We start from the raw sequence: 454,756 nt of genomic DNA, 5'->3' as shown, positions 1-454,756 counted from the left end.
TATTGCCATGGCACGTGAGGGTGGTTTGGGTTTTATTCATAAAAACATGCCCATAGAAGCACAAGCCGAGCAGGTGCGCAAGGTGAAGCGTTCGGAAAGCGGCATGATCATCGATCCCGTAACCTTGCCTGCCGATGCCACCTTGGCAGATGCGCAGCGTATCATGAGCGAATTCAAAATCGGAGGCATTCCGGTGGTAGATAAAGAGGGGCGCTTGATGGGTATCATCACCAACCGGGATTTACGCTTCCAAAAGAAGCTTTCGCGCCCTGTGAGCGAGGTAATGACCAAAGAAAACCTGATTACGGCTTCGGAAGGCATCACGCTTGAGCAGGCCGAAGAAGTGTTGCAAGAGCATAAAATAGAGAAACTGCCCATTGTCAACAAGGAGGGCATATTGGTAGGGCTGATTACTTACAAAGACATTATGCGCCGCCGCAACTATCCGAATGCCTGCAAAGACCATTTGGGGCGCTTGCGTGTGGGGGCTGCCGTGGGGGTTACGCACGACATCCTGGACCGCGTGGCTTTGCTGGTGAAGGCAGGCGTGGATGTCATCAGCATAGATACCGCACACGGGCACTCGCGTGGGGTGCTCGATGCCGTGAAGAAAGTGAAGCAGGCATATCCCGATTTGCCGCTGGTTGCGGGCAATGTGGCTACCGGTGCGGCAGCTAAAGCTTTGGCAGAAGCCGGTGCCGATGCCGTAAAAGTAGGGGTCGGACCGGGCAGCATTTGCACCACGCGCGTGGTGGCAGGCGTTGGGGTACCACAGCTGAGTGCCGTAATGGAAGCGGCTGCCGCCTTGAAAGGTACCGGCATTCCGGTGATTGCCGACGGCGGCATTCGTTATTCGGGCGATGTGGTGAAAGCCCTGGCGGCAGGTGCAAGCACTGTGATGATTGGTTCGCTGCTGGCAGGTACCGAAGAGTCGCCCGGCGATGTCATCATTTTCGAGGGGCGCCGCTTCAAGACCTACCGTGGCATGGGCTCGCTCGAAGCCATGGAGGCCGGGTCCAAAGACCGTTATTTCCAAGATGTGGAAGACGACATCAAAAAGCTGGTGCCTGAAGGTATTGTGGGGCGCGTGCCTTACAAAGGCACTGTGGGCGAAGTGGTTTATCAGCTGGTAGGTGGTTTGCGTGCCGGCATGGGCTATTGTGGTGCCAAAGACATAGCCGCCCTGCAAGAAGCCAAATTTGTGCGTATTACCAATGCCGGCGTGCGCGAAAGCCATCCGCACGACATCATCATTACGCGCGAAGCGCCTAACTATAGCACACGCTAAGTACGTTTCACCTATGTGAGTTTGTCAAAGCCATGGCAGCTTGTATGTCATGGCTTTCTTTCTACAGCACTGCCCTTATAAAAAAGCCGCCCCTTTTAGCGGGGCAGCGGGGGTTTTTTGTATGCTTTTTATTTATAGCTTCATGCAGTATACAGGAATAAATTCTACGCGATAAATCACCGCTTTGTCTTGCAGTTTTTCGACTACGAAGAGGGGCCTGTTGTTTTCTTGGCATTTGAGAAAGAAAGAACACATATGGTCTTGTAATATTTCATCTCCGTTATAATCGCTCAATATTAATTGAGCCAGTTCAGCCGGGGACATCACGGGCAGGTTATCGAGTTCAGAAAGTGGCACCTCCCGGTGCATATTGGGTTTTTTCCCGCGCAGGCGGGCATCAAATGCGGTGGCAAATACTGCATCGCTACTACCGGGATAGCTTGGGATTCGAAAAGCAAAAGAGTAGAGGATTTTCAACGAATCCCCAAAAGGACCGGGTTCATTGAGAAGTAGCGGGCGTCTGGGGATATTGACCAGCTTGGCACCTTGTCCGGGTGTGTCTTCCAAGAGCATGTATAGCGGGGCGTTGTCTTGGGCGTGTGCGTATTGAGCGAGGATATACAGGAGGCATAACAGTAATAGTTTATTGAAGGTTTTCATAGGGCTATTCTGTTTTTATGAATTTAGCAAAAACGGACGAAGCATTAAACATTCATTTAATAAATGAAAAAAGCCGCCCGGTGAGGGGCGGCAGGATGAAGGGGGCGTATATCTTTTTCTATTTATAGCTTTATGCAGAATACAGAAATAAATTCTACGCGATAAATCACCGCTTTGTCTTGCATTTTTTCGACTACGAAGAGGGGGCTGTTGTTTTTTTGGCATTTGAAAAAGAAAGCACACATATGTTTTTGTAACATCCTGTCTCCGTTATAATCGCTCAATATTAATTGAGCCAGCTCAGCCGGGGACATGACCGGCAGGTTATCGAGTTCGGAAAGTGGTACTTCCCGGTGCATATTGAGTTTTTTCCCGCGCAGGCGGGCATCAAATGCGGTAGTAAATACTGCATCGGTACTTCCTAAACCTGTTTTGCCGGGATAGCTTTTGATTTGAAACGTAAAAGAATGGAGGATTCTCAACGAATCCCCAAAAGGACCGGGTTCATTGAGTGCTAAGTAGAGAGTATTGTTCTTATACAGCCTGGCAGGCTGTCCGGGTATGTCTTCCAAGAGTATGTATAGCGGGGCGTTGTCTTGGGCATGTGCGTATTGAGCGAGGATATACAGGAGGCAGAACAGTAATAGTTTATTGAAGGTTTTCATAGGGCTATTCTGTTTTTATGAATTTAGCAAAAACGGACGAAGCATCAAACATTCATTTAATAAATGAAAAAAGCCGCCCGGTGAGGGGCGGCAGGATGAAGGGGGCGTATATCTTTTTCTATTTATAGCTTTATGCAGAATACAGAAATAAATTCTACGCGATAAATCACCGCTTTGTCTTGCATTTTTTCGACTACGAAGAGGGGCCTGTTGTTTTTTTGGCATTTGAAAAAGAAAGCACACATATGGTCTTGTAGTATTCTGTCTCCGTTATAATCGCTCAATATTAATTGAGCCAGCTCAGCCGGGGACATGACCGGCAGGTTATCGAGTTCGGAAAGTGGTACTTCCCGGTGCATATTGAGTTTTTTCCCGCGCAGGCGGGCATCAAATGCGGTAGTAAATACTGCATCGGTACTTCCTAAACCTGTTTTGCCGGGATAGCTTTTGATTTGAAACGTAAAAGAATGGAGGATTCTCAACGAATCCCCAAAAGGACCGGGTTCATTGAGTGCTAAGTAGAGAGTATTGTTCTTATACAGCCTGGCAGGCTGTCCGGGTATGTCTTCCAAGAGCATGTATAGCGGGGCGTTGTCTTGGGCATGTGCCATGCTCATCTTGCATAACACAAGTAAAATAAATAACAAGCGTTTCATGACTTATTCGATTTTTTTTAAAGTTTGACATTAGAATAGTATAAGATAAATTGAATAGCACCTTGATACCAATCATAAGTGTCTTGCGATTGTTTTACTTCCATCATAAACAGGGCGGTATGGTGCAGCCCCGCCCAAGCGGCTAAAAGGTAGTCTTGCATAGTAAGTGGATTAGGATAGTTGGGCGATCTTTGCCCGTTATCTTCATCTATTACCCACATGACCTGTGCCATTAAATCGCGGTATTGCAGCGCAATCAAGCAATGGTGTACATGGCTGCGTGTATTAGACTCAATATCCTCATACTCGGAAAAATTACTTGGGTCGTATGTTTGATAGGCATTTTTTAAATAGTGGTTGTCAGGCAGCAGGGAAGGATCATCCGCTGATTGTCCGTTGGTAGCTTCAATAAAATCTTTGAATATTTTTGCATGGGCTGCTTCGTGAACAATAGAATGTGCCACCAAGGCTTTTGTGGGTTGAGGGGTAAACAGTTCAGGGGTAAGGGCTACGGTTATTTCCCATTTTCCATTTTTAAAGCTAACCTGTGTAAATCCCCCCAATTTTTCACCATTTTGTGGTTGTTCAGGATGAGAGGCAATGTCTAACTTATAAGTGATGTAATCGCTTTCCAAATCGTGAATCAACGCTTGAAACTCCGGCACTTCCATCATTTGCTGCCATAGTTCCTGCAAGCCCGGTTTGCTCAGAAAAGCCTCTGTGGGAGTGAAAGGTCCGAAGTCAATGGGGTTGCCCGGCAGTGGGTTGTCCGGGTTTTTGATAGGCGGAAGCTTCGGATGGGTGTCACCGGGGTCCATAGGTGGCAGCTCAATGCCATCTTGCCAGCCGGGATTACCACTGCCGGAACCCCCGCCAATGAAGATGCCGCCCCAATTACCGCCATAGTAGCCGCCGGAACCACCACCGGTGCTCCCCCCGGCGCTCCCGCTTGCACCACCGCCACCGTTGTTGTTGCAAGGATCTGAATCAGGAGAAGCTATCTCGACCACTCCTTTTGAGCTTATCCATGTACCGGATTCACTTATTTTACACCAAGTGGTTCCATTACATGTAACTGTAGCAATGCATCCGGGATCATCTGCCGTGATATTTCTCGCTATTTGATACGCCTTTTCTTCGCTAAACTTGCCATGAGGTTTTCCCTCAAGTTTCTGCAAGAGGTGGTAGTTCATGTCGTACAGAAATAAGCTGCCGCTAAAGTCGCCGGTGTAACTGCTTGCTTCGATGAGCAAACGACTGCCTTGACTGGTTAAGGTTTCCTTGTCGGTTGCCAGCTCCACAATGTGGGCGTTGACTACTTGTTTGTGCCGGTCAAACTCCACACGTAAGCGCCGGCGGAAGGCTGTGAAGTAAAACACACTCAGAGGTCTGTGCAAGGGTACCAGCAGTACAGCATTTCCTGCTTGATTGTAGTAAAGCTCTGCCTGCTGCCATTGAGGATAAAAGTAACTTTCCAATTTTTCCTTTTCCTCTGCCGGCAACAGGGAGTGGTAAAGAGGTACTCCGTCGGGTAGTGGATTGTGCGCCCAAGGGTCTGGTGGCAAGGCTTCTTGCGCCAGCTTTACGTAATAAGCCACTTGGTTTTGCGGCAGCAGTTCAGGCGTCTGCCGGAGACCACAACCATAGAGAAGGAGGATATAAATTACCCCCCCCATTTTCCATAGATGGTGGAATTTGTGTTTCATTTTGTATTTTGATTTTTGGTTTGATAATGCAAGTGTAATAAAAAATCATTTTTTACAATTTTTCACTTTGTTATTTTTTTGTAAAAAAATCATTTGAAAACCTATTTGCCTCATCTCCCTGTTACACATCTTTTTTGTACCTTGTCTTGTCAGCGAAACAAACACCCTTTTAACCGGTCTGTCGTATGCGTTACCTCCCTCCTGCCTTAGCAATAGGCGTCGCTGCCGTGGTGTCGGCGCTTATTTTGTCTTATACTTACCTGAATCGCTATGCCTACCAAGATACCATAGAGGTGATTGGCTTGGGCAGCAAGGATTTCAAGTCCGATTTAATCGTGTGGCGGGCGTCGTTTTCGCGTAAAGCGCCTACTATCAAAGAGGCTTATGCCTTGCTGGATGAAGACCGGGCATTGGTGATGGCTTTTTTACAAGAGCAAGCCGTAAAAAAGGAAGAGTTCGTTTTTTCGCCTATAGCCATCAGCAAAGATTTCGTTTACAGCTATGATGACCGTGGCAGGCAGTATTCTACCTTTAATGGCTATGTGTTGTCGCAGACACTTACCATTGAGTCGAAACGGGTAGATGCGGTAGAAGACATCATGCGCAATATTACGGGCTTGATACAACGTGGGCTGGAGGTCGTATCTTACGAGCCGGAGTATTACTATACGAAGTTATCGGAACTGAAAATTCAGATGATAGCCGAAGCTACGAAAGACGCCCGCCTGCGTGCCGAAAAAATAGCGCAGGAAGCAGGTGCTTCTTTGGGCAAGTTGAAAGGTGCCCGTATGGGAGTGTTTCAAATTACGGCACAAAACAGCAATGAAGACTATTCGTGGGGTGGGGCTTTCAATACTTCGTCTAAAATGAAGACGGCCAGCATTACCATGCGCTTGACTTTTGAAGTGGACTAAGCGGCTTGTGATGGAAAGCCAAAAGGACTGCCGGCATGACAGCCCTTCCGGCTTAAAAGCAAGCAATGGCAATCAATAACTTTCCGATTCGTTGGGAAAATCGACCGCTTTCACATCCTTGATGTATTGCCCTACTGCTTCGGTGATGATGGTGTGCAGGTCGGCATAGCGGCGCAAAAAGCGCGGGTTGAAGTCTTTGTTGATGCCCAGCATGTCGTGCAGCACCAGCACCTGCCCATCTACATCGGGACCGGCACCAATGCCAATAACCGGGATATGCAGTTGTTTGGCTACACGTGCAGCCAGTTGGCGGGGCACCTTTTCCAGCACGATGGCAAAACAGCCGCACTCCTGAAGCATGAGTGCATCTTCTATGAGTTTTTGTGCTTCGGCTTCTTCTTTGGCGCGCACGCTGTAAGTGCCAAATTTATAAATCGATTGGGGGGTAAGCCCCAAATGCCCCATCACAGGAATGCCGGCACTCAGAATGCGCACGACCGATTCTTTGATTTCCGAACCACCTTCCATCTTGATGGCATGCCCACCGGACTCTTTCATGATGCGGATGGCAGAGCGCAAGGCTTCGGAGGAGTTCCCTTGGTAAGAGCCAAAAGGCATATCGACCACCACCAATGCACGCTTGGCGGCACGCACCACCGACGATGCGTGGTAAATCATTTGGTCAAGCGTGATGGGGAGGGTGGTTTCGTGCCCTGCCATCACATTGGAGGCAGAGTCGCCCACCAGAATGACATCGATACCGGCGGCATCTACCAGCTTTGCCAAGGAGTAATCGTAGGCAGTAAGCATGCTTATTTTTTCCCCGTTTTGCTTCATGGCTTGAAGCGTGTGGGTGGTGACGCGTTTCACTTGTGAATGTACAGACATAAGCTTGCAGTTTTAAGTTAGAGCAATCGATGAAAGTTATTTTTTAGCCAGCCACTCTTCGGGATTGAGCGGCGTTTGGTTTTTATAAACGTAGAACTGAATGGTCGTAACGCCGTCGTGGTCAGTGAGGGCTGTGCCCAGTTTTTGCCCTGTTTGCACCTCTTGCCCGTCTTTTACCAACACTTGCGACAAATTGCTGTAGCTGGTAAAGTAGTTTCCATGGCTTATCATCACGGCATAGCCGTGCCCGGGTACGGTGAACACTTTTTCCACTTTGCCGCCAAAAACGGCATACACACTTTCGCCCCTTTGTGTTTGAATTTTTACGCCATAGTTGTTGACGTATATTTTTTCCAATACGGGGTGTTCACTAATGCCGAATGGTTGGGCAACGAAGCCTACTTTCACAGGCCATGGCAGCTTGCCCCGGTTGGCTTCAAACGATTTGGCTACGGCAGCGCCTTCCGGCGTCAATACCATCTTTTTGCCTTCGCTGTCGCCGCTTTTTTTGATTTCTTCTTTTACTGCAGCTACAATCATCTCTTCGAGCTGTGCCAGTGCCCTCTGTTCTTCTTGTAGCTTGGCACGGAGTTCCCGCTCGCGCTTGTTCAATGCTTCGATGGCTTTGTCTTTCTCTTCTCTGAGTTTATTGAGCTTTTCCGTTTCTTGTTCCAGGAGGCGTAGCGCTTGCTCTTTTTCTTTGCGTTGTTGGGTAACCCGCCGGTTTTCTGCCTCCAGCATTTGTTTGGTTTTGGCTATTTCTTCAAACTGAATGGCGCGTATGTTGGAATACTGACGCAGATAATTCAAGCGCCGGAAGAACTGATTGAAGGAGTCGGAAGAGAAGAGAAAGGTCAGTTTATTGTAAGACGAGTGAATTTTGGATGCCTGATAAATCAGGTGGGCGTATTCTTTCTTCATGTCGGCGAGGTCACGCTCCAGCGCCGATATGATCATTTCGGTTTCGCTAATATTGCGGTTCAGGTATTGTATTTCTTTGCGGGTGTTGCGAATCAGCTCTTCGCGGTTGCGTATGGCTGCGTTGATGGCGTTCAGCCGGCCCAAGCTGATGCCTTTCTCCTGGCTGGTTTCCCGTAGGATGCGGTTGGCTTCTTCTATTCGCTTGAGTTGCTCGAGACGCCGCCGCTCCAGCTCTTGCTTGCTTTGGGCAAGCAAGCAAGAGGCCTGCAGGAACAACAGCAAAGACAATATGGTGCCAAGACACTTAGTCACGGTCAAACAGGAGTCTTTCACCGGTGATGGATTCGTCGAATTGCCCGTTGGCATAGGCCAGGTGTCCCGAAACAATGGTGTGTGTGATGGTAGCCGGGAAGGTAAAGCCTTCCAGTGGCGACCAGCCACATTTATAATGTATGTTTTCTTTTTCGATGGTAAAAGGCGCGTTCATGTCGAAGAGTACAAGGTCTGCCCAGTAGCCTTCACGCAAGAAGCCCCGCTCGCTAATATTGAAGCAAGTGGCAGGGGCATGGCACATCTTTTCCACTATCTTGGGCAGTGTAATCCAGTCTTGGCGGGCAAAGTGCAGCATAATCAGCAGGGAGTGTTGCACCAAAGGCAAGCCGGAGGGGGCTTCCCAGTAAGAGCGCTGCTTTTCTTCCCATGTGTGTGGGGCATGGTCAGTGGCTATCACATCGAAGTAGTCTTCGTGGAGGGCAGTCCACAATGCCTCCCGGTGTTTGGCTTCTTTAATAGCCGGGTTGCACTTGATGAGATTGCCCATCGGCTCATAGTCGTCTTTTGAAAACCACAGATGATGCACACAGACCTCTGCGGTGATGCGCTTTTCATGCAGTGGCGTTTGGTTATCAAAAAGGAAGACCTCGTCGCCGGTAGATATATGTAAAATATGAAGACGGGTATTGTATTTCTTTGCCAGCTCTATTGCCATGCGCGAAGACTTAAGGCAGGCTTCCACATTGCGAATTTCGGGGTGGATGGAAGCCGGTGGGTTTTCGCCGTACTTCTCACGGTAAGCAGCCATGTTGGCACGTATGGTGGCTTCGTCTTCACAGTGGGTAGCAATCAATAGGGGCGCTTCTTTAAACAGGTTTTCCAATGTGTGGTAATCATCTACCAGCATGTTGCCCGTGGAGCTGCCCATAAATACTTTAATGCCGCATACACGCTTGGGGTCGGTGCGCAGTACCTCGTCGAGGTTATCGTTCGAAGCCCCCATGTAAAAGGAATAGTTGGCCAGCGAACGGCGTGCCGCTATTTGGTATTTTTCTTCGAGCAGCTCTTGGGTAAGAGTAGGCGGCTTGGTATTGGGCATTTCCATGAAGGTGGTTACGCCGCCGGCAACGGCCGCTTTGGCTTCGGTATATATTTCGGCTTTATGAGTGAGCCCGGGTTCACGAAAATGCACTTGGTCGTCAATAACGCCCGGCATGAGAAACTTGCCGGCGGCATCAATGACTATATCGGCTTGTAAGTGGCTGAGGTTGTCGTCGATGCGTTCGATGCGTCCGTTCTTTACGAAAACATCTGTTTCAAAAATACTACCTTCATTGATAGCCCGGCAGTTGAGTAAAAGAATGCTTTTGCGACTCATATGTTAAGAATGTAATTGTTTCCAAATAATGTCTTTGAGTAGTTGCAGGTTTTTGCCTGTTATCGAAGATATGAAAATAGACGGAATATCGGTAGGGAGTGTTTGGCGTATTTCTTCTTCCAGCTCGTCGTCCAGCATGTCGGATTTAGAAATTGCCAATATGCGTCGCTTGTCCAACAACTCAGGATTGTATTTTTCCAATTCTTTGAGCAAAGTATGGTACTCGGCTACTATGTCTTGGGCATCGGCAGGCACCAAGAAAAGCAAAAGCGAGTTGCGTTCAATGTGGCGCAAGAAGCGAATACCCAAGCCCTTGCCTTCGGCAGCGCCCTCAATAATGCCCGGAATGTCGGCCATGACAAACGACTGGTAGTCGCGGTAAGGCACTACGCCCAGGTTGGGGGTGAGGGTGGTAAACGGATAGTCTGCAATTTCGGGTTTGGCCGCCGAGACAGCCGAAAGCAGGGTAGATTTGCCCGCATTCGGGAAGCCCACCAAGCCCACATCAGCCAGCAGTTTCAGCTCCAGGATAATCCATTTTTCAATGCCCGGCTCACCGGGTTGGGCGTAGCGTGGTGTTTGGCGTGTCGATGATTTGAAGTGTTGGTTGCCCAAGCCACCACGCCCGCCGGGCAACAGTATTTTTTCTTCGCCGTCTTCGGTGATTTCAAGCAGTATTTCGCCGGTTTCCGCATCGCGTGCGATGGTGCCCAAAGGTACTTCTATGATTTCGTCTTTACCACTGGCCCCTGTTTTGTTGTTTCCCGCACCGGGCTGTCCGTTTTCGGCACGTATATGTTTGCGGTATTTCAAATGCAGAAGCGTCCACAGTTGCGCGTTGCCACGCAAGATGATATGTCCACCGCGTCCACCGTCGCCTCCATCAGGACCGCCCTTATTGATGAACTTTTCGCGATGGAAATGCACGGCTCCTGCCCCGCCTTTACCGGAGCGGAAGCATATCTTAACGTAATCGATGAAGTTAGGTGAACTCACAGCCTTTTGTATTTTATGTACAAAGGTAAGCAAAAGTTGAGTGAGAGTAAGAAAAAGGCTTATGTTTCAGATGAAAGGCAAAAAAAAGCTGCCTTTCATCTTTGAAAGACAGCCTTGAAAAAGCACGCAGCGGTGGCGGCATCAACTAAGCACCGCCGCCGCTGCTTTTTCCAGTGCCTGTATGGCCGTTTGTAAAATGCCGAAGGCTACTTCTGCCATGCGGTTGCCTTTGTCATCCAAGGTGGGGTTGATTTCCACCATTTCCCAGCAAACTACTTTTTCATTTTCGCACAACAAACGGTTGATTTCTTGGGCTTCTTCTGCGGTCAGTCCGTTGGCTACGGGGGTGCCGGTGCCCTTTGAAATGGCGCTGTCCATACTATCCACATCAAAAGATACGTAAACAATATCGCAGTTTTCCAGGTATTGAAGTGCCTGGTTCACGGTGTGTGCTGCCCCATGACGGCGCACGTCTTCTACCGATATGTGTGGAATATGATTCCTTTCAATAAGGAAGGCTTCTTCCGGCTCGAAGCTGCGCAGCCCGATAAATACAATGTCTTCGGGCAGTATGTGTTTGCCGCCGGCCAAGTCTTTTAATTTGTTCCAGCATTCAATGGTTTCTGCTTGCGGGTCATTGCGCTTGCAGGCCAGGTTGTCTTCGCCCAGTGCCAATGCCAGGGGCATGCCGTGCATGTTTCCGGAAGGGGTCGTATAAGGCGAATGCAGGTCGGCATGGGCATCGATCCACACTACGCCCAGGCGCTTGCCGGGATAGGCGCGCATCAAAGCAAAGATGGTGGCGGCAGCCGTAGAGTGGTCGCCTGCCAACACTACATTGCGGGTATAGGTGCGCAACGATTTCTCTATTTCACGGCTGATACCATGGGCAATGCGTGTATAGGCGTCGATATAATGTGCATGACGATAAGGGCTTTCGTCATAGAGCACATCGTTTTCATGGGGAACGTATTGGATAGGATAATGTTTAAACAAAGGATTGTGTTGAGTCCAGCCCACGACCTTCAATGCCTCTATGCCCAAGCTGGCACCCCGTGTGCCTGCCCCTATTTCCGAAGGTACACCTACTATATTTACTTTGCGTTCCATAACTATGTTGTTTTTTTATGAGCTTGCTACATATCTGAAAAGAAAAAATAAGGTACTACTCAAATGAAATGAGTATTTACAGAAACAAAAGCGTTTTACTTTTCAGAATTTAGCTAAATTCGTGTCTCTGAATGAGTGGCAAATAACTAATAACGTGCAATGAAAACATACCGTGAACTGATTGAACAGACCTTTTACTTTCCCACCCAAGAGTTTCGGGTTGAAGACGATGAACTGCTGTTTAACGAAGTGCCTTTAATGGAGCTGGTAAGCACCTATGGCACGCCTACCAAGCTGACTTATTTGCCGAAAATTAGTGAAAAGATTCAAGAAAGTAAAAGGTTATTTAATAATGCCATTAAAAAGTATAAATATTCCGGGAATTACACCTACTGTTACTGCACGAAGTCGTCGCACTTCTCTTTTGTGATAGAAGAAGCTTTAAAGAACGATATACATCTTGAAACGTCTTCTGCCTACGATATTCCTATCATTTGGAGCGTTCACCGCAAAGGACTTTTCGGCAAAGACCGTTACATTGTATGCAACGGCTACAAACGGCCGCTATACACACAGTATATCCGCGAGTTGTTGGAAGCCGGTTTCGAAAACTGCATTCCGGTATTGGATAATTTGAAGGAAATAGATGCTTATGAAGATGTGGATGTAAAAGAAGTGAAGTTGGGCATCCGCATTGCTGCCGACGAAGAGCCGAATTTTGAGTTTTACACTTCCCGTTTGGGCGTGCGTTATAGCGACATTGACCGCCTCTATCGTGAGCGCATTGCGCACCACCCGAAGTTTAAACTCAAGATGCTACACTTTTTCATTAACACGGGCATTAAAGATACCGCGTATTACTGGAGTGAGCTGAGCCGCTTTATGTATAAATACTGCGAGCTGAAAAAGGTATGCCCCGACCTGGACACCGTGGATATAGGTGGTGGTTTTCCCATTAAGAACTCTCTGCAGTTTGAATATGATTACGAGTACATGATTGAACAAATTGTATCCAACATTAAATGGATATGCGAGAAAAATCATGTGCCCGTGCCCAACATATTTACCGAGTTTGGCTCTTTTACCGTAGGTGAAAGCGGTGCTGTTTTGTACAAAATCATTGACCAAAAGTTGCAAAACGACAAAGAGCTGTGGTATATGATTGACGGCTCTTTCATTACGCACCTGCCCGATGTATGGGGCATCAACCAAAAATTTATTTTGTTGCCCCTGAACCATTGGGACAAGCCTTTCCATAAAGTAAACCTTGGCGGCCTGACCTGCGACAGCCTGGACTACTACAACTCCGAAGCGCACAGCTCCGAAGTGTTCTTGCCGGTTATCGAAAATGAGGATGAACCTTTGTATATAGGCTTTTTCCATACCGGTGCTTATCAAGAGTCGTTGGGCGGCTATGGGGGCATTCAGCATTGCCTGGTGCCGGCGCCCCAGCATGTCATTGTTGACAGAGACGAGCAGGGAAAAGTGCGCTCCCGTCTGTTTGCGCCTGAGCAAAGCAGTGAATCTATGCTGCGTTTGTTGGGATATACTTCCTAATTAGGCGCGATTTTTGTAACTTAATACCTCGTATTCCGTTTGTGTAAAAAAATCAGAAAGTGTTATGAAGAAGTTCGTTGCTTTTTTGCTTCTTGCCGGGCTGTTGGGGCTTTCCTCCTGTGCAAAACGCTATACTTGCCCTACTTACATTAAAGATACGAAGACCGCCAAGCAGGAGGTGCGCTCTTAAAGTGAAGCGCCTTTTAATCTCTTCTTTCCGGTACGCTCAATATGATTTCGCTTGCCTCTGCCAGTGAATGAGCAACATAGTCTGCTGATTCGCAGGCAGATTCTTTTTTGCCTTTAATGAAAATGGTGCGCAAGCCTACTTTTTGAGCGGCTTCTATATCCCGGATGCTGTCGCCCACCATCCAAGACCGTGCAGCACATATACGATGCAAGGCAATGGCTCTTTCCAGCATCAGGCTGTGCGGCTTGAATGCAAGCGAGCGGCTGACAGAAGGATGTATGGGCGCAAAAAACAAATCGTCGAGCATAATGCCACATTGCTGCATAAGATAATGATGGCAGCGCAAGACATCTGCGGTGTCGTAAAGCCCTTTGCTAATGCCCCCTTGGTTGGTCACTACGATAAGCCGGAAGCCCGCGCCTTGTAGTTTGTGTAAACTTTCACAAACGCCGGGCAAGATGTCGAAATCTTCAGGACGATAGGTGTACTCACCCCGTTCGCGGTTCAGGACCCCGTCTCGATCAAGAAAAACAGCTCTATGTAGTAACATGCAATTACTTTTTTATTTCTTTTTTACAAAGTTGGTCTTTTTTTGAAAAAATTTTGGCAAACAAACCTTTCCGTTCTTTGAGAGTTTTCAACATTTTTCTAATATTGAACAGCTCAAACCCCCATTAGAAAACTGATGACCCATGGCAAAGCTGAAGAATATAATTAAACAACTTTCAAAGGAGGATTTTGAAAATATTTACAATTCTCTGATGGAAAGCAGTGCGGAGAAGTCTGCCTATCTGCTTAAATTTTTATACCAAAACAAGCTCCCCGATTCCAAAATCATGGAGGAGTTGGACGTGAACTCCAATGCGTACTATACATTGCGCTCACGTCTGAATCAAAAGATTGAAGAATACCTGCTTGAGCAGATTGAAAGCCCGCGCACGGACTTGTTAAAAAAGGTGGCAAACATTACCGAAGTGGTATTCACCAAAAAGCGTCCTATCATCATTGCCACCCTCAAAAAGCTTGAAAAAGAGCTGAAGGACTTCGACTTGTCAAATGAGCTGACGATTGTATATAAAACCCTCAAACGCTTACATGTTCACCAGCCCGAGCAATACTACAACTATTCGCAGCTTTACAACCGTCACGTGGCTTACATGCTTTCGGTAGATAAAGCCGAGATGCTCATTACCGAGTATTTCAAAAAATATGGCGATTACTTCTTTACCCAAGATGAAACCGACAAGCTGGAGCTGACGCTCATGCGCAAAGAGCTGCTGAGCACCGCCAAGCTCTATGAGTCACACCGGCTTTACGTGTACAAGGCTTGTGTGGATATCTTCCATCGCTTGTTTGTGGAGGCGGAAGAAAGCATGGACGACGAGCCCATAGAAGACATGCTGCGACGTGCTTCGGAAGTCTTCTCCATGTACAACGTGGACCCCATTTACTATCACCTGCAGATAGTATTCGAATTCCTGCGTTTGGAATACTATAACCATTATAAAGTGTATCGCAAGGTAGAAGATTACTTCGATGAAGTAAACGATTCCTTGTCCAGCCTGTTAACGAACTATCCGCTTTATACTTTCCCGGCACGCTTTCTTTATACCAAAATAGAGCGCCACTTGCGCATGGGCTCGGAGCAAGATATTTATCCGGAAAACGAAGCGCTCTTTTACGACTTCGAACCCGATAAGAACGACTTGCCCACTTATGTAAGCTACGTTTGCTACCGGGCTTTGAGCTGTTATTATGTGAAAGAGTTCAAAGAAGCAGCCAAGTGGTTGAATGACCTGCTCAACGATGTGTCTTTGAAGAAATATCCTTTCGTGCATATGAATGTGAAGCTGCTGTTGGCGCTGCAATATTGCATGTTACACGATATCGAGCTGTTCAATCAGTTGGCAAGCAGCATTCAACGGCAAATACGCTTGCACGGCAAAGAGAACTGCCCCTATGAAGTGGGCTTCTTGAAGATATTGAAAACCCTGACCAGCCCGAATAAACGCAACAAACCGGAAAAGGTGCGCGCTTTAGCCAACAAGCTGAGTCAAGTAACCCCGCGTCTCTTCTGTCCTGTGCAGTATGTGAAAATAGACGAGGAATTTATAAATTGGGCACTGAATTAAGAGATAGTCGTTGAGTGCTTGAAATGCCGCTTTTTTAAATTCAGTATTGGTTTAACAAAAAACACAAATAAACAGACATACTTATGCAAGAATTGACACCCATTACCGTCGCCTATGGGGATGGCATCGGTCCTGAAATCATGGATGCCACACTGCGTATTATTACGGCAGCAGGTGCACGTATTAAGCCGGAAGTGATTGAAATTGGCGAAAAAGTATATCTCAAAGGCAATCCTGCAGGAATAGAAGATAGTGCATGGGATTCTTTGCGCCGTACCCGGGTATTTTTGAAAGCCCCCATTACTACACCGCAAGGCGGCGGCTTCAAAAGCCTTAATGTGACCGTTCGTAAGGTGTTGGGCCTTTTTGCCAATGTGCGTCCTTGTGCTTCTTATGCCCCCTTCATCGATACGAAGCACCCCAATATGGATGTGGTGATTATCAGAGAAAACGAAGAGGATTTGTACGCAGGAATTGAACACCAACAAACCCCTGAGGTAGTACAATGTTTGAAGCTGATTAGCCGCCCGGGCACGGAAAAAATTATTCGTTATGCTTTTGAATATGCCCGGCAGTATGGGCGTAAGAAGGTAACTTGTTTTACAAAAGACAATATCATGAAGCAAACCGATGGTTTGTTTCATAAGGTCTTTGAAGAAATAGGGGAAGAATACCCCGAAATTGAAAAAGAACATTGGATAGTGGATATTGGTGCCGCTAAGCTGGCCGATACCCCCGAAATGTTCGATGTGGTAGTATTACCCAATCTTTATGGCGATATTTTGTCGGATGTGGCAGCACAAATTGCCGGCTCGGTAGGCTTGGCCGGTTCTGCCAACATAGGCGATGGTTTTGCCATGTTTGAAGCTATTCATGGTTCTGCGCCGCGCCGTGCGGGGCAAAATATGGCAAACCCCTCGGGCTTACTGATGGGCGCTATTCAAATGCTGGTGCATATCGGACAAGGTGATGTGGCTGAAAAAGTGCACAATGCTTGGCTCAAAACCATCGAAGACGGTATTCACACCTACGATATTTATCGCGAAGGCGTGAGCAAGCAAAAAGTAGGCACCAAAGAGTTTGCCGATGCCGTCATTGATCGCTTAGGTGAGAAGCCGCAGCAGCTCAAGCCCGTAAGCTATTCCAATGCTAAAAAAACCATAGAAATAAAACTTAAACCTGCCGAGCCGGTTACCATGGAAACGGTAGGTGTGGATATTTTCTTGTATCATGAAGACAGAGACCCCAACAAGTTGGGCAAAGCGCTGGAGCAAATTACAGTGGGCGAACTACGCTTGAATATGATTACCAACCGCGGCACCCGTGTATATCCGCATGGACACCCCGAAACCTTCTGCACAGACCACTGGCGTTGTCGTTTCAAAGCCAATGGACAGGCGATTAGCTACCGCGACATTATTCAGTTGCAACAAAAGGTGACAGAAGCAGGTTTCCAGATCATTAAAACCGAGAATCTATGCCGTATTAATGGCAAAGATGTGTTCTCTGCCGGACAAGGTGCCGGTTGATAAGAAAAATAGAATATTATTTTGTCTGCCAAATTGTGTTTGGTGAAAAATTTTGATAAGCGGCTATATAGCCGCTTATTTTTTTGCACTTTTTTTGCTTGTATTACACTGTGAGAAAGTAGGCTTTTATGGTGTGGCATGGCAAGCCGGAATCCTTTATTTTTAGGTAGCATATGAAAATCAGATGGCTATGGCAAAACTACTTCTGTGCTTTTCGTTCATTCAGTTGTTTTCATGGACCTATAGCGGCAGGTCGCTGATAGAGTTCGAACCGGTGCGGGGATATGTATTTGTCGGACCCGATACGGACTTGACCATGCTTTTCTATACCATCAAAAGCGAAGCGGAGTGGGCAAGTGTTTTTGAGCCCTATCCGGGGCATTACCCCAAGAAGGTAACACGTGTCGATTTTAATCGATACGATGCCATTGCACTCATTAAAAACGGTTATGATTACTGGTTCTTACGTCCACAGAAAGTGGAAGTAGAAAACGGGGAGGTGAACCTCTTTTATGAAGCATACATTACAGAAAAAAATATCCCGTGGAAAGCTGCCATTCCTTTAATCGTGCTCATTCCAAAGGGGAAATACAAGGCAGTGCGTTTTATTGAAAACGGGCGTATTGTGAAGCGCTTGGAACACTACTAAAAGCCGGAAGCAAGAAAAAAATAAAAGGGAGCCCGAAAGCTCCCTTTTTATATTCAAACACAAGCCTGCTTGAATGCTCTTTATTAGAGAGGAATGTTGCCATGCTTTTTCTTGGGCAGGCTCTCTACCTTGTTTTCCAACATTTCAAAAGCACGAATCAACTTCTGACGGGTTTGCGAAGGCATAATGACCTCGTCTATGTAACCACGGTGTGCTGCCCGGTAAGGATTGGCAAACTTGTCTTCATATTCTTGAATTTTTTCTTGCAACTTGGCTTCCGGGTCCTCGGCGGCGGCTATTTCCTTGCGGAAAATGATTTCGGCCGCGCCTTTGGCGCCCATCACGGCAATTTCAGCAGTGGGCCAAGCATAGTTCATATCTGCCCCTATGTGCTTGGAGTTCATCACGTCGTAGGCACCGCCATAGGCTTTGCGTGTGATGACAGTAATGCGGGGCACAGTGGCTTCGCAAAAAGCATAAAGCAATTTGGCGCCGTGGGTGATGATGCCGTTCCACTCTTGGTCGGTACCGGGCAAAAAGCCGGGCACGTCTTCAAACACCAGCAACGGAATATTGAAAGCATCGCAGAAGCGCACAAAGCGGGCTGCTTTCACGCTGGCGTTGATGTCAAGCACACCTGCCAATACCGCCGGTTGGTTGGCAACAATGCCTATGCTGCGCCCTGCCAAACGGGCAAAACCTACCACGATATTTTCGGCATAGTTTTGATGTACTTCAAAGAAGCTGCCGGCATCGACCACCTCCTCAATCACTTCGCGCATGTCGTAAGGCTGATTGGGGTTGTCGGGCACTATGTCATCCAGTTTGGGGCGCAATTCGTCTTGTGGAGTATAGGGCAGACGCGGCGGGTCTTCTTCGCAGTTCTGCGGAATATAGCTCAATAGCTTTTTGATATGCTCGATGCACTCTACTTCATTGCGGCAGGCAAAGTGAGCCACCCCACTTTTACTGGTGTGTGTGTGTGCACCGCCCAACTCTTCTGCCGTCACGTCTTCATGAGTCACTGTTTTTACCACGTTGGGACCGGTCACGAACATATAGGAGGTTTTTTCGACCATCAAAATAAAGTCGGTAATGGCCGGCGAGTAAACTGCACCGCCTGCGCAAGGTCCCATGATGGCCGAAATTTGGGGAATCACCCCCGAGGCACGTGTGTTACGGTAAAAGATATCGGCATAGCCGGCAAGCGACACCACACCTTCTTGAATGCGGGCGCCACCCGAGTCGTTCAAGCCAATGACCGGTATGCCGTTTTTCATGGCTAAATCCATAATACGGCATATTTTTTCGGCATAGGCTTCGGAAAGCGAGCCACCGAAAACAGTAAAATCTTGAGAGAAGACGTAAACCGGGCGCCCATTGATGGTACCATAGCCGGTCACTACCCCGTCGCCCAAGTAATACTCTTTATCCAAGCCAAAATCTTTGCAGCGGTGCATTACAAAGCGTCCTATCTCTTCGAACGAGCCCTCGTCAAGCAGCAGATCCAGGCGTTCGCGCGCCGTGAGCTTCCCTTTTTTATGCTGGCTTTCTATTTTTTTTATGCCCCCGCCCAAAAGGGCTTCTTCGTTTTTCTTTTTTAACAACTCGTATTTCTCTGCTTTGGTGCGGGCAGAGAGTTTTCCCTTATGTTGTTCCATATCTTGACAAGTTCAATTGAATTGATACATAGGTAACAAATGCCCTCCCAAGATAAGCCTAAAATCAAGGATTGTCAAACCATTGGGCAAAGGGAGTCCGTTTGAATTGTGTAACTTTGCACCGGGTGGTAGTTACTTCATGCATCGAGTGGTAGCTACTCATGAGCTTGTGCCTTGCGAAAGGCACCCGATTTTAACCGTAGAACACAATGAGACCGGCAACTGTCAATAACTTTAACTTTGACTTTCAAAAGCACCTGAGCGAGCAACCTATCTTCCGCTACGTACAACAAGCAGCCGACGAGCTGGGCGTGGAAACCTATGTGGTAGGCGGTTATGTGAGAGACTGCCTGTTGGGGCGCCCTACCAAAGATGTGGATTTTGTATGTGTGGGCAGCGGCATTGAATTGGCAAAAAAGACGGCCGCGCTCATTAGCCCCCAATTGAAAGTAAACGTATATAAAAACTTCGGCACTGCCATGTTTCATTTCGATGGCTGGCAGGTAGAGTTTGTAGGCGCGCGTAAGGAGTCTTACCGTGCCGACTCACGCAAGCCCATCGTAGAGAACGGCACACTCGAAGACGACCAAAAGAGACGCGATTTTACCATCAATGCTTTGGCGGTGTGTGTGAACCAAGCCCGTTGGGGCGAGCTCATTGACCCCTTCGACGGACTCAAAGACATGAAGCGTAGGATCATACGCACCCCCCTTGACCCGGACATCACTTTTTCCGATGACCCTTTGCGCATGCTGCGCGCCATACGCTTCGCTTCTCAGTTGCAGTTCGATATAGAACCCGACACATTCGAAGCCATTATACGCAACAAGGAGCGCATCAAGATATTATCGCAAGAGCGTATTACCGAAGAATTGAATAAAATCATCTTGTCACCGCTGCCTTCTTATGGTTTTAAGCTGCTTTTCACAGCAGGCTTGCTTGAGTATATCTTGCCCGAATTGGTGGCATTGCATGGTGTGGAAGTGATCGACGGCAAAGGGCACAAAGATAACTTTTACCATACCTTGAAGGTCTTGGACAATGTAGCTAAAGTAAGCGATGACCTTTGGTTGCGTTGGGCTGCCCTGCTGCACGACATAGGCAAGGCGCCTACCAAGGCTTTCGACCCCAAAGTAGGATGGACCTTCCATGGGCATGAAGTTGTAGGGGCCAAAATGACACGGCAAATATTCAAGCGCCTGCGCTTGCCCAATAAGGAGCCCTTAAAGAAAGTAGAAACCTTGGTGCGTCTGCATTTGCGCCCTATTGCTTTGGTTAAAGAGACCGTAACCGACTCTGCCATCCGCCGCTTGCTTTTCGATGCCGGCGAATATCTCGAAGACTTGATGCTGCTTTGCCGTGCCGACATCACCTCGAAAGATAAAAACAAAGTAGCGCGCTTTTTGAAGAACTTCGATAAGGTAGAACAAAAAATCATGGAAGTGGAAGAGCGCGACCGCATTCGCAACTTTCAGCCCGTCATTAGCGGCGAGTGCATCATGTTTACCTTCGACTTGAAACCGGGGCGCATCATCGGGGAACTCAAAGAGCAGATTAAAGATGCCGTATTGGACGGAAAAATAAAAAACGATTTCGAGCAGGCTTTTGATTTGCTGTTGACACTGGCAAAAGAAAAGGGCTTGGAACCGAAAAAATCGAAAGAGGAGGTGCGCCGGTGGTGGCAAGAGCAGCAATTGAAAAAGCAAGAAGAGGCAGCAAAACGGAACTAACTATTTTTGCAAAACGTAGAAAAATTTAAATTAGACCACCTTTTTTTAAAACAGAGATATTTACAAACGAAACCAACCTATGGAAAGTGAAAGTAGTATTTTATGGCTTATCCTGTTGACTGCCCTTTACGCTTTGGCTACTTTGCTGCGTGTGGCAGTCGTGAAATACCATAATTTGCATGCTGCCTTAGAAAAAAACGAAAGACTCAGCCCCGAACGCACCAACTTCTTAATTACGCGCCATGACCTGGTGCTCTCATCGCTTTATTTGTTTAAAGTACTGATGGCGCTGCTCATCGGTTGGCTGGCAGCGCAGGCATGGATGAGCCTGGCTATCCGTGAAGCTTACGGACGATGGAGCCTGGCCATCGGCGGCTTGCTGCTTTGTGCCGTCCTGTTGGCTTTGCTGGGCGATTTTTGGATGCGTTCTATCGCCATCAAGTCACCGGTTAAGGTTTTGAAGCAACTCTTTTTCCCCTTACGTCTCATTTATTCGTTTCTATATCCTTTTGCGTGGTTGGTGCTGATTGTGGCCAAGAAGCTGGAAAAAGACACCGACAGCCTGCGCACCGAAGCCACGCTTTACGACGAAGAAGAAATTTTGGCAATGATTGAGCACCAGCCCCAAGACGAAGGGCAGCCGGACACCGAACAAGCCTTGATTGTAAATGTCTTGCAGTTCAATGAAAAGGTGGCCGGGCAAATCATGGTGCCGCGCCCCAAGGTGGCGGCGGTCTCTATCGACAGCCCGCTGCAGCAGATTGTAGATAAGGTAAACGAAGAAGGCTATTCACGCTTGCCGGTCTATGAAGAGACCATAGACAAAATAGTGGGCATTCTTTATGCCAAAGACCTGCTCTCTTTGGTGGTAAGAAAAGAAAAGTCGGATATTGCGCAGCTCAGACGCATCTTGCGCAAACCCCTATTCGTGCCTGAAGACATGCCTTTGGACCGCCTGCTACGCACCCTGCAGCACCATCGCGTGCACATGGCCATTGTGGTGGATAAGTACGGGGGCACGGCCGGGCTGCTTACGCTGGAAGATGTGCTGGAAGAAATAGTAGGCGACATACAGGATGAATACGACAACGAGCAGCCCATTGTGCAGCGCCTGGACGACAACCACTATTTGCTGGATGGATTGACCTCGCTCACCGATGTGAATCGTTACTTGCCTTTCGACATCCCCGAGGGCGACGAATACGATACTGTGGCCGGCTTGCTCAACTACACGCTCGGAAAAATACCGGAGATAGGCGAGGTGGCTATTGTAGAAAACCTTAAGTTTGTAGTGAAAGAAAAAGAGGGCAATGCCATCACCAAGGTAGAGCTTGAAGTATTGCCCGAGCAACCTATTTCCAACATAGACTAAGCATGCTCAGAAGAGCCTTGGCATATGGTCTCACGCTTTGGATAGCCGCAAGTGCTTGCTTCCCTTTTCAAGATGCCGAAGAGGTAAGCAAGTTGCCTTTGTTGTGGCATCACTACATGGAGCATCATGCCGGCTCTTCTTTTTTTAGTTTTTTGATAGAGCATTATGTGCGCCTGAATCATCAGCACCGGGACGAAGGGGCAAGTGAGCATCAAAAGCTGCCCATGAAGGTGCACCAGCACGAAGGGCTGCAGTTGTTTTTCTTTATACTCACAAGCAGAGAACTGCCCCCGCTTGTCAAGCTCCAAACAGTGGTGAAAGGGATAGTGGGGCACCGGGCCGGCACGCCCCGCTCTGCCATTGATTTTGTTTTTCATCCCCCCCGCCGGGCATAGCATTCAACCTTTCTTTTACCAAACGAACACAAAAGCAGCCTTGCTGCCGCTATGCGGCATGTGCTGTGGTTTATGTGTTTGCTCTTTCATTCATTAAAAAAAAGAAATGCTATGCTCAATAGAATCATTCATTTTTCCATCCATCATAGGGCAATCATAGGTTTGGCTATGTTGGCATGGTTGGCGTGGGGGATTTATTCTTTACGCCAATTGCCCGTTGATGCCGTGCCCGACATCACCAATAACCAAGTACAAATTATCACCACGGCGCCTGCTCTGTCGGCTTCCGACGTAGAGCGCTTGGTTACCTTCCCCGTGGAGCAAGCCATGCTCAATATTCCGGAGCTGAAAGAAGTACGTTCCATTTCTCGCTTTGGCTTGTCGGTTGTAACAGTGGTTTTCGATGATGCCACCGATATATACTGGGCAAGACAACAGGTGCAAGAACGCCTGGCGGGTGTGGAAGTGCCCCCGTCTATAGGAAAGCCGGCCATGGCACCTTTGTCCACCGGTTTGGGGGAGGTGTATCAATATGTGTTGCGTCCCAAGAAAGGTTATGAGCAACAATACGACGCCATGCAGTTGCGTACCTTACAGGATTGGGTGGTGCGGCGTCAGTTGCTGGGCACGCCCGGCGTGGCCGACGTCAGTGGCTTTGGCGGTTATCTGAAACAATACGAAATAGCGCTCAATCCGCAAAAACTACGCTCTTTTGGGCTCACCATTGCCGATATTGCCCGTGCCGTGGAAATGAACAACCAAAACGCAGGCTCTGCCTACATTGAAAAAGGTGAGCGGGCTTATTTTATCCGAAGCGAAGGCTTGTTGCAGTCTCTCGACGAGCTCAAACAAATTTGTGTAGGTTATACCGCACAAGGATTGCCCATTCTGCTCAAAGAGGTAGCCGAGGTGCGTTGGGGGCATGCCGTCCGTTATGGAGCACTGACCTACAACGACCGGGGCGAAGCCGTAGGCGGCATTGTGATGATGTTGAAAGGCGAAAATGCCGCCAAAGTCATTGAACGTGTGAAAGAGCGTTTGCAGCAAATACAACGAAGCTTGCCCGAGGGCGTGGTCATTGAGCCGTATTTGGACCGCACGCAGTTGGTCAATCGCACCATTCGCACCGTAGTAAAAAACCTGACCGAAGGGGCGCTGATTGTCATTGCCGTCATCATGCTGCTGTTGGGTAGCTTGCGTGCCGGCTTGGTGGTGGCTTCGGTCATTCCTTTGTCCATGCTTTTTGCCATTGGCATGATGAACATATTTGGCATTTCCGGCAACCTGATGAGCTTGGGCGCCATTGATTTTGGCATTATTGTCGATGGCTCTATTATCATTGTAGAGGCCGGCTTGCATTACTTGCATACTCACTTTTTGAATAAACGCCTGCCGCAACAAGAGATGAACGAGGCGGTTTTTCGTTCGGCTGTGAAAGTGCGCAATGCCGCCGCTTTTGGCGAAATCATCATCATGATAGTGTATTTGCCGGTGTTGGCATTGAGTGGCGTGGAAGGGCGCATGTTCAAGCCTATGGCTGCCACCGTGATTTTTGCCATTTTGGGCGCTTTTATTTTGTCTTTAACTTATGTGCCCATGATGAGCGCATGGCTGCTCAATAAAAAAATAAAACCTACTTGGGCAGTCTCGGCGCGTATTGTGCACGCCATGCAGGCATTGTACCGTCCGGTGCTGTGGGGCGCCTTGCGCCGCCGTTTGCTGGTGGTGGCCATGGCCGTATTGTTGTTTGCCCTGAGCCTGTGGCGCTTTCTGCAAATGGGCGCAGAGCTGGTGCCTACCCTGCAAGAGGGCGACATAGCCATACGAGTGACCCTTTTACAGGGCAGTAGTCTACAAGAAAGCGTGCGGCAAGTAAGCCGTATATCTCATATTTTATTGACTGAATTTCCGGAAGTGCGGGCTACGGTGGGCAAAATAGGCACTGCCGAAATACCTACCGACCCCATGCCCATTGAAGAAACCGACTTGATGGTGTTGCTGCACGACCGTGACACCTGGACGCGCTTCGATACGCAGCAGGAGCTGGTAGCTGCCATTCAAGAAAGGCTCACACAAATTCCCGGCTTGCAGCTGAGTTTTCAACAGCCCATTCAGTTGCGTTTCAATGAACTGATTACCGGCATACGGCAAGATGTAGCAGTGAAGCTATATGGTGAAAACTTCGATACTTTGATGGTTTATGGCGAAAAGATTGCGCAGGTGGTGCAGCAAGTGCAAGGGGCAAAAGACTTGTATGTGCAGCGCTTGGGCGGCATGCCGCAAATTGTGGTCTCTTTTGACCGGCAGGCATTGGCACGCTATGGTATTGACATAGAAACCGCCAACCAAAGCCTGCAGGCTGCCTTTGCCGGATGGCAGGTAGGGCAGATATACGAAGAAGAGCGGCGCTTCGACCTGGTATTGCGCTACGAGCAGGCATTCCGCGAGCGCAAAGAGCACGTGCAGGAAATTTATTTGAGAAGCAAAGACGGACAAATGGTGCCCATTTCAAAAGTGGCGCACATAGAGCAAAAAGAAAGCTTGAACGAAATCCGGCGCGACAACGCCCGCCGTTTCCTGAGTGTGGCTTTCAACGTGCGGGGGCGCGACATCGCTTCGGTTGTAGAAGAGGTGGAAAAAAAGGTATATGAACAAGTGAAGCTGCCCCCCGGTTACGTCATCACTTTTGGCGGGCAGTTCGAAACCCTGCAGGAAGCACAAAACCGTTTGATGATAGCCGTTCCTTTGGCTTTGGCACTCATCTTCATGCTGTTGTATTTTACTTTTCGTTCCTTTTCAGATGCCTTGCTTATCTTTTCGGCAGTGCCACTGGCTGCCATTGGTGGTGTGTGGGGGCTGAGCCTGCGCGGCATGCCTTTCAGCATTTCGGCAGGTGTGGGCTTCATTGCGCTGTTTGGCATTGCAGTATTGAATGGCATTGTCTTGATTGCAGAATTCCGCCACTTGAAAACTCAAAGCCGCAACCTGTGGCGTGTCGTCATGACAGGCAGCCTCACCCGTCTGCGCCCCGTTATGACGACGGCACTGGTGGCTTCGGTGGGCTTTCTTGCCCATGGCCTTGTCACAGTCCGATGGGGCAGAGGTACAGCGCCCCTTGGCTACGGTCGTTATCTTTGGTTTGATGACCGCTACCGTGCTTACTTTGGTGCTCTTACCCTGCCTTTACACGCTCAAAGAACAGGGCTTCCGCCGGCGTGGTAGTACCTTGCGCTTTTGGTTCATCGGCACGGCAGGGCTTGTGCTGCTGGCTTTGCCTTCGCAAGCACAGACCTTGCGCCGCGAAAGCCTGCCCGCTTTGCTGCAAGAACAAAAGGCTATGCAAGCGGCAGAGCAGCAAACGCAAGCCCATGCATGGCAAGCAAAAAACTGGGCGCAACTGCCCCGCCTGCAACTGGAGTGGATGGGCGGGCAATACAATTCCATTTTTTGGGACAACTACTTTGCCATCCGGCAAGAGTTGCCTCTGTTCTGGCAATTCAAAGCGCGTAAAGAAGCAAGCAATGCTACCTATAGCCTGTACCAAAGCCGGCAAGAAGTGCTGGCAGCAGAACTGCTATACAATGCACTGCTGGTGTATGAAGAGGTGTTGTACGAGCAAAAAATGCAGGCGCTGTATCATGAAGCAGCCCTTATGGCTGACTCACTGCTGGCAATGGCAAAGCGTTCGAACCAAGCCGGTAACTTGAGCAGTTTGGAAAGCAACCAAATACAGTTGAAAAGTTATCAATATGGCCGCCTGGAGCGTATGCACCGGGCAGCACTGCAAAAAGCTTTGCAAAGGCTCAAGCTTTACACCGGCACAGACACGCAGCCATCAGATGAGCTTCTCGCATGGGATATGCCCATGAAAAGTGCCGGTGCATCGCATCCGTTAGAGAAACTCTGGCAGGCAGAATATGAGCAGCAGAAAGCTACCCGCCGCTTTCAACGGGCTGAAAGCATGCCCACGCTTTCAATAGGTTACTTCAACCAGTCTTTGCAGGGCTGGCAGGGGGCGCCGGGCGAAGAGCGCTACTACGATGCCGGCAAGCGCTTTCAGGGAATCATGCTCACCCTGAATCTGCCTTTGTTCAACAGCGGCTTACATAAATTGCAGCAAGCCAACCGCATTGCCGAAGAAGCGTTGCGCTATGACATGGAATGGAAGCAACAGCAGTGGCAGGTGAACAAAGATAACAACCGCGCCGAGCTGCAGCGCTTGGCAGTAGAACTGGAGGAGCTGCAGCAGCTTTACCGCTTGGTGGAAAAACAACTGCAACAGGCACAACAAGCACTGGCGCGTGGTGAGTTCGACCGCATGACTTTCCTGAACTATTACCTGCAAACCATCGACTGGACAGCCGATTATTACACTCGTCTTTATGAATATAACCGGGCTGTGATTACATGGCATTATCATGAAAACACACTCGAAGAAGCAATCAGTCAGTTTTAAAACACTTACAAAACCGGAAACAACCATGAAACGCATTTTATATATTTTCGCTTTGCTTGCCGTATCGACAGCATGCACCAACCAACAGGCCGAGGAAGCCGCACAAGCAGAAGCACCTGCAGCAGAGCACCAAGCCCTGCAAGCCATCAGTTTGAGCCCGCAGCAAGTGCAGGAATTGGGCATAGAGTTTACCCAAGCACGCCAACAAGAGGTAGCAGAATGGATAGAAGTAAGTGGACAGGTGATGCCTCCCCCTGAAAGCATCATACAGGTGAGTGCACGTATTCCCGGCTATGTGCGTAAGCTTCAACTCATCGAAGGGCAGCACGTGCGGCAAGGACAAACGCTCTGTTTCATTGAAAGTTTGGATTTTATAGACATGCAAAAGCGCTACTTGACCGTCCTGGCCGATGTGGAGCAGCTCGAAAGTGCTTACAAGCGGGAGCAGTCGTTGTTGGAGCTGGACATCAATGCGCGCAAAACTTTTGAACAAACCAATGCGGCTTACCGCAAATCTTTGGCAGAAAAGCGGGCTTTGGAAGCGCAGTTTGAGGTGTTGGGCGTCAGCGCAAGACAAATAGCACAGGGCAAGCTGCACAAGTGGCTGCCGGTGCGCGCGGAGCGCCCGGCCGTCGTTACCAAAATATTGCTTACCGAAGGCGCCTATGTGCAGCCACAACAAGCCATTCTTGAACTGCTGGACGAGCGCCATGTGCATATCGAGCTGACGGTTTTCGAAAAAGACCTGCCCAAGGTGCAGCGTGGGCAGCAGGTGCGCTTGGTGCTGGCTGCCGCCCCCCAAGACACACTGCACGCCAAGGTGTTTGAAGTAAACGCCAAGCTGAATGCAGACCGCAGCACCAATGTGCACGCACATTTCGACCAAGTGCCACAACACCCCGTGGCCGGCAGTTATGTGCAAGCATGGATTGCCGTTGCCCCCCGCCGGGCGTGGGTTGTGCCCGAAGAATCGGTCGTTTATGACAACGGGCAAGCATATGTTTGGCGGAAGAGAGGCAACCGCATGGAGCCGGTAGCTGTGCAGCTCACGCCGGCAGGCGGTGGTCTGCTGGCAATACAAGAGCCTTTGCCTTTTGCACCTGCCGATTCGCTGGTAGCTACCGGTGCTTTTCGTCTGTTGGCAATCCTGAGAAATGAAGCGGAAGAAGAGTAAAACTTGGCGATGTAAGCAAAAAAGGCTGTCCGCCGGGACAGCCTTTTTTGTTTCAGGTTTCTATTTCAATACCTTTTTTGTTTTTGAATTTATATTCATTGATAGCCAAAGAGGTATCAGGAATCACGCGCACCCAAGTGCCATATTTAAAAAACCACTTCATTTGCTTAGACCACAGTCCTTTGGTGAAGTAGGCATGTAAATAGGGGTGCACAATAAGACTTAGACCGCGCTCTTTTTGATGATGCACGATGTAGTCCAAAGCATTTTCAATGGCATCTGCAATCAATATGCTGGCAGAAATGCTGCCGGTGCCATTGCAGGCGGGACAAACCTCACGGGTTTTAATGTTTAATTCGGGACGGACACGCTCGCGGGTGATTTGCATCAAACCGAAGCGGGTAATGGGCAAAATGGTATGGCGGGCACGATCGCTCTTCATGAATTCTTTCATGGCTTCGTACACCGCTTTTTTGTGGGCGGGGTTCTTCATGTCTATGAAGTCTATGACGATAATCCCCCCCATGTCTCTTACACGCAATTGACGGGCTATTTCTTTGGCTGCTTCTAAGTTCACTTTCAGCGCCGTTTCTTCTTGGTTGCCCGTGTTGGCAGCTTGGTTGCCGCTGTTCACGTCTATGACGTGCAAGGCTTCGGTATGCTCAATGATGAGATAGCCTCCACCGGGAAGCGACACGCTTTTTCCGAATATCTGCTTGAGCTGCTTTTCGATGCCGTAGTGCTCAAAAATGCCCACTTTGCCGTTGTATAGCTTCACTATTTTTTCGCGGTCGGGGGCAATGCGCCGTATGTAAGAACGTATTTCTTCATACATGCCGGGGTCATCGACCACCACTGCATCGAAGTTTTCGTCGAGCATGTCGCGCAAAATGGCCGATACGCGGCTCAATTCGCCAATGATTTTAGCCGGTGGGCGTGCTTCGCGCAAAATACGATAACCGGCTTCCCAACGCGCCATCAGCTCGCGCAGGTCGGCGTCGAGTTCAGCTACTTCTTTGCCTTCGGCGGCGGTGCGCACAATCACACCAAAATTCTTGGGTTTGATAGAGTTGATAAGGCGTAATAGCCTGTTGCGCTCTTCTTTTTTGATAATTTTTTTCGATACATTGACTGTATCGGCAAATGGAATGAGCACCAAATAGCGCCCTGCAATGGTCAGCTGGCAGGACAAGCGGGGACCTTTGTTGGAAATAGGTTCTTTTTCTATTTGCACCAAAATGGGCATGTTGCGTTTGAGCACCTGCCCTATTTTTCCCCCCTTTTCTATGGGCTCTTCAAACTGAATATTGTCTAATTTGTGCGTTTTTTGCCGCTTGGCAATAGTGTCTTTGGTATAGCGCAACAGCGTTCGCACGTTCGGCCCCAAGTCGGTGTAGTGCAGAAAAGCATCTTTTTCGTAGCCTACATCGATAAAAGCCGCGTTGTGTCCTGAGACTACCTTCTTTACCGTCCCAAAGTAAATATCTCCTACATTAAATGGATTGTCCCCCTCTACTACATGATACTCGATGATGTCCTTGTCGTTGAGCAGCGCAATGCGTACGCTGTTCTTCGCGACATTGACAATTAGTTCATGACTCACGGTCTCATGATTTTACTATCCATGTAAAAAAGAGGGAAAAGGCTTCCGACTGAAGCCTTTCAAGTGAGTGCATACAAGATGCACTAACGGTTTTTCTTCTTATGACGGTTTTTTCTTAGTCTTTTTTTGCGTTTGTGTGTCGCAATCTTGTGTCTTTTACGTTTTCTTCCACAAGGCATAGTCTTGTTATTTTTTGGTGAAACATTAATTTAATTCCTTGATAGCTTGCTCAATTTGTGCTTTTGCTGCGGGGTCTTTCAGTTGCTCGAGGGCGCGCTGCAAGGCTGCCTTGGCTTCTGCGGTTTTGCCGAGGTTCAAATAACTCTCGGCAAGCAACAAATAAGCCTCGGCATGCTGCGGGTTCACCTCAAGCAAATGCTCGAAGCGGTGCACCGCCTTATCATAAGCACCCCGTTGCATGGACAGCAGCCCCAAGTTGTAAAGTGCCAACTCGTGGTCGGGATTTGTTTGCAATATACTCAAAAGCATTTGGATGCCACGCATCGGCTCGGAAGTGGTGATGTAGGTCATCGCCATCTTTGCCTTGGCATCCAACAAAGAGCTGTCTTGTTGCAACACCTCCCGGTAAAGAGCTCTTGCCTGCTCGCCAAAACGGTTGGCACGCTCGGCATCCATGGCAAAGCGAAAAGCCTCATAATAGGCATCGGCAGCGCGCAGTTTGTCCTCTATGCTTTGGCTGCGTTCGGCTTTCCATGCCATATAGTAGGCGGCGCTGTCGAAACGGCCGGCCTGGTAGAAAGCCATGGCCAAAGAGTCAGCCCACATGGGCTTCGCTTTGGGGGCGGCTTGCTGCCAAGCATCGCGCAAGCGCTTGATTTGAGCAAGAGAAGCCTCAGATAATTGCATGTTGGCATGTGGCTCTTGATGGGCAGGCGCTGCTTCCTGCTCAGGAGCTGCCTCATTGGCAGGCACCGCCGGTTTTTTCACCACCTGGCGGGGCAAAGCATACAAGCCACCCATCAGAACGACTCCGCCAATGCTTACAATTATCTGAGACTTGTTCATAAATGAAAGTTATTTAAATTACTTTAAACAGCTGCTTCTTCGCGGCTCTCTTCTACTTTCAGGTTGTTTTTCACAGCTTCTGCAAAGGTTTTTGCAGGCTTGAATGAAGGCACATAGTGCGGCTCGATGATGATAGCCACGTTTTTAGCAATATTGCGGGCGGTTTTGCGAGCACGTTTTTTGTTAACGAAGCTGCCAAAGCCGCGGAAATAAATGTTTTCGCCTTTGGTCATGTTGTCCTTCACTACCTCAAAAAAGGTCTCTACTACTTTTTGAACATCAGCTTTGTCGATACCTGTCTTCTCAACAATCTGTGCGATAACTTCTGCCTTTGTCACGGTTCTTACAATTTTTAAGTTAAACCTTGATCCTACTAAAAAATATAACAAGTTAAAAACCACTGTTTTAGTGGAACACAAAGGTATAGTTTGTTTATCGATTTTAAAAATACTTATCAAAAAATTTAATATTACCCGCAAAAAGGGAAAAACATAAAATCTTGACATTCAGACTTAAAACAGCAGCTTTATGAAAATGATTCCCCATTTTGCCGGGCGCCTGCTCGAGTGGTATCGCTTGCATCAGCGGGATTTGCCCTGGCGTAAGACGCGTGACCCTTACCGCATTTGGCTTTCTGAAGTCATTCTTCAGCAAACGCGCGTAGCGCAAGGGCTCGCTTATTATGAGCGTTTTGTAGAGCACTACCCCACCGTGCATCATTTGGCAAAAGCGCCCATAGAAGAAGTGTTGCGTTTATGGCAAGGGCTGGGCTATTATAGCCGGGCGCGCAACTTGCATGCTGCCGCCCGCACCATCAGCATACAGTGGGCGGGGCGTTTCCCCGCTTCTTATGACGAGCTGCGCCGGTTGAAAGGCGTAGGCGACTACACGGCCGCTGCCATTGCGTCTTTTGCTTTCGATGAACCCGTGGCCGTGGTCGATGGCAACGTGTTTCGTGTGTTGGCGCGCCTCTACGGCTTGTACGACGACATTTCCCGTACAAAGACCAAACACAAGTTCAAAGCACTAAGCGAAGCACATATGCCACCGCAGGAAGCAGCTGCCTACAATCAAGCCATGATGGAGTTTGGTGCCGTGCAGTGTACGCCGCAAAAGCCTTTGTGCATGACCTGTCCTTTTCGTGATGACTGCTATGCCGCACAATATGGCAAACAGCAGGAGCTACCGGTAAAGAGCAAGAAAACTACCAAGCGCAAGCGTTATTTATCTTATCGTTTCTTTTACCGTAACGGTAAGTTATGGATGCAAGAGCGCAAACAAAAGGACATATGGAAGGGGCTGTACGAACCGGCCCGCATCGAAGCAGCTACGGCGCGCGAGATGGAACAGCTGTTGCAAAACGAAGCACCGGCAGCGCTTTGGCAACAAGCACAAGCCATTGAGCAAATACGCCATTTGCTCACACATCAGGAGCTGTTTATTGACATAGGCATGCTGCGCCTGCCACCGGATGCAGCCTTGCCGCCCTTCCTGAAGGATGGCGGCGATTGGTTTACACCGGAAGAATGCGACGCCCTGCCCAAGCCCATTGTGATTGCGCAGTACTTCGAACGCCACAAGCATCTTCTGCATGAATAAAAGCATCCATTTTTCGAAAAAAAGCAAAAATGTAACTGCCTGACCATCCTTTTTTTAACCAAAATTCTTTATATTCATGCATATTTGCACACTAAAACAAGCGTAAATTATGGCAAGAGGACTCAACAAAGTAATGCTTATCGGCAACTTAGGTGCCGACCCCGAAGTGCGTACCCTGGAGAGCGGTTCGGTAGTGGCTACTTTCAATTTGGCAACTACCGAAACCTACATGGACAAGCAGGGCAACCGCCAATCGATCACCGAATGGCACCGGATAGAAATGTGGGACAGCTTGGCTAAAATTGCAGAGCAATATTTGCGCAAGGGAAGTCAGGTATATATAGAAGGAAAAATCAGAACAGACAACTGGGAAGACAAAGACGGCAACAAACGCTCTATGGTGAAAATACGTGCCCAGTCGATGATATTGCTGGGCGGGCGCCCGGACGAGCAGTCCACCACCTCTTCTTATGGTTCGTCCAATGTGGCATCGCATACACCACCGGCAGAAAAAAGCACTTCTTCATCAGTAGATGATGTGCCGCCCTTCCTGGCTGATGACGATGACGACGATTTACCGTTTTAAGCCCTTCCTGCTTTGGGCATACAAGCACACAGCGGTCCCCTGTCCGTGGAAAAAGCAGCGCTGCGGTGTGCTTGTATCTTTTTTAAAATGAAAACTGTGCCACCATCCATTGCGCCCGGCTTTCCAATTCTGCTTTTAGCTCACGAATGCGTGCGGAAGAATAGAGCAAATCGGCTTCATGGATATAGCGGCGGGCTACTTCCCATTGACCTCGATTGAAGGCATGCGCTGCCTGGTTGTAATAATAGAGGGCTATCAGTTGCACAAAACTGATGCCGGTAAATTGTCCGCCTTCGGCGTAAAAACGGGCGTGTTCGGCTATGTCTTGCTCAAATTCCAAAAAGCCGTTTTCATCGGTTGACTCAAGCACAATTTCTTCATTTCCAAGGTGCACTTTTACGAATACATGATGGGGGGCTTCCATGATTTCATAAGGAACGCCTATTTTACCCAAAAGATAAGCATACACCATGCTGCCCGTTACGCAGTCGAAAGCACCATTTTCCGGCAAGTCGCTCCATCGGCTGTAAGCTTGATATTCTTTCAGCAGGTTTTTTTTTGTATGCCGGAAGAGTTTGTATAGTAAGTTTTTATTGACAGGCCGTTTGCTTGCCTGTGCTTCCCAATAGAGGCGTTCACCTTCGATGGCTTGCCGGAAAGCATGAAACTCACGCAAAATGGCGTGCCGCGTGTGCTGCTCTGTATCCGAAAAAGCAGGCTGTACGCCGCTCTCGGACGGTTGTGCAAAGCCCCGGAAGCTGAATATCAGAAGGAACATCCCTGCCAAGCTGTATAAATAGCGCCTCATGGTCTTCTGTTTTTAAAATGTGTTAACTCTAAGTTAACAATTTATTAACATTGAAACAAACAAAAAGGCGCCCATATACGGCAAACAGGTGTAAGAAATTGGCTTATGAGGGCAAAACCCATTCAATTATTTGGGCATCGTTGATTCTGATATAGCCTTCCCGGCTTAAATCTTCGAGGGCTTGCTCAATGAGTTTTAAGTCCAATTGTTTGATGTGTTTGCGCAGGTCTTCCAGAGGCAGGGGGGCTTGGCGGCACAGCGCTTTGATATGCTCTTTTACATTTTGAAGGCGCTCTGCCGCTTTTTTCTTTTTCTTTTCACCAATACAGTAGTCACAGAAGCCGCAACTTTGCTCGTTTTTTTCACCGAAGTAATGCGCAATGAACAAGCTGCGGCAGTGCTGTCCGCGGCAGTATTGCTCCATGGCTTCTACCTTCGCCAGATGGTTCTCTTTAAGCTCTTGCAAAAGGTGGTAGCGCAGCGGAAGCCGTTGAGCTTGATGGCGGGGCAGCAAAAAGGTAATCTGACTGCCCTCGCCGGCAGCTTGGTAGTCCATGACGCCTGCTTTGCGCAATTGTAAAAGAGCGTGGTGCAGCTCTTGGGGCTTCATGCTTAGCTTCTTTGCCCATTCATTGAGCGAAAAGGCATGGTATTCAGTAAACAGCTTGCCACCACCCAAGCGCAGACACCCTTTGATGACGCCTTCAAGATGGGGGCTTCGCAGGATAAAATCGTAAAGGTCTTTTTGATTGAGCAGCACATGCAACTGAGCCGGGCGGTAGAAGTCTTCGGTAAACTCGATAATGCCCAGTTGCTCGAGTGCTTTGAGCGAAAAATAAGCTTCTTGGGCAGAGAGGCCGCTGCGCGTCTGCCATTGCTCGAAATGAAAATCGAAACTTTGACCTTCGCCACTGCCTACAGCCAATTGAAAATAGTTGCTGAGCGACTCATAAGCCCGCCGTAAAACGGCTTCGGGGGGATAGCTGCGTTCGATTTGTGCTTTGAGCTTTTGAAAGTCGGAAGCATGGTAAAGCAGTACGGCATAGGCGGGCTGTTCGTCACGCCCGGCACGCCCGGCTTCTTGGTAATAGGCTTCCGGCGAGGCGGGTGGGGCTATATGCAACACCAGACGGACGTCGGGCTTGTCGATGCCCATGCCGAAAGCATTGGTTGCTACCATCAGCCGAAGGCGGTTGTGTATCCATTCGTTTTGCTTGTGGTTGCGTTCTTGGGCGCTCAGCCCCGCATGGTAGTAGCCGGCAGAAAAACCCTTCTTGCGTAGCCAAAGTGCCAGCTGCTCACATCGCTTGCGTGTATCGGCATACAGAATGGCGCTGCCTTTTACTTTTTGCAAGATATACAGCAGTCTTTCTGCTTTGTTTTCTTCTTCAAAGACCGAATAAGACAGGTTGGGGCGCAAAAAGCTTTTTTGAAAAAAACGATAATCGGAGCTGAACTCCAGCTTCTCGCGAATGTCTTGTTGCACTTGTGGCGTGGCCGATGCCGTGACGGCAAGAGTAGTAGGGCGCTGTGGAAGCTGCGCCCGGAAACGGGTTATTTGCAGGTACGCCGGACGGAATTCGTAGCCCCATTGTGAAATGCAGTGCGCTTCGTCTACAGCCAGCAGTTGAATGTTCATTTTCTTTGCCCGCTCAATGAAAAGGCTTGTTTGCAGGCGCTCGGGCGATACATATAAAAAGCGCACATTGCCATAGATACAACGATCCAGGGCGAAATCGATTTGCCGGTGGCTCATGCCGGAGGTGATGAGCTCGGCGGCAATGCCCCTGCGTTTTAGCTGTTCCACTTGGTCTTTCATGAGCGCAATCAGGGGCGACACCACCAAGCATAGACCCGGACGCAACAAAGCCGGTACTTGGTAGCAGATGGATTTGCCCCCACCGGTGGGCAACAGAGCCAAGGTATCGCGCCCTTCCAATACCGAGCGGATGATGTCCCACTGCATGGGCCGGAAGGACGTGTAGCCCCAGTATTGTTTTAAAACACGGAGCGCTTCAGCTTCGGAAGGCAGTTGTGTGTGTTCGTAACTCATGAAAATCAGGGATATAGTAACCTTTCCTTTGAATTTAAGATTTTTTTGTGTTTGTATTGCCTGATTTTTGCTAATGAACTAAAACGGTTTTTTGTTTGAACAAAACACAAGTTGTATGAAAAAGATTTTACTTTGGGGCTTGCTGACAGCCTTTGCTGCAGCACCCGCTTGGGCTCAGCAAGACGGGCAAGATACTTATCAGGACCCATCCATGACCATGGGGCTGTCTGCTATGGACAGCATGAGTGTGTTTAAGCTGCCTTTCGTGTACACCAAAATTGGCGAGCAGCAGTATGTAGGTTTTCGCATTCAGCCCGAAATTGCCATTTGGAAAATAGGCGTGGGCTTCGACGTGCCTTTGTTGTGGAATGTGGAAACAGGCGAGCTGCGTAAAGACGAGTTTCAGAACGGCGTGGGGGCGCTGCGTATGATGCGCTATCTGCGCTATGGCTTCAAAAAGCGCGACAAGGTATATGTGAAGATAGGTGACATGACGGGCGAGTACATAGGTTTTGGTGGTTTGGTCAACCAATACACCAACTCACCCTCGTTTGAAAAACGTGCCGTAGGTATCAGTGCTGACATCCGCCCCGTTCCGTACTTTGGTATTGAAGGGCTTTATGGCAACCTGAGCACTTCGGGCTTGTTGGCGGTGCGCCCTTATGTGCGTCCTTTGGCAACTACCGAAATACCCGTAGCCAAAACGGTAGAAATAGGCTTTACCTATCTGCAAGACCGCGACAATACCGATTACACAAAAGTATTTCAAGATGACGAAGCAGTCAATGATCCCTCCAATCTGCCTTCTACCTATTATGTACGCGATGGGCTAAGTGCCTGGGGCGTGGATATGGGCGTTACGGTTGTGAACAACTCCATGCTGCGCCTGACGGCTTACACCCAGTACAACAAACTGAACAAAATAGACTCGGACAGCCTGCGAGCACGCCAGTTGGAGCTGGCTATTGCCAACCCTGAGCAGGCTGACCTTATCAACGGTTACAAAGCCGGTACCGGTTTTAGCTTTGGGGTGCATGCGGGCATCAACTTCGTTGCCAATATCTTTAACTTAGATGTGCGCTTGGAGCGTTTGTGGTTTAGCGACTACTATCAGCCACAGTTTTTCAATGCCATTTATGAGCTGAACAAAGATGCCAAAATTGAAAGCCTGTTGACCACTACTTCCTTGACCGGTACTTTTGGTGCCTTGACCGGTACCATCATCAACAAGGTGCGTTTGGGGGGCGGCTTGCTCTTGCCCGACAATGTATCGGAGCAAAACCCTGCATACATCTATCTTACTTTGGATGCCAATGAGTTGATTGACGGGTGGATCATTCAAGGTTCTTATATCAAAGGACAATTGGCTGACTTGAGCGACGCCTTTACCTTGGACCAGCGCTCTTTGGCACAGGGACGCTTGGCTTACCGCTTTGCCAAGTTTTTGGCTTTGGGCGTAGATGCCAAGTGGACTTTTGCCCGCACGGTGGAAGATGGGGTAGAGAAGTTCAAAGTACAGCAGTTTATCATGCCTTACTTCGGTTTACACGTGCCGTTTAACCTGAACAAATAAACCATAGAGCTTATTCTCCAATAAAATAAAGGGCAACCTCCGGTAAGCAGGTTGCCCTTTGGTTTGTCAGAGTATCCTTTTATTGAGTGTTTAAGTCATAAAACGCTCTTCAATGAAATGCGCGAGGTGGGGCACCGGCAGTTCGGGCAGATAGGGCCGGCTGTAGCCTTTGCCTATCTTATCCAGGTTGCGCAGGGCCGAAGAGCTGATGTGTTCGTATTCCACATCGCAGTGGAAAAATACGGTTTTAAGATTGTGCTTCATGTCGCGCATAAACTGCAGCTGGTTCATCTCATAAGCCAAATCATCGCCATTGCGTAGCCCCCGGATAAGCGTTACGTCGGCATACGCTTCTTTGCTTGTCAGATAATCGGTAAGCAGGCCTTCGAAGCCTTCGGTTTGGCGGTAATACAGTATGGGGCTGATGGCGTCGCGGGTCAGTGCATCGGTTTTTTCCGGATTGATGCCCCGCGCTATGATGACCTTGTCAAACACTTGCTCGGCTTTCACCAAAATATTATAGTGCCCTTTATGAAAAGGATTGAACGAGCCGGGATAAACACCAATTTTGGGCTTATAGTGCAGTAGGTAATCGTAAAGGCTTTGCAAGTTGTTTTGATTTTCGGGATAGCGCTCTATCCAGTGCTGAAGCAACTTCAGGCGCGCTTCGCGGTAAATACGGTAATCAAAGCACTGATATTCCTTAAAAATGGCAGCCTCCCACTGCAGCAACTCCACAAATGAGCCGTGGCGCAATAGGTGGGTATCGAAGCGGCAGAATAGGACCGAAAGCGGGTGGGTAGCTTCGTGGGTGCGGGTGTCCAGGATAATCTGCTTTACCAGTGCAGCGGCTTCGCTTTGTTGCGGGCAGTCGGCTTCGAACAAAGCAGCCGATAGTTCTTCATTATCTGTGCGCCAAGGCAGATATACCGCATCATGGTAAAAGGCAGATGCTATCAAAATATGCCTTTCGCTGTCTTTCACCTCGCTTTGCTCTATACAGCCCAGCAGCTCTTTGAGGTGGGCAAGGTTATGATAAAAACGATGCGGCTCTTGCCACCTTGTCAGGAGGTGTTCGTAAGACTTGATGCCGAAAAAAGCAAAGGTGTCGTGGTATTGTTTGAGCCACGACACCTCCGGGGTTTGATTATGCATGCTCACAACGGTTTGCTTCTTGTTTGTAAGCCGGACGGGGTTTTAGTTGTAATATTTGGAAAAGCTTTTGGTCTTCCACGTAATCGGGGTTGGGGGTGGTGAGCAGTTTGTCGCCGGCAAAGATAGAGTTGGCACCTGCCAGGAAACACAAGGCCTGCTCTTCCACGTTCATACGCACGCGTCCTGCCGATAGGCGCACCATTGCCTTGGGCATCAGAATACGGGCGGTGGCTATCATGCGCACCATTTCCCACACAGACACACGCGGCTGCTCTGCCAGCGGGGTGCCCGGCACCGGAACCAACGCATTGATGGGCACCGATTCGGGGTGCGTACTCATGGTAGCCAGCGTATGCAGCATGGCTATGCGGTCTTCTTCTTTTTCGCCCAAACCTATGATACCACCTGAACAAACTGAAATGCCGCTTTTGTTGACAGCCTCGATGGTCTTCAAACGGTCTGCGTAGGTGCGCGTCGATATGATGTCGTCGTAATAGTCTTCACTTGTATCCAAGTTGTGGTTGTAGGCATAGAGCCCCGCTTCCTTTAATTTTTGTGCCTGCTCTTCGGTGAGCATGCCCAGGGTACAACATACCTCCAAGCCCAAATTGGCTACGCCTTTCACCATCTCAAGCACTTTGTCGAAGTCGCGGTTATTGCGCACTTCACGCCAAGCGGCGCCCATACAGAAGCGGGTGCTGCCTGCTTCTTTGGCTTCCAGTGCTTTTTTGAGCACGGTTTCCACATCCAGTAGTTTGTGCACTTCCACGCCGGTATTATAGCGGGCTGCCTGCGGGCAGTAGGCACAATCTTCCGGACAGCCGCCGGTTTTAATGGAAAGCAGGGTACACACCTGCACTTCGTTGGGGTCATGATATTGACGATGCACCGTAGCGGCGCGGTAAATCAAATCCATGATAGGGGTTTGGTAAATGTCACGCACTTCTTCAAGTGTCCAGTCGTTTCGTATCATAGCCGTATGATTTTCTTTTGTGTATTCAATTATAGAGAAGAAATTTGCACTTTGCAATTTGAAGCAAAAATATTGAATAAAATTGAGAGTAGGCATTGCGCCTTTTAAATCTGCATTTTTATGGATAGCATCTCTTTTGAAAAATACCAGGGCGCCGGCAACGATTTTATCATTATCGACAACCGCGCAGGGCACTTCCCCAAGGATGAAGCCGGGCTGATTGCGCGTATGTGTCAACGCCGTTTCGGCATTGGAGCCGACGGGCTTATTTTGATAGAACACGCGCCGCAAGCCCACTTCAAGATGATTTACTTCAATGCCGATGGCTACGAAGGGTCTTTGTGCGGAAATGGTGCGCGCTGCGCGGTGGCTTTTGCCCATAAACATGGCATCTGCCCGCAGTCAGTAGTTTTTGAAGCCTACGACGGCATGCACGAAGCAGAAGTACTGAGTAACGAAATTAAATTGAAGATGCAGGACGTGACGGAAGTCAATGCCATGTCGCCGGAAGCCTGCTTTCTGGACACCGGCTCGCCTCATTATGTGCAATGGGTGAAAGAACTGGCCGCTTTTCCGGTGCTGCAGGAAGGAAGGCGCATCCGCTATGCCGATCCCTTCGGACCAAAAGGCACCAACGTGAATTTCATTGAACATAAAAGCCCCGGAACCATTGCCATCCGCACTTATGAGCGTGGCGTGGAAGACGAGACCTATGCCTGTGGCACCGGCGCTACGGCTGCCGCTTTGGCCGCTGCTTTGCGTGGCATGCCTTCGCCGGTAAAAGTGGAAGCTTTGGGCGGCACTTTGACGGTATATTTCCGCATGCTAAGCCCCGGACATTTCACCGACATTTACCTGCAGGGACCGGCCGTCTTTGTTTTCCGTGGTGAATATCCCTTGTACTGACACTATGGCAGTCTTCCTCAAAAAGTTTTGCAAAATGTATTACTTTTGTAGTAAAACTCATACACTTATATTTTGTGTTTTCATAGTAAACGAACGAACTTCAAAATTTGAATAAGCAATGTCGAATATTGTTGAAAAAGCGCTAAGCGCCATTTTTGGCTCGAAAAAAGAGCGAGACCTGAAAAAATTGCTTCCTTACGTTGAAAAAATCAACGCCGAGTATAATAAGCTTTCTTCCTTGAGCAACGACGAGCTGCGTGAAAAAACACGTTCCATTCAGGAACGCATCCGCCAAGAGTTGGCGCCCTATGAGCAGCAAATACAAAAGCTGCGCGACGAGGCAGCCGCCCTGCCGGAGCAAAGCTTGTCTCAAAAAGAGGCACTGTTCCGTCAGATAGACGAAATAGAAAAACAAAGCCTGCAGCATCTGGAAAAAGTTCTGGACGAATGCCTGCCTTTGGGCTTTGCTATTGTGAAAGAAACAGCCCGGCGTTTCAAGGAGAACGAAGAGTTGGAGGTGACTGCCACCGACTTTGACCGTGAGTTGGCTGCCGTCAAAGATTACGTGCGCATCGAAGGCGATAAAGCCTATTGGAAAAACTCATGGGAGGCCGCCGGCAACCGCATCACCTGGGACATGGTGCACTATGATGTGCAGCTGATCGGGGGGGTTGTCTTGCATCAAGGCAAGATTGCCGAGATGGCAACCGGTGAGGGTAAAACGCTGGTAGCCACCTTGCCGGTGTTCCTGAACGCCTTAGCCGGCAAAGGGGTGCACCTGGTAACGGTCAACGACTACCTTGCCCGTCGTGATGCCGAATGGATGGGACCGCTTTATGAGTTCCACGGTCTGCGCGTGGATTGTATTGACAAACATCCGCCACATTCCCCCATGCGTCGCCGGGCTTATGAGGCTGACATTACCTACGGTACCAACAACGAGTTTGGTTTCGACTACCTGCGCGATAACATGGTGCGCCAGCCCGAAGAAATGGTGCAGCGTGGGCATCACTATGCCATTGTCGATGAGGTGGACTCCGTCTTGATTGATGAAGCCCGTACACCACTTATCATTTCCGGACCTATTCCCAAAGGCGACCAGTCGGAACTCTACCGCACCTATAAGCCGCGTGTGGAGGCATTGGTGAACGAGCAGCGCCGTTTGGTCACGCAGCTGCTGAACGAAGCCAAGAAGAAAATAGAAGCCGGCGACACCAAAGAAGGTGGATTGGCGCTGTTCCGTGCTTATCGTGGCTTGCCCAAGTACCGCCCCTTGATTAAGTATTTGAGTGAACCGGGCATTAAGAAGATACTGCAAAAAACAGAAGCCATTTATTTAGCGGAAAACGCTAAGCTGATGCCCGAGGCAGATGCACCGCTTTTCTTCACTATTGACGAGAAAAACAACCTGGTGCAACTGACCGAAAAAGGGTTGGAAGCCATCACCAAAGCAGGTGAAGACCCCGATTTCTTCGTGTTGCCCGACATAGGCACCGAAATAGCCAAGATTGAAAACGACCCGGCGCTTTCCTCGCAAGAAAAAGTAGAAAAGAAAGAAGCCCTCATTGAAGACTATAAAACCAAGGCGGAGCGTATCCATGCCGTCAATCAGTTGTTGAAAGCCTACTGTCTTTTTGAAAAAGACGTCGATTATATCATCGACGAGGGCAAAGTGAAAATTGTAGATGAGCAGACCGGGCGTGTCATGGAAGGGCGTCGCTATTCCGACGGCTTGCATCAAGCGCTGGAAGCCAAGGAGAACGTAAAAATAGAAGACGCCACACAGACCTACGCTACCATTACCCTGCAGAATTACTTCCGCATGTATCACAAACTTGCAGGTATGACCGGTACGGCAGAAACCGAAGCCGACGAGTTTCGCGAAATCTACGGTCTGGATGTGGTGGTGATTCCTACCAACAAACCGGTAATTCGCGATGACCGCCCCGATAAAGTGTATAAAACCATGCGCGCCAAGCTCAATGCCGTCATTGCCGAAATTGAGGAGATGCGCGCCAAAGGGCGTCCTGTGCTGGTAGGTACCACCTCCGTGGAGATGTCCGAAATCATCAGCCGCATGCTGCAGCTGCGCAAAATACCGCATCAGGTATTGAACGCCAAGCACCACCAGCGGGAGGCTGAAATCGTTGCCAACGCCGGGCAAGCAGGTGCCGTCACCATTGCTACCAACATGGCGGGGCGTGGTACCGACATCAAATTGTCGCCCGAGGCCAAAGCCGCCGGTGGTTTGGCTATCATCGGTACCGAGCGCCACGAGTCGCGGCGGGTAGACCGCCAGCTGCGTGGACGTGCCGGCCGCCAAGGCGACCCCGGTTCTTCGCAGTTCTTCGTCAGCTTGGAAGACAACCTCATGCGCTTGTTTGGCTCGGACCGCATCGCCAAAGTCATGGACCGCATGGGCATGAACGAAAACGAGGTGATTCAAAGCAGCATGGTGAGCAAGTCCATCGAGCGAGCTCAAAAGAAGGTAGAAGAAAACAACTTCGCCATTCGTAAACGCCTGCTTGAGTATGATGATGTCATGAACGTGCAGCGTGAACACATTTACAAACGCCGCCGCCATGCTTTGTTTGGCGATCGCCTCGACGTGGATATCAATCAAATGTTTGCCGGTCTGTGCCAAGAGATAGTAGAATCCCTGAAAGCCCAAGACGCTTATGAGGACTTTAAGCTGGAAGTAATTGCTACTTTTGGCTTTGAACCCGCCATCACAGCCGAAGAGTTTGCACGCGAAGAGGTAGCTGCTTTGGTACGAAAGCTTTATGCACAGGCCCGTGCTCATTATGATGAAAAAAATCAGCGCCTGCTGCAACAAATTATGCCTTTCCTGAAAGAAAAATACAAGGAAATAGGCGACACCGTGCGCAACATAGAGATTGTCTTTACCGACCATAAAAAACTGATTCGCATAGCAGCGGACTTTCAAAAGGTCGTGGAGTCGGAGGGCAAGGAGCTGATACGTGCTTTGGAACGCACCACCGTGCTTGCCCTGATTGACCAAGAATGGAAAGAGCACCTGCGCGAGATGGACGACCTGCGCCAGTCGGTGCAAATGGCGGTGCACGAGCAGAAAGACCCACTCATCATCTACAAGTTTGAAGCTTTTGAGTTGTTTAAAGATTTGCTCGCACGCATCAATCGCGACGTAACCGGCTTTTTGATGAAAGCCACCTTGCCGCAGGCGCCTGCCGAAGTGCGTGAAGCACGCCCGCCACGCGAGCAAGCGCCCAAGCTCAAAGAGCAAAAACCCACTGCTTTGGATGAACAGCCCAAAGCCCATGACCCGGCGCCGGTGCAGAAAACCGCACCTATTCAATCAACCAAAACCATTGGACGAAACGATAAGGTTACTGTGCGCTACCACGACGGGCGGGTGGTCAAAGATGTGAAGTATAAAAAAGTGGAGCAGGATATCTTAAACAATCGTTGCGTGATTATTCAAGAATAGAAGCTTGGAAAGCAGCCGGCAACTGCCGGTTGCTTCTTTTTTTATAGATTAGTGTCTGATTATCAAACGCCATATTTATGCGCTACCTGCTGCTTATTGCTTTCGCAACGCTTCTTTTGGGGTGTGCCCCTCATGGCAGAACACAGAAAAACGAAGCGAAGAAGGACCTTGCCGTAGATACTTTGTTGGCTAAGGTGCGCCCCGTTTATGATTACAACCCCGTTCTTTTTTCTGATTCCGGGCAAAGTGTACGCATTTCCGGCAATAATGTCTTTTTACACCAAGACACCGAAACCATTTTCAGAGCATTGTCTGCTTATAAGCGCATTTTAGTGCGTAAGGAAATGCCCGGTTACCGGGTGCAGGTTTTTGTGTCGCCCGACAGAAGCGAGGCAGTAAATGCAAAAAATAAATGCTACAGCCTTTTTCACCCGGATTATGAAGTGTATTTTGAATACAGCCGTCCAAATTATAGAGTGAAGGTGGGCGACTTTGCCAGCCGGGAAGAAGCCTACGAGCTTTACAAAGAAGCTAAGCGGTATTTCCCGACGGCCATTGTGGTGCCCGACCGGGTGGTGATTATCACCGAGGCAACCGAAGATGATTTGATGCTCATCAGAAAACGGCGGGAGGCTGAAAAAGAAAATCGTTGACAGATAAACTTTACTTTCTGGCTGTTTCCGGAATTAAAGAATAGAGCAAAGAACTGGGCAACAAGCATCATCCGGAATGATACAGATAAACAGACTACTTTTTTTTATATGTTTGAGCATGCCGGCAGCCTTTGGCGGGGGGCTTGATGTGGTGCAAACATTCCCTGCTCACGGAACGGACGATGCGCACCCCAATGCCATTTATTGGGTAGAATTCAATGACTCTATTCAAAAAGGGAGTGGAACAATAACATTTTATGCCTATCCGTCGAACGGCGTACTGCAGGAAATAAGCATAGCCGATGACGAGGTGTGGATAGAAGGCAAGCGTTTGTTGATAAACTTGCCCGACATGTTGCCGCCGGATACGGAAGTATGGGTGAAAATCTCACCGGGAGCAGTCATAGGGCAGCAAGGTCAGGTCTTTCAAGGCATTGTCAGCAACAATCGTTGGCGCTTTCGCACCCGTCGAAACTTGTTGTTTTATACGGCGAAAAGCCCCTATGGCGATTGCGTGCCCTTGGAAACTGTTTTGGAAATAGAGTTTCCGCAATCGGTTGGTACAGGTGGCGGTTCGCTTTTTTTGCTGAAAGACAAAGATACCGTACATATCTGGGCTGCCGGCGAAGGCATGCGTGTTGATAGCAATAAGGTTCGTTATGAACTTCCCTTTGCCTTGGAGCCTCTGCAGCCTTATTATGTTTTGGTCGATACGGCCGCTTTCTATGCTGCCGGTGCTCTTGCTTTTGTAGGCATCAACGATCGCAACCAATGGCACTTTTCAACCGGTGTGCCTTCGCCTGAAACCATCAATGGAGCAGCTTGTGCCGGGGAGCCGTGTGTTGTTCAGGCTGCGCCCCCTCTTGACTTGCCTGCCGGCGAAGGTTCTTTTTTGTGGTATGACAGCCCCGTAGCAACTGCCCCCCTGACAAACCCACAAGGTGAGCCTTACCGGGAAGCTACTTTTCTGATAGAGCAGCTCAATGAAAACACAACGCTTTTTGTCAGTTGGGTATGGCAGGGATGCGAGAGTGCCCGCAAACCTGTGCAGGCAAGACTATTGCCTGCGCCCAAAGTGAAAATCAAAAAGCCGGCCTCTTCGGTTTTTGAAGGAGACACCATCACACTAAACGCAACGGGGGCAGAATTTTACTATTGGACACCCGCCTCGATTATTGTGGGAGATACGATCGGAAGCCAAGTGCAAGTCAAAGCTACTGCCGGTGTCCCTATAGTAGTGGTTGGCGAAAATAATTACGGCTGTCGTGCAGCCGATACCTTGTATTTAGAAGTACAGCCCCGGCCCGAAGGCAAATTGTTTTTACCTTCCCTTTTTTCGCCCAATGGCGACGGACGCAACGACGTGTTTCGTTTATTAGGCGATGGCGTTGCTACCGTCCATTTGCGCATCTACAATAAGCAGGGCGTCCTTGTGTTTGAAACGGCCGACGTAACGGTTGCCATGCAGCAAGGCTGGGACGGCACCTACAGAGGTGTGCCGCAACCGCCGGATGTTTATTTTTGGGAAATAAAAGGAACCTTTCGGAGTGGGGCACCCTTGCATGTAGAAGGGAAAACCCATGGTATGCTAACCTTGATTCGCTAATGCTACGATACCTCTGTATTGGAGCACTCTTTGGATGCATGCTGCTAAGTCAAGAGGCAGGTGCTCAAGCCGAGTTGTTCACACAGCAAGAAGCGGTTTCCTCTTGGCTTAACCCGGCATCGGTGGGGAGTGAGCTGCGGGGGAGTGCCCGGCTGCTGTATCGCCGGCAATATATAGGCGATGGATATAGTTTGCGCCTACCCTCATTTCAGTTTCAATACCCAATGTTTAACAAAGACCAAACCCATCATTGGGGGGGCGTAGGGCTTGCTTTTATGCAAGAGCAATTGGGCAGAACATCTGTATATAAAAACACCGGCATAGCGCTTTCTTTAGCCTATGCCATGCCTCTGAACGAAGAAACCAAGTTAAGCTTCGGCATGCAGGCAGCCTATTTTTTGCGCCGCATAGAAGAAGGCAATATCTCCACTGAATATCAATACTTGAATGGTGTCCTGGGCGAACCCGCTTTAAGTGGTGAGGACTTCAGCCGTTTACAAGTGGGCTATCCTGCCATTCAGTCGGGCATGATTATTCGCAGGCAGCGCCCGGCAGAAAACACCCCGCTTTTTGAATTGGGCGTGAGTGGCGCTGCGCTCAATCAGCCCAATGTGTCTTTTTACCGGCAGGCAGTTTTATTGCCCCCACGCCTGTTTGCCTTTTTAAAGCTGAGGGCTTGGCACAGCAGAGAAAGTGCCGTATTCCCTTCCCTTCGTTGGACTTACCAAGCGGGAGGTCAGCAGTGGCGTGTGGGGGCTGAATATTATCGTGCATTCCCTGCTTTGAGCCCGGTCTTTAAAGAAGGCGCCATCGGTATGGCAGCATGGTGGCAGGGGAGCTATCTGATGGGAAGTCTTCGCCTACGGCAGGCACAGTATCAAATTTCATTCAGCTATGATGTAAACATAGGCAAAGAAGGCTACCCTACTGCTTTTGAGCTTGGGATAGCATGGATCAAACCTTTTGAGTTGAAGAAAAAATCACGCCGTCGCCGGCTGTCAGCGGCACGCAACCAAACCCAACCGCAAGAAGCCCCCAAAGTGATAGTGTTTACCCGTGAGCCGGTGGAGGTGAAGCCGCCCAAGGCAAATATAGCGTTGACCGGGGCGGAAAAAGAACTATTACAGAGCAGCATTTACTTCGAACAAGGAAGCAGCCTTTTGTCCGATTCTGCCCAAAAGAAACTCAAACAAGTTGCAGAAGTTCTTTTGAAACACCCCGAAATATTTTTAAAGATAGAAGGGCACACTTGCTCTTTTAGAGAAGAAATGGGCAACGAAAAACTATCGATGGAGCGCGCGTATGCCGTGCGCACTTTTTTGAAAGCGCAGGGCATAGAAGAAAAACGCATGATAGTGGATGCCATGGCAGACCGCAAGCCTGTGGCTACGAATGAGACCGAAGCCGGGCGGCGCTTGAACCGCAGAGTGACCTTGGTGCCCCTCTTGTAAATTGACTACTCTTCCGAAATGGTGATGCTGTCGATAAGGTAGCGTTGACGGTATTCTTTTAGTTTGATGAATACGCGAAATCTCTTTTGCGAAGACTGATAGCGCAGAATACTATATACCAGTGATTGTTGATAACTGCCTTGATGAAACACTTCTACCCCTTCGCTCTTGGGCGGATAGTTCTTGAAAAAATCACGCATGATAAACTCTGCCTGACTCTTGCTGTAGGTAGCACGCGTATCGTTGATAGAAAGCTCTACTACTTCATTGAAGTAGCGCGAGAGCTCACGGGCACTGCCTATGCGGAAGGTGCGTTCTATCTCTTCCAGCACGGTATCTTGCCGGGAGTAGTCCGGCGAGGCAGTATGAAAAAAGAAAAAGCCGAATAACAGAATAATAATTTTAGGCATTGCCATCGCTTCGTGCCGATTTTGATAATGATAACTTCACCAAATACAAACACCAAAACCGTACCAACATAAAAAATATCACCGATTTACGAAAAAAAACTTTTAGGATGGATGCCGTATATTTGTATAAATTTCAATAATCAAATGAATATAGCTTCATGAAAAAGGTAATACTTATTATTCTTGACGGTTGGGGATTGGGCGATAACCCGCAGGTGTCGGCCATTGCGCAAGCCCATACACCTTTTTTTGACCATATTATGCAGCACTACCCGAACAGTAAATTACAAGCATCCGGTTTGGCTGTGGGCTTACCTGAAGGGCAGATGGGCAATTCCGAGGTGGGGCATATGAATATCGGTGCCGGGCGCATTGTGTATCAAGACCTTGTGCGCATCAACAAAGCCATTGAAGAAGGCAGCTTGGCAAGCCGTCCGGCAGTACAGGACATGATTCGCTATTGTAAAGAGCACAACAAACCGGCCCACCTTATTGGATTGGTTTCGGATGGTGGTGTGCATGCTCACATAGAGCACTTAAAAGCACTCATAAGCATCTTACGTAAAGAAGGCATCTCCGTGTTGGTGCATGCTTTCACCGATGGGCGCGACACAGACCCCAAAAGTGGCGTGCATTTTATAGAGGACTTGTTGAATCATTGTCGCGAAACCGGCGCCCGCTTGGCTTCCATTGTCGGGCGCTACTATGCCATGGACCGCGACAAGCGTTGGGAAAGAGTGAAAAAAGCTTATGACCTTTTGGTACATGGTATTGGCTTGCCCACACGTGACCCGTTGGCTGCCATACGCGCTTCCTATGAAGAAGGCATCACCGATGAATTTCTTGAGCCCATTGTTTGCGTGGACGAAGAAAACCATCCTGTGGGCTGCATCCAACCGGAAGATGCTGTGTGTTGTTTCAACTTCCGCACAGACCGCGGACGCCAAATTACCATGGCACTGACACAGCAAGACTTCCCCGATTATGAGATGTACAAAATGCCCCTGTTCTATGTGACCATGACCCCCTATGACGATACTTTTGAGGGCGTGCATGTGATTTTTGAAAAAGACAACATACAGAATTCGTTGGGCGAAGTCATTGCCAAGGCAGGGCTGAGGCAGATACGCATTGCCGAAACCGAAAAGTATCCCCATGTTACTTTCTTCTTTTCCGGTGGGCGCGAAGAGCCCTTTGAAGGCGAAAAGCGCATCTTGTGCCCTTCGCCCAAGGTGCCTACCTATGACCTGAAGCCTGAAATGAGTGCTTACCAGGTGCGCGACGCCATCATTGAAGAGTTAAAGAAAGAAGAAGCTCATTTTGTTTGTCTGAACTTTGCCAACCCTGATATGGTGGGGCATACCGGTGTATTCGAAGCCGCAGTGAAAGCCTGTGAAGTGGTGGACGAGTGCGCCAAGGCAGTAGTAGAAACGGCACTTGCGCACGGCTACACGCCTTTGATCATTGCCGACCATGGCAACGCCGAATACATGATTAATGAAGATGGAAGCCCCAATACGGCACACACTACCAACTTGGTGCCTTGTGTGTTGATAGACGAAACCTTTAAGGGCACGCTGAAAGATGGCATTTTAGGCAATGTGGCGCCTACTATTTTGGAATTGATGGGATTGGAAGCGCCGGCTGAAATGACCGAACATTCGTTGCTGGAACATGTGCCGGTAGAGTAGTGCACGGCAATAGTCCGTTGCTTTGTGAGAGCGGGACAAAAAGCCCGCTCTTTTTTTTTTGAAACTTTAATACACAAAGCCGGGCAATAAGAAAACCTTAGCCATAAACGAACCGTAAGATGTTCATTATAAAATATTTGTTGTTATGACCTATGTTGTCACAGGGCTATGCAAGCGCACCGGCGAATGCCAAGAGGTATGTCCGGTAGAGTGTATTGTAGTGCCGCCATCGCACACACCATGGCGGCGGGCTTTCATCGACCCCTATACCTGCATCGATTGTCACGAGTGTGCAGAAGTGTGTCCGGAAGGTGCCATCTTTCCGTCGGATAAGGTGCCTGTAAGTTACTCTTTAGGTGCAGACGCTGTGTACACCCCTATGGAAGGGGCACCGGTGCAAGGCGAAGGCAAACAAGTGAACCTGCAAGAAGCCATTCCGGAAACCTATCGCTTCTTTGACGAAGGACCCGGCTATGCCGTGGACGGATGATGATTGTCCTCGGACTTCTGCCGGCGGCGCATGATTTCTTTTACTGTAAGGCTGCTTCCGTCGTGGCTCCAGCCCGGCGGATAAAAAATGTATTTGAGTTTGTCTTTCCAAGTGGGCGCCCGCCTGACATCTTCCCACAACGCCTTGAATTCGGCAACAGCTATTTTTACCGGATTCTTTGTGTCGATATTTTTGGTGAGCCCGTACACCACCGCTTCGTCTTCCGGTTCAAAGGTGCCAAACAAGCGGTCCCAAATGATGAAAATGCCCGCGTGGTTCTTGTCTAAATATTGCAGATTGACCCCATGGTGTACGCGATGATGCGAAGGTGTATTGAAAATAAACTCTACCCATGCCGGCAATTTCTTAACCACCTGAGTGTGCAAAAAGAATTGATAAATCAGGCTGATGGACACCATGCTGAATACCATCAGCGGATGAAAACCCAGCACAGGCAACCAAGCATAAAACAAAAACTTATAAAATCCTTCTGTCCAGCTTTGGCGCAGGGCTACGGCAAAGTTATAGTCTTGCGAAGAGTGATGATTGGAATGGGCTGCCCACAATAAACGCACTTCGTGGCTTAAACGGTGATGCCAGTAAAATGAAAAATCATCGGCAAAAAGCAATAGCACCCAACCCATGACGGTGAAGCTCAATTGCTCTTTGAAAAAGCCCGTATGCTCGTATATTTTCCAGAAAACGTAAAAATAAAAAGCCTTGACAAAGAGGTTGATAACCAAAGAACCCAAGCCCATTGCCAGACAGGCCGCAGCTTCTTTGAATTCATACAGCTGCAATTTCTCTTTGAGGTCAATCCATATCTCAATGACCATGAGCAGAATGAACACCGGAATGGCATAAGTAACCGGATCGTTGGTTCCGCTGATTTGTGCCATGATTGAAAGCCAGTCCATCGCCTTAAAACTTTTTAAGCATCTAAATTTGTTGTTTAATATACAAAAAAAGCAACAGTAGAACTTTACGAGCATGATGAAAGAAACCAAACTCAGCGTAAATATCAACAAGATTGCTACGCTCCGGAATGCACGCGGCGGCAATGTGCCGGACGTCATCCGGGCGGCTGTTGACATAGAGTCCTTTGGTGCCGACGGCATTACGGTACACCCCCGCCCCGATGAGCGGCATATCCGCTATGCCGATGTGTATGCTTTGAAAGAGGTGCTTACTACCGAGTTCAACATAGAGGGCAACCCCATTGAGCGTTTTATGGATTTGGTTTTGGAGGTGAAGCCCACACAGGTAACCTTGGTGCCCGACCCGCCCGATGCGCTTACATCCAATGCAGGATGGGACACCGTTGCCCATGCCGGTTTTTTGAAAAAAGTGGTAGCCCGGCTCAAAGAGGCGGGCATCCGCGTATCTATTTTCGTGGACCCCGACGAACGTATGGTAGAAGGGGCTGCAAAAGTAGGCGCCGACCGCGTGGAACTTTATACCGAGCCTTATGCCCGTTTGTATGAGCAAGACCGGGAAGCAGCCATTGCCCCTTATTTGAAAGCCGCCGCCGCCGCCCGTGATTTGGGCTTGGGGCTCAATGCCGGACACGATTTGAACTTGGACAACCTGGCATATTTGAAAGAGCAGATTCCTTTTTTAGATGAAGTATCCATTGGCCACGCCCTGATTAGCGATGCACTTTATTTTGGCTTAGAAAACACCGTGCAGCTTTATTTACGCCGTTTGGGGCGCCAAGCTTGATTTTTTATACAACCTTCACAATACTTTTTACTCATGAAAAATGCAGTCATTCAACCGCCAGTGCTTGACCAAGCCTTTACATACGAAGGCTATGTGCGCTTTATGGACGAGCTGCTGGCACAAGGAAAAACCACCGGCGACAACCAAAGCGAAGAAATGGTGCACTATACGCGCATGAACCGCCGTCGTATGGAGCGCATCCATAAAATCGGAAAAATAGATGAAGACTTGCGGCGCCTGTTGCAGTCGGTGCATGATGAATGCTACTGGGTGGTGCTTACCGAGCCATGGTGTGGCGATGCCGCACAAAACGTGCCTTTTCTTTACTTAATGGCGAAAGAAAATCCCAAGATTGATTTGCGTCTGCTGCTGCGCGACGAGCATCCCGGCATCATGGATCACTACCTGACCAATGGCGGAAGAGCCATCCCCAAACTTATTTGCATTCGCAAGAGTGATTGGGAAGAGTTGGGCACATGGGGGCCCCGTCCCCGCCCGGCGCAAGAAATGGTGATGGCTTACAAAGCCAATCCGACGGAAGACTTTTGGCAGTTTGCCGAAAAGCTGCATAAATGGTATGCCGATGATAAGGGAGCACACCTTCAGGCTGAAATGAAGCAGCTCATAGCAGCATGGGCAGAAGGCACTGCCGCTTCCTTGTAAGCAGGCAGATTTTGCTAACTTGCGCATTCCAAACACAAATACTATGAGTGAAGAATTGGAGTTAATCTACGGCTTTCATGCCGTGCTTGAAGCCATAGAAGCGGGGCAAAGCATCGATAAAATATGGGTGCAGCAAGAGGGCGGCAAGTCGGCACAGCTGCAGGAGCTGTGGCAGGCGGCGCGTGAGCACCGTATTCCGGTAGTGCGTGTGCCGCGCTCGAAAATACAAAAGCTGGTGCCCAAAGGGAGCCACCAAGGTGTGCTGGCTTTTATTGCCCCCATTGCTTTTGCCAACCTGGACCACATCTTAGACGCTGCTTTTGGCAACGGTGAAGTGCCCCTTCTGCTGATGCTCGACAAGGTCAACGATGTGCGCAATTTTGGTGCGATTGCGCGCACAGCCGAGGCGGTGGGGGTGCATGCCATCGTGATAGGTGAAAAAGGGGCTGCGCGCATCAATCAAGACGCAGTAAAGACCTCCGCCGGTGCTTTGATGCATGTGCCTGTGTGCCGTGTGCAAAGCCTGGTGAAAACAGCCCGCTTTTTAAAAGACAGCGGCTTGCAGCTCGTGGCGTGCACCGAAAAAGAAGATAGTCCACATTATGCGGTGGACTATCGTTTGCCTTCGGTTATTGTGTTGGGGTCAGAAGAAAAGGGCATATCGCGTGAGCTGTTGCAACTGGCCGACGCCTTCGCCCAAATTCCCATGCGAGGGAAAGTATCTTCGCTGAATGTGTCAGTCTCAGCCGGCGTGGTGCTGTATGAAGCTTTGCGCCAGCGCGAAACACAGCATTTTAGTCAGTGAATGCCTTTTCCATGATTTGCGTGAGCGAATATTCTTCCATTTCTTCCAGGGTCACCGTATCTACAATGTCGTGAGCGGCACCGGCCTTCACCAAATCGTCATCTAATGCTTTCAGGAAAGCCGTGGCGGCCGGGTCCGTGCCTACTTGTATGAAGGAGATGGCTACATCCATTTGGCTTTTTACTTTCTGCGAGAAATGAATGATGGTATTGACCACAGCCTGGTGGTCGTCGGGTTCGCCGTCGGTTACGACCAATATCAGCTCTTGCTCGGTGCTGCCGTTTTTCCAACGGTTTTCCACCTGTTGTAGTGCGTCTTGCAATACGGCTGCCAGATCGGTGCCGCCGCCCGGTTCATTTTCTTCATACACTTCGCTCACTCGTGCCGCCGTTACGTTGTCGTAGCGCTTGAAGCGCCCGGAGAAGGTGTAGAGTGTCATGCCGTTGGGGTCTTTTTCTTCGCATTTATATGCCAAGGCAATGGTAGCTTCTTTGCAGGCTTCCCAACGCGAGCGCCCGCCCTTTTGGTCCCTGATAATCATGGAGCCGCTTTTGTCTAATATAAGGGTGCATTTCATTTTTAATCTGTATTTTGGTTTGTTGTTGCTGTTTACTGAAAAAATACAAAAATACATTGGAATTCCCCATGCGGACGTCTTATTTTTTGAGTTTTCTTTTGCTTGTGTTATGTGTGTGTGCGTGCAGTCCCCATCCACGCCGGTGGCAAGGGCAGTGGCAGCCGGAGCGGGTGCAAAACAGGCACTTGCAGCGGGTAGGCGATGCCTTGTTTATATTGCGTTTGTTGGGTATGGAAGAAGCTGTGGTGGGGGAGCTCGCGCAACAGGTGGGGCGCCAATTGAGCATCGAACTTCAGTCCGGCGGGGGCTTTGAATGCCGCCTGCCGGGCGGCGTGCGCCTGCTGCGTGGACGGTGGCGCCGGCGTGTGTTGCCGCGCCGTCTGGAACTGCAATTTTCTTTGCCTGTTGTCCGTAAAGAGAAGCGCCTGCAGCTGCCCGTTCGTTTTTCTGAAAGTCATATGTATTGGCACAACTTTGACCGCAACGGCAGCGTTATCATCTTGAAACGTAAACAATAAATGCATTTATGTTGCAATGGATGGCAGCTTCTTGGTTGTGGGCATTGGGTGCCGTAGGGGTGCCGGTGGCTATCCATTGGCTGAGCAAACGACAAGCCAAAGAGGTATGGGTGGGCTCTTTGCGTTTTTTTGAGGATGAAGAGAGCCGGCGTTTTCAAAGTTTTCAGTTGCAAGACAAAATACGCTTATTGCTGCGCATGCTTTTTACGGCATGCATAGTTTTGGCACTGGCACAGCCGGTGTGGTATTACCGCGCCGGGCATCAAAATCAAGCATCTTGGATACTGGTAAGCAATGATCTGCTGCCTGTGTCGTATTACAATTATGCTCGTTTACACCATCTGCTCGACTCGCTCAAGCAGGGTAAAGAGGCGGAAATACGCCGTTTGAGCGATGGTTTCCCCTTGTTGAACTTACCGTTGAAAGAAAAACACGATGCCGGCGCCACCGATTATGTGTTTTTTCTTCCGCTGTTGGATAGCCTGGCAGCGCAGCGCCCGGTGCATGCAATTGCCGGACTTGAAAGCAGCCGGTGGGCAGATATGTTGCCGGCTTACCGGAACAAGGTGCATTGGCACTTCCTGCTGCCCGACTACAGCGATACCGTCTTTTATTTTGACAAAGCCCGCTACTTTCAAAAGACGCCCTATCCTTTGCTTTCATTCGAAAGAGTGGAGGCAGCAGAAGAGCAGAGCTTGCATCTTTCGTGGGTAGTCGTTTATGATGACGACACGGCCGGCGACACTTTGCAATGGCACCGCTTTTTTGAAGAGGCGTTCAAACCATACCATGTGACGGTAACCTTTTATCCGGTAGAAGAAAGCGGACAGTTGCCTGTTGTTGATGTGTGGTGGAGCGAGCAAGCCCCACCGGCCGCTTGTAGTGCCGGCATAAGAAAGCAAGCAGCCGATGCTTCTTTGTGGTGCTTTGCGCAGCAAACAGGCTATTGGCAATTGCGGTGTTTGCCCGGTGGATTGCCTGCCGATGAGTATGAGCTGCTGAAAAAGGAACTGTGGCAAGTGGCCGTTCGGCGCCGGCAGACCTTGCCCGAAACGGTTATCACGCCCCCTGCTGTGTTGCAAAGCATACAAGAGAGCAAGGCACAGGTACGGCTGCCTGTCCGTTTGGCACCTTGTCTGCTTTGGCTTGCCATTGTTTTATGTATCATTGATGTAGGCTGGTTTGCTTATGAGCAGAGAGGTACAGAATAAGCTGCGCCATTTACACAGAAAGCGCGTGATGCATTATTGCCTGCATATGATTGCTTGGAGTGGGGGCATCACGGGGCTGTCGGCTGCTTTCATGCATCTGTTGACCATACATGACATGGAGGGGCTTGTGTGGGTTGCCATCGTGTCAGTGCTTCTTTTTGGGGCTTTGCATCTGCCACATAACTACCTTTCTTACAGGGCACTTATCGATTGCTTGCACAAAAGCCATCCGGAGTTGGAGCATAGCCTGCATTTTTTAAGGGTGCCCAACAGTACGGTCTTTTACCGCTTGCTCTATGAACGCATAGAACCGCGTTTGGCAGCCATTGACACGGTGCCGTATCCATATGCCCGGCGCTCTTGGATGTGGTGGAGCGGGCTTTGTCTGTTGTCGTGCTTGTTTATATGGGCAGTACATGGCAGGCCTTCCGTGAAGGCAACCACAAAAGAAGCACAAGAGCCGGTTGTGGCGGCTTTGGATACCGGGCGTTTATCCGTTGCCGCGGAGTGGACGGTTTTCCCGCCTGCTTATACAGGGAAAACGGCCGCACGTGAAACCAAAGAGCACTTTCAGCTCATAGAGGGCAGCAGCCTGCATGTAAAAGTAAGTGCATCCGATAGCCTGCAAAAAGCCTACTTGCTGTTCAATTTCACGGACACTTTGTTTTTGCGTAGAAATACGCCCTGCCACTATAGCCTGCACTGGCAGCCGGAAAAAAGCGGCTTGTATCAATTGCAATTACTTTATCAAGACAGCCTTTTCATTGCCGATGCCCGCCAGATGACACTGCTACCCGATAGCCTGCCGCGTGGATATTGGCTGTCGCTTACGCAAACTGATATATTTGTGCCTTACCGGCCCGGTAAAGAACCGGCTTATCAATGGATTCTGGAAGCTACCGACGATTTTGGTATTGAGTCGATCCAAGCCACTCTGACCATTGCACGTGGTACGGGCGAGCAGGTGAGTTTTTATGAAAAGGCGCTACCACTGTCCATAACTGTCTTGAACAAACGCCATCAGCGGGCATCGCTACATCTGGCACCACTTGAGTGGGGGGCTGCCTGGGGCGATGAGGTGTTTGTAAGTGTATGGGTGCGCGACAACAAAAAACCCGTATCTCAAGTAACGCAGCTGCCTGTGCTTCGTTTGACGATGGAAGACACCAGTGCACAAGTGCTTGCGGCAGAAGGCTTTGGAGTAGGGGTGAACCGTTTACCTGAGTATTTCAGAAGCCAACGGCAAATTATCATAGATACGGAGGAGCTGCTGCGCGTGCATAAGCAACTGCCGGAAGCAGCCTTCCGCCAACGTTCGCAAAACATAGCCTTTGACCAAAAAGCATTGCGCATGCGTTATGGTAAGTTTTTGGGAGAAGAAGACTACCTGGCTGCTTCGCCCACAACCAAACACGAAGAAACCACAGAAGAAGCGGACGATGAACACCACGGGCATGAGCATGAAGAGCATCATCATGAGGGGCACGAGCATGCAGAAGGCGAGCAAGCCGACCTTTTGGCGGCCTACCGGCATGTCCATGATTTGAGCGAAATCAATACTTTCCTCGATCCGGCCACGCGCGATACCTTAAAAAAAGCATTGGCTGCCATGTGGGAGTCGGAGAAGTATTTGCGTTTGGCAAAACCACAACAGGCGCTGCCCTATCAATACGAAGCACTGAAATACCTGAAGATGGTGCAGCAGAAATCGCGGGTTTATGTCAGAAAAAGCGGTATAGATTTACCACCGTTGAGCGAAGAATACCGCCTTTCTAAGGCCGGTGAAGTACCACAAGCCCCCCGGCGCCGGCTGCTGCCCTTGCCGGCAACCATACCGTCGTATGCCCGGCTTGCAGAATGGTGGCAAGTGCTTTGGTTAAGCCACCTGACAGGCAAACCCTTGTCTGCCCTTCAACTGCAGCAGTTGTCGCAAACAATAATGACCCTGCCCGCTTCCGAGGAGCAAAAGATGGAGCTCATACGGCAGGTAGGGGCTTTGCAAAGACGCCCTGCCTGCGTAGAATGCCGGCAACATCTGTTAAAAACGCTATTTCAGTTGTTGCAGCAGCCCGCTTTGCCGCAGCGCCCTTTGTCGCGTACTTTACAAATCCCCTAATTGCGGACGCAGCAATATCTCTTCTACCACACTGCGCCCGGACAACGCAAAAGCAGCCCATACGGCCCGGGCCACATCTTCGGGAGGCATCAAGCGGTGCTCGTCGATGTCTGCCCCGGCCCAGCTGTTGGTATAGGTAGCGCCCGGCATCACAGCAGTAACGCGCAAGCCTGCTGTTTTCAACTCTTCGCGCAGTGCTCGCGCCATGCCCAAAAGGGCATGTTTGGCAGTTACATAAGCGCCACAGTTGTCGAAGCCGCGCAGACTGGCTACCGATGCGATGAAAAAAAGGTGCCCCTGCCGCTGCGCTATCATGAGGGGCAGCAAACGCCGGTTGATGATATGCGCACTCACTACATTGGTTTGAAGCATCTGCTGCAAAGCATCGTGCGATTCTTCCATCAGGGGCTTCACACGGAAAACCGCTGCATTGTGCACCACGGCAGCCGGTGCAGTGTCGAGCCGGGCTGCAAAATCGGCAAAAGCCAAACAGTCTTCTGTTTGAGACAGGTCTGCCTGCTGTACGTGGCAAGCAACGGAGTATTTATTTTCTATGGTTTCTTTTAACTGCAAGAGTTCACTTTGGTTGCGGCTGCAAGTAGCTATATCGTAGCCTTCGGCAGCAAAACGCTCTACCAAAGCACGCCCGATGCCTTTGGTGCCGCCCGTGATGACTATCAAGCTTTTGGACGATATGTTATGATACATAATTCTTTTTTTTGTAAACTTACACAATACAAAACAAATGATGCCTAATACTTTTCATGAAACACCATAAGCCAACCACTATGCGCTTGACACTTGTTTTTTCTCTGTTGCTTTTTGGACTCTTATCTTCATTGCAGGCACAGCAGGCAGCAGAGTTGAATTACCGGGAAAAAGTAAAAAAAGCCCTTCAAGAAGGGGCAGACTCTACTACTCTTGCCCTGATAGAACAGTGGAGGGCGCAGCTTTTCAACCAAGAAGCTACTGCAAGCCTGGCAGAAACCTACCTTTACGAGGGCGAGTACCATTTGAACCACGAAGAGTATGGCGAGGCACTGGAAGCCTTCAGAAAAGCGGAGGAGCTTTGGAAAAAAGCACCGCCTGTCGACAGCATACCTTTGGGGGTGCTGTATTTGGATCTCGGGCGTGTGTACTTTCTGCGCTACGACTACGCCAAGGCGGCCGACCTGTATATAAAAGCACTGCGCATCTTTGAAGCCAATCGCCAAGACGCCTATGCCTGTGAAACACTCTCGCAATTGGGCGAAACCTATATCACCATGAAGAACTTGCCCAAGGGCATAGAATACCTTGAACAAGGGATAGAAGTGTGCAGCCGTTTGGAAGACATTTCCAACTTGGCTTCCATGGAAAACACCTTGGCAGTGGCTTATTCCGATAATGGACAGCACGAAGAAGCCATTGAACATTACCGCAAGGCTTATGAGCTTTGTGAACAAATGAACTATGCCCCCGGCATGTATTACACGCTGTCCAATATGGGCTATGAATACTACCTGCTCAAGCAATACCAAGAGGCTTTGGCACACTTCAACCGGGCGCTTGAAATAGTAGAGCAAAACGATCTGCATGGCATGGAAGCCAGTGCTTTAGTCAACATGAGCTATGTGTATTTCGACAAAGGCAACTATGCCGAAGCGCTTGAGTTGCAGAAAAAAAGTTTGGCATTGGCACAAGAAACAGACAGAAAGTTCATAGAACAAGAATGCTACGAAGCCATCAGCCGTACTTATGAAAAAATGGGGCAAGCGGCCCTTGCTCTTGAATATTACAAAAAAGCGGTGGCTTTGAAAGACGAGCTTCAGCTGGCAGAGCAGCAGGAAACAGCCAACCAAATTGCTGCCCGTTATGAACTGGAAAAAGCAGAGATAGAAAAACAGCGCGCACAGCAAGAGCTTGCCATCAAAGAGCTGCGCGTGCAGCGGCAACGCTATGCCGTATTGCTCTTTGCCGCTATGGCACTCTTGGCTTTGGTGATGGCATTCTTTATTTGGCGACAAGCAGAGCAGCGCCGCAAAGTAAATGAGGAGTTAACCAAACTGAACAGCATACTCAAAGAACAGAAGGAAGAAATAGAGGTGCAAAACGAACAGCTGGCAACCACACACAACAAAATCCTCGAGAGCATACGTTATGCCCAGCGTATTCAAGCAGCCCTTTTCCCTTCCCTGCATCAATTCAAAACTCTTTTCCCCGAATCCGCCATCTTTTGGCGTCCAAAAGACATCGTAAGTGGCGATTTTTACTGGTGTGCGCAAAAAGATGGACTCACTTACTTGGCTGTTAGCGACTGCACCGGCCATGGTGTGCCCGGTGGCTTCATGACCGTAATGGGCATCAACTTCTTAAACCAGATATTGCATGAAGATAATGTGATGGACCCTGCCGAAATCCTGACGCAGCTTGACCGTCGTATTACCACCACCTTGCAGCAGCATGACCCCGAGGTAAAAGACGGTATGGATATCGCCCTGCTGATGATAAACCCGGCGGAAGGGACCCTTACCGCCAGCTTGGCAAAACAACGGATGCATATACTTAGTGACGATGGCTATGAAGAATTGCCCGCTTCAAAATACTCAATCGGTGCCGGAGGGCTATACGGAGAAAAAGAGTTTACGAACCGGGTAGTGCAACTGCGACCCGGGCAGATTTTTTACCTGCACACCGACGGCTACATAGACCAATTCGATAAAGGTAATCGTAAGAAGTTTAAAATCAAGCAGTTTAGAGAGCTTATCCGGCAAATCTATACACTTCCCTTTGAAGAGCAGGAGCGTATTTTGGCAGAGCGCTTCGATGAATGGCGGGGCGGGCAAGCCCAAACCGATGATGTTTTGGTAGTGGCTTTTCGCTGTAGTTGATTGTTTATGAGTTGAATAGAAGCGGCTGATTACCAGTAGGGCTGTTTTTTTATTTCGTGAAATTGCCTTAAATTTGGGCGCTACACATTTAAAAATCAGGAAGAAGTTATGACCGGAATCATCTTTTTTGCCGTTCTACTCACCGTTTCGATGCTCGTAGGGCTTTGGCTCGAAAAAGCTGAAAAACAGCGCTTGCAAGGCAATAATCAATAAGCAGGCGTCCCGGAGAAGTTTTTCTCGCCTTCTTTTTATGTTTCACAATCAAAAAAACAGTTCAGCTGTGGATTTATTCAAAAAAATCGAAATCGATAAAGGTCCTTTGGGGCAACACTCCGACCGTGCCCATGGCTATTTTACTTTCCCCAAATTGGAAGGTGAAATTGCCCCGCGCATGCAATTCAACGGTAAGACCGTTCTTACCTGGAGCCTGAACAACTATTTGGGCTTGGCAAACCATCCCGAAGTGCGCAAAGCCGACGCCGAAGCCGCTGCCAAATGGGGCTTGGCTTATCCCATGGGCTCGCGTATGATGACCGGCAACACGGCGCTGCATGAGGAGTTGGAGCAGCGTTTGGCAAAATTTGTCGGTAAAGAGGATGCATTCCTACTAAACTATGGCTATCAGGGCATCATGTCTGCCATTGATGCCATCTTGGACCGTCGCGATGTGGTCGTATATGACTCGCTGTCGCATGCCTGCATCATCGATGGCGTGCGCTTGCATATGGGCAAACGTTTTGTTTTCCCGCACAACGACATAGAAGCGCTGGAGAAGCAGCTGCAGCGCGCCATGAAGATTGTAGAAAAGACCGGCGGCGGCATCCTGGTGATTACCGAAGGTGTCTTTGGCATGGAAGGCACCCAAGGAAAGCTGAAAGAGATTGTAGCACTGAAAGAGAAATATCCCTTCCGCCTGATGGTGGACGATGCCCACGGTTTTGGTGCCATGGGCGCTACCGGTGCCGGAACCGGTGAAGAACAAGGTTGTCAGGATGGTATAGACCTGTATTTTGCCACTTTTGCCAAGTCGATGGCTGCCATTGGTGCCTTTGTGGCTGCCGATGCCCATGTGATTGAGTATTTGAAATACAATATGCGCTCGCAAATCTTTGCCAAAGCGCTGCCCATGCCTTTGGTAGAAGGCGCTTTGAAACGCCTGGAGCTGCTGCAAACCAAGCCCGAACTGCGTGAAAAGCTTTGGACCATCGTGCGTGCGCTTCAATCGGGCTTAAAAGAGCGTGGCTTCAATATTGGCAACACGCAGTCGCCGGTAACACCTGTTTTCTTGCAGGGCGGAAAAGATGAAGCTACCCGCATGGCGCTGGATTTGCGTGAAAACTATGGCATCTTCTGCTCTATAGTTGCTTATCCGGTGGTGCCTAAAGGCGTGATTATGTTCCGCCTGATACCTACGGCTACCCACACCCTCGAAGACGTAGAGGAAACCCTGCGTGCTTTCGAAGAGGTAGGCAAGAAGCTGAAAGCGGGCGCTTACAAAGGTGCTCATGAAAATGACTTGCCCGAAGTGCCGGCACTTTATAATACTTAACAGGAAAAAGGCAGAAAAAATATAAACCAACTTTATCGAAAAACGTAATAAATTTCAGTTTTCATTAGGAAAAATGAAATTTATATGTAGATTTGGACGATTTTCGATTGTAAAACTTAAAAGAACAAGCGTATGAAAAAGTTTGAAGAACTCAAAAACATCGTTTTGGCTGCTGAAGAAGATGCCAAAAAATTCTATGAAAAAGACAACCAAGCTGCCGGCACCCGTTTGCGTAAAGCCATGCAGCAATTGAAAGAGTTGGCTCACGACATCCGTAAGGAAGTACAAGAAATTAAGAACTCTAAAAAAGGAGCTTAATTATCGAAAAAGAGCTACTCTGTATTAGGAGGAAGGTTGTATTCCACAGCCTTCCTTTCTTTATTTTCCTGTTGAAAAGAACAAAAAAAGAGCCTTCCTTAAAAAGAAAGGCTCTTCCACACAGAAAGTTAAACTACTTCTTGCACGCTTTTGAATGCTTGTTATGTGTTGATACATTGAATGCTGAAAAGGTAACCGCCCAAAGAAAAAAAATGGACCGTTGACTACAAGCTTTGCGCTTTTCGGCAACAAGCCATAGCTTGCGGTCGTTATCATTTCATCCATAATCAAAAGTTATCAGCTATGAAAATCATTCCTGCTATTGACCTTATCGGAGGCAAGTGTGTGCGCCTTCGTTTTGGCGACTACAATCAAAAAACCGAATATTACGAAGACCCTTTGGAGGCTGCCCGTCAGTTTGAGGCGGCAGGCATCACGCATTTGCATCTTGTAGATTTGGACGGTGCCAAGCAAGGGCAGCCCGTCAATATAGAGGTGCTGGAGCGCATTGCCGCGCATACCCACCTGCAAATAGACTTTGGCGGTGGCATCCGGAAAAAAGAAGACATAGAGCGAGTGCTTGCTGCCGGCGCCGTACAAGTAACGGTTGGTTCTTTGGCGGTGAAGCAGCCCGAAACAGTCGTAGAGTGGTTGCATGATTTCGGACCGGAAAAGTTGATTATCGGTGCCGATATAAAAGATGGAAAAATTGCCGTGAATGCGTGGCAAGACCTAAGCAAGCATACAGCCGAAGACTTTTTGCAGTTCTATGCCCGCCAGGGGGCTCGCTATGTAGTGTGCACGGACATTAGCCGCGACGGCAGTTTGCAAGGCACAAACGTTGAGTTTTACCGCCATTTGCAGCAGCAGTGCCCTGAATTGCACTTCATTGCCAGTGGTGGAGTGGCTTCCATCAGCGACTTGCTGCAGTTGCAGGCAGCCGGGCTGTATGGTGTCATTGTAGGCAAAGCCATTTATGAAGGATATATTCAACTCACAGACCTTGCTAAACTGATAAAAAACAATGCTTACTAAACGTATTATTCCCTGCTTGGACATTAAAGACGGGCGCACGGTGAAGGGCGTCAACTTTGTGGACTTACGCGACGCCGGCGACCCCGTGCAGTTAGCCAAGGCTTACGCCGAACAAGGTGCCGATGAGCTGGTTTTTCTTGATATAACCGCTACGGTAGAAAAGCGCAAAACATTGGTAGAGTTGGTGCGGCGTGTGGCTGCGCAAATCAATATTCCCTTTACCGTAGGCGGCGGCATTGGCAGCATAGAAGACGTGTCAGCCCTTTTGCATGCCGGTGCCGACAAAGTATCCATCAATTCGGCAGCCGTAAAAAATCCCCGGTTGATACGCGACTTGGCCAATGAGTTTGGCGCTCAATGTGTGGTGGTGGCCATCGATACCCGCTGTGTGGAAGGCAAAGACATAGTGCATACTCATGGGGGACGAAAAGCAACCGGGCGCTTCACCCTTGATTGGGCAAAGCAGGTAGAAGACTTAGGCGCCGGCGAAATCCTGCTGACATCTATGGATGCCGACGGAACAAAAGCCGGTTTTGACCTGCGAGTGACCAAGCTCATTGCCGAAGCCGTAAAAATCCCTGTAATTGCTTCAGGTGGGGCAGGCACACAGGAGCACTTCCTGGAGGTATTCCGGGAAGGCAAAGCAGATGCCGCTTTGGCAGCCAGTGTCTTTCACTTTGGGGAAATTAAGATTCCGGCACTTAAACACTACCTGCATCAGGCAGGAATACCCATGCGTATCAATACCAACTCTTTCAAGCCATGAATATAGAACGTATTCTTTTTGCCACTGACTTCTCAGCCCACTCGGTGCAAGCTTTGCGCTTTGCACTGAAGCTTTTCGAACACTCGCTGCAAGAAATTGCCATCTTGCATGTGTTTGAGCCGCCCTACGACTTTTCGTTGCGCTTGGCAGAACGCTTTCAGGCAGAAGAAGAGAAAGGGCACAAAGCCATTGAGCAACTGTGCCACGAGGTAGGTGTGCCCGCTTCTCTCAAAGTGCGGGCTTTGGTAGTACCCGGTAAAGTAGTAGATACAGTTCTGGAAGTAGCCGGAGCAGTGCAGGCACAATGCATTGTAAGTGGCACGCAGGGTAACCGTAGCATTGAAAACCGGGTGTTGGGCAGCACCGCAGCCGAATTGATGGAACTGGCAGAGTGCCCCTTTTTGGCTATTCCCGAAGGGGCGGTTGTCGAGCGCCCGGAGCATATTTTCTATGCCACGGCCTATAGACCCAAAGATGTGGACATAGTGTGCGACTTAGCCCAAATAGCGCAAGTGCATCAAGCACAGCTGCATGTTCTTCACGTAGATGAAGAAGACAGTTTTGAAAAACGCTTGCTTTTCCGTGGCTTTCAAAGTGTGATTAAAGAACAATTACCCGGTGTGCCGCTCATTTTTGAGCACATTTGCCGCGAGGAGGTGGCACCTGCCTTGCTCGACTACATGAAGCCGTACAACCATGCCTTGTTGGCACTCTCTTATTACCGGCGCTCTTTCTGGAAAACGCTTTTCTATCACAGCAAAATAGAAGACCTCATTTATATGGCACAGCTGCCTTTGTGGGTGTTGAAAGCCTGATTTAGTTTTTACAAGTTGCGGCTGGCATCCCACAGCTTTTGTTTTTCTTCAGGAGTGAGGCTGTCGTAGCCTTGCTCACTGATTTTGTCTAAGATACGATCAATTTCATCTTGCAAGCTGCTGCTTGTGCCTTGGGCTTCGTTACCGGCACGACGGGCAGTGTTGTGTGCACGCACCTTTTCCAAAGGCGGACGATGCACTTTCAAGCGAGGCTTGCGGCTGAACAAGCGGCTTATCTTATCCAAAAGGAAGCTTATCCATGCGCCCGCGTCGGTGCCTTTTTGCAGTCCTTTGATGTACAGATAGCCCATGAGGCTACCTCCCAAGTGGGCAAAATTGCCGCCTGTATTGGCGCTGCCGATTTCTGTAAACGACAGCAAAACAAAGAAAACGGCAATCCAGCGTATCTGCACAGGACCAAACAACAAAAGATGCACTGTGTAAGTAGGGCGCAAGGTAGCAGCCCCTACCACAATGGCATATACACTTGCCGACGCGCCCAGCAACACGGTTACCGGGCGTATTGCTTGAAGTGGCGGCAATACATTGTAAAGCAAGAAATACAAAACACCACCAGCCAAACCGCCCAATATATACAAAGCTACCAAGCGACGATTGCCCAGAAACTCTTGTAAAATACGCCCAAACCAGTACAAAAACAGCATGTTGAACAAAATATGCCAGAAGCCTTCATGCGTAAAGAAGTAGGTTATCAAGGTGTAGGGGCGCCGCAGTAGCAGGCTGCCCTCGGCCGGCATGGCAAGATGAAACACCAACCACTGATAGATATGCGTGCTCTGTGCAGCCCACAGAAACACATAGGCTATTTTCAACAGCAGAAATACCCCTACATTGATAAGTATCAATCTTATCAGGGCGTCGGAGGTGTTGAACGAAGTGCCTGTATTGCGAAACATAGCCGGTAGTTATTTAATGTAAGAACAAAAAGCAAGCAAAAAAGTGCCTAATGATACTGTGGCACACGCCAGTACTTAATAAGTAGGTAAGCAAAAATCATCCCACTTAAGTGTGCAAAATGAGCTATATTGTCATTAGGGTTGCTTTGAATGAGTGAGTACAACTCAAAACCTGCATACAGCAGTGCCAAATACTTGGCTTTGATAGGGATGGGTGGGATGAGCAACATCATTCGCAAGTTGGGAAACAGCAGCGCAAAAGCCATAATGATGCCGAAAATAGCTCCCGAAGCCCCAACCGTCGGCACTTCGCTCTGCTGCTGTGCAATACTGCGTGCATACTGCTTGGCCGTGGCTATATAGCTGCTGTTCTCAGGATTGCGCTCATAGGCATGCATGAACTCAACAAAGGCCGGGTTGAGTTCTTCTTCCTTGCCTACGTGCTCTTCTATGTAAGCCCGGAATTGGGCAGGTGTCGGTTCGCTCAAAAAAGCAATTTTATCGTTTTGCAAGTCTTTGTATTCCCAATAACGCACCCCGTTTTGCGCTACGCCGGCGCCTATGCCGCAGACCAGGTAAAGAATCAGGTAGCGCTTGTCGCCCAATACCTGCTCGAGCAAAGCCCCGAACACATACAAGCCGAACATATTGCCGAACAAATGCCAAAAGTTGGCATGCAAGAACATATAGCTGAACAACTGATGAGGACGGAACAAAGAAGACTGAAAAGGATATAACTCCAGCAGCTGCGCATTGCCCAAAGGCGTGTAGTGATACACGAAGTACATCAGTAAGTTGCTTGCCAGCAGTGCCAGCGTAATGGGCGGAACTCGGTTTAGCATAACTATCAATAAGGTTGGTTGGATACTCAAGCCAAAAATAACATTTTTATGCTGAACCTTCCGGTTGTGAAAGCGGACATTTATATGCGATTTCGTTGCCCTTTTAAAGGGCAGAATTGTAAGTTTTTTGTACTTTTGCTATCATTCATTTGTTTAAAAATTGATTTAAAAACGACAGAACCATGAATACGGTAGCAACTCTTTCCCGGGAGATGGAGAGCATATTGAAGCAGTTGGGCATCCGGCAACAAAACCCCGCCTACAGTACCGGGCAGCAATGGGGAAGCATCCAGGAAGGAAAGAAAGAAATAAAAGTACATACGCCTATCAATGGAGAGTATATTGCCAGTGTGCAGGTAGCTACGCGCGAAGATTATGAAGCCGTGATTCGTAAGGCGCAGGAAGCCTTCAAAGTGTGGCGCAAGGTGCCGGCACCGAAGCGTGGCGAGATTGTCCGTCAAATAGGCGACCGCCTGCGTTTTTACAAGGACGCACTGGGCAAGCTCGTAACTTTCGAAATGGGAAAAATCTACCAGGAAGGTTTGGGCGAAGTGCAGGAAATGATTGATATCTGCGACTTTGCCACCGGCTTGTCGCGTCAGCTGTATGGCTTCACCATGCACTCAGAACGCCCCGAACACCGCATGTATGAGCAATATCATCCGTTGGGCTTGGTAGGCATCATTTCGGCATTCAACTTTCCGGTGGCCGTATGGTCTTGGAATGCCATGATTGCCGCCGTTTGTGGCGATGTTTGCATTTGGAAGCCTTCCGAAAAGACTCCCTTAACCGCCATTGCCTGCCAGCATATTGTGGCAGAAGTGCTGAAAGAAAACGACTTGCCGGAAGGTATTTTCAGCCTTGTGATTGGCGATGCCGAAGTGGGCAAATGGATGGCAGAAGATACGCGCATTCCCCTGATTTCGGCAACCGGCTCTACCCGCATGGGCAAGCAGGTGGCACAAGTAGTAGCCGCCCGCTTGGGCAAATCCTTGCTTGAATTAGGCGGCAACAACGCCATCATCATCACCCCCAATGCCAACATAGAGATGGCGGTGCGCGCTACGGTCTTCGGCGCAGTGGGCACCTGCGGGCAGCGCTGCACAACCACCCGCCGTTTGATTGTGCATGAGTCGGTATATGATGAAGTAAAAAAACGCCTGATTGAAATTTATGAGCGCTTGCCTATAGGCAACCCCTTGGATCCTTCCGTTTTGGTGGGTCCCCTAATTGACCAACAGGCGGTGGATGCCTTCGTAAAAGCGCTTGAAAACGTGCAAAAAGAAGGCGGAAAGCTGATTTATGGCGGTGAAGTACTCAAAGGCGATGCCTACGGCAACGGGCACTATGTGAAGCCTGCCATTGTAGAGGCAGAGAACCATTTCGCCACGGTACAAGAAGAAACCTTTGCCCCCATTCTGTATCTGATTCGCTACCAAGGCGATGTAGAAGAAGCCATTGAAATACAAAACGATGTAAAACAGGGGCTTTCGTCTGCCATCTTCACTCAGAACCTGCGCGAGGCAGAGCTGTTCCTGTCGGCGGCCGGCTCTGACTGCGGCATTGCCAACGTCAATATTGGCACTTCCGGTGCTGAAATTGGTGGTGCTTTTGGTGGGGAAAAAGAAACCGGCGGCGGCCGCGAATCCGGATCCGACGCCTGGAAGTTCTACATGCGTCGTCAGACCAACACCATCAACTACGGAACGGCACTGCCATTGGCACAAGGCATTAAATTTGACGTATAACAATGAAAAATGCACATAAAAATAACGTAAAGTTTTTTTAGTGATTCATATTTTTTAAATTGTCCCTTGAACGTTCAATACAGAAAGCAATAAACTATGGCAGAAGTTGTAGAAAAGAAATATAAAACCGTCATGCTTATCGATGATAATGAGATAGATAATCTCATTAATCAAAAAATCATAGAGTCGGCCGGCATCTGCGAGCGTATTTTTACGCATACCGGTGGAAAAAGTGCCATTGAGTTTTTGCGTAATATGGAAAAGATTGCCGATGTGGCCGGCGACGCAGTTCTGCCTGAGCTTATCTTCTTGGACATAGACATGCCCTTGATGGATGGCTTTCAGTTTTTGGATGAGTTCGAGGGACTTTCCGAAAAAACCAAAGAGCACTGCAAAATCGTAATGCTTACTTCTTCCATCAACCCACAAGACGTAAGCCGCTCGAAGCGTTACAAATCGGTAAAAAAATACTTGAACAAGCCTTTAACGCCGGAAAGCTTGAAAAAGCTGGATGTGTAACAGGCAACTCAAAAAGCAGTTCAATAGAGCAGGGCTATCCGCAACAGGTAGCCCTGCTTTTTTATGCGCCTTGTGCTGCATTTTTGCGAAACAAGATTTCTTCAAATATTCCGGCATAACGGCCGGCTTCATGGCGGGCAGTGAAGGCTGCTTGCAGGCCTTCAAAAGCGGCTTTGCCCATGGCTTCACGCTCATTGGCAGGTAGTTCCAACGCCGTTTGCAAGACTTCCAACAAACTGTGTCTGTTGGCGGCTTCAAAAAGGAAGCCGTTGCGCCCGTGCTCGATGAAATCGGCTATGCCGGCTACTTGGCTGCCTATGGCAGGGCGTTGTAAAGCGGCTGCTTCGAGCAGCACATTGGGCATGCCGTCGTAAAAAGAAGGAATAGCCATCCAGTCGCATGCCAAATAATAGGGAATCAACTGCATGCGTTCTACAAAAGGGATGTGTGTATAATGCAGTTGTCCGGCACCGGTGAGCCGCCGGCGCATTTCTTCTTCCAAATCACCTATTAACAACAGGTGCACTTCATCGGAGTATGCACTTTGTTGTAAGCTATCCACAAAAAAGTCCAACCCTTTTTTTTCTTTCAATTGCCCAAACAATCCAACGACCGTGCGCCCTTCGCTATGCATTTTTCGCCAGTCGGCAGCCAGTCGGTAGTCATGTTCATAGGCTTTCCACTCTGCTGTGTCAATGCCGTTGGGAGTATAATACACTGCGGGCTTGTGCGGAAGCAGGGCACGTATCTTTTGCACTTTGTCGCTGCTTACACAGCAGACAGCGGCGGCCTGCTCTATGGCTGTCAGTAGAAGGTCGCGGCGCTTGGGTTGAAACAAGCCCGCATCGAAGTCGTTCCCCCTGAGAAGCAGTACATAAGGAAGTCCCAAAAGTGCGGCAAAGGTGGGCACGGCAAAGACAGGCGCATAACCCCCAAAGGCAACAAGCGCCTCATAGGGCTGCTTTTGGTGTTGTTTAGACAGCCATAAGTACACACAATTGAGCGTGTGGGCAATATCGCGATGCGCATGAAACACATAGCAGTTGCCGCCGGCTTCTTCCATCACATGGGCCGGCCGGTAGGGTGGTTTGCTTTGTGTAGCCCTGCAAAGGTGCAGCACGTCTATGTGAAAAAAATCGCGCAGGTGGTAAACAATGCGGTCACAGGCATTGGCCATTCCCCCGATGGTCGGCGGATAATGTTCGGTAATCCAAAGCAGTCTTTGCATGTCTTTACAGAAGCCCTTGATTAACTGTCAAAAAAGCCCCCTGTGGTGTCATCGGTGTCGTAGTCTTCTTGCCCGGCGCTGCTGTCGTAGTCATGGTAGTGTCCCGAATGATAATACACAATCGGTCCATAATGACTATCATAGTAGCGTCTGTAGTACACCTCTTTTTCTACGGGCGAGTCACCCGGCTGTTGTTGCTCTTGTGGGGCTTTGGCGGCGCACTCAAGGCAAAAAATGGCGTTGCCGTCGATGGTTTGATTATTGGGCTTGTTCAAATCTATTTTTTGCTCAAGTACCAGTTCGGCATATTGCGAGGTGTGTTCTTTGCAAATAAAGCGTTGGCAAGAGTAGCAGATGGCTACTGCAGGCTTGCTGCATGCGCGACGAATGAGAATGCCGCGTTCTACCTGACATTTTTTCATGAAGCAGAGGGTTACAACTGTTCTTTTGAAAGTAATTTAAAAAAGATTTTCTATTGCCTCAAAAAAACAGCAGGCACGAACGACAAAATTTTCTGTCTGTTGAAAAGTGCGTAAATTTAAATGTTGATAACTTCAATTGTATGAATACGCTTTGTAAATATTGGCTTTTGTTTTTTTTAAGTGCCTGCATTGGTTTGTCTGCGCAGGCTCAGTTTCAAGATGATTTCTCGGATGGTGACTTTACAGCCAATCCTGCTTGGTCGGGCGATGTATCTTTATTTGTTGTGGACAATGGACAGCTGCGCAGCAACGGAACTGCCAGCAGTGATATTCTACACCTAAGCACACCCTCTGCTATCATGGATAAGGCGGTGTGGTCTTTCTTGGTGGATTTGAAATTTGCCCCTTCCTCGGCAAACTTTGTGCGTATTTACCTGGCAAGCGACCAAGCCAATTTGGAAGGCGCCTTGAATGGTTATTTCATTCAGCTGGGACAGTCCGGAGACGATTATATTAAGCTGTACCGCCAAGACGGGGCGGTTGACACCGAAATACTGAGTGGCATTACCGCTTTCAGCAGCAACATCAAAGTGCGTATTAAAGTAACACGCGACAATACCGGCAAATGGACGGTTTTTGCTGACCCCACCGGCGGCTTCAATTATCAGAAAGAAGGCGAAGTAGTGGACAACACACACACCACCACCACTTTTTTTGGGGTGTATTGTAAATATGGTACCGCAAGTCGCGCCACTTTGTATTACTTCGATGACTTTCAAGTGTATATAGACAATCAGCCGCCGCAGGTGGTGCAAACTACAGCCGTGGGTGCCAATACTTTGGAAGTACTCTTTGACGAACCATTGGAACAGACTTCGGCAGAAGATGTAACCAACTACAGTGTGAACAATGGTATTGGCACCCCCGCAACGGCTACGCTCGATGCCACCACCCTCAACAAGGTAACTCTTACTTTTGCCAACAGCTTCCAAGATGGGCAGCAATATCAACTCACCGTATCGAATGTAAAAGATATTCTCAGCAACGCAGTAAGCACGTCGCCGGCACCGCCTTTCGAGTATGTGGAACTAAGTGCGGCTGCTCCCGGCGATATTGTTATCAACGAAATCATGGCGGACCCTACACCGGTGGTAGGCTTACCAAATGCCGAATACGTGGAGCTCTACAACCGGAGCAATAAAAATATTGATTTGCAGAATTTTACACTGAATGGCAAGGTAATTACTACTTCATCTTATATCTTGAAGAAGGGCCAATATGTGCTGCTGACGGCTGCTGCCGATGCGGCTGCTTTCGGGGTGTCGAATGTAATTGGCATGACCTCTTTCGATGCGCTTACCAATGGGGGCGAAACCGTGAGTCTGCAAGATGCCGGCAGCGCACTCATTGACGCCGTCAATTATACGGATGAGTGGTATCAAGACCCTGCCAAATCTGATGGCGGATGGTCTTTGGAACAGGTCAACCCTCATCTGCCTTGTGGAGCAGGTCCTCATAATTGGCGGGCTTCGGTGGCAGCCATCGGCGGCACGCCCGGTGCGCAGAATTCTGTTTATGACCCTTCGCCCGATACCACGCCGCCCACACTGACTGCCCTGCAACCCTCAGGAAGTGTGGCATTGTTGCTTTCTTTTTCGGAGCCTATGGAAACCTCTTCCTTGGCTAATGCAGCAAACTATGCATTGAGTAATGGGATTGGAATCAGTAGTGTTCAACTAAACGGCGATGCCGAAGTGTTGCTTAATCTGGATGCCCCTTTGGTGGCAGGGCAACTCTATACACTGACCATTCAAAACATAGCCGATTGTAGTGGCAATGCCCTTTCCCCCACGAGCTATACAGTTGGCTTGGGAAAAGAGCCCAATGCTTTCGATTTGTTGATTACTGAAATCATGGCAGACCCTACGCCCGTAGTGGGCTTGCCTGAGTATGAATATTTGGAAGTGTATAACCCTACCGCCGCTGTCATTAGTCTAAGCGGCTGTGTTTTGAAAGATGCCACTTCGGCAACGAACTTGCCCCCCGTCAATATTTATCCGGGCGAATATGTGATTTTATGCTCTTCGTCAGCAGCCGCTGAGCTGTCGGCTTACGGACGTGCCGTTGCAGTTACTTCTTTCCCTTCGTTGAACAATGGTGGTGAGTTGCTTCAAATCCAAAACGCCTCGGGGGAAATTGTCTTTGCCGTTGAGTATAGCGACAACTGGTATCAAGATCCGGACAAAAAAGAAGGGGGATGGTCGCTGGAAATGATAGATGTGCAAAACCCTTGTGGTGAGGCCAACAACTGGCGCGCCTCAGAAGATGAAAGAGGCGGCACGCCTGCTGCGCCTAATTCAGTAAGTGAGAGCCGCCCGGACAATACCCCGCCTTCTATCGCACAGGTTTATGCTCTCTATGCAGATACGCTGGAAGTGTTATTTTCCGAACCCATGGATGAGGCATCGCTGTTGAATGCTTCCGTTATATTGGAGCCTCCGGTGGCGGTGGCCTCTCTTCAGCCTTTGTCCCCGTTGAATAAACGCATGAAAATAGTTTTAGGCGGGCTTTTAGAAGCCGGACAAGCCTACACCGTTCGCATAAGTGGTGCTACGGACTGTGCCGGCAATTTAATTAGCAGCGAGCCTTATGGTTTTGGTTTGGTGGAAGCGGCCGACTCCGGTGATGTCATTCTGAATGAAGTGCTTTTCAACCCACGCACAGGCGGAAGTGATTTTGTTGAGCTCTATAACCGTTCTGCCAAGTACATCAACTTGCAGGGGTGGCAAATAGCCCGTTTATATAACGGCGCCATAGACAGAGCCACCCCCATTGCTACAAGCCCGCTGGTACTGCCGCCCGGTGAGTATATAGCCATAACGGATAATGCGGAAAACATACGGCAAAACTACCCTTCTTCTGTGGGTAAACGCTTTGCAGAAGTAAGCTCCATGCCGGGCTATAACGACGATGAAGGCACCGTATTACTTTTAAATCCTGCCGGGAAGTTATGGGAACAATTCGATTATTCGGAAGATTACCATTTTGCACTTTTGGACGACAAAGAAGGGGTTTCGTTGGAGCGCATTCGCGTGGATGCGCCCACCAACGAGCCTTCCAACTGGTTCTCGGCTGCTTCTACGGCGGGCTATGCTACGCCGGCGCAACCGAACTCGCAGCGTCTTGAGGCAGAGGGCATCACCGGCGGCATTCGTTTGAGCAGTCCCATGCTTACCCCCGATGAAGACGGTATCCAAGATTTTTTGGAGATTCGCTATGCTTTTGCTCAAAATGGCTATGTGGCAAATGTGATGATTTATGACGCGCAAGGGCGTTTGGTACGCCGTTTGGTGTCGAACCAGCTGTTGAGTACCGAAGGCAGTTTCGTGTGGCAAGGCGAAAACGACGAGCGTCAGGCCGTAAGAAGCGGTTATTACATTATTGTGTTCGAAGTGTTTGACCTGTCCGGTCAACAAAAACGATATAAAGAGATGGTGGTTGTCAATCGGCGTTAGCAGAGAGGCGAAAAAGTAGCATCTTTTGCTTTGATTAGATTGGATTACGTGAAGCGCAAGCGAGGCATGTTTTTGTAGATGAAGCAGGAGGGGCTTGTATGCCGGGAATAAAACAAAAAGACTGCTTTTGGGGCAAGTCTATAGAAGGCATGCTCAAAAGCAGGTTATTTCTGTTAAAAAAGCGGTAAGCAAAGCAGTGGCCCAAAGGCACAACGGGTGATTTAGCCCCTTGCACTACATAAGCAGTTTCCAAAGGGTCAGTATCAGCCAAAAGAACAAAGAGGTAAGCACGGTGAAAGCACGTGCCGAAATAGTGGGTGGATACACAGGCACCGGCTTTTCCGGTTTGGTTTGTTGCGAAGGCGATGTTTTGTCTTTGTTGGCAGGTATGGAGTTCGACGGCGTAAACTGCTGCCCTGCGCTTTTAGGTGTTTTTTGGTAGTTGCTCCCGCTTTTGGGACTTATCCGCACCCGCGTGCTGTCTTGTGGAAAACTCAGCTCGTCTTGCATTAGAACTTCATTGCCTGTCAGTATCAACGACTGCCCCTCAGTGACAACAGGAGACAGCCAAAAAAGGCATGCTAAAAGCCATATGTAGTGTTTGTATTGACGCATGTATGTGTAATGACAAACTCACTGCGATTGTATCAAAGTTAAGTATTTCCTTTTGAAAATGAAATACTTAACAAATAAAAGTCACTTATTACATTGCTTAGTATTGCTGAATACCCAAAAGTTAGCGCTAAATATCCAAATATCGCAAAAGAAGTTCAAGACGGGAACGGTCTATTTGCGCCAGCTCGGCAGAGTGGAACGTAGCTACCACATGATAATTGAAGCGCTCGAGCGTAGCTACTATGCGACTCACGTCGGGCTTGTCTATTTTGATGGTTACCAGCAGCTGCTGCGGGTCTTTTTCATCTACGCCCACATTGACACTGATAATCTTGGCGTTGTTTTCCTCTACCAGGCGGCTGATATGAGACAGGGAGTAGTCGCGTGCCGGCATGGAAAGCAAGATGATGGCGCCTTTTTCCTGCATGGCATAGGAGCTTATAAACTGTTTAATGGCATCCTGAACACGCACCAGCCCTACCAGTTTTTGCTCTTCATCCACTACTGCTATCCATTGCAGGTCATAGTTGTTGGCTTGGCGCAGTACGTTGTAAAAATGTTGAGAGCTATACACGGAAGTATCTTGTGGCGGCAAGAGGGGCAAGTCTTCAATAGTGGTGCTTGCGCCGGCCTCTTCAACGGCTTTGCGGGTAAGCATGCCTACATACTGCCCTTCGGCATCTACTACAGGCAATTGCTCCATTTTCAGCTCATCCATTAATTGGCGAGCTGCTTGGGGGCTGTCCTGCTGTTTCACATGCGGTGTGGCAATATGTAAAAGGCTTTCGACTATCATGTAACCGCTGTTTCTTTACTCTTTTGCAAAAACTGTTCTAAAATACGATTAAACTTCTCGGGGCGCTCCATCATAGGTGCATGACAACACTTGTCAATGAACCTGAGCTCTGCATTTGGTAAAAGACGTGCAAAATCATGCGCCACATGGGGTGGTGTGATGGTATCGTTTAGCCCCCAAATCAAGAGGGTCGGCACTTTTATCTTGGGCAGGTCTTTAGCCATGTTGTGGCGCTGTGCCGATTTGGCAATGGCTACAATGTTCATGCATTTGGGGATGCTTCGGGTCACGTTAAATACTTCTTCCACCAGTTCGGGGGTGGCAGTAGCCGGTTCATAGAAAGTGTATTCCACACGCTCTTTGATGTAGTCATAAGAGCCTCGCTTGGGATAAGAGCCGCCCATGGTGTTTTCAAAGAGCCCGGAACTGCCCGTTAAGACCAGCCGCTTTACTCTTTCCGGATGGTGCAACGTATAGTTAAGCGCGATGTGTCCTCCCAGCGAATTCCCCAGCAGGGTCAACTCATGCAAATCGAAGTCTTCGATAAATTGGGCTATGAATTTGGTCAGCGAGTCAATACCGGCTTTGCGTGGCGACAGCTCATAGATGGGCATCATGGGGATGACCACGCGATAGCGGTCAGAGAAAGCGTTGACCACGTCTTTCCAGTTGCTGAGTGCCCCAAACAGACCGTGCAGCAACAACATGACTTCGCCCTGCCCCTCATCTATGTATGTGTATTTGCCTTGTTTCTTTACTTGAAGTTCCATGACTGTTTGTTTCTTTTTAATATATGCACTCCGGCTTAAAAATAGTAACTATCCTATAATATAAACACGAATTGGCAATAAATTTCTACTTGAGTTAGTAAGCTTTTGTGATGCCTGTATGTTTTAACCAATTATTCAATAGTTTTAATCCACCTTGACTGAGGGCTGCTTCGGGGTGAAATTGTACACCAAAGACAGGCAGTTTTTGGTGTTGAAATGCCATTAACTCCTGGTGGGTATCCAGTGTGTAAGCTGTGGGCAGTAGCTCGGCCGGCAGGCTTTGAACCACCCACGAATGATAGCGTACAACCGCAAGAGGGTTGGGCAGTGCCTCAAACAGACCACAGCCCCGGTGTGTGATTTGGCTCACTTTGCCGTGCATGGGGTGGTGGGCGTGTGTGAGTGTGGCACCAAAAAACTCGCCCAGGGCTTGGTGTCCCAGGCAGATGCCCAAAAGAGGGAACCGCCGGTAAAACCGCTCGATGGCATGCATCAAATAGCCGGCTTGGCGGGGGGTACCCGGTCCCGGTGATAACACAATGCCTTGAAAAGGCAGCGATGCGTAGGTGTCTGGAGGTTGGTCATTACGCACTACATGGCAGCGCACGCCCAAGCGGGCAAAGTAATCGACCAGGTTGTATGTAAAAGAGTCGTAATTGTCAATTAGCAGTATCACTCTGACTGTTTTCCTTTTTTTCTTTCGCCTCTTGAACAATCTCTTTCGATGCCTCAATGATGCCCTTGCCCTTACTTATCCATTCGGAGCTGTGTTCTACCACATAAGGCGCAAGCGGCGACACCACCGGATAAAAAAGGCTTTCTTCGAGTGTGTTGTCTTGAAATGTTTTGAATGTACCAAAGAGCCAGAGAAAAGCGCTTACAAAAAGAGCATATTTCAAGCCGCCCAGCGCGGCGCCCAACAAGCTGTCGAAACTGCCCAGTAGTGTGTTGTCTATGGTGCTTTTTAAACGCTTGCCTATCCACATGATGGCATAGAGCATCAAGCCGAAAGTAATGAAAAAGGCGATATAAGGCATGGTGCTGTCTGACACATTCACAAAGTTGGCAAGCACCTGCAAGGTCACATGAAAGAATTTAAAAGAAAGCAGCAGGGCAACAAAGAATGCCAAGAAGGTAATGAGTGACAACAAAAACCCTTTTTGATACCCTTTGTGCGCACCCCAGAGAATGGGGAGCGCAATAAACAAATCAAGTAAATTCATAAGGCTCTATTTTTGGTCAGAAAGCAAACGCTTGACGGTGTCGGCTATCAGGCGGTTGTCTTGTCCGGCCAATTCTTTAGTGGCAACGCCCATCACTTTGCCCATGTCTTTGATGCTTTGTGCACCGGTGCGGGCAATAATATCCTTTATTTTGGCTTCTATTTCTGCGGCCGACATTTGAGCAGGCAAGTAGCGCTTGAGCACTTCTATGATGGCGGCTTCCTCTTGTGCCTGTTCTTCGCGCCCGTTTTGTTTGAACATTTCATAAGTTTCCTGGTGCTGCTTCAGCGCTTTGTTGATAATGGCCATTTCTTCGGCTTCGGTCAGGCTTTCTTTATTGCCTTCTTTGGTTTTTTCCAAAGTAATGAACGACTTCAACTCGCGGATGGCTTTTAAAGCAATAGCGTCTTTGGCTTTCATTGCCTCTTTCAGGTCCTGCTGTATTTTGCTTTCCAGACTCATGTTTCTTGTCAATTTGGGTTCAACAACAATCTTATTGGCAACGAAATTACTAAATTGCACGCAAAAACTATATGGGGCGCAAAAAGAAAGTACAGACCGTATTGGAGGGGCTGCTGATTGAAAAAGCCGTGGCAGAAGGCAAATGCATGGCACATCATGGCGAACGCGTGGTTTTTGTGGAAGGAATGGTGGCACCCGGCGACAAAGCCGACGTGCGCATCATAAAGAAAAAATCGGCTTATTGGATAGGCCAAGCCATACACATAGAGCCAAGTTCACCTTTGCGCCAAGCGCCTTTTTGCAAACACTTTGGCACTTGTGGAGGCTGCAAATGGCAGCATATGCGTTACGAAGCACAGACGGAACTAAAAGAGCAGCAGGTAAAAGATGCCTTTGAGCGCATAGCCAAAGTGCCTGTGAAGCAATGGGAGCCCATCCTGGCAGCCGAACAAACAACCTATTATCGCAACAAACTGGACTTTGCGTTCAGCAACCGGCGCTGGCTTACCGGCGAAGAGGTGGCTTCCGGCGACGACCTGGACCGCCACGCTTTAGGCTTTCATGTGCCCAAGCGCTACGACCGTGTGGTAGATATTGAACACTGCTACCTTCAGCCCGAGCCTTCTAATGCCATCCGCTTGGCAGTAAAGGCATTTGCTTTGGAAGCAGGCATTCCCTTCTATGACACCGTTCTGCATGAAGGCATTCTGCGCAGTCTTATCATACGCACAGCCAATACCGGCGAAGTGATGGTGGTGATTGTATATGCCGGAGGCACAGAAGGGAAAACAGCTGCAAGCCGTGTGGCTGCATTCATACAAGAACGCTTCCCCGCGGTCACTTCTCTTTACCTGATGCACAACCCCAAACAAAACGACAACTACTACGACCTCGAGGCCGAACTGTATGCCGGCAAGGCATATATCACGGAGCAAATGGAAGACTTGCGTTTTCGCATCGGTCCCAAGTCCTTCTTTCAGACCAATTCGGCACAAGCCTACCGTCTGTACAGCATCGCACGCCATTGGGCGGCGCTCACCGGCAACGAGCTGGTGTATGACCTTTACACCGGTACCGGTTCTATTGCCAACTTTGTAGCCCGGAAAGCAAAAAAGGTGGTAGGCATAGAGTATGTAAAAGAAGCCATTGACGACGCCTGGCAAAACGCACGGGACAACGGCATCGACAACGTGTATTTTGAAGCCGGCGACATGAAAGACGTGCTGACCGATGACTTCATAGAGCGCCACGGCAGGCCGGAGGTCATCATTACGGACCCGCCACGTGCCGGCATGCACCCCGACGTGGTGCAGCTGATTGCCCGTGTGGCGCCCCGCCGCATTGTGTATGTCAGCTGTAACCCCGCCACACAAGCCCGTGATATTGCGCTTTTGGCACCTTTTTATGAAGTGGAGCGGGTGCAGCCGGTCGATATGTTCCCGCATACGCATCATGTGGAAAGCGTGGCGCTCTTGCATCGCAAGTAGAATTCTTGTATTTTGAATGACGGCCTTCAAGGGCTTTGTTCCATCGCTACAACCCTTTGTGTTATGTTAGCCAAGACCTACGCTGCCGCTGTTTATGGTGTACAGGCGCTCACCATTACCATAGAAGTAAATGTTACACAGGGCACCCATCTGTTTATGGTGGGTTTGCCCGACAGCGCCGTGAAAGAGAGTGCGCAGCGGGTCGAATCAGCCATTAAATATTTGGGCTATCAGTTCCCACGCCAAAAAACGGTTATCAACTTAGCGCCTGCCGATTTACGCAAAGAAGGCGCCAACTACGATTTGCCCATTGCCATCGGTATTTTGTCTGCTTCGGGGCAAATAGAGGTGCCGCATCTGGAGCAGTATTTAATCATGGGCGAGCTGTCATTGGACGGCATCCTGCGTCCGGTAAAGGGCGTGTTGCCTATCGCCATTATGGCACGCAAGAAGGGCTTTAAGGGATTTATTCTGCCAAAAGAAAACGCTTCGGAAGCGGCCATTGTCAACAATCTGGAGGTAATTGGTGTGGAAACACTCGAAGAAGCCGTTGCTTTTCTGCAAGGGGAAAAACACATAGAGCCGCTTGTCAAGGATACGCGTGCGCTCTTTGCCGCTTCTGCCGATCATTACCCCTTGGATTTTGCCGACGTGCAAGGACAAGAAAATGTGAAGCGTGCCATGGAAGTAGCCGCTGCCGGCGGCCACAACATCATTATGATAGGACCGCCCGGCGCAGGCAAAACCATGCTTGCCAAGTGCTTGCCATCGATTTTGCCCCCGCTTACCTTGCAGGAAGCACTTGAGACTACCAAAATACATTCAGTAGCAGGGCGCCTGGGCAAAGATGCATCGCTCATTACCACACGCCCTTTTCGTGCCCCTCATCACACGGTGAGTGATGTGGCTTTGGTAGGGGGCGGGGCAGTGCCCCAACCCGGCGAAATATCTTTGGCACATAACGGCGTTTTGTTTCTGGATGAGTTGCCCGAGTTCAAGCGTTCTGTTTTGGAAGTCCTGCGCCAACCGCTCGAAGAGCGCCGTGTGACCATCTCGCGTGCTAAAATGACTTTGGATTTCCCCGCCAACTTTATGTTGGTGGCAAGCATGAATCCCTGCCCTTGCGGATATTACAACCATCCGGAAAAGGAATGTATTTGTGCCCCGCAAAGTGTGCAGCGTTATTTAAGCAAAATCAGTGGTCCTTTGCTCGACCGCATAGACTTGCACATAGAGGTGGTGCCGGTTTCGTTTAGCGAAATGACTTCGCGAAAGAAGCAGGAGCGTAGTGCCGACATACGCGCACGTGTAGCACAGGCACGCGAGCGGCAAACCAAACGTTTCGAGCACATGCCGGGCATTTACACCAATGCCATGATGCCTTCGCCCCTGGTGAAGGAGTATTGCCGTATAGACAAAGCCGGTGAAACCTTGCTCAAAGCAGCCATGGAGCGCCTGGGGCTATCGGCGCGTGCCTATGATCGCATATTGAAAGTAGCGCGCACCATTGCCGACCTGGCCGGCAGCGATGATATCAAAGTAGAGCACCTTGCCGAAGCCATTCAATACCGCAGCTTGGACCGCAGCAATTGGGGCGCTACCGTTTGATTTCTCTTTTTTTGTGTTTTTTAAGGGAACTTTTTATCTTAATCAACTTGTTTTAATTGGCTTAACCTTTTTGCCGCTCGTAAGTTTGTTTTACCCTCGAGAAGGGAAGAAGATGTTGAACTAAATTGTGGAGTTTATGGCAGAAGAATTGAAAAACCTATCACCCAACAACCAAAAGCTGGATAGCGAAGAGGAAATCAAAATCCGCAGAGCTTTTGAAAACCGTAATTGGAGCGAAATAAAAAGCGCTGACTCTTGGGCTATTTTTAAAATCATGTCGGAGTTTGTACAGGGCTTTGAAAAGCTGGCTAAAATAGGACCCTGTGTGTCCATCTTTGGTTCGGCGCGTACCAAGCCCGATAACCCCTACTACAAAATGGCAGAGGAAATAGCCGCCGAACTGGTGCGTTGCGGCTATGGTGTCATTACCGGCGGTGGTCCCGGCATCATGGAAGCCGGTAACAAAGGGGCATTTGAAGCAGGCGGTAAGTCCGTAGGTCTAAATATCATCTTGCCTTTCGAGCAGCAGGGAAATATCTACATTGACCCCGACAAGCTCATTACCTTCGATTACTTCTTTGTACGCAAGGTTATGTTTGTGAAATATGCTCAAGGCTTCATTGTACTGCCCGGCGGCTTTGGCACCCTGGATGAGCTTTTCGAAGCGCTCACGCTCATTCAAACCAAAAAAATAGGACGTTTCCCCATTGTATTGGTAGGCAGCAGTTACTGGCAAGGTCTTATCGACTGGCTGCGCAATACCATGTTGGAAAAAGAGCACAACATCAGCCCCGAAGACTTGAACCTGTTCAAGGTGGTAGATACGGCACAAGATGCTGTAAAAGTCATCAATGACTTTTATGCCAAGTATCTTTTGCAACCCAACTTTTAAATATGAGAAACCTACAGCTGCTGGTCTTACTCGGAGTCATTCTGCTGCTGGTCTTTTATTCCATTTACGAGCGGCTACAAGACCCCGTGCGGTCTGACTACGAGCAAGACTATGCTTATCAATTATATTTAGCCAACAAAGAAGTACCCCAACAGATTTATTTCTTGGATGAAGAAGTGCCCCTGTACGATGCACAAGTGCGGGAGCGCTTCGCCTATGAAATTTATATTCTGACCAAGTGGCGCAGCTACACCATAGAGCTGTTGTCAAAAGCCAAGTATTGGCTACCTATTTTTGAAAAAATTTTGCGCTCTTATGAGCTGCCTGCCGACTTTAAATATTTGGTGGTGATTGAAAGCGGCATGCGCAATGTGGTGTCACCGGCAGGCGCTGCCGGCTTTTGGCAGCTATTGCCCGAAACTGCCCGTATGATGGGTTTGCGTGTGGACCACGAAGTGGATGAGCGCTATCACCCGGTAAAAGCAGCCCATGCAGCAGCACGATACTTGCGCCTTGCCTATAAGGAAATAGGCAGCTGGACCTATGTAGCGGCTTCCTACAACGCAGGCATTGGGGCAATGCGCTATGCCGTTGCCACACAGCAAGCCCCTTCTTATTATCATATGGTGCTCAACCCCGAGACCAACCGCTATGTGATGAAGGCGGCGGCCTTTAAAGAAGTGTATGAGCATCCATTAAAATATGGCTTTGATTTGCCAATCCGGGCTTGGCAGCCGCCGGCTTACCGTACCATCCAGGTGCGCACAAGTATCCCTTCTTTGAAAAAGTTTGCCGAAATGCAAGGTGCCTCTTTGAAGACCTTGCGCGCATTGAACCCTTGGCTGGTGGGCGAATCACTCACTTTGCCCGAGGGCAAAACCTACGAAATCCGCTTGCCTGTTCAGGCAGACTATGAAGCAACGCTCGAAGACGAAGAAAAGACAACGCCGCCTCCGGTAGATAGCATTGGAGTGCCTGCCGATAGCCTCACCGTGCAAGATAGAGTAAATCATATAGCTGCCGACAGGGAGTAAGTTCCTTTATCTTTTTTTTCACTTTTTTAAAAAGGAATTCACCATAGAAATGCCCGGCGGGCTAATAAAAAATCTTTATCTTTGAACCTCATCAAAAACCACCCCCTATCTATGAGATATGGCGCATGGCTGTTGCTATTAATGATTGTTTTTCAGGCTTGTAACGATATTGAACAACCACAAGAAGATATTATGATGGGAAAAGACATTCATTCTTTTTCGGAACCCGGCAAAGCGGTAGCCAAACACTTGTCTTTGCAGTTACAGGTGGACTTCGACACCAAACAACTGAGTGGCATTGCTACGTGGGACATTGACACCGCACCGGATGCAGAAGAAATTATCTTCGACACAAAAGGGCTAATCATCGATTCGGTCTTTCTGAATGACGACACCACGGCGGTGCCCTTTTCTTTGGGCAAAGAAGACCCGGTCTTGGGGCAGGCGTTACGCGTGCCTTTGAAAGCCGGTGCCAAGCGTGTGCGCATTGTTTACCGCACCTCGCCCGGTGCAGCCGCACTTCAATGGTTGGAAGCACATCAAACTGCCGGCGGGCGGCATCCTTTCCTGTTCAGTCAATCGCAGTGCATTTTGGCCCGCAGTTGGGTGCCTTGCCAAGATAGCCCCGGCATTCGCTTTACCTATGATGCCGAAGTAAAGGTACCACAAGGCATGTTGGCATTGATGAGCGCCGAAAATCCACAGCAAAAAAGTGCCGATGGTGTGTATCGTTTCCGTATGCGCCAGCCCATCCCTTCTTATTTGTTGGCTATAGCCGCAGGCGATTTGGTGTTTAAGCCCATCAGTGCGCGTGCCGGCGTGTATGCAGAACCGGAAACCATAGAGGCGGCAGTACACGAGTTCGAAGACCTGGAAGAAATGATTCAGGCAGCAGAGCAGCTGTATGGCGATTATGTGTGGGAACGGTATGACCTGCTGGTATTGCCCCCCAGCTTTCCTTTTGGTGGCATGGAAAACCCCCGCCTTACCTTTGCAACCCCCACCATCATTGCCGGCGACAAGTCTCTGACCAGCTTGGTAGCCCATGAATTGGCACATTCGTGGTCGGGTAACCTTGTTACCAACCGCACATGGAACGACTTCTGGTTGAATGAAGGCTTTACCGTCTATTTCGAGCGCCGCATTATGGAAGCCATGTATGGGCGCGACTATGCCGAAATGCTGGCCGAATTAGGCTATCAGGACTTGCGTCAGACTATTGCCCGCATGGGCGAAAACAATAAGGACACCCGCCTGAAGCTGGACCTGCAACGCCGCGACCCCGACGAAGCCGTTACCGATATCGCTTATGAAAAAGGCTACTTTTTCCTGCGTCTGGTAGAAGAGACCATCGGGCGCGACAAATTCGATGCTTTTGTGAAAACATATTTTCAGCGTTTTGCTTTCCGCTCGATGGATACCGAAAGCTTTGTTGAATATTTCCAAAAAGAAGTATTGGACAAAAACCCCGGGGCTGCCAAAGCCATCCGCATGCAAGAATGGATTTACGGCACGGGCTTGCCTGACAATTGCCCCAAGGTAAATGCCGTGCGTTTTCGCCGTGTGGAACAAGCACTGCAAGACTGGCTGAATGGAACGCCTGCGGATTCATTGCCTACAGCCTCTTGGAGCAGTCATGAATGGTTGCATTTTGTGCGCCACTTGCCTGCCGGCCTCTCGGTAGAGCAAATGAAAGCATTAGACGAGGCGTTTGGCTTCACCCAATCGAACAATGCCGAAATTCAGGCGGAGTGGTACACACAGGCGGCTTTACACGGATACAGCGATGCTTATCCGGCCATGGAGGCTTTTCTATTGAAAGTAGGGCGGCGGAAATTCCTGGTGCCTATTTATCGGGCCTTGCTGCAAACCGAAGAAGGTAAGGCACTTGCCTATGATATTTATGCGAAAGCACGGAAAAACTATCACTATGTATCGGTTTCTACCTTAGACGAAATGCTGCAGTGGAACGAAAAAGTGCATAAAACACCTTGACTTTTGCACGAACTTTGCAACAAAAATGACAGCCGGCTTGTATAAAATTGGAATTATTTGTAAAATTGGTAAGAAAGTGCACTGCATATATTCACTTTTGTAGTGCAAAACATAAAAAAAATGATTACATTTCGCTTATATCCAAAATAGAAGGGACATGGCAGTTTTACCAAAAGCAGAAAAACCAAAAAACTTCATCTACGATAGAGCCAAGCATCACTTTTTGGGCAATTTCCCCAGTGTGTTGCCCATAGAGCAAGCCTATGTGCATATAGGCATGTACTTGGGATGGATCTGTGAAAATGACCTTTACAGCGACTTTTTCGAAGAAGAAGCGGCTTTGCAAATCTTGCGTTTCCGTAAACGTCAAATCAGCTGCTCCATTCTGAGTGCCGTATGGGATGGCTATTTGGGCTCGGACCTCTTCAACGAAGAAGGAAACGAGTTTACACAGTACTATTATTTAAGCGGCAAATACAAAAAAGACTACGAAAAAACACTGGCTGCCAACTTGCCATCTATTTACCATGTAGAAGACAACTGGGAAAACTACGAGAAGATGGCAAAGAAAATCACGCAGCGTTACAAACAGTGGAAGAAAAAGCGTGAAGGCGAGCAGGCCGAAGCCCAAAGCCACGACGAAGAAGAGTAGGATGCCGGGGGGCTTATCCCCGCATGCGCTGCCTTTTAGCTTCTGCTAAGGCAGAAAGCAGGCGAACCGACAAAGTAGCAAATACCAACTTGTTGTTTACATTCCGCTCAAGGTAGTAAAGGCTTTGTGTAAAATCTTTTAAAAGCCCTTCTATTGCCCGTTGCGATAAAACAGAAGCCAAGCCTTGCACAAACTCTAAATGTTCGGAGCGGAATTTGTTGAGCGCACCTTCGGTGTGCTGCCACATCAGACACTCACGCAAGGTAGCTATGCCGTACTCCAATACTTTCCTTTGCGTTACTTTACTTTCGTTCGACAAACGCTCTACCACAGGCGCAATGGCGCACCAATCGGCACGCCAGCAATGACGCAGCCACTCCCGGAACAATAGATGGCTGTCTTCTTCGCTGTTTTGCATCAAAGCGTCCAGCAACAACATATTGCCTTCGCACAACACAGCCCACTCATTGGCTTGCTTGGGCGGAATGCCGCGTGTTTTAACAAGCCATTGCTCTATGCTCTCGGCTGTGTAAGGCGGCACTTGTATGCTTTGAACACGCGAGCGAATGGTAAGGATAATGGCATCCGGGTCTTCGCTTACCAATAGGAAGAAAGTACGGGCAGGGGGCTCTTCTATGAGTTTAAGCAAAGCATTGGCTGCTGCCGTATTCATGTATTCCGGCAACCACATCAAAACCAGCTTGTAACCACCTTCAAAAGCGCTCAAACTGAGCTTTTGGGTCAGCTGGCGGCTTTCTTCCACGCTGATATTGGCTTGTTTGTTATCGATGCCGGCAAGCTCAAGCCACCGGTCCAAAGAGAAAAAGGGGCTTTGGGCATTCAGGCGGCGCCACTCGTCAATGAAAGCAGCGGAGGTGTTTTTGCCGGTGCCCTGATTCCCTACGGGAAAAACGAAGTGAACATCCGGGTGTGTCAGTTGTGCCATCTTGCGGCAGTTGCTACATTGGCCGCAACTGTCTTGGGCATGCGCTTTTTGGGGGTTTTCACACAAGAGCAGGCTTGCAAAAGCCAGCGCAACAGCCCATTGTCCGCCCCCACTTTTGCCCACGAACATCAGTGCGTGAGGTACCTGTTCCCGGGCAATCTGCTGCACGAGTTTTTCTTGTAAGGCAGGAATGGGAGGAAGTTGTGAAAACTGCATGCTTGTTTTTTTTAAAAGGAATTAAGGGTTAGGGCATATGCCGGCACAAGGCGATTGCAATGAGCGCTGCTCCGCAGGAATGGATTGCCATTCCCGGCATGCGCCGGCAGTGTCGCCATGAATCAGACGGATACCGGCACGCAGCTCATGTGCTTCATATAACTGACCGTTATAGTAAAGTGCCATGTTGTAATCGTTGATGGCGCCTGAGTAGTCTTTCAGCGCTTCTTTGGCTTTGCCACGCCATAAATAAGCTTCGGCCAGCCGGGGATTGAGCAGTAGGGCTTCGTTCAGCTCGTCAACCGCTTTTTTGAAAAAACCTTGCCGGTAATAATGTTGCCCTCTGCCCAGCCGGTCGGTGGCCGTCGGTGGGGTGCGGTACCAAATATCTGCCTTCGATTCAAAATGAGAGTTGCCTTTGCCCTCATTTTGCGCCTGACAGGCTACCGTACATAGGAATAAAGCTATAAATTGTATAAATTTGTGCATAAGTTTTTTAGCTTGACCGCTTTCAGGTGGTATCTTTGACAAAATTACGCAAAAGAAAAAGATGATACTTTACAATGTGACCGTCAGTGTGGACAAAGAAGTGCACGACGATTGGCTCGACTGGATGCGTCGCGTGCACATTCCCGATGTGCTGGCTACAGGCTTGTTTGTAGAGCACAAAATGCTGCGCTTAATGCATGAGCCTGAAAATGACGGTTTCACCTACGCCATTCAGTATTTCTTGAAAAGCATGGAAGACTTCGAGACTTACCAAAAAGAGCATGCCCCTCGCTTGCAGGCCGAACATCAGGCACGTTATGGTGAGCATTGCCATGCTTTTCGCACTTTGTTGGAAGTGATAGAATAAAAACAAACGATAACTAAACCAGACAGAATCATGGCAGGGCATAGTAAATGGGCTAATATCAAGCACAGAAAAGGCGCACAAGACGCCAAACGAGGCAAGCTGTTTACCAAGCTGACCCGTGAAATCATGATTGCTGCCCGCTTGGGTGGTGGCGACCCCGCATCCAACCCCCGTTTGCGCATAGCCATTCAAAACGCCAAAGGGGCAAATATGCCCAAAGATAAAATTGAGAAGGCTATAGCCAAGGCCACAGGCGCCGGGGGCGAGGATTATATCGAGGTGACCTACGAAGGCTATGTCAATGGGGTAGCTCTTTACATAGAGTGCACCACCGACAACACCAACCGTACGGTAGCCAATGTGCGGGCAATTCTTAGCAAGGGCGGTGGCAGCCTCACCACCAATGGTTCGTTGGACTTCATCTTCGACAGAAAAGGCGTATTTACCATTTCACTGGAAGACTACAAGCTCGATGAAGAAGAGTTTACTTTGGAAATGGCAGATGCCGGCGCTGATGAAGTGGAGTTTGACCACGAAAACGGCTTTGTAACCGTCTATTGTCCTATGGAAGAGTTCGGCAGCATTCAGAAGAAACTCGAAGAAATGAATATCGAAGCAAAAGAAGCCGGACTGCAGCGCATTCCGAAAACCTACGTGAAGCTGGACAACGAAACTTTCCAGAAGACCATGAAGGTCATTGAAGCGCTCGAAGATGACGACGATGTGCAAAAAGTATATCACAACATCGAAATTACCGATGAGCAAATGGAGATGGCATGATGCAGCAAACATGCAAAAGATAGCAAAAAAGGCGAGCTTCTTTCCGAGCCTCGCCTTTTTTTGTACTTGTGTTGAGTATTTTGAAAGAACAAGCAATAAAAAAGCCCGTCTTTTCGACGGGCTGGTGATCCCGCTGGGGCTCGAACCCAGGACCCCCTCCTTAAAAGGGAGGTGCTCTACCAACTGAGCTACGGAATCGTGTGTTGTTTTATCGTTGAATTGCAATGCAAAGGTAGGAGGTTTTTTAAAACTGTGCAAGCGTATGGCAAAAAAAATTTTAATTTTATTCTTCCTGTTTTTGGGAATATGTGGGCAAAATATTGTGGGACAGGCTATTGCGCCGGATAGTGAATATCTAAAAAAAGCAATGACCGCAGAGCAGCAAGGCGACTATGCCCGGGCAGCTGCTTTGCTTTGCAAGCATTATTATACGCACTTCGACAATTTTAGCCGCCACCGCTTGCAGTTATTGAGTGCGCATTATGGTTTGCGGGGCTACGATTTTTTAAACCCGCCGTGGTGGCATATTCCGGCACGCTATTTCAACTTGCTCGCGCTGCTTGCCTGTCTGCTTTTTTTAGTGTTGTTGAGTTTGTTGGTGCGGCAAAAAAAGCTTCGTTACTTGCTGCTTTGCTGGCTTCTGACAGGCGGTGCCGCTTGGTTTTTTTATACACTTCCACCCAAGCGGCTGGCGATAGTCAAAGCAGAAGCGCTGCTGGGGTATCAACACCCCACCGTGGCTGCCCCTCTGCTGGCAACATTACCCCGGGGCACCTGTTTGCGTGTCATCGACGAGCAGCCTTTCTGGTGGAAAGTGTACACACCACAAGGGCAAACGGTTTACGTGCAGAAATCCATGGTGTATTTAATAGAAGCAGAAAACAAACCTTAGCGGCGCCCTTTGCCGCTACTCTTTTTGCCGCCTTTGTGTTTTTTATGCTTGTGTTGCGTGCGTGTAGTTTTGCGCTTTTTCTCATGAAATGCGCCCTGAAAGGTGGGGTCTTCTTTTTTTCGCTGTTTGTCTATTTCCCGCGCCATCTCTTGCTTTTCTTCAAAAGGCGTTTCTGCTACCTCTACCGCATCGGGCAAAGGCAGGCGCGGAATTTTCATTTTGATAAGCGCTTCTATCTTTTTAATGTGGTACTCTTCGGCCGGGTTCACAAAAGTAATAGCCGTGCCATGCCGGAATGCCCGTCCTGTACGCCCGATGCGGTGTACATACTCTTCGTATAAAACAGGCACTTCGAAATTGATAACGTGTGTAACTTCTGAAACATCGATACCACGGGCTGCCACATCGGTAGCTACCAGCACCCGTAGCTCGCCTTTGCGGAAGGCATCCAAGGCATTGGTGCGTGCGTTTTGGTCTTTATTGGCGTGAATGACACGCACGCTGTCCTCGCCCAGCTTCCGGTGTAAATACTTATATACTGCCGTGGCAATACGTCTTCTGCGGGTAAATACCAGCACCTTCTTAAGCGACTCTTGCTCGAGCAGGTGCATGAGCAGGTTGATTTTGGTTTTGATATTGGGCACTTCGTACAAATACTGCTCTACTGTTTCGGCGGGGGTCGCCTGCGGGGTGATTTCTATTTTTACCGGGTACTCTATAAACTCTTCGCACAGACGCTCTACTTTTTCGGAAAAGGTAGCCGAAAACAGCAGGTTTTGCCGTTTGCGTGGAAGCACTTCCAAAATACGGCGTATTTGAGGCATAAAGCCCAAGTCCAGCATGCGGTCGGCTTCGTCTATGACGAACGTCTTGACGTGTTTAAGCTGCAAACCACCGGCAAGATAAACATCCATCAGGCGCCCCGGGGTAGCTACCACAATATCGACTCCTTCTGCCAGCTGCTCTATTTGTTTTTTGATGCCCTTGCCCCCAAAAATAGGAACACAACGCAGGTCGGTATAGCACGCCAGCCGGGCAATGGCTTCACTTACCTGCTTGGTAAGTTCATGGGTGGGCACCAGCACCAAGCCGCGAGGATGCTTGCCTTGGGCATATTTCAGTTTCATGAGCATAGGCAAAGCATAAGCAGCTGTTTTGCCGGTGCCGGTTTGGGCTATGCCTATGATGTCGTGTCCGGCGAGTGCCGGCGGAATGGCTTTTTCCTGAATTGGTGTAGGGCTTTGATAGCCTGCCTCTTCTATCGCATTCAGAAACTGGCGGGTTAGTTTTAACTCTTCGAAGGTCATCGTCCCTGCAAATGGTTTGGTTTTGAGAAACACAAAGATAAGCAAGCCGGTGGTATTCAAAGCGTGTGATGTGCCATTTGATATAGGATGATGAAAATCAGCGGATATATGACGAAGGTCATTGGTGCAGAAATGAAAAAAGGATAAGATTGTCTATAAATAAAACCAAAAGACCTATGAAAAGACACTTCATTTTGACTATCGCGGCAATGACCCTCGGTCTGTTGATGTTTGCCTGCGGCGGGTAGGAGGAAAACACTGCTCAGAACAACGAACCACCTCAAAGCATGTTGGCTGACGAAGAGCCGGCAGAAAATGAAGCGCCGGACCCCATGACCGTGAAAGGGGTAGGACCGGTGCAAAGCATTGAGTTGGGAGAAATAGACCCTGCTATGGCAGAGGAAGGGAAAATGCTGTTTGAATCCAAGTGTTCTGCGTGTCATAAGATAGGCGAAGAATAGATTGACCTGAAAGAAGCATATGAAGTGCAATAACCACAGATGGATACTTTTTATATGGACGATTGTATGCTTGGCAGCTCCTGCAAAAGCAGAGTTGATTGTCGTTTGCAAGAGTTGTGAGCTAAGCTCTATAAAGGAAGCGGTGGCAGCCGCGCAACCTTGTGATACCGTACTGATTAAAAAAGGCACCTACTACGAACATGGTATTGTTGTAGATAAATCTTTGTACGTGTTGGGCGAAAAAGGGAGTGTAGTTGATGCGCAACAGCGTGGTGAAATTATTTTAGTTACGGCCGATAATGTTTGGGTGGAAGGGCTCACTCTTCAAAATGTGGGCGTTAGCTACTTACAGGATTGGGCAGCTATCCGGATATTGGAAGCCGCCGCCTGCGTAGTGAAAAACAATCATATTATTAACCCTTTCTTCGGGATATATCTGCAACAAGCACGCTACTGTACAGTTGAGAACAACCGGCTGCAATCCTCCGCAGCGAGAGAGATGTCTTCCGGCAATGCCATTCACTCTTGGTACTCAGAGCACCTGCGTATCATACATAACGAGGTCAGCCACTTCCGCGATGGCATCTATCTTGAATACACAACCGACAGCGAAATCACTCATAACCATGCGTATCAAAACCTGCGTTATGGGCTTCATTTCATGTTTTCGGATAACAACCGTTATCAGTATAACCGTTTCAGTGAGAACGGTGCCGGTGTGGCGGTAATGTTTTCTCGTAATGTGGTGATGGAATACAACGAATTTATACACAATTGGGGGGCAGCAAGCTACGGTCTGTTGTTAAAAGAAATTTACGATGCCCGCATAGAACACAACATGTTTCAGGAAAACACAACCGCCGTACATGGAGAGAGCGCTACACGCATTCTTTTCCGCTACAATCAGTTAAACAACAACGGCAAGGGCTTTATGCTCATGGGCAGCTGCATGGATAATGTTTTTGAATATAACATTATGGAAGGCAATACTTTTGATGTGGTGGCAAGCAGCGAGCTGCAGAGCAATGAGTTTAGATATAACTATTGGGCGAACTACTCCGGCTATGACCTTGACCATGATGGCATTGGTGATGTACCTTACCGTCCTGTCTCTTTGTATTCCTACATTGTGAATCAATCGCCCACTACCATACTGCTGTTAAGAAGTTTTTTTGTGGATGTACTCAATTACACAGAGTATTTGATGCCTTTTTTCACACCTGATAATGTAAAAGACAACTATCCTCTTATGACACCGCCTTTAAACACATAATTTATGATAGAGCTACTGGATATATCGAAGCGCTTCGGTAAGACGCAGGTATTGAAAAACATATCCATATCTTGGCAAGAGCCGGGCATTATGGTGTTGGTAGGTCCTAACGGTTCCGGCAAGACCACCCTCTTGAAGATGTTATTGGGGATGGTGTTGCCTTCTTCCGGTAAGATTCTTTTCGATGGGCAGGACATACGCAAATCCGGGGCCGCTTATAAAAGCAATATTAGCTATTTGCCACAGCTGGCTCATTATCCTGAAAACCTAAGTGGCAGAGAGCTGATTCAAATGGTAAAAGAGTTGCGGGGCAATATCAATCAAGAATTATTGAACCGCATGTTGAAAGGGTTTCAGCTTGAAAGTCACCTGGACAAGAAGGTGAAACACCTGTCCGGTGGTACTTTGCAAAAGTTAGGTATTGTATTGGCTTTTATGAATGAAGCAGCTGTGTATGTATTGGATGAACCAACCAATGGCTTGGATCCCCTTTCGCTTTTTTATTTGAAAAAGTTGATACTCGAAAAACGGGAAGAAGGGAAATACATACTCATTAGTACGCATATTATTCCTTTTGTGGAAGAAATTGCGGACCGCTTGCTTTTTATATTGGAAGGTAGCGCTTTCTTTGACGGCACCCTTGCCCATCTGCGCAATACTTACGGCGAAGCACCCCTGGAAGAAATTGTGGCTAAAGTAATGGAATCTCAAATCGGCATGACTCATGTGGAAAGTATTTAAATATACCGTTTATGATTTGCTGCGTAGCAAGTGGACTTTCGCTTACGCCTTGTTCTATTTTGCACTCACTGTCTTTTTGTTTGCTTTCAGCAGCAGCGTAACCAAGGTAGTAGTAGGTTTAATGAATACTATTTTGCTGCTTGCGCCGTTGGTAAGTACTTTTTTTACCGTCAGCTATTATTACAACTCGAAAGATTTTGTTCTTTTTCTTTTGGCACAACCGCTGAAAAGAACGGATATTATCCGCGGTATGCTGTTGGGGCTGACGGCTTCTTTAGGTATTGCCGTGTTGGTGGGGATTGGAATGCCCTTCGCCTACATGTCTTTGACACAAGGAAGTTCTATAGCAAGTTATGCTTTCTTGTTGGTAATAGGGGTGATACTCTCTTCCGTGTTTTCTTTTATTGTGTATTGGATAGCCCTGCGTTTCGACGATAAACTAAAAGGCATTGGGATTAGCTTACTTGTATGGTTATTTTTTGCCGTTATTTATGATGCCATTTTCCTTTTGCTGTTAATTTACCTTCGCGACTATCCCATAGAAAAGCTGGCAATAGCTCTGACATTACTCAACCCCATAGATCTGTCGAGGGTGTTTATTTTGCTTCAGCTCGATATATCCGCTCTGTTTGGTCTTACAGGGGCGTCTGTAAAAGCTTTTTTGGGCAGCACCACCGGCAGCATAGCAACATTTGTCGCTTTGTTGTTATGGATGCTCCTTTCTTATATCAGCATTACTGTCATGGCTAAAAAGAAAGATTTTTAAATTCCGGCAACCGTTGCCATGCATTGCATAAATCACTATCTTCCTTGCATAAACATGTAACAAGGAAGACATATGCAAAGCATTCAACGCCTGTCGCACAGCATTCAGACTGCCGGCAGCAAGCCTGTCACCTTCGACTTGCACTATATGGAAGGGCAGAAAGCGCAACCGGTGCTCATCTTTATTCATGGATTCAAAGGTTTTAAAGACTGGGGGCACTGGCACCTTATGGCTGATGCATGGGCTGCCGCAGGCATAGCGGCGGTGCGTATGAACCTGTCTTATAACGGTACCACACCGGAACACCCCACTGATTTTGCCGATACGGATGCTTTTGGGCGCGAAACCTTTTCGCGCGACGTGGAAGATGTAAGCCAATTGGTGGCTTTCTTGAAAGCCTCCGGCTGGGCCAACAAAGAAGGAATCATTGACCCGGACCGCTTGGCACTGGCAGGACACAGCCGGGGCGGCGCCGTAGCGGTGTTGGCAGCGGCTGCTTTGCGTGAAGCCGTGAAGGCTGTCATTACCATGGCATCTATCGACAATACCGGTTTCCTTTGGACAGAAGAGCGGCGCCGGCAAATACTGGATCAAGGTGTGACCCATATATTGAATGCCCGTACGGGGCAGCAACTGCCTGTTTACAGAGAAGTGTATGACGACTGGCTGGCTAAAAAAGACACAGATTATAACTTAGAAAACAAAGCCAAGTCACTCGATATCCCGGCATTGGTGATTCATGGCACTGCCGATGAGGCGGTGCCTCTGTCAGCTGCACAAAACCTTGCTGCTTGGATTCCCAACGCCACCTTGCATATAGTGGAGGGAGCAGGGCACACTTTCGGGGGAATGCATCCTTATGAAAGCAACGAATTGCCCGGGCACGCACAAGAAGTTATTCATGTATCCGTTGATTTCCTAAAAAAACACTTATGAGCGACTCTCTCTCTTTTATCTTGAACGAGCTGGGCGAAGAGCACCCACATGGAAGTGTGGCAACCCCTCTCTACCAAACCTCAATGTTTGCCTTCGAGTCGGTAGAGCAGATGCGCCGTGCCCTGGCAGAAGAAACCCAATCTTATTTTTACACACGTGGCAACAACCCCACCTTCACCGCTCTGGAACGCAAGCTCGCAGCCTTGGAAGGCACCGAAGCCGCTTTACTCTTTGCAAGTGGCAGCGCCGCCGTTGCCGCTGCCGTGATGGCAAACGTAGAGCAGGGAAGCCACGTAGTGTGTGTGCAGAAGCCTTACAGCTGGACCAACAAGCTGCTTACCAAGCTGCTGGCACGTTTTGGTGTGGAAGTAAGCATGGTTGATGGCACACGGCCGGAAAATTTCGCACAAGCCATTCGCCCCAATACACGACTGCTTTATCTCGAATCGCCCAACTCTTTTACTTTCGAACTGCAAGACATTGCCGCTTGTGTAGCGGTGGCGCGCCAACACGGTTTGCTTACCATTATAGACAACAGCTATGCCACACCGCTGAATCAGCGCCCTGCCGACATGGGCGTGGATATTGTCGTGCATTCGGCTTCTAAATATATTGGCGGGCACAGCGATGTGGTTGCCGGCATTTTGTGCTGCTCGCAAGCCATGCGCGAAAAGATTTTTTCTTCCGAATACATGACCTTGGGCGGTGTGATGGCACCTTTCAATGCATGGCTATTGCTGCGCGGGCTGCGCACCTTGGCGCTGCGTGTGGAACGCGTGGCACAGACCACCCCCAAGGTGGTTGATTTTTTAGCCCGGCACCCCAAAGTAGAAGCCGTATTGTATCCGTTTCACCCTTCACACCCGCAATATGAACTGGCAAAAAAACAGATGAAGCGCCCCGGAGGAATGTTTTCTTTCCGTCTCAGAGCCAATGAAATGGCAGAAGTCGAGCGCTTTTGCAACCGTTTGCAACGTTTCTTGTTGGCTTGCTCATGGGGCGGCTACGAGTCGCTGATTTTCCCTGCCTGCACACTCTATGGCTCGGCCAACTATCAAAACCCTTGGCTCGATTGGCGCTTGGTGCGCGTATATATAGGACTTGAAGACGCCGACGAACTCATAGCCGATTTGCGCCAAGCGCTGGAGTGTTTGTAGAAACCAAAGACTTGGACAGCAGAAAAATTCATTGCTTGATTTACTTGGTTTTTTGTATTAACTTGCCCTAAATGCTTGGGCTATACTTGCAATTCTTATGTTAAATGCAGAAACATTTTTGGCTCTTTTAGCAGGGCAGGCGCTCACCGAAGAGCAGTATGAAGAAGTAGAAGCACTGATAGATAAGGTGCCCTATGCCGGCTTGTTGCATCTGTTGGCGGCCCGCTACCAATCGAAGCAGGGCTCACATTTGGCACCTCAGAAAATACGGCGGGCTGCCTTGCATATGTACAGCCGCAAGCGCCTGGCCGAAGCATTGAATGCACCGGTTTTTGAGCAAAACGATTTTCAGCTTTCCGGCGCTTCCGGTTCTTTGAAAGAAGAGCTGTCGAAGGCACGCAATGTATTGGACGACATTCAGAAAGAAGTAAGCGCTTTTGATGAAAAGCTGGCAAGCGCCTCAGAAGAAGAGCTGGATCAAGAGCTTGAAAAAATTACTACTTCTTATACCCAACCGAAAGACTACTTCTCTTCCTTAGAGGAGGAAGACACTGCCGCCGGCGAGCAGATTGCTTCCAAGCCTCTTGAACAAAAAGAAGAAAACAAAACTGCAAGCCCCGCCCCGGAAATACCCCCACCGGACGAGCTGAGCGAATCATATGCCATTACTTTGTATTCGGCCGGAAAAGTACGCGAAGCCGTGGCGGTGTATGAAGCCTTAAAGAAAAAATACCCTGAGCGGGAAGCCTACTATCAAAGCCAAATAGACATACTGAAAGAAGACCTGGGCGACAATGACGTAGTGACACCGGATGTGGAAAACACAACACCACCTGCCGGAGAAGACACGACACAAGAAACACAGCCACCCACTACGCCTAAGCCTAAGTCTTTGGTAGATGCTTTACAAGAAGCACCTCAAACATTTTATACGGAGTTGGATGCCATACGCTTGCGCGATGAAGGCAAAGACGAAGAAGCAATAAAAATTTACGAGCGCCTGATTTTGCAACATCCGGAAAAAAAGGCGTATTTTGAAAAGCAAATTCAAATCATAAAAGGATTATAGTTAAAACGATACGATTATGTTGTATGTAGTGATGGGGCTTATCATCCTGATAGCCATCTTATTGGTATTAGTTATCTTACTGCAAGAACCCAAAGGCGGTCTGTCGCGTCAATTTGGTGGCAGTGGTGCCGCTCAAACAACTACCGGTGTACGCAGCACAACCGATATGCTTGAGCGCATTACCTGGGGATTGGCCGCCGCCATGTTGGTGCTTATTCTTGGTTTAAGCAAAATGACCGGCAACACAGCGCCCGAGTCACCCGCTCTCGAAGATATTGAAGCAGCGCCCGTAGAACAACCCGTGGCGCCTCAAGAGTAAGCATCCGTTGTGGCATTGCCGGAAGGCTTGGAAGTGTACGCACTTCCAAGCCTTTTTTTGTAACCTGTAGTCTGCTTCCTTTCTTGAATAAAAAGAGTCAACCCTGTCGCCTTATTTGTCATATCGAGCGGAACATAGTGAAGCAAGACATCTCATTAGGCCTTCTTTTCATGCCGAACGCAGTGAGGCCGCTCGCTTATGCCTGAAAGGACAAGGACACCTGAAGTGTCACCGGACAAAAGAAAGCCTTAAAAGTACCAATGTGTAGAAAACTGCCATTGCATGTAACGATGCTTTCGCTCTACGGTAGGCGAAAAATACTGCTGTGACACATAAGGCTGATAGAGGCTCGAGTAATGCGCCCATATGCCCCCCACACTCAGCTGAAACCCTTGCAAGCGATAGCCTATCCCTGCCGTGAAAGCCATGGCATCGTAGTAGTCCTGCCCGCTTCGTAAAGGCGATGGCGTATAGCATACGCCCGAACGCACATACCAGCTGCCCAGGCGCGCTTCAGCACCGACCCTTGCCTGTATCGTATTACGAAAAGTCTCTTGAATGGCGCGCCGTTCGCCGCTTTCATCAAAATTATCGTCGCTGCCGCTTACCCCCATCTGACGGTAGGGAATCCATTCCACATCGGCGGTAACAAAGCCGTATTTTTTGATTTGCCAAAACAGGCTTCCGGTAGCCCGCCAGGGGCTTCTGTAGCGGAAATCATATTCATAAGGCAGCATGGAGGCAGATACCTTGCTGAACCCCACCGACTCGCTTTCTATGGAGGCTCTGCTGGTTTCATACAGGGAAAAACCGGTGGGCGTTTGCACCGAGATCCCCAGGCGCAGCGTCTCAACCGGGCGTACAATAACGCCCAAACCCAAATAAAGCCCGCCACCCGTAGCCGTGTAGCGTTGCCGGAGCGTGAATGCCTGCAGTTCGCCATCGGCAGCCGTGCGGCTCAAGCGCTCCTTATAAACATTTTCCCTTTGATAATTAATGACTTCCACCCCGACGGTGGCCCCCCAATACACTTTCTCTTGCACTTGCCCGCCAACGGTAATATTGAAAACCGAGCGGTTTCCGCTTTCTTTCACCCGCTCTTCTTGCAAGATAGGAGCTACCAATTGATTATTGACATCGCGAAATTCGGTATAGTAAGCAGTGCTGTCATCGGCATAAGGATTGATAACAAAGGTGGCATAGGCCAAGGAAGCCAAATCATAAATTTCATTGTTGGCAGCTTCTGCTTCAAACACACCGGCATGAATGCCGGCAGCCTCTTCGGTCCACACATCTGCCAAGCTGCTGTAAGGATTGCTCGCTTGATAGTAAGTGTCTTGACGGAAATCATGCGAACGCACATACGAAATGCCAAATTGAAGGCTCTGTCCGGAAAGACTTTGTGGCGTGGCAAAGATGGCGGCAGCATGTGAAAGTCCTATTTTATCTCTGGTGGCAGTGTTTGTGTTTTCCAGGTAGTTGCTTTGAAGCAGGCTGTTGCCATAGTCTATACCCACGGCTACCTCTGCCCGCCGGAACAGCCCAATACCGGCCGGATTGACCAATAAAGCAGTGGCATCACCACCCAGTGCCCCCTGAGCACCCCCCAAAGACAGTGCACGCGCACTGCCCGTGGGCAGGGGGCGATAGGTATAACGAAAAGCATCGGTATAATACACCTGTGCTTGTGCATAAAAAGCCGATAAGCCCATGAAAACCAAAAATAAAAAAAGGCGCTTTATCATATTTTCTCGGAAAGAATACATGTTTTGCAAAAATATATGGAATTGCCCGCATACAAGCATCAGCGCGGACGGCTGCGGCCACCGCCACTTCTTGAAGGCGAAGAACCGCGGTTATATGAGGGCGTACTTCGCGGACTGGTAGTGCTTCTGTAGCGGGGCGTGCTTTGGCGTTGTTGGGTATTGCTGTTTCTGTACCGGGGCGTATAAGTCGGCGTCTTGTTAGGTGTGGTTGAATAACGCGTACGCCCTTGGCGGCTTGGGTTTTGCTGTACCGGCTGCGTACTGATGGTACTTCTTGTATTCTGCTGTTGGAAGGTGGTGCCACGCGGCGTTAAATGCCTGCGTGGTGCGTAGTAGCTACGCGGGCGCTCGCTGCCGCCGGTTACATAAATTTGGTTGCCGTACCAGCAGTTCCAACAGTTGCCATACCAGGGCGAGTACCAAGGCGAGTAGCGCCAACCATTGCCCCAACCAAAAGACAAGCCCCAGCTGCTGCGCCATCCCCAGGCCGGGTTGTAGTAAAAGTTGCTCCATGTGTTATAAGGCGAATTCCAACCGTAGGGCGAATACCAAGGGTTGCCCATAAAAGGCGAGCCCCAGCCACTCATTTGCCAATAGGCATCTTGATAGCCATTGCGGTAACCTTCCCGGTAAGCTTCGAAATCGTCATAATAAGGATTGTTTTCCGGTGCCAAGCGGCTTCCCGGGCTTTGATAGTATTCCGTGCTGCCACCCGCGTCGCTATTGGGTTGATAGTCCGGATTGGCAATGCCGCCATTCATGCTGCCCCTTTCGGCAGGCACTGCCTGCGGTTCCCGGCTATAGCTTGTAGAGACTGCCGGCTCGGCGTCGGCGGTGGGCAGGTAATAAACATCATCTACTTCGCGGCTTGCCGGCTGATATAATTTGGGACTACATCCGCTGAAAAAGATAATAAGGGCGAGTATCGGAAGGGCAGGAAGGGCTCGTTTCATAACAACTTTTCTTTATCTATACAACTGAATTTAAACAAAAAGCATTTCATTCCATAGCATTCTTTTTATCTTTGCTGCAAAAGACAAGCCAAATGCAAGCCTTGGCGCTTGCCCTTTGCAAAAGCATACATCTGTAAACACAATACTATGAGTAAAGGACTTCCTAAACGTTCAGAAGACTACGCTGCTTGGTATCAAGAGTTGGTGAAGCAAGCCGACCTGGCAGAACATGCACCGGTGAAAGGCTGCATGATTATCAAACCCTATGGCTTCGGCATCTGGGAAAAGATGCAGCGTACCTTAGACGATATGTTCAAAGAAACGGGGCATGTCAATGCCTACTTCCCTTTGTTTATTCCTAAATCGTATTTAAGCAAAGAAGCGGCACACGTAGAAGGCTTTGCCAAAGAGTGCGCCGTGGTTACCCACTATCGCTTGAAAAACAGCCCCGACGGCAAAGGGGTAATTGTTGACCCCGAAGCACGTTTGGAGGAAGAACTGATTGTGCGTCCTACCTCCGAAACCATCATATGGAGTGCTTACCGCAATTGGATTCAGTCGTACCGCGACTTGCCCCTGCTTATCAACCAATGGGCAAACGTGGTGCGCTGGGAGATGCGCACCCGCCTCTTCTTGCGCACCGCTGAATTCTTGTGGCAGGAAGGCCACACCGCCCATGCTACCAAAGAAGAGGCCATAGAAGAGACCCGCCGCATGCTGGACGTGTATGCACGTTTTGCCGAAGAATACATGGCCATGCCGGTCATCAAGGGCGTAAAAAGCGAAAACGAGCGCTTTGCCGGCGCAGTAGATACCTATTGCATTGAAGCCCTCATGCAAGATGGCAAAGCATTGCAAGCCGGCACTTCGCACTTTTTGGGGCAAAATTTCGCCAAAGCTTTCGATGTGAAGTTTGCCAACAAAGAAGGCGAGCTGGACTACGTATGGGGGACTTCCTGGGGCGTAAGTACCCGTTTGATGGGCGCTTTGATTATGACCCACTCTGACGACAAAGGCTTGGTATTGCCCCCCCGTTTGGCGCCTATTCAAGTGGTGATTGTGCCCATCTATCGTGGAGATGACGAGCTCGAAGCAATTCAAACATATGTCCAAGGGATTATAGAGAAGCTGAAACGTGTAGGCATCAAGGTGCACTTTGATGCGCGTGATACCCACCGTCCGGGCTTTAAGTTTGCCGAATGGGAATTGAAGGGCGTCCCCGTGCGCTTGGCTATTGGTAAGCGTGATATGGAGAACAATCAGGTGGAAGTAGCACGCCGCGATACCGGCGAAAAGCACACCGCCCCGGTAGATGGCCTTACCGAACATATACTTGACCTGCTGGATGATGTGCAACAGTCCCTCTTCAAACGTGCTTTGGCCTTCCGCGAAGCCAACACACGCAAAGCCGACTCTTACAAAGAGTTTAAGGAAATATTGGAAAAGCACGGTGGCTTCATCTTGGCTCACTGGGACGGCACCACCGAAACCGAGTTGCGTATCAAAGAAGAAACCAAAGCTACCATTCGCTGTATCCCGCTGGATGCCGAAGAGGAAGAAGGCAAGTGCATAGTGACCGGTAAGCCATCGAAACGCAGAGTTTTATTTGCCAAAGCCTATTAACAACAAGCATAAGAACCATAGCTATGAACTTAGACGTACTGTTAGGATTACAATGGGGCGATGAGGGGAAAGGCAAAATAGTGGACTTCCTGGCGCCCAAATATCAACTGGTAGCGCGCTTTCAAGGCGGACCGAACGCCGGCCATACCTTGGAGTTCGACGGCATCAAGCATGTGCTGCATCAAATTCCTTCGGGCATTTTTCATGAAGGCATTCAGAATGTCATAGGCAATGGGGTAGTGATTGACCCCGTGGTCTTTATGAAAGAAATAGAAGCTCTTAAGCCTTATGGCGTGCCTTACCACAAAAATCTTTTTATTTCCAAAAAAGCCCATTTGATTTTGCCTACCCACCGCCTGTTGGATGCCGCCTCGGAGGCTGCCAAAGGCAAAGAAAAAATAGGCTCTACTTTGCGCGGCATCGGACCTGCCTACATGGATAAAACCGGACGCAACGGCCTCCGCATAGGCGATATCCTAAGCCCCGACTTCAAGAAGCGTTATCAAAAGCTTGTAGATAAACACAAAGGCTTGCTGGAGTTTTATCGCTATGAATACGATTTGAATGAAAGCGAACCGGCTTTCTTTGAGGCCATTGAGCAGCTCAAAGAACTCCGCCTTGCCGATACCGAATACATGCTGAGCGAAGCTTTGCAGCAAGGCAAGCGGGTATTGGCAGAAGGGGCACAAGGCACTTTGCTCGATATTGAATTCGGTTCTTATCCTTATGTAACCAGCTCGCACACGACCACCGCCGGTGCCTGCATTGGCTTGGGGGTGGCGCCCAAAGCCGTACACGAGGTGTTGGGCATCTTCAAGGCTTACTGCACGCGTGTGGGAAGTGGTCCTTTCCCCACAGAGCTGAACGATGAAACCGGCGAAGCCATTCGCCGGGCAGGGCATGAGTTCGGTTCTACCACCGGGCGCTCGCGCCGCTGTGGATGGCTCGACTTGCCCGCGCTGCGCTATGCCTGTATGCTCAATGGCGTGACCCAGCTATTCATGATGAAAGCTGACGTCCTGAGCGGTTTCGATGAAATCAAAGTTTGTACGCATTACAAGCTTTCCGATGGTACCATTACCCGGCAAATGCCCTACTGTCTGTTGAATGAGCCGGTAGAGCCTGTATATGAAACGCTGCCCGGTTGGTCCGGAAACATAGAAGCGAGCACCGCCTACGAAGACCTGCCGCGCAATTTGCGTCATTATGTAAATTTCATTGAAGAATACCTGCACCTGCCCATCGCGCTGGTGTCCATCGGGCCCGACCGGGCACAAACCATCTTGCGCAAGAATGTGTTTTCTATGTAAGTGATAAAAAATGCCCAATACCATGCAACACGGAGCACTCTCATCCTTTTCCATGATTCTATTGTTCATCATCGGGAGTGCTCTGTTTTTGTTGGGCGGCCTGTTTGCTGCCTACCTGTTGGCACCCCGCAAGCCCAATCACGAAAAACTATCGACCTACGAGTGTGGCGAGCAGCCCGTAGGGCATGCATGGGGGCAGTTCAACTTTCGCTTCTATACCCTCGCGCTTATTTTCATTCTTTTTGAAATAGAAACCGTGCTTCTTTTTCCTTGGGCTATAGTTTTCGGGCAAAAAGAACTTATAGAAGCCACCCAAGGACGGTGGGCATGGTTTGCTTTCATAGAAGCCCTCGTTTTTATTGGTTTGCTGCTTGCCGGTCTTTTGTATGCCTGGCGGCGTGGTTTTCTTGATTGGGCGAGGCCCCGTCCCAAGGTGCCGTCGGTTCATTCGCCCGTGCCTCATGCCCTGTATGAAAATGTGAACCGGCGCTATAGCCCGTCATCCAAACAGAAAGCATAACTTATGGAAATGGAAAGAAACAACCAGGGAAGTGTGCTCTTGCTCAAAGCCGAAGACCTGCTGAACTGGGCACGCTTGTCTTCGCTTTTTCCCATGGGCTTTGGTTTGGCTTGTTGTGCCATTGAAATGATGGCCGCCTATGCTTCGGCTTATGACATGGACCGCTTTGGCATCATTCCACGGAATTCGCCCCGCCAATCCGATGTGATGATAGTAGCCGGCACCGTCACTTTTAAAATGGCAGACCGCATCCGGCGGCTCTATGAGCAAATGCCCGAGCCCCGCTATGTGATTTCGATGGGCTCTTGTGCCAACTGCGGCGGTCCTTATTGGCAGCACGGCTATCATGTGGTGAAAGGCGTCGATAAAATCATACCGGTTGATTTTTATGTGCCCGGTTGCCCCCCACGCCCCGAAGCCCTCATTGGGGCATTCATGAAACTGCAGCAAAAAATTAAGGCGGAAGCCTTCCTAAGCAAAGACGTGGCAGGTATCCGGCAAATTTTGGAGAAAAAACGGCAGAGCAATAAAAAAACATAAAGGCGGAGTCCCAAAGCCCCGCCTTTGTTTTGTACAGTGTCCGGCTGCTTACTTCATTTCTTCAACGGCTTTTTCGGACTCTTCTTTTACTTCTTCAGCCCCTTCTTTTACTTCTTCGGCTGCCTTTTCAGTTTCTTCCTTTACTTCCTCAGCAGCTTCTTTTGCTTCTTCTTTTACCTCTTTGGCGCTTTCTTTTACTTGCTCGGTGGCTTCTTCCATTGACTTTTCAGCGTTTTCTTGCTGACCTTCGCCGCAAGAAACCAATACAAAAGTACCGACAGCCAATAACATCAAAAATAACTTCTTCATAGTTCTACTGTTTTTTTAGTTGTGTCACAAGTGTATGTGCACTTTTTAATTCCCGGTTTGCCGAAAGGTAACCCACTGTATTTTTCTTTTTATGCATAAAAGAAAGTGAGCCGTTCGTTGGAACGGGCTCGCTTGGTTGATAAATGCTGTTTCGTATGAAATTACTCAGCAGGAGCTTCTTTAGGCTGAGCTTCGCCTTCAGCAGGAGCTTCTTCGGTAGCTTCAGGCTGAGCTTCTTCAGTAGTTTCAGGCTGAGCTTCTTCCACAGCAGGCTGCTCTTCGGCAGGTTGTACGTCTTCAGCAGCAGGTTGCTCCTGGGTTTCAGCGTTTTCTTGCTGACCTTCGCCGCAAGAAACCAATGCAAAAGTACCGGCAGCCAACAACATCAAAAATAACTTTTTCATAGTAATTAGAATTTTGAGGTTTAACAATGAACCTAAATGCACCCCTTTATTCCCTTGATTGAAAAAGGTAACCCAAGGCAATAGAAAATTTTTTTTTTCGTAAAAAGGATACTGTCCAAGACAAAAGGCGGTTAGTGGGGGCTTCAATAAAAAAAGCGCTTGTCTTTGGAGTGACAAGCGCCTTTGATAAACAGGTCCGTAAAGGTTCTTTTACATTTCGCGCCACTTGATGGTACAGCCTATGGCTTTGGCTTGTTTTACCTCTACCTCTTTGCCATTGAGCAGGGCATCTACGGCTTGCTCTACATATTTTTTGCTGGCTTTGCTCGCGTCGCGTGGGCTGTCGTCAATAGCACCAATATAGCTTACTATCAGGTCTTTACCTTCTTTTTTCAATACAAACACATGCGGGGTGTTGGTGGCGCCGTAGGTGCGTGCCACCTCTTGGGTTTCGTCGAACAGATAGGGGAAAGTAAAGCCTTTTTCCTTGGCTCTTTCTATCATTTTGTCGAAGCTGTCCTCGGGTTGCTTCTTCGGGTCGTTGGGGTTAATGGCTATGACCGGATAGCCCAATGGCTTGTACTTCTTGTCTAAGGCAATGATGCGGTCTTCGTACATCTTGGAGAAAGGGCAGTGGTTGCAGGTAAATACCACAATGAAGCCCTTGGCTTCCGGGTAGTCGGCAAGCGACACATGGCGCCCATCGATGTTTTTCAGTTTGAAATCGATGGCTTTGTCGCCGGGCTTATAGCCTTGTGCCCATGTGAGGGCAGCCGGCAACAGCAGCAGAAGGGTAAACAGATACTTTTTCATGACTCTATGGTTTTAGTTGCTCTTGAATACGTGTGACCAACGATGCGTAGCTGACAGGACCGGGAATGAAAGCCACCTTTTGCCCGTTGCGGTAAATCAGGGTCATGGGAATGGCACCTTGCCAGCGCGGCTCAATGCGGTCTATCCATGCGTTATAGTCGGTTTCATCGAGCAGGAAAGTGGGCAGCGCAATGCCTTTCTTTTTCAGCAGCGCGAGCGCTTTGGGCTGCTCGTCGGCAAAGTCCAGGCTCACCAAAAGTAGCTGCACGCCCCGTGCCTGAAAGTCTTGATAAACACGGTAAAGGTCGGGCAGCTCTTTTACACAAGGTGCACACCAGGTTGCCCAAAAATTGACCACCACCACCCCCTCGCGCCGGGCTATTTCTTTTTCCAAGCGGTCTATCTTAATGACCTCAACACTTTGGGCTTGTGTGTGCAGCCCCAAGCCAATTGCCAGCAGGCAGAGCCATAACCACCGTTTCATTGTACCGATTGTTGTTTGCATAATTAACGACGCACGGGTTTAAAATGTTGTTTTAGAAGAAAAAAAAACAGGTAGCCGGTGCCCGGGCTTGCCACGATTAGCCGGATAAAGCTGCGCTGTTCTCGCTGTGCACTTATTTCGTCCGCGAGAAGACAGGCGGAAGTGTGAAGAAGATAGTGGTGGAGTAGGGGGGTTGTGCATCCCCGGTGTAAAAAGAGCAGGGTTATTCCTGCTCTTTTTTTGCATGGCTATGGAGCGGTTAGTTTTTGCCCGGAAAAAAGAAAAGCCACCCGATGAGAAACTCATGGGCGGCTTGGCTATATGTTCAACCCTAAACACTAAAATGCATACTCATTCTTTTCGATGAGATAATCGGCAATGCGACGGCGGGCAGCCTTCACATTGAAGGGCTCTAATTTAGTAAAGCGTTTCAAACCAAGCAACATTACACGCAACTCGTCACCTTCGGCAAAGGCGGTGATGGCTTCACGCGCAGCTTTTTGAATCACATCTACGGCATCGTAAAGGTACACACGAGCCAAGTCTTGGTAAAGGGCAGTAGCTTCTTCACCTTGTTTTTGAGCCATCTTCAACACACGCAACAGCACCGACTCTGTTACATAAGTTTCTATGAGCATGTCGGCTACATTCATGATGATTTCCTGTTCTTCGCCCAAGCCTTTGCCCAGTTTTTGAGCTGCCGCACCGGCTACCATCAAGATGGCTTTCTTGAAGTTTTTCACGGCTTTCAGCTCGGCGGCAAAAAGGCTGGTATCTGCTTCGGCACCGAAATCAGGAATAGCCATCAGTTCTTTGGCAACAGCCATGGCAGGACCCATCACGTCGAGCTCGCCCTTCATGGCGCGGCGCAGAATCATATCAACGGTCAACAGACGGTTGATTTCGTTGGTACCTTCGAAAATACGGTTGATGCGGGCGTCGCGGTAGGCACGCTCTACGGGCGACTCGGCAGAATAGCCCATGCCACCGTAAATCTGAACAGCTTCATCTACCACATAGTCGAGCACTTCCGAGCCGTGTACTTTCATCATGGCGCACTCAATGGCAAACTGCTTCAAGCTTTCAAGTTTGGCTTCGGAGTCGCTCATGCCGGCTTCTTTATACATCTTGATGGCATCTTCAATGTTTTGACCGGCACGGTAGGTGGCAGCCTCAGAGGCAAAGATTTTTACAGCCGATTCGGCAATTTTATGCTTGATGGCACCAAACGAGCTGATGGGGCGACCGAACTGCTTACGCTCGTTGGCGTAGCGGATGGCATGGCTCAGGGCAGCTTTGGAAGCACCAATAGCGGCAGCAGCCAGCTTGATACGCCCGATATTCAGGATGTTAACGGCTATTTTAAAGCCATTTTCACGCTCCGACAACAGGTTTTCTACGGGCACCTTGCAGTCGTTGAAGAAGATTTGGCGGGTGTCCGAACCTTTGATACCCATTTTCTTTTCCGGGGGGTTCATGGTGATGCCGCCAAAGTCTTTCTCTACGATGAAGGCGCTCAGGTTTTTGTCGTCATCAATTTTGGCAAATACAATATACACATCGGCAAAGCCACCGTTGGTTATCCACATCTTTTGCCCGTTGATGATATAATACTTGCCGTCTTCGCTCAAAGTGGCTTTGGTTTTGCCCGAGTTGGCGTCAGAACCGGAGTCGGGCTCGGTGAGGCAGTAAGCTGCTTTCCACTCGCCCGAAGCCAGCTTGGGCAAATACTTTTTCTTTTGCTCTTCGTTGCCATAGTACTGGATAGGCAGCGTGCCGATACCGGTATGCGCCGAGAAAGCTACGGCAAAAGAGTGTCCGGCACCCAGATATTCGGTAATAAGCATGGTAGAGTTGAAGTCCATGCCCATGCCGCCGTACTCTTCGGGCACGCCTGCGCCCAGCAAGCCCAATTCACCGGCTTTGTCGAGCAAGCTCACCATCAGAGAAGTGTCTTTGGCTTCGTCCAGCTCTTCCACCTTAGGATATACTTCCTTTTCCAAAAAGTCTTTACATGCCTGAATCAGCATGCGCTGCTCTTCGGTGAACTCTTCAGGAGTGAAAATTTCTTCGGGGGTAACGTCCTTAATCAGGAACTCACCACCTTTGATCAGGTTTTTGTTTGCTACGGTTTCCATAGTTTATAACGGTTTTCGTATTGACGAAAGAAGGAATCATTCTTATCGACAAATGTAATAAAAAATTATTATGCATGCAGAATAATTGTAAGATTTTTATAAAACTTATTGTGATACAAAAATTTAGGGAAGTCCGTAGGGCTTCCCTTTTATAAGGCGTTGTGGCGTGTTTTTGTTCGTGCGGAGGGCTTAATCTCTTTGTAATTTTTCCTTTAGCTGCTTTCGTGCAATATGAATGCGGTTTTTCACCGTGCCAATAGGGATGCCCAAGCGGTCGGCAATTTCCTGATATTTGAACCCACGGTAATACATCAGGAAGGGGAGGCGGTAGTGTTCGGCAAGGGCATCTATGGCATGCATGATTTCCTCGGTCATCAAGTGGCTGAGTGCCGCGTTGTGTGCAGTGCGCTCGCCCGAGTTGATAAAGTGCTGGTTGTCGGTAGTATCTACGAAGGTTTGCCGGCGGCTGGCCTTTTGGTAGCGTGTAATAAAAGTGTTTTTCATGATGGTGTAAAGCCATGCCTTCAGGTTGGTACCTATGGAAAACTTGTCTTTGTTTTTGAGCGCTTTATATAAAGTTTCCTGAATGAGATCATCGGCAGCGTCTTGGTCTTTGACCATACGCAGGGCAAAGGGGCGCAACGAGGCGCCGGCTTCATGCAGTTTGTATCCGAAATCTTCGCGTGGGTTCATAGCTGTGGGGCTTTGGTTTCTATGTTTTTCAAATATAGGAAGTTTGCAGATGGTATCCAAATTTTGTTTAACTTTTTATTGTTTAATATTAAACAAAATCAACATTTAAACATTTTTTGTTTTCCTTTTGGTTCTCAATATTTAAACAAAAAAGCTTGCCATAAAAAAATATTATCTTCAGGCAACCCTTTTGCAAGGAGTGGCATCTATATAAGTGAAGGCTTTCATAAAAGCAGATGATACGACTACGAAAGAGAAGTATAACAGATGAAGCGTCGCTGATAGCAGCCATACGCAAGGGAAGCGAAAAGGCAATGTCGGCATTATATGAGCGCTATGCGGCCAAAATGATGGGCGTGTGTCGCCGTTATTTGCCCATGCCGGAGGCCGAAGACGCTTTTATTGAAGGGTTTCAGCGCGTATTTCAACACATAGAGCAGTACAAAGGCGAGGGCAGCTTTGAAGGCTGGATGCGGCGCATCTTTGTCAATCACTGCCTGCAGTATTTGCGAAGCAAAAGCCGCTTGCTGAGTGTGGAGACAGAAGAAACAGAGGCGGTGGCCGACGAGCTGCATGTAGCCGGCGACGTGCTCGCACAGCTGCAAGAAGAGTATTTGATGGAGCTACTGGAGCGATTGCCCAAAGGTTACCGAACGGTCTTTAACCTTTATGCCATAGAAGGATTTACACATGCCGAAATAGCCGGTATGTTGAATATCAGCGAAGGAACGAGTAAAAGTCAGTTGGCGAAAGCCAGAAAGATGTTACAAACATGGATAACCGAAGAAGCACAATGCAGCCGGACAAACATCCTATAGATGAAGTGTTTCGCAAAAAGCTGAAACACTATCAAGCACCGCCACCGGCCGGTGCTTGGGAGCGCATACGGAAGGGGGCAGCCGGCGGCAAGCAGCCGTTTATGGGCGGTAAAAAACACTGGATATGGGCGCTGCTGCTCATGGGCAGCTTGATGCTGGGCGGATACTACGCCTTCAAAGGCGAGCATGCAACCGCTTTGCCCACCGACAGCATGGCTATGGGAACAGAGCAAGAGAGTTTATTGAATACAAGCGGAAAATCTTCTGCTGCCGGTAACGAAGTCAAAGCAGCTGAAGAATCGAAAGTAAGCGGGCTTGTGCCTTTGGCAGAAGAAAACACCGGGCAGATCAAGAGAGCAGCAGAGACCAAACAGCAGGCCGAAGCGACACCAAAAGCCAACCCCATACGGAAAGAAGTGCCTCAGCAGCCCCAACAAGCCCTGCCGGAGACAGACAAGGAAGCCGGCAATTCGCCGGAGGAGCCTATGCAGCAGACTACTGCCGCTCCTGACCGTTACGAGCGGCCGCCCGCACGGGTGCGGGTACAAGTAAGCATTTCGCCCGAGCGGGAACAACAAGCCACTTCCAATGCCAAACCGGAAGGGCACAAAAAGATGGGAACCCGCATCATTTGGAATAAGCAAAAGGTAGAGAAAGTGCTCAACCAAGTATTGTATTTGAAAAAAGACATTGGTCAGTAGTTTGAAATAAAAATCTCACTTTAAAAACAGGAAGAACGATGAAACGACTCAGCAAAATGATCTTGCTGTGCACCACCGCTTTGTGTCTGTGGGTGCCGGCACATGCCCAAGATACCATCCGGGTAGAGGTGGAAGACCATACTACCGTGATAGTAGCCACCAAAGACAAGCAGGCGTTGAAACAACTGAAGTATATCGACTTCAACAACCTGATTGAACAAGTAATAAAGGAAGTAGGTGCGGACTTGCCCCCTGACACCGCCGTTACTTACAACTATGAACTGGTCAATGCCGGCGACAAGAGTGTGCTGGTGCGCGTAGATGATGAACAAGAGCAACAAGAAAAAGAGTATGTGCAGCTTACGATTCGCAATAACAAGCGTGGCAAAACCATTTTGAACCTGCGTATTCCGGCCGACAGCGAAGACCTGAAAGATTGGGAGGAAGTGGAAGCAGACGTAGAAGAACTCGAAGCCATTCTGGGCGATAAGTTTTCCATCCGTATAGAACACAGTCAGGCTGACATGGATGACATGGCAGAGGAAGAAGACGATGATGAAGGAGAGGTAGAGGTGGATGCATGGTTGGGCGGCGAAGGTATTACTTTTTACCAAACACCTTGGAACACGATCGCTTATTTCGATTTTGGGATAAACAACTACCTGCAAGATGGCAACTTCCCGAACGACCAAAACGCACCTTATGCCGTGCGTCCTTTGAACTCTACTTATGTAGGCATAGGCATTACGGCACGCCGCCACTTGGTGACCGGCAAAAACGGTAGCTACCTGGCTGTTGATTTCGGGCTTTTGTGGGATTGGTACAATTTCAAATACAAGCCGTCCTATTATTTGCGTGCCACCGATACCGGCGTAAGCTGGGGTGACTATAAGGCAGATTTTGGAGAAGACCTGAAGAAAAACAAACTGGTGGTTTCTTATCTGAACGTGCCGGTGCGTTTGGTATATCGTGGCATGAATGCCAAGGGCAACCGTACGCTCAATTTGGGTATTGGCGGCTATGTGGGATACCGGGTCAATGCCTGGACGAAAGTGCAGCCTGTGGGCGGTTCCAAAACCAAAGAAAAAGGCGACTTTTATTTGAACAGCCTGCGCTACGGCGTGGAAGGACAGATAGGCTTCGGCAGTCTTCTGCTCTTTGTAAAATATGATCTGAATACACTTTTCGACGAATCGCAAAACATCAACCTGCAGCCTATCTCTTTTGGTATCCGGCTCTAAGCCGCACCTACGGTTTCTCTATACAACCAAAGACTTGTGTACCGCTACAAGGAAGTGCCCTTCGGTGGAGGGCAGCTTCCTTTTTTCTATAGCCGGCAAAGCAAGCAAAGCATGCAATAAGTCCGGCAGGGGCGCGTTGCTTTCAAAGCAATGTCCGGACTACATCTTTTTTTTAACTTTATGTGCTAACATTGCAGCGCTTCTTTTTACTAAATACCTGAAATCGAAATGGCTATTAGTGACCGGCAACTATTGGAGGCAGTCAAAACAGGGAACCAACAAGTGGTGGAACGCTACTACTTAGACGTACATGCTGAATTTATTCATTGGTGTTACAAACAATTTGCTCTGGACCGGGAACAAGCGCTGGATGCATTTCAGGATGCATTCGTGATTTTCTATGAGAAGCTATGCCGCGGCACCATGCCGGACATCAAAAGCTCGCTGAAAACTTATCTGTTTGCCATTGGTAAGCATTTAATATACAGAAGGTTTCAAAAAGCAGACATCCGGCAGCGCAACCAGGAGCAAATGGCTTATTTGAGCGAAGACCGTTTTGCACCGGCTTTTCTCGAAGAGGAAGAGCAGGCGCAAATGGAGCAAATAGCGCTGGAAGCTGCCCGGAATATGAAAGAGCCCTGCCGGAGTATCTTGCAGTGGTTTTATTTCGACAGACTGTCTTTGACAGTGATTGCCCAAAAGCTGGGCTACAAAAATGATAATGTGATGAAAAACAAAAAGGCACGTTGTTTGCAAAAACTTAGAAAAACCGTAGAAAAGCGTTTGAAAAACTATTCTGTGGATTAAAGAGGCGAAAAGGTTGGTATGATGAATACAGCATTTGAAACACTGATAGAAAAGATGCACCGGGGCGAAGCAAGCCCCGAGGAGCAAATAGAGTTGGAAATGACCTTGCAAAAAGAGCCGGCTTTGCGGCGCGAGGCAGTTTTGCTATGGGGCGTGATGGAAGGGGCACGGCATGCAGGAAGAGCCGGCATGAAGCAACGCCTAAAAATGTTGCATCTGCGTGAGCAACGCCGCAGCCGTTTGCAAAAACGCATGCGCTGGGGACTGGCCGTAGTGGTGGCTTTGTTTGTTTTTGCTTTGGGCTTTCAGTATTACTACACCCCCCATCGTTTATTTGAAGCACACTACAAACCACTACCCACCCAAGGGCTGGCAGCACATGAAGTGCCTTTGTCGCCCGAACTGGAAGAAGCCTTAGAGGCTTATGAGCAAAAGGCATATGCCAAGGCAGTGAAAGAGTTCAAAGAGGCACGTGCGGCAGGTGCTTCGGCAGAGGCAACGCAGCTTTACGAAGCCATCAGCTACATAGAAATGGGCAAGCCCAAAGAAGCGAAAGAGATATTGCTTGCTTTCCGTTCGGAAAACAGCTACTACGCCGAAACAGCACGCTGGTACTTGGCTTTGGTTTTTTTGCGGGAGTACCGTCCACAAGCTGCCCGCCGTATCTTGGAAGAGCTTGCCAAGGGGCAATATTATGCACCGGTAGCCAAAGAGCTGTTGGAGACACTGTCGGAGTAAGGCAGAAGAGGCACACCCCTTCAACTCTTTTTTACTTTGGGGTCGGTATGTAAAACACTTTTATTGCGGCGGCGTGCCTTTTCCCATCCGTTATAGCCGTAATGTTTTTCGAAAGTGTCTGTAATGACTTGAAGAACATCCAACAACTTATTTACTTCGGTTTCATAATCACCGGGCTTGAAGACGCGTTGACCGTGTACAAGCTGATTCCTTTTTTCACCGGCTTCATTAATGGTTTTGACTGCCTCGTTCCCGAGTATGTCTTTTAATTTCCGGTGTTGAGGGTCATATATTTCCCATGCTTCTTGAATGCCATTGAGCCCACTTGCTCGTCTTATAAGCTTATCGGCAATTTTGCTCTTAAAGCCGGCTGAAATGATGAGTTGCCGGAGGGTTCTGCGTAAAAGCCTTTCTATAAGAAATATAGAGGCAATAAAAGCTTCTGCATGAAAATCGTTTTCCATGAGTCTGCGTATGCGCCGGGCGGTTTTTTCCGGTCCGAAATGTATTGGGTACATAGTTGCTGATTTTAAGGCTACTAACTTACTTAATAACCAATAAATTACTTTTTTTTTAGGTTCGTGTCAACAAGAGTTGACACAAAGGGCTACCATTTGGACAGAATGATACTTTTTACCTATCTTTCTTTTGCATGCAACGACAAACAAGCTATATGATAACAAGCCACATCAACTTACAGAGAGCAGCTTTAGTCCTCATTGTACTTCTGGCAAGCGGTTACTTGCTGCATATTGCCGCTTCCTTCTTTATAGATTTGGCCACTTCGTTTTTGCTTGCCCTTTTGCTGAATCCTTTGGTGGGGTGGCTGCAAAAGAAGACGCGTATGCCTGCCATGCTTGCTATTTTTCTGGCTTTGTTGCTGGTAGGGGGCATCCTGTTGTCATTGTTGTTTGTCATTGCATTGCAGTTGAAAGACTTTTCCACCAATTGGCAGGAGGTAAGTGCCCGCTTTACATCATGGATAGCACATCTTCGCGACTATATAGAGGCGCGTTGGGGTATTGGGCAGGCAGAACAAGAGCGCTATTTGCAGGTGTTGGTAAATAACCCCGAGAAAAACCTGTCTATTTTAAACCGGCTGGCCAGCAGTGGCGGGCAGTTCTTTGGAGGCTTGCTTGCTTCGCTTTCCCTGATACCTATTTACACTTTTTTTATGCTTTACTACAAAGAGCGCCTGCGCCGCTTTTTGTTCACCGTGACGGCGCCCGCTTTCCGTGGCAATTTGAAGCGCATATTGCGCAAGCTGCAGCATGTGATTTTTCGCTACATACTGGGAATGCTGCTTGTGTTCTTGGTAGTGACAGCCTTAGATACGGGGGTCTTACTGGTTTTTAGTATGGAGAATGCCTTGCTGTTGGGCGTACTGGCCGGCCTGCTCAACTTCATACCCTATATCGGTACTGCTCTGGGCGGCTTGATTCCCATGATAATTGCACTCATTACCAAAGATAGTCTTTGGTATCCGCTGGGCATAGGGCTTTGTTTTTGGGGAGTGCAGCTGCTGGAAAACAACGTGATAACCCCCTTGGTAGTAGGTGATCAGGTCAGCTTGAATGCCTTCACCATCATTTTGGTATTGGTCATTGGCGGCATGTTATGGGGCGCAGCCGGTATGGTATTGGCTATTCCTTACGCTGCCATCGTGAAGTGCATACTGGAGGAAATGCCCTCGGGACGCCCCGTGGCGTTGCTCATTGGCGATGAGCCTTTGAGCGCTTTTGATAAATAGCTACCAACGGATAGTGGTCGGAGTAGGGCACATGACGTAATACATGGCACCCCAACACTTGCCAAAAGGTATCGTCAAAGAATTGGTGGTCTATGCGCAACAGCAAAGGCGGGTTGGAGTAGGTAAATCCAAAGCCGGTGCCTGCTTCTTCAAAGGCATTGGACAAATGCTTTTTGAATGTGTGGTAGGTGTAAGAGTGAGGAACGGCGTTGAAGTCCCCACATACGATGACCGGATAAGGGGAGCGCTTGATATGCTCGAGCAGGCGCGCCTGCTCATGGGTGCGTCGTATAAACCCTTCTTTAAGCTTGCGTAATACATTCACCCAGTGGGCAGCTTTGGAAGAAGACGGCGTATGCCCGTTGATATCTATGCTCATAGAAGCCAAATGCACATTGTAAATGCGCACAGTGTCTTTTTCATGTACGATGTCAATAAAAATTGCCCGGTTGGAACGGCGGTGCCCCAATTCTAAATAGCCGCTGTGCACTATAGGGTAAACAGAAAAAATGCCCATGCCGAAGTAGCCTACTTTATAAGGATTGTTGGAGGGCAGTGGTGCCAAGTAGTAGTTATACTTGCCTTTTTGTGCTATTTTGGCTACCGTGTTGAATACCTTCGAACTGTCTTCATTATAAATTTCTTGCAAACACTTGATTTGTGCGGGGTGCTCACTTACCCACTGTATCATTTGGCGCGAAATCAGGCTGTCTTCTGCTTGCAGGTGCTCATACACATTGAATACACGCACGTTGTAGCTCATGATGCTGAGCATGTTGCCGGTTGTTTTGCCCTGTGAAGGGGCATAGCTGTTCCAGTTGAGCTGAAAGACGCCATCGAGTGTGGGTGTGGCTGCCAGCATCCATAAAACCGATAACCATGCATATAAGCGCCGGCGGGGCATCCAGAACAACAGCCACAGCAAAAACGAAAGCGTTACAAGCGGAATGGATAAACTCAAAAAGCCTGCCCACCACCATCCTTCGCCGGGCGGAATCCACAGCGAAGCATAGCACAGCAGCGCAAAGCATCCATAAAGCAGGAAAATCCAAGAGACAAAGCTATAACGGGCTTGTTTCATACCATAAACTTAATCAATGAAGCGAAGTAACAGCCGTCCATGCATTTCTATGATGCGTGGCGGGCTATCCGGGTAATACTCTACATACAAACTTTGCAACAGAAGCTTCGCTTGGTAGTGTGCCCCTTCTTGAATCAGCGAAAACTCGGTAGGTGCGAGTTCCAGGGAGGTGGTCCATGTGGCATCTTGGCCTTTAGCCCTTGACTCTACGGAAGCCAGCAGGGGGGTTAGGTCTATGATAATAGCCTCCCGGGTAGCATCGCTGCTTTGAAGGATGAGCCTGTTGTGTGGAGCTTGTGGAAAATTAAGATAAAAAAGCGGGCGACCCGGTAGTGCAACAGTTTGTGCCGGGGCACTGGGGCAGTCACTACAAACTACCAACAGCAGGAAATCGTAGCCCTGCACCGGAATCACCGCTTCGGAAGGGCAGTAAACCTCTACCCGCCGGGCTTGGCTGAGGTGAATCGGAATATCTTGTTTGATTTGCAGTGCATTGAGCAGTACATTAGCCCGGTAGCTTTCGCTTTTGTCGGCAGTAAAGAGCGTGTCCATGGCACGAGGCAACAAGGGCATGAGGTAGTCCAGCTTTTGGCGCTTTTCGTAAAAACGAATAATAGAGATAACACGCTCTTGGGTTTCAGGTTGCCATTGAAAGTCGATATTGAAGCGAATGAGTCCGTCGGCCCCCAATACATTGTGCTGCTTGAGCAGGCGAATGAGTTCATTTTGCTGACTTTTGAGAGAAACAGAAAAGAGGTTCCACGGACTGACCAAAGCAAACAGAAACAGAACAAACAGGGTAAAAGGCAGAAAGGAAAGCAGTTTTTTCTTGCTAAACACAAAGTAAAGACTCATCAACCATAACCATGCATTCAAAATGACGATAAAATAACGTGCTTCGGTCCAGCCATATTCATCAATACGTACTGCGATGCCCACGGCATTTAAAGCCAGGAGGGGCAGCAGGAGTGGAAAGAAAAAGCGGATAAGGAAGTACATCCACCGGTTGGTAAGGCGTTGCTGAATGGGATAAGTCATCAGCAGGGCGGTAATTCCCAAAGCCGCATAGCTGAGCACCAAGTAGGAAAGCCACCCCTTGGGCAGTGACCACACCACCAATATTTTTACAAGGTAGGCGTAAAGAATAAGCGTATAGAGCAGCAATAAGGGGAATAAAACAAAGGCTACCAACTGCAAAAATTGCTGCGGGTAGTGGATGTCTTGCTCCAGGTCTTCTATATTTTCCGGCACGCCCGCCATGAAATAGGTGTTGGCAATGAGTCCATAAATTAAAATGGCTGCAATGGCATAGGTGCGTTCTGAAACGTAGAGGTTGAACAGTTCTTTAAGTGAAAAGAAAGCCAAGAAGGTGCCTGCAAGCAAGATGCCGGCATAAATGCCGCTCCATAGAGCCCGCTCAATCAAACGCCGGTTGAATTGCCAGAAAGCCGTATCGGTGTAGCGCGAGATGAAATTGACGAAACTAAGCAGCAGCACAGCCGCCCCGAGGCTAAGGGCAAATAGCCAGGCGTCCTGTATGTTCATATGGCCGGGCGAAAAGGTCAGATACAAAACAGACAGCACCAAAATACCTGCTCCGTCGGCAAGCAAGCGCTGTTTGGTATTGTATTGGCGCCGCTCTTTGAGCAAAGCCAGGCTCAAAAACAAGGGGAAGCCCACCAAGCAGCAGAGGACCAACTTGGTTAGGTGCCACTCATCGGGCGGCGGTAGTGGTGCCGTAAGGCGTATGGCGGCATAAACACCCACCACATTGTTCAACAGCACCATGGGAAAGCGAAAAATGGCACTTTCGAAAGCCCGGTAAAAGCTGACAAGCAGCTGCCAGCTGCTTATATATTGCCATAAACTGCGCAGTTTATTCATTTTCATCGTTTTGCTCGTTTCGGTAGGTTACATGGGCTTCCAGTAATGCCGCATTGACTTCAAAGCCCAAAAGCAGCGTAAAAGCCAAGAGATACACCCACAACATCAGCACAATGAGTGTGCCTATAGAGCCATACAATTTGTTGTAAGTGTTAAAATATTCAAGATAGACGGAAAAGCCAACCGTAACCAAGATGATACCCACGGCTGCCACCAAGCTGCCTACCGAGAAAAAGCGCCATTTCTCGCTGCTTGCCGGGGCAATGTAGTAAATAACCGAGGTGAACAGCCACAGCACAAAAAAGCTAAGTATGTATTTAGCCATATGCAGCAGGCTTGTGAGCCACCCTTGTTTTAGGATGCCCCATTCCACGAGCAGGTGCAGTGCAAAGCGCCCTACAATCAGTAGGGCGGTAGCCAGAAAAATCATAAAAGCCGTGAGAAAAGTAAGCTGTAAAGCTACCCATTTGCGGCGCAAAAACGAGCGTTTTTCTGCCAGCCGGAATGAGCGGTTGAAGGCAGTCACCAGGGCATCCATGCCTTTTGAGGCAGCATAAACGGCAAAAAAGATACTCAATGAAAGCAGGTCGCCGCGTTGGCTTTGCAACAGGTCTTCCACGGTAGAGTAAATGAAGGTATAAATTTCTGTGGGCAGCGTTTCGCGCAGGAACTCAAACACGGCGTCCCGGTCAATGGGCAAGTAGGGCAGGAGTGTAAGGCAAAAGAGAATGAAGGGAAAGAGTGCAAGCAATAAGTCAAAAGCCACAGCCGAGGCACGTGTGGCAATTTGGTCTTTGCGTAGCTTATGGCTCAGCCGCTTGATGACCAACAAGAGGGGGGCTGTGCGCTTGCGCCCGCCTACGTACAAGTGGCGGGTTTTCATGCGCGCCCAGCGGTAGTATAATTGCCTTTCAAGCCAGTGCCTTATTTCTTGATATAACTTCGATTTTGCCATATGCTCATATTCCCAGTTTGCGTGCCAGTATCAACAAGCCTGCCACACTAATGGCATCGGTGATGCGCCCGCTCATGGCCCACTCGATCGCTTCGGATAAGGGCAGTCGTTTGATTTTCAGCACTTCGGTATCTTCAAAGTTGGTTTTGCCTTGCCGAAGCCCGGTGGCAAGGAAAACAAAACCTTCTTCGTCGGTAACGGAGTTGGAAGTATGCAGCCGCCCCAGCAGTTCCCATTTGGTGGCTGTCAAGCCTGTTTCTTCTTGCAACTCCCGCTTGGCGGTACTTAGAATATCTTCTTTACCTATGGGGCTGCCCCCCATGGGAATCTCCCAAGAGTACTCGTCCAAGGTATAGCGATACTGCCCCACCAGCCAGGTGTCGCCTTCTTCACTCAAAGGAATGATGCCGATGGCTTTGTTTTTAAAAGAAACCACACCGTAAATGCCGGGCTCGCCGTTGGGCTTCAATACCTTGTCTTCCCGCACGGCAATCCATGGGTTGTCGTAAACGGGGGTGCTGCCCAGGCGGGTCCAAGGATTCTTTTCTTTCGTGTTGTCTTTCATGTTCGCTTGCCTTCACTAAGTGTGAATATAACCGAAAAATGCAAGATAATGCTTAATTTGCAACTATAGAGCAACAAAAGCCATTTGGGCTTATCGCCTTAGAACCATTCAGGGGCAATGCATGTTTTGTTCAAACAAGTATCACCTATCTTAAAAAGCGCATGAAAATAGGCATAGTGTGTTATCCGACCTTTGGTGGCAGTGGTGTTGTGGCCACCGAGTTGGGCAAAGCCTTGGCACAAAGAGAGCACGACGTGCATTTTATTACTTATACACAACCGGCAAGGCTCGACTTTTTCAATGAGCATTTGTTTTATCATGAAGTGCATGTGCCCAATTACCCGCTCTTTCAATACCCGCCTTATGAGATAGCCTTGGCAAGCCAGATGGTCGATATAGCCGAGCGCTTCGATTTGGACTTGCTGCACGTACACTATGCCATTCCCCATGCGTCGGCAGCTTACATGGCGCGCCAAATTTTGCTTGACAAGGGCGTTTATGTGCCTTTCATCACTACACTACATGGTACCGACATTACCCTTGTAGGCAAAGAGCCATCCTATGCTCCGGTGGTGGCTTTCAGCATCAACCAGTCCGATGGGGTTACGGCCGTGTCGAAGCATCTGCGCGACGAAACCATGTCTTTTTTCGACATACGGCGCGAAATAGAAGTCATTCCCAACTTCATTGACCTGCAGCGCTTCAGGCGTCAGCAAAAAGAGCATTTCCGGAAAGCCATCTGCCCACAGGGTGAAAAATTACTGGTGCACACTTCCAACTTTCGTAAGGTGAAACGTGTGCATGATGTCATTGAAGTGTTTTACCGGGTGCGTCAAGAAATACCCGTTAAGTTGTTGCTGATAGGCGATGGTCCCGAACGGAGCCATGCCGAAAAGCGTTGCCGCGAGTTGAAGATATGCAACGATGTGCGCTTTTTGGGCAAATTGGAGGCTGTGGAAGAGGTGTTGTCGGTTGCCGATGTGTTTTTGATGCCTTCCGAGAAAGAGAGCTTCGGCTTGGCTGCTCTGGAGGCCATGGCTTGCGAAGTGCCGGTGGTTTCATCCAATGCAGGCGGGCTGCCCGAATTGAATGAGCATGGCAAAACCGGCTTTGTAAGCCCGGTGGGTGATGTGGAAAGCATGACGCGCCATACCTTGCAGCTGTTGCGCGATGACGAGCTGCTTGCACGCTTCCGGCGTCAGGCAAGACAGCGCGCCGAAATATTTAGCCTGGAGCGCATTGTGCCGCTTTATGAGCAGTACTACGCCAAGGTGCTGGAACAGCACAAAAGCGCAGTTTAGGCACTTTTTTTGGGGCGCTCTTCTGCCGGCACCCACCCCCATTTGACCTGCGCCCAAGCACGCTCGTGCAGGTAATAAAGAAAGATTTTGGTGATGAGTTCCACGGCACCTATGCTGAAGGCATAGGTGGCTTTGCCGGTGATGAGGTAAGACACAAAGATGGTGTCCATGGTGCCGGCAATACGCCAGCTGATGCCTTTCACCAAGCTGCGCAAGTGCGATTCTTTCATTGATTGATTCATAGCGTTATACATTCATAGCTGACTCAGGAAGGCAGTTCTATAACTTGCCGATCATGGCGGCTCTAAGCTTGATTTCGGTCAGTTTTTGCTTGCTTTCAAGCGGGAAATCGGCATCCATGAACCAAGAGTAATAGCCGGGGTCCTTTTTAAGTACTTCCAGGATGCTTTGCCCTTTGTATTTGCCAAAGTTAAACACTTCTTCGCCCTTGTCGTTGTAAACGAAGCGCCCGGCAAGATCGACCCGCCGCATGTTCGACAGCTCGTGCAGGCTTTTCACATCATTTTTTACGGGAATAAACTCTTTGCCATTTTTATCCTTCATCTTCTTGCCCTCGTAGCGGCGCACTTGGGCATCGAGCACGGCCAAGGTGGCACGCGCATCGGCTTCGGCAGAGTGGGCATCTTCAAGCTCTTCACCACAATAGAAGCGGTAAGCCGCCGAGAGGGTGCGCGGTTCCATGAGGTGGAAAATGCGTTGCGCATCGACTATGTGCCGGTTGTTCAGCGAGAAATCCACACCTGCCCGCAAAAACTCTTCCACCAGAATGGGAATATCGAAGCGGGCAATATTGAAACCTGCCAGGTCGCAGCCTTCGAGAAATTGCGCCAGGGTTTTGGCTATTTGCTTGAAGGTAGGTTGTCCGGCTACGTCTTCGTCGTAGATGCCATGCACCATGCTGGATTCTATGGGAATGGGCGTTTCCGGATTGAGCCGCCCGCTCATGCTCTCTTCTTTGCCGTTGGGGTGTACTTTCACAAAGGCATATTCTATGATGCGGTCGCGTACGATATCCAAGCCCGTAGTTTCCAGATCGAAGAAGACAAGCGGTTTTTTCAGTTTAAGGTGCAACATGGCAGCGGTTGTTTTTTTAAGAGTTGATGCAGAGTTTTTGCCCGACGGCCTGTAAATCCAGGTTGTCGAAATTGCCCGAGCTCATCAGCAGCACGTTCATGCCGGGTTCCACATGCTTTTCAATGAATGCCTGCATGGCTTGGCTATCGTCGAACACATGCAAGTCGGGGTCATTGAAAGCACGCCGTATGGTGTCTGCCTGCAAGTCGGGCAGCCCTTTTTGTTTGAGTTTTTTGGGGTTGAAATACACCACACGCACTTCGGCTGCTTTCATACTGTCGGCATATTGCGGCAGAAAGGCTTGGTTCAAGCTGCTGTATGAGTGCAGTTCAAGACAGGCAAGCAGGCGTCTGTCGGGGTTGCGCTCTTTGACGGCAGCAATGCTTGCCCGCACTTTCGAAGGGGCATGGGCAAAGTCACTGAATACCGACACAGAGCCGTTTTCACTGATAAGCTGCAGGCGGCGTTGGGCACCTTTGAAGCTGCGGATGGCTTCGTAAAACATATCTTCCGTGATGCCAATACGCAAACACACCGCCTTGGCAGCAGCTATGTTTGCCATATTGTGCTTGCCGAACACTTCCACGGGCAGATAGCACTTATCGGGCAGTTTGAGTTCATAGCGCCCGTTCTGCACGCGGTAGGGGTGCGTTTCATAGGCAATCAGGCTCACGTCGGGGCGCTCTTTGCCCTCTACTATGCGGCTCAGACGTGCGTCTTCTTTGTTGTAAACAATGCTGCCGGCTTTTACGCTGCCCAGATCGGCAAGCTTTTCGAATTGCTGCACATATACCGCTTCTTCGGGATACACGTTGGCGTGGTCCCATGCAATGCCGCTTATAACGGTAATATGGGGGTGATAATAACAGAACTTAGGTTCGGGGCTGAAAACAGCGGCCGGGTATTCGTCGCCTTCGATGACAATCACCGGGGCTTCTTCCGACAGCCGCAGGTTGTTTTCGAAGCCTTCCACCTTGGCACCTACCACATAATCGAAGCTGCGCCCATAGTGATGGAGCACATGCATAATCATGGAGGTGATGGTGGTTTTGCCATGGCTGCCGGCAACGACAATGCGCTGTTTGTCTTCGGCAAAACGGTAAATGAATTCAGGGAAAGAGTACACGGGGATACCCAGTGTCTGCGCTTTCTGCAATTCGGGGTTGTCGGCTTTGGCATGCATGCCTACGATGACGGCATCCAGTCCGTTATGCACACGCTCGGGAAACCAGCCTTCTTTTTCGGGGAGCAGCTCATGAGCTGCCAAGCGGCTGCGTGAAGGCTCGAATATATCATCATCTGAACCGCTGACCTCCCAACCTTGTCGTTTCAGTTCAATGGCTAAGCTGTGCATAATGCTGCCGCCAATAGCAATAAAATGAATTTTCTGGTGCCGGACCATAAGTTTCCGTTTGCTGAAACATGCTGTTACAATTAGCAAATATAAGTAGTTTTGCGTATTCAGGAAATCTTTTAACTCAGCGCACTGCTATGCATACGTCCGAAAAAAGCCCGTTACCTGCCGGATTTGAAGAGTTGTTGGAGAGCGCCTTGCCTTTGCAAACGGAGCGCAGGGCGCTGCTGCAAGCCTTGGATGGCAAGCCGCCGACGTCGGTGCGTTTGCACCCGGTGAAAGGGAAGGGGCTGTTTGATGAGCTGCCGGCGGTGCCCTGGTGTGCATGGGGGCGTTATTTGTCTGCCCGCCCCTTCTTTGCCCATGACCCTTACTTTTGGGCAGGGGCTTATTACGTGCAGGAAGCTGCTTCTATGTTTGTGGGGTATGCAGCAGGGCGTATTTTGGACTTTTTGCGCCGCCAAGAGGCACGTCCGCTGACACTGGTTGATTTGTGTGCCGCGCCGGGGGGGAAAAGCACGCATTTGGCTTCTTTGCTGCATGCAGGCGACAAGCTCATAAGCAACGAAATCATGTCCAACCGCATCGGCATATTGGTTGAAAACATGAACCGTTGGGGCAGCGAGCAGTGTATCATTACGCACGACGAAGCCGCTTCGTTTGGCAAGATAACCGAGTGGATAGATGTGCTGGCGGCCGATGTGCCTTGTTCCGGCGAGGGCATGTTTCGCAAAGACATGGAAGCGCGTGAGCGATGGAGTCCCAAACTGCCCTTGCAGTGCGCTGCGCTGCAAAAAGAAATTGTGGAAGATATTTTACCTGCCTTGCGGCAGGGAGGCTTTTTGATATACAGTACCTGTACTTTCAACCGGGAAGAAAACGAGCACAACCTGCACTACTTTTTAGATGAGCTGGACATGGTGAGCGTGCCTTTGCAGCTGCCCGAAGGAAGCGGCATTGTGGCGGTGGAAGAAAAAACGCCGGGCGGCAGACCTTTGTATGCCTACCGCTTCTTTCCACACCAAACAGAAGGGGAGGGGTTCTTTCTTTCGGTGCTGCAGAAAAGGAGCAAACGCATTTCTTCTTACAAGAAAGCCAAACAGAAGGTATGGACCAAGGCAGGCAAGTCCCATGCATCGCTCTTGCAGGAATGGACGGCCACACCGGAGCGTTGGCAGTTGTGGCATATGCCTGACATCAAAGACACGCTGACGCTTACGCCCGTAGAGTGGGAGGCAGCCGAGCTGGATTTATTGAGTCAACACCTGAATATAAAACAGGTGGGCGTGCCTTTTGGACAGCTGCTCAAAGGCACCTTCAATCCGCATCCTTATTTAGCCTATTCGCCTGCCTTGAGCGCGCGGGTGCCGGCCATAGAGGTGGGCTTCGACGACGCCCTGCAGTTCTTGCGTAAGCAGCCCATGCAGAATTTTGTTCTTCCCAAAAAGAACGGTTGGTATGCCATTCGCTATGAAGGACGTAATTTGGGCTGGGTGAAATCGTTGGGGCATCGTTACAACAACTACTACCCTAATGCTTGGCAGCTGCGTTCTTAGTTTGGGAAAATAACCACTGCCACAGTTCAGGGGTGGCATATGCCCGTTTCCAGCTGTCGTGATATACATCGGGGTATTCGCTATAGCGCACCTGTCCGTTGCCTGCTTTTTGAAGTGCCCGGTACATATCGCGTGAGCGGCTGACCGGCACCACCCTGTCGAGTGCCCCGTGAAAAATCCAGATGGGAAGGTGCCGCAGAGAAGCGGCGCGGGTGGTGTCGCCCCCGCCGCAGACAGGCACGGCTGCCGCAAAGCGTCCGGGTTGGCGCTGAATCCAGTCCCAGGTGCCGTATCCCCCCATAGACAAACCGGTAATGTAAAGCCGGGCAGTGTCTATGGGCAAGACACGTACGAGGGAATCGAGCAAGTGCATGCTCATAGCTAAGGGGTGGGAAGGCTCGCCGGGCATTTGATGAGACGGCAGACTCCAGTCAACTTCCACCCATCGTTTGTCTTTGGGGCATTGGGGCGCCAAAATCACACAAGGGTAATGTTTTTGAATGTATTCGGCAGCTTGTCGGAAGTGTGTGAGGTGACGTTCATTGTCTTTACCACGGGAGCCGGCACCATGCAAAAATATCAGGAGTGGCAGGGGGGCATCGGGCAGTGTGCCGGGCACATAGATGCGGTAGGGCAAGGTGTCGTTGCCCATGATGTAGGAGGCGTGGCGAAACGGTATTTGGGCACGGCTGTTGCCCGTCAACAAGCAGAAACAAAGCACTGCCGGTAAGAACTTTTTGGCATTGAGCATTTTGGAAAGGTTTTTGTTATCTTAGGGTTGAACCATCAACAATATAACGAAATGAAACGATTAAAATTGGTATTATGGCTGCTATCAGGTATTGTAATGGGCAATTTGAATGCCACTTATGCACAAGAGGTATATACCATAGTAGATGAGCAGCCGGAGCCCGTCGGTGGTTTGAAAGCTTTTTACGATTACATAGAAAAAAACTTGCGCTACCCCGAAGAGGCAAAGCAAAAGAATATCACCGGGCGTGTGGTGGTGAAGTTTATAGTGGATGAGAACGGGAAGCTCACCAACCCCCAGATAGTCCGTGGTTTGTGTGAAAGCTGCGATGCGGAAGCGTTGCGCCTGATTCGGGAAGCACCGGCTTGGAAGCCCGGCAAAAAAGACGGCAAACCGGTAAAGGTGGAAGTAACCCGCCCCATTACGTTTAGTCCGAAATAAACAGATAAATACACGTTTCCTCTCTTAAAAAAGAGAAGACAGGTTCATAGCCTGTCTTTTTTTATTAAGGTTGTTTAAAGTTAAAAAATAAAAAAGAGCGAATACTTATAACTTTCTTTTTGTAAAGAAGAAAGAAATAAATAGTATTCGCTCAAAAAAGCATGGTATTGAACAAAGATATAATAAAAAAGAGATTTGCCCGCATTGAACGTTCGGCAGGAAGAATAATGCAAAAGTTCAAGCTTGGCAAATTGTCAGTGCGATACCATATCGTTTAAAGACGGGCTGTCAATGGCGGGAATTGCCGGTAAAACAGTTTTTCAGGGTGAAATACAGTTGGCAAAGCGTGTATTACCATTATCGTAAATGGAGCATGGACGGCAGCCGGCAAAAAGTATGGAATAAGCCGGTAGGCAAGCATGCGGGCAGCTTGGATTTATCTTGTATACAAATAGACGGCACCCGTACACCGGCTAAAAGAGGAGGCGAATCGGTAGGCTATCAAGGGCGTAAAAAAAGCAAAACAACCAACATGTTATTGCTCACCGACAGTCAAGGTATTCCATTGGCTGTCAGTCGGCCAATGGCAGGAAACCATCATGATGCATACAAGTTAAATGAGCATTTCAACAGTATGCTACAAATGTCAGCAAAATCGTCCGTTCCGGTACAAGGGCTGTTTCTGAATGCGGATGCAGGTTTTGACACACGGAAATTTCGCAAGCTTTGCAGTAGTCGTGAAATCATCGCCAATATTGCAGAGAATGGCAGAAAATCAAAAAATAAACAAGGAAAGTATGTCTTTGCCCCCTTGCTTTACAAATATAGATTTGTTATTGAAAGAACCAATGCTTGGTTAGACGCTTTCAAGGCGATTTTGATTCGTTTTGAAACCAAAAATGAAACTTGGAAGTCCTTGTGGTTATTGGCTTTTACCGTAATTTTACTCAGGAAACTTTAAACAACTTCATTTACAAAGAGTAAAATAAAGGGAGGGCACAAGGGTAAGATGTGTAAGAATTGCAGAAGTTTTTTAACAAAAAAATTGTTTTTAGCTTGTCTTTTTATATATTTGCAACTGGTAAACTAAAATAAGTAAAAATATGAAAATCAATCTCTACTCTACTTTTTTTATTAACTAGTAGCTGCAAAGAAGTAGACAAAATAGAAGTTCTACCAAGTAGGGCACCTGTTGTCAGTGAAATTTTTGTAGCTCCCGATGATGTAAAAAGAAAGATTGCATTTAATTTGGCAATTTCTATGGGGGAGCCTGAAGTCAGGGTATATATTCATTCACTTGTTAATAAACAGGAGGGAGGTGACTTTGAGTTTTTAATTGCTAAGCATCTTAAAGACCGCTTATATTCCCATTCTTCAGGAAAAGGAACGAAACTACTGACATTGGGCGAAATTTTGTCTGGCAAACATGCTAAACGGTTAGCAAAGTTGTATGCTACCAATAATGAGATTGATATTGATAATTATAATTGCTAATTATCCCCTTTTACAAATATCAGTGCCGGAAGTCAATGAAGCAGTTAATGCAAAAAGTTGGGATAGCAGCAACCAGCCACTTGTTGTTGCTTATATGCCTTCTGATAGGAATAGAAATACAATTCCCGCTTTTGATTACAAAGGAAACTACTACGAATTGGAGAGAGAAGATGTAGAAGAGCAACCTATTGTGTTAGTTTCTGAAAGTGAGTGGGTTATAGCTGTAAGAAAAGAGGGTTTTCAAAGTAGCAACAGCCGTATTGCACCTTGTGAGGAAATGCTTCGTAGTGTGGCTATTCATGAAGATGCATCTTACTTGTATGTATCTAGAGATGCTTATTATGATGTAAGCTTTACTTGTGGTGGTGGAGGCAGCACCCCGGGTGGAGGCAGCACCCCGGGTGGAGGCAGCACACCTTATCCTCCTGTGTCGAATCCAAGCTGTCCAAGAGATGGACGTAGTAATGTGACTCCAGATTATATAGGAAATGTCAAGTTCAAAAGTATGGAGGCTCTGCGAAAGGTAGCAGGAATAGAGCCTGATAATTGGGATTTCTTTGAAGGTAAGCTTGAGTTTGAGATACTTATTGCTTACGTAAAACCTGGTAGTACTAAGGTTGAGTATCGTGTAGTAGCTAAGCGTATTCCCCAAAAATACTTTAAGGAATGTCGCTTCTTGGGGTTTGCTGACTGTTCGGTGAAATGGTATAATGCGGGAATTCAGACTTTGTATTGGAACTGGAATGCCTATGGTCCGGCTGTTTATTACGAGTGGTTTGAAATTGATGGTGGTGAAGAATCGGAATATAATGTGTGGCCTGGATACATAGATCTTACGTTACAACCTGCTACTTATATTACTCATGCTTACGATGATTACATAGGAGGAGCTATTGTGGAATATTGTGATGATATTCGCTCTCAAGGCACTAAGTATTCTACCGATCTTTTAGAGTTCTATATTTATCAGCCACAATAACTTAATTATTTACAGTCATGAGAACATCATATGGAGTTTTGATTGCTGCACTATTAGTGGTTTTTGGTACATGCCAAGTAAAGGGGCAGGAAAATACCGGAAAATGGCGTGTAGGTGTGCATACAAGTCTCAACTTTGGCGATTTATTGAGACTGAACCGCTACGGGCTATCCATGAATAGCGGAGAACAGCCGTGGTTTAAGAGTATCTCCCCTTATGGAACGTCCATAATTGGAGGTATGGTAGAATACGAGCTGAATGAAAATGTCTTTTTGCAGGCAAGGGGCTACCTTAGAGGAAGCAGTGCAAAGCTTTTTGCAAGCGATAGCGCAAATTTTACCATACAATATCGTGGCAGTATCTATTCATTTTCTTATGGTATGGATGCATTTGTAGGTAGAAATTTTTCTTTTTCCAGTGCCGGCAGCCTGCAGCTGTATGGGGGTATGTCGCTGGTTGCTCACAATTGGCGCACATTCGAAAATACCGAGCTGTCCGGTGCCTTGAAGCGGGCTGCTTTACCTGCAAACTATTTCCTTACCGGAGGTATTGCTTATCGCAGGGGGTATATGGGAATTCACTGGGAATATACTTATGGCTTAAACCCGTGGCTGGGAACCATTGACTTTAGAGGCAAGCAGCAGAATCTTGACGCGCGTTTGCGTGGGTGGCAGTTCGTGCTAAGCTTCAGTTTGCCTTTGAAAAAGAAATGATGGTTGAATATGCTATGCCACCATATGCTATAGCTTCAAAACTGACGGATGTGTGAGTAGAAAAGCAGTCTTGTTATTATTGTTGATAAGCTTGGGCTGCAAAGCCCAACGTCTGGTATGGGGTATAGAGTTTGGGCAGAATATTCTACAAACACCCCGGCAAGCGGTGGCAATCGATCGCCGGGGTGTCTTTGTGCTGTCTGAGGGAGATGGGGGCAGTTATGGTGCTTTGGGAGTTTACGGGCATTATAACCACCCTCATAGCAGCTGGGGGGTAATGTTTTCCTTTTACAGGGGGCATTTTTTTTCCTTGCCATTGTCAATAGCGAGCTATTACGATGCGGCAAGGGGGATTCACCCCAGTTTTCAGTGGCAAGTGGACCCTTCGTTGTACGGCGGAATCATACCTGAGCCTTATGATTATTACCACTATCTGCCCGGACAAATCAAGCTGCAACCACCTTGGTTTACAGGAATTCTTAGGGCGCAGAGTAGCAGATATGAACTCATTCCTACTTGGCGACTCCCCGCTTTGCATAAGAATATAGAGGTAAGGATTTTGGGAGGCATTTCTTTCAGTAAAACCAAAATCATTGACTTGCGAAAAAACAGCTATTTTGGTGGGGGACGCATGGCAGTGGATGAGCTTTTTCGCGGTGTGGTGAAAGCATCGCCTTTCAAAAGTGTTCAATGGCTGTGGGGAGTACAAATACGGTATGCGGGCGTGAACATAATGTATCGTGTTTATACACCTACCCACCTGAGCACTTCCGTAGATTGGGGCGGACAGTCCACCTCTTTTTCGTTGAACCGTTATGGTTCGCTAATTAGTGTGCAGCTGCCTGTTTTTCGTATTTGGGATTAGATGAAAAAGTATTAGAAATAAAAAAATCGCCCCCCGGCGGTTTTTTACCACATCAGAGGGGCGATTTGTAGATAAAGAACAGGGCTTTATTCCTTATAGTAAATCGTCATTTTCACGCGGCGGTTGCGCTGGCGTCCTTCGGGTGTGTCGTTGGTGTCTATGGGTTGCGATTCGCCATAACCCACACTCTCGATGCGGAAAGGCTCCACACCCTGGTTGATAAGATACTCGCGCACGGCTGCCGCACGGTTTTCCGACAGGATTTGGTTGTCTTCTTCCGAGCCTATGGCATCGGTATGCCCTTCAATGAGCAGGTAGGCATCCGGGTATTTGAACATGATTTTGGCCACTTCATTCAAAACGGGATACCATTTGGGCAGGATGGTCCACTTGCCATATTCGAACTCTACTTTGCTGGCTTTTTCGAGCAGCTCTCTTTCTTCTTTGGTGACCACTTCGGGGCAGCCTTGGTTTTCGATGACGCCCGGGGTGTCGGGGCAACGGTCTTGTGGGTCAATGACGCCGTCATTGTCGCGGTCCGGGGGCGGGCAACCATAGTATTGCTTGATGCCCGGCACGTCGGGGCAGCGGTCGAGGTTATCGGTGATGCCGTCGCCGTCTTTGTCGCCCCATGGGCATCCTTTGTTTTCGGCGGGTCCGGGCACCGTTACGCATTCGTCTTCATAGTCGAAAACACCGTCGCCGTCGGTGTCAGGGGGGCAACCAAATTGGTTGACTTCAACGCCCAAAGGGGTGCCCGGGCACTGATCCCTTACGTCCGGCACTTGGTCTTGGTCTGTATCCACTTTATAGATAGCCGGAACCGTAATGTGCGTTTTCTTTTGTCTTTTTTGTGCAAAAGCGGGGTGCAAACTGCCCGGAAGCAGGCAAACGATGAATACAAGAAGTTTAAAATGAGCAGGATAATTCATTGCTAATGAGGATGTTTTTATGATGATTTAATAAGCCAAAACTAAGCCATTCAGTATAAAAATACGCTTCTTTTAGAGAAAAAGGCAGACCCGTGCAATAAAATTGTGTTTTTTTGTCATTATATTCCCTGAAAAAAGCGCCCTTGGCAAAAGGGACATGGGAGTTTTAACTTTACAAAACAGGATATATGAAATTTTACAACTTACTATTCATAGCTTTGCTTGGCTGTTTAGGATGCAATAGCGCCACCGATGAGCGCAAGGCGGAAGAAGGCGCCCAAGAAGCAGCCGCCCGGATGACCGCACCTGAGCTGCCCGTTTTTGAGCCTTCGGCAGCAGGTAAGAGATACCACGATTTTGCCGCCCTGCTGGCAGCCATGCCGCAGCGCGTGCAAAACGATTCGGCACGTGCCATTGCCGGCCTGCCTTGTGTGCAAACTGCCATTGAAACGATGGATGCCCGTTGGCAGCAGCTGAACACCACATATCTGATGCCCTTGCAACAGTGGGCAAAGCAGCAGGTGGCGGACTTGCACCGTCATGAAGGTACTTTATTTTATCCGTTTAGTGGTCCTGATATATTGAACGCACAGGTGTTGTTTCCTGCCTGCCGCACTTATGTACTGGTGGGCTTGGAGCGCCCCGGCTACTTACCCGATGACTACATGGGACGCTCCGAAACCTTCTATTGCCGCTATTTTCAAGATGTAGAGCGGGCACTGGAAGACCTGTTTGTGCGTAACTATTTTATCACCAGTTATATGAGCTCGGATCTCTACCGTTCGGCGCAGGGTGTGTTGCCTTTGCTTGTGCTTTTCTTGGTGCGGCAAGGCAATGATATTCTGCATGTGGAAGATGTTTATTTGGAAAATGACAGCCTGCGCACGGTGCCGCACCGGGAACGCCCGGACGACCGCCGCCCCTTGGGTGTGAAAGTGTCTTTTAAGCATCCGGAAAGAGCCTATGCCCAAACCGTCTATTACTTTGGCGTGGATTTGTCGGATAAAAGCTTACAGAAGAAGCCGGCGTGGGTGGCTTTCGTAAAACAGCAGCCCAATAAAATTGCCTACATGAAAGCGGCTTCTTATGTCTTGTTCAATCCGGGGTTTGAAACGGTAAAAAGCCTTTTGCTGGATGAATGTAGCGCCATTGTACAAGACGATACGGGCTTACGCTGGGCAGAGTGGAGCAAGCGAAAAGACTGGAAAATTTCGTTGTACGGAAAATACGCCCGCCCCATCCGCGACTTTGGCAAGTACACCTATCAAACCGACTTGGAAGCTTTGTATGATTCACTTCAGCCGCCTGCCCTGGGCTTCCCTTATGGCTATCATTGGCGCGACGGCAACAGCAGTCTTTTGGTAGGGCGCCGGCAGCGGCATTAAAAAAACATAGAGCCATGAAGCATGCATTATTCACAGTGAGTAAATACTTCCGTTTGTACTTGTCAGGCTTGCTGGCGCTAATACCATGGGTTTGCCCTGCGCAAGGCGACATTCCCGTGGGCACTTGGCGCTTTCATTTCCCTTTGCGTGAAGGGGTAACTGTGGCTGCAGGCGCAGGACAGGTGCTCTATGCCGCCCGGGCAGGTATTTATTTTATGGATGAAACCGGTGAAGGCATGGTGCTTTCTACCTTGGACGGACTTTCAGGCAACCGGGCTGCAGCTATGGTTTATCATGCCACTTCCGGCAGTTTTTTTATTGCCTATACCAACGGGCGTCTCGACAGGCTGCAAATAGACAAGGGGCACATAGAGGTAAAAACAATCAAGCTGCCGTTGGAACAGACGCTTCATTTTCAGCGCCTGACCATTACGGACACCAAGCTGTATGCCACTGCTCAAGAAGGTGTGTGGGTGATTGACCCGGCTACCGCTTTGCTGAATGAATCGTGGGAGAACTTAGGCAGCTCGGGCAACCGGGTAGCTGTATATGATTTGTTGTTTGCCCGCGACAGTGCGTGGATAGCCACAGACGAGGGCATAGCCCGTGCCCCCCTGCAAGCCAATCTTCAGGATTTCAATCAGTGGACCTATTTCACGCTTGCCGATGGATTGCCTGCCACAAAAGCGCTGCGTTTGCTTGCTTTTCAAGGAAAACTGTTTGCCCTGATGGAAGGGCAGGGCGTGTATGTTTATGATGGAGCCACCTGGACACAGTTAAGTGGCTTGCCTACTGTACTGAACGACATGGCTGCAACCAATACCACATTGTGGGTGGCTTCTTCCAACAAACTGTATGCGCTGGATGCCGCAGGCAATGTGCAGCAAACACTTAGTGAAGAACTGTTTATACAAATCAAAGCCTTGGCTGCCGGTACGCAAGGGCAGCTGTATGCAGCCGATGGGCGTACCGGGCTGTTAAGTAACCGCGAAGGGGTATGGCAGGCTTATGCTTCTGCAGGACCGTTGCAGCTCAACACGCAAGGTGCCTGTTATGCACAAAACAGCTTGCTGCTGACTGCCGGCGGGTATGACAACAACCGCCAGCCACGGCTTTTGCCGGCAGCTTTTTATGAATTCAGCCAAGGGAAGTGGAAAAATTCCTCTGCTGACCATCCACAAGCCGAAAGCATCCCTTTTCTTTACGACCTTGTAGATGTTGCCTATAATCCTTTCACACAGGAATATTGGTTTGCTTCTTTCGGCAATGGCATTTTGGTTCGGGCAGCCGATGGCACCTTCCGTGTAATTGATGAAATGACACCTTCGACGCCTTTTTTTGGCGACCAAAATCTCTTTGTCAGTGATATTTATGCCGACACACAGGGCAACATGTGGGTGGCGCAGTACAATCCGCCTTCAGGAGAACCTTCCCTGCATGTGTGGGTGCGCGAAACAGGGCAGTGGCAATCTTTCTCGTTCAATAGCGCCGCACGCTTTCCTTTGGAAATAGTCGAAGACTTCAACGGTTACTTGTGGGTGCGCTTAGACCCCACCCTTGCCGGCGGGCTGTGGGTGCTGGACCCTGCCGCCGGGCAGCAAAAGCATCTGACGGCTTCGAACGCCAAGCTGACCAATTCGCAAATACTTTCGCTGGCAGTGGATTACGCAGGCATCGTGTGGATAGGGTCTGCCGATGGGGTAATGACTGTTTTCAATACGTTGGAAGTATTTAGTCCTTCTTTCGAAGTTTCTTTCCCTATTTTCGAAAACTTTCAGTTGCTCAACGACCAGCGGGTGCTTGATATTATGATAGACCCCGCCAACCGGAAATGGATGAGTACCGAACAGGGGGTTTTTGTATTCGATGAAAACATTGACCGTTTGATTTATCGCTTTCAAAGCAGCAACAGCCCCTTACTTGATGATGAGGTGCGCCGCATGGTTTTGTTTGAAAGCACGGGCGAAGTATTTTTCTTGACCGCTGCCGGTCTTTGCTCTTTTCGTGAGGGGGTAACCGCTGCCGGGAATCGCTTCGAGGCGTTGCGTGTGTTTCCCAATCCCGTGCGTCCGGGCTTCGGAGGGCAGGTAGCTGTGCAAGGCTTAGCCCGCAATGCATGGGTGAAAATAGTCAATGTGCGGGGGGCGCTCATCTATGAAGGGCGAGCAGCCGGTGGCACTTTCGTTTGGGATACCCGCAGCTTGAACGGAGAGCCGGCACCAACCGGCGTTTATCTGATTTTTGCCTCGGACGATGCCGGTACCATACAAGCCATGGGAAGGTTGGCTATTGTGCGCTGAACGGGCAGCCCGTTGATTCTTACTATATTTGCAGACGGAATGCCCCGGGCATTTCCCCGTGAATATATTTTTGACAACTTATGCTCAATATTCAAAACCTTAGTTACTACATTGGCGACCGTGTGCTTTTCGACAAAGTGTCGTTGCATGTGGGCGAGCGCGATCGCATTGGCTTGATTGGTGTGAATGGTGCGGGAAAATCCACACTTTTGCGTCTGATAGCCGGTGAGTACATGCCGGCCGAAGGCAGCATTACCAAGCCGGCCGATTATACCATTGGGTTTTTGAATCAAGACATGCTTTCGCTTGAAAGCCATAAGCCCATACGCGAGGTGGCTTTGGAGGCTTTTGCCGAAGTGTGGCAAATAGAAGCGCGCATCAAACAACTGACGCAAGAGCTTGCCGATTCATACAGCGAAGCGAAGGTGCATGAGCTCACACAGCTGCAGGCCCGTTTCGAAGCCATGGACGGCTACCGCTTGCCGGCACAGGCAGAAGCCATTTTGGAAGGCTTGGGCTTTAAAACCGAAGACTTGCAGCGCCCTCTGTCTGTTTTTTCGGGCGGGTGGCGCATGCGTGTGATGCTTGCCAAGCTGCTTTTACAAAAACCTTCCCTTTTGATGCTCGATGAGCCTACCAACCACTTGGACTTACCTTCCATTCAATGGCTGGAGCAATATCTGTTGCAATATCCGGGGGCTATTCTGGTAGTATCGCACGACCGTTATTTTTTGAATCGTTTGGTAAGCCGCATCGTAGAAGTGCGCCAAGGGGCACTGGAAGTTTATGAGGGCAACTACGATTTTTACGAAAAAGAAAAAGAAACGCGGCGCGCTTTGCAGATAGCGGCTTATGAAAACCAACAGGAAAAAATAAAACAGACCGAGCGTTTCATCGAACGCTTCCGGGCAAAAGCCACCAAGGCGCGGCAAGTGCAATCGAAAATCAAGATGCTGGAGCGCATGGAGCGCATCGAGCTGCCCGAAAGTGAGCAGGAAACCATGCGTCTGAAATTCCCTATAGCCCGCATGCCCGGCAAAGAGTTGGTACGGCTTAAACAAGTGAGCAAGCGTTTTGGTGACCTACGGTTGCTCGAAAACACCGATGCTACCGTATATCGTGGCGACCGCATTGCTTTGATTGGTGCCAACGGTAAGGGCAAATCCACCCTGCTGCGCATCTTGGCAGGCACCGAGCCGCACGAAGGCATACGGGAGGTGGGGCATCAGGTCGATATTGCCTACTATGCACAGCATCAGATTGAAGCTTTGAACCTGAACAACGATATTCTGGGCGAGATGGTGAGCAGTTGCCCCCAAAAGACAGAGAGCTATTTGCGCAGCCTGATGGGCGGTTTTCTCTTTCATGGCGACGATGTGTTCAAGAAAATATCGGTGCTGTCGGGCGGAGAGCGCGCACGCGTGGCATTAGCCAAGGTGTTGTCGTCGGAAGCCAACCTGCTGTTGCTCGACGAACCCACCAACCACTTGGATATTCCGTCCGTCAATGTGTTGATAGATGCCCTGCAAGACTATGAAGGCTCTTATGTGGCAGTATCACACGACCGTCATTTCTTGCAAGCCATTGCCAACAAAGTGTGGTATATAGACAACGGTAAAATCAAAGAGTTCTTGGGCACTTACCAAGAATTTGAAGAGTGGTATGCCGAAGAGTGGCAGCGTGCACTGGTGAGTGCTCAAGAGGCAGCCGCAGCACAGAAGAAAGAGGCGTCCTTGTCGTCTAATCAAGAGCGGCGCCAACGGCTCAAAGAGCTGCAGCGTGAGTGGCGTCGCTGCCAGAAGGCCATAGAACAGTTGGAAGCCCGCTTGATAGCTCTTGAAGAAGAGCAGCAGCAAATGGAGCAACAGATGGCACAAGCCGGTTTCTATGACGAGCCCGGGCAAGTGGTGGCTGTGCAGCAGCGCTACGCCCAACTCAAAGACGAAATTGCAGCCGTTACCGTGCAATGGGAACAGCAAATACAGGAAGCGGAGCAGCTCGAAAACGAGATTCGAGCCATTAAAGGAGAGTGATTCAAACAGAAAGCATGAAAATCATGCAGATATCGTTTTGAATACAAAAAAATTTTTTTAAATTTGCCGTCCAATTCACAATATATCAAAAGATAGAAGACAATGGCTAAAAAGGCAAAAGGAAACCGCGTACAGGTGATATTAGAATGTACAGAGCACAAAGCATCGGGCATGCCCGGTACTTCGCGTTATATTACGACCAAAAACCGTCGTAACACGCCCAACCGTTTGGAACTGCGCAAGTACAACCCCATTCTCAAGCGTTACACCCTGCACCGCGAGGTTAAGTAGTGCTTATTTCTGTTTACAAAAGAATCTTAAAAAATAGACAATCATGGCAAAGAAGGTAGTTGCAACCCTTAGAAAAAAAGACGCCGAGGCCGGTTACGCCAAGGTGGTAAAGGCTGTGAAGTCTCCCAAAACAGGAGCTTACACCTTTAAAGAAGAAATTGTTCCCGTAGTGATGGTAAAAGAGGTTATCAACAAAAAATAAGCCGTCATCACATAGGCATGTTCAAGAAAAGAAAGCCCTTTAAGCGGGCTTTTTTTGTTATATTAGAGCCAACTAAACACTGAAAGCCGTGAAAAAACTCTTCGGATTTTTCTCGAAAGAAAAAAAAGAAGCCCTCGACAAAGGCTTGGAAAAAACCAAGCAGAATTTCTTTTCCCGTCTGGGGCGGGCCATTGTGGGCAAATCGAAAGTAGATGACGAAGTACTCGACGAACTGGAAAATATTTTGATTGCCGCCGATGTGGGCGTTGATACTACGCTTAAAATCATCCGCCGTATAGAGGAGCGTGTGCAGCGCGATAAGTATGTGAACACTGCCGAGCTGAACCGCATTCTGCGGGAAGAAATAGCCGCTCTTCTGGCCGAAAACCAAACCGAAGAACTCAACGACTTTGAGCTGCCCCCCCGCGATACGCCCTATGTGATGCTGGTGGTGGGCGTCAATGGAGTAGGCAAAACCACCACGATTGGCAAGCTGGCAGCACAGTTCAAGCAAAAGGGCAAAAAGGTGATGCTGGGCGCAGCCGATACTTTCCGGGCGGCTGCCGTCGATCAGCTCAAAATGTGGGGCGAGCGTGCCGGTGTGCCGGTGGTGGACCTGGGCATGGGCAAAGATCCCGCCTCGGTAGCTTACGAAGCCACCAAACGCGCTATTGAAGAAAAAGCCGACCTGTTGATTATAGACACAGCCGGACGCCTGCACAACAAAACCAACCTGATGAATGAGCTGGGCAAAATCAAACGCACCATTCAAAAGCTCATTCCGGATGGACCACATGAAGTGCTGCTCGTTCTGGACGGAAGTACCGGGCAGAATGCAGTCATTCAGGCACGCGAATTTACCAAAGTAACCGATGTCAATGCCATAGCCATTACCAAACTTGACGGCACCGCAAAAGGCGGCGTGGTTATCGGCATTTCCGATGAGTTTAAAATCCCTATTAAATACATTGGAGTAGGAGAAAAAATAGAAGACCTTCAAATATTTAACCGCCATGAATTTGTTGATTCTCTTTTCAAAGAAAGCACTTCGGCTTAAGTCTTTGAGCCTTTGCCTGCTGTTGAGCCTTTGGGCATGCCAGGCACAGAAGAATACCACACAAGCAGAAAACGAAGAAAGTATGGGTTGCCGTTTTAGTATCAAAGAAGGCATTGCCGGGCAGGTGCTCTGGCGCGAAGGCAACTGGATGCCGGCGCCCAATGCTCCCGAGCGTAAAGCACAAGGCATTGAACGTGAGGTGTATGTGTATGAGTTGACTACCGACGCACAAACCGAAAAAAATGGTTCTTTTTACACAGCTATTCACAGCAAACCGGTAGCCAAAACGCGCAGCGATGCCAACGGCTGCTTTGAGATAGCCTTGCCCCCCGGGCGTTATTCACTCTTTGTAAAAGAAAAAGAGGGCTGGTTTGCCAACCGCTTCGACGGGGAAGGGCATATTCAGCCGGTAGAAGTAAAAGCCGGTGAGTTGAGCCGGGTGGATTTGGTCGTGGACTATAAGGCTGCTTATTGACAGCAAGCGAAAGAAAACACAGGGAGAAGGAATATTTGATTTTATGAAAACCAAAGGAAACCGAAAGTACAAAGTCAATATTATCACGCTGGGGTGCTCGAAGAACTGGGTCGATTCCGAAGAGATTTTCACACAGTTGAAAGCCAACCGTTTCGATGTGAGCCACGAAGAAGAGCGCGAAGCCGAAGTGGTCATTATCAATACCTGTGGCTTTATTGACAACGCCAAGCAAGAATCCATCAACACCATTTTGTACTATGCCGATGCCAAGGCGCAAGGCTTGGTAGAAAAAGTGTATGTAACGGGCTGTTTGTCGCAGCGTTACCGTGAAGACTTGGAAAAAGAAATTCCGGAAGTAGATGCCTTCTTTGGCACCAATGAACTGCCACGTTTGCTGAAAACACTGAAGGCAGACTATAAACACGAGCTGGTGGGTGAACGGCTGGTAACCAATCCGCTGCACTATGCCTACTTGAAGATAGCCGAGGGCTGCGATCGCCCCTGCTCTTTCTGTGCCATCCCTTTGATGCGGGGCAAGCATCAGTCGCGCCCCATGGAAGTGCTCGTAGAGCAGGCGCAAAATTTCGCTAAAAAAGGAGTGAAAGAGCTTATCCTTATAGCCCAAGACCTGACTTACTACGGCATAGACCTGTATGGCAAGCGCACCTTGGCAGAGCTGCTGCGGCGCCTGTCCGATGTGGAAGGCATCGAGTGGATTCGCCTGCAATATGCCTATCCGGCGGGCTTCCCTATGGATGTGCTCGAAGTGATGAATGAGCGCAGCAATATTTGCAAATACTTGGATATGCCGCTGCAGCATGGTTCTACGGCAGTGTTACAACGCATGCGCCGCGGTATTACGCGCGAACGCACCGAGCGCCTGATTCATGAAATACGCGACAAGGTGCCCGGTATTGCCCTGCGTACTACCATGATTGTAGGCTATCCGCAAGAAACAGAAGAAGAGTTTGAAGAGCTCATGCGCTTTGTGGAGGATATGCGCTTTGAGCGTTTGGGTGTCTTTACTTATTCCCATGAAGAAGACACGCACGCTTTCCATACCTATGAAGACGACGTGCCCGACGAGGTGAAGAAAGAGCGGGCAGCCGACCTGATGGCGCTGCAGCAGGATATTTCCTATGAGCTGAATCAAGCCCGTATCGGACAACAATACAAAGTGCTGATTGACCGTAAAGAAGGGGAATATTTCATTGGACGCACCGAGTACGACTCGCCCGAGGTGGACAACGAAGTATTGATTCCTGCTTCGGGCATTTACTTGCGTCGTGGCGATTTTGTGCAGGTTGAAATCACCGATGCGGCGGAGTTTGACTTGTTTGCCCGTCCGTTGACTGAGCACAAGCACTGAATTCAAACCAGTCGTAAGAAAAATGCTGGGCGTGCCTGATGAATGCATTGGGTACGCCGTCTATTTTTATTTTTTGCAACTCTTTGTTTTTACTCAATTCGTGCGGCAGCCGGCGTATGCCGGTAAATGACAGGTCGAGGTATTGCAGCTGCTTAAGTTTGAGCGCTGCTTGGGGGAGTTGTTTCAAGCCGGAGTTGTGGGCAAGAGACAGGTGCCGCAGGCGTGGCAGGTGGGTCAGCAGTTCGAAAAGCCTATCCCAATCGGTATTTTCGGGCAGCTGTTCAAGACGCAAGCTTTCTATAAAGCGCAAACGCGCCAACCGCCGGGGTATCTCCTGCCATTGCACGCCATTCAGCGAAAGACAGCGCAGGTGCGCAATGTCATAGATGTCCAATAAAAGCGTTTCCCAATTGGGACAGCTGCAGCCGTCTAAATAAAGGCTATGCAATTGGTTGCACTCATCTAAATGAGGCAGGGCTTCCAGTTGGCACTCTTTCAGTGAAAGCACTTCCAAGGCAGGCAAAGCAGGCAACTGTTGCAGGCCGCCGGCATCGAGCCATGCTTGGTTGCCGTCCATGGCAAGGTATTGAAGCGAGGGCCAATGCGGGATTTGTTGCAGAAGCGTATGACCTGCATGCAGCTGTTGAAGTTTGGGCATTTGGTTGCTATCGAGCCGGTGTATGGGTGTGTGGGCGCAATTGAGGGTGAGCAAAGCCGGAAAGGCAAGGTCTATGCCGTCAAGCGAATTATGAGCCACGGACAGAACTTGTAAGCGCGCTGCCAGAGGCTGCAGGGCGTCCGGTGACAGCAAGGAGGTGTTTTCCAGGTGCAACACTTTGAGCCGACCGAAAGCACCTTGACGGGCAGCGGCAAAGGTCTCTTCAACGGGCAAGCGGGGATTGTCGCTCAAATCAATGCTTTCGAGCTGTTGCAGCTCTTGCAGGTTGCGTAAAGGGGCGTTTAAGTTGTTTTTGCGGAGTTTGATTTCTTTTAATTGCGGGCAATTTTTTAAATACTCAAAAGATTGGAAGAAATTCAAATTAGGGTTTTGGCTCAAGTCAAGGTATTCCAAGTTTTCCATCCATTGCATGGTGTAGCTCAGCACGCGCATTTTGTTGTCTTTCAAACACAGCTTGCGCAGCTGCTGAAGTTCGCCTATTTCGGGCGGAAGCACATGCAAATGGTTATGTGCCAAATGAAGACTTTGAAGCCGCTTCATATATTTAATGCTGTCGGGCAAGCTTTGCAGCTCGTTTTCAGAGGCATCAATGACGCGCAGTTGTTGCAACAGCCCAATACTTTGAGGCAGTTGTTTGATTTTGTTTTTCTGTATAAGCAAGCATTGTAAGTTCGATAAATTGCCCAACTCGTCGGGAAGTGTCTCTATGGGGGTGTGGTAGAGGTAGAATATATCGCCCAGGCAATACTCTTGCAGCACTTCTTCGGCTTGCAGCATGCGTGTACGGATATAAAAGTTGAAATCGCCCCCCCAGAGGTGCAGTGCAGCTTTTCCCAAGGTGTGATTGTCTATCATGGGATGGGCTGTGAGGTGGCGCAAATAGCGCTCGCGCATCTCGGTATTTGTGATAAACTCTTCCCGCCAAGGCACGGTACGCAAAAAGTCCTGCAGCTCGCGGGGGGCTATCTTCTGGAACAGGCGGGCTGCTTTTTCGCGCACTTCCCGGTAAGCCTCGCCCGTATAAAAACTTTGAAGCACAATAAGGTGCGTGAGGAAAGCAGAGGGATAGGCTGTTTTTTCGATGGATTCGAGTGCCTGCAGCAGCTCACCGGGCGAATGGCTTTGCAACAGCTCTCGAAGCAGGGCTTGTGCTGAGTTAGACATGTTTCATAGATTAAGTGTTAATAAGCTGATACACAAAAGGTGAATCAATTTAAAATAATTTTTATTTTTTTTTCAAAAAATTAAAAAATGATTTTAACAAACGGGATGAACGAGTCTGCGTTTTTTTGTGCTGCCATTGAGCAGGTTACAGGCAAGAAGGCACGCCTTAAGGCGGTGGAAAGGCTACATGGCGGCTGCATCAATGAGGCGGCATTGCTGCGTTGCGAAAATGAAATTTTTTTTATCAAGTGGAATAGCCGGCATCCGGTTTCTTTTTTTGAGGCGGAAGCGCAAAACCTGCATTTATTACAAGGCAAGGTGTGTGTGCCGCAGGTATATGGCCAGGGAGAATGCGCGGGGCATGCTTTTTTGCTGCTCGAAGGCATAGAGCAAGGTGCAAAACAAGGACAACGATTTTGGGAAAATGTAGCCGAACAACTTGTTTTGTTGCACCGCAGCCGCGGAGATGCTTTTGGACTTGATTACAATAACTACATAGGAGCGCTTCCGCAAGATAACACGCCCTGCCAGGATGGAGCAGCCTTCTTTTTTGAGCGGCGCTTGCTTCCTTTGATTGAAAAAGCAAGCGCCATGGGACGCCTACAGCGCCGGCACGAGCAGGCAGCTTTTCGCTTAGCCAAGCGGCTGCCTGACCTGCTGCCCGACGAACCACCGGTTTTGCTGCATGGCGATTTGTGGAGTGGCAATGTGATGGCAGACCGGCAGGGGCGGGCTGTTTTCATTGATCCTGCTACTTATTATGGCTGCCGGGAAATAGACCTGGCTATGATGCAGCTTTTTGGTGGGTTCGATGCTGTCTTTTGGGAAGCTTACCGGCAAATGTATCCCTGGCAAGCAGGCTTCGAAGAGCGTGTGGCTGTCTGGAATCTTTATCCCCTGCTTGTTCATCTAATATTGTTTGGCGATGCTTATCGTCCTGCCATAGAACGCACTTTACAGCGTTTCGGTGCTTAGGGTGGCTTTCAGCGGGCGCACCTCAACGGTAGCTTCCCGCGGCAGCTCTTTCTTCATTACTTTTTCGGCTTTGCCGCCGGGTGCTATGCTTTCAAACACTATACGTTCGGAGGTTATCAGCTCGCCGGTGTTGTCGAGGTAGCGCACTTCTATTTCTACGTCTTGCAGCGCTTGGAGGGTATTCAGGTTTACTGCTTTCACTTTATGCTCCAGCAAACCACCTTGTGAAGAAAGATAGAGGTTGTCCACCAATAGTTGTTCCTGCAGTTGCGTGCCCGTTAGTAGAGTAGTGGAAACCGCCGGCTCTTCGTTTGCTTCGTTGGTTTCTTCTATTTCTTCATTAGGTCCCTCCGCGCGGGGTTGGGTATTTACTTCTGCTTGTGTGTTTTCTGAAATAGCTTGGTTTTCTGTGCTTGCTTCTTGTTGCTCCTGTGCAGCGGCCTCTTCCAACGGGCGGCTGCTGTCACCTGCAAATAGTTCTTGCACAATGATCCATATAGAGGCGGCTACCGCTAAGGCTACGAGCGTCCAGAAGCCGGCGAGTAAACTACGGCTGCGGCTTCCCTCATCCTTGTTTTGGGTGCGTAGCCACACGTTCCACTCCCTTACAAGCTCGTCTTCCAGCTCTTCTACACCTGCATAGCGCAAAGCCGGGTTTTCTGCCATACACTTCTGCAGAATGGAATCAAAGAAAGCTGGCACACGGGCCGATACCGAAGAGGGGGCAGGAAGGTTTTGCCGTATTTTTAAAATATCAAGGTTCTTTTCATCTATGGGGGCTTTGCCCGTAAGCAAATGGTACAAGATGGCACCTATTGAATAAATATCGCTACGTTTGTCGGCAATGCCATGCTGCACAAGCTCCGGTGCCACATAGGCATAGGTGTCGGGATGCCGGGCTTCGCCGGCTTTAAGCAGCCGGGCTATGTAACCGAAGTGCAGTATTTTGAGGCTGCCCCTTGCATCGAGAAAAATATATTCCGGCGATAAAGCCCCATGAGCCAAGCCCAGCTGGTGGGCATGTGCCAAGGCATGCAATAACTGCAGCAGTATGGTTTGTATTTCCTGCAGTTTGAATTCTTTTGCTTTTAACAGCGCCGAAAGGGGTTGCCCTTCCACATCCCGGTAAATGAAATAGAGAATATTGCCCACCTCCACGAAGTCGAGCAGGGTAGCTACATAGGGATGCTGTAGTTTGAAGAGCTGTGCCGCCAAGGTTTTTAATTGGGTGCTCACCTCTTTGTTGGGGGATTGCACCACCACCACCTGCACTTTGCGTTCCAAGTGACGATGGCGCGCGCGGTAAATGCTCCAGGTGCGCTCTTCTTCCAGTATCTCGGTAACTGTATAGTTCAAAAATTCTATTTGCGTATCCATAGTTGCTATCGGCTAATGGGAATGATGAGTTCTCTTCCGGGATAAAATACTTTTTCCAGTGCTTTCCTGTCGTTGGTATCGATTCCGGAAAGCCCATTGGCTTTCAACAGTTCTGCCATACTGAGGTTGTATTTCTTGGCGATGGATTGTGGGCTTTCGTTCAAATTGATTTTATGGATGGCACGAACTTTTACCTTCAATCCTACGCCGGACTGTATGTTGTCGCCCGATGCAAGGTTATTGATACGCAAGAGGTGCTCGGTGGTCATGTTATAACGCTCGGCAATATCGGTCAGTGTTTCGCCCCGGCTGACCTTGTGCAGGTAATCACGTGTGATGTCTGTTCCTTCTTCTTGTGGCAGAAGGAACAGACTGTCGGTAGCTGCTTTTTGCTCTTTTATAAACTGTTGCCGCTCTTTGAACTCTTTCCACGCGAGGGTGTCTTGTGGATAATAAGCCACCCGGGTTGCACTGTGAAGGTCGCGCCGGCTGCCTCGCCACAGTGCCAAGCCTGTCAGCAGGGTGATGAATATGAGTAAAATCAGGGGGGCATTGAGTTCTACGAAGCTGTACTCTTCGGGTGTCATGGCTTGTATGCGGGCAGAAAGAATAGCCTGTTGCAACTCTTGCAAGTCCTTGTAACGCTTGGCGGGGTTGGGATGAATGGCTTTTGCCAAGCAGTTTTCGATGTGGTCGAACACACCGGGATAAAACTTACCGGCAGGGGGTAAGCTGCCTTTTAGTATATGCTCTTCGCCTAAGCGAAGCGGGTGTTTGCCGGTAATCAGATGATACCACACCAAGCCTACCGCCTGCACGTAATCTTGTGGAGCATGCAGCTGCTCCCGGCTGGGGTGGTAGGGCGTGCCCTTGGGCGTGGACTCGTCAATAATACCGCGCAGTTTGATGCGCTCGTCGGAAGTAATCCATATCATTTCTGTATCTAAGCGTGGGGGCGCTTCGCCTTTTTGTATAAGAAAATCTAACACACTGATAAGCGAAAGCACCAACCGTTGCGCTTTTCGCTCCGAGAGGGCTTGCTTCTGCTGCTGCATGTAGTGCTCTATGTTTTGCCCGTCGAGGTATTCCCAAATGAGAAAGGCATTGTCTTCGGTAATCAAGCAATCATAGAGCAGGGGCAAGACGGGATGCTGCAGCTCATTGACCGTCCCGGCATATTGCCGGATGCGCTCTATCACGGCGCTTTTGCCCTGATAGGCGGGTGCTATGCTCTGAATCATGGCCAAGCGCCCACTGCTGTGGCGTGCCAGGTGATATACGAAGTAGTCGTCTTCTTTCAGAAGACTTTCGACTTTGTACTGTGGGAAGAACTGCTCAATTGCCTGTATCATAGCATAAGTGAAAGTTAAATAAGCACTCCGTCACGGGTGATGGCTACCGGAAGGCTTGCCTGTGGGTTTACTTGTAACATATCATAAATATTCTGTTTGATAACATTGGACAGGTGGCGCAGAGGCAAATCGTTGGCATCCGTGCCAAAAGGCTGCTCTATCTCTTCTGAAATCACTTCCACGCCTGCCAATGCATAGCTGATAAGAAACACCGCCGGCAGGGTGTACCACCCGAATTTATCAACCAAGCCAATGGGCAAGAAGAAAGCATAAAAGATAATAAATGTTTTGATAAAAGAGGTATGAGAGAAAGGAATAGGTGTGTTTTTTATGCGTTCGCAGGCGCCCAGTACGTCAATAAGCCCCTGTATCTGCTGTTTAAGGTTGATTTTGTCTGCCTCGCACAGCTGCCCTGCCCGGAACAGTGCTTCCATTTTTGCAAAAAGTTGCCCGGCAATAAAATAGGGCAGATGTTCGGTACGCTGCATGGCTTCTTTTTCCTCTTGACAAGGGTATTCGAACACCTCCCAATGTATTTGTGCACGCAGGTGTCCTTTCAAAGCATAAGGAAAGTTGGCAATATGGGCAGCTATGTAGCGCCGGTTTTCGTGGTCGTGCAGGGGCAATACCGCATGAAAGTTGGCAGCTAAGGTGCGGCAGTGGTTTACCAAGGCGCCCCATTGTTTGCGCCCTTCCCACCATCGCTCATAAGAAGAGTTCACTCGAAACACCAAGGAAAGCCCCAAAATGACCCCTACCAAAGATAAAAAAGTAGGATCCAACCGTATGGCGAGCTGCTCCGGCGGATAGTGATAGTGCCGCAGGTACACCACCGCAAAGCAATAAACTAAAATAAAAGCCTGTGTTTTGAACAAATACTTTGCGTTATAGGCATTGCCAAAGCCGAAGGCACTCAAAAATATCTTTACCCAGTCTTTGGTATTGTAAATAATCATAAGCAGGATGGTTTCAAACAAAGATAAAAAAACTGATTCGGCAGGGAAATTTTTTTAATTTTAGAGCCTTCAAAATGAGTGTTATGATGTACGCCGCACAAAGACTCTTATTGCTTATATGCCTGTTATGTTTTGCCATGCAGGGCATAGCACAATACAAAGACCCTACTGAACAGCCTTCACAACCACCGCAGGAAGTGCCGCAGTCGCCCCCTGCTACCGGGCAGGAAGACGCCCCACAAAAGCCCGCTGCCGTGAAGCAGAAAAACAAGAAGGAAGGAAGGCGTTGGGCTGTGGGGGGAAGTCTTGGGTTGGCTTTTGGCACCATTACCAACATAGAAGTGGCGCCCAGTGTCATGTATTTGGCTTCCGAACGGCTGCGCCCCGGCTTGGGTGCACAGTATTCTTATTATAGCAGGAAATATAGCAATACTACCTTCAGCACCAGCATTTATGGGGGGCGTTCATTCTTGCAATATGTCGTGCATCCCAACGTGTTTGCATGGGGGGAAGTAGAGGCTTTGAATGCCGAGCTGTACGACATAAATACAGGTGAAAGCGTGCGCGACTGGCTGGTGAGCCCGTTGCTTGGCGGCGGCTACCGGCAGGCTATGGGCGAAGCCGGCAGCTTCAACTTGATGTTGCTTTACAACATGAATTATGACAGCAATCGCACGATTTATGCCAGCCCTTTAGTTATCCGCTTTGGGGTGTGGTTTTAAGCGGTTGCGCCATGGGGCGGCGATAGCTTTTAAACAAACTTTCGATTTTGAGTTTGATGACCCCCCAAAAGGCTTCTTTGAAAATACGAAAACTCATTTTGGATTGCCCCCGTGTGCGCTCCGTGAATACGATGGGCACCTCTTTGAGCTTGAATCCATATTTCCATGCTTGAAACTTAACGGCTATCTGAAAGGCATAGCCCACGAAAGCGATGCTGTCCAAATCGATGGTTTCGAGCACTTCGCGACGGTAGCATTTAAAGCCCGCGGTGGCGTCTTTCACAGGCATGCCGGTAATAAACTGCACATATTGACTGGCAAAATAAGAGAGCAGGACGCGTTTCATGGGCCAATTGACAACATTCACGCCGGTAATATAGCGTGAGCCTATAGCCACGTCATAGCCTTCTTCGGCACAGGCTGCATATAATCGCAGCAAATCGTGTGGATTATGCGAAAAGTCTGCATCCATTTCAAATACATAATCATAGCCGTGTGCCAGCGCATAGCGGAAGCCGGTAATATAGGCGGTGCCCAGCCCTTGTTTGCCCGGGCGCTCTATGAGATGAAGGCGCCCGGGATACTCTTGCTGTAACGCACGCACACGCGCGGCAGTGCCATCGGGCGAGCCGTCATCGATGACGAGCAAGTCGAAAGGCACAGCCAAGCCCATCACTGTGCGAATGAGTGGTTCTATGTTTTCTATTTCATTGTAGGTGGGTACTACTACGATACCTTTCACAGCGGGTGTATCGCTCATGATGTTTTATTTACAAAACGGAATAATAAGCATTTTGGTGTGATTTTTCCTTGTCTTTTTAAGATGTTTTTACTGTTTGGGCAAGCGTTTCGGCCAAGCGCTTGCCTTTCTTGATGCAGTCGGGAATAGAAACGCCCCCTATCCAGTTGGCACTTACGTAAATACCTTCGCTTTGTAGTTGCCGGGCATGTGCTTCCACGGCATCCATATAATCGTGGTATTGTGGAATGGCCTTTTCCCAGCGGGTAATGCGCTGCAATACCGGTACGCCTTGTATATGAAGCAACTGCTTGAGTTCTAAATTGACTTCATGCATAATGCGCCGGTCTTCGTATTGTGCTTTGTTGGGTTGAAGAGCACCGCCAACAAAAGTGGTGATGAGCACTTCATTGTCTTTGCAGCGCTCAGGGAAAAGGCTGCTGCTCCATATGCTTCCCAAGCTAAAACTGTTTTCTACTATAGGATGCAAGGCGCCAAAGCCCTCCGGCACTTGTTTAAACTGATGTTTGTAATAAGCGCTGTGCACCACTGCCAAAGGTGGATAGTAAACCTGTTGCCATACTTCCTTCGCTGCCGTGTAGTACTCCGGTAGCAAGCGGGCGGCTTGATGGGCGCCTACTGTCAGCACCACATGCGAAGCACGGATGATTTCGCCCCCGTTGACGTGCACCAACCACTCGCTGCCCTGTTTTTCTATGCGCTCGACTGTGGTTTGCAGCAACAAATGCTCCTTGACAGCTTGTGTGAGCCGTTCGGGCAAGGTTTGCATGCCATTCCGGAATGAAAGGCTGCGCCGCCGGGCGCCTCCTTTGTTCTTTATAAAGCCCTTGAGTACCGACCCATACGTTTTCTCGTAGTCGGGCATTTGCGGAAACACTTTGTCAAGGCGCAGGCGGTACGGATCGCCGGCATAAATGCCGGAAACGAAAGGCGTAACCGCATAATCGACTACTTCTTTTCCAAAACGCCGTTCGAAGAAATCTGCCACATGTTCTCCTTCTTGAGGTGCCGGAGGACGCGACATCTCACGGAAAATGTCGAGCTTGGCTTTCCATGAAAAGAAACCATTGAACAGCAAAGCGGGCGGCGAAGACGGAAGGGCGCGATATTGCCCCTTGCGTAAAATATAACGCTTCTTGCTGGCAGGGTTCGCCTCCACGATTTCTTCCGTCAGGTTCAACTCGTCGAGCAGCGCCTGTATTTCGGCATCTACCAACAAAGAGTTGGGACCTTCTTCAAATAAGTACTCTTTTTGGCGAATGGAACGTATATATCCTCCGGTTCGCTTGTTTTGTTCTATCAGCTTAAAAGCAACTCCTTGCTTTTGTAGGTAGTAGGCAAGGCTTAAACCACTAATGCCACCTCCAACAATTACTATCATAGCTTATGATTCAGTTTATGAGCATGCAAATTTACAAAAACTTAGACTGCATGCAGTGCCTTTTATCTGCCAATTTGAAAGTGTTTTATGACAAAGTGTCTTTTGTTTGTTAAGTTTTTGTAAAAAATAATGACAAAATGTCTGTTTTTGGGCGCTGGCACAAGAGTTGAATAAAAGAAGGGTGAACAACAAAAAACAAATGTTAAACCCTAAAAAAGGAGGATGAGACTATGGCACTGGTAAAAAGAAACGAAAACACCGGATTGTTCCCCAGCCTGACCAACATGCTGGAAAACTTCTTCAACGACGACTGGTTCTTTGGCCGTGATGTAATGCCGATGCGCAGCTTCACTGTGCCGGCTGTGAACGTAAAAGAAACCGAGGACAGCTTCGAGCTGGAAGTAGCTGCTCCCGGTATGGACAAAAAAGACTTCAAAATTGAAGTAGAAGACGGCGTATTGACCATCTCTTCGGAAAAAGAAGTGAAAAACGAAGAGAAAGACGAAAAAGGCAACTACGTACGCCGCGAGTTCAGCTATCAATCGTTCAAACGCTCGTTTGTGCTGCCTGATACCGTAAATACCGAAAAAATCGAAGCCAAGTACAAAGACGGTATCTTGCATGTGAGCGTGCCTAAACGCGAAGAAGCCAAGAAGAAAGCTACCCGCTTGATTGAAGTGAAGTAAGGTAGCTTCCGGAAGATACCCCAAGGGCGCGAGGAAGTCTTATCCTCCGCCCTTTTTTGTGTTTGAGTTGCTTGTGCTTTTTCTGTTTTCGCATACACCGGGAAAACCTTATTTTTGATTAACTTTTCCACACAACTAAAAAATCATTGTTTTATGGACAGCAAAAGCCGCGCGTTTTTAGAAAAATACTTAAACAACGCATCGCCTACGGGCTTTGAAGCCGAAGGGCAAAAAATATGGCTCGACTACATCAAGCCTTATATCGACGATTACCGCGTAGATAATTACGGTTCGGTGGTGGGCATCGTGAACCCCGAAGCCGATTACAAAGTGGTTATAGAAGCCCATGCCGACGAAATATCCTGGTTTGTGAACTACATCGATGACAACGGTTACATTTATGTAATCCGGAACGGAGGCTCCGACCCGGTGATTGCCCCCTCTAAGCGCGTGAATATTCACACGCCCAAAGGCATCGTGAAGGGCGTGTTCGGCTGGCCGGCCATTCATGTGCGCCATGGCGACAAAGAGCGTGACCCCAAACCTGAAATCAAAAATATTTACATAGACGTGGGGGCAGAGTCGAAACAAGAAGTCTTGGAGATGGGCGTAGATGTGGGCTGCGTGGTGACTTTTGCCGATGAGCTCATGGAGTTGAACGACCGTTACTGGGTAGGGCGTGCCCTCGACAACCGCATTGGCGGCTTTATGATTGCAGAAGTGGTGCGCCGCTTGCATGAAAATGGTAAAAAACCGGATTTTGGCTTATATGTGGTCAATAGCGTACAGGAAGAAATAGGCTTGCGCGGTGCCCAAATGATGGCCGACAGCATTAAGCCCAATGTGGCTATTGTAACAGATGTATGCCATGACACACAAGCGCCGCTTTACAACAAAATACAAGATGGCGATTTCAAGGCAGGCAAGGGACCGGTATTGACCTTTGGACCGGCCGTGCAAAACAACCTGCTTCGTTTTATTATGGAAGTAGCCGAAAAAGAGGGTATTCCTTATCAGCGGGCGGCGGTGTCGCGCTCTACAGGCACCGACACCGACTCTTTTGCCTATTCAAACGGTGGTGTGCCTTCAGCCCTGATTTCCTTGCCGCTGAAATACATGCATACAACCGTGGAGATGGTGCATAAAGAAGATGTGGAGCGTATCATTCAGCTTATGTACCATACTATCTTGCATTTAAAAGCAGGGCAGGATTTTCGCTACTTCTCATAATTGAAAATGAAGGCGAAAACTCATACCGTCATAGACCAAATGGGAAGGTGCGTCGAGGTGCCCGTGTCGCCTCGGCGCATCATTTCTTTGGTGCCTTCGCAAACGGAACTACTGGCATCGCTTGGGCTGGAAGAAGAAGTAGTGGGCATTACGAAGTTTTGCGTGCATCCCCGGCGGTGGTATCACAGTAAAACCAAGATAGGGGGCACCAAACAGCTGCGCATGGAAGTAGTGGAGCGCTTGCAACCCGACTTGATTATAGGCAACAAAGAAGAAAACGAAAAGGCACAGATTGAAGCACTGGAAAAGCGCTATCCTGTTTGGATGAGCGACATAGAAACCATTGCCGATGCCCTGGAGATGATAGAAGGGGTGGGGGCTTTGGTAGGCAGGCATTCAGAAAGCAGGCAGCTGCGCGAAGAAATAGCGGCTGCTTGGCAGAAGGTGCATCGCAGGGCAGCGGTTCTTCCGCATAGGCGCGTGCTTTATCTTATTTGGCGGAAGCCCTACATGGCAGCGGGCAGCAGTACTTTCATAAATGAGGTACTGCACTTTCTGGGCTTTGAAAATGTGTGCAGGCAGGCGCGTTATCCGGCAGTAGAGCTACCCATGCAAGCAGAACCGGACTGGGTGCTTTTATCTTCCGAACCTTATCCTTTTAAAGAAAAACATATGGATGAAGTCCGGCGGCTTTGTCCGAAGGCAAAAGTGGTGCTGGTCGATGGCGAAATGTTTTCATGGTATGGCAGCCGCATGCGTGAAGCGCCTGCGTATTTTGAGCAGCTGGTGGGGCACATGCTTGCTTTGTCTGCTGCCGCCCGTTAGTCTTGCACAAGTGCAAATAGGCATTGAGCTTGCCGTTACGACGGCTTGGCAACGGGTGGCCGTAACCGCTGCCTTTGCCCAAAAGGGGGCTTGTTGGCAATGGCATACCGCCGCACGCCTTGCATATTATCCCTTGCATTGGAGTGAAAAGCAAGGGGTGGTAGAAGGTTTATTTTTGATAGGAGGGCGTGCCGGATGGGGGAAAAAAGTCATGGCGGACTCAACGGCTTGGTATTTGCCCCCTGTGTTTGGGCAGAATCTTACGCAGCGAGCCAATATAGCGGGTTATGACTGGTATTTTTTCATAGACAACGCACACACCGGGCAAGTAGCAGGGGCAGTAGCACTGCAAAGCGGCAAATGGCTATGTTATTTTTTCAATGATTTGTTGGGGGCACCGGCACAAGACCGCTATCGAACGGCTGCCGTTTGGGTGGAATACCACCGGGGGCAAGAGCGCTGGCAGCTGCAGCACCTGCTGTGGACGGGCGACACGCGCCGGGCAAGCGGAGTGCGTTCGGCTACTTATCCGGCACAGGTGGGTTTTTTAGATATGCGCATGGCACCTTATGGGCTTAGCTCGCATGGCATCCTTGCTTTAACTTATGTGCGGTATGGCCCACAGGCACCGCCGGTGAGCCTGTCTATAGGGCTTGATGCCGAACAAATTCGGCACTGGACACAAAACCGCTTGATGCACGATATGATTTTTTTGCCTAAACCTTGGCGCACTGACAACTATCATGTGCCCATGATTGCCGACGACGGTACACTGTTTTTATTCGAGGAGAATCAGCGTGTTCGCCCGGCGCGTCTTTTTCTTGGCATGGGTGTGGGCTCGTTTTTCCGGTATTGAAGCAGGAAAAGCACTTGCTTGTCTTTTTCGTGAACCAACTTACTTTGTTGCGTTTGATGCAGTTTCCTTGTGCGCATGCTCGGTTTAAACCGGTAGGCACAGCTTTTATGCACTAAAGTAGCAAGCTCTATGAGTTGCTTGCGGGAATTAAAAAAAGCGGGACTTGCAAGCCCCGCTTTGCTTTATGCCGTTTACTTGTGTTTTAGTCTAAGGTGCGTTTTACTTCGCGGCGTTCGAATGCTTCTATGATATCGCCTACTTGTATATCGTTGAAGCTTTTTACTGCCAGACCACATTCAAAGCCGGCTTTTACTTCCGATACATCGTCTTTGAAACGCTTCAAGCTTGCCAGCTCGCCGGTGTGAATCACAGTACCATCACGCACAACGCGAATAGGGAGGTTACGTTTAATATACCCGTCGGTTACATAGCAACCGGCTACTGTGCCCACTTTCGATATGTGGAATACTTCGCGCACTTCGGCATTGCCCACAATTACTTCTTCTACTGTGGGCGCCAGCATGCCTTCCATGGCATCTTTTACGTCGTTGATTACGTCGTAGATGACAGAATAGAGACGTATTTCCACATGCTCTTGCTCGGCAAGCTTTTTGGCATTTGCCGATGGGCGCACTTGGAAACCAATGATGATGGCATCCGATACAGCCGCAAGGTTAACGTCTGACTCGGTGATTTGACCTACACCGCGGTGCACAATGCGCACTTCTATTTCATCGGGCTTGGATAGCTTGAGCAGTGCGTCACTTAGCGCTTCTACCGAACCGTCCACATCGCCTTTCACAATCAGGTTCAGCTGCTTGTAATCGCCCAGCGCACGACGGCGGCTCAGGGTTTCGAGTGAGATGCGTTCGGTAGCACGGATTCGCTGCTCGCGCAAGATTTGCTCGCGTTTGTTGGCAATTTCGCGTGCTTCCTTGTCGCTATCCATCACGTTGAACTTGTCACCGGCCTGTGGGGCACCATTCAAGCCCAAGATTTGCACCGGTGTGGAAGGACCGGCCTCTTTGATTCTCTTGCCGGTGTGGTCGGTCATAGCTTTCACACGACCGTAATGGGTTCCGGCCAGTACAATGTCACCTACATGCAGGGTGCCGTTTTGCACCAGCAGGGTGGCTACGTAGCCTTTCCCTTTATCGAGAGCGGCTTCGATGACCGTACCGGAAGCTTTGCGTTTGGGGTTGGCCTTCAGCTCCAGCAATTCGGCTTCCAGCAATACTTTTTCTAACAGCTCATCAATGCCTTCGCCGGTTTTGGCAGACACATGCTGGCATTGATAAGGACCGCCCCAGTCTTCAACCAGAATATTGATTTTTGCCAACTGCTCTTTTACCCGGTCGGGGTTGGCAGTGGGTTTGTCTATTTTGTTGATAGCAATGACAATAGGCACGCCGGCAGCCTGTGCGTGGTTGATGGCTTCCACGGTTTGAGGCATCACGCTGTCGTCGGCAGCTACTACGATAATGGCAACGTCGGTTACTTTGGCACCGCGGGCACGCATGGCGGTAAAGGCTTCGTGTCCCGGGGTGTCAAGGAAAGTAACTTTTTTGCCGTCGGCGGTTGTGACGCTATAGGCACCGATGTGCTGGGTAATGCCACCGGCTTCTTTGGCCGTTACGTTGGTGTTCCGTATGTAGTCGAGCAGGGAAGTTTTCCCGTGGTCCACGTGCCCCATGACGGTTACTACCGGCGGGCGTGGCACCAAGTCTTCCGGATTGTCTTCTTCTTCCTCTATATCTACCGTAATTTCTTCTTCCGCACTGATGAACTCCACGTCATAACCATATTCGGAGGCTATAAGCTCGATAATGTCGGCTTCAAGGCGTTGGTTAATAGATACGAAAATGCCGGATTGAATGCATTTGGTGATTACTTCGTTGACCGGCACGTCCATCAAGCTGGCCAGCTCGGCTGTAGAGATAAACTCTGTTACCTGCAATACATTCTTTTCTACCTCTTGCCCTTCTATCTCTACTTTTTCTTTGCGCTTGCGGCTTACCTTTTTCTTTCCGGCACCGCTTATCTTGGCCAAGGTGGCTTTGAGTTGTTCTTTTACCTCCTTACTGCTGATTTCTTTTTTCTCAACAGCTTTTTTCTTGCTCTTGGTACGATGAGAGCGATTGTCTTGGTTGCGGTTGTCCTTGGACTGACGGTTGTCTGTTTTGTTGTCGCCGTCTTTTTTGTTTTTCTTTATGCGTACCCGGCTGCGCTTCCGTTCGTCGGAAGAAGCAATGGGCTTGGCTTTTTTCTTCTTTTTGTCGGGGAGCTCTATTTTGCCAAGTACTTTTAAGCCTTCCAGCTTTTCAGCTTTCCCGCGAATAACATCTTCTTCCTCTTCTTCGCCTTCAACCTCTTTTGCGTTATCCGGCTCGACAGCTGCTTCTTCTTTTTTGACTTCGGCAGGCTTTTCTTCTTGCACTTGCTCTACGGCAGGCTGTTTCTCTTCTATGGCTTCTTTTTTCTCTTCTTGGGATACCTCCACTACTTCTTCTTTTTCTTCTTTAGCAGGCGGCACTTCTTTTGTCTCTTGCTTTTGGGTTTGAGGCGCAGGTGTTTCTTTGTTTTCTGCAACAGGGCTGCTTTCTTTTTTGCTTTGAGCTACTTCCTGCTTAGAAGTTGCTTTCTTTTTGCTTTTTTGCTTCTTGGCAGGTTTCTTCTCTATGGCGTCCAGATCTATTTTACCCAGGATTTTTAAACCCACTTTAGGACGCTCAATTGCATCATCCCCGGTGTTTTCTTCATCTGTCCGGGGCTGCTCACTTGTCTTTTCTTCGTGTGGCTGCGCTTTGTCCTCTTTTTTGGTGCTCGATTCGATGGTTTTGGACTCCCTGCTTTTTACAAGTACTTCCTCCTCCTCCTCGTCTTCGTTTTCAGTATCTTTATTGGTCCGGTCTTCGGACTTAATGACCACCGTTTTGTCGATATGGCGGATGGTTTTGGTTGAGGCTTCCTGTTTTTCAAGCGCAGCGTCTTGAAATTCTTTTACCAACAACTGAAATTGCTCATCGGTAATTTTTGCATTGGGATTATTCTCCACTTCGTGGCCTTTCTCTTTGAGAAATTCCACGATGGTAGTAGTTGCGGTGTTTAGTTTTCTTGCAGCCTGACTAAGCCTCATATACTGTTCCTTAATAATTTAAATTTAGAGTGACCCTGTTGCAGGAGTCAACGCAAATTTACACAATTTAATTTGGTATTAAAAACGCCGGACCCCTTCGGCTTGAAAAGTATTTGGGCGTACGAAGAGGTCCTTGGTGAATTTTATTCGAACTCTTTACGAAGGATTTCCAGCACGTAGTCGATGGTTTCTTCTTCGAGGTCGGTGCGGCGCACCAGGTCTTCTTTGGGCACTGCCAACACACTTTTGGCGGTATCGAGCCCCACTTTGCGAAATTCTTCTATAATCCACTCGTCTATTTCGTCGCGGAATTCTCTCAAATCCACATCCTCCTCATCCTCTTCGTCTATTTCACGGAACACGTCTATCTCTTTGCCGATAAGCTTGCCGGCCAGTTTGATGTTCAATCCGTTCTTACCTATGGCCAGGGGCACTTGGTCCAGTTTCAGGTACACGGACACACGCCCGTTTTCCTCCAGCTTGACTGCCGAAAGCTTGGCCGGAGCCAAAGCGCGGGCAATAAGCAGCTCGAGGTTGTCGGTGTAGTTGATGACGTCTATGTTTTCGTTGTTCAGCTCGCGCACGATGGCATGGATGCGGGAACCGCGCATCCCTACACAAGCCCCTACCGGGTCTATGCGGTCATCGAATGACTCCACGGCTACTTTGGCGCGCTCACCGGGTTCACGCACTACCTTGCGGATGGCTATGATACCGTCGGCCACTTCGGGCACTTCTTGTTCAAAGAGGCGTTCAAGAAAGACAGGGGAGGTGCGTGACAAAATGACTCTTGGCGAACCATGAATGAGCTCTACCTTGTCCACCACCGCACGTATGCTGTCGCCCTTGCGGTAACGGTCTTTGGGGATTTGTTGGTTTCGTGGCAGCAACAACTCATTGTCTTCGTTGTCGAGTACAATAATGTCGCGGTTGCGCAAGATTTGATACACCTCACCGGTTACGATGGTGCCTACCAGGTCCTTGTATTTCAAGAACATGCGTTCTTTTTCCCAGTCCTTTATTTTTTGGATGAGGGTTTGGCGTCCGGTCATGATAACACGCCGCCCAAAGCTTTGCGGGTCGATGGGCTCGGCAATCTCCTCGCCTACCTCAAAGTCGGCTTCTATTTTCCGGGCTTCCGAAAGGCTTATTTTGGTATTGTCATCGGCCAGTTCGGGGGAGTCGTCGGGCACGATCTCGCGATAGCGGAATATCTCGAGGTCGCCGTCGGAGTTGATGATGACATCAAAATTAGAATCATCGCCATATTGCTTACGTATCATAGTGCGGAATACGTCTTCTATGATACGAATCATGGTAGGGCGGTCAATGCCTTTGGCACGCGCCAACTCCATGAACGATTCGGTCAATTCTCTGTTATCAATCATATCTTTTCTTCCTTTTATTCAACAACAACATACACATTTTGTATATCTTCAAGCTTGACTTCCATAGGGGTTTCCTTCCATTTACCTTTGGCAGTAGGGTGGGGGTCAAGCTTCGTGAGCTGCAAGGCGGTTCCGGTGTAGGCATCGAGGCGGGCAAGCATCTGCTTGCCATCGGACAGGTGCACAGTTACGTGGCGCCCTATGTTTTTTCGAAATTGGCGCTCACTGTTGAGTGGACGGTCCAAACCGGGCGACGATACTTCCAAAGTGTATCCTTCGTCCAACTCTGCCACTTCATCTAATAAATCGCCTATTTGGCGGCTCAGTTCCGCACATTCATCTATTTGAATGCCGGCGTCGGTATCTACGAAGATGGCTACCCGCGTTTTACGGCGGAAAGGCTTCACTTCTATGTCTATCAAATAATAAGGCTCTTGAATGAGGGGCATAATAAGCTCCCGTATGCGCTCTTTTAGTTCCTGTACCTCCATACCTTAGACTTGTGTTTTACGGATGCCATAAGCAAAAGAGGGGTATTGCTACCCCTCTTGCAATAGTAACCGTTCTTACAGCAAAGGTACAAAAAGCTGTTTATGTAGTCAATAAATGATTTAACTTTTTGAATAAAACACCTTCTTTTAGAGCATATAGCGACACTTTCATATAGGGGAGGGCCGCTTGTTGCATCACATAGTGCAACAGAATGGAGGCAACCACTATCATATCGACCCGCATTTCGGACATGCCGGGGATGCGCAGACGCTCTTGCCGGTTTTTCTTGAGTAGTTGCCAATGGATTTTTTCGAATTGCGAAAAGGTGATTTCAGTGCAATGCATGCCTGCTTGTGCCTCTTCTATGTCTTTGAGGGTGTCGAAGGTGCCGGAAGAGCCGATAAGATAAGCAGGTGCATATTGGCGGCAGGCAGCCTGCAGTTCCTCAAGCTCTTGTGCCAAATAGTGACGCAGACGGGCTATATCGCGTGGATGAATGGGGTCGTACTGCATGAACAAGTCAAACAGACGCTGTGCCCCAATCTCGAAACTTTTTTTCCATAATATTCCTTGGTCGGTGCCGATGATAAACTCCACACTGCCACCGCCTATGTCCATGATGAGGGCAGGAGTGTTGCCTATGGGCATGTAGGCTTTGACGCCATAATAAATCAGTTCGGCTTCTTCTTCGCCATTGATGATTTGTATGTTTATCCCAAACTCTTCTTTTATTTTCTGTGCCAATAAAGCGCCATTGCTTGCGCTCCGCAGGGCGCTGGTGGCCATGGCTTCTACTTCGCCGGGTGGTATGTTGTACTCGGCTAAGCTGAGACGGAAGTAGCGCAATGCTTCGAACATGCGCGCTTGGGCCTGTTCGTTGATGATACCCCGGCTGATGCCGCCCTGTCCTATCTTGACGGCCACTTTCTCTTTGTGAATCACCTCGAAGGGCTGATAGTCGGGAAGTGGTTTTTTGAGCTTGGCAATAAGCAAATGAAAGGTGTTGGTCCCTAAGTCCATCACACTTAGGGGCTGTTCATAAAGCTTTTGAAGCTTGCTTTCGCAATATTTATACTGTGTCTTCATTGTCTGTGTATGAGATGCAAGCAAAATGCACGCCAAAAATAGTAATTTGACTGTTATTAGTCAGTGAATTAATGTTATTTTATTGTAAAGAATATAGTGGGTTAGGTATTCTTTTTGAAGTGAGATTTTAGACGCTTTTTTAAATTTATTTAAGAGAAGTGTCCGGTGGTGGCTTTTCTTAATAAAAAACATCTGTCGAATTTGCATAGTTTTGCCGGGTATTGAAGTTTAGAATGTACCGGCTATGATTCAGATAGAAACACCCCGCTGGCAAGACTATGAGCTTATAGATAGTGGCAATCGTTATAAGCTTGAACGTTTCGGAAAATATGTGCTATCGCGTCCGGAACCTCAGGCGGTATGGGACCCCGCTTTGCCCGAAGAGGAGTGGAACCGCTTGGCAGACGTGCACTTTGCATTGACGGGCAAAGGAGGACGCGAAGAGCGGGGCGAGTGGCGCCACCGGCGCCCGGTGCAAGAGCCTTGGTTTGTGCACTACAAGAGCAAGCAACTGAGGCTCCGTTTTCGATTGGCACTCACTGCCTTTAAGCATGTAGGTTTGTTTCCTGAACAGGCCGCCAACTGGGAATACATCGCTTCGGTGTGTGGGCAGCTGCAACAGCCAAAAGTCTTGAATTTGTTTGCTTACACGGGCGGGGCTTCATTGGCTGCCCGGCAGGCCGGCGCCGAGGTGGTGCATGTGGATGCAGTGCGGCAGGTAGTGAATTGGGCAAGCCAGAACCAAGAAGCATCCAAGCTGGATGGCATCCGGTGGGTAGTAGAGGATGCCATGAAGTTTGTACGCCGGGAAGTGAAGCGCGGACGTAAATACCAAGGCATTTTATTGGACCCGCCGGCTTACGGAAGAGGTCCCAACGGGGAAAAGTGGGTGCTGGAGGAGCATATCAACGAGCTTGTGCATTTGTGTGCGGAATTGCTCGATGAGCGCCGGCATTTCTTCCTTCTGAATCTTTATTCAGTGGGCTTTTCGGCTTTGGTGGCCGAGAGTTTGGTGAAGACAGTGTTCCGGCATTTACCGGCCGCCCGGCAGCCGGAGGTGGGCGAACTTTATGTGGCAGACCACGCCCGGCGCAAACTTCCTTTAGGAACCTATTTGCGCTTTAAAAGCATGGTGTAGGTGGTTTTCTTTACCAAAGATGCTTTGCTCAATTTGCTTTTTTAAAACCTTCATTTGATTACCTGCGTATCATCAAACAGCAAAGAGATAAAATGGAAGTGGCTATTATACAAGAAGGCGACATATGGGTATTGTGTCCGAAGGGCGAGTTGGATGCAGCTTCTTCTATTGTTTTCGATGAGGCGATAGAAAAAGCGGAAGCCCAAGGTGCTCAAAAGATACTCATAGACTTTGAAGAGTTGGAGTATATCTCTTCTGCCGGCTTGGGGGTGATTTTGTCGCATTTGGATGAATTTGAAGAGAAGCATATCAAGCTGGCGATTTGCTCGATGAAGCCCAAAGTTGCCAATGTATTTGAAATTTTAGGCGTGGATCGTTTGCTCAATATTTACCATAACCGAAGTGAAGCTAATGCTTATTTAAATGAGGCTTAACCTGCACATACCTTACGATAGTCGTTATTTGTCTGACTTGCGCCGTTTCGTTTGGCGTGCGCTTCGTCCGTTGGAGTTATCTGAAATTACATTGAATCAGCTGGTGTTGGCTGTTGATGAGGTATGCAGTAATTTGATTGTTCATGTGCCGGCAGCTGCTACCGACCGCATTGCCATAGAGATTATTGTTCAAGACGAGTGGCTTACTATTGAAATAGTCGATACTTCGGGGCGCTCCACTTTTGACATGAAAGAATATGTGCCTCCCCGCATTCAAGCTTTGATTCGAAGCCGCCGTAAAGGGGGCTTGGGGCTGCGTTTGGTGCGCTCTATCATGGATAAAGTAGATGTTTTTGAAAGAGAAGGTTGCCGCGTGTGGCGTCTGCAGAAAGCGCTGGTATCTGAAAAAGCCTCTTAGTTCCTTTCGTGGAAAATTCGTAAAATTGCAGATGCCATTTCTCTCAAAGGCAAACAGTAAAGCTATATGAATCTTTTCAGAGTCTATTACTTGATAGGAGGTTTACTCCTTTTTTTAGTATCGTGCAAGCCGGCAGCACATACCGCCAAACAACAAGCCCGCCTTGAAGAACAAGACCCTATCATTGCTTATGTAGGCAATGAGCCCATTCGCCGCTCAGAGTTTTTATTTGTTTATGAGAAGAACCTTGCCCAAGACGAGGCGGCTTACAGCGAGCAAAGCTTGCGCGAATATTTGGACTTGTATGTGAAGTTTAAGCTGAAGGTGTTGTATGCGCGTGAGCAAGGTATTGATACAACCGGGCAGTTTTTGCAGGAGTTTGAAACCTACAAAGAGCAGCTTGCCAAGCCTTATTTAAAAGATACCCGCACCATTGACTCTTTGGCAAAGCAGGCTTACGAACGCATGAAAACAGAAGTCAGTGCTTCACACATATTGATAGCCGTGCCCGAAGATGCTGCACCGGCCGATACCCTGCGTGCCTATGAACGTATAGAGCAAATACGCCGGGAGGCAGTCAGCGGGGCGGATTTTGGTGTGCTGGCAAGCCGCCATTCCGACGACCCTTCGGCCAAAACCAACCGGGGGTATTTGGGCTATTTTACTGCACTGCAGATGGTGTATCCCTTCGAAAACATGGCATACCAAACACCTGTGGGGGAGGTTTCGCCCGTTTTCCGTACCAAGTACGGCTATCATATCTTGAAAGTACACGACAAGCGTCCCAACAGTGGCAAGGTGCAGGTAGCCCACATCATGTTGCGTGTGCCCAAAGGCATTTCCGAAAAAGACTCCATTGCACTGCGCAATAAAGTTTGGGATATTTATCGCCGCTTGCAGCAAGGCGAATCTTGGGATGAGCTATGTAAAAAGTATTCTGAAGACCAAAACACCAAAAGCAGAGGCGGGGAGCTACCGCCCTTTACCGTAGGGACTACCTTGCCGGAGTTTGAAGCAGTGGCTTTTTCCTTGCAAAAGCCCGGCGATATTTCCGAGCCTTTTTTGACCCCCTATGGATGGCATATTGTCAAGCTCATCAAGCGGCAAGAGCTGGAGCCCTACGAGGAGGTGGAAGAGCTCATCAAACGGCGTGTGGCGCGTGATAGCCGTTCGAAAGTGAGCGAACAAGCCCTGGTGCGCCGCCTGAAGCGGGAAAATAATTTAAAAGTCAATGAAAAAGCATATAAGCAACTCCGGGCTTATGCCGACTCATCGCTTCTGCAGGCTCATTGGGCGCCTGCTTTACCCGAAAAACTATTGAACGAGCTTTTGATTTCTTTTGAGCATCCGCAAGTACAAGAAAAGTTAGAACTGACAGTAAAAGAGTTTGTGGACTATGTGAAGCGGGTGCAGGTTCCGCAAGCGCACATGTCGCCACAAATGTATTTAGATGCGCTTTTCGAGCGCTACACAAATGAGCAAGCTTTGGCTTTTGAAAAAGCCCATTTAAGCGAAAAATATTCTGAATATCGTCACTTGCTGCGTGAATACTATGAGGGGATGTTGCTTTTCCAAGTGATGACTGACAAAGTGTGGACACGTGCCATTGAGGACACGGCCGGGGCACGCCGTTTCTTTGAACAGCATCGCGAGCGTTACAAATATCCGGAACGGGTAGAGGCTCTGGTGATGGCAAGTCAAGACAAAAAAGCACTTCAACACGCAATAGACCTGCTAAAAGCCGCTAATGGGCGCTACCGTATAGCCGACCCCTATGTGATTACTTATGCTAAAGGTGAGGCGACTTTTGCCCGTGCACATCTTACCAAAATAGACCAATTGGTGAGTCTTCTGCTCGACGACGAGAGCATGAAGATTGAAGTGGCAGGCTATCAAGAAAAGCAAGAACCGGCGGGGCTTTCGAAGCGCCGTATCGAAGCCGTCGTGCAATACTTGAAGCAGCGGGGAGTTACTTCCACACAGATTGTACAAAAAGACTATATGCATTATCGCAATAGCCGGAAAGTAGAGTTACAGGTATTTTCCACCGACCCCCAAAACCTTGCCGGCTTGGTCGATGACGTAGAGGTGCGCTCCGGCGCGTTTGAAGTAGGCAAAGAGCCTGTTTTGGACAATGTCGAACTAAAGCCCGGCGACTATACTTTTTCCAAGGAGGGCAAGCACTATTTTGTGCGTATCATAAAAGTGGAACCTGCTCGTTTAAAAGACTATAAGGAAGCACGGGGCGAAGTAATCAATGACTATCAGAAGTTTCTTGAAGAAGAATGGGTGAAGGAATTACAGGCGCGTTATCCTGTGCGTATTATAGAAGAAAACCTGTTGGCATTAGTAAAAAAATAAAATGAAAAATTATTTGTTGGTTTGGGGTGCCGCTTTGTTGCTGGTGGCATGCCAGGTGGAGAGCGGTACCAATAAGCATATAGTAGCGCGTGTCAAAGACAAGGTGCTGTATGAAGACGATTTGCAGGCAGTAGTGCCCAAAGGCGCTACACCACAGGACAGCGCTTTGCTGGTCAAGCGCTATATTGACCTCTGGGTGCGTAAACAACTGCTCATACAAAAAGCTTTACAAGAAACAAAAATTGATGAAAAAGCACTGGAGCGAAAAGTAGAAGATTATCGCAATTCACTGATTTTATTTGAATTTGAAGAACAGTACCTTGAGCAGCATTTAGATACCCTCATTACGCAGGCCGAGCTCGATTCTTTTTATACAAAGCATCAGGAAGAATTCAAGCTGCAAGAGCCATTGGTACAAGTGCGCCTGGTGGAGCTTCCCGCGGAAAGCAAGCAGCTGGAAGACATCAAACGCAAGATAAAAAGCAATAAACCGGAAGATGTAAGCCAATTGAAAGCGTTTTGTTTGCAGTATGCACTTAATTGTTCTTTGAACGATACCAACTGGGTATCTTTGCGTCAAGTGCTTGTGGCTACGCCTTTTGCCGAAGAAGAGAACCCCGGCCGTTTGCTACAGAAAGGGCAGGTTTGGGAAAAAGCCACCGAAGCCGGCGTGGCTTTGCTTTATGTCAAGGATTTTTTGCCGGCAGGGGCTACCGCACCACTCGAGTATGTAGAAGACCGCATCAAAGAGATGATTTACAACCGGCGACGCATACAAGCCATTCAGCGCTTGGAAGAAGATGTGTACAAAGAAGCAGAACAGAAAAAATTATTTGAGATTTATGAAAAAAACAACTAAAGTTTATTTATCCCTTATCTTTTCATTGGTGTTGTTTGGCACCAATCATTTCATGGTTCAGGCTCAGCAACAAGTGCTCGATAAGATTATCGCCCGGGTCGATGACTATGTTATTTTGCAGTCGGATTTGGAGTTGTATTTCGAAGAACTGGTCAACGATGGGCGCTTGCCGCGCACCCAACAGGCCAAGTGTCAGCTTTTACAAAGCATGCTGATAAATAAGATGCTGCTTGCCAAGGCAGAAATTGACTCCGTGACCGTGAATGACCAACTGATTGAGGTTGAAACGGAGCAGCGTATCGATGCCCTTTTGCAAGGCCGCTCGCCCAAAGTACTGGAAGAGCTCTATGGAAAATCGTTCGAAGACCTCAAGCGGGAACTACAGCAATCGCTCAAAGAAGAGCGCATTACGCAAACCATGCGTTCAAAAATAACCGAAGGCATTGAGGTGACACCTGCCGAAGTAAAGCGCTATTTTAAACGCTTGCCCAAGGACAGCATCCCCATCATTTCTACCGAATTTGAGGTGGCGCAAATCGTGCGTGTCTTGCCTTTGAAGGAAGAAGAGCGGCAGCGGGTAAAAGAACAGCTCGAATCCATCAGAAAGCGTATTGTGGAAGACGGTGAACCTTTTGAAAAACTTGCGAAGCTCTACGGGCAAGACGGCACCCGGGATTTTGGAGGTGATTTGGGCTGGCAGCGTCGTGGCAACTTGGTGCCTGAGTTCGAGGCGGTTGTTTTCCGGCTGAAGCCCGGCGAAGTGTCCCGTGTGTTTGAGACCCCCTTCGGGTTTCATATTGTAAAGCTGGAAGAGCGCCGTGGCGACGAATTCCGCTGCCGGCACATTCTTATTATCCCCGATTGGTCGAAGGTTGAAAAGGAGCAAGAGTATAAGTTTTTGGACAGCCTGCGGCAGGTTATCATGGCAGACAGCATCACCTTTGAAAAAGCAGCCATTGAGTTTTCGCAAGACAAAGGCATGCAATCGCTCAATACGGCTGCCAACGGGGGCTATTTTATGAGCCGTAAAGGAAGCTACCGTGTGCCTGACAAAGAGTTGGACGCTTACCTTTACCGTGTGCTCGACACCATGAAAGTAGGCACTATTTCGGAGCCTATGGAATATCGTATGCCTGATGGCAAGCGTGCCCTGCGCATTATTTATTTCAAGGCAAAATATCCGGCTCATTTTGCTTCTTTGGAAACAGATTTTGACCGCATTGCCGAAATGGCTTTGGAGGAAAAGAAAAACAAAGCACTCAATGAATGGTTTTTAAAAGCCAAAGATGAATTGTATATTCAAGTAGCGCCGGAGTACCGCACATGCAAAATCTTTGGAATAGACTAACCCGCGACAACCTATGGAAAACCATCAAGCAGATAACCACACAGCCAAGGCTTTTGCCACCGCCTATCACAAGCTGAAGGAAGAAATACACAAAGTGATTGTGGGGCAAGATGAAGTGATAGACCAATTGTTGATAGCTTTGTTTTCAAAAGGCCATTGTGTGTTGGTAGGCGTGCCCGGTTTGGCAAAAACCTTGCTCATACAAACCATAGCCCAATGTTTCGACCTTTCTTTTCACCGGATACAGTTCACCCCCGACCTTATGCCGGCAGATATTACCGGCTCGGAAACGCTGGATAAAGAGCGCAACTTTAAGTTTGTCAAAGGACCTATCTTTGCACATATTATCCTGGCAGACGAAATCAACCGTACGCCCCCGAAAACGCAGGCTGCCCTGCTTGAAGCCATGCAGGAGCGGGCAGTAACCATAGGAGGGCAGCGTTATCCTTTGCCCAACCCTTTCTTTGTGCTGGCAACCCAAAACCCCATTGAGCAGGAGGGGACTTACCCCTTGCCCGAAGCGCAGCTTGACCGTTTTATGTTCGAAATTCAGCTTACCTATCCTTCTTTTGAGGAAGAAGTGGAGGTAATCAAACGCACAACCGGGGCTTACACTGCGGAGGTCAATAAGGTATTGGAGGAAAGGGAGCTGCTGCTTTTCCAGGATTTGGTGCGCAAGGTGCCGGTTGCCGACAACGTCATAGAATATGCCGTTCGTTTGGTTCAGAAAACGCGCCCTACCGACGAAAAAAACACAGTAGCAAGAGAATACTTAGAGTGGGGGGCAGGACCACGCGCTTCGCAATATCTGATATTGGGCGCCAAATGTCATGCTTTGCTGCATGGTAAGCTATCGCCCGATATAGAAGATGTGCAGGCAGTTGCTTTGCCTGTGTTGCGCCACCGTATTGTGCGGAACTTCAAGGCGGAAGCAGAGGGTATTGGTCTTGATACAATTATTGGGCAACTTTTATAAAGCAGAAGGCAAAAGAAAAACATATGCCCTAAGCTGCCGGCGGTTGGGAAGAGGCCTTCTGATGCTTGGTTTTTTGTTGTGATGCTGCCGACTGCTGCCGAATAAGCAGGCGGTGCCGTTTCTCCAAAGAGGCAAGCAATAGGTGCAGTACAATGCCCCAAAAAATGAGTGCATAAAGGTGAATATGCATGGCATTGTCGGGCAAGAAAGACACGCTGCTTAATACCAACAGCTGAAATACAAGCAAGAAGCCGCTTGCCTGCAGGTGGCTGAAGCCCGCATTGAGCAAAGAGTGATGCAGATGGTTCCTGTCACCGGAAAACGGCGAACGCTTGTTCATAACCCGTATAATAAACACCCTGACTGTGTCAATCAGCGGCACTGCCAACACAGCCATGGCCATGGCGGGGGCAACGCCCGGCGAATAGACCTGCTGTTGATGAGCATGCTCAATGAATCCAATACACAAGACTGCCAATAAAAAGCCTAAGACCAGGGAGCCGGTATCGCCCATGAATACTTGGGCCTGAGTGCGAAAGTTGAAGTAAAGAAAAGCAAGCACACTGCCGGATACCGCAAAACTTATGACCGCAAGATACTGTACATCATGGAGGGTAAACCAAAAGCCCAAGTACAGGGTGCCTATAAAAACCAAGCTGCCGGCCAACCCATTGATGCCATCTATCAAATTTACTGCATTGATGATGACCACATATACAAAAAAAGTGAGTGTGTAAGCGAGCACGGGCGGCAAAGCGTCAATCCCCCACAAACCATATAAACCGTGCAGCCATACATTCCCTTTGAATGTTGCCAAACAGATGGCAAAGAGCTGAGCAAGCAGCTTCTTGAGTGGCGGCAAGGGCACTAAATCGTCTTTTGTGCCTGTAAAGAAGAGAAATATGACCGCCGCTATAATTCCCAAGAGTTGGTGACCGTTGGTATCGTAGGTGCTAAATATGGTAAAGCTAAGGATGAAACCAATGAAAATACCCACACCACCTAAGGTGGGGGTTTGAATGAAGTGCGTTTTGCGGACATCCGGGTAATCCAGCAAGCCCTTTTCCCGGGCAAGCCTGATAACTGCCGGTATACTGACCCACGCCCCCAGTGCCGCACATACAAATACTAAAGCCAATTGGTAATACATACACCTATCTCATCCTTGTCCATCCTTTAAAGATACATATTTTTTAGACTTTTAAAAAGCATATTTGTCTCCAAAAACTACTTTGAGTGCGGTATAAACAACTATTTTTAAATCAAGCCAGAAACTCCAGTTCTGAATGTAGTACAAGTCATATTTGATGCGACTTTTATATAACTGAAGATCAAACCCCCGGTTTCCGTTGATTTGAGCCAATCCGGTGATGCCCGGCTTTACTAAGTATCTCAAATTGTAATTCTCTATTATTTGAGAGAACTTCTCATCTTCCTCCACAGCATGGGGGCGTGGACCTACTACCGACATGTCACCCAGCAGCACGTTGAAGAACTGAGGTAGCTCGTCTAAGCTTGTTTTGCGTAACCATGCACCTATGCGGGTAACCCTGCAATCATTTTTTTGTGTTGGCTGATATTTTTTATGCTGTGGAGTATAACGCATCGTGCGAAGCTTTATGCAGCGGAATGTTTTACCGTCTTTGCCGCCGCGCTCCTGAATGAAAAAGACCGGTCCTTTGGAATCCAGCTTAATAAGCAGGGCAAGAATGGGTATCACCCAGCTTAAAATCAATAGAATAACCAAAAGAGAAAATACAATATCGAACACTCTTTTGAGCAAAGCATTGCTACGCCGGCTTAAAGGGGTAGCAATGCTTTGCAAAGATTCGATGGTCAGATGAGGCTGTTTATTGAGTGTTGTGATTGTGGACGTTGATTGTGACATCTTTAACTACTTTTAGTATGGCAAGTGGAAATGATAGGGTAGCTGTTGTAGGTGCCTCAATTTTTTTGCCACACTGAATATGGATGCGAGCAAAAATGGGCACAAAACTTTTTTTGATTGAAAAAACACCACTCAGGGGGTTTCCACCTCTGTTTCGTCAACTACTTTCACCTCTACTTCTTCTGCATTTGAGGTGCTGCTGCTGTCTATCTCTGCCTCACCGGCTTTTTCTTGCATTTCAGATGAAGACACCTCGGGGGCGGCTGTTGTAGCAGAGAGGCTGTCGGCTGTGCTGTTTTCTTCCCTTTTTTCGCCGGAGCAAGCCATAAAAGTGCCTGCAACAACAATTAAAAATAGATAAAGAAGCTTTTTCATGATGTTGAATTTTGTTAAAAAGGTTTCGGTTTTATTCCCATCAAAAATAATGCCTATTTTTCACGGAAGTAGAGGCGTATGGGAACCCCTTCGAAGTCGAAATGCTTGCGCAACTGATTTTCCAAATACCGGCGGTAGGTTTCCGGGACATATTTCGGGTGGTTGCAAAAGAAAGCAAAAGAAGGAACGCGGGTAGGCAATTGGGTCACATACTTGATTTTGATATGGTGGCCTCTGTATGCCGGCGGCGGATAATGTGCCATCACCTGTTGCATTACTTCGTTGAGTTTGGAGGTAGGCACCCGCTTTTGCTTGTTTTCATACACACGTATGGCTGTTTCTATGGTTTGAAATACCCTTTGTTTGTTAAGCACGGAAGTGAACAGCACAGGAATGTAGTCCATGGGACTAAGTTTTTCGCGGATGGCATCCAGATAGCGCTTATAGGTCATGTGGTCTTTTTCTATCAGGTCCCATTTATTGACCATCAGCACCATACCCTTGCCATCTTTTTCGGCAAGACGCAAGATGGAAATATCTTGGGCGGTGACCCCTTCCTGGGCGTCTATCATCATAATGCAGATGTCGCTTTGCTCCACGGCGCGCAGGGTGCGCATCACCGAGTAGAACTCTATGCTGTCTTTGATGCGGTTTTTACGGCGCAAGCCGGCGGTGTCTGTTAAAATAAACTCCTTGCCGAAGGCTTTGTAATGCGTGTCTATGGCATCGCGCGTGGTACCCGCAATGTCGGTTACTATATTGCGGTCTTCGCCCAACAAGAGGTTTACAAACGATGACTTTCCGACGTTCGGCTTGCCTATGATGGCAATGCGAGGAATGCCTTCGTAGGGGTTGGTGTCCGGCTCAGGAGTTAAGTGCTTGACCACTTCGTCGAGCAGATCGCCCGTGCCACTGCCCGTTTGTGCGGATATAGGAAACACCTTATCGAAGCCGAGTGCATAAAACTCGGCCGCCTGCTGTGTGCGATCCGGTGTTTCGGCTTTATTGGCAACCAAGAGTACGGGCTTTTCGTAGCGACGCAGCACCTTGGCAAACTCTTCATCGAGGGGGTGCAGGCCGGCTTGCGTATCCACCATGAACAGCACGACATCGGCCTCTTGGATGGCCACTTCTACTTGGCGGCGAATGGCGGCTTCAAAAACATCTTCCGAACCTACAACGTAACCGCCTGTGTCCACCACGGTAAAAGGCACGCCCGTCCATTCGGTTTTTCCGTAGTGGCGGTCGCGCGTCACGCCGCTTTCGTCATCCATGATGGCTTTGCGTTCGCCAATAAGACGGTTAAAAAACGTAGATTTCCCCACATTGGGGCGCCCTACGATTGCTACTATATTTCCCATAAGTATTTTTCTGTTTTCAGTATTCTTTGATATGACGAAAAGAAAAGAGGGAGATTACGGCTTTTTATAGCCGAACCGCTCGAGCCAGCGCTCTTGCCGGCGCCAGTTTTTGATGACCTTCACGTGTAACTCCAAATAAACTTTTTTGCCAAGAAAAGCTTCCAAGTCTTTGCGGGCTGCAATACCTACCTGCTTCAAGGCACTGCCGCCCTTGCCAATCAGTATTTTTCTTTGGCTTTCCCGCTCTACAATAATATCTGCCTGTATGTGAATGATATGCTCTTTTTCTTTAAAAGAAAAAATCTGCACGTCGCAGCTGTAAGGGATTTCTTCGCGGTAAAGCAGAAATATTTTTTCCCGGATGATTTCAGCTGCAAAAAAGCGCTCGCTTTGATCGCTGATTTGTTCCTTATCGAAATAAGGGGGGTGTTCGGGCAGGTAAGAGAGCAAGGCACTCAGCAGCGTATCCAAATTAAAGTTGTAAAGCGCAGATACCGGAATGACAGCTTTGGCATTGGGCAGGCGGCTTTCCCAGTATGCTACTGCCTGTGCCAATTGTCCTTGTTCGGTGGTGTCGGCTTTGTTGATGGCCACAATAATAGGTTGGGCAGTGTGGGTGAGGTAGTCAAGCAAGGCAGAATCTTCCCACTGCTCTTGTGGTTCCACCACGATTAATAGCACATCGGCGTCTTCGAGGGCTTGCTGCACATAGTTCATCATGCGCTTGTGCAGCTCATACTTGGGTTCCAGAATACCGGGCGTATCCTGATAAACAATCTGATAGTCTTCACCGTTGAGAATGCCTGTGACACGGTGGCGGGTTGTTTGTGCTTTGGGGGTGGCAATGGACAACTTCTCGCCAACCAAGGCATTCATCAAGGTGGATTTCCCCACGTTGGGCTTGCCAATGATGCTAATAAATCCTGCCTTGTGTTTTGCTTCGTTTTGCATTGAAAATGAATTGTGTACTGTGTAAAAGGTTTAAGTAACTTAAATTTTTTTGCAAAGATACTTGTTTTGTTTTAAACAATCGCATATATTTGCAATCGCAAATGAGACAACATCGCGGGGTGGAGCAGTTGGTAGCTCGTCGGGCTCATAACCCGAAGGTCGCAGGTTCGAGTCCTGTCCCCGCTACTAAGGCAAACGACCGGCAATCGCCGGTCGTTTTTGTTTTTAGCTACCGTACCGGCTTTCGAGCCCCATGCCAAAAAGGGCAAAATCGTAGCGTACGGGGTCGTTCGGGTCGAGCAAACGCAGCTGCGCGGTAAGTGAGACAGCCGCCCGCCAATTGACTTGCTCTTTTTGAAGCAAGCCCAAACGCAGGGAGGTGCGCACCACATGCACGTCGCATGGGCAGATGAGTTGAGCCGGCTTGATTTTTTGCCATAAGCCAAAATCCACACCTTGTTGGTCGCGGCGCACCATCCAGCGTAAATACATAGCCAGGCGTTTGCATGCCGACTGCCGGGCAGGCGTAGGTATATGTTTGCGTGTACGCCGGGGGGCATAAGGAAGACTGAAAAAGTAGCGATGAAAAGAGTCAAGATGGGGACCTACGTCTTGACTTTGCAGGGCAGCAGGGTCATCCGGAAGGAAGGCTTGCTCCAGGCTGTCGTGTTGTTGGTAGTGGTGATGCAGAAAAGCCACAAAATAAAGCAAGTCTGTTTCTTGGAAAGTACGGTGTTTGAAGCCCAGCAACTGTTTTAAGTCACTTTCTTGGTGGTGCTTAATAAATTCGTACGGGCTGTTGTCCATGCGTTGCATCAACTCGCGGCACTTGTTGATGATGGTTTTTCGATTGCCCCACGCCAGGACCGCCGCAAACAAACCGGCAATCTCTTTGTCTTGCTTTTTGGCAAAAGCATGTGGGATGCTGATAGGGTCTGTTTCTATAAAATCAGGGTGGTTGTACCAGGCTGCTTTTTTATCAAGCAGTTCTTTGAGTTGCAGAATAGCGCTCATGGTCTTTTTGAAAAATGTAAAAAATGGTGCAAGACACAAAGTTATGGATAGTATGCTGTTTTAAGGCAAGACAATGTGCCCGCTGCCCGTGATTTTACTTTTGAACACAGGAGGCATGTTATATAAAAACACATCGCCGCTGTTTTCTATCCATATATCGGCACTTTGCAGTGGCGCTACCAAAATATCACCTTCGCCGTTGTGCCTTGTATAAAAATGATTGATATGGGCAGGCCGGAGGTCAATGCGCCCGAAGCCCTGTGTGAAAACAGTAAGTGTTTCGACACGCCCTTTTATGCAAAAGTCGGTGCCCAAATTGCTGTAAATATACAATCCTGGCGCATAGAGGATAAGCTCAACATGTGCATTGACATTGAGGCTGTAAATATCCAAATGCCGGTTCAGGTGAAGCGTATCCTCGCTCAACAGGTCGCCATATCCTTCTTGAGTGATTTGCTTTACCCCGTCCACACCCACATACACCTTTATGGGGGCATCATATTCTTTTGCTTTTAGACAACGGTTTTCATTGCCAATGCGCAAGACAGAGTCGCTTCCTACCTTGGTGTAGATATGAGGCAACCAATCATGTGGCGCTTCCACACGCACCTCATGCCCTTCGGTTAATATGAGGTGGACGTTGTCGAAAACCTTTACTTCTTTGAAGCTGCCCGGCAAAATGCGCACTTCTTGCCGGAGGTTGTTTTGGCGGCATTCCCATGGCGCTTGGCAAGCGCTCAGCAAAAACAACACCATGATATACCACTGCTTTGATATGATGTTCATGACTTTTTCCATTTGAAACGGTAACCGATGCCCCACTCTGCTACTTCGGCAGTGAAAGCGTGGGTTTTGAGGTTTATGTTGAAGAAGTAGTTAGGGGTTATCCAATACTTGATGCCATAGCGCTGAAAATGAACTTGATCGGTTTTTCCTTCAAACTGTTTGTAAATATAAAGCCCCGCTTGGGTAAGCAGACACAGGCGCCCAAAGGTAAACTCGTGTCCCAACAGTAGCCCCACACGCCTGTAGTCGGGATGCTGTGTGCTGTCGGCATAAACACGCCGGATTTGCCGCAGAATGCCCCGGTTCCATGATGCGTCGAAACCGAGGTGCCAGCGGCTGGCGCTGCCCATGTCCCTGCCTATGTAAACAAGCACATTATTATAGAAGTCTTTGTTTTTTTGTTTCACATAAGTTTGCAGCCATCCCACCTGTGCCGAAGCTTGCAGATGCCAGTAGGATTCGTATGGTAGGGCAGCCGTTTGCCGGGGCAGCAGCCTGGTATTGTGAAACGCATAGCCTAAACCAAGGGTGGCAGTTACCATGTTCAGTCCATTGTTGGGCTGAACAAAGGCGGCACAAGAGTAATGCGTGAGGCGCCCGCCTGCAAATAAAAGCCAGTGCGTATTGGTGTGGTAGCGTATTTGCGCATCGACTTGCATGGCATAGCTGATGGGGCTACTGATGCCTACATTTTTAGGGTTGTCGTTCAGGTCAAAAGGGCGGTTGCCGGTAGCCAAGCCGCTGCCTATACCAAGCCACAATTGCATTTTTCTGTGATGGGGGCGCAGGGCAAAGCGAGCATGCCCGCTGACAGCCAGTGTCTTGCCGATGGCCGGGTGGCGATAGTCAAAATAAGTAGCCATCAGGCTGAATTCGGGGTAGTTGAGTCGTTGTTGCCATAGTTCATTGCCTGTGCTTTGCCAATGTGCTTGCAGGCTCAAGGCATAAGGGGGAGCCACAATAAGGTGGCCTACTTTGGGGGTATGCCGCAAAATGAATCCGTAATCATATTGGGTGCTTATAAAGTGAAAAGAAAAGTTTTTGTCTTGGGAGCGGCTCTGTAAAGAGTAACAATGCAAGAACAGCAAAAGAAAAAGGGTGTGCGGTGATAATGTCTTTCTTATGGAGCGAGGCATGATAACGGAATGGTTGAAAACTCGTTGTAAGCGCTTCCGTATAAATCAAAAATTGTGCCCTTGCGGGAAAAAGAAGCGGTTTGTACTTAATAAAGCTACTTCTTATTTAAGAATAGCGCCCCGCGTAAAATACGGCTTACCTTGCGAATTATGGTTGCCTTCTGCACGCTTCGATACACCAAAAAACGTTGAGATACCGTATATTAATTTTTGGGTTGAAAGTTATTCTAATGAAGCAATTAAAACGTATCCGGTTGATTTTTTTGTGGACCTGCCTTGCGACAGGCGCATGGGCACAAGAGGTGCCGGTAATATCAAAGCTGATTGAAGCACAGCATTTTGAAGAGGCACTCAGCCGGCTGCGAAGCAACTGTGCACAGCTGCCCCCAGACAGCTGCGCCTATTACTATGGTTTGGCATTTTATGGAACAGGGCAATATGCACGTGCCGACAGTGCTTTTCAACGGGCAGTGGCTGTGCGCCCCGCTTGGGCAGCGGCTTGGTATGCCTGGGGCGTAAGTCTTTATTACCAAAACCGGGAGAGCGAAGCCAAAGAAAAGCTTAGCCGTTGTTTGACAGTGGATAAGCAACATACAGGTGCCTGGACCGCCCTGGCTGCGCTTGCCTTGCAGGAAGGCAGGGCCCGCCGGGCATTGCGCTTTGCCCGCCGGGCTATAGCTACCGATTCCACCTATAGCCCCGCTTACTACAATTTGGGGTTAGCCTATCTTTACACAGGTAAAGACTCGCTGGCAGCCGCTGCTTTCAAACAGGCAGTGTTTTTGCGCCCGGATTGGGAAGCCCCTTATTTCAGCCTGGCAGAGTTGTATGCGGCAGGCAACATGGACACAACGGCACTTTATTGGTTGAACCGCCTCTTGACGCTCTCACCTTTTCATGTCGAGGGGCTACTGCTAAGGGCAGCGCTGCACCGAAAACAGGGCAATCAAGAAGGGGCTTGCGCTGACTGGCAAAAAGCCATGCAAGCGGGCAGCGATGAGGCACAGTCGCTTTTTGAGCGTTTCTGCCCGTAGTCTCTTTTGGCTTTTTGGGAAATTCGGCTTATTTTTGATTGGATTCGATGAATCCTAACTTTCATGCTAAGTATATGAAAATCACACCTATTGAAATACGGCAAAAGACCTTCGAGAAAAATTTTCGCGGATACGACAAAGAGGAAGTGCAGGCTTTCCTGTTGATGCTTTCGCAAGAGTGGGAGGATATGATAGAGGAGCTGCGGCGCTATAAGCTCAAGCTCGAAAATGCGGAGAAAGAACTGCAGCGTATTCGTGAAGTGGAAGATTCGTTGTTTAAGACACTCAAAACAGCCGAAGACACCGGCAGCACGCTTATTGAGCAAGCCAAAAAAACAGCCGACCTGAAAATAAAAGAGGCGCAAATTGAAGCAGAAAAAATATTGAACGATGCGCGCGCACAAGCACGCAGCATTGTAGGACGGGCCGAAGAGCGTGCCCGGCAGCTGATGCAGGAAACCCTGGCCGAACTCAAGCAGATGGAAGCCGAGTACCGCGCCCTCGAAAACTACCGCGACAACTTGATATTGGAAATGAAAACCCTGCTCAACAGCATGCAGGAGAAAGTGTTGCGTGCCGAAGAAAAGAAAAGCACAGCCAAAGAGCGCATTGCCGCCCGCCTGAGCGAAATGGAAAATAGCATAGAGGAGCAGCAGCAGCGCTTGGAAAGCAAAGTAAAAGCTTATGATACGGATTTGAGTGACTCATCTATACCGCCTGTAGAAAATTCACCGGAAAGCGAAAGCCCCAAACAAGACAATAAAAAAACGCCGCCCGCTTCTTTCTTCGATGAAATCTGAGTCACATGGGAGAAATCAGCCTTGAAAACATGGAGTTTTTTGCCTACCATGGTTTTTATGACGAAGAGCAAAAAATAGGCAATAAATACAGTGTGGATTTGCGCGTGTGGGTCGATTTTCACCGGGCAGCCCTTGAAGACCAATTGCGCTATACGGTCAATTATGAAAAACTTTACCGCCTGGTGGCGGAAGTCATGGCAACCCCTACGCGCCTTTTGGAGCATCTCGCACAGCGTATTGCCCAAGAGGTGCTGCAGCACTTCCAAATGGTGGAAAAGGTGGAAGTGTCGGTAGCCAAACACAACCCCCCCATTGGGGGCGTGTGTGCCAAAGCGCGGGTGCGTTTGAGCATAAGTCGCGACCGGCGCCAACAATGAGCTCAATCAGTTGATTTTATTGTAACTTTGCCGAGCTTGCGGAATGTAAGCATCGCGAATTTTTTAAGCTGACTTTCATGCATACAACACTTCAGCACATACAGTCGCCCATTGCAGAAGAGATGAAGCGCTTCGAAGAGCGTTTTGGCGCTTACATGAAAAGCTCTAATTTTTTCCTGAACCGCATCACCAATTACTTGGTCAAACGAAAAGGCAAGCAGGTGCGGCCTATGTTTGTGTTTTTGGTGGCCGGTGCTTGTGGGGGCATTACCGAAGCTACACACCGTGGGGCGGCACTTATTGAGCTATTGCATACAGCCACGCTTGTGCATGACGATGTAGTGGACGAGTCGCTCTACCGGCGTGGTTTTTTTTCTATCAATGCTTTGTGGAAAAACAAGGTAGCGGTTTTGGTGGGCGATTACCTGCTGTCGCGTGGTTTATTGCTGGCAGTGGAAAATGGCGATTTCCGCCTGCTGGAAATTGTGTCGCGGGCAGTCAAAGAAATGAGCGAGGGCGAACTGTTGCAGATAGCCAAAGCCCGCAAGCTGGATATTACCGAAGAGGTTTATTTTGAAATCATACGTCAAAAAACGGCTTCTCTTATAGCTTCTTGTTGTGCGGTGGGAGCTGCCTCGTCGGTGCATCCCGATGAAGCCACCATCGAGGCCATGTATCGCTTAGGCGAAACGGTGGGCATTGCTTTTCAGATGAAAGACGATTTGTTTGACTACGGCACCGAAGATGTGGGCAAGCCCTTGGGTATAGACATCAAAGAAAGAAAAATGACCTTGCCGCTCATTTATGCTTTATCGAAAGCACCGGACAGCGAGCGCAACCGCATTCGACGTATCATTAAAAACGAAAGCCATAAAAAAGAAAAGGTGCAAGAGGTGATTGACTTTGTGCATCGCATGGGAGGCATAGAGTATGCCCGCCACCGCATGAATGAATTTTATGAAGAAGCACTGCGCAGGCTGGACCCCTTGCCCGATACACCTTACAAGGAAGCCCTTGCCGGCTTGATTTATTTTGTCATCAAACGTAAGAAGTAGTTACCGGCTTTCCTGAAGGGTGTCGCCTTGTGTGGCGCTGCTGTCTGCCGGCTTCCATACGGGAATCATCAAGCTGTAGCCCACCGGAATAGTGCCCTTGAGCGAGTCGTGTTCGGTGCTGTTGAGCCGCCGGATGCTTTCTACCGTGATACCATAGCGTTCCCAGCGTTTGAAATACTTTTCTTGCATTTCTTCTAAGGTCATGGCTTCGGGCAGGGTAAAAAGCATTTTTATTTTTACACGCAAACGAAATCCCGGTGTAAGCCTGTCTATAGGTACAAAATCATTCCATTCTCGCAGTGAGTCCAACGTGGTATTGTATTTTTCTGCAATGGCAGAAGCCGTTTCACCGGCCTTTACCTTGTGAATAATGATGCTGTCGGGCTGTTGGTCTATGCGCCGCAGACTGTCGGCTTCTCTTTTGGCTTGCAAGAAAGCCCGCTGCCGTTCTTCTATTTCTTTTGCTTCTTTCCGCTGATGTTGATAACTATAAACCAAATGGACGATCCAGGCAGAGGCAAAAAGTACTGCCAGAATGATGAAAAAAGTAAATACGCCTTTTTTGGTGCTTTGAGGGCTTTCAACGAGGGTGGCTTCTTCGAAATCGAGGAAGCAGGCCACCACATCCCTGCCGAAGCGCCCTTGTTGCAGGGCTTGCTCAATACGTTGGCAGGCTTGCCGGGCTGTGGTTGCTTCTGTAAAGTGCGCTTTCAGTACTTCGTCTTGCAACAAAGGATAGGTGCTGACAACAGCCATATGACGGGGACCGGGCAAGAAGCGCCGCGTAGGAGTATCGGCATAAAAACTTAAAATATGCTTGCCTTTTTTCAGATAAAGAGCGGCATTGCCCTGCAAATACCAAAAAAGTTGGTGATTCGACCACACCACAACTGCCAGGCTGATATCCTGAAGGGGCAGAGGAAATAATTGCGCAGTAGAAGGCGCTTTTAAGACACCCTGTACTTCATCTATCAATTCCTGCACATCTTGATACACATGGCTTTCTATGTGCCCCTGCAACAGGTCCGTAAGTTGGCGGCTCAACTGTGAGGCATATTGTCCTGCGGTTTCGGCATCGCAAAGAATGTAAACATTACCGTTGGCATGATGAAACTCGGCAAGAAAACAACTACTTTCGTCATAGGGCGACGGGCGGTATGCCAGTAGCCGGGACCTGTGATGTGTAAGTGTAGGCATAAGCATCAATCAAATTATGGGGGTGCACGTTTCTATGAAGTGATGGGCGAAAATGACAGTCTTGCTGCCTTCGACTCGAAAAATTTAACTAACTTTCCATAGATAAACAACGGCAAGCATGAAATTACTGCCATTAGTTTCCACCGAGCAGATAAGAGCATGGGATCATGCGACCATTCACGGGCAAGGTGTGCCTTCCTTGCAATTGATGGAGCATGCCGCCTTGGCTTTTGTGCATGCGTTTCAAAAGAGAGTAAAAGCAAAGCAGGCAGAAGTGTGGATTTTTGCCGGCATGGGCAACAATGGAGGGGATGGCTTGGCCATTGCCCGTTTGTTAAGACAACGAGGGTATGATGTGCGAGTGTGGGTGCTCAAAACCAAAGAGCGGGGAAGTGCCGATTTTGAAACCAACCTTGCCCGCTGGCGGCGGATGCAGGCGGTCAATTTCATTCATTCGGAAGCCGACTTCCCGGCCATTCCGTCCGGGGTGGTGGTGATCGATGCCCTGTTTGGTACAGGACTGAGCCGCCCCTTGGAAGGGCTGCCGGCTGCCTTGGTGCGTCATCTCAATGCTCATGCCCCGCAGATAGTGGCGGTAGATATGCCTTCGGGCTTATTGGCTCAGCAGCTGCCCCAAAGCGACAGCGTGGTGCGGGCGCAGCTGACCATTACTTTTCAAGTGCCCAAGTTGTGTTTTGTTTTGCAAGACTTTGCCCCTTACCTGGGGGCATGGGAAGTGGTGGATATAGGTTTGACTGCTGCTTATTATCCGCTTCTCTTGGCTGATACGCATGAATATCTGTTGACAGAAGACTGGGCAAAACAAACATACAGACCAAGAAGCCGCTTTGCCCATAAAGGAACTTATGGACATGCCTTGCTTTGGTGCGGCTCAAAAGGCAAGATAGGCGCTGCCATCTTAAGCGCAAAGGCTTGTTTGCGTGCGGGGGCAGGCTTGCTTACCGTGCATACGCCGGCATGTGGCTACGTACCTTTGCAAACCGCTGTGCCCGAAGCCATGACTTCGATAGATGAGCAAAACGATTATTTGACTTCGTTTCCGGCGATGAAGCCTTATAGTGCCATAGGGGCAGGACCGGGTATCGGACAGCACGAAGAAACGCGGCATGCCTTGCAAGAGCTGCTGGTGCGCGCTTCTTGCCCGTTGGTTTTAGATGCCGACGCTTTGAATTTGATTGCGGCACATCCGGAATTGAAAAAATGCATTCCCAAAAACAGTATCCTGACACCGCATCCGAAGGAGTTCGAACGCTTGCTGGGATATAAATGGCAAAACGATTTCGACTTGTTGGACGCCTTACGCACCTTTGCCCGGCAATATGAAGTGTATGTGGTATTGAAAAGAGCCTATTCCGTGATAGCCTGCCCCGATGGTCAATTATTTTTCAACACAGCCGGTAATGCAGGCTTGGCTAAGGGAGGAAGTGGCGATGTGTTGACAGGTGTAATTACCGCTTTGCTGGCACAAGGCTATGAGCCCAAAGCAGCGGCCTGCCTTGGAGTGTATTGGCATGCTGCTGCTGCCGATGTGGCTGCCATGCAACGGGCGCGTACGTCTCTGCTGCCTACCGATGTTGTGGAAGCGATAGGAAGTGTGTTTAAGACAATAGATTAAAAATGAACATGTGTAACCTTTGTCTATCAGTAAAAATATGAACACATCTGTGGCTATTTCAAGGGTGAAAAGAAAATGCTGCTTTTTTTTCATGCTTTTGCTTTGGGCAGCAAGTAGCTTTCGTTTACACGCACAGCTGCCGGCCCTGCAGTTGAAAGGGCAAGTCATTTATACAGCCGGGATAGAAGGCAAGCCGGAGGCTTATCTTTGGATTCGCATAGCAGGCGACACCTTGGGACAAGAACGACTAACCGCCATGAAAGGGCGCTATCAGCTCATACAAGCTGCCAGTGTCATACATGAAGTAGCAGTGGAAGACTTCAAACTGAATGAGCTCTTTGCCGGTTACCGCGACGACGGCTTGGTTGTGAAGTGGCAGCTGCCTGTTTTTGAAACGCCTGCCACCTTGTTTGTGGCAATAAAAGATGAAAAGACCGGATTGCAGACAGCCGTCACCGTGCCGGTGCAGTATGGGCGTCTGCGTTTTCGTGACCTTGCTTTTGTTGCCGATGCCAAGGGGCTGCCTTTGATGCGCGAGTTCGTGCGGGTGGGTGAGCCTTTCCAAATCAAAGGCACCAATGATATCCTGTGGGTTCGTTACTTCAAGCATCATTTCACACAGGCGGCGCCCCCCATGGATTTAAAAGGAGAGAAGGCAAGCCCCACTTTACAAGCAGATTCAACGTTTCAAATCCGGGGCGATGTTTCGTTGAGCTGGCAGCAAGAAGGCTTGTATTTAATACAAAAAGATACTACCGACATTTACGGCGGCATCGGCTTACGTGTGGAAGCACAGCCTTTTCCGCAGGTAGCACGCCGCAAGGAAGAAGCCATTGCCCCCCTGGTGTATATCTCTACTTCGAAAGAGATGGAAAGTCTGCAGGCATCAGAGGAGTTGAAACCTGCTTTGGACCGTTATTGGCTGAAGCTGTTCAACGGCGACACCAAAAAAGCAGCGCAAGTTATTCGCTTGTATTACAGGCAACTGAAAGAAGTAAACATGATGTTTACTACCTATAAGGAAGGATGGAAGACAGACCGGGGCATGATATACCTAATCTTCGGACCACCTCAACAAATCAGTGCAGGCCAAGACATAGAGCAGTGGGTTTATACCAATAAAAACAGCTTCTCAAAGATTACCTTTACTTTCAAGCGGCAAGTCAATGCTTTCACCGACCGGCATTATACGTTGGTGCGCTATCTGGAGTATGAGCCCATATGGTACACAGCCATAGAGCAATGGCGCTATGGCTATGTACTCAAAGAATTACAATAAGGGGGCTACTTCTTTGGCAAAGTAGGTGAGTATGATTTTGGCACCTGCCCGTTTGATGCTCAACAGACTTTCCAACATTACTTTTTCGCCGTCAAGCCAGCCTTGTTGAGCGGCTGCTTTTATCATGGCATACTCGCCACTCACATTATAAGCGGCAATGGGCAAGGGGTAGTGCTCTGCCAGCAGGCGTATGACGTCGAGGTAGGGAAGCGCCGGTTTGACCATCAAGAAATCAGCCCCCTCGGCAAAATCAAGCTCGGCTTCGATGAGAGCTTCCTTTGCATTGGCCGGGTTCATTTGATAAGTTTTTTTATCGCCGAATTTAGGCGCAGAGTCCAGGGCGTCCCGGAAAGGTCCATAAAAAGCACTGGCATATTTGGCAGTGTATGCCATGATAGACACCTCGGTAAAGCCCTCGGCATCGAGTGCCTGACGTAGGTAGCCTACGCGCCCGTCCATCATGTCGGAAGGGGCTACGATATCCACGCCGGCACGGGCTTGCGCTACTGTCATTTTTGCCAAAATTTCAAGCGTTTCATCATTGAGTATTTTGCCGTTTTCTACCAAACCATCGTGGCCGTCGCTGCTATAGGGGTCCATGGCCACGTCGCTGATAATACAGGCTTCGGGCAGCTGACGCTTGATTTCGCGTATGGCTTTCAGGTAAATGCCCTCTTCGTTATAGCTTTCCGTGGCAAAGCGGTCTTTTTTCGATTCGGGCAATGCCGGAAACAAAGCAAATGCACGAATGCCCAAATCCATGCACCGGGCAATTTCTTCGAGCAGCAAGTCAAGCGAAAGGCGGGCAATGCCCGGCATCGAGGCGATGGGCTCTTGTTTGTTTTCCCCTTCAATCAGAAACAGAGGGTAAATCAGGTCTTCTTTGTGCAGAAAGGTCTCTTGAGCAAGTGCACGGATGGCTTCACTCTTGCGATTACGTCGTGGGCGTCTGCTTAAATCTATCATGTGATTGACCGTTTTTATATTTTACTTCTTATCTTAGCATTGAAACAAAGTTACTGAATCCAACCAATTATTTTTTGCTTTATGTCATCGCCTACAAATGCAGCCTATCGTTTTCGAATTTATTATGATTCACCGGCTACACAGTTTTTGCAGATAGAAGCCAAAATACCGGCGCCGGGTGACAGCTTGTTGCTGCGCCTGCCGGTGTGGCGTCCGGGGCGGTATGAGTTGGCCAACTATGCCAAATATGTGCGGGACTTCCGGGTAACCGACACAGAAGGTAATCTTCTGAATGCAAAGAAGTACATTAAAGACGGCTGGTGCATCGATACTTCCTCGGTAGATGCGGTGCATGTCAAATATGATTTTTATGCCAATCAGTTGAATGCCGGGGGCTGCTGGCTCGATGACGAACAGCTTTATGTGAATTTTGTAAACTGCATACTCTTTTCCGAAGATGCCCTGCAAGCACCTTATGAGATAACCGTTGAAGTGCCCGATGAGTATGAAATTGCGTGTGCATTGCCCCGGAAGGGCAAAACCTTGTATGCGCGTGATTACTATCACTTGATAGACAGCCCCATGATTGCATCGGCTACGCTGAAGCGCAATTTTTACCAAGTGGGACAATATACTTTCTATGTGTGGATACAGGGCAATTGGACACCGGACTGGAATGAGTTGTTGCGTGACTTCGAAGGCTTTACCAAGGCACAGCTCGATATGATGGGGGAGTTCCCTTTCGAAGAATATCACTTTTTGATACAAGTGGTGCCTTACCGGTTTTATCATGGTGTAGAGCATACCGAAAGCACGGTGGTGGTATTGGGACCTTCCGAAGCCATGGATACAAACGAAATGTATGACGAGCTGCTGGGCGTTTGTTCGCATGAGTTGTTTCATGTATGGAACGTGTGCCGGATTCGTCCCAAAGAACTTTTTCCATATGACCTGACACGGGAGTGCTATTTCCCCACGGGGTTTGTGGTAGAGGGCATCACGAGCTATTACGGCGATTTGTTTTTGATACGTTCGGGCGTGTGGAAATACAATCAGTACTTGCGTGAGCTGAACAAATACATCAAACGTCATTTTGAAAATTACGGGCGTCATCACCGCTCGTTGGTGGAGGCTTCCGTGGACTTGTGGCTCGACGGGTATACCGAAGTGACCCCCGGCCGCAAGGTGTCTATTTATGCCAAGGGGGCTTTGGTGGCACTCATTCTCGATTTTCTGATTCGTAAGCACAGCAACGGCAAAGCCTCGTTGGATGATGTGATGCGTAAGATGTGGCACCGATTTGGAAAACCGTTTAAGAAAGGCTATTCCTTGCGGGATTTTAAAAACATAGTGGCAGAGGTGGTAGGCAATCCCTTGCATTCCTTTTTTGCCGATTGCATAGAAGGCATCACGCCACTTGAAAAATATCTGGAGCCTTTGATGGAAGAGGTGGGCATCAGTTTTATTACCAACTATTTGAATAAGGGAACGGAATTGTTCAACTTTCAGCTGCAGGAAAAAGAAGGACGTTTGTTGGTCAGTGCCATTGTGCCCGACTCGAACGCTTCGCAGCAGTTGCGCCTCAATGATGAGCTGATTGCCGTGAACGGCAAACGTGCCGAAACCATAGAGCAGGTGCAGCGCCTCATAGGTGTTCAGACGGTGGCCCGCTTGACCGTATCGCGCCAAGCGTATCTTAAAGAAATAGAGCTGGAGGCTGACCCCGTAATTTCGTTCAAAGAATATTTCTTGCAGTTGAAAAGCAATCTTTCACAAGAACAGCAAAAGCGTTTATTGGCATGGCTTCACCAATCGAACAATTGATAATACAAGAGTTGAATACGGCAGCCCGGGTGCTTCAGCGCTTTATGAGCGAGGCAGCCAACATACAGGCTATTGCCGCTGCAGCAGAGCTGATGGCACAAGCTATGCGCCAACAGCGGAAAGTATTGGCTTGTGGCAATGGGGGGTCTTATTGCGATGCCCTGCATTTTGTGGAAGAGCTCACAGGGCGCTACCGCCAAGACCGCCCCGCCTTGCCTGCTGTTTTGCTGGGCGATGCGGCTCACTTGACCTGCGTAGGCAATGACTACGGTTTTGAATATGTTTTTGCACGTGCAGTAGAAGCATTGGGGCAGCCCGGCGATGTGTTGGTGGCCATCTCGACCAGCGGCAAGTCGGCAAATGTGTTGAAAGCAGCAGAAGCAGCCCGGAAAAAAAACATAAGTGTGATTGCCTTGACCGGAAAAGATGGCGGGCAACTGGCACAGATGGCCGATATTGCTTTAATCGTGCCCCATGGGGGCTATGCTGACCGCATCCAGGAGGTGCACATCAAAGTGATTCACCTATGGATTGCGCTGATAGAACAGCATTTGGGCTATGCCTCATTGCAGCAGTAATTCGATGAACTCATCGAAATGCCGGGCTTGGCTGTACTGCCTGCCGGAGTAAATGCTGGCTACCACTTTGCAGTAGGCGGGCAAATCGTCCATTTTAATAAGCTCTAAGGTAACGTTGCCAAACTCTTGTTGATAGACGCCGTCGCCTTCACCCCAATTTACCCGGGGCTTGAGATGGTATTGCTCAATGGTTTCCACGTATTCGCCGCGGTCATACATTTTGTAACTGGCATCAGCCAAGCGGTAGTTTAGACTCAATACCCTGTCTTTGAGATACTCAAACAAAAAAATGAAATCTTTTTGCCCCAGTTCATGCGCGGGAAATGTCAGGGCAAAACCATTGGCATAGGGCATTTGCAAGAGGTGGATTTCCCACGACATGGCTACGTTTTGCCGTTTGAGCCAGTAAGCCTCATACACACGACGCAAAGGCTCTGCAAACTTGCCTTCATTTGCCCACTGAAAGTATTCTTGTTTGAAAGAGGGGCTGCGCCGGAGTACTTCGTGCACCAAGGCTTCTCTCTTTTCGGGAAGCTCAAAGCCCTCATCTGCTTTCGATTCGCCCAGCAAGCGTTTTAAAAACTTATCCCAGAAAGGCATAATCTTGCTTTTTATATTACAAAGGTGACAGAAACGCTCTGTTGAATGTCAATATTTTACAAAAATAGTTTTATTTTGTTTAAAGCTTTCTTTTCAACAAGGGAATTTGCTCTTAAAACACTTTACTCTATGCGTATATTGTCTTCTCAAAAATCCAAAAGGCGTTTGCTTTTGGAGCATAGCTACGAATACCAAATGCTCAAGCATGCCGAACGCATTGTGCGCACCTTGATTCGCCACAATATGACGAATCCCGAACAAGTGCTCGACCTCTTTGACAGAATGGTTGACTTCCCGCTCAAATACCATTCACACCAGCCGAGACCTTTTCACCGTTTGCCCGGAAAAGGGCGCCGTCCGCTTGAATAGTGTTTTTTGTGCGAGAAAGAGAATATTTGTAAATTCACTACATCACTAAAAATGATAAAAAGCCATGAGACCTAAAGTAGCTGTACTCTTATCCGGATGTGGTGTGTATGATGGTGCCGAAATACACGAGGCCGTGTGCACTTTGCTGAGCCTGCAGCAACTGGGTGCTGAGCCTGTGTGTGTGGCCCCCGACATCCCGCAATACCATGTCATCAACCATTTGACCGGCGAGGAAATGCCCGAAAGCCGCAATGTGTTGATTGAAGCAGCGCGTATTGCCCGGGGCAATATTTTAGACATAGAAAAAGCAGCAGTGGAAAGCTTCGACGCTTTGGCTATGCCCGGTGGCTTTGGTGTAGCCAAGAACTTTACCACTTGGGCATTTAAAGGACCCGATGGCGACATAATAGACAGCGTCAAGCGGTTTATTCAGGCTTTTTACAAAGCACAAAAGCCCATTGCGGCAGTTTGCATGTCGCCTACTACGGTAGCCAAGGCTTTGGAGGGCACAGGCGCCCATTTGAAACTGACCATTGGTTCTACAGCTGCCGCTTCGCCTTACGACATAGCAGGCATACAAGAAGGCTTGCGCAAGGTGGGGGCTGAACCTGTCAACAAAACAGTGAACGAAATCATGATAGATGAAGAAAACCGCCTGGTTACCTCGCCTTGCTATATGATGGAAGCCTCTATTGTGGAAATTTATGAAGGAGTGAAAAAAACCATGGAGGCACTGCTTGCCATGGTCAAGGAGCAAACCCCCGCATAAAAACCTTCTTTAGTAAAGAAAACAGAAAATGCCCCTTTGTGGGCATTTTTCTTTTTGCACAGGAACATGTTTGTGGAAGTGCTTTGTTCTGAACACGAAACAATTAAACAGAACTGCTATGATGAAGTACAAACTATTTGGAAGAACAGGCTTGCGCGTGTCGGAGTTATGCTTGGGCACCATGACCTTCGGGGAAGAGTGGGGAACAGGCGCCAACAAAGAAGAAAGTAGAAAAATGTTTGAGGCTTTCGTAGAGCAAGGCGGTAACTTTTTCGATACGGCCAACCGCTACACCGAAGGCACCAGCGAGAAATGGTTGGGCGAGTTTGTAAAGCCACATCGCGACCGTTATGTGATTGCCACCAAATACACGCTTTACGACGACCGCACCGACCCCAATGCCATGGGCAATCATCGTAAAAACATGATGCGTTCGGTGGAAGGTAGTTTGCGCAGGCTCGATACCGACTACATCGACATTTTATGGGTGCACATGTGGGATTTCACCACACCTGTCGAAGAAGTAATGCGCGGACTCGATGACTTGGTATCTTCGGGCAAAGTGCATTATATAGGCATTTCCGACACCCCCGCCTGGATTGTGGCGAAAGCCAATACGCTTGCCGAATGGCGGGGATGGACTCCCTTCGCCGGTCTGCAGATTGAATACAGCCTTATTCAGCGCACTCCTGAAGCGGACCTGCTGCCTATGGCTCACCATTTCGATATGTGTATTACGCCCTGGTCGCCATTGGGGGCAGGACTACTTACCGGCAAATACAACGATGGTAAGATTCAAGGCAAAGGGCGTTTGTCGCCACAAAGCCGTAAAGTAACGGAACGCAATTTGAATATTGCCAAAAAAGTAAGCGAAATAGCCCAAGCATTGGGCGTGCCTGCTTCACAGGTGGCTCTTAACTGGCTGCGTCAGCAACACCCTCAGATTATCCCTATTGTAGGTGCGCGCCGTGTAGAACAGCTGCGCGAGTCTATGGGGTGCCTTCATTGGCAGTTATCCGAAGAACACTTGCAGCAACTCGATGAAATCAGCCGGGTCGATTTGGGCTTCCCTCATGAGTTTTTACGCTACGATACCGTGCAAGATGTGATTTTTGGCGATCATAAACACGATATTGTGAATCATAGAAAACAATAGAGATAAAGAAGATTATCACGGCGGGTATTCCCAAGCGCGAATGCCCGCTTTTTTATTGACACTTCTCGACAATGGCGGCTACTATGCGTGCAGCAGCAGGGCATACTTGTGCATTTTGAAGGTGCAAGGCAGGGTGCTTGCAGAAGTCCCGCATGTCTGTATGCGGGTATTCGGCGCATGCTTTGGGGCGTACCTCGTATATCGCGCAATAGTTGTATTCATCTAAAAAAGGGCATGGGGTGGTGTTCATCACCTGATCACCGTCTTCGTCTATCCGCAGATAGGTGCTTTCGAAAACACTTTCTTTCATGCCCAAGTACTTTGCAATGCGTCGTGCATCTTGCCCCGTAACAATGGGTGGAATGCTGCGGCAACAATTGGCACAGGCAAGGCAATCTGTATCGGCAAATACCTCTTGGTGGAGGCTTACGGCTGTCTGCTCTATTTGACGCTGCTTCCCTTTTTGTTTTAAAAGTTTTTTAAAAGCTTTTTTTACTTCTGCCTTGAGTGCCGGAGGCTTCATAGTATGTTAAGCGTTGTGGAAAAATGCCTATGCCCTGCAAAGGTACAACTTTTCCTATCTTTGAAGACAAACCTTTGCGAATGCCTGTTTTATGAAAGTGCTTTATATCTCGCCCGACGGCATGACCGACCCACTGGGGCAGTCCCAAGTCATTCCTTATTTAAATGGTCTGGCAGAAAAGGGCGCTTCTATTACCTTGCTTAGTTTGGAAAAGCCGGAACGATGGCAGCAGGGCGCCACGCGCATTGCCCGTAGCTTGCATCCGTCCATCGACTGGCAGCCGGTGCGGTATTATCGCCGTCCCCCTTTGCTGGCTCAATGGGCAAACACTTACCGGCTTTACCGGAGAGCAGCGCAGTTGCATAGACAAAAAGCATTTGACTTTGCACATGCCCGCAGCTATATAGGGGCATGGGTGGCACTACGCTTGAAGCATCGTCATGGGGTGCCGTTTCTGTTTGATATGCGGGGGTTCTGGGCAGACGAACGTTCCGACGGAAATATATGGAAGCGCAACCACCCTTTACATCGCTTGATATACAACTATTTTAAAAAGAAAGAGCAGCAGTTTTTGAAAGAAGCAAAGCGCATAGTATCGTTGACACATGCTGCCCGCCGGTGGATGGCCTCTCATTGGCAGGTACCTGCCGCAAAAATGGAAGTCATTCCTTGTTGTGTGGATTTGCAGCACTTCAGCAAGCTGCGTACTGCCCGTATTTGTACTCCCCAAACCCCTTTACGCCTTATTTATTTGGGCTCATTGGGCACGTGGTACCTGCTCGATGAAATGTTGCGCTTTTTTCATTACCTGCGTATGCAGTATCCGCTTGCTTCCTTCCTGATAGTTACACGCGAGCCCCAAACCCTTGTAGAAGCAGCTTGCGCACGCCTGCAAATACCAATCGATGGGATAGAGGTGCGTCCGGCGGAACGTCATGAAGTGCCTGAGCTGTTGGCTGGGGCTGACATAGGGCTTTTCTTCATTAAGCCGGCCTTTTCTAAGATGGCTTCTTCGGCAACCAAAATGGGCGAGATGCTGGCTTGTGGCTTGCCCGTGATTGCCAATGAGCAGGTAGGCGACCACGACTTTTTGTTTTCTACTTACTCTTGTGGTGCCTTGCTTCGCTCAAAGCCCGGAAAGAAACCTTGGACCTATTGTTATGAAGAGCATGCGTTCGAAGAGGTGGTCCGGCAGATACCTTCTTTGATAAGCACCCCACCGGAGGTTTTTCGTACCGTAGCACAACAATATTTTAGCCTGGAAGAAGGGATAGAGCGTTACTGGAAAGTTTATCAAAGCATGATGTAGTCATGAAAAAACGTATTTTGTTTTTAGCCCCTTACCCTGAAGGTGAGGCGCCATCGCAGCGTTTTCGTTTTGAGCAGTATTATTCATGCCTGCGCGAGGCCGGTTTTGAAGTACATTTTCAAAGTTTTTGGGATCAACGGGCTTGGCAGGTGCTCTACCGCCCGGGGGCCTGGGGCGCCAAACTTTTGGGAATGCTGCGGGGATTCGTGAGGCGCTTGACTCTGCTGTGGCGGGCACGCCGCTATGATTTCGTGTTCGTGCATAGAGAAGTGGCACCCATAGGACCACCTTTTTTTGAGTGGTGGATAAGTAAAATATTGAACAAACGCTTGGTTTATGATTTTGATGATGCCATTTGGCTGCCCAATACTTCACAACAAAACCGTATAGCTGCCTTTTTAAAGTGGCATTCCAAAGTGAAGCACATTTGCCGTTATGCTTACAAAATAAGTGTGGGCAATGATTATTTGGCAGCGTTCGCACGCCAATGGAATACAAACGTAGTGGTGATTCCTACCACCATTGATACCGGCTATCATCGCCCGGACGGCCAAAAAAAGCCGGACAGCAGCAAGCCCGTCGTACTTGGATGGACCGGCACGCACTCTACCTTGCCCTATTTGCAAACCATAGCGCCTGTTTTGTGGAAGCTGGCAGAAGCACATCCAATAAAGGTAAGGGTGATATGCAATGTTGCCCCCGACTTTGAACTGCCTTCCTTGGAATTTGTACCATGGAGTAAAGAGCGGGAAATAGAAGACCTGCAAACCATAGACATTGGCTTAATGCCCCTGATAGAAGATGCATGGGCAAAAGGAAAATGTGGGTTTAAGGCTTTGCAATATATGGCGTTGGAAATACCGCCGGTAGTATCGCCCGTGGGCGTGAACACCCGCATAGTAGCTCATGGGCAGCGGGGCTTTTGGGCACACTCTTCCGCAGAATGGCTGCATTACTTGGAGCTGCTTGTAAAAGACGCCGCACTGCGCGCCCGCTTTGGTGCAGAAGGGCGCCGTTTTGTAGAGCAGCACTATTCCGTGCACGCACATCAAATGAGTGTGGTACGCTTGTTTGCATGATAGCGCAGAATATACAGCCCTGCCACGTAGAAGGGCATCATGGGAATTTTATAGCGCACCAGTGTGCCAAAGTTGTAACTGTTTACACCTACGCCAAACGAAAAACTAATGGCAAATACAAAACACATGAAGATAAGCGGCTCTTTGAGAAAATAACCACCCAAGGTTATCAGCTTTCTGCGCATTTGCCACAACAGGCGGAAGGTGAGAAAAAAGAATGCCGTGGCTTCTAATGAAGCCAACAACATGACCGGGTTGCGCACTTCCCATAAGTAGGGGCGAAAGAGAGACACCCACACCGCCGCCGGAAATTTACTTATCACACTTTGCCATGTGCCGTCAAACTCCCCCAGACTGTAGGCAGAACCGCTTTCCACCGTGCTTACATAATAAAGCCATTCGGCTGTGATCTGTGTGGTGCTTGCCAATGAATCGATAGAGTAGCGGGTGCCCTCGGTCAGCTCATTCACCACCACATAGGCAATGGGAAGTGCCATGATGAAGAGCAGAGGGGCTATTAAAGCGCGCAGTAAGCCCGGGCGCAGGCGGTTGCGGAACCTTAAAAAAGCCCATAAAATCAAAGCAGGCAGAAAGCAAAGCAATATATAAATCTTGATGCGGTAGATAAACCAAACGGCAATTAAAAAGATGGTAATATGCCGCCATATCTTTTTTTGACGAATGATGCCCCAATAAAAGCTATAAAAAGCCCAACCGAGTGCCCCCAAGGTGATGGTGTCTTTCATGTAGCCCGAGCCCCAAAAAAACACCGAAGGCAGAAAAAAGCAAGCCACTGCCAGTGGGCGGTGCAGCATGGGATACATGACAAAAAAGGTGCGGTACATCGCCCACACGCCTGTGAAGCTTACAAAAGCAAAGCACAGGGCAATGGCAGAGTAGTGATGCAAGGTGAAAATACCAAAGAGCGCCCCCAATCTGATGACGAAAAAGGTATTGGGGTCAATAGCAAAGTAAGTATTACGCAAATACAGGTAAGTGTCTGCATCCTCAAAATCAGGATCGGAGAAGATAATGGAAAGCCCCTTCATGGGGTTGTCTATGAAGGCTTTCCAGATAAAATAGCTATCGTGAAAGAAGTTGAAAGTATCGCCGCCACCATAGTAAAACTGATAAATAAGCCCCAAAGCAATAGCCCCCAGCAGCTTTACACCCAAAGCCGGAAAATAATAACGCCGGCTGATAGGATTGGTAACTGCCGGTTTGAGCAGGAAAGCAAGCAGCAATATCAGCAACAGGAAGAAGGGAAAGAAAACGATATCTTCAATAGTCATTCGAAACATAGCTACTCATTTCAAGGCACATTTACTATCTTGCCGACAAAACAGGCATCTGACCATGGCAAATACACAAGCTACACGCATTCTGACAGATAAGCAAATCAGGCAAAAGATAGAGCGTATTGCTTTCGAAATTTATGAAGAAAATCACGCTTATGAAGAAATTGCATTTGTGGGCGTGGCGCCAACCGGCTACCATTTGGCAGAAGCGCTGTCCGGCGAGTATAAAAAAATAAGCCGGCAGGCTGTGGGCTTATATGAAATAGAAGTGGACAAGCAGGCGCCTGTGTGTGGCGATGTGCAATTAAAAGCTGCACCGGAGCTTTTAAGCAACCGGCCGGTGGTGTTGGTAGATGATGTGTTGAACACCGGCCGCACCTTGATTTATGCCCTCCGGCCCTTTTACCGTATTGCCATTCCCAAACTGCAGATAGCCGTTTTGGTGTACCGGGACCATAAACTCTTTCCCGTAGTGCCTGATTTTGTGGGCTTGTCGCTTTCTACCACCTTGCAGAATCATGTAGAGGTAAAAAAAGAAGGTAGCCTTTGGGCATGCTACCTTTATTAGCGATAGTAAAGACAAGAGCAAGGCTTGCTTATTACTTGTTGAGCAGTCCAAACACTTTTTGAAGCAAGTCAGTTACCCGCTCATTCAGATTGTAGCGTATGTCTTTCTCTTTGTCTTCAACCTTTGTAAACAAGCCGTCCAGGGCTTTATTGGTAACGTATTCCGACAGATCGTCCGGAATAGGTTGGGCACCTGCCAACTGGCCGGGCAAGCTATTGGCAAACTGATTGTAGGGAGTGGCAATTTGATTCCAAAGTGTGGGAAGCCCTACTTCAGCCAAAGAAGCTTGCACCTTGGGACTGTAGGCTGCAAACAACTGACTGCGGGTTTGGGTTTCCAAGTAAACAGTTGCAGCGCTGTCGCTACCAAAAAGTATATCGCGGGCGTCTTGAATGCTCATGCCCGTAATCGCGTCTTTAAAAATAGGGGCGGCCTCAGCAGCTGCATCTTCAGCAGCACGATTCATCTTTAAAACCACTTCATTGAGCAACAAATTGGCACCCGGCACGGTGGTTTCAATGAGCTGCTGCACTTGCTGTACTTCGGGCGGAAGGAATATTTTTACTGCTTCGTCTTTGAAATAACCATCTGTTCTGTTAAGCAATGCCACGCTGCTATCGGTACCTACACGCAGTGCTTCTTTCAGCCCGCGGGCTACCTCTTCATCGGAAATACCTGTGGACGGCTCTTGCAGAAGATCACAACCGGCAAACAAGCCGGGCAAAAGCAATAAAATCAAAAAATATCGTTTCATCTTCAAAAAAGGTTTAAGAAAGGGACAATCAAAGGTACTATCTGCAAAAACCAAACCATGCAAGCGTAAAATACACTATCTTTGTTCACATTTGTTCATAATCATAAAAGCAAAGCTATGGAACTTATTAACCGGCAATACTGCCTTCAGGGAATTCCACTCACCGGGCTGTGTGAGCAATTTGGCACCCCCTTGTATGTATATGACGCATCGAAAATAGAAGCACAGGTCAAACACATGCAGCAGGCTTTTCGCCAAATGCCGGTACAAATAAAGTATGCCTTGAAAGCGCTGAATAATCAAGCCATCTTGCAACTGATGAAGCGTTTGGGCGTGGGCTTGGATGCGGTGTCCATACAAGAAGTAGAATTGGGCTTAAAGGCCGGATTTGAACCGCATGAGATTTTGTTTACTCCCAATAGTGTGGACTTTGAAGAAATTAAGCGCGCGGTAGATTATGGCGTGGTGGTAAATATAGACAACATTTCTATTCTCGAGCAATTTGGACATGCCTACGGGGGCGAGGTGCCTTGCTGTATCCGTCTGAATCCGCACATTATGGCAGGCGGCCATCACAAAATCTCGACCGGGCATATCGACTCTAAGTTCGGTATTTCCATCCTGCAAATGCGCCACTTGCAACGGGTAATTCAAACCTATGGTATCCGGGTCAATGGCTTGCATATGCACACAGGCTCCGACATCTTGGATGCGGAGGTCTTCTTGCAGGGCGCGCGCATCTTGTTCGACATTGCCCGGGAGTTTCCCAACCTCGATTTCATCGACTTTGGCAGTGGCTTTAAAGTAGCCTATAAGGAAGGCGACGTGGTGACGGACCTCGAAACGCTTGCCAAGCGGTTGCAGTCAGAATACAAGTCTTTTAGCAAGGAATATGGCAAAGAAGTAGAAATATGGTTTGAGCCGGGCAAGTACTTGGTCAGTGAAGCCGGCTATCTGTTGGTCAAAGCCAATGTCGTAAAAACAACACCTGCCACTGTGTTCGTGGGCGTTAACTCCGGCCTGAACCATCTTATCCGCCCCATGATGTATGATGCCTATCACGAAATTGTGAATATATCCAACACCGAAGGGGCAAAACGTATCTATACGGTGGTAGGGTATATTTGCGAGACCGACACCTTCGGATGGGACCGCCGGTTGCATGAAGTGCGCGAGGGCGATATTTTGGCAATATGCAATGCCGGCGCCTATGGCTTTACCATGAGTTCCAACTATAATGCGCGCCTGCGCCCGGCAGAAGTATTGCTATACAAAGGAAAACCCTATTTGATTCGCAAGGCTGAAACACTCGACGACCTGTTGAGAAACCAAGTGCCGATGCCTTGGGATGAAGCAGAACGCACGGCAAAGCAGGAAGCATTAAATGAAGGAAAAATCAAGGAATAAATAAAAGAAGGGCTACGCAGCCCTTCTTTTATTTCTGGGGAAGTGCCATTACGGAGTACTGTCAGAAGGTACCGCTTGCCCTTGCAGCTCGCGGTCTATCTCCTCCATGGAAGGCGGGGTGCCGCCGGCTTCTTTTATCATCTCTGTCAGACGTTGCAGTTGCTCTTCGTAGTGTTTGAGCATCTCATCATGCCTTTTAAGCAAGTCTTGATGCTGCTTTTTAAACTTCTCTTCTTTCTTTTGCGCATACGCATCATCTACTTCTTTTTTCTTGTGACGAAGCACCGTTTCGCCATGGGCATCGAGACGCACGACATGGTCGGACAAGACCCGCGCATGCTCTTCGATGGTTTTTTGCAGCGCCCGGCTCAGCGAGTCGAAAGAAGCTGCCGGTGGGTTGGCTGTTTCCAAATAGGTATTACGCAAGCGCTGAAATAGCTCTTCATACTTACGATGCTCTTCTACCCAACGGCTGTGTTCCCGGAGCCATTGCTGGTGGCTTTCCTCGAGCCGTCGACTCATCTCCGGCGTATGCTTGAACTCTTTTTCTTCTTCTTTTTTTTCTTGTGAGCAGGCAAAGGTCATTCCTAATAACAAGATAATCAGGAGATAATAAGTTTTCATTGTTTTCTTCTTTTTCTTATGAAGATAAGAAGAGTGAAAAGATGTTCCAAGAATAAGCTTCTTTATTTCCCCTGATATTTTGGTTTTCGCTTCTCGAAGAAAGCCTGTACCCCTTCGAGGAAATCTTTGGTTAGGAAGTTTTTGCCTTGATTTTCGGCTTCCAGGTTCAGCGTTTCTTCCAAGGTGCTTTCCATGCCTTTGCGCAGGTTGGCTTTGGTATGTTTGATGGCAATGAAGGGACCTTCAGCCAGCTGCTGCGCCAAGGCGCGGGTAGCTTCCTGTAGCTCGCCGGGGGTCTCGTACAAGCGGTTGAGCATGCCGTAGTGGTGGGCTTCTTCGGCAGGCACCATGCTTGCCAGCGCCATCCATTCGAAGGCTTTTTGATAACCCACCATCCGGGGCAAGAAATAAGAACCACCCCCATCGGCAGAGAGGGCTATATTGGTGAATATTTGACTAAAACGCGCATCCTTTGATGCCAGCAACATATCGCAAGCCAATGCCAGATTGCAGCCCAAGCCCACGCATACACCACTGATAGAAGCTATCACGGGAATATCGGTATTGCGTATGGCTAAAATGGTAGGGTTGACGGCCGTTTTGAGGTAGGTGGTGACGTCGGCGCGCAATTCGTCGCCTGCCATGAGGTTGGCACCGCTGCTGAAATTCCCTTCGGCGCCTTGCAACACAATTACCCGCGTATCGTCCTGTTCGGCTTGTTGAATGGCAGCCAGCAGGCCGGTCATCATGTCTTTGGTAAGCGCATTCTTGCGGCGGGGGTTGTTCAAGGTGATGTATTTGACGTGCCCCTCTTGTTGAATAAGCAGTTGTTCACTCATAGTAATACTTGTTTAAAGCAGAATGAATTATTGGTTGTTTAATTGTAAAAGGTAGAGCCATGCTTTTTCTACTTCGTTGTTTCGCAGGTGCTGCTTGGCAAGGTCGTATATTGTTTCTTCGTCAGGCTTGCCGGCCAGTTGTTTGCGGTATTCTTCGCTTTGAGCAAAAGCTTTGACCTGTTCAGCAGGCGGCAAGGCTTCGTGCCGTGCCAGTTTGGCCAATTCGTTGGCAGTTAAGCGATTGGTTTCCAATAAAAAAGCCGGAAGTCCGTCGAATCCTATATTTTGTGTGCCACTGGGGTTGGGTACTTCAAACAGGGCATCGCCCGAAGCGCGCACATACCATAAGCCGCCCAAGCGCCCCACCAAATCAATTTTGTGCTGGTCTATTTTGCCGCCCTCATCCAAAATGTCTTCTTTGATGTGTACCATGACTACCTCACAAATGATAAGGTTGCCGGCGCCCCCTTCTTCGCCGGTAGCGATAATCTGTTTCACCTTGCACTCAAAAGCTACAGGCGACTCCCCTACACGGGGAGGCTTCACTTTCAGGGAAGGTACTTGTGTGAATCCGGCTTTAATAAATTCGTTGACGCCCTTGGGATACTCGGTGCTTGCCAGGGAGATTTGTTCTACCATGGCATAATTGACTACGTTGATTACCACTTCGCCCACTTCTTGAACATTTTCAAGGGTGTGTTTGGTGGTATTGTCACGCACCCGGCGTGCGGGCGAAAATATCAGGGTAGGCGGGTTGGAACCAAAAACATTGAAAAAGCTAAAAGGGCTTAGGTTTACATTGCCCCGGCTGTCGATGGTGCTGGCAAAGGCAATAGGACGCGGCGCCACTGCTCCCAGCAAATAGCCGTGCAGCTCCCGTGTGCTGATGTCTTTCGGGTCTATGGTTTTATACATAGAAAACAAAGGTTTGTTTGATAAAATACTTATTTATCTTTGTCAAAGATAAAAGAAATCACAGAACTATGGGATTTGCACCAATCATCATCTGGTCGATAGCTTTGGTGTTTTTCGTAGCTATGGTTGGGTATTATAGCTTGAAAAGGGCACAGGGCGAATATCAGCAGGCGATGGATACCTGGAAGCAGCTGAAAGCAAAAAGCCGTCATCAGACCTTGGCAAAAGTGCTCGATGCGACACATTCCATTGAGCAAATGCAAGAGTCGGTAAAGCGCTTTTTTGATGAATCCGGCACAAGCGCTTTGGATGAAGAAATCAAGGCTTTGATTCTTGCCCGTAAGCAACTGCTTATAGCCGAGCGACGTTATCATTATTACCGGACCCACCACCCGTCAAAAGCCATTGCCAAGCTGTTAGGCGTGTAAACGGCCAACTATGTGCTCAATGATTTGTGCGTGGGAGCGCCCTTCCATGTCTATCCATTCGAACGCCGGATGCTGATGGCGGAACCACGTAAGCTGTCGTTTGGCATAGCGCCGGGTATTCCGCTTGATAAGCTCCACGGCAGTAGAGCGATCATATTTTCCTTCCATGGCTTCAAATAATTCTTGGTAGCCCACGGTTTGCAAGGCAGTCAAATGGCGAAAAGGAAACAAAGCCTGTGCTTCTTCCCACAGCCCTTCTTGCATCATCATATCTACCCTTTGGTTGATGCGCTTGTAAAGGATGGGGCGGGGACGATGAAGCACAAAACCCACTATGCGGAAAGGACGCTTTGCAGCTGCCCGGCGTTTGAAGTAGGCGTAGGGGCGACCGGATGCCCGGCATACTTCCAGTGCACGTAATACACGCCTTGGGTTCTGCAGGTCTATTTCTGCGTAGCTTTCGGGGTCAAGAGCCAACAGCTCTTTCTGCAATGATTCTAAACCTTTTTGTTCAAGCTCTTGTTGCAATTGTTGCCGTATGCTCGGGGGAATTTCAGGGAAGTTGTCCAGTCCACTGCATACAGCTTTGATATACAAGCCGGAGCCGCCGGTAAGCAGCAGTGTGTCGTAACGCTCGAATAAAGAAGACAGCAGCCGAAGTGCATCGGCTTCGTACTTGCCGGCGCTGTAGTTGTCATGGATGGAGTGCGAAGCTATGAAATGATGCACAACGCCGCCCATTTCCTCTTGTGTAGGGCGGGCAGTGCCTATGCGCATCTCGCGGTAGATTTGCCGGGCATCTGCCGATACAATTTCTGTTTGCAGCGCTTGGGCCAACTCCACGCACAGCGCCGTTTTTCCTACCGCCGTAGGACCGGTAACTACCACCAAGGTTTTAGACTTCAAGGAAAATTTGTTTTAATTTATCAAGCAAAAATAAACAATTACAGCTATGGCAGAACAATTGACCATTCCTTCAACCGGCACAAAAAAAGACATTTATGCTGCAGTGGTGCCACAAATTGAAGCCTTGATTGCTTCGGAATCTGATTTGGTTGCCAACTTGGCAAATATTGCAGCTGTTTTGAAGCAAGCGTTTGATTTCTTTTGGGTGGGCTTTTACCTGGTAAAAGACGGGCAGTTGGTGTTAGGACCTTTCCAAGGTCCCTTGGCATGCACCCGCATTCCCTTCGACAAAGGCGTGTGCGGTGCCTGCTATCGCGAAAAACAAACACTCATAGTGCCCGACGTAGAAGCCTTCCCCGGCCACATTGCCTGCAGCTCGGAATCCCGTTCGGAAATAGTGGTGCCGGTGCTGCTCAATGGTGAGGTGCGCATGGTGATTGATGTGGACAGCAAGGCCCTCAATGACTTTGACGAGCAAGACAAAGAGGGACTCGAGCAAGTGGCGGCAGCCATTAGTCGTTGGCTGGCAAAATACGGTGACTAATGCCGTCTGATAAAGCAGACACGACAAAACTTATCGTACCATGAGTAAAAGCAATTTATTTTATCTGTTCTGTTTGTTTTTTCTTAGCGGCTACATCACTGCCATTGCCCAAAACGACAGCTTGCCCATTCCTAAGGTCCGGTGGGAAGTTTACGGCGACACCTATTTCGCCTATGATGCCAATGACCCGCCACAACAAAATGTAGTGCATACATTGACGCACCCGGCTTATCACAACCAATTCTCCGTAAGTCTTGCTTACCTCAAGGCAAGCATAGCAGAAGAAATCTGGCGTGCCACACTCGCCTTGGCTACCGGCACCTATATGGCTACCAATTACGCTTCTGAGCCCGATTGGGCACGCTATGTGCTTGAGGCCAATGCCGGCGTGCGTTTAGCCGGGCGCTGGTGGCTCGATGCCGGCGTTTTCTCTTCTTTTTTGGGCTTTGAGTCGCCTGTGTCCGCAGACAATGCCGTGTATAGCCGTTCCTTTATTGCCGAAGCCACCCCTTATTATGAGGCAGGGGTGCGCCTGACCTTCCTGCCTGCCGAACGCTGGCAAATCATTGCTTCTTTCCTGAATGGATGGCAGCGCATTGCCGATAACAACCGGGACAAGGCACTGAGTGCTCAAATACAATATTATCCTGCACAAGGGCTTACGCTGAGCTATGCTACTTTTTATGGTAACGAAGGCGTGAACGCTACTTCTCTTTGGTGGGTGCACAACCCCTTTGTGTACTATGAAAAGGACAGCTGGAGCCTGCTCGTAGAAGGGCTATTGGCGACCGCCCGCAGCAGTCAACAAAAAAACGAGGCATGGGCTGTAAATATCACGGGAAATTATTACCTTACAGAAAAGTGGAGTATCAATGCCCGTATCGAGCATTTTCAGGATGAAAATGAGATTTTTTATACTACGGCCACGCCCAACGGTTTTGTGAATACTTCATGGACTTTGGGAGCAGCCTATAGTCCCGTGAAACAGGTCAAGTGCCGTTTGGAGTGCCGTCCGTTTTATTCAAAAGATGAAATTTACTTGAAATCGAATACTACCACTTCTAACCAAAGCGTTTTAATATCAAGTGGAATTTCGTGGCGGTTTTGAAGAATAAAAAGTGGCTGACAGTTGGACTATTGGGCGGAACCTCTTTACTCGCCCTTTTCTATGTGTTGCATCTGCCCATGCAGGCGCATGAAGCCGGCAGTAAGCGCTTGGTTATTTTTACCTTATGTAGCGAGCAGCTTTCAGATGAGGCGCTTCCCGAAGGGGATTATTACCGTTTGTATGAGCCCTTGCAGCCGGAAGAGGCTTCGCAAGACGAAAGGCTGCTGAAAACACCCGGGCAATTGCGCCGGCTGGCACAGCATTACGAAGAACTCTATGTCTTGGGATCCGGCTTGCCGCCTGCTTTCTTGGCAGTGCTCGACAGCTTGCCCGTAAAAGTGCAATGGTTGCCGGCGCTTTGCGAGGGCGTACAGGCTGTGGAAGTGACGCCCAAGTACATGCTCGATAGCCTGCAGGTGTCTGTTACCTGGACAGGCAAGCCCGAGTTGAGTATTTTATTGCCCAATGGTAGCCAAACATCTATAAAAACCGCTGCTACTGCACAGCCCTTCAAAGAGCGCTTTTCCGTGGCTTTTTCGCCTTTGGCCTGGATGCCCATAGGCATTGTATATGAAAGTGATACGCTGTGGTGCAATCAACCGCAGTTGACACGGGGCAATGTTCGTACGCTCATTATTGAAGGTGCGCCACGGGCAGAAAGCAAGTTTCTGAAGTCATGGATAAAAAAGCAAGGCGGTGAGTATGCCTTGCGTTCCCATATGAGTGAGGGAGTTTATGCCGAAGAGTGGCATGCGAGTGAACCAATGTCTTTACAAAAAATTACGCCCGGGGTGCTGGCGCATTTTGACTGGCTTCTTATAGATGAAGCCGGTTGGCAGAGCCTGAGCAGTCAAGAGCAAGCTTGGGTGCTGTCAGAAGTGAAAAATAAGGGTTTGGGGGTGCTGTGGATATTTAGTGAAGGCAATACACGTTACCCGTCTTACCGGATGTTGCCTGCGCGTGTAAAGGAAGTGCGCGGTACGGTTCGCCTGGAAAACCACACTTTAGGGGAGTTGCCTCTTGGCGGGTGGCGCATTCGCACTGCGCAAGGGGTGCTCGTGCTTGCTGCCGACGAAAAAGGACAGGCATTGACCGTTTGCGAAAACTATGGGCGTGGTAAGCTGGCTATGACCACCATCGACAACACCTACAGTTGGTTTTTGGGTGGAAATATAGAGTCTTACCAACGCTATTGGTTGTTTGTAGCCGGTGCGCTGGCACGTCCTTATGCCCCCGAGGCTTTGTGGAAGCTCCCGGCGGTAGCCTTTGCCCGCCACCGGCTCGATTTCCGCCTTTACAGCAAGCAATCTGTGCGGGAAGCCTATGTTTTGGAAGAAAATACCCGGCGCTACCCCTTGAACCTTACCCGGCAACTATCTGATATGACGGTTTGGCAGGGCGCGTGGTATCCGCCTTACGAAGGGTTCTATCAATGGGTAGCCATTGCAGACAAAAGCACGAAGGTAGCTCAAAGAGGTATGTGGATAAGTCGAATGCCCGCCTCTTGGATGGCTGCCGGGCGTTATGCTTATATGGAGCAGTGGTACCAACGGCAAGCCGGCCATCCGGCAAAAACAAAAGGAGCAGTAAAGAAAGCAGAAAATAAAAAAATACCCGCTTGGGTATGGGCATTCATTGCTTTGGGAGCTATGTCCGCTTTTTGGTTATGGGAGCGGCTTAGGACATGAAAAACTAAGCCGGTGATTTCGTTCGTTGCTTGACGGGCGTCGAGTACCACCGATCTACCAGCAAATCCTCTGTTCTTCCACCCGGCGGCAGGTCTATGATAGGAAACCCCCCATTGCCGGGCAACCCTCCATCATCATCGCCATCAGAGGGGAAGTTGGGCTTGCCGATAGAGCGCACCATCACCCACGCTATCACAGAGAAGCAACACACGCACACAAGGAAATAAAGGGCAGCCATGTCATTAGCATCTAAATGTTACCTATGATAAAGGTACAAAATAAATTGTAAATAGTCAATAGCTGCGACAGAATTTATTTTTGACTGTTTGCTTCTGCTTCGAAGAATATTAAACGCTTGATCTTGTATTGCTTATCCAGAAACTTGCGGACTTTTTTCTGTAGCTTTTTTCGTTCGTCTTCTTCTTGCATATGGGCAAGCTTGCGAAGCAAGAGGTACTCAGGGCTTAGTAGAATGCTTGCTTCTTCTTTTTCTATTTCGGTCAGTGTCTGATTCATAACCGTAAGGTCATGCCAATGCCCCAGTTGGCGTGCCAGCCTTTTTAAGTAGGAATAAAATTCCGGAAGAGGCTCACAAGTAGTCTCTACAATGTACATGCTTTCTTTGAGGTACTTACGCACCTTGTGCATGCTCTCCTCATCGTTATTCTTGAGCTTTTTGTAAGTCTTCTGTTTCAGTTGCTTGAGATGCATGCGCAGCAAGCGGGCAGTTTGTGCGTCGTCGCTGTAATACAGCAGCAGCTTGACACGCTTTTTGGTCTCTGTCAGTGGCCTCAGGTCAAATTCATGCAGGCTGTCTTGTAGTTGGATGCGCGCTTTTTCCCGCTTCTCCTTCAGGTAATGATGATAAAACTCGAACCGGCTTTTCAGGTAATAAAACGACTTGATAAGCTCTTCTTGCACTTGTGTATCTCTGATAATACCTAAGACAGGGTACACCGGCCGGAAGAGCCCCTTTATTGATTGCTTATCTATCTTGTCGGGGCGGATAAAATGTGCCAGATGCAACAGGGCACGAAAGCGTTTCATGCCCACACGCACATCGTGAATGGCAGTGGTTTCAAGCTGCAGGGCAGCCTCCCAATGACTCACAATTTCATGATGGGCTTCATCTAAACAGGTACTTATTTTTGGATAAAAATACCGGCTACTCATGGCGTATATTGGGGGTTTGTCTTACTTTTTGTTGAAAAGTAAGCTCATCTAAAAACATAATCAGGCGGGTATAGTCACGTATAGACAGCCATGAAATATTATAAGGCATGCTTTTTAGCAGTTGAAAACCACGCTTGCGGTGTATTACCAACAGACGTTGCCAGCCGCCCTTTTGAAAACTGATTTCAAAACCGTTGAACTCTTCAAGGGGAATCGTGTTTTTCGTAAGCAGGCGCCGGCGCATCAACACCCACATCCACAGCATATTATAGCGAAAGGGCATATCTGTAATGCTTATGTTATTGCCTTCCACATGTAACTGAAAAAATGAAGGCTTGATATAAATTTCCAACAAGCGGAACAGAACGGTAGCCAGCAATACGCCGGTGAAAACATGTGGATAAAGAACCGGCGTAAAGAAATAGTGGACAATTAAGGCAATGCCGGCAGCGTAGCGACTCAATGATACCAAATCGCTGAATAGCAAATAACCGACGTAGCGCTTCCTGTTGTGTACGATAAACATAGCTTTTTCCGAACCACCATCCAAGTTAGCAAAAATATGGCAATCATTCTTTGCGCTTGAGGGTCAGCAGCAACAAAATGGTGGACAAGATGCCGGCAATGATCCAGCTGATAAGCGTCACGTAAGAAATGCCCCATAATTGGGGAATGTGTTGTCCGTAATCTACACGCAGGCTAAGACCGGAGAAGATAAGCAGGGCAGCAATAAGGATCGTCAATGACAAGCGGCGGATAAGCGATTCCATTTCACTGAGCAGCTCCTCGTATCCGGTGACTTGCATATTGAAGTGCAGCTTTCCTTGGCGCAGCTTGCCTAAGATGGTACGTACATCATCCGGCATTTGAGCAACCAGGTAACCGATTTGCAGGAATGTGTTGGCAAATTCGGCACGCATGTTTTCCCAAGAAAACTGTTCTGCCAGTAGTTTGGCACCATAGGGCTTGACAGCCTCGAGTGTGTCAAATGCCGGGTATATTTGCAGCCCAATGCCTTCAAGAATAGCCAGGGCACGCAGTATGAGGAATATATTGCCCGGTATTTGCAAGCTGTGCTTGTAGGCAATGCGTTGCAGACGCTCGGTGAAAAGCGTCATGCCTGCTTCCCCCGTATCGAGTATGACCAAGTCTTCGATAAGCTCTTCGAGGTCCTGCTCCAGCTCTTTGATATCTTCTATTTCGTGTTCTATTGCCAGTTGCTGCAGATTAAGCGCCATGCGTCGGGGGTCGCGCTGTGCCATGCCTATGAATACACCGGCAAAAGCAAAACGTTGAGCACGGCTTAGCTTACCTACCATACCGTAGTCAAGCAGGATAATATCCCCGTTGGGGCGCACCAATACGTTGCCGGGGTGGGGGTCTGCATGGAAGAAGCCATATTCAAAAATCTGCATGAGGTAAAGCTGAAGCCCACGTTGTGCCAGTATTTCGGGCGAGAGCCCCCAGGCGCGCAGCTGCTTGGTGTCGGTGATTTTGCAGCCGCTGACAAACTCCATCGTAAGCACCCGTTTGCTCGACAGCTCGCGGTAGGGCTTGGGAATATAGAGGCGGGGAACATGCTTGTATAGCTTCCGGAACTGCTCTATGTGACGAAGCTCATGTTGGTAGTCCAACTCACGCAGCAGGCTTTTTTCAAAAGCCTCTACTATCTCGTTGGGGTTCAGTATGCCAAGGTTTTTGAAGTAGTTTTCTGTGAGTTTCACCAGCTCTTTAATGAGCTGCAGGTCGGTGTGTATTTTGGTTTCTATGTCGGGGCGCTGCACCTTCACCACCACATCTTCACCGCTATGCAGGCGTGCGCGATGCACTTGCCCGATGGAAGCCGAGCCCAAAGGGATTTTATCAAAGAAAGCGAATAACTCATCCACAGGGCGCTGTAGTTCCTCTTCTATAATGCGCAGGGCTTCTTCATAAGGGAAAGGGGGCACATTGCTTTGCAGCTTTTCCAGCTCTTTGATAAGCGGGTCGGGCAGCAAGTCCGGGCGGTTGCTTGCTACTTGTGCCAGCTTTACAAAAGTGGGTCCCAGCTCTTCTACAACCATGCGTATGCGCTCCCAGGTAGTATAGGAAAACACGGGGCGTTCGCCTCGAAACCAGTCAGACTGCTGGCGTGCAGGAATCAATTTGCGCAGTGGCGTAGTAGTGACAAATTCCTCAAAGCCGTACTTCAGCAAGATGTTGATTACTTGCCGCAGCCTGTTGATATTGCGTATGGTTTGGAAGACGGTTGCCATGCTGTTGTTCAGTGTGGTTTTTTAAAAATAAGCATTTTTAAAAAAGAAGACCGATTGAATACCTTCAACCGGCCTTGCTTTCTATATGAAAGTCAAACCTTTACTTTTTGATTAAGCTTTGGCTTCTTCTGATTTTTTAGCCTTGCCGGCTTTGCTGCCTTCTTGAGCGGCCGTTTGCTCTGCCAAAGCTTTTTCCAGCTTTTCTACACGTTTGAGCACTTCGTTCAAGTCGTCTTCTGTTACGAACTTAAGCTTTTTGCTCACTTTTTCTACCAAGCTTTGCAGCTGAGTTTCAAACTCTTCGCGCTTGGTTTCAGTGTTCTTCAAGAACTCGTCTACGATTTTTTTACCTTCGTCGGTAGAAAGCTTGCTTTCTTCTACCAGCTTATCTACCGTTTGCTTCAGCGTTTCGGCAGTGATGGAAACCAAACCTACGCTGGTGTAGATGAATTTTTTTACAACTTCTTGCATATCCATAATTATACTTTTTTAAGTGAAACTTTTATACAATACAAATATAACCATTGTTTTAATTCATTGCAAATGAAAATGTTAATTTTTTTATATCAAAATATGAATACTATCTGTTTTATTGTACTTTTTTTATATTCTCTTGAACTTTAAACTTGGGGTTTACTTTTGCAGGCTATTTTTGAAGCCGCTTTGCACTTCAGAGGGGGCAGAGAAGCTCTGTGCCAACCCGCCCAGGTAGCTGCAGTTTTTTAGTGACTCCATGCCTTGAAATGCCACCTTTTGTTTTTTATATCCGAAGGCATCTTCCAATGTTTGACGGGTTTTGATATCGCCCATGCCCACTTCTATGTCTTCCATGGTCATTTGGCAGGGGTGTTCATAGCCGCAAGCGTGGGTAAGCTCCAAGAGCTCCTTCCGGAATACATTCATATAGTTTGCCAGACGATATGATTTGTCGGTAGGGTCCAAGCCTGACACCAACCACTTATTTTGTGTGGCAACTCCCACGGGGCAGTGGTTGTTATGACACTTTTGTGCCTGAATACAACCGATGGCCATCATGGCTTCGCGGGCTACATTGATGATATCTACCCCCATGGCAAAAGCCATCATGGCACGTGCCGGAAGCCCCAGCTTGCCCGAGCCTATAAATACCACCCGGTCGGTAAGACCGCGCTCAAGAAAAATTTGATAAACGGCCGTAAAGGCAAAAATGAATGGCAGCGATACATGGTCGGCAAAGTGGGGGGGAGCAGCCCCGGTACCCCCTTCGCCGCCATCAATGGTGATGAAGTCGGGTCCGGTACCGCGCGCCATCATTAGGTCGGCAAGCTCTTCCCAGTATTCCAGTTTACCTACTGCCGCTTTGATGCCCACCGGCAGCCCTGTGTTCTCTGCAATGGACTCCACAAAGTCCAGCAGCTCGGGTACATTGCGGAAGGCGGTGTGTGCCGAAGGTGAAAGTGCCGGTGTGTAGGGCTCAATGCCCCGTATTCGTGCAATTTCGGGCGTCACCTTCTTGGCAGGCAAGATGCCGCCCTTGCCCGGCTTGGCACCTTGCGATAGCTTGATTTCTATGGCACGAACAAAGGGATGTTGCTGCACCAAGTCCACCAGCTTGCTCATCGAAAAACGTCCTTGGGCATCTCTTACGCCAAAGTAACCGGTTCCAAAATGAAAAATCACGTCGGCGCCGTGGCAGTGATAAGGCGAGAGCCCGCCTTCGCCTGTATTGTGCCAGCAACCACACATCTTGGCGCCTTTATTCAAGGCTGTTACTGCATTCTTTGATAAAGAACCATAGCTCATTGCCGATATATTGATGATAGAGTAAGGACGCCAGGGGCGCTTTCGTCCATTGGCCAGCCCCATCACCTTGGCAGAGGGCAGAAAGTAGGGGTCGGTCGTATTGGGGTGCCCTTCCGGTGGCACATAAGGAAACAAGGATGGGTTTATGAACACATGACCTTGTGCATACACATCGGCATCGGTGCCGAATCCTTGGTAGTTGTTTTGTTTTTTGGCAGAGGCATAAATCCAGGAACGTTCGGCACGGTTAAAAGGGCGTTCTTCGCGGTTGTGTGCCACAATATATTGCCGTAGTTCCGGACCAATGGACTCAAGCAGATAACGTAGCCTGCCCACTACCGGAAAGTTGTGCTTGATGGTGTGCTTTTTATTGAAAAAGACGTCTTTGACTGCCATATAAAGCAGGACAATGGGCACCAAGAACCACAAAAAGTGCAGGCTGAGTTCTTCCCAGCGTATAATGCTTTCCACAAATGATTGAATATTTTTCCACATAGTATCCCTTTTTAGAGCTTAGTTACGATAGAAAGGAATTTACTAAATTTCAGGAGATAGACAGGGGCATTTAAAGAAAAAGGTATGGAAAAAATTCACTGGAAAGAAGAAAACAATGCTTTGCACGCCGAGTTGCAGTTCGCTGATTTCAAACAGGCATTCGCTTTTATGGTGCAGGTAGCCTTGCTTGCCGAGCAGCTGAATCACCACCCCGATTGGCGCAATGTGTATAACCGTCTGGAAATAAAACTAAGCACACACGATGCCGGCAATGTAATTACCGAACAAGACCGCCGGATGGCAGAGGCCATTAGTCATTTATATGCTCAATGGGGCAAAAAATAAAGGGCAGGGGCATGCCGTTGCATGCGCTTGGCAAAGGTGAGGGCTTCTTCATAACTGTGTCCTTGAAATTCGGCACTTTCCAAATGCAAAAGCGGAAAGCCCAAGAAAGGATGCGGAAGTACCCATATTGCCTGCTTGCGCAGTTTTTGAAGTTGGGCTTCCGGATAAAAAAGCAGGGCTGCATCGCTTACTAAAAGGGGGCGGTATGCAAGCGCTTGGTGAAAGTGCACATGCAGGCGAACATCAGGGGGCAGGTACAAAGCCGTAGCCAAAGCAAGCGCACTGTGTATTTCGCCCTTGCCTTTGGTGTAGCTTACAAGCCGTTGAGCCGCTTCTTTGTAAGGTGCATGGAAGGTAGCATAAGGTAACAAACGTTGTGTGGAAACCCAGCAAGCCCATCCCACGCCCAAGCCCATCAACAGGCTTCGCAGGAGCACACGGGAGGCAAGCATGTGTGTCATCAATTGCACCAAAGCCACATAAGCAATGAACACACTCAATAAAATGCCGCGGGGAGCCTTGGGCAAAAAGCTCATCAGCAGCAAAAGCCATAAGGCAAGAAAGTAAAGTATTGACTCTTGTCTTTGAGAGGGTATGTCTTTCAGGCGTAGCCACCAAAACAAAAGCAGCAGCACCCCTGCCAACGCCAATGGCTCATATTGCAAAAGATATTTGAAGTGAAAAAGTATGTCCAAAGAGCTTGCCTGCCGGAGATAATCTTTTCGGAAAAACAATGCCACCCAAGCAGCCGGATAACGCCACCAGGGAATCCCTTGCAAAGCACCTGTAAACATTAGCAAGAAAGGCACCCACAGCATGTGAACGCCTTGGCGCAGATAGCATATCAGATGACCGTGATGGCGGCCGGTCATAAGCCGGTAACCGTCGTGTAGCCATAAGCCGGTAAGCCAAAAGATGGACTTATACTCGAGCGTCAGGCAGATGCCCCACCAAAGCGCTTCGGCAAGCGTAGGCAACAGCCGGTTTGAGCGATTCTTATAAAGCCGCCACCACACAGTAAATCCCAGCAGAAAGAAGGCGGTTGTTTGTATGCCCCCATTGTGATAAAACAGCAGTGGGGTAAATTGCAATAAGACAAACAAGCTGAGGCGCTGCCACCGGCTACAAGCTACTTGAAAGCACCAATAAACGCTAATGAGCGCATAGAGCCCGGCTGTGAGTACTATCCACGCTTCTATGGATGCAAACAAGCGCCAAACAGCAGCCAAAATCAGCTGATACAGAGGGGCTAAGTGATGGAACAGCTCGTTAAAGTGCCCTGTTGCCAGCTGCTGGGCATTCCACGCATAGCGATGGGCGTCGTAGTCGGGCAGGTGAAAGCCGGGTGCGTAGTAAAGGTGCAGTATGACCATGCCGGCTACTGCCAGGCAGCTCATGCCGGCATTCATCAGGCTTGTTTTAAGATTGTTCATAATGTTGCACCAATTGTTGCAAAGCTTTCAAGCGTGCCTGATGACGCTGCTTTTCTTCCAGTACTACTGCAGGTGCCGCACGTTCCTTGCAATCGGGAGCGCTGCAACGTTCGCAGGTTTCACCCACTTTCCGGCCGCTCAGCTGTGCATTTTCAAGAAAGCGAAGCTTTTGTTTTGTGTTATCGTTAAGCAAAATGCCTATGGACACACTGCTTAAAGTAGCCGGTGTAGGGTACATGGAGCGCGCCATGGTGAGCACCCAATAGCGGTTGGGGCTGTCTATGTATTCCGATATTTGGGCATCGCAAAGGTAGCCCTCGTGCCGTTGGTTTTGCATGGACTGCAGCACCTGCAGCGATACCCAGCGCCGGCAGTAATGTTCATGCAAGGCAGTAGCATGAGGGTTGTGCAATTGCCCCAAGTGCATTTCTTTGGTTAAGCGCACTTTTTGGGAGGCGGTGTCCATACTAAAACGCAAGAAAAACAGCTCTTGCAGCCCCAAAAAATGAGGCAAAAGATTGGTGAAACGATGCAGCAATGTTTCGGGTGTTACCACATAGCGCTCGAGCAGTGCCAGCCAAGCCGAGGGTTGCCATCCGGGCATGTTCAGGAGCGACTCTATTTGAGGAAGCAAACTTGCCACAGGCAGCAGCAAAGCACCGGCAAAATAAGAGGCTTTGAAGTTGTTTAAAACTTCTTCAAAAGAGCTGATGGTAACCCATGAAAAAGTATAGGGGCGTGGCGAAAGAGACAAGTGGGCAAAGCCCAGCTCACGTGCCAATACGAAGCGTCTTTGGGCTTCAGACAAACGACGGTTTATTACCAACAGGCGTTTCTTAGGAATAAAAACAGAACGCAAGGCATACAACGCTTCTTGTTGGAAATTTTCATAAATGACCTGAATCCCCATGTGTTCGCGCAAAACGCCGGCAAGGGTATGACTGTCCGTCTCTTGCGAGGGCAGGTATTGTTGGCGAAAGTGGGTCGCTGCTTCTTCCAGGTCTTCAAAGTAGTTGTTGTGCATTTCTTGGTAGGAACGCAGCACAGAAAAGAAAAACTGCTCTACCTGCATGTCATAGTTCCGGCTGATTTCGATCAGGGTGCTTACAAAAGCGCTGAGCTTGGCCGGTGCATCGGCCAGCAGCTCAATAAGTTTGGCTTTGTCTATGCCCAATACTTCTAAAGGAAGCTCCTGCAACAAATTGGACTGCAGAAGCTCGGTCAGTGGGGCCAACTTGGGGTGCAGCTGAAGCGACACCAGCCAGTCGTAGCTTACTTCGAGGGCTTCTGCCAGGGCAGCAATTTTATCGGCTTTGGGGTATTTTTTACCTTTTTCTATTTCGTTCAAATAAGACACCGAAATGCCGGTGCGTTGCGAAAGTGTCTGCAACGACAAGCCTTTTTCCTGGCGCAATTGTCGAAGCTTAAGACCAAAGGTTAACCGGATGTTTTGTTCGTGCAGTGCCATGTCTGTGTTTTATTCGGCTTTTGTGCTGTTTTACCGCTTTTTATTGCGAAGGCAGCGGCATGCCCGCTTGCCTTTTACATAGGTTTGATTGCACAAAATAAAGAAGTTTTTGCGAAAAAATAAATTTAGCGAAAATTCGCTTGTTTTTTATTTTTCGCTTTTTTACATTTGAATCATACAACACAAACTATCAATTAAAAACATTGAGCCATGTCCACACCTGTTACCACCGAAGGCATTCGTATCACAGCCCCCTTGCATGAACGCTATGAAGAGATATTGAGTCCGGAAGCCCTGCGCTTTGTGGCTCACCTGCACCGCACCTTCAATGCCAAGCGCAAAGCACTTCTGGCAGAGCGGGAGGCGCGTTTCCAAGCCATCAGTGAAGGGCAGCCCCTTACTTTTCCAAAAGAAACAGAAGAAATAAGGGGCGGCGATTGGCAGGTAGCGCCCATACCGCAGGACCTGCAGGACCGCCGGGTAGAGATTACCGGTCCGGTTGACCGCAAGATGATTATCAATGCGCTCAACTCAGGCGCCAAGGTGTTTATGGCGGATTTTGAAGATGCCAATTCGCCCACGTGGACCAACTGCGTCGAGGGGCAAATCAATCTGTATGATGCCATCCGGCGCCAAATAGACTTTACTGCCCCCAATGGCAAACAATACAGCCTTAAAGAAAAAGTGGCGGTGTTGAAAGTGCGCCCCCGCGGCTGGCATCTGCCCGAAAAGCATGTACTCATTGACGGCGAGCCTGTCTCGGCTTCCTTATTTGATTTTGGCTTGTATTTCTTCCATAATGCCAAAGAGCTGTTGGCTCGCGGTTCCGGTCCCTATTTCTATCTGCCCAAATTGGAAAGCTATCAAGAAGCTGCCCTGTGGAACGAGGTTTTTGTGGAGGCACAACAATACCTTGACATTCCCGTGGGCACCATCAAAGCCACCGTGCTGATAGAGACCATCACGGCGGCTTTTGAAATGGAAGAAATCATTTATGCCCTGCGCGACCACATGGCAGGCTTGAATGCCGGACGTTGGGACTACATCTTCAGTGCCATCAAGAAATTCAGAAACCGGCCGGAGGTGCTCTTCCCCGACCGCGCTCAAGTAACCATGACCGTGCCTTTTATGCGCGCCTATGCCATGCGTGTGGTGCAGGCTTGCCATTTGCATGGTGCCCATGCCATTGGCGGCATGTCGGCTTTTATTCCCAGCCGCAAAGATGAGGAAGTGAATCGCCGCGCCTTCGATAAAGTGTATCAAGACAAGGCGTTGGAAGCACATACCGGCTACGATGGCACTTGGGTAGCGCATCCCGACTTGGTGCCTGTGGCATTACAGGCTTTCAAAGAGGTGCTTGGCGACAGCGTGCATCAAAAAGACGAAAAGCGTTCGGCGGCTTATGTCATTACCCCCAACGACCTGACCAACTTCCATGTAGAAGGTGGAAAAATTACCGAACAGGGCGTGCGCACCAATATCAATGTGGGGATTCTCTACATTGAGTCCTGGTTGCAAGGCGTGGGGGCGGCTGCACTTTATAATTTAATGGAAGATGCGGCGACTGCCGAAATATCGCGCGCCCAGCTGTGGCAATGGTTGCACAATCCGCGTGCCATATGGGACGACGGGCGCCGCCTCACCCCCGAGCTTTACGGGCGTCTGAAAGCCGAAGAAGTAGAAAAGATAAAACAGCTGCTGGGCGCCGACCGTGTGGCAACAGGCAAGTTGCAACAGGCAATAGAGCTTTTCGACCGTTTGGTGCTGGAAAAAGACTTTATCGACTTTCTGACCCTGCCGGCTTATGAACTTTTGGACTAAGTCCTTGAATCTGAACCCCTAAGAAACCCCTTATAAAAACCTTAAAAACACGAACCCCTATGAACAAGCAAGAAAGAATCGCTCAATTGGTCAACGAATGGAACACCAATCCGCGTTGGAAAGGCATTGAACGCCCTTATACTGCCGAAAAGGTGGTGTCTTTGAGTGGCAGTGTGCAAATAGAGTACACCTTGGCAAAGCGTGGTGCCGAAAAGTTGTGGAAACTGCTGCACACCGAGCCTTTTGTGGCCGGTTTGGGGGCGCTGACCGGCAACCAGGCGGTGCAGGAAGCACAAGCCGGCTTGAATGCCATTTACGTGAGTGGGTGGCAGGTGGCTGCCGATGCCAACCTGGCCGGTGAAATGTATCCGGACCAAAGCCTGTATCCTGTCAACAGTGTGCCCATGTTGGTAAAACGCATCAACAATGCTTTTATGCGGGCAGACCAACTGCAGACACTTTCGGGCGAAGGTAATATTGATTACTTCTTGCCCATTGTGGCAGATGCAGAAGCAGGCTTTGGTGGCAACCTGAATGCCTTTGAGCTGATGAAAATGATGATTGAGGCAGGCGCGGCCGGTGTGCATTTCGAAGACCAACTGTCGTCGGCAAAAAAATGCGGTCATTTGGGCGGCAAAGTGTTGGTGCCTACCCAAGAAGCCATACAAAAGTTGGTGGCGGCACGTTTGGCTGCCGACATCTGCGGGGTGCCCACTGTCTTGATTGCACGCACCGATGCCGATGCCGCCAATTTGATTACCAGCGACATTGACCCGCGCGACCGGCCTTTCATTACCGGCAAACGCAGTGCAGAAGGCTTCTATTATGTGAAAAACGGAATAGAACAAGCCATTGCCCGCGGTTTGGCATATGCCCCCTATGCCGATTTGTTGTGGATGGAGACTTCGCATCCGGACTTGGGCGAAGCTCGTGAATTTGCACAAGCCATCCATGAAAAATATCCGGGCAAGCTCTTGGCTTACAACTGCTCGCCTTCGTTCAATTGGGCAGCGAAGTTGTCTGAGTCGGAGATGGCTACTTTCCGTGAAAAGTTAGCCGAGATGGGCTATAAGTTCCAGTTCATCACTTTGGCAGGTTTCCATGCTTTGAATACGGCCATGTTTGAATTGGCAATGGCTTACAAGCAGCACGGCATGTTGGGCTACTCACAGCTGCAGCAACGCGAATTTGCTTTGCAGGAAAAAGGCTTCAAGGCAGTGAAACACCAAAGCTTTGTGGGAGTGCCTTATTTCGATGCCGTTCAAGAAACAGTGACCGGGGGCCTGGCTTCCACACTCGCCTTCAAAGGCTCTACCGAAGAAGAGCAGTTTTAAGCTTTGTTTTCAACAGTTTTTAAAATCCATATAACGAAAGATAGGTTTTAAAAAGGCAGTCCTTACTGAGGGCTGTCTTTTTGCTTGTTTTGAGGGCAATTGTTTGGGAAAAGCCATGTTTACGGATGATTTCGAAAATCTCATGGGGCATGCACGATAAGAAAAGCCCTACTTTTGTGTTTAAATTGGTAGCGCTTACAAAGGAAAAAACTATGCAGCGGGACGGACTGAAAGAGCGGCATACTGCCATCGTCAAGCAGATAGCCGCAGACTTGGGCTTTGACTTTTGCGGCATATCGGAGGCTACTTTTTTGGAAGAAGAAGCCCCCCGCCTGGAAGCATGGCTCAAAAAGGGCTATCATGGGCAAATGCGCTACATGGAAAATCATTTCGACAAGCGCCTTGATCCGCGCAAGTTGGTAGAAGGCGCGCGTTCGGTGGTTTCTTTGCTTTACAACTACTATCCGCCCGAAACCTTGCCCGAAGAAGACAATTTTAAGATTTCGAAATATGCCTACGGCAGAGATTACCACAAGGTGATTAAAAAGAAACTGAAGCATTTTATGCAACGTCTGCAAGCCGAAGTGGGGGAGGTGCACGGGCGTGCTTTCGTAGATTCAGCCCCGGTGATGGATAAAGTGTGGGCAAAACGTAGCGGCTTGGGTTGGATAGGCAAGCATTCCAACCTCATCAACCGTAAGATGGGCAGCTTTTTCTTTATTGCAGAGCTGATTATTGACCTTGAATTGGTGCCCGATGGTCCCATAAAGGACTACTGCGGCACTTGTACACGCTGCATGGAGGCATGCCCTACCGGTGCCATCGTGGCGCCCTATGTGGTGGATGGCAGCCGTTGCATTTCGTATTTGACCATTGAGCTGAAAGAGCAGCTGCCGGCTGCCTTCAAGGATAAAATGGAGGGATGGGTGTTCGGTTGTGATGTGTGTCAAGATGTATGTCCGTGGAACCGTTTTGCGCGCCCACACCACGAACCGGACTTTTTGCCTTCGGAACAGCTCAAACAGATGCGCCGCGGCGATTGGATGGAACTGACCGAAGAAGTATTTGAGACACTGTTCCGGGGTAGCGCGGTGAAGCGTACTGCCTATGAGGGCTTGAAACGCAACATCCGGTTTGTAGCAGGTGAAAAAAAAGAGCCGCCACCGGCAGGTGAAGGCTCTTGAAACCGCTGTGCTACTTTTTAGTTTTGGGGCTCTTGACGGAAGGAGAAGGCAAAGCCTAAAATATCGTCGTTTTCGTCGATGATGGGTTCTACATTCACAATTACATCCACGTGTTTACGCCCGAGTGTTATTTTCCTGAAAATGCTCCTTCGTTCTTTCATGACTTCGTCCAGTATGCCTTCAACAGTCTTCCGGTCGGCTTCTATGGGTATGGCATTGAGTAAGGAGGTCCGCTTTTCAATGCCCACAGCATAAATGCTTTCTATCTCTTGGCGGAAGCCCTTGTTGAAGTTGAGCAGGCGCGCATCCAGGTCCAAAGTAGCAATGGGCAGGGTGCGTTGTTCGATGAGCTGCTCGGTAAGACGCAACACAGCCCGCATGGCTTTTTCTATTTGCTGACGCTCGATTTCTTCCATGCGCAGGCTTAGCAAGTCCATCATAGAAGTTACAAAGCTTTGCTCTTCAATATGCCACTCGCGCGGGGTACGCACGTGTTCACAGGCAATCATGCCTTTCAGACGGTTACCTATGCGTATGGGGTAGCACAAGAGCGAAGTAATGCTGGCTGCTGCCAAATACTCCATGGTGAGTTCTTTGGTGCGTGGGTCCACTTGGGCATATTCTGCCACTATGACGGGCTCTTCTTTGAGCGTTTTGAAGAATTTGGGTGCTTTGTCTTCCAACAATATCTTTCCGGAAGTATGCCTGTCGACGGTCTTGTCGTAGAGGTCCACGCACTTGAGCTGTCCGTCTTGATATTCCCATACGCTTACGCGCGCCACATTGACCGTATGTGCTACGGCTTTAGTTACTTCTTGCGCAAAAGGACGCAGCCCCTCTTCATCGACACGCTGCGCGCCCAAGGTAGTCAGTATTTCTATTTGCTGACGCAGGCGCTCTTTGCTTTCAATAATAGCCTCTTCATTCTCTTTCTGCTCGGTGATGTCCTGGTAAGTGCCGATGATTCCAATGATATTGCCTTCGCTGTCGGTAAATGGTATTTTGCTTACGCGCAGCCATACCTGTTTGCCGTCGGCCTGCACAATAGACTGCAGCACATCGATTTCAGGGATGCCCGTTTCCATTACTTTTTGGTCAGAAGCAATGTAAAATTCTGCTTCGTGTTCATCCCAGAGGTCATAGTCAGTTTTGCCAATGATGTCATCTATACTTTTAGCGCCGATGATTTGTAAGAAACGCTGATTGCAACCTAAGTAGATGGAGTTGCGGTCTTTCCAGAAGACACTGTGCGGCAGGGTGTCGATGATTTTCTGCAGCGTGTCTTTTGACTTGCGCAGCTCTTCTTGCACCTCTTTTTGGCTGGATATATCGCGTACCGAGAATATGCGGATGCGTTGTCCGGCATATTCATGCACTTTGTTGTGTATTTCTATGGGGATGCCTTCGCCGGCTTTGTTTATCAGTATAGCCTCAAAGGGTTTGGCATAGCCTAACTGCATGTTGATGATGGCCAGCGCTTTGCTTTCAGGGTCTAAGTAGTCAAAGAAATACTGTCCGATAAGCTCTTTTTCTGAATAGCCGATAATGCGGCAGAAAGCACTGTTTACATCCTTAATAAAGCCTTTGTCGTGAATGATAATACCTTCTGTGGTGGCCTCGGAAATGGCTTTGAGCCGTTGCTCGCTCTTTTGGATGGCTGTTTCTGCCAGTTTTTGCTCTGTAATGTCTTTGGTAAAGCAAACGATGCCGGTTAGTTGGCCGGACTTATCGTACATCGGGTTGTAGAAGCGAAGATAATAATGCTCGTGCTCGATAATTTCGGTTTGTTTTTTCTTTTTACTGAGCCCGACTTCTTTTGTTTCTTTGTAGGTATCTATTTTAGAAAAGGCACCTTTTTCAAGCGCACGTTTAAAGTCCTCTTCGAGTTGGGCTTTCAATTCAGAGCGCTTGTATTCGAAATCATTGAATATATGTTGCCCTATGGCAGGCATGCTTCCTGTTTCCCGTTTCATGAATTCCGCCCAGCGGGTATTGAAAGAAATAATGCGGAATTGCTCGTCGACAGCCACTATTTCATCTTCGGTGCTCTCCAGGATGGCACGCATACGGGCACTTTCCAGCTCGCGCTCTTTCTCTATTTTTTGCTTTTCGGTAATGTCGCGCAGGATAAGCGCCAAAGCTACTATTTCGTTGCGGGCATCCCGTACGGCTATCACATTACCGATGCAATACACCGGCAAGAAGGTGCGCTGGCTGATAATTTCCAGCTCGCCTTCCCAAAAACCTTTTTCCAGCGCTTGCGGAATGGCCTGTTGAGTAAAGCGTTTCCACTCTGCTTTTTCGAAGAGGTCCTGCAGGCGGGCGCCTTTGCTTGGGGCAATACCATATTGTTTTTCACTGATTTTGTTGGAATAAGTAATGTGGTATTGCAGGTCGGTCATTAAGATGAGGTCGGTGGTGTTGTCGATGATGGCAACAAACTTTTCTTGTTCGGCCTTTTGGCGCTCCAGCTCTTCGTTTTGTTGGCGAATACGGTCCTCTATGCGTTTTTGGCGCGTAATGTCTTGAATGGTACCGTACAGGAAACGCACTTTGCCCCGGTTGACATCCATTTCTTTCTTGATGGACAGCGTAACGTAACGCATTTCGCCATCGCTTTGGCGGATTCGGAACTCTGCGAAGCCTTCATAATTTACGTCTTGCGTTTTGATGGCTTCGGCTAAGGTATCGGAGACCAGCTTGCGGTCTTCTTCTACCACGAACTTGTTGAGGAAGCGGGTAGTGGGCAATTGATAGCCGTTCTCTACTTCACGGTTGGTTTTTAGCAGGTTGTAAAGGTGTTCGTTGGCAATTATCATTTCTTGCTCTATGTCGAGCTTCCAAGGTGCCAAGTTGGCCAGTCGCAAGGCTTCTGACAGCTGCGCTTCTTTTTCTTGCAGTTCCATTGTGCGCTGCCGCACTTGCCGCTCGAGGTTTTCTTTCATGCGCTCCAGCTCTTGCTTGTTGCGCTCCATCTCTTCTTGCGTTTGCGCCAGCTTTTCCAAGCTTTTACGCATCACTTGCTCCTGTTTGCGCATTTGTTCGGTGGCTTCTCGCGATTCTTCCAGAAGCTTGTTCATGCGCGCCGTACGCTTGATGGTGGCAATGGTCGAAGCCACGTTCTCCGCCACCTTTTGCACAAACTCTACTTCATGCTCTTCGAGCTTTTTGAAAGAGGCTATCTCTATGGCACCGTAAGTTTCTTCATGGTCAATGAGGGGTACAATCAGCAAATTTTGCGGTGTGGCTTCGCCCAAGCCGGACGATATTTCGAGATAGTCTTCGGGCAGTTTGTCTAAGTGCAAAGTGTCTTTTTCAAGTACAGCTTGCCCCACGAGGCTTTGCCCCAACTCCAAGCGTTTTTGAAGGTATTTACGTTGGTTATAGGCAAAACCGGCCTTTAATTCAAGATAGCGGTTTCCTTCTTCGTCTTCTTCCAGCACAAACAGGCCACCTTGGTCGGCGCCCAAGTATTTCACCAAAGAGGCAATGACCTGATAGGCAAGTTCTTCGCTGTCGTTGGTATATTCGCGCAAAATGCCAATAAGCTGTGCAAAGCCTTCGTTTGCCCATTGGCGGCGCTTTTCTTCTTCGGCCAGCTGACGTAACTGCTCGCGCAGCTCCACCAGCGATTTTCCGAGAGCATCTTTGGGGCTTCGGGGTGAAAAGTCAAAATTGAAGTTTCTTTTTCGCAGCTGCTCGGTAAAGCGGGTGGTCTCACGCAGACTGTTGGTGAGGGCATTCAGGTGTTCTGCCAGCTTGCCCAGCTCGTCGGGGGCTTCATACAACACTTTTTTCTCCACGTTGCCTTGTGCCAGCTCGGCGGCCGTCCGGCTGAATGCTTCAACAGGCTTGATGAAGGCGCGGGTAAAGTAAATATAGCCTATGACACAAAGCGCCAGCAGCCCCAACGCCCCCAGTACCATTGCCAGGCGAATGAGAAACTGACGCTTGATATAGTCTTGCACGAGTAACTCGGTGAGTTGGTGGTGGCTTTCTTGCAGTCCGGGATATTGTTCAATAATATTTTGAAAGGCGCGCTCCACTTCCGGGTTGAGCTTTTTCTGCACCTTGGGCGCCACCGTTTCCAATACGATGGTTTGTACTTCCTCGAAGTCTTCAAATACTTCATTGGGCATCTTCATCTGCTGCTCATTCACAACGGTATCCAACACCACTTGTTTTTCAAGCAGCACATTCAGCTCATCGCGATAGCGCTCCCACTGTCTTTTGATTTTATCTAAGATTACCCGTTCGGCGCCTTCAAGAGGAATAATCCGGATACGCTCTGTTTGTATTTGCACCACCCCGCCTTTGTCCAAGTAGTTGAGGTTATGGCTGTACTGCTCTATATTCTTTCGTAGTTCTCTTTTGGCTTCCAGCTCTTCGTTCAAAATAAGCGTGGCATAAAAAGTGGTTTCGCGCAGAAGCCGCTCATTGCTACGCGACAGTTCAATAGCGCCGGCATCTTTGCGCAATTCCATGCTCTGCCAAAAAACAATCGAGTAGCTGCACAACACAACCAAAAGCATGGCACCAAAAAGCACTGCCAGCTTTTGTTTTAGACTCAGTTGCTTTATTTTTTGTATCATATTCTACACTCGAGTTAGCTTTCGCATTTATTTTACATCTAAACCCTAAGATAAGGAAAAAATAAAGATTTTATGCCGTGGAGCACGCTGTTTCCTGCAGCAAAGAACCGGAGCACCAAGCGGGAGTTCCGTTGTGTTTGAAAAAAAGAAAGCCATGTTTTGAATGTTTTTTCTCAAAAATCTATTGTATATTTACTACGGGATGTCCTGTGGCATTGTTCTTGGTTGTATGCTTTAAATAAGAAAGAAAAAACAAAAGTTATTATGAAAAGGGAATGGATCTACAAATTGGTATTGGGTTTGTGCTTGCTTATAGGAGTGGAAACCCACGCACAGCATAGCACAGCAGGTATTGTCTTTTTTGAGGGCTCTTGGCAGGAGTTACTTGCCGAGGCAAAGAAAACGGGGAAACCTTTCTTTGTGGATTTCTATACCGACTGGTGCGGACCTTGTAAAATGCTTGAAAAAAATACCTTCCGGAATAAAGAAGTAGGTGATTTTGCCAATAAAAATTATATTGCCTACAGGATAAATGCCGAAAAAGGCGAGGGCATAGAACTGGCCGATAAGTATCGCATACGTGCCTATCCGAGCATTTACTTCTTTGATTCAGAAGGGCGACTGGTTGAAAAAGTGATAGGCTATCACACACCCGATCGCTTCCTATACGTGATGGAGCAAATCTTAGCAAAGATCAAATAAAGGCTTGCAGGGGCAAGCATAAAACAAAAACGGCGGAAAGCTCTCATGGCCTTCCGCCGTTTACTTTTAATTACGGGTTGGTTTTTTATTGCCACATGATGCTGATTTTTTCGGGGCTTATTTCCTTGAATTCGATGACCCACTGCTCGTCACCCACCCGGACGCGCACTTTGCGCTCATCTATCTTTTCCCAACTGCCTTTGACCATCTCATGCGCATCGTTGGGGGCAAGGGTCAGCCAATGAAAGGTGCCGTCTTCATCGAACTTCATGCGTTCGCGAAAGCGGGCCGGCGGCAACGACGTGCCTTCCTTGACATAGACTTCCATGCCATTTTGGTCTTGCTCACGCGCGTGCACCCAAGTCGATTGAAAAATGATACTTTCGTATTGCTTATTTTGCCCGTTGCTGCTGCTTTGTTGGCTTTTTTTACTACATTGATGAGCGGAGGCCACTACCCAAAGGCAGCCGAGCATCGTCAAGATAAACATTTTACAGGATGGTGTTTGCATAGGAAACTTATATTAAATCGTACTTTACAAGCAAGATAATGAATCAAATAGATATGGACAACCGGGCTATAGCACGCCAATTGGAATTATATGCACAATTGCTTGACCTGCACGGAGTGGAACAGAAAGCGCGTGTGTATCATGCTGCTGCTTTCCGGATAGAAAAGCAAGAGGTACCCGTAGCCGGACTGGCCGTGTCTGACTTGACAAAGCTGCCGGGTATCGGAAAAAGTATTGCCGAAAAAATCAAAGAAATTGTTGAAACAGGCAGTTTCAAAGAGTTGAACGAGCTGTTGGAGCGCACACCCCAAGGATTGCTTGACCTGTTTCAGGTCAAGGGGTTGGGTGTGAAAAAAATCAGGCGGTTGTGGGAAGAGTTGGGCATTGATTCTTTGGAAAGCCTTGAAAAGGCCTGTTTGGAGGGAAAGGTGGCTGCATTGCCCGGTATGGGTGAAAAGACCCAGCAGGCCATCATGGAAAGCGTTGCTTTTTTGAAGCAGACACAGGGCAAGTGCTTGTGGGTACAGGCAGCAGCACGTGCAACCGGCCTGCAAGAGGAAATACAAAACCAATTGAAAACCGAAGTGCAATGTGTAGGGCAGCTGGCACGCAAAGAACCGGTGGTGTCTGCCATTGAACTGATGGTATTGACTGAGTCGCCGGCTGCCCTGCATGCCTGCTTGCGTAAGATTGACCACCTGAAAGAGACACCTGAAAGCAGTGGGCTTTTCTGTTGGCGGGGCATAGATGAAGGGTCGCAGTTGCCGGTCGAGGTGCATACCGTCACGCCGGAACACCGTGCTTCCATGCACTTGATACTGACGGCTACAGAGGCGCATTTGGGGTATCATCTGAACGGCCAAACCTTGCTTCAAACAGCGCTCAGCATGCCGGCTGCCCCATCGGAACAGGCCATTTATGCGCGCTTGGGGGTGCCTTACATCATTCCCGAAATGAGAGAAGGAAAGCACGAATGGGAGTGGGCAAAAAAATACACACCGGAGCAGCTTGTGGAGCGGGAAGACCTGCGGGGGGTGGTACACGCCCACACAACCTACAGCGACGGCAAAAATACCCTTACCGAAATGGCAGAAGAGGCACGGCGCTTGGGCTACGAATACTTGGGCATCACAGACCACTCGCAGTCGGCTTTTTATGCCAACGGGTTGAGCGAGGAGCGCGTGCGCAAACAGTGGCAAGAAATCGAGCAAATCAACAGCCGGCTACAGGACTTTCAGTTGTTGAAGGGCATTGAGGTGGATATCTTGGCAGATGGCAGCTTGGACTACCCCGATGACTTTCTGGCGCAGTTCGATTTTGTGATTGCTTCTGTCCATTCGGCGCTTTCCATGAGCCGTGAAAAGGCAACTCAACGCTTATTGAAGGCCATTGAAAATCCGCATGTTGATATTTTGGGACACTTGACCGGGCGTATTTTGCTTGCGCGCGAAGGCTATCCGCTCGATATGGAGCAAGTCATACGGGCGTGTGCCGAACATCAGGTGGCTATTGAGGTGAATGCCAGCCCTTCGCGCTCGGACCTGGATTGGGAGTGGATTTTTTATGCCATGGAGCAGGGCGTGAAACTACTGATTACGCCTGACGCACACAGCTGCGAAGAACTGCAGTATATGGATTGGGGCTTGCAATTGGCACGAAAAGGCGGCATGACCAAAGAGGTGTGCCTGAACTGCTTAAGCAGCACGGCTTTTTTGAGTTTTTGCGCAAAAAAAGGCTGAGCGGTTATGTGTGGGGTTGCCGTTATATGGGACAAGCATGCCCGCCTCAACGACCACCCTATGCGGCAAATGCTCAAGCAGCTGAGCAAGCGTGGTCCCGATGATGAACATTTCCTGCAACTACCTCTTACTCATGGACAGTTGTTTATGGGGCACACTTTGCTTCGCTTCTATGAGCATGCGCCCCGCCAACCGGTGCGCAACCCGGCGTATCCGCTTTATCTGGTTTACAACGGGCAGATTTACAACACCACAAAGCTAAGCAGGCGCTTCTCTTTGTCTCATGTACCTTCCGATACGGAGCTGCTTTGGTACTACCTTTATGCACAGACCAATGGAGAGAGCGTACCGGCATTGGAAGGCATGTATGCATGGGTAGCTTACGACCACCTAAATAACCGTTTGCTGTTGGGACGCGATGAACAACTCATCAAGCCCTTATATTACTATGAAGATGAAAACTACTTGATTATTGCATCGGAAATCAAGGCGATTCAGGCAAGTGGTTTGTGTCGCCTTACGCTCTGTGCCCGGCAAATACAGCACTATTGGCGGTTCCGGGCACCGGAAACGGGCAACACTTTCTTCCGGGAAATCAAAGCTTTGCCGGCCGGCATGTGGCAGTTCCCGCTTCAGCCACAAAGGCAACTCACACACCACAAGAAGCGGCTGGGCGAGGTAAACCCTTTGCTCTTTACCTATACGCACCTGTCCGAAACACAAATAGTAGAAAGTGCCTATGGTTGGTTATTGGAGGCGGTAGCCATGCAAAGCCGGGTGGGTAGTCCGGCAGTGTGGTTAAGTGGGGGCGTTGATTCTTCTTTGCTGTTGGCTCTATTGCATGAAGGAGGAGAAAAAGCAGTGCCGGCACTGACCATCGTGCCCGGGCAAGAGGGAAAAAGACCGCGCACTGCCACGAAAGATGTTTATTACGCGCAGAAAGTAGCACGTTATTTTCAAGCCGAGTGGCATCCGGTGGAGGTGCGAAGGGATGAATTCCTTGAACAACTGCCCGGCTTTTGGCAGCTTGCAGACCAACCTATTGCCGACCCGGCTACTGCCTTGGTGCACCTATTGGCAGCGCAAACCGCCCCCATAAGCCGCTGTGTGTTGGCGGGCACCGGGGCAGATGAATGGTGGGCCGGTTATGAACGGCACCGGGCATGGGCTTATTATTTGAACCATACCGCCTGGTGGCACCGGCTTGCACGCCTCGCCAAACCATGGGTAAAGCGACTGCCTTTGATGCATGACCGGGTGCGTCAACTGAAAAAATGGCTCTTCCCTCTGACCGGCACGCCGCCCGAATATTTGTACTACGAATGGGCTTCTTTGCGCTTGCCTGCTGCTTTGCCCAAGTACCTGCCACCTTTGCACACAACGGCAGACGCCCTGCAGTTTGACCGCAATTTTTATTTGCCTCAGGTGCTACTGTCTGCCCAAGATTACTATGCCGGCCGGCATGCCGTGGAAGTACGAGTGCCCTATTTGATGCCTTTTATTTTACGCTTACTGCAACGCTTGCCTGCCGATATGCTTTTAACCAAGGGCAAGAAGTGGGTATTGAAAACACTCTTGCAGCGCTTAGCCCCCGGCTTGGCACCGGTAGCCAAGCGCAGAAAAGAAGGCTTTGGGGTGCCTCTGGGCGACTGGATGCGCCAAACGGCTGACGCCTCTTTGTGGGCTGTGTTTCGAAATGCCCAAGCCCCTGTTTATGAGCATATTGACTTTGAAGATGTGCAGGCATTATGGAAACAACATCTTCACCACCACGATGACTTTACGCATGAACTATGGGCGGTGCTGCAGATGAATGCGTTTTTGCAGGCTCAATAGCGAGGTGTTTTTTAGCACCCCGCTTGTATGTTTTTTGACAAAAAAGCCCTTCCGGCGCGTTGTTTTTCATGCCAAAATTCCTTAGCTTATCTAAACATTTAGATTTTATTTTTAAACCATCTAAACACAAGGCTTATGGCAGCAGAACTGTTGAAAATACACCCGCAAAATCCGGAAGAGCGCAAAATACGGAAGGTAGTGGAATGCCTGAAGGAAGGGGGCGTGATTATTTACCCTACCGACACGGTTTATGGCATTGGTTGCGATATCCATAAGAAGCAGGCTGTGGAACGTTTGTGCAGAATCAAAGGCGTGGACCCCAAAAAAGCGCGGCTTTCTTTTATTTGTCATGACCTGAGCCATATTGCCGAGTATGCCAAGGTGGAAACGCCTATTTTTAAAATCATGAAGAAAGCACTGCCCGGACCTTTTACCTTTATTTTGCCTGCCAACAGCAAAGCCCCCGACGGCGTGCTTTATAAGCGCAACACGGTAGGTATTCGTGTGCCCGACCACCCCATTCCGCGCATGATAGTAGAGCAGCTTGGAAATCCCATCATCACTTCGTCGATTCATGATGAAGACGAAATCATAGAATACACCACAGACCCACAAGAAATTTACGAGCGCTTTAAGCATTTGGTGGATATTGTCATTGATGGCGGACCGGGCAACAACGTGCCTTCTACTATTGTGGATTGCTCAAATGGAGAGGTAGAGGTAATACGCGAGGGTGCAGGCGACATTTCCATGTATGTATAGGCAGAGAAAGCAATGCAGTTTGTAGTAAAGGTAATATCCATAGAACAAGGAAAAACCCTTTTTATTCATCGTTTTCAGCGTTTCGAGCAAGCATATGAATTTTATTGGATGCTCAATGGAACGATTTTTTTCGAAAAAGTATGTGTAAAACTGTTGACTGCCGACTACGAGTTGATTAGTTCGTTTGAGAGCCGTGCGCCCGACCAAATCAACAATCGTTAGGCTGTCAGCAGCAGCAGAAATGGATACAGAAAGGCGCTATCGCTCACGATGCGGTAGCGTTCTTTTTCAGAAAAAAAAGAAGGATAGCGAACCACTGCCCACAAGGTAGTTGCCATTGCCCAAAGCACAAGCATCAAAGCCGGGTGTTGCCACAAAGCGGCAGCCAGCAAGGCAGCCCAGATGATGAGCGTAACAATCAAACGGTGCATGTGCCGGTCAGGCAACCATTGAGCCAACGAGCGTTGTCCGTCTTTTTGGTCGGAATGCCGCTCATACATGGCAATGATGAGCAAATTGGCCCATGCCAGCAGCAGCAGACTGCCCCCCAGCAAGTAAGTGTCGCCTGTAAGGCAACGCAGCCGGCAAGCTGCCCAGTGCCACAAGCCGGCGCCGGCTATATAAATGGCAGCCACGCGCAGCTCTTTACTAACATCGACCCAGCAATAAGGCAGCAGTTCCAAAGCAAAGTGTATGGCTGAAAACAGCCCTAAGCCCAAGCCGGCATAAATAACCGGAGCAGGTGCCCACCGCCATAAAAGCCACACATCGACCACCAACAACAGTCCGCCCACCGCAGTTAGAGGCTTAAAAAAACGTTGGTGAACACGATGACGAAAGGTATGTGCACGATGACGGATGCGCAGGGCATCCCATAAGTGGTCAGCCGTGTAAATAAGCCACACCGAAATACCCAGTATCAAATAGGGGGGCAGCTGTGTGAGTGCTTGTTGCGACAAGTAGCTGAAAGCATACAAAACCGCACAGGCACTCAAACAAACATCGATGCTTAGGGCACGCAGCCATTTCCATAAGGTGCACATGTTCACAGGCTTTTTACAAAAATAGTGCATTGAAATTTCTACCTTTCATCAAAAGCCTGTACATTTGTTGAAACGACTTATCCAGAAAGACCGAGGCAATGGGGCCGTTGACGTCTTAGCAACCATGCACGCCCGTGCATAAGGTGCTAATTCCCACCCTCTCGCTGTGTGGAGGGAAAGATAAGTCAGCTTCGAGCCGTCGCTGATTTTTCTGTGCATAAGTCCACCGGTGGCATCACCTTTTTTCTGCTTGCCAAACAGAAAGAAGTTTGTTTTTACTTTTTAATTAAACCAACAGCTATGAGTGTACATCCTATTGAAGAGGCATTGAAGCAGCGCATCTTGGTATTAGACGGTGCCATGGGCACCATGATTCAGCGCTACAAGCTCACTGAAGCCGACTATCGCGGTGAGCGCTTCCGCGATTTCCCCCACGAGCTTAAGGGAAACAATGACCTCTTATCTTTGACACAGCCGCATATCATTCAGGAAATTCATGAGCAGTATTTGAAGGCCGGTGCCGACATCATCGAAACCAACACCTTCAACAGTACCGCCATCTCACAAGCCGACTACCATTTGCAAGAGGTGGTATATGAGCTGAATTACGCTTCGGCGCGTTTGGCGAAAGAGGTAGCCCGCCGCTTTACGGACAAGCCCCGCTGGGTGGCCGGTTCCATAGGTCCCACCAACCGGACCGCTTCCCTTTCGCCCGACGTGAACCGGCCGGCTTATCGTGCCATCACCTTCGACGAGCTTGTGGAGGCCTACTACGAGCAGGTGCGCGGACTGGTAGAGGGGGGCGTCGATTTACTGCTGGTTGAAACCGTCTTCGACACACTGAACGCCAAAGCAGCTCTTTTTGCCATTGAAAAGTACTTCGAAGACAGCGGCAAAGCCCCTTTGCCGGTGATGCTTTCGGGCACCATTACCGATGCCAGCGGGCGCACCTTGTCGGGGCAAACCGTTGAAGCTTTTTTGGTGTCTTTGTCGCACTTCCCCTTGCTAAGCATTGGACTGAACTGTGCCTTGGGGGCAGACCTGATGCGCCCCTATGTGGAGACCTTGGCCAAACAAGCCCCTTTTTTCACTTCGGCACATCCCAACGCGGGTTTGCCCAATGCCTTCGGACAATATGACCACACGCCCGAAATCATGGGGCAAATGATAGAGGAGTTTTTGCGCGAAGGCTGGTTGAATATCGTAGGGGGGTGTTGTGGCACCACGCCGGAACATATCCGCCTGATTGCCGGGCTGGCACAACGTTATGCTCCGCGGCAGCGCCCTGCCAAGCGCCATGTGACAGCGCTGAGCGGCTTGGAGCCCTTGTATGTAAACGAGGTCACGGGCTTTGTCAACATAGGCGAGCGCACCAACGTATCGGGCTCTCGCAAGTTTGCCCGCTTGATTCGGGAAGGGAACTACGAAGAAGCCCTGTCGGTAGCACGCCAGCAGGTGGAAAACGGTGCGCAGATGATCGACGTCAATATGGACGAAGGCATGCTTGATGCCGAGGCTGCCATGACCCACTTCCTGAATCTGATTGCTTCGGAGCCGGACATTGCCCGTGTGCCGGTGATGATTGACTCTTCGAAGTGGAGTGTATTGGAGGCAGGCTTGAAATGTGTGCAGGGCAAGGCAGTGGTTAATTCTTTGTCTTTGAAAGATGGCGAGGAAGAGTTTTTACGGCGTGCGCGCTTGGCACGTCGCTATGGGGCTGCCGTGGTGGTGATGGCTTTCGATGAGCGGGGGCAAGCCGACACCTTCGAACGGCGCATTGAAATTTGTGAGCGTGCTTACCGCTTGCTCACCGGGCGCCTGAATTTCCCCCCGGAGGATATCATCTTCGACCCCAATGTGTTGACCGTGGGCACCGGCATTGCCGAGCACGCCAACTATGCCCTTGACTTTGTGCGGGCTGTGGCATGGATAAAGCAAAACTTGCCCCATGCCAAAACCAGTGGTGGCATCAGTAACGTATCTTTTTCTTTTCGTGGCAACGACCGCGTGCGCGAAGCCATGCACTCGGCTTTCTTATACGAAGCCATCCGCGCCGGCTTGGATATGGGCATTGTGAATGCCGGCATGATAGAAGTGTATGAAGAAATTCCCAAAGACCTGCTCGAACACGTCGAAGATGTGTTGTGGAACCGCCGCCCCGATGCCACCGAACGGCTCATTGCTTTTGCCGAAACGCTCAAGAGCGATGGGGCGCAAGTCGAAAAGCAAGCCGAAGCCTGGCGGGAAGGCAGTGTCGAGGAGCGCCTTAAACACGCTTTGGTCAAAGGCATCACGGACTACATAGAAGCCGACACCGAAGAAGCGCGCCGCAAGTACGGTTCCCCTTTAAAAGTCATAGAAGGTCCACTGATGGACGGCATGCGGGTTGTGGGCGATTTGTTTGGCGCCGGTAAAATGTTTTTGCCACAAGTGGTAAAAAGTGCCCGGGTCATGAAAAAATCCGTGGCTTACCTGATTCCTTTTCTTGAAGCAGAAAAACAGCAAAACCCACACAACAGTGCCGCCGGCAAAATACTATTGGCTACCGTGAAAGGCGATGTGCACGACATAGGAAAAAACATCGTAGGCGTAGTGCTGGCTTGCAATAACTACGAAATCATCGATTTGGGCGTGATGGTGCCTGCCAATAAAATCATCGAGGAAGCCAAAAAACAAAAGGTAGATATCATCGGGTTGAGTGGCTTGATTACCCCCAGTCTTGACGAAATGGTGCATGTAGCAAAAGAAATGGAGCGCGAAGGCATGAAAGTGCCTTTACTGATTGGAGGGGCTACCACTTCACGGGCGCACACAGCCGTGAAAATAGCGCCGCACTATAGCGCGCCGGTGGTGCACGTACTGGATGCCGGGCGTAGTGTGCCGGTGGTGAGCGCCCTGTTGGGCGAAGAAAAAGCTTCTTTTGTGGATAGCATATCGAAGGAATACGAAGCCTTGCGGAAGCAATATGAGCGTAAGCAGCACACCAAAGACCTGTTGCCCATAGAAGAGGTACGTGCCAACCGCCCGGCAATAGATTGGCAGCTTTCGCCTATCTATGAGCCACGGCAGCCCGGCATTCACTATCTGATGGACTACCCCATAGAAGAAATTGCCGCCTACATAGATTGGACGCCTTTCTTCTGGGCATGGGAGTTGAAAGGCAAATACCCCGCCATTTTGGAAGATGAAACCTATGGGCAGGAAGCCCGCAAGCTTTTGTCCGATGCCCGGCAGATGCTCCGGGAAATCATTCAGAAGAAGCGCCTGAAAGCCCATGCCGCTTTTGCCCTGCTGCCTGCCAATGCCGTGGGCGATGATATTGTGGTATATGACACACAAACCGACGCCCAAGGTCCTGCCGTTTATGCGGGCATTTCCTTGCCTTTGCCTGTGAAAACAGTTTTTCACATGCTGCGCGAGCAAAAACGAAAGGCGCAAGGCTTGCCCAATCTGTCATTAGCTGATTTTGTGGCGCCCGTTACTTCCGGCCGTGTAGATTATATCGGTTGTTTTGCCGTGACTACCGGCATCGGCTTGGATGCGTGGGTACAGCAATTGGAAGCAGAGCACGACGATTATCGCGCCATCATGGCTAAAGCACTGGCAGACCGCCTGGCAGAAGCCTTTGCTGAGCTGTTGCATGCGCGCGTGCGGCGTGAGTTCTGGGGATATGCTGCCCAAGAAAAGCTATCGATGGAAGAGATTATTGCCGAGCAGTATCAAGGAATTCGTCCGGCGGCCGGCTACCCCGCTTGCCCCGATCACACGGAAAAACGCTTGATTTTCGACTTGCTCCGGGCAGAAGAAAAGCTGGGCATCGCCTTAACCGAAAGCTATGCTATGTATCCTACCGCTTCGGTGAGTGGCTGGTATTTTGCCCATCCCGAATCGCGCTATTTTGGTATAGGTAAGATTGGCTCCGATCAGTTGCAAGACTATGCAAAGCGTAAGGGCTTGGAATTGAGAGAAATGGAAAAATGGCTCCGCCCTTATTTAAATGAATAGAAACGTGGGAAGTGTGTAAGTTTAAGGCATGGATTTTGCTGTTTTTATCTTGTTCAACCCTAAATTCTCAAAATCATGAAAAGGTTTTTGTATCCTTTATTTTCTTTGACTCTGATGATATTGTTGCTGACTGCCTGCAAAGGCGACAAAGGCGACCCGGGTATTCCGGGACCTGCCGGTGCGCAGAATGACAGCACTGCACTATTGTTTGATGTGGGTGAAGTACAAGTTGTGTTGCGTGATGCTTATTACGCCGACAGCACACCGGTGGGGGGAACGCCCGACCCCGATACGCTGCTTGTGAAGTATCATTTCGGGAAGCCTTTCCTTGAGCTTAAACCTTCCGAACCGGGCTATCCATTAGGAATAGATATAGATTTGATAGATTCAACCTTGCTTAACAATGTGAGAATGTACATGGAGTTTTTACAAGGGGCTTCTCTTGAGAGCATCACTGAAGAAGAAGTACAAAGCCTAAATATTGAAGTAACCCACGACATAAAAACGCAGGGTAAAGTTAAGCGCTGGCAGGGCAATGTTTATTTTTTCCCAGGAGGGCAAAATTTGACTATCAATAAGCTTGCATATGATGCTGCCACGGAAATGCTTTCTTTTGAAATTACATTGACCTTTGACCAGGTAGCATCGGACCCCCAAGGGCTCAACTCCAAGAACACAAGTGCTGTCGTTTCCGGTAAGGTGCACGTGTTGGAAGTTGTTTACAGACCCTGATTTTATAAACGCTTCAAAACGTGAATGCCCTCGAAACCTTTCTTGGTTTTGAGGGTTTTTTGTATGTTTACTATCAAAAATACCTTTCGTGTACAGCAATATGTATATCATCAAAGTAAAGGGCAAAGCAAAAATTCCGGATTATATTCAAATCCGCGACGATAACTTTGTATTGGTTGCTTATTTCCGCGCCGATCGCCCGCTGAAAGATAAAGATTTGGAAAAGCTGAATCTTGTAGGTAAAGAGGCCGCACTCAGACAGTTGATAGAGCAAATTCCCTATGGGAAGCTGCAAAAATTAGACTTGTGAATATGATGGACAACCACCCGGATATAGTTGTGAGCGTCAAAGGGGCTACTATTTATCAAAATGGTATGCCGGTGCTCAGCGATGTGTATTTCGACGTGCACAAAGGCGAGTTTGTGTATATCGTAGGGCGTACGGGCAGCGGTAAAAGCTCGTTGCTGAAAACCCTGTATGCCGATTTGCCACTTTACAAAGGCGACGCACAAGTGGCCGGCATTCAATTGTTCAATATCAAGCGAAAAGAAATACCGAAACTGCGCCGGCGTATTGGTATTGTCTTTCAGGACTTTCAGCTATTGATGGATCGCAGTGTGGCAGAAAACCTCTTTTTCGTGATGCGGGCAACCGGCTGGCGCAGTACAGCCAAAATGAAACAACGCATGAATGAGGTATTGCTACGGGTGGGGTTAAGCGGGGCAGCTGCCAAGATGCCCCATCAGCTGTCAGGTGGTGAGCAGCAGCGGGTGGTTATTGCCCGTGCTTTATTGAATGAGCCGGCTATCCTCATTGCCGACGAGCCTACCGGCAATTTGGATCCGGCAGTGGGGGAAGAAATTATGGATTTGTTTATGAAGATTAACCGTAGTGGCACGGCTGTCTTGATGGCAACCCACAATTATCACTTCATAGAACAATTCCCGGCACGTGTGCTGAAATGTGAGCATGGCACCTTGCTTGATTCCAACCTGCAGGATTTCGACTTGAAAACCTTATTATAGCTTAATCATCGGCGGGTGTTTTGCAAAATAAAAACAGGTAAGAACCCGGTTCCTACCTGTTTCTTTATGATTGTTTGGCAACAGTGTTTCATTGCATACCGCGCAGCTCATCTACCGGGCGACGCTCACCGTCTTTGTACCCTTGCACATAAGCATCTTTGATGCCCAGCTTGCGCACGGCATCGCGGAAAGCGATGGCATCTTCATAGCTTTGAAAGATTCCCAGCGTATAGTAGCGGTTGACGGTATTGCCCGAGGCATCTTCATCGGTAAAAGAGAGCTGCACTTTAAAGAAGATACCTTTCTCTTCGTTTTTGCGCTGTTCATTCTCTTCTATTTGGCGCTTCAGCTGCTGGTTGCGATTTTCCAAGGCGCTGATTTGATTGTCTTTGGTTGCCAGCTGGTCGCGTAGCTCTTGAAGCTCTGCTTCTAAGGTGCGCAATTCTTGGTTGAGCTGGTCTTTTTCCTCGTGCATGGCTTTAAAATCCTCTAAGGAAGTGGATTTGAGTTTCTTTTTCCACTCCTTATAGATTTTCTTTTCTTCTTTGCTCATGCGCTGTGCTTGCAGGTGGCCACCTACAAGAACAAAGCTTATTATCAGTAAAATAAATCTCATGATTTTATGGCGTTTAAATTCTTTTTATTCGATTCAACATAAAGCTTTTTTATAGAATGCCTTCCAAGGCTTCCTTGATATCCACGCGCACACCATCGCGATAGGCCACAATCCAGGCATCTTTGATTCCCATGCTTTGTAAATATTTTTTGAATTTGTCGGCCTCCCAATAATCGTTGAAATATCCGATAGTGTATTTTTTTATCCCCCCTTCATCTTCCACCTTCATATCGGCCTCTTGTGTAATGCGGCTGCTTAGGTCAATACGCTCATAAGCCCCTACCTGTACCCGGAAGTACACACCGCGCTCGTCCGGTCCCTGGCGGCTGGTGGCATCTACTTCTTGGCGCTGTTGCTCCAGCTGTTGGTTCTCTTCACGCAGCTGAGCAAGGCGGCTATCTTTCTCACTTAGCTGTGAGCGTAGCATTTCCAACTCTTGTCTGGTTTGATTGATTTTTTCCTTGATTTCTTCTTGTTCTTCCACCATTTGCTTAAAAGCCAGTGGGTTCATGGCTTTCTTTTTCTTTTTCCACGCTTTTTTTTCTGCTTTGCTCATTTGAGCAAAAGCCGGCGAGGAGGGATTCAGGCATAAAAAACCCCCCAGTAGAAGCATGAGTAAGCTTGTTTTAAATACTTTCATAGGTCAGTAGATTCTAAAAAACAGACAGAACATTTGAAAATTACGGTTAAAGTACGAAAAAGTTGTCATTTATGTGGTAGTAATTACATTATCTTTTGCTGCAGTCTTCTACCTCGCCGCCCAAAATAATGGCAAGTGCATCTTTCATATCCATAGGGATACCATTGCAAAAAGCAATGATTTCGGGATTGGGAATGCCCAGCTGCAGCAGATGTTTCCGGAAGTTTTCAGCCAGCCAATAATCTTTGAAGTAACCCACTACATAAAAGGTTTCATTGTCATATTGATAGGCATGCATATCTGTATTTTTTAATATTCTGTCAGGGATTTCCACGCCCTTGACCACGCCCTGAAAGCGTATGCGCATATAAACCCCCTGACGCACACTCGGAAGCGGGCGCGAGGCGTTAATTTCACGCACTTCTTCTTCCAGCAACCGGTTCTCGTTACGAAGCCGCATAAGTAGCTGCTCCTTTTCTATAATAGCGGTACGGAGTGCCTGTACTTCTTTTTGTTTGTTTGCTTTTATGCGTCGTAGTGAGTCGTTGCCTTCTACAAGTGCCTTGAATTCAAGAGGTGATGTTTTTTTGTAAATATTGTACCAATGCTTGGCTTCTTCGCGTGACATCTGTGCAATTGCACCGGGGGCGTTTGCCAAAAAGAAGTATATAGTAAGAGAGAAAAACAAAAGCTTCATAAAGGGCATTTTTTTAGTCCTAAACACCTACGCCAACAAAAAATAAAAAGTTGCTTGGTGCCAAGCAACTTTTTATTGGAAAATATGATGTTTTTTGAGCTATTCTAAACTTCCAATCATTTTCTTGGGATCAACCCATTCGTCGAACTGTTCGGCTGTGAGCAAGCCCAGCTCAATAGCCGCTTCTTTTAAGGTTTTTCCTTCTGCATGTGCCTTTTTGGCTATTTTAGCTGCGTTTTCATACCCAATATAGGGGTTAAGAGCGGTTACCAGCATCAAAGAGTTATTGAGGTGATGTTGAATGCGCTCATAGTTGGGCTCAATGCCTACGGCACACTTATCGTTGAATGACTCGCAAGCATCGCCCAACAGGCGGGCAGAAGTAAGCAGGTTGAATATCATCATAGGACGGAACACGTTCAGTTCAAAGTGCCCGTTCATGCCACCAATATTGATGGCGGTATCGTTGCCAATCACCTGAGCACATACCATGGTCATGGCTTCCGACTGCGTGGGGTTCACTTTGCCGGGCATGATGGAAGAGCCGGGTTCGTTGGCCGGGATATTGATTTCACCAATGCCACAGCGGGGGCCCGAAGCCAACATGCGTATGTCATTGGCTATTTTCATCAGGCTGACGGCTAATTGTTTCAGTGCACCCGAGGCTTCCACGATGCCGTCGCTGGCAGCCAAGGCTTCAAATTTGTTGGGCGCAGTGACAAATGGCAAGCCGGTGAATTCGGCAATGCGGGCAGCTACTTTTTCGGCATATCCTTTGGGTGTGTTCAAGCCCGTACCTACGGCAGTGCCGCCCAGCGCCAATTCGCGCAGGTGTTCGAGGCTGTTGCGCAGGGCACGCAATCCGTGGTTTAGTTGGGCTACATAGCCGGAGAACTCATTGCCCAGTGTCAGAGGGGTGGCATCCATGAAGTGGGTGCGCCCAATCTTGATTACATCTTTGAAAGCCTCGGCTTTTTGCTGTAAAGTATCGCGCAGTTTTTCGATATGGGGAATGGTGTGTTCTACAATCATCTTGTAGGCGGCAATGTGCATGGCAGTGGGGAAGGTGTCATTCGATGACTGCGACTTGTTTACATCATCATTGGGGTGCAAAAACTTCTTTTTGTCGGTCAGTTGTCCGCCTTTAAGCACATGTCCGCGGTTGGCAATCACTTCGTTTACGTTCATGTTGGTTTGGGTGCCCGAGCCCGTTTGCCACACGACCAGAGGAAACTGATCGTCAAGCTTGCCTTCGAGTATCTCGTCACACACTTTGGCAATCAAATCGGCTTTTTCTTGCGAAAGCACCCCCAATTCGGCATTGGTAAGGGCAGCTGCCTTTTTTAATATGGCATAGGCACGGATTACCTCTATGGGCATGCGGTGCCCGCCGATTTTAAAGTTTTCCTTTGAGCGTTGGGTTTGCGCACCCCAATACTTATCAGCAGGCACTTTTACTTCGCCCATGGTGTCGTGTTCAATGCGATATTCCATAGTTTTACTTTGTTTTAATTGTTGAAAAAATGAAAGTGTTTTATTCAGAGCAAAGATAATAGCTATGGCAAATATGTGGGAATGACATATCTCAAAAGCACAACAAAAAACGAATTTGAAAGAAAAGCTTTGAAAAAGAAGGGAATAAATTTGCCGGATTGCGGGGCAGGGGATATCTTTATGAAAATCAAAGAGATGGCAAAATATAAAAACTTCCGAACAGCAAAGCCGCCCGGAAGTCCCAACCTAACTTTATGAAAACTACAAATGAAAAAGCAATTTTGTTGTCTATGGTGAATATAACGATAGTCTGAAAAAAAGGTTACACTTTTTTAGAATTTTTTACCGGTGCCGCGCTTTGGCTTTTAATGAACAAACTGCCAATGAAACTCAACCCGCCCAAGATAACGACTGTCAAGGTTTGAATAGTATGCATGAAGGTAGCAAAAGACAGGGAAAAGTCCTTGGGTAATCCATACATCATGAAGGCGTTCATAACAAGGAAATGATAAGCCCCAATGCCTCCCTGAACAGGGGCTGCAATGCCCAAGCCACCCAATACCAAAATACTGAGCCCGGCAAGTATGCCCAGTTGTGCCGTTTGCGGATGACAGAAGAAGAGCACATAAGCCATCAGATAGTACATCAGCCAAATAAGAACAGTAAAAAAGAAAAAGGCAGGCTTGTTTTTTACTTTGCGTACGCTGAGCACACCGGCCCATAACCCTTCGAGCAAGCGCAGCGCCTTTTGTATAAAGGCAAGGTGGCGGTAACGCTTGGCAATAAAAAACAGCAAGACAAAGCAGCCCACTGCACCGGCCGTCAACACTACCCATGCCCATACGTTATTTTGCAGGCTTGTGAGCCACTGATTGGCTTTTTCACCAAATAAGTTTAAGATAAATTGCCCGATACGCGCCGACTCCATGATAAGGGTAAGCATGACCAAGCCCAGCAGGATGAACAAATCAATGATGCGCTCGGTAATCACCGTGCCAAACGACACATTGGCCGGCACCCTGTCGGTTTTTTGCAGCAAGGCACAGCGGGTAACCTCACCCATGCGGGGCAGCAGCAAGTTGGCAAAATAGCCGGTCATGACCGCCATAAATGAATGGCTTATTTTTACCCTGTAACCCAGCGGATCAAGCAGATAAAGCCAGCGATAGGCGCGTGCCCAATGCGATACAAAAGCAAAAAAGAAGGAAAGAAGTATCCAACCAATGGGTGCCTGCTGAAAGAGGCTTTTTACCTGGCTCAGGTCTTGATCGCGAAAGGTATAAATAAGAAGTCCTATGCCGGCAACTAAAGGCAGGGCATAGGACAGCAAATAACGCACTACTTTTTTCATTAAGGTAAGCGGTTATTTTCGTCGGGAAAAATAACGGTGGGTTTGAAGTTCTTGGCTTCTTCCACGCTCATGAATGCATAGGATATGATAATGACCACATCGCCCACTTGCACTTTGCGCGCCGCCGGACCATTGAGGCAAATCATACCGCTGTTGCGTTCCCCTTTGATAACGTAGGTCTCCAGCCGCTCGCCATTATTGATATTGACCACTTGCACGCGTTCGCCCTCAATCAGGTTGGCTGCTTCCATCAGAGCTTCGTCGATGGTAATGCTTCCCACATAATGCAGCTCGGCTTGTGTTACCTTTACTCGGTGAATTTTAGATTTAAATACTTGAATCATCATGACTCTTTGGGGTTTGAGGCAGCAAAGTTAAGAAAACAACAACACATTGTCTATCAATCGTACTTCGCCCACATAGGCAGCAATACACAAAACTACTTCCTTATGACGGTGTATGTCTTTTACTGCGCTAAGAGTATAACCATCTGCCACCTCAAAATATTCCAAACGGATGTCTTTTTTTTGCAAAGGTGCGAAGACCGACGCCACCCACTTTTTGACTTCTTCTACTGAAACACCATTGAGAAGACGCTGCTTGGCTTCTTGCAGTGTTTGATAGAGGATGACAGCCTCGCGGCGTTGCGCCGGCGTCAGGCGCCGGTTCCGTGACGACATGGCCAAGCCGTCGGCTTCACGCACAATGGGGCAGGGCACCACTTCTACCGGAAACGACAGGTCCGCTACCAGTTGACGAATGATAAGGTATTGTTGATAATCCTTTTGCCCGAAATAAGCCTTATTGGGCTGAACAATATGAAATAGCTTGGACACCACCAAGGCTACGCCATTGAAGTGCCCCGGGCGGTGCGCTCCTTCCATCACTTGCTCTAAGTGCCCAAATGAAAAACGAAGCACCGGCGGGGCAGGATACATTTCTTGTTCTTGGGGGGCAAACAGCAAGTCGCAGCCTACAGACTCCAGCAGCCGGCGGTCTGCTTCCAACGTACGCGGGTATTTGGCCAGATCGGTAGGGTCGTTGAACTGAGTAGGGTTCACAAAGATGCTGCACACCACCACGTCATTTTCTTCCTTGGCGCGGCGCACCAAGGACAAATGCCCCTCGTGCAAAGCCCCCATGGTAGGTATAAAGCCGATGCTTTTCCCTTCTTTTTTAAAAGTCAGGCATTGTAAATGAGCCTCTTGCGGGTTTTTCAAAAAGAGCATAGATTAGGCATTATAGCATGAATCGAGCGCAATAATAAGGCTTTTTTGAAAAAAACAATTGAAAAGACAAATTTTTTTAGTAAATTTGCATGAGTTTAAGCGACTTAGCACACTTCTGCTTCAAGTGTTTGCCAAGTTGTATCCGTCCATCAAAACGATTACCGAGATGTCAAAGCTTAAGATCCTTTACGCAGCGAGCGAAATCAACCCTTTCCTTCAAACCTCCAAGGTAGCTGACTTTGTGCGCCGCTTGCCCCAGGCAATGCAAGAGCGCGGGATGGAAATTCGTATTCTGGTGCCCCGCTTTGGGATTATCAACGAGAGAAAAAACCGCTTACATGAAGTAGTTCGCTTGTCAGGGATTAATATATCGGTGGGCGACGAGGAGAAACCCTTGATTATCAAGGTGGCTTCGGTGCCCAATGCCAAAATGCAGGTTTATTTTGTCGATAATGACGATTACTTCCAACGAAAGTCTGTTTTTGTAGATAAAAACAATCAATTCTTCGAAGATAACGACGAGCGGGCAGTTTTTTTCTGCAAAGGGGTGCTCGAAACGGTGAAGCGCCTCGGTTGGGCTCCCGACATTGTGCATTGCAACGATTGGATTACCAGCCTTATCCCCATGTACATTAAAACCGTGTACAAAAAAGATCCCCTCTTCCAGCATACAAAAACGGTCTTCACTGTGTACAATAATTTTTATTCTTATAAATTTGGGGATGATTTAATTGAGAAAGTGAAAATGAACGACATGGACGATGCCAGCCTGGAAGTATTGAAAGGGGCTGATATGAGTGCCCTCATCAAGGCAGGCATGGCATATGCCGATGTGGTTCTTCGCACAAATGAAGATTATGATGAAAAACTTCAGAAGCTATTCGAAGAGCTGGAAGCACAAAACAAACCTATTGGGCAAATCACTGACGAAGAAAACATGCCCGACTACCATTACAACTTGTATAATGAGTTGGCAGGCGAAAAGTAAGCTGCCGTTATTCTTTGCACTTCTTTTTAGCCATCTTCTTTTTTCTTGTCAAGACAACATAGAAGTAGGACAACCGCCCCGCAATATGGCGGTTGTCTTTACTGATACCGTGACGGTAAAGACCAGCACCGTACTTATCGACTCTGTGCAAAGCAGCAATGGGGCTTACCTTTTAGTGGGGCAGTACAACGACCCCTACTTTGGCAAAATAACCGCCAAGTCTTTCTTTGCCCTGTCGCCACGGCCGGTTGCACATGACTTTGGCAGCAATCCGCAGTTTCAAAAGCTGACCATGGTGTTGTATAAGCAGTATGCTTATGGTGATACCACCCGCTCGCAAACGGTCTATGTGCACAAAGTGGCAGAACCTATCGTAAAAGACGGGCGCTATTATTCGTTTGAGTCCAAAGCCATAGACCCCACGCCTTTGGGAAGCAAGACTTTTGCCGCTAAAGATATTTTTGGCAGAGTAGTGGAAATAGACCTGTCTGACAGCTTTCGCGACGAGATTGTAAGCCTGTTGCAAAGCACCGACTCTTTGACCCAAGAGCAGCTGGACGGCGTGCTCAACGGTTTGGCGCTTGTGCCCGATGCCGGCGACGATGCCGCTATCTTGGGTTTTTCTGCCTCATCGGCATTGCTTTCTTTTTTACGCCTCGAATACCTCGACGATAATGGTGACACACAGTATTATTACATAGGCGTGCGTCCGGCAAGCATCACCACCGGTGAGACTGCCCCAAAAGCCGTGCGATTCAACCAAGTGACAGCAGACCGCAGCGGCACCGCCTTGGCCGGTGTGGGGCTTTATGAGCCTGTGCCTGAAACATCTTTGGGCAATGCCGCTTATATACAGGGGCTTCTGGGCGTGGGCACAAAAATAGAGTTTCCCTACTTGGCAGAGTTTCACAAGTTGGGTTTGATTGCCATCAATCAAGCTTATCTGCTTTTTTCGCCCATCGTAGATGTGGAAAATCCTTTTTATTCCCTGCCCGCCACTTTCCATTTCATAGAGCTTGATGCCGAAGGTAAGCCGGTGAAAATACCTGTTACACGCAGTGTTTCCGGCTCCACCATCGTATGGGAAGATACTACTTACCGCAAGGTGCAAACCGAAGGCTTCGATCCTTTGGGTGTTAGTCAAGATATGCTTGTGTACTACGACCCTCTGACGCGCTCCTATAACGCCAATATCACGAGTTATACGCAGTATGTGATGAATGGACTGAGCGCACGCTATCAGGGCAATGCCAAAAAAGACAATTACGGATTGCTGATTGCACCCTCTACACTCAATAATGAAGTAAATCGCATCATTATTGGTGGACATTTGCACCCGCAAAAACGTTTACATTTAAGACTCTTTTATTCAATCATTCAAACCGAGTAGTTTATGTGTGGAATTGTTGCTTATATCGGTCATAGAGAGGCTTATCCTGTCATTATCAAAGGGCTTAAGCGCCTTGAGTACCGGGGCTATGACAGTGCGGGAGTAGCGCTGCTCAATGGTGGCTTGAAAGTCTATAAAAAGAAGGGAAAGGTAGAAGAGCTGGAAAAGCTGCTTGCAAAAGTAGATGACTTGCACAGCCATATAGGTATTGGACATACCCGCTGGGCAACCCACGGCGAGCCCAATGATAGCAACGCACACCCTCATGTGTCGGGCGATGGCAAGATGGCCATTATTCACAATGGTATCATAGAAAACTATGCTACCCTGCGTCAAGAACTTGAAAACAAAGGGCATGTTTTCACTTCCGACACCGACACAGAGGTATTGATTCATTTCATAGAAGAAATAAAAAAGCAGGAAAACTGCTCATTGGAAGAGGCAGTGCGCTTGGCACTGAATAAGGTAATAGGCGCATTTGCTATTGTGGTGCTTTCGCAAGACGACGAGCGTAAGCTGATAGCCGCACGCCGCAGTAGCCCAATGGTGATAGGAGTAGGCGATGGCGAGTACTTTGTGGCTTCCGACGCAGCCCCCATCATCGAATATACAAACAAAGTCATCTTTTTAAATGATGACGAGTATGCTGTTATTACCGACCATAGCTTGGATATCCGCACCCTGCAGGATGTGCCTACCACCCCCTACATCGAGCAGTTGGACATTGAGCTGGAAGCCATCGAGAAAGGGGGCTATCCGCATTTTATGCTGAAGGAAATTTTCGAGCAACCGCGCTCTATCTATGACAGCATGCGCGGCCGCTTGGATGCTTCTACCGGACGGCTTACTTTGGGGGGGCTCATTGAATATCAAAACCGCTTGGCCAATGCCGACCGCATCATTATGGTGGCTTGTGGCACTTCATGGCATGCCGGCTTGGTGGCAGAGTATATTTTTGAAGAGCTGGCACGTATTCCCGTAGAGGTTGAATACGCTTCAGAGTTTCGTTATCGCAACCCCATTATTCGCGAAAATGATATAGTTATTGCTATCTCTCAGTCCGGCGAAACTGCCGACACCATTGCGGCTATTCAGATAGCCAAAGCAAAAGGCGCTCTTATTTTAGGGGTTTGTAATGTGGTGGGCTCTACTATTGCCCGCATGACCCATGCCGGTGCCTATACCCATGCCGGTCCGGAAATTGGGGTTGCCAGCACCAAAGCCTTTACGGCACAGCTTACTGTCTTGACCATGATGGCGCTGTTTACAGCCCATAAAAAGGGAACCATTTCAGAAGCCCGCTTCCGTCAGCTATTGGTGGGCTTGGAAACGCTGCCGAAGAAAGTAGAAGAAACGCTCGAGCGGGTGCATGAGCCTATTAAACAAATTGCCGCCTTGTTCAAAGATGCCCGCAACTTCCTTTATCTGGGGCGTGGATGTAATTTCCCCGTGGCTTTGGAAGGGGCTCTTAAGTTGAAAGAGATTTCCTACATTCATGCCGAAGGGTATCCGGCAGCCGAAATGAAGCATGGGCCCATTGCTTTGATTGACAAAGAAATGCCCGTGGTTTTCATTGCCCTGCAAGACAGCTCCTATGAAAAGGTGATTTCCAATATTCAAGAAGTGAAAGCGCGCAATGGACGTGTGATTGCTATTGTGAACGAAGGCGATGAGGTGGTAAAAAATATGGCGGAATTTGTGATTGAAATCCCCAAAACCGAAGAGATTTTATCACCTATTCTTTCTGTGCTTCCTTTGCAGCTGCTGGCATACCATATTGCCGTGTTACGTGGCTGCGATGTGGACCAACCCCGCAACTTGGCTAAATCGGTAACTGTTGAATAAGTATGAAAAAAGCAATCGAAAGCAAACAAGCCCCTGCCCCCATAGGCCCTTACAGCCAAGCTGTATTGGCGGGCAATACACTCTACGTATCCGGGCAGATAGCCATAGACCCGGAAACCGGTGACTTGCTTACTTCCAACTTGGAAGAAGAAGCCACGCGGGTCATGGAGAACATAAGGGCTATTTTGGCAGCAGCAGACATGGACTTTTCTCATGTGGTGAAGTGTACCATCTTTCTTAATAACATGCAGGATTTTCAGCGTATCAACCAAGTATATGGGCGCTACTTCGAAGGCATGGTGCCTCCCGCACGCGAAACCGTGGAAGTCAGCTGCCTGCCCAAAAATGTAAATGTGGAAATATCGTGTATTGCAGTGAAGGCTTAGTAAAAGCGCTTTACTGCTTTTTTTGAAACCAACCGGCTATGCAAACTGCTCAAATTCTTTTTCAGGCAGAAAACATTCAATTTGACAAATATCCCGACGGCCTGGTGCCGGCAATAGTGCAAGATGTTCGCACGCGCAAAGTGTTGATGCTCGGCTATATGAGCCGTGAGGCATGGCAAAAGACGATAGAAACTGCCAAAGTCACTTTTTTCAGCCGCAGCAAACAACGTTTGTGGACTAAAGGCGAGACATCCGGGCATTACTTGCACCTGCGTGAAGCACGCTTAGATTGCGATGCAGATGCCCTGTTGTTGTTGGTAGAGCCGGCAGGTCCGGTGTGCCATACCGGCGAAGATACTTGCTTCTTCGAAAACAATGTTCCCGGTGGCTTTCTTTTTCTTCATGAGTTGGCGCAGTTGATTCATGAGCGTAAAGTGGCCCCCAAAGAAGGCGCTTATACAAGCCGTCTGTTTGAAAAGGGCATTCCCAAAATTGCTCAAAAAGTAGGCGAAGAAGCTGTGGAAACGGTCATCGAGGCAATGAAGCAAGACTTGCCCCGCCTGCATGAAGAAGCGGCCGACCTGATGTATCACTTGTTGGTTTTGCTCGAGGCTTGTGACACTTCTTTTGATGCTGTGGCTGAGGTGTTGCGGCAGCGCCATCTGGCTAAGGGTAAGTAAAAGCATACAACAACAGGTTGGCGCCCATGCGTAATGCCTGTTGGCGCAGCTCCTCGGGGTCATTGTAAATGCTTTGGTCTTCCCAGCCGTTGCCCAAGTCCGATTCATACGAAAAAAAGCATACGACTCTGCCTTCATAAATGAGTGCAAAGCCTTGAGGTGGTTTGCCGTCGTGCTCATGTATTTTGGGCAAGCCTTTGGGGAAGTCGTACTTCATGTGGTAAATAGGGTGACTGAAAGGGAGCTCGACAAAATCGAGCTCGGGGAAGACCTTTTTCATTTCCCGGATGGCGTGCTCATACAAGCCGTAGTTGTCGTCTATATGCAGAAAACCGCCGGCAATTAAGTAATTGCGCAGATTTTGGGCTTCTTGCGCCGTAAAGGACACATGACCATGCCCCGTCATGTACACAAAGGGGTATTGAAAAATATCGGGGCTGCCCACTTCCACAATGTCTTCTTCGTCGGCCAGTGGCAGTGCTAAGTGCTCTTTGCAGAAAGCAATCAGGTTGGGTAAAGCCGTTTTGTTGGCATACCAATCACCACCACCGTTGTATTTCAACTTGGCAATACGTATGGTAGGCTCTTGGGCTTGCACTGAAAAAGACGTAAATAACAGCCCTACGGTAAAGCAAAGAATACGGCAAAACAGCATCTCTTATTTTCAGATGGTCCAATGTTCTTTTAAAGGTACAAAATGAATTCGATGCCGCAAACACGACTCAAACCACTGAAGAGGCTGCTGAATTTTATCACCGGTGCGGGTATCGCATTTAAAAAAGAGATAGAACAGCTGCAGCGCTTCGCCCAGTGCTTCTGCGAGGGCATGTAGCTCTCTTTCGGCTGTTTGCCAGTCACCGCTCTGCTTGCCTTTGCGCCAGATGTGATAGGCATTGTCGTGCCATTCAATAATGTTGAGCAGCTGTATGTCGTCGGTAAAACGGGCAGCAAATTGCCTTGCCAGGTAGGCATGATGGCGCTGAGGGGGAATCGTTTGCCCCGTTCTGTATAGTGCTTCGTATTTAAAATTGTCATGTATCAAAGCAATGAAACGAAGCTTGTCGTGTGTTTCATCGTTGATGAAAGGGTCGATAAGTGAAATATTGTAAAGCACTTCTTGCACATGATACAACACCATGCCTTCGGGGTGTCCGCTGCGGGGGCGCCCAAAATACAAGCCTTTTTGCCACTCGGGCCGATTCATCAAAGCTTCTTCTACTCTGTTGTGTGGGTGGAGCGTATGTTCACCTAAAAAAGGTAGAAAAAGAACCTGTGAGATGCTCATAGTTGTTGGGCGATTTGAATAATGAGACAGGCAGCAATGCCGGCTGTTTCAGTTCTTAATCTACTTTCCCCCAAAGATACTGCCAAACTATGGTTTTCAAGGGCTTCTTTTATTTCTTCTTTCGAAAAATCGCCTTCAGGACCTATAAACACTTCATAGCTTTGCCCTTTGCGTATGCTATGCAAGAGCAAGGGGGTATGTTCATCTTGCAGGTGAGCAATGAAGCGTTGGCCCATAGGCGGGCGCCGGACAGCTTCGGTAAAGTCGATAGGTTCATGAATGACCGGCTTATAAAACTTAAGTGATTGTTTCATGGCTTGAACAGCCAAACGTTCCAGGCGGTCGGTGCGTACTTTGCTGCGTTCCGAATAATGACAAAGCAAAGGGGTGATGCTGCTGACACCTATTTCCGTGGCTTTTTCGACCAACCATTCCATGCGGTCGTGGTTTTTGGTGGGCGCCACCAGCAGATGAATGGTATAAGAAGGCGCCGGCACTTGCTCTTCATGAACGATGCGGTAGCTGCCTTCCCCTTTTTTATCTATGTGAAGCAGTTCGGCGCGGGCTTTATAGCCTTGGCCGTCGGTCAAGTAAAAAAAATCACCGGGGCGAAGACGCACCGCACGCAGGTGCTGCCACTCGTCCCGGCTGAGTTGTCCTTCTTCCAAATAAAACAGATGCATAACCGTTGCCCGTTAACAAAGGCAAAGTTACAAACTAAAAAAGTGCTTCAAAAAGCCACTCGAGAATGGCGTGTACTATCGCCAGCAATATGCTGTAAAGAACGGCATTCCAGAAGCCGCCTATCTGAAAGCCATCGAGCAGGGCAGATACCATCAGCAAAATGACGGCATTGATAACGATGAGGAACAAGCCTAAGGTGAGGACGGTAACCGGTAAGGTAAGGAAGGTAAGAATAGGCTTGATGGTGACAGAGGCAATAGCCAGTAAAATGGCGGCAATAATGGCAGTGCCGTAGCCATCTACCTGCACTTTGGGATAAATTTTAGCTGAAAGTACAATAGCTAAACCATAAATAAGCAGTTTGCCGATTAGTTTCATGAGCTTGTCGGTTTAAAAGTGAAACATCTTGAATGCTTGTTCATAAATGTATGAAAAAAAACAATATGGTGTTTTAGGTTCATCAAAGCATTTTTAAAGCTTTAAGAAGGTGCGATGCTTAGGAGGTGCCATCCACTGCATGATCCCTACATAAACGGCAGCAATCAGCGCTGCGGCAATGCCTGCGTACCATATTGGCGTAATCCGGAAGCCGGAAAACAGCTTTTGAACAATCCACAGCCATACGAAATGTGCGGCGGCAATCCACAGCCATAGACCGGCAATGGGCAGGAAGCCGCGGGCACCTTTGATATTGATATACAGCAGTGGCAGGCTGATTGGAAACAGCAGCAGAAACATGAGCGAGCGGGTCGAATGATAGCCCGCCACCACGAGCAAAGCCGAGAGTAGGGCAGTAGATAGCGTATCGAACGTAAAGCCCGGAAAGAAAGCCCAGCATATAGCCACCAACAGCAGTTGAATAAGCATCATTTTCATACTGAATCTTTTTTTTTGAGTTTGACGTTTTAAATGATATACGAAAAAACAAAAGAAACGATGGCAGAAGGAAGCCGCATATGGTATTTTGAAGAAACCAACCTTTTCAATTTATTTTGCCCGCATAAGTCCAAGCATCTGGGAGAGCGGCATGTCTTTTTGGAGTATCAAAAAGACGAATTCATTTATTTTGAAGAGGATCCTTCTGACAAGATTTATTTGATAGCTTCGGGCAGGGTGAAGATTTTTTCCTACAACGAGCAAGGCGAAGAGTTTGTAAAGGCTATTTTGGGTAAAGGCGAAATCTTTGGCGAGCAGTCTATTTTGGGCGAAGGGCAGCGCACGGATTTCGCACAGGCCATTGAGCCCACGACTATTTGCCGCATGCACCTGGAAGACCTTCAGGAAATGATGCGCGACAATCAAGCCCTGAGCCTTTATATTCACAAGCTTATCAACTTGCGATTCAAGCGCTTAGAACGCAGACTGGAGCTGCTTTTGTTCAAAGATGTCAAAACACGCCTGTATGAATTCTTGTGCGACCTTGCACAAGAAGAAGGGGTAGTAAAGGGAAATGAGGTGCATGTCAACAGCCGTCTGACACACAAAGACATAGCCAAGCTTATCGGCAGTTCAAGGCAAACCGTGACCACCTTGCTCAATGAGCTTCAGGATGAGGGTAAGCTGAAAGCAGAGCGGCGCCGCTATATATTGCCCTTGGAAGCACTGCGCTCTGCATCAGTCTGAGCGCCCTAAAATGAAACTGTATTTTTGCTCATCGCGCAGTAGCTCGATGGCTTTTTGTATTTCCCGGTCGGTATCGAAGGAAGCCAGCGCTTCGGCTTTTTCAAAATACACGTGCTTATAAAGCTCGTCTTCTATTAGCTCCAACACGCACGTTTTATGTTGGCGAATAAGCTGCCGGTGGTCTGTTTTTAGCTTCTTTTTCAGCCGGCTGAGGTCTTCTGCCACCGAGGCATAGAGGTCGGGGGTTTCTTTTAGTTGTTGCTCCAGCACCGAAACATACTCTTCATGCGAGGTGGCATAATGAAAATTCTGCTTATCGAGCCATTGAATAAAGTCTTCCAACACTTCGGGTGGAAGTGTTATTTCTTTTCCGAGTGTATGGCGGGCAGCGTAATCTACGCCATAATTGAAGATATAATAGTTTTGAAGAAGATAGTTGCATATTTCAGGCAGGCTGTCTGCCGGAACGACGATGTCGGGCTCTAAGCCGGCACCGTCGAAAACCATGCGTCCTGCACGGGTCTTGAAGCTGCGGCGCAGCGAATCGGGAATGCGGTAAAGGCTGCCGTCTGCGTTGTGCACTGAATAGTCGATGGCTTGAATGCAGCGCCCGCTTGGAATATAGTATTTGGCAATGGTTACTTTGAGCTGTGCGTTGTAGGAGAGTGGACGGGTCACTTGCACAAGCCCTTTTCCGAAGGTGCGTTGCCCTATCAAAATGGCGCGGTCGTAGTCTTGCAAAGCGCCGGCTACAATCTCAGAAGCCGAAGCACTGCGGTTGTTGACCAACACCACCAAGGGGCTTTCAAGGTCATAAGGGGCATTGAGGGTGTAGTACTCTTTATTCCACTCACTGATTTTTCCTTTGGTGGAAACAACGAGCTCATTTTTTGGAACAAACAAATTGACGATGTTGATGGCTTCGCTCAACAAGCCCCCGGGGTTATTGCGCAGGTCAATAATGAAAGCTTGGGCGCCGGCTCTCTTGAGGGAGTCCATGGCAGCGCGCACTTCTTCGGAGGCGCCCATGGTGAAGTCCGACAGCTGAATATAGCCTACCTGCTCATTGAGCATGCCAAAATAAGGCACATTGCTGATGTGTATTTCTTCTCTTTTGATAGAAAAGGTTTTTCTTTCGCCGGTAGTAGGGCGCAGTATTTCTATTTCTACGGGTGTGCCGCTTTGCCCTTTGAGCAAAGTCGATATTTCATCGCTGCTTTTTCCGGCAGTGCTCACGCCGTTGATGCTTGTAATTTGGTCACCTATTTTAAGGCCGGCTCTTTGCGCCGGAGAGCCTTCATAAGGAAGGACTATCACGCACTTGCCTTCTTGGGTGCGTATGGTGGCACCAATGCCCGCATAGCGCCCTGTGGTCATGGTACGATAGTCTTCAATGCGGTCTTCCGATATGTAGTTGGTGTAAGGGTCCAGATCGCTCAACATGGCATCGATGGCCTTCTGCATGAGGCGGTTGGCGTTTATGTCATCTACATAGTAGGTGTTTAACTCTTTGAATAAGGTGGCAAAAATGTCTAAGTTCTTGGCTATCTCGAAAGCGTTGTCTTTTTGTTGGGCTGTGGCAGTGCCGTGTAGAGCCAAAAGCCACGAAAGCAAGCACAACAGGCCTGCATGCATGGTAGAACGCATAAAGTTCATAGGGCATTTTCTTTTTATCGGGAGCAAGCAAGTGCTCTATCTTTTGAATTTACAGACTCTGTTTGAATCTTGCAAATGCCTTGCAGAGGGCTTCTTCTATTTGGTGAAAATCCATGAGGGTTTTGCCTACATACACAATGGCCAAGGCATGCCATGGGGGCAGCAAATCATGGAAGAAGTCGTATTTATGCAAGCGATAGGCTTCCTTCATGCGTCGCCGTAGATAGTGGCGGTCGTGGGCACGCCGGAAGCGTTTTTTGGGGACAATAAAAAGCACCTGTGGATAATGAGGCAGCATGTTGCCTTCATCCACAAGAAAAAAAAACTTAAACGGATAAAAGAAAAAAGAGGAACTATTGCTATCGAATAGTTCCTGAATGATTTTTCGGTTGGATAGTCGTTCGGACTTGGGTAGTTTTTGGCTTTTGTCAAGCACTGCCCGCTTGCTCATTAAGCGTTTACACGCAGCTTATGACGGTATTCGTCCGATACGGTCAGTTTTTTTCTACCCTTGGCACGACGACGAGCCAACACTTTGCGCCCATTTTTGGTTTTCATACGTGCACGGAACCCGTGTGTGTTGCGGCGCTTTCTGCGAGATGGTTGATATGTACGCTTCATTGGAATTTATCGTTTTCAATTCTTAGCTTTGAGCCTGCAAATTTAAGAGTTTTTTTGTGAATGCCAAACTTTTGTGAGAAATTGAAAGACAACCCCTTTGACCCTGTTGCGTTAAAAGACCATATGAGCGTTTCTTCCGGACAAACTTCTGACTTGCGTTTTACCTTTATCATCCCGCCGGGGGAAGGGGATGCCGAGGCGTGTATGCAGAGCATCGCCCGGCAGCAATATCCCCATGTGGAAGTCATTAGCAGCGAAAAGCCCAAACACATGGCGCCTTCCTTGAAGGTAAAGGTCATTGGCACCACTGCCCCGGTGCATTACTTGAACCTGGCTCTGGAGCAAACAGCCGGTGAGGTGATTGGTTTTTTGCCCAAGGGGGCGGAATTGGCGCCTTATAGTCTTTACAAAATATCGAATCAGCTGCAAAAAGGCACCATGCTGTGTGCCATTGGTAAAACCAAGACAGCAAGGGGGGAGCTGCACCGTACTTATTTTGATGTGAATGACATAACAGACTCCATTGCCCGTGCCTATATGGCAGTGGGTGAGTGCTTTTTTCGAAGAGAAACGCTTGACTGGGTGGGGTATATCGACGAGCGCCTGCCACTATGGGGGCTGCAGGAGTGGTGGGTACGTTTGTTGTGTGTAACCGAAGGCAAAGCCATTGCCAAGCTGACAGATGTGGTGTTGGAAACCAAAGAACCGGACGCAGCAAGTGAGTACCGGCAAGAACAGATAGAGCGCGATACCTTTTTCCATACACTCGCCAGCATGTTCCGTTACTACGAAGCGGCCTATTTTATCCGTGAATTTGGGTGTGTAGCTCCGGACTTCTCTTTGCCACATTACAGGGACCTATCACCTGATTTTGTAGTGAAAATCTTAAAGAATTTTTGCGCGCAGCTCGCCCGGGAAGCTATGGGCAGAGGGGTACGAAGAAGTTACGTAAAAAAACGATTGGCAGCCTTGTAGCATTTTTTTAACGAATATTACACAAGCATTTTTAAAGCATAATATTTGCTGTTATAACACTGAATGCCTGTTATATTTGTTGAAGGCTTTATGTTATAACAGCAGCTTTATGAAAACATTTCATTCTTCTTTACGTTGTGTGGTTTTGTCCACACAGCGCACCTATGCCGACTTATTGAAGGCTTTGGGATGGCAGGTTTCTTTTATTGCCCTGCAACATGACGAATCTCAATGGGCATGGGGTGACCTTACCCGCGACGGACTGCTTCGCAAGGCAGACGTAGTGGTGTGGGATATTTCTACCATAGCCCTTGAACCGGGTGCCAAAAGCCAAGAACTATATCTTTATTATCGTTCCGTAGGCGAGTATCTCGAAGACTTGCTTAATGAAAAAGAGGCACGCCCTTCTTCATGGATATTGTTGAACAGTGCAGCCTTGTATGAGCGTTCGTCTTTGCCGGTGAGTGAAGATAGCCCGGCCGGCGAGCATGCCATTTCGCAAGTCCTGCTTCAGATAGAGCGCTTGTTTCATAAAGCTTATGTGCCTAAGGTTCGTAAAGTGGCTTTGCGCTTGGGCTTGTTGCTGCATGAGCAGGCCCGTTGGTGGCGTTGGGTGCCGTCGGCTTGTAAACAGCTGCATGAACGCCCCCCGATGGCTACTTTGCTGCCCCATGATTATTGCAAAGCCATGCAGTTTGTGGTAGAGCGCACAGACATCAGTGGCATTTTTAATGTAGCAAGTCCTTCTTTGGATACTTGGGATGCCATTCACGCCTATTGGAAACAGCACAGCACCGGCAGCATTGGTTTTCTTGAGCAGCTGAGCCTATGGTGGCACAAAGAAGAAGTGCTTCGTTTTCGCCGTTGGGCATTTTTATCAATAGACAGAATACGTAAGAAAGGGTGTGCGTTGTCGGAGGATGATTCTTGGGCACAATCGGCCTGACACCGTCGCCGGCATCAAGACCACACTTTCAGCCCTTCGCTGCAGTTGCGGCAAATGTCAATATTTTTCCGGGCGTGTAACAGCTGTTGTCTGAATTGCCGGTAAGGCGGCGATTGCCAAATGGCGGCGATGCTTTGTTGTGGAAATTGTCCCATTTGGTGCTGTGCATCTTTATCGAAGCAGCAGGGGACCAGGCGCCCGTCCCAAGTCATCACAAAGCCATTCCACATGCGCCAACACTGATTTTTTAAAGAGTTTTTTATGGCATATTTTCCATTGGGCAGTTGGCGGTACCGGCTGTAGCGCTCAATGGTAGGAATGAGAGGGGAGCCATCTTCGAAGTCATAGATTTGAGCAGTTTTTAATACCAGGCGGTCAGCCCCCAGCTCTTTTGCCAGCTGGCGAATGGCCGGTATTTCATGCTCATTGGGCCGCACGACCAAAAACTGTAAAACGACCTCGGGCGTGAGGCTGCGAAGCTTCTTTTTCCAAGCCACTATTTCCCGTATGCCTTCGATCACTTTTTGAAGTTGCCCTTCTTTGCGGTAAGCCGCATAGCTTTGTTGTGTCACACCATCAATAGAGACAATGAGGCGGTCCAAGCCGGATTCCACGGTGTGGCGTGCCCGGTCAGCATCCAGAAAATGCCCATTGGTAGAGGTGATGGTGAAGAGCCCCTTCCGGTGGGCATAATTGACCAACTCAAAGAATTGAGGATGCAAATAAGGCTCGCCCTGGAAATAAAGGGTAAGGTATAGAGCCTTTGGAGCCACCTCGTCTATCATGCGACGATAAAGCTCGAAGGAGAGCTTGCCGGTAGGGCGGCTGAAGCGGCGCAAGCCACTGGGGCATTCGGGGCAGCGCAAATTGCAGGCCGTGGTGGGCTCTACGGCTATGGCAGCGGGTGCGCCCCATACCAGCGGGCGCCGGAGCGCTTTCGACAGATGAAAGCTTAACCACAGTTGAAAAAAATTCAGCAGCCGCCGGGCGGTAAGTTTGCGCATGCAGTGCACATACCAAGCCAGCCGTTTACGCATGTGCTTGTTCGTTCTCTTTGGTTGCCAACTGGCCGCAGGCTGCATCTATGTCTTTGCCGCGGCTACGCCGTACTTTGACCACTACGCCTTGCGCTTCGAGGAAGTGGGCAAAAGCGTCGAGGCGTTCGGGTGTGGTATTTTGAAACTGCGCTTTGTCTATGGGGTTGTACTCGATGATGTTGACTTTGGAAGGCACTTTGCGTACTATCTTCAGCAGCTTACGGGCATCGGCGAGTGAGTCGTTAAAGTCACGGAAAACAATATACTCGAAGGTTACGATTTGTTTGGTTTGATGGTAGTAATACTGCAGGGCTTCGATGAGGGCTTCCAGGGAGTTCTGCTCGTTGATGGGCATGATTTGGCTTCGCTTGGGGTCGTCTGCGGCATGAAGCGACAGCGCCAAATTGAATTTGCGTTGCTCATCGCCCAGGCGTTTTATCATTTTGGCAATGCCGGCCGTGGAAACGGTGATGCGCTTGGCAGAGAAGTTCCAGCCATCGGGAGCGCTGATAAGCTCTGTAGAACGCATCACTTCGGCATAGTTGAGCAGCGGCTCGCCCATGCCCATATACACGATATTGGTCAGTGGCTTGCCATAATGCTCTATGGCTAAGCGGTTGACTTCGATGACCTGATCGTATATTTCGGCGGCAGTGAGGTTGCGCTCGCGCTTCATGTAGCCTGTAGCGCAAAATTTGCAGGTAAGAGAGCAACCTACCTGCGATGACACGCAAGCCGTCATGCGTGTGTCGGTAGGAATAAGCACACTTTCGATGAGGTGCCCGTCATGTAAGCGGAAAGTGCACTTAATGGTGCCATCGGCACTTTTTTGGGCACGGCTTAGCTGTATGGGACGTATGTCGAAGTGTTGGGCGAGGGTTTCGCGTAAGGCTTTGGGCAGGTTGGTCATGTCTTCAAAACGGCGGCATTCTTTTTGCCATAACCATTGCCCTATTTGCTTGGCGCGAAAGGCAGGCTGTCCTGCTTCTTTCAGCCATCTTTCCAACTCTTCTTGCTTGATGGTGCGTATATCTTTCTTACTTGCTTGCATGCGTCTTCCCTTCTGTAATTCTTATTGTAAACCAATTGGTTACAAAAGTAGTTCTTTTTCAAGTAAAGCGTTTGTCTATCTTTTTGGCTTCTGCCACGAACTCTTTCACACGTTGCTCTTGGTCTTGCCGGCAAATGAGCAGCACACCTTCGTGTTCGGCTACGATGAAGCCTTCCAGCCCTTGAATCACTACCAGCTGCTCTTTGGGCGTCTTTACAATGCATTTTTGGCTGTCATAGGCAAGCACAGTGCCTTGTATGACATTTTGGTTATCGTCTTTGGGTGCCAGCTCATAGAGCGATTTCCAGGTGCCTAAGTCAGACCATCCGCAGTCAACAGGAATGACATACACGTTGTCGGCTTTTTCCATGATGGCATAATCAATGGATATTTTTTTGCAAAGCGGATAAGCCTGGTGAATGACTTCGGCTTCTGTTTCGGTAAAAAACTGCTCTTCTATTTCTTCAAACACTTCCGCCATTTCGGGCGCGTAGCGCTGAAATGCTTTTTTGATGGTTTCCACATGCCAGATAAAAATGCCGGCATTCCATACAAAGTCACCACTTTCTATGAACTTCTTTGCCAGTTCGAGATTGGGCTTTTCGGTAAAGGTTTTGACAGGTAGCAGAGGGTAAGGCTTGAACTTTTGAAAAAGCTTGCTGCCTTGCCGGTATTGAATATATCCGTAGCCGGTATCCGGGCGGTTGGGCTTGATGCCCAGGGTAACCAAGATTTCTTTTTTGTGTGCATGCTTGACTGCCGTGCGTATGGCTTTTCTGAAACGCTCTACGTCCTGAATGACATGGTCGGCCGGCGTAATGACGGTCACGGCATCCGGGTCTTTTTGTGCTATCTTGTAGCAAGCATAGGCAATGCAGGGGGCTGTATTGCGACGGCTGGGCTCTGCCAATATCTGTTCATCGGAAAGGAAGGGCAAGTGTTCCTTGACTTTACCTACATATTTTTTGTGGGTAACTACATAAATATTTTCCGGTGGGCAGATGCCTTCGAAGCGCTCTACGGTCTCTTGAATCATGCTTTTGCCCCTGCCTAAAATATCATGAAATTGTTTGGGAGAGTGCTCGCGGCTGATGGGCCAAAAGCGGGAACCTACGCCGCCGGCCATGATGATGGTATAAAAAGAGTTATCGCTCATAAGTTGGGGTCATTGCTGGGAAACAAAGATACTGACTTCTTTAAAATAAGTGATTTTGGCAAGAGGCTTTCCTTTGGCGGCAAAGTGATTTTTGAAATTTTTCTTTTCTTTGCTTAGAAGCAATATACTTGAATGAACATAAGCTGCAATGATGATGAGCGTTTCGAATCGAAAAATCCGTAAAATATTGGTTGCCAACCGTGGCGAGATAGCTTTGCGCATCATGCGCTCGGCAAAAGAAATGGGCATCCGCACGGTGGCCATTTACAGCGAAGCCGACCGCGAAGCTTTGCACGTGCGCTATGCCGATGAGGCGGTATGCGTGGGTCCGCCGCCATCGTCGGAGTCCTATTTGCGTATTGACCGCATCTTGGAGGCCTGCCGCCAAACCGGTGCCGATGCAGTGCATCCGGGCTATGGTTTCTTGTCGGAAAATGCCCGCTTTGCGCGTGCCGTAGAAGAGGCCGGCCTTATTTTCATTGGACCATCGCCCGAAAGCATCGAGCTGATGGGCAGCAAGCTGGCAGCTAAAGAGGCTGCGCAAAAGCATGGTGTGCCATTGGTGCCCGGTACGTCCGAAGCCCTTACCGACGTAGAGCAGGGCAAACGCATTGCCCGTGAGATTGGATATCCCGTGCTTATCAAGGCAAGCGCCGGCGGTGGAGGCAAAGGAATGCGTGTGGTGGAAAAAGAGGAGGACTTTGCCGAGCAAATGGAGCGGGCAGTCAGCGAGGCGGTCTCTGCTTTTGGCGATGGTGCGGTATTCATTGAAAAATACATTGGCTCGCCCAAACACATTGAAATACAGGTTTTAGGTGACCGCCATGGCAACATGGTGTATTTGTTTGAGCGGGAATGTTCGGTGCAGCGTCGCCATCAGAAGGTGATAGAAGAGGCACCTTCGGCAGTGGTGGATGAAGCCATGCGGCGTGCCATGGGTGAGGCCGCCGTGCGTGTTGCCAAAGCCTGTGGTTATTACAATGCCGGCACGGTGGAGTTTATTGTAGATGAGCAGCGTAATTTTTATTTCCTGGAAATGAACACACGCCTGCAGGTAGAACACCCGGTTACTGAAATGATTACAGGCGTGGATTTGGTGAAAGAGCAAATCAGAATTGCAGAAGGGCATCCTTTGAGTTTTACACAAGACGAGCTGGCAATCAATGGGCATGCCATTGAGGTGCGCGTGTATGCCGAAGACCCACGCAATAACTTTTTGCCCAACGTAGGTAAGCTGTTGAGTTATGAGCGCCCGCAGGGTCCCGGCGTGCGTGTAGATGACGCCTTTGAAGCAGGCATGCAAATTCCTATTTATTACGACCCCATGATTGCAAAGCTGATAGTGCATGCCAAAAACAGAGAAGAAGCCATTGCGCGTATGTTACGTGCCATCAGTGAATATACAATTACGGGCATTGCCACCACGCTCGACTTTTGCGCCTTTGCTTTGCGGCATCCGTCTTTTGTGGATGGTAGCTTCGATACCAACTTCGTGAAAAAATATTTCACGCCGGAGGTGCTCAATCCTGCCTTGTCGGAAGAAGAATTGCAAACAGCTGCCGCTTTTGCAGCACAGCTGTGGGCTGAACAAAAGCAGCAAAGCCAAGTGCCGGCAGGCAATATATCGCCCAATGGAGGTGTCAAGCGCAGTTGGAAAATAGCCCGGCGGAATGCATAGCAAAGAGTTTACACCATTCTTATAACTAACCATTTGAAAAATGAGTGACCGTTTTTTTGACCCGGAATTAGATGATTGGTTTTTTGAAGCAGACCAGCTGCTGAAAGATAACCGCATAGGCAGTGGGGTGGAGTTGTTGAATCAAATCGTTGCCCGCGAGCCGTCTTATGGGCGTGCCTATAACCACTTGGCGTGGGTATATGAAGTGAAATACCAAGACCTGGAGAAGGCTTGGGAGCTGTACAGCTTGGCATTGAAATATGCGCCTGATTATTTGCCCGTGTATTTGAATGCTATTGTGTGCCTGTCGAAACTGGAGCGTTTCGATGAGTTGAAGAGCTTGCTTGAAAAAGCACGGCAGGTGCCGGGCATTAGCCGCTCGCGCCTGTTGGGAGAGGAAGCCATCATGTATGAAATGCAGCAAGATTATGCCAAGGCAATTGAAACGTACAAGCAAGCCATTGCTTTTGCCTTGTCCGATGACGATATAAATTATTACAAGCAGTGCATAGAGCGCTGCCGGCGTAAGATGGACATCTTAAACGACTATGACCGATGAAAGCCACACGCTTTCTTTTCTTAGATGCTTTGGCAGTGTTTTTTTTAGGTTATACACTCTTGTGGTTGGCTTTCGACGGCACTTTGAGCGCATGGAGTTGGGCGATGCTGCTGCTGTTTACGGTGCCGGCAGCTTGGCGCATTTGCCGTGTGCGTGTGTTGATGGCACGTGAGTTTGTAGCCGAAACAGCCAAGCAATACAAAAAAGTGCAGTTTTGGGCTTCCGTGCCTATGTATGTGGTGCTTTTGCTGGTGCTGATGTTGTTTAGCGTGTTGTTTTATGCTGCTTATTTGGTGAAGCAAGTGGATAGCCAAGCCCTGCAAAACCTGGTGTATGAACTTTTAGACAGGGACGGCTTGCTGCGGCGCCTGGTCGATATTTACGGGCGTAAGCCTACCACTTTGCTGGTCTCTCTTTTGGCTATTGCAGGAATAGCCCGGTTGGGCGGATGGGCAATTTTTATCAAGCGTTTAAAGTGAGCTTTTATGCAGTTTGTATAACTGCATGAGGGCACTGTAAAGCAAATTGGCTTGCAATTCGTAGCCCGGTTGTAGTAGATGCACCAGGTCGGGGTTGGCCAGGCCCGCTTGTTTCCAGGCATATATGCTGCCTTTGCCCCCCATGACGGCAAACCAGTCCCAAAGCAGCAAGTCTTCTTCCTGTGCCAATTCCTTGAGACGTTGCACAGCGGTGGCTATGTGAGGGTTGGGGTGCCGGCGCTGAAAGTAGCAATCACCGGGAGTGGTCAACAAAATGCTGCAGCGAGGAACTGCCCGGCGGATTTGCCGGATAAGCTCGCGGTATTGTTCTTTAAACCGGCGGTCGTCGAAATACTGCCGGTAAGCATCGTTTGTTCCAAGCGACACAATCACCAGGTCGGGCTGAAGGGCTGCGATTTGCACTGCGAGTTGCGAGCAGCGCAAATAAGAACTTACCGTGGCGCCGTTTAAGCCGGCCGAATGATAGAGAATACCGGCCGCATCGTTTTCGATGACTATGCCCTGCAAGCGGAAGTAACGTTGGGCAAGGCGCAAACGTTGAAAGCCGAGGGTGTAGGGCGCCGGAGCATCTACGACAAACTCGGCGTAGCCCCGGCGATGGATACGTCGGGGCATGTGCCAGCGCATGCCTGCCCATAACAAAGGATAAAAAGTGCTGTCGCTTTGGGTGTCATAATAGACCTTGATGCGCCGGCAGCCGGCATAAGCTGAATCAAGTGCAAAGGTGTAGCCGGCCATGGCTTGAAAGGTAAGTGCGTTCATGCCGGCAATGCCACATTGGCAACTGTCTTTGCTGATGATGCTACGGCAACCATGCCATGTGCCAAAATAATACTGCCCGGGGATATTAAGCGGGTCCGCACCGGCGCCTGCCAAGCGTGCAGGGAAGAAATAGCCCCGGCCGGCATTGCCCAACAGCGGATTTTGCTGTAGCTGCTGCCTGAGCCGGTGGGGAAAAAAGTCTGCTTGTATGTGCGAATCGCCGAAGTGTAGAATACGAACGGGGCGGTTCCGGTATTGAATCAGGCTGTCGAGTGCTTGAATGAAATGGACATAGGCAGCACTTGTGTCGAAAAGAATGAAGTTGGCGCTGCTGTCAACAGGCACAGCCATGCGCCGGGGCGTTAAGTGCGCCGGTTGCCGGTGCTGGCAGTTCAACAGCCATGAAACAAAAAGCAAACTAAGGGCGAGGCTTTTGTGCCATTTTGTAAAGTTCATATTCATACATCAAGGCTTCATAAAGCATTTCCGATACCAGGCGGGCGCCCCGCAGCGAGAAGTGCGTATAGTCCTTATTGGCAAGCTTTTCTTCTACCCATGCAGGCATGGAGTGGAGCCCGCCCATGGCTTGAAACAAATCCCAGAAGGCACATCCTGCCCGGAAGGCCGCCCGGCGTTGGGCATCTCTCAATTTATCAATGTTTTTCAAAGAAACATAATGCGTACCTTCTTTTTTTGAGCGGTCTGAGGTACTGATAACTAAAATGGGAACATCGGGAGCCACTTCACGGAAATACTTCAATTGCTTGTAAAACAATTCTTCATAGAAGCCGTAATCTTCGGCTTCACCTACATTTACGCCAAACTGAAAAATCAACAGGCGCACGTTGAGTGCGCGGAGTTGTGCGCGCAGGTGGGCGGGCGGTATTTTGGTAAACTCCAGTCCGGAGCTTCCGCGCATGGGCACATTGTCCACCACCACACCGGAGCGGCACTCTAAGCTGCTGCCGTACACTTCTAATGCGCCGCTGCCTTCAAACTGAATGCTGATGTTTTGAAATTCACTATCTATGTCACAAACCAGCATTTGCAACGAAGGGGCGGCTTGGAAAGACTCTTGGCATGCTACTTGCCCGTTGTGCAGTACCTTCACGCGCAGGGAGCTTTCGGGACTTCGAAAAAGCACCTTCACTCTTTGCACTTCGCGATCCTTGGCATGGGCTTGTTTGGAACGGTGATATACCGTGCCTATTTGAAAATGCATATTTTGTTTGGACAGCTTTGCTGCTTGCCGGGCAATGCCGGATGTGGTATCGGGCAGAGCAGGCGAGGCAAGACTATCGCTCATGTCTTTTTCTGCATCAAGAGGTGCCGGGCTTGAAGGAGCGAATGCATACATATTGCCCAACAAACCAAAATATCTAGAGGGCGCTTGTTGGGAGCGCTTGCCGAAGAGCGGATACCACTGCCAGCGTTTGTCGTTGGTTTGATAAACCGATATTTTGGCATTCAAATGATTGCTGATGCCTTGTAGCCCGGGACCGCAGCCCCCGAAGCGGCTTTGTAAGCGATGGCGCAGCTCTGCGGTAATGCGGTCGCCTTCCAGCTGTGAGTCGCCGAAGTGTACAATATGAATGCTCTGCCGGAGCTGCCCGTCTTTGAGGGCATCCAAGGTGCGAAAAAAAGGATAAAGCAAGGTGTCTTGTCCGGGTGCATACTCGAAACGCCCGGCTTGTGGCGGTGGGGGCGTTTGCTGTGCCATGCTGTCTTGGGCTGTTGGCTTCAAAGAGTCGGCCGCCTGTGCTTCAGCTGCTTCGGTCTCTTCCAGGCGCTTGGTGATGGCTTTTATATCGGCATATTGAGGTTTTTCTTTCAGCACTGTATTGTGCCAGGTGGGGAACCGTATTTCCCAAGCGGCGATGCTTACTTGTTCGGGCATAAAGGTCATCAGCAGGGCAAGAATGGCGCCGGTAATCAACAACAAAAGAAAAGGGCGAATGGGCTGAATCATCTTTGGCAAGATTAATGCAATTGCTTAATGAGTATGAAATTATTACTTTCGTTGGACAAAGCTATAAGAATTTACGTACACCAAGAAACTTCGTTGAAGAATTCACCGTTGTGCTCATTCACTGAAGAATTGGCTTGAAGATATGCGTTTTCGAAAATCATTGATTGCTTTTTTACTTGCCTTCATGGCTTGGGGCGAAGGACAGCTGCTCATGGCTTATCCTGTTGATTCTTTGGCAACCGAAAGGGAAGGCAGCCTGCAGAAGTATATTCGCTACACACATACGTATTCTTTCATAGAATATGAAAAGAACCATTGGCAGTGGTTCGACATGCCTGCCATGAGGCAGTTCTTTGAGCGTTTTTCACAGGCTAAGAGCCGCAAAGTGCGTGTGTTGCATCTTGGTGACTCGCACGTGCACTATGATTTGCAAACGAAGGTTATCCGGGAGCGCCTGTCTGCCATTTGGGGCAATGGCGGCATAGGCTGGATTGTCCCTTATTCTATTGCCCACACCCATGGCACGGTGGACTACCGTTCGTCGCACCGGGGCGTATGGCAATCGGCTTTAATCACCAAATACAAGCCGGCTTTTCCTTTGGGAAGCAGCGGCGTAACTGTTTATACCGAAGATCCGCAGGCTTCCTTTACCATCCGTATGAACAAAGGCAGTTATGAGCCGGTACACCGTAAATTGCGCATCTTTTGCCGCGCCGATAGCAGCAGCTTCGATATATTGGTAAAAACATCGCCTACGGCAGAGCCTATTCGCCTGCATGCTGTCCCCGGCAAACCTTATGTTGAGACTGTTTTGCCTTCTTTTGATGGATACATAGAGGTGTTGGTCAACAAAAGCAGGGAAGAGCAACGCTTCTTTGAGTGCTATGGGCTGTGGCTGGAGTCGGTAGAAGACAAGGGGGTGGTATATAGCTCGGCCGGTGTCAATGGGGCGGGGGTTGGTTCATGGGCAAAAGAGTCTTTGCTGGCAGAGGAAATGGCTGTGCTTCAGCCCGATTTGGTGGTGCTGGATGTGGGCATCAACGATTTCTATCTGAACAACCATTTTGATAAAAACGCCTTGCGGCATCAACTGGTTACTTTGATAGAAAGCATCCGTGCGCAAAATCCCGAAACCGTGATTTTATTGGTTTCGCCACAAGATGCTTATCGCTACCGCCGGAACATATCGGCATGTAAAGACTATGCGGCATTGCTCAAAGAACTGGCAAGGGCGTACCATTGTGCTTTCTACGACTACTATCATATCAGTGGCGGACAATATTCCATGATGCGTTGGCTGCAAACAGGGCTTGCCAAAAGAGACCGTATTCACCTGACCAATAACGGATACACGGTCAAAGGGGAATTGTATGCCAATGCTTTTCTGAACAGCATGGTGATGGCATTGAGTGTAGAGCAGCTGGCTACGCTCGATTGGCAGCATGCAGACAGCGCGGAAAAAGAGAAAATGGTGATGCCGGAAACAGAGAACAAGGCTTTTCAGCAGGTATCGTATAGCCCCGGCGAAAATGCCACAAAACAGGTTTACACCGTACGCAGAGGAGATTCGTTGGGCAAAATTGCGCAGCTGTACGGCGTAAGTATTGCCGAACTTCAGCGCTGGAATGGTTTGCCCGACTACTTTATTTATCCCGGGCAAAAATTGGTAGTGTATTCGAACCGCCGGCCACAGACAACAACGCCCGCCCGGCACTATGTGCAGCGGGGCGACACTTTGTGGGGGATTGCCCGCCGCTATGGTGTGTCGGTAGAGTATCTGAAAAAAATCAACGGATTGAGCAGCGACGCCCTGCGGGCAGGCACTTACCTTAAGCTTCGTCCATAGGCACCAAAAAACGAATATGTTTCCGGGTAGCCTGTTGCAACAGCACCGGACGATTGCCCCTTACTTTTTCATATAAAGCCGGCTCGTAGTTCAAAATGGTTATGAGCAGCAGCTTGGTGTTGTAGGTGATACTGAAGTCATCTTGCAACAGCTGACGCAGCTCTTCCACATATTCGGGGCGGTAATCGAAGCATACAGACAACGAAAGCGCCGAATTTTGAATTAAGTTGAGTTTTAAATGCAGGCGGTGGCAGGCATCCAGCACATAGCTGATGCGCTCTTCGGTAATAAAAGCCAAGTCTTTAACCGAAAAGCTCATCAAGCATTGGTTTTCTTTGCGTATTACACAAGCTTGTTCCAGGGCTGTCTCTTGGGCATCAATACGGGTGCCCGTCTTTTCGGGCATCATGAAAGAGCGCACCAATAGAGGAATGTTCTTGTTTGCCAGGGGGCGAATGGTGTTGGGGTGAATGACACTGGCACCGTAAAAGGTCATTTCAGCTGCCTGCCTGTATGATAAATGTTCAAATAAAGAAGCAAAGGCATAGTGTTTTGGGTCGGCATTCAACACACCGGGCACATCTTTCCATATGGTGAGGTCTTCGGCATTGAGTGCCGCTGCAAAGAGGGCAGCCGAATAGTCAGAGCCTTCGCGCCCCAAGGTGGTAGTGCGCCCGCCCGGTGCGCCCCCAATGAATCCTTGAGTAAGGAGCAATTGGGTTTCCAGCAATGGACGCAGCCCGGTTTGAATGAGGTGTTCGCTCCATGCCCAATCTACCTGTGCCTTGCGCCAGGTGGTATCTGTTTTGATGTAATCCCGGGCATCGATCCACCGGTGTTGTATGCCGCTTGCATGCAAAAAATGGCTGATGAGTGTGGTCGATAGCAGCTCGCCGAAAGCTACTACCTGGTCGTAGGACTCATGATAATTTTCGGGACGGGTATGGTGCAGCAGTGTGTAGCGAAGCCGGACAAACAAGCGTTCCATGGCTTCAAATGCCGGATGCCCTTCGGGGAACAATGCCCGTGCGGTGTTTATGTGGTAATCATAAATTTCCCGGAAACGCTTTTCATAGTCCTTTTTTGCAAAGTAATCGTCCAATAAGTTTTCCAGTGCATTGGTGGTTTTGCCCATAGCCGAAACCACCACAAGCAGTTCCCGGCTTGTGCCTTGCGTTTGTAAAATATGTGCCACATTGCGAATGGCTTCCGCATCTTTTACGGAAGCACCACCAAATTTGAATACTTTCATAAACAGGAAACAGGGCGTTTAAAGACCGTTTAAAAATGACCAAAAAGCAAAAACAAAGCGAAAGTTACAAAACCGGCGGGGTGGGCTTGTTGCTACCTTTGGGAGGAATCATGAAACCGAACAGGGCGCCTGCACCGCCCCCCATAATGTGTGCAAACTGTGAAATATTATCGTCGGAAAACGCCTGCACGACCTCCTGCCCTATGTAAAGTATCAATACCAACAGGAAGGTGAGAGGCAGGGTGCCCCTGCGCACGTTTACGAAAGAGGCCAATACCATCATCATGAACACAATGCCACTGGCACCGATAAGCCCCGTATCGAAAAAGGTGGCATTAAGCACGCCCCCAAGCAAGGCGGTAATCAGTATCATATACAGCAAGCGCTTGGAGCCGTACTTTTCTTCCAAGATGGGACCTATCAACAGCATAAGAGAGAAGTTGCCGAAGTAGTGTTCCCAGCTGCCATGCCCCAGCATATGGGTAACGAATGCCAGGTATTGGGTCCACGACACATTGAAGACAGGGGGGGCAATGAAATAGTTGATGAGCCCCGGCATCCAGTCACAAAGCAGGCGGATGCCGGCAGCCATGAAGGTAAAAGTTAAAATAACCGGGGCGTTGTAACTGATGCGCATAGTTTTTTATAAAGGATCTGCGGTTACTTGAAAGGTCATATCGGCACGGAAATCTATTTCATATAAAGGCGCTTCGCGCATGATTACTTCTGCTTCCACTTCAAACTCATCTTGTTTTACGTAGTTGTCCAAGTTGTCGGGGGTAGGAGTGAGCGTGAGGGTTTTGCCGGCAGAAGTAGAGATTTCGCCGCTCTCAGCCAGCAGCTTTTTCGGCTGCCCCGAAGCCGATATATAAAGCTTGATGCTTTTAAACATGCTGAAGTTGGCCTGCGAAGGACTGGTGATGGTCAAGGTGAGTTTTTTCAGAATGATGTTTTTGACCTTATCCTTGCTGGTGCCGTTGTTTTGAAACTTTTGCGAGGCATTGGTCTGTACGGGGGGCGTAGGCACGTTGAATGGTGTATTGACGCCTATGGCAGAAGGCACGGTGAAGCTGCTGCTGTAATCGATGTTAAATGTAAGCAGGTCTTCTATTACTTTTTTGCAGGCAGAAAAATGGAAGGCTATTGCCAGCATTACAATAATACCAACTATTTTTTTCATGGCTGTTACTTTTTCACTCTTTGAATTACTGTTTATCTATAATGTGAATTTGGCGAGGATGGTAAATGTGAATTTCCGGGTTGTTTTTATAAATACGCATTTTTCCGGTAACACACACTTCTTTTCCTTCCAAGGCAGTCCATTTGTATTTTTTGTAAGACTTTGGCAGCTGTTCGCGCCATACAACCAAGGTCATGTCTTGGTAAGGATATGGGCGCCCCATGTTCAGGAATACAGGACGCCCCGGTGTGTCTTTGGCCGGTATTACCACCTGTGCAATGACGCCTTTCACAACCACTTCTTCGCCCACATGCAGTACCGCTTCATGCGAAGAAATGGTATCTGACGGTACGACACGCTGAGCGTGTGCATCCGGCAAGCAAAGGAAAAGACAAAACAAAAAAGCAGCCAAGCAACTGCCAAGCCTTGTTGTGTTTTTATTTTTTAAGTGCTTCTTGAAGCTCCTTGATTTCGAAGCTGTAATCTTCCATGATAACATTCGCTAATAGTTTTTGGCAAGCCGTATCGACAATTTCACGCGCTTGCTCGGGGGTTTCCGCTTCAAAAGTCAATACAATATGCTTGCCTATTCTCACATCTTTCACACCTTCAATGTGTAAATGTTTCAAGCCCAATTTAACGGCTTTCCCTTGTGGGTCAAGCAATTCTTTTTTGGGCATCACGTTTACTTCTGCTACAAATTTCATACTAAACTATTGTTTTGGAGAGAAAAATAACCAAGATAAAAGCACATAAAGAACGATAAGGAGAGATAGTCCGCTCCATTGCAAGAGTAGGAGGCAAAGGATACTCAAAACTACAAAAATGTATCGAATGCGGTTATCGTGCCAAGATAAATTTTTGAATTTGAGAGAAAGCAAAGCCCAAGGTGCCAACAGCCAGTAACTGCTTAAAACCACCAGTAGCAGTAAGACAGCGACAGTAGCATGATGCGACGGCGTGAATTGTCGTAAGAGAAAGGGAAGGCCAATCCAAAAGAGGGTATTGGCGGGGGTGGGCACGCCGATGAAGTGGTTGGTTTGGCGTTCGTCTAAATTGAAGCGTGCCAGGCGCAGTGCCGAAGCTGCTGCAATAAGAAAAGCCAGCGATGCCCATGCAAAACCGGCATTTTGAAGCATGCGAAAAGCAACAGAGGCAGGCACTACACCAAACGTTACCATATCGGCCAGTGAGTCCAGCTCTTTGCCGAGCGGCGAACTCACTTTGAGCGCTCGAGCAACGGCACCGTCCAAAAAATCACAGAGGGCACCGAGGGCAATCCACCAAGCAGCAGATTCATAAGGGGCGCCCTGATAAAGAGCTGCTAAGGCCAAGCAGCCAAAAAAGGCATTGCTTAGCGTAAGCATATTAGGTATATGAAGAATGATATTGCGCATGGTAAGGGTTTTTAGGGTTTGAATAAAACAAAAGCAGGTCCCCATCTATTTCTTGGCAGTCTAACAGACGTGCGCCCGGCGGCAGGGTGGGGGCTGCAAGTCCGTGTTGCAGCAAGCAGGGCGCAATGAAAAGACGCAGTTCGTCCCAACAGCCCATCTTTAAAAATGTTTCCAAGGTCTGTTTGCCCCCTTCCACAAAAATGGATTGAATGCCGCGCCGGTAACACTCCTCGAGCACGAAAGCCAAAAGGGTCGTATGGCTTTGGGCTTCGGCAGCAGGAATGGTGCAGTGTTCAATATGCCCGGGAAGAGGGCGTGCGGCGCCCTGTTGAGGACCGAAGTAAAGCGTGGGGGCTTGCCGGTCAAACACCTTGAGAGAGGGCGGCAACTGCCCTTGGCGGTCTATGACTATGCGCAGAGGTTGTTTCCCATGCCAAAGGCGGGCCGTCAATTGTGGATTATCGGTAAGCAAGGTGTTTTTACCTGCCAGAATAGCACTTTCTTCCGTACGCCAGCGGTGCACCAGCTGTTTGCTTCGTTTGCCGGTCATCCATAAAGGCGCAGGGGGCAAAGGGGCTAAATAGCCGTCACTGCTTTGCGCCCACTTTAAAACGATATACGGGCGCCGTTGAGTCATGAAAGTAAAAAAACGGCGGTTGAGCCAATAGCCGGCTTCTTGGCAAACGCCCGTTGTTACTTCTATGCCTGCCGCCCGCAGCATCTCGATGCCTTTGCCTGCCACCAATGGGTTGGGGTCCAAGTTGGACACCACCACACGGCGCACTTGCTTTTCCACCAGCAGGCGGGCGCAAGGGGGCGTTTTCCCGAAATGAGCACATGGCTCTAAGTTGACATATACCGTGCTTTCTCTTAAGAGCGCTTCGTTGCTCACTTGTCGCAGGGCATTTACTTCGGCATGTGCTTCACCATATCGCTGATGCCATCCTTCGCCAAGGATACGCCCTTGATGAACCACTACACTGCCTACCAATGGGTTAGGGGCTACTTGCCCTTTGCCATAAGTAGCCAGTTGCAGGGCACGTTGCATCCATACTCTATCTTCGTGTTGACTCATAAGCCAATATCCAATCTATATTGCAACTCCTAAGACAATCAGCGCCAGCGCAACGATGGCTATCCAAGCGTATTCTTGTAAAATACCGCTTTGCAGGCGGCTACCTATGTAGGCAGCCAAGCGTGCCATGCCTGCTATGGCTTTTACCATGCCATCGACGATTTGGCGGTCTGTCCAGGCAATCACATGGGCAGCTACCACCGTGATTTTGCCCAAACCATTGATGAGCCGGTCAATGCCTTTACTGTCGAATTGGTGGGCTGCCCTGCATAGTTTCAGTCCCCATGCTGTAAGGCGGTCTTGCAGCCATACGCTCTCCGTTTGCTCGTTTGGCTTTGCTACATCCATCAAGTAACGAATGACACGGTCTTGTAAGCAGCAAAAACGGTAGAGCAAACGGGCAAGGGGTTGTAAATAGGGCTCGTTGTGTGCCGTTCTTCCTTTGGGGGAAAATCCATAAAGCCATGCGCCCAGAGCAAACATAAACAAAGCACCTGCGCTTGTAAGGTAGCCTATAGCATGTGGCAGGGAAGCTTCAGGGGCTTTCAGGCGTTGCCAAATGGCGCCGGCTTCCAATGACATGGGGTTGGGGCTCCACCAAAACCATAAACTCCCGATTGATAACAAGGCAAGTGGAATGCTAAAGGTAGCATGGGGCTGAGCCGGAAAGCCGGCCGCTTGTTCAGGTGGCGCCGGTCGCAACCAAATCAGGCCGGTTTGGCGCCCCATGTAAAAAGCCGTGAGTAAAGCGCCCAAGATGGCACCACTGCCCAAATAATAAGCAACCTGACCAAAGCGTACATGGGACGCCCACACGCTCATGATGATGTTTTCTTTGCTCAGGGCGCCGGCAGTCAGTGGAAAGCCGGCAAGGGCGGCAGCCAATATGCCATAGGGTATTGCCAACCAAAGGGCGCGGTGTGCCCATCCACCGGTTAAAAACATATTCTGTGCATCGAAGTGTAGCCCCTTCTTTTCTTGCCAGTGATGCAGGTAGTAAATAACCGCCCCTACCGACAAAAACAAGCCGGCTTTAAAAAACGCATGAGTGAGCAGGTGTGCAAAACCACCGGCCGGGTTGTGCAGCGCAATTGCCAGAATCATATAGCCCAGTTGAGATACCGTAGAGTAGGCAAGCACGCGCTTCATGTCTTTTTGAACACAAGCCAGCAGGGCACTCCACAGTATGGTTATCAGAGCCAAGCCGGCAATGACGAGCAAGGTGCTGTCAGGGAAAAGGGGGTGCAGGCGAAACAGCAAGTACACGCCGGCCGCCACCATGGTTGCCGCATGTATGAGCGCCGAAGCGGGGGTAGGTCCTGCCATGGCGTCGGGAAGCCAGAAGTGCAGTGGAAACTGCGCCGACTTGCCCATGGTGCCCCCAAACAGACACAATGCCGCCCACCAAGGCAAAGTTTGTTGCATTTGAAGCAGGTCGGTGCTGCCGGTCAGCAGCAGGCAAGCCCCAATGCCTACTACGAAAGCCGCATCGCCCAGGCGGTTGGTAACAAAAGCCTGCAAGGCTGCTCTGCGTGCTTCGCTTCTTTCGTGCCAAAAGCCGATGAGCAGGTAAGAACAGAGCCCCACCAGCTCCCAACCTACGTAAATGAGCAGCAAATCGCGCACAAGCACGATGCCCAGCATGGCGAACACAAAAAGCGATAAGTAGGCAAAATAGCGGCTCCGGTGGGTTTCTTCTTGCATATAGCGACAAGAGTAAAGCGCTACGCAGCTCCCCACCAAGCCCACGATAAAGACCATCCAGGCGGTGGGGTAGTCAATATAAATGCCGCTGTTGACGGAATAGTTTTTGAGCAACTGCCAGTGAACGGGCAGCTCAATGACCGTGCCGGGCACTTGGCCGGTGCTTCGTAAGAGCAACCAGCCTGCCGTGCTCAGACCGCCATAGAGCACCACCGACACCACGCCATCGACGCGCGCCCGGGCAAAAGGCTGCACCAGCAACAAGATGCCCCATGCCAAAGGCATCAAAAGCAAAAGCCATAAGCTGTGGATAAGCTCCATCAGTGCTTGAGTTCGTTCAGTTGATCTATATTCGTGTGTTTGTGTTGTTTGTATAACATCAACAGCAGTGCCAAGATGATGCAGGCTTCTGCAACGGCAATCACCATAACAAAAAGAGCAAAGAGCTGATTGGTGGGGTCATACAGTTTAGAGAACACCACCAGGTTGATATTCGCGGCATTGAGCATGAGTTCTATGCCCACCAGCCACATGACTGCCTGCCGCTTGGTGAGCACAATGCCCAAGCCAATACAAAAGAGAATAGCGCCAATGCCCAGAAAGAACTGCATGTTCCGTTATTTGCTTTTTAATTTAATGAACGTGGCACCATATCCGAACTTTTCCTTGTGCGCGTCCTGAAAGTACTCTACCTGTGGGTGCCCGCTTGCTCTTTTCTGAATGGCGTCGCGCAACTTGCCGTTGCCTACTCCATGAATAAAGATGATTTCCGTCATGCCGGAAGCAATGGCCGCATCGAGCTTTCTTTCGAACACATCCAATTGATAGGCGAAGATGGCTTCGGGGCTCATGCCTTTGTGCTCGGGCAGCAGCTTTTCTATGTGTAAATCCACTTCATATTCGGGCGTTTCTACCGTCACATGGCTTTGCCCGGCTTGGTCTTGCTTCAAAAGGTTGTGAGTAATCTGCTGGGCATCGATGGCACGGCTGACTTCCCACTCGGTAGCCTTCCATTGAAAATCTTTGTCCAGCTGAAAAACATAGCCTTGTTTATCAAGCACCGGTGCTATTTGCGATGCCTTGAAGAAGGTCGAAGCCCGGAACTGTAACTTGCGCAGCAAAGGCTGCGGCAAAGGATAGTAGCCTTGGCGGAAGAGCAACACTTGAAAATAGTAGATGCCCCACTTATCGAACTGTTCAATGTTTACCTCATCGATACGGGCATATTGCCGTGCTCCCAATACACCGCCTGCCACGCCCATATGATTGCCATTTTGCTCTTTGCTTACGGCATAAGGCGTAGTCCAGTCGGTATTGTTGATGAAGTACAGCTGATATAAACGGTCATTGGTGGGAATAAAAGCCAGATACAACCCTTTATAGCTGTAAAGCGGTGATTCGGTGCCGCCGCTTTGCTGCTTGCTCCCTTCTTGTGAAGCCCTTTTTTCGCTTGCCGGGCGGCTGCTTTTGGCAGGTGCCGGCTTGTCGAAATATTCATTTTCTTCGCCTGCAATGAGTACCAGCTCATTGGCTGCCACAGGAATAATGAAACCATCTTCAATTTCTACTTCGGCAATGTTGCCCTGTATTTTCACTACGACGCCTTCCATGTTGTCGTGCAGCAGGCGTACGCGGTCTCCTATGTTCATGGCAGTTGTTTTAAATTACATTGAAACATTTGAATTGAATTTCAGCCGGGCAGAATGCCCGTACTTCAAAGCAAAAGTAACATTAATTTCCTAAAGCCTGCAGTAGCTTTTGTATGAAATCCATCTCATATCCCTTTTGTTGGGCATAACGGATGAGTTTAGCCTTCCGTTTCCGGCCGTCGGTCTCTGTTTTTTCGAGTTGTGCTGCTTTTTGTTGAAGCAGTTGATGCAAACAGCGCTCGTACTGCTCCGGCTCTATGCCGTCAAGTGCTTCGGCAATCAGCGTTTCATCGATGCCTTTTTGCCTTAGATGGAAGGCTATTTTTTGTTTGCCCCATTGTTTTTGTCTGAATTTGCTTTGTGCATAAAGGCATGCGAAACGCCGTTCATCGAGAAAGCCGTCGTCCATAAGCATCTCTATACATTGGCGCCGCTCTTGCTCGGAAAGGGTGAATTTGTCTTTGAGAAACTGCTCCACTTCGCGCGGGGCGCGCTCTTGATAGGCGCAATAGCGGCAAGCCTTGGCATATACTTCGTCGAAGGGGATGGTACGTGGGGGACGCCGGCGGTAGTTTCTCATCGTAAAAATTGATTATCTTCTTTTTCTCAAAATTACAAAGCTTGTGAAGAACATAAAGAAATGGCTGCTGCGTAGTCTGTGGTTGCTTGTGGGGCTGTCAGGCATGGTGTTGCTGTATTATGCCCCTTTATTGCCCTATGGTTGGCGCCAGTTGAAAGGGCAGCTGCGTATCTTATGGCATACGGTCCCCCTTGAAGAAGTGTGGAAAAGCGACACGCTGCCGCCGGTGGTGCGCTATCGTTTGCATCTGATAGGAGAAATCAAACGCTTTGCGGAAACACAACTGGGGCTGATGCCCACAGACAACTACCGTACTTTTTATGATACGCAGGGAAAAGCGGTCTTGTGGGTGGTAACTGCGGCACCGCCCTATGCTTTGGATTACTACTACTGGCACTTTCCTGTGCTGGGCCGGGTTTCGTACAAAGGACACTTTGAGCGCCGCTATGCCGAGCAAGACTCTGCCCGCTTGGCTGCCGAAGGCTACGAAGTGTCTATTGGCGAAGTAGCTGCGTGGTCCACCTTGGGCATATTGAGTGATCCGGTGTTGTCTTCCATGACGGCACGCGAAGAAGGCGAATTGGCGGAGCTCATCATTCACGAGCTCACGCATGCAAGCGTTTACTTAGCCGATAGTGTGGAATTCAACGAAAACCTCGCTTCCTTTGTAGGGCAAGAAGGGGCTAAACGCTTCCTGGCACAGCACTACGGCAAGCACAGTTTTGTTTATCAAGACTATGTGCGCCGTTTGCACGACCGGGCGCTTTATACCGCTTGCCTTTTACAACAAGCGCAGACTTTGGATAGTCTGTATCGCAGCGAAGGCTTTCGTGCCCTCAGCAATGAAGAGAAGCAGAAAACCAAGACATTGTTTTATGCACAATTGCAAAAGGCATTGCTTGCATTGCCTTTGAGCCCATCCATACTGGAGCGTATGCGGGCGCATCCACCGGTTTTTAACAATGTGGAATTATGTGATTTGCTTCGTTATTACAGGTATCAAGATACACTGCAGCAGCTTTTTCGCGAAAAGTTTCACCGGGACATTGCTGCTATGATACAACATTTTAAAAACTAAAAATTTAGAAATGCCGGCTTGGTACAATCTTTGAAAATGAATAAATTAGAACAAAGTAAAATGCTATGAAAAAGTTAATATCCTTGGGGCTTTTGTGGGTGCTGCTGGCAGCGGCAAGCTGGAAAGAAAGTTACCGTGTAGTACAGCACGACGCCTTTCAAGCCGGAGAAGAAATCGATTATTTGGTGCACTATATGTTTGTGAATGCCGGTACGGCGCACATTGAAATGAGCAAAAAGTTATATTCTGTCAATGGGCGCCCCTGTTACCGGGTCGATGTATATGGTAAGAGCATCGGAGGGCTGGAAATGGTTACTCGAATACGCGACTTTTGGCGCTCTTATATCGATACGGCAGCCATTGCCCCGCATCGCTTTTACCGGAACATACAAGAGGGCAACTATAAAAAAGAAGAAACCACGCAGTTTTACCCTTTGAAACGTCTGGCAAAAGTAAAAGATGAAAACGGTGTATCGGTGGTGAAAACGCCCCCTTATGTGCAAGACCTGGTGAGCGGTTTTTATTATGTGCGTACACTGGATTTCAGCCAATATCAAAAAGGGGATACTTTGCGCATTCCGGGCATCTTGGAAGACGATATCTACGACTTGGCAGTCATTTACTTGGGCACGGAAGAGGTAGAAACCAAATTTGGATGGATAGACTGCCATGTGCTCTCGCCCGTCATGCCGCCCAATGAACTCTTCAAAGGTACCCACCCCGTGAAAATGTGGATTTCGTCAGACAAGAACCAAATCCCTGTGAAAATTGCTGCCGAACTGCTGATTGGTGCCGTGGAGGTGGATATTGAGCAGTATAAAAACCTGAAACATCCTATGCCATTCAGGAAAAAACAATAATATGAACATTTTTGTATTTTTTTGATATTTAACTGCTTTTAAGGTCTCATTATGAGACCTTAATTTGTTTTATTCTTGTATATTTGCAATCTACAAAACCGCACGGGCTATGAATGAATTAATGAAAAAAGCAGAAGCTTGCCTGCATGAACAAGACATCGTGGCCACCTTACGAGAACTAAGTGAGGCTTTTAAGGAGCGCGTGGCTTTTTCTACCAGCCTGAGCCTGGAAGACCAAATCATTACGCACCTCATCTTCAGCCACGACCTGCCTATCCGGGTGTTTACACTCGACACGGGGCGTTTGTTTCCTCAAACTTATGAAACGCTGGAGCGCACCCGCAAGAAGTATGGTAAGACCATAGAAGTGTATTTCCCACCGCAGGAAGAAGTGGAGCGCATGGTCAATGAAAAAGGCATGTTTAGTTTTTATGAGTCGGTGGAAAACAGAAAAGAGTGCTGCTTTATTCGTAAGGTATTGCCGCTCAACCGGGCGTTGAAGGGCGTAGCTTGCTGGATTACCGGCATCAGAGCCGAGCATTCGCCGCTGCGCAGCAATATGCGCTTGATAGAATGGGACGAAAGCCGCCAAATGGTAAAATATCAGCCCTTATTGCACTGGACAACCCCACAAGTAGAGGCTTTTGTAAAAGAGCACAATATCCCTTACAACCCACTCTTCGACCAAGGATTTTTAAGCATTGGCTGTCAGCCGTGTACGCGCGCCGTTGCCCCCGGTGAGGACATTCGCGCCGGACGCTGGTGGTGGGAGCAAAGCCACAAAGAGTGCGGCTTACACGCTCGTTAGTCTTATTTTTTTGACCTTTTTAACTGCTCAATGCCATGAAATACTTCGATTATTTAGACTACCTGGAGGCTGAAGCCATCCACATATTACGTGAAACAGCCGGGCAATTCGAACGCCCCGCCTTGCTTTTTTCCGGTGGTAAAGACTCTATTACCTTGGTGCATCTTGCTTTAAAGGCTTTTCGTCCGGGCAAATTGCCTTTCCCTTTGGTGCATATAGATACCGGCCACAACTTCCCCGAAGCCATTGCTTTTCGCGATGCGCTGGTGGAAAAAATTGGCGCCGACCTGGTGGTGGGCTATGTGCAAGACTCTATAGACCAGGGCAAGGTGGTAGAGCCCACAGGCAAATATGCCAGCCGGAATGCTTTGCAAAGTGTGACATTGCTCGATACCATCCAAGCCCACGGTTTTGATGCCTGTATAGGCGGGGCACGCCGCGACGAAGAGAAAGCACGTGCCAAAGAGCGCATCTTTTCGCATCGCGATGAGTTTGGGCAGTGGCAGCCCAAAAAGCAACGTCCCGAATTATGGAATATCTACAACGGCAGCATACGCAAAGGAGAGCACATGCGTGTATTTCCTATCAGCAACTGGACGGAGCTGGATGTATGGCATTATATCTTGCGCGAAGGTATAGAGTTGCCTTCCTTGTATTTTGCACACCGGCGCGAGTGCATCTTGCGTGACGGACAGCTTCTGGCAAACTCTGACTTCATCTATAAAGATGAACAAGACGTAATTGTAGAAAAGAAAGTACGCTTCCGCACCGTAGGCGATATGACTTGCACGGCTGCCGTTGAGTCAGAGGCAGAAACCGTAGAACAGGTGATAGAAGAAATCAAAGCGGCAAAAACCACCGAGCGCGGCACTCGCGTAGATGACCAAGTATCGGAAGCGGCCATGGAAGACCGCAAAAAACAGGGCTATTTTTAATTAAAAACCTTCTGAACCGGATTACAACTATGGATATACTTCGTTTTTTGACAGCCGGCAACGTAGATGACGGAAAAAGTACACTCATCGGGCGCATGCTCTACGACAGCCACGCATTGCTCGAAGACCAAATGCAAGCCATCGCCCGTGCCAGTAAAAATAAAGGACTTTCCGGTGATGAGCTCGACCTGTCTTTAATTACCGACGGGCTACGCGATGAGCGCCAACAAGGAATTACCATCGATGTAGCTTACAAATACTTCAACACACCCAAACGTAAGTTTATCATTGCCGACACACCGGGACACGTGCAGTACACCCGCAATATGGTAACCGGTGCTTCGAACTGCCAACTGGCAATTATTTTGGTAGATGCCCGCCATGGCGTGACCGAGCAGACCCGCCGCCATAGCTATATTTCGGCACTGTTGGGCATCCCTCACTTTGTGGTTTGTGTGAACAAAATGGACTTGGTGGACTATTCACAAGCGCGTTTTGAAGAAATAGTAGAAGACTACCGGGCAATGGCGCAGTCCATGCCTGTACAAGAGGTGACCTTTATTCCTGTGAGCGCTTTAAAAGGGGACAATGTAGTGAAGCCATCGGGGCGCATGCCTTGGTATGAAGGCAAGCCTTTGTTGCAGCATCTCGAAGAGGTGCCCGTAACCGATGATATCAACTACCGGCTGACCCGCTTTCAGGTGCAATATGTTATTCGTCCCAAAGATGACCGTTTCCATGATTATCGTGGATATGCAGGCAGGATGATGAGCGGCGAGTTGAAAGCAGGCGATACGGTAATGGTATATCCTGCCGGTATGATAACGACCGTCACCGGCATAGAGCTGGGCAACCGGCCACTCAACGAAACACAAGCGCCCATGTCTGCTACCCTGCTTCTGGCAGACGATATCGATATTTCACGGGGCGATTACATCTTCAAACCGGAGCAAATGCCTGCCATAGTGAATGAAGTAGAAGCTGACATCTGTTGGCTCGACCAAAAGCCTTTGATGCAAGGTGGAAAATATTGGTTGCAGCACCATAGCAAAAAAATACAATGCAAAGTAGAGCACATCGTTTATAAAACGGATATTCATAGCTTGCAGCCCGTGGAAGGGCAGCCCCTTCTGGCTATGAACGATATTGGACGTGTGCGCTTGCGCCTGGCGGAAGAATTATGTATTGATGATTACCGTATCAATCGTGCTACCGGCAGTGCCATACTCATTGACCCGAATACGTACAACACGGTAGCCGCCGTGATGATGCGTGTGGATGAATGATTCGACGAACGTTAATCGAGTGAAACTATATTTTTATCGTATAAAAGTATGCATTCGTCGAGAAGTGCTTGCGCGCCCGGAATAATCCTTTTATCATTGTAGTAACATTAAATCAGAAATAAGATTTCCGCTTGTCGGATTATATATGTAGTGGTAGCTGAATCTCCCGGATGCCTTTGGCGCTTGGGAGATTGTTTTTTATTAGTGCAATAATGTCATTCTTCCCGGATACCCTGCAGCTTATTTGTGGCAAGCAGTTGCTTGATGTCGTTTTTGTAACATTTACCGATAGGAATCAAGCGGCCACCAGTAAGCAACAGCTTGTTTTTTTGAACATGCACGATGGCTTGGCTATTGACAATAAAAGAACGATGCACACGCCAAAAATAAGCGGGCAGGAGCTGTTGCACTTCTTTTAGTGTTTTGGCAAAGCAAAAGCATTGCTTGTCTTGCATTTGTATGTGCACATAATTGCTGACAGCCCGGACAAACAAAATTCCGGCAGCAGGAATACGATATTGTTTTTTCCGGTCGGCAAGCACAATGTAGTCGTCTTCTTCGGTGCCGGTTATTATCTTGAGCAAGCGGCAGCATTCTTTTAAGGATTCTTCTTGTGTGAGCAGGTGGGCAAGCTTTGCCTTTATTTTCTCTATACCGATGTTTTCCTTCGTGAGTGATAGTTGTAATGTTACTTTAAAGTTGTGATTCATAATTGTAGTTTTTAGTGTGGCTGTTTATACCATATACTTTGCATTGGTAAACGCTTATTGATTTTTAATATCTTGATTTTTAGAAGATGGACGTTTACTCAGTATCGCTGTGCTTTCACTCAATACCTTTTATTTTTGGCATTTGGCTTGTGTATGGTTTAGGTATGTTTTACCTAAAAATGTTAAAACTATGAAACGTTCATTCAAACACTCGTTGCGCACCTTGATGTTGGCGTTACTGTCAGGTGCTTTAGTGTTGGGGGCTTGCAAAGGACCCAAAGGCGACAAAGGCGATCCCGGACCGCAAGGTCCGCAAGGCGAACAAGGACCACAAGGTCCACAAGGGCCTGCCGGTCAGGATGGTGATCCCGGCTACTTCGTTTGGGATCCCGGAGTAACCGTTACGCTGATAGGAGCCACTTTAAGTGATGGCACTACTGATTTCGGTGGCGATCCTGATGATGATGTCTTTGAACTGGTGCGTGCATCTGCACCTTCAGCAAGTTATGAAAATAATAATGCACCATTTAATGACCAATTGAATATTCAGTTGAATACATCAAATGGAGAAAGTTATCTCTTTATAAGCTTTAACTTCCCTTCCACAGATGATTTAGGTAGTGCAGATCCCGCAAATGCTGTGAGTGTCTATGTAGGCATGGGGCTAAGTAAACCAGTAGGCAATAATACGGTTCACTATAAAACTCTTAATGTAAATGACTCTAACCTTGGTAACCCTGACAACATAGTTGTCGATAGCTGGAGCTATGATGCTGCTACCGGTGAGCTTACTTTCAAAATCACGCTTCAAGATGAGGATCCGGGCGATAGTGATTCTGATGGTAATACTTTAGCCGGTGCTAATGTTGGCAGTGTGGTGATTGAAGGTACCATACCGGTGGTAGAGGTACTTCAGCGCCCCAACTAAGGGAAACTCAACCCCTGCTTTTCAGGAGTCGCCTCAGGGCGGCTCCTTTTTTCATTTGAGTGGCTTCATGCCGCAGGCTTTTTTATTGCTGCTTTTATGAGATTTGTTGCTGCAGCCACAGGCAAAGCGCTTCGAAGTCGGCAGGAGAGAGCTGCTCGGCGCGCCGGCTCAGGAAATCATGGCTCTTGCCGGCGGGCAAAAAGGCCTTCAAAGCATTTCGCAAGGTTTTGCGGCGTTGGTTGAAGGCTGCTTTCACGATGGTGAAGTAAAGCTTCTCATCACAGCGTAAGGGCTGCAGTGTGTCCGCTGCCTGCATGCGAATAACAGCCGACTGCACTTTGGGCGGCGGCAGAAACACATGGGGAGGCACGGTGAAGCAATATTCTATCTTGTAAAAACGCTGCAGCAACACACTCAAAATGCCGTAAGACTTATTGCCGGGCGGGGCAGCCAAACGCTCGGCAACTTCTTTTTGAATCATACATACTACTTCGGGAATATGCCGACGGTGTTGCAGCACTTTGAAAAAGATTTGGGAGGAGATATTATACGGAAAATTACCGGCAATGGCCACGGGTTCCTGTATGAAAGGACTTAAATCCATCGTAAGGAAATCATCGAAAAGAATGCGCCCTTGGGCATGCAGCCCGGGGTAGTGCTCTTGCAGGTAGGCAATGGATTCCCGGTCTATGTCGAGCAGATAAACGGTATAGGGCAATTCTAAAAGAAAGCGACTGAGCACGCCCGTACCGGCACCTATTTCTATCACCTGCCGGTAGTTGCCATGTCCTGTTAACTGCTTGGCTATTTTGCGGGCAATGTTGTCGTCTTTCAGGAAGTGCTGCCCTAAATGTTTTTTAGGCTTGACCATGCGTTTCTTTGCTTTCGTTTTGAGCGTCGTTCGCTTCTATCAGCCGGGCAAGTTGCAGACACAGGCGGCTGCCTATCATCAACACCTTGTCGTAGGCTATGGGCTTGGTAGAAGAGAAAAGAACCAGCGTAATGGCTTGTTGATAAATAACCAAGGTGCTGAATAAGTCCCGGAGTGTGGGGTATTGCTGCATGAGCGGGTTCAGGTAGTCTTTGGCTATGATTTGAGCAAGTGAGGCATGCCCTACATATGCCCAACCGGCATCCGGAAGCAGCGAGAAGCTTTCTTTTTCCTTCTCTTTCAAACCATGGTAGTGCGTTTCCGGAATAAGCTGCACGTGCACCCCTTGTGGGTTGCCGGTATGCAAGTTAATGACAAAGAAGTTGAATTTATCGCGTAGTGTGCGCTCAATGAGGAGGGCACGCCCTTCCATGTCGGTTTTGAGCAAGGGATAAACTTCATTGCTTTGTGTGCTTAGTTGTAGCTCTGCTTTTTCAAACTGTTTTTTGAGCGCTTCAAACTGCCGGACAAGCCTTTCGTTATAACGGCGGCTTTGACGGCGCGCATACACCCACAAAAAGGTAAAGCCTGCCACAACCACAAATAAAAGTGCTGACCAAAAATACATGGCTTTCCGGAATTATTTTATTGTCCCCCAAAGTTAGGGCTTTTGCAAATATATTCCTTTGTCTTGCTGATAAACATGGTGGCCTTGCATGGAAATTGTGATATATTGACTTTCATCAAATTATTCAAAACTATGAAATTGATAAGCAAAAGTCTGTATCTGACGGGTTTGTTTGTATGTATGGCTTCCTTAGCCCAAGCCCAGGTATATACCGGGGGCAATGTAAGTGTTGGCTTCGACAACAACACCACTTATGCCGATATCGCACCTGTTTTAGGGTATCAAATGGGAAAGGCAAGAGTAGGGGTGTCACCTGTGTTCAATTACAGTAAAACCACCAATCAGGATGCGCAATATAGCTTTGGTGCACGCCTTTTTGGGCAGTACACCGTCTTTCAAGGATTTTTTCTTCATGCTGAATTCGAAAGCCTGAATGTGGAAGATCGCGCCAATGATGCCGACGGGCTGCCGCCTTATGATCGCACATGGGTGGTAGGATTGCCGGTAGGTGCCGGTTACAACCAACAGCTGACCGACCGTATCAATGCCCAATTCATGGTATTATGGAATGTGATTGAAAACGAGAATACACCTACTACCAACCCCATCATACGTGGCGGCATCAATTACAGCTTTTAGCAGAGTGGCTTAAAGTTGTGTCTGCCCAATGAACGCCATTTGACGCTCTTAAGTTAAGGTAAGCTCACCTTTTCGCTATGTCAAGCACAATGTAGTGGAGCGAGATACTTCATCAAACCAAGCCAGCCTTTTGTCATGTCAAACGAAATGCAGCGGAGCATGTCATTTCGAACCTCACGCAGTGAGGTGAGAAATCTCAATCTCAAATCCGCCAAGCACTAAGTAAGAATTGCAAGAGATTTCCCGCTAACACTCGAAATGACAGGAGGAAGCTCGAAAGGGCAAGGGGAAGCTCAAAAAGACAATGTACGCCTGTGTTATTGCATATGCTTTTATTGCTTGAAAGGAAGCTGCTTTGTTTTTTGGTGAGGGCGTGCATAGGCGAAGCGCCGCAAAGGGGCAGGTAAATAATAAGCATCCAGCCCCAGAGCACTGACGCCTTGGACTTCATGCAGTGCAAGAAAACCGTCGTTTTGCAGGAGGTCGTCGTGTTCAAGAATCACTTCCATCACTTCGCCTACTATAAGCCACACATCGTTGCTTGCAATGTGGTGCTTTTCTGCAAAACGGAGCCCTATCTTTACCGGCGCTTCTTTGACATAAGGTGCCGGGAACGACTCGCTGAAGCACGGTCGTAGTCCCGTGGCTTCGAATTCAGACTCATCTTGCGCATATTTGGCAGAACATTGATGGGCTTTGTCCACAAAACCGGCCGTAATCAAGTTGAGTGTGTAATGTCCCGTGTTGGCTATATTGCTGTAAGTATGCCGTGGCACGGTCAGCGGGCGCATAATAAAACCTATATGTGGTGGGTTGGCCCCTATGTGTACAATTGAGTTGAAGGTGCCCAGGTTGTGTGTGCCTTGTCCGTTGGTGGTACCAATCAGAAAAGCCGGCTTGAAGCCGCTCAATGTGTTCATAAAAGTACGGCGATAGAGTACATCCATCGCCAATATATCATTTTGAGAAAAGTATTTCCGGCTCATGTGCTTTGTGTTTTTTGTAAAAAACTACCTTGAGCCGGAAATGTTTGACTTACCAGTTGGCAACCGTGCGTTGAAAAATGTCAAAAATGATTTTGTCCAAAATCTCTTGCACTTTGCTGCTTTCTACATCGGAAAGGCTGAGCCCTTGGTCGAAGTCGGCATATTGGGTGATGGTTTCTTCAAAGTTTTCTTCTTCGTTCAAGGTGTTCACAAAGCGGATACGCACCGAGATGGAAAGACGTGTTTGGGCTGCCTGATCGTTGCCGGTGGGGGCAATGGGGGCTATTGAATAGCCGGTGATTTCACCTTCTACATACAAATCGCCTCCATCGTTGACTACTGCCAGGCGGCTGTTGCGCTGATAATAATCGCGCAATTGAATGGTGAGGTTTTGTGCCAAATCGGCCGGACCGGCGCCCGCGTTATTAAAAAAGGTAGCAACGGTGATGCTTTGTGCGTTGGTGCTTACGCCGGAAAAGCTATAATGTCCACAGCCATAAAGACCGGGCAACAACAAAAGACTCAATATGAGTGCCGGATTGATTTTACAGATTCTCCAAACCATACTTTTTTATTTTTCGATAAAGCGTGCGTTCCGAAATGCCTAACTCTTCGGCAGCAGCCCGGCGCCGGTGGTTATGCTTTTTCAGCGCCTTGATTATCATTTCTTTTTCTTTGTCTTCGAGCGAAAGGCTCTCTTCTGCTTCTATTTCAATGACCGAGTCACTGTCGGGCAGTTCGATGGTCGGCGGTGTGCTTTCTGCTTCTTTTGAGCTTGAGCGTGTGCCGATCAGGCGCATTTCACGCCGCAACTCTTGGGTGTCAATATCCTGAAACAGCTCTTTGTGTTCTTCGATGATACGCTCACCTGCTTGGCTGCCCGACAGTTCTATGAGCTGAAAAACCAGCTTTTTCAACTCGGTAATGTCGCGCCGCATGTCAAAGAGCACCTTGTAAAGAATTTCCCGCTCGTTTAGGTCCTGCGCACCGTTGTTTTGTGATGTATGAAGCGGCATCGGCACCATGCTACGCTCTTCCTTCGGCAAAAAACGGCTGAGTATTTCAGCATTGATTTTGCGTTGAGGCGTTGTCAGCGATATTTGATAGACGAGGTTGCGCAGTTGCCGTATGTTGCCCGGAAAGCGGTAGGCACGCAGCAGCTCCATGGCGTCTTCGGTGAGCTCTATGGGGGGCACGCGGTAGCGCTCGGCAAAGTCAATGGCAAATTTCTGAAAGAGGAGAAAGATATCATTGCCACGCTCGCGCAAAGGCGGCACATAGATAGTCATGGTGCTCAGACGGTAGTAGAGGTCTTCGCGGAATTTGCCTTCCCTTACTGCCTGCTCAAGGTTTACGTTGGTAGCAGCAATGATACGCACATCTGTTTTTTGCACCTTGGACGAACCGACGCGGATAAACTCGCCGTATTCCAATACGCGCAATAAACGGGCTTGGGTGCCCAGTGGCATTTCGCCTATTTCGTCGAGGAAGAGGGTGCCTTTATCGGCTACTTCAAAAAAGCCTTTGCGCGCTTCGGTTGCACCGGTGAAAGCCCCTTTTTCATGCCCAAACAACTCCGAATCGATGGTGCCTTCCGGAATAGCTCCGCAGTTGATGGCTAAAAAGGTGTTGTGGCGCCGCGGGCTTAGCTCATGAATGATTTTGGCAAAAGACTCTTTGCCCACACCGCTCTCGCCCAGAATCAGCACACTGAGGTCAGTGGGAGCTACCAATACAGCGCGTTCAATGGCTTGGTTGAGTAGTGGTGAGTTGCCAATGATACCAAACCGCTGTTTGATGGACTGTATATCAAAATCTTTGTTTCTTCTCAGCATTCGACCGTCTTATACTGTTGGTGAAAAAATGTCAGCTTTATGCAAAGATAAGACAAATTGTCTTTTTGCGTAGCTTCATTGCATGCCGCTATCATGGGGTATAGTTGAAGCTCTATAGTCTTCTGCCGGGCTTCTTTCGTATATGAAAACATACTAAAAACGCATGTTATATAGTTGAACAAACAAAAACCAATGAGCTTCATCGACGAATGGAAGGGAATACATCTGCCGGCGAACCGTTTACGCTTGCTCTTGCGCCATCGTGTAGAAGGCTTGTTTGCCGGTGAGCACCTGTCCGGCCGCTTGCATGAGGGCATGGAATTCGAGCAGTTCAAGGCTTATCAGCCGGGCGATGATGTAACCAAAATAGATTGGCGGGCTTTTTTGCGCAGCCGGAAGCTGTGGGTCAGGCAGTCGCCTTTTTTATCAAATACTGTAGTGCATTGCGTCTTGGATGTGTCTGCTTCCATGTTGTATGAAGAAGCCGGACGCTCCAAGTGGGCTTATGCGCAATTGCTGGCGGCAGCGCTCGGCTATCTTGCTTTGCAGCAGGGCGAAGGGCTGAGAGTATGGGGCAGCATGGAGGCGCAGCTCAAAGGGGGCGTTGTCTTATACCATCTGCATGCTTTGTTGCATCAATTAAGCCGGATGCGCGCAGGTGAAAAGCTGCCCGACTTGGCGGAACCCAAAATCCCGGCAACCAAGGGACAGCACTTGTGGATGTTCTTTACTGATTTATACGATACGCCTGCCTCATGGGTAGCTTTGTGGAAGCGGCTGCGTGCTTTGGGGCATGAAGTGCATTGTTGGCATATTTTGGGTGAGCAGGAAATCAATGCTTCGTGGAAAGGGACATTGGTGTTCAAGGACCTGGAAAGCAAACGGATAAAAAAGGTGCATATCGACAGCTACCGGAAGCTGTATTTGGCCAAGATGGAGGCTTTTCTCGAAGAAGCCCGCCAAAGCTGTTTGCAGACAGGCGTACACTACCACCGCCTTCGTTTACAGGAGCCTATACATCGTGTTCTGTGGCAGGCGTTGGGGTGAATTCATCTAATCAAAAAGAAAAAAGGCAGTGCATCAACACACTGCCTTTAATAATTATGTGCATAAGCAACATGATAAGCCCTTATTTTATCTTTTGGCTCACCTGCTCTACTTTGGCTTTCTTTGCTTGCTTTTCAGCTTGTTGTGTAGCTTTGGCGTTGTCCATGGCAATATAAGGAGCAATTACCAGAGCCACCACTGACATAAGTTTCAGCAAGATATTCAACGAAGGTCCGGAAGTATCTTTGAAGGGGTCGCCTACGGTGTCGCCTACTACAGCCGCTTTGTGAGGATCAGAACCTTTGTAGAAGATTTCTTTTTTGCCGTTTACTTCAATTTCCACACCTTTTTCAAACATTTTCTTGGCGTTGTCCCAGGCACCGCCGGCATTCGATTGGAAGATGGCCATCAATACGCCCGACACGGTAACGCCTGCCAACAAGCCGCCCAGCATTTCGGCACCACCAAAGAAACCGACCAGTACGGGGGAGACTACTGCAATGATACCGGGCAGTACCATTTCACGCAAAGCAGCTTTGGTAGAAATTTCCACGCAGCGTCCGTATTCAGCTTTGCCGTCGGCAGCTTCAAAAGTCTTGCGGTCTGCATCGGACCACTGCTTCATGTCTTTGCCTTCGTTTTTGCGCATGACGTTCAAGGCGGCTTTCAGCGCAGGAATTTCATTGAACTGACGGCGCACTTCCTGAATCATCGACTGGGCGGCACGTCCTACGGCATCCATAGCCATAGATGAGAAGAGGAAAGGCAGCATGCCACCAATAAACAAACCGGCCATTACTACGGGCGACGATACGTCGATGGCGCTGATGCCTGCCGTTACTTTGAAGGCACTGAACAGAGCCAGGGCAGTCAAGGCAGCCGAACCAATAGCAAAACCTTTACCGATGGCAGCCGTGGTGTTTCCTACGGCATCCAGCTTGTCGGTGCGCTCGCGCACTTCTTTGGGCAGCTCGCTCATTTCGGCAATACCACCGGCGTTGTCCGAAATAGGACCATAAGCATCCACAGCCAGCTGAATGCCGGTGTTGGCAAGCATACCCACGGCAGCAATGGCGATGCCATACAGCCCGGCAAGCTGATAAGCGCCAATGACAGCAGCCGAGATGATAATCAAGGGCAGGGCAGTAGACTGCATGCCCACACCCAGGCCGGCAATGATGTTGGTGGCTACACCCGAAGCCGATTGCTTCACAATGCGACGTACCGGCGGCGTATCGGTACCGGTGTAAAATTCAGTAATCAAACCGATAAGCAAGCCGGCTACCAAACCAATAATGGTTGCCCAGAATACCCCCAGAGAAGTGTATGTTTTGTTTTCGAAAGTCCACTCGGCAGGCAGCAAGAAATCAATGATGAAATAAGAAGCTGCCAGCATGATAATAGCAGAAATGAACTCACCGGTATTTAAAGCTTTTTGGGGGTTGCCGTCTTCTTTTACACGTACCAGATAAGAGCCAATGATAGAAGCGATGATGCCAAAGCCGGCAAGCACCAAAGGCAACAACACAGCAGACAGGCCACCGAAGTCGTCAGCCAAGCCGTGTTGCATGAATGCTACACCCAGCACCATGGTGCCGATAATGGAGCCAATGTAAGACTCGAAGAGGTCGGCACCCATGCCGGCTACGTCGCCCACGTTGTCACCCACGTTGTCGGCAATGGTGGCAGGGTTCAGCGGGTGGTCTTCCGGAATGCCGGCTTCTACTTTACCTACCAAGTCGGCACCTACGTCGGCAGCTTTGGTATAGATACCGCCACCTACACGGGCAAAGAGTGCAATAGAAGAAGCACCAAACGAAAAGCCTGTCAATACGTTGATGACTTTTTGAACAGAAGCAGGGTCGTTCACACCCCACATTTTGCTATATACCACAAACAGAACGCCCAAACCGAACAAGCCCAAGCCTACCACGCCCAAGCCCATAACGGTACCACCGGTGAAGGCTACTTTCAGCGCACGGCTCAAGCTGTTACGGGCGGCATTGGTAGTGCGCACGTTGGCTTGAGTAGCCACACGCATGCCTATGAAACCGGCCAGGGCAGAGCAGATGGCACCCGTAATGAATGAGAGGGCAATTAAGCTTGAAGAGCTTGCCTCTTTGGCACCACTCAAGCCCAATATGACGGCCACCAGCAAAACAAACAGAATCAAAATGCGGTACTCGGCTTTCAAAAAGGCCATGGCACCTTCTGCAATTTTCTTGGCGATGCCTTGCATACGCTCGTCGCCGGGGTCGGCTTTCTTTACTTCAACGGCTTTTAGCCAGGTGAAGAACAAAGCCACTGCGCCTAAGGCAGGGACTAAGTAAATTAGTAAGTCAATACTCATAACGCTTTCGTTTTTATGTTGTTTTTTAGGTTACTTACTTCATGCAAATGCCTGCAAATATAGTAATTTTGACTAAACGAATCCTTGTATTTTTCCAATAACCTTTGGCGAAGGTTATAAAGAAAAAGACTTTCAAGCTTAAAAAAACAAATGTATGGCAAAAGCATTTGCATTTCAGGTAGCCGAGCAAATACACATCAAACAATTGCGGCAAGGCTTTGCTGCCGCGCCCGAAGTAGCCACCAATGCCGAATTGTTGTATATTCTGCAGGATAAAAAATTTCTGCACGTCTTCGACTACGGTGTGGTTGCCTTTTATGGTTTCGATGAGGTAGAAATGAGCGACCATATTGCTTTCATAAAAAAGCACGCAGAAGCAGCACTCGAACAGCCTCTTTCCGACTTCATAGAAGTAGAAATAAACGATCGTTTGGCTAAGCCGCGCGTCCAAGACGATGTGGTGATGATTCCAGGCTTATCGCTCGATTACATTCGCATCATCACCCTGAATTTGGCGCAGTCTGTAGCACTCGATTTCTATGAAGAGCTGGCACTGCAGCTGCTGAAAGCCAACAAAGCCTATGTGGATGAGTTGGAAGAAAACGGGCGTTTAAAAATATCGAAGCGCAACCTGCTGCGCTTCATCGGGCGTTGCCGCAATGTAAAAAACAGCATTGTGGATAATCTCTACATTCTCGATGAACCTTTGATTACGTGGGAAGACCCCGATTTGAGTCGTTTGAACAACCGTCTCAAAGAGTCTTTTGATATTTACAACCGCTTTCGCGACATGGACTATAAGCTGCGCATCATAGAAGAAAACCTTACGCTCTTTACTGACCTTATCCACCATCGCGAAAGCAGTCGTCTGGAATGGATCATCATCATTTTGATTTTGGTAGAGGTCGTTAACCTCTTGTTGGAAAAACTACTCTGAATCCGGCTCTTCGGGCTGATCCTCCTCGGGAAGATCTTCTATGGGAATGTCATCTATGGGCACATCTTCTATGGGCACGTCATCGATAGGTACGGCTTCGATATCCGGCTGCTCCTCGGGAAGTTCTGCCTCTTCGCCTTCGGCACGGAAGGCTTCCGGACCCGGCATTTCTTTTACAAGGCGCAGCTGCACGCGCCGGTTACGTATGCGTCCCGATTCCGTAGCATTGTCGGCTACAGGGTTGAGGTCGCCCCAGCCCCGTAGCAAGAGGCGGTCGGGGGATATGCCCGCCTGCACGAAGTAGCTCCATACAGCCAACGCGCGTGCTTCCGATACTTTCACATTGGTGCGGCGGTCGCCGGTATTACAGGTATAGCCGGCAATTTCCAGCTTTAAGTCAGGGTTGGCACTCAGGATAGTGGTTAAGCGATCCAAGAACAAGCGGCTGCCGGGGCTTAGCTCTGTTTCGCCAAAGTGAAATAAGATACTGCGCAACAATAAATTATATTCGGCTTCTGCCAGCTCCACATCTTCACGCTTGGCATAAACCAGTTCCGCATCCAGGCGCAAGAAGCGCGGCGCCAAATCTTTTAAGCTGTCGGGCAGGTTTTGTTCTACCAAGAGGGTATCGGGTTGAGGCACTATGCGCTTGATGGGGCGCTTCTTGTATCCGAAATCACGCCGGATGCCTATTTGCACCTCCAAAGCATTTTGCGGCACACTGAGGGCTTCGGCCGAAGGCATATTGAAGTCATAGCTGAAGCTAAAAGCATAACGCTGGTGCTCGAGCTGAATACCGGCAGTCACTACGCCATCGGGGTTGTACCATACATTGACGCCCAGCGTGGCTTCACGGTAAAGCAAGGAGTCGGGGTCCCATTCTTTGTTGAAATGATAAAATACGCCTACACCTGCATTGAGCTGTGAAGGACCGTTGAAAGCCATAATGTAACGGGCATTCGGATGCAAAGACACCGAGTATTTTTCAATGGCTTTGAACGAAGCATTGGCAACCAAGGTCATGGGCAGCTTGTCGTCACCGCCAATAAAAGAAGTATTGGGTTGATTGATTTGCATAAGTGCCACACCGGCAGAAGCTATGGGGCGGCGTATGCTGTCGTCCCAACGCCATTGAAGTCCCACATCACCGGTAGGAAAAAACACGGCTGCATTTTCTATGTTTTCGCCATTGGGCAGGGTAGGGTCAAAACCGCCACCGCTCCATTGGCTGCCTGTGGTGAGGCTGTTCAGGTTCAGTGCTCTTTGAAAGAAGCCGGCTTGCCCCCCAATGCTTATGTAATGATGGCTGCTGTCGGAGAGCTTCCATAGGTAGGAAAAACCTATTTTCAGCCCGGAAGTACGCAGCAATCCATTGGCACCGGCTTGGTCGCTCAGTACGGTGGCACCTATGCCTGCCCAGCGGTAGCCCAAGGTGTCTTCGAAACGCTTATACAGAGGGTAGGTGAGACTTAAGAGAGGCGTGGCAAAGGTAGTGCCACCACCCACCGATTCGCGCCTATAGAGCAGACTTGCCGACATGACGTCAGAGGTGGCAGGTAAAGCCGGGTTGGTCAACAAAGGGGATTGTTGATACTGTGTGAAAAACACATTTTGAGCTTTCAGGGCATGAAAGCTCCCCAGCATGCAAATCAAATACAAACTCAAAAAGCGTATAGTTGCCGGCATAAAAATGCATTTTTACCTACCCTATCTTACAATGATAGCAAAAATTGTGAAAGCCTTAGGCTTCTTACGAAGAAAATGTTGCAAATGTTTATCTTGAAGGTTGTCCCAATATAAAAATAGCCGGCTTCTTGTGTAAGTCGGGCAGGTTTTGCTTCCAGCTTTTGACAGGCTGCGTAAATATCCACTCATCCGGGGAAGTTAAACTTACCCCAATACACAGGTGCAAGTCGGGCTGTACTTGCTTGACCACGGCTTCCAGCAAAGCATTGTTCCGGTAAGGCGTTTCCATAAATATTTGAGCAGCGCCTTGCCGGGCAGCCTGCTCTATTTCTTTCAGCTTCCGGGCACGTGCGCCCTTGTCTATGGGCAGATAACCATGAAAGCAAAAAGCCTGTCCATTCAGTCCCGAGCCCATAAGTGTTAAAAAAATGGAAGAAGCGCCTGTCAACGGACGCACGACTACCCCATGGCGATGGGCCCATGCCACAATTTGAGCACCGGGGTCGGCTACTGCCGGCAAGCCGGCTTCTGATATCACGCCGAAATCGGTGCCTGCCAGCAGCTTTTTTAGCGGGGCATCCAAGCTATGAAAGTCGCTTTTTTTATGCCACTCGTAAAACTCCAGAGCGCCTATGTCAACGCCTATTTTCAAAGCACTGATAAAACGGCGGGCAGAACGCACATTTTCCACAAAAAAATAACGCACGTGGCGCAGCACTTCAATGACCTGCGGCGTGGTGACTGCCTGCTCGCTGCCGCTTGCCAGTGCCGATGGAATCAAAAAAAGTGTGCCGGATGTATTGGTGCCCATATGGTTGCCGGTTTAGTTTTGACTTATTGACGAACGGCAGAGCGCAGTGCTGCCGGGAAGGTGTTGGGATCATACTGATGCAAACGAAGGTGTGCCTGTTCGTAAAAAGGGCGGCGCTTTTCATAAAGCTCGAGTACAAAGCGCCGGAGATGCTCTTCCGTATCGCACTCCTTTAAAAGCGGACGTTGCGCCCGCCCATGCCACAGACGCTGTATGATGCTTTCAAGCGGGCAATCCAGGAATACCACCAAGCCGGTTTCTTTCATGAATGCCATGTTGTCGAAAAAACAGGGCGTACCGCCGCCGGTAGCTATGATACGGTTCGCTCCTTGACTAATCTGATGAAGCACCCGGCGCTCTATTTCCCTGAATTGCGCTTCGCCCGATGCTTCAAACAGCGCCGGGATGCTCTGCCCGTGCAGTGCTTCAATGAACACGTCCATATCATAGAACTTGTACCCCATGGAGCGTGCCCATGCCATGCCACAAGTGGTTTTGCCTGCACCGGGCATTCCTATCAAGTAAACGACCATTTGATTCTCTGCTCTAAGCTTTTTATTTTTCCCAAAAATAAACAAAAAGCTGTGCAATCACTGAAAGACCAAATCAAGCAAAGAGCCGAAGCACTAACCGGTGAGCTGGTAGCCATTCGCCGGCATTTGCATCAACATCCTGAACTCTCTTTTCAAGAACACGAAACGGCACGTTATGTAGCCGGCCATCTTAGCGATATAGGCATTCCCTTTGAGGCAGGCATTGCCGGCACGGGCATTGTGGCGAAGATAGAAGGCAAAAATCCGGAGAAAAAGACCGTAGCCCTGCGTGCCGATATGGATGCCCTGCCCATTGAAGAAGCCAATGATGTACCTTACCGCTCGCAGAACCCGGGGGTTATGCATGCCTGCGGGCATGATGTGCATACCACTTGCCTGCTGGGCGCCGCCCGTTTGCTGTATGAATGCAGAGACCACTGGGAGGGCACTGTCAAGCTTCTTTTTCAGCCCGGCGAAGAGCGCATTCCCGGAGGGGCTTCTTTGATGATAAAAGAGGGGGCTTTGGAAAACCCGCGCCCTTCGGCGGTGATAGGCCAGCACGTCATGCCCTTGATTCCGGTAGGCAAGGTTGGCTTTCGAGAAGGCATGTACATGGCAAGCACCGATGAGTTGTATTTGCGCGTCATAGGGAAGGGCGGGCACGGTGCCATGCCCGAGCTGTGCATTGACCCCGTAGCCATTGCCGCACAAATCATCGTGGCCTTGCAGCAAGTCGTCAGCCGCCGCAGCAGCCCCAAAATGCCTACGGTGCTCACTTTTGGAAAAGTGGTAGCCAATGGAGCTACCAACGTCATTCCCAATGAGGTGTACCTCGAAGGCACTTTCCGCACTTTCGATGAACAGTGGCGTGCTCAAGCCCACGACATCATTAGACAAATGGCCACCGGCATAGCCGAAAGCATGGGCGCCCGCTGTGAGGTGGAAATACGCAAAGGCTACCCTTTCCTTTACAATGCGCCCGAATTGACGCGCAGAGCCAAGCAAGCCGCCATTGAGTATTTGGGTGAAGAAAACGTGGTAGATTTGGACTTATGGCTGGCAGCCGAGGACTTTGCCTACTACAGCCAAGTAGCCGATGCTTGTTTTTACCGCTTGGGTACACGCAATGAAGCGCGTGGCATTGTGTCATCGGTGCACACGCCCACTTTCGATATAGACGAAGCAGCGCTGCCCATAGGGGCCGGCCTGATGGCATGGCTGGCACTTACCGAACTCCGGCAATGATTCTATAACCGTATTGCCCGGGTCATTTCCCGTTTGCCGGGTGGTCCGGGCAGTGCTTCCACGGCAAAGCCATGGCTTTTTAAGAGGCGTTTAAATGCACCTTGAGCACAGTAAGTGACTACTACGCTGCCCGGGTGAGTCAAGGCATGCAGCTTCTGCACGCTTGCCGTGTCCCATAGCTCTGCCTGCGCCGAAGGTGCAAAGGCATCGTAGTAAATAAGGTCGAAAGTATGCTCACTTTGAAACGCCTGCCATGTGATGTGGTGTTTCATTACCTGCATGCGCGCCCCCCAAGGGAAAGCGTGTGCCCATGGTTTTCCATGCAGTTCGATGAAAGCGGGATGCCAAGCCCTAAGGGCCGGAGGCAGCGGATAGGCGCGTATGGTTTCAAGAGCCAGTGGGTAGGCTTCTATGCCTTCATAAGCGAGGCAGTGTGAGGGAAGCCGCTCTTCTAAGATGATGCGGCTCAACAGGGCATTCAAGCCGGAGCCAAAGCCCATCTCTAAAATTTTTATCTTGCTTTGGCGTTCTGCAACAAACAAAAGCCCTTGTTCGATGAACACATGCATGGACTCTTGCAGTGCGCCGTGTGTGGAGTGGTAGGTAGCGCCCAGCAAAGGATGGCGCAGTGTGAACGAACCGTCTTGTGTTTCAAGCAGAGGAGCGTTGATGGGGGCTTCTTGCATTTTGGGAAAACACTTATTTAGAAATTTTTAAAATAACTACTTTTGTATAAAATCAAAGATACGTCGAAAATAGCAAACTATGCTTTTATCTGAAAGGCTTGTGCGCCGGGTGGCTTTTCACCTGCGCGAAAAAATGGCTGAATTTCCCGAGTCAGAGCTGGAACGCATTCAAAACGAGCGTACCGAAGGGGACCTGAGCCCCGATGGGTGGATTCGTGCCATCATCGATCGAGGCGAGGACCTGCACCTTGCCATTGTCGTGCATGGATACAGTAATGATGAGCTCTTGGCTTACTTTTACGAGACAGATTCCCCCATTATTTTGTTCCGCTACTTGCCCAATGGTGAGATTGTGCCCGTCATCTTAAAAAAGAAAGGGTCAAAGACTGTTGTAGAAGAGTATTTCGACGAAACAAGCGGAGCATGGAAAGAGCGTGAGGTGACAGACCTGAACATTTATATACGCTTCGAAGACCCGGTAGATGTGTCGCTCAATGACAAAATCATAGCTTTGACGGCTTTCCCCATGCCCTATGCTCTTAAGGAGTATGAGGAAAAAAAGCCTTTGACTCCCTTTCAGCGCCTGCTTCTTTTGCTTAAAAGTGAGCGGCATATTCTACTTTACATTTATGTGTATGCTATCATTTCCGGTCTAATAGCCCTTTCGCTGCCGTTGGGTGTGCAAGCTACTTTCCGGCTGATTTCCAGTGGAAAAATACTGACTTCGGTGATTGTTGTCATAGCCTTGGTGATTGTGGGCTTGGGGGCATCGGGTGGCTTGCAGCTGATGCAGCTTTGGCTGGTGGAAATTCTTCAGCAGCGGGTTTTTGCCAAGGCAGCGTTTGAGTTTGCCTATCGCATCCCCAAAATTTTGCCTTCGGTTTTGAAAAAATACTATCCGCCGGAGCTCATGAACCGCTTTTTCGATGTGGTCATTCTGCAAAAAGAGCTTCCCAAACTGCTGGTTGACTTGTCGGCAGCCGCCTTGCAAGTGGTTTTCGGGCTGTTGTTGCTTTCGCTTTACCACCCCTTTTTCTTGGGATTGATATTCTTTACCTTCTTGTTTATTGGCATCTTGCTTTACTATACCTTCGACCGTGGCTTGTACACTTCCATCAAGGAGTCAACCTATAAATACAAAATTGCCCATTGGCTGGAAGAGATAGCCCGCACCGTGCGCTCTTTTCGTTTATCTACAAGCAGCCGGCTGCCCCTCTCTAAGATGGACGAGCTGGTAAACTACTATTTGTATTATCGCAAAGAGCACTTCAAAGTGCTGGTGAATCAATACTTGTTTGTGTTGGTGTTCAAAATCATCATTGTTGGGGGCTTGTTGATACTGGGCAGCACCCTCGTGGTGGAGCGGCAAATCAGCTTAGGGCAGCTGGTTGCTTCCGAAGTGATGATTATTTTGGTGGTCAATGCCATTGAAAAGCTGGTGTTGGGCCTGCCCACCGTTTACGATGCGCTGACGGCAGTGGAAAAAATAGCGCAGGTAACCGATTTGCCCCTGGAAAAGCGCCACGGTGTGCTGGTCGATTTTCATCGTTATCCCGAAGGCTTGGAAATACACATGGAAGACGTGCGTGCTTCCTACAATTCCAATAAGCGTATTTTAAAAGGAATTACCCTCACTGCCTTGCCGGGAGAAACCATATGCATTGCAGGCCCCGAAGGTGCGGGCAAGCATACACTCATGCGGGTGCTTACCGGCTTTGTGGAATACGAAGGCTATATTTCCGTCAATGGCTTTTCACTCAAGGATATTGATGTGGACATGTGGCGCGCAGTAGTGGAAAACAACTTTTCCGAAGATGAAGTCTTTGCAGGCACCATCCTGGAAAATATTGTCATGGGCAAGCCCAATGTAAAGATGAAAGACGTGTATGAAGCCATAGAAGTTATGGGACTGGCCGACGTCATAGGCCGCCTGCCTAAAGGCATTCATACCGAGCTTTTGGCAGATGGGCGCCCGCTCTCTATCAGCGAGCGTCATAAGCTCATTTTGGCACGCTGCATCGTGTCGAAGCCTAAACTGCTGATTATTATAGACCACTTCCAAGAAATGCAAAACTCTGAGAAGAAGCGCATCTTGCAGTGGCTTACCCAGGAAAGGCACCCATGGACTCTGTTTATGTTGTCGAATGACCCTGTCTTCTTGTCTTTGGCAAAACGGGTGATAGTATTGGAAAAAGGACAGGTTGTAGCCGAAGGAACCTACGAAGAGTTAATGAATGAGCGTCACTTCCGTGCATTTATGACCGAAAACGTATGATGTTATGTTGAAGATATCGAAAGAAAGCATTGAAAATGAATATATTGAACGGCGGGTGTATGCCTTCCGCCTGTTGCAGACCCCGCGCTCGGCGCGCAATTTTGCCAAAGTATTGGTGGGGCTGTTTGCTTTTGGTCTCTTAACCCTTTTCTTACCATGGACGCAGAACATACCCGCCGGCGGAAAGGTAACTGCCTTTTTCCCGAAAGACCGCCCACAAGAAGTGCCGGCAGTGATTGGGGGGCGTATTCAACAATGGTATGTGCAGGAGGGGCAGTTCGTGAACCGGGGCGATACTTTGCTGCGCATCGGGGAAATCAAGCCGGAGTATTTCGACCCCGACCTCTTGGAGCGCTTGCGCGAACAAGTGGTAGCCAAAGAAGCGGCCATTGAAGCCACCAAAGCCAATATCGAAGCTTTGAAGCAGCGCTTGCCCGTATTGCGGCAGGCGGCAAACTTGAGCCTTCAGAAGGCGGAAAACAAAGTGAAGCAGTATCGCCTGAAGGTAAGCAGCGACAGCTCGAACTACCAGGCACAACTTATTGATTTTCAGTTGGCAGAAAACCAATTGCGCCGCTATGATACGCTCTATCAAAAAGGACTTATTTCATTGACCGATTACCAAAAACGCCAATTAAAATATCAAGAATCGCAGGCAAAGTTGATAAAAGCCGAAAACGACTACTTAGGCTCGCAACAAGAATATCTGAACGCTTTGATTGAGCTTAGCTCTATCCGGGCAGAGTACCGGGAAAAAATATTGAAAGCCGAAGCAGAGCTGCGCAGTTACGAATCCTACCTTGCCAATGCGCAGCTGGAATTGGCTGCCTACAGAAACAAATATGCCAGCACGGTCATACGGAATGAAAATTACTACATCTTAGCTCCGCAGTCCGGCTATGTGGTCAAGGCAATGAGCCAAGGGATTGGCGAAATCGTAAAGGAGGGCGAGCCCGTGGTGCAAATCCAACCGGCACGCCCGCAAAAAGCAGTGGAGTTGTATGTGAAAGCCATGGACGTGCCTTTGATTACCCCCGGGCGTGAGGTGCGTATCGAATTTGCCGGATGGCCTGCTTTCCAATTTTCGGGATGGCCCAGTGTGAGTGTAGGTACCTTTGCCGGCAGGGTGAAGGTCATCGACTATGTAAGCCAGCCTGATGGTACTTATCGTATCTTGGCTTTGCCCGATGCTACCAACGACCCCGAATGGCCCGAGCAACTGCGCATCGGCTCGGCTGTGCGGGCATTCATCCTGCTCGATGATGTGCCCGTGTGGTATGAAATCTGGCGACAGCTGAACGGTTTCCCGCCCAGCTTAAAAGAAGCGCCCGATGAAAAAGGTGATAAAGACAAAGGTGCAAAAAAGAAATAAGCCGGTGATTCGAAAACAACAATTTCTCTTTTGGATATTAAAGTTTTTGGCAGTTACTGCCTATGCGCAAGAAGACACCACCAAACGCCTGAGCTTGCAGGAGGTGTTGCAGTGGGTGGCTGCCTACCACCCTGTGATGAAACAGGCCGACCTCTACTTGGAGCAGGGGCGCTTTGCCTTGCGCCAGGCACGTGGCAACTTCGATCCCCAACTGAAAGGTACATGGGACGAGAAAAATTTTAAAACCAAACAATACTATCAGTATATCAATACGTATGTGTCGGTGCCTTTATGGATTGGCGAGCTGAAAGCCGGCTATGAGCGTAACCAAGGTTTGTATATCAACCCGGATCGCACAGTGCCCGAAGAAGGGCTATGGTATGCCGGCATAAAGGTGCCTTTGGGCTATGGTTTGTTTATCGATGAACGGCGCAATGCCCTGCGCCAAGCACAGCTGATGCAAGAAATGGCCGCTGCCGAGCGGCTGAAGACCATCAACAAGCTGTATTATCAAGTCGTGAAAGACTACTGGAACTGGTACTTTGCCTACCGCAAAAAGGAGGCGCTTCAGCGTGCCTATGACTTGGTAAATGCCCGTTATGAGTTTACCCTCGAAAAAGTGAAGATGGGCGAAGAGGCGCCTATAGATTCCCTGGAGGCCGGCATCAACCGTCAGGACCGCCAGATTATGTTGTTGGAAGCCGAGGCCGAGCTTACACAAGCACGCTTGGCGTTGTCGGCGCACCTGTGGACCGAAGACGGCACGCCCGTAGAGCTAAATCCGGAAGTGGCACCCGACGAACCCAAGCAGGCTACCGAGCAGCCTTTTCAAGAACGCTATCCACTCGAAACGCTCAAACAGCAGTTGGAAGCACAACATCCCGAATTGCAAAAGTTACGCTTGAAATACCAAAGCTTAGAGTTTGAGCGCCGCCTGTATGCCGAAAAGATGAAACCCAAGCTCAACTTAAACTATAATTTTCTTTCGGCACAACCGGTAAAGAGCGGCGAGTGGAACGGCACTTATTTGCAAAACAACTACAAATTTGGCATTGAATTGGCTTTTCCGCTCTTCATGCGTGAGGCCGGTGGCAAGCGCCAGCAGGTAAAAGTGAAACAGTTGCAAAACGAGCAAGAACAGCTCTACTTATTGCGCACGCTGTATAATGATCTGGAGGCCGCTTACCGTACACTCTTGCTTACGGAGCAAAACTTGCGCAATCTTTTAAGCATGGTGCAGAACTACCGCGCTTTGCGTGATGGTGAATATGCCAAGTTTATAGCCGGTGAGAGTTACGTTTTTTTGGTAAACAAACGTGAGGAGAAGCTGCTTGATGCAGAAATCAAGCTGGCGAAGACACAAGCAGCCTACGAAAAGCTCAAGGTAGAAGTGCTTTGGCTGAGTGGATTGCCCCTGTGGAGCTTGCCCTAAGCTTACGTAGCGCCCGGGCTTGTATGGCTGCATACTAAGCACATGTGCTTATGCGTTATCTTTTTAGCCAAAGAATTCAAATAAAAACTATGCAATTAAGAAAGAAGGTCTTGGGAGCGCTGCTGTTTATTGTGGGGATAGGCGTTTTCTGTCAGCTTAGTGCGCAATCCTTGCCGCGTCGTCCCTTTATAGGTTTGGATTTACGCTGGAATACCGAGGAAGAGGTGCTTGAAGTAGCAAGAGTACATGCCGGAAGTGCTGCCGAAAAAGCCGGTATTTTGCCCGGCGACCGTCTGTTGCATCTCGATGACACCCCTTTGAAAAGCTATACCCAGCTACTTGAATTGGTAAGGCGTAATTACAAAGTGGGCGACAAGGTTACATTAAGCATCCGGCGTGGCGGGCAGTTGTTAAGCTACCGCCTGCGGCTGGGGAAATATCCCACCGAGCAAGCCCCCGATTTTGCCATAGACTATCGCGAAATAAAAACCCCGCAAGGACGCTTGCGTTGCATCGTTACGCGCCCCCCAAATAGCCAAGCGGTGCCGGCCGTACTTTTCATACAAGGCATTGCCTGCCAAAGTATCGATACCCCTTTCGACACGCAGCGCCCCTATACACAACTGCTTTATGAACTGACACGCCAAGGCGTGGCCACCATACGTGTAGAAAAATTTGGTATTGGCGACAGCGAAGGCCCCGACTGCATAGAAGTAGATTTTGAAACCGAACGCCAGGCTTTTTTGCAAGCCCTGCGGGCAGTCAAGCAATACGACTTCGTGGACAGCACACAGGTTTTTTTGCTGGGGCATAGTGTGGGTGGCATTCTGGCAGTACAAATAGCCAACCATGAACCGGTCAAAGGCATCATTGTGTATGGAACGGTAGGGCGTCGCTGGACAGACTACCTGCTGGAATCGCGCCGCCGTCTGTTTATGATGAAAGGCAAGCCTGAAGCCGAAATCGACGATTACCTGAATGGTATCAACCGTTGCAATGTGGAGTACTTCGTGCTGCATCGCCCTAAGAGCGAAGTGGCCAATGCCAATCCCGCTTATGAGCGTTATTTAAGGCTGTTCGACATACGCAGCGACCAATATTGGTTTCAGCTGCAGGAGGTCAATGTACCGGCAGAGTGGAGCCGTTACGATGGCTTTGTGCTTAGCTTGTGGGGCGAGTTCGATGTGGCTTCGCTTGAAGAAGACCACCAAATGATAGCCCATATCGTGAATAAACGGCAGCCCGAACGGGCAGTGTATGTGCGTGTGCCCCAAGCCGACCACGGCATGCGCTGGACTACTTCATACCGCGAGGTGGTGGCGCCCTATAATCCTGTTATTGGGCATATTGTGAATCAGTGGATACAAGCCGTCTGTCAAGCACCATGATTTTAGTGTAGGCAGGCACTGGTATTGTTTTGCCGTTTCGGGCTTCTTGCCTCGTTAATTCGAGCTTCCCTGCTGCCATTTCGAGCGCAAGCGGGAAATCTCTTGCCTTGGTTTGACGAGAAGTCTCACTTCGTTCGACATGACAAAAACCTTCAGTGGGGCTTCTTACTGCATTTGCACTTCGTTTGAAGGGACAAGCCACGTTGCTTTTTGCCCGGCACGGCAGGTTTTGTTTTCAACTTCAGGGAAGGGGACAGGCGAGCAACTTTATGCCGCCTGCTCTCAGAAGAACCGGTGAGACACGATGTAAAACAACAAAAGCGGTTGTATCCTGACAACCGCTTTGCTTAGTTATGAAAACAGAGACCTGCTCTTAGAGCGCAATCACGCCTTTTTTCAAGTTAAGAGTGCCTTTCTTTTTGGCTTTGCGCAAGGCTTCTTCTATGCCAATGCGGTTGATGATGCGCAGGGCGTGGGTAGAAACCTTCATTTCAATCCAACGGTCTTCCGAAGGCAGGTAAAAGCGCTTCTTTTGCAAGTTGGGATAGAAACGGCGCTTTGTTTTATTGTTAGCGTGCGATACGTGGTTTCCCACACGCGGACGCTTCCCGGTTAATTGACAAACCTTTGCCATGATAAACTATCTTTTATTAAAACGGTGACACATATACTCATTTAGGACGGCAAATATAAGACCTTTTCCGATGCTACGCAAATATGCCACGGAAATTCAGGCAGTTGCTGCCGCTTTCTTTATGAAAAAAGGCTCCGTTATGGAGCCTTTCAGTGTGCCGAAGGCGGGACTCGAACCCGCACGGTGTTGCCACCACACGCCCCTGAAACGTGCGCGTCTACCAATTCCGCCACTTCGGCGCAGCGTCTTTGCAGACGCAAATATAAAAAGCTTTTAAAAATTATTCAGCTTTTTTTTCAGATTTTTTTTCTTCGGCGGGCTTATCTGTTTGTTTGCTTTGGTTTTTATACTCTTCGTTGAGTCTTTTCACCACTTCGTCGGTGATGTCCAAAGCAGGATCGCCATACCATACGGTTACGCCCGGTTTATAGCCGAGAATGAGCTTATAGCCTTTTTCCTTGGCATAGCGCTGCATGAAGTCTTCCAAATTCTTGTTCAGCTTTTCAGCCATCTTGAACTCTTCTTCCAAGTATTGATTTTCGAGCGTTTGCTTATACTGTGCCAAGTTCTGTTGGCGCTCAATGAGCGACTGCTCGGTGGCTTTGGCTTGCTGCAGAGTCATGCTGTTGGCTTTCTGCTGGAAGTTGGCAATGTCGCGCTCCAGGCTGCTGACACGACGGTTCAGGTCTTGCTCAAACGATTGACGCTTCTTTTCCAACTCTTTTTGGGCGTCTTTGTAAAAATCATATTTGGCAAGCAGGCTGTCAGAGTTGATGTAAACAATGCCTGCCGCTTCGTCTTTTTCTTGAGTGTTTGTTTCGGTTGCGGTCTGATTGCCTTGCTCGTCGGTCTTTTGTTCGTTGTTTTGGCATGCCCCAAATAAAAATAGGGAAATAGCCAGAGGTAGTAAATGTTTTTTCATCTTTTTCGAATTTTGAAAAATGGATTCTTTTGTTCCTGACAACAACTGCAAATATACGCAAACTTTATTGGCAGGCAAGCCTCGCTATCTTCTTGTTGAATGCGGGAATATTTCTATTTTTGGCAGCAAAAAATTGATGAACAATGAGTTTTATAGATCACGTACACGCCCGTCAGATATTGGACTCCCGTGGCAATCCCACGGTTGAGGTAGATGTCATCACCGAAGATGGCTTCATAGGCCGTGCAGCAGTGCCGTCAGGGGCTTCTACCGGCAAGTATGAAGCAGTAGAATTGCGCGATGGCGACAACACACGCTATTTAGGCAAAGGCGTGCTTAAGGCTGTGGAGAATGTCAACGAAATCATTGCGCCCGAGTTGATTGGGGTGTCGGTGTATGAGCAAAAGATGATAGACCACTTGCTTCTGGAGCTGGATGGTACACCCAATAAGTCGAAGCTGGGCGCCAACGCCATTTTGGGCGTTTCGCTGGCAGTAGCCAAAGCGGCAGCAGCGGCCCTTCAACTTCCGCTTTACCGTTACGTAGGTGGCGTGCACGCGGCTACCTTGCCGGTGCCCATGATGAATATTCTGAACGGAGGGGCGCATGCCGACAACGGCATCGACTTTCAGGAGTTTATGATTATGCCGGTGAATGCGTCTTCGTTTAGCGAGGCTTTGCGTATGGGCACAGAGGTGTTCCACCACTTGAAAAAGGTGCTGAAAGACAAAGGGCTTTCTACCAACGTGGGGGATGAAGGCGGCTTTGCGCCCAACCTGAAGTCAAATGTAGAAGCTATTGAAGTGGTATTGCAAGCCATAGAAAAAGCCGGCTATCGTCCCGGTGAAGATATTTTCATTGCGCTGGATGCCGCCAGCTCCGAGCTGTTCGACGAAGAGAAGCAGGTTTATCGTTTGAAAAAATCGACCGGCGACGAACTGACTTCTGCCGATATGGTGAATTTCTGGCAAGAGTGGGTGAAGAAGTACCCGATTCTTTCGATTGAAGACGGTATGGCTGAAGACGATTGGGATGGCTGGCAAAGCCTGACAGCAGCCATCGGCGACAAAGTGCAGTTGGTGGGCGATGATTTGTTTGTGACCAATGTGGAGCGTGTGCGTGAGGGTATAGACAAGCAGGTAGCCAATGCCGTATTGATTAAAGTGAATCAAATAGGCACACTTACTGAAACCATCGATACCATTGAATTGGCAAAGCGCCATCGTTATAAAAACGTGATGTCGCATCGTTCGGGAGAAACCGAAGACAGTACCATTGCAGATTTGGCTGTAGCTTTAAATACCGGGCAAATCAAGACAGGCTCGGCATCGCGTTCGGACCGCATGGCTAAGTACAACCAATTGTTACGCATTGAAGAAGAACTCGGCGAGGCTGCTTACTATCCCGGCTTGAACTTCTAATGTAAAAGCTGTTTTTGCCCAAGCAAAAGCAGCTTTCTTGATATGTAAGTGCTTTTTCTTTTAAACAGCCTGCGGGTGCCCGCAGGCTGTTTGGTTCTTATCTTCTTTTCTTCTTGTTGCGCTTGAGCATGCGGCTGAGGCGCCCACCGCCGCCGCTTTCCATCTGGTTCATCTTCTTTATCATTTTTTGCATTTGCTCGAACTGCTTGAGCAAATTATTGACTTCCTGTATGCTGCGCCCGCTACCTTTGGCAATCCGTTGTTTACGGCTGGCAGCGGTGCGGTGTGTCAGCAGAAGGGCAGGATTTTCTCGCTCTTGCGGGGTCATAGACTGTATGATGGCTTCTATAGGCACGAAAGCATCGTCGTCTATGTCGAGGTCTTTGACCATTTTTCCTACGCCCGGCAACATGCCCAGCAAATCTTTGACGTTGCCCATCTTTTTGATTTGCTGTATTTGAGAGTAGAAATCCTGAAAGTCGAATTGGTTCTGACGCAGCTTTTTGTTGATGCGCTCGGCTTCTTTTTCATCGAAAATCTGCTGGGCACGCTCTACCAACGACACCACATCGCCCATGCCCAGGATGCGGCTTGCCATACGGTCCGGGTGGAATACATCCAGGTCATTGACTTTCTCGCCCGTACCTATGAACTTAATGGGGCGGTCCACGACGGCACGAATCGAGAGGGCAGCCCCACCGCGCGCATCCCCGTCGAGTTTGGTGAGCACCACGCCGTCATATTGAATGCGATCATAGAACGCCTTGGCTGTATTGACGGCATCCTGACCGGTCATGGCGTCCACCACGAAGAGTGTTTCGGAAGGCTGCAGCGTTTCTTTCAGGCGGCTGATTTCGTCCATCATCTCTTCATCGACTGCCAAGCGGCCGGCCGTATCGACAATCACCACCTGATATTTGTTTTGCTTGGCATATTCTACGGCATGTTGGGCTATCTCTACCGGGTTTTTGTTTTCCGGCTCGCTGTACACCTCAATGCCCAATTGTTCGCCCAGTGTCTTGAGCTGTTCTATGGCAGCCGGGCGGTACACGTCGCAGGCAACCAACAAAATGCGTTTGTTCTGTTTCTTTAAGTAGTTGGCAAGCTTGGCAGAGAAGGTTGTTTTCCCTGAACCTTGCAAGCCGGCCATCAGCACGATGGCAGGGTTACCATCCAGTTTGATGTCCTGCTTGGTGCCCCCCATGAGCTGTGTCAGCTCGTCATATACGATTTTGACGAGCATCTGACCGGGCTCTACGGCAATTTGTATTTTTTGCCCTAAGGCTTTCTCTTTGATTTTATCGGTAACTTCCTTGGCTACCTTGTAGTTTACGTCGGCATCCAAAAGGGCGCGGCGTATCTCTTTAATTGTATTGGCTACGTTTACTTCCGTAATGCGATTGGAGCCCTTGAGCGTGCGTATGGCACCTTCTAACTTCTCACTTAAATTTTCAAACATAGAGTTTTCCGGTTTACAAACTATCCTTTGATGGTTCTTTTTCTACTTTAATACAATGCCTACCTTTTTAAGTGCCGCTTTAATGCCGTTTTTGAGGCGCTCTTTGATGGGGGTTACCACCTTCTTTACGGTGCTATCTTCCGGGCGCGCCTTGAAGATGGTGTCGTGATAGGGGGCGGCGTCTTCGCGCTCGGTGGTGTAGAAGTAGGCATACACCGATTTGCGCGACATGCCCTCGGGCACTTGTATGCGGGAGTAACCGTGATACGAGATTTCGCTGGTTTCAAATATGACGGCACGGTTAAAAGCCGGCGGTACTTTCTTTACACACTCGGTCACGTCGGCGTTCCACAGCTCCAAATCGCCTCCATAATGAGGTTCCCAATGCCGGTTCATGTAAATGAGCAGGTTCAGACGACGATGTACGTCTTTTTCCGGGTGTATGTTGAAATCTATGTGTACGTCCAAGAAGCTTCCGTTATCTCCTTCGTGCAAGCCCACGCCCAAGTGGTCATTGGTGATGAATACATCTTGAATGCCGGTGACACGGCTGACCCAAGCATAGAACTCCGGCGACATAAGGGCATCGCGCAGGCGGCTGAAGTCCGGGTGAAAGTCTTCGAAATTGGCGCCTTCGGCTTTGCGTTCATTGATGCCGTCATAATGCTTGCGCAGCACCTTCGTAGGCGGAAAGTGTTCGTATAGCTTTTCTGCAAAGTCGGTTTGCAGAAAGTTATCTATAACAACATGGCGGTAAGGCCGTGCTGTGTTGAACTCATTTTGGAGTTGTGCAATGGTAGCTTCTTCAAACAGACGAGGGTTGAAAAGCGAAATACCGGCTTGTGGATTCATATTTATGTCTTATTTTTCAATAGCTTTGGTGCAAAAATACGTTTTTCTATTAACAGTTGAAATACAAAACACTGAGCCATGAAGCAAAAGCAAAACCGTCTTTTCTTTTTTGGGGTGCTGCTTATTCTGATAGCCATTCTTGCCTATTCGCTCATAGACCGGCGTAAAGAAGAGGACGTAATGCAAAAGATAGAGAAGTTTCGTCGTGAAAAAGACGAAGCCTTCAAATACCGCGACGACTCGCCCATAGAAAACAGAGAAGCTTTTTCTCACTTGAATTATTTTCCACCCAATGTGCAGTACCGTATCAAAGCCCGTTGGGTTCCCGTAGATGAAAACGAAGCCGATTTTTTGGTGCAGATGACCGATAGCACCTTCGACCGCTTGCGCTCGGTAGCCTATGCTTTTTTTGAGTATGAAGGCAAAGAGTATCAGCTTTTATTATTTGAAAAAGAAGACAATGCCGGCTATTGGTTTTTGCCTTTTAAAGATGCTTCGAATGGCAAAGAAACCTATGAAGGCGGGCGTTATCTGGACGTGGAAAAGCCCAAAGGCAACACTTTGATATTGGATTTCAACTTTGCTTACAATCCCTATTGTGCCTATAGTCCCGATTATAGTTGTCCCATTCCTCCGAAGCAGAACCATCTGGATTTTGCTATCTTGGCAGGCGAAAAGAAATTCGTAACAGCTGACAGCAGCAGTACTTCAAAGCCCTGAGGATATGTTATTTCGCGATATAGTTGCTTTGATTCGCCATTTGTTGGGCGATGACTATCTGGAAGAAGTCAACGAAGAGGCAATACAGCCCTACATAAAAGTGGCACCGGTGCGCCTGCCTACGGTTGCCCGCTTGCTCTATGAGCACAAAGACCTGTATTTCGATTATTTGGCTTGCATCACGGGCATCGACAACGGACCGGCAGCCGGCAGCATGGAAGTGCTTTATCATCTTTTTTCCATTCCCTATGAACACGCTTTGGTGGTAAAGGTAGAAGTAGCACGCAACCGCGAGGGCGAGCCACTACCGGAGATGCCCACGGTCAGCGATATATGGCGCACAGCCGACTGGCACGAACGTGAAATTTACGACCTGTTGGGCATTCGCTTTACGGGGCATCCCGACTTGCGTCGCATCTTGTTGCCTGCCGACTGGCAAGGGCATCCGCTGCGCAAAGACTATCAAGCGCAAGAAACTTATCATGGCATTACGGTGAAGGCAGAAAACCCGCCGGAAGACCCATTTCAAGCTTGATTTTTTACCGAAGACCATCAAAAATTTGTACTTTGTTCTTTTCAAACCAAATACCTGTCTGTTATGAGATACGAACGCATTGACAACCGGCTGTTCATAGAGAACCGCCGTCGTTTGGCGGATCGCCTGCTTCCCAATTCCATAGCTGTTTTCAACTCCAACGATATTATGCCTACCAGTGCCGACGGCACCATGCCCTTCAAGCAGAATACAGACTTGTTCTATCTGACCGGTGTGGATCAAGAAGAGACCGTTTTGTTGTTATATCCGGATGCCAAGGAAGAAAAATACCGTGAAATTTTGTTTGTGCGTGAAACCAACGAGCATATAGCCATTTGGGAAGGGCATAAGCTCACCAAAGAAGAGGCTACCGAAGTTTCCGGTATCCGCACGGTCATGTGGACTTCGGAGTTCGAAAAGGTGTTCAACACCCTGATGGGCGATGCCGAGCATTTGTATTTGAATACCAACGAACATCCGCGGGCAGAAGTAGTAGTGGAAACCCGTGATGCCCGTTTCATTAAATGGTGCAAAGAACGCTATCCCTTGCATAGCTATCGCCGCTTGGCGCCTATCATGCGTGACTTGCGGGCTATTAAATCCGATATTGAAATTGCCCTGATACAGAAGGCTTGCAAAATTACGGAAGCCGGTTTCCGGCGCGTGCTTCAGTTCGTGAAGCCGGGCGTAAAGGAATATGAAATCGAAGCCGAATATGCGCATGAGTTTCTGCGCCGCGGCTCGCGTGGCTTTGCTTATACGCCCATTATTGCTTCGGGGGCCAATGCCTGCGTGTTGCACTACATAGACAACGACCAAGTGTGCCAAGATGGCGACCTGTTGCTGATGGACGTGGGGGCAGAGTATGCCAACTATGCCTCCGATATGACCCGCACTATTCCGGTGAATGGACGCTTTACGCCCCGCCAACGTCAAGTATATGACGCAGTATTGCGCGTGATGCGCGGGGCTATGGATATGCTGCGCCCCGGCAACACCTTGGATGAGTACCATGCCGCCGTGGGCGAATTGATGACCAAAGAGCTCGTGGATTTGGGCTTGTTGACCATGGACGAAGTGAAAAACCAAAACCCCGATTGGCCTGCTTACAAAAAGTACTTCATGCATGGTACCTCGCACCACCTGGGCTTGGACGTGCACGATGTGGGCGACAAATACCGCAAGTTTGAAGCGGGTATGGTATTTACCTGTGAACCGGGCATCTATATCCGTGAAGAAGGGCTTGGCATTCGTTTGGAAAACGATGTGGTCATTACCGGAAACGGCTTACTTGACCTGATGGCTGACATCCCTATAGAAGCCGAGGAAATAGAAGAATTGATGAACGCTTCGGTGAAGGCATAAAACCTGATAAACACCGGAGGAAAGCGGCACAATCCAAAAGTGCCGCTTTTTTTGTTCTTGAAAAGAAAATCTAAGCTAAAAGTAGATGAGGTTTTACACTTCCGGACTCTTTTGCTCGTTCGAGATGACAAGCTGCGTGAGGTTCGGAATGATAACCGGTGTTTTTCCCGGCATCTCTCATTGAGTAGTACTACCAAGCAAGTATATTGTTTTCTACAACAAAAAAAGCTGCCTCATTGGAGGCAGCTTTCGTATAGTCAGGTCTTAATTTCCTGAGGGATTATTGACCCAAAGGAATAGCATAACCTACGGTGATGGCAATGTTGCGGTTCTTATTGAAGTTGTCGCTGTCGCCACCGGGCAGTGTGTTAGACAAGCCCAAGCCATAGCGGGCGTCCAGCACTAACTTGCCTGAACCTACTTCGAAGCCGTAACCCAAGCCGAAATACAAACCGAAATCAGTGGGTTTTACGTCATCTTCTGCTTCGTCTGTACCAATGTTCAGGTCTGCTTCGATTGAGGCGCTGCCGTCATCAATTTTTGCTTTGCCACCCAAAGCAATACCCAAGTAAGGACCGGCACCTACATAGAAGCCGCCGAAATGAGCACGTGCCATCACAGGGATTTCCAAGTAGTTGATGGTGGCAGAGGTTGTGAGTCCATTGTTCTTTTCTTCACCACCTTTCTGGATGTAAAGCAACTCGGGTTGTACGGAAAACTGCTCAGATACACTGATAGGAGCAGCTACACCAAAGGCAAAGCCGGTTTTCATGTCAGAAGTGCTTGACTCACCGGCAGACTTACTTGCAACGCTAGCCAATGAAACGCCGGCTTTGGGCATGATAGAGATTTGTGCTTGTGCGCCAAAGAACAAGGCTCCGGCTGCGAGTGTCAACAATAACTTTTTCATAGTTCTGATGAGTTTTAAGTGAAACATTAAAACTGACGCTCATTAACGAACGCATGTAGTATCATTACAAAGTGTGTGCCAAACTGCAAGGGCTGAGGAAGGCTTTTGAGTGTGGATTTTACTGCGCAGTAGAGTCGTTTGTACTACCTTTATTTTGCGAAATTAAATTTTAAAAAAACGGCTTATAGGCTTAGCTCCCGGCTTGGGTCCCAAAAAAACATGTCGAAATTTTGCACGCGGTCGTTTTCTACTTGAATGCCTTCTTGGCGCAATAGTTCTGCCATACGGTCAGGGCTGCCAAAATAGCGCTTTCCGGTGAGCTCCCCACGGCGGTTGACTACCCGGTGGGCAGGTATGTCCGGCAGAGCTGCGGCGTGGTTGAGTGCCCAGCCTACCATGCGCGCTCCCGAACGCAGTCCCAAATAGTGGGCAATGGCGCCGTAGGTACTTACACGGCCACGTGGGATGCACCGGACCACCGCATACACATCGTTGAAAAATGAATGTTTTTCGTGCTGTTTCATTGTGCAGTGTAGTTTAAAACTCCACGCGCCCGAGCAGGCTGCGTGCCAAGGTGAGTTCATCGGTAAATTCCAGTTCGCTGCCTATGGGCACGCCACGTGCCAAGGCCGTTACTTTTACCTGCAGTTCTTTGAGACGCTTGGTCAGATAAAAAGCGGTAGTGTCTCCTTCCATGGTAGAGCTGAGTGCCAGTATGACTTCTTTTACCTTATGCTTCTGTACACGCTGTAGCAGGCTTTCTATGTGAATATCTTGTGGACCGACGCCATCAATAGGCGAAATCAAGCCGCCCAACACATGATACAAGCCTTGATAATGGCCGGTGCGCTCGATGGCGGCAATGTCTTTGAAATGCTCCACTACGCAGATGGTTTCGCGGTGGCGCCGCGGGTCGCTGCACAGGCTGCATATTGCTTCGTCGGCAATGTTATGGCACTCTTTACAATATTGAATATGGTCGCGCAGTTGAAGCAGCGCTTCTGCCAGCTGATGGGTTTGCCGGGGTTCTTGTTTGAGCAAATGCAAAACGATGCGCAAGGCCGATTTTTTTCCTATGCCCGGCAGCTTGGCTATTTCCTCCACTGCACGTTCTATAAGCTTCGAAGAGTAATGCATAAGGCAATGTCTTTGGCATACAAAAATATAAAAGCTTGGTTGAACGGAAGGGTTCAGCCAAGCTTTTGCAGAATAAAACCGGCAGCGGCGTGGTTATACCACTTCGGCTTGAATGCCCCGGTCGCAAATGGCTTGCCGCATGGGCACCAGTTCGTCCCAACTGCCTTTCTTTACCGAGCATTTGCCTTTGAAGTGAATAATCCACGTACACTGTTCTGCTTGCTCGGGTGTGTGTTTACACACCTCAATGAGGGTCTGAATAACATGGTCAAAAGTGTTTACATCATCATTGAAAACGACCAAATCGTGCACCTCTTCTTCTACAATAACTGTGTCCAGCTCTTCAAATACGGCGGGTGTTTCTTTGGTTAAGCTACTCATATTCAATGTGTTTTTGTTAGTCAAATGTAAAAAAAGCCGGCCATATATGCAAGCTTTTTATATGGAAACACAAAAGTGCGTATTTTTATTAGTTTAGTCCCTGCAAAAACAAGCTTTTTATGAGTGCACACTGGATTTTACTGGTTTTACTACTGTATTTTGGTGTTTTGATGCTTATTGGTTATCTGACAGGCAAGCAAGCCGACAGCTACGATTTTTTTGTGGCACGCCGGCAGTCGCCTTGGTATGTGGTGGCTTTTGGCATGATAGGGGCTTCGCTGTCAGGCGTTACTTTTGTGTCGGTGCCCGGCTGGGTGGGTACTTCGGCATTCTCCTACTTTCAAATGGTGCTGGGCTATTTGCTGGGCTATGCCGTGATTGCTTTTGTGCTTTTGCCGCTGTATTACCGCCTCAATTTGGTGTCTATTTACAGTTACCTGCAGGAGCGTATCGGAGAGCGGGCTTATAAAACAGGGGCGGCTTTCTTCCTTTTATCACGTACTATAGGCGCGGCATTCCGCCTCTACTTGGTTGCCTTGGTTTTGCATGTAGGCATTTTCCGGCAGTGGGGGCTTTCGTTTGGCTTGACCACGCTGGTAAGCTTGCTTCTCATTTGGCTTTACACGGCACGGGGCGGCATCAAAACCATCGTGTGGACTGACACCCTGCAGACTACCTTCATGCTTCTGGCAGTGGTATTTACCATTTGGTTTATTAAGGAAGACTTGGGATGGAGTTGGACAGAGCTAAGTGAACGCTTGTCGAAAGATGCGCGCAGTCAGGTCTTTTTTTGGGATGATTGGAAAGACGGCAAATTTTTCTGGAAGCAGTTCATTGCCGGGGCTTTCATAGCCATTGTCATGACCGGTTTGGACCAAGACATGATGCAGAAAAACTTGAGTTGCCGCACATTGCGTGACGCGCAAAAAAACATGATTACTTTTAGCTGGATACTGTTGCCGGTCAATTGGCTTTTTTTGACATTGGGCTTGCTGCTGTATGTGTATGCCGAAACGCACGGGTTGCCTATGCCTGCCAAGTCAGACATGTTGTATCCGACTTTAGCGTTTAATCATTTTCATTGGACGGCAGCCCTCTTTTTTTTGTTGGGTATTACGGCAGCGGCTTATTCAAGTGCCGATTCGGCTTTGACTGCCCTCACTACTTCTTTTTGTATAGACATACTCGATTTTGAAAAAATAAAAGACAAGGACAAACAGGAGCGTCTGCGCCGTCGTGTACACATAGGCATTACGGCTTTGCTTTGGTTGGTGATTATGGTTTTCCACCGCCTGAACGACGAAAGTGTAATAAGCGCTATATTCAAAGCGGCCGGCTACACCTATGGACCACTCTTGGGAATGTATGCTTTCGGTTTGCTTACCCGCCGCCGTACCAACGACAAGCTGGTGCCGTGGATTGCCATTGCCGCGCCTTTTATCACTTGGGGCATTGCCGAAAACGGCGAACGCTGGTTCAACGGATACCAGTTTGGCTATGAGTTGTTGTTGCTTAATGGTCTGCTTTGTTTTGTGGGTCTGTGGATGGCGAGTCGTCGAGCAGCTGTCTGAGTATTTTGCCGGAAGGGCTCCGTGGAATATATGCTTGATAAAGCACGGCTTTGGGCGCTTTGTAGTGCTCCATGCGCTGCCGCAGGGCTTGTAGCAATTGTTCTTCGGCAGCTTTGGGCAAGCTTTTTTCCGGGAACACCAGTACAAGTTTTTGACCTAAGAGCGGGTCGGGAATGCCCGTCGCGAAGAAAGGGCACCGGATACTCATCTCTTCCAGCAGGCGGGCGGTGGCTTCTTCTACCTGTTCTATTTGTATTTTGATGCCCCCGCTGTTGATGACATTGTCGATGCGCCCGAGCCACTCGAAGTGGGTAGCATCGTGTAGGCGGACGCGGTCATTGGTAACCAAAGGGGGGAGGTGCGGCGTATGCACCACCAGGCATTGCCGTTTGTCGCAGCTGAAATGCACCCCGGGCATGGCTTCGTACAGAGGCTTTCCCAAAGGACGCAAAGCCACGTGCGAGGCTGTTTCAGTCATGCCATACGTTTGAACCATGCGGGCTTGTAGAGGCAATAGCTGCTTTTCCAAATGCTTCGAAAGCGGTGCACCGCCAATCAATATGCCTTTGGCTTGTTTTAAAGAGGCAAGCAGCCGGGGGGCTTCGTGCAACATGCTTTGCAGCTGCATGGGCACAAAAGCGTAAAAGTCGAACTGCTTGCCGGGAATTTCACTCAAGGGCAAGCGCGAAGGGGCTTGCACATAGGCATGCAGCTGCCCTTCCATGGCGCGCACCAGCATCATGGCACCGCCCACAAATGCAATATTCATATTGACCAGGAGGCTATCGCCTTTTTGTAGTCCGAAATATTGAAGTGTATTGCGGGCACTCCATGCCATGAGCCGGCGGGAGAGCTTTATGCGCTTGGGGGTGCCCGTAGAGCCCGAAGTGTGAAAAGTAAAATGGGCGGTGCCCTTCAGCCAGTGATGGCAAAAATGGATGGCTTGTCGTTCGTAATCATCCAGATCGCCGGGAAGGGAAGACAGGTGCCGGCAAGCCGCGAACGGAATAAAATGATGACGGATATGTAAGCCTCCTTCCGTAGTCATGGGGTTAGTTGGGATTGGCTATGGCGTAAATATAAAACCTGCTGGCATTGAATACCTCATCTTCGGCAAGAGGAATTTCCAACAGGCGGTACCCTACTACTTGCCCATTGACCTCCAGTACTTTCACTACGGTGTACAGCTGATTGGGGGTTACACCGAATTCTTCCAGGTTGCGCAAGTCATGCATGCGCACGGTGAAAGGAACGGGGGGAAGTTCAGCAAGCTTTTTCATGATTCTCAAAAGTTATAGCAGTTTTCATCTTTTTGTTCCTCTAAATAACAAAAGGTTAGGGCTCTGTGTACCCTGTCCGCCCGGCGGGCAATGTAAGATTGACAGGCATAGACATTCGCCAAAAACGCAGGAACAAATGTGGGTAGTAGCAGCATAAGCCGCCCTGCCGATGGACCAAATTTTTTAAGGGACGAACGGAAGCAGACAAACGACCAACGGCAGGGCGCAAAAAATGTGCAAAAAGACTTTACACTTGTAACATTGGTTTCACTATTTCTCTGGTGCGAACACCCACCGGCTGCCGTCTTCATGGCTGATAACCAGTTGGGAAGGCGTAAGTGCCACTACCCGGTAGCGGTATGTTTTTCCGTCGAGCTCCATAAAGAGGGTGCGTCCATCGCCGCTGAGGCGCCACCGTCCGTCACGTTCTATATCGCCTTGGTTGCGGTAGCGAAGTTTGCCGGAGTGTTTAAACTGCAATGTGGCAAAATCGAAATGCTCTACATGCTTTTGGCTTAACTCACTTTCAAGCTGCAGTTCGGTATCCGATTTGTCGAGTGCTTCTTTTTCCAAGAGCGAAGCAGGGGCTTGCGATAAAGAAGGCTCGTAGATCCATCGTTGGCAAAGCCATTTCTCTTGTACCTTCCGGGACTGTGCATGAGCACCTGCCCATAAGACAAGGAGCAAGGTGACGGTGAACAATAAAAACAACTTGGTATTCATAATTTTGCTTTTTGGTGTACCGGATTTTCAAAGGGCAAAAAATAGACCAAGTTTAAAACAAAGCACGGAACACTTCATCCAATTGAGCCACGCCACGGATTTCTATATTGAATTTTTTCAAATCGAGCCCCTTGAGGTTGTACTTGGAAGTAACGATGGTGCGAAAGCCCAGTTTTTCGGCTTCTGCAATACGCTGCTCTATTTTGGCTACCGCACGCACTTCGCCCCCCAGGCCCACTTCGCCGGCAAAACAAATGGTGGGGGGCAATACAATTTCTTCGTAAGAAGAAGCTATGGAGCAACATACTGCCAAATCAATGGCGGGGTCTTCTACGCGCAGGCCGCCGGCTATGTTCAAAAACACATCTTGGTCGCCCAGACGAAAACCGGCCCGTTTTTCAAGCACTGCCAACAACATGTTCATACGTTTGGCATCGAAGCCGGTGCTGCTGCGTTGGGGGGTGCCATAGGTGGCGTGACTCACCAGCGATTGCACTTCTACCAACAAGGGGCGGTTCCCTTCTATGGTGGAGCCGATGGCTACGCCGCTCAGCTCTTCTTCGCGCTGTGAGAGCAGTATTTCGGAGGGGTTGCTTACTTCGCGCAAGCCGTCGGCACGCATCTCATAAATGCCCAGTTCGGAGGTGGAGCCAAAGCGGTTTTTGATGGTGCGCAGAATGCGGTAGGTCATGTGGCGGTCGCCTTCGAACTGAAGCACCGTATCGACCATGTGCTCCAGCACCTTAGGACCCGCCAGGCTGCCTTCTTTGGTGATATGCCCCACCAAGAACACAGGCGTATTGCTTTCCTTGGCAAACTTCATTACTTCGGCGGTGCATTGGCGCACTTGTGACACGCTGCCTGCTGCCGAATCGAGCAATGCCGAATGCAGGGTTTGTATGGAGTCAATAATGACCAAATCGGGCTCTATGGCTTCTATTTGCTTGAATATGTTTTGAGTAGATGTTTCTGCCAAAATAAAACACCGATCACTATGTACAGCCAAGCGTTCTGCCCGCATTTTTATCTGCTGTTCGCTTTCTTCGCCCGAAACGTACAGTACTTTGAGCTGCGCAAGCGAAAGCGCCAATTGCAGCATGAGCGTTGACTTGCCTATGCCCGGTTCGCCGCCTATAAGCACCAATGAGCCCGGAACGATGCCGCCGCCCAGTACCCGGCTCAGTTCCCGGTCGGCCACTTCTATGCGCCGGCGGGATTCATAGCTTATTTCTTGCAGCTTGCGAGCCTTGTTGGCTATTTGCTTGCTGCTGCTTTGGCGCCATTCGTTTTTTTCTTGAGTGGTTGTGGTAATCTCTTCCACAAAAGTGTTCCATTCGCCACATGAAGGGCAACGCCCCATCCACTTAGGTGAGGCATGTCCGCAGTTCTGACAGAAGTATTGGGTTTTGGGTTTTGCCACGATGCTCTACAAGGCTTAGGTTTGCACATGATACATGAAACGAAGATAAGCAAAATTATTAGGCAGGCATTGAAAAAAGCCCTTTGCCAAAAGCAAAGGGCACACAAGTGCAGGGCATGCACAAAGCTTTATTGAGGGCTGTAATATTTTTTTACTACTTCTTCCAGCTCTTGTGCCCGCTCTAAGGAGATTTGCAGGCGTTCGCGCCGGCGGTCCAGCACTTTTCGAATATCTGCCGATATTTCGCCGTCTTGATAGGCGTGTTGCAGCATTTCAAAGTAGAATTTTTCTTCCTGTGTCAGGCTCTGAATAAAATTGCCGGGGTGTGTCTGCGTTTCTTCTGTTGGTTGGGCGTTGTTGTTCTTATTATTGGAGCCTGCTGCGTCTTTTTTGTCGCCGTTTTCTTTTGCTTTTGCCTTTTTTTGAGCGAGCACATCTTCCACTTCGGGGCGGTCGCGACGAATGGGCGGCGGCACAAGGGGTTCTTCTGCTTTCTCTTCTACCGTTTTTACCGGGGGGGCGGGAGCACTCTCATTGTCTTCTTTGGGCACAATGGGCTCAACACGGGTGTCTTTGCCGGAGACAGGCGTGGGAGAAGCCGTCTCTTTTCTTTCTTCTTTGAAAGAGGTGGTCACATCGGGGGGCGTGAGTTGCCCTTGGCGCAACAGCTGCACATCGATGGTGGGTATCTCTTCCATTTTTATGTCGGCGGTGAGGGCATCGAGTGGGCTAAAGTGTACGCGGATGCGATATTGCAGGGCAGGACGATGTATTTCGGCTTTGGGTATGGACGCCTTACTGCTTCGCTTGCCTTTTTTGCGTTTGCTTGCATGTTCTTGTTCTTGCATGAGCATTGCGAGGTCTTTGTCTATTGCATCCAGTTCTTCGTCGCTCAAAGTGGGAAGAGTTTCTATGCTGCACACAAACTCGGCAGAGAAAATCGCCCCCTGCATTCGTTGTTTGACCATACGTTGCCATTCTGTTTCGTAGGGGTACCACACCACGTCAGAAGGAATGTGTGGGCGCTGGGTGGGATGCAGTTCATACAAGAAGTCGGCCGGGCGGTCGCTGTCGGCAGCCGGGTCGGGGGGCAGGGTTTCATGGAAGATTTCAATTTTTTGAGCGCCCAAATGTTGCAGGATACGCACCAGCTCATTGACTTTGTCTTCAAGCAAGGCACCGTAAGCATGCTTGAACGGATAGGCAACGTGGCGGCGATAGGGGTGCAACAAGTAAAGATTCCCTTTTTGCGGGGCTTCGTGCAGAAAGCGAAAGATGCCGGTAGCGCCTTCTATAAGAGGTAAAACGATTTCCGGTTCTTCAAGCGGAAGGTCATCGGTAAGGAAAGCGGCTTTTTTGTCATTCAAGCGGAGGGCACCGTTTACAAAGCGCCGGTATAGCTCATCTCTTTTTTCCCGCATTTCGAAACGAAGCTCCGGCTCTTCGGCCAGGTGATAAGCTTCGTTGTAAAGCCACATATTTTCATAAATGGCTTCGGCCTGCAAGCTGGCTTTGAGGCGTATGATTTGCATGTACAGTTCTTTGACTTCCTTGCGCCAATGCGCGGCTTGGGTAGCGTCGCCATAGGCTTCTTTGAAGGTCTCGAAGGTGATGTGCAGAAGCTTTTGCGCTTCGTGGCGCCTGCCCATCTGCAAGTACACCGACGCCTTTTTGAAATAAATGAAAGGGTTTACTTCGGGGTGTAAGCCTTTCAGTTCGTCGCATACTTGTAAAATGGCTTCGAGTACTTCGGTTGAGGGGGCTTTTGCAACGTTGTTTTTATCCATGCTTGAAGTGTTTTCATTGGTTGGCAATGGGTTGGCAGAAGGGACCGGCTTTTTTGGGTAGCCTTGGAGCAAACGCAGGCTTTCCTGCGCCTGTGCTTGTGTTGCATAATCGATGGCGGTGCGCCCTTCTTGGTCTATGAGTGCCGGGTTGGCACCGTATTCCAGCAGAAGGGCAACCAGCTCCGGCGTATCGCCTTGCATGCAGGCGAGCATCAAAGCCGTGCGTCCGAGGTTGTCGCGTGTGTTGGGCGGAACGCCTGCCTTCAGCAGGGCTTCGGCCTCGGCAACTTGCCCATTCAGGCAGTAGTCCAAAAAAAGTTGTTGTTGAGCAGTCAGGTTTGCCATAGAAAAAGTAAGCCATCGTTCTTTTTAAATTTAAAAAAACGATGGCATTTGTGAAAGGGAAACGGCTAAAAAACAGAGAACTTCTGCCGGTTTAGCGACGAATAGCAAACTCTTGATAGCCGGGGGGCGGTTCCAAGGGTTCTATTTCCACACGTTCTACTTTTGCCAAAGGCGATCCTTCGTGGCACCACTCAATGAATGCTTGTAAGGCTTGCTCTTCGCCTTCGGCTTCTATGTACACACTACCGTCTGCTTCGTTGCGTACGAACCCTTTGATACCCAGTTCTTCGGCTTTGCGTTGGGTGTAGGCCCGGAACCACACCCCCTGCACCCGGCCATAGACTCTTATTTTACAGGCTTTTTGCATGCTGTTTATTGTTCTTTTGGTCCCATGTCTTTATACACGATATGTGGAGTTTCAAACCAAATACGCCCTTTCACTTTTTTCCCATTTTGATAAAGGCTGTCGCGCAGGGTATAGGCAGTACCTTCGAAGGTAGCCTGTAAGCGCCCTTTGCCCAGCTCTTTTACATGAATGCTTCCTTCTTGCAAGGCTAAGTTGTCAAGAAAAGAGTAGTAGCCGGTGCCATGAAAGATAAAGACTAAAAAGCTTTGCGGCTTGAGCGTATCCATGAATTGCTCTTTGCGTAAATGGAATACGGTGTCGGTCAGGTAACGGGTCGTGTCTTTTACAAAAAAGTTGGCAATAATGCGATGGTAAGGAGCCAGCGAGTCCACAATGATGGCCGTTACGAGCGGAAACTTGCCATTGTACGGATACTGAAAGCGGCTGTCGGAGTGCAGCAAGCTGTCCTTGTAAACAGTATCGCCCAGTGCCACTTCGTAATAGCCTTGTTGCTTGACCGGCACGGGCGGCATTTCTTGCTTTTTGCTTTCCTTGCATTGCCATAGTATGAGGCCTGCTACCAGGCTTGCTAAAAGCGGATACAATTTTTTCATAACACGATTGCTTTTTTGGTTAGTTATTTTCTACCCAATCTGCAATAAACAAATTGGTGTCGCGGGTGCCTTGATTGTTGCGATTAGAGCTGAAAATCAGTTTTTTGCCGTCGGGCGAAAACATAGGGAAGGCATCAAACACACTGTCGTAGGTGATTTGTTCCAATCCGCTGCCGTCAAGGTTGATCATGTAGAGGTTGAAACGGAAGCTTTGCGGGTAGGCATGATTGGAGCTGAATATGATTTTTTTGCCCGAAGGATGAAAGAAAGGCGCCCAGTTGGCTTTGCCCAAATGCGTAACCTGCTGCAGGTTGCTGCCATCGGCATCGCAAACAAATATTTCCATTTCAGTAGGTTGCACCAGCCCTTGTGCCAACAGCTCTTTGTATTCTTTCATTTCGGCCTCTGTCTTGGGGCGCGAAGCCCGGAACACAATCTTGCTGCCGTCGGGCGAGAAGAAGGCGCCCCCGTCATAGCCCGGCTCGTGGGTGATTTGCTTGGGGTTACTGCCGTCGATATCCATGACCCACAGTTCCAAGTCGCCCGAACGCATGGAAGTAAACACAATTTTATCGCCACGGGGCGAAACGGTGGCTTCTGCATCATAGCCGGGTGTATTGGTGAGTTTCTTCACTATGTTGCCTTGCAGGTCGGCAACGTAAATATCGTAGCTGTCATAAACGGGCCATACATATTTACCTTTGAGGCGTGGCGGGGGCGGAGGACAGGCACTGTCGGCCTCAAAAGTGGAGGCAAAAACAATGAGGCTGTCGCCGGGCAGGAAATAGGAGCAGGTCGTGCGCCCGAGGTTATTGCTGATGCGCCGGGGCATGTGAGCTTTCATATTGCCCTGCTGCAGGTCGAAATAAAAGATTTGGTCGCAGTTGACGCCCCAGGCTGCATAGTCGGACTGAAAAACTATCTTTTGCCCGTCGAAGCTGAAATAGGCTTCTGCATTGTTACCACCAAAGGTGAGTTGCCGGACATTGCAAAGGTGGTGTTCTTGTGGATAACGCAAGCTGTCATGCGATGCTGTTGAGCGGCTCTCTTGCTGCTGCGTGGTGTTCTGTGTATGGTGGCGGCTATCACCGCAGCTGCACAGACACACTGCCAGTAAGGCGGAAAAAACGGCATATGTTTTCATTCTTCGATAGGTTTAGGCTGCTTGTATGCAATAAAAAAGGGGCTGCTTACAGCCCCTAAATTTAGAAATTTATAGAAAAAAACTATGGACCTTAGCCAACCAAGCCTAAAATAAGGAATACCAAGCCTACAATCAAAAGAATAATGCCTATGATGCCTACTACCGGCAAGAGTGCCAGAATCAAGCCCACAGCCATCAGTATGATGCCGATGAGCACATAGTTGTTCATGTATGCTTTCTTGGCTTTGTCAGCTTTCTTGTTGACCTTCTTTTCCAGTTTCTTTTGAATGCGCTCAAAACGCTTTTGTTGTTTTTCTGTCAACTGCACGGATTCGGGGGCTTTCACTGCCGGTGCTTCTTTTTGAATATGGGCGGGTGCCGTACGCACATCTGCCACCGGAGCCGTTGTTTGCTCTTCTACCAAAGCGCTGCTCAGCGGTGAAGGGTCTTCGTAGCTTTGGGCTTTTTGCTGTGCACAAACGGCAAAAACGTTTAGAAAGACCAGCAAGAAGGCAAGGGTAAATACATTTTTCATATGGGTGCTGTTTTAAAGGTGGGTGATTCCTTCCAAAAATAACTTTTCCCTTTAAAAAAGCAAAGGAAAAAGCCTGTTTTGTTGTGTTTAGCTTACGAACAGGCGTGGAATTATGTTGCTTATCCGGGCAAGAAAAAAAGCGGAAAAAAACTGCCGCCGTGTAAGGGGTTATTTACGCCGTGTGCGGGCAAATTGGGTAACATCGAGAAAGGCACCGTCGCTGCTGCCCATGACGATGGGCAATTCGCCGTTCCATTTTTCAAGAAAACGCAGCGTAAGCACCTTATCGTCAATAGACTGCTGCAGTAAGCGTTGAGCTTCGGCTTGGGCACGGGCACGTTCTATTTCCTGTTGCGCCTGCATTTTGACACGCTCCAGGCGGTTTTTCTCTGCCAATGCTTCTTGTTCGGCGATTTGCTTTTGCTCAATGGCACGCGTAAAATCGGGCGAGAAGGCAAAGTCGATGATAGAAAAGTCGGTAACAATGATATGGTTTTTGCCCAGACGCTCGCGCACATAGTCAAAGGCTACCTGCTTTATCTCCGGGCGCTTGGTGATAAGTTCTTCGGCGGTATAGCGCGAAGTAGCCGATTTCATGGACTCTTGAATGGTAGGGTCGATAATGGTGCTTAAATAACCCAGCCCCAACTCTCGGTAAATGGTTGATGCCGCTTCTTTGTCTATGTAAAAGTTTACTGCCACGCGGGCGGTTATGGGTTGCAAGTCTTTGGAAGAAGCCGTGGCGTCCACCTCATATTTTTGCACTCTTGCATCCATGATGACCACATCGGTAATAAAGGGATTGACAAAGTGAAGTCCCTCTTGAAGGACTTCTTCTTGCACGGCACCCAGTTTTTTGACTACCCCTACGGTGCCTGATTCGATTTGCACAAAGGTGTTGGAAATCATGCCCAAAATCACAAGGCCTATAACGACACCTACAAAAATGGTAATGACGGTTTTCGATTTCATACTTTTCTATTGTTTGGTTTTACAAATGAGTATTTTTGTTTTTGTGCATGATGCCTGTTGGAAGTTAGTAAATTTTTGGGTTTTTCCCTTGCCCTGTCTGTTCATTTACATGTGTTTTTGGGAAAAATATGCTTTTAGCAGCTGTTGATGTTGGCAGTGAGGCTTGTACGAATCAAAAGCATAAACTGCGCAGGCAAAAAATAGCGATGCTCAAACCTCTGTCAGGCGAAAAATACATGCCTTTTTTGCAACTTTACGGACTGCCGTTCAATGTCAATAGTATTGTATGAAAGAATATACTCGTGCACAGCTTGCCCTGCGCAACGGACAAGACAAAGCCGAAATATGGGTAGCCTATCGTGGTGTGATTTACGACGTATCGGCTTCGCGTTTGTGGCGCAATGGCAAACATTATGAACATTGGGCAGGGCAAGACCTGACAGAAGAGCTGGACCACGATGCCCCCCATACGGCAGGCGTATTTGAAAAATTTCCGGTAGTAGGTAAACTCAAACAGTCATGAATAAAGAAGCTGCCAAAAAGCGCATACAAGAGCTTGTTGAGCGCATCAATTACTATAACAAACGCTATTATGTGGACAGTGTGTCGGAAATTTCCGACTACGAGTTCGACCAACTGATGGACGAACTGCGCCGCCTGGAGGAAGCCTTTCCCGACTTGGCATTGCCCGACTCGCCCACCCGCCGCGTAGGATCAGACCTTACTAAAGAATTTCCTACGGTGCGCCACCGTTATCCCATGCTTTCGCTCGATAACACTTACTCGGAGGGCGAACTGCGGGAGTTCGAGCAGCGCATCCGCCGTTTCTTGGGATTGACTGCCTCCGAGCCTATAGAATATGTATGCGAGCTGAAGATAGACGGGGTATCTATCAGCTTGATTTATGATAGTACCGGTATTTTGCAGCGGGGTGTTACCCGGGGCAATGGTGTGGAAGGAGAAGACGTAACGCCCAATATCAAAACCATTGCTTCCATTCCCTTGCGTATCGAGAGCCGGGAACCCTTGCCCGCTTATGTGGAAGTGCGCGGCGAAGTGGTGTTGACCAAAGCGCAGTTTCAAAAGCTAAACGAGCAGCGGGCTATGGATGGGGAACCTCTGTTTGCCAACCCGCGCAACACGGCTGCCGGCACTTTGAAATTACAAGACCCCAAAGAAGTAGCCCGCCGGCGCTTGAGTTGCTATACCTATTTTCTGCTGACAGAGCCAAGAATAGTGTCCAGTCATTGGGAAGCACTGCAACAGCTCGAACGCTGGCAGTTGCCGGTGTCGCCCCACGCCCGCCTGTGCAATAATATAGAAGAAGTGTTGGCCTATGTGCAAGAGTGGGAGGCAAAACGCCATGACTTGCCCTTTGAAATCGATGGCATCGTAATAAAAGTAAACCGCTATGACTGGCAGGAGCAGCTGGGCACCACCGCCAAAAGTCCACGCTGGGCTATTGCCTATAAGTACAAGCCGGAAGAGGCATTGACCGTATTGGAAGATGTGGTGTTTCAAGTGGGACGTACGGGAGCCGTTACGCCCGTGGCTGTCTTGCGTCCGGTGCAGCTGTCGGGCACTACGGTGCAGCGGGCTTCGCTACACAATGAAGACTACATTAAAAAGCTGGATTTGCACTATGGCGACTGGGTGCGTGTGGAAAAAAGCGGAGAAATCATTCCGCAAATTACCGGTGTGGATGCAAGCAGGCGCCCGGCAGGGGCACGCCCGGTGCATTTCCCCAAAAACTGTCCTGAATGTGGCACGCCTTTGAAGCGTGAGCCGCAAGAAGCTGCTTATGTTTGCCCGAATACTTGGGGGTGCCCCCCGCAAATTAAAGGGCGCATTGAGCACTTTGCCTATCGGCGTGCAATGAACATCGAAGGGCTGGGCGAGCGCATCATTGCTTTGCTCTACGAAAAAGGCCTGGTGCGGGATATCGCCGATCTATACGATTTGAAAGCAGAGCAAATCCTGCAGTTGGAGGGCTTCAAAGAGCGTTCTACTCAAAACCTGCTCAATGCCATTGAAAAGTCCAAGCAGGTGCCCTATCCGCGCGTATTGTATGCTTTGGGCATCCGGCATGTGGGCGAAACGGTCGCCAAAGTGCTGGCAAAACATTTTCCTTCTATCGACGATTTGCGGCGTGCCGGCAAAGAAGAGCTGATGCAGGTGCCGGAAATAGGCGAGGTCATTGCCGACAGCATCTGTGCCTTTTTTGAAGACGAAAAAAACATGCAGTTGATAGAGCGCCTGCGACGGGCCGGGGTGCAGCTTGAAATGCCGAAAGAAGAGCGGGCACAAAGCCATGTTTTGAACGGTGCTTCTTTTGTTGTGTCCGGCACATTTCGCCATTTTTCCCGCGATGAGATAAAAGATTTTATTGAACGGCATGGCGGGGTGGTGAAGTCTTCGGTGTCTTCCAAAACCGACTTTTTGGTAGTGGGGGAGGCGCCCGGAGCTTCCAAGCTGGAAAAAGCAGAAAAGCTGGGCATTAAAGTCATTACGGAAGACGAGCTGTTGGCAATGTGTCAAGCCTGACCCTGTTCATGCTATACCGCCTGTTTGACGGGACAGCAAAAAGAAGAGCAGCAGCACTTAAAAAAGTCTGCTGCTTTTTGCTTGATGAGAAAAAACGGGTGGTCTTAGTGTGTCAATTATGTAATTTTTTATCGACTTAAGCCCCAAAAAAGATGCTTTTTTTATTGTTTTTAATTACTTTTTGATTGATAGTTAATGCGTTATGTATGAGGTGGATTTTAAGAGAAGACAAACTAAGATACTGCCTTGTTTGAGGTAAAAAGAAAGATATGGAGCTGTTCTTCAATTTTTATAACTTCTTTTTTGGCAATGAGCAGAGCTTGGCCAAACAACTTTCCGTGTAAGCGCTTGCTTTCAAAGGAGGGAGTAATAAAAAAACTAAAAAATATGAACAACTCTGCTATTGTTAATAATGTCTTAACATTGAACTGCTTTGATAATGATAACTTTGCGCCAAACAAAATGGAGTTTTTATCATGAAAAACTGGTATCTATCAATTTTGGTATTCCTGCTGGGAGGGATGCTCACTGCAGCCGCCCAGGGGGTAACTACTGCCTCTATGAACGGGCAGGTAGTCGATGAAAACAAACAGCCCCTTCCGGGCGCCGTGGTATTGGCTATTCACGAGCCTACCGGTACTGAGTATGGTGCCGTGACCAATGAAAACGGTATTTTCAACATCCGCAACATGAACGTGGGTGGTCCCTATAAAGTGGAAATCTCTTTTGTAGGCTACAAAACCTTTACCTTGGAGAATATCTACTTGCAGCTGGGGCAAACCTTCCGTATCGATGCCCGCCTGCAAACCGAAGAGTACGAGCTGGCTGCCGTTGAGGTGACTGCCAAAAAAGATGACCTCTTCGACGGCAACCGCACCGGCGCGAAAACCGTGGTAGATGAAACCATCATCAACTATGTGGCACCTACAGCCTCGCGTAACCTGACCGACTATTTGCGCTTTACGCCTCAATCCTCTGTACTGGAAACTAACGACGGTCCTGCCATTTCCTTTGCCGGTCAAAACAACCGTTTCAACTCTATCTTTATAGATGGTGCCGTAAACAACGACGTCTTTGGCTTGTCGGGTAGTGGTACCAACGGTGGGCAAACCGGTATCCAGCCCATCAGCCCGGACGCTATTGAGCAGTTGAGCGTGTCGCTCTCGCCCTATGATGTGACCATTGGTGGTTTCACCGGTGGTGGTATCAACGCCGTAACCCGTAGCGGTACCAACAACGTAGAAGGTTCGGCTTACTACTTCTTCCGCAACCAAGAGCTTGCCGGCTTGACACCCACCGACGATCCCGATGCCGAGCGCACCAAATTGAATGACTTTACCTCACAAACTTACGGTTTCCGTGTAGGCGGTCCTATTGTGAAAAACAAACTCTTTTTCTTCATCAACGGCGAAATTCAGCGCGACCGCATTCCGCAACCTTTCGACCAAAACTATCAGGGGAACGCTACCCAGCAAGACTTAGACAACCTGCGTCAATACCTCATTACCCAGTATGGTTATGACCCCGGTGACTACCGCGACAACACTCGTGAGCAAAACGGCAATAAGTTGTTCGTGAAGTTGAACTGGAATATCAACAAAAAGCATCAGTTGTCGCTGCGTCACAGCTACTCTTATGCCGAAGAGTTGGAAGCCAACCGCAGTACTTCGCAAGCAATTAACTTCTTCAATACTGCCGAATTCTTCCCCAGCACTACCAATTCTACTGCTCTGGAGTGGTCCTATAATGGCAACAACACTGCCAATAAGATGATCCTCGGTTATACCGCAGTACGCGACGACCGTGGCTATACGGGCAATCCCTTCCCCTTCGTGACCATCATTGACGGCAATGGCGAAATCAACTTCGGTTCAGAGCAGTTCTCAATAGGCAACGAACTGAATCAGGATATACTCACCTTCACCAACAACTTCTCTATTTACAAAGGCCGCCATACCATCACTTTGGGAACTCACAACGAATATTACAATATCTATAACTTGTTTATTCGCCAGAACTTTGGTGCCTACACCTACAACAGCTTAAATGACTTCTTGAACGATGCCGGTCCTTCGTTCTATACCCGTACCTATGTGCTGAAGCCCGGTATCGATGCGGCGCAAGGCGATGCTGCCAAAGATGTAGCTGCCCAGTTCCGCGTATTGCAAACCGGCTGGTATGCACAAGACGAATTCCAAGTAAACAACCGCTTGAAAATCACCGGTGGCTTGCGTATCGACATTCCTTTCTTCTTGGATAAGCCCGAAGCCAACGAAAACTTCAACCAAAATACCTTACCTTTGCTCGAAGCCGAGTGGGGCGACCTGAAGGGTGCCAAGAGCGGCAACATGCCTTCCGGTGTGGTGATGTTCTCGCCCAAAGTAGGTTTCAACTACGACGTGAAAGGCGATCAAACCCTGCAAATCCGTGGTGGAGCAGGTATCTTTACCGGTCGTATTCCTTTCGTATGGCCCGGTGGTGCTTACACCAACAACGGTGTATATCTGGCAACCATCAATGCTTCGAACCCTGTTTTGGCATCGAATGGACAGCCCTTGCCTTTCAACCCCAATCCCAAAAATTACGTAGGCAGTGACATTGCCGGTGCAGGTTCTTCACCCAGCCAGATAGACCTGTTTACCAATGACTTTAAATTCCCGCAGGTGTTCCGCACCAGCTTGGCAGTGGATTACAAACTGCCGATGGGCTGGGTAGCCACCGTAGAGGGTATCTATACCAAAAATATCAACTACGTGTATTACCGCAACCTGAACATTCAGAAGCCTACCCGCTTCTTGAATACACCTTATGGTGACAACCGCCCCATCTACAACGGCCAGAAAGTGGACCCCGCTTATGACCGTGTGATTTGGGCAGACAACACCAACGAAGGTTACACCTACAACTTGACCGCTTCGTTGAGCCGTCCTTTCTCAAACAACTGGACTGCCGGCCTGTCTTATACCTTTGGGCGCGCCATGTCTTTGCATGACGGCTTGTCTTCGCAAAACTCTTCGAACTGGCGCCGTGTGGAATCGACCGACAAGAACAACCTTGACCTTGGTTTCTCTGATTTCGACCTCGGTTCGCGTATTAACGCCTACGTAGCCTATCGCTTCGAATACAGCAAGTATGCCTCTACAATGATTTCGCTCTTCTACAACGGGCAATCGGGCGACCGCTTCTCTTACACCTACAACGGTGCCATTGGTGGCAACGACCAATCAGGTGGTACAGAGCGTAGCCAATATCACTTGATTTACGTGCCGCGCGATGCCAGCGAAATCAACTTGGTTGACTACGTAGATGGCAATGGCAACACCATCACGGCTGCACAGCAGTGGGAAGCTCTCAACAAGTTCATTGAAGATGATCCTTACTTGCGCAAATACCGTGGTGAGATTGCACCTCGCAATGCCGGCCGCACGCCTTTCACTCACATTGTGGACCTGAAGTTGATGCAGGAGTTCAAATTGAAGTTGAACAACGGCAAAGAAAACCGCCTGCAAATCACCTTCGATGTGTTCAACTTTACCAACTTGTTGAACAAAAACTGGGGTAGAAGATACTTCATCTCACGCTACCGTGTTATCAACTTCGCAGGCTATGAGTCTGACGGCGTGACCCCGCAGTTTACTTTCGATGTGAACACCAAGAAAGTAAAAGATTTTGCTACCATTGATGATAGCGGTATTAACAGCTCACGTTGGCAAGCCCAACTGGGTATCCGTTATATCTTCCAATAAAAAAACCGTCTCAATAGACAGAAAAGAAAAAAGCCTACCCCAAAGGGGTAGGTTTTTTCGGTAACAATTAAACAACATAAACAAACAGAAACTACGGCTATCTTATTGTATATCAACTTCTATGCCACAAGTGCCCGTTAAGTCGTCTTGGCTTTTCGGGCTTTTTCTTTTTATATTGTTCAGACCAAAAACAATGTGTAAACAAATAAAGTTCTGAAAATGAATAGATTAACTGTTTTCCTGACTGCCCTTTTGTGTTTGGGCGCTTCGTTTATATATGCGCAGGAGCGTCAGAAGGTAAGCGTCGAAGATGTATGGCGCTATTATCGTTTTTATCCCAAATCGATTGGGAGTATCAACTGGATGAAAGACGGCAAGTATTACACCGCCTTGGTGGATGGCAAAATTTTGCAGTATGACATCACCACGGGGCAGGTAGTGAAAACATTTGCCGGTGACCAACCTTTGGTGCCCGAAGGCGAAAGCCGTGCCATAGAAATAGAAGACTACGAGCTGAACGCCACCGAAGATAAAATATTGATTAAAACGGACATAGAGCCTATTTACCGGCGTTCCTACAAGGCTGAATATTTTATTTATGACCTGAAAGACGGCTCTTTGAAGCGCCTTTCGAAAAACGGAAAACAATCGTATGCTACCATCTCGCCCGATGGTAAGAAAGTGGCTTTTGTGCGCGACAACAACCTGTTTGTAGTGGACCTGGCAAGCATGCAAGAGCAAGCCATTACCACCGACGGCCGTTTCAATCATATCATCAACGGGGCAGCCGACTGGGTATATGAAGAAGAGTTTTCTTTTGCCAAAGCCTTTTACTGGGCACCCGATAGCAAGAAAATTGCGTTTTACCGCTTCGACGAAAGCGAAGTGCCCGAGTACAATATGCAAATGTGGGGCGACTTGTATCCCAAAGACTACCGCTTCAAATATCCCAAAGCAGGCGAAAAGAATTCAGTAGTCAGCATTCGCGTCTATCATCTCGACACCAAAGAGACCAAGACCATCGACTTGGGCGCCGAGACAGACATCTACGTGCCCCGTGTAAAGTGGACCAAGCATCCCGACCTGCTGTCGATTCGCAAGCTGAACCGCCTGCAAAACCGTCTTGAGTTGATTCATGCCAATGTGGCGACCGGAAAACAACAAGTGGTGCTTACCGAAACCGCCGATACTTATGTAGATATTGACTTCAACGACGATTTGACTTATTTAGACAACGGAAAAGAGTTTTTATATAGCAGTGAGCGTTCCGGCTACAAGCATCTCTACTTGTATGACATGAGCGGAAAGCTCAAAAAGCAAATTACTTCGGGCAACTGGGAAGTGGATGAAGTGGTGGGTATTCACGAAAAAAGCAGCAAAGTGTACTTCACTGCCACCAAAGTGTCTTCTATTGAGCGTCATCTGTTTGTGGTGGACTGGAGAAAAGGAAAGCTGACACAGCTCACACAAGCCGCCGGCGTGCACCGCATCGACATGAGCCCCGATTGCAGCTACTATATCGACAATTACAGCAGTGCCCAAACGCCGCCCCGTTATAGCCTGCACACCGGCAACGGTAAAGAAATTGCCGTATTGGAAGACAACGCACAGCTCGCCAAAACAGTGAGCCGCTATGCCATCAGTCCCAAGGAGTTCTTTACCATCAAAAACAGTGAAGGAATAGAGCTCAACGCTTGGCGCATCAAGCCCTTGAATTTCGACGAAACAAAAAAATATCCCGTATTGATGTTTGTGTATGGTGGACCGGGTTCGCAGCAGGTCATGAATCAATGGGACAGCTTCAATTTCTTTTGGTACCAACACTTGGCAGCCGAAGGCTATATGGTCGTGTGTGTGGATAACCGGGGCACCGGTGGGCGTGGGCGCGATTTTAAACATGCCACCTACAAACAACTGGGCAAGCTGGAAGTAGCCGACCAAATCGATGCGGCAAAATATTTGGCAACACTACCTTATGTAGATGCCAACCGCATCGGCATTTGGGGGTGGAGCTATGGCGGCTACATGTCTTCGCTTTGTATTCTTCTGGGCAACGATGTGTTCAAAGCAGCCATTGCCGTGGCACCGGTTACTTCTTGGCGCTATTACGATACCATTTACACAGAGCGTTATTTGCAGCGTCCGCAAGACAATCCCGGAGGTTATGATGAGTATTCACCGCTCACGCATGCAGCGCGCCTGAAGGGTAACTATTTATTGATTCATGGCACCGGCGACGACAACGTGCATTTCCAAAATGCCGTGATGATGGTGGATGCCCTCATTAAAGCAAACAAGCAGTTCGAAGTCTTTTTCTATCCGAACCGCAACCATGGTATCTACGGCGGCAATACGCGCCTGCATCTTTACAACTTGATGACAGATTTTATCAAAAGGAAATTGTAACATAACAGAAAAGCCCCGGGCCCGGGGCTTTTCTGTTATGTTTATTCCACTGTGTTATCCTTTTATTTTTTTGGCAATAGAGAGCAAGCGCTTTACTTGATGTTGTACCGTTTGTTTGACGGCATCTTTGTTCAAGATGTTGCCGTTTTTGTCAATAGTGGCAGATGTACCTAAGGGGTTACCACCACTGGCAAAAACGATGTTGTCGGTATAGCCCTGAGGCACGATGATGGCCCCCCAGTGTGCCATGATTTTGTACAGTGCCATGAGGGTGCTTTCTTGCCCCCCTTGCGGGTTCATGGAACTGGTGATACCACTCACTAGCTTGTTTACCAAAGCACCTTTCGCCCACAAAGGACCGGTTGTGTCTATATATGCTTGCATCTGCGAAGGAAGGTTGCCATAGCGCGTGGGCATGCAAAATAAGATGGCATCTGCCCACGATAAGTCATCCAATGTAGCTACTGTTTCATGGTCAGCTACTTCTTCACGAAATTTTTTCCATGCCGGATTGGCATTGATGGCTTCTTGGGGTGCAGTCTCTGCTACTATGCGGCGGCGAACCTCAGCGCCATTCTCTTGTGCTGCTTCGTCCGCCCATAGACTTAGCTGATGATTGGTTCCGGTGGCGCTATAGTAAATGATACTTAACTTAACTGTACTCATAGTATTCGACTATTTGGTTAATAAAAAATACAAATTTTAGTGTACTAACATTGAAATTACTGAAAAAGTTTTTGATATTTTGTTCTATTTAAATAAAAACAAAAAACCGTGATAGAGACTTTCTATCACGGCTTGGAGTTTTATCGTAAAACGGCAGTGCTTTAAGCTACTTTCAAGTTGGCAAGCTTCGACTTTTCGAACTTCTCTTTGGCGTATGCCAAATCAACGACCAATTCTTTGACCGGTGAAGAAGGAAGCTCAAACATGGCGTCGGTAACGATGGCTTCGCAGATAGAGCGTAAGCCCCGGGCGCCCAAATTGAGATTGATGGCTTGCTCTGCCATGTAATCAATGGCTTCGTCGGTAAAGGTGAGTTGTATGCCTTCCATTTCAAACAGCTTTTGGTACTGCTTGATGAGGGCATTTTTGGGCTCTTTTAAAATGCGCACCAAAGCGGCTTTGTCGAGCGGGTCCAGATGGGCAATGACCGGCAAACGCCCAATAAGTTCGGGTATCAGACCGAAGGTCTTGAGGTCTTGTGCCGACACATAGCGCAGCAAGGACTGGCGGTCGTCCACCAAGTCTTGCTTTTGTGGGTGGAAACCAATGGGGTTGGTATTCAGGCGACTGGCTATGATTTTCTCGATGCCGTCGAAGGCGCCTCCGCAGATAAACAAAATATTTTCCGTGTTGACGGGTATCATCTTTTGCTCGGGGTGTTTGCGCCCGCCTTGTGGGGGCACATTCACAATAGAGCCTTCCAGCAGTTTCAGCAGTGCCTGCTGCACACCTTCACCGCTCACATCTCGTGTGATGGAGGGGTTATCGCCTTTGCGGGCGATTTTGTCGATTTCGTCGATATACACAATGCCACGCTCGGCAGCTTCCACATCGTAATCGGCAGCTTGCAGCAGGCGTGTCAAAATGCTTTCCACATCTTCGCCCACATAGCCGGCTTCGGTCAATACGGTGGCATCGGCAATACAAAAAGGTACATCCAACAGGCGTGCGAGTGTGCGCGCCAAGTAGGTTTTGCCGGTGCCGGTTTGCCCTACAAGGATGATATTTGACTTTTCAATAACTACATCGTCTTGCCGTGGAGGCTGCATGATGCGCTTGTAGTGGTTATATACGGCCACTGAAAGCACTTTCTTGGCTTCGTCTTGTCCGATGACATACTGGTCCAGGTGTTTCTTTATCTCAATGGGCTTAATCAGATTGATTTTAGGACGCTTTTTATTTTGAAGGTGCTTGAGTTCTTCTTGTACAATCTGATAGGCTTGCGTGGCGCACTGCTCGCAGATATGCGCTTTGATGCCACTGATTAATACCGCCCCGTCTTTCTTACTTCTTCCGCAGAACGAGCAGCTCAAATTGTGATGGTTAGACATATTTCTTTGCCGGTTTTTTTAGGTAATAACAATAACACAAGTAGCCACTTTGTTCCGGTGGCTACTTGATGCGTTGCAAAGTTACAAAATTAAGTGTAAAACAGAAGGAAAAGCCTTGTTTATTAACTACTTAGTTAGCTTCGCTTTCCCAATACTTCATCGATAATGCCGTATTCTACGGCCTGCTCGGCTTTCATCCAGAAGTCGCGGTCAGAGTCCTGCTCTATCTGCTCGATGCTTTTGCCGGTGTGTTCTGCCAGGATACGGTGCAGCTCTTCTTTGAGTTCAAGTATGTGACGGGCAGTAATTTCTATGTCCGAGGCTTGTCCGCCGGCACCACCCATCGGTTGGTGAATCATGATGCGGGCATGCTGCAAGGCAGCGCGTTTGCCTTGGGCGCCACCGGCTAAAAGCACGGCGCCCATCGAGGCGGCTAATCCTGTACAGATAGTAGCTACGTCGGGCTTCACGAGCTGCATGGTGTCATAGATGCCCAAGCCGGCATATACCGAACCGCCGGGACTGTTGATGTAAAGCAGAATGTCTTTTTTGGAATCGACCGACTCCAGGAAAAGCAACTGAGCTATGACTACATTCGACACATAATCATCGATGGGCACGCCCAGGAAAATGATGCGGTCCATCATCAAACGGGAGAAAACATCCATGGCTACGGCGTTCATACGACGCTCTTCGATGATATTGGGAGTCAGGTTGGTGACGGTCTCTACATATTTGTCAAAAGCAAGGCTGCTAATGCCTTGGTGTTTTACGGCAAAGTCACGGAATTCTTTACTGAACTTTTCGTTACTTGACATAGGTATGTTGTTTTTTAATTGTTGATTGCTTTATTGATTACTTGGCAACCAATATAACCAAATTTGCCGGCAGTAGCGTTCCTTTTCTTCAAAATGTTGGGCTATTACCATCTGATTTGTGTGTCCTTGGGATATTTCACTTTGAAGCGTACTACCTTTTTGATTTCTTGTCCGGGGGCAAGGGTTAGCTGCCAGCGAACAATGCCGTTGGATGCATCGAGCTGCCCGCCGCTTAGTTCGGTGGCTTCTACCTGAATGCGATTTTGTTTTGAAACAGGTATTTGGTCTTCTATTGTCAAGGTGATGCTTTCCTTCCGGTTGTTTCGCACACTGATTTCGTAGGCGCGCTCTTCTTCTATGTCGTTTTTCAAAAAACGCTTGCTGGTAAAGTCCTTGATTTCTTTCCGCTTGCATACAATGCGTGCGTCACGCCCCAAAGAAAAAGTGAGGGTATCGCCGGTGACTCCCGGGTCAAGCGAGGTGGTGCCTACGTAATTGCCGGCAAAATATACGTTGGCTTCGCCGGATAATAAGTTGAGCGCTGCCCAATCATAAATTTTTGCCATCAGGAAGGCTTCCGGGGCGGCTTTGGGTACGGCCGCATAAGTATAAACGGCGTCCACTTCGTGTTTTTGTATGTCCACAAGCTGCTCTTTGCCGTCGCCGGGGATACTGACCGGTATGCCTATTTCGAACAGGACCTGCAAGCCGCTTTCGTTCACTTTTGTGAAGTCGGCAACCGTGGTGGGCTCGAGTTCTGCCATGGGGGGCGGGGCAACTCCTACGGCTACGGCGTCCACTTCTTCGTAGTTTCGTCTGCTCTTTTTGTCATAATGCTTTTGGTAAGCGTAGGTATTGATGAAATCAACAAACCAGGGACTAAGCTCAGGCTTGGTTCCGCTTATCGAAGGGTTGCCGGTGGAAAGCGTGAGGCTTATGTTGTCCCAGTCGGTGCCTGTGTTTTGCATCACCATGGCTTTGTAGCTCAGCTCCACAGGGGCGTTGGCATCGGCCACGCGCAAGTCATACACCGGATACCATGCAGCCCCCCGTACCAAATAACGCAGTGAGAGTTGCAGGGTAGCCGGTGCCGTGCAACGTACGATGGCTTTCACCTCGCCGGTAGGCTTGTGTCGTGCCCGTGCGTGTAGTTGGGCTTTCAACCGCTGGTGCTCTTCTTGAGCTTCTTTTAGCGCGCGCTCGGTATCAAAAAGGCGGTTCTTCAAAGAGAGCAGCCGCTGTCCGTAAAAGTCTGCCATTTGGCGTAGTTGCTCGGCAGTGAGTCCGGTATTGGCGCCCCCAATTTGTTTGTTCGATAACAGTAAGTTCTGCTCTTCTTCTATACTTTCTTTACTTGCCTGCAGGCGCGCCACCTTGGTTTCGGCTGCAAGCATCTGTTGGCGCAAGGCTTCTATTTCGGCTTTCTGGACATTGTTTTGCAAGAAGTTTACCTCATATTTCACACTGAGCAGGGTGGCATTGCCTTGCATTTGAAGCTGTACGCTGTTTTCAAAGACTTCCAAAGGCAATTGTTCGAATACGAGTACATGTGTGCCGGCAGTCAGGCGCGCCTTCCCTTCATGTATTAGCTCGGCATTTTTCAAGTAAACAGTTGCTTTCTTGAGTGTGTGGCTAACGGCTATAGTGTCCTGGGCATAAGCAGGCAGCATGCCCGCCCACAATAGTAAAACAAATAAAGTACGCATAGAATTGGCTACATTTTAGGTTTTAGAAGAGTCTTTTTTAAGGTTTTAAGAGTGCAAATATCTTTCCAAAAGGTATAGTCAGCAGCTTGTTGTTGGTGTTTTGTTCCTTAAGCTACTAAAAAAGACGTATTCGCAAACTTTCTTTTTTTAGAATAGTTCTAAACTTGTAACTTTGCATAAACAGAAGAAACACCAACAGCTATGTCTTCACTTACAAGTTCATCGATTGATGTGCGCGCCCTTCGCGAAGAATTTCCCGTATTGCATCAGCAGATCAACGGAAAACCTTTGATTTATTTCGACAATGCGGCTACCTCTCAAAAGCCGCGTGTGGTCATCGAGGCGCTCAAACAATACTACGAACAATACAATTCAAACATACACCGCGGGGCACACTATCTGGCAGCCAAAGCAACGGAAGCCTATGAGCAAAGCCGCGAGGCAGCCCGCCGCTTTTTGAATGCTTCTTCTATAGAGGAGGTCCTGTTTGTACGTGGGGTTACCGAAGCCGTGAATCTGGTGGCAGACTGCTTGTCGCGGGCCTGGCTTCAGGCAGGCGATGAAGTGGTGATTTCTACCATGGAGCACCATTCGAACATAGTGCCCTGGCAGATGGCTTGTGAGCGTACGGGTGCAGTCTTGAAGGTCATTCCCTTGAATGACTTGGGCGAGCTGGATATGGCACAGGCAGAGGCACTGATAACGCCCCGTACAAAGGTGCTGTCGGTTGTGCATATATCCAATGCCTTAGGCACCATCAATCCCGTGAAGGAACTGGTTCGCAAAGCAAAAGCCGTAGGGGCTCTTACTTTCATCGATGGGGCGCAGGGGGCCGTGCATTTACCGGTGGACGTGCAAGGCTTGGATTGTGACTTTTATGCTTTTTCCGGACATAAGGTGTATGCGCCCACAGGCATCGGTGTATTGTATGGCAGGCGTTCGGTGTTGGAAAAGCTGCCGCCCTACCATGGTGGGGGTGAAATGATTAAAGAGGTTACCTTCGAAAAAACCACCTACAACGACTTGCCTTTTAAGTATGAAGCCGGCACGCCCAACATTGCCGATGCCATTGCGCTGCGTTACGCCCTTGAGTTTGTGGAACAGATAGGCAAAGAGGCTATGTTGCGCCATGAACAGGCGCTGCTTACGTACGCTACCGACCTGGTCAGCCGCATCGATGGCTTGCAGGTGATAGGGCAGGCAAAAGAAAAAGCCGGCATCCTTTCGTTTGTGATAGAAGGGGTGCACCATCACGATGTTGGCGTATTGCTCGACAACATGGGCATAGCCATTCGCACGGGGCACCACTGCACGCAACCATTGATGCGTTATTTGGGCTTGGAAGGAACAAGCCGCGCTTCTTTTGCTGTTTACAATACACCGGAAGAAGTAGAACGCTTTGCCGAAGCCCTGCAAAAGGCCGTCAACATGCTTCGTTAGTGAATCACACTTATTTTATACCTGTTTGACAATGACCATTGAAGAAATACAACAAGAAATAGCCGAAGACTTTGCCCTGTTCGATAACTGGGAAGACAAATACGCCTATTTGATAGAGCTGGGCAAGCAGTTGTCGCCCATGCCCGAAGAACTGAAAACCGACGATAAGCTCGTGAAGGGCTGCCAGTCGAAAGTATGGCTGCATGCCTACATGAAAGATGGGAAACTCTACTTCCTGGCAGACAGTGACGCGCTTATTGTCAAAGGCATTGTCAGCTTGCTGATTAAAGTGCTTTCAGGGCATAAGCCCGAAGAAATAGCACAAGCCAATTTACATGTGATTGAAGACATAGGCTTGAAACAACACCTGTCTATGACACGTGCCAACGGCTTGGTGTCCATGATTAAACATATGAAAGCCTACGCCGAAGCTGTCAGCAGTCAATCATAAAAAAGCCATTGTTATGAGCGAAGAAAATAAAAGCAAACATTTGGAGAACATCCCTGACTTGAAAGAGCGGGTTATTGAAGCCATTAAGACAGTGTATGACCCCGAAATACCGGTAGATATTTATGAATTGGGCCTGATATACGATATCAAAATTTACCCGGTCAATAATGTGTATATCTTGATGACGCTTACCTCGCCCAACTGTCCTTCGGCGGAGTTTATCCCCGACGAGGTGAAACAAAAAGTAGCTGCCGTAGAAGGCGTAAACGAGGTGGAAGTGGAGCTTACCTTCGACCCGCCTTATTCTATGGATATGATGTCGGAAGCTGCGCGCCTTGAATTGGGACTGCTTTAATTTTGTTTAGCTTTTAAAAAAAGAGAACAATATGTATCCGGAAGAATTAGTGGCACCCATGCGTGCCGACCTCACCGAAGTAGGATTCCAAGAATGTAAAACGCCCGAAGAGGTAGTTGATTTGTTGGAAAACAACAACCAAGGCACCATTCTGATGGTGGTCAACTCTGTGTGTGGCTGTGCTGCCGGGGCTGCGCGTCCGGCCATCAAGCTGGCGCTTTCGATGAGCCAAAAACGCCCCGACAAGCTGGCAACTGTCTTTGCCGGCGTGGACAAAGAGGCAACAGCCAAAGCACGTGAGTATATGTTGCCTTACCCACCCTCTTCACCTTCTATTGCTTTGTTTAAAGACGGCGAGCTGGTGCATTTCATTGAGCGCCATCATATTGAAGGCCGCACGGCACAAATGTTGGCTGACCATCTGGTAGCAGTATTTGAGGAATTTTGCTGATTCCTTTTGTCATATCTCAGCAGAAAAGGCACCGCCCGGTGCCTTTTTTGTTTGTTGAAAAAGGGAATATGCAGGAAGTTAAAAAACAAGCTTGCTTGAACTGTAGATTTTTATTTTTTGTTTCATAAAGAATATCTAAACTTAAAGCGGCGATGAGCAGCGAACTACAATCCCGGGAACCCCAAGCTTTGATGGAAACAACCGAGCGTCTGTTTCATCGTGATTTCGATGTGCCGGCCATTCGCTCGCACGACTGGGACGCCTTGCGTCAGGCGGTATTCGAAGTGGTGGATTACTATCTGAAGCGTGCCCCCGAGCGTTTCTTTCAAATTATGTACCGCCTGGATGTAGATGAGAACAAGGTGCGGGCCTGCTTAAACAAAGGCGACTTGATGGCTTTGGCAGAAATCATTATCGAACGGGAGAAAGAAAAGGCACAGTGGCGCCTGCGTTATGCGTCCCGTTCCATATGGGACGATGAAGAAGACCACGGCAATTGAAAAAGCCTTATGCCCGTTTTTTTGGAATCAAGGCTTTTGCAAAAGATAGTTGCGTAAACGTTCCGTTTCTTCTTTAATCTGCAAGATACTCTCTTCGGGCATACGGAAACTCATAATGTCATTTTGTTTTACAACCAACACATTGCCCTGTATTTCAGTAGTAGGGTGTTGGTAGTCGTAGGTGATGGTGATGGGCTCAAAACCTTGCATGAGCTTTTCAAACTCTTTTTGAAGTTGTTGCAGCTGCTTGTCCCGGTCAAAGAAAGACAAATACATCATCAGGTTGCCGAGATAAATTTTTTGTTCTGCCAAAAGCTTTTTGGTAGAGGGCTTTGGATGGGCTTCGAAAACCAAACAGCTAAGGTACAGCTGCTCCAGCCACATGGACAGCACATAGCGGCTTGCCGGGTAGGCCGAACGATAATGATTGAGCAAAAATTGCTGCGCTGTTTCGAGGCTCAGTGAGCGGCGGCTCAATATGAGCAGTGAGTCAATGGAGGTGCTTTCTATGGAAGCACCGGCAATAGGACGCAGAAAGTCAAGCTGCATGCTTTCCACATGGCTTTGCAATGCTTTTTGGTACACCAGCGCTTGCGACTTGTTTTGTTGTGCCAAGGCAAAATGCAAACGGCAGGCAAGGGCAGCAGCACGCGACAGGCGCGCGTTTTCCGGAACAGATACTTTTTGAAGCAGCTCGTCGGCATCCTGCAGTTGGGTAGGGTACTCGATAAGCTGCTCTATCAATAAACTGACTTCGGGAATAAATTCACTAATCAATGGTTGAAAATGGTCGTTGTCATCGCCGGCTGCTGTTTGCTCTTCTTCTGAAGAAGACACATCTTGTCTGTTGGCAGACAGCTCTTGCCCCTCTTGCTGTGTAGTGCCTTGACAGGCAGTCAACAGCAACAAAACAGCCATGGCATACAGGTAGGTAAGTTTCATGATTGTGATGTTTTTTGACCGGAGTCTTCGGTATGTGAAACGCCAAATTGAAGCTCAATGATTCGGCACAGCTCGTCATACCATCGTTTGCCATACTTCCTTATCAAAGGTTCTTTCAAAAAGCGGTAGAGCGGCACACGCAGGGCACTGCCATGTGCACACGCCGGTTTGCATATTTCCCAACGATGGTAATTGACCGCATCAAATTCATCGTAACGAGTAATCCGGATAGGATACAGATGGCAGGAAACCGGCTTTTTGAAGTCGCTCTTTCCTTCATAATAAGCTTGTTCGAAAGCGCACTTCAACTGCCCTTTTTCATCACGGAAGGCATACACACATTCGCCCGTGGGCAGGATAGGAGTTGACAGGTCGCCTTCTTGGTCAATGGTATGGGTACCCTGCGCTTCTATTACTTCAAGCGCCTCTTGCGAAAGGTAAGGGCGCACCGTGGGCAACAATTGGGCTATGGTTTCACACTCAGCCTCTTCCAAAGGGGCACCGGCGTCGCCTTCCACACAGCAAGCCCCTTTGCAGGCAGAAAGTTCACATACAAAATATTGCTCTGCAATATCGTCTGACAGATATACATTCCCTACAATAATCATAATCCACAAAAAGCCAATGGAAGTCTAAAAGGTGTTACTCAAAAGTACGACGAAAACCGCCAATATCAAACTAATATCTTGCAAAATTTCTTACATTTGAACGTGTATAAATGCTATTTTTTCAATAAAAAATTCAAAAAATTATGAACAAGCCGGACCTTCATCCCGAAAGTTTAATGATGTCTTACGGCTATCGCCCCGAGTGGTCGGAGGGGGCGGTCAAATGTCCTATCTTCCAGACTTCTACTTTTGTGTTTAAAACAGCCGAAGAGGGCAAAGCACATTTTGAACTGGCGTATGGCCTACGTCAGCCGAAAGAAGGCGAACAGGTAGGCTTGATTTATAGCCGTATCAACAACCCCGATTTGGAAATTCTTGAAGACCGTTTGGGACTGTGGGATGAAGCTGACGATTGCGCCGTATTTGAAAGCGGCATGTCGGCTATTACGACGGTGCTGCTCGAGTTTTTGCAGCCCGGTGACGTGGTCCTGCATACCAATCCGCTGTATGGTGGTACAGACCACTTCATTTCCGAGATATTGCCCAAATATGGCATAGAATCGGTGGAGTGGAACAGCTGCGACAGCTACGAGGCGCTGCAGCAGCGGCTTGAAGCCAAGCACTGCAGGGCAAGCGCTTGGGCGTGGTATATATAGAAACGCCCGCCAACCCTACCAATACGCTTTATGATATTGAGTGGGGCAAGCGCCTGGCAGAGCATTTCAGCAGCGACGCGCACAAGCCGGTGGTAGTGGTCGATAACACCTATCTGGGACCCTTGTGGCAGCACCCGCTCACAGCATGGCGCCGACCTGGTCGCTGTATTCGGCCACCAAATACATTGGCGGGCACAGCGACGTGATTGCAGGTGCTGTTTCGGGTAAAGCCGAGTACATGCAGCGGGTAAAGGTATTGCGTACTTTCTTGGGTAACATGGCTGGCCCTTGGACCGGCTGGTTGCTGTTGCGCAGCTTGGAGACCCTGCAGCTGCGTATGGAACGGCAGGCTAAAAATGCCCGGCTGGTAGCGGAGTTCTTGCGTGAGCATCCCAAGGTAGAGAAGGTGCACTATTTGGGCTTTCTGAGCGAAGCGCATGAGCCGCAGCAATATGCCATTTTCCGTAAGCAATGCGGCAGTGCGGGAGCCATGCTCTCTTTCGATGTGAAAGGGGGTGAAGCGGCTGCCTTCCGGATGCTCAACAGCCTGAAGCTGGTAAAGCTGGCGGTGAGCTTGGGCAGCACCGAGTCTTTGGCGCAGCACCCTGCCAGCTATGACCCACGCCGGTGTGCCGCCACAGCGAAAAGCCGAAATGGGCATTACCGATAAGATGGTGCGTTTGTCGGTGGGAGTAGAACACCCCGATGACCTCATTTGGGACCTGAAGCAAGCACTCGAGCAGGCATGAGTACAATACGTTTTTGCTTGCAGTGAGAAAATGACGGGGCAAGCTGCATTGTCCCGCTGTTTTTGTATTTGTAATCTAAAAAAATACAATGTAAGTATTGACTTATATTATTATTATTATTATTATTATTGCTCTTGCAGCTCCCTTAAGTGCACCCGGGAGCTTGAGGGGAGTCGCCGTAGCGCTACGAAAGGTATCGAATGTTTCACAATTAAAAATGTAGCAAAAGATGGAAAGGATATAAAAAAGACTCTTCGCATGTTTGTCTGATGCTGCTTGTTTGCAGCCAATGCATTTATGCAAGCAATATTGATGAGCCGCAGTCTTTAATAGATTCATCAGTTAAAGAGCAAAAAGAAGTTTATCAAGATATTGATTTACAAATACTTAGCTCAATACCACCAGAAGATGATGTAATAACAATAGCAACATCCTGCTGCGTGTAACCGTATGGGTGTCCGCAGAGTGCTTTTGAAGATACCGGACAGGTAATACGGTTTGCACTAGTTGTGGATGCATTCTTCTGTGGGCTAGTAATTGAAAAATAGAAGACAGCTTACAAGAGTTTGTAAGCTGTCTTCTTTATTATTTTATGTTTAAGCTTGATTAAATAAATACGTAGTATGAAGAAGTTGTATTTACTTGTTATTGCACTTTTTTCTTGTGCGTGTTGTTTCGGCGCAAACCGCCTGTCGATACGGCCCGGTGGCATGTAGACTATGCCTTTGAGCATAAGGCAGACTCTGCCGAAGCCACTATTTTCGCGGTATGAGGTCATGCGCCTGGAGGTAGGCAGGCGGGTATCTAAGTTTTACAGCTTGGACTATGAAGCCTGTGTGGAAAAGAAAGCGCGCGGCTACCCCGGCCATGATACTGGCCAATCCGGGGGAATACCGGTGCACGGCATCGCCTTGGATGCTTTTTACGAACTATCCGCAAGCCGGCTAGCTATACATGGCAAAACGAGGTGATGACCAATGCCATAGGGTACAGCGAAGCCATGGAAGTGCCACAGTGGCAACATAACAAATGAAAAGAAAGACAATTGGCAACAGGCGACAGCAGCCGTCTGTTGCCATGCCAAAAAGCAACGACTTTTTACCGGGGGCGCCATTGGGAGGCTTGGTTTACCACGGCCTTACCCTTACCCGAAGGACCATGGAAGCTCAAAGGGCTTGCCGGGGCTGGTGGTGGAAGCCGGCGACAGCAAGCATAACTTCCGCTTTTCACTTGCTGAAGGTGGCAGCCCTGTCAAAGACAAAGCAGGAGGCAATCACTTACTCTGAAGCTCACTCCCTTAGAAAGAAAACCCTACCGCATGATGCCCTATGAAGAGTATGCAGAACAAGAACAGCGCATAAGCACCGACGTGGAGTATGCTCTGAACAGTAGCAGGATAGGTATCACATCTGACCAAATTCAAATAGGCACACCGGAAGGCGAAAGACTCAGCTTAAAAGAATACGTGAAAAAGTACCATAAAGCAAGCTTCCTATAATCCATTAGAACTGCCAAATACTCATGCTGCAATAGAAGAAGCAAAAGAACAGGTAAGTGATAGCCGTTGGGGGCTGCTCTGTTGGGAATGTGCCTGTTGGGCGGTTCGTGGCTTGTGGGCACAGAGCCTTGAACGGGCAAGTGCTGGATCGACGATAGCAGCTTCAGCACCTCTTGCCAAGTCTGTTGCTGTCTTGCTGCTCGACTCTACGGGCACAGTACGGTCGCTGCCTACGCCATCAGCTGATGCAGAGGGGCGGTTTGTGCTATGACCCTGCCGGACGGACTTGCCTGCCGGCAGCACGCCTGCAGGCAAGCCTCATGGGCTATGAGCCCCTGGAAGTTGCCTGTAAGCAAGCTGCCTTCGCCTTTGGTTCTGCGCTTGCGCCCAGCTGCCTTTGCACACTCGAAGAGGTGGTCATACGCGATGCCGCCGGTAGCAACGCCGGGGCGATACGCTGGTGTATGACGTAGAGTCGTCCTTCGCCAAAGCGCAAGACCGCACTTTGGCCGACGTGCTGCGCCGCATGCCCGGCATAGAGGTGAGTGACGACGGACGCATATCTATACCAGGGCGAAGCCATACGGAAGTTTTACATCGAAGGTGACGACTTTTTGGGAGGGCGCTACGGCATTGCTACAAAAGCGTTGCAAAGCAAAGGATGTGGACAAGAGTAGAGATATATGAAAAGCATCAGCCCTTGCGCATGCTGCAGGGGGTAGTCCGAAGGGGAAGGGGCAGCACTGAACGTGAAGCTGAAGGAAGAAGCCAAAATGCGAGCTGAGAGGGTACTGCCAAAGCTAGAGGCAGGCATGCCGGCAAAAGCCTACAGAGGGGAGATGGCAAACAGCCTGTCGGTCAATCAAGAAGTGGAAGTTGATGGGCAGTGCGCTACTACAACACTTTGGGTGAGTCAGCTGTGCGCAATATCTGATAGACCATACCGCTGATGTATTGACGCAGGTAGAAAGACAACTTGAACAACAAGGCTACTCTCAACAAGCTGTCTTTGCGTTTTCCTACACCTTCGGCAAATATTTTACCGAAGGCTTACTATCCGCTCAACGAAAGCGCTTTGCTTTCTTTAAACCTTTCGACGTGCTGTGAAGCAAGCAGGCTACTTGGCGGGGCAATGTGTATGCATGGCGCCACACCGACCGGCAGCAATTACAGGGCAGACCTATAGCTACTTTTTGCCGACCGATACGCTGCGGCAGCAGGAGTGGCAGCAGCTCGGGCAAGGACCAGAACCGCCTGCTTGCTTCTGTGGGCTATCAAGACAATGCCCACCGACCATTTTCTTATCCAATCACTTGGAGCTGGAATATGCGGGCAGACAGCAGGCGCCGGACACCTGCAGGCCGAAGTGCCGGTACAGCAGCAACAAGAGTATTCACGGGAAAAGCTGCACGCTGAATAACACCTTGCGCGGGAAGCAAGCTTGCTAAATGGGGGGGTTTGGGAGTTGCAGCACCGCTTGCAGTTCCGCATGGCTGCAGCGAGCAATTGCAAGTGCGTGCCCGGAATATATGCCGCACTTGCTCAATCGGGGGGAGGCGTTCGAACAACTTACTCGACAGCACTGGCGGAGTGACCTATGCCCAAAGCGACTTGGAATTTGAAACGGGAGTGGCAAGCCGGAAAGCATGGCAGCTGGCTTCACAGGCAAGCCCACCGAAGCTGGAGTATGCCGGCAGCTCATTCGGACATGTACGCAGAGGCACGCCGCATAGATAGCGCAGCCTTCCGCAATGCCTTTACTTTCTTCAAGCAACAAGGCGGAGCTCGCACTGAAGTCGACAAAGACAGCTATGGACGATGGCGCTTCCAAAGCGACCTTCCCGTTGAGTTACATGCCGGCGGTTGGTACCGCATACCACCGGCTGCATCGACGCACAAGCTGTGGAACAGCTGGCTTTTTGGTTGTTCAATGCCCCAAGCTGCGCCTAGCCTATGAGGTGGGGCGAATTGGAGCGGTTTATGCTGTCATGGCAGCCGGGAGCAGGAAATGACCGGACTGTGGCAGCTGCCAAAGAGCGTATGTACTCACCGATTACCGCACCTTAACCGCCAATAACGGAAGGAAGTACAGCTGCTGGAAAGGCGGAACACCAGCTTTGCGCCTTGACTACAAAGTGGTTGTCCGAAGGTTTGTTTTTTCATTGAGTGCGGGCAACATACGAGCGGCAGCATAGCCCTTTCTCTGACAAAAGTCGTTTTTGAGAATGGACTTCTGCGCAGCCGAACAACAAGCCTTTCGACAACCAAAGCGAGCACTACATGCTCAACGGTGGCTTGGACAAACGCTGGAGCCTCTGGGATTTGCTGCTTGGTGTGGACCTGAACTACAGTCACATACGCCCGAGGCTGGATATGGCAGCAAAGTGCGCCGCAAGCCGTGTATCAGCCGGCAGAGATGGCAGTACGGAATCGCACGCTTGCAGCTGTCGCCACTTAAAGCTTGGCTGGATATGGATGCCACCGCTACAATACACACAGAAACGAGTGTGTATGATGCGAGCTCGGGCGCAACGCTTTGGGCACGCCCAGTCAACGTAGCGTAAGCATGGCAAGCGAAAGCTAAGCAGGACAAGGCGGGGAAGTGGGCTTTGCAGCTGACCAACACGCTATTACTATCTGCAAACGGGGCAGAGCATATGAGTTCCTGCAGACCGATGGGCGACTTGCAATACAGCCTTGCAAAGTGGCGATTTGTTTTTTAATTGCTTGAACCTATGGAATGAAACGCAGTGGGTAGAGCAGAGCGATCGAGCAGAACCGTCTGCTTGCAAGCCGTTTACATACTTACGTCCACGCACCCTGACAGTGGGGCGCATATTTCAACTTCTGACAGATAGAGCGTACTGCTCAAAAAACAGGCGCCGTATCGAAAAGAATGCCGCCGGTGGCAGCGCAATACAAGTCCAAGCTGTTACGGTAAACACCAAACGGAGAGAGCGATTGCCTTCAGCCGCTTATGCAGCATGGAGTTGATGAACCAAGCCCGCCACTTCTCGAGTCCTGGAAACCTGTCAGTTCTGGGCCCCATGTAGCGAAGTGAGAGAAATCGCAAGCCCATACTTTCAAACTAAAAAGCAGTCGGCGGTTTCCTGCTTGTGCCCGACAAGGCAAAGAAAAAAAGGCGTGGCTGTTTTTAAAAATATTCATCGCAATATTGCGATATTAGAAACAAGTAACTACCTTTGTAAAAAACGGAGAAAGCAGTGGGGATCACCAAGAGCAACCTGTTTAGCGAAGAGCAGAACCAGCTGAGCAGCGCTGTTGAAGGTGCTTGGCGCATCCGGCGCGCATTGCCATCTTGCAGCATTTGGCAAGCACACCCGGTTGCATCAACGCCGATTTGGTGCAGGAGCTGGGCTTGGCACAAGCAACTAGTTTCGCAGCATTTGCGAGCCCTGAAAGAAGCGGGCATCATTCAGGGAAGCATCGAGGGGAACTGCCTGTGCTATTGCATTGATGCACGGAAGCGGTGGCAGGAAGCTGAAGCAGCAAATCAGTGACTTTTTATCGAAGCTGAAACTGAGGGCTCTGAAAGAGCAAGAAAAGCGGCCTATTGAAACAGCAAGAAGTGATTGTATTTAATCATCGCAATATTGCAATAACCTAAAAATCAAAAACCATGAATCAGCTAACCGTATCACCCAAAGTACACATCAGCCTCTACACACGAGATATTGAAGCAATGACCGACTTTTACAGCCGCGTTTTTGGGTCAGCCAGCCCGACAAAAGACGGGAAGACTATGCCAAATACGACTTGGACGTTCCGCCGTGGGTGTTGTCGTTTGTGTTGAAACCGGAAATGGCAGCTGCCGTACCCGGACACTTGGGCATAAGGGTGAGCTCCCCACAAGAGGTCGAAGCTTGGAAAAAGCATTGCTTGGCACAGAACATAGCCGTGCGTGAAGAAAAGGGGGTGAACTGCTGTTATGCCATTCAAGATAAGTTTTGGGTGCAGGACCCGGAGGGAAATTGGTTGGAAATTTACTATTTTCATCAAGATGCCGAGTGGTCGGCACCGGAGCAAACAGAAGGCGAGGGCGAGGCGATTACTGCGGCAAGCAGCTGTTGTAAATCGTAGAGCAGGGGCAGCGGGGGCGGGCGGCTGTCCCTGTATATGCCTTTTGCTTTGCTCGAAATAGTTCTGCTTACTGAGGTGTTCAATGTTTTAATATTCGAGGCATGAAAATTTTAGTCATAGGCGCCACGGGCATTATTGGTAGCGCTCTGGTGCATGCATGGAAAGACAAGAACGAAGTGCCGGAAGCTTCTTATGCACGCAGCTCATTGAAGGTTGATTTGTGCTCCCGTGATTCCATTGAGCAGTTGTTTGCACAGACCGGTGCGCTCGATGCGGTAGTATGCACGGCAGGGGAAGCGCGTTGGGCGCCTTTTGAAGAAATGAGCGAAGAAGATTTTCGGATAGGGCTGGAGTCCAAATTGATGGGGCAGGTGCGAGTGGTGCAGATAGGCGCCCGCTATGTAAAAGCCGGAGGTTCCATTACGCTTACTACAGGTATTTTAGCCGATGATCCGGTTTATCAGACCACTTCGGCGGCGATGGTCAATGGTGCGTTGCACAGCTTTGTGAAGGCAGCATCTTTGGAAATGCCTTATGGGGTGCGTTTGAACGTGGTATCACCCGGTTTGGTGGAGCCGGCAGCCGAACGCTATGCCTCTTATTTTCCCGGACATGTGCCCGTATCTATGGAGCGGGTGATAAAGGCTTATACCAAGAGTGTAGAAGGACGCATACATGGGCAAATTGTGCAGGTGTATTAAAAAAACATGGGTAGTGGATTGCCACTACCCATGAAGTGTAAACGCTTTTTTTTGCTTAGGCAGGGATTTTTTCCCGCATGAGCTTCAAAAATTCGCGAATGAAAGCCGGATGAGCAGGCCATGCAGGCGCTGTTACCAGATTGCCATCTACCACGGCCTGGTCGGCAGGCACTTCTTTGAAAGTACCACCGGCAAGCGTTACTTCCGGACCCACTGCCGGATAGGCGGTCAAGGTGCGCCCTTTTACCACGCCCGCAGCCGTAAGGATTTGTATGCCATGGCAAATGGCGGCTACCGGCTTGTCGGCTTCGAAGAAGTGGCGCACGATGTCGAGCACGCGTTTATTGAGGCGCAGGTATTCGGGCGCCCGTCCACCGGCAATGACCAGGCCGTCGTATTGTTCGGGCTGCACCTCATCGAAAGAATAGGACAGGGTAAACCAGTGTCCCGGCTTTTCGCTGTAGGTTTGCTCGCCTTCGAAGTCGTGAATGGCCGTACGCACTTTTTCCCCTTTCTTTTTACCGGGGCAAACGGCATGCACTTCGTAGCCTACCATCAGTAGCATTTGGTAGGGTACCATGGTTTCGTAGTCTTCGGCGTAGTCGCCGGTAAGCAGCAGTACTTTTTTCATGATTGTAAAGATTTAGTTGAACATGTCATGACATTAGTTTTTTTGTCTTTGAAAATCAAGTAATTGATGTTGTTTTTCCGTGAATTTTTTGTGTTTTTAGTATGAAGGTCAGGGGGCTTGAGGCGCGGCGTCGGCTTCATCCCAAAACTCGGCACCGTGCAAGCCCACATAGCCGATTTTTCCATTGAACAGCTTCACTTCAGCCATTTCTTTCGATACCAGGTAAGCTTCTGCATATTTCAAAGGGAGAATGGCTTGTCCCTTCCGGTTGATGAACCCATACTTGCCGTTTTGTGCAACCCATGTGTATTCCGGAAACTGAAAATGCCATACATCATCAAAAACAGGGGGAATCACCATCTCGCCTTGGTGGTTGATGAAGCCGAAGTGCCGGCCTTGGCGTATCATTGCCAAGCCGTTGATGAACTCAAAAGCCACTTCAAAAGGTCCGGGAATTACGACTTCGTTGCGGCGTACAGGGGCTAAGCCTTCCCGGAAAGGACCCACTTCTTCATAAACCGGTGGCACTATTTCTTCACCTTTCGTATTGACGAACCCCCATTGGCCGTTGCGCAACACCGCAGCCCTTTTTTCGTGAAACGGCTCTATTTGTTCATAGCGTGCAGCCACTATTTCTCTTCCTTGCCGGTCGATGATGCCTTGTTTCCCGTGCAGGCTAATGACGGCATAACCATTTCGAAAAGAAGAAGCCGCCTCATAGCGGGGCGCAATAACCCACTGCCCTTGCCGGTTGATAAACCCCCATTTTCCCTTGTGTTTCACCTTGGCCATTCCTTCGCTAAAAGCGCCGGCATCGTCGTAGATTAATGCAATCACTTCTTTGCCGGAAGTATCGACAAAGCCCACGCTGCCATGACGTATCACCTTGGCCAGCCCCTCACTGAACGGCTCCACGTAGTCGTACCGGCACGGGATGCGTATCTGCTTTTGCCGGTTACAAAAACCCCAAAGCTCACCCTGCCGGTAAGGATACAGACCGGTAGTTGTGCTTTGGCTTTGCAGAAGGTTTTTCTTGGAGCAGCCGCTTGACAGGCACAAAAAAAGAAGGAGAGGCAGCCAAAAGAGAATGTGATGTTTTTTCATGGGAGTAAAGTGTTTGTTTGAAATAAGATAAGCGTTGTTGCCACAAGAAGCAAATAACGGGAGGCAGACGCTTGAAGTGCCTTGTTTTTCGTAAATTGCCCCCATGAATTCACAAGAAAGCATGGAGCAGTATTTGGCTACATTGAACGAGCCCCAGCGGCAAGCCGTAGAGCATGTGGAAGGCCCATTGATGGTCATAGCAGGGGCAGGTTCGGGAAAAACGCGTGTGCTTACCTTCCGTATTGCCCGCTTGATGGAGTTGGGCGTGGAGCCCTTTCAAATATTGGCACTTACATTTACCAACAAAGCAGCCGGTGAAATGCGCGAGCGTATCGAGCGCATTGTAGGCACCGAAGCGCGCAGCCTGTGGATGGGTACCTTTCACTCGGTCTTTGCCAAGATTCTGCGCATTGAAGGCGAGCGCTTAGGGTATAGCCGTGATTTTACGATTTACGATACCGACGACTCGCGTTCGCTTATCAAAAGCATTGTCAAAGAGCTGAATTTGGATGACAAGCTGTATCGTCCGGCGTATGTGCACGGGCGTATATCGCTCTTGAAAAACAGCCTGATTTCTTACCGGGAGTATCTGTCAAATCCTATTTTTCTGGCGGAGGATGAAGCTGCCAACCGCCCGCATATAGGCACTATTTACAAAACGTACCAAGAGCGTTGTTTCAAAGCCAACGCCATGGATTTTGACGACCTGCTGTTCAATACCAACATCCTTTTCCGTGACCACCTCGACGTGCTGAACAAATACCAGCACCGTTTTCAGTTTATCATGGTCGATGAATTTCAGGATACCAACTTGGCGCAGTATTGGATTATACGCAAGCTTGCCAACGTGCACCGCAACATAGGTGTGGTGGGCGATGACGCCCAAAGTATTTATGCCTTCCGTGGTGCCGACATACGCAATATCCTGAACTTTCAAAAGGACTATCCCGAAGCGGTGGTGGTACGGCTCGAGCAGAACTACCGCTCTACACAAGTGATAGTGGAGGCAGCCAATGAGCTGATTGCCCACAACCAAAACCAACTGCCCAAAAAAGTGTGGACGGGCAATCCCAGAGGGGAGTTGATTAAGGTGATAGAAGCATGGAGCGACAACGAAGAGGCACGCCTGGTGGTGGATGACCTTCAAGAGCAGAAATTCAAAAAACAACTGCCCAACAGCGAAATTGCCATTTTGTATCGCACCAATGCGCAGTCGAGGGCTTTTGAGGAGGCTCTGCGCCGCGCCGGCATCAAATACCGCATCATAGGAGGTATATCGTTTTATCAGCGAAAAGAAATTAAGGACATCCTATCTTACTTGCGGCTGGCGCTCAACCCCAATGACGAAGAGGCTTTCAAGCGTATTATAAACTTTCCGAAGCGGGGCTTGGGCAGCGTAACCGTCGATAAGGTGCTGATAGCTGCCCGCACCGAAGGCTTGGGGCTGTGGGGCGCTCTGAAGCAAGCAAGCCGTTATTTGAAAGGCAACACCCTCAGTGCCATCGAGGAGTTTACGGTGATGATAGAAGCTTTCAGGCTGATGATTCAAGAGCGGGATGCTTACGAGGTAGCCACCGAAGTGGTACGGCGCTCGGGCTTGCTCAAAGAATATTATGAAGATAAGAGTGTGGAGGGCATCGTCCGTTACGAAAACATACAAGAGTTTTTGAATGGTGTGCAGGCGTTTGTGCAAGACCCCAACAGGGAAGATAAAAGCCTGAGTGCTTTCCTGCAGGAAGTGGCGCTGCTTACTTCGGTGGACGAAGCCGAGGACGACGAAGAAGCCGTGTCATTGATGACCGTGCACGGTGCCAAAGGGCTTGAGTTCCGGCAGGTATATGTTGTAGGCATGGAAGAAGAGCTTTTCCCGTCCTATATTTCATCGGGCACAGCCGAAGAGCTCGAAGAAGAGCGCCGCTTGTTTTATGTAGCCATGACACGGGCGAAAGAGCGCCTTACGCTTTCTTTCGCCAAAAAACGTTATATTTACGGTAACTTAAAAGACCGCACCCCCAGCCGTTTCTTACAGGAGATTCCTCCGGCTTATCTTGACTGGCGGGGCAGCATGGCAAGCAGCCGCCCCAATGGTGACGATACCAAAGCGCACTTGGCAAGTGCCATCCGGCAGTACAAGCAAAACCAAATGCCGCCAAAGGCGACAAGCTATCGCCCGCCGGCAGATTTCCAACCCAGCGACATTGGCTTGGTGGTGGAAGGCGCGCGAGTAGAGCACAAAAAGTTCGGATTTGGACGCGTGTTGACCGTAGAAGGCAGCGGCGACGGCAAAAAAGCTACCATCCAATTTGATGAAGTAGGACAAAAAACCCTGTTGCTGAAATTTGCCAAATTGAGAGTACACCCCAACGATTAAAAAACAATACAATTATGTTTGAATACCAACAGAAAAAACCCCTTAAGTTGCTCGAATACGGGCGTAATATACAAGGCTTGGCAGAGTATCTGCTCACCATTGAAGACCGGCAGAAGCGTACCGATTACGCCCATGCGTTGGTGGAGCTTATGAAAGACATGCTGCCCAACTATGGCGACGGCGAGGATGTGTATAACAAACTGTGGGACGACTTGTTTATTATGACGGACTTCCGCTTGGATGTGGATGCCCCCTTTCCCATGCCCGACCCGGAGCAGCTCAATCGCCGCCCCGACCCCGTACCTTATCCACAAAAAGATTTGAAATACAAGCACTATGGGCGCAACATAGAGCGCTTGATTGCGATGGCAAAAACCATAGAAGACGAAGAAGAGCGCAAAATAACTTTCGCATACATCGGCAGCCTGATGAAAATGCAAAGCCTGTCATGGAATCAAGACAGTGTGGAAAATGCCGTGATTTATCAACACCTGAAAGAGATGACAGGCACCGACTTGCCTTTCTCTTTGGAAGAGGCAGAGTCATTGGGGCTTTTCGATAACCTGAGTGTGCGCAGCAGTAAAAACCGCAACGGCAACGGACACAGCAACGGTAAGCAAAATAAAAAGAAACGCAAGCGCCGCTCGTAGTCCGCTGCATGCGCCTTGGCATTGAAACCGGCATTCTTTAAAGATGAGTGCCGGTTTTTCTATTTGCGTGCATCTGCAACAGCCGAAACAAGTCCCGTTTTCAGCTTTTATAAAGCTTAGCGTTTTCTTAGCGTTTTGGTTTATTTTCAAACTCAGCGAAAGCAAAACGTCTAAGCACCTTTCGTGCGATAAGAGCAAGCGGGGCGCCCCTTCGGTTGGCACAGCACAAGGTGCCTTCTAAACGGTGAAAGGCGCAAGACAACACCAATCCGGCAAGCCGGGCGGCTTCCTTTTTCCTGAAAAAGACAAACTGACTGAATGTTTTACGTCAAATATTAGGTCTATTACTCGGTTTTTTTTAAGTTCATGAAAAAGTATAACCATGAAAAGCATACTCCGGGCGCAAAAAGCTGCCAAGGTCGTGGAAGACCTGTTGAGCCCCTACCGGGAGGGCAACCACTTGTATATCCAAAACCTGCCTCTTGACGACTTGCTGAAGCTACTGGCACAAATACGCGAACAAGATGAGTTCATCGATAAAGGAAGGAAAGGGCTAAATATTTTATTAGCGGTGTTGATAATCCTTTTGGTGGGGTGTGTTTTTCTAATGGCCGCTGTGTCGGTAGTTGCCGGCATTATAGGTTTTGTACTGCTTATTGCTCTCACTGTTTTTTACTTCATTGCCGATTCACAATTGAAGCGTGCCGACGTAAACAATACACTTTCGCAGTATGTACCTGAATTGCTGGAGCGTGTGCGTTTCGACCTCGCCGAAGAGGCACCTCTTGCGTTGACAGCCTTTGTGGCTGAGCGATACTCCAAAGAGGCATTTAAAAAGAAAACTAAACGGGGAAGAACACGCACCAAGTATTACGAAATATCCCCTTCGGTACAAATAGACGCCGTTCTGGCAGATAAGTCGCGCCTGCGTGCCATCATCCATGAATACCCTTATGAAAAGACCGTAACCCGGGTAAACTATCGTGGTAAGGTTAAAACCAAAACGAAGTACGGCTTGCGTTTTGTGCATGAGGTGAACTTGGCAATTCCCACCGAAATGACCTTGACGGCTTCACCGGTTGCAGGTATCAAAACAAAAATCAAAGAAGGCGAGAAGCGCGACAAAGTGCGTCTGGCAAAAAAAGAGAAGCACAAAACCGGCACAGACAAGATAGCGCTTATACACTTGGCCCCTTCGGTCGATATTACCATGGAACTGCTCTACCGGGCTTATCAGATGCTGAAGCCCGGGCAGGCTGCATAAGCCGCCTCAATCACAGGGAAGCCCACAGGCATCTGCACAACGAGGCTGCCTTTTCACTGTCATGTCAGTTTTGGGTAGTTACCATCTGTGGGCTTTCGCTTCTCACCACGTCTTTGCAAAGAGAGTACCATGGCATCAATGAAAGAAATTAGAGAAATGATCAAAGCCGGCTTTGCCAACCTTGCGCTCTTGAGCCTCTACCGTACAGGCGATCAAGTACACATGCAGGGAATGCCGCCGAATGAGTTGTTGACTTTTTTGAATGAGGTGCGTAAGCAGGATGTGCGATTTAAAAATCTCTATGATGCCCCTGTAAGTAATTTCATCATTACGGTGGGGACAATAGGTGTGTTCATATTATTGCTGCCGCTTGCATTTATTTACTTTAACCCGCTTTCCTATAAAGGGATGAGTGCAGCGGCAACGATATTGGTAGTCTTTCTTTGCGCAATACTTGCCATTTATGCAGGATGGATGCTTGCATCGGAAGTTACAAATCTTCTGATGAATCTTAGCATAAACAACACGCTTTCGAAGTATGCCCCCGCTTTGATGAAGCGTTTGCATGCTGAACTGCACAGGGATGCAACCATCGACCTGAGTGCTTCGGTTATTCCATTGTATAGCAGCAGTCGTAAGAAAAGGTTCCGTTCGGAAACATACGGGCAGTTGCCCGTCCCCTTGCAACAACTATTGGATACGGAAGAGAAAGTCGAAAACGAAGGCTGGCGTTATTACTATGAATGGTCGCCTTCTTTGCAGTTGCATGTTACTCTTTCAGACAATACACGCCTGTGTGTTGCCATTCATGAGTTCGGGCGTAAGCATTGTATAGTAATCGGAACCGGTAATAACGTAAAGATCTCTTACATTTATTTTTCTTTTTTTGTCCATGAAGTTGTATTGCTTCCTGCCGGTGTGCCGGATGCGTTCAATCAGCTGACCGGTGAAGAGATAGAAGAGCTGGTAAGGAAGGGGCAGGCAGTGCGTCTGTTCGAATTGGAAGAAGTAGAGTCTGATTCTGATAAGAATACAATTCATCTTGAAGCGGCACCGTCGTTGGGGGTTACCGAAAAGCTGCTGTATGAGGCGTATCGCCGCCTTTATAATCTGCAGAGCTATTGAATAAATGCTTTTTGACAGCTGCTCTGTCTTGCTTAAACTAAACACGATTTGCTTCGAAGATACCTTATGTGATGATGGTTATTTCATGAGGAAAGTATGTTAAATTTTAAAGTAAAAAAATAAGTCTATGATTAACATTACAAAAGCCGGCAACGCAAGAAGAGCTATTCTGAATATGATAGAACCTTATATGCAGGAGAACTATTTTCATTTACATGCTGTGCCCCTGCGACGAATTATGTCCATCTTGGAAGAGGTCAAACGAGAAGATGAAGTGGTATCAAAAGCCAAGCGGGAGCTTTCTTTTTTAGGAATGCTCACAGTTGCACTTTTTATACTGGCTTTAATTATAATAGGCGTCTATCCTATTGATAAGGACATGGAGGGATTCACGCTTGTCATGTTCCCCCTTGCTTCTTCAGCAGTTATATGCTTGATTCTATATGTCTCCTTATCATGGAGTGTGTACAAGTCACTCGGTTTCAATTACTTGCTGATGTTGTATGCATACGACTTTTTGAGTCATTTCCGCCACGAGCTTAATCAAGAAGCACCCGCCGGGCTTCAGGTTTACACAGACTTTTACGACAGCCCGGATTTGGAAAAGGAGAAGCAGCGTGCCGATGGATACAATATCACGAAATACTTCATTTCGCCGGCAGTGAAACTTGAAGCTTCTTTTACAGATGGCTCAAAGCTTGTTGCCTGTTTGAATGCCTACCCGATTGTGATGATGGGATACAAGAAGGAGACGAAGCATCGGTTGCTATTTGTGCATGAGGTGACATTGAACACAACGGATGGGTGGAAATACGAAATAGCAAGCGAAGACCGGTCAAAAGAAGTGACTCTAAGCAAAGAGGAAGAAATAAAAGTGCCTAAAAGACCCAATCAATACTTTCTTTTCATAAGCACCCTGCCTTCCGCAGAGTATGCCATAGAACTAACCTTGAAAGCCCGCGAGAAGCAAAAAGCAGCACAATGAAAAAGGAGCATGTAATCTAAAAATAGATGAGCTTCATCCTTTTGATGGGTTTCTTCTTTGCCATTTTGAGTGTAAGCGAGAAATCTATTACTTTTTTGGCATGACAAACCACGTTCCGTGCCGTTAGAACTGGACGAGCGGAATCGATATAATTTGGACCTGTCTTTGAAGAAAATTCTTGAAAAAGAAAACCCGCCTTTTGGCGGGTTTCGTGCTCCTCAGGCTGGGCTCGAACCAGCGACCCCCTGATTAACAGTCAGGTGCTCTAACCAGCTGAGCTACTGAGGAGTGTTGCTCTTTGTTCCTGAATTCTGATGCAATATTAATAGCTTTAAAAAAACTGTGCAAGCATTTGTGTGAAAATTTTTTTGGTAAAACCAACAACTAATTGTTTGTCAAATTGTTATAGAGTTTAAAATAAAGCCATGTTTTCTTGCATGCTTTTTGCTGTTTTTATGAAGCCGTGCTAACTTTCTAAAAAAAACGAACAGGAGACAATGAGCAATAAAATCAAAAATATACTCTTAAGCCCTTTTGCAGGGGGAGCGGCGGGTGCCGTGGTGGTCTTGCTTCTCTTTCAATGGTGGAGTTCGCCCTCCAAGCCCGAGGCACTCAAGCATCAGCCCGACTTTTCGTCCCGGCCCGTGGCAGCGGTGAAAGGTAAGGTAATAGAAGAAGGGGTTTTCCTGCAAGCAGCCAACAAGGCGGCACCGGCCATTGTGCATATCAAGTCGCGCATGCGTCCCCCACAAGAAGAGGAAGATTACCACATTTACAGCTTCCATGACCGTAGCTTCAACGTGCCGCGCACAACCACCGGCTCGGGTGTGCTTATCAGCGAAGACGGGTATCTTATCACCAATTACCATGTAATAGAGGGCGCTTATGAAATACAAGTTCTTTTGTGGGACCAGCGCTATTTTGAAGCCGAAGTCATAGGCATAGACTCCAGTACCGACCTCGCATTGCTCAAAATAGATGCCGACGGCTTGGCTTTCCTGCCCTTTGGCAATTCCGACCAAGTGCAAGTAGGCGAGTGGGTGCTGGCATTGGGCAACCCTTTTGACCTGAGCTTCACCGTAACGGCCGGCATCATCAGTGCCAAAGCAAGAAACATCAACATCATACGCGAAGAAGACGGCCTGCAGATAGAATCTTTCCTGCAAACCGATGCGGTAGTAAACCCGGGCAATAGCGGAGGGGCTTTGGTCAACTTGCGGGGCGAGCTCATTGGTATCAATACAGCCATAGCCAGCCAAACGGGCAGTTATTCGGGCTACTCTTTTGCCGTGCCTTCCAACTTGGTGCGCAAGGTAGCCTATGACTTGCTTGAGTATGGTGAGGTACAGCGTGCCATCTTGGGCGTGCAAATCCAAGATTTGGACATAGAAACGGCGCGTGCCTACAAACTGCCCCACTTGAATGGTGTGTTGATAAGGGCGGTGAATGCCAACAGTGGTGCCGAAGAAGCCGGACTGAAGGCCGGCGACATCATTCTGATGGTGGACAGCCTGCCGGTGCGCAATATGTCGGAACTGCAAGAGCGCATTGCTTTGCACTATCCGGGCGAAGTGGTGAAAGTGACCTTTTTGCGTGATGGAAAAACGTTGAGCGTATCGGCAAAGCTACGCAACGTAAAGGGCGGCGTGACAGTGGCCAAGAAAGTCAACAATGTGCACACTTTTGCTTTGGGCGGTGAATGGGCCAACCTCAGCCGTGAGGAGCTCAGCCGCTACGAGCTGGAGAGCGGTGCCCGTCTTTTGCAGCTGCGCCCCGGTCCTTTGTTCAATGCCGGCCTGGAAAAGGGATTCATTGTAACAGAACTGAGCATCAACGGAAAGAAAGTAAAGGTAAAAAGTGCCACCCAACTGGCAAAACTACTGCGGAGCGCCGAAGCCCACCGTCATGTGCTGTATATGGAGGGAATTTACCCGAACGGCAGCCGGCAATACTATCCTATTGAGTGGTAGCCGCCGCGCAGCCGTGCGCACAACTTAGCACACCGGCTACCTACTCAAACATAGCGGCAATTTGCTGTGCATCCAAAATTACCAAGATGCGCTCGCCATAGGGCGAAAAGTTGGGATTGCTGGAAGCAAACAGCTGCGCAATCATGCTTTGCATTTCTTCCTGCGACAAGCGCTTGGGCAGGCGGTGAGCAGCCCGGGCAGCCAAGGTGCGTGCCACCTTTTCATCTTGTGCCAAAGAAAGGTCGGTATGCATTTGCTTGTATTGCTCCAGAAAGGACTCAAGAATATGCTGTGGTTCATCTTGCAGGTCGGAAGGCACACTGCGCACCAATACCTCGCCACTTTGCAGGAATTCCAGTTCGAAGCCCACTTGCTGCAGTTGAGGGCTTATTTCTTGTAACAAAGTGCGGTCGGCAGCTGGCAGGCTGACACGCGCCGGGAAGAGCACCTGTTGGGCAAAGCGTTTGCCGGAGCGTATCTGTTGCAGGAAGCGGTCGTAAAGAATACGCTGTTTGGCTGCTTTGATGTTGATAAGCAGCAAGCCCGATTTTACCTGTGATACCAAATATTGCTCGTGCAATTGAAAGACAGGCTCACTTTCCGGACTGAAAGCTTGCTTGCTGCTCTCTTCTTCATCGTCGATTTGGTTGAGGCGGCTGCTTACCTTGATGACTTTGCCACTCTGTTGTTCCTGCTCGCGCTTTTGTATTTTTTGAAACAGCTCCAGCTCTTCGCCTTCCAGTGGTATATTCAGTGTCTGCTCTGCTTCGAAGTCTTCGAACAGGCGTTTCCAGTCTTTAGTTGATTGTTTAGGCAATTTCGATTGAAAACTGCCACTACCACTGCTTTTGCTGCCCGTGCCCCCTTCGCCTTGTGTGTGAATGCTGCGCACATCGGAAAGCGACTCCGGAAAGTTAATGTTTACCTCGAAGTCAAGCGAAGGTTTGATATGGTGGGTAGCCAAAGCACGCTGCACGGCCGTAAGCATAAAGGCATAGAGGGTGCGCTCATCTTCAAATTTCACTTCGGTTTTGGTGGGATGTACGTTTACGTCCACCTGTTCGGGGTCAATGTCAATGAAGATACAATAAAAGGGATAATTCCCTTCGGGGAGCGTATCGGCATAGGCTTGCATGACTGCATGGTGTAAATAACCATGCTTGATGAAGCGCTTGTTTACAAAGAAAAACTGCTCGCCCCGTGTCTTTTTGGCTTGCTGGGGCGTGCCTATGTAACCGTGGATTTTGACCGTAGGGGTTTCTTCTTTGCAAGGGATAAGCTGTTGGCGGTACTGCTTGCCAAACAAATCAACGATGCGGCGGCTTAGTTTGCTTGGGTGCAGGTTGTACACCTCCACTTGGTTATGATGCAGTTCGAAGTGAATGTTGGGGTAGGCCAAGGCTACCCGGTAAAACTCTTGAAAAATATGCTGCATTTCCACCGCATTCGACTTTAGGAATTTGCGGCGTGCCGGCACATTGAAAAACAAGTTTTTGACGGCGATGGAGGTGCCTTCCGGGCATATGACCTCTTCTTGAGCTATCAATTCCGAGCCTTCGATACGCAACAGCGTTCCCAAATCGGCACCTTTGAGGCGTGTCTTCATTTCCACTTGGGCAACGGCGGCAATAGAAGCCAAGGCTTCGCCCCGGAAGCCCATGGTGCGGATGCGAAAGAGGTCTTCGGCCTGTTTGATTTTGGAGGTAGCGTGCCGCTCAAAGCTCATGCGCGCATCATTGGGCGACATGCCCACCCCGTTGTCTATCACTTGAATCAAAGACTTGCCGCCATCCTTTACAATCAGCTTGATGTGTGAGGCTTCGGCATCGATGGCATTTTCAAGCAGCTCCTTGACCACCGAGGCAGGGCGCTGTACTACCTCGCCGGCAGCTATTTGATTGGCTATATTGTCCGGTAACAGTCGAATACGGTCTGTCATAGGCTTATGCATTTGAGCTACGACGATGCCACCAGTCCGCAGCAATCACTATACCGGCAAACAGATATGCCCATAAGCCAATATACAGAAAGCCCAGAGTGCTGATGGCTATAGCACCAATGTAGAGGCCGCGCGTCTTGACCGGCGGCGCACTGCTTGCCTGACGACGGCGGTAAAAAGCTCTGATTGACTCTTTGATTTCTTCCGGGTCGCGTTCCGGACGGGCTGCCCGTAAAATGCGTTCATAACGTTGCGCTCTTTCTTCTTTTTCAGGGTCGTAGTAGCGGGTAATAAAATGAAACCGCTTGTATTTGGGTAATTTAAACAGGAAAAAGCGCATGGTATTTGTGTATTTAGAAAAATAACGATGCCTTTTGCTTCAAAAGTTGCAAAGTATTTGCTTTTTTGCAAAAGTACTAAAGTTTTACCTTTATCTACACCTTGTAGCCAAGGGCAATGACCATCTTAAAACCGGGTACATTTCAATGATTCGAACATTTGCGGCACTTCTGCTGACTTTATGGATACCTGCATTCATACCACCCGCACCGCCCCGGCCGGAGGCGCCGCCCGGGCAGGTCAATAAAGCAAGCTGGGTTGATAGCGTCATGCGTAGCATGAGCTTGCGCGAGAAGATTGGACAGCTGATGATGGTGGCCGCTTATTCCAATAAAGACGAGCGCCACGTGCAGGATTTGGAGCGTCTTGTGCGCGACTACCATATTGGCGGGGTCATCTTCTTTCAGGGTGGACCGGTGCGGCAAGCCCTTATCACCAATCGTTTGCAGGCGGCAGCCAAAATACCCTTGTGGATAGCCATCGATGGTGAATGGGGGTTGGGCATGCGCCTGGACAGTACGCTTTCCTACCCACGCCAAATGACCTTGGGCGCCCTGCGCGATAATGCCTACATTTATGAAATGGGCAAGCAAATAGCCGAGCAGTGCCGCCGCATTGGCGTGCATATCAACTTTGCACCGGTGGTCGATATCAATAACAACCCTGCCAATCCGGTAATAGGCTATCGCTCTTTTGGGGAAAACAAATACCGGGTGGCAGCCAAGGGGCTGGCATATGCCCGTGGCATGCAAGAACATGGTTTGATAGCTTGTGCCAAACATTTTCCCGGCCATGGCGACACCGACACCGACTCTCATTACGACCTGCCCGTAATACCTCACAGCCGTTTGCGCCTCGACACACTCGAACTATACCCCTTCAAAGAATTGATTTTGGGGGGTGTGCAAAGCATGATGGTAGCCCACCTTTATATTCCGGCCTTGGATAAGCGCAAGCGCCCTACCACCCTTTCAAAGCCCGTAGTTACCGACTTGCTGCGCAAGCGCCTTGCTTATGATGGGCTGTTGTTTACCGATGCCTTGAATATGAAGGGAGTGAGCGCCTATTTTAAAGCCGGCGAAATAGAACTGATGGCCCTACAAGCCGGCAACGACGTACTGCTTTTTCCGCAGAGCGTGCCGCAGGCAGTAGCTTTCATAGAAGAAGCTGTGCAAAAAGGCGAATTGAAAGAAGAAGACTTGGATGCCCATGTGCGCCGTATCTTGTCGGCAAAATATGACTTGGGGCTTACAGCCCCCCAAGAAGTGGCGATTGAAGGAATAACACAAGACTTGCACAAGCCCGTTTATAGGGCACTCATAGAAGAATGCTACCAAAAAGCCTTGACGCTCGTGCGCAATGAAGACGACCTGTTGCCCCTTCGCCATATAGAGCTCGAAGAAATGGCTTCGGTGAGCATTGGCTTGCCCGATGGAAACGATTTTCAGGACTACCTCGACCTCTACGCTTCGTTTACTCATTACGCCATAGACAAGGAAGAAAAAAACAATGCCTACCTCTACAATGAGATACTGGCCAACGCATCGCGCCATTCTCTGGTAGTGGTAGGGATTTTTGACATGAGCTGGCGCCGCAAGCCCTCTTTTGGCATCCCGGCCGAAAGCATCCGCTTTTTGAAAGAGTTGCAGAAAAAGACCAAGGTAGTCGTGGCTGTTTTCGGCAGCCCCTATGCATTGAAACAACTCGAAGACATCGAACACCTCATTTGTGCCTATGAAGAAACGCCGCAAACCTTGCAGGCAGTGCCGCAAGCTATTTTTGGCGCCATTGCCTTCGAAGGGCAACTGCCGGTGTCGGCAGGCAAGTTCCGGCAGGGAACCGGCATTGTCACACAAAAACTGCAGCGCCTGCAGTATTCGCAGGTACCGGAAACCGCCGGGCTGGACAGCCGTCTGCTTGCACAGGTAGATACACTCATGCAGCAAGCCATAGACATGCAAGCCATGCCCGGGGGGCAGCTGTTGGTGGCACGCAACGGGCGGGTGGTATGGCATAAAGCCTATGGTCACTTTACCTACTTTGGCGAGCGCCCGGTTACTACACGCGACCTGTACGACATCGCCTCGGTATCGAAGGTGGCCGGCACCCTCTATGCCATACAGTTTCTTTATGAGCAGGGCTTCATTGATTTGCGCACCCCCATTAAAAAGTACTTACCCGAGCTGGAGGGCAATCCAAAAGGCGAAGTCACCATTTATGATTTGCTCTTACATCAAGCCGGCTTGAAAGCATTCATTCCTTTCTGGCAACGCACGCTTTCCCCCGATGGTCAATGGCTGCCCCGGTTCTATTTGAACAGCTTTTCTGTCAATTATCCCATAGAAGTGGCCGCCCGCATGTATGCCCACCGTTCCTTACCCGACTCTTTAAAAAAATGGGTAATTGAGTCAGAAATGCTTAAAAAGCGGAAGGGCAAATATCCTTATGTGTACAGCGACTTAGGGTTTTATTTGTTAAAAGAAATTGCGGAGCGTTTGCTCAACCAACCAATGGACCGTTTCCTGGCGCAAAATCTTTACGAGCCTTTGGGGGCTTACCGTTTGATGTATCGCCCCACTTTGCGCTATCCGAAAACCTTGATTGCCCCTACCGAAGACGACCGGGAGTTTCGCAAACAGATGTTGCAGGGCTATGTGCATGACCCGTTTGCTGCCATGGAAGGGGGCGTAGGGGGGCATGCCGGTCTCTTTTCTAATGCCAACGATCTGGCAAAGGTCATGCAAATGTATTTGCAGATGGGATATTATGGAGGACGCCGTTACTTAATGCCCCAAACCGTCACGCTCTTTTCGGCACGGCAGGAGCGTACCACCCGCCGCGGGTTGGGATGGGACAAACCGCCCAAAGGCGACCTGTATAGTTATATTTCGCGCTATGCCTCGCCCTTGTCTTATGGTCATTCGGGCTTTACGGGCACGGTCGTATGGGCAGACCCTTCCTATAATTTGTTGATTGTTTTCCTTTCGAACCGGGTGCACCCCACAGCCGACAATAAAAAGCTGATTACCGAGCATATACGGCGCAAGGTGTCGGATGTGGTTTACCGCTCTTTGATGGAACATGCCTTCTTTTTTGCCACGCAAAAGCTGGAGGAGCAGCTGGAGCAAGAACTCAATCTGCGCCGCTAAGGCAGGCGTACATAGCCCGGATAGGCAATGGAGCGGTTGAGTATGCGTATGTACGGTTTGATGCGCAACTCGACCGCCCCGGTGGCTTTGCCGTCGGCTTGGCGCAAGCGAAAGCCTTTCTCTGCAACTTCTTTCGCGTCTTGCCCTTGGAATAGTGCCCACAAGTCGCTGTCTATGCTCATGGAAAAAGAGGCCGTTTGCCCGCCTTCTATTTCCATGCGTTGCCCGGAGCTGCCTGTAGCTGCCTTTTTACCGAACAACCACAGTTCGTAGTCGATGCGGTTGAGTGCGGCGCGCGCTTGGTTGGGGTTATACACTGCCAGGCGGAAGGTGAGTTGTAAAGGCAGTTGTTTTTGCTGCATGGCATGGCGCAAAATGTTGCCGGCCTGAAGCATGTTGAGTTCTTTCCAGCTTTGCAAGCCGGTGATGTCCTGTTCTGCCAATTGAACCGCTTCGATACGTTCCAAACGAAACTCACAGCGGGAGAAGTTTTTCATGTCGCGCAGGCTGCGGCAACCGGCAAGTAACAACACGCAAACACAAGCAATAAGAGGGCGGTATTTCATGGGGCAATCTTGTTTTAAAACTTATGAACCTCTACACAAAGCTTAAAAATACACAAAAAAACCGCCCGTGAAAGGGCGGCGGGGTTTAGAACTTTATACAATCTGCTGGATAAGTTGGCACCACAAGCCAGAGGTAGGCCTTGTCCGGGAGTTCCTCTACGACATAAACGGTTTTGTTTTTCAGATAGTGGTAAACAGTACAGTCGTAGGGGAGTTCTTTTTTGCGGTGAGGAACTATTAGCTCATGAAACTCATCCGGGCTGAGTATATGTAGCCCTTTCAGGTCTTGGAGTGGTATTTCTCTGTGTGTGGGCATTCTGCGGCGATTGATAATGCGGATGTCTATGGGTGTAAATAGTGATGAAAAATGGGCATAGGGAATTTTAGGGTTATTTTTGTATATGTTTATGGATATTTGGTAGTAAATAAAGAGCGAATCACCCATTTCTCCCGGTTCCCGCAGGTGCCAAGCGTCTTGAATCTTCTCGATATAAGACACACCGTTTTTTTTACCGGTGAGGCGGAGATAGAGGGTATCTCCGGTTCTTTGCTGATTGTCTCGCAGGCTGAATCGTTGTGCCTGTGTGTGTTGAGCGAAGACACACAGGAGGCAGAGCAGTAATAGTTTACTGAATGTTTTCATAGGGCTATTCTGTTTTTATGAATTTAGCAAAAACAGACGAAGCATCAAGCATTCATTTAATGAATGAAAAAAGCCGCCCCTTTTAGCGGGGCGGCGGGGTAGAGGGTGTGTTTTTTGTATGCTTATTCTTTTTCACAGAATAAAGGAACGAATTCCACGCGGTAAATGACCGCTTTGTCTTGCAGCTTCTCGACTACGAATAGTGGTCTTTTGTTTCTTTGGCATTTGAAAAAGAAAGAACACAAATGGTCCTGTATTTGTACCAGCTTGTCTCCGTTATAGTCGCTTAGTATCAACTGAGCCAGTTCAGCCGGGGACATCACCGGTAGGTTATCGACTTCGGAAAGTGGTATTTCCCGGTGCATATTGGGCTTTTTCCCGCGCAGGCGGGCGTCAAATGCGGTGATGAATACAATAGTGGTGCTTGTTAGATTTTTATCGAGATATCTTGTGATTTGGAAGCTGAAGAGATAGTGCATCTCTAAGGAATCCCCAAAAGGACCGGGTTCATTGAGTGGCATAGGGCGTGTGGAGGACTTGTACAACTTGGCAGGCTGTCCAGGGATGTCTTCCAAAAGCATGTATAGCGGGGCGTTGTCTTGGGCGTGTGCGTGTTGAGCGAAGACACACAGGAGGCAGAGCAGTAATAGTTTACTGAATGTTTTCATAGGGCTATTCTGTTTTTATGAATTTAGCAAAAACGGACGAAGCATCAAGCATTCATTTAATGAATGAAAAAAGCCGCCCCTTTTAGCGGGGCGGCGGGGTTTAGAACTTTACACAATCTGCATGAGTGGGCACTACGAGCCAGAGGTAGGCCTTGTCCGGGAGTTCCTCTACGACATAAACGGTTTTGTTTTTCAGATAGTGGTAAACAGTACAGCCGTAGGGGAGTCCTTTTTTGCGGTGAGGAACTATTAGCTCATGAAACTCATCCGGGCTGAGTATATGTAGCCCTTTCAGGTCTTGGAGTGGTACTTCTCTGTGTGTGGGCATTCTGCGGCGATTGATAATGCGGATGTCTATGGGTGTAAATAGTGATGAAAAATGGGCATAGAAAGTTTTAGGGTTGTTTTTGTATATGTTTATGGATATTTGGTAGTAAATAAGGAGCGAATCACCCATTTCTCCTGGTTCCCGCAGGTGCCAAGTGCGTTGAGTTTTTTCGATATAAGACACACCGTTTTTTTCACCGGTGAGGCGGAGATAGAGGGTATCTCCGGTTCTTTGTTGATTGTCTCGCAGGCTGAACCGTTGTGCCTGTGCGTGTTGAGCGAAGACACACAGGAGACAAAGCAGTAATAGTTTACTGAATGTTTTCATAGGGCTATTCTGTTTTTGTTTTGGTAAATGACATTAAAAGGAGGCTCAGTGTAGTGTATGTTGTCTTGTAGGTAATTAAGTCTTTTTTGAAGTTTTTCTTTGTCAGGGGAATTGTATATTTCCCGAAAATATAGAATGGTTCCTTTTAGTCCTATCCAGGCAGCGAAGATGTAATCTTCTTGTGTAATGCCTTCCTTTATGCGGTTATAGGCGGCATCAATGGCATAACCAACTTTTCCGATAATGGGGCGATAGCTTTCTGCCATGATGCAATGAGTGATATGGTTGTTGTCATCGCCATCAAGTGTGAAACCCTCATTACTTGCTTCTTGAGAAACCTGCGAGAGATTGAAACGGTCATAAGCTTGTTTCAAGTAATGCTCTTGTGGTAGAGCCTCCCAGTTGGTTACGGTATTAGCAGCTGCTACCATGTCGGTTTTAAACTTTACATGGATGAGTTCATGAGTAATTACCATTGCCAAGCCGCCGGGAGATAAGGAAAAAGCATCAGGGGTAAGAACTAGACGAAATATCCCTTTGTTAGGTGAGGAGTTATTGTCTATGGTGTATTTAACATAACCATATACAATACTGTCTCTATTAACAAGGTTGGTGACATCTAAAACAAGCATGAACATGCTTGGGTTGGGGTTATTGATGCTTGCTACCAGCTCCTGAAACTCCGGTATATCCATCATTTGCTGCCATAGTACCTTCAAGCCCAGTTTGCTCAGAAAAGCCTCTGTGGGAGTGAAAGGTCCGAAGTCAATGGGGTTGCCCGGCAGTGGGTTGTCCGGGTTTTTGATAGGCAGAAACTTCGGATGGGTGTCGCCGGGGTCCATAGGTGGCAGCTCAATGCCATCTTGCCAGCCGGGATTACCACTGCCGGAACCGGAGCCGGAGCCCCCACCACCCACCGGTGGGCTGCCAATGCCGGAGCCTCCTCCTGCTCCTCCTCCCGAAGCTCCTCCCCCTCCCGATTGACAGGGGTTGCCGCCGACATCTGCCATACTTACTATTTCACCGTGATTGCTTACCCAGTGTCCGTCAGAAGTATTGGTCCACATGGAGCCGTCATTGCATGTAATAGTTACAGATGGAGGGGCTTGGTCAGACGGGTAATCTAGTGTAATAAACCCTTGCTCCGGATGCTGCTTTATAGCGAGTAGTTGTTTGGGGTTATGTAAATAAATACTTTCTTTTGCAATGCTGTCACCTTGTAATTGGTAAGTTAGCCGGTAGTGGAAGTCATAGGTAACTAGAATACCGGGTAGTTGTCTATCAAAAAGCTGTGGTTCAGCAAGTACAAGATCGCCTTTTTCCCGAAGGACTTTGTCTTCGGTAATAAACTCTACAATATGACTGCTGACCACTTGCTTGTTTTGGTCGAATTCCACACGCAAGCGTCGCCGGAAGGCTGTGAAGTAAAACACACTCAGAGGTCTGTGCAAGGGTACCAGCAAGTACAGCATTTCCTGCTTGATTGTAGTAAAGCTCTGCCTGCTGCCATTGAGGATAAAAGTAACTTTCCAATTTTTCCTTTTCCTCTGCCGGCAACAGGGAGTGGTAAAGAGGCACTCCGTCGGGTAGTGGATTGTGCGCCCAAGGGTCCGGTGGCAAGGCTTCTTGCGCCAGCTTTACGTAATAAGCCACTTGGTTTTGCGGCAGCAGTTCAGGCGTCTGCCGGAGACCACAACCATAGAGAAGGAGGATATAAATTACCCCCCCCCTATTTTCCATAGATGGTGGAATTTTGTTTTTCTCATGATTTTTTTGTTTGGTACTTTTATATTGCAAATGTAATTTTTTGCTTAAAAAAAATCGCAATAGTTTTTTAAATAATATTTAGGTGCCGTATGTGTTTGAATAAGTAGTTTTGCAGGGTAGTAAATAAGAGAATGTAAACAAAATAACATGTAGCGATAATGTTAGATTTTAGGTTTTTAGTATTAGGTGACTATTGATAAAGCGAAATACACAAAAAAAACCGCCCCTTGGGAGGGCGGTGCAAATGCATATGAGCAGCAGTGTTTTTTTACGCCATCAACTGCAAGATGGCTTTATGATCTTCTTCGTTCATATCGAAGTGCATGCCCCGTACACGGTTTTGCTTGAATACTTCCAAAATCAGGGGGTGTTTGTCTTCACCTATACCTACTTCGCTAAGGCGTATGGGGGTGCCTATTTCCTTGAAAAAGTTTTCGAGATAATCGATGAAGGCTTCTGCTGTGGTGCCTTTGCCCAAGGTACGCTCTGCCATAAAAGTGAGCTTGTCTTTGATTTTGGGCAGGAAGTGCTTGAGCCATGCCGGATAAGCAATGGATAAGCCCGCCCCGTGGGGGATGTCGAACAAAACACTGAGCGCATGCTCGATGGCATGCACGCCCCAATCGCCCCCGCGTTTACCGGCATTCAGGGTGCCATTGAGGGCAGTGGTGGCCAACCACATGATGTTTGCCCGTACATCGTAGTCTTGCGGTTTCTGTATGACCGCCCGCCCATAGTCGAAGGCAAGTGCGATGATGTCGGTAGCAAAGTAGTTGGAGAGCGGTGCGTCGGAGGGGTCGAAATAAAGCTCAAAAGTGTGTGCCATGAGGTCGGCTACGCCATAGGCGGTATAGTTCAAAGGTACCGAAAGGGTATAGGCGGGGTCAAGGAACGACACTTTCGGATACATGCCCGGGTGCCCAAATCCTTTTTTGATGCGTGCTTCATCGTTTTGCAGCACGGCAAACATGTTCATTTCGGTGCCGGTGGCTGCCAAAGTAAGCACACACAAGAGGGGAAGGGCTTGCGCCGGTGCTTCCACTTGGCGCATGTAGATATCCCAGATAGACGCATCGCTATAATGCCCCAAAGCTACCGCCTTGGCGGTGTCGATGACAGAGCCACCGCCCACCCCGATAATCATATCGGCTTTAAATGCTTTGCTTTGTGCTATGGCGCGGTCGGCATCTTGATAAACGGGGTTAGACTTGATGCCCTCAAACACTTCGTAGGCAATACCGGCTTGGTCCAATTGGCGGGTGACGTCATCCAAAATACCATTTTTTTTGACTGAGCCCTTGCCAATGAGAATGAGGGCGCGCTTGCCCCATACGCTTGCTTCTTGAGCGAGCTTTTCGCTCACACATCCTTTTCCGAAATGCAGACGGGTGGGGTTGTAAACACTAAAGTTTTCCATGATGAATACGGCTGTTTGGTTTATGTTGTTGTGCATTCATAACATGGGAGAGCCGCCTTTGGTTCTCAAGCCGGGCTTGCGTACTTTTGCAGCTGTTGACAGTCATGATGTTCAAACTTTAAACATACACGTAGCTTATGCGCATTGTATTCATGGGTACGCCCGATTTTGCGGTGGCTTCTTTGGCAGCATTGGTAGAAGCCGGTTATGAAGTGGTGGGTGTGGTGACCGTGCCCGATAAGCCCGCCGGGCGGGGGCGTAAGCTGCAAGCCTCGGCCGTGAAGCAGTATGCCGAAAGCAAAGGGCTGCCCATCTTGCAACCGGAGCGCATGAAAGAGCCCGCCTTCTTGGAAGCCTTGCAGGCACTGAAGCCCGATGTGCAGGTGGTCGTGGCTTTTCGTATGCTGCCTAAGGAAGTGTGGCAGCTGGCACCTACTTTTAACCTGCACGCTTCGCTCTTGCCCAAATACCGTGGGGCGGCGCCCATCAACTGGGCGATCATCAACGGGGAAAAAGAAACAGGCGTGACCACTTTCTTTATTGATGAACAGATAGACACCGGCAACATTATTTTTCAAGATACGGAGCCTATCGACGACTACGACACAGTAGGCACACTCTACGAGCGTTTGAAGCATAAAGGCGCTGCTTTGGTCTTGCGCACGGTGCAAGCCATCGCATGGGGGCGCTGCCCGTCTGTTCCGCAGCAGGGCGAAGCAACCCAGGCGCCCAAGATATTCAGAGACACCTGCCGTATCGATTGGCAGCGTTCGTCAGAAGCACTTTATAATTTTATTCGTGGCTTGTCGCCCTATCCGGCAGCATGGACTGAATGGCAAGGAAAGAACTTGAAAATATACTGGGCACTGCGCCCTGACCAAGAGCCATACGCCCCGGACTTGTGGCAGCACTTGAAGCCCGGCGAATGGGCTACTGACCAAAAGCGTTTTGCGCTGGTGCGTACGGGCGACGGCTATCTGTCTGTAAAAAAACTACAGCCCGAAGGCAAGCGTGTCATGGATATTGAAGAGTTTTTAAGAGGGCACACAATATGAAACGAATAGCTATAGTAGCAGCTGCCCTCAATGGGGTAATTGGCAAGGAAGGAAAGATGCCATGGCATCTGCGTGACGACTTGCAGCTGTTTAAAAAACAAACAATGGGCGCCCCCTTACTCATGGGGCGCAAAACCTTTGAATCGCTGCCCGGCATCTTACCCGGGCGCCCGCACATTGTGCTCACAGGGCAGAAAGATTATGCCCGCGAGCTGATAGAGGCAGGCAAGCCGCTTTGGGTGGCCCACAGCATCGACCAAGCCCTGCGGTTGGCAGAAGAACTCACCGGCGGGCATGTGTTTGTGATAGGCGGGGGCGAACTCTATCAACAGATGTTCAAGCGTGATTTAATAGATGAACTGATGCTTTCGTTGGTGCAGGTAGCCCCACAGGGCGACACTTTCTTTCCTTTACATGTGGTGGAGGGGTGGCACCTGCTCGAAGAGCGCTTTTTTGAAGCCAATGAACACAACGATTATGCTTTCGTGTGGCAGCATTGGCAAAAGCCTACCACATGAGGTGGTCAGTGTATTTGGTGAGGGCATCGTAGAACAGCTTACTGCCAATAAGCAGGAAAACAAGGCCGCTCAACCGGCTGATGCGAAGAAGCGTACGCTCATTGAAGACTCTTTTGAGGCGTTGTGCTGAAAGGGCAATGAGGCTTTCGGTGCTGAAGATACCCAAGAGGGCAAAACAAAAAAACAGCCAATTGTAGCTGTCGGGGAAGTAGCCTTTGGCTTCGAGCTGTGCGGCTATGCCCACCCAGATAAAGAAGTTCACAGGATTAAGTGTATTGAGCAAAAAGCCGTTGACAACAAAATAAACCTTCTTCTGAAACTGCATGCGCTTGACGGGGCGCTTTTTAATATGCCTTTTGAGTAACGAAGCCAACCCCAGCCCCCATAGAAGCAATGCGCCCGCGAGGCTCACATAAAATTCCCAGTTGTGGTTGTTTTCCGGAATGAAACGTGCGCTAAAGTAAGCCAGCAAAATGAACATGGTATCGGAGAGAATCACGCCGCCGGCTATCATCATGCCGCTTTTAAAGCCGTTTTCAATGCTGTTTTGAATAAGCGAAAAAAAGACGGTTCCCAAGGTGCAGCTAAGCACTATGCCGATGAAAATCCCTGCTACGATGGCCAGTATCATAAAGTTGCATTGGTTTTGAAACTGCTATTTTAAATAAAAAAGCAGGCATCAGGCAAGTTTACTCAAAAGGTGCGGGGGCTACCATTATCACTTCTTCCTTATCTACAATCACCTGCCCGGGTGCCAGCCCTTTCGGTTTGCGCACATATTTTTTTTCTGTGACAATCACGGGGCACAGGCTGTCGGTTTTGCGTTTGGAATAGTAGGCGGCCAGTGAAGCCGCTTTTTCTATCACATCCCGGGGTATTTGCTTTTGTCCGCTGCGTTTGATGACCACATGAGAGCCGGCGACGTCCTTGGCATGTAGCCAAAGGTCATTTTTATGGGCAAAGCGTTGAGTAAGCAGGTCATTGCTTTTGGCATTTTTGCCCACCCATATTTGAAATTCTTTGTATTCAAAGCGCTTGAAGGGCAGGCTTTCATCTGCTTTGCTTTGACCGGCAAAGCCATGCTGTTTTGCCCAACGGCGCAGACTTTTGAAATCATGGCATTCGTCAAGACTTTGGAGCAGCGTTTGAAGACGCAACCATTCGTTTTCTTTCGTTTCGATGGTTTGCAATAGCTTTTGCTCTTCTATTTTTTGATTTTTTGCCTTACGGTAAAAACGTTCGGCATTCTGTTGCGGACTTAGCTGTGGGTTGAGCTTGATGCGCAAAGGCGCTTCTTTGTAAAAATCGAATACTTCCACTTCTTCGCTTCCCGGCTCTATGGCGTGCAGGTGAGCCATAATCAAGTGTCCCAGCTCTTCGAAGCGTGCGTTCCGGAGGGCCTGCAGGCGCTCCTTGCTTTTTTGCAGGGTGTTTTCGCAGCGCTTAAGCTGCTGCTCAAGCTGCTTGGTGTATTGCTGTTTTTCTTGTAAAAAAACAACCTCATGCACATACAAGCGGTGCAGCTCGTTGGCGGCTTCTATGGGCGAGGTAGTCACGTGCCGCACTTGCAGCTCGGGATGCTCGACAAGCGACAATAGCGGTTTGTTCTTCCACGTGCCTATATAGTAAGCGCCGGGATGGAGAAGCTGCTCGTGGAGGGTCAATAACTTTTGCCATTGCTCACTTAAGGGCAGCTGCAACCAACCTTGCAGTTCTATGTAGCGCATCACGAAGCGGTCGAAAGCCGGAAAGAATGCCTGTATGTTACCGCCGGATGCTATGAATGCCTGTGCTGAGTGTTCAATAGGGCGGTGCAGGCTGTCAAGTTCAAGATGGTGGTCTTCTTCCATTTTTTTGTGAAACAACTCGATGACCTGCCCGCCTTGGTAGGCAACCAAATTGGAGCGGTTGCCGAAGAGCTTAAACAACAAGCTGTAGTCTTGTTCAAAATGCAGGCAAAAAGCGCGTTCATTATGAAACTGCTCTACACGCAGCAGACGCCGCCCATGGAGGGCTTCGAACAATTCCACCGCATTGGCTTTGGCTTTGGCGTAGTGTGTGGGGAAGGAAAGGCTTGCCCATTGGGGGGTGAGCTGTGCCCGGATAAAGAACTCCCGTTCACCAAGATGAAAGCCCAATATCAATTCGTCTTTTTCTTGGCTAAAAGCAGTGCCCAGTTGCCAGTCGCAAATTGTTTCTGCCAAATATTGGCTTATTTGCCGTATGAAATAGTAGGAGAGATGCATCTTGAATGAATGGTTGGCTTCAAAAATAGAAAAATGCTTTTATTGCATGACTAAAAGTTTTATTATCTAAACAAAAAGTATGATTACTCAAAATCTGACAACAGCCGCCCTGATTGGTCTTATGGTGATAGTAGCCGGCATTGTAAACTTTGTGCCCCGCCTGCGTGCGCGCTTGGCTTTCAATCCCTATGTGGTGTGGCACAAGGGCGAATGGTACCGCCTCATAACTGCCGTCTTCGTGCATGTGAATACCTTGCATCTTTTATTCAATGCCATCACGCTGTTTTTCTTCGGGCGTGCCTTGGAAAAGTACTTTCGCTATTTCTTTGGAACTGCCTATTGGGGGTGGTATCTGGCTCTTTTTCTGTTGAGTGCCATCGGTGGGCAGCTTTTCAACCTGTGGCGCCATAGAAACAACCGCTATTTTCAGTCGGTGGGGGCATCGGGTGGTGTAGTAGGCGTTTTGTTTTCCTTTATTCTCATATCGCCCGACGCCGTTTTGTATTTGTTCTTTATTCCGGTGCCCATTCCTGCCTATCTTTTTGCGTTGGGCTTTGTGGCTTACTCGCTGTATGGATTGTTTTCCCGTAAAGGAAACATAGACCATGCGGCACACTTAGGCGGTGCTGCCATAGGGGTGCTGTTTACATTGATTGCCGTGCCCGGAGCATGGCAGCATTTTTTAAATGCTTTTTAAAGAGCGGAAAGCCGCCTTTTATTTCCAATATTGCCTGCCGGCAGCATCGATGTATCCTTCATTGCCCTGAAAGCGCACTTTGGCAAGCCCATGCCGGAAGGGGGCGGCTTCCTCATATTGAGGGGGGATTTGCCATTCGCCTTTGCGGTTGATGTATCCCCATTTGCCTTTGTGTTTGACGGCCGCCAGCCCCTGACTGAAGGTCCCGGCTTGTTCTGCTTCGAAAAACGCAATGGCATTGGCGCCCTGCGAAGTGATATAGCCCCAGCGCCCCTGATATTGAACCGGGGCAAGCCCTTCCGAGAAGTTGCCCAGTATGGTGTAAAGGAACTCAACCACCGCTTGCCCTTGTGTGTTGATGATGCCCCAATAGCCGTTTGATTGTACGCTTGCCCGTCCTTGCTTGAAGTCGCGTACTTGGTCGTAGCGGGGCGGAATGTGCCACTGCCCGGTGGTGTCCACAAAGCCCCACTTGCCGGTAGCCGCATCTTGGGCGGCAGCCAATTGTTCGCTAAAATCATGCACCTCCTTAAACTGCAAAGGGATGACCAAATGACCATGCTTGCCGGCAAAACCATAGCGGTATTCACCATTGACTATGTTTGCAACTGCTATGCGTCCGTCGCGGCATTGCCCGATGCGCCGGTAGCTTTCTTCTGAGAGCAAACGCCCTTGGGCGTCATAAAAGAACCATTGCCCCTTTTTTTTCGCTGCGAGCAGCCCTTCGCCACACAGGGCAGTGGCTTCGAAAGCGGGGGGTAGCAACCACGTGCCGTTGCGGTGAATGATGCCCCATTGCCCGTGGTACAAAGCCGTTGCTTGTTGGGCTTCGTTTGGTTTGCTTAGGCGCTCGAAGCGGCAGGCAAGCACTTCATTGCCCAATGAGTCGATAAGCCCCCATTTGCCTTGTTTGTTGCAAGCCGGTGCTATGCCGTTCCGGAATGCCCAAATGGCTTTGAACTCTATGGGAATGATTTCTTTGCCTTGCCTGTCTATGTACCCCCACAGCCCGTTTTTCTTGACTTTAGCCCAATGAAGGGTGCTGTCGAAAGGCTCGGCAGTTTCATATCCGGTCTTGATTGCAATTTGCTTGCTTGGTGTGCAGTAGCCCCAGCGCACTTTCCAATTTTGACTTATGCGGTAGGGGATAAGCGAAGGCGGTGGCGGGTGTATGTCGTTCTCTTGACTTCGACAGCCATCGAACAGGCATAAGCAAAGAAAAGCGAGCAAAGCAACAAACGGGCGCATGAGCATACGAGTTGGTTGGTTCAATATAAAAAAACGCTGCCTTTATGGGGAAAGGCAGCGCCGGAATGTGCTTGTTTTTAAAAACATCAGGCGATACTTTCTACCACCGGCTTGCCTTTGGCAGCCCGCAGGCGCCGGTAGGCGCTCACGCCAAAGCCGGCTATCATCAACAAACTGCCTATCCACAGCAAGTTGATAAGTGGCTTTTCGATGGCTTTTAAAATGATATAATCTCTTTGGGTGCGTTGTGTTTCAAAAACGAATGTGCCCTTGTCAGGATTCACACGCACGAAAGCCATCTTCAAGCCTAAGGCAGGCTCTATTTCTGCCGGTGAGGCAATCATGCCATCCTGTATGTTGAGCATGAACACAGGGGATAAATGGTATTCTTTTGTTTTGCTCAGAATACGCCAGTGCGCTTGTAGCGCCATTTCATGGTCTTTCAACGCCATTTGCTTATATACACGCACCTGTTTCACGCCGTCGAAGATGGCAATAAAGTCATTCAGAAAGAGCGTATCGCCGGGAACTACTTCATGCCGCTCGGCTTCGCTCCATTCACGCCCTTCTTTGGGGTCAGGATATACCGCCGTGATGTGCGTGTAAAGGTCTTTGCCCCATTCCTTGCGTATGGAAGGAGAGGGGGTTAAGTCCATAGACGGGTTGACCTGCACACGTGGATACATGATGAAGCTATCGCCCGTTGTTTGGTCAACAAATCGAATCTGATAATACACATTTTCGGGACGGGTGTAGAGCGTATCACCGGCTTTGAAGTAGGTGTTGCCCCGGTACTGAATGTCTTCAAGGGCAACGATATTGTGCGGGTCATCGAGGAAATACACCTTGTCATAAGGGATATACGAAGGGTAGCCGTCCACTTCCAGGGCGGTGCCTTCGAAAGTAGCCACATATTGCCCTACGGGCGTGGGCTCATCCAACCACAACAAGGTGTTTTTTTCGTTGAAATCGGAAGGGGCGCTTTCATCCGTGGTGTAAAGCAAACCACTCACATTGAGCGATACCACACGGGTATAGCCGGATGAGTACAAAATACCGATGAGCATCAGACCTACGCCCAGGTGTGTGAGTGCGCCGCCGGCAAGCCGGGGTTTTTTACGTAACAACTCCGTAAGTATCCATGCGTTGCTGATGATAGAGTAGAAAGCGGCAAACAAAAGGGTTATATAGTTGAGATGCTTTTCACCGGTGAATATGATGACCAGCGTAGTGCTTATCATAGCCAGTGCCGTGGGCAGATAAAGCACACTCAACTGCTGCTTGCCCTTGATGTTTTTCCACCAGAAAAACTGCCCCAAGCCCGAGCCTATAGCCAGCAGCACAGCAAACCACAGCTGAATGCGGGTGTAGTGCATGACCTGATCTTCGGGCGGTGCCAAGTTGAGCTCAAAGCCAAACAACTCAGCTATTTTGTTGTAAACGGGAAAAGAGGTGGTATTCAATACCTGAAAGCCCGACAGCAGCATGATAACCGCCGCAGTGAATATCCAAAACTCTCGCTGATAAATAGACAGGTCGCCTTCATTGTCGCCTTTGGGCAATTGTTTGTAGCGGGCAATGAGCAGCCCTACCGATGCCACCATGAAAAACAGCAGGTAAAGCAACAGTTGCCCGGACAAGCCCAAGTCGGTGAAAGAGTGCACGGAGGCATTGCCTAAAATACCGCTGCGGGTAAGAAAAGTGGAATAAAGCACCAAAATAAAACTGCTGATAACCAGCCAGAAAGTAAAGCGAAGGGCAGCGGCTGACTTACGGGCAATCAAGGCGGTATGAATAGCAGCTACCAGTGCCAGCCAAGGCACATACACGGCATTTTCTACGGGGTCCCAGTTCCAATAGCCTTCGAAGTTGAGCGTTTCATATGCCCAGTAGGCGCCCATTAAGATGCCCAGCCCCAGCACAAGCGCCGAAATGACCAACCAAGGCAGGGCAGGGCGTATCCAAGCAGTGAATTCTTTTTTCCACAAAGCCGCTACGGCAAAGGCAAAAGGCACCAGACTGAGTGCAAAGCCCAAAAACAAAGTGGGCGGGTGAATGACCATCCAGTAGTTTTGAAGCAGCGGGTTGAGGCCGGTGCCGTCGGCAGGCACAAAGTCAGGGTTATACATGGGACTGCCGGGCGTGTAGATGGGCAGGTCCAGCACGTCGCGGGTCAAGGCAAAAGGTGAACTGCCTATTTTCAGCTCGCCCACAACCACGCCTAAAATCATGGAAGTAAGAAAAGCCTGCACCAGCACCAATACCGTCATAATGGGCGCTTCCCATTCGGTAGGGCGGCGCAGTACAAAGAACAGCCCGATGAGTACGTTCCAAAAAATCCAAAGCCAGAAACTGCCTTCCTGACCTTCCCAGAAGCAGGCAATGATGTACTCTATGGGCAGGTGACGCGAAGCGTGCGCATAGGCATAGTAGTATTCATAATAATGATTGAGGATGATAACGAACAGTACTATGCCCGCAGTCGTTACAAACAGACCATGCAGCAGGAAAGTCCGGCGTGCAAAACGGCGCCAGCTTTCACGCGCTTGCAAAGGCAGTTTTGAACGACCGGTGAGCAGGTAGGCCCATGCACTCATGAGTGCCAATACGAAGGCAGCAATGAGTGAAAAATGCCCGATATTTCCAATGGTATAATGTATCATAGGTGCTTACATTCAGTTGCATACATAAGAAAAAGAACTCCCTTGCGTGTGTTGCCGCCTAAGGGAGTTTGAGCTGTAACAAACATGAGGGGTCCTGTTAGTTCGAAGCACTTACTTCGGTGAAGCCGGTTTGGCTTTGTTGGTCGTTGTATTTCGAAGGGCACTTCATCAGTATTTTTTTTGCATGGAAAGCATCCCCTTCCACGTTTCCCACTACTACCACCTTTTCGGCGCGTTCGAAGTCTTGCGGCTTGGCATCCGGGTAGATGACCGGCATCACTTTGCCCTTTTCATCTTTGAGCATGAAGCGGAAAAGGTTAGGGTTCACCGAGGGGTTGTACTCCATGCCTACAATGTGCCCTTGGGCATCTTTAGGCAGTTCGCCAATCACATAAATGCCCTTTTTGTTGCCTTTTTTGCTCATGGCAATGGCTTCGTCGAAAGACACATACTTGCTTGCGCTGCCCATAGAGCTCACAATCAAGCCGATGGCGGCGGCAATTACAATGAGGATGAAAATATGGATACGTTTCATAGGTAGAGCATTGGTTTTTTTAGTCTTTCATGAGTTTTTTGACCTTGCGGTCGATTGACCCAAGATATAACACGATGCCCAAAAAGATGGTTGCAAGCACCGCCACTACTACATAAATCTTTCCGTTGGCACGCAGAGCATCTGCCATCTCTACTTCGTTGCCTTGCGCCCATGAAGGCAGCACGGCAAACAGCCACAGGCATAAGCTATAGAATAACCGTTTCATGTGTTTTCTTCAATTTGTATTTGTCTGTGAGTTTGAATTTCTTCTTGTTTTCTTTTGAGTTGTCGCACACGCACCGCCAGTTTGGTAATCCACCAGGCGAGCATGGTCCAGCCAATGACGGCAGGGTAGAACACCATGCGCATGGTGTTGTCCAGGTCATATTGGCTGAAGGCCGGGTTGCCCCCTTTGCCCGGATGCAGTGAGTCCGTATAACGCGGAAGCACAAAAATAAGGGGGATGAATACGGCAAAGGCATACAGATTGTAAACGGCACTGACGCGGGCACGCCGCAGCGGGTCGTTGATGGCACCGCGCAGCACCAAATAGGCGACATAAATCAAAATGCCAATGGCGGCCATGGTTTGCTGAGGGTCGCCGTTCCAAGGAGCGCCCCAAGTGTAATTTGCCCAGATGGCACCGGTGCTAAGCCCCAACAGCCCGTACAGTACTGCCGTATTGACGCTTTCCACGGCGTGGTCGTCCAGGCTTTCCGTCCCCTTGCGCAGATACTGCACGGAGTAGTAGGCAGAAATTGCCAAAAGGATGGTCATGCCAAACCACATAGGCACATGAAAATAAAGATTGCGAATGCTTTCGTTCACAATGGGCAACCGTGGCACAGGCATTAGGAATCCGCCTACAATCACGTAAAGCAGGAGCAGGATGGTGCTTATTTGATACCATTTTTTCATAGTAAACCTGTTTTAGCTCCGCCACAACAGCGGAAATAACACAAAAGCAACGCCTAACACAATGATATTTATCAGAGAAAGCATAAACAACTCCTTCTGAATCAGCTCCCAAGCAGCTGACATCAGACTCAAAGAAGCAGCACGGGTAAGCATCAGCAGTTGAGGAATCAACACAGGGAAGCTCAACACGGCCATCAATACGCTGTTATTGCCGGCCTTGGAAGCAATGGCGGCAATCATGGTGAGCGAGCAGGCAAAGCTCACGAAGCCCAACAACAAACAGAGTAAAAAGCTTGCTTGGGGAATAGGCAACGGCAAAAACCAGTAGTACAGCCCAAAGCCTACGGTGCCCAATATCAACATCAGCAGTGTGTTATATACTACCTTGGCAAGCAGTATTTCATGAGCGGTGGCAATGGTGTAATAATACAGTTGCTGCTCTTCTTCTTCCTGCATGAAGCTCTTGGCCATGGCATTGGTAGCCGTAAATAGTGCCACTATCCACCACAACACATTCCACAAGGCAGGCAGGAGCTCACTTCCGCTTTGCTCAATACCTATGTAGATGATAAGGGTAGCCCCACTGACATAAAGCAACAGACCGTTGAGAGCATAGCGTTGCCGCCACTCCAAAAGCAAATCTTTCCGTATGAGTGCTATTACGCGCCGTATGGACACAGGCTTTTTGGGTTCAGGGTCTCGGCTGCAAAGCTACAAAAATGATTGAATACAAAGCAGTGACCATAAAATAAAAAAGGCGCTTGCCGGCGCCTTTTGTTTGTGGAATATCATAAGAAAGCCGTCAGACCACGGTATGCGTGGTTTCGCCTTCCGAGCGGGCAATGATGGCAGCCCCGCAACTATCGCTCCATACGTTCACGGCCGTGCGCATCATATCCAAAATACGGTCAACGGCCAGTATCATACCTACGCCTTCGAGTGGGAGCCCTACAGCACTCAAAATAACCGATATCATCACCAGCCCGGCCATGGGAATGCCGGCAGCACCAATGGAAGCCAGAAGGGCAGTGATGACTACTACCATCTGTTGTCCGAAGTCCAAATGTATGTTGTAGGCTTGGGCAATAAACATGGCAGCTACACACTCATAAAGCGCCGTGCCGTCCATGTTGATGGTAGCGCCCAACGGAATGGTGAAGCTGGTAATACGGTTAGAGATGCCGGCTTTGTGTTCAAGGGCTTCCATTGTAAGCGGCAGGGTAGCCCCCGACGAGCTGGTTGAAAAGGCGGTGATGAGCGGGGTAAGCATAGCACGGAAATGATGGATGGGGTTGATGCCCGCCAGCAGCAGCATAAGCAAAGGAAGAGTGACGAAAGCATGGATGCCCAAGCCGGCAACGACCGTGAGCATGTATTTCCCTAAGCTGGCTGCCATAAGGGCAAGCTTTGCCTTGTCGCCTGCCTGCTCGGCTACCACATCTACTACCAAACCAAATACGCCCAGAGGAGTAAACAATATCACAAACATAGTAATGCCCATCATCACCTCGAAGGTGGCATTGAAAAAATCACTCAACAAGTCACGGTAGCGCGCTTCTTTTACCTTGGTGATGAATACGCCGAACAGAACGGCAAAAAAGATGGTGCTGAGCATCTGCCCTTGGCTAAAAGCTGCAAACACATTGGTGGGTATCATGCGTAGCAGCGTATCTTTCAGCGAAGCCCCTTCGGCAGACAGTTCCGGCAGGTTTTCGGTAGAATCGGGCAGAGGCGCCCCTACGCCCGGCTCTATCAAGTTAACCAAGAGCAGACCGGTTAGGATGGCCAGTAAACTGGTGATTACATAGTAGCCCAAGGTCTTCAAGGTGAGGCGCCCCAAGCTATTGTTTTGCCCCAAATTGCTGACACCGGAAATAATGGAGCTGAGAATAAGCGGAACTATCACCATTTTAAGACCGCGAATGAACAAGTCGCCCATCCAGGTGAACCATGTGGCTCGATGCGGTAAAACATAACCAACACCAATACCGGCCACTAAGGCGATTAGGATAAAAACGAAAAGATTACGCTGGTAAAAAGCCAAAAAACCTTTATTGTTTCCGTTTGATAAACTCATAGTATTGAAGCAAGTTAAATTTATACTTTTTCATGGAAAGCTTTCAAAGATAACAGCTTTTTAAAGATTTCTAAAAGGCTTTGCAAACGGTGGTTGTCCGTCAAGCATATCGCCTTTGCCGTGTTTTTCCTACTTTTGTGCCCATAGAAACAAGCAATTAACCATGGAACTGACCCCCTTAACCGCTATTTCGCCCATCGACGGGCGCTACAGAAGCAAAGTGGAAGCACTGGCACCCTATTTTTCGGAATATGCCTTGATTCGCTACAGGGTAAGAGTAGAAGTAGAATACTTCATTGCCCTTTGTGAGCAGGGCATCCCGCCTTTGCCTGCTTTAACCGCCGGACAAAAACAAGCATTGCGGGCGCTGTACAACGACTTCACGGAAGCCGATGCCGCACGCATCAAAGAAATAGAGCGCACGACCAACCACGATGTCAAGGCCGTAGAATATTTTTTAAAAGAACAATTTCCGGCACTGGGGTTGGACGCTTACCTCGAGTTTATTCATTTCGGACTCACCTCACAAGACATCAACAATACAGCCACCCCTTTAATGCTCAAGGAGGCAGTGGAGCAGGTGATACTGCCACGCCTGCATGAACTGGTGGCACTCATGCAGACATTGGCCACCCGCTGGCGTGAGGTGCCCATGCTGGCACGCACCCACGGCCAACCCGCTTCGCCTACCGGCATGGGCAAAGAGTGGATGGTTTTTGTGGAACGCCTGCAAGCGCAAATAGCTCATTTGCAGCGCGTGCCCTATGCTGCCAAGTTTGGCGGGGCTACCGGCAACTTCAATGCCCATTATGTGGCATATCCTCAAATAGACTGGCATGCCTTCGCCGATGACTTCGTAGGCAATTACTTGGGCTTGCACCGCAGCCACTTTACCACACAGATAGAACACTATGACCAGCTGGCTGCCTTGTTGGATGCTTTCCGCCGCATCAATGTTATTTTGATAGACTTTGCCCGCGATGTGTGGACCTACATTGCCTTTGACTACTTCAAGCAAAAAATCAACCCCAACGAAGTAGGCTCTTCGGCTATGCCGCACAAAGTGAACCCTATCGACTTCGAAAACGCCGAAGGAAACCTCATGTGGGCAAACGCCGCTTTTGATTTCCTGTCAAACAAACTGCCCGTTTCACGCCTGCAGCGCGACCTGACCGATTCCACCGTTTTGCGCAACTTGGGCGTTCCTATGGCACACACCCTTCTGGCATGGACTTCGCTCATGCGTGGCATGAACAAGCTCGAGCTGAATGAAGAAGCCATTCGCAGCGACCTCGAAGACAACTGGGCAGTGGTGGCAGAAGCCATTCAGACCATTTTGCGGCGCGAGGGCTATCCTAAACCCTACGAGGCTTTGAAGGCACTTACACGCACCAATGAGCGTATTACAGCAGAGCGCATCCGCGCTTTCATTGATTCGCTCGACGTGCGGGAAGAGGTGAAAAACGAGCTTCGTGAGATTACACCCTTTAATTATGTAGGCTCTGCTTTACGTTTTTGAAATAAAATACTATTTTATGTGCTGTAATCTTGTGTGTTGAACCTATTTCTTAGATTATGGCACTATTTCAAAGCCTTGACGATATATGTACCAAGGTGCTGTTTTTTGACATAGAAACAGCACCTGCTTTTCCTTCTTTCGATGCCATGCCGCCGGCTTTGCAGGACCAATGGCGGCGGCAGACAGATAAAATAAATCGCTACGAAGACAGCGGGATGTCGCCCGAGGAGCTGTATCCTCTCAAAGCCGGCATTTATGCGGAGTTTGCCCGTGTAGTATGTGTGAGCTTCGGTCTGCTCGGAAAAAAGGAAGGGCAGTATTTCTTCCGTTTGAAGTCTTGCTGTGGCGAAGACGAAAGCCGTTTGCTGCAGGAGTTTGCTAAAATCCTTGATAATCAGTCTATAAAATACCTTTGTGCTCATAACGGACGGGAGTTTGACGTACCCTTCCTGGCACGCCGTTACCTGATTCAATCACTGCCGGTGCCGGAGATGATAGACTTACGCATGAAAAAGCCATGGGACGACGAAGCCAAGCGTATCATCGATACCATGGAGCTGTGGAGCTTTGGCGACAGGAAGAACTTCACCCGTCTGGAGCTGCTTTGTGCCGTCTTCGATATTCCTTCGCCCAAGTCTGATATCGATGGCAGCAAAGTAGGGGAGGTGTTTTGGAAGGACCAGGACTTTGAGCGCATTGCCCGCTATTGCGAAAACGATGTGCTGGCAACCGCCCGCCTTTATTTAAAATACATGCGCCTGCCCTCTATCACCGACGAACAAGTAGAATATGCAGACCGGATTATGGTTTAATACGCAAACAAAGGAGAGCAAGGTGGAACTTAGCCGTTTGATTCAATACTTGCGTACCGAAGGCATAAGAACCTTCTATTATGGTCCTTTTACCTATAATGTCATCAATGAGTTGGGGTATCATATCAAACAGTACCTCGATAACTCAAAGAGTGTGCGTGACAAGGTGTTTTATGCTTTCGTGGAGCTGTGCGAAAACATAGGCAGCTATGCGGTGACCTATGAAGTCGTAGGTAATAAACGTGTGGGTACCGGACTGGTGGCGCTTGGCGAAGACCCAAACAACTATTGTATTCAGGCAATCAACTATGCTACGCCGCAGCAGCAAAAGGAGCTGCAACAGCGCCTGGCGCAGGTCAAAAACATGAGCCGCCGCGAACTGCGCGCCTATAAAAACGAACTGCGCCAGCAGGCCATTCAAAACCATCATCCCTCGGGCAATATAGGGTTGATAGAAATCCTTTTGCGCCTCGATAAAAAAGTGGATTTTCAATGGATAGATGCCGGCGAAAATCTTGTTCTATTCATAGTGAAAGCGTATATTGATAAGAAAGAAGACAGTGGTCCCAAAATGGATGATTTGGTTGTCAAAGGTGAGAAAGGTACTTACTTAACACCGGATGTTTACTTCTCGGCACAGACCGGTGTGTGCGAACTCAAAGGTGAGTCTTACCAGGAAGATACCTTTGAGTTTTACAATACGCTTATCAATTGGATCGATACTTATATCCACGAAGTAAAAAAGCCGATTACGCTTAATTTGAAGCTTACCTATTTCAATACTTCCTCTTCGCGTGCTTTGCAGGAAATTTTTCTTTTGTTGAAAGAATATCAAGAGCAAGGGGGCGAAGTGACCATCAACTGGTATTATCTCTTACATGACGAAAGCATGCTGGAGGAAGCAGAAGACTTCCAATTGAGTACCGGCATGAAGTTTAATATTATTTCCGTAGAAAAATTTGATTGAGCAATTTTTTGAAAATCAGCATGGTATGGGTGTGTGCTAAAAAAAAGTTGAAAAAAGTTTTGCAACTTTGAAAGAACCCTTTAACTTTGCATTCCGTTAGCAGATGGCTAATACGAAACACATCGAATAAAGCACTTGGGGAGATACCGAAGCGGTCAAACGGGGCAGACTGTAAATCTGCTGGCTTATGCCTTCGTAGGTTCGAATCCTGCTCTCCCCACTATTTTGAAGCGAGAGTAGCTCAGTTGGTAGAGCGTCAGCCTTCCAAGCTGAATGTCGCGGGTTCGAGTCCCGTCTCTCGCTCTTTCTTGTGAATCATTTCGTAAAGCCGATGTAGCTCAGGGGTAGAGCGCTTCCTTGGTAAGGAAGAGGTCACGGGTTCAAATCCCGTCATTGGCTCTATTTTAATTTTATATCGCAAAAGCATACGGACGACGCTATTCGCCTTGTGAATAGCTTATTTGTTTATCCATCGCTTGTATTTATAACTTCAAAAGAAAAACAGAGATATGGCAAAGGAAACATTTCAGAGAACCAAGCCCCACGTAAACATAGGTACTATTGGGCACGTTGACCACGGTAAAACTACCTTGACCGCGGCAATTACGCACGTATTGGCTAAGAAAAACTTGGCAGAAGAAAAAGATTTCTCTTCTATCGATAACGCTCCCGAAGAAAAGGAGCGTGGTATTACCATTAATACTTCTCATGTAGAATATCAAACCGAAAAGCGTCACTATGCACACGTGGACTGCCCCGGTCACGCTGACTACGTGAAAAACATGGTTACCGGTGCTGCTCAAATGGACGGTGCCATCCTCGTAGTGGCTGCTACCGACGGTCCTATGCCTCAAACTCGTGAGCACATCCTTTTGGCTCGTCAGGTAGGTGTGCCTGCCATCGTAGTGTTCATGAACAAAGTGGACTTGGTGGACGACGAAGAGTTGCTCGACCTCGTTGAAATGGAAATCCGTGAGCTGTTGAGCAAATACGAATACGATGGCGACAATGTTCCTGTGATTCGTGGGTCTGCTTTGGGTGCTTTGAACGATGAGCCTCAGTGGGTGGCTACCGTAGAAGAGTTGATGAACGCTGTTGACGAATACATTCCTACTCCCGAGCGTTTGATCGACAAGCCTTTCTTGATGCCTATCGAGGACGTATTCTCTATCACCGGTCGTGGTACTGTGGCTACCGGTCGTATCGAGCGCGGTGTTATCAAAACCGGTGACCCTGTGGAAATCATCGGTATGGGTGAGGAAAAACTGACCTCTACCGTGACCGGTGTGGAAATGTTCCGAAAAATTCTGGACAGAGGCGAAGCCGGTGACAACGTAGGTCTGTTGCTGCGTGGTATCGAGAAAACTCAAATCCGTCGTGGTATGGTGATTTGCCAGCCCGGCACCGTAACGCCTCACAAGAAATTCAAAGCTGAAGTCTACGTATTGAGCAAAGAAGAAGGTGGTCGTCACACGCCTTTCTTCAACAACTACCGTCCTCAGTTCTACTTCCGTACTACTGACGTAACCGGTACCATCCAATTGCCCGAGGGTGTAGAAATGGTAATGCCCGGTGATAACGTAACCATCACTGTGGAATTGCAAAAGCCCATCGCATTGGAAAAAGGTCTGCGTTTCGCTATCCGCGAGGGTGGTAGAACCGTAGGTGCCGGTCAGGTAACTGAAATCCTTGACTAATCATACCATAACAGGCAAGTGTATCCTTCGGGATGCACTTGCTTTTTTCAAAACAAGTGCTTATATTTGCACTCCTTTTGATTGAACACTTACAGGTGTAGCTCAATTGGCAGAGCAGCGGTCTCCAAAACCGCAGGCTGCAGGTTCGAGTCCTGCCACCTGTGCAAAAAACAGGCTTATGTCGTCAGTTACACAAGAAAATGAAAAGAAAGGCCTTTGGGGAGGATTCGTGCACTATGTGCGCGAATCTTATCATGAATTGACTACCAAAGTGACCTGGCCCAAAGGAAAGACACTGTGGAGAGACGCTATTATTGTCCTCTTCGCTTCTTTGCTTTTTGCACTGCTTATCGGTGCCATGGACTTTGTCTTTAAAACAGCCTTGACTTTCTTCTACGAGCAAATCTAAATCAGAGCCTATATTACCTAATTCGGGGGTGGGAATGGAAACGCATAAATGGTACGTGCTCCGTGCAATAGCCGGGCAGGAAAAAAAAGTAAAGACTTACATCGAAAACGAAATTGCTCGCCAAGGGTGGCAAGAGCAAGTAAAAGAGGTATTTATTCCCACAGAAAAGGTTTACGAAGTGCGTAATGGCAAAAAGAAGATTAGAGAAAAAATCTTTTTGCCCGGTTATGTGCTTATCCTGGCAGATTTGTCCCAGCCCGAATTGGTGCACACTCTTACCGGCTTGCCCGGAGTAATCGGCTTCTTGCAAGAAGAAGCCCGCGCCGGTGAAAACCCCAAAGATGGCTACGTAAAACAACCCATCCCTTTGCGTGATTCGGAAGTGAACCGCATTTTGGGCAAAGCAGACGAGTCGCAAGAAGCCGAGCGCCTCGAAACACCTTTTATGGTTGGGGAGCATGTGAAGGTGTCAGACGGTCCGTTTAGTGGATTCGACGGGGTGATTGACCAAGTCTTCGAGGACAGAAAGAAACTCAATGTAATTGTGAAAATATTCGGAAGAAGCACACCCGTGGAGTTGAGTTATACACAAGTGGAAAAACTCGACTAAGCAAGGTGTAGTGCTCTTCGCAAAAATATTGGCTTGCTTCCACCAACACCAATCAGTTCGCACAACATTCAAACCGCAGAAAAACAATGGCTAAACAAGTAGCAGGATATCTTAAGTTACAAGTACGCGGCGGCCAGGCTAACCCGGCACCGCCCATCGGGCCTGCTCTTGGTGCGAAGGGGATTAACATCATGGAGTTCTGTAAGCAGTTCAATGCCAGAACTCAAGACAAAATGGGTCAGGTACTGCCCGTGGTAATTACTTACTATACGGATAAGTCCTTTGACTTTGTTATTAAAACCCCTCCAGCAGCAGTATTGCTGATGGAAGCCACCAAGCAGAAAAAAGGCTCACCTGAGCCCAACCGTAAGAAAATCGCTTCGGTTACTTGGGACCAGGTGCGTGAAATTGCCGAAATCAAAATGCCGGACCTCAACTGCTATACTATCGAAGCCGCCATGCGTATGGTAGCTGGTACAGCGCGCAGTATGGGTATTACGGTTACCGGTAAGGCGCCTTGGGAAACAGAAACAACCGAATAAAGAGCCTTAAACCATGGGAAAAATTTCAAAAAAACGCAAAGAGGCGTTAGCAAAGTACGATAAAAACAAGGCTTACTCTCTCCTCGATGCGGCAAAAATCTTAAAAGAAATCACCTATACCAATTTCAATGCCTCGGTCGATATCGATGTGCGCTTAGGGGTTGATCCGCGCAAAGCCGACCAGATGGTGCGTGGCGTGGTGACTTTGCCGCATGGTACCGGGAAAGAAAAGCGCGTGTTGGTGCTTTGTACGCCCGACAAGGAAGAAGAAGCCAAAGCTGCTGGCGCTGATTATGTAGGCTTGGATGAATACATCCAGAAAATAGAAGAAGGATGGCTTGACTTCGACGTGGTCATTACCATGCCTACCGTCATGGCGAAGGTGGGTAAGTTGGGGCGTGTGTTGGGTCCGCGTGGCTTGATGCCCAACCCCAAAGCCGGTACTGTGACCATGGACGTTGCACAAGCTGTGAAGGATGTAAAAGCCGGTAAAATCGATTTCAAGGTAGATAAATACGGGATTGTGCACGCTTCTATCGGGCGTATCTCTTTCACTCCCGAGCAAATAGCCGAAAACGCACAAGAACTGCTCGCTACCTTGATGAAGCTGAAGCCGGCGGCTGTTAAAGGGACCTACATCCAGTCGATTTATCTGTCGACGACGATGAGCCCAAGTGTTCAAATCGATAAAAACACAGTGCCAGGATTATGACAAGAGAAGAAAAAGCACTCTTAATAGAAGAGTTAGCCAATAAATTTGCCCAAACTGACTACTTCTACATCGTAGATGCAAGCGGCTTCACCGTTGCTCAAATCAACGACTTGCGCCGCGCTTGCTTCAAAGCCGGTGTAGAATACAAGGTGGCAAAGAACACACTGATTCGTAAAGCACTCGAAAAAAGCCAAAAAGGCGATCTCGAGGCTTTCAACGAAAAAGTGCTGAAAGGCTACTCGGCAGTGATGTTTGCCTCGGAAGAGGCGGCCAGTGCTCCGGCTAAAATCATAAAGGAGTATCGTAGCAAAAACAAAGCAGAGAAGCCTATTTTAAAAGGTGCTTACATTGATTCCGATACCTATATCGGAGATGCACACCTCGAAACCTTGGCTTCTCTCAAGTCCAAACAGGAGCTTTTGGGCGAAATCATCGGCCTCTTGCAGTCGCCTGCACAGAACGTTATTTCGGCTTTGCAGGGACAAGGGCAGAAGATTGCCGGCATTCTCAAAACACTCGAAGAGAAAGCCGCCAGCTAATCTTCACTTACATTCTTATTCACATTTTATTTTCTCAACGTTTAATCAAAAGTTATCAACAACTATAAAAGGGTACGACAATGGCAGATTTGAAAGCTTTCGCAGAACAACTCGTAAACTTGACTGTAAAAGAAGTAAACGAATTAGCTAAAATTTTGAAAGAAGAGTATGGTATTGAGCCTGCTGCTGCAGCAGTAGCCGTAGCTGCCCCCGGTGCCGGTGGTGCTGCAGGTGAAGCTGCCGAAGAAAAAACTTCTTTCGACGTGATTTTGGTAGATGCCGGTGCTTCTAAGCTCAACGTAGTAAAAGAAGTAAAAGCCATCACCAACCTTGGCTTGAAAGAAGCTAAAGAATTGGTTGACAGCACTCCCAAACCTATCAAAGAAGGTGTAAGCAAAGAGGAGGCTGAAGACATCAAGAAGAGACTCGAAGAAGCAGGTGCTAAAGTAGAAATCAAGTAGAGTTCTTTTACACATTTACAATAGGTTTTAGGCCTGGCATTACAGTCAGGTCTAAACCTATTTGTATTCAATAATACACTACTTTCTCTTCCGCCTCTGTTCGTTCTTTCTTCCACCAAAAAAACTTTACAATGTCAAAGAGAATCAGCTTTGCTTCTACCAAACGGGTGATTGACTACCCCGACTTCCTTGATGTTCAGGTGCAATCGTTCAGAGATTTCTTCCAATTAGATACACCTGCCGAAAAGCGCAAGCGCGAAGGGCTTTACCAAGTGTTTATGGAAAACTTCCCGGTAGCCGACTCGCGCGAAAATTTTGTGCTTGAATTTATAGATTACATAATAGATCCCCCGAAATACTCCGTAGATGAATGCATTGACAGAGGCTTAACCTATGCTGTTCCTTTAAAAGCAAAGCTCCGCTTAATTTGCAATGATGAAGATAATGAAGATTTTGAGCCTATAGAACAAGAGGTCTTCTTGGGCAATATCCCCTATATGACCGAGCGTGGCTCCTTTGTGATCAACGGCGCCGAGCGCGTCATTGTATCGCAGCTGCATCGCTCACCGGGGGTGTTTTTTGCTCAAAGCAAGCACGCCAGCGGTACCAAGCTGTATTCTGCCCGTATCATTCCTTTTAAAGGCTCGTGGATCGAATTTGCTACTGACGTGAACAACGTCATGTATGCTTACATCGACCGTAAGAAAAAATTCCCCGTTACTACGCTGCTGCGTGCCATCGGTTTCAGTACCGACAAAGACATTCTTGACATCTTCGGCCTTTCCGAAGAAGTTGAAGTAAATCAGAAAAACCTGAAGAAGATAGTAGGGCGCAAGCTGGCTGCACGTGTGCTGCGCACTTGGGTAGAGGATTTCGTGGACGAGGACACCGGCGAGGTAGTTTCTATCAGCCGTAACGAAGTGTTGCTGGAGCGCGATACCGTGATTGAGGAAGAACATTTGCCCCTGATTCTGGACTCCGGTGCTACTACCATCATTTTGCACCGCGAAGACGTCAACACTGCCGATTATCAAATCATATACAATACACTTCAAAAAGATAATTCCAACTCTGAACGCGAGGCGGTTGAGCAAATCTATCGTCAGTTGCGTAATGCCGAACCACCGGATGAATCTACCGCAAGGGATCTTATCCACGGTTTGTTCTTCAGCGAAAAACGCTACGACCTGGGCGAAGTAGGCCGTTACCGAATCAACACCAAGTTGGGCTTGGATATAGATTTGGACGTGCGGGTATTGACCAAAGAAGATATTATCAGCATCGTAAAATATTTGATTGGGCTTATCAACTCGCGCGCAGTAGTCGATGACATCGACCACCTCAGCAACCGTCGTGTGCGCACGGTAGGCGAGCAGCTGTATGCCCAGTTTGGCGTGGGCTTGGCTCGTATGGTGCGTACCATACGCGAGCGAATGAACGTGCGTGACAACGAAGATTTCAAGCCGGTTGACTTGATCAACGCCCGTATTTTATCATCGGTGATCAACTCCTTCTTCGGCACCAACCAGCTGTCGCAGTTCATGGACCAGACCAACCCGCTGGCTGAAATCACCCATAAGCGTCGCGTGTCGGCATTGGGTCCCGGCGGTTTGTCGCGTGAACGTGCCGGCTTCGAGGTGCGTGACGTACACTATACCCACTACGGGCGCTTGTGTACTATCGAAACACCGGAAGGTCCCAACATCGGTCTTATCTCTTCTTTGACCGTATATGCCAAAATCAATGACATGGGCTTTATTGAAACGCCCTATCGCCGCGTGGAAAACGGCAAAGTGGACATGTCCGGTGAGGTGGTATACATGACTGCCGAAGAAGAAGACAAATATACTATAGCACAGGCCAACGCGCCTATTGATGATAAAGGAAACTTCCTGGTAAAACAGGTGAAGGCGCGCAGACAGGGCGACTTTATCATGGTTAGCCCCGATGAGGTGGACTTCATGGATGTGTCGCCCAACCAGATTGTATCGGTAGCCGCTTCACTCATTCCTTTCTTGGAACACGACGACGCGAACCGTGCGCTCATGGGCTCGAACATGCAGCGCCAGGCAGTGCCATTGATTCAACCCGAAGCCCCCATTGTGGGCACCGGCCTCGAAGAGCGCGCCGCACTTGACTCGCGTATTTTGGTAGTAGCCGAAGGCGATGGGGTGGTGGATTATGTGGACAGCACCAAAATCGTCGTGAAATACGACTATGATGACAAAGACATGCTGGTAAGCTTTACCGGTGCTTATAAAACTTACCCGCTTACCAAGTTCCGTCGTACCAACCAAAGTACCTGCATCAACTTGACCCCCATTGTGCGCAAGGGCGATCGTGTGAAAAAAGGACAACCCTTGTGTGAAGGCTATGCTACCCAAGGGGGCGAGCTGGCATTGGGGCGTAACCTCTTGGTGGCTTTCATGCCTTGGCGTGGTTACAACTTCGAGGATGCCATTGTAATTTCTGAACGTGTAGTAAGAGAAGATATTTACACCTCTATTCATATCGATGAGTATGAATTGGAGGTGCGCGATACCAAACGCGGGGAAGAAGAACTGACGTCCGAAATCCCGAACGTAGGCGAAGATGCCATCCGTCATTTGGATGAAAACGGTATTGTGAAAATAGGAACCTTCGTTAAAGAAGGTGATATTTTGGTTGGTAAAATCACGCCTAAGGGTGAATCGGACCCCACACCGGAAGAGAAGCTCTTGCGTGCCATCTTTGGTGACAAAGCCGGCGATGTAAAAGATGCTTCCCTGCGCCTGCCGCCCGCAGTGGATGGGGTGGTGATCAACACCAAGTTGTTTGCCCGCTCTCGTAAAGACAAAGAGCTGCGCAAAAAAGCGAAGGAAGAAGTGAAAAAACTCATGGATTCCTATTCTAAAAAACTGGCTGAATTGCGCAGCACGATGATTGACAAGCTCACCCAACTGCTGGAAGGCAAGGTGTCGCAAGGGGTGAAGCATAAGTTTGGCGATGAGCTTATTTCCAAGGGTACGAAATTTACCCGTAAAAACATAGAACAAAACCTCTTCCCCAAGAAGAACCCTTACAGCGACGAGAGCATGTACAACGTGCCCGAAGAGGTGAACCTCATCTCGGAAGTACGCCTCGACGGCTGGGTGGAAGACGAAGAAACCAACCAATTGGTTGCCAAGCTGGTAGCCAACTATCAGCGTGCCCGCAATGAAGTGATTGCCTGGTTTAAACGCGAGCGCTTCAATTTGGAAGTAGGCGACGAGTTGCCGGCCGGTATTTTGAAACTGGCGAAGGTCTATATTGCCCAAAAGCGCAAGCTGAAAGTGGGCGATAAGATGGCAGGGCGCCACGGTAACAAAGGGGTAGTCGCGAAGATTGTGCGCATGGAAGATATGCCTTTCCTTGAAGATGGCACCCCTGTGGACATCGTGCTCAACCCCTTGGGGGTACCTTCGCGTATGAACATCGGGCAGCTGTATGAAACAGTGCTCGGATGGGCCGGCAAAAAACTGGGACGCAAATATGCAACCCCCATCTTCGACGGTGCCAAGCTCGAAGACATTGAAAAAGAAATACAAGAAGCCGGCTTGCCGCCATTGGGGCGTACCCATGTGTACGACGGCTTGACCGGGGAGCGCTTCGAGCAGCCCGTAACCGTAGGGGTGATGTATATGCTGAAACTGGGCCACATGGTAGATGACAAAATGCACGCCCGTTCTATTGGTCCTTACTCACTCATTACACAACAACCCTTGGGTGGTAAGGCGCAATTCGGTGGTCAGCGCTTTGGTGAGATGGAAGTGTGGGCACTCGAAGCCTTCGGCGCCGCTCACATCCTGCGCGAAATCTTGACCATCAAGTCCGATGACGTAGTAGGACGTGCCAAAGTGTACGAAAGTATAGTGAAAGGTGAGCCCTTCCCCGAACCGGGTGTGCCTGAGTCCTTCAATGTCTTGGTACACGAGCTGCGTGGCTTGGCGCTTGAAGTAACCTTCCACGACAAAGAAGACCTGCAGCGCATCAAAAACGCAACAGCCAGATAATTCCGTTGGAGCAGCCACCCGTTGTGGGTGGCCCGCTCTTCTTACTTATACTCTCGTCTCTTTTTATTCAAGCTCAAACCTGAAATATACGATATGGCATTCGGCAGAAGCAAAAAAGTAAACAGCAATTTCGAGGCTATTACCATTAGCCTTGCATCGCCGGAATCAATCCTTGATAGTTCCTACGGGGAGGTTACCCAACCCGAAACTATCAACTACCGAACCTACAAGCCGGAGATGGGTGGGCTTTTCTGTGAGCGCATCTTCGGACCGGTTAAAGACTATGAGTGTCACTGTGGCAAATACAAACGTATTCGCTATAAAGGCATCGTTTGCGACCGTTGTGGGGTAGAAGTAACTGAAAAGAAAGTGCGTCGCGAACGCATGGGGCACATTGAGCTCGTGGTGCCGGTAGCTCATATTTGGTACTTCCGCTCATTGCCCAACAAGATAGGCTATTTATTGGGTCTGTCTTCTAAAAAGCTCGACCAAATCATTTACTACGAGCGCTACGTGGTCATTCAACCGGGTATTCTCGAAGAGGAAGGCATTTCTTATCTTGACTTCCTCACCGAAGACGAATACCTCGATATTTTGGATAAGCTGCCGCGCGAAAACCAAATGCTCGACGACAGCGACCCCCGCAAGTTCATTGCCAAGATGGGGGGCGAAGCGCTCGAAATGCTTTTGGCTCGCATTGACTTAGATAAATTGTCTTATGAACTGCGCCATCAGGCAGCCAACGACACTTCGCAGCAGCGCCGCGCCGAAGCCTTGAAGCGCCTGCGTGTGGTGCGTGCTTTCCAGGAAGCGCAAAAGAAAATAGAAAACCGTCCCGAGTGGATGGTGGTGCGCATGGTGCCGGTGATTCCGCCCGAATTGCGCCCCTTGGTGCCTTTGGATGGCGGCCGTTTTGCTACCTCTGACCTGAACGAGCTGTATCGCCGCGTTATTATACGTAACAACCGTTTGAAGCGACTGCTCGAAATCAAAGCGCCGGAAGTGATTCTGCGCAACGAAAAGCGTATGCTGCAGGAAGCCGTCGACTCTCTGTTCGACAACTCGCGCAAAGTGAATGCGGTCAAAGCAGACGGCAACCGCGCTTTGAAATCCCTCTCCGACACCTTGAAAGGAAAACAAGGGCGTTTCCGTCAGAACCTTTTGGGTAAGCGTGTGGACTACTCCGGCCGTTCGGTGATTGTGGTGGGTCCGGAACTGAAAATGCATGAGTGCGGTTTGCCCAAAGACATGGCTGCCGAGCTGTTTAAGCCCTTTATTATCCGTAAGCTGATTGAGCGCGGTATCGTAAAGACGGTAAAAACAGCGAAGAAGATAGTTGACCGTAAGGACCCCGTTATTTGGGATATTCTCGAAAACGTACTGAAAGGGCACCCCGTGCTGCTGAACCGTGCACCTACCTTGCACCGTTTAGGGATTCAGGCTTTCCAGCCCAAACTGATTGAAGGGAAAGCCATTCAGCTGCACCCATTGGTATGTACCGCCTTCAACGCTGACTTCGACGGCGACCAAATGGCTGTGCACGTGCCCTTGAGCAATGAAGCGATTCTTGAAGCATCCTTATTGATGCTTTCAACCCACAACATCTTGAGCCCTGCCAACGGTGCGCCTATTGCCGTACCCTCGCAAGACATGGTGTTGGGCTTGTATTACCTCACCAAAGGGCGTCGTAGCACCGAAGAGCAACCGGTGCCCGGCGAAGGCATGATTTTCTATTCGCCCGAAGAGGTAATTATTGCCCTGAATGAAGGCAAGATATCGAAGCATGCTTTCATTAAAGTGAAAGTGAAGGTAAAAGAGGGCAACCAGTTGGTTGAAAAAATGATTGAAACCGTTGCCGGGCGGGTTATCTTTAACCAGTTTGTACCCGAGCATATTGGTTTCATCAACGAGCTGCTCACCAAGAAAAAACTTCAAAAAATCATTTCTTTGGTGCACAAAGAAGCAGGGGTGCCCGCTACAGCCAAATTCCTTGACGACATCAAGGAGTTGGGCTACACCATGGCTTACAAAGGGGGCTTGTCTATTGGCTTGGGCGATATTATCGTACCGGAAGAAAAACACGAGCTCATCGCAAAAGCGAAGGAAGAAGTAGAGAGCGTTTATCAAAACTATATGATGGGTCTGATTACCGATAACGAACGTTACAATCAGGTAATCGACATTTGGACCCGCGTAAACAACAAGCTGACGAACATCTTGCTGGAGAAAATGCGTGAAGATGACCAGGGCTTCAATCCCGTATTTATGATGATGGACTCGGGAGCCCGTGGTTCGAAAGAGCAGATTCGTCAGTTGGGGGGGATGCGTGGTTTGATGGCAAAGCCACAAAAGAGCCTGCAAGGCTCGGTGGGAGCTATTATTGAAAACCCCATCTTGTCGAACTTTAAAGAAGGGCTCGACGTACTCGAATACTTTATCTCTACCCACGGTGCGCGGAAAGGTCTGGCCGATACTGCTTTGAAAACAGCAGACGCCGGTTACTTGACGCGCCGTCTGGTGGACGTAGCCCAGGACGTCATCGTCAACGAAGAAGACTGCGGCACACTGCGTGGCATTTCCATCGGTGCACTGAAAAACGAAGAGGATATTGTAGAGCCCATTAGCGAACGCATCTTGGGACGGGTGTCGGTGCATGATGTATATGACCCCATTACCGATGAATTGATTGTTCGCTCGGGCGAAGAAATAACCGAAGAAATCGCTGCGCGCATCGAAGAGTCTGCCATTGAAGAGGTAGAGGTGCGTTCGGTGCTGACTTGTGAAAGCAAGCGGGGCATTTGTCGCAAATGTTATGGGCGCAACCTCGCTACCGGGCGCATGGTGGAAATTGGCGAGGCAGTAGGGGTAATTGCCGCCCAGTCGATTGGTGAACCCGGTACCCAGCTTACCCTGCGTACCTTCCACGTAGGGGGTACAGCTTCCAACATTGCGGTAGATGCCAACCTGAAGGCGAAATTCCCCGGCGTGATTGAGTTCGAAAACATGCGGGTGATTCGCGGGGTAACCACCGAAGGCGAAGAAGCCGATATTGTCTTCTCGCGTATGGGTGAAATAAAAATTGTGGATCCCAAGACGAAGAAGGTGCTGGTGACCAACCACGTGCCCTATGGTGCAGTGATGCGTGTGAAAGAAGGCGATACCGTGCAGAAAGGCGATATCATCTGTGAATGGGATGCTTACAACGCCCTTATCCTTTCCGAGGTAGGTGGCAAAGTGTCTTATGAAGCCATCATCGAAGGGGTAACCTGCAAGGAAGAAGTGGACGAGCAAACCGGCTTCCGCGAGAAGATTATCGTAGAATCGAAAGATAAAACCAAAAACCCCGCCATTGTCATTACTACTGACAGTGGAGAGGTGAAAAGCTACAACATCCCTGTGGGCGCTTATGTGGTGGCCAAAGAAGGAAGCACCATTAAGCCCGGTCAGGTGTTGGCAAAAATACCGCGTGCCGTTGGTAAGACCCGCGACATTACCGGTGGTTTGCCAAGGGTAACCGAGCTGTTTGAAGCACGGAACCCTTCCAACCCTGCGGTAGTGAGCGCCATCGATGGTATTGTGAAGTTCGGCAGCATCAAGCGCGGTAACCGCGAAATTATTGTAGAAGCCAAAGACGGGGTGCAAAGAAAATACATGGTACCCTTGTCGAAGCATATTCTGGTGCAAGATGGCGACTTCGTGAAAGCCGGTGCGCCTCTTTCCGACGGTGCCATTACGCCCAACGATATCTTGGCTATCAAAGGACCTACCGCCGTGCAGGCCTACTTGGTAAATGAAATCCAGGAGGTGTACCGTCTGCAAGGGGTGAAAATCAACGATAAGCACATCGAAGTGATTGTGCGTCAGATGATGCAAAAAGTAGAAGTGCTTGACCCCGGAGATACAGACTTCCTGCCCGGCGAGCTGGTAGAAAAATGGAAGTTCCGTGAAGAGAACGACCGCATCCTTGAATTGAAGATTGTAGAAGACCCCGGCGATTCTAACCGTTTCAGCCCCGGCCAGCCTGTGACCATGCGCGAACTGCGCGATGAGAACTCTGTGCTGCGCCGCAAAGACCTGAAACTGGTGAAAGTGCGTGATGCCCGCCCGGCGGTGGCAAAACCCACCCTGCAAGGTATAACGCAGGCTTCGCTGGGTACCGAAAGCTTCATCTCTGCGGCTTCGTTCCAAGAAACCACGAAAGTATTGAGCGAGGCAGCCGTTGCCGCCAAAACAGATGAGCTGCTCGGACTCAAAGAAAACGTAATTGTAGGACACCTTGTGCCTGCCGGTACCGGCATCCGTCGTTACCAAGATTATATCGTGCTCTCGAAAGAAGAATACGAAAAGGCTTTACAGGCAGAGGCTGCTCAGAAAGAAGAAGAAGAGAAGCCCAAGCGTCGTAAAACAACGCGCAAGGCAAAGAGCAAATAAAAGCCTAAGCCGGTATAAAGCCAAGCATGAGGCGCTCATTTGTACAATGAGCGCCTTTTTTGTACCTTCATGTTGTCTAAAAAAATCACAATAAGTTATGCAAGACGACAACAAGCAGAATATCAACATAGAAATATCGGAAGAGGTAGCACAAGGCTTTTATTCCAACTTGGCCATGATTGCCCACTCGCCCAGCGAGTTTGTGCTGGATTTTATTCAAATGCTGCCGGGCATGCCCAAAGCGAAAGTGAAAAGCCGTGTGATTATGACGCCCGAACATGCCAAACGCCTTTTATTGGCTTTGGAAGACAACATTAAAAAATATGAAGCCCACTTTGGCGAGATTACCCTTCAAGCCGGTAAAAATCAACATATCCCTTATAGCGGACCAATGGGAGAAGCCTGATGCAATACACGATTCATCCGGAAACCCTTGCTTTTTTGCAGGGCATAGGGCAAAATAACAACCGCGAATGGATGCAGGCGCACCGGCAAGCATATGAGTGGGCAAAGCAAAACTTTTCGGAGTTTGTTGAAGCCTTCATTCAGTCCACCATGCACTTGCATCGCCAAGAAAACCTGCATGCTGCCCGGTGCATATTTCGCTTGGCGCGCGATACCCGTTTTAGTAAAGATAAAAGCCCTTACAAAACCAATTTTGGAGCCTTTATTGCACCGGAAGGGTGCAAAAGTGGGTGGGCAGGCTTTTATTTACACATAGAGCCGGCAGCATCTTTTGTAGCCGCAGGTTTGTATGCCCCGGCTACCGCGCAGCAAAAAGCGGTACGTCAGGAAATATACTACGAAGCGGAAAAGCTGCTTTCGATCTTGCAGCAAAGCACCTTTGCACGCTATTTCCCGGAAGTGGAAGGGCAGAAACTACGGCGTTTGCCCAAAGAATATGCTGATGCGCCGGAGGCACTGCATACCTTGCTTCGCCATAAACAGTGGATTGTACGTAAGCAATGCAGTGATGAGGAGGTGTTGGCGCCCGATTTTATGAATCGCCTGCTGGCCTATGCCACCGTTGTGCAGCCATTTATCGATTTTTTGAATACCGCCTTGCAGGAGCCCGAAGAATCATAGAGACTCTTTGGCTGTAATCCTTCACTTCCTTTTGAATTTTGTTAATTTTGAGCCTAATACTACCGTCTCATTAAACGAGAGAATCATGTTGCGACATTCAATCTTTTGCGTGTTTTGGTTGCTGCTGACGGCAGGTAGCCCGGCATGGGCACAGTCGAGCAAATATGAGGCGCTTTTTACCGAAGCGGTTCGCTATACCGACACAGGCCAATGGGCAGAAGCGGCACGCATATGGGCACAGCTGCGCGTGAGCGAGCCCGCCAACCCCTATGAGGTGGAAGCCTACTATTTCTCTGCACTTTGTGCCTTTCAAATGCAACAATACGACGATGCCGAAGCTTTTTTACTCAACATATTGAACCGAACCACCCCTTGGGAGCGCATAGACGAGGTGTTTTACTTACTTGCCAACATAGCTTTTGAAAAAGAAGAGGACCCGCTTGCTTTCCGTTATATTGCAAAAATCGACAACATAGACCTGCACAACGCAGCCAACAGCATGAAAGGCTACTACCTTCAGCGGCGCCCCCGCAAAGTATTGGAAAACCTTCTTGCTCTGTATCCCGAAGACTTGTTCTTGGCTCAAATCATGGTCAATCATTTGGCGAAGCATGCACGTAGTGTAGAGGACATCTCACTGATGAAACGGCTCATTGCCGAGTATAACCTCGAAGTGCCCGAATCAATTAGCATAGAAGTGGTGCGCCCGCAAAACGACACGCTTTACGCCGTGCTCTTTTACAACTTCTCTCTGGACACCTTGAAAACCATCGATACCCTTACTTACAAGCAGCGTATGATGCACAGCCCCGGCGCTTCGGCTTTTTGGGCTGCCAAGGCGGCGGAAGCCATCGTCGATTCGCTGGGCAAGCGCTGGGTTTTGGTAGCCTACGACTGGCAAAGAGCAAAAGATTCTTTATTTGCATGGGCAGAATACGGTGAGTTTGCTTTTGCCGATGCCATGATTGCTTCGCCTGAAATGGACGCCTACCTGCTGCAGCTGCGGCTGGCCGAAAAATTGGGAATCCCGGTGGTGCAAGTACATCATGGGAGTGAGCACCTTGCAGCCTCGCCTTTTAGTATTGTGATGCGCGCCTCTGAACATCATGAGAGCCGCGCCATGGCTTCTTTCCTGATACAAAAAGTGAAAACACGGGGTATATTGCTGTACACCGAAGAAATGGCAGGCAAAGCCCGGGCTCAAATGGACCGGCTGCGCACCGAAGGCATCAATTTAAGTGCTCGTCTTGTTAAAAGTGAAGACTTGCCACGACTGTCCACCTTACTAAGCGAATGGGGCGTGGCTTCCTTTGACTTTGTATATTGTTTAAGCACAAGCCAGCTGTTTGAAAAGCTCATGCTACAATATTGGAAAGACAAAGAGCTTAAAAATATGCTGCTGGTGCCCGATGAATGGCGCTTGCATGGGCATTTGGAGGCCAAAGAGCTCAGTGGCATGCCCGTGTATTTTGTTGCCCCCGAATTTCGCCCTTTCAACACCAAAGAACCTTTTTTGGCGAAGTTCAATTGGTGGGCATATCGCATTGCACACACCGGCAACTACCGCCGCCCGCCCATAGAAGCTTACCTTACTTATGATGCCTTGCGTTTGTTGGGGCGTGCTTTGCAAGCAGACCCCGCCACAGGCTGGCTGTCGCTTGCCGGAAATCCCCCAACAGCCATGACACTGCGTCCTTATCTTTTCAAAAAAGAAAAAGGGCAAGGACTTATCAATATATTTGTGCCTATACTGAAATACGAAGAAGAAAAAATACAGATTGTAAACTATCCTGTTCACAACTAGCTTTTACTATTATGAATATCGACAAAAGTGTAGTTCTGTTTGACCGCGCTAAGAAAGTAATTCCCGGTGGGGTTAATTCACCGGTGCGTGCTTTTCAAGCCGTAGGGGGACAACCTTTGTTTATTAAGAAAGCCGAAGGGGCTTACCTCTATGACGAAGACGGAAACCGTTATATCGACTGCATCAACTCTTGGGGCCCCATGATTTTGGGGCATGCCTATGCCCCCGTGGTAGAAGCCATTCAAAAAGCGGCGGCCGATTCCCCCTCGTTTGGTGCGCCTACCCGGCTTGAAGTCGAAATGGCAGAACTGATTATTTCCATGGTGCCTTCGGTTGAAATGGTGCGCATGGTCAACTCCGGAACCGAAGCCACCATGTCGGCCATTCGCTTGGCGCGTGGCTATACCGGACGCCACAAGATTATTAAATTCGATGGGTGTTATCATGGGCATGGTGACTCCTTCCTCATAGCTGCCGGCAGTGGGGCGGCTACCATGGGCACCCCCAATAGCCCGGGGGTAACGCCGGGAACGGCACAAGACACCCTCATAGCCCCTTACAACGACCTGGAAGCCGTGGAAGCCTTGGTTGCACAATTCCCCGAACAAATAGCTGCCATCATTGTGGAGCCGGTAGCCGGCAATATGGGATGTGTGCTGCCTAAGCCCGGTTATTTGCAAGGGCTGCGTGACCTGTGCGACAAACATGGTATTGTGTTGATTTTTGATGAAGTGATGACAGGCTTCCGTCTGGCACCCGGTGGGGCACAAGAGCGCTTTGGTATCTTGCCCGACCTCACCACCTTAGGAAAGGTGATTGGCGGCGGAATGCCCGTGGGGGCATACGGTGGCAAGCGCGAAATCATGGAAAAGGTGTCGCCTGTGGGTAAGGTATATCAAGCCGGTACGCTCTCGGGAAACCCCGTAGCCATGGCGGCAGGGTTGGCCATCTTGCGTGAATTGCGCGAAAACTCGGCCATATATGCCCGCCTTGAAAGCATTGGTGACAAGCTGTACAAGGGCATGAAAGAAGAGCTGGAAAAGCGTGGGTTAAACTTTACTATGAATAAAATAGGGTCAATGCTCAATGTTTTCTTTACAGAGCAGCCGGTGTATGATTTTGCTACAGCTAAAACTTGTGACCTGCAGCTGTTTGCCGGGTATTTCCAAGCAATGCTGCGCCGTGGGGTTTACCTGGCACCTTCGCAATTTGAAAGCTGGTTTTGTTCGGCAGCCCTGAGCGAAGAAGACATTCAGCATATCATACAGGCACATGCCGAATCCTTAGATGAAATCATGGAACAATAAGCACCACATTTTATGAAAAGATATATTCCGGTATTTGGGCTTGCATTGGCAGTGATTATCATAGATCAGCTGGTCAAACTGTGGGTGGCTCATAATATGCAACTGGGCGAAGAAATCCCCATATTTGACGGCTGGTTCAAGTTGCACTACACACTCAATGAAGGAATGGCTTTTGGGGCAACTTTTGGTGGTAGCTATGGCAAACTGTTGCTTACCACTTTTCGCATCATTGCTATGGGCGTCATTGCCTACTATCTGGTACATATCGTAAAGAAAGGCATGCCCCGCGGTTTGCAGCTGTGTGTGGCTCTTATTTTAGGAGGAGCCGTGGGCAACCTTATCGATAGTGTCTTTTATGGTGTTTGGCTCAACAATGCCCCGCTGCATGCACCCATGCCATGGCTTTATGGGCAGGTGGTCGATATGTTTTACATAGACATATGGGAAGGCTATGTGCCCGAGTGGATGCCCCTGATTGGGGGCGACTATATGGCACTGTGGCCTATTTTCAACGTCGCCGATGCAGCTATATTCGTGGGAGTGGCAGCTATCTTGCTTTTTCAAAAGCGCTTTTTTAAAGAAGATATTCACAACCAAGAACAGCAGCAAGCGGCAGAACAAGAGCAGAAGGCGTGACTGCGCTTGTAATAACATGACGAAAAAGCAGATGTGCTTGTGCGCATCTGCTTTTTATTATGGGGTTGGCTTATTCTTCTTCGTCTTTTAATTGATTGAAAGGCAAATCGTCTCTGTCTTTTAATTTTTTGTCTTTTACCTTCCGGTTCAAAAACTCATTGATTTTATCGATGTCATAGGTGCTGTTGATTTCCCCAAATGAGTTGATGGTAATATCAAAGCCTTCTAATTCAGGATGAACGCGTGGCTTACCTTTGTCTTTAAGACGTTTACTTTTTTTACTCATGGCTACAGTTTGGTTTTTGAGACTTTTCACTAAAACAGTGGCGCCCCCTTGAGAGTTTCTTGCAAACAGTTGAAAAAGCGCTATCTTCTATAATTTTGCTTTTGCCAAAGCAACAGAAAAAGTTATTTTTGTGCATATCGTTAAATATTAAATTCATTGTTATGAGCGTTTTGGTCAATAAGAATTCTCGCGTTATCGTTCAGGGATTTACAGGCTCTGAAGGTACCTTTCACGCGGAGCAAATGATAGAATATGGCACCAATGTGGTAGGGGGCGTAACACCCGGCAAAGGCGGACAAAAACATTTGGACCGTCCGGTGTTTAACACTGTAAAAGAAGCCGTAGAACAAGTACAAGCCAACGTATCTATTATTTTCGTACCACCGGCTTTTGCTGCCGATGCCATCATGGAAGCCGCCGATGCCGGTATTGAGGTGATCATCGCCATCACTGAGGGCATTCCGGTGCGTGATATGATGTATGTGAAGGAGTACTTGAAAGGCAAAAAATCCCGCTTGATAGGACCCAACTGCCCCGGTGTGATTACCCCCGGTGAAGCCAAAGTAGGCATTATGCCCGGTTTCGTATTTAAGCCCGGTAAAATCGGTATTGTATCGAAATCAGGCACACTTACCTACGAAGCCGCCGACCAAGTGGTAAAAGCCGGCTTGGGTATCTCTACAGCCATTGGTATTGGGGGCGACCCCATCATTGGTACTTCCACCAAAGAAGCCGTAGAGCTGTTGATGAATGACCCCGAAACCGAAGGCATCATCATGATTGGGGAAATTGGCGGGGGCATGGAAGCCGAAGCAGCCCGCTGGATTAAAGAGCATGGTACCAAGCCCGTAGTTGGTTTTATTGCCGGACAAACAGCCCCCAAAGGACGTCGCATGGGGCATGCCGGTGCCATCGTGGGCGGAAAAGATGATACCGCACAGGCTAAAATGAAGATTATGGCAGAGTGCGGCATTCATGTAGTGAAATCACCTGCTGAAATAGGCAGCACAATGGTTGAAGCATTAAAAGCTGCAGCCAATGCCTAATGTTTCAATGCAGAGGCCATAAAAGTCATAAACAGCCCGGCATGGATGCATGCCGGGTTTTTGTTTTGTGCCACACTGTCAGCTTGTAGTGCCACTTTGTCGGAAAATGCAAGGCGGCATATTGTTTGTTTTATCTTATTAAAAAAATAGAGAAAGGAGGGAATAGTGATGTTGGCAATAGACAAACAACTAACCAAACAGCTGGCAAAGCAAGCGCAATGCCTGACGGTAACGCAAGGCGGTATTGTGCCTACCCGTGTGCAACTGCAACAAACGGCCAATGCCTACGTTGCCGAGTTCTACACGCCTACCTTGGAGTATGAAAATTATGGTGTAGAGATACAAAACGGGCAACTGGTTGTATTTACTCATAATGAGTTGACTCATAGCGAAGACGGCATGGTGTTTCCCATGTTTATGGGCGTGTATCCAATTTTGCCTCATGTAGATGCACAGCGTATTGAAGCCATTTTTGAAGATGGGGTTTTACGAGTAATAGCACCTTTTCGTGAGGGAATACGCAATATCAACAAGAAGATTCAAATCAAAAAAGCAGACAACAACCATTAAAAAAAGAAGGCTCTTTTTGTAGAAAGAGCCTTGCTTTTGTGTGCAGGAAGAAACAGGGATTAAGGTCTGCCCTCGCTGAATTTTTCCATTTCTTTTTCGAAGGTCTGCTTAAACTTCTCATAATCATAATCGATGCGCATGCGTTCTTCACGTGATAGCTTTTGCATACGCTCGTTGTAAGCTTCCAGCAGTTTTTCAGAAGCCAATTCTATGGCAATATAGGTTTTGTATTTATTATCTTTGGTTTTTACTTGCTTTTCGCAAATGGTGCGAATGCCATTCAGCTCCTGATTTACTACTTCGCGGTTTAAGCTCTCGTAGCGCTCTTCTACTTCTTCCCGGTTGTTGAATTCCCGCGAGTTCACATAGTTGTCGGTAACACCTTTTAAGACGGTAGAGATGCTGGCAGCCAATTCGGCGCGTGCGTTGCTCAGGGCTTTCTTCTTGGCTGTCATTTGGTCATAGCTTTCGCCAATGGCATTGGCACGGAAAACATCTTTGCTGGTCCAGTACTCGGGACCGGAGCAAGGTACAATCACTTCTTGCTCATCGGGTGGCAGGCTTGCCTTTTTCTTACATGCACTGAAAAGCAAAGTGCCACTCAACAAGAATACGCTTAAATAGATGATCTTTTTCATAACTATATTCGTTTGATGTTCGACATTTTATGCTATATGCATTTTTGATGCCAAACTGATGTATAAGCATCAAAAAAATCACGAGACTTGACTGCGCAGCCACCGGCAAAAAGCCTGAAAAGCTCTGGCACGATGGCTGATTTTATTTTTTTCGTCGAGTGGCATCTCTGCAAAAGTGCGCGTATCGCCTGCAGGGCAAAATACCGGGTCGTAGCCGAAACCTTGTGTGCCGCGAGGCATATGTGTGATGTGCCCTTCTACGATTCCTTCGAATAGGTGCTCTTGTCCGTCTGTATCGATGAAGGCAATGCAAGTGCGGAAACGGGCTTGCCGGTTTTCTATGCCCTGTAGCGCTTCGAGTAGCTTTTTCACATTGTCGCTATCACTTTTTTGGGGACCGGCATAGCGTGCCGAATACACGCCCGGTGCACCCTGCAATGCCTTTACCTCCAGGCCGGTATCATCGGCAAAAACAGGAATATGGTAATGTGTCCATATATGGCGCGCCTTAAGCATGGCGTTGCCTTCAAGGGTTTCGGCTGTTTCGGCAATGTCTTCGGTGCAACCTATGTCGTCTAAGCTGACCAACAAAAAAGGAAGTCCCGCTTCCTGAAAGAGCTGCCGGACTTCCTTTAGTTTGTTTGCATTATGGGTAGCAAAGCAAATCTTTTCCATTATTCACCGGGTAATATGCGTTCTTTTACTTCTATTTCAAAAACCAGCGGTTCATAGGGGGGGATACTGCCACTACCATTTTTGCCATAACCTACGTCGGAAGGTACAAACAGCACCCCCCGTTCGCCTACATACATTTGCGAAACACCTATCTGCCAGCCCTCTATCACGGTACTCAGGTTGACAGGGTCACTCGCGTCTGTTTGGGTCGTATCGCGCGGGAACAAGAAAAATCTAAAGTCACTGCCACTGTCGTAGGTTTTATCTTCTACAGAGCGCAGAATGTAATTCACCACTACATTGACGGAGTCGCCTACTTGTTCAGCCCCATCGGGGGGCGCTATCAAACGCACATATTTCACGCCCTTGTCCAGTTCCACCACATTGGAATAGCCCTTCCGGGCAATATAGTCGTCGATAAGCTGCGCGTCGGTTTTTACTGCTTTCAAAGCCAGGTCAACCCGTATGGGCGAATAAGGGGGCATGAAGGGAGTGCCCCTTTCGCCATAGCCACGCAAATAGTTGACCAAAAATATACCGTTTTGCCCGGGTTTCATCAAATCAACCATTTGACTGATGCCGATGGGCAGGGTCAGTGTGTTGTAGGCATAGGTGGTACCATAAGGGAAGCGCAAGGTGTCGTTGCCGGCACGCTTATAGCGGTCATCAATTAAGGTTTCGTAGGGTAAAAGATAGGTTTCATATTGAATGAACACATGATGAAAGAGTGAGTCGTTGGCAGCTTGAGTACTTGTAGGCGTGCCTTCTACATAATAATAGACACCATCTTCCGTCTTTTGCATTTGCAGCCCCTTGTCTGCAATATACTGCTGAATGATGCTTTCGTTTTCTTTGATTTTTTTGTCGAGAAACTCCGCTTGCTCGTTGGTATTTTTGCATGCGCCCAGAGCAAAGAGCGCCAGCAGGCCGGCTGCCGTGCAGAATCGCTTCATAGTTTATTCTTTTTCTATTTTTTTCTCTTTGCGTATGTCCACTATTTCTATATCAAAAATAAGAATGGAGTTAGGCGGAATGGCTTCGCCCATGCGTCTTGCGCCGTAACCTAAATAAGAAGGAACAATCAGTTTGCCTTTTTCACCTTTGCGGAAGAGGGCAATGCCTTCGTCCCATCCTTTGATGACTTCACCTTTGCCCAGGACAAACTCGAACGGCTGTGCATCTTTGTTTGACTCGATGAGTGTGTCGGGTTTGGCAAGCAGCTGTAAAGAGTAATACACGCTCACTACATCGCCGGCTTGGGCAAGTGGTCCGTCGGTGGTTACTTCTTTTATGTAATACAAGCCGTTTTCAGTGGAGTCGGCTTTTAGCCCGTTCTTCTTTAAATATTCACGTATTTGAGCGCGCTCGCTTTGCTCTACTTGGGCACGTTGCTGCTGTTGCATCTGTTCAAATTGCTTTTTGAAGTAGTCCGGCGTTTTTACGTCCAGAATGGTAACGGTGTATTCAATATCGCTGCCGGGTTTGAGATATTCAGGAAATTCGGGCATGCTGATTTGCTTGACGACCGAGTCGGCGGGTACCCAAATACGGGCGCTGTCGCCTTTGTGCAGCAGCAAAAACGGCTCCAAGAAAGAGCCTTTCGGCGGGTTCACAATAGGGCGATAAAGGATAGGCGTGTTGAAAGGATAGGTGGTTTGCAAAATGGTATCATTACCGCTGCGTGTGGTGCCTTTTACCTGAAGATGAAAAGATACCAAGCTGCCATCCGTAATGGCAGTGGAGTCGGGATGTTGTGACAGGATTTCATAACGTACGCCCGAGGGGAGTTCTTCTACCGTGGAGGTAGATTGGTCGCAGCTGATGAGCAGAGCCGGAAAAAGGGCTGCACTCAACAAGGCATATAGGTGCTTCAGCATAAATTTTTTACCTTTTGACATTTAACAGTTGCTCTTTGTATTGAGGTAACAAACTTAAAAATAATTTTTCGGTTTCTTCAAGAGACACATGAGAAGCACCACCGGCGGCATTTTTATGCCCGCCGCCATTGAAGTGGGCTTGTGCAAACTCGTTTACGGGGAAGCTGCCAATCGAACGGAAAGATATTTTTATTTTCCCTTCCTTTTCCATGAAGATGGCAGCAAATACAATGTCCCGAATAGAAAGAGCGTAGTTTACGAAGCCTTCGGTGTCGCCTTTCTCGGTGCAAAAGCGTTCCTGTTCGTCGGCACTTAGGGTAAAGTAAGCGGTGCGGTATTCAGGTAGAACCCGCAATTTTTCCGATAGAAGATAGCCGAGCAGGCGCAGGCGGTTTTCGGAGTTGTTGTCGTAGATGCGATAGTGTATGGTGGAGGTGGGTACGCCAATATCTATCATATGCCCGGCAATTTCATGCACTTCCCGGCTGGTGGAAGGGTATTTGAAAGAGCCTGTGTCGGTTACTATACCCGCATAAATGGCTTCGCCAATGTGAGGGTCAAGCAGTTCGAGGTCGCCCATGGCAGCTATCAAACGATACACCATTTGTGCGGTAGCAGCGGCTGCCGGGTCCCAAAAATGGAAGGTGGCCTGTATGGTCGGGGCTATGTGGTGGTCGAGGAGCAAACTGGGTTTGTCGAGTCCGCTAAACAAAGGTTCGAGTGCTTCCATACGGGAGGGTACCGAAAAATCGAGATAAGCGACCAAATCACACGCATCAATGGCTTGCTTTATATCTTCGGTTTTGGCTTCTTCAAAAACAATGACTTCGCCGTCCTGAGGCAGCCATTCCAAGAAGCCGGGATAAGCGCTGGGGCTAATAACGAGCGTTTGATGTCCTTTCTTCTTCAGATACCGGGCCAATCCCAAAGCAGAGCCTAAGGCGTCGGCATCGGGGTTGTGATGCATGGTAATGGCTACTTTTCTGGGCACTGAAAGGAAGTCCTCCAATGCCTTGACCATGTCTGTTTGTATCGACGGACCTTCTAACATAACTGTTTTATTGTGTTCGAATTAGCAAATATCGGAAAAAAAGTAGAAAGCTGTGCGGTCTGTTTGTGTTTGCCGGGTGGGGGCTTCAGTAGTTCTGCAGCCGGTCGTAAAGCAGTTGTGGAGCAGGCGCGGGTGAAAGGTGTTCAATAATATTCCCTTCGGGCGTGAGTACCAACACAAAGGGGCGCTCTTCGCTCAGAAAACGCAGCTTGTGGCGGTCGGGCAGTTGTCGAAACAGAAAATAACCGGCTATGGCATACCGGAGCGTCCAGCTTCGCAAAGGGGCATATTGCAAGTATTGAGTAAAGACAGATTCGCAGGCTTCGCAGTTCTTTTCGCCTATCACTGCCCACACCAGGGCACGCCGGTTGTTTTTGGCTTTCCTAAGCGCCGCCTTGTAACTCTGTTCATAAACAAACGAAGCCGCCGCCCCAATATTGGCAGCTGTTTGTAAGAGGCTGTCGGTGAGCAGGGGAGCGGGCAGGTAGCCCGTAATTTCGGCTTGTGTACGCTCTTTGTCGTTGAGCACAAAGACCGCAGGCAAAGAGCGGTAGTTCAGAAGGTTGCGAAAGTAGCGGTTGGCATCGCGTGTGATATCTATCAGGTAGGCATCGAAATAGGGCGTTAAGCGTTGATACAGGCTGTCTTGCAGCCATGTCTCTACAAATAACTGATGGCAGGCATAGCATTCCGGGTGTGTCACCCATGCCAGAATAAGTTTGCCGCTTCGTTTGGCGCTCTTGAGCGCTTCTTGCCATTCGCCGCTCATGGCGGCGGCTGCCGAATCATAGCGGGCTGCCATTTGTGTTCTTAAAAAATGCGTATGGCGCTTCTGCGCCCATTCATATGCCCGGAAGCCGCTTTGGGTCCATAGCAACGAATCGTTGGGGGCATACAGCGATAAAGCCGGCAGGTGGGTGAGGGCAACGCCTTTTTGCTCTGTGTAAAGGCGCCGTTCATAATGCAGGCTGTCTTGTGTGGGGACCCACAAAGCAAGAACGCTATCCAGCCGGGCACAAGGGCGGCATCCTTCGCGGTACCAATGCACCAAATAATATTTTTTTGATAGCTTTACTTCTTGCGACCAAGCGGCAAAGCTTTGAAGCAAAAGACAGCAGATAAGCACAAATCCCGGACGATACATGTTAAACAAAACTCAGGCGATTATTCTTCATACACTGAAATATAGAGAATCTTCTTTGATTGTACATACTTACAGCCGGGAGCAGGGCAGGTTGTCCTTAGTGGTGAATGGTGTGCGTAAAGCCAAACCGTCGTTTCCTATGGGTTGGTTTCAGCACATGAGTGTGTTGGATATGGTGGTGTATCTGCCCAAGCAAAGCGGCGGCTTAGGACGGCTAAAAGAAGCCACGCCTTTATGGCTTCCCATGGTGCGCCTCTCTCATCCGCTAAAAGTGTCGATACTGTATTTTCTGGCAGAGCTGCTTTATAAAACGCGCAAAGAAGAGACGGCTGACCCGGCCATGTTTGATTTCGTGCATCATGCATTGCTGGTATTGGAAGAAACACCACAGCTGCGTACCTATGCCCTTTGGTTTTTACTACACTATTTGGCACAAATGGGCTTAATGCCGGCTCATGAGACGCAGCTGCTGCAAGAACTCAATGCACACACACCTTATCATTTCGATGCTTCGCTTGCCCCTGCGCTTGCTTGCCTGAATGCACCAATGCCGCCACAGCAGGTGCCGTTGTCGACTGCCCTGCGCAGCGACCTGCTGGAGGCTTTGCTTCGCTTGATTAGCGAGCACACCACACACTTTGAAGAAATACGCAGTCTTTCTATTCTGCGCGATATTATGTAAGTTGTAAAACAAAGAGTACCATGAGAACAATTGCACTTGCTGTTTATTTCACTTTGTTATCGGTAGTCATGCAGGTATATGCACAAGACAAAGACAAACCGGCATACGTCATCTTTGATGCCAAAGGCAAGCAAATAACCTATGGCACCATGCTGAAACGCCTTGAAGCAGCCGACGTGGTATTGTTCGGCGAACAGCACAACAATAGCCTTGCCCATTGGCTGGAGTGGGAGCTGCTGCGCGATTTGACCACCGCCATGCCCGGGACCTATGCCTTGGGGCTGGAAATGTTCGAAGCCGACGACCAACTGATATTGGATGAATACCTGCGTGGACAAATCAAAGAATCCTACTTCCTAAAAGAAGCCAAGGTGTGGGACAACTACCGCACCGACTATCGCCCCTTGATAGAGTGGGCAAAGCAGCACAACATACCGGTTTGGGCAACCAATGTGCCCCGCCGCTATGCCCACATGGTGGCACACCTCGGGCCGGCCATACTCGACAGCCTGCCGGCGCAAGCCAAAGCATGGATGGCCCCTTTGCCCATCACCATAGACCAAGAGCTGCGCGGCTACAGCCAAATGCGCGAGATGATGGGCGGAAACCACGGACAAGGCATGCAAGCCACTAACTTCGTAGCGGCACAAGCTTTGAAAGATGCCACCATGGCTTATTTTATTGTGCAGGCACTTGAACAAAAAAGCAAGCTCATTCATTATCATGGCAGCTTCCATTCCGACTACCACGAAGGCATTGTGTGGTATCTGCGGCGCTTGCGCCCCGGCTTGCGCTTGCTGACCATCAGTTGCGTGGAGCAAGAGCAGTTGAAAAAGTTGGAGGAAGTGCATCAGGAAAAAGCCGATTTTATAATTGTCTTCCCTGCCGGCATGCACAAGAGCTATTGAATACGGGCTTGCGCTATTTCGAATGCTCTTTGTTGAATTGAATGTGTTTTTATGTAATTTTGAAAAGAAAAAGTTGTATTAAAACAATTTATACCTAAGCCATGAAAAACACAGCAACAACCGACTTGGAGCAGAAGCGCAATGCCGACGAAATGAAACAAAAACTGTTTCAACTCAAAAGCCGCCTGGAGAAAGTATATTTGGGAGGAGGAGAGAAGCGTATTGAAAAACAGCATAAGCAAGGCAAACTGACAGCCCGCGAACGTATCGATTATTTGTTGGATAAAGACAAGCCACGGCTCGAAATTGGGGCATTGGCTGCCTATGGCATGTATGAGGAAGAGGGCGGATGCCCTTCGGCCGGTGTGGTGGTGGTGATGGGCTACGTGAGTGGGCGCCAATGCATAGTGGTTGCCAACGATGCTACAGTGAAAGCAGGCGCATGGTTCCCCATGACCGCCAAAAAGAACTTGCGGGCGCAAGAAATAGCCATGGAAAACCGCATCCCTATCATTTATTTAGTCGATAGTGCCGGCGTATATCTGCCCATGCAAGCCGAAGTATTCCCCGACAAAGAGCATTTCGGACGCATTTTCAGAAACAATGCGGTCATGTCGGCAGAAGGCATCCCGCAAATTGCTGCCATCATGGGCAGCTGTGTGGCAGGTGGCGCCTACTTGCCCATCATGTCCGATGAGGCACTCATCGTAAAAGGTACCGGTTCGGTATTCCTGGCAGGTCCTTATTTGGTGAAGGCGTCCATAGGCGAAGACGTAGATGCCGAAACTTTGGGCGGGGCAAGCACCCACTGCGAAATATCGGGCGTTACGGACAATATGTACGATTCGGATGAGGAGTGCCTGGATGCCATCAAAAAAATTATGGATAAGATGGGGCACTTCCCCAAAGCCGGCTTTGACCGTGCGGAGCCGGCGCCCCCAAAAGAAAACCCGGAAGAAATCTACAGCCTGTTACCGGCCGACCGCGTGAAGCCTTACGACATGCGCGAAATCATCAAGCGTTTGGTCGATAACTCTGAGTTTGAGGAATACAAGCCACTGTACGGCAAAACCATCATTTGTGCCCGTGCGCGCATCGATGGCTGGGCTGTGGGCATTGTGGCCAATCAACGCTCCATTGTGAAATCGAAAAAAGGCGAAATGCAGATGGGCGGTGTCATTTATTCCGACTCTGCCGACAAAGCAGCCCGCTTTATCATGCTTTGCAACCAACAACAGATACCCTTGGTCTTTTTGCAAGATGTAACCGGCTTCATGGTAGGGAGCCGGTCCGAACATGGCGGCATCATTAAAGACGGTGCCAAAATGGTGAATGCCGTGGCGAACTCTGTGGTACCCAAATTTACCATCATTGTGGGCAACTCGTACGGTGCCGGCAACTACGCCATGTGTGGCAAAGCCTATGACCCCCGTTTGATTTATGCCTGGCCCACGGCACAAATCGCTGTGATGAGCGGGGCATCGGCTGCCAAAACACTCTTGCAAATCAAGGTGGCATCACTCAAAGCCAAAGGAAAAGAAATCAGCCCGGAGGAAGAAAAGCAACTATTGGAAGAAATCACCACCATGTACAACGAGCAGCTGTCGCCTTACTATGCGGCTGCCCGCTTGTGGGTCGATGGCATCATAGACCCACTCGAAACACGCAAAGTAATATCGATGGGCATAGAAGCAGCAAATCATGCGCCCATCACCAAGCGCTTCAATGTGGGCGTAATACAAACTTAAAGCCCCAAGTGGCTGTTTCTCATATGGAAGACCTGCCGGATACACTCCGGCAGGTTTTTTGACCATCTGTCAATGCATGTCAAAACCCAATGAATACATGAACGAACGCGAACTACAGGCTCTTATTACACTATTGGACGACGAAGACGAAGTGGTGTACCGGGAAGTAAGCAACCGTTTGCTTTCCTTAGGCGAAAGAGCCATCCCTTATCTCGAGCGGGCATGGGAGGCTTCTCTGAACCCTTTGGTGCAGAGCCGTATTGAAGGACTCATCCACCGCATGCAGTTCGAATCTTTAAAAGAAGACCTGCAAGCATGGATGGAGTATGAACAAGAAAATTTGCTCAAGGGGATGTGGTTGCTGGCGCGCTATCAATATCCCGACTTGTCATTTGAAGACCTTGCCCAAGAGTTCAATCGCCTGTATTATGATGTGTGGTTTCAGTTTCGTGAAGGGTTGCACCCGCTCGACCAAATACAGCTGCTCAATCGCGTATTTTTTAAAGAATGGAAATTCACGGGCAACACCCAAAACTTTCATGCCCCTTCCAACAGCATGATTCATTTGGTGCTCGAAAGCCGCAAGGGCAACCCCCTGACGCTCTGTGTGCTTTACCTGCTGGTTGCACAGCGCTTGAACCTGCCCGTGTACGGCGTGAATTTGCCCGTGGTGTTTGTTTTGCTTTATCGCAGTCGTGAGTTAGAGTGCTACATCAATGTTTTTAACCAAGGCTCTGTCTTTGTAAGGAACGACATAGAAGAATATCTCAAACAATTGAACGTAGAGCCGCAACCTGCTTTCTTTGAGCCCTGTACGCATGCCGATATTTTGGCGCGTGCCTGCCGGAATCTTATTTTTTCATTTAAAGAGTTGGGCGAAACACACAAAGTGGCAGAAGTAGAGCAGCTCTTGGAAATAGTGGAGCATTATAAATAAGGTTCGTCCACCCGGCGTCGGCGTATCACTTGGGCCGGTGTGCCATAGGCCACCACTTCCGCAGGCACATGCCGTAGCACCAAAGCGCCCGCCCCTATGACCGTGTCATGACCTATACAAACACGCTGAAGCAGACGTGCCCCCAGTCCTATGGCTGCGCGCTGTCCGATGCGCACTTGTCCGCCGGTAATTACCCCCGGTGCCAGGCTGCTGAATGCATCCATATAGCTGTCATGGTCCAACGAGGCGTGATGATTGATGATGCAGCCGCGCCCTACATGGCAACGAACGCCCACCACGGCCATGGCTGCTACGAAGCTGCCGGCATCGATGTGTGCCGACGCAGCCACTACGCTGTCCGGATGGCACACGGTAGCCCACTCTACGGCATGAAGTGCTTCTATTTGAGTCATGAGCTGCGCCCGCCGGTAATTATCGCCTATGCCTACAATCCATGCACAGGGCGCGCAGCGGGCTTGCCACCCTGCAATCATTTCGGCAGCTTGTTCAGGATGCTGTGCCATCCATTGAGCATCGAGCTCAATATGCGTGATGGTGGCATACATACCACTCAAGGCAGCGGCATCGGCAACGACGGCGGCGTGCCCGCCCTTCCCCACAATTACCAACTGCTTTTCTTTGCGCTGCTTTTGTATTCTCATAATGAACAAGCTACCTTTGTTGTGCGTTTGTAAATAAAAACAACGGACAATATTATGCAAACCCTGAAGCCAAAGCGCTATGTGAATGTGTACACAGAGGCGAACCCCAACCCACAGTCTCTTAAGTTTGTGGTGAACTTTATGCTGGTTGCCGATGGTGAAAGTTATGAGTTTACGCCGGAGCATGCAGAAGGTTCGCCCTTGGCAGAAACCATTTTTAAAGAGTTCCCTTTTGTAGAAAAAGTGTTTATTGCTGCCAACTTCATCACACTGACCCGTAACGAAAGCATCGAGTGGGAAGAAGTAGTGCGTCAAATCAAACAGTTTGTGCAGCAGTATTTGGAAGAAGAAAAGCCGGTATTGGCGCAAAGTGCGGCCGTAAGCAGCAATGCCATCCGCGAAGGCGATTCGTTGATAGTGCAAAAGATAAAAAGCATCTTGGACGAGTACGTGCGCCCGGCCGTAGAGCAAGACGGTGGCGCCATTACCTTCCATTCCTTCGACGAAGCCACCGGACAGGTGAAGGTATTGTTGCAGGGGGCGTGCAGTGGTTGCCCTTCTTCTACCATGACCCTGAAAGCCGGTATTGAAAACCTGCTTAAACGTATGGTGCCCGAAGTGAAAGAGGTAGTTGCCGAAGGTGTTTAAATACGACGAACAACCGGTACTCAGTGAATAAACATCTTGTCATAACCCTTTTTGCGCCCTATATCAGCCCGGCCTGTTATAGGGTGCTGCTTTTTTTGAGAAGGAAATGAAACTATGAGCCTGACAACCCAAGAACTACTGACTTTCTACGAACGCGACAGCCTGGTGCAGCTTTTACACCACCATCTTTCGCAAGGAAATGCCAAAGTACACGCAAAAGGGCTGAGCGGCAGTTTGCCCGCAGTGCTGGTGGCTGCTTTGGCGCGCCTTGAGCCTTCCAAAGTGCATACGTTGGTATTGAACGACAGGGAAGAGGCTATTTACTTTTTCAATGACCTGCAAAATCTGCTGCCCGGTCGTCAGGTGATGCTTTACCCCTCGTCTTACCGGCGCCCTTATCACTACGAAGAAGTAGAAAACGCCAATGTATTGATGCGCTCGGAGGTGCTGAATGCCTTGCGCAAGCGCACGGTACAGGCGCCTTTGATAGTCACCTATCCCGAAGCACTGTTTGAAAAGGTAGTCAACAAACGTACGTTGGTAGAGAATACTTTCCCCATACGGATAGGCGACAAGCTGGATACTGCCTTCTTAACGGAGTTTTTGAGCACCTATGACTTTGAAGCAAGCGAGTTTGTATATGAACCGGGGCAGTTTGCTGTGCGGGGCGGCATCATCGACGTCTTTTCTTTCGCCGACGAATACCCTTACCGCATAGAGCTCTTCGATGACCAAGTGGAGAGTATCCGGCAATTTGACCCCGAAACGCAGCTTTCCAAAGAGCAGCTGAGCGAAGTGAATATTGTGCCCAACCTGCAAACCAAGTTTTTGCATGAGGCGCGCGAGTCTTTTTTGGAATACCTGCCCAAAGAAAGCGTACTTTGGTTTAGCCGCTTGGAATACACGCTTGAATTGCTGGACAAAGCCTTTGAAAAAGTGGCGGCTACCTTCGATGTCATCATGCAAAAAACAGCACAGAGCAGCGTGGTGACAGCCCCCGTGCAGCTTTTCGATAACGCCACTTCTTTCATAAAACAATTAAATGCACATGCGGTCGTAGAGTTTTCATCCACTGCCTTCCTGAAGGAAAGCCGGCTTTGGGAATATGTTTCCGCACCGCAGCCTTCTTTTAATAAACGCTTTGAGTTGCTTGCCGAAGACCTGGCACAGTGGCAGCAAAAAGGATATATGTGCGTGCTTATTGCTGAATCTGCGCAGCAGATAGAGCGCTTGCGGCGTATTTTTAAAGACATTCAAGCCGAAGTGCAATTCCACGAGTGGCTCATAGGGCTGCGGGGCGGCTTCATTGACCACCAACTGCGTATCGTATGCTATACCGACCACCAAATTTTTGACCGGTATTATCGCTACAAAACCCGCAGTCTTTTCAACAAAAGCAAAGCCATCACACTCAAGGAGCTGCAGTCACTCCAGCCCGGTGATTACGTTACCCACATCGACTATGGTATTGCCCGCTTTGCCGGCTTGACAACCCTCGAGACCAATGGGCGCAAGCAGGAAGTCGTGCGCCTTATTTTTAAAGACAACGATGTTTTGTATGTCAATGTGCACTCATTGCACAAAATTGCCAAATATGCCGGGAAAGAAGGGCAGGTACCCCAAATCAGCAAGCTGGGCAGCAACGAGTGGGAGCAAAAGAAAAAGCGCGTCAAAAAGCAAGTAAAAGACATAGCCAAAGAGCTGATTACACTTTATGCCAAGCGGCGTGCAGCACAAGGCTTTGCCTTCCCACCGGACAATTACTTGCAGGCTGAGCTTGAATCTTCGTTCATGTATGAAGACACGCCCGACCAAGCCCGCGCCACGGAAGAAGTGAAGCGCGACATGGAAAAGCCTTACCCCATGGACCGCCTGGTGTGCGGCGATGTAGGCTTTGGAAAAACCGAAGTGGCCATACGGGCGGCTTTCAAAGCGGTCTGTGCCGGAAAACAGGTAGCTGTGCTGGTGCCCACTACCATCTTAGCCATGCAGCATTACCACACTTTCACCAACCGCTTGGCAGATTTTCCCTGCACGGTGGCCTATATCAACCGCTTTAAATCGTCGAAAGAAATTAAACAAACCCTTGATGCACTTGCCAAAGGCGAAATAGACATAATCATTGGTACCCACCGGCTGCTCAACAAAGACGTGGTGTTCAAAGACTTAGGACTGGTCATCATCGACGAAGAACAAAAATTTGGTGTGCAGGCAAAGGAAAAGCTGAAGCAGATGCGCGTGAACGTGGATTGCCTGACACTGACGGCAACACCTATTCCCCGTACCCTGCATTTTTCACTGATGGGGGCACGCGATTTGTCGGTGATTGCTACCCCGCCCCCAAACCGCCGCCCTGTCCTTACGGAAGTACACACTTTCAGCGAAGAGTTTATACGCGATGCCATCCGTTTTGAGTTGGAGCGTGGCGGGCAGGTCTTCTTTGTACACAACCGCGTGAACGACATCGAGTCGGTGGGCGACATGATTTTGCGCCTGGTGCCCGACGCCAAACTCGGCATTGCCCACGGACAAATGGATGGCAAGCATCTGGAAAAGGTGATGACCCGCTTTATCGAAGGCGAATACGATATCTTGCTTTCTACCAATATTATAGAAGCCGGTTTGGATATTCCCAATGCCAATACCATCATCATCAACCATGCGCATATGTTCGGTTTGTCTGACCTGCATCAGATGCGGGGCAGAGTGGGGCGTTCCAACAGAAAGGCTTTTTGCTACTTGCTCATTCCCTCGCAAACGGCGCTTACCCGTGAAGCACACCGCCGCCTCAAAGCTTTGGAAGAGTTCTCTGACTTGGGCGATGGTTTTAAAGTAGCCATGCGCGACTTGGACATACGGGGCGCCGGCAATCTGTTGGGCGCCGAACAAAGCGGTTTTATCAATGATATTGGATTTGAAACCTACCACAAAATACTGGATGAAGCCATTCAGGAAGTCAAGCAAGAAGAATTCAAAGAGTTGTTTAGCGAAGAACTGTCTCAAAAGCTGTTGCGTCCGCAGGAGTGCATCATTGAAACCGATTGGGAGCTGCGCATTCCCGAAGAGTATGTAAGCAACATCACCGAGCGTCTGCGTCTTTACAATGAACTGGATAACCTGCACTCAGAAGAAGACCTGCAGCAATTTGCCTCTGCTTTGGCCGACCGCTTTGGTCCGCTGCCCAATGAAGTGAACGACTTGCTCGAAACCGTGCGCTTGCGATGGATAGCCGAAAAGCTTGGTTTTGAAAAGCTGGTTTTGAAAAACAATAAAATGAAAGCCTATTTCCTGGACAAAGAAGAATACTTTCAGTCGGAAGTATTCGGGCATATTTTGCGCTTCGTGCAACAAAACCCCGACAAAATACGTCTCAAGGAATCGAAGGGAAAGCCCGTTTTGATAGCGCAAGGAGTGATGAATGTCAAGCAAGCGATTGACTTATTGCGCGATATGGAAAAAAATGCGTAAATTTCATACCTGACTTATCGATAAACTTTAAAATTTCTTTTATTTGTAAATAGAAAGTTAAAATATATTGCAAATTTCTGACGATCATTTATATTGTTTGGTACAATTCATGTGGTAGAAACTTCAGCTTTGGTGCTATCAAAAAGTTAAACAAGTTATGAGAAAACATGGGAAATTAGCCGGAAGCCTTCTGTTGACGGGTGCGATGCTATTTGGTGCTACTTCTTGTAAGCTCTTCAAGAAAAAGGAGCAGGGCTTTGAATTTCAGATTCAAAAAAGTACGGATGTGCACCGCAAGGGCATGATTAGCCAGGTGACGGGCATCCCCTATAACTACGAAGACACCGTAAATAACGTAACCAGTCTGGTTGTAAATGAATATCTTGGCCAACCCGACGGACCCAACCTGGTATTTATTGAAGGCGGGCGTTTCGTAATGGGCTCAGGCGAAGAAGACATCCTTTATACACGCGACAACAGAGAGCGCACCATCAGTATCCAGTCTTTCTTTATGGACCGGACCGAAGTGGCCAACATCCACTGGCTGGAGTTTATGCACTACTACGAAAAACCTCAAAACCAAGGAACCATACAAGAAGACTTTAAACTGGTGTTGAGCCCTGATTACACCAGCAGCTATGAAGTGTTCCGTAAGCGTATCCTTTTGCCTGACACTACCGTTTGGGCAAGCGATAAAGCCTTCAACGACTCTTATGTACAAAACTATCTGCGCTATCCCGGCTTCCGCTTTTTCCCGGTTGTGGGAGTTTCTTGGGTGCAGGCAAAAGCATTTTGCGCGTGGCGTACCAAAGCTGTGAACGAATACTTGTTTGCAGAAGCCAAGAAGAAAGACAAAGACGGGCGCCTCAACGAATATAAACCCGGACAGGTACCCTTGGAAAGCGGGGTGGTATTGCCCGACTATCGTCTGCCTACCGAAGCAGAATGGGAGTATGCAGCCAAAGGCTTGATTGGTACTCAATATAACGATGAGAACCAGTCCAATGGCCGGATTTACCCCTGGGACGGGCACTCACTGCGCAACCCCTATGGGAAGGAAATGGGGACTTTCTTAGCCAACTTTAAGCGTGGACGCGGCGACTATGCCGGTATTGCCGGAAAACAAAACGATGGTGCCTTGATTACCGAATGGATTTACGCATACCCGCCTAATGACTTCGGTTTGTACAACATGGCAGGTAACGTAAACGAATGGGTGGAGGATGTGTACCGTCCGTTGGCTTATCAAGACTTTGACGACCTGAACCCCGTACGCCGTGAACGTCTCGATAGCACCCGCTTGCGTCCGGACTCTACTTTGTCCGTATATGGCGACGATGAAGAAAACTACTTGATACGCAAAGCCGATGGAGGCAAGGAGCTGAACTCGCTCATCAACGATGATGCCCGTGTGTACAAAGGCGGTTCTTGGAAAGATGTGGCTTACTGGCTGTCACCCGGTACACGCCGCTTCCTCGACAAAGACAAAGCAACCAACGATATAGGTTTCCGTTGCGCCATGATCATGGCAGGAGAGAAAGAAGGGGAAAACAGACGGAAAAACGATCCCAGAAAATATAGAAAGAAGTAAGAAAAAGTATAAAAATTGCAAGAAAAGGCTTTGTTTGCAAAGCCTTTTCTTGTTTAAGTGCATTCTGCAAAACTAAATTTGAAATTGGGCTTATGTAAATTTGTTTAACCTTTTGCATCTTTTTGCGTAAAGAATAAAGGTGCATTTGGTACAGTTCCTGTACTTTACACTTAGTAAAAGAACCGTGATTGCAATGATGAAAATGCCTGCGGTAAGGGTGCGTCTTGGAGGAATGATGCTGTTGGTGCTGCTTGTGACTTCCTGCAAAGTCTTTCAGAAAAAAGATGACTTTGAGAAGCAGTCAGCCAAAGGTCCCAAAAAAGGGGCAGTAAGCCAAGTGACAGGCATTCCTTACAATGACTCTACTTATGAAAACAGCTATCAACTGCGTGAATTTTCCGGACAAATAGCCGGTCCGGGACTGGTCTATATCGAGGGGGGGAGTTTTGTGATGGGCGTTACCGAAGAAGACGTCATGCACCTTTCGTCAAGTAAGCTTACCCGGGTCACCGTGCCTTCTTTTTATATGGACCGCACGGAAGTAGCCAACTTGCATTGGCTCGAGTTCATGAACTACTATGAAAAAAACCCCGGCGATGTGCCTCAAGGGGTAACCTATGAAGAATATCGCGAGTTGATTTTGTTGCCCGATACAACCGTTTGGGCATCCGAAGGTGCCTACAACGACGCCTATGTGAAAAACTACTTGCGCTATCCCGGCTTCCGGATGTATCCGGTCGTGGGGGTGTCTTGGATTCAAGCACAGGAGTTTTGCAAGTGGCGAACCATGATGGTAAATAAGGCCATTGAAGCCCAAACTTACGTTACAGGTCTGAAGAAAAACAATAAAATAGACGAAGGGCAAGTGGTGCAAACCCAGCCCAAAGATGGTTTGCGCTTGCCTGATTACCGTTTGCCTACCGAAGCAGAGTGGGAATATGCGGCTTCGGCCCGGGTGGGTGTGCGCTATGATGACGAGCGCGACCAAACCAAGCGCCTATACCCATGGGATGGGCGCGCGCTGCGCAACCCTTACAAAAGGCATGGCGGTTATTTTATGGCTAATTTTAAGCGTGGGCGGGGCGACTATGCCGGCATAGCCGGCCGCCAAAACGATGGGGCCGTAATGACTGAGTGGATTTATGCCTATGCACCAAACGATTTCGGGCTATACAACATGGCAGGCAACGTCAATGAGTGGGTGGAGGATGCATATGTGCCCGAAGGTTGGGAAGATATTGTAGATATACAAGCCATCAAACGCTACGAGCGCTTTACCGACTCGTCTTCGGCAGCCAAATTCCGCATGAAAGTATTGCTTTATGATGAAGAAGTGTTGGGCAAAGACGGGGCATTGAAAGACTCTAACTTGGTGATGCACGAGAATTTAATGACCTTCCCCAATAGTTTTTTCAAAGACTATATCGATCCGGCAAATCCACAGATTTACCGGGTATATAAAGGCGGCTCTTGGAAAGATGTGGCTTATTGGTTGGCGCCCGGTACCCGTCGTTTTATGAAAATGACAGAAAGCTCTGCTACCGTAGGGTTCCGATGTGCCATGAGTTATATGGGTGGACAGGATTTGCCTGAGGGGGATTATACAGAGCAGGAAAAGAAAAAGTGGTGGCAGTTGAAAAGAGACAGGGAATAAGCACCTTTTCAATATTCACATAAAAAAAAAGAAAGAAGCCTTGACTCTACTCAAGGCTTCTGCTTTTTCAAGACAACTACTGTGAAAGGCAATATTGTTGTATCCAGTCTGCGGCTTCGGATAGCCCTTTTTCATAGGCTTCTGCCCACTCTTGGCAAGCCCGCTCGTGATGCCCTTTTTTGTAAAGGGCTTTCCCTCTTTCCAAATGCGCATAGGCAAAAGCAGGCGCTAAATCTAAGGCAGTAGTAAAATCATCGAGGGCAGCATCCAGGCTATCTGTGGCCATGTAGGCCAGGCCGCGGTTGTAGTAAAGAATGGCTATTTTGGGCTGTGCTTGAATGGCTTTCGATAAGGCTTCGATGGCTTCGGGGTAGTGCTGTTGAAGCCTGAGAAGCTCCCCTTTGTTACACCAGGCATCGGCAAAGTCTTGTTTCAGCTCAATGGCACGTTCATAGTCTTGTAGAGCGCCCGTTGTATCGGCAAGAAACTCCTTTACGAGTGCGCGCTCAAAGAAGTAATCAGCCACAGTGTCGGTAAGCAGAATCAAGCTGTCATATCTTGCCAATGCAGTGGCGTAGTCTTCTTTTTGCAAGGCGCTGACAGCCCGTGCACGCAACTGCTCCGGGTCTGCTTGTGTGGAATGGGGCTGCGTATCGCAAGCAATGGCCAAGCCAAGCCAGCACAGCAGCGAAAGAATGGTGCTTTTTTTCATGGCTTTCTTGTATTTTGGGGAATGAAAGAAAAAGACCTATGGACACGCAGCCCATAGGTCTATGGATGTATTGTCAAGCAATGCATTAAGCGTTGTTTTGCTGACGAATCAAGTTGAGGGCAGAGCCTGCCTTGAACCACTCGATTTGTGCTTCATTGTAAGAGTGGTTTACTTGTATCTCGTCGGTGCTGCCGTCTTTGTGGTGTAATACCACGGTCAGCGGTTTGCCCGGGGCAAACGACTCCAGACCCAAGATATCGATGGTGTCATCTTCTTGTACTTTGTCGTAGTCTGCCGGGTTGGCAAAGGTAAGCGCCAACATACCTTGTTTTTTCAGGTTGGTTTCATGAATACGGGCAAACGACTTCACGATAACGGCACGCACGCCCAAGTGGCGGGGCTCCATGGCAGCGTGTTCACGCGATGAACCTTCGCCATAGTTTTCGTCGCCCACTACTACCGAGCCGATGCCGGCGGCTTTGTAGGCACGCGCTACCTTGGGCACTTCGTCATATTCGCCGGTCAACTGGTTTTTCACTTTGTTGGTTTCACCGTTGAAGGCATTGACCGCACCAATGAGCAGGTTGTTGGAGATGTTGTCCAAGTGACCACGGTATTTCAACCAAGGACCTGCCATTGAGATATGGTCGGTCGTACACTTGCCCTTGGCTTTGATAAGCAGTTTCATGCCTTTCAGGTCGGTACCTTCCCATGCGGGGAATGGTGTCAACAGCTGCAAGCGCTCCGACTTCGGATCTACTTTTACTTCCACTTGGCTTCCGTCTTCGGCGGGGGCTATATAGCCGTTGTCTTTGACGTCGAAACCTTTCTCGGGCAGCTCAATGCCTTTGGGCTCGTCCAACTTCACCTCTTTGCCTTCCTCATTGATGAGGGTGTCGGTCATGGGGTTGAACTTCAAAGAACCAGCAATGGCAAAAGCGGTTACGATTTCAGGCGAAGCCACAAACGCATGGGTTTTGGGGTTGCCGTCGTTGCGCTTTGCAAAGTTACGGTTGAATGAAGTCATAATAGAGTTGGGGCGGTCGGGGTTGTTGTGACGCTGCCACTGCCCAATGCAAGGACCGCAGGCATTGGCAAGCACCACGCCACCGATGGCTTCGAACTCGTCGAGCAGACCGTCACGTTCAGCCGTGTAGCGCACCATTTCGGAGCCGGGCGTTACAGTGAACTCTGCTTGTACTTTCAGTTTCTTTTCTTTGGCTTGTTTTGCCACGGAAGCGGCGCGCGTCAAGTCTTCATAAGAAGAGTTGGTACAAGAGCCAATCAGACCTACTTCCAGCTTATCGGGCCAGTTGTTCTTTTCTACGGCTTCGGCAAACTTAGACAAGGGCCATGCCAAGTCGGGCGTGAAAGGTCCGTTGATATGCGGTTCCAGCTCCGATAAGTTGATTTCAATGACTTGGTCGTAGTATTTTTCAGGGTTTTCATATACTTCCGCATCGGGGCGCAGATAGTCTTTTATGCTTTCTGCCAAGTCGGCTACTTCTTTGCGTCCGGTCGCTTCGAGGTATGCACGCATACGGCTATCGTAAGCAAAAACAGAAGTAGTAGCCCCTACTTCGGCGCCCATGTTACAGATGGTAGCTTTGCCGGTACAAGACAAAGAGTCGGCGCCTTCGCCAAAGTATTCGATGATGGCATTGGTGCCACCTTTTACGGTGAGAATACCGGCCACTTTCAAAATCACATCTTTAGGCGAAGCCCAGCCGTTCAGTTTGCCGGTCAGTTTTACACCTATCAACTTGGGGAAGAGCAATTCCCAAGCCATGCCGGTCATTACGTCCACAGCATCGGCACCGCCCACACCAATGGCAATCATACCTAAACCGCCGGCGTTGGGGGTGTGCGAGTCGGTTCCAATCATCATGCCACCGGGGAAGGCGTAGTTTTCCAACACCACTTGGTGGATGATACCGGCACCGGGTTTCCAGAAACCAATACCGTATTTATTGGATACAGAAGCCAAAAAGTCATAAACTTCTTTGTTTCGTCCCAAGGCTTCTTCCAGGTCTTGCTCTGCACCTGTTTTGGCCAGAATCAGGTGGTCGCAGTGTACGGTAGAAGGTACCGCCACCTTGTCTTTGCCTGCCAGCATAAACTGGAGCAACGCCATCTGTGCAGTGGCATCTTGCATAGCCACACGGTCGGGGGCAAACTCTACATACTCTTTTCCACGCTGAAACTCACGCATTTCTTGCCCGGGATAAAGGTGGGCGTATAAAATTTTTTCGGCTAAAGTCATGGGGCGGTTCAACACCTTGCGCGCTTGGTTCACACGCTCGGGCAGTTGTTGATACACCCGCTGAATCATATCAAAATCGAACAGCATAAGGCTTGTTTTTTTAAGAAGTTTTGGAAACTAAAAACTAACGGCAAAGTTAGTAAATATCGGATGATAATAAGCATGAGCATTGTGGAAAAGAATGACAAGGTATTACATTGCTTTCCTTGTATCTTTGCAAAGAAAAGCAGTATAAAAAAACACCATGATAGAGACTGTAAAACAATTGAAATCCGGCAGTTTGTGCTTGTATCCGTCTTCGTTGGGGTGGTGGTTGATTGCCGACAGCTGGAACAAAGAGGCAATGAGGGCTTTGAGACCAGTCAGGCACACATTGGCACAGCAAGAATTGGTGTTACATATTGAATCCATCGGCTTATTGTCGCAATATGTGCCGGAAGTGCCCGAGGTGGCCTGGGATTGGATGGAAATGAACCGGCGCCCTTTGTGGATTAAGTTTGAGCAGTATCATCTGTTGCCCGAAGGCATAGAAGCCGGCGAGCTGTGGATATGTTTGAATAAAGAAGAGGCTTGGCATAAGTTGCTTAACCGTATGGGGCATCCGGTAGCCGGCATTCTATTGGGCGATACTTATGTGCTCGATGAGGCATGGAAGGTGCACATACCGGAAATGACTTTGCCCAAGAAGCGCCATCGTCCCGATAAAGTACACTTGCTTAACAACGGGACCATTCAAAGCTTAGAAAAAGGCAACTGATGAAACTACGTGATATCGTCTTGCACTTTCGCTTCCCTTTTTCGCTTTTTTTAATGCCGGTGTATCTTTATGCCCTGAGCCAGGTGCAGCAGCCGCTTCATTGGTGGCGGGCAGCCTTGGCTTTTGCCGTATGGCATGGGTTTATTTATCCGGCAAGCAATGCTTACAACAGTTATTTCGATAAAGACAAAGGCAGCATCGGGGGGCTGAAGGTGCCCCCGCCCGTAGATGCCGCTCTGTATTGGATAAGTCTGCTGTGGACCGTGGCGGGCATAGCGCTTGCCTTTGGGTTAAGTGCTCCCTATGGCCTCATGGTGTTGGGCTACGTGGTGGTATCGAAAGCCTATAGTCATCCCTTGGTGCGTCTTAAACGCTATCCTTTGTTGGGATGGTTGGCAGTGGTGCTTTTTCAAGGTGCTTGGGTGTATTTGGCTACTGTGGTGGCCGTTGCGCCCGAAGAGTGGAATTTAACACGCCATTTGCTTGCGGCTACTCTAAGCAGTCTCATGCTGGCAGCTACTTATCCACTTACGCAAGTATATCAGCATGAAGAAGACCGTGAAAGAGGCGACAGGACACTGTCGTTGGTGCTGGGGCTGAAAGGAACCTTTCTTTGGGCGGCTGCTTTCTTGTTGCTGACAGCCGTAGGGCACGGGGTATATGCCTTTTATTTTGCCGGCGGCACTTACCTGCTGATATTGTCTGTGTGCCTACTGCTGCCCGGTATCTATTTTTTTTATTGGATGCGCCGGGCATACAGGTGCCAAGAAGCCACCTACGAAGAGTCCATGCGCATGAATATTACCGGAGCCATGAGCATGAATATAGCCTTTGCAACTTTATTGGCTTTGCAGTATCTTGTCGTTTGATTCATCAAAATGCATAGAACTATGAGCTTTTATCAAATTTTACTCTTTTTGCACTCATGGCTACGGTGGGCTATCTTGCTGACAGCCCTTTGGGTACTCATCCGTTCTTTTCGCGGATGGCAAATGGGACTGCCTTTCAAAAAGTCAGACAATGGCATGCAGGCAGCCTTTGTAGGCATGATGCATTTGCAGTTGGTGTTGGGTTTGCTGCTTTATTTTGTTTTTAGCCCCTTCGGTTTGGATGCCTTTGCCCAAGGTGCCAAGGTAGTGATGAAAAATGCAGGCTTGCGCTATTGGGCAGTGGAACATGCAACAGTGATGCTGTTGGCTGTTATTTTGGCACAGGTAGGGCGTACGAAGTCGAAACGTGCCCGGGCACACAAGCAAAAGTTTAAACACGCTTTTGTGTTTTTCCTGATTAGTTTGATACTTATGTTGAGCCGTATTCCTTGGCACGAAAGTGCACGCTTGTTTCGAAGCTTTTAATTTGTAGTATTGTTTTTAAGAGAGCCCCCTTTGGGGCTTTTTTTATTCGGGCAAAGAAATTTTTCCAAGTCTTACTTGAATGAGAGGAGGCGGATAACCGGCGGGCTTGCCTTGTAAGCATTCATAGCCCAAAAGGGCAAACAGCATTGCTTCTTTGGCATCGGGAGGAATGCCCAGCACTTCGGTGCTCTGAATAACATGATGGGGTAAATATTCCTGCAGTTTTTCCATTAAAAAATGATTATGCACACCGCCGCCACTTACATAAATTTTCTGCGCTTTGTATTGTGGCTGCCGGCAGATGGCTTGGGCAATGCCCCAGGCTGTAAAACAGCAAAGGGTATGTAAAATATCTTGTACTGCATACCTCTTGCCTTCTATCAAGGCGGCAAGCCATTGCCATGAAAAACTCTCTTGACCGGTACTCTTGGGAAAGGTTTGTTGAAAAAAAGGGTGGGCAGTAAGGGCATCGAACAAATCCGGCAAGAAATGCCCTTTGCGGGCAAGGCGTCCGGAAGCATCGTAGTCTTGTTGTAAAAAGTGGCGGGTGGTGGCATCTAATAGGGTATTGCCGGGGCCGCAGTCGCTTGCCCACAAGCTTTGCCCACTATCGCGTGGCGGAAGATAGGTGAGATTGGCAATACCGCCAATATTGAGCAGCCAACGGCTTTCTTGCTCGTGAGCAAGCAGCAGGTAATCGCCGTAGGGGGCCAGTGGAGCACCTTCGCCGCCCCCTGCAATATGCTTTTGGCGGAAGTCGCTGATGGTGAGAATGCCGGTTCGTAAGGCAATGATGTCACCATCGCCTATTTGCAGGGTGCTGTGTAAGCCATGCCCGGGGTCCGGTGCATGGTAAGCCGTTTGCCCATGGCTTGCGATAAGGTCTATTTGCCCGGAGGTAAGCTGCCACTCTTTGAGTGCGCTTAGTATCATTTGGGCATGCCACTCGCCCACCAAACGGTGGAGGCGGGTTAACTCTTCGAAATTGACATACTTTTGGAAGACAATTTTTTGTAATTTTTCTTTTTGAACCTTACTGTATTGCTGTGTTTTGAAACGATGTAGTGTAATATTTTTATTTTTTTCAGATTGACTGACATGGCACAAGGCTATGTCCAAGCCGTCGAGCGATGTGCCTGACATACAACCTATAATTGTAAGTTCCTTTTTTTGCAATATCTCTAAAACCTTATGCACGCCTACTTTCGTTTTTAAAAAGTTGGTAAAAAAACTTGAATAAATAATATCTTTTTATTACATTCATACAACTAAGCCGGTATGGCTTCTTGCTTCTTTTTTCGGAAGAATTTTCTATGCCCTTTCTTATCACCAAAACTAACTTAATTAAAAACTATGGAAAGCTATTGCCTCAAAATCGCCTTGGATTCTACGCCTGCTGTATTTCACACAGGCATGTATGTTGCCTTAGGAAAAGGCTGGTTCAACGATGAAGAACTGGCTGTTCGCTTCATTAGCCCGGACGAGGATAACTACTACATGACACCTGCCCAGAAATTATGGCATGGGAAGGTTGATTTGGCTATTCTGAGGCCGGAAGAGCTTACCTGTCTGAATATTTCGGAGCCGGCACATCGTTTTATAGCTTTGGCTACTCTTTTGCAAGACAACACACAAGCAATTGGGATAAGAAAAGAAATGGGCGTGGCGCGTTTGGCGCATCTCGATGGCAAGCGCTATGCCTATATGGGGCTGCCTTATGAGCATCGTTTTTTACGTTGTCTTATCAAACAGGATAGAGGGAAGGGGAAATATGAGGCAATAGAAACCGGTACGGCGGGGGCATGGCGTGCTTTCCTGCGCCGCCAAGTAGATGTGGTGCGTTATCATACAATCTGGGAGGGGGTAGATGCCGCATGCAGGCATATACCCCTTACTTCTTTTATGATAAACGAGCAGCACGTGCCTTATCGTTATACACACGTGTTGTGTGTGCGCGATGATGTGTGGCAACAAAAGCAAGAAGCCATTCGTGCTTTCCTGCGGGTGGTGGCCGAGGGCTATTATTTTGCTACTGAGCACCCCGACAGCGCCGCCAATCTGCTGATGGAAGGGGCACGGCATCCTTCGTTGAACAATATTCGTTTTCTGTATCAAAGTCAGCTAAGAGCTTTGCCGCACTACGGAGGCAAAGATTGGGGCAAAATGGATATTCAGCATTGGCGTGCCTTGTGGGAGGGGATGTTGGAGCACAAAGTGCTGTTGGGACCCGACAAAAAAGTACTTGACCACCTGCCTTTTGCCATAGAGGAGGTCATACAACCCGTTCTACAAAAAGAAACAGCTATATAATACTTGTTTGTTTTGCTTTTCATACAGCTCTTTTATACCTTACTAAACCCTTTTAGTAAGGTATTCCTTTTTTCAAGCATAGAATTTATGTGTGCATGACATCCAAGAAGTTAGATAAAAACTACAAGCTTCGAGACCTGCGGTGCTATGCTTCCCGCAATGCACTGATGGGCAATCAGTATGAATACCGCCGCGTATTTGAAGCCTCAGAAGTCAATTATTTGTATGCCGAGTTGTCTTTTTTCAACAAGCTGTTCGATGAAGAAGATTGGGCTTGTGATTGTGTGTTGAAAGCTTACCGCATCAAGAACAATGAAAAAATAGAGCTGTGTAGTATTGACATTCACCGGGAGGTGCGCAAAGAAGAAAATATTGTGTATGTGCGCGAAGGTTGGGGCACACCTGAATACGGTGCCTTTTGGAAACGTGGCGACTACCTTTGGGAAGCCTTCATCGATGGAGAACCGGTGGCTTCACAAAAAATATACATTGAGGAAGGTGGAAAAGTGACACCGGGCAATAACCCCTATTTCGATATTGAAAGCCTTCGTTTTTTCAATGGTCCTTATAGCCTTGATGACCTGGCAGGCGGCAAGCGACGCTACTTGACTCAGTTTGCTTCCGACAAAACACAATACATATGGACAGAGCTGACCTTACGCAATAAGCAGACGCGCTCGTGGTACTGTGAAATATTTTTCAATTATTTCGATGATGCGGGACAGCTGAAAGGCAGCGTGAGCGACTTGTTATATGTGGCGCCCGGTACTACCACTTTCTATTCTCTGGCAGGCTGGGGAAACAATACGCCCGGCTCTTGGCTGCCTGATAACTATCGCGTTGAAATAGTGTTTATGTCGGAGTTGGTGGCAGTGGCACCCCTGCGTGTACACGAAACGGTGGAGGTGGAGGGGGAACCGGAAGTGTTTTTTCCGGCAGAAAATAAACCATATATAGCCGGAGGTACCGCCGCAGAAGCATCCATGGATGAAAAATCATTGAAAGAGCTGCTTCAGGAACTGAACGAAATGATAGGCTTGGAGCCGGTCAAGAAGCGTTTGAATGACTTTATTCATTATTTGAAATTTTTGCGTTTGCGTCAAGCGCAGGGGTTTGAAGAAAATACCCATATAAGTTTACATTCCGCTTTTTTGGGCAACCCCGGGACCGGCAAAACTACCGTGGCCAAGATGCTGGGTAAAATCTACCATAAGATGGGGCTTTTGTCCAAAGGTACCGTTCACGAGGTGTCGCGCGCTGATCTTGTAGGTAAATTTATCGGGCAGACGGCTCCACAAACACAAGAAGCCATCAACAAAGCACGCGGCGGCATCTTGTTTATCGATGAAGCGTATGCTTTGGCTCGGAAGGGCGATGAAGGCGGGCAGGACTTTGGCAAGGAAGCCATTGAAATATTGATAAAAGAGATGTCGGATGGTCCTGGCGATTTGGCCATTATCATGGCGGGCTATCCCGAAGAGATGCAGCACATGCTACAGTCGAATCCGGGCATGAAATCCCGCATCAACCTGATTTATTATTTCCCTGACTATACGCCGCAGGAATTGATGGAGATTTTAGAGTTGAAAGCCCGGAAGAAAGGGGTTGTTTTTGCCCCGGAAGCCAAAGAGTATATATACAAGCAGCTGGTAGAGTTGTATCGTAACCGGGACCGCACCTTCGGCAATGCCCGTCTGGTAACTTCTTTGGTGGAGGAAGCAAAGCTAAATATGGGGCTTCGGATTATGCAACAAGCAAATGCCAAGGAATTGTCAAAAGAAGCTTTGGAAACCATCTTGCTGGAAGACGTAAAGGCTATTTTTGGCAAGCAACATGCAAAGAAGCCCGATATACCCATAGATGAAGAGCTGTTGCACGATGCCATGCAGCAACTCAATGCCTTAATAGGCATGGAGAATGTAAAAAATGAAATTCATGAGCTGGTGAAGCTGGTACGCTTTTACCGCGAATCGGGGCGTGATGTACTGAATCGCTTCTCTATGCACATGGTGTTTACGGGCAATCCCGGTACGGGCAAGACAACCGTAGCGCGTATCATAGCGCAGGTGTACAAGGCTTTGGGCATATTGGAACGTGGGCATTTGGTAGAGTGCGACCGCCAGTCGCTGGTTGCCGCTTACGTGGGGCAAACAGCCATCAAAACCAAGCAAAAAATAGATGAGGCAATAGGCGGGGTGCTGTTTATCGACGAAGCCTATGCCTTAACCAGCAAGTCGGAACAAGACTTTGGCAAAGAAGCAGTGGAAGTGCTGCTCAAACAAATGGAAGACCGACGGAGTGAATTTGTGGTGATAGTGGCGGGCTATCCTGATAATATGCACGAGTTTTTGCATGCCAACCCCGGTTTGCTTTCCCGCTTCGACATGACCATTCATTTTGACGATTACAAGGTGGATGAGCTCTACGACATTGCCCTGAGCATGTTTGAGCAGGAAGGTCTGCATTTAGACCTGGCGGCACAACAACAATTAAGAAGCTACTTGGAACATCTTTACCGGACAAGGAATAAATACTTTGGCAATGCCCGCTCCGTAAGGAAAGTGGTACAGCAGGCTGTGCGTCATCAGCATTTGCGTATGGCTTCTTTGCCCAAAGAGGTGCGCACACCTGAAGTGCTGGAAACGGTTACTATAGAAGACCTGCGCGACCTGATGAGTTCTTCGAATGACAAAGAGGAAGGGCTGGGCTTCCGTTTGAGTGGTGGGGGGGCTTAGGTTTCATTTCACCTTCTTCGTATGGAAATAAAAAAAGAGGGCATTTGCCCTCTCTTGCCATTTATTGACAGCTTTTTTACAAAAGTGCTTCGGTAAGCTTTCTTACCAACTGTAGACTCACTTCCTGCCGGGCTTTTTTGTAGGCATCCAAGCCCGCCTTTTCGTAGTCGGTTTGAAAACCTTTGATGTTGTCCAGTACGGTGCTCATGATTTCGCGTTGTGTGGCAGGGTCTATCGCTACCGCCTTAATGCTGAGCTTGCTGATATAAATAGCTCCGCTGCGTGAAAGCGCTTCGGTGTTGGCTTCAATAGACAGCACCACATCGGCACCTTGGGGTGTGCGGCTGAATTCCACTCCTTTTTTGCTCAACTCGTTTTTTATGTACTGCTCTACAATATTGTTGTCGAGAGCTTTGCCCAAGTTGTATTCTTTTGATTCTATGTAAACGACGGGCTTTTCAATATGAATGGTAACTGTAGCTTTGGGGATGGAAAAGCGCTCAATAAGAAAACGTTCAAGCTTGTCGCTTTCTTTGACCTTGGCAATTTGCATGAGGTCCGGTGCTACGATGAGGTGGAGAGTCCCCGTAGCGCTGATGGCTTTTTTGAGTTCGAGACCGGCAGTGCCGTTTGCGTCAGTAGTGGGGGGGCAACTCAACAAGCCCTCACCGTCTTGGAAATAGCTGTGCAGGGGCAAATAAGCCAATGTTTGTTGATTAGCCACGGTGGCTTTCAATTTCAGCAATTGAGGCCGGCTGTTGCGACGCTTAAGACGCACCTCTTGTGGTGTTATTTGAAGCTCGACTTTATTCAATATGTTTTGAATGCCGTAGTAAGCTTCTACCATCAACGAGCGGGATTCGCCGTTTACATTTATTTCAAGGTTTTCGCCCCAATAATTTTTTATGGCAAACAAGGCTTGAAAATAGCCCTCCATGGCTTCTGTCCATTGGCGGCGTTGCTCTGCCTCTTTGGCTTTTTGATAAAAAGCAAAGGCGGTCTGGCGTGCGTTTTCTTTTTTCTGTTCCTGCTGGCGTGCATACTCGGCTTTCGACAGGCGGTAATATATCCAATAGCGCTCGCCGTCTTCGTAGGTATCTACTATTTCAAAGTTTTCGATTTCGGCAGTGGCAGTGGTTTTTATGTTCGACTCATACTCTTCGCGAAAGCTGCCGTTTTTGTCTAACTGATAAAGAAAGGAAGTGCTGGAAACAGTTACTTTTATTTCCGAAATGAGGTCTTGCAGTGCATTTTTTTTGGCAGTTTCCTGGTAGTCGGGCTGCCGCATGCTTGCACTGCCAATGCCTATGTAATAGACCGAAGAGATGGGGCGTGCCTTGACCCACTCCGGGCGGTCGTCTTCAATATTTTGGGCAGATGCCGGCACGCTCTGCTTTTGGCAGGCGAGCATGCCCCACAGCAATACCCACATACAAAACAGGTAAATCGATTTAGTTTTCATATTCCGTTTCAACATAGTGAATGACATTATTTACACATTGTTCTGCAATACGTTCTAAAAGCGGATCCAGCATGCCTTGGGTGGAGTTGAGTTGCCGCTTGGCAGTGAATAGGTTATGCAACTCTTTGCGAGCAGAGGAAGAGGTGTTCACGCCGACATCGCTGCCGGGATACAAGTTTTTATAGTCGCCGCGATAAGTGGCATAGTGAATGTGGTCGCTGCTGGATTGGCGTGCGATATTGGAGAAAATGATTTTTCCCGTTTCCGAAGAAATCAAATAATACTGCACACTTACTTCTACGGTTTTGGATTGTTGGTACTCCGTATAGTTGGTTTTACGATAACGCACCTCATATACGGTTTTATTGGTAGTGGTATCGGTAACTTTTACCTTATAGGCTTCATAAGCTATTTTATTTACTGCTTGCAGGGGCGTTTGCTCTATAGAAACATTGATAATTCGAGCAGCCAATACGGCTTTGGCGCCCAACAGCTTGCCGGCTTCAGCAGCCGTGCCTTCATTCACTACGCCTGTCATGCCCAATTGCTGCTCGTTGAGAAATTTGTCTATGTTGTCGCGATCGACTACCTCTATAAGCGGATGCTTGTTGTTGACCAAGCGGTTGATGATGCGCCCGCGTAAACTTTCGGCGTAGGGGCGGTTGTTGTAATTGCCGGGAATGACCGGCAGCACACTGACCGTGAGCATGGCTTTACGGCGGCAATACTCGCGCAGCTGGCGGACATCTTTATAATCAGGTAAGTTGCGGTATATTTGGTCGAACTTATAGAAGGCTTGCTTATATTTCTCTTCGTTCATCAGGCGGTTGCCCTCGCGATAAATGGGCTCATAGGTGCTGGTTTGTTTAAGCTTTTTAACGTCTTTGTAATTGGGGTCTATGCTAAGAATCTCTTCAAAAATATTGTTTGCTTCATCGAACTGCTCTTCAAGCAATTTTTTAGTCCCTTCCTGATAGCGTTGTGCAAGATATATGCCTTTCGATTCTTCAAAGTATTGGCGGTGGGTAGGAGGAATCCGGAGTTGTACGGAATGCTGTGCCACTTGCTGTTGAAACGCTTGCGCCTTCAGAAAGGCGTAAACAGTTTCGCGATGTTGTCCGTTGGCATGCGCTTGAAACACTTCGCTCAGGTAATCGTCCAGTACGCGTTCGCCCACGCGCTTCAGTCCCATTTGGGCTTCTGCTTTGCGGGGATTGCGCCGGATGGCTTCCATATAGCTGTTGGCAGCTTCCAGATACATGCGTGATTGCTCGAAGGCAATGCCTTGCTTTAGATATTTTTTAGCACCGCTGCAGCCGGTCAATAGGCTGAGTATGCATAAGCAACAAAAAAGTAAGTAGTTCTTCATAATCTTTTGACATTGGTTCCTTTGCTTCAATAAGCTAAGAAAAAATGTGCCAAAAAGTGTCTTTTTGAAGCATAAAAAACAAAAAATGTCAAGGGCGGTATTCAAAAGCCCCAATATCGGGTTGGTTATCGCGGGGCAAGCCTTCTATGTCGTTGGTTATGGAGGTGGGTAAGCCCCGGTCAATGAGTGGTGAGTTTTCAGTCGGCCGCAAATTCAAGGCGCGTTCATCTTGAAAAAGCACGCCGGAAGGGTTTACCTGATTTTGATTGTTGCCGGGGTTCAGTACTTCGGCAGAATAAGTGGCTGTTTTGAATACATTATGAGCCGCTTGTAAGCTTAGACCGGGTCCAATGAAAAATATTTCATCGGACAGACTGCCCCAAAATACCGAATTAAACAGGCTGATGCTCATGGGGGGGGCGTCGTCGCTTTGAAAAAAGACAGTGCCCGGCTCGTTGTTCCGGAAGAAATTGTATTCATAATTGGCAAAGGTGCAATGCACCAGCTCATAACTGCCCCCGTCGTTGGCTTGAAAAAGGCGTTCAATACAATTGCTGATGATGGTATTGTACAGGCGCATCTGCGAGTTAAAAGCAATGCAACCGGCCACGGAGGCATGATAAATCTGACAAGCGTTTATATCTACTTCCGTATCGCTGCATAAGATGCCTATTTCGGCATTGCGCAGTGTACAGTAGTTCAACAGGTGACGACCGGTGCCGGGATAGAGCAAAAGCCCGCGCCAAGTGCCTACAGCTCTTTCGTACAACGGCTCTTGGCGGAAGCCACCTATCACCACCGAGTCGGCCGGGGTGCCATTGATGATGAGCGTACCGAAGACATGCAGGGCAGCGCGATTATAAGCATAAACACGTGCCCCGGCTTCTATGGTAAGGCTACAGCCCGGCGCCACACTCACCGAATCGTAGAGAATATAAGGCCGGCCGGCGTCCCATACGGCATCGCAGGCAATGGTGCCACTGATATGGGCTACGGTCTGCCCCCAGCTGATGAGCGGCACTTTCTGTTGGTTGCCGTTGGTTTCGAAAAGCAGTTCATCATAAAAAAGTTCCGGCTCTTGGTTTTGGCTGTTGCCCGGCAGGGTGGCCGACACCAGCACGCGCAGACTGTCGCCGGCACGCAGAAGCACCTTTTCCCAAAGGCTGCCTTCTTTGCCATTGATGATGACCCGATAGGGCGAAGTGCTGCCCCCTTGGAGCGTAATGCGCCGGATGCGTACGTTTTTGCTGTTTTTATTGTAAACACTGAAACGATAAGTGGGGGTGGTCAGGTCGGTGAATACCGTATCCAATATGATGGCATCATTTGAGAATGAAAGCTTGAGGCTTCCATCGGAAGAAACAGGCTCTTCCAAGCCTTGGCATGCAACCAATAGGCTTAAAAGAGCCAAAAAAACATACGAATACCGCCCTTTGAATCTCATCTTTATTGCACGCTTCCTTCCTTCAGTTTTTCGGCATTATCGGCAATGCGCAGGGCATCAATGATTTCTTCCAGCTCGCCATCCATCACTGCCGGCAGGTTGTAGAGGGTCAGACCAATACGGTGGTCGGTTACGCGGCTTTGCGGAAAGTTATAGGTGCGTATTTTTTCGGAACGCTCACCCGTTTTTACCATCGAACGACGTTGCTCGCCTACTTCTTTGTTGTGCTTTTCCAGCTCGAGTTCATAAAGGCGGGCACGCAGCACCTTCATTGCTTTTTCTTTGTTTTTTATCTGCGACTTCTCATCTTGGCAGCTTACTACCACGCCCGTAGGCAAGTGGGTAATACGCACTGCCGAATAAGTAGTGTTTACCGACTGCCCGCCGGGACCCGAAGAACAAAACGTATCGATGCGCAGGTCGTTCGGGTTGATTTCTACATCTACTTCTTCCATCTCGGGAAGCACCGCCACACTGGCGGCAGAGGTGTGCACCCGTCCTTGGGTTTCGGTAGCCGGCACCCGCTGTACGCGGTGTACCCCCGACTCATACTTCAAAGTGCCATAGGCGCCACTACCCGTTACCGAGGCAACAATTTCTTTGTATCCGCCGGAAGTGCCCTCGGTGTAGTCGAGTATTTCCATTTTCCATCCCTGCTTCTCTGCAAAGCGCTGGTACATGCGGAAAAGATCGCCGGCAAAGAGGGCTGCTTCATCGCCGCCTACTGCCGCCCGTATTTCAAGGATGGCGTTTTTATCGTCGTTGGGGTCTTTGGGGATAAGCAGCAGCTTCAGCTCTTCTTCCAACTGCTCTTTGGCAGGCAGCAGCTCATCGAGCTCCATTTTAGCCATCTCGCGAAACTCTTCGTCTTTCTCGTTGGCTAAAATGTCTTTGGCATTTTGAATGTTTGATAAAACAGATTTATATTTTTTATAGGCATCTACGATTTTTTCCAGCTCTTTGTATTCTTTGCTGAGCTTGGTGTAGTTGTCCATGTCACTCATGACATTGGGGTCGCTCATTTGGCGACTTACTTCTTCGAAACGTTCAACAATCGCCTCTAATTTAGCTATCAGGTCCATATAAATTTTGCGTCTTTAAAAAACAGCTTTTGCAAAATTAACTAAAATTTAACTAAATTGATATTCCTAAACGGGCCGGAAGCCCTACCTTTGGAGCAAGCAAGGCAAAAAATTGAAAAAACCATTTTAAAACATACAAAAACTTGACTGATTGGCGTTTACGATTCACATAAATTGCCTTATCTTTGTCAACCAATCGCTTATAAGAAAAAAGCAAACATAAATACTATGAAGACAATTCGATTGTTGTGTTTATCGGCTGTAATGACACTGTTCGTGCAATATGCACAGGCGCAAGGGGGGGATTACAAGTTCCACAACATTTTTATTTACAACTTTACAAAGTACATTGTTTGGCCCTCTGACTATCAACAAGGCGATTTCGTAATAGGTGTTTTGGGGGCGTCGCCTTTGACCAATCAGTTGAAGTATTGGGCGGGTAAAAAGAAAGTGCGCGGTGTGCAACCTATTGTAGTGAAGCAATACGAATCGCCCAACGATTTGCGCAACGAAAAAGTGCACATGATATTTATTCCATACTCGAAAAGTGGCTACTTGAAATATGTGCAGGAAGCCGTGAGCGGGAAACCCACGCTGATTATCACTGAGAAAAACGGCTTGGCGCTCCAGGGAAGCATGATCAACTTTGTGGTGCGTAATGGGCGTTGGACCTTCGAAATCAATGAAGAAGCCACGGAAAAAGCAGGTTTAAAAGTATCGAGCCAGCTGCTGCGGGTAGCCATTCGGGTACGCTAACCGAAAAACGTCTTGTATTTGCTGCCACCTTGCCGGTCAAATGGTGAGGTGGTCTTTTTGTATAAACCGGTGCGATGGCTTGATTGAAGCTAAGCACTTCAGGAAAATATTTATTTTTTCGAATGCACTCTTAAGCTTGTAGTTCTTTTTCTTTTTTGTTAAAAAAGCGTATTTTTAAGCAAAATAGTCGCATCAACAGGCAAACATATGAAACGAAAAGGGCTAACTATACGCGGAAAAATACTTTTAGGCTTTGTTTTGGAAGTACTTATTTTCGCTGTTTATGGTGTGTATGGTATTGTTACCGTACAAAACAATGCGGTAAAAATAGATGAATGGAACCGGGTCATAGACCCCTCTTTGGATGCCATCAAAGACTTAAAACTGCTGGTAGTCAACTCGCAGCGTCTTACCTTCTCTTTCATCTATTCGCCCCCGCAAGCACCCACACTCGAGGAAGACAAGCAGGCACTGCAGAACTTGCACGAGCAGGAATATCCTCAATTGAAAGAGCGTATCAGCACACTCACCGGCTTTTGGAAAGACAGCACACAGGTAGAGCAAATGGAGAATGCCTTTCAGAGAGTGGAAGCGCTCATGGCAGATCAAAAAGTGGCACTTAGTACTTTCCGGACGGTAGATGACCGGAACGACTTCCTGAAAATATCGAATCTGAACCAGTTGGTAGAAGACAAACTGCTGCCGGCTACCTCTGTCATTTTGGGCGACCTGGACAAAATCGAGCAAGCCAAGAAGCAGGAGAAAGAAATCTATCACGACGACGTGGTGGAGGCATTTCAAAACCTAAAACTGCAGACCATCCTGCTGGTGTTATTCATTACCTTCGTAGGTTTGATATTGGCATGGTTGGTAACCAACGATATCGTATTGCCCATTGAAAAAATCAATGCAGTAATTGCGCGCCTGAGCCGTGGGGAACTGCCCGAAGAAAGCGAAATAGATACGATAAGCAAGCGGAGCGATGAAGTGGGCGAGATAGCCCGTTCGGTGTATAACCTGGTGAGCGGGCTGCGTTCGGTAGCTGCCTTTGCCGAAAGCATTGGTCGCAAAGAGTACGATGTGCCCTTTAAGCCACTCAGTGAAAATGACGTTTTGGGGAACGCCCTCATAAACATGCGTGACAACCTCGCCAAAATGACCACGCTGGAGACACGCCAAAACTGGGCAAACCGTGGTTTGGCAGAGTTTAGTAGAATTCTGCGCGAAAGCAGTGATGATGTGGAGCACATGGCCGATGTGGTAATTTCGGAGTTGGTTACTTATCTGAAAGCCAATCAAGGCGGTTTCTTTATTGTGCGCGAAGACGAAGGGGGGGAAGAAGAGCCTTACTTGGAGCTGGTGGCTTGTTATGCATGGGATAAAAAACGTTTTCTTGAAAAGAAAATTTATAAAGGCGAAGGATTGACCGGGCAGGTATGGCAGGAAGGTGAAATGCTTTACCTCGAAGACGTGCCCGATGACTATGTTATGATTACTTCCGGTCTTGGCAAAGCCAATCCGAATAGCATTTTGATTGTGCCTTTGAAAGCAGCCGATGTGGTGTATGGAGTCATTGAGTTGGCTTCTTTCGATAAGTTTGAAGATTATCAGCGGGAGTTTGTGGAAAAAGTAGCAGAAAGTATTGCGGCTACCTTGGCCATGCTCAAAAACACCGAACAAACGCAGCGCCTGCTTGAAGAAAGTAAGATGCTGGCTGAGCGTATGGCAGCGCAGGAAGAGCAAACACGCCAGTATATTGAAGAAATGCAGGCAACGCAGGAAGAATTGGCACAACGTCAGCTGTTGGCTGAAAGCAAAGAGCGGGTTATTTATTCCAATGCCATTGTGTTGCATGTCAACAAACGGTTCCAAATCACGCAAGCCAACGAGCTGGCCTCGCAGGTGCTATACTATGCACCCGAGGAGCTCAAAGGCATGACACTGAATGAACTGTTCGCTTCCGAAGCCAAATACGAAGAAATGCGCATGCAGCTGTCACGGGGACAAAGCTGGCGCGGTATTGTAACCATCCGTGCCAAGTCGGGCGATGAGTTGTGGGTGAAAATACTGGCGGGCACCATTCAAAACGGCGAAAGCACTGAGTATATGATCGTGCTTGATGATATCAATGAAGCCCGTTTGCTGCATGTGAACTAAGTGTTTTTTAAAAAAAACAGGAAAATGAAACGAGTGGTTTTTTTCTGTGGGTGGATAGCCTTGCTATCCACTTTTTGTTGCGCTTGCGAGGTGAAAACCATCAAAGAGGCAGGCTATGATGTGGAAGCCATCCGGGAAGAAATGGAGTTGCGCAAAGTCAAGCGCATCACGCCGGCAGAGTTTGTTTCTTGGGTAGATGAGCATGGTAGCGAAGCGGTGGTGGCATTGAATCGCTATTTAGGCACCTGTTTGCAACAGACTACTTTTGCAGCCTGCAAACAGCAAATGCGGCCTTATGCCGACAGCCTCGCCCGCGTTCATGGCTTTCGTTACGAGTACTTGGATAGCCAAGACTTACAAGAAAAGGTGCGTGCAGCCAAAAGCGAACAAGAAAAGCAACTGTGGACGGCTTATCTCTATGCGCTCGAACAAGACAATGACTTGCATACCAACGTGCAGTTTATGAAAGCACGCAGGGAGTATTGGTACACAGCGCCCTTTGTGTTGTATGAAGAGTTTCGTGAAAAGTCGCAAGCCAAAGAAGTGGTGAGCGGCTTGTGGCTGTTGCGGTTTCCGCAGAAAGAAATTGTGAAGCGATTCAAGTAAAGGAAACTATTCTGTAAGCAGGAAAGTTGAAAATAGAAGACCTCAAAATAAAACTCACTATGGTAACGATTACCGATAAAGCGAAAGAAAAACTCATACAACTGCGCGCCGGCGAAGGCAAAGATGAAAGCTATCATTTGCGCGTGGCAGTAAAAGGCGGCGGCTGTTCGGGCTTGATGTATGACCTCTCTTTTGACAACCAAATACAGCCCGGTGACGAAGTGTTTGAAGACAAAGGCATTAAAATCTTAGTGGACAAGCGCAGCCTGCTCTATTTGTTGGGGACTACGCTCGATTATTCCGACGGTCTGAATGGTAAAGGGTTTCAGTTTATCAATCCCAATGCGTCGCGTACTTGCGGCTGTGGCGAAAGCTTCGCCGTGTAGCACATAACCAATGTGATGCCTTCTGTTATGGATTAAGAGCCTTTCCATAGGCGGGAAGGCTCTTTTTTTATTTATTGAGCTTTTCGATGATTAATCAGTGGCATTGTCCACGCCCTGCAAAACAAGGGAAGGATCCAGCAGCCCTATAATGGGTTCTATCTGCTGCATGTGCTTCTTTACAAGCGTAATTTCCTGAGGTGAGGCGGCTTTTTGTAATATATAATCAAGCTCTTGTTGTGTTTTCTCGACTTTCTTGCGCCACTTTTTACTTTCGAAGTTGTCGAAAGCACGGCTGCTTTCTTTGGCTTGTTGTATAGACTTCTTTATTTCTTCTTTTGTGCTTTCATCTATGTTGGGGTCCTGAAGCATGCTTTCCATGGCGTGGCTATATTCCTGCATTTGTGTCTCATACTCTTCTTTGACATGCCGCGGGTCCGCCATTTCTTTGCCCTTTAGCACTGTAAAAACAAAAGCAATTTTACGTCCTGTCCGGTAGAATTCTTCCGCATCCCATCCGGTAGCTTCTATAGCATGCTTTACTTCGCTACGTAATTGATGCTTGCGCGTAAACGCCGTCAGTGCCTCTTCGCCGGCAACCTCCTTTACGGTTTGTGTTGCATCAATAAAAGACGATAGCTTGTCTTCAGTGAGACGCTGTGCTTTGAGTATAGCCAACAACTTGCGTTCGCTTGCATCCAGTTGTGCTTCCAGGTGGGCATATTTCATTTTGTCCGTGAGGCTTCCCATGCCTTCACTACCATTGCTGCTGTCGCAGCCGGCTGTCAGAAGGCAAAGCATGAAAAACAGAAAAGACCATATCGAAGAGTTAGCTTTCATAGTTTCTTGCTTTTTTTAAGAAGTTGCGCCGCACAAGCCATCCAATCAAAGCAATGATACCCCCCAAAAGAAGCAAAAACAGATGCAGGAAATTACGTTCCCAAAAAGCGTCTATTTGTGCTTCGGCCGGATTATCCGGGTTGTAAATCACAGGCACTTTGTCGCCTATTTTGTAGCTAAATAAATCTTGCGAGACTTCGAACTTACTCCAAAAATCTACCTTTTCCCCCGATGATGTATAAAACTCTACGCGAGGAAAGCGATAAATGCCCTTCTTGCCGATTTCGATAACGGTTCCTTCGGTACGTATGCCTGTGGCATTAAGCGAATAAGCCGCCCATAGTGCTTGTGTTCCCCAAATTGCCAGCCCAAGCCCTATCAGCATCAATACAATGCCTGCAAAGGAAACGCGGCGGTAAGAGGCGTAAGCTATTTTACGGTGGTCGCGCATGGCTTTGATAAGGTTGACTCTTTAAAAATTTAAGCAATAACTTCGTGAAGACGAAAAAATACCTGAAAAGTGAGTGACTTTTTTTGAGCTTTCGCCTCTTGTTTATTGGTAGCAAGAGTGTTGTCCATCAATAATGGAAAAATAGCTTGCGTTCATTGAACCAAAAGCTTAAATATTGCTTTGTTTATCAAAGAGTTGTTTGTGTGGGTGCCAATAATTTTGTAAATTATGTAAAGGGATATTGCCAAGGCAAAAACACATCAGTTTACTTTGAAATTTTATCTTTGCAAGCCTGTTTCTTCATCAATCTTATTCAAAGCTGAATTTTATGATAGACCTGTCAAGCGCTTATTATCATACCGAACACGTGAATATGTTTTACGTGTCTGCCCCTGAAAACTGGTTGGAGATGCGATGGAAGGGGCACATTTCGTTTGCTGAAGTGCAGGAAGCCATGCAGAAGGCATTGAAGATTTTAAAAGAAGTGAAAAGCGACAAGTTGCTTTCAGACCACAGGGCAGTAACGAACTCTTGGGACTCAGCCAACCGCTGGATTGTGGAAAAATGGGTAAGCGATGCCCAGAGCTTACGCCTTCGATACGTTGCTTTTGTGGCACCGGAAGAACTGTTGCCACGCATTTCACTGGACAATTTGTATCGCATGTTGATGCGGCGGCGGCCGGAGTTGGAAGGAAAAGTGCGCATCTTTAAAGACGTGGAAGAAGCGCGCAGCTGGCTGCGAACCATGGCTCTGAGTTAAGAGCTGCTTACAGCTGTTTCGCTTTTGAAAAAAATAAAGGCATGCAAACATTCACCGGAAGGGGTTTGCATGCCTTTAGCTTTTCCGGCGGGCAGAATTACAGGGCAATCTCTTTCGCAGCAAATTTCATGGGATAGGAAGTATTCACCTCACCTTTTACTATTTTTTGCAATTTGCGCTTAATCAGTCGTTTCTTCAGAGGTGAAAGGTAATCAATGAACAGCTTGCCTTCGATGTGGTCGTATTCATGCAATATCACACGGGCAGTAAAGCCGTCATATTCTTCTTCATGTAGCTGCCAATCTTCGTCAAAGTAGCGGATTTTAACACGTTCCGGACGGTTTACATTCTCACGCACATCCGGTATGCTCAGACAGCCTTCCTCCATTGTCCACTCTTCACCGCCGGTTTCGATTATGACGGGGTTGATGAACGCTTTTTTAATATACTGCTCCTCTGTATCTGCTTCCTCTTCTTCTTCTTCTTTCAAATGCAGGGTGTCCACTATAAACAGGCGAATGGCTTTGCCTATTTGTGGAGCAGCCAAGCCTACGCCATGGGCTTGGTACATCGTTTCAAACATATCTTCGATAAGCTGCTTGAGGTCGCTGCCTTGAGCAATATCTTCTGCTTTTTTACGCAACACGGGGTCACCGTAAGCTACAATAGGGTAAATCATATTTTTATGAACTGTTTGCGGTAACAAAGATACAAACAAAATTGCTTAGAGGCGCTGCTGTAGAAACTCTTGCAGCAGCAGTGTGGCAGCCATGCGGTCTATGTTCTCTTTGCGGCGGCGGTATTTTTGCTTGGTACCACCGGCAATCATTGCCCGCACGGCATCTTTGGAACTCCCGTATTCATCTACGAGGTGTACCTGAACCGAGGGGTATCGTTTTTTTAATTCCCGGATGAAGGCGTCGATGGCAGCGGTGGAGTCGGTAGGGCTGCCATCGGCTTTGAGCGGGTAGCCCACAACAAATGCTTCTACTTCTTCTTTTTGCATGTAATCGTGCAGGAAGTCCCAAAGGTGGGCAGTGGCTACCGTTTCCAGAGGCGAGGCGATGATTTGAAGCGGGTCGGTTACCGCCAAGCCGGTTCTTTTTATGCCGTAGTCAAATGCCAAAATACGCGCCATAATGCCGCCTGTTTAGTCATGAATAAAAGGAAGAACACTTTCCAGCTGCATGCCCCGCGAGCCTTTGATAAGTATATGGTAGCCGTGCCAGTGTTGGTCCGACAACCAGTTATGCAGCGAAAACTTATCGGGAAAATAGTAGGCAGCCGGCAGGTGGCGCAAGGCTGCTTGTATTTCCTTACCGTAAAGCACCACTTTGTCGAATTGGAAAGAGGCTACCAAGCGCCCCAGCTCTTCATGCGCTTGTTGACTATAAGTGCCCAGTTCAAGCATGTCGCCCAGAATCAGCATTTTAGGGCGTTGTGGCAGACGTGCGAAGCTCCGGATAGCCTGCTCCATAGAGCTTGGGTTGGCATTGTAGGCATCCAGTATGATGCGCACTTGCCCCTGCTCAATAAGCTGTGAGCGTTGGTTTTGTGGAGTATAAGTGGCAATGGCTTGTAGCGCTTCGTGCCCCGGCACGCCGAAGTGCAAGCCTATGCAATGGGCAGCAGCTATGTTGTCGAAGTTGTACTCACCAAAAAGCCGGGTTTGAAATACATTGCCTTCGTTGTCCCGGATACTGACAAAGTAGTTTCCTTCGGCAAGCGCAATGCCCGCCGGGTATTCTATTCGCTGGGGCAGCCGGCTTGCCATGCGCATCAACCACTCATCGCGGCTATTGACAAAGGCAATTCCTTCGTGTTGCAACAGGTAATAATACAGCTCGCTATTGGCACGGGCAACACCTTCCAAGCTGCCGAAGCCCTCGAGATGGTCCATGCCTATATTGGTGATGAGTCCATGGGTAGGGGCTGCTATTTCGCACAGGGCTGCTATTTCGCCTTCGTGGTTGGCGCCCAGTTCTATGACAGCTATCTCGGCATCAGAGGGCATGCGCAAGAGGGTCAACGGCACGCCTATGTGGTTGTTGAGGTTGCCCGGAGTGGCAAAAGCACGATAGCGGCAGGCAAGTGCCAGCCGGGTGAGCTCTTTGGTCGTTGTTTTGCCATTGGAACCGGTAATGGCTATGACAGGAATATTGAATTGTTTTCTGCGATGATGCGCCAACGCTTGTAGCGCCTGCAGGCTGTCTTCTACCAGATGGCAGCGCGCATCTGCCCGGGCTATGGCAGGGTCATCGACGACCGCCGCCATGGCACCTGCCTGCAGTGCTTGTAAAGCAAATTGATTGCCATCGAAGCGCTCGCCCCTTAATGCCCAAAAGAGTTGCCCTGCTTGCAGGCTGCGCGTGTCGGTACAAATGCCTTGACTTTCTTTATAGAGCCGGTAGAGCTCCGCAATGGAAGTGTACATGTCGTCTTATTTAGAGCCGGATGCTGCCGCCAAAGATACGAAAGTTTGCAGCTAATTGCCTGCTTCCATGCTTTGGCTTTGTGTGGTTGAAGTCTGTAAAGCAGGCAGGGCTTTCGCATGAGTAGAAAGATAAAAGCTGAAACGGGTGCCTTCATCTACTTTGCTTTTTACTTCTATTTCGCTGTGGTGCGCCAAGATGATTTGCTTGACGATGGCAAGCCCCAGCCCACTGCCGCCGCTCTCTTTCGAACGGCTTTTTTCTACACGATAGAAGCGCTCAAATATGCGGTGCAGGTGCTTTTTGGGAATGCCCACGCCGTTGTCTTCAATGACCACCCGGCAAAAGTCTTTGCTTGGCTGCAAACGCACACGCACAAAGCCGCCTTCTTTACCATATTTAATGCCGTTCTCTACCAGGTTTACAAAAACCTGCCGGATACGCTGTGGGTCAGCCCATGCCTTGCATTGTCCGGGCGACTCCAGCTTCAGCTCGATGGCACGTGCTGCTGCTTTATTTTGCAGTTGTTCGAACACATCCGCACAGATGCGGTGCAGGTCCACTTCTTGAAAATTCATTTGAATGACACCTGTTTCCATCTGCGAGAGCATGAGCAGGTCTTGGACCAGGTGCTCGAGTCCTTCGAGGCTTTTGTTTGCCCTTTCCAGAAACACATAGCGCACTTCTTCATCGTCAATGGCGCCATCCAGCAGGGTTTGTATGTAACCTTGTGCGGCGAAAATAGGGGTTTTGAGCTCGTGTGATATGTCAGCAATGAACTCGCGCCGGAAGGCTTCCAACTTTACCAGGTCGTCAATTTCCTTTTGTTTCTTGGCTGCATAGCTATATATCTCTTTGTGCAGGTCTTGCAGCGGTCCCGATATGGTAGCCAATTGTCGCTTGGCAAGCTTAAAGTCTTTCTTTTTGATTTTGTTGAGTGAGGTGTACAGTTGATTCACTTCGCGAAAGATGAGCAACTCCAAAGCCAAAGTGTTGAGTATGACACCGGCCGCAAAGGCAATGCCGAAGCACGTAACAAGCAACCAGGGGTGGCTTTCAGGAAACAGCGAGACAAAAAGGGTCGTAAGGCCGGCAATACATGCCGATATGAACACAGCCCATCGTTTGGGTGAACGAAGCATAGGATTTATGGTCTTAACAGTTCAAAACTACTTTTGGCTTTTTTTTTTACTCTATGGAAAACTTATAGCCCACGCCCTTGACTGTCTTAATATAGTTGTCGCCGATTTTCTCGCGTATTTTGCGTACATGCACATCTACGGTGCGGGTGAGAATGAACACATCATCGCCCCATATGTTCTGCAGCAGCTCTTCGCGGCTAAATACCTTGTCGGGGTGTTGTGCCAAAAAGAAAAGCAATTCAAACTCTTTGCGGGGGAGTTCCATGTCCTGGCCGCGCAAGCTAACCAAATACTTATCGCGGTCAATGACAAGGTCACCAATTTCTATGCGGTTGCCCTGAAACTCACGGCTACGCTTGGTTTCCCGCTTCAATACGGTGGCAATACGTGACATGAGCGCCCGTATGCGTATGGGTTTGGTTTGGTAATCGTCGGCGCCAATGCCAAAGGCTGCTATTTCGGAATACTCTTCGCTGCGGGCTGTAAGATAGAGCAAGTAGGTGTCTTCGTTTTCTTCTTTGATGCGTCTTCCGGCTTCTACGCCATCCATCTTGGGCATCATGATATCCATGATGATGAGGTCGGGACGAAACTGCCGGGCTACTTCTACCGCTTCTTGTCCGTCGAAGGCCGTTCTTACTTCGTAGCCTTCCTTTTTTAAGTTATAGCTCAATAAATCAACAATATCCCGTTCATCGTCAACTACTAACACCTTGTAAGGGCTTGTGCTCATAGTGTATGTGTGTTTTTGTTTTGTGGTAAAATTAAGTTTTTTTAATCAAATGATAAGTGACAAGTGTTTGATTGACAAAATTTTAACTCTTTGGTAATGATTTCTTTACGCCCCCTTACGGCCGCCATGGCTAAGTGCGCGGAAATCAATGTACTATGTCTTCAAATAGCCACTGCAGGGCTTCTTCTTCGTCTTGGAAATAGCGAATGGGGGGAAGCGACAAGCCGCGCTCCGGTACTTTCTTATTGAGCTGTACACGTAAACTTAGCTCGCCGAAAGCATTCCGGAATGGCAGAATAGCCACGCGAAAGGGGAAGGGGATGCCGGCAATGGCTTGCGGATACCACTCTTCGTAGGTCCAGCGGATTTCTTCGACTGTCTGCAAGGCGGCATCTTGCAAGTCAATGAGCCAGCGTTTTAGTGCCTGCTCTTTTGCCAGACGCACACTTTCATTCCACACCTGCCGGTGCTCTTTTGAAGGGGCAAAGCCCCACCATTCTACCGTAATCAATCCTTTGGAAGCATCTATTTTTATACAGCTGTGTTCGCTCCGGAAAACTGTTTGCATGGGTTCCCTATGTTTGTTTTTCGCCAATAATTTTTCCATCCAGCATATACACGATGCGTTGGGTATAGTGTGCCCATTGCTCGGCATGGGTAACCATCACAATAGTGAGGCGTTGGGCTCGATGCAACTCTTGCATCAGCTGCATGACCTGCACACTTTCGGTACTGTCTAAATTACCGGTGGGCTCGTCGGCAAGCAGCAGAGAAGGGCGGCTTGCCAAAGCACGCAGCAGTGCTACTTTTTGCTGTTGTCCGCCGGAAAGCTCGTAAGGGTAGGCATGGCGCCGGTGCCACAGGCGCAGCCGCTGCATCCATTCTTTGAGCTCAGCAGGGTCGAAAGTCGCTTTTTGCTTTTTATAGCGCAGCGGCAGCATGATGTTTTCATACACATTCAGCTCTTCCACCAGATTGAATTGCTGAAACACCATGCCTATGTAGTCGCGGCGCAGCGTGGTACGTCCCTTTTCGGTAGCCGGCGCCGGCTGCTGTCCCCAGTATATACTGCCGGACGAGGGCACGTCTATCAAGCCCAGCATATTGAGCAAGGTGGTTTTTCCACAGCCCGAAGGTCCCATGACCGCCAGAAAATCGCCGTGGTCTATGCGCAGGTTGAGCCCACGCAAAGCGGGTGTTTGTATGCCGCCCGAGTCATAATATTTGTGCACGTCTTTCAGTTGAATAGGGTAGAGCTCGTCGGCAGTGGTGGGCTGTCGAAATGAAGACCTGTCAAATAGTTTATAAAATTTGTACATTCGCAAGAAGAGGCTTACGCTCAAATATGCAAGATATGGCACAAGCAGCAAAAAAGAAAATACTGATTGTGGATGACGACGAGGATGTGCTATGGGCAGTGAAAATGCTGCTCAAAAGGCAAGGGTGGGAGGTGAGCACCGAGCAGGATCCGCGCCGCATCCCTTTCTTGGTGTCGCAGCATGCTTTTGACCTTATTTTGTTGGATATGAATTTTCGCGAAGACACCACTTCGGGGAAAGAAGGCTTTGAGTGGTTGTCTAAGATATTGGAGATAGATCCGCATGCCGTAGTGATTATGATTACTGCCTATGGCGATGTGGATACGGCTGTGCAGGCTTTGAAAGCCGGTGCCACTGATTTTGTGCTGAAGCCATGGGAAAATGAAAAACTGATTGCTACCGTGCAGGCAGCGCTTAAGTTGCGCGATTCTTACCGTCAAGTGGAGCAGCTGGAACGCAAAAACGAGCAACTCACAGACCTTATCAACCGGGCAGACGTGGAAATGCTGGGTGAGAGCGCCCCCATGCAAAAGGTGCGTCTGCTTATTGACAAGGTGGCTGCCACCGATGCCAATGTGTTGATTTTGGGCGAAAACGGCACCGGTAAACAGCTGGTGGCTAAGATGATTCACCGCAGGTCGAAGCGCGCAGCCAAGCCTTTCATCAGTGTGGACATGGGCGCCGTAAGCGAAACGCTCTTTGAGAGTGAGCTGTTTGGGCACAAAAAAGGCGCTTTTACCGATGCCAAGCAGGACCGTATAGGGCAGATGGAGCTGGCGCATGGCGGCACGCTCTTTTTAGATGAAATTGGCAACTTGCCCCTGTCGCTGCAAGCCAAGTTGTTGACCGTGCTGCAAGACAGGCGCATTCGCCGGCTTGGTAGCAATGACTGGATAAACATAGACGTACGCCTGATTTGTGCTACCAATATGCCTTTGCATGATATGGTCCGGGAAGGCAGCTTCCGCCAAGACTTGCTTTATCGTATCAATACCGTGGAGATTTACTTGCCCCCCCTGCGTGAGCGCAATGAGGATATTCCCCTTTTGGCAGACCACTTTCTCAAGCGCTTCGCCCAAAAGTATAGAAAAGAAGTAAAGCAGTTTTCTGCCGAAGCACTTAAGACATTAACGGCGTATCACTGGCCCGGCAACATCAGAGAGCTGGAGCATGCCATCGAGCGGGCTGTTATCATGGCAGATAAAAGCAGCTTGGACAGCAGCGATTTCGCCTTCCTGCAAAAGGCCGCGGCGCCTGCTGCTTTGCCCGGCGATTTGCCTTTGAACTTGGAAGCCTTGGAACGCCAAGCTATTGAGCGGGCTTTGAAGAAGCATCAGGGCAATGTGAGCCGCGCCGCAAAAGAATTGGGCATCACACGTGCCGCCTTATATAGACGTATGGAAAAATATGGACTTTAAATCTCCCTACCGGCAATTGTTTGTGTATGCGGTGCTGGCATGTGTGTTTGTGGGCACAAGCACGTGGAGCTATGAACAGGGGCGCCCACTGACAGCCTTGTTGCTTATGCTGCTTGCTATGGTGGCTTTGGTGCATATGTGGCGTGTTTTGGGGCGTATCGAGCGCAGATGGTGGCTGCTTTTCGATGCATGGGAAGCAGGTGAGCCGCGCCGGCCGGCTGCTTTTCAGCGCTACTATGCGAAAGCCCATGACCGTTGGCTGGCAAGCATGGCGGCATTGCAACAGCAACAAGAAAAACAAGAAGCACGGCAGCTGTTTTTAGAAACTTTGCTTGCCAATATAGAGGTGGGGCTTGTGGTGCTGCGCCCCGATGGCAGCATTTACTGGCACAATCCGGCTGCCATGCGTTGGTTGCAACTGCCCCCGGCCGCACGGCATGTGCAGCAGCTGCCCCCGGCATGGGAAGCATGGAAGCAGTGGGTGCTGCAGGCTGCGCATCACGAAGAGCGTTTGTTTGAAATAGCCATGGACCATTCTTTGATGAGTTTCGCTTCGAAAGTGAGCCGCTTTGCAGTATTGGGCGAAGCATTCATAGCCGTAGGTATTCAAAACCTGCAGCATTTGATGGAAGACAAAGAAATGATGGCCTGGCAACAGCTGACCAGGGTGCTTACGCACGAAATCAGCAATTCGGTAACGCCCATTGCTTCCATATTGTCTTCGGTGCGCGAGCTGATGCAAGCCGAAGCTTTGACGGCAGAAGACCATGCCGAAATACAACAAGCATTGGCTTTGGTGGAGCGCCGCGCCCAAGACCTCATCCATTTTGTGCAGGAGTTCCGGAATTTAACCAAGATGCCGGAGCCCAACCGCCGTTGGGTGCAGGTACATCAGTTGTTTGAAGAAGTGGCGCAGCTGATGCAACAAGAGGCAGAAGCCATACAGGCAAGTATTGAAATAAGGGTAGAGCCTGCCCATATGCAGCTGTGGGCAGACAGGGGCTTGCTCATGCAGGTGCTTATCAATCTGTGCAAAAATGCTTTGCATGCTTTGGCAGAAACAGAACGGGCGCGCAAGCTGCAATTGACGGCCGTAGAGGGCGAGCGCTATTTGGCAGTAGAAGACAATGGCACGGGCATCAGCCCCGAGGCAATGAGGCGGCTTTTTGTCCCTTTCTTTTCCACCAAGAAAAAAGGCTCAGGCATAGGGCTGAGCCTTTCACGACAGATCGTAAGGGCACATGGTTGGCGCTTGCGTGTGCAATCGGAATGGGGCAAGGGCACACGCATCCGTATCGATTTTTAGCGCTCTACCGGCAGCTTTTGCGCCTGCCACTGCATGATGCCTCCTTTTAGGTTATATACCTTCTTGAAGCCAAGCTCTTTCATGAGAGCAACGGCGCGACTGCTTCGCCCCCCACTGCGACAATAAACATAATAGGTCTTGTCTTTGTCCAGCTGTTGCAACTTGCTACGGAAATCATCGTCATAGAAGTTCAGCAATTGGGCATTGGGTAAATGCCCTTCGCTATACTCTTCGGGCGTGCGCACATCCAGCACCACGCCCGGTTCTTTCTTTAGCTGTTGGGCAAAAGCTTGGGCGTCTAAGTCTTTTACGCCCTGCGATTGCGAAGAACCGGAGCAGGCAGTAAGCAACAAGAAAAGAATGCTTGTGATAGAAACGGCAAAGGCTTTCATATTTATCGGGGGTTTTATTTTATAAAGCATCGCAGCCGCTCATGCATTTCAGTACGCCCAGCACTTCTTTCATCTTGAGTGAGTAAAGAATATTTTTCCCTTCACGCTTACACTCAAGAATGCCCTTCAACTTCATATTGGATAAATGATGTGAAGTGAGCGATTGCTCCGAGCCCATCATTTCACAAATGGCAGACACCGATAGTTCTTCATGCTCTGCCAACAATTTTACAATGCCTAAACGCATGGGGTGGGCAATGGCTTTCAATATGAAAGCTACCTTCTCGATTTTTTCTGCACTAAGACCTTGCAGGTTTACTTCTTCCATCGTTGTCATATGCTTCTGTATTCAACTCATTTAAGCAACAAATTTAAATGAAAATATGTTCATGTAAAAACAAAGCTACGTTTTTTTTAGGCTCTCCCACTGCGCAGCTCCAATACCGTGATTTCCGGAAGAATGCCCACCCGCCCGGGGAACCCTATGTAGCCAAAGCCCCGGTTGACATATAAATACTGCCGCCCTTCGCGGTAAAGGTCTGCCCATTGTTTGTAACGATACTTGGCCGGGCTCCAACGAAAATCGCCAATTTCTATACCAAACTGCATGCCATGGGTATGCCCGGCAAGGGTGAGGTCTATGTCCGGGAACTCAGGACGTATTTGAGCGTCCCAATGGCTGGGGTCGTGCGAAAGCAAAATTTTTACCGGATATTCTTCGGCGCCTTGATAGGCTTTGTGCAGTTTACCATACTTGGGAAAGCGCCCGGTGCCCCAATTCTGCACACCTATGAGGGCAATGGCTTCGCCTTCTACCTGTATGGGCAGGTGCTCGTCGAGCAACAAGCGCCAGCCAAGGCGGCGGTGTGCCAGCAACATATCTTCGAAGTTTTTGCGCTTGTCTTCAGCGCTTGCCCATGCGCGGTAGTCCCCGTAATCGTGGTTGCCCAGCGTGGAATATACGCCCAAGGGGGCTTTTAACTTCTCAAACAGCTGTATGTAATCGTTGACTTCTTTGGTTTCGTTGTTCACCAAGTCGCCGGTAAAGCAAATAATATCGGGCTTTTCGTTGAGTATCATTTCAATGCCGCCCTGCACGGCGCGTTTGTTGAAAAAACTGCCACTGTGGATGTCGGATATTTGGAGCAAACGGATACCATCGAACTTTTTGGGAAGGTTGGGAAGGTATATTTGTTGGCGGCGTACGCGATAATCATGTGCGCCCGATAAAATACCAAAACTCATGGTGGCCAGGGGCACTGCAGCCGTAACCAGAGCAGCTTGGCTCAAAAATTCGCTGCGACTGATGCCTTGCGTGTTGCTGCCATGCGAAACAGCCACTTGGGCAGTCCACCGGAATAGACGTCCGAGGTCGTCGATGAGCAGCACCACGGCCACCAGCAGTTTCGATACGAAAAAGACGAAAGTAAAGCCAATGCTAAGTGTTTTCCACGTAGCCCATTCGGTGCCTAAAAAATTATAGGAAAGCACGCTCAGCACACTAAATACAGAAATAGACCAATAAAGGGCATAAATGCGTTGGCGTGTGGTGGGAGGGCTGTCGTGCCATACGGTGCGTACGGCTTGAAATACGTACCAATCTAAAAGCAAAAAAATAGTGGTGAGTACCACAAGAAAGATAATTCTACCCTGTTGCATCTATACTTTTTAGTTTTGTTAAAGGGAAAAACCTTCATAACAACACATCAAAAAGCAAGGAGGTTTATTTTGAATGAATAAAAGCAAAATAGGTTGCTTATCTGCTTGGAAAAAAGTAACTTGATAGAAGAATCAAATATAAGGTTACCATGCGAGCAATTTTCCTGATTTCGTTTATGTTGTTCTTCTGCGGCTACGTGGGCAATGGCTTTGCTCAAGAGAAAAATCCGCAGAACAGCGGGCAAGAAGAGGCAACCGCTGCCTTACAAAAAGAAGAAGCCCGGGTTCAACAAGAAACGGCCAAACTTGAATTGCATCTCGAAAACCTTCACAGGCAGATGCAACTAATTCAAGCAGAGCTTGCACAAAAAGACGCCGCATATCAAAAAAAGGCTCAGGAGCTGCATCAAAAGATGGAGGAACTGCGGGAGCAGATGGAAGCGATTCAAAAAGAGATTTTCGAGCAAACGAATCAATGGCTTGAAGAACGTCTGCAAAAAGAACAAGCCATCAACGAACTGGTATCGCAAATTTTGCAAGCAGAACAGGCGCTGCTTCGTCTGAGAGACCGGCTCATGCAACAAAAGATGAAAGAAACGGAGATGAGAGAGTGAGCTATTTTTTCAATGGCGCTTTAAACCTTTGAGCTTTGAAGGGCTCCAATAGCATGTAAACCAAAAATAGAAAGTACTATGAAACTGACAAAAGTATGGATGTTGTTGGCAGCTATGTGTTTTAGCTTGTCTGTATTTGCACAAGAGGCGCCCAAGCCACCGCAAAAAGAACATAAAACACCCGAAGAACGCGCCAAGGCAGTAACCGACCGCATGAAAGAAAAGCTTGCCCTCAGCGATGAGCAGTACCAACAGGTGTACGACATTAACCTGAAAGCTGAAAAGCAGCTGGAAGAATTGCGAAAAGAGCACGAAGCCATGCGTGAAAAAATGAAAGCACACCATGAGGCATTGAAAGAAGTGCAAAAAGAAAGAGAGGAAGCTATACGCGCAGAGCTGAGCGAGGAGCAGCGCGAAAAGTATGACCGGTCGATAGAAGAGAGAAAAGAAAAACATCATGAGCGCGTGGAAAAACGCAAAGAAGTACGCAAGCACCGTCGCGGTGAGAGAAAAAGAGGCAAGCCGGTAGAGGAGGGGAAGAGGAAGAAATTAAAATAGAAGACTAAAAAAACGGCCAAGCACACAAAAACGGGCACCTTCCGCAGAATGGCGCCCGTTTTTGCTTTATGCCTATCCGGTTTATTTGCTTCCTTTTTTGGCTTTCACCATCTGTTCGAGCATATCCCACATTTCTTGTGGTACGGCATCCAGCATATTGAACTCACCGGCACCTTTGAGCCATTCGCCGCCGTCGATGGTGACCACTTCGCCGTTTATATAAGCAGAGAAGTCGGACATCAAATAGGCTGCCAGGTTTGCCAGCTCTTGGTGTTCGCCTACACGCCCTACCGGTATTTTATTTTCAGGCTTGAGCTTTTGTCCCAGTTCTGTCTCTGCCAATGCCGGCGGGAACAAGCGGCTCCATGCTCCTTCGGTGGGGAACGGACCGGGCGCAATGGCGTTCATACGTATCTTGTATTTTGCCCATTCCACAGCCAGTGAACGCGTCATTGCCAACACGCCCGCTTTGGCACAAGCCGAAGGTACCACATATGCCGAGCCGGTCCATGCATAGGTAGTGACTATATTGAGCACCGTAGCCGGTATTTGCTCTTTTATCCAGTACTTGCCAAACGCCAAGGTGCAGTAATAGCTGCCCCGCAATACGATATCTACGATGGTGTCGAATGCCCGGTGCGACAAACGCTCGGTAGGCGAAATGAAGTTACCCGCTGCGTTATTTACCAAGCCATCTACTTTGCCGAAATGTTTCACTGCTTGCTTGAGCATATTTTCCACCGACTCGTAGTCGCGCACATCGCAGGCTACAGCCAGCACTTTGCCGCCGGTTTCTTTTTCCAGCTCTTTGGCTGTTTCTTGCAACACCTCCAGCTTACGGCTGGTGATGACGCAGTGAGCGCCTAATTGTAAAAAATATTTTGTCATGGAGCGCCCCAGGCCGGTACCGCCGCCTGTTACTACTATCACGCGGTCTTTCATGCTGCCTTCAGGCAACATAGGTTGTGTGTACAATGCCATAATTTTCTATAATTTTAATTGTTTGATGAAATTACACCGTTAAAATAGTTGTTTTAATTGCAAACCTTTGCCCGAATACTTGCTCTAAAATACACAAAAAACCTAATAAAGTATGCTTGCCGATAAGTTTTGGAAAATTTTTATGTCGCACATGATAGACGCCCTCGACAAGGACTTGGATGACTTGCTTTTTGGGGAGGAAGAAGACACCGCCGGGCGCCAACAACAATACAAGCGCAAAGACCCCTTCGAAGAGTTTGAGGAGAAGTATGCGCGCTATCAGCAATATCAACAAAAGCGCTACGAGCAGTTTTATCAACAATATTCCTATCAACAAAACGATTACAAACAGTCTTCATTCACAAAGAACACCGCCACGAAAAGCGTAGAGGCGCGTTATTACGCTTATTTGGAGTTGCAGCCCGGCGCTTCTTTCGAAGACATACGCAAGGCATACAAAAAGCTGATGAAACAATATCATCCGGACCGCTTTTATCAAGATGAAAAAAAGCGGCAAATAGCCGAAGAGGTATGCCGCAAGCTCAACGAAGCCTACACTTACTTCGAGAAAAAACACAAAGTAAAATAAAAGCGCGGCAAGCAGTCTTGTACCTTGCCGCGTTGCTATGCTATACGCTTACCGGCGCTTTGATTGCCGGATGTGGATCGTAGCCTATCAGCTCGATGTCTTCGTAGCGGAAGGCATCGATGTCTTTTATTTCAGGATTGAGACGCACACGCGGCAAGGGGCGTGGTGTGCGCGACAACTGAAGGCGTGCCTGCTCCAGGTGATTCAAATAAAGATGCACATCGCCGCCCGTCCATATGAACTCATGGGCTTCCAAACCGCACACTTGTGCTATCATCATGGTAAGCAGGGCATAGGAGGCAATATTGAACGGCACCCCCAGGAAGGTATCTGCCGAGCGCTGATATAACTGACAAGAGAGCTTGCCGTCGGCTACATAGAACTGAAAGAGCACATGACAAGGTGCCAGTGCCATTTGCGGCAGTTCGCCCACATTCCAGGCGCTCACCAGCAGACGGCGCGAATGCGGGGTGCGCCGTATGTCTTCAATCACCTGCTTGAGCTGGTCTATGCTTTGCCCGTCAGCAGTGCCCCAGCTGCGCCATTGCTTGCCGTAAACAGGTCCCAGGTTGCCGGCTTCATCTGCCCATTCATCCCAAATGGTAACACCATTTTCTTGCAGGTAGCGCACGTTGGTGTCGCCTTTGATGAACCACAGCAGCTCGTGCACAATAGACTTGAAGTGTACTTTTTTGGTGGTAAGCAGGGGAAAACCTTCCCGCAGGTCGAAACGCATCTGATAGCCGAACACACTGAGTGTGCCGGTGCC

General features: G+C 48.8%; 432 protein-coding genes, 8 tRNA genes, 2 pseudogenes and 1 riboswitch (2 of these 443 cut by a window edge). Of the genes and pseudogenes, 233 read left to right on the top strand and 209 right to left on the bottom strand.

What is annotated here, in order from left to right; translation table 11 throughout:
- On the top strand, positions 1-1,288 hold the 3' portion of the coding sequence (guaB, locus tag QVE43_RS08165; protein ID WP_288005946.1) for an IMP dehydrogenase. 182 nt of this gene lie to the left of the window's left edge; 1,288 of the gene's 1,470 nt are visible here — the last part of the coding sequence; its start codon lies beyond the left edge, outside the window; its stop codon occupies positions 1,286-1,288.
- Between the two features lie 132 nt (positions 1,289-1,420).
- Here the strand turns inward: guaB and QVE43_RS08160 are convergent, their stop codons facing one another.
- The 4 genes from QVE43_RS08160 to QVE43_RS08145 form a co-directional block, all read right to left on the bottom strand.
- Complete coding sequence (locus QVE43_RS08160; RefSeq protein ID WP_288005943.1) at positions 1,421-1,948, bottom strand: hypothetical protein; 528 nt, start codon at positions 1,946-1,948, stop codon at positions 1,421-1,423.
- Positions 1,949-2,070: 122 nt separating this feature from the next.
- Positions 2,071-2,613, bottom strand: coding sequence for a hypothetical protein (locus QVE43_RS08155; RefSeq protein WP_288005941.1), 543 nt, complete (start codon positions 2,611-2,613; stop codon positions 2,071-2,073).
- Positions 2,614-2,735: 122 nt separating this feature from the next.
- Positions 2,736-3,269, bottom strand: a complete 534-nt coding sequence (locus QVE43_RS08150; RefSeq protein WP_288005939.1) for a hypothetical protein — start codon at positions 3,267-3,269, stop codon at positions 2,736-2,738.
- 17 nt (positions 3,270-3,286) lie between these two features.
- Positions 3,287-4,975, bottom strand: a complete 1,689-nt coding sequence (locus QVE43_RS08145; RefSeq protein ID WP_288005937.1) for a hypothetical protein — start codon at positions 4,973-4,975, stop codon at positions 3,287-3,289.
- Positions 4,976-5,160: 185 nt separating this feature from the next.
- Here QVE43_RS08145 and QVE43_RS08140 point away from each other — a divergent pair, with 185 nt between their 5' ends.
- Positions 5,161-5,889: an SIMPL domain-containing protein gene (locus tag QVE43_RS08140; protein WP_288005935.1), complete on the top strand. Its 729-nt coding sequence runs from the start codon at positions 5,161-5,163 to the stop codon at positions 5,887-5,889.
- A 72-nt stretch (positions 5,890-5,961) separates the two neighbouring features.
- Here QVE43_RS08140 and panB read toward each other — a convergent pair whose 3' ends face one another.
- The 5 genes from panB to QVE43_RS08115 form a co-directional block, all read right to left on the bottom strand.
- Positions 5,962-6,777 (bottom strand): 3-methyl-2-oxobutanoate hydroxymethyltransferase, encoded by an 816-nt coding sequence (gene panB, locus QVE43_RS08135; protein ID WP_038028258.1) that lies wholly within the window; start codon positions 6,775-6,777, stop codon positions 5,962-5,964.
- Between the two features lie 36 nt (positions 6,778-6,813).
- Entirely contained in the window at positions 6,814-8,010 is a 1,197-nt protein-coding gene (locus tag QVE43_RS08130; protein ID WP_288005931.1) for a murein hydrolase activator EnvC, read from the bottom strand.
- The gene (locus QVE43_RS08125; protein ID WP_288005929.1) at positions 8,003-9,349 is read right to left on the bottom strand and encodes a dihydroorotase; all 1,347 of its coding nucleotides are present in this window, start codon (positions 9,347-9,349) and stop codon (positions 8,003-8,005) included. The genes QVE43_RS08130 and QVE43_RS08125 overlap by 8 nt, the downstream gene beginning before the upstream one ends.
- 3 nt (positions 9,350-9,352) lie before the next feature.
- On the bottom strand, positions 9,353-10,345 hold the full coding sequence (gene obgE, locus QVE43_RS08120) for a GTPase ObgE (RefSeq protein WP_038028890.1): 993 nt from the start codon (positions 10,343-10,345) through the stop codon (positions 9,353-9,355).
- A 141-nt stretch (positions 10,346-10,486) separates the two neighbouring features.
- Positions 10,487-11,455 (bottom strand): arginase, encoded by a 969-nt coding sequence (locus tag QVE43_RS08115; protein WP_288005926.1) that lies wholly within the window; start codon positions 11,453-11,455, stop codon positions 10,487-10,489.
- 159 nt (positions 11,456-11,614) lie between these two features.
- On the opposite strand from QVE43_RS08115, the gene QVE43_RS08110 reads away from it, so the two are divergent.
- The gene (locus QVE43_RS08110; RefSeq protein ID WP_038028265.1) at positions 11,615-13,012 is read left to right on the top strand and encodes a decarboxylase; all 1,398 of its coding nucleotides are present in this window, start codon (positions 11,615-11,617) and stop codon (positions 13,010-13,012) included.
- A 64-nt stretch (positions 13,013-13,076) separates the two neighbouring features.
- A complete protein-coding gene (locus tag QVE43_RS08105) occupies positions 13,077-13,202 on the top strand; it encodes a hypothetical protein (RefSeq protein ID WP_262509230.1) in 126 nt (41 codons plus the stop codon).
- 13 nt (positions 13,203-13,215) lie between these two features.
- On the opposite strand, the gene QVE43_RS08100 is transcribed toward QVE43_RS08105, so the two are convergent.
- Positions 13,216-13,752 (bottom strand): HAD-IIIA family hydrolase, encoded by a 537-nt coding sequence (locus QVE43_RS08100; RefSeq protein ID WP_288005922.1) that lies wholly within the window; start codon positions 13,750-13,752, stop codon positions 13,216-13,218.
- Between the two features lie 142 nt (positions 13,753-13,894).
- On the opposite strand from QVE43_RS08100, the gene QVE43_RS08095 reads away from it, so the two are divergent.
- The 3 genes from QVE43_RS08095 (at position 13,895) to QVE43_RS08085 (ending at position 17,512) form a co-directional block, all read left to right on the top strand.
- Positions 13,895-15,334: a hypothetical protein gene (locus QVE43_RS08095; protein ID WP_288005920.1), complete on the top strand. Its 1,440-nt coding sequence runs from the start codon at positions 13,895-13,897 to the stop codon at positions 15,332-15,334.
- A gap of 92 nt (positions 15,335-15,426) precedes the next feature.
- On the top strand, positions 15,427-16,863 hold the full coding sequence (locus QVE43_RS08090) for an NADP-dependent isocitrate dehydrogenase (RefSeq protein WP_288006506.1): 1,437 nt from the start codon (positions 15,427-15,429) through the stop codon (positions 16,861-16,863).
- A 190-nt stretch (positions 16,864-17,053) separates the two neighbouring features.
- A complete protein-coding gene (locus QVE43_RS08085) occupies positions 17,054-17,512 on the top strand; it encodes a hypothetical protein (protein WP_288005917.1) in 459 nt (152 codons plus the stop codon).
- Positions 17,513-17,595: 83 nt separating this feature from the next.
- On the opposite strand, the gene QVE43_RS08080 is transcribed toward QVE43_RS08085, so the two are convergent.
- The gene (locus QVE43_RS08080; RefSeq protein WP_288005915.1) at positions 17,596-19,173 is read right to left on the bottom strand and encodes an acyl-CoA carboxylase subunit beta; all 1,578 of its coding nucleotides are present in this window, start codon (positions 19,171-19,173) and stop codon (positions 17,596-17,598) included.
- Between the two features lie 209 nt (positions 19,174-19,382).
- Between QVE43_RS08080 and QVE43_RS08075 the strand changes: the two genes are divergently transcribed.
- The 6 genes from QVE43_RS08075 (at position 19,383) to QVE43_RS08050 (ending at position 28,300) form a co-directional block, all read left to right on the top strand.
- Complete coding sequence (locus tag QVE43_RS08075) at positions 19,383-20,903, top strand: CCA tRNA nucleotidyltransferase (protein WP_051632953.1); 1,521 nt, start codon at positions 19,383-19,385, stop codon at positions 20,901-20,903.
- Between the two features lie 79 nt (positions 20,904-20,982).
- Positions 20,983-22,275, top strand: a complete 1,293-nt coding sequence (locus QVE43_RS08070) for a hemolysin family protein (protein ID WP_288005912.1) — start codon at positions 20,983-20,985, stop codon at positions 22,273-22,275.
- Positions 22,276-22,277: 2 nt separating this feature from the next.
- Positions 22,278-22,670: a hypothetical protein gene (locus QVE43_RS08065; RefSeq protein ID WP_288005910.1), complete on the top strand. Its 393-nt coding sequence runs from the start codon at positions 22,278-22,280 to the stop codon at positions 22,668-22,670.
- Between the two features lie 111 nt (positions 22,671-22,781).
- Positions 22,782-25,892, top strand: coding sequence for an efflux RND transporter permease subunit (locus QVE43_RS08060; protein ID WP_288005908.1), 3,111 nt, complete (start codon positions 22,782-22,784; stop codon positions 25,890-25,892).
- The gene (locus QVE43_RS08055; protein WP_288005906.1) at positions 25,786-27,126 is read left to right on the top strand and encodes a TolC family protein; all 1,341 of its coding nucleotides are present in this window, start codon (positions 25,786-25,788) and stop codon (positions 27,124-27,126) included. The genes QVE43_RS08060 and QVE43_RS08055 overlap by 107 nt, the downstream gene beginning before the upstream one ends.
- Positions 27,127-27,151: 25 nt before the next feature.
- Entirely contained in the window at positions 27,152-28,300 is a 1,149-nt protein-coding gene (locus QVE43_RS08050) for an efflux RND transporter periplasmic adaptor subunit (RefSeq protein ID WP_288005904.1), read from the top strand.
- Between the two features lie 52 nt (positions 28,301-28,352).
- Here the strand turns inward: QVE43_RS08050 and QVE43_RS08045 are convergent, their stop codons facing one another.
- The 3 genes from QVE43_RS08045 to QVE43_RS08035 all read right to left on the bottom strand — a co-directional run bounded on the left by QVE43_RS08045 (position 28,353) and on the right by QVE43_RS08035 (position 31,267).
- Positions 28,353-29,903 (bottom strand): Rne/Rng family ribonuclease, encoded by a 1,551-nt coding sequence (locus QVE43_RS08045; protein ID WP_288005902.1) that lies wholly within the window; start codon positions 29,901-29,903, stop codon positions 28,353-28,355.
- Positions 29,904-30,107: 204 nt separating this feature from the next.
- On the bottom strand, positions 30,108-30,929 hold the full coding sequence (locus tag QVE43_RS08040) for a tetratricopeptide repeat protein (protein WP_288005899.1): 822 nt from the start codon (positions 30,927-30,929) through the stop codon (positions 30,108-30,110).
- 23 nt (positions 30,930-30,952) lie between these two features.
- On the bottom strand, positions 30,953-31,267 hold the full coding sequence (locus QVE43_RS08035; protein ID WP_038028277.1) for an HU family DNA-binding protein: 315 nt from the start codon (positions 31,265-31,267) through the stop codon (positions 30,953-30,955).
- Between the two features lie 190 nt (positions 31,268-31,457).
- Here QVE43_RS08035 and mutY point away from each other — a divergent pair, with 190 nt between their 5' ends.
- Positions 31,458-32,528, top strand: a complete 1,071-nt coding sequence (gene mutY / locus QVE43_RS08030; RefSeq protein WP_288005897.1) for an A/G-specific adenine glycosylase — start codon at positions 31,458-31,460, stop codon at positions 32,526-32,528.
- A gap of 109 nt (positions 32,529-32,637) precedes the next feature.
- Positions 32,638-33,114, top strand: coding sequence for a single-stranded DNA-binding protein (locus tag QVE43_RS08025; protein ID WP_288005895.1), 477 nt, complete (start codon positions 32,638-32,640; stop codon positions 33,112-33,114).
- A gap of 82 nt (positions 33,115-33,196) precedes the next feature.
- On the opposite strand, the gene QVE43_RS08020 is transcribed toward QVE43_RS08025, so the two are convergent.
- Both QVE43_RS08020 and QVE43_RS08015 read right to left on the bottom strand, forming a co-directional pair.
- Positions 33,197-33,922: a hypothetical protein gene (locus QVE43_RS08020; protein WP_288005893.1), complete on the bottom strand. Its 726-nt coding sequence runs from the start codon at positions 33,920-33,922 to the stop codon at positions 33,197-33,199.
- Positions 33,923-34,025: 103 nt separating this feature from the next.
- Complete coding sequence (locus QVE43_RS08015; RefSeq protein WP_288005891.1) at positions 34,026-35,975, bottom strand: ATP-dependent DNA helicase RecQ; 1,950 nt, start codon at positions 35,973-35,975, stop codon at positions 34,026-34,028.
- A 115-nt stretch (positions 35,976-36,090) separates the two neighbouring features.
- Between QVE43_RS08015 and QVE43_RS08010 the strand changes: the two genes are divergently transcribed.
- Entirely contained in the window at positions 36,091-37,548 is a 1,458-nt protein-coding gene (locus tag QVE43_RS08010) for a hypothetical protein (RefSeq protein ID WP_288005888.1), read from the top strand.
- Between the two features lie 90 nt (positions 37,549-37,638).
- Here QVE43_RS08010 and QVE43_RS08005 read toward each other — a convergent pair whose 3' ends face one another.
- The gene (locus QVE43_RS08005) at positions 37,639-38,703 is read right to left on the bottom strand and encodes an adenylyltransferase/cytidyltransferase family protein (protein WP_288005886.1); all 1,065 of its coding nucleotides are present in this window, start codon (positions 38,701-38,703) and stop codon (positions 37,639-37,641) included.
- Entirely contained in the window at positions 38,696-39,676 is a 981-nt protein-coding gene (gene bioB, locus QVE43_RS08000; RefSeq protein ID WP_288005884.1) for a biotin synthase BioB, read from the bottom strand. Before bioB ends, QVE43_RS08005 begins: the two co-directional genes overlap by 8 nt.
- A 120-nt stretch (positions 39,677-39,796) precedes the next feature.
- On the opposite strand from bioB, the gene dapF reads away from it, so the two are divergent.
- From dapF to QVE43_RS07975, 5 genes are all read left to right on the top strand, one after another.
- A complete protein-coding gene (gene dapF / locus QVE43_RS07995; RefSeq protein ID WP_288005882.1) occupies positions 39,797-40,582 on the top strand; it encodes a diaminopimelate epimerase in 786 nt (261 codons plus the stop codon).
- Positions 40,583-40,700: 118 nt separating this feature from the next.
- Positions 40,701-44,051, top strand: coding sequence for a preprotein translocase subunit SecA (gene secA, locus QVE43_RS07990; protein ID WP_288005879.1), 3,351 nt, complete (start codon positions 40,701-40,703; stop codon positions 44,049-44,051).
- A gap of 77 nt (positions 44,052-44,128) precedes the next feature.
- Positions 44,129-44,704, top strand: coding sequence for an SPOR domain-containing protein (locus QVE43_RS07985; protein WP_288005877.1), 576 nt, complete (start codon positions 44,129-44,131; stop codon positions 44,702-44,704).
- A 76-nt stretch (positions 44,705-44,780) separates the two neighbouring features.
- Positions 44,781-46,310 (top strand): gliding motility-associated C-terminal domain-containing protein, encoded by a 1,530-nt coding sequence (locus QVE43_RS07980; protein WP_288005874.1) that lies wholly within the window; start codon positions 44,781-44,783, stop codon positions 46,308-46,310.
- Complete coding sequence (locus QVE43_RS07975; RefSeq protein WP_288005872.1) at positions 46,310-47,761, top strand: PorP/SprF family type IX secretion system membrane protein; 1,452 nt, start codon at positions 46,310-46,312, stop codon at positions 47,759-47,761. Before QVE43_RS07980 ends, QVE43_RS07975 begins: the two co-directional genes overlap by 1 nt.
- 5 nt (positions 47,762-47,766) lie before the next feature.
- Here QVE43_RS07975 and QVE43_RS07970 read toward each other — a convergent pair whose 3' ends face one another.
- A complete protein-coding gene (locus QVE43_RS07970; protein WP_038028292.1) occupies positions 47,767-48,177 on the bottom strand; it encodes a DUF4783 domain-containing protein in 411 nt (136 codons plus the stop codon).
- A 152-nt stretch (positions 48,178-48,329) separates the two neighbouring features.
- Between QVE43_RS07970 and gpmI the strand changes: the two genes are divergently transcribed.
- Together gpmI and QVE43_RS07960 are read left to right on the top strand one after the other, a co-directional pair.
- A complete protein-coding gene (gene gpmI, locus QVE43_RS07965) occupies positions 48,330-49,862 on the top strand; it encodes a 2,3-bisphosphoglycerate-independent phosphoglycerate mutase (RefSeq protein WP_288005868.1) in 1,533 nt (510 codons plus the stop codon).
- A 145-nt stretch (positions 49,863-50,007) separates the two neighbouring features.
- On the top strand, positions 50,008-50,352 hold the full coding sequence (locus QVE43_RS07960; protein WP_288005866.1) for a 4Fe-4S binding protein: 345 nt from the start codon (positions 50,008-50,010) through the stop codon (positions 50,350-50,352).
- Here the strand turns inward: QVE43_RS07960 and QVE43_RS07955 are convergent.
- Positions 50,334-51,269 (bottom strand): sterol desaturase family protein, encoded by a 936-nt coding sequence (locus QVE43_RS07955; RefSeq protein WP_288005863.1) that lies wholly within the window; start codon positions 51,267-51,269, stop codon positions 50,334-50,336. The genes QVE43_RS07960 and QVE43_RS07955 overlap by 19 nt on opposite strands.
- A 73-nt stretch (positions 51,270-51,342) precedes the next feature.
- Here QVE43_RS07955 and QVE43_RS07950 point away from each other — a divergent pair, with 73 nt between their 5' ends.
- From QVE43_RS07950 to rlmB, 3 genes are read left to right on the top strand one after another with little or no spacing between them, the layout of a single operon-like run.
- On the top strand, positions 51,343-52,074 hold the full coding sequence (locus QVE43_RS07950; protein ID WP_245605262.1) for a pyridoxine 5'-phosphate synthase: 732 nt from the start codon (positions 51,343-51,345) through the stop codon (positions 52,072-52,074).
- A gap of 33 nt (positions 52,075-52,107) precedes the next feature.
- Positions 52,108-52,737 (top strand): thioredoxin family protein, encoded by a 630-nt coding sequence (locus QVE43_RS07945; RefSeq protein ID WP_288005860.1) that lies wholly within the window; start codon positions 52,108-52,110, stop codon positions 52,735-52,737.
- Positions 52,738-52,780: 43 nt separating this feature from the next.
- Entirely contained in the window at positions 52,781-53,542 is a 762-nt protein-coding gene (gene rlmB, locus QVE43_RS07940; RefSeq protein ID WP_038028297.1) for a 23S rRNA (guanosine(2251)-2'-O)-methyltransferase RlmB, read from the top strand.
- Here the strand turns inward: rlmB and QVE43_RS07935 are convergent.
- Positions 53,532-54,119, bottom strand: a complete 588-nt coding sequence (locus QVE43_RS07935; RefSeq protein ID WP_038028298.1) for a VWA domain-containing protein — start codon at positions 54,117-54,119, stop codon at positions 53,532-53,534. The two genes, rlmB and QVE43_RS07935, sit on opposite strands and share 11 nt — an antisense overlap.
- Positions 54,120-54,187: 68 nt before the next feature.
- On the opposite strand from QVE43_RS07935, the gene QVE43_RS07930 reads away from it, so the two are divergent.
- The 3 genes from QVE43_RS07930 to QVE43_RS07920 are packed head-to-tail and all read left to right on the top strand — an operon-like array spanning position 54,188 to position 57,964.
- Positions 54,188-54,637 (top strand): hypothetical protein, encoded by a 450-nt coding sequence (locus tag QVE43_RS07930; protein WP_288005855.1) that lies wholly within the window; start codon positions 54,188-54,190, stop codon positions 54,635-54,637.
- 8 nt (positions 54,638-54,645) lie between these two features.
- Positions 54,646-55,848 carry a BatA domain-containing protein gene (locus QVE43_RS07925; protein WP_288005853.1) on the top strand — a complete coding sequence of 401 codons (1,203 nt, stop codon included), beginning with the start codon at positions 54,646-54,648 and terminating at the stop codon, positions 55,846-55,848.
- Entirely contained in the window at positions 55,826-57,964 is a 2,139-nt protein-coding gene (locus QVE43_RS07920) for a hypothetical protein (RefSeq protein WP_288005850.1), read from the top strand. The genes QVE43_RS07925 and QVE43_RS07920 overlap by 23 nt, the downstream gene beginning before the upstream one ends.
- Here QVE43_RS07920 and QVE43_RS07915 read toward each other — a convergent pair.
- Positions 57,950-58,672 carry an SDR family oxidoreductase gene (locus QVE43_RS07915; protein ID WP_288005848.1) on the bottom strand — a complete coding sequence of 241 codons (723 nt, stop codon included), beginning with the start codon at positions 58,670-58,672 and terminating at the stop codon, positions 57,950-57,952. The two genes, QVE43_RS07920 and QVE43_RS07915, sit on opposite strands and share 15 nt — an antisense overlap.
- Positions 58,673-58,752: 80 nt before the next feature.
- On the opposite strand from QVE43_RS07915, the gene QVE43_RS07910 reads away from it, so the two are divergent.
- From QVE43_RS07910 to QVE43_RS07885, 6 genes are all read left to right on the top strand, one after another.
- Complete coding sequence (locus QVE43_RS07910; protein ID WP_288005846.1) at positions 58,753-60,834, top strand: tetratricopeptide repeat protein; 2,082 nt, start codon at positions 58,753-58,755, stop codon at positions 60,832-60,834.
- 280 nt (positions 60,835-61,114) lie between these two features.
- Positions 61,115-62,383: a pyridoxal phosphate-dependent aminotransferase family protein gene (locus QVE43_RS07905; RefSeq protein ID WP_038028913.1), complete on the top strand. Its 1,269-nt coding sequence runs from the start codon at positions 61,115-61,117 to the stop codon at positions 62,381-62,383.
- A 132-nt stretch (positions 62,384-62,515) separates the two neighbouring features.
- The gene (locus QVE43_RS07900; RefSeq protein WP_038028304.1) at positions 62,516-62,701 is read left to right on the top strand and encodes a hypothetical protein; all 186 of its coding nucleotides are present in this window, start codon (positions 62,516-62,518) and stop codon (positions 62,699-62,701) included.
- Positions 62,702-63,004: 303 nt separating this feature from the next.
- Positions 63,005-63,736, top strand: a complete 732-nt coding sequence (gene hisA / locus QVE43_RS07895) for a 1-(5-phosphoribosyl)-5-[(5-phosphoribosylamino)methylideneamino]imidazole-4-carboxamide isomerase (protein ID WP_038028305.1) — start codon at positions 63,005-63,007, stop codon at positions 63,734-63,736.
- Positions 63,726-64,502: an imidazole glycerol phosphate synthase subunit HisF gene (gene hisF, locus QVE43_RS07890; RefSeq protein ID WP_038028306.1), complete on the top strand. Its 777-nt coding sequence runs from the start codon at positions 63,726-63,728 to the stop codon at positions 64,500-64,502. The genes hisA and hisF overlap by 11 nt, the downstream gene beginning before the upstream one ends.
- The gene (locus tag QVE43_RS07885) at positions 64,499-65,317 is read left to right on the top strand and encodes a universal stress protein (protein ID WP_288005841.1); all 819 of its coding nucleotides are present in this window, start codon (positions 64,499-64,501) and stop codon (positions 65,315-65,317) included. The genes hisF and QVE43_RS07885 overlap by 4 nt, the downstream gene beginning before the upstream one ends.
- Before the next feature lie 8 nt (positions 65,318-65,325).
- On the opposite strand, the gene QVE43_RS07880 is transcribed toward QVE43_RS07885, so the two are convergent.
- Both QVE43_RS07880 and QVE43_RS07875 read right to left on the bottom strand, forming a co-directional pair.
- Positions 65,326-66,234 (bottom strand): rhomboid family intramembrane serine protease, encoded by a 909-nt coding sequence (locus QVE43_RS07880; protein WP_038028309.1) that lies wholly within the window; start codon positions 66,232-66,234, stop codon positions 65,326-65,328.
- A 47-nt stretch (positions 66,235-66,281) separates the two neighbouring features.
- Positions 66,282-67,076, bottom strand: coding sequence for a rhomboid family intramembrane serine protease (locus QVE43_RS07875; protein WP_038028914.1), 795 nt, complete (start codon positions 67,074-67,076; stop codon positions 66,282-66,284).
- A 182-nt stretch (positions 67,077-67,258) separates the two neighbouring features.
- Here QVE43_RS07875 and QVE43_RS07870 point away from each other — a divergent pair, with 182 nt between their 5' ends.
- Both QVE43_RS07870 and QVE43_RS07865 read left to right on the top strand, forming a co-directional pair.
- Positions 67,259-68,824 carry an aldehyde dehydrogenase family protein gene (locus tag QVE43_RS07870; protein ID WP_051632963.1) on the top strand — a complete coding sequence of 522 codons (1,566 nt, stop codon included), beginning with the start codon at positions 67,259-67,261 and terminating at the stop codon, positions 68,822-68,824.
- 96 nt (positions 68,825-68,920) lie between these two features.
- Complete coding sequence (locus QVE43_RS07865) at positions 68,921-69,343, top strand: response regulator (protein ID WP_038028311.1); 423 nt, start codon at positions 68,921-68,923, stop codon at positions 69,341-69,343.
- 61 nt (positions 69,344-69,404) lie between these two features.
- Here the strand turns inward: QVE43_RS07865 and QVE43_RS07860 are convergent, their stop codons facing one another.
- A complete protein-coding gene (locus QVE43_RS07860) occupies positions 69,405-70,571 on the bottom strand; it encodes a glycosyltransferase (protein ID WP_288005837.1) in 1,167 nt (388 codons plus the stop codon).
- Between the two features lie 20 nt (positions 70,572-70,591).
- Positions 70,592-70,993, bottom strand: coding sequence for a hypothetical protein (locus QVE43_RS07855; protein ID WP_038028312.1), 402 nt, complete (start codon positions 70,991-70,993; stop codon positions 70,592-70,594).
- Between the two features lie 140 nt (positions 70,994-71,133).
- Between QVE43_RS07855 and QVE43_RS07850 the strand changes: the two genes are divergently transcribed.
- Positions 71,134-74,508, top strand: coding sequence for a lamin tail domain-containing protein (locus QVE43_RS07850; RefSeq protein ID WP_288005833.1), 3,375 nt, complete (start codon positions 71,134-71,136; stop codon positions 74,506-74,508).
- 234 nt (positions 74,509-74,742) lie between these two features.
- Here the strand turns inward: QVE43_RS07850 and QVE43_RS07845 are convergent, their stop codons facing one another.
- The 6 genes from QVE43_RS07845 to QVE43_RS07820 form a co-directional block, all read right to left on the bottom strand.
- A complete protein-coding gene (locus QVE43_RS07845; protein WP_288005830.1) occupies positions 74,743-75,123 on the bottom strand; it encodes a hypothetical protein in 381 nt (126 codons plus the stop codon).
- Positions 75,124-75,250: 127 nt separating this feature from the next.
- Positions 75,251-75,919: a CBS domain-containing protein gene (locus QVE43_RS07840; RefSeq protein ID WP_288005828.1), complete on the bottom strand. Its 669-nt coding sequence runs from the start codon at positions 75,917-75,919 to the stop codon at positions 75,251-75,253.
- A complete protein-coding gene (locus tag QVE43_RS07835; RefSeq protein WP_288005826.1) occupies positions 75,916-76,689 on the bottom strand; it encodes an alpha/beta fold hydrolase in 774 nt (257 codons plus the stop codon). Before QVE43_RS07835 ends, QVE43_RS07840 begins: the two co-directional genes overlap by 4 nt.
- A gap of 94 nt (positions 76,690-76,783) precedes the next feature.
- Positions 76,784-77,365 (bottom strand): aminodeoxychorismate/anthranilate synthase component II, encoded by a 582-nt coding sequence (locus tag QVE43_RS07830; protein ID WP_288005823.1) that lies wholly within the window; start codon positions 77,363-77,365, stop codon positions 76,784-76,786.
- Positions 77,349-77,912: a CvpA family protein gene (locus tag QVE43_RS07825; protein WP_038028325.1), complete on the bottom strand. Its 564-nt coding sequence runs from the start codon at positions 77,910-77,912 to the stop codon at positions 77,349-77,351. Before QVE43_RS07825 ends, QVE43_RS07830 begins: the two co-directional genes overlap by 17 nt.
- Positions 77,913-77,918: 6 nt before the next feature.
- Positions 77,919-78,374, bottom strand: coding sequence for a GatB/YqeY domain-containing protein (locus QVE43_RS07820; protein WP_038028327.1), 456 nt, complete (start codon positions 78,372-78,374; stop codon positions 77,919-77,921).
- Positions 78,375-78,445: 71 nt separating this feature from the next.
- On the opposite strand from QVE43_RS07820, the gene rlmD reads away from it, so the two are divergent.
- From rlmD to QVE43_RS07790, 6 genes are all read left to right on the top strand, one after another.
- Entirely contained in the window at positions 78,446-79,861 is a 1,416-nt protein-coding gene (gene rlmD, locus QVE43_RS07815) for a 23S rRNA (uracil(1939)-C(5))-methyltransferase RlmD (RefSeq protein WP_288005818.1), read from the top strand.
- Positions 79,862-79,924: 63 nt separating this feature from the next.
- Positions 79,925-81,469, top strand: coding sequence for a YifB family Mg chelatase-like AAA ATPase (locus QVE43_RS07810; RefSeq protein WP_288005816.1), 1,545 nt, complete (start codon positions 79,925-79,927; stop codon positions 81,467-81,469).
- 136 nt (positions 81,470-81,605) lie between these two features.
- Entirely contained in the window at positions 81,606-82,361 is a 756-nt protein-coding gene (locus QVE43_RS07805; RefSeq protein WP_051632965.1) for a TIGR00730 family Rossman fold protein, read from the top strand.
- Positions 82,362-82,363: 2 nt separating this feature from the next.
- Positions 82,364-83,395 (top strand): lytic transglycosylase domain-containing protein, encoded by a 1,032-nt coding sequence (locus QVE43_RS07800; RefSeq protein WP_288005813.1) that lies wholly within the window; start codon positions 82,364-82,366, stop codon positions 83,393-83,395.
- 111 nt (positions 83,396-83,506) lie between these two features.
- A complete protein-coding gene (locus tag QVE43_RS07795; protein WP_288005810.1) occupies positions 83,507-85,390 on the top strand; it encodes a M1 family metallopeptidase in 1,884 nt (627 codons plus the stop codon).
- Positions 85,391-85,547: 157 nt separating this feature from the next.
- Positions 85,548-86,042 (top strand): hypothetical protein, encoded by a 495-nt coding sequence (locus tag QVE43_RS07790; RefSeq protein WP_051632967.1) that lies wholly within the window; start codon positions 85,548-85,550, stop codon positions 86,040-86,042.
- Between the two features lie 13 nt (positions 86,043-86,055).
- Here the strand turns inward: QVE43_RS07790 and holB are convergent, their stop codons facing one another.
- Positions 86,056-87,204, bottom strand: a complete 1,149-nt coding sequence (holB, locus tag QVE43_RS07785; RefSeq protein WP_288005806.1) for a DNA polymerase III subunit delta' — start codon at positions 87,202-87,204, stop codon at positions 86,056-86,058.
- A 21-nt stretch (positions 87,205-87,225) separates the two neighbouring features.
- On the bottom strand, positions 87,226-87,693 hold the full coding sequence (locus tag QVE43_RS07780; protein WP_288005803.1) for a tetratricopeptide repeat protein: 468 nt from the start codon (positions 87,691-87,693) through the stop codon (positions 87,226-87,228).
- A gap of 61 nt (positions 87,694-87,754) precedes the next feature.
- On the opposite strand from QVE43_RS07780, the gene QVE43_RS07775 reads away from it, so the two are divergent.
- Positions 87,755-88,060 (top strand): DUF4286 family protein, encoded by a 306-nt coding sequence (locus tag QVE43_RS07775; protein WP_038028341.1) that lies wholly within the window; start codon positions 87,755-87,757, stop codon positions 88,058-88,060.
- Between the two features lie 30 nt (positions 88,061-88,090).
- Positions 88,091-88,840 (top strand): YebC/PmpR family DNA-binding transcriptional regulator, encoded by a 750-nt coding sequence (locus QVE43_RS07770; protein ID WP_038028343.1) that lies wholly within the window; start codon positions 88,091-88,093, stop codon positions 88,838-88,840.
- A gap of 122 nt (positions 88,841-88,962) precedes the next feature.
- Here the strand turns inward: QVE43_RS07770 and QVE43_RS07765 are convergent.
- Positions 88,963-89,038 (bottom strand) — tRNA-Lys (locus tag QVE43_RS07765).
- A 64-nt stretch (positions 89,039-89,102) separates the two neighbouring features.
- Here QVE43_RS07765 and QVE43_RS07760 point away from each other — a divergent pair.
- Positions 89,103-89,732, top strand: a complete 630-nt coding sequence (locus QVE43_RS07760; protein ID WP_288005798.1) for an SH3 domain-containing protein — start codon at positions 89,103-89,105, stop codon at positions 89,730-89,732.
- Here QVE43_RS07760 and QVE43_RS07755 read toward each other — a convergent pair.
- Positions 89,729-91,039, bottom strand: coding sequence for a DEAD/DEAH box helicase (locus tag QVE43_RS07755; protein WP_288005796.1), 1,311 nt, complete (start codon positions 91,037-91,039; stop codon positions 89,729-89,731). The two genes, QVE43_RS07760 and QVE43_RS07755, sit on opposite strands and share 4 nt — an antisense overlap.
- A 287-nt stretch (positions 91,040-91,326) precedes the next feature.
- Here QVE43_RS07755 and QVE43_RS07750 point away from each other — a divergent pair, with 287 nt between their 5' ends.
- The 8 genes from QVE43_RS07750 to secG all read left to right on the top strand — a co-directional run bounded on the left by QVE43_RS07750 (position 91,327) and on the right by secG (position 97,761).
- Positions 91,327-91,500, top strand: coding sequence for a hypothetical protein (locus tag QVE43_RS07750; RefSeq protein WP_288005794.1), 174 nt, complete (start codon positions 91,327-91,329; stop codon positions 91,498-91,500).
- Positions 91,501-91,519: 19 nt separating this feature from the next.
- Positions 91,520-92,773, top strand: a complete 1,254-nt coding sequence (gene nosD, locus QVE43_RS07745; RefSeq protein WP_288005792.1) for a nitrous oxide reductase family maturation protein NosD — start codon at positions 91,520-91,522, stop codon at positions 92,771-92,773.
- A gap of 3 nt (positions 92,774-92,776) precedes the next feature.
- Positions 92,777-93,514 carry an ABC transporter ATP-binding protein gene (locus tag QVE43_RS07740; RefSeq protein WP_288005789.1) on the top strand — a complete coding sequence of 246 codons (738 nt, stop codon included), beginning with the start codon at positions 92,777-92,779 and terminating at the stop codon, positions 93,512-93,514.
- On the top strand, positions 93,498-94,280 hold the full coding sequence (locus QVE43_RS07735; RefSeq protein WP_288005787.1) for an ABC transporter permease: 783 nt from the start codon (positions 93,498-93,500) through the stop codon (positions 94,278-94,280). Before QVE43_RS07740 ends, QVE43_RS07735 begins: the two co-directional genes overlap by 17 nt.
- Before the next feature lie 72 nt (positions 94,281-94,352).
- On the top strand, positions 94,353-95,216 hold the full coding sequence (locus QVE43_RS07730) for a S9 family peptidase (protein ID WP_288005784.1): 864 nt from the start codon (positions 94,353-94,355) through the stop codon (positions 95,214-95,216).
- Positions 95,213-96,373, top strand: coding sequence for a PLP-dependent aspartate aminotransferase family protein (locus QVE43_RS07725; protein WP_288005783.1), 1,161 nt, complete (start codon positions 95,213-95,215; stop codon positions 96,371-96,373). The genes QVE43_RS07730 and QVE43_RS07725 overlap by 4 nt, the downstream gene beginning before the upstream one ends.
- A 118-nt stretch (positions 96,374-96,491) precedes the next feature.
- Positions 96,492-97,442: a tetratricopeptide repeat protein gene (locus QVE43_RS07720; protein WP_288005781.1), complete on the top strand. Its 951-nt coding sequence runs from the start codon at positions 96,492-96,494 to the stop codon at positions 97,440-97,442.
- Between the two features lie 16 nt (positions 97,443-97,458).
- On the top strand, positions 97,459-97,761 hold the full coding sequence (gene secG / locus QVE43_RS07715) for a preprotein translocase subunit SecG (protein ID WP_288005779.1): 303 nt from the start codon (positions 97,459-97,461) through the stop codon (positions 97,759-97,761).
- Positions 97,762-98,009: 248 nt separating this feature from the next.
- Here secG and QVE43_RS07710 read toward each other — a convergent pair whose 3' ends face one another.
- On the bottom strand, positions 98,010-99,506 hold the full coding sequence (locus QVE43_RS07710) for a hypothetical protein (protein WP_288005778.1): 1,497 nt from the start codon (positions 99,504-99,506) through the stop codon (positions 98,010-98,012).
- A 59-nt stretch (positions 99,507-99,565) separates the two neighbouring features.
- Positions 99,566-100,480: a hypothetical protein gene (locus QVE43_RS07705; protein WP_288005775.1), complete on the bottom strand. Its 915-nt coding sequence runs from the start codon at positions 100,478-100,480 to the stop codon at positions 99,566-99,568.
- A gap of 147 nt (positions 100,481-100,627) precedes the next feature.
- Between QVE43_RS07705 and proS the strand changes: the two genes are divergently transcribed.
- The 4 genes from proS to QVE43_RS07685 are packed head-to-tail and all read left to right on the top strand — an operon-like array spanning position 100,628 to position 104,473.
- The gene (proS, locus tag QVE43_RS07700) at positions 100,628-102,103 is read left to right on the top strand and encodes a proline--tRNA ligase (protein ID WP_288005773.1); all 1,476 of its coding nucleotides are present in this window, start codon (positions 100,628-100,630) and stop codon (positions 102,101-102,103) included.
- A gap of 23 nt (positions 102,104-102,126) precedes the next feature.
- Positions 102,127-103,413, top strand: coding sequence for an adenylosuccinate synthase (locus QVE43_RS07695; protein WP_288005772.1), 1,287 nt, complete (start codon positions 102,127-102,129; stop codon positions 103,411-103,413).
- A 22-nt stretch (positions 103,414-103,435) separates the two neighbouring features.
- Positions 103,436-103,933 (top strand): NADH-quinone oxidoreductase subunit A, encoded by a 498-nt coding sequence (locus QVE43_RS07690; protein WP_288005770.1) that lies wholly within the window; start codon positions 103,436-103,438, stop codon positions 103,931-103,933.
- A gap of 3 nt (positions 103,934-103,936) precedes the next feature.
- Positions 103,937-104,473: an NADH-quinone oxidoreductase subunit B gene (locus tag QVE43_RS07685; protein ID WP_038028375.1), complete on the top strand. Its 537-nt coding sequence runs from the start codon at positions 103,937-103,939 to the stop codon at positions 104,471-104,473.
- 48 nt (positions 104,474-104,521) lie between these two features.
- Here the strand turns inward: QVE43_RS07685 and QVE43_RS07680 are convergent, their stop codons facing one another.
- The 6 genes from QVE43_RS07680 to QVE43_RS07655 all read right to left on the bottom strand — a co-directional run bounded on the left by QVE43_RS07680 (position 104,522) and on the right by QVE43_RS07655 (position 109,314).
- Positions 104,522-104,782, bottom strand: coding sequence for a hypothetical protein (locus tag QVE43_RS07680; RefSeq protein WP_288005767.1), 261 nt, complete (start codon positions 104,780-104,782; stop codon positions 104,522-104,524).
- A gap of 161 nt (positions 104,783-104,943) precedes the next feature.
- Positions 104,944-105,363: a hypothetical protein gene (locus QVE43_RS07675; RefSeq protein WP_288005765.1), complete on the bottom strand. Its 420-nt coding sequence runs from the start codon at positions 105,361-105,363 to the stop codon at positions 104,944-104,946.
- A gap of 33 nt (positions 105,364-105,396) precedes the next feature.
- Positions 105,397-105,999 (bottom strand): thioredoxin family protein, encoded by a 603-nt coding sequence (locus tag QVE43_RS07670; RefSeq protein WP_038028380.1) that lies wholly within the window; start codon positions 105,997-105,999, stop codon positions 105,397-105,399.
- Between the two features lie 4 nt (positions 106,000-106,003).
- Positions 106,004-106,483, bottom strand: coding sequence for a TlpA disulfide reductase family protein (locus QVE43_RS07665; RefSeq protein ID WP_288005761.1), 480 nt, complete (start codon positions 106,481-106,483; stop codon positions 106,004-106,006).
- Positions 106,484-106,821: 338 nt separating this feature from the next.
- Positions 106,822-108,621: an acyl-CoA dehydrogenase family protein gene (locus QVE43_RS07660; RefSeq protein ID WP_038028384.1), complete on the bottom strand. Its 1,800-nt coding sequence runs from the start codon at positions 108,619-108,621 to the stop codon at positions 106,822-106,824.
- 189 nt (positions 108,622-108,810) lie between these two features.
- Complete coding sequence (locus tag QVE43_RS07655; protein ID WP_288005758.1) at positions 108,811-109,314, bottom strand: RNA polymerase sigma factor; 504 nt, start codon at positions 109,312-109,314, stop codon at positions 108,811-108,813.
- Positions 109,315-109,550: 236 nt separating this feature from the next.
- On the opposite strand from QVE43_RS07655, the gene QVE43_RS07650 reads away from it, so the two are divergent.
- From QVE43_RS07650 to QVE43_RS07630, 5 genes are all read left to right on the top strand, one after another.
- On the top strand, positions 109,551-110,132 hold the full coding sequence (locus QVE43_RS07650; RefSeq protein ID WP_038028391.1) for an RNA polymerase sigma factor: 582 nt from the start codon (positions 109,551-109,553) through the stop codon (positions 110,130-110,132).
- On the top strand, positions 110,108-110,833 hold the full coding sequence (locus tag QVE43_RS07645) for a hypothetical protein (protein ID WP_288005756.1): 726 nt from the start codon (positions 110,108-110,110) through the stop codon (positions 110,831-110,833). Before QVE43_RS07650 ends, QVE43_RS07645 begins: the two co-directional genes overlap by 25 nt.
- A gap of 38 nt (positions 110,834-110,871) precedes the next feature.
- Positions 110,872-112,074 carry a hypothetical protein gene (locus QVE43_RS07640; RefSeq protein ID WP_288005753.1) on the top strand — a complete coding sequence of 401 codons (1,203 nt, stop codon included), beginning with the start codon at positions 110,872-110,874 and terminating at the stop codon, positions 112,072-112,074.
- Positions 112,075-112,302: 228 nt separating this feature from the next.
- Complete coding sequence (locus QVE43_RS07635) at positions 112,303-112,881, top strand: RNA polymerase sigma factor (RefSeq protein WP_038028395.1); 579 nt, start codon at positions 112,303-112,305, stop codon at positions 112,879-112,881.
- 18 nt (positions 112,882-112,899) lie between these two features.
- Positions 112,900-113,619, top strand: a complete 720-nt coding sequence (locus QVE43_RS07630) for a tol-pal system YbgF family protein (RefSeq protein ID WP_288005748.1) — start codon at positions 112,900-112,902, stop codon at positions 113,617-113,619.
- Between the two features lie 20 nt (positions 113,620-113,639).
- Here QVE43_RS07630 and QVE43_RS07625 read toward each other — a convergent pair whose 3' ends face one another.
- The gene (locus QVE43_RS07625) at positions 113,640-114,137 is read right to left on the bottom strand and encodes a hypothetical protein (RefSeq protein ID WP_288005745.1); all 498 of its coding nucleotides are present in this window, start codon (positions 114,135-114,137) and stop codon (positions 113,640-113,642) included.
- 155 nt (positions 114,138-114,292) lie between these two features.
- Between QVE43_RS07625 and QVE43_RS07620 the strand changes: the two genes are divergently transcribed.
- Positions 114,293-115,369, top strand: a complete 1,077-nt coding sequence (locus QVE43_RS07620) for an AI-2E family transporter (protein WP_288005742.1) — start codon at positions 114,293-114,295, stop codon at positions 115,367-115,369.
- On the opposite strand, the gene QVE43_RS07615 is transcribed toward QVE43_RS07620, so the two are convergent.
- The 4 genes from QVE43_RS07615 to QVE43_RS07600 are packed head-to-tail and all read right to left on the bottom strand — an operon-like array spanning position 115,332 to position 119,854.
- On the bottom strand, positions 115,332-116,450 hold the full coding sequence (locus QVE43_RS07615) for an endonuclease/exonuclease/phosphatase family protein (RefSeq protein WP_288005739.1): 1,119 nt from the start codon (positions 116,448-116,450) through the stop codon (positions 115,332-115,334). The genes QVE43_RS07620 and QVE43_RS07615 overlap by 38 nt on opposite strands.
- A gap of 9 nt (positions 116,451-116,459) precedes the next feature.
- The gene (locus tag QVE43_RS07610; RefSeq protein WP_288005736.1) at positions 116,460-118,340 is read right to left on the bottom strand and encodes a DUF4153 domain-containing protein; all 1,881 of its coding nucleotides are present in this window, start codon (positions 118,338-118,340) and stop codon (positions 116,460-116,462) included.
- Positions 118,327-119,289 (bottom strand): YihY/virulence factor BrkB family protein, encoded by a 963-nt coding sequence (locus QVE43_RS07605; protein ID WP_288005734.1) that lies wholly within the window; start codon positions 119,287-119,289, stop codon positions 118,327-118,329. The genes QVE43_RS07610 and QVE43_RS07605 overlap by 14 nt, the downstream gene beginning before the upstream one ends.
- A 4-nt stretch (positions 119,290-119,293) precedes the next feature.
- Positions 119,294-119,854, bottom strand: a complete 561-nt coding sequence (locus tag QVE43_RS07600; RefSeq protein ID WP_288005732.1) for an NUDIX hydrolase — start codon at positions 119,852-119,854, stop codon at positions 119,294-119,296.
- 161 nt (positions 119,855-120,015) lie between these two features.
- Between QVE43_RS07600 and bshA the strand changes: the two genes are divergently transcribed.
- Positions 120,016-121,155, top strand: a complete 1,140-nt coding sequence (bshA, locus tag QVE43_RS07595) for an N-acetyl-alpha-D-glucosaminyl L-malate synthase BshA (protein WP_288005729.1) — start codon at positions 120,016-120,018, stop codon at positions 121,153-121,155.
- Here bshA and QVE43_RS07590 read toward each other — a convergent pair.
- From QVE43_RS07590 to murC, 3 genes are read right to left on the bottom strand one after another with little or no spacing between them, the layout of a single operon-like run.
- Entirely contained in the window at positions 121,152-121,385 is a 234-nt protein-coding gene (locus tag QVE43_RS07590; protein WP_288005727.1) for a DUF2061 domain-containing protein, read from the bottom strand. The genes bshA and QVE43_RS07590 overlap by 4 nt on opposite strands.
- Positions 121,386-121,434: 49 nt before the next feature.
- Positions 121,435-122,250 (bottom strand): 3'-5' exonuclease, encoded by an 816-nt coding sequence (locus tag QVE43_RS07585; protein WP_288005724.1) that lies wholly within the window; start codon positions 122,248-122,250, stop codon positions 121,435-121,437.
- A gap of 16 nt (positions 122,251-122,266) precedes the next feature.
- On the bottom strand, positions 122,267-123,652 hold the full coding sequence (gene murC / locus QVE43_RS07580) for a UDP-N-acetylmuramate--L-alanine ligase (protein ID WP_288005722.1): 1,386 nt from the start codon (positions 123,650-123,652) through the stop codon (positions 122,267-122,269).
- An 89-nt stretch (positions 123,653-123,741) separates the two neighbouring features.
- Between murC and QVE43_RS07575 the strand changes: the two genes are divergently transcribed.
- Entirely contained in the window at positions 123,742-125,160 is a 1,419-nt protein-coding gene (locus QVE43_RS07575) for a hypothetical protein (RefSeq protein ID WP_288005719.1), read from the top strand.
- Here the strand turns inward: QVE43_RS07575 and QVE43_RS07570 are convergent.
- Positions 125,135-125,911, bottom strand: coding sequence for a dienelactone hydrolase family protein (locus QVE43_RS07570; RefSeq protein ID WP_038028408.1), 777 nt, complete (start codon positions 125,909-125,911; stop codon positions 125,135-125,137). The two genes, QVE43_RS07575 and QVE43_RS07570, sit on opposite strands and share 26 nt — an antisense overlap.
- Positions 125,912-125,962: 51 nt before the next feature.
- Here QVE43_RS07570 and QVE43_RS07565 point away from each other — a divergent pair, with 51 nt between their 5' ends.
- The 5 genes and pseudogenes from QVE43_RS07565 to QVE43_RS07545 all read left to right on the top strand — a co-directional run bounded on the left by QVE43_RS07565 (position 125,963) and on the right by QVE43_RS07545 (position 130,403).
- Positions 125,963-126,352 carry an energy transducer TonB gene (locus QVE43_RS07565; RefSeq protein WP_051632974.1) on the top strand — a complete coding sequence of 130 codons (390 nt, stop codon included), beginning with the start codon at positions 125,963-125,965 and terminating at the stop codon, positions 126,350-126,352.
- Between the two features lie 232 nt (positions 126,353-126,584).
- A pseudogene (locus QVE43_RS07560) lies at positions 126,585-127,313 on the top strand (IS5 family transposase); the annotation flags it as partial.
- A 501-nt stretch (positions 127,314-127,814) separates the two neighbouring features.
- Entirely contained in the window at positions 127,815-128,825 is a 1,011-nt protein-coding gene (locus QVE43_RS07555; protein WP_288005713.1) for a hypothetical protein, read from the top strand.
- Between the two features lie 17 nt (positions 128,826-128,842).
- Positions 128,843-129,538: a hypothetical protein gene (locus QVE43_RS07550; RefSeq protein WP_288005711.1), complete on the top strand. Its 696-nt coding sequence runs from the start codon at positions 128,843-128,845 to the stop codon at positions 129,536-129,538.
- A 52-nt stretch (positions 129,539-129,590) separates the two neighbouring features.
- Positions 129,591-130,403 (top strand): hypothetical protein, encoded by an 813-nt coding sequence (locus tag QVE43_RS07545; protein ID WP_288005708.1) that lies wholly within the window; start codon positions 129,591-129,593, stop codon positions 130,401-130,403.
- A gap of 86 nt (positions 130,404-130,489) precedes the next feature.
- On the opposite strand, the gene QVE43_RS07540 is transcribed toward QVE43_RS07545, so the two are convergent.
- Complete coding sequence (locus QVE43_RS07540) at positions 130,490-131,335, bottom strand: OmpA family protein (RefSeq protein WP_288005704.1); 846 nt, start codon at positions 131,333-131,335, stop codon at positions 130,490-130,492.
- A gap of 188 nt (positions 131,336-131,523) precedes the next feature.
- Between QVE43_RS07540 and QVE43_RS07535 the strand changes: the two genes are divergently transcribed.
- The 8 genes from QVE43_RS07535 (at position 131,524) to rimO (ending at position 140,447) form a co-directional block, all read left to right on the top strand.
- A complete protein-coding gene (locus tag QVE43_RS07535) occupies positions 131,524-132,720 on the top strand; it encodes a hypothetical protein (protein WP_288005701.1) in 1,197 nt (398 codons plus the stop codon).
- 14 nt (positions 132,721-132,734) lie between these two features.
- The gene (locus tag QVE43_RS07530; RefSeq protein WP_288005698.1) at positions 132,735-135,020 is read left to right on the top strand and encodes a hypothetical protein; all 2,286 of its coding nucleotides are present in this window, start codon (positions 132,735-132,737) and stop codon (positions 135,018-135,020) included.
- A gap of 80 nt (positions 135,021-135,100) precedes the next feature.
- On the top strand, positions 135,101-137,053 hold the full coding sequence (locus QVE43_RS07525; protein WP_288005695.1) for an ABC-F family ATP-binding cassette domain-containing protein: 1,953 nt from the start codon (positions 135,101-135,103) through the stop codon (positions 137,051-137,053).
- Between the two features lie 102 nt (positions 137,054-137,155).
- The gene (gene rpmG / locus QVE43_RS07520; RefSeq protein ID WP_288005693.1) at positions 137,156-137,344 is read left to right on the top strand and encodes a 50S ribosomal protein L33; all 189 of its coding nucleotides are present in this window, start codon (positions 137,156-137,158) and stop codon (positions 137,342-137,344) included.
- Between the two features lie 43 nt (positions 137,345-137,387).
- Positions 137,388-137,546 (top strand): DUF4295 domain-containing protein, encoded by a 159-nt coding sequence (locus tag QVE43_RS07515; RefSeq protein WP_071837408.1) that lies wholly within the window; start codon positions 137,388-137,390, stop codon positions 137,544-137,546.
- A gap of 88 nt (positions 137,547-137,634) precedes the next feature.
- Positions 137,635-138,603: a signal recognition particle-docking protein FtsY gene (gene ftsY, locus QVE43_RS07510; RefSeq protein WP_288005688.1), complete on the top strand. Its 969-nt coding sequence runs from the start codon at positions 137,635-137,637 to the stop codon at positions 138,601-138,603.
- Complete coding sequence (locus QVE43_RS07505) at positions 138,560-139,078, top strand: carboxypeptidase-like regulatory domain-containing protein (protein ID WP_288005686.1); 519 nt, start codon at positions 138,560-138,562, stop codon at positions 139,076-139,078. The genes ftsY and QVE43_RS07505 overlap by 44 nt, the downstream gene beginning before the upstream one ends.
- 43 nt (positions 139,079-139,121) lie before the next feature.
- Entirely contained in the window at positions 139,122-140,447 is a 1,326-nt protein-coding gene (gene rimO / locus QVE43_RS07500; protein ID WP_038028420.1) for a 30S ribosomal protein S12 methylthiotransferase RimO, read from the top strand.
- Here rimO and QVE43_RS07495 read toward each other — a convergent pair.
- On the bottom strand, positions 140,389-142,290 hold the full coding sequence (locus tag QVE43_RS07495) for a leucine-rich repeat domain-containing protein (RefSeq protein ID WP_288005683.1): 1,902 nt from the start codon (positions 142,288-142,290) through the stop codon (positions 140,389-140,391). The two genes, rimO and QVE43_RS07495, sit on opposite strands and share 59 nt — an antisense overlap.
- A gap of 87 nt (positions 142,291-142,377) precedes the next feature.
- On the opposite strand from QVE43_RS07495, the gene QVE43_RS07490 reads away from it, so the two are divergent.
- A complete protein-coding gene (locus QVE43_RS07490) occupies positions 142,378-143,265 on the top strand; it encodes a fructosamine kinase family protein (protein ID WP_288005680.1) in 888 nt (295 codons plus the stop codon).
- Here QVE43_RS07490 and QVE43_RS07485 read toward each other — a convergent pair.
- From QVE43_RS07485 to QVE43_RS07475, 3 genes are read right to left on the bottom strand one after another with little or no spacing between them, the layout of a single operon-like run.
- On the bottom strand, positions 143,245-144,642 hold the full coding sequence (locus tag QVE43_RS07485; protein WP_288005676.1) for a serine/threonine-protein kinase: 1,398 nt from the start codon (positions 144,640-144,642) through the stop codon (positions 143,245-143,247). The genes QVE43_RS07490 and QVE43_RS07485 overlap by 21 nt on opposite strands.
- Positions 144,643-144,647: 5 nt before the next feature.
- Entirely contained in the window at positions 144,648-145,994 is a 1,347-nt protein-coding gene (locus QVE43_RS07480; RefSeq protein ID WP_288005673.1) for a LysM peptidoglycan-binding domain-containing protein, read from the bottom strand.
- Positions 145,995-146,008: 14 nt separating this feature from the next.
- On the bottom strand, positions 146,009-146,950 hold the full coding sequence (locus QVE43_RS07475; RefSeq protein ID WP_288005670.1) for a bestrophin family protein: 942 nt from the start codon (positions 146,948-146,950) through the stop codon (positions 146,009-146,011).
- Positions 146,951-147,033: 83 nt separating this feature from the next.
- Between QVE43_RS07475 and QVE43_RS07470 the strand changes: the two genes are divergently transcribed.
- The gene (locus QVE43_RS07470; protein ID WP_288005667.1) at positions 147,034-147,672 is read left to right on the top strand and encodes a hypothetical protein; all 639 of its coding nucleotides are present in this window, start codon (positions 147,034-147,036) and stop codon (positions 147,670-147,672) included.
- On the opposite strand, the gene QVE43_RS07465 is transcribed toward QVE43_RS07470, so the two are convergent.
- Both QVE43_RS07465 and hemG read right to left on the bottom strand, forming a co-directional pair.
- Positions 147,647-148,432: a polyprenol monophosphomannose synthase gene (locus tag QVE43_RS07465; RefSeq protein ID WP_288005664.1), complete on the bottom strand. Its 786-nt coding sequence runs from the start codon at positions 148,430-148,432 to the stop codon at positions 147,647-147,649. The genes QVE43_RS07470 and QVE43_RS07465 overlap by 26 nt on opposite strands.
- A gap of 58 nt (positions 148,433-148,490) precedes the next feature.
- Entirely contained in the window at positions 148,491-149,813 is a 1,323-nt protein-coding gene (gene hemG, locus QVE43_RS07460) for a protoporphyrinogen oxidase (protein WP_038028428.1), read from the bottom strand.
- A gap of 230 nt (positions 149,814-150,043) precedes the next feature.
- Here hemG and QVE43_RS07455 point away from each other — a divergent pair, with 230 nt between their 5' ends.
- From QVE43_RS07455 to QVE43_RS07440, 4 genes are all read left to right on the top strand, one after another.
- The gene (locus QVE43_RS07455; RefSeq protein ID WP_038028430.1) at positions 150,044-150,499 is read left to right on the top strand and encodes an Hsp20/alpha crystallin family protein; all 456 of its coding nucleotides are present in this window, start codon (positions 150,044-150,046) and stop codon (positions 150,497-150,499) included.
- 153 nt (positions 150,500-150,652) lie between these two features.
- The gene (locus QVE43_RS07450; protein WP_038028431.1) at positions 150,653-151,729 is read left to right on the top strand and encodes a M42 family metallopeptidase; all 1,077 of its coding nucleotides are present in this window, start codon (positions 150,653-150,655) and stop codon (positions 151,727-151,729) included.
- 6 nt (positions 151,730-151,735) lie between these two features.
- Entirely contained in the window at positions 151,736-152,554 is an 819-nt protein-coding gene (locus QVE43_RS07445; protein ID WP_288005658.1) for an ABC transporter substrate-binding protein, read from the top strand.
- Positions 152,472-153,410, top strand: a complete 939-nt coding sequence (locus QVE43_RS07440) for a polymorphic toxin type 23 domain-containing protein (protein WP_288005655.1) — start codon at positions 152,472-152,474, stop codon at positions 153,408-153,410. Before QVE43_RS07445 ends, QVE43_RS07440 begins: the two co-directional genes overlap by 83 nt.
- Before the next feature lie 202 nt (positions 153,411-153,612).
- Here QVE43_RS07440 and infB read toward each other — a convergent pair whose 3' ends face one another.
- The 4 genes from infB to QVE43_RS07420 all read right to left on the bottom strand — a co-directional run bounded on the left by infB (position 153,613) and on the right by QVE43_RS07420 (position 159,446).
- Positions 153,613-156,546, bottom strand: coding sequence for a translation initiation factor IF-2 (gene infB / locus QVE43_RS07435; RefSeq protein ID WP_288005652.1), 2,934 nt, complete (start codon positions 156,544-156,546; stop codon positions 153,613-153,615).
- 143 nt (positions 156,547-156,689) lie between these two features.
- Positions 156,690-157,934, bottom strand: coding sequence for a transcription termination factor NusA (gene nusA / locus QVE43_RS07430; RefSeq protein ID WP_374758341.1), 1,245 nt, complete (start codon positions 157,932-157,934; stop codon positions 156,690-156,692).
- Positions 157,935-157,948: 14 nt separating this feature from the next.
- Positions 157,949-158,425 (bottom strand): ribosome maturation factor RimP, encoded by a 477-nt coding sequence (gene rimP / locus QVE43_RS07425; protein ID WP_051632980.1) that lies wholly within the window; start codon positions 158,423-158,425, stop codon positions 157,949-157,951.
- Between the two features lie 100 nt (positions 158,426-158,525).
- Positions 158,526-159,446, bottom strand: coding sequence for an exopolyphosphatase (locus tag QVE43_RS07420; RefSeq protein ID WP_288006502.1), 921 nt, complete (start codon positions 159,444-159,446; stop codon positions 158,526-158,528).
- 310 nt (positions 159,447-159,756) lie between these two features.
- Between QVE43_RS07420 and QVE43_RS07415 the strand changes: the two genes are divergently transcribed.
- The 7 genes from QVE43_RS07415 (at position 159,757) to QVE43_RS07385 (ending at position 167,046) form a co-directional block, all read left to right on the top strand.
- Positions 159,757-160,650: a class I SAM-dependent methyltransferase gene (locus tag QVE43_RS07415; RefSeq protein ID WP_038028438.1), complete on the top strand. Its 894-nt coding sequence runs from the start codon at positions 159,757-159,759 to the stop codon at positions 160,648-160,650.
- Positions 160,651-160,742: 92 nt separating this feature from the next.
- A complete protein-coding gene (locus QVE43_RS07410) occupies positions 160,743-161,084 on the top strand; it encodes an STAS domain-containing protein (RefSeq protein WP_038028439.1) in 342 nt (113 codons plus the stop codon).
- Positions 161,074-161,502, top strand: coding sequence for an ATP-binding protein (locus QVE43_RS07405; protein WP_288005647.1), 429 nt, complete (start codon positions 161,074-161,076; stop codon positions 161,500-161,502). The genes QVE43_RS07410 and QVE43_RS07405 overlap by 11 nt, the downstream gene beginning before the upstream one ends.
- Positions 161,503-161,568: 66 nt before the next feature.
- The gene (locus QVE43_RS07400) at positions 161,569-163,863 is read left to right on the top strand and encodes a peptidylprolyl isomerase (RefSeq protein ID WP_288005644.1); all 2,295 of its coding nucleotides are present in this window, start codon (positions 161,569-161,571) and stop codon (positions 163,861-163,863) included.
- A gap of 1 nt (position 163,864) precedes the next feature.
- Positions 163,865-164,722: a hypothetical protein gene (locus QVE43_RS07395; protein ID WP_288005642.1), complete on the top strand. Its 858-nt coding sequence runs from the start codon at positions 163,865-163,867 to the stop codon at positions 164,720-164,722.
- On the top strand, positions 164,706-166,070 hold the full coding sequence (locus QVE43_RS07390; RefSeq protein ID WP_038028447.1) for a peptidylprolyl isomerase: 1,365 nt from the start codon (positions 164,706-164,708) through the stop codon (positions 166,068-166,070). Before QVE43_RS07395 ends, QVE43_RS07390 begins: the two co-directional genes overlap by 17 nt.
- 13 nt (positions 166,071-166,083) lie before the next feature.
- On the top strand, positions 166,084-167,046 hold the full coding sequence (locus tag QVE43_RS07385; RefSeq protein WP_288005640.1) for a MoxR family ATPase: 963 nt from the start codon (positions 166,084-166,086) through the stop codon (positions 167,044-167,046).
- A 28-nt stretch (positions 167,047-167,074) separates the two neighbouring features.
- Here QVE43_RS07385 and QVE43_RS07380 read toward each other — a convergent pair whose 3' ends face one another.
- The 5 genes from QVE43_RS07380 to era all read right to left on the bottom strand — a co-directional run bounded on the left by QVE43_RS07380 (position 167,075) and on the right by era (position 171,621).
- A complete protein-coding gene (locus QVE43_RS07380) occupies positions 167,075-168,196 on the bottom strand; it encodes an MraY family glycosyltransferase (RefSeq protein WP_288005638.1) in 1,122 nt (373 codons plus the stop codon).
- 51 nt (positions 168,197-168,247) lie between these two features.
- Entirely contained in the window at positions 168,248-168,934 is a 687-nt protein-coding gene (locus tag QVE43_RS07375) for an exopolysaccharide biosynthesis polyprenyl glycosylphosphotransferase (RefSeq protein WP_288005635.1), read from the bottom strand.
- A gap of 132 nt (positions 168,935-169,066) precedes the next feature.
- On the bottom strand, positions 169,067-169,309 hold the full coding sequence (locus tag QVE43_RS07370) for a hypothetical protein (RefSeq protein WP_288005633.1): 243 nt from the start codon (positions 169,307-169,309) through the stop codon (positions 169,067-169,069).
- Between the two features lie 53 nt (positions 169,310-169,362).
- Entirely contained in the window at positions 169,363-170,670 is a 1,308-nt protein-coding gene (der, locus tag QVE43_RS07365) for a ribosome biogenesis GTPase Der (protein WP_288005631.1), read from the bottom strand.
- A gap of 54 nt (positions 170,671-170,724) precedes the next feature.
- The gene (era, locus tag QVE43_RS07360) at positions 170,725-171,621 is read right to left on the bottom strand and encodes a GTPase Era (RefSeq protein ID WP_038028454.1); all 897 of its coding nucleotides are present in this window, start codon (positions 171,619-171,621) and stop codon (positions 170,725-170,727) included.
- 113 nt (positions 171,622-171,734) lie between these two features.
- Here era and QVE43_RS07355 point away from each other — a divergent pair.
- A tRNA-Met gene (locus tag QVE43_RS07355) sits at positions 171,735-171,807 on the top strand.
- Positions 171,808-171,846: 39 nt separating this feature from the next.
- Here QVE43_RS07355 and QVE43_RS07350 read toward each other — a convergent pair.
- The 3 genes from QVE43_RS07350 to QVE43_RS07340 are packed head-to-tail and all read right to left on the bottom strand — an operon-like array spanning position 171,847 to position 174,557.
- Entirely contained in the window at positions 171,847-172,635 is a 789-nt protein-coding gene (locus QVE43_RS07350; protein ID WP_288005629.1) for a TIGR02757 family protein, read from the bottom strand.
- A 60-nt stretch (positions 172,636-172,695) separates the two neighbouring features.
- The gene (locus tag QVE43_RS07345) at positions 172,696-173,421 is read right to left on the bottom strand and encodes a GIN domain-containing protein (protein WP_288005627.1); all 726 of its coding nucleotides are present in this window, start codon (positions 173,419-173,421) and stop codon (positions 172,696-172,698) included.
- Complete coding sequence (locus QVE43_RS07340; protein WP_288005624.1) at positions 173,418-174,557, bottom strand: acyloxyacyl hydrolase; 1,140 nt, start codon at positions 174,555-174,557, stop codon at positions 173,418-173,420. Before QVE43_RS07340 ends, QVE43_RS07345 begins: the two co-directional genes overlap by 4 nt.
- A gap of 230 nt (positions 174,558-174,787) precedes the next feature.
- Here QVE43_RS07340 and QVE43_RS07335 point away from each other — a divergent pair, with 230 nt between their 5' ends.
- From QVE43_RS07335 to QVE43_RS07320, 4 genes are all read left to right on the top strand, one after another.
- On the top strand, positions 174,788-175,591 hold the full coding sequence (locus tag QVE43_RS07335) for a lipopolysaccharide assembly protein LapB (protein ID WP_288005622.1): 804 nt from the start codon (positions 174,788-174,790) through the stop codon (positions 175,589-175,591).
- Between the two features lie 74 nt (positions 175,592-175,665).
- Positions 175,666-176,391, top strand: a complete 726-nt coding sequence (locus tag QVE43_RS07330; protein WP_288005620.1) for a DivIVA domain-containing protein — start codon at positions 175,666-175,668, stop codon at positions 176,389-176,391.
- Positions 176,392-176,396: 5 nt separating this feature from the next.
- The gene (gene folB, locus QVE43_RS07325) at positions 176,397-176,768 is read left to right on the top strand and encodes a dihydroneopterin aldolase (protein ID WP_288005619.1); all 372 of its coding nucleotides are present in this window, start codon (positions 176,397-176,399) and stop codon (positions 176,766-176,768) included.
- A gap of 77 nt (positions 176,769-176,845) precedes the next feature.
- The gene (locus tag QVE43_RS07320; protein ID WP_288005618.1) at positions 176,846-177,823 is read left to right on the top strand and encodes a polyprenyl synthetase family protein; all 978 of its coding nucleotides are present in this window, start codon (positions 176,846-176,848) and stop codon (positions 177,821-177,823) included.
- Here the strand turns inward: QVE43_RS07320 and QVE43_RS07315 are convergent, their stop codons facing one another.
- Entirely contained in the window at positions 177,824-179,020 is a 1,197-nt protein-coding gene (locus QVE43_RS07315; RefSeq protein WP_288005616.1) for a LysM domain-containing protein, read from the bottom strand.
- A 118-nt stretch (positions 179,021-179,138) separates the two neighbouring features.
- Between QVE43_RS07315 and QVE43_RS07310 the strand changes: the two genes are divergently transcribed.
- Together QVE43_RS07310 and QVE43_RS07305 are read left to right on the top strand one after the other, a co-directional pair.
- A complete protein-coding gene (locus QVE43_RS07310) occupies positions 179,139-180,656 on the top strand; it encodes an NAD(P)H-hydrate dehydratase (RefSeq protein ID WP_288005614.1) in 1,518 nt (505 codons plus the stop codon).
- A 91-nt stretch (positions 180,657-180,747) separates the two neighbouring features.
- Complete coding sequence (locus QVE43_RS07305) at positions 180,748-181,935, top strand: GWxTD domain-containing protein (protein ID WP_288005612.1); 1,188 nt, start codon at positions 180,748-180,750, stop codon at positions 181,933-181,935.
- On the opposite strand, the gene hemB is transcribed toward QVE43_RS07305, so the two are convergent.
- A complete protein-coding gene (gene hemB, locus QVE43_RS07300) occupies positions 181,927-182,901 on the bottom strand; it encodes a porphobilinogen synthase (protein ID WP_288005610.1) in 975 nt (324 codons plus the stop codon). The two genes, QVE43_RS07305 and hemB, sit on opposite strands and share 9 nt — an antisense overlap.
- Positions 182,902-182,982: 81 nt before the next feature.
- Between hemB and QVE43_RS07295 the strand changes: the two genes are divergently transcribed.
- The gene (locus QVE43_RS07295; RefSeq protein ID WP_288005609.1) at positions 182,983-184,725 is read left to right on the top strand and encodes a M61 family metallopeptidase; all 1,743 of its coding nucleotides are present in this window, start codon (positions 182,983-182,985) and stop codon (positions 184,723-184,725) included.
- On the top strand, positions 184,701-185,303 hold the full coding sequence (lpcA, locus tag QVE43_RS07290) for a D-sedoheptulose 7-phosphate isomerase (protein ID WP_038028468.1): 603 nt from the start codon (positions 184,701-184,703) through the stop codon (positions 185,301-185,303). Before QVE43_RS07295 ends, lpcA begins: the two co-directional genes overlap by 25 nt.
- Here the strand turns inward: lpcA and QVE43_RS07285 are convergent.
- On the bottom strand, positions 185,289-185,903 hold the full coding sequence (locus QVE43_RS07285; protein WP_288005606.1) for a hypothetical protein: 615 nt from the start codon (positions 185,901-185,903) through the stop codon (positions 185,289-185,291). The two genes, lpcA and QVE43_RS07285, sit on opposite strands and share 15 nt — an antisense overlap.
- Positions 185,904-186,032: 129 nt before the next feature.
- Here QVE43_RS07285 and QVE43_RS07280 point away from each other — a divergent pair, with 129 nt between their 5' ends.
- The 3 genes from QVE43_RS07280 to QVE43_RS07270 all read left to right on the top strand — a co-directional run bounded on the left by QVE43_RS07280 (position 186,033) and on the right by QVE43_RS07270 (position 188,197).
- Positions 186,033-186,272, top strand: a complete 240-nt coding sequence (locus QVE43_RS07280; protein ID WP_288005604.1) for a hypothetical protein — start codon at positions 186,033-186,035, stop codon at positions 186,270-186,272.
- Positions 186,273-186,336: 64 nt separating this feature from the next.
- Positions 186,337-187,041 carry an isoprenoid biosynthesis glyoxalase ElbB gene (gene elbB, locus QVE43_RS07275; RefSeq protein WP_288005601.1) on the top strand — a complete coding sequence of 235 codons (705 nt, stop codon included), beginning with the start codon at positions 186,337-186,339 and terminating at the stop codon, positions 187,039-187,041.
- Between the two features lie 118 nt (positions 187,042-187,159).
- Entirely contained in the window at positions 187,160-188,197 is a 1,038-nt protein-coding gene (locus QVE43_RS07270; RefSeq protein ID WP_288005599.1) for an aldo/keto reductase, read from the top strand.
- A gap of 52 nt (positions 188,198-188,249) precedes the next feature.
- Here QVE43_RS07270 and QVE43_RS07265 read toward each other — a convergent pair whose 3' ends face one another.
- Positions 188,250-188,720, bottom strand: coding sequence for a YkgJ family cysteine cluster protein (locus tag QVE43_RS07265; RefSeq protein WP_288005598.1), 471 nt, complete (start codon positions 188,718-188,720; stop codon positions 188,250-188,252).
- A gap of 91 nt (positions 188,721-188,811) precedes the next feature.
- Here QVE43_RS07265 and QVE43_RS07260 point away from each other — a divergent pair, with 91 nt between their 5' ends.
- Entirely contained in the window at positions 188,812-190,029 is a 1,218-nt protein-coding gene (locus QVE43_RS07260; RefSeq protein WP_288005596.1) for a glycosyltransferase, read from the top strand.
- A 2-nt stretch (positions 190,030-190,031) separates the two neighbouring features.
- The gene (locus tag QVE43_RS07255) at positions 190,032-191,108 is read left to right on the top strand and encodes a glycosyltransferase family 4 protein (RefSeq protein ID WP_288005593.1); all 1,077 of its coding nucleotides are present in this window, start codon (positions 190,032-190,034) and stop codon (positions 191,106-191,108) included.
- On the opposite strand, the gene QVE43_RS07250 is transcribed toward QVE43_RS07255, so the two are convergent.
- The gene (locus QVE43_RS07250; RefSeq protein ID WP_288005592.1) at positions 191,078-192,409 is read right to left on the bottom strand and encodes a hypothetical protein; all 1,332 of its coding nucleotides are present in this window, start codon (positions 192,407-192,409) and stop codon (positions 191,078-191,080) included. The two genes, QVE43_RS07255 and QVE43_RS07250, sit on opposite strands and share 31 nt — an antisense overlap.
- 55 nt (positions 192,410-192,464) lie before the next feature.
- On the opposite strand from QVE43_RS07250, the gene QVE43_RS07245 reads away from it, so the two are divergent.
- Positions 192,465-192,974, top strand: coding sequence for a phosphoribosyltransferase family protein (locus QVE43_RS07245; RefSeq protein ID WP_288005590.1), 510 nt, complete (start codon positions 192,465-192,467; stop codon positions 192,972-192,974).
- 31 nt (positions 192,975-193,005) lie between these two features.
- On the opposite strand, the gene QVE43_RS07240 is transcribed toward QVE43_RS07245, so the two are convergent.
- Positions 193,006-193,728 (bottom strand): DUF4197 domain-containing protein, encoded by a 723-nt coding sequence (locus QVE43_RS07240; RefSeq protein ID WP_288005588.1) that lies wholly within the window; start codon positions 193,726-193,728, stop codon positions 193,006-193,008.
- 117 nt (positions 193,729-193,845) lie between these two features.
- On the opposite strand from QVE43_RS07240, the gene lysA reads away from it, so the two are divergent.
- Positions 193,846-195,135, top strand: coding sequence for a diaminopimelate decarboxylase (gene lysA / locus QVE43_RS07235; RefSeq protein WP_288005586.1), 1,290 nt, complete (start codon positions 193,846-193,848; stop codon positions 195,133-195,135).
- Between the two features lie 48 nt (positions 195,136-195,183).
- Here lysA and QVE43_RS07230 read toward each other — a convergent pair whose 3' ends face one another.
- The 3 genes from QVE43_RS07230 to QVE43_RS07220 all read right to left on the bottom strand — a co-directional run bounded on the left by QVE43_RS07230 (position 195,184) and on the right by QVE43_RS07220 (position 197,513).
- A complete protein-coding gene (locus tag QVE43_RS07230) occupies positions 195,184-195,759 on the bottom strand; it encodes a hypothetical protein (RefSeq protein ID WP_288005584.1) in 576 nt (191 codons plus the stop codon).
- Between the two features lie 62 nt (positions 195,760-195,821).
- Entirely contained in the window at positions 195,822-196,598 is a 777-nt protein-coding gene (locus tag QVE43_RS07225; RefSeq protein WP_288005582.1) for an enoyl-CoA hydratase/isomerase family protein, read from the bottom strand.
- Positions 196,599-196,625: 27 nt separating this feature from the next.
- Entirely contained in the window at positions 196,626-197,513 is an 888-nt protein-coding gene (locus tag QVE43_RS07220) for a flavin reductase family protein (RefSeq protein ID WP_288005580.1), read from the bottom strand.
- A 68-nt stretch (positions 197,514-197,581) separates the two neighbouring features.
- On the opposite strand from QVE43_RS07220, the gene QVE43_RS07215 reads away from it, so the two are divergent.
- Complete coding sequence (locus tag QVE43_RS07215) at positions 197,582-197,941, top strand: hypothetical protein (protein ID WP_288005578.1); 360 nt, start codon at positions 197,582-197,584, stop codon at positions 197,939-197,941.
- Here the strand turns inward: QVE43_RS07215 and miaA are convergent.
- A complete protein-coding gene (gene miaA / locus QVE43_RS07210) occupies positions 197,930-198,847 on the bottom strand; it encodes a tRNA (adenosine(37)-N6)-dimethylallyltransferase MiaA (protein ID WP_288005576.1) in 918 nt (305 codons plus the stop codon). The two genes, QVE43_RS07215 and miaA, sit on opposite strands and share 12 nt — an antisense overlap.
- Before the next feature lie 46 nt (positions 198,848-198,893).
- Here miaA and QVE43_RS07205 point away from each other — a divergent pair, with 46 nt between their 5' ends.
- From QVE43_RS07205 to QVE43_RS07195, 3 genes are read left to right on the top strand one after another with little or no spacing between them, the layout of a single operon-like run.
- Positions 198,894-199,391, top strand: coding sequence for a GAF domain-containing protein (locus QVE43_RS07205; protein ID WP_038028503.1), 498 nt, complete (start codon positions 198,894-198,896; stop codon positions 199,389-199,391).
- Positions 199,392-199,431: 40 nt separating this feature from the next.
- Positions 199,432-200,499, top strand: coding sequence for an outer membrane beta-barrel protein (locus tag QVE43_RS07200; RefSeq protein WP_288005573.1), 1,068 nt, complete (start codon positions 199,432-199,434; stop codon positions 200,497-200,499).
- The gene (locus QVE43_RS07195) at positions 200,496-202,187 is read left to right on the top strand and encodes a hypothetical protein (protein ID WP_288005570.1); all 1,692 of its coding nucleotides are present in this window, start codon (positions 200,496-200,498) and stop codon (positions 202,185-202,187) included. Before QVE43_RS07200 ends, QVE43_RS07195 begins: the two co-directional genes overlap by 4 nt.
- Before the next feature lie 4 nt (positions 202,188-202,191).
- Here QVE43_RS07195 and QVE43_RS07190 read toward each other — a convergent pair whose 3' ends face one another.
- The 6 genes from QVE43_RS07190 to QVE43_RS07165 all read right to left on the bottom strand — a co-directional run bounded on the left by QVE43_RS07190 (position 202,192) and on the right by QVE43_RS07165 (position 207,892).
- Entirely contained in the window at positions 202,192-202,425 is a 234-nt protein-coding gene (locus QVE43_RS07190; RefSeq protein WP_157629996.1) for a hypothetical protein, read from the bottom strand.
- Between the two features lie 74 nt (positions 202,426-202,499).
- The gene (locus tag QVE43_RS07185; RefSeq protein WP_288005567.1) at positions 202,500-203,360 is read right to left on the bottom strand and encodes a CHAD domain-containing protein; all 861 of its coding nucleotides are present in this window, start codon (positions 203,358-203,360) and stop codon (positions 202,500-202,502) included.
- Positions 203,353-203,886, bottom strand: coding sequence for a hypothetical protein (locus QVE43_RS07180; protein ID WP_288005566.1), 534 nt, complete (start codon positions 203,884-203,886; stop codon positions 203,353-203,355). The genes QVE43_RS07185 and QVE43_RS07180 overlap by 8 nt, the downstream gene beginning before the upstream one ends.
- A 43-nt stretch (positions 203,887-203,929) precedes the next feature.
- A complete protein-coding gene (locus QVE43_RS07175) occupies positions 203,930-205,615 on the bottom strand; it encodes an AarF/ABC1/UbiB kinase family protein (protein WP_288005564.1) in 1,686 nt (561 codons plus the stop codon).
- A 111-nt stretch (positions 205,616-205,726) separates the two neighbouring features.
- Positions 205,727-206,092 carry a phasin family protein gene (locus QVE43_RS07170; RefSeq protein WP_288005561.1) on the bottom strand — a complete coding sequence of 122 codons (366 nt, stop codon included), beginning with the start codon at positions 206,090-206,092 and terminating at the stop codon, positions 205,727-205,729.
- A 156-nt stretch (positions 206,093-206,248) separates the two neighbouring features.
- Positions 206,249-207,892 carry an FMN-binding glutamate synthase family protein gene (locus QVE43_RS07165; RefSeq protein ID WP_288005559.1) on the bottom strand — a complete coding sequence of 548 codons (1,644 nt, stop codon included), beginning with the start codon at positions 207,890-207,892 and terminating at the stop codon, positions 206,249-206,251.
- Between the two features lie 84 nt (positions 207,893-207,976).
- Between QVE43_RS07165 and QVE43_RS07160 the strand changes: the two genes are divergently transcribed.
- A complete protein-coding gene (locus tag QVE43_RS07160; protein ID WP_038028516.1) occupies positions 207,977-208,237 on the top strand; it encodes a 4a-hydroxytetrahydrobiopterin dehydratase in 261 nt (86 codons plus the stop codon).
- On the opposite strand, the gene QVE43_RS07155 is transcribed toward QVE43_RS07160, so the two are convergent.
- Positions 208,219-209,670 (bottom strand): hypothetical protein, encoded by a 1,452-nt coding sequence (locus tag QVE43_RS07155; RefSeq protein WP_288005556.1) that lies wholly within the window; start codon positions 209,668-209,670, stop codon positions 208,219-208,221. The genes QVE43_RS07160 and QVE43_RS07155 overlap by 19 nt on opposite strands.
- Positions 209,657-211,138: a helix-turn-helix domain-containing protein gene (locus QVE43_RS07150; RefSeq protein ID WP_038028519.1), complete on the bottom strand. Its 1,482-nt coding sequence runs from the start codon at positions 211,136-211,138 to the stop codon at positions 209,657-209,659. Before QVE43_RS07150 ends, QVE43_RS07155 begins: the two co-directional genes overlap by 14 nt.
- Positions 211,139-211,348: 210 nt before the next feature.
- Here QVE43_RS07150 and aceB point away from each other — a divergent pair, with 210 nt between their 5' ends.
- From aceB to queG, 3 genes are all read left to right on the top strand, one after another.
- Positions 211,349-212,959 (top strand): malate synthase A, encoded by a 1,611-nt coding sequence (aceB, locus tag QVE43_RS07145; protein ID WP_288005554.1) that lies wholly within the window; start codon positions 211,349-211,351, stop codon positions 212,957-212,959.
- 59 nt (positions 212,960-213,018) lie between these two features.
- Positions 213,019-214,293: an isocitrate lyase gene (aceA, locus tag QVE43_RS07140; protein ID WP_038028520.1), complete on the top strand. Its 1,275-nt coding sequence runs from the start codon at positions 213,019-213,021 to the stop codon at positions 214,291-214,293.
- A 212-nt stretch (positions 214,294-214,505) separates the two neighbouring features.
- Positions 214,506-215,477, top strand: a complete 972-nt coding sequence (gene queG / locus QVE43_RS07135; protein ID WP_288005552.1) for a tRNA epoxyqueuosine(34) reductase QueG — start codon at positions 214,506-214,508, stop codon at positions 215,475-215,477.
- Positions 215,478-215,494: 17 nt separating this feature from the next.
- Here the strand turns inward: queG and QVE43_RS07130 are convergent, their stop codons facing one another.
- Positions 215,495-220,069, bottom strand: coding sequence for a PAS domain S-box protein (locus tag QVE43_RS07130; RefSeq protein WP_288005550.1), 4,575 nt, complete (start codon positions 220,067-220,069; stop codon positions 215,495-215,497).
- Positions 220,070-220,333: 264 nt separating this feature from the next.
- On the opposite strand from QVE43_RS07130, the gene QVE43_RS07125 reads away from it, so the two are divergent.
- Positions 220,334-220,771: a thioredoxin fold domain-containing protein gene (locus tag QVE43_RS07125; RefSeq protein WP_038028521.1), complete on the top strand. Its 438-nt coding sequence runs from the start codon at positions 220,334-220,336 to the stop codon at positions 220,769-220,771.
- An 85-nt stretch (positions 220,772-220,856) separates the two neighbouring features.
- On the opposite strand, the gene QVE43_RS07120 is transcribed toward QVE43_RS07125, so the two are convergent.
- Positions 220,857-221,261 (bottom strand): hypothetical protein, encoded by a 405-nt coding sequence (locus tag QVE43_RS07120; RefSeq protein ID WP_038028522.1) that lies wholly within the window; start codon positions 221,259-221,261, stop codon positions 220,857-220,859.
- Between the two features lie 59 nt (positions 221,262-221,320).
- Here QVE43_RS07120 and QVE43_RS07115 point away from each other — a divergent pair, with 59 nt between their 5' ends.
- The 4 genes from QVE43_RS07115 to QVE43_RS07100 all read left to right on the top strand — a co-directional run bounded on the left by QVE43_RS07115 (position 221,321) and on the right by QVE43_RS07100 (position 225,841).
- Positions 221,321-223,021: a DNA polymerase/3'-5' exonuclease PolX gene (locus QVE43_RS07115; RefSeq protein WP_288005547.1), complete on the top strand. Its 1,701-nt coding sequence runs from the start codon at positions 221,321-221,323 to the stop codon at positions 223,019-223,021.
- 6 nt (positions 223,022-223,027) lie between these two features.
- Positions 223,028-224,857 carry an asparagine synthetase B gene (locus QVE43_RS07110; RefSeq protein ID WP_288005546.1) on the top strand — a complete coding sequence of 610 codons (1,830 nt, stop codon included), beginning with the start codon at positions 223,028-223,030 and terminating at the stop codon, positions 224,855-224,857.
- Positions 224,858-224,992: 135 nt separating this feature from the next.
- Positions 224,993-225,619: an L-threonylcarbamoyladenylate synthase gene (locus QVE43_RS07105; RefSeq protein WP_038028524.1), complete on the top strand. Its 627-nt coding sequence runs from the start codon at positions 224,993-224,995 to the stop codon at positions 225,617-225,619.
- A 12-nt stretch (positions 225,620-225,631) separates the two neighbouring features.
- On the top strand, positions 225,632-225,841 hold the full coding sequence (locus tag QVE43_RS07100) for a hypothetical protein (protein ID WP_038028525.1): 210 nt from the start codon (positions 225,632-225,634) through the stop codon (positions 225,839-225,841).
- Here QVE43_RS07100 and QVE43_RS07095 read toward each other — a convergent pair.
- On the bottom strand, positions 225,838-226,662 hold the full coding sequence (locus tag QVE43_RS07095; RefSeq protein WP_288005543.1) for a hypothetical protein: 825 nt from the start codon (positions 226,660-226,662) through the stop codon (positions 225,838-225,840). The genes QVE43_RS07100 and QVE43_RS07095 overlap by 4 nt on opposite strands.
- 74 nt (positions 226,663-226,736) lie before the next feature.
- Positions 226,737-226,849, top strand: a riboswitch (SAM riboswitch).
- Between the two features lie 113 nt (positions 226,850-226,962).
- Between QVE43_RS07095 and metH the strand changes: the two genes are divergently transcribed.
- The 4 genes from metH (at position 226,963) to QVE43_RS07075 (ending at position 232,425) form a co-directional block, all read left to right on the top strand.
- Complete coding sequence (gene metH, locus QVE43_RS07090) at positions 226,963-230,667, top strand: methionine synthase (RefSeq protein WP_288005541.1); 3,705 nt, start codon at positions 226,963-226,965, stop codon at positions 230,665-230,667.
- 75 nt (positions 230,668-230,742) lie between these two features.
- Entirely contained in the window at positions 230,743-231,399 is a 657-nt protein-coding gene (locus QVE43_RS07085) for a hypothetical protein (RefSeq protein WP_288005539.1), read from the top strand.
- A gap of 100 nt (positions 231,400-231,499) precedes the next feature.
- A complete protein-coding gene (locus QVE43_RS07080) occupies positions 231,500-231,709 on the top strand; it encodes a hypothetical protein (RefSeq protein ID WP_038028532.1) in 210 nt (69 codons plus the stop codon).
- Positions 231,710-231,714: 5 nt separating this feature from the next.
- Positions 231,715-232,425, top strand: a complete 711-nt coding sequence (locus tag QVE43_RS07075) for a cell division ATP-binding protein FtsE (protein ID WP_157630014.1) — start codon at positions 231,715-231,717, stop codon at positions 232,423-232,425.
- An 88-nt stretch (positions 232,426-232,513) separates the two neighbouring features.
- Here the strand turns inward: QVE43_RS07075 and QVE43_RS07070 are convergent, their stop codons facing one another.
- The 7 genes from QVE43_RS07070 to panC all read right to left on the bottom strand — a co-directional run bounded on the left by QVE43_RS07070 (position 232,514) and on the right by panC (position 238,452).
- Positions 232,514-233,041 carry a hypothetical protein gene (locus QVE43_RS07070; RefSeq protein WP_288005538.1) on the bottom strand — a complete coding sequence of 176 codons (528 nt, stop codon included), beginning with the start codon at positions 233,039-233,041 and terminating at the stop codon, positions 232,514-232,516.
- Between the two features lie 49 nt (positions 233,042-233,090).
- Complete coding sequence (locus tag QVE43_RS07065; protein WP_038028538.1) at positions 233,091-233,654, bottom strand: hypothetical protein; 564 nt, start codon at positions 233,652-233,654, stop codon at positions 233,091-233,093.
- A gap of 115 nt (positions 233,655-233,769) precedes the next feature.
- Positions 233,770-234,378 carry a hypothetical protein gene (locus QVE43_RS07060; protein ID WP_038028540.1) on the bottom strand — a complete coding sequence of 203 codons (609 nt, stop codon included), beginning with the start codon at positions 234,376-234,378 and terminating at the stop codon, positions 233,770-233,772.
- Positions 234,379-234,477: 99 nt separating this feature from the next.
- Positions 234,478-235,872: a class II fumarate hydratase gene (fumC, locus tag QVE43_RS07055; RefSeq protein ID WP_288005534.1), complete on the bottom strand. Its 1,395-nt coding sequence runs from the start codon at positions 235,870-235,872 to the stop codon at positions 234,478-234,480.
- Between the two features lie 322 nt (positions 235,873-236,194).
- On the bottom strand, positions 236,195-237,223 hold the full coding sequence (locus QVE43_RS07050) for a lysylphosphatidylglycerol synthase transmembrane domain-containing protein (RefSeq protein WP_288005532.1): 1,029 nt from the start codon (positions 237,221-237,223) through the stop codon (positions 236,195-236,197).
- The gene (gene panD, locus QVE43_RS07045; protein ID WP_038028547.1) at positions 237,223-237,570 is read right to left on the bottom strand and encodes an aspartate 1-decarboxylase; all 348 of its coding nucleotides are present in this window, start codon (positions 237,568-237,570) and stop codon (positions 237,223-237,225) included. Before panD ends, QVE43_RS07050 begins: the two co-directional genes overlap by 1 nt.
- A gap of 27 nt (positions 237,571-237,597) precedes the next feature.
- Positions 237,598-238,452: a pantoate--beta-alanine ligase gene (gene panC, locus QVE43_RS07040; RefSeq protein ID WP_288005528.1), complete on the bottom strand. Its 855-nt coding sequence runs from the start codon at positions 238,450-238,452 to the stop codon at positions 237,598-237,600.
- A 166-nt stretch (positions 238,453-238,618) separates the two neighbouring features.
- On the opposite strand from panC, the gene QVE43_RS07035 reads away from it, so the two are divergent.
- The 5 genes from QVE43_RS07035 to hisIE all read left to right on the top strand — a co-directional run bounded on the left by QVE43_RS07035 (position 238,619) and on the right by hisIE (position 243,741).
- The gene (locus QVE43_RS07035; RefSeq protein WP_038028977.1) at positions 238,619-239,440 is read left to right on the top strand and encodes a glycogen/starch synthase; all 822 of its coding nucleotides are present in this window, start codon (positions 238,619-238,621) and stop codon (positions 239,438-239,440) included.
- 85 nt (positions 239,441-239,525) lie between these two features.
- A complete protein-coding gene (locus QVE43_RS07030; RefSeq protein ID WP_288005527.1) occupies positions 239,526-240,830 on the top strand; it encodes a DUF4270 family protein in 1,305 nt (434 codons plus the stop codon).
- Positions 240,831-240,833: 3 nt separating this feature from the next.
- A complete protein-coding gene (gene glmS / locus QVE43_RS07025; RefSeq protein WP_288005525.1) occupies positions 240,834-242,675 on the top strand; it encodes a glutamine--fructose-6-phosphate transaminase (isomerizing) in 1,842 nt (613 codons plus the stop codon).
- Between the two features lie 2 nt (positions 242,676-242,677).
- A complete protein-coding gene (locus tag QVE43_RS07020; RefSeq protein ID WP_288005524.1) occupies positions 242,678-243,061 on the top strand; it encodes a RidA family protein in 384 nt (127 codons plus the stop codon).
- Positions 243,062-243,099: 38 nt separating this feature from the next.
- Positions 243,100-243,741 (top strand): bifunctional phosphoribosyl-AMP cyclohydrolase/phosphoribosyl-ATP diphosphatase HisIE, encoded by a 642-nt coding sequence (hisIE, locus tag QVE43_RS07015; RefSeq protein WP_038028554.1) that lies wholly within the window; start codon positions 243,100-243,102, stop codon positions 243,739-243,741.
- Here the strand turns inward: hisIE and QVE43_RS07010 are convergent.
- From QVE43_RS07010 to QVE43_RS06990, 5 genes are all read right to left on the bottom strand, one after another.
- A complete protein-coding gene (locus QVE43_RS07010; protein ID WP_038028555.1) occupies positions 243,728-244,396 on the bottom strand; it encodes a DUF4159 domain-containing protein in 669 nt (222 codons plus the stop codon). The genes hisIE and QVE43_RS07010 overlap by 14 nt on opposite strands.
- A 9-nt stretch (positions 244,397-244,405) precedes the next feature.
- A complete protein-coding gene (locus QVE43_RS07005) occupies positions 244,406-245,026 on the bottom strand; it encodes a hypothetical protein (RefSeq protein ID WP_288005522.1) in 621 nt (206 codons plus the stop codon).
- Complete coding sequence (locus QVE43_RS07000) at positions 245,023-245,709, bottom strand: 16S rRNA (uracil(1498)-N(3))-methyltransferase (protein WP_038028556.1); 687 nt, start codon at positions 245,707-245,709, stop codon at positions 245,023-245,025. The genes QVE43_RS07005 and QVE43_RS07000 overlap by 4 nt, the downstream gene beginning before the upstream one ends.
- Before the next feature lie 34 nt (positions 245,710-245,743).
- The gene (locus QVE43_RS06995) at positions 245,744-246,088 is read right to left on the bottom strand and encodes a phage holin family protein (RefSeq protein ID WP_288005520.1); all 345 of its coding nucleotides are present in this window, start codon (positions 246,086-246,088) and stop codon (positions 245,744-245,746) included.
- A 93-nt stretch (positions 246,089-246,181) separates the two neighbouring features.
- Positions 246,182-246,586 (bottom strand): hypothetical protein, encoded by a 405-nt coding sequence (locus QVE43_RS06990; protein ID WP_288005519.1) that lies wholly within the window; start codon positions 246,584-246,586, stop codon positions 246,182-246,184.
- Positions 246,587-246,646: 60 nt separating this feature from the next.
- On the opposite strand from QVE43_RS06990, the gene QVE43_RS06985 reads away from it, so the two are divergent.
- Entirely contained in the window at positions 246,647-247,333 is a 687-nt protein-coding gene (locus QVE43_RS06985) for a Crp/Fnr family transcriptional regulator (RefSeq protein WP_038028561.1), read from the top strand.
- On the opposite strand, the gene QVE43_RS06980 is transcribed toward QVE43_RS06985, so the two are convergent.
- Genes QVE43_RS06980 through rpmH form a run of 3 tightly spaced genes read right to left on the bottom strand, consistent with a single transcriptional unit; the run spans position 247,325 to position 249,610 of the window.
- Positions 247,325-248,989 (bottom strand): S41 family peptidase, encoded by a 1,665-nt coding sequence (locus QVE43_RS06980; protein ID WP_288005518.1) that lies wholly within the window; start codon positions 248,987-248,989, stop codon positions 247,325-247,327. The two genes, QVE43_RS06985 and QVE43_RS06980, sit on opposite strands and share 9 nt — an antisense overlap.
- A gap of 49 nt (positions 248,990-249,038) precedes the next feature.
- Positions 249,039-249,440 (bottom strand): ribonuclease P protein component, encoded by a 402-nt coding sequence (locus QVE43_RS06975; RefSeq protein ID WP_288005515.1) that lies wholly within the window; start codon positions 249,438-249,440, stop codon positions 249,039-249,041.
- The gene (gene rpmH / locus QVE43_RS06970) at positions 249,440-249,610 is read right to left on the bottom strand and encodes a 50S ribosomal protein L34 (protein WP_038028564.1); all 171 of its coding nucleotides are present in this window, start codon (positions 249,608-249,610) and stop codon (positions 249,440-249,442) included. Before rpmH ends, QVE43_RS06975 begins: the two co-directional genes overlap by 1 nt.
- A 123-nt stretch (positions 249,611-249,733) precedes the next feature.
- Here rpmH and QVE43_RS06965 point away from each other — a divergent pair, with 123 nt between their 5' ends.
- Both QVE43_RS06965 and QVE43_RS06960 read left to right on the top strand, forming a co-directional pair.
- Positions 249,734-250,585, top strand: a complete 852-nt coding sequence (locus tag QVE43_RS06965; RefSeq protein ID WP_288005513.1) for a hypothetical protein — start codon at positions 249,734-249,736, stop codon at positions 250,583-250,585.
- Positions 250,586-250,694: 109 nt separating this feature from the next.
- Complete coding sequence (locus QVE43_RS06960; RefSeq protein ID WP_288005511.1) at positions 250,695-251,531, top strand: hypothetical protein; 837 nt, start codon at positions 250,695-250,697, stop codon at positions 251,529-251,531.
- A 14-nt stretch (positions 251,532-251,545) separates the two neighbouring features.
- Here the strand turns inward: QVE43_RS06960 and QVE43_RS06955 are convergent, their stop codons facing one another.
- From QVE43_RS06955 to QVE43_RS06945, 3 genes are read right to left on the bottom strand one after another with little or no spacing between them, the layout of a single operon-like run.
- Positions 251,546-252,568 (bottom strand): radical SAM/SPASM domain-containing protein, encoded by a 1,023-nt coding sequence (locus QVE43_RS06955; RefSeq protein WP_288005509.1) that lies wholly within the window; start codon positions 252,566-252,568, stop codon positions 251,546-251,548.
- Entirely contained in the window at positions 252,561-253,619 is a 1,059-nt protein-coding gene (gene rlmN, locus QVE43_RS06950) for a 23S rRNA (adenine(2503)-C(2))-methyltransferase RlmN (protein WP_038028575.1), read from the bottom strand. Before rlmN ends, QVE43_RS06955 begins: the two co-directional genes overlap by 8 nt.
- Before the next feature lie 58 nt (positions 253,620-253,677).
- Positions 253,678-254,775: a mannose-1-phosphate guanylyltransferase gene (locus QVE43_RS06945; RefSeq protein WP_288005505.1), complete on the bottom strand. Its 1,098-nt coding sequence runs from the start codon at positions 254,773-254,775 to the stop codon at positions 253,678-253,680.
- A 148-nt stretch (positions 254,776-254,923) separates the two neighbouring features.
- On the opposite strand from QVE43_RS06945, the gene accC reads away from it, so the two are divergent.
- Genes accC through QVE43_RS06930 form a run of 3 tightly spaced genes read left to right on the top strand, consistent with a single transcriptional unit; the run spans position 254,924 to position 257,491 of the window.
- Complete coding sequence (gene accC, locus QVE43_RS06940) at positions 254,924-256,453, top strand: acetyl-CoA carboxylase biotin carboxylase subunit (protein WP_288005502.1); 1,530 nt, start codon at positions 254,924-254,926, stop codon at positions 256,451-256,453.
- 40 nt (positions 256,454-256,493) lie between these two features.
- Complete coding sequence (locus QVE43_RS06935) at positions 256,494-257,012, top strand: hypothetical protein (protein WP_288005500.1); 519 nt, start codon at positions 256,494-256,496, stop codon at positions 257,010-257,012.
- Entirely contained in the window at positions 257,009-257,491 is a 483-nt protein-coding gene (locus QVE43_RS06930; protein WP_288005498.1) for a hypothetical protein, read from the top strand. The genes QVE43_RS06935 and QVE43_RS06930 overlap by 4 nt, the downstream gene beginning before the upstream one ends.
- On the opposite strand, the gene QVE43_RS06925 is transcribed toward QVE43_RS06930, so the two are convergent.
- Complete coding sequence (locus tag QVE43_RS06925) at positions 257,483-258,730, bottom strand: GDSL-type esterase/lipase family protein (RefSeq protein WP_288005496.1); 1,248 nt, start codon at positions 258,728-258,730, stop codon at positions 257,483-257,485. The two genes, QVE43_RS06930 and QVE43_RS06925, sit on opposite strands and share 9 nt — an antisense overlap.
- Positions 258,693-260,252 carry a hypothetical protein gene (locus QVE43_RS06920; RefSeq protein WP_288005493.1) on the bottom strand — a complete coding sequence of 520 codons (1,560 nt, stop codon included), beginning with the start codon at positions 260,250-260,252 and terminating at the stop codon, positions 258,693-258,695. Before QVE43_RS06920 ends, QVE43_RS06925 begins: the two co-directional genes overlap by 38 nt.
- A 133-nt stretch (positions 260,253-260,385) precedes the next feature.
- On the opposite strand from QVE43_RS06920, the gene QVE43_RS06915 reads away from it, so the two are divergent.
- Positions 260,386-262,089, top strand: coding sequence for a LysM peptidoglycan-binding domain-containing protein (locus tag QVE43_RS06915; protein WP_288005491.1), 1,704 nt, complete (start codon positions 260,386-260,388; stop codon positions 262,087-262,089).
- Here the strand turns inward: QVE43_RS06915 and QVE43_RS06910 are convergent.
- The 11 genes from QVE43_RS06910 to QVE43_RS06860 form a co-directional block, all read right to left on the bottom strand.
- Positions 262,073-263,341: an aspartate kinase gene (locus QVE43_RS06910; protein ID WP_038028585.1), complete on the bottom strand. Its 1,269-nt coding sequence runs from the start codon at positions 263,339-263,341 to the stop codon at positions 262,073-262,075. The two genes, QVE43_RS06915 and QVE43_RS06910, sit on opposite strands and share 17 nt — an antisense overlap.
- 64 nt (positions 263,342-263,405) lie before the next feature.
- The gene (locus tag QVE43_RS06905) at positions 263,406-263,978 is read right to left on the bottom strand and encodes a rhomboid family intramembrane serine protease (protein ID WP_288005488.1); all 573 of its coding nucleotides are present in this window, start codon (positions 263,976-263,978) and stop codon (positions 263,406-263,408) included.
- A 6-nt stretch (positions 263,979-263,984) separates the two neighbouring features.
- Complete coding sequence (locus QVE43_RS06900; protein ID WP_288005486.1) at positions 263,985-264,521, bottom strand: hypothetical protein; 537 nt, start codon at positions 264,519-264,521, stop codon at positions 263,985-263,987.
- Between the two features lie 25 nt (positions 264,522-264,546).
- A complete protein-coding gene (locus QVE43_RS06895) occupies positions 264,547-264,933 on the bottom strand; it encodes a hypothetical protein (RefSeq protein WP_038028590.1) in 387 nt (128 codons plus the stop codon).
- A 25-nt stretch (positions 264,934-264,958) separates the two neighbouring features.
- Positions 264,959-265,228: a phosphoribosylformylglycinamidine synthase subunit PurS gene (gene purS / locus QVE43_RS06890; RefSeq protein WP_288005483.1), complete on the bottom strand. Its 270-nt coding sequence runs from the start codon at positions 265,226-265,228 to the stop codon at positions 264,959-264,961.
- Between the two features lie 6 nt (positions 265,229-265,234).
- Positions 265,235-265,918, bottom strand: coding sequence for a CDP-diacylglycerol--serine O-phosphatidyltransferase (gene pssA, locus QVE43_RS06885; RefSeq protein ID WP_288005481.1), 684 nt, complete (start codon positions 265,916-265,918; stop codon positions 265,235-265,237).
- The gene (gene ribD, locus QVE43_RS06880) at positions 265,890-266,993 is read right to left on the bottom strand and encodes a bifunctional diaminohydroxyphosphoribosylaminopyrimidine deaminase/5-amino-6-(5-phosphoribosylamino)uracil reductase RibD (protein ID WP_288005479.1); all 1,104 of its coding nucleotides are present in this window, start codon (positions 266,991-266,993) and stop codon (positions 265,890-265,892) included. Before ribD ends, pssA begins: the two co-directional genes overlap by 29 nt.
- Positions 266,994-267,008: 15 nt before the next feature.
- Complete coding sequence (locus tag QVE43_RS06875) at positions 267,009-269,018, bottom strand: NADH-quinone oxidoreductase subunit L (protein WP_288005477.1); 2,010 nt, start codon at positions 269,016-269,018, stop codon at positions 267,009-267,011.
- A complete protein-coding gene (nuoK, locus tag QVE43_RS06870; protein ID WP_288005475.1) occupies positions 269,018-269,308 on the bottom strand; it encodes an NADH-quinone oxidoreductase subunit NuoK in 291 nt (96 codons plus the stop codon). Before nuoK ends, QVE43_RS06875 begins: the two co-directional genes overlap by 1 nt.
- Positions 269,309-269,314: 6 nt before the next feature.
- On the bottom strand, positions 269,315-270,346 hold the full coding sequence (locus QVE43_RS06865; protein WP_288005473.1) for a Smr/MutS family protein: 1,032 nt from the start codon (positions 270,344-270,346) through the stop codon (positions 269,315-269,317).
- Between the two features lie 82 nt (positions 270,347-270,428).
- On the bottom strand, positions 270,429-270,926 hold the full coding sequence (locus tag QVE43_RS06860; RefSeq protein WP_288005470.1) for a regulatory protein RecX: 498 nt from the start codon (positions 270,924-270,926) through the stop codon (positions 270,429-270,431).
- A gap of 43 nt (positions 270,927-270,969) precedes the next feature.
- On the opposite strand from QVE43_RS06860, the gene QVE43_RS06855 reads away from it, so the two are divergent.
- The 5 genes from QVE43_RS06855 to QVE43_RS06835 all read left to right on the top strand — a co-directional run bounded on the left by QVE43_RS06855 (position 270,970) and on the right by QVE43_RS06835 (position 275,893).
- Positions 270,970-272,004, top strand: a complete 1,035-nt coding sequence (locus tag QVE43_RS06855) for an aminopeptidase (RefSeq protein ID WP_288005467.1) — start codon at positions 270,970-270,972, stop codon at positions 272,002-272,004.
- A 65-nt stretch (positions 272,005-272,069) separates the two neighbouring features.
- Entirely contained in the window at positions 272,070-272,864 is a 795-nt protein-coding gene (locus QVE43_RS06850) for a DUF3108 domain-containing protein (RefSeq protein WP_288005464.1), read from the top strand.
- 109 nt (positions 272,865-272,973) lie between these two features.
- On the top strand, positions 272,974-273,672 hold the full coding sequence (locus QVE43_RS06845) for a phosphoadenylyl-sulfate reductase (protein WP_288005463.1): 699 nt from the start codon (positions 272,974-272,976) through the stop codon (positions 273,670-273,672).
- A gap of 35 nt (positions 273,673-273,707) precedes the next feature.
- Positions 273,708-274,607 (top strand): sulfate adenylyltransferase subunit CysD, encoded by a 900-nt coding sequence (gene cysD / locus QVE43_RS06840; RefSeq protein ID WP_038028606.1) that lies wholly within the window; start codon positions 273,708-273,710, stop codon positions 274,605-274,607.
- Between the two features lie 29 nt (positions 274,608-274,636).
- Entirely contained in the window at positions 274,637-275,893 is a 1,257-nt protein-coding gene (locus QVE43_RS06835) for a sulfate adenylyltransferase subunit 1 (RefSeq protein ID WP_288005460.1), read from the top strand.
- 215 nt (positions 275,894-276,108) lie between these two features.
- Here QVE43_RS06835 and QVE43_RS06830 read toward each other — a convergent pair whose 3' ends face one another.
- Positions 276,109-276,603: a LytTR family DNA-binding domain-containing protein gene (locus tag QVE43_RS06830; protein WP_288005458.1), complete on the bottom strand. Its 495-nt coding sequence runs from the start codon at positions 276,601-276,603 to the stop codon at positions 276,109-276,111.
- A gap of 190 nt (positions 276,604-276,793) precedes the next feature.
- Here QVE43_RS06830 and QVE43_RS06825 point away from each other — a divergent pair, with 190 nt between their 5' ends.
- Positions 276,794-277,531 carry a hypothetical protein gene (locus tag QVE43_RS06825; RefSeq protein ID WP_288005455.1) on the top strand — a complete coding sequence of 246 codons (738 nt, stop codon included), beginning with the start codon at positions 276,794-276,796 and terminating at the stop codon, positions 277,529-277,531.
- 94 nt (positions 277,532-277,625) lie between these two features.
- On the opposite strand, the gene rsmA is transcribed toward QVE43_RS06825, so the two are convergent.
- Positions 277,626-278,402 (bottom strand): 16S rRNA (adenine(1518)-N(6)/adenine(1519)-N(6))-dimethyltransferase RsmA, encoded by a 777-nt coding sequence (gene rsmA / locus QVE43_RS06820; protein WP_288005453.1) that lies wholly within the window; start codon positions 278,400-278,402, stop codon positions 277,626-277,628.
- Positions 278,389-279,030, bottom strand: a complete 642-nt coding sequence (locus QVE43_RS06815) for a hypothetical protein (protein WP_288005451.1) — start codon at positions 279,028-279,030, stop codon at positions 278,389-278,391. The genes rsmA and QVE43_RS06815 overlap by 14 nt, the downstream gene beginning before the upstream one ends.
- A gap of 132 nt (positions 279,031-279,162) precedes the next feature.
- Here QVE43_RS06815 and QVE43_RS06810 point away from each other — a divergent pair, with 132 nt between their 5' ends.
- Positions 279,163-279,669 (top strand): hypothetical protein, encoded by a 507-nt coding sequence (locus QVE43_RS06810; protein ID WP_288005449.1) that lies wholly within the window; start codon positions 279,163-279,165, stop codon positions 279,667-279,669.
- Positions 279,670-280,001: 332 nt separating this feature from the next.
- Here the strand turns inward: QVE43_RS06810 and QVE43_RS06805 are convergent, their stop codons facing one another.
- From QVE43_RS06805 to QVE43_RS06795, 3 genes are read right to left on the bottom strand one after another with little or no spacing between them, the layout of a single operon-like run.
- Positions 280,002-280,655, bottom strand: coding sequence for a flavin reductase family protein (locus tag QVE43_RS06805; RefSeq protein ID WP_288005447.1), 654 nt, complete (start codon positions 280,653-280,655; stop codon positions 280,002-280,004).
- Positions 280,656-280,704: 49 nt separating this feature from the next.
- Positions 280,705-281,220: an LptE family protein gene (locus QVE43_RS06800; protein ID WP_038028624.1), complete on the bottom strand. Its 516-nt coding sequence runs from the start codon at positions 281,218-281,220 to the stop codon at positions 280,705-280,707.
- Complete coding sequence (locus QVE43_RS06795) at positions 281,201-282,490, bottom strand: sigma-54-dependent Fis family transcriptional regulator (protein WP_288005444.1); 1,290 nt, start codon at positions 282,488-282,490, stop codon at positions 281,201-281,203. Before QVE43_RS06795 ends, QVE43_RS06800 begins: the two co-directional genes overlap by 20 nt.
- Positions 282,491-282,682: 192 nt before the next feature.
- Here QVE43_RS06795 and QVE43_RS06790 point away from each other — a divergent pair, with 192 nt between their 5' ends.
- Positions 282,683-283,537 (top strand): DUF58 domain-containing protein, encoded by an 855-nt coding sequence (locus QVE43_RS06790; RefSeq protein WP_288005442.1) that lies wholly within the window; start codon positions 282,683-282,685, stop codon positions 283,535-283,537.
- 82 nt (positions 283,538-283,619) lie between these two features.
- On the opposite strand, the gene QVE43_RS06785 is transcribed toward QVE43_RS06790, so the two are convergent.
- Positions 283,620-285,887, bottom strand: coding sequence for a sodium-translocating pyrophosphatase (locus QVE43_RS06785; RefSeq protein WP_288005439.1), 2,268 nt, complete (start codon positions 285,885-285,887; stop codon positions 283,620-283,622).
- Between the two features lie 154 nt (positions 285,888-286,041).
- On the opposite strand from QVE43_RS06785, the gene QVE43_RS06780 reads away from it, so the two are divergent.
- Positions 286,042-286,824 carry an RMD1 family protein gene (locus tag QVE43_RS06780; protein WP_288005437.1) on the top strand — a complete coding sequence of 261 codons (783 nt, stop codon included), beginning with the start codon at positions 286,042-286,044 and terminating at the stop codon, positions 286,822-286,824.
- On the opposite strand, the gene QVE43_RS06775 is transcribed toward QVE43_RS06780, so the two are convergent.
- From QVE43_RS06775 to QVE43_RS06765, 3 genes are all read right to left on the bottom strand, one after another.
- Positions 286,816-288,510 (bottom strand): PorP/SprF family type IX secretion system membrane protein, encoded by a 1,695-nt coding sequence (locus tag QVE43_RS06775; protein ID WP_288005435.1) that lies wholly within the window; start codon positions 288,508-288,510, stop codon positions 286,816-286,818. The genes QVE43_RS06780 and QVE43_RS06775 overlap by 9 nt on opposite strands.
- A gap of 88 nt (positions 288,511-288,598) precedes the next feature.
- The gene (locus QVE43_RS06770) at positions 288,599-289,321 is read right to left on the bottom strand and encodes an SAM-dependent methyltransferase (protein WP_288005433.1); all 723 of its coding nucleotides are present in this window, start codon (positions 289,319-289,321) and stop codon (positions 288,599-288,601) included.
- A 23-nt stretch (positions 289,322-289,344) separates the two neighbouring features.
- Complete coding sequence (locus QVE43_RS06765; protein WP_288005431.1) at positions 289,345-289,854, bottom strand: shikimate kinase; 510 nt, start codon at positions 289,852-289,854, stop codon at positions 289,345-289,347.
- Between the two features lie 51 nt (positions 289,855-289,905).
- Here QVE43_RS06765 and QVE43_RS06760 point away from each other — a divergent pair, with 51 nt between their 5' ends.
- Positions 289,906-291,099: a M20 family metallopeptidase gene (locus QVE43_RS06760; protein WP_374758340.1), complete on the top strand. Its 1,194-nt coding sequence runs from the start codon at positions 289,906-289,908 to the stop codon at positions 291,097-291,099.
- A 2-nt stretch (positions 291,100-291,101) separates the two neighbouring features.
- Here the strand turns inward: QVE43_RS06760 and mnmD are convergent, their stop codons facing one another.
- A complete protein-coding gene (gene mnmD, locus QVE43_RS06755; RefSeq protein WP_288005429.1) occupies positions 291,102-291,785 on the bottom strand; it encodes a tRNA (5-methylaminomethyl-2-thiouridine)(34)-methyltransferase MnmD in 684 nt (227 codons plus the stop codon).
- A 79-nt stretch (positions 291,786-291,864) separates the two neighbouring features.
- On the opposite strand from mnmD, the gene QVE43_RS06750 reads away from it, so the two are divergent.
- The 4 genes from QVE43_RS06750 (at position 291,865) to QVE43_RS06735 (ending at position 298,252) form a co-directional block, all read left to right on the top strand.
- The gene (locus QVE43_RS06750; RefSeq protein ID WP_288005426.1) at positions 291,865-294,060 is read left to right on the top strand and encodes a peptidase domain-containing ABC transporter; all 2,196 of its coding nucleotides are present in this window, start codon (positions 291,865-291,867) and stop codon (positions 294,058-294,060) included.
- A gap of 4 nt (positions 294,061-294,064) precedes the next feature.
- Positions 294,065-295,432, top strand: coding sequence for an HlyD family secretion protein (locus QVE43_RS06745; RefSeq protein WP_288005424.1), 1,368 nt, complete (start codon positions 294,065-294,067; stop codon positions 295,430-295,432).
- Entirely contained in the window at positions 295,392-296,864 is a 1,473-nt protein-coding gene (locus QVE43_RS06740; RefSeq protein WP_288005422.1) for a TolC family protein, read from the top strand. The genes QVE43_RS06745 and QVE43_RS06740 overlap by 41 nt, the downstream gene beginning before the upstream one ends.
- An 89-nt stretch (positions 296,865-296,953) precedes the next feature.
- A complete protein-coding gene (locus tag QVE43_RS06735; protein ID WP_288005419.1) occupies positions 296,954-298,252 on the top strand; it encodes an alpha/beta fold hydrolase in 1,299 nt (432 codons plus the stop codon).
- 373 nt (positions 298,253-298,625) lie between these two features.
- On the opposite strand, the gene rpmB is transcribed toward QVE43_RS06735, so the two are convergent.
- The 3 genes from rpmB to QVE43_RS06720 all read right to left on the bottom strand — a co-directional run bounded on the left by rpmB (position 298,626) and on the right by QVE43_RS06720 (position 299,808).
- Positions 298,626-298,886, bottom strand: coding sequence for a 50S ribosomal protein L28 (gene rpmB, locus QVE43_RS06730; RefSeq protein ID WP_038028655.1), 261 nt, complete (start codon positions 298,884-298,886; stop codon positions 298,626-298,628).
- Between the two features lie 155 nt (positions 298,887-299,041).
- Positions 299,042-299,125 (bottom strand) — tRNA-Leu (locus tag QVE43_RS06725).
- Between the two features lie 41 nt (positions 299,126-299,166).
- Entirely contained in the window at positions 299,167-299,808 is a 642-nt protein-coding gene (locus QVE43_RS06720; protein WP_288005416.1) for an OmpH family outer membrane protein, read from the bottom strand.
- 143 nt (positions 299,809-299,951) lie between these two features.
- On the opposite strand from QVE43_RS06720, the gene eno reads away from it, so the two are divergent.
- The gene (gene eno, locus QVE43_RS06715) at positions 299,952-301,229 is read left to right on the top strand and encodes a phosphopyruvate hydratase (protein ID WP_288005413.1); all 1,278 of its coding nucleotides are present in this window, start codon (positions 299,952-299,954) and stop codon (positions 301,227-301,229) included.
- 97 nt (positions 301,230-301,326) lie between these two features.
- Here the strand turns inward: eno and ffh are convergent, their stop codons facing one another.
- Both ffh and QVE43_RS06705 read right to left on the bottom strand, forming a co-directional pair.
- The gene (ffh, locus tag QVE43_RS06710; protein WP_288005410.1) at positions 301,327-302,688 is read right to left on the bottom strand and encodes a signal recognition particle protein; all 1,362 of its coding nucleotides are present in this window, start codon (positions 302,686-302,688) and stop codon (positions 301,327-301,329) included.
- Between the two features lie 42 nt (positions 302,689-302,730).
- Positions 302,731-303,540 (bottom strand): 2OG-Fe(II) oxygenase, encoded by an 810-nt coding sequence (locus tag QVE43_RS06705; RefSeq protein WP_288005407.1) that lies wholly within the window; start codon positions 303,538-303,540, stop codon positions 302,731-302,733.
- A gap of 78 nt (positions 303,541-303,618) precedes the next feature.
- On the opposite strand from QVE43_RS06705, the gene QVE43_RS06700 reads away from it, so the two are divergent.
- The 3 genes from QVE43_RS06700 to QVE43_RS06690 all read left to right on the top strand — a co-directional run bounded on the left by QVE43_RS06700 (position 303,619) and on the right by QVE43_RS06690 (position 306,160).
- Positions 303,619-304,260 carry a DUF1684 domain-containing protein gene (locus tag QVE43_RS06700; RefSeq protein WP_288005405.1) on the top strand — a complete coding sequence of 214 codons (642 nt, stop codon included), beginning with the start codon at positions 303,619-303,621 and terminating at the stop codon, positions 304,258-304,260.
- Positions 304,261-304,264: 4 nt separating this feature from the next.
- Complete coding sequence (locus tag QVE43_RS06695) at positions 304,265-304,795, top strand: NADH-quinone oxidoreductase subunit C (protein WP_288005402.1); 531 nt, start codon at positions 304,265-304,267, stop codon at positions 304,793-304,795.
- Positions 304,796-304,858: 63 nt separating this feature from the next.
- The gene (locus QVE43_RS06690; RefSeq protein ID WP_288005399.1) at positions 304,859-306,160 is read left to right on the top strand and encodes an aminopeptidase P family protein; all 1,302 of its coding nucleotides are present in this window, start codon (positions 304,859-304,861) and stop codon (positions 306,158-306,160) included.
- A gap of 280 nt (positions 306,161-306,440) precedes the next feature.
- Here QVE43_RS06690 and QVE43_RS06685 read toward each other — a convergent pair whose 3' ends face one another.
- From QVE43_RS06685 to QVE43_RS06670, 4 genes are all read right to left on the bottom strand, one after another.
- The gene (locus QVE43_RS06685; protein WP_288005397.1) at positions 306,441-307,070 is read right to left on the bottom strand and encodes a porin family protein; all 630 of its coding nucleotides are present in this window, start codon (positions 307,068-307,070) and stop codon (positions 306,441-306,443) included.
- Between the two features lie 182 nt (positions 307,071-307,252).
- Complete coding sequence (locus tag QVE43_RS06680; protein ID WP_288005395.1) at positions 307,253-307,594, bottom strand: MGMT family protein; 342 nt, start codon at positions 307,592-307,594, stop codon at positions 307,253-307,255.
- 13 nt (positions 307,595-307,607) lie between these two features.
- Positions 307,608-308,207, bottom strand: a complete 600-nt coding sequence (gene recR / locus QVE43_RS06675) for a recombination mediator RecR (protein ID WP_288005394.1) — start codon at positions 308,205-308,207, stop codon at positions 307,608-307,610.
- 93 nt (positions 308,208-308,300) lie between these two features.
- A complete protein-coding gene (locus tag QVE43_RS06670) occupies positions 308,301-308,588 on the bottom strand; it encodes an ATP-dependent Clp protease adaptor ClpS (RefSeq protein ID WP_038028664.1) in 288 nt (95 codons plus the stop codon).
- Positions 308,589-308,707: 119 nt separating this feature from the next.
- On the opposite strand from QVE43_RS06670, the gene QVE43_RS06665 reads away from it, so the two are divergent.
- Positions 308,708-310,159, top strand: coding sequence for a sodium:solute symporter (locus QVE43_RS06665; RefSeq protein ID WP_288005391.1), 1,452 nt, complete (start codon positions 308,708-308,710; stop codon positions 310,157-310,159).
- Here QVE43_RS06665 and QVE43_RS06660 read toward each other — a convergent pair.
- The 10 genes from QVE43_RS06660 to QVE43_RS06615 form a co-directional block, all read right to left on the bottom strand.
- Entirely contained in the window at positions 310,101-311,207 is a 1,107-nt protein-coding gene (locus QVE43_RS06660) for an AMP-binding protein (protein ID WP_288005388.1), read from the bottom strand. The two genes, QVE43_RS06665 and QVE43_RS06660, sit on opposite strands and share 59 nt — an antisense overlap.
- A 4-nt stretch (positions 311,208-311,211) precedes the next feature.
- Positions 311,212-311,439, bottom strand: coding sequence for a hypothetical protein (locus tag QVE43_RS06655; RefSeq protein WP_038028671.1), 228 nt, complete (start codon positions 311,437-311,439; stop codon positions 311,212-311,214).
- 270 nt (positions 311,440-311,709) lie between these two features.
- Positions 311,710-312,162 carry a hypothetical protein gene (locus QVE43_RS06650; protein ID WP_288005385.1) on the bottom strand — a complete coding sequence of 151 codons (453 nt, stop codon included), beginning with the start codon at positions 312,160-312,162 and terminating at the stop codon, positions 311,710-311,712.
- A 52-nt stretch (positions 312,163-312,214) separates the two neighbouring features.
- A complete protein-coding gene (gene radA, locus QVE43_RS06645) occupies positions 312,215-313,582 on the bottom strand; it encodes a DNA repair protein RadA (protein WP_288005382.1) in 1,368 nt (455 codons plus the stop codon).
- Between the two features lie 128 nt (positions 313,583-313,710).
- Positions 313,711-315,714 (bottom strand): ankyrin repeat domain-containing protein, encoded by a 2,004-nt coding sequence (locus QVE43_RS06640; protein ID WP_288005379.1) that lies wholly within the window; start codon positions 315,712-315,714, stop codon positions 313,711-313,713.
- Between the two features lie 91 nt (positions 315,715-315,805).
- Complete coding sequence (locus QVE43_RS06635; RefSeq protein ID WP_038028678.1) at positions 315,806-316,081, bottom strand: acylphosphatase; 276 nt, start codon at positions 316,079-316,081, stop codon at positions 315,806-315,808.
- A gap of 5 nt (positions 316,082-316,086) precedes the next feature.
- Positions 316,087-316,674: a hypothetical protein gene (locus tag QVE43_RS06630; protein ID WP_288005376.1), complete on the bottom strand. Its 588-nt coding sequence runs from the start codon at positions 316,672-316,674 to the stop codon at positions 316,087-316,089.
- Positions 316,675-316,693: 19 nt separating this feature from the next.
- Positions 316,694-317,818, bottom strand: coding sequence for a hypothetical protein (locus QVE43_RS06625; RefSeq protein ID WP_288005373.1), 1,125 nt, complete (start codon positions 317,816-317,818; stop codon positions 316,694-316,696).
- Positions 317,819-317,909: 91 nt separating this feature from the next.
- Positions 317,910-318,353 carry a hypothetical protein gene (locus QVE43_RS06620; RefSeq protein WP_288005370.1) on the bottom strand — a complete coding sequence of 148 codons (444 nt, stop codon included), beginning with the start codon at positions 318,351-318,353 and terminating at the stop codon, positions 317,910-317,912.
- Between the two features lie 168 nt (positions 318,354-318,521).
- On the bottom strand, positions 318,522-319,325 hold the full coding sequence (locus tag QVE43_RS06615) for a prohibitin family protein (protein WP_288005367.1): 804 nt from the start codon (positions 319,323-319,325) through the stop codon (positions 318,522-318,524).
- A 286-nt stretch (positions 319,326-319,611) separates the two neighbouring features.
- On the opposite strand from QVE43_RS06615, the gene QVE43_RS06610 reads away from it, so the two are divergent.
- The 4 genes from QVE43_RS06610 (at position 319,612) to QVE43_RS06595 (ending at position 328,021) form a co-directional block, all read left to right on the top strand.
- Positions 319,612-319,848 carry a cytochrome b5 domain-containing protein gene (locus tag QVE43_RS06610; RefSeq protein ID WP_288005364.1) on the top strand — a complete coding sequence of 79 codons (237 nt, stop codon included), beginning with the start codon at positions 319,612-319,614 and terminating at the stop codon, positions 319,846-319,848.
- Positions 319,845-321,869 carry an NAD-dependent DNA ligase LigA gene (ligA, locus tag QVE43_RS06605; RefSeq protein WP_288005361.1) on the top strand — a complete coding sequence of 675 codons (2,025 nt, stop codon included), beginning with the start codon at positions 319,845-319,847 and terminating at the stop codon, positions 321,867-321,869. The genes QVE43_RS06610 and ligA overlap by 4 nt, the downstream gene beginning before the upstream one ends.
- 476 nt (positions 321,870-322,345) lie before the next feature.
- Positions 322,346-325,615, top strand: a complete 3,270-nt coding sequence (locus tag QVE43_RS06600; RefSeq protein ID WP_288005358.1) for a carboxypeptidase regulatory-like domain-containing protein — start codon at positions 322,346-322,348, stop codon at positions 325,613-325,615.
- 219 nt (positions 325,616-325,834) lie between these two features.
- Complete coding sequence (locus QVE43_RS06595; RefSeq protein ID WP_288005356.1) at positions 325,835-328,021, top strand: S9 family peptidase; 2,187 nt, start codon at positions 325,835-325,837, stop codon at positions 328,019-328,021.
- A 54-nt stretch (positions 328,022-328,075) separates the two neighbouring features.
- Here QVE43_RS06595 and QVE43_RS06590 read toward each other — a convergent pair whose 3' ends face one another.
- From QVE43_RS06590 to QVE43_RS06575, 4 genes are all read right to left on the bottom strand, one after another.
- On the bottom strand, positions 328,076-328,687 hold the full coding sequence (locus QVE43_RS06590; protein ID WP_288005354.1) for an NAD(P)H-dependent oxidoreductase: 612 nt from the start codon (positions 328,685-328,687) through the stop codon (positions 328,076-328,078).
- A gap of 161 nt (positions 328,688-328,848) precedes the next feature.
- Positions 328,849-330,078, bottom strand: coding sequence for an ATP-dependent Clp protease ATP-binding subunit ClpX (clpX, locus tag QVE43_RS06585; protein ID WP_038028694.1), 1,230 nt, complete (start codon positions 330,076-330,078; stop codon positions 328,849-328,851).
- Positions 330,079-330,212: 134 nt separating this feature from the next.
- On the bottom strand, positions 330,213-330,896 hold the full coding sequence (locus QVE43_RS06580; protein WP_288005349.1) for a ClpP family protease: 684 nt from the start codon (positions 330,894-330,896) through the stop codon (positions 330,213-330,215).
- Between the two features lie 104 nt (positions 330,897-331,000).
- A complete protein-coding gene (locus tag QVE43_RS06575; protein WP_288005347.1) occupies positions 331,001-332,602 on the bottom strand; it encodes a DUF4139 domain-containing protein in 1,602 nt (533 codons plus the stop codon).
- A 201-nt stretch (positions 332,603-332,803) separates the two neighbouring features.
- On the opposite strand from QVE43_RS06575, the gene QVE43_RS06570 reads away from it, so the two are divergent.
- The 5 genes from QVE43_RS06570 to QVE43_RS06550 all read left to right on the top strand — a co-directional run bounded on the left by QVE43_RS06570 (position 332,804) and on the right by QVE43_RS06550 (position 335,799).
- Complete coding sequence (locus tag QVE43_RS06570; RefSeq protein WP_288005344.1) at positions 332,804-334,042, top strand: aminotransferase class V-fold PLP-dependent enzyme; 1,239 nt, start codon at positions 332,804-332,806, stop codon at positions 334,040-334,042.
- A gap of 31 nt (positions 334,043-334,073) precedes the next feature.
- The gene (locus QVE43_RS06565; RefSeq protein ID WP_288005341.1) at positions 334,074-334,493 is read left to right on the top strand and encodes a SufE family protein; all 420 of its coding nucleotides are present in this window, start codon (positions 334,074-334,076) and stop codon (positions 334,491-334,493) included.
- Positions 334,494-334,506: 13 nt separating this feature from the next.
- The gene (locus QVE43_RS06560) at positions 334,507-334,848 is read left to right on the top strand and encodes an SUF system Fe-S cluster assembly protein (protein ID WP_038028705.1); all 342 of its coding nucleotides are present in this window, start codon (positions 334,507-334,509) and stop codon (positions 334,846-334,848) included.
- Between the two features lie 31 nt (positions 334,849-334,879).
- A complete protein-coding gene (locus tag QVE43_RS06555; protein ID WP_038028706.1) occupies positions 334,880-335,299 on the top strand; it encodes a BrxA/BrxB family bacilliredoxin in 420 nt (139 codons plus the stop codon).
- Between the two features lie 152 nt (positions 335,300-335,451).
- The gene (locus QVE43_RS06550) at positions 335,452-335,799 is read left to right on the top strand and encodes a hypothetical protein (RefSeq protein WP_288005336.1); all 348 of its coding nucleotides are present in this window, start codon (positions 335,452-335,454) and stop codon (positions 335,797-335,799) included.
- Positions 335,800-335,826: 27 nt separating this feature from the next.
- Here the strand turns inward: QVE43_RS06550 and QVE43_RS06545 are convergent, their stop codons facing one another.
- A complete protein-coding gene (locus QVE43_RS06545; protein WP_288005333.1) occupies positions 335,827-336,741 on the bottom strand; it encodes a hypothetical protein in 915 nt (304 codons plus the stop codon).
- Positions 336,738-337,349 carry a DUF3109 family protein gene (locus QVE43_RS06540; RefSeq protein ID WP_288005330.1) on the bottom strand — a complete coding sequence of 204 codons (612 nt, stop codon included), beginning with the start codon at positions 337,347-337,349 and terminating at the stop codon, positions 336,738-336,740. Before QVE43_RS06540 ends, QVE43_RS06545 begins: the two co-directional genes overlap by 4 nt.
- Positions 337,350-337,492: 143 nt before the next feature.
- Between QVE43_RS06540 and QVE43_RS12540 the strand changes: the two genes are divergently transcribed.
- From QVE43_RS12540 to QVE43_RS06500, 11 genes and pseudogenes are all read left to right on the top strand, one after another.
- Positions 337,493-338,005: a PLP-dependent transferase gene (locus QVE43_RS12540; RefSeq protein ID WP_308445310.1), complete on the top strand. Its 513-nt coding sequence runs from the start codon at positions 337,493-337,495 to the stop codon at positions 338,003-338,005.
- The gene (locus QVE43_RS12535; RefSeq protein ID WP_308445309.1) at positions 337,993-338,211 is read left to right on the top strand and encodes a PLP-dependent transferase; all 219 of its coding nucleotides are present in this window, start codon (positions 337,993-337,995) and stop codon (positions 338,209-338,211) included. The genes QVE43_RS12540 and QVE43_RS12535 overlap by 13 nt, the downstream gene beginning before the upstream one ends.
- Positions 338,151-338,675: a PLP-dependent transferase gene (locus tag QVE43_RS12530; RefSeq protein WP_308445308.1), complete on the top strand. Its 525-nt coding sequence runs from the start codon at positions 338,151-338,153 to the stop codon at positions 338,673-338,675. The genes QVE43_RS12535 and QVE43_RS12530 overlap by 61 nt, the downstream gene beginning before the upstream one ends.
- A complete protein-coding gene (locus QVE43_RS12525) occupies positions 338,659-338,754 on the top strand; it encodes a PLP-dependent transferase (RefSeq protein ID WP_308445307.1) in 96 nt (31 codons plus the stop codon). The genes QVE43_RS12530 and QVE43_RS12525 overlap by 17 nt, the downstream gene beginning before the upstream one ends.
- A 1,045-nt stretch (positions 338,755-339,799) precedes the next feature.
- Complete coding sequence (locus tag QVE43_RS06530) at positions 339,800-339,970, top strand: GLPGLI family protein (protein ID WP_288005327.1); 171 nt, start codon at positions 339,800-339,802, stop codon at positions 339,968-339,970.
- 102 nt (positions 339,971-340,072) lie between these two features.
- Complete coding sequence (locus QVE43_RS06525) at positions 340,073-340,252, top strand: hypothetical protein (protein WP_288005324.1); 180 nt, start codon at positions 340,073-340,075, stop codon at positions 340,250-340,252.
- A 173-nt stretch (positions 340,253-340,425) separates the two neighbouring features.
- Entirely contained in the window at positions 340,426-340,725 is a 300-nt protein-coding gene (locus QVE43_RS06520) for a hypothetical protein (protein WP_288005322.1), read from the top strand.
- Positions 340,726-341,710: 985 nt separating this feature from the next.
- Entirely contained in the window at positions 341,711-341,989 is a 279-nt protein-coding gene (locus QVE43_RS06515) for a hypothetical protein (RefSeq protein ID WP_288005321.1), read from the top strand.
- Positions 341,990-343,476: 1,487 nt separating this feature from the next.
- A pseudogene (locus QVE43_RS06510) lies at positions 343,477-343,773 on the top strand (ArsR/SmtB family transcription factor).
- A 256-nt stretch (positions 343,774-344,029) separates the two neighbouring features.
- Entirely contained in the window at positions 344,030-344,353 is a 324-nt protein-coding gene (locus QVE43_RS06505; protein WP_288005319.1) for a hypothetical protein, read from the top strand.
- 101 nt (positions 344,354-344,454) lie between these two features.
- On the top strand, positions 344,455-345,054 hold the full coding sequence (locus QVE43_RS06500; protein ID WP_288005317.1) for a short chain dehydrogenase: 600 nt from the start codon (positions 344,455-344,457) through the stop codon (positions 345,052-345,054).
- A 55-nt stretch (positions 345,055-345,109) separates the two neighbouring features.
- Here the strand turns inward: QVE43_RS06500 and QVE43_RS06495 are convergent, their stop codons facing one another.
- Both QVE43_RS06495 and QVE43_RS06490 read right to left on the bottom strand, forming a co-directional pair.
- The gene (locus QVE43_RS06495; protein WP_288005314.1) at positions 345,110-345,685 is read right to left on the bottom strand and encodes a DJ-1/PfpI family protein; all 576 of its coding nucleotides are present in this window, start codon (positions 345,683-345,685) and stop codon (positions 345,110-345,112) included.
- Between the two features lie 108 nt (positions 345,686-345,793).
- Complete coding sequence (locus QVE43_RS06490) at positions 345,794-346,789, bottom strand: WG repeat-containing protein (RefSeq protein WP_288005312.1); 996 nt, start codon at positions 346,787-346,789, stop codon at positions 345,794-345,796.
- A gap of 121 nt (positions 346,790-346,910) precedes the next feature.
- On the opposite strand from QVE43_RS06490, the gene QVE43_RS06485 reads away from it, so the two are divergent.
- The 5 genes from QVE43_RS06485 (at position 346,911) to QVE43_RS06465 (ending at position 353,184) form a co-directional block, all read left to right on the top strand.
- A complete protein-coding gene (locus tag QVE43_RS06485) occupies positions 346,911-349,160 on the top strand; it encodes an ATP-dependent helicase (RefSeq protein WP_288006496.1) in 2,250 nt (749 codons plus the stop codon).
- Between the two features lie 14 nt (positions 349,161-349,174).
- On the top strand, positions 349,175-349,810 hold the full coding sequence (locus QVE43_RS06480; RefSeq protein ID WP_288005309.1) for a DUF4290 domain-containing protein: 636 nt from the start codon (positions 349,175-349,177) through the stop codon (positions 349,808-349,810).
- A gap of 382 nt (positions 349,811-350,192) precedes the next feature.
- A complete protein-coding gene (locus QVE43_RS06475) occupies positions 350,193-351,074 on the top strand; it encodes a hypothetical protein (RefSeq protein WP_288005306.1) in 882 nt (293 codons plus the stop codon).
- Between the two features lie 138 nt (positions 351,075-351,212).
- Positions 351,213-352,199 carry a hypothetical protein gene (locus QVE43_RS06470; protein WP_288005304.1) on the top strand — a complete coding sequence of 329 codons (987 nt, stop codon included), beginning with the start codon at positions 351,213-351,215 and terminating at the stop codon, positions 352,197-352,199.
- Positions 352,200-352,326: 127 nt separating this feature from the next.
- On the top strand, positions 352,327-353,184 hold the full coding sequence (locus QVE43_RS06465; RefSeq protein ID WP_038028732.1) for a hypothetical protein: 858 nt from the start codon (positions 352,327-352,329) through the stop codon (positions 353,182-353,184).
- A gap of 214 nt (positions 353,185-353,398) precedes the next feature.
- Here QVE43_RS06465 and QVE43_RS06460 read toward each other — a convergent pair.
- Positions 353,399-353,472: transfer RNA gene (locus QVE43_RS06460), tRNA-Asn, on the bottom strand.
- 209 nt (positions 353,473-353,681) lie between these two features.
- Here QVE43_RS06460 and QVE43_RS06455 point away from each other — a divergent pair.
- Positions 353,682-355,154: a trypsin-like peptidase domain-containing protein gene (locus QVE43_RS06455; RefSeq protein ID WP_288005301.1), complete on the top strand. Its 1,473-nt coding sequence runs from the start codon at positions 353,682-353,684 to the stop codon at positions 355,152-355,154.
- 40 nt (positions 355,155-355,194) lie between these two features.
- On the opposite strand, the gene mutL is transcribed toward QVE43_RS06455, so the two are convergent.
- Together mutL and QVE43_RS06445 are read right to left on the bottom strand one after the other, a co-directional pair.
- Entirely contained in the window at positions 355,195-357,093 is a 1,899-nt protein-coding gene (mutL, locus tag QVE43_RS06450) for a DNA mismatch repair endonuclease MutL (protein ID WP_038028733.1), read from the bottom strand.
- Between the two features lie 4 nt (positions 357,094-357,097).
- On the bottom strand, positions 357,098-357,433 hold the full coding sequence (locus QVE43_RS06445; protein WP_288005298.1) for a hypothetical protein: 336 nt from the start codon (positions 357,431-357,433) through the stop codon (positions 357,098-357,100).
- A gap of 145 nt (positions 357,434-357,578) precedes the next feature.
- Between QVE43_RS06445 and QVE43_RS06440 the strand changes: the two genes are divergently transcribed.
- On the top strand, positions 357,579-360,581 hold the full coding sequence (locus QVE43_RS06440) for a glycoside hydrolase family 3 N-terminal domain-containing protein (protein ID WP_288005296.1): 3,003 nt from the start codon (positions 357,579-357,581) through the stop codon (positions 360,579-360,581).
- Here the strand turns inward: QVE43_RS06440 and QVE43_RS06435 are convergent.
- The 6 genes from QVE43_RS06435 to QVE43_RS06410 all read right to left on the bottom strand — a co-directional run bounded on the left by QVE43_RS06435 (position 360,578) and on the right by QVE43_RS06410 (position 366,297).
- The gene (locus tag QVE43_RS06435) at positions 360,578-361,147 is read right to left on the bottom strand and encodes an LEA type 2 family protein (RefSeq protein ID WP_288005294.1); all 570 of its coding nucleotides are present in this window, start codon (positions 361,145-361,147) and stop codon (positions 360,578-360,580) included. The two genes, QVE43_RS06440 and QVE43_RS06435, sit on opposite strands and share 4 nt — an antisense overlap.
- Positions 361,148-361,232: 85 nt before the next feature.
- Complete coding sequence (locus QVE43_RS06430; protein WP_288005291.1) at positions 361,233-361,790, bottom strand: hypothetical protein; 558 nt, start codon at positions 361,788-361,790, stop codon at positions 361,233-361,235.
- 122 nt (positions 361,791-361,912) lie between these two features.
- Positions 361,913-362,458, bottom strand: a complete 546-nt coding sequence (locus QVE43_RS06425) for a hypothetical protein (RefSeq protein ID WP_288005289.1) — start codon at positions 362,456-362,458, stop codon at positions 361,913-361,915.
- 100 nt (positions 362,459-362,558) lie between these two features.
- Positions 362,559-363,113: a hypothetical protein gene (locus QVE43_RS06420; RefSeq protein ID WP_288005288.1), complete on the bottom strand. Its 555-nt coding sequence runs from the start codon at positions 363,111-363,113 to the stop codon at positions 362,559-362,561.
- Complete coding sequence (locus QVE43_RS06415; protein ID WP_288005286.1) at positions 363,110-364,585, bottom strand: hypothetical protein; 1,476 nt, start codon at positions 364,583-364,585, stop codon at positions 363,110-363,112. Before QVE43_RS06415 ends, QVE43_RS06420 begins: the two co-directional genes overlap by 4 nt.
- 563 nt (positions 364,586-365,148) lie before the next feature.
- Positions 365,149-366,297, bottom strand: coding sequence for an iron-containing alcohol dehydrogenase (locus tag QVE43_RS06410; protein WP_288005284.1), 1,149 nt, complete (start codon positions 366,295-366,297; stop codon positions 365,149-365,151).
- A gap of 137 nt (positions 366,298-366,434) precedes the next feature.
- Between QVE43_RS06410 and fmt the strand changes: the two genes are divergently transcribed.
- The gene (gene fmt / locus QVE43_RS06405; protein ID WP_245605267.1) at positions 366,435-367,352 is read left to right on the top strand and encodes a methionyl-tRNA formyltransferase; all 918 of its coding nucleotides are present in this window, start codon (positions 366,435-366,437) and stop codon (positions 367,350-367,352) included.
- A complete protein-coding gene (locus QVE43_RS06400) occupies positions 367,349-367,870 on the top strand; it encodes a dihydrofolate reductase (RefSeq protein ID WP_288005281.1) in 522 nt (173 codons plus the stop codon). The genes fmt and QVE43_RS06400 overlap by 4 nt, the downstream gene beginning before the upstream one ends.
- On the opposite strand, the gene QVE43_RS06395 is transcribed toward QVE43_RS06400, so the two are convergent.
- Together QVE43_RS06395 and QVE43_RS06390 are read right to left on the bottom strand one after the other, a co-directional pair.
- Positions 367,860-368,501 carry a LysE family translocator gene (locus QVE43_RS06395; RefSeq protein ID WP_288005279.1) on the bottom strand — a complete coding sequence of 214 codons (642 nt, stop codon included), beginning with the start codon at positions 368,499-368,501 and terminating at the stop codon, positions 367,860-367,862. The two genes, QVE43_RS06400 and QVE43_RS06395, sit on opposite strands and share 11 nt — an antisense overlap.
- A 58-nt stretch (positions 368,502-368,559) precedes the next feature.
- Positions 368,560-370,116, bottom strand: coding sequence for an NFACT RNA binding domain-containing protein (locus tag QVE43_RS06390; RefSeq protein ID WP_288005277.1), 1,557 nt, complete (start codon positions 370,114-370,116; stop codon positions 368,560-368,562).
- A gap of 79 nt (positions 370,117-370,195) precedes the next feature.
- Here QVE43_RS06390 and QVE43_RS06385 point away from each other — a divergent pair, with 79 nt between their 5' ends.
- Positions 370,196-370,813, top strand: coding sequence for a rhomboid family intramembrane serine protease (locus tag QVE43_RS06385; protein ID WP_288005276.1), 618 nt, complete (start codon positions 370,196-370,198; stop codon positions 370,811-370,813).
- Between the two features lie 18 nt (positions 370,814-370,831).
- Here the strand turns inward: QVE43_RS06385 and QVE43_RS06380 are convergent, their stop codons facing one another.
- The 7 genes from QVE43_RS06380 to QVE43_RS06350 all read right to left on the bottom strand — a co-directional run bounded on the left by QVE43_RS06380 (position 370,832) and on the right by QVE43_RS06350 (position 378,221).
- Entirely contained in the window at positions 370,832-372,061 is a 1,230-nt protein-coding gene (locus QVE43_RS06380) for a WG repeat-containing protein (RefSeq protein ID WP_288005275.1), read from the bottom strand.
- A gap of 86 nt (positions 372,062-372,147) precedes the next feature.
- On the bottom strand, positions 372,148-374,724 hold the full coding sequence (gene ccsA / locus QVE43_RS06375; protein ID WP_288005273.1) for a cytochrome c biogenesis protein CcsA: 2,577 nt from the start codon (positions 374,722-374,724) through the stop codon (positions 372,148-372,150).
- Between the two features lie 97 nt (positions 374,725-374,821).
- On the bottom strand, positions 374,822-375,259 hold the full coding sequence (locus QVE43_RS06370; RefSeq protein ID WP_288005271.1) for a cytochrome c maturation protein CcmE: 438 nt from the start codon (positions 375,257-375,259) through the stop codon (positions 374,822-374,824).
- 19 nt (positions 375,260-375,278) lie between these two features.
- Positions 375,279-375,485, bottom strand: a complete 207-nt coding sequence (locus QVE43_RS06365) for a CcmD family protein (RefSeq protein ID WP_288005268.1) — start codon at positions 375,483-375,485, stop codon at positions 375,279-375,281.
- Complete coding sequence (gene ccsA, locus QVE43_RS06360) at positions 375,482-376,177, bottom strand: cytochrome c biogenesis protein CcsA (RefSeq protein ID WP_288005266.1); 696 nt, start codon at positions 376,175-376,177, stop codon at positions 375,482-375,484. Before ccsA (QVE43_RS06360) ends, QVE43_RS06365 begins: the two co-directional genes overlap by 4 nt.
- Before the next feature lie 12 nt (positions 376,178-376,189).
- Positions 376,190-376,855: a heme exporter protein CcmB gene (locus tag QVE43_RS06355; protein WP_288005264.1), complete on the bottom strand. Its 666-nt coding sequence runs from the start codon at positions 376,853-376,855 to the stop codon at positions 376,190-376,192.
- A gap of 124 nt (positions 376,856-376,979) precedes the next feature.
- Positions 376,980-378,221 carry a dicarboxylate/amino acid:cation symporter gene (locus tag QVE43_RS06350; RefSeq protein ID WP_288005262.1) on the bottom strand — a complete coding sequence of 414 codons (1,242 nt, stop codon included), beginning with the start codon at positions 378,219-378,221 and terminating at the stop codon, positions 376,980-376,982.
- A gap of 196 nt (positions 378,222-378,417) precedes the next feature.
- On the opposite strand from QVE43_RS06350, the gene purB reads away from it, so the two are divergent.
- The 21 genes from purB to QVE43_RS06245 all read left to right on the top strand — a co-directional run bounded on the left by purB (position 378,418) and on the right by QVE43_RS06245 (position 399,817).
- Positions 378,418-379,773: an adenylosuccinate lyase gene (gene purB, locus QVE43_RS06345; protein ID WP_288005260.1), complete on the top strand. Its 1,356-nt coding sequence runs from the start codon at positions 378,418-378,420 to the stop codon at positions 379,771-379,773.
- 56 nt (positions 379,774-379,829) lie between these two features.
- Positions 379,830-380,585, top strand: coding sequence for a ribonuclease H-like domain-containing protein (locus QVE43_RS06340; RefSeq protein WP_288005258.1), 756 nt, complete (start codon positions 379,830-379,832; stop codon positions 380,583-380,585).
- A gap of 22 nt (positions 380,586-380,607) precedes the next feature.
- Positions 380,608-381,552: a SiaC family regulatory phosphoprotein gene (locus QVE43_RS06335; RefSeq protein WP_288005256.1), complete on the top strand. Its 945-nt coding sequence runs from the start codon at positions 380,608-380,610 to the stop codon at positions 381,550-381,552.
- Positions 381,553-381,689: 137 nt separating this feature from the next.
- Positions 381,690-381,772, top strand: a tRNA-Tyr gene (locus QVE43_RS06330).
- A gap of 10 nt (positions 381,773-381,782) precedes the next feature.
- Positions 381,783-381,855 (top strand) — tRNA-Gly (locus tag QVE43_RS06325).
- 24 nt (positions 381,856-381,879) lie between these two features.
- Positions 381,880-381,951, top strand: a tRNA-Thr gene (locus tag QVE43_RS06320).
- Between the two features lie 110 nt (positions 381,952-382,061).
- Complete coding sequence (gene tuf, locus QVE43_RS06315) at positions 382,062-383,249, top strand: elongation factor Tu (protein WP_288005254.1); 1,188 nt, start codon at positions 382,062-382,064, stop codon at positions 383,247-383,249.
- Between the two features lie 91 nt (positions 383,250-383,340).
- Positions 383,341-383,413, top strand: a tRNA-Trp gene (locus QVE43_RS06310).
- A gap of 14 nt (positions 383,414-383,427) precedes the next feature.
- Positions 383,428-383,658 carry a preprotein translocase subunit SecE gene (secE, locus tag QVE43_RS06305; protein WP_051633019.1) on the top strand — a complete coding sequence of 77 codons (231 nt, stop codon included), beginning with the start codon at positions 383,428-383,430 and terminating at the stop codon, positions 383,656-383,658.
- A gap of 34 nt (positions 383,659-383,692) precedes the next feature.
- A complete protein-coding gene (gene nusG / locus QVE43_RS06300; protein ID WP_288005252.1) occupies positions 383,693-384,268 on the top strand; it encodes a transcription termination/antitermination protein NusG in 576 nt (191 codons plus the stop codon).
- A gap of 86 nt (positions 384,269-384,354) precedes the next feature.
- On the top strand, positions 384,355-384,810 hold the full coding sequence (rplK, locus tag QVE43_RS06295; RefSeq protein WP_288005250.1) for a 50S ribosomal protein L11: 456 nt from the start codon (positions 384,355-384,357) through the stop codon (positions 384,808-384,810).
- 13 nt (positions 384,811-384,823) lie between these two features.
- Positions 384,824-385,522, top strand: coding sequence for a 50S ribosomal protein L1 (rplA, locus tag QVE43_RS06290; RefSeq protein WP_288005248.1), 699 nt, complete (start codon positions 384,824-384,826; stop codon positions 385,520-385,522).
- Positions 385,519-386,061, top strand: coding sequence for a 50S ribosomal protein L10 (gene rplJ, locus QVE43_RS06285; protein WP_288005245.1), 543 nt, complete (start codon positions 385,519-385,521; stop codon positions 386,059-386,061). The genes rplA and rplJ overlap by 4 nt, the downstream gene beginning before the upstream one ends.
- A gap of 80 nt (positions 386,062-386,141) precedes the next feature.
- A complete protein-coding gene (gene rplL, locus QVE43_RS06280) occupies positions 386,142-386,522 on the top strand; it encodes a 50S ribosomal protein L7/L12 (RefSeq protein WP_288005243.1) in 381 nt (126 codons plus the stop codon).
- Positions 386,523-386,653: 131 nt separating this feature from the next.
- Positions 386,654-390,553 carry a DNA-directed RNA polymerase subunit beta gene (gene rpoB, locus QVE43_RS06275; RefSeq protein WP_288005241.1) on the top strand — a complete coding sequence of 1,300 codons (3,900 nt, stop codon included), beginning with the start codon at positions 386,654-386,656 and terminating at the stop codon, positions 390,551-390,553.
- A 93-nt stretch (positions 390,554-390,646) separates the two neighbouring features.
- Positions 390,647-394,984 carry a DNA-directed RNA polymerase subunit beta' gene (gene rpoC / locus QVE43_RS06270; RefSeq protein ID WP_288005239.1) on the top strand — a complete coding sequence of 1,446 codons (4,338 nt, stop codon included), beginning with the start codon at positions 390,647-390,649 and terminating at the stop codon, positions 394,982-394,984.
- Between the two features lie 97 nt (positions 394,985-395,081).
- Complete coding sequence (locus tag QVE43_RS06265) at positions 395,082-395,390, top strand: DUF3467 domain-containing protein (RefSeq protein ID WP_288005237.1); 309 nt, start codon at positions 395,082-395,084, stop codon at positions 395,388-395,390.
- Positions 395,390-396,070, top strand: a complete 681-nt coding sequence (locus QVE43_RS06260; RefSeq protein WP_288005235.1) for a DUF2461 domain-containing protein — start codon at positions 395,390-395,392, stop codon at positions 396,068-396,070. Before QVE43_RS06265 ends, QVE43_RS06260 begins: the two co-directional genes overlap by 1 nt.
- An 85-nt stretch (positions 396,071-396,155) precedes the next feature.
- The gene (locus tag QVE43_RS06255) at positions 396,156-397,874 is read left to right on the top strand and encodes a tetratricopeptide repeat protein (RefSeq protein ID WP_288005233.1); all 1,719 of its coding nucleotides are present in this window, start codon (positions 396,156-396,158) and stop codon (positions 397,872-397,874) included.
- An 11-nt stretch (positions 397,875-397,885) separates the two neighbouring features.
- Positions 397,886-399,181, top strand: coding sequence for a glutamate-1-semialdehyde 2,1-aminomutase (gene hemL, locus QVE43_RS06250; RefSeq protein WP_038028776.1), 1,296 nt, complete (start codon positions 397,886-397,888; stop codon positions 399,179-399,181).
- 12 nt (positions 399,182-399,193) lie between these two features.
- Positions 399,194-399,817, top strand: coding sequence for a lipoprotein signal peptidase (locus QVE43_RS06245; protein ID WP_288005230.1), 624 nt, complete (start codon positions 399,194-399,196; stop codon positions 399,815-399,817).
- A gap of 70 nt (positions 399,818-399,887) precedes the next feature.
- Here the strand turns inward: QVE43_RS06245 and QVE43_RS06240 are convergent, their stop codons facing one another.
- Positions 399,888-400,103 carry a hypothetical protein gene (locus tag QVE43_RS06240; protein ID WP_038028780.1) on the bottom strand — a complete coding sequence of 72 codons (216 nt, stop codon included), beginning with the start codon at positions 400,101-400,103 and terminating at the stop codon, positions 399,888-399,890.
- 161 nt (positions 400,104-400,264) lie between these two features.
- Here QVE43_RS06240 and sucD point away from each other — a divergent pair, with 161 nt between their 5' ends.
- Together sucD and QVE43_RS06230 are read left to right on the top strand one after the other, a co-directional pair.
- A complete protein-coding gene (gene sucD, locus QVE43_RS06235) occupies positions 400,265-401,149 on the top strand; it encodes a succinate--CoA ligase subunit alpha (protein WP_038029028.1) in 885 nt (294 codons plus the stop codon).
- A 168-nt stretch (positions 401,150-401,317) separates the two neighbouring features.
- Positions 401,318-401,719 (top strand): Hsp20/alpha crystallin family protein, encoded by a 402-nt coding sequence (locus QVE43_RS06230; RefSeq protein ID WP_038028782.1) that lies wholly within the window; start codon positions 401,318-401,320, stop codon positions 401,717-401,719.
- A 59-nt stretch (positions 401,720-401,778) separates the two neighbouring features.
- On the opposite strand, the gene QVE43_RS06225 is transcribed toward QVE43_RS06230, so the two are convergent.
- From QVE43_RS06225 to QVE43_RS06200, 6 genes are all read right to left on the bottom strand, one after another.
- Positions 401,779-402,357: a hypothetical protein gene (locus QVE43_RS06225; protein WP_288005226.1), complete on the bottom strand. Its 579-nt coding sequence runs from the start codon at positions 402,355-402,357 to the stop codon at positions 401,779-401,781.
- 78 nt (positions 402,358-402,435) lie between these two features.
- Positions 402,436-403,032: an RdgB/HAM1 family non-canonical purine NTP pyrophosphatase gene (gene rdgB, locus QVE43_RS06220; RefSeq protein WP_288005224.1), complete on the bottom strand. Its 597-nt coding sequence runs from the start codon at positions 403,030-403,032 to the stop codon at positions 402,436-402,438.
- Positions 403,032-403,985: an FKBP-type peptidyl-prolyl cis-trans isomerase gene (locus QVE43_RS06215; protein WP_288005222.1), complete on the bottom strand. Its 954-nt coding sequence runs from the start codon at positions 403,983-403,985 to the stop codon at positions 403,032-403,034. Before QVE43_RS06215 ends, rdgB begins: the two co-directional genes overlap by 1 nt.
- 3 nt (positions 403,986-403,988) lie before the next feature.
- Positions 403,989-404,909 (bottom strand): FKBP-type peptidyl-prolyl cis-trans isomerase, encoded by a 921-nt coding sequence (locus QVE43_RS06210; RefSeq protein WP_288005220.1) that lies wholly within the window; start codon positions 404,907-404,909, stop codon positions 403,989-403,991.
- 7 nt (positions 404,910-404,916) lie between these two features.
- Positions 404,917-405,960 carry a bifunctional oligoribonuclease/PAP phosphatase NrnA gene (locus QVE43_RS06205; RefSeq protein WP_288005217.1) on the bottom strand — a complete coding sequence of 348 codons (1,044 nt, stop codon included), beginning with the start codon at positions 405,958-405,960 and terminating at the stop codon, positions 404,917-404,919.
- An 85-nt stretch (positions 405,961-406,045) separates the two neighbouring features.
- A complete protein-coding gene (locus tag QVE43_RS06200; RefSeq protein WP_288005215.1) occupies positions 406,046-407,008 on the bottom strand; it encodes a thioredoxin family protein in 963 nt (320 codons plus the stop codon).
- Positions 407,009-407,102: 94 nt separating this feature from the next.
- On the opposite strand from QVE43_RS06200, the gene QVE43_RS06195 reads away from it, so the two are divergent.
- From QVE43_RS06195 to QVE43_RS06180, 4 genes are all read left to right on the top strand, one after another.
- Positions 407,103-407,786 carry a DNA repair protein RecO gene (locus tag QVE43_RS06195; protein ID WP_288005213.1) on the top strand — a complete coding sequence of 228 codons (684 nt, stop codon included), beginning with the start codon at positions 407,103-407,105 and terminating at the stop codon, positions 407,784-407,786.
- A 20-nt stretch (positions 407,787-407,806) separates the two neighbouring features.
- Complete coding sequence (locus QVE43_RS06190; protein ID WP_288005211.1) at positions 407,807-408,694, top strand: ChaN family lipoprotein; 888 nt, start codon at positions 407,807-407,809, stop codon at positions 408,692-408,694.
- 101 nt (positions 408,695-408,795) lie between these two features.
- On the top strand, positions 408,796-410,442 hold the full coding sequence (locus QVE43_RS06185) for an acyl-CoA carboxylase subunit beta (RefSeq protein WP_288005208.1): 1,647 nt from the start codon (positions 408,796-408,798) through the stop codon (positions 410,440-410,442).
- 97 nt (positions 410,443-410,539) lie between these two features.
- Positions 410,540-411,379: a transglutaminase-like domain-containing protein gene (locus QVE43_RS06180; protein WP_038028797.1), complete on the top strand. Its 840-nt coding sequence runs from the start codon at positions 410,540-410,542 to the stop codon at positions 411,377-411,379.
- Here the strand turns inward: QVE43_RS06180 and QVE43_RS06175 are convergent.
- The gene (locus QVE43_RS06175) at positions 411,370-412,041 is read right to left on the bottom strand and encodes a NeuD/PglB/VioB family sugar acetyltransferase (RefSeq protein ID WP_288005206.1); all 672 of its coding nucleotides are present in this window, start codon (positions 412,039-412,041) and stop codon (positions 411,370-411,372) included. The two genes, QVE43_RS06180 and QVE43_RS06175, sit on opposite strands and share 10 nt — an antisense overlap.
- Positions 412,042-412,095: 54 nt before the next feature.
- On the opposite strand from QVE43_RS06175, the gene QVE43_RS06170 reads away from it, so the two are divergent.
- From QVE43_RS06170 to QVE43_RS06155, 4 genes are all read left to right on the top strand, one after another.
- Positions 412,096-412,689, top strand: coding sequence for a NifU family protein (locus tag QVE43_RS06170; RefSeq protein WP_038028798.1), 594 nt, complete (start codon positions 412,096-412,098; stop codon positions 412,687-412,689).
- Between the two features lie 114 nt (positions 412,690-412,803).
- Positions 412,804-416,157, top strand: coding sequence for a transcription-repair coupling factor (gene mfd / locus QVE43_RS06165; protein ID WP_288005203.1), 3,354 nt, complete (start codon positions 412,804-412,806; stop codon positions 416,155-416,157).
- A 157-nt stretch (positions 416,158-416,314) separates the two neighbouring features.
- Positions 416,315-417,748: a gliding motility lipoprotein GldJ gene (gene gldJ / locus QVE43_RS06160; RefSeq protein ID WP_245605268.1), complete on the top strand. Its 1,434-nt coding sequence runs from the start codon at positions 416,315-416,317 to the stop codon at positions 417,746-417,748.
- 193 nt (positions 417,749-417,941) lie between these two features.
- Positions 417,942-419,402, top strand: coding sequence for an SUMF1/EgtB/PvdO family nonheme iron enzyme (locus tag QVE43_RS06155; protein WP_288005200.1), 1,461 nt, complete (start codon positions 417,942-417,944; stop codon positions 419,400-419,402).
- Between the two features lie 76 nt (positions 419,403-419,478).
- Here QVE43_RS06155 and QVE43_RS06150 read toward each other — a convergent pair whose 3' ends face one another.
- Both QVE43_RS06150 and QVE43_RS06145 read right to left on the bottom strand, forming a co-directional pair.
- Positions 419,479-420,114: a tetratricopeptide repeat protein gene (locus QVE43_RS06150; RefSeq protein WP_288005198.1), complete on the bottom strand. Its 636-nt coding sequence runs from the start codon at positions 420,112-420,114 to the stop codon at positions 419,479-419,481.
- Positions 420,115-420,199: 85 nt separating this feature from the next.
- Complete coding sequence (locus QVE43_RS06145) at positions 420,200-422,464, bottom strand: aconitate hydratase (protein ID WP_288005196.1); 2,265 nt, start codon at positions 422,462-422,464, stop codon at positions 420,200-420,202.
- A gap of 157 nt (positions 422,465-422,621) precedes the next feature.
- Between QVE43_RS06145 and QVE43_RS06140 the strand changes: the two genes are divergently transcribed.
- The 3 genes from QVE43_RS06140 to QVE43_RS06130 are packed head-to-tail and all read left to right on the top strand — an operon-like array spanning position 422,622 to position 424,489.
- Positions 422,622-423,134 carry a Sua5/YciO/YrdC/YwlC family protein gene (locus QVE43_RS06140; protein ID WP_288005194.1) on the top strand — a complete coding sequence of 171 codons (513 nt, stop codon included), beginning with the start codon at positions 422,622-422,624 and terminating at the stop codon, positions 423,132-423,134.
- Positions 423,134-424,003 carry a UbiA family prenyltransferase gene (locus QVE43_RS06135; protein ID WP_288005192.1) on the top strand — a complete coding sequence of 290 codons (870 nt, stop codon included), beginning with the start codon at positions 423,134-423,136 and terminating at the stop codon, positions 424,001-424,003. The genes QVE43_RS06140 and QVE43_RS06135 overlap by 1 nt, the downstream gene beginning before the upstream one ends.
- A 21-nt stretch (positions 424,004-424,024) precedes the next feature.
- A complete protein-coding gene (locus tag QVE43_RS06130; RefSeq protein WP_038028810.1) occupies positions 424,025-424,489 on the top strand; it encodes a hypothetical protein in 465 nt (154 codons plus the stop codon).
- 42 nt (positions 424,490-424,531) lie between these two features.
- On the opposite strand, the gene QVE43_RS06125 is transcribed toward QVE43_RS06130, so the two are convergent.
- The gene (locus QVE43_RS06125; protein ID WP_288005190.1) at positions 424,532-425,686 is read right to left on the bottom strand and encodes an anhydro-N-acetylmuramic acid kinase; all 1,155 of its coding nucleotides are present in this window, start codon (positions 425,684-425,686) and stop codon (positions 424,532-424,534) included.
- A 156-nt stretch (positions 425,687-425,842) separates the two neighbouring features.
- On the opposite strand from QVE43_RS06125, the gene QVE43_RS06120 reads away from it, so the two are divergent.
- Together QVE43_RS06120 and QVE43_RS06115 are read left to right on the top strand one after the other, a co-directional pair.
- On the top strand, positions 425,843-426,799 hold the full coding sequence (locus QVE43_RS06120; RefSeq protein ID WP_288005188.1) for an ABC transporter substrate-binding protein: 957 nt from the start codon (positions 425,843-425,845) through the stop codon (positions 426,797-426,799).
- A 95-nt stretch (positions 426,800-426,894) separates the two neighbouring features.
- Positions 426,895-429,534, top strand: coding sequence for an AAA family ATPase (locus QVE43_RS06115; RefSeq protein ID WP_288005187.1), 2,640 nt, complete (start codon positions 426,895-426,897; stop codon positions 429,532-429,534).
- Between the two features lie 76 nt (positions 429,535-429,610).
- Here the strand turns inward: QVE43_RS06115 and QVE43_RS06110 are convergent, their stop codons facing one another.
- The 4 genes from QVE43_RS06110 to prfA form a co-directional block, all read right to left on the bottom strand.
- Positions 429,611-430,996 carry an LPP20 family lipoprotein gene (locus QVE43_RS06110; protein ID WP_288005185.1) on the bottom strand — a complete coding sequence of 462 codons (1,386 nt, stop codon included), beginning with the start codon at positions 430,994-430,996 and terminating at the stop codon, positions 429,611-429,613.
- Positions 430,986-432,365, bottom strand: coding sequence for a CsgG/HfaB family protein (locus tag QVE43_RS06105; RefSeq protein ID WP_288005183.1), 1,380 nt, complete (start codon positions 432,363-432,365; stop codon positions 430,986-430,988). The genes QVE43_RS06110 and QVE43_RS06105 overlap by 11 nt, the downstream gene beginning before the upstream one ends.
- A gap of 88 nt (positions 432,366-432,453) precedes the next feature.
- The gene (locus tag QVE43_RS06100) at positions 432,454-433,809 is read right to left on the bottom strand and encodes a choice-of-anchor Q domain-containing protein (protein ID WP_288005181.1); all 1,356 of its coding nucleotides are present in this window, start codon (positions 433,807-433,809) and stop codon (positions 432,454-432,456) included.
- Positions 433,810-433,811: 2 nt separating this feature from the next.
- A complete protein-coding gene (gene prfA, locus QVE43_RS06095; RefSeq protein ID WP_288006494.1) occupies positions 433,812-434,885 on the bottom strand; it encodes a peptide chain release factor 1 in 1,074 nt (357 codons plus the stop codon).
- 234 nt (positions 434,886-435,119) lie between these two features.
- On the opposite strand from prfA, the gene QVE43_RS06090 reads away from it, so the two are divergent.
- The 4 genes from QVE43_RS06090 to QVE43_RS06075 all read left to right on the top strand — a co-directional run bounded on the left by QVE43_RS06090 (position 435,120) and on the right by QVE43_RS06075 (position 438,796).
- A complete protein-coding gene (locus QVE43_RS06090) occupies positions 435,120-435,647 on the top strand; it encodes a YfiR family protein (protein ID WP_245605269.1) in 528 nt (175 codons plus the stop codon).
- 207 nt (positions 435,648-435,854) lie between these two features.
- A complete protein-coding gene (locus QVE43_RS06085) occupies positions 435,855-437,804 on the top strand; it encodes a GAF domain-containing protein (protein WP_288005179.1) in 1,950 nt (649 codons plus the stop codon).
- Positions 437,805-437,828: 24 nt separating this feature from the next.
- Positions 437,829-438,410 (top strand): hypothetical protein, encoded by a 582-nt coding sequence (locus QVE43_RS06080; protein WP_038028825.1) that lies wholly within the window; start codon positions 437,829-437,831, stop codon positions 438,408-438,410.
- 59 nt (positions 438,411-438,469) lie between these two features.
- Complete coding sequence (locus tag QVE43_RS06075; protein WP_038029037.1) at positions 438,470-438,796, top strand: iron-sulfur cluster assembly accessory protein; 327 nt, start codon at positions 438,470-438,472, stop codon at positions 438,794-438,796.
- A gap of 90 nt (positions 438,797-438,886) precedes the next feature.
- Here the strand turns inward: QVE43_RS06075 and QVE43_RS06070 are convergent, their stop codons facing one another.
- Positions 438,887-439,633, bottom strand: a complete 747-nt coding sequence (locus QVE43_RS06070; RefSeq protein ID WP_288005177.1) for a hypothetical protein — start codon at positions 439,631-439,633, stop codon at positions 438,887-438,889.
- On the bottom strand, positions 439,623-440,084 hold the full coding sequence (locus QVE43_RS06065) for a DUF3592 domain-containing protein (RefSeq protein ID WP_288005175.1): 462 nt from the start codon (positions 440,082-440,084) through the stop codon (positions 439,623-439,625). The genes QVE43_RS06070 and QVE43_RS06065 overlap by 11 nt, the downstream gene beginning before the upstream one ends.
- 328 nt (positions 440,085-440,412) lie before the next feature.
- Here QVE43_RS06065 and QVE43_RS06060 point away from each other — a divergent pair, with 328 nt between their 5' ends.
- Positions 440,413-440,844 (top strand): STAS/SEC14 domain-containing protein, encoded by a 432-nt coding sequence (locus tag QVE43_RS06060; RefSeq protein WP_288005173.1) that lies wholly within the window; start codon positions 440,413-440,415, stop codon positions 440,842-440,844.
- Positions 440,845-440,941: 97 nt separating this feature from the next.
- Here the strand turns inward: QVE43_RS06060 and def are convergent, their stop codons facing one another.
- The 7 genes from def to QVE43_RS06025 form a co-directional block, all read right to left on the bottom strand.
- Positions 440,942-441,523 carry a peptide deformylase gene (def, locus tag QVE43_RS06055; RefSeq protein WP_288005172.1) on the bottom strand — a complete coding sequence of 194 codons (582 nt, stop codon included), beginning with the start codon at positions 441,521-441,523 and terminating at the stop codon, positions 440,942-440,944.
- A gap of 45 nt (positions 441,524-441,568) precedes the next feature.
- On the bottom strand, positions 441,569-441,982 hold the full coding sequence (gene ruvX / locus QVE43_RS06050) for a Holliday junction resolvase RuvX (RefSeq protein ID WP_288005171.1): 414 nt from the start codon (positions 441,980-441,982) through the stop codon (positions 441,569-441,571).
- Between the two features lie 12 nt (positions 441,983-441,994).
- Positions 441,995-443,278 (bottom strand): UDP-N-acetylmuramoyl-tripeptide--D-alanyl-D-alanine ligase, encoded by a 1,284-nt coding sequence (murF, locus tag QVE43_RS06045; RefSeq protein WP_288005170.1) that lies wholly within the window; start codon positions 443,276-443,278, stop codon positions 441,995-441,997.
- 51 nt (positions 443,279-443,329) lie between these two features.
- Positions 443,330-444,418, bottom strand: coding sequence for a cell wall metabolism sensor histidine kinase WalK (locus QVE43_RS06040; RefSeq protein ID WP_288005168.1), 1,089 nt, complete (start codon positions 444,416-444,418; stop codon positions 443,330-443,332).
- A gap of 46 nt (positions 444,419-444,464) precedes the next feature.
- Positions 444,465-445,151 (bottom strand): response regulator transcription factor, encoded by a 687-nt coding sequence (locus QVE43_RS06035; protein WP_038028833.1) that lies wholly within the window; start codon positions 445,149-445,151, stop codon positions 444,465-444,467.
- 145 nt (positions 445,152-445,296) lie between these two features.
- Complete coding sequence (locus QVE43_RS06030; RefSeq protein WP_288005165.1) at positions 445,297-445,719, bottom strand: hypothetical protein; 423 nt, start codon at positions 445,717-445,719, stop codon at positions 445,297-445,299.
- 7 nt (positions 445,720-445,726) lie between these two features.
- On the bottom strand, positions 445,727-446,470 hold the full coding sequence (locus QVE43_RS06025) for an ABC transporter ATP-binding protein (RefSeq protein WP_084147080.1): 744 nt from the start codon (positions 446,468-446,470) through the stop codon (positions 445,727-445,729).
- 35 nt (positions 446,471-446,505) lie between these two features.
- On the opposite strand from QVE43_RS06025, the gene QVE43_RS06020 reads away from it, so the two are divergent.
- Both QVE43_RS06020 and QVE43_RS06015 read left to right on the top strand, forming a co-directional pair.
- Complete coding sequence (locus tag QVE43_RS06020) at positions 446,506-447,888, top strand: sigma-54 dependent transcriptional regulator (protein ID WP_288005158.1); 1,383 nt, start codon at positions 446,506-446,508, stop codon at positions 447,886-447,888.
- Positions 447,878-449,194, top strand: coding sequence for a PAS domain-containing sensor histidine kinase (locus tag QVE43_RS06015; protein ID WP_288005156.1), 1,317 nt, complete (start codon positions 447,878-447,880; stop codon positions 449,192-449,194). The genes QVE43_RS06020 and QVE43_RS06015 overlap by 11 nt, the downstream gene beginning before the upstream one ends.
- Here the strand turns inward: QVE43_RS06015 and QVE43_RS06010 are convergent.
- From QVE43_RS06010 to QVE43_RS06000, 3 genes are all read right to left on the bottom strand, one after another.
- Positions 449,191-449,586 carry a rhodanese-like domain-containing protein gene (locus QVE43_RS06010; protein WP_288005154.1) on the bottom strand — a complete coding sequence of 132 codons (396 nt, stop codon included), beginning with the start codon at positions 449,584-449,586 and terminating at the stop codon, positions 449,191-449,193. The genes QVE43_RS06015 and QVE43_RS06010 overlap by 4 nt on opposite strands.
- A 19-nt stretch (positions 449,587-449,605) precedes the next feature.
- On the bottom strand, positions 449,606-449,923 hold the full coding sequence (locus QVE43_RS06005) for a helix-turn-helix transcriptional regulator (RefSeq protein ID WP_288005152.1): 318 nt from the start codon (positions 449,921-449,923) through the stop codon (positions 449,606-449,608).
- 77 nt (positions 449,924-450,000) lie between these two features.
- Positions 450,001-451,245, bottom strand: coding sequence for a metallophosphoesterase (locus QVE43_RS06000; protein WP_288005150.1), 1,245 nt, complete (start codon positions 451,243-451,245; stop codon positions 450,001-450,003).
- Between the two features lie 149 nt (positions 451,246-451,394).
- Here QVE43_RS06000 and QVE43_RS05995 point away from each other — a divergent pair, with 149 nt between their 5' ends.
- Both QVE43_RS05995 and QVE43_RS05990 read left to right on the top strand, forming a co-directional pair.
- The gene (locus QVE43_RS05995; protein WP_288005148.1) at positions 451,395-451,859 is read left to right on the top strand and encodes a hypothetical protein; all 465 of its coding nucleotides are present in this window, start codon (positions 451,395-451,397) and stop codon (positions 451,857-451,859) included.
- A gap of 78 nt (positions 451,860-451,937) precedes the next feature.
- Positions 451,938-452,417: a Spy/CpxP family protein refolding chaperone gene (locus QVE43_RS05990; RefSeq protein ID WP_288005146.1), complete on the top strand. Its 480-nt coding sequence runs from the start codon at positions 451,938-451,940 to the stop codon at positions 452,415-452,417.
- 81 nt (positions 452,418-452,498) lie between these two features.
- Here QVE43_RS05990 and QVE43_RS05985 read toward each other — a convergent pair whose 3' ends face one another.
- The gene (locus QVE43_RS05985; RefSeq protein ID WP_288005144.1) at positions 452,499-453,398 is read right to left on the bottom strand and encodes an SDR family oxidoreductase; all 900 of its coding nucleotides are present in this window, start codon (positions 453,396-453,398) and stop codon (positions 452,499-452,501) included.
- Between the two features lie 112 nt (positions 453,399-453,510).
- Here QVE43_RS05985 and QVE43_RS05980 point away from each other — a divergent pair, with 112 nt between their 5' ends.
- Positions 453,511-453,987 (top strand): J domain-containing protein, encoded by a 477-nt coding sequence (locus tag QVE43_RS05980; RefSeq protein WP_288005142.1) that lies wholly within the window; start codon positions 453,511-453,513, stop codon positions 453,985-453,987.
- Positions 453,988-454,027: 40 nt separating this feature from the next.
- Here the strand turns inward: QVE43_RS05980 and QVE43_RS05975 are convergent, their stop codons facing one another.
- On the bottom strand, positions 454,028-454,756 hold the 3' portion of the coding sequence (locus tag QVE43_RS05975; RefSeq protein WP_288005140.1) for a thymidylate synthase. The gene runs 78 nt beyond the window's last position; the window shows 729 of its 807 coding nt (coding positions 79-807); the start codon falls outside the window, past its right edge — the gene reads right to left on this strand; its stop codon occupies positions 454,028-454,030.

This window comes from Thermonema sp. (assembly GCF_026003375.1).
Lineage (GTDB): Bacteria > Bacteroidota > Bacteroidia > Cytophagales > Thermonemataceae > Thermonema > Thermonema rossianum.
This window is presented reverse-complemented; position numbering and strand designations above follow the sequence as displayed.

What these genes read in the sequence shown, in the direction of transcription:
- QVE43_RS08160 (WP_288005943.1), bottom strand. Translation starts at nt 1,948, where the DNA reads ATGAAAACCTTCAATAAACTATTACTGTTATGCCTCCTGTATATCCTC.
- QVE43_RS08155 (WP_288005941.1), bottom strand. Translation starts at nt 2,613, where the DNA reads ATGAAAACCTTCAATAAACTATTACTGTTCTGCCTCCTGTATATCCTC.
- QVE43_RS08150 (WP_288005939.1), bottom strand. Translation starts at nt 3,269, where the DNA reads ATGAAACGCTTGTTATTTATTTTACTTGTGTTATGCAAGATGAGCATG.
- QVE43_RS08145 (WP_288005937.1), bottom strand. Translation starts at nt 4,975, where the DNA reads ATGAAACACAAATTCCACCATCTATGGAAAATGGGGGGGGTAATTTAT.
- QVE43_RS08140 (WP_288005935.1), top strand. Translation starts at nt 5,161, where the DNA reads ATGCGTTACCTCCCTCCTGCCTTAGCAATAGGCGTCGCTGCCGTGGTG.
- panB (WP_038028258.1), bottom strand. Translation starts at nt 6,777, where the DNA reads ATGTCTGTACATTCACAAGTGAAACGCGTCACCACCCACACGCTTCAA.
- QVE43_RS08125 (WP_288005929.1), bottom strand. Translation starts at nt 9,349, where the DNA reads ATGAGTCGCAAAAGCATTCTTTTACTCAACTGCCGGGCTATCAATGAA.
- QVE43_RS08115 (WP_288005926.1), bottom strand. Translation starts at nt 11,455, where the DNA reads ATGGAACGCAAAGTAAATATAGTAGGTGTACCTTCGGAAATAGGGGCA.
- QVE43_RS08110 (WP_038028265.1), top strand. Translation starts at nt 11,615, where the DNA reads ATGAAAACATACCGTGAACTGATTGAACAGACCTTTTACTTTCCCACC.
- QVE43_RS08105 (WP_262509230.1), top strand. Translation starts at nt 13,077, where the DNA reads ATGAAGAAGTTCGTTGCTTTTTTGCTTCTTGCCGGGCTGTTGGGGCTT.
- QVE43_RS08100 (WP_288005922.1), bottom strand. Translation starts at nt 13,752, where the DNA reads ATGTTACTACATAGAGCTGTTTTTCTTGATCGAGACGGGGTCCTGAAC.
- QVE43_RS08095 (WP_288005920.1), top strand. Translation starts at nt 13,895, where the DNA reads ATGGCAAAGCTGAAGAATATAATTAAACAACTTTCAAAGGAGGATTTT.
- QVE43_RS08085 (WP_288005917.1), top strand. Translation starts at nt 17,054, where the DNA reads ATGGCAAAACTACTTCTGTGCTTTTCGTTCATTCAGTTGTTTTCATGG.
- QVE43_RS08080 (WP_288005915.1), bottom strand. Translation starts at nt 19,173, where the DNA reads ATGGAACAACATAAGGGAAAACTCTCTGCCCGCACCAAAGCAGAGAAA.
- QVE43_RS08075 (WP_051632953.1), top strand. Translation starts at nt 19,383, where the DNA reads ATGAGACCGGCAACTGTCAATAACTTTAACTTTGACTTTCAAAAGCAC.
- QVE43_RS08070 (WP_288005912.1), top strand. Translation starts at nt 20,983, where the DNA reads ATGGAAAGTGAAAGTAGTATTTTATGGCTTATCCTGTTGACTGCCCTT.
- QVE43_RS08065 (WP_288005910.1), top strand. Translation starts at nt 22,278, where the DNA reads ATGCTCAGAAGAGCCTTGGCATATGGTCTCACGCTTTGGATAGCCGCA.
- QVE43_RS08060 (WP_288005908.1), top strand. Translation starts at nt 22,782, where the DNA reads ATGCTCAATAGAATCATTCATTTTTCCATCCATCATAGGGCAATCATA.
- QVE43_RS08050 (WP_288005904.1), top strand. Translation starts at nt 27,152, where the DNA reads ATGAAACGCATTTTATATATTTTCGCTTTGCTTGCCGTATCGACAGCA.
- QVE43_RS08040 (WP_288005899.1), bottom strand. Translation starts at nt 30,929, where the DNA reads ATGAACAAGTCTCAGATAATTGTAAGCATTGGCGGAGTCGTTCTGATG.
- mutY (WP_288005897.1), top strand. Translation starts at nt 31,458, where the DNA reads ATGAAAATGATTCCCCATTTTGCCGGGCGCCTGCTCGAGTGGTATCGC.
- QVE43_RS08025 (WP_288005895.1), top strand. Translation starts at nt 32,638, where the DNA reads ATGGCAAGAGGACTCAACAAAGTAATGCTTATCGGCAACTTAGGTGCC.
- QVE43_RS08020 (WP_288005893.1), bottom strand. Translation starts at nt 33,922, where the DNA reads ATGAGGCGCTATTTATACAGCTTGGCAGGGATGTTCCTTCTGATATTC.
- QVE43_RS08015 (WP_288005891.1), bottom strand. Translation starts at nt 35,975, where the DNA reads ATGAGTTACGAACACACACAACTGCCTTCCGAAGCTGAAGCGCTCCGT.
- QVE43_RS08010 (WP_288005888.1), top strand. Translation starts at nt 36,091, where the DNA reads ATGAAAAAGATTTTACTTTGGGGCTTGCTGACAGCCTTTGCTGCAGCA.
- QVE43_RS08005 (WP_288005886.1), bottom strand. Translation starts at nt 38,703, where the DNA reads ATGCATAATCAAACCCCGGAGGTGTCGTGGCTCAAACAATACCACGAC.
- bioB (WP_288005884.1), bottom strand. Translation starts at nt 39,676, where the DNA reads ATGATACGAAACGACTGGACACTTGAAGAAGTGCGTGACATTTACCAA.
- dapF (WP_288005882.1), top strand. Translation starts at nt 39,797, where the DNA reads ATGGATAGCATCTCTTTTGAAAAATACCAGGGCGCCGGCAACGATTTT.
- secA (WP_288005879.1), top strand. Translation starts at nt 40,701, where the DNA reads ATGTCGAATATTGTTGAAAAAGCGCTAAGCGCCATTTTTGGCTCGAAA.
- QVE43_RS07985 (WP_288005877.1), top strand. Translation starts at nt 44,129, where the DNA reads ATGCGCTACCTGCTGCTTATTGCTTTCGCAACGCTTCTTTTGGGGTGT.
- QVE43_RS07980 (WP_288005874.1), top strand. Translation starts at nt 44,781, where the DNA reads ATGATACAGATAAACAGACTACTTTTTTTTATATGTTTGAGCATGCCG.
- QVE43_RS07975 (WP_288005872.1), top strand. Translation starts at nt 46,310, where the DNA reads ATGCTACGATACCTCTGTATTGGAGCACTCTTTGGATGCATGCTGCTA.
- QVE43_RS07970 (WP_038028292.1), bottom strand. Translation starts at nt 48,177, where the DNA reads ATGGCAATGCCTAAAATTATTATTCTGTTATTCGGCTTTTTCTTTTTT.
- gpmI (WP_288005868.1), top strand. Translation starts at nt 48,330, where the DNA reads ATGAAAAAGGTAATACTTATTATTCTTGACGGTTGGGGATTGGGCGAT.
- QVE43_RS07960 (WP_288005866.1), top strand. Translation starts at nt 50,008, where the DNA reads ATGACCTATGTTGTCACAGGGCTATGCAAGCGCACCGGCGAATGCCAA.
- QVE43_RS07955 (WP_288005863.1), bottom strand. Translation starts at nt 51,269, where the DNA reads ATGGACTGGCTTTCAATCATGGCACAAATCAGCGGAACCAACGATCCG.
- QVE43_RS07950 (WP_245605262.1), top strand. Translation starts at nt 51,343, where the DNA reads ATGATGAAAGAAACCAAACTCAGCGTAAATATCAACAAGATTGCTACG.
- QVE43_RS07945 (WP_288005860.1), top strand. Translation starts at nt 52,108, where the DNA reads ATGAAAAATGCAGTCATTCAACCGCCAGTGCTTGACCAAGCCTTTACA.
- rlmB (WP_038028297.1), top strand. Translation starts at nt 52,781, where the DNA reads ATGAGTGAAGAATTGGAGTTAATCTACGGCTTTCATGCCGTGCTTGAA.
- QVE43_RS07935 (WP_038028298.1), bottom strand. Translation starts at nt 54,119, where the DNA reads ATGAAATGCACCCTTATATTAGACAAAAGCGGCTCCATGATTATCAGG.
- QVE43_RS07930 (WP_288005855.1), top strand. Translation starts at nt 54,188, where the DNA reads ATGCGGACGTCTTATTTTTTGAGTTTTCTTTTGCTTGTGTTATGTGTG.
- QVE43_RS07925 (WP_288005853.1), top strand. Translation starts at nt 54,646, where the DNA reads ATGTTGCAATGGATGGCAGCTTCTTGGTTGTGGGCATTGGGTGCCGTA.
- QVE43_RS07920 (WP_288005850.1), top strand. Translation starts at nt 55,826, where the DNA reads ATGAGCAGAGAGGTACAGAATAAGCTGCGCCATTTACACAGAAAGCGC.
- QVE43_RS07915 (WP_288005848.1), bottom strand. Translation starts at nt 58,672, where the DNA reads ATGTATCATAACATATCGTCCAAAAGCTTGATAGTCATCACGGGCGGC.
- QVE43_RS07910 (WP_288005846.1), top strand. Translation starts at nt 58,753, where the DNA reads ATGCGCTTGACACTTGTTTTTTCTCTGTTGCTTTTTGGACTCTTATCT.
- QVE43_RS07900 (WP_038028304.1), top strand. Translation starts at nt 62,516, where the DNA reads ATGAAAAAGTTTGAAGAACTCAAAAACATCGTTTTGGCTGCTGAAGAA.
- hisA (WP_038028305.1), top strand. Translation starts at nt 63,005, where the DNA reads ATGAAAATCATTCCTGCTATTGACCTTATCGGAGGCAAGTGTGTGCGC.
- hisF (WP_038028306.1), top strand. Translation starts at nt 63,726, where the DNA reads ATGCTTACTAAACGTATTATTCCCTGCTTGGACATTAAAGACGGGCGC.
- QVE43_RS07885 (WP_288005841.1), top strand. Translation starts at nt 64,499, where the DNA reads ATGAATATAGAACGTATTCTTTTTGCCACTGACTTCTCAGCCCACTCG.
- QVE43_RS07880 (WP_038028309.1), bottom strand. Translation starts at nt 66,234, where the DNA reads ATGTTTCGCAATACAGGCACTTCGTTCAACACCTCCGACGCCCTGATA.
- QVE43_RS07875 (WP_038028914.1), bottom strand. Translation starts at nt 67,076, where the DNA reads ATGCTAAACCGAGTTCCGCCCATTACGCTGGCACTGCTGGCAAGCAAC.
- QVE43_RS07870 (WP_051632963.1), top strand. Translation starts at nt 67,259, where the DNA reads ATGAATACGGTAGCAACTCTTTCCCGGGAGATGGAGAGCATATTGAAG.
- QVE43_RS07865 (WP_038028311.1), top strand. Translation starts at nt 68,921, where the DNA reads ATGGCAGAAGTTGTAGAAAAGAAATATAAAACCGTCATGCTTATCGAT.
- QVE43_RS07860 (WP_288005837.1), bottom strand. Translation starts at nt 70,571, where the DNA reads ATGCAAAGACTGCTTTGGATTACCGAACATTATCCGCCGACCATCGGG.
- QVE43_RS07855 (WP_038028312.1), bottom strand. Translation starts at nt 70,993, where the DNA reads ATGAAAAAATGTCAGGTAGAACGCGGCATTCTCATTCGTCGCGCATGC.
- QVE43_RS07850 (WP_288005833.1), top strand. Translation starts at nt 71,134, where the DNA reads ATGAATACGCTTTGTAAATATTGGCTTTTGTTTTTTTTAAGTGCCTGC.
- QVE43_RS07845 (WP_288005830.1), bottom strand. Translation starts at nt 75,123, where the DNA reads ATGCGTCAATACAAACACTACATATGGCTTTTAGCATGCCTTTTTTGG.
- QVE43_RS07840 (WP_288005828.1), bottom strand. Translation starts at nt 75,919, where the DNA reads ATGATAGTCGAAAGCCTTTTACATATTGCCACACCGCATGTGAAACAG.
- QVE43_RS07835 (WP_288005826.1), bottom strand. Translation starts at nt 76,689, where the DNA reads ATGGAACTTCAAGTAAAGAAACAAGGCAAATACACATACATAGATGAG.
- QVE43_RS07825 (WP_038028325.1), bottom strand. Translation starts at nt 77,912, where the DNA reads ATGAATTTACTTGATTTGTTTATTGCGCTCCCCATTCTCTGGGGTGCG.
- QVE43_RS07820 (WP_038028327.1), bottom strand. Translation starts at nt 78,374, where the DNA reads ATGAGTCTGGAAAGCAAAATACAGCAGGACCTGAAAGAGGCAATGAAA.
- rlmD (WP_288005818.1), top strand. Translation starts at nt 78,446, where the DNA reads ATGGGGCGCAAAAAGAAAGTACAGACCGTATTGGAGGGGCTGCTGATT.
- QVE43_RS07810 (WP_288005816.1), top strand. Translation starts at nt 79,925, where the DNA reads ATGTTAGCCAAGACCTACGCTGCCGCTGTTTATGGTGTACAGGCGCTC.
- QVE43_RS07805 (WP_051632965.1), top strand. Translation starts at nt 81,606, where the DNA reads ATGGCAGAAGAATTGAAAAACCTATCACCCAACAACCAAAAGCTGGAT.
- QVE43_RS07800 (WP_288005813.1), top strand. Translation starts at nt 82,364, where the DNA reads ATGAGAAACCTACAGCTGCTGGTCTTACTCGGAGTCATTCTGCTGCTG.
- QVE43_RS07795 (WP_288005810.1), top strand. Translation starts at nt 83,507, where the DNA reads ATGAGATATGGCGCATGGCTGTTGCTATTAATGATTGTTTTTCAGGCT.
- QVE43_RS07790 (WP_051632967.1), top strand. Translation starts at nt 85,548, where the DNA reads ATGGCAGTTTTACCAAAAGCAGAAAAACCAAAAAACTTCATCTACGAT.
- holB (WP_288005806.1), bottom strand. Translation starts at nt 87,204, where the DNA reads ATGCAGTTTTCACAACTTCCTCCCATTCCTGCCTTACAAGAAAAACTC.
- QVE43_RS07780 (WP_288005803.1), bottom strand. Translation starts at nt 87,693, where the DNA reads ATGCACAAATTTATACAATTTATAGCTTTATTCCTATGTACGGTAGCC.
- QVE43_RS07775 (WP_038028341.1), top strand. Translation starts at nt 87,755, where the DNA reads ATGATACTTTACAATGTGACCGTCAGTGTGGACAAAGAAGTGCACGAC.
- QVE43_RS07770 (WP_038028343.1), top strand. Translation starts at nt 88,091, where the DNA reads ATGGCAGGGCATAGTAAATGGGCTAATATCAAGCACAGAAAAGGCGCA.
- QVE43_RS07760 (WP_288005798.1), top strand. Translation starts at nt 89,103, where the DNA reads ATGGCAAAAAAAATTTTAATTTTATTCTTCCTGTTTTTGGGAATATGT.
- QVE43_RS07755 (WP_288005796.1), bottom strand. Translation starts at nt 91,039, where the DNA reads ATGACCTTCGAAGAGTTAAAACTAACCCGCCAGTTTCTGAATGCGATA.
- QVE43_RS07750 (WP_288005794.1), top strand. Translation starts at nt 91,327, where the DNA reads ATGTTGGCTGACGAAGAGCCGGCAGAAAATGAAGCGCCGGACCCCATG.
- nosD (WP_288005792.1), top strand. Translation starts at nt 91,520, where the DNA reads ATGAAGTGCAATAACCACAGATGGATACTTTTTATATGGACGATTGTA.
- QVE43_RS07740 (WP_288005789.1), top strand. Translation starts at nt 92,777, where the DNA reads ATGATAGAGCTACTGGATATATCGAAGCGCTTCGGTAAGACGCAGGTA.
- QVE43_RS07735 (WP_288005787.1), top strand. Translation starts at nt 93,498, where the DNA reads ATGTGGAAAGTATTTAAATATACCGTTTATGATTTGCTGCGTAGCAAG.
- QVE43_RS07730 (WP_288005784.1), top strand. Translation starts at nt 94,353, where the DNA reads ATGCAAAGCATTCAACGCCTGTCGCACAGCATTCAGACTGCCGGCAGC.
- QVE43_RS07725 (WP_288005783.1), top strand. Translation starts at nt 95,213, where the DNA reads ATGAGCGACTCTCTCTCTTTTATCTTGAACGAGCTGGGCGAAGAGCAC.
- secG (WP_288005779.1), top strand. Translation starts at nt 97,459, where the DNA reads ATGTTGTATGTAGTGATGGGGCTTATCATCCTGATAGCCATCTTATTG.
- QVE43_RS07710 (WP_288005778.1), bottom strand. Translation starts at nt 99,506, where the DNA reads ATGATAAAGCGCCTTTTTTTATTTTTGGTTTTCATGGGCTTATCGGCT.
- QVE43_RS07705 (WP_288005775.1), bottom strand. Translation starts at nt 100,480, where the DNA reads ATGAAACGAGCCCTTCCTGCCCTTCCGATACTCGCCCTTATTATCTTT.
- proS (WP_288005773.1), top strand. Translation starts at nt 100,628, where the DNA reads ATGAGTAAAGGACTTCCTAAACGTTCAGAAGACTACGCTGCTTGGTAT.
- QVE43_RS07695 (WP_288005772.1), top strand. Translation starts at nt 102,127, where the DNA reads ATGAACTTAGACGTACTGTTAGGATTACAATGGGGCGATGAGGGGAAA.
- QVE43_RS07690 (WP_288005770.1), top strand. Translation starts at nt 103,436, where the DNA reads ATGCAACACGGAGCACTCTCATCCTTTTCCATGATTCTATTGTTCATC.
- QVE43_RS07685 (WP_038028375.1), top strand. Translation starts at nt 103,937, where the DNA reads ATGGAAATGGAAAGAAACAACCAGGGAAGTGTGCTCTTGCTCAAAGCC.
- QVE43_RS07680 (WP_288005767.1), bottom strand. Translation starts at nt 104,782, where the DNA reads ATGAAGAAGTTATTTTTGATGTTATTGGCTGTCGGTACTTTTGTATTG.
- QVE43_RS07670 (WP_038028380.1), bottom strand. Translation starts at nt 105,999, where the DNA reads ATGAAAAAGTATCTGTTTACCCTTCTGCTGCTGTTGCCGGCTGCCCTC.
- QVE43_RS07665 (WP_288005761.1), bottom strand. Translation starts at nt 106,483, where the DNA reads ATGAAACGGTGGTTATGGCTCTGCCTGCTGGCAATTGGCTTGGGGCTG.
- QVE43_RS07660 (WP_038028384.1), bottom strand. Translation starts at nt 108,621, where the DNA reads ATGGAAACCGTAGCAAACAAAAACCTGATCAAAGGTGGTGAGTTCCTG.
- QVE43_RS07655 (WP_288005758.1), bottom strand. Translation starts at nt 109,314, where the DNA reads ATGAACCCACGCGAAGATTTCGGATACAAACTGCATGAAGCCGGCGCC.
- QVE43_RS07650 (WP_038028391.1), top strand. Translation starts at nt 109,551, where the DNA reads ATGATACGACTACGAAAGAGAAGTATAACAGATGAAGCGTCGCTGATA.
- QVE43_RS07645 (WP_288005756.1), top strand. Translation starts at nt 110,108, where the DNA reads ATGCAGCCGGACAAACATCCTATAGATGAAGTGTTTCGCAAAAAGCTG.
- QVE43_RS07640 (WP_288005753.1), top strand. Translation starts at nt 110,872, where the DNA reads ATGAAACGACTCAGCAAAATGATCTTGCTGTGCACCACCGCTTTGTGT.
- QVE43_RS07635 (WP_038028395.1), top strand. Translation starts at nt 112,303, where the DNA reads ATGGCTATTAGTGACCGGCAACTATTGGAGGCAGTCAAAACAGGGAAC.
- QVE43_RS07630 (WP_288005748.1), top strand. Translation starts at nt 112,900, where the DNA reads ATGATGAATACAGCATTTGAAACACTGATAGAAAAGATGCACCGGGGC.
- QVE43_RS07625 (WP_288005745.1), bottom strand. Translation starts at nt 114,137, where the DNA reads ATGTACCCAATACATTTCGGACCGGAAAAAACCGCCCGGCGCATACGC.
- QVE43_RS07620 (WP_288005742.1), top strand. Translation starts at nt 114,293, where the DNA reads ATGATAACAAGCCACATCAACTTACAGAGAGCAGCTTTAGTCCTCATT.
- QVE43_RS07615 (WP_288005739.1), bottom strand. Translation starts at nt 116,450, where the DNA reads ATGAAACAAGCCCGTTATAGCTTTGTCTCTTGGATTTTCCTGCTTTAT.
- QVE43_RS07610 (WP_288005736.1), bottom strand. Translation starts at nt 118,340, where the DNA reads ATGAAAATGAATAAACTGCGCAGTTTATGGCAATATATAAGCAGCTGG.
- QVE43_RS07605 (WP_288005734.1), bottom strand. Translation starts at nt 119,289, where the DNA reads ATGGCAAAATCGAAGTTATATCAAGAAATAAGGCACTGGCTTGAAAGG.
- QVE43_RS07600 (WP_288005732.1), bottom strand. Translation starts at nt 119,854, where the DNA reads ATGAAAGACAACACGAAAGAAAAGAATCCTTGGACCCGCCTGGGCAGC.
- bshA (WP_288005729.1), top strand. Translation starts at nt 120,016, where the DNA reads ATGAAAATAGGCATAGTGTGTTATCCGACCTTTGGTGGCAGTGGTGTT.
- QVE43_RS07590 (WP_288005727.1), bottom strand. Translation starts at nt 121,385, where the DNA reads ATGAAAGAATCGCACTTGCGCAGCTTGGTGAAAGGCATCAGCTGGCGT.
- QVE43_RS07585 (WP_288005724.1), bottom strand. Translation starts at nt 122,250, where the DNA reads ATGTTGCACCTTAAACTGAAAAAACCGCTTGTCTTCTTCGATCTGGAA.
- murC (WP_288005722.1), bottom strand. Translation starts at nt 123,652, where the DNA reads ATGGTCCGGCACCAGAAAATTCATTTTATTGCTATTGGCGGCAGCATT.
- QVE43_RS07575 (WP_288005719.1), top strand. Translation starts at nt 123,742, where the DNA reads ATGCATACGTCCGAAAAAAGCCCGTTACCTGCCGGATTTGAAGAGTTG.
- QVE43_RS07570 (WP_038028408.1), bottom strand. Translation starts at nt 125,911, where the DNA reads ATGCTCAATGCCAAAAAGTTCTTACCGGCAGTGCTTTGTTTCTGCTTG.
- QVE43_RS07565 (WP_051632974.1), top strand. Translation starts at nt 125,963, where the DNA reads ATGAAACGATTAAAATTGGTATTATGGCTGCTATCAGGTATTGTAATG.
- QVE43_RS07555 (WP_288005713.1), top strand. Translation starts at nt 127,815, where the DNA reads ATGAGATTGATATTGATAATTATAATTGCTAATTATCCCCTTTTACAA.
- QVE43_RS07550 (WP_288005711.1), top strand. Translation starts at nt 128,843, where the DNA reads ATGAGAACATCATATGGAGTTTTGATTGCTGCACTATTAGTGGTTTTT.
- QVE43_RS07540 (WP_288005704.1), bottom strand. Translation starts at nt 131,335, where the DNA reads ATGAATTATCCTGCTCATTTTAAACTTCTTGTATTCATCGTTTGCCTG.
- QVE43_RS07535 (WP_288005701.1), top strand. Translation starts at nt 131,524, where the DNA reads ATGAAATTTTACAACTTACTATTCATAGCTTTGCTTGGCTGTTTAGGA.
- QVE43_RS07530 (WP_288005698.1), top strand. Translation starts at nt 132,735, where the DNA reads ATGAAGCATGCATTATTCACAGTGAGTAAATACTTCCGTTTGTACTTG.
- QVE43_RS07525 (WP_288005695.1), top strand. Translation starts at nt 135,101, where the DNA reads ATGCTCAATATTCAAAACCTTAGTTACTACATTGGCGACCGTGTGCTT.
- rpmG (WP_288005693.1), top strand. Translation starts at nt 137,156, where the DNA reads ATGGCTAAAAAGGCAAAAGGAAACCGCGTACAGGTGATATTAGAATGT.
- QVE43_RS07515 (WP_071837408.1), top strand. Translation starts at nt 137,388, where the DNA reads ATGGCAAAGAAGGTAGTTGCAACCCTTAGAAAAAAAGACGCCGAGGCC.
- QVE43_RS07505 (WP_288005686.1), top strand. Translation starts at nt 138,560, where the DNA reads ATGAATTTGTTGATTCTCTTTTCAAAGAAAGCACTTCGGCTTAAGTCT.
- rimO (WP_038028420.1), top strand. Translation starts at nt 139,122, where the DNA reads ATGAAAACCAAAGGAAACCGAAAGTACAAAGTCAATATTATCACGCTG.
- QVE43_RS07495 (WP_288005683.1), bottom strand. Translation starts at nt 142,290, where the DNA reads ATGTCTAACTCAGCACAAGCCCTGCTTCGAGAGCTGTTGCAAAGCCAT.
- QVE43_RS07490 (WP_288005680.1), top strand. Translation starts at nt 142,378, where the DNA reads ATGATTTTAACAAACGGGATGAACGAGTCTGCGTTTTTTTGTGCTGCC.
- QVE43_RS07485 (WP_288005676.1), bottom strand. Translation starts at nt 144,642, where the DNA reads ATGGATACGCAAATAGAATTTTTGAACTATACAGTTACCGAGATACTG.
- QVE43_RS07480 (WP_288005673.1), bottom strand. Translation starts at nt 145,994, where the DNA reads ATGATACAGGCAATTGAGCAGTTCTTCCCACAGTACAAAGTCGAAAGT.
- QVE43_RS07475 (WP_288005670.1), bottom strand. Translation starts at nt 146,950, where the DNA reads ATGATTATTTACAATACCAAAGACTGGGTAAAGATATTTTTGAGTGCC.
- QVE43_RS07470 (WP_288005667.1), top strand. Translation starts at nt 147,034, where the DNA reads ATGATGTACGCCGCACAAAGACTCTTATTGCTTATATGCCTGTTATGT.
- QVE43_RS07465 (WP_288005664.1), bottom strand. Translation starts at nt 148,432, where the DNA reads ATGAGCGATACACCCGCTGTGAAAGGTATCGTAGTAGTACCCACCTAC.
- hemG (WP_038028428.1), bottom strand. Translation starts at nt 149,813, where the DNA reads ATGATAGTAATTGTTGGAGGTGGCATTAGTGGTTTAAGCCTTGCCTAC.
- QVE43_RS07455 (WP_038028430.1), top strand. Translation starts at nt 150,044, where the DNA reads ATGGCACTGGTAAAAAGAAACGAAAACACCGGATTGTTCCCCAGCCTG.
- QVE43_RS07450 (WP_038028431.1), top strand. Translation starts at nt 150,653, where the DNA reads ATGGACAGCAAAAGCCGCGCGTTTTTAGAAAAATACTTAAACAACGCA.
- QVE43_RS07445 (WP_288005658.1), top strand. Translation starts at nt 151,736, where the DNA reads ATGAAGGCGAAAACTCATACCGTCATAGACCAAATGGGAAGGTGCGTC.
- QVE43_RS07440 (WP_288005655.1), top strand. Translation starts at nt 152,472, where the DNA reads ATGGCAGCCGCATGCGTGAAGCGCCTGCGTATTTTGAGCAGCTGGTGG.
- infB (WP_288005652.1), bottom strand. Translation starts at nt 156,546, where the DNA reads ATGAGGCTTAGTCAGGCTGCAAGAAAACTAAACACCGCAACTACTACC.
- nusA (WP_374758341.1), bottom strand. Translation starts at nt 157,934, where the DNA reads ATGATTGATAACAGAGAATTGACCGAATCGTTCATGGAGTTGGCGCGT.
- rimP (WP_051632980.1), bottom strand. Translation starts at nt 158,425, where the DNA reads ATGGAGGTACAGGAACTAAAAGAGCGCATACGGGAGCTTATTATGCCC.
- QVE43_RS07420 (WP_288006502.1), bottom strand. Translation starts at nt 159,446, where the DNA reads ATGGACTTAGGGACCAACACCTTTCATTTGCTTATTGCCAAGCTCAAA.
- QVE43_RS07415 (WP_038028438.1), top strand. Translation starts at nt 159,757, where the DNA reads ATGATTCAGATAGAAACACCCCGCTGGCAAGACTATGAGCTTATAGAT.
- QVE43_RS07410 (WP_038028439.1), top strand. Translation starts at nt 160,743, where the DNA reads ATGGAAGTGGCTATTATACAAGAAGGCGACATATGGGTATTGTGTCCG.
- QVE43_RS07405 (WP_288005647.1), top strand. Translation starts at nt 161,074, where the DNA reads ATGAGGCTTAACCTGCACATACCTTACGATAGTCGTTATTTGTCTGAC.
- QVE43_RS07400 (WP_288005644.1), top strand. Translation starts at nt 161,569, where the DNA reads ATGAATCTTTTCAGAGTCTATTACTTGATAGGAGGTTTACTCCTTTTT.
- QVE43_RS07395 (WP_288005642.1), top strand. Translation starts at nt 163,865, where the DNA reads ATGAAAAATTATTTGTTGGTTTGGGGTGCCGCTTTGTTGCTGGTGGCA.
- QVE43_RS07390 (WP_038028447.1), top strand. Translation starts at nt 164,706, where the DNA reads ATGAAAAAAACAACTAAAGTTTATTTATCCCTTATCTTTTCATTGGTG.
- QVE43_RS07385 (WP_288005640.1), top strand. Translation starts at nt 166,084, where the DNA reads ATGGAAAACCATCAAGCAGATAACCACACAGCCAAGGCTTTTGCCACC.
- QVE43_RS07380 (WP_288005638.1), bottom strand. Translation starts at nt 168,196, where the DNA reads ATGTATTACCAATTGGCTTTAGTATTTGTATGTGCGGCACTGGGGGCG.
- QVE43_RS07375 (WP_288005635.1), bottom strand. Translation starts at nt 168,934, where the DNA reads ATGTCACAATCAACGTCCACAATCACAACACTCAATAAACAGCCTCAT.
- QVE43_RS07370 (WP_288005633.1), bottom strand. Translation starts at nt 169,309, where the DNA reads ATGAAAAAGCTTCTTTATCTATTTTTAATTGTTGTTGCAGGCACTTTT.
- der (WP_288005631.1), bottom strand. Translation starts at nt 170,670, where the DNA reads ATGGGAAATATAGTAGCAATCGTAGGGCGCCCCAATGTGGGGAAATCT.
- era (WP_038028454.1), bottom strand. Translation starts at nt 171,621, where the DNA reads ATGCAAAACGAAGCAAAACACAAGGCAGGATTTATTAGCATCATTGGC.
- QVE43_RS07350 (WP_288005629.1), bottom strand. Translation starts at nt 172,635, where the DNA reads ATGAGCGCTATTCTGCAACTCAAAGAACTGCTTGATAAAAAAGCAGCC.
- QVE43_RS07345 (WP_288005627.1), bottom strand. Translation starts at nt 173,421, where the DNA reads ATGAACATCATATCAAAGCAGTGGTATATCATGGTGTTGTTTTTGCTG.
- QVE43_RS07340 (WP_288005624.1), bottom strand. Translation starts at nt 174,557, where the DNA reads ATGCCTCGCTCCATAAGAAAGACATTATCACCGCACACCCTTTTTCTT.
- QVE43_RS07335 (WP_288005622.1), top strand. Translation starts at nt 174,788, where the DNA reads ATGAAGCAATTAAAACGTATCCGGTTGATTTTTTTGTGGACCTGCCTT.
- QVE43_RS07330 (WP_288005620.1), top strand. Translation starts at nt 175,666, where the DNA reads ATGAAAATCACACCTATTGAAATACGGCAAAAGACCTTCGAGAAAAAT.
- folB (WP_288005619.1), top strand. Translation starts at nt 176,397, where the DNA reads ATGGGAGAAATCAGCCTTGAAAACATGGAGTTTTTTGCCTACCATGGT.
- QVE43_RS07320 (WP_288005618.1), top strand. Translation starts at nt 176,846, where the DNA reads ATGCATACAACACTTCAGCACATACAGTCGCCCATTGCAGAAGAGATG.
- QVE43_RS07315 (WP_288005616.1), bottom strand. Translation starts at nt 179,020, where the DNA reads ATGCCTACACTTACACATCACAGGTCCCGGCTACTGGCATACCGCCCG.
- QVE43_RS07310 (WP_288005614.1), top strand. Translation starts at nt 179,139, where the DNA reads ATGAAATTACTGCCATTAGTTTCCACCGAGCAGATAAGAGCATGGGAT.
- QVE43_RS07305 (WP_288005612.1), top strand. Translation starts at nt 180,748, where the DNA reads ATGCTTTTGCTTTGGGCAGCAAGTAGCTTTCGTTTACACGCACAGCTG.
- hemB (WP_288005610.1), bottom strand. Translation starts at nt 182,901, where the DNA reads ATGATAGATTTAAGCAGACGCCCACGACGTAATCGCAAGAGTGAAGCC.
- QVE43_RS07295 (WP_288005609.1), top strand. Translation starts at nt 182,983, where the DNA reads ATGTCATCGCCTACAAATGCAGCCTATCGTTTTCGAATTTATTATGAT.
- lpcA (WP_038028468.1), top strand. Translation starts at nt 184,701, where the DNA reads ATGGCTTCACCAATCGAACAATTGATAATACAAGAGTTGAATACGGCA.
- QVE43_RS07285 (WP_288005606.1), bottom strand. Translation starts at nt 185,903, where the DNA reads ATGCCTTTCTGGGATAAGTTTTTAAAACGCTTGCTGGGCGAATCGAAA.
- QVE43_RS07280 (WP_288005604.1), top strand. Translation starts at nt 186,033, where the DNA reads ATGCGTATATTGTCTTCTCAAAAATCCAAAAGGCGTTTGCTTTTGGAG.
- elbB (WP_288005601.1), top strand. Translation starts at nt 186,337, where the DNA reads ATGAGACCTAAAGTAGCTGTACTCTTATCCGGATGTGGTGTGTATGAT.
- QVE43_RS07270 (WP_288005599.1), top strand. Translation starts at nt 187,160, where the DNA reads ATGATGAAGTACAAACTATTTGGAAGAACAGGCTTGCGCGTGTCGGAG.
- QVE43_RS07265 (WP_288005598.1), bottom strand. Translation starts at nt 188,720, where the DNA reads ATGAAGCCTCCGGCACTCAAGGCAGAAGTAAAAAAAGCTTTTAAAAAA.
- QVE43_RS07260 (WP_288005596.1), top strand. Translation starts at nt 188,812, where the DNA reads ATGAAAGTGCTTTATATCTCGCCCGACGGCATGACCGACCCACTGGGG.
- QVE43_RS07255 (WP_288005593.1), top strand. Translation starts at nt 190,032, where the DNA reads ATGAAAAAACGTATTTTGTTTTTAGCCCCTTACCCTGAAGGTGAGGCG.
- QVE43_RS07250 (WP_288005592.1), bottom strand. Translation starts at nt 192,409, where the DNA reads ATGTTTCGAATGACTATTGAAGATATCGTTTTCTTTCCCTTCTTCCTG.
- QVE43_RS07245 (WP_288005590.1), top strand. Translation starts at nt 192,465, where the DNA reads ATGGCAAATACACAAGCTACACGCATTCTGACAGATAAGCAAATCAGG.
- QVE43_RS07240 (WP_288005588.1), bottom strand. Translation starts at nt 193,728, where the DNA reads ATGAAACGATATTTTTTGATTTTATTGCTTTTGCCCGGCTTGTTTGCC.
- lysA (WP_288005586.1), top strand. Translation starts at nt 193,846, where the DNA reads ATGGAACTTATTAACCGGCAATACTGCCTTCAGGGAATTCCACTCACC.
- QVE43_RS07230 (WP_288005584.1), bottom strand. Translation starts at nt 195,759, where the DNA reads ATGAAAACTTATTATCTCCTGATTATCTTGTTATTAGGAATGACCTTT.
- QVE43_RS07225 (WP_288005582.1), bottom strand. Translation starts at nt 196,598, where the DNA reads ATGAGTGAACAACTGCTTATTCAACAAGAGGGGCACGTCAAATACATC.
- QVE43_RS07220 (WP_288005580.1), bottom strand. Translation starts at nt 197,513, where the DNA reads ATGTATAAAACCATAGACCCGAAAGACATCAGCACACGGGAGCTGCAC.
- QVE43_RS07215 (WP_288005578.1), top strand. Translation starts at nt 197,582, where the DNA reads ATGGGATTTGCACCAATCATCATCTGGTCGATAGCTTTGGTGTTTTTC.
- QVE43_RS07205 (WP_038028503.1), top strand. Translation starts at nt 198,894, where the DNA reads ATGGCAGAACAATTGACCATTCCTTCAACCGGCACAAAAAAAGACATT.
- QVE43_RS07200 (WP_288005573.1), top strand. Translation starts at nt 199,432, where the DNA reads ATGAGTAAAAGCAATTTATTTTATCTGTTCTGTTTGTTTTTTCTTAGC.
- QVE43_RS07190 (WP_157629996.1), bottom strand. Translation starts at nt 202,425, where the DNA reads ATGGCTGCCCTTTATTTCCTTGTGTGCGTGTGTTGCTTCTCTGTGATA.
- QVE43_RS07185 (WP_288005567.1), bottom strand. Translation starts at nt 203,360, where the DNA reads ATGAGTAGCCGGTATTTTTATCCAAAAATAAGTACCTGTTTAGATGAA.
- QVE43_RS07180 (WP_288005566.1), bottom strand. Translation starts at nt 203,886, where the DNA reads ATGTTTATCGTACACAACAGGAAGCGCTACGTCGGTTATTTGCTATTC.
- QVE43_RS07175 (WP_288005564.1), bottom strand. Translation starts at nt 205,615, where the DNA reads ATGGCAACCGTCTTCCAAACCATACGCAATATCAACAGGCTGCGGCAA.
- QVE43_RS07170 (WP_288005561.1), bottom strand. Translation starts at nt 206,092, where the DNA reads ATGGATATGCAAGAAGTTGTAAAAAAATTCATCTACACCAGCGTAGGT.
- QVE43_RS07165 (WP_288005559.1), bottom strand. Translation starts at nt 207,892, where the DNA reads ATGTGGAAAAATATTCAATCATTTGTGGAAAGCATTATACGCTGGGAA.
- QVE43_RS07160 (WP_038028516.1), top strand. Translation starts at nt 207,977, where the DNA reads ATGGAAAAAATTCACTGGAAAGAAGAAAACAATGCTTTGCACGCCGAG.
- QVE43_RS07155 (WP_288005556.1), bottom strand. Translation starts at nt 209,670, where the DNA reads ATGAACAATCTTAAAACAAGCCTGATGAATGCCGGCATGAGCTGCCTG.
- QVE43_RS07150 (WP_038028519.1), bottom strand. Translation starts at nt 211,138, where the DNA reads ATGGCACTGCACGAACAAAACATCCGGTTAACCTTTGGTCTTAAGCTT.
- aceB (WP_288005554.1), top strand. Translation starts at nt 211,349, where the DNA reads ATGTCCACACCTGTTACCACCGAAGGCATTCGTATCACAGCCCCCTTG.
- aceA (WP_038028520.1), top strand. Translation starts at nt 213,019, where the DNA reads ATGAACAAGCAAGAAAGAATCGCTCAATTGGTCAACGAATGGAACACC.
- queG (WP_288005552.1), top strand. Translation starts at nt 214,506, where the DNA reads ATGCAGCGGGACGGACTGAAAGAGCGGCATACTGCCATCGTCAAGCAG.
- QVE43_RS07130 (WP_288005550.1), bottom strand. Translation starts at nt 220,069, where the DNA reads ATGATACAAAAAATAAAGCAACTGAGTCTAAAACAAAAGCTGGCAGTG.
- QVE43_RS07125 (WP_038028521.1), top strand. Translation starts at nt 220,334, where the DNA reads ATGAAAAGGGAATGGATCTACAAATTGGTATTGGGTTTGTGCTTGCTT.
- QVE43_RS07120 (WP_038028522.1), bottom strand. Translation starts at nt 221,261, where the DNA reads ATGTTTATCTTGACGATGCTCGGCTGCCTTTGGGTAGTGGCCTCCGCT.
- QVE43_RS07115 (WP_288005547.1), top strand. Translation starts at nt 221,321, where the DNA reads ATGAATCAAATAGATATGGACAACCGGGCTATAGCACGCCAATTGGAA.
- QVE43_RS07110 (WP_288005546.1), top strand. Translation starts at nt 223,028, where the DNA reads ATGTGTGGGGTTGCCGTTATATGGGACAAGCATGCCCGCCTCAACGAC.
- QVE43_RS07105 (WP_038028524.1), top strand. Translation starts at nt 224,993, where the DNA reads ATGGCAGCAGAACTGTTGAAAATACACCCGCAAAATCCGGAAGAGCGC.
- QVE43_RS07100 (WP_038028525.1), top strand. Translation starts at nt 225,632, where the DNA reads ATGCAGTTTGTAGTAAAGGTAATATCCATAGAACAAGGAAAAACCCTT.
- QVE43_RS07095 (WP_288005543.1), bottom strand. Translation starts at nt 226,662, where the DNA reads ATGTGCACCTTATGGAAATGGCTGCGTGCCCTAAGCATCGATGTTTGT.
- metH (WP_288005541.1), top strand. Translation starts at nt 226,963, where the DNA reads ATGAGTGTACATCCTATTGAAGAGGCATTGAAGCAGCGCATCTTGGTA.
- QVE43_RS07085 (WP_288005539.1), top strand. Translation starts at nt 230,743, where the DNA reads ATGAAAAGGTTTTTGTATCCTTTATTTTCTTTGACTCTGATGATATTG.
- QVE43_RS07080 (WP_038028532.1), top strand. Translation starts at nt 231,500, where the DNA reads ATGTATATCATCAAAGTAAAGGGCAAAGCAAAAATTCCGGATTATATT.
- QVE43_RS07075 (WP_157630014.1), top strand. Translation starts at nt 231,715, where the DNA reads ATGGACAACCACCCGGATATAGTTGTGAGCGTCAAAGGGGCTACTATT.
- QVE43_RS07070 (WP_288005538.1), bottom strand. Translation starts at nt 233,041, where the DNA reads ATGAGATTTATTTTACTGATAATAAGCTTTGTTCTTGTAGGTGGCCAC.
- QVE43_RS07065 (WP_038028538.1), bottom strand. Translation starts at nt 233,654, where the DNA reads ATGCTTCTACTGGGGGGTTTTTTATGCCTGAATCCCTCCTCGCCGGCT.
- QVE43_RS07060 (WP_038028540.1), bottom strand. Translation starts at nt 234,378, where the DNA reads ATGAAGCTTTTGTTTTTCTCTCTTACTATATACTTCTTTTTGGCAAAC.
- fumC (WP_288005534.1), bottom strand. Translation starts at nt 235,872, where the DNA reads ATGGAATATCGCATTGAACACGACACCATGGGCGAAGTAAAAGTGCCT.
- QVE43_RS07050 (WP_288005532.1), bottom strand. Translation starts at nt 237,223, where the DNA reads ATGAAAAAAGTAGTGCGTTATTTGCTGTCCTATGCCCTGCCTTTAGTT.
- panD (WP_038028547.1), bottom strand. Translation starts at nt 237,570, where the DNA reads ATGATGATTCAAGTATTTAAATCTAAAATTCACCGAGTAAAGGTAACA.
- panC (WP_288005528.1), bottom strand. Translation starts at nt 238,452, where the DNA reads ATGCTCTTTTTGAAAAACCCGCAAGAGGCTCATTTACAATGCCTGACT.
- QVE43_RS07035 (WP_038028977.1), top strand. Translation starts at nt 238,619, where the DNA reads ATGTCAAAGCTTAAGATCCTTTACGCAGCGAGCGAAATCAACCCTTTC.
- QVE43_RS07030 (WP_288005527.1), top strand. Translation starts at nt 239,526, where the DNA reads ATGGCGGTTGTCTTTACTGATACCGTGACGGTAAAGACCAGCACCGTA.
- glmS (WP_288005525.1), top strand. Translation starts at nt 240,834, where the DNA reads ATGTGTGGAATTGTTGCTTATATCGGTCATAGAGAGGCTTATCCTGTC.
- QVE43_RS07020 (WP_288005524.1), top strand. Translation starts at nt 242,678, where the DNA reads ATGAAAAAAGCAATCGAAAGCAAACAAGCCCCTGCCCCCATAGGCCCT.
- hisIE (WP_038028554.1), top strand. Translation starts at nt 243,100, where the DNA reads ATGCAAACTGCTCAAATTCTTTTTCAGGCAGAAAACATTCAATTTGAC.
- QVE43_RS07010 (WP_038028555.1), bottom strand. Translation starts at nt 244,396, where the DNA reads ATGCTGTTTTGCCGTATTCTTTGCTTTACCGTAGGGCTGTTATTTACG.
- QVE43_RS07005 (WP_288005522.1), bottom strand. Translation starts at nt 245,026, where the DNA reads ATGAGCATCTCACAGGTTCTTTTTCTACCTTTTTTAGGTGAACATACG.
- QVE43_RS07000 (WP_038028556.1), bottom strand. Translation starts at nt 245,709, where the DNA reads ATGCATCTGTTTTATTTGGAAGAAGGACAACTCAGCCGGGACGAGTGG.
- QVE43_RS06995 (WP_288005520.1), bottom strand. Translation starts at nt 246,088, where the DNA reads ATGAAACTAATCGGCAAACTGCTTATTTATGGTTTAGCTATTGTACTT.
- QVE43_RS06990 (WP_288005519.1), bottom strand. Translation starts at nt 246,586, where the DNA reads ATGAAAATGATGCTTATTCAACTGCTGTTGGTGGCTATATGCTGGGCT.
- QVE43_RS06985 (WP_038028561.1), top strand. Translation starts at nt 246,647, where the DNA reads ATGGCAGAAGGAAGCCGCATATGGTATTTTGAAGAAACCAACCTTTTC.
- QVE43_RS06980 (WP_288005518.1), bottom strand. Translation starts at nt 248,989, where the DNA reads ATGAACTTTATGCGTTCTACCATGCATGCAGGCCTGTTGTGCTTGCTT.
- QVE43_RS06975 (WP_288005515.1), bottom strand. Translation starts at nt 249,440, where the DNA reads ATGAGCAAGCGGGCAGTGCTTGACAAAAGCCAAAAACTACCCAAGTCC.
- rpmH (WP_038028564.1), bottom strand. Translation starts at nt 249,610, where the DNA reads ATGAAGCGTACATATCAACCATCTCGCAGAAAGCGCCGCAACACACAC.
- QVE43_RS06965 (WP_288005513.1), top strand. Translation starts at nt 249,734, where the DNA reads ATGAGCGTTTCTTCCGGACAAACTTCTGACTTGCGTTTTACCTTTATC.
- QVE43_RS06960 (WP_288005511.1), top strand. Translation starts at nt 250,695, where the DNA reads ATGAAAACATTTCATTCTTCTTTACGTTGTGTGGTTTTGTCCACACAG.
- QVE43_RS06955 (WP_288005509.1), bottom strand. Translation starts at nt 252,568, where the DNA reads ATGCGTAAACGGCTGGCTTGGTATGTGCACTGCATGCGCAAACTTACC.
- rlmN (WP_038028575.1), bottom strand. Translation starts at nt 253,619, where the DNA reads ATGCAAGCAAGTAAGAAAGATATACGCACCATCAAGCAAGAAGAGTTG.
- QVE43_RS06945 (WP_288005505.1), bottom strand. Translation starts at nt 254,775, where the DNA reads ATGAGCGATAACTCTTTTTATACCATCATCATGGCCGGCGGCGTAGGT.
- accC (WP_288005502.1), top strand. Translation starts at nt 254,924, where the DNA reads ATGATGATGAGCGTTTCGAATCGAAAAATCCGTAAAATATTGGTTGCC.
- QVE43_RS06935 (WP_288005500.1), top strand. Translation starts at nt 256,494, where the DNA reads ATGAGTGACCGTTTTTTTGACCCGGAATTAGATGATTGGTTTTTTGAA.
- QVE43_RS06930 (WP_288005498.1), top strand. Translation starts at nt 257,009, where the DNA reads ATGAAAGCCACACGCTTTCTTTTCTTAGATGCTTTGGCAGTGTTTTTT.
- QVE43_RS06925 (WP_288005496.1), bottom strand. Translation starts at nt 258,730, where the DNA reads ATGAACTTTACAAAATGGCACAAAAGCCTCGCCCTTAGTTTGCTTTTT.
- QVE43_RS06915 (WP_288005491.1), top strand. Translation starts at nt 260,386, where the DNA reads ATGCGTTTTCGAAAATCATTGATTGCTTTTTTACTTGCCTTCATGGCT.
- QVE43_RS06910 (WP_038028585.1), bottom strand. Translation starts at nt 263,341, where the DNA reads ATGAAAGTATTCAAATTTGGTGGTGCTTCCGTAAAAGATGCGGAAGCC.
- QVE43_RS06905 (WP_288005488.1), bottom strand. Translation starts at nt 263,978, where the DNA reads ATGCGCATCAGTTACAACGCCCCGGTTATTTTAACTTTTACCTTCATG.
- QVE43_RS06900 (WP_288005486.1), bottom strand. Translation starts at nt 264,521, where the DNA reads ATGAAAAAAATAGTTGGTATTATTGTAATGCTGGCAATAGCCTTCCAT.
- purS (WP_288005483.1), bottom strand. Translation starts at nt 265,228, where the DNA reads ATGAAATTTGTAGCAGAAGTAAACGTGATGCCCAAAAAAGAATTGCTT.
- pssA (WP_288005481.1), bottom strand. Translation starts at nt 265,918, where the DNA reads ATGCGCAATATCATTCTTCATATACCTAATATGCTTACGCTAAGCAAT.
- ribD (WP_288005479.1), bottom strand. Translation starts at nt 266,993, where the DNA reads ATGAGTCAACACGAAGATAGAGTATGGATGCAACGTGCCCTGCAACTG.
- QVE43_RS06875 (WP_288005477.1), bottom strand. Translation starts at nt 269,018, where the DNA reads ATGGAGCTTATCCACAGCTTATGGCTTTTGCTTTTGATGCCTTTGGCA.
- nuoK (WP_288005475.1), bottom strand. Translation starts at nt 269,308, where the DNA reads ATGCAGTTCTTTCTGGGCATTGGCGCTATTCTCTTTTGTATTGGCTTG.
- QVE43_RS06865 (WP_288005473.1), bottom strand. Translation starts at nt 270,346, where the DNA reads ATGAACATAGGAGACCGCGTACGCCTGCTGCACGACAACATGGAAGGC.
- QVE43_RS06860 (WP_288005470.1), bottom strand. Translation starts at nt 270,926, where the DNA reads ATGAGAAACTACCGCCGGCGTCCCCCACGTACCATCCCCTTCGACGAA.
- QVE43_RS06850 (WP_288005464.1), top strand. Translation starts at nt 272,070, where the DNA reads ATGAAAAAGTTAATATCCTTGGGGCTTTTGTGGGTGCTGCTGGCAGCG.
- QVE43_RS06845 (WP_288005463.1), top strand. Translation starts at nt 272,974, where the DNA reads ATGAATGAATTAATGAAAAAAGCAGAAGCTTGCCTGCATGAACAAGAC.
- cysD (WP_038028606.1), top strand. Translation starts at nt 273,708, where the DNA reads ATGAAATACTTCGATTATTTAGACTACCTGGAGGCTGAAGCCATCCAC.
- QVE43_RS06835 (WP_288005460.1), top strand. Translation starts at nt 274,637, where the DNA reads ATGGATATACTTCGTTTTTTGACAGCCGGCAACGTAGATGACGGAAAA.
- QVE43_RS06830 (WP_288005458.1), bottom strand. Translation starts at nt 276,603, where the DNA reads ATGAATCACAACTTTAAAGTAACATTACAACTATCACTCACGAAGGAA.
- QVE43_RS06825 (WP_288005455.1), top strand. Translation starts at nt 276,794, where the DNA reads ATGAAACGTTCATTCAAACACTCGTTGCGCACCTTGATGTTGGCGTTA.
- rsmA (WP_288005453.1), bottom strand. Translation starts at nt 278,402, where the DNA reads ATGGTCAAGCCTAAAAAACATTTAGGGCAGCACTTCCTGAAAGACGAC.
- QVE43_RS06815 (WP_288005451.1), bottom strand. Translation starts at nt 279,030, where the DNA reads ATGTATTTTTGGTCAGCACTTTTATTTGTGGTTGTGGCAGGCTTTACC.
- QVE43_RS06810 (WP_288005449.1), top strand. Translation starts at nt 279,163, where the DNA reads ATGAAATTGATAAGCAAAAGTCTGTATCTGACGGGTTTGTTTGTATGT.
- QVE43_RS06805 (WP_288005447.1), bottom strand. Translation starts at nt 280,655, where the DNA reads ATGAGCCGGAAATACTTTTCTCAAAATGATATATTGGCGATGGATGTA.
- QVE43_RS06800 (WP_038028624.1), bottom strand. Translation starts at nt 281,220, where the DNA reads ATGGTTTGGAGAATCTGTAAAATCAATCCGGCACTCATATTGAGTCTT.
- QVE43_RS06795 (WP_288005444.1), bottom strand. Translation starts at nt 282,490, where the DNA reads ATGCTGAGAAGAAACAAAGATTTTGATATACAGTCCATCAAACAGCGG.
- QVE43_RS06790 (WP_288005442.1), top strand. Translation starts at nt 282,683, where the DNA reads ATGAGCTTCATCGACGAATGGAAGGGAATACATCTGCCGGCGAACCGT.
- QVE43_RS06785 (WP_288005439.1), bottom strand. Translation starts at nt 285,887, where the DNA reads ATGAGTATTGACTTACTAATTTACTTAGTCCCTGCCTTAGGCGCAGTG.
- QVE43_RS06780 (WP_288005437.1), top strand. Translation starts at nt 286,042, where the DNA reads ATGGCAAAAGCATTTGCATTTCAGGTAGCCGAGCAAATACACATCAAA.
- QVE43_RS06775 (WP_288005435.1), bottom strand. Translation starts at nt 288,510, where the DNA reads ATGCCGGCAACTATACGCTTTTTGAGTTTGTATTTGATTTGCATGCTG.
- QVE43_RS06770 (WP_288005433.1), bottom strand. Translation starts at nt 289,321, where the DNA reads ATGGGCACCAATACATCCGGCACACTTTTTTTGATTCCATCGGCACTG.
- QVE43_RS06765 (WP_288005431.1), bottom strand. Translation starts at nt 289,854, where the DNA reads ATGGTCGTTTACTTGATAGGAATGCCCGGTGCAGGCAAAACCACTTGT.
- mnmD (WP_288005429.1), bottom strand. Translation starts at nt 291,785, where the DNA reads ATGCAAGAAGCCCCCATCAACGCTCCTCTGCTTGAAACACAAGACGGT.
- QVE43_RS06750 (WP_288005426.1), top strand. Translation starts at nt 291,865, where the DNA reads ATGCTTTTATCTGAAAGGCTTGTGCGCCGGGTGGCTTTTCACCTGCGC.
- QVE43_RS06745 (WP_288005424.1), top strand. Translation starts at nt 294,065, where the DNA reads ATGTTGAAGATATCGAAAGAAAGCATTGAAAATGAATATATTGAACGG.
- QVE43_RS06740 (WP_288005422.1), top strand. Translation starts at nt 295,392, where the DNA reads ATGAAAAAGGTGATAAAGACAAAGGTGCAAAAAAGAAATAAGCCGGTG.
- QVE43_RS06735 (WP_288005419.1), top strand. Translation starts at nt 296,954, where the DNA reads ATGCAATTAAGAAAGAAGGTCTTGGGAGCGCTGCTGTTTATTGTGGGG.
- rpmB (WP_038028655.1), bottom strand. Translation starts at nt 298,886, where the DNA reads ATGGCAAAGGTTTGTCAATTAACCGGGAAGCGTCCGCGTGTGGGAAAC.
- QVE43_RS06720 (WP_288005416.1), bottom strand. Translation starts at nt 299,808, where the DNA reads ATGAAAAAACATTTACTACCTCTGGCTATTTCCCTATTTTTATTTGGG.
- eno (WP_288005413.1), top strand. Translation starts at nt 299,952, where the DNA reads ATGAGTTTTATAGATCACGTACACGCCCGTCAGATATTGGACTCCCGT.
- ffh (WP_288005410.1), bottom strand. Translation starts at nt 302,688, where the DNA reads ATGTTTGAAAATTTAAGTGAGAAGTTAGAAGGTGCCATACGCACGCTC.
- QVE43_RS06705 (WP_288005407.1), bottom strand. Translation starts at nt 303,540, where the DNA reads ATGAATCCACAAGCCGGTATTTCGCTTTTCAACCCTCGTCTGTTTGAA.
- QVE43_RS06700 (WP_288005405.1), top strand. Translation starts at nt 303,619, where the DNA reads ATGAAGCAAAAGCAAAACCGTCTTTTCTTTTTTGGGGTGCTGCTTATT.
- QVE43_RS06695 (WP_288005402.1), top strand. Translation starts at nt 304,265, where the DNA reads ATGTTATTTCGCGATATAGTTGCTTTGATTCGCCATTTGTTGGGCGAT.
- QVE43_RS06690 (WP_288005399.1), top strand. Translation starts at nt 304,859, where the DNA reads ATGAGATACGAACGCATTGACAACCGGCTGTTCATAGAGAACCGCCGT.
- QVE43_RS06685 (WP_288005397.1), bottom strand. Translation starts at nt 307,070, where the DNA reads ATGAAAAAGTTATTGTTGACACTCGCAGCCGGAGCCTTGTTCTTTGGC.
- QVE43_RS06680 (WP_288005395.1), bottom strand. Translation starts at nt 307,594, where the DNA reads ATGAAACAGCACGAAAAACATTCATTTTTCAACGATGTGTATGCGGTG.
- recR (WP_288005394.1), bottom strand. Translation starts at nt 308,207, where the DNA reads ATGCATTACTCTTCGAAGCTTATAGAACGTGCAGTGGAGGAAATAGCC.
- QVE43_RS06670 (WP_038028664.1), bottom strand. Translation starts at nt 308,588, where the DNA reads ATGAGTAGCTTAACCAAAGAAACACCCGCCGTATTTGAAGAGCTGGAC.
- QVE43_RS06665 (WP_288005391.1), top strand. Translation starts at nt 308,708, where the DNA reads ATGAGTGCACACTGGATTTTACTGGTTTTACTACTGTATTTTGGTGTT.
- QVE43_RS06660 (WP_288005388.1), bottom strand. Translation starts at nt 311,207, where the DNA reads ATGACTACGGAAGGAGGCTTACATATCCGTCATCATTTTATTCCGTTC.
- QVE43_RS06655 (WP_038028671.1), bottom strand. Translation starts at nt 311,439, where the DNA reads ATGAAAAAGCTTGCTGAACTTCCCCCCGTTCCTTTCACCGTGCGCATG.
- QVE43_RS06650 (WP_288005385.1), bottom strand. Translation starts at nt 312,162, where the DNA reads ATGAATACCAAGTTGTTTTTATTGTTCACCGTCACCTTGCTCCTTGTC.
- QVE43_RS06640 (WP_288005379.1), bottom strand. Translation starts at nt 315,714, where the DNA reads ATGGCAAACCTGACTGCTCAACAACAACTTTTTTTGGACTACTGCCTG.
- QVE43_RS06635 (WP_038028678.1), bottom strand. Translation starts at nt 316,081, where the DNA reads ATGCAAAAAGCCTGTAAAATAAGAGTCTATGGCCGGGTGCAGGGGGTG.
- QVE43_RS06630 (WP_288005376.1), bottom strand. Translation starts at nt 316,674, where the DNA reads ATGAAAAAATTGTATCCGCTTTTAGCAAGCCTGGTAGCAGGCCTCATA.
- QVE43_RS06625 (WP_288005373.1), bottom strand. Translation starts at nt 317,818, where the DNA reads ATGAAAACATATGCCGTTTTTTCCGCCTTACTGGCAGTGTGTCTGTGC.
- QVE43_RS06620 (WP_288005370.1), bottom strand. Translation starts at nt 318,353, where the DNA reads ATGAAAAATGTATTTACCCTTGCCTTCTTGCTGGTCTTTCTAAACGTT.
- QVE43_RS06615 (WP_288005367.1), bottom strand. Translation starts at nt 319,325, where the DNA reads ATGAAATCGAAAACCGTCATTACCATTTTTGTAGGTGTCGTTATAGGC.
- QVE43_RS06610 (WP_288005364.1), top strand. Translation starts at nt 319,612, where the DNA reads ATGAAAGAATATACTCGTGCACAGCTTGCCCTGCGCAACGGACAAGAC.
- ligA (WP_288005361.1), top strand. Translation starts at nt 319,845, where the DNA reads ATGAATAAAGAAGCTGCCAAAAAGCGCATACAAGAGCTTGTTGAGCGC.
- QVE43_RS06600 (WP_288005358.1), top strand. Translation starts at nt 322,346, where the DNA reads ATGAAAAACTGGTATCTATCAATTTTGGTATTCCTGCTGGGAGGGATG.
- QVE43_RS06595 (WP_288005356.1), top strand. Translation starts at nt 325,835, where the DNA reads ATGAATAGATTAACTGTTTTCCTGACTGCCCTTTTGTGTTTGGGCGCT.
- QVE43_RS06590 (WP_288005354.1), bottom strand. Translation starts at nt 328,687, where the DNA reads ATGAGTACAGTTAAGTTAAGTATCATTTACTATAGCGCCACCGGAACC.
- clpX (WP_038028694.1), bottom strand. Translation starts at nt 330,078, where the DNA reads ATGTCTAACCATCACAATTTGAGCTGCTCGTTCTGCGGAAGAAGTAAG.
- QVE43_RS06580 (WP_288005349.1), bottom strand. Translation starts at nt 330,896, where the DNA reads ATGTCAAGTAACGAAAAGTTCAGTAAAGAATTCCGTGACTTTGCCGTA.
- QVE43_RS06575 (WP_288005347.1), bottom strand. Translation starts at nt 332,602, where the DNA reads ATGCGTACTTTATTTGTTTTACTATTGTGGGCGGGCATGCTGCCTGCT.
- QVE43_RS06570 (WP_288005344.1), top strand. Translation starts at nt 332,804, where the DNA reads ATGTCTTCACTTACAAGTTCATCGATTGATGTGCGCGCCCTTCGCGAA.
- QVE43_RS06565 (WP_288005341.1), top strand. Translation starts at nt 334,074, where the DNA reads ATGACCATTGAAGAAATACAACAAGAAATAGCCGAAGACTTTGCCCTG.
- QVE43_RS06560 (WP_038028705.1), top strand. Translation starts at nt 334,507, where the DNA reads ATGAGCGAAGAAAATAAAAGCAAACATTTGGAGAACATCCCTGACTTG.
- QVE43_RS06555 (WP_038028706.1), top strand. Translation starts at nt 334,880, where the DNA reads ATGTATCCGGAAGAATTAGTGGCACCCATGCGTGCCGACCTCACCGAA.
- QVE43_RS06550 (WP_288005336.1), top strand. Translation starts at nt 335,452, where the DNA reads ATGAGCAGCGAACTACAATCCCGGGAACCCCAAGCTTTGATGGAAACA.
- QVE43_RS06545 (WP_288005333.1), bottom strand. Translation starts at nt 336,741, where the DNA reads ATGAAACTTACCTACCTGTATGCCATGGCTGTTTTGTTGCTGTTGACT.
- QVE43_RS06540 (WP_288005330.1), bottom strand. Translation starts at nt 337,349, where the DNA reads ATGATTATTGTAGGGAATGTATATCTGTCAGACGATATTGCAGAGCAA.
- QVE43_RS12540 (WP_308445310.1), top strand. Translation starts at nt 337,493, where the DNA reads ATGAACAAGCCGGACCTTCATCCCGAAAGTTTAATGATGTCTTACGGC.
- QVE43_RS12530 (WP_308445308.1), top strand. Translation starts at nt 338,151, where the DNA reads ATGGCGCCGACCTGGTCGCTGTATTCGGCCACCAAATACATTGGCGGG.
- QVE43_RS12525 (WP_308445307.1), top strand. Translation starts at nt 338,659, where the DNA reads ATGGGCATTACCGATAAGATGGTGCGTTTGTCGGTGGGAGTAGAACAC.
- QVE43_RS06525 (WP_288005324.1), top strand. Translation starts at nt 340,073, where the DNA reads ATGATGCCCTATGAAGAGTATGCAGAACAAGAACAGCGCATAAGCACC.
- QVE43_RS06500 (WP_288005317.1), top strand. Translation starts at nt 344,455, where the DNA reads ATGAAAATTTTAGTCATAGGCGCCACGGGCATTATTGGTAGCGCTCTG.
- QVE43_RS06495 (WP_288005314.1), bottom strand. Translation starts at nt 345,685, where the DNA reads ATGAAAAAAGTACTGCTGCTTACCGGCGACTACGCCGAAGACTACGAA.
- QVE43_RS06490 (WP_288005312.1), bottom strand. Translation starts at nt 346,789, where the DNA reads ATGAAAAAACATCACATTCTCTTTTGGCTGCCTCTCCTTCTTTTTTTG.
- QVE43_RS06485 (WP_288006496.1), top strand. Translation starts at nt 346,911, where the DNA reads ATGGAGCAGTATTTGGCTACATTGAACGAGCCCCAGCGGCAAGCCGTA.
- QVE43_RS06480 (WP_288005309.1), top strand. Translation starts at nt 349,175, where the DNA reads ATGTTTGAATACCAACAGAAAAAACCCCTTAAGTTGCTCGAATACGGG.
- QVE43_RS06475 (WP_288005306.1), top strand. Translation starts at nt 350,193, where the DNA reads ATGAAAAGCATACTCCGGGCGCAAAAAGCTGCCAAGGTCGTGGAAGAC.
- QVE43_RS06470 (WP_288005304.1), top strand. Translation starts at nt 351,213, where the DNA reads ATGAAAGAAATTAGAGAAATGATCAAAGCCGGCTTTGCCAACCTTGCG.
- QVE43_RS06465 (WP_038028732.1), top strand. Translation starts at nt 352,327, where the DNA reads ATGATTAACATTACAAAAGCCGGCAACGCAAGAAGAGCTATTCTGAAT.
- QVE43_RS06455 (WP_288005301.1), top strand. Translation starts at nt 353,682, where the DNA reads ATGAGCAATAAAATCAAAAATATACTCTTAAGCCCTTTTGCAGGGGGA.
- mutL (WP_038028733.1), bottom strand. Translation starts at nt 357,093, where the DNA reads ATGACAGACCGTATTCGACTGTTACCGGACAATATAGCCAATCAAATA.
- QVE43_RS06445 (WP_288005298.1), bottom strand. Translation starts at nt 357,433, where the DNA reads ATGCGCTTTTTCCTGTTTAAATTACCCAAATACAAGCGGTTTCATTTT.
- QVE43_RS06440 (WP_288005296.1), top strand. Translation starts at nt 357,579, where the DNA reads ATGATTCGAACATTTGCGGCACTTCTGCTGACTTTATGGATACCTGCA.
- QVE43_RS06435 (WP_288005294.1), bottom strand. Translation starts at nt 361,147, where the DNA reads ATGAAATACCGCCCTCTTATTGCTTGTGTTTGCGTGTTGTTACTTGCC.
- QVE43_RS06430 (WP_288005291.1), bottom strand. Translation starts at nt 361,790, where the DNA reads ATGAAAACATTCAGTAAACTATTACTGCTCTGCCTCCTGTGTGTCTTC.
- QVE43_RS06425 (WP_288005289.1), bottom strand. Translation starts at nt 362,458, where the DNA reads ATGAAAACATTCAGTAAACTATTACTGCTCTGCCTCCTGTGTGTCTTC.
- QVE43_RS06420 (WP_288005288.1), bottom strand. Translation starts at nt 363,113, where the DNA reads ATGAAAACATTCAGTAAACTATTACTGCTTTGTCTCCTGTGTGTCTTC.
- QVE43_RS06415 (WP_288005286.1), bottom strand. Translation starts at nt 364,585, where the DNA reads ATGCTGTACTTGCTGGTACCCTTGCACAGACCTCTGAGTGTGTTTTAC.
- QVE43_RS06410 (WP_288005284.1), bottom strand. Translation starts at nt 366,297, where the DNA reads ATGGAAAACTTTAGTGTTTACAACCCCACCCGTCTGCATTTCGGAAAA.
- fmt (WP_245605267.1), top strand. Translation starts at nt 366,435, where the DNA reads ATGCGCATTGTATTCATGGGTACGCCCGATTTTGCGGTGGCTTCTTTG.
- QVE43_RS06400 (WP_288005281.1), top strand. Translation starts at nt 367,349, where the DNA reads ATGAAACGAATAGCTATAGTAGCAGCTGCCCTCAATGGGGTAATTGGC.
- QVE43_RS06395 (WP_288005279.1), bottom strand. Translation starts at nt 368,501, where the DNA reads ATGATACTGGCCATCGTAGCAGGGATTTTCATCGGCATAGTGCTTAGC.
- QVE43_RS06390 (WP_288005277.1), bottom strand. Translation starts at nt 370,116, where the DNA reads ATGCATCTCTCCTACTATTTCATACGGCAAATAAGCCAATATTTGGCA.
- QVE43_RS06385 (WP_288005276.1), top strand. Translation starts at nt 370,196, where the DNA reads ATGATTACTCAAAATCTGACAACAGCCGCCCTGATTGGTCTTATGGTG.
- QVE43_RS06380 (WP_288005275.1), bottom strand. Translation starts at nt 372,061, where the DNA reads ATGCGCCCGTTTGTTGCTTTGCTCGCTTTTCTTTGCTTATGCCTGTTC.
- ccsA (WP_288005273.1), bottom strand. Translation starts at nt 374,724, where the DNA reads ATGATACATTATACCATTGGAAATATCGGGCATTTTTCACTCATTGCT.
- QVE43_RS06370 (WP_288005271.1), bottom strand. Translation starts at nt 375,259, where the DNA reads ATGAAACGTATCCATATTTTCATCCTCATTGTAATTGCCGCCGCCATC.
- QVE43_RS06365 (WP_288005268.1), bottom strand. Translation starts at nt 375,485, where the DNA reads ATGAAACGGTTATTCTATAGCTTATGCCTGTGGCTGTTTGCCGTGCTG.
- ccsA (WP_288005266.1), bottom strand. Translation starts at nt 376,177, where the DNA reads ATGAAAAAATGGTATCAAATAAGCACCATCCTGCTCCTGCTTTACGTG.
- purB (WP_288005260.1), top strand. Translation starts at nt 378,418, where the DNA reads ATGGAACTGACCCCCTTAACCGCTATTTCGCCCATCGACGGGCGCTAC.
- QVE43_RS06340 (WP_288005258.1), top strand. Translation starts at nt 379,830, where the DNA reads ATGGCACTATTTCAAAGCCTTGACGATATATGTACCAAGGTGCTGTTT.
- tuf (WP_288005254.1), top strand. Translation starts at nt 382,062, where the DNA reads ATGGCAAAGGAAACATTTCAGAGAACCAAGCCCCACGTAAACATAGGT.
- secE (WP_051633019.1), top strand. Translation starts at nt 383,428, where the DNA reads ATGTCGTCAGTTACACAAGAAAATGAAAAGAAAGGCCTTTGGGGAGGA.
- nusG (WP_288005252.1), top strand. Translation starts at nt 383,693, where the DNA reads ATGGAAACGCATAAATGGTACGTGCTCCGTGCAATAGCCGGGCAGGAA.
- rplK (WP_288005250.1), top strand. Translation starts at nt 384,355, where the DNA reads ATGGCTAAACAAGTAGCAGGATATCTTAAGTTACAAGTACGCGGCGGC.
- rplA (WP_288005248.1), top strand. Translation starts at nt 384,824, where the DNA reads ATGGGAAAAATTTCAAAAAAACGCAAAGAGGCGTTAGCAAAGTACGAT.
- rplJ (WP_288005245.1), top strand. Translation starts at nt 385,519, where the DNA reads ATGACAAGAGAAGAAAAAGCACTCTTAATAGAAGAGTTAGCCAATAAA.
- rplL (WP_288005243.1), top strand. Translation starts at nt 386,142, where the DNA reads ATGGCAGATTTGAAAGCTTTCGCAGAACAACTCGTAAACTTGACTGTA.
- rpoB (WP_288005241.1), top strand. Translation starts at nt 386,654, where the DNA reads ATGTCAAAGAGAATCAGCTTTGCTTCTACCAAACGGGTGATTGACTAC.
- rpoC (WP_288005239.1), top strand. Translation starts at nt 390,647, where the DNA reads ATGGCATTCGGCAGAAGCAAAAAAGTAAACAGCAATTTCGAGGCTATT.
- QVE43_RS06265 (WP_288005237.1), top strand. Translation starts at nt 395,082, where the DNA reads ATGCAAGACGACAACAAGCAGAATATCAACATAGAAATATCGGAAGAG.
- QVE43_RS06260 (WP_288005235.1), top strand. Translation starts at nt 395,390, where the DNA reads ATGCAATACACGATTCATCCGGAAACCCTTGCTTTTTTGCAGGGCATA.
- QVE43_RS06255 (WP_288005233.1), top strand. Translation starts at nt 396,156, where the DNA reads ATGTTGCGACATTCAATCTTTTGCGTGTTTTGGTTGCTGCTGACGGCA.
- hemL (WP_038028776.1), top strand. Translation starts at nt 397,886, where the DNA reads ATGAATATCGACAAAAGTGTAGTTCTGTTTGACCGCGCTAAGAAAGTA.
- QVE43_RS06245 (WP_288005230.1), top strand. Translation starts at nt 399,194, where the DNA reads ATGAAAAGATATATTCCGGTATTTGGGCTTGCATTGGCAGTGATTATC.
- QVE43_RS06240 (WP_038028780.1), bottom strand. Translation starts at nt 400,103, where the DNA reads ATGAGTAAAAAAAGTAAACGTCTTAAAGACAAAGGTAAGCCACGCGTT.
- sucD (WP_038029028.1), top strand. Translation starts at nt 400,265, where the DNA reads ATGAGCGTTTTGGTCAATAAGAATTCTCGCGTTATCGTTCAGGGATTT.
- QVE43_RS06230 (WP_038028782.1), top strand. Translation starts at nt 401,318, where the DNA reads ATGTTGGCAATAGACAAACAACTAACCAAACAGCTGGCAAAGCAAGCG.
- QVE43_RS06225 (WP_288005226.1), bottom strand. Translation starts at nt 402,357, where the DNA reads ATGAAAAAGATCATCTATTTAAGCGTATTCTTGTTGAGTGGCACTTTG.
- rdgB (WP_288005224.1), bottom strand. Translation starts at nt 403,032, where the DNA reads ATGGAAAAGATTTGCTTTGCTACCCATAATGCAAACAAACTAAAGGAA.
- QVE43_RS06215 (WP_288005222.1), bottom strand. Translation starts at nt 403,985, where the DNA reads ATGAAGCGATTCTGCACGGCAGCCGGCCTGCTGGCGCTCTTTGCTCTG.
- QVE43_RS06210 (WP_288005220.1), bottom strand. Translation starts at nt 404,909, where the DNA reads ATGCTGAAGCACCTATATGCCTTGTTGAGTGCAGCCCTTTTTCCGGCT.
- QVE43_RS06205 (WP_288005217.1), bottom strand. Translation starts at nt 405,960, where the DNA reads ATGTTAGAAGGTCCGTCGATACAAACAGACATGGTCAAGGCATTGGAG.
- QVE43_RS06195 (WP_288005213.1), top strand. Translation starts at nt 407,103, where the DNA reads ATGTTAAACAAAACTCAGGCGATTATTCTTCATACACTGAAATATAGA.
- QVE43_RS06190 (WP_288005211.1), top strand. Translation starts at nt 407,807, where the DNA reads ATGAGAACAATTGCACTTGCTGTTTATTTCACTTTGTTATCGGTAGTC.
- QVE43_RS06185 (WP_288005208.1), top strand. Translation starts at nt 408,796, where the DNA reads ATGAAAAACACAGCAACAACCGACTTGGAGCAGAAGCGCAATGCCGAC.
- QVE43_RS06180 (WP_038028797.1), top strand. Translation starts at nt 410,540, where the DNA reads ATGAACGAACGCGAACTACAGGCTCTTATTACACTATTGGACGACGAA.
- QVE43_RS06175 (WP_288005206.1), bottom strand. Translation starts at nt 412,041, where the DNA reads ATGAGAATACAAAAGCAGCGCAAAGAAAAGCAGTTGGTAATTGTGGGG.
- QVE43_RS06170 (WP_038028798.1), top strand. Translation starts at nt 412,096, where the DNA reads ATGCAAACCCTGAAGCCAAAGCGCTATGTGAATGTGTACACAGAGGCG.
- mfd (WP_288005203.1), top strand. Translation starts at nt 412,804, where the DNA reads ATGAGCCTGACAACCCAAGAACTACTGACTTTCTACGAACGCGACAGC.
- gldJ (WP_245605268.1), top strand. Translation starts at nt 416,315, where the DNA reads ATGAGAAAACATGGGAAATTAGCCGGAAGCCTTCTGTTGACGGGTGCG.
- QVE43_RS06155 (WP_288005200.1), top strand. Translation starts at nt 417,942, where the DNA reads ATGATGAAAATGCCTGCGGTAAGGGTGCGTCTTGGAGGAATGATGCTG.
- QVE43_RS06150 (WP_288005198.1), bottom strand. Translation starts at nt 420,114, where the DNA reads ATGAAAAAAAGCACCATTCTTTCGCTGCTGTGCTGGCTTGGCTTGGCC.
- QVE43_RS06145 (WP_288005196.1), bottom strand. Translation starts at nt 422,464, where the DNA reads ATGCTGTTCGATTTTGATATGATTCAGCGGGTGTATCAACAACTGCCC.
- QVE43_RS06140 (WP_288005194.1), top strand. Translation starts at nt 422,622, where the DNA reads ATGATAGAGACTGTAAAACAATTGAAATCCGGCAGTTTGTGCTTGTAT.
- QVE43_RS06135 (WP_288005192.1), top strand. Translation starts at nt 423,134, where the DNA reads ATGAAACTACGTGATATCGTCTTGCACTTTCGCTTCCCTTTTTCGCTT.
- QVE43_RS06130 (WP_038028810.1), top strand. Translation starts at nt 424,025, where the DNA reads ATGAGCTTTTATCAAATTTTACTCTTTTTGCACTCATGGCTACGGTGG.
- QVE43_RS06120 (WP_288005188.1), top strand. Translation starts at nt 425,843, where the DNA reads ATGGAAAGCTATTGCCTCAAAATCGCCTTGGATTCTACGCCTGCTGTA.
- QVE43_RS06115 (WP_288005187.1), top strand. Translation starts at nt 426,895, where the DNA reads ATGACATCCAAGAAGTTAGATAAAAACTACAAGCTTCGAGACCTGCGG.
- QVE43_RS06110 (WP_288005185.1), bottom strand. Translation starts at nt 430,996, where the DNA reads ATGAAAACTAAATCGATTTACCTGTTTTGTATGTGGGTATTGCTGTGG.
- QVE43_RS06105 (WP_288005183.1), bottom strand. Translation starts at nt 432,365, where the DNA reads ATGAAGAACTACTTACTTTTTTGTTGCTTATGCATACTCAGCCTATTG.
- QVE43_RS06100 (WP_288005181.1), bottom strand. Translation starts at nt 433,809, where the DNA reads ATGAGATTCAAAGGGCGGTATTCGTATGTTTTTTTGGCTCTTTTAAGC.
- QVE43_RS06090 (WP_245605269.1), top strand. Translation starts at nt 435,120, where the DNA reads ATGAAGACAATTCGATTGTTGTGTTTATCGGCTGTAATGACACTGTTC.
- QVE43_RS06085 (WP_288005179.1), top strand. Translation starts at nt 435,855, where the DNA reads ATGAAACGAAAAGGGCTAACTATACGCGGAAAAATACTTTTAGGCTTT.
- QVE43_RS06080 (WP_038028825.1), top strand. Translation starts at nt 437,829, where the DNA reads ATGAAACGAGTGGTTTTTTTCTGTGGGTGGATAGCCTTGCTATCCACT.
- QVE43_RS06075 (WP_038029037.1), top strand. Translation starts at nt 438,470, where the DNA reads ATGGTAACGATTACCGATAAAGCGAAAGAAAAACTCATACAACTGCGC.
- QVE43_RS06070 (WP_288005177.1), bottom strand. Translation starts at nt 439,633, where the DNA reads ATGAAAGCTAACTCTTCGATATGGTCTTTTCTGTTTTTCATGCTTTGC.
- QVE43_RS06065 (WP_288005175.1), bottom strand. Translation starts at nt 440,084, where the DNA reads ATGCGCGACCACCGTAAAATAGCTTACGCCTCTTACCGCCGCGTTTCC.
- QVE43_RS06060 (WP_288005173.1), top strand. Translation starts at nt 440,413, where the DNA reads ATGATAGACCTGTCAAGCGCTTATTATCATACCGAACACGTGAATATG.
- def (WP_288005172.1), bottom strand. Translation starts at nt 441,523, where the DNA reads ATGATTTACCCTATTGTAGCTTACGGTGACCCCGTGTTGCGTAAAAAA.
- ruvX (WP_288005171.1), bottom strand. Translation starts at nt 441,982, where the DNA reads ATGGCGCGTATTTTGGCATTTGACTACGGCATAAAAAGAACCGGCTTG.
- murF (WP_288005170.1), bottom strand. Translation starts at nt 443,278, where the DNA reads ATGTACACTTCCATTGCGGAGCTCTACCGGCTCTATAAAGAAAGTCAA.
- QVE43_RS06040 (WP_288005168.1), bottom strand. Translation starts at nt 444,418, where the DNA reads ATGCTTCGTTCACCCAAACGATGGGCTGTGTTCATATCGGCATGTATT.
- QVE43_RS06035 (WP_038028833.1), bottom strand. Translation starts at nt 445,151, where the DNA reads ATGAGCACAAGCCCTTACAAGGTGTTAGTAGTTGACGATGAACGGGAT.
- QVE43_RS06030 (WP_288005165.1), bottom strand. Translation starts at nt 445,719, where the DNA reads ATGCAAACAGTTTTCCGGAGCGAACACAGCTGTATAAAAATAGATGCT.
- QVE43_RS06025 (WP_084147080.1), bottom strand. Translation starts at nt 446,470, where the DNA reads ATGTACAAATTTTATAAACTATTTGACAGGTCTTCATTTCGACAGCCC.
- QVE43_RS06020 (WP_288005158.1), top strand. Translation starts at nt 446,506, where the DNA reads ATGGCACAAGCAGCAAAAAAGAAAATACTGATTGTGGATGACGACGAG.
- QVE43_RS06015 (WP_288005156.1), top strand. Translation starts at nt 447,878, where the DNA reads ATGGACTTTAAATCTCCCTACCGGCAATTGTTTGTGTATGCGGTGCTG.
- QVE43_RS06010 (WP_288005154.1), bottom strand. Translation starts at nt 449,586, where the DNA reads ATGAAAGCCTTTGCCGTTTCTATCACAAGCATTCTTTTCTTGTTGCTT.
- QVE43_RS06005 (WP_288005152.1), bottom strand. Translation starts at nt 449,923, where the DNA reads ATGACAACGATGGAAGAAGTAAACCTGCAAGGTCTTAGTGCAGAAAAA.
- QVE43_RS06000 (WP_288005150.1), bottom strand. Translation starts at nt 451,245, where the DNA reads ATGCAACAGGGTAGAATTATCTTTCTTGTGGTACTCACCACTATTTTT.
- QVE43_RS05995 (WP_288005148.1), top strand. Translation starts at nt 451,395, where the DNA reads ATGCGAGCAATTTTCCTGATTTCGTTTATGTTGTTCTTCTGCGGCTAC.
- QVE43_RS05990 (WP_288005146.1), top strand. Translation starts at nt 451,938, where the DNA reads ATGAAACTGACAAAAGTATGGATGTTGTTGGCAGCTATGTGTTTTAGC.
- QVE43_RS05985 (WP_288005144.1), bottom strand. Translation starts at nt 453,398, where the DNA reads ATGGCATTGTACACACAACCTATGTTGCCTGAAGGCAGCATGAAAGAC.
- QVE43_RS05980 (WP_288005142.1), top strand. Translation starts at nt 453,511, where the DNA reads ATGCTTGCCGATAAGTTTTGGAAAATTTTTATGTCGCACATGATAGAC.